This window comes from Pantoea sp. GABEPS69 (assembly GCF_045780835.1).
GTDB lineage: Bacteria > Pseudomonadota > Gammaproteobacteria > Enterobacterales > Enterobacteriaceae > Pantoea > Pantoea septica.
This window is the reverse complement of sequence record NZ_CP118618.1, coordinates 1,589,742-2,037,362: the sequence shown is the minus strand read 5'-3', so window position 1 is coordinate 2,037,362 and position 447,621 is coordinate 1,589,742. Positions and strand designations below refer to the sequence as shown.

The following is a 447,621-nucleotide window of genomic DNA, read 5'->3' as shown; positions in this document are numbered from 1 at the left end:
GCTGTTCGGCGCAGGCGTTCTGAATTTCGTTGACCATGCTGTCGGGATTAATAAAGCGCGCGTCGTTGGGATTAATCAGCGCGCGACAGGCCGGCTCTTTCGCCGTCTCGGCGATCAGCGCGCAGAGATCGTCGATTTGCAGCTCGGCGCAGACCCGCTGCAGCAGCCAGAGACCCATAATGTTTTTCAGCACGCGATAGCCTTCGGCGCCGCCCTCATTGGTGATGTTGGCTTTAAGCGCATTCGCGGAGGCGTAAGGCAGCAGGCTTTCGAATCCCATCAGCGACCAGGTACCGGAGCTGAGATAGGCCGCGTTGTCCTGGGTCAGCGGCGTGGCGAGCACCGCGCTGGCGGTATCGTGGGTGGTGACGGCGATAACCGGGATCTCGACGCCGCGGGCGTTCTGCCAGCAGCCGATAACATTGCCCGGCGACGTCGGTTTGCCAAACCAGGCGGGCGACGCGCCCGCCCAGGCAAGCAGTTCGGCGTCCCACTCGCCGCTTTCGATATTCAGCAGCTGCGTGGTGGTGGCGTTGGTGTACTCCCAGTTGAGCTTGCCCGTCAGGCGATAGTGCAGGTAGTCGGGGATCATCAGCGCGTGGGCGACCTTCTCTTTCCAGTCCGGCTGCTGCTGGCTCAGGGCGCGGAACTGATAAAGCGTATTGAACGGCAGAAACTGAATGCCGGTGCGGGCGTAGATCGCCTCTTTGCCCAACTCGCGCAGCGCCTGCTCCATCACGCCGTGGGTGCGTTTGTCGCGATAGCTCACCGCTTCGCCGACGCGGTTGCCCGCTTTATCCAGCAGCACCATATCGACGCCCCAGGTGTCGATGCCGATGCTGTCCGGCACGATGTTCTCCTCATCCAGCTGCGCCAGCCCGGCGCGGATTTCGCGCTCCAGATGATCGAGATCCCAGCAGTCATAGCCGGCGCGACGTTCGCGACGGCTGGCGAAACGACGCACCTCGCGCAGATCGATTTGCTGTGATGCGGCGTCCCACCGGGCGAGCATCACGCGTCCGCTGGATGCGCCCAAATCAACCGCAACGATATTTCGCTTACTCATGGCCCGTTCTTCCTTAGATATGATGTTGACAGAGTAGGAACCTTGAGCGCGCGCCACCTTCCTCGTACTGCCAGCGCCGCAACGCCGCTGGCAGGTTTGCAAAGAAGTTCGTGAGAGAGATCACAGAGGCGTAAGGGCGCGGGATGTGAGCTTCGCCTCAATTCTTTTAACTGGTGGGAATATCTTGAAAAAAAAGCGAATTTCCTGCGCTTCGCGGTTGAAAATTCAAGGTCAGTCGCGCGGGCGCTGAGTAGACTCGGTTACGCTTTTGTTAAACGACCGAGGCTCCAATGACGATTTTACACAGCGCCGATTTCTTCCCTCAGGGCGACTACGCCATCGCTATCGAACCCCGGGTGCCGCAGCAGGCGTTTCCCGAACATCACCACGACTTTCATGAAATCGTGCTGGTGGAACAGGGTTCGGGGATTCACGTTTTCAATGGACAGCCGCAAACGCTGTGCGCCGGCTGCGTCTGCTTCGTGCGCGATCACGATCGCCATCTGTATGAACAGACGGAGAATCTCTGCCTGACCAACGTGCTTTACCGCAGCCCGGGCGCGTTTCGCTTTCTCTCGGGACTGCAGGCGCTGCTGCCGAACGATCAAGACGGCAGCTACGCCTCGCACTGGCGGATAAATCATAAAGTCATGACGCAGGCGCTGGATGTGGTGGCGAAGATGCGGCAGGATGATGGCTGGTCGCTGGAGAAGCAGGCGCGACAGGAGCAGCTCTTTTTGCAGCTGCTGGTTTTGCTGCGCGAAGCGTGCCGCAACGAACAGGCGCAGGATCAGGAGGCGCGCCTGCACCGCCTGCTCGACTGGCTTAACGATCACTACAGTGAAGAAATTTTGTGGGAAGCGCTGGCTGACCGCTTTTCGCTGTCGCTGCGCACGCTGCACCGTCAGATGAAGCAGCAGACCGGCAGCACGCCGCAGCGCTATCTGAACCGCCTGCGTCTGCTGCAGGCGCGTCACCTGCTGCGCCATAGCGATCTGCGCATCACCGATATCGCCTTTCAGTGCGGCTTCGGCGACAGCAACCATTTCTCCACCCTGTTTCGGCGTGAATTTGGCTGCGCCCCGCGAGCGGAGCGCCAGCAGATGATGTAAAAGGAGCAAGCGATGACGCTGATACTGAGTCGGGACGACTATTTTGCCGCCCCAGGCCTGCCGGTTACGGTGGCTGAACGTATGCCGCAACCCTCTTTTCCCCCTCACCGGCATGAGTTTAGCGAAATTGTCATCGTCTGGCGCGGCAACGGCCTGCATATTCTTAACGATCGCCCCTGGCTAATTACCTGCGGCGACGTCTTCTATATCCGCGACCAGGATTGCCACAGCTACGACAGCGTCAACGATCTGGTGCTGGATAATATTCTTTACTGCCGCGATCGCTTCGGTCTGGCTCTCGACTGGACACAACTCTTGCCGCCGCAGGGCGTCGACGCGCCGGGCTGCTGGCGGCTGACCACGCGCGGCATGGCGCTGGCGCGCGGCGTCATCAGCCAGCTGGAGCGCGAGAGCCGTAAGAGCGATTCGCTCTCTATTCAGCTGACGGAAGCGCTCTTTTTGCAGCTGGCGTTGATCCTGCGTCGTCACGGCTATGCGGCGGATCGCCCCTGGGCGCTGCCGGAGGGGGAACAGCTCGATCTGCTGATGTCGGCGCTGCAGGGCGCGGTGGCGCGTCCCTTCGACCTGGCGACGTTTTGTCAGCAGAATTCGCTGAACGAGCGCGCGCTAAAGCAGCTGTTTCGTCAGCAGACCGGCATGACGGTCGGCCATTACCTGCGCCAGCTACAGCTCTGTCAGGCGAAGCATCTGCTGCGCACTCAGGACTGTCTGATCGGTGAAGTGGCGGCGCGCTGCGGTTTCGACGACAGCAACTATTTTTCGGTGGTGTTTACGCGCGACACTGGCTTAACCCCCAGCGCCTGGCGCCAGCAGTTTGTGCCGCAGCGGTCGGGAAGTGCGGCGCAGGACAGAACGCCGTCTTAATATAAGCGTCAGCCGAGCGGCATCCATGCCGGCTCGTCCTGCAACATCCCTGTTGCGAGACGCTTTGCTCCTCGGGCCTTCTTGCCCGTGCGGGCGCGTTGTTTTCCAACCAGAAGCTGTCGCTTTTTATTTCTGCAGACTTACGCGGCCATGCCAAGCCCGACAATATTGGCGGCGATAATAATCACCACGCAGCCGATGGAGAGCACGCCTACCGGACGACGCCCGGCCGACTTCCACTCTTTCATCAGCAGACCCACCAGCCCGCCGCACAGCACGTAGAGGCTCATATGCAACATCCAGCTGACGTAGTCATATTGCGGCGGAATGCTGGCATGGCCCCAGGCGTAAAAGAAAAACTGCAGATACCACATGGTGCCGCCCAGCACTGCAAAGGCGATATTGGCGATCAGCAGCGGCTTCGCCACTGAGAGATCCCGGCGCAGCGACAGTTCCGGCTTCATCGCCAGGCGGATAAAGCAGAACGCCAGATTGACCAGCGCCCCGCCGCCCATGATCACTACATAGCTTGGCAGCGCGACGTAGAGCGGATCGATACCCAGCTGCGCCGCCGCTTCATGCATCGGTTTAGCCGCATCCATCGCGAACGACATGCCTGCTGAAAAGATGCCGCACATTACCGCCAGCACCAGCCCTTTCTTGAGGTTGAACTCCTCGGCATTGATCCCCAGCGCGCGCTCCTTCAGCAAACCGGCACGCGAAACGATGGCGACGCCCACCAGCGCCACGGCGACGCCGAGCAGCGTTAAACGGCCGCCGGTCGAGGCGAACAGCTCGCCGAAGCGCCCCTGGATCAGCGGCGTCATCAGGGTGCCGACCACCAGCGTAATGCCGATAGCGATGCCGATGCCCATCGACATGCCGAGATAGCGCATCGTCAGGCCGTAGTTAATATTGCCGATGCCCCACATTGCGCCGAACAGAAACACCGGCAGCAGCTGAGAGAAGCTAAAGCTGCCGTAATAAGCCCAGAAGTTCGGCAGCAGCACGGCGCTTACCGCCCACGGCAGGATCAGCCACGACATAAAGCCGCCTATCGACCACATCGTTTCCCATGACCACTTTTTCACCTGTTTAAACGGCGCGTAGAAACACGCGGCGCTGGCAGCTCCGACGAGATGCCAGAAGATACCTGCAATAATGGCACTGTTCATTGTTATTCCTTGCATAAGGTTGAGGCCTACAGGAAACCCGGTTCCTGATTAGCAGGCAGTCTACGGCGCGCCTGAACGCCTCAGCCTTTGGATGGCTGCCGATCGCAAAGCCGAAATGGCAATATTCGCCGGTTACTCCCTATGCGGATCACAGTTTCGACTTTGTCGTACTGGCAGCGAACCACTCCTTTAAGTGACTTATTATTCAGGTTTTTTTTGCAAATTGCTGTGCCGCGCAGCACATATATCAGCTGGCTGCCGCTTTTCTCTCGTTCCTGGCAGCGACAGAAAGATCGCTTCACTAATGACGTTTAACGCCGTATAAAACGTAGAAAATCTTCGACGGCCGGAATTGAGATGACGGGTAAATGGTTAACGCTGTTCTTAACGCGTGCGGTGAGTCGCGTGATGCTGGACGATCTGCGCGCCATCCTGCCCGCCAGCGCGCTTAAGATTTTTATTAATGGACTGGAAGAGGCGCAGTACGCCACGCTGGAGTGCCAGCAGGCGGAAGAGAACTGCGCGCTGATCGCCTCTGCGCTGGTGGTGTGGCGTCAGCTGGGCCAGGTGCACAGCATTACCTATAAAAAAGGCGAAGTGCTGCGCGACGTCAGCGACGCCACCCAGTTTCAACTATTTAGCATGCTGAAAACGCACCGCGCGGTGATGCAGGTCGCCTGACGCGGAGATAACGAGGTTTCTATGAGAGTGGGTATTCTGTTTCCGATCGCAATTATCATCGCTGGCGTCGGCTTTCTGGCATGGTTTATCGGCAGCGGACTCGCCATGCCAGGCTCCTGAGCTATCGCAGCTGACTGTCCTTACTGCCGCGGCGGTTGAAGAGCGCGCTGCCCTTCAGTTCTTTATCGTGCTCCTGCTGACACGCCAGACAGAAGCGCACGCCCGGCACTGCTTCACGGCGCGCCTGCGGGATCGGCTCGCCGCACTCGTCGCAAAACTCCGCACTTTCGCCCTTGCTCATGGTGCCGCGCACGCGCGCAATCTCATCGTTAACCGTACTTTCGATCTGTTCCTGAACGGCGCCGTCTGACGCCCATCCGCTAGCCATAACATCCTCCTCATGCCTCCTGAAAGTGTTGGCCCAAATTCCGTTTTGCGCAACGTAGAGAAGATATGCGGGCCAGCACCGCTGAATACAACCTTTTGCCGCCCTCATCGTTCCAATCTGCGTCTGTTTGCCAGCGCGGCACCGCCTGTGGCAATCAGACTAAGGTCTCCTCTTCCATTTTGTTTCACGCTGCATTTATAAAACATTTTATTAACGTACCCGACATCGGAGATTCGGCAGATGACAACAGAACTCAAACATTACATTAACGGCGAGTTTGTCGCGCACAGCGCAGACAGCTGGATTGAGGTGATCAACCCCGCCACCGAAGCGCTGCTGGCTCGCATACCTGAAGGCTGTGCGCAGGACGCCAGCCGCGCCATTGACGCCGCCGAAGCCGCGCAGCCGGCATGGGAGGCGCTGCCCGCCGTAGAGCGCGGCGGCTGGCTGCGCAAGCTGGCCGCCGCTATTCGCGACCGCGAGCCGGAACTTACTGCCACTATCGTCGCCGAAGGCGGCAAAACGCAGGGGCTGGCGCAGACCGAGGTGCTGTTCACCGCAGATTATCTGGAATATATGGCCGAATGGGCGCGCCGCTATGAAGGCGAGATCGTCAACAGCGATCGGCCCAATGAAAATATTTTCGTCTTTAAAAAGGCGATCGGCGTTACCACCGGAATTCTGCCGTGGAACTTCCCTTTCTTTTTAATCGCTCGTAAAGCTGCGCCCGCGCTGATCACCGGCAATACCATCGTGATTAAGCCCAGCGAGCTGACGCCGCTTAACGCCGGCATCTTTGCCGAGATCGTTCATCACATTGGTTTGCCGCCGGGCGTAATTAACTTTGTCTATGGCTATGGCCCGGAGATTGGACAGGAGCTGGCCGCAAACGCGAAGGTCGGTCTGGTCAGCCTGACCGGCAGCGTCGGCGCAGGCATCGCCACCATGACGGCAGCAGCGAAGAACGTGACTAAAGTGTCGCTGGAGCTGGGCGGCAAGGCGCCCGCCATCGTGATGGACGATGCCGACGTCGAGCTAGCGGTTAAGGCGATCGTCAGCTCCCGCGTGATCAACAGCGGCCAGGTATGCAACTGCGCGGAGCGCGTCTATGTGCAGGAGGGCATTTACGATCGCTTTATGACTGCGTTAACCGAGGCGTTCAAAGGCGTGACTTTCGGCGCTCCGGCGGAGCAGCGCGATCTGGATATGGGGCCGCTGATTAACGCCGCCGCGCTGGCGCGCGTCGAGAAGAAAGTGGCGGACGCCGTGGCGGCGGGCGGCAAGGTGGTGCTGGGCGGCAAGCGCGCCGGTGAAAAGGGCTTCTTTTTTCAGCCGACGATTATCGCCGACGTCCGTCAGGATATGGAGATTATGCGCGAGGAGATCTTTGGGCCGGTGCTGCCGGTGATGACCTTCAAAACGCTGGACGAGGCCATTGCGCTGGCCAACGACTGCGAGTACGGCCTCACCTCCTCTCTCTATACGCGGGATCTGAATACCACCATGGTGGCGCTGCGTAAGCTGAAGTTCGGCGAAACCTACGTTAACCGCGAGAATTTTGAGGCGATGCAGGGGTTCCATGCGGGCTGGCGCAAATCGGGCATCGGCGGCGCCGACGGTCGACATGGGCTGGAAGAGTATCTGCAGACGCACGTCGCCTATCTGCAGTTTTCGCTGTAATGCTCAGACCGCCCTTTCCGGGCGGTCTGAGCGCCCGGGCGAGTAAGCGGGTCCGAAGAGCAAAGCGTCTCGCGTCAGGGAGGGCGCGAGCCGAGCTGCCAGGGAAGGCGTATTGCGCCTTTGCGATCGGACCCGCTTACCCGCCTGCCACTCGGCGCTCAGGCTACGCGCGACCGGCTACGCAGCAGCGCCGCGGCGCTCAGCAGCGATACCGCCATCAGGTAGTAGCCCGGTGCGAGACTGCTGCCGGTGGCGTTTATCAGCAGCGTGCAGACCAGCGGCGCGAAGCCGCCGAATATCGTCACCGCGACGTTGTAGCTGATCGCCATGCCGCTGGCGCGCGTGCCGGAGGGAAAGAGATCCGCCATCACGGACGGCACGGTGGAAAAGTAGATCGATTTCAGCAGCGCCATCCAGCCCACCAGCAACATCAGCGTCAGCGCCGAAGTGTGATTCACCATATAGCGGAAGGCGGGATAGATGGTCACCAGCAACAGCAGCAGCGAACCCCACATCAGCGGCACGCGCCCTACGCGCTCGGCCCACAGCCCCATCAGCGGCGTCACCAGGGTGAGGATCGCCCCCGCCAGCAGCGTAGCGCTAAACGCGACGCTGCCCGGCAGATGCAGCGTTTTGGTGGCGTAGGTCGGCACATAGTTCAGCATGTAGTTAACCGCCGTTGAGATCACCATCAGCCCGACCGCCAGCAGCATCAGCTCTTTCTGACCGCCAAACAGCTGCTTCAACGGCGCCGCGTTTTTCTCCTGCCGGGCAAAGCTGGCCGGCTCGTGAACGTGGCGGCGGATATAGATCCCCAGCGGACCGATCAACAGACCAAAGGCGAAAGGAATGCGCCAGCCCCAGGACTGAATCTGCGCCTCGCTGAGGATCTGCGTCAGCCCGAGACCGAAGGCAGAGGCCATCAGCGTGCTGGCGCCCTGCGTCGCGAACTGCCAGCTGGCGATAAAGGCTTTGCGCTCGGGGAAATGCTCCACCAGAAACGCCGTCGAGCTGCCGAACTCACCGCCTGCCGAAAAGCCCTGAATCAGGCGCGCCAGCATGATCAGCAGCGGCGCCGCCAGCCCGATGGTGCCGTATTCCGGCATAAAGGTAATGATCGCGCCGCCCAGCATCATCAGATTGATAGAGAGCAGCAGCGCCTTTTTGCGGCCGTGGCGATCGGCGTAGTTGCCCAGCACCACCGCGCCGAGCGGGCGGATAAGAAAAGAGACGCCAAAGCTGCCGAACGTTAACAGCAGCGATACGGAGGCGTCGCTGGTGGGGAAAAAGGCGTGGGCGATATAGCTGGCGAAGAAGCCGTAGACCGCAATATCGAACCACTCCAGCGCGTTGCCAATACAGGTGGCGAACAGGGTTTTGTGCAGGCTCGGCTTCGCCTGAACCTGCGTTGCTGCTTGCGTCAGCGTGCTCATACCCGCGCTCCCTGGTAAGCCTGCTGCCGCGCCAGCAGCGCCTCGCCCTCTTCGCCCAGCTGCCAGAACAGCCGCGTCATGATCTGCAGGCCTTCGCGCGCCACGGACTTCAGCATATGCTCGTTGACGCCGTGCTGGCCGCAGGCGGGATAGGAGTGCGGTACCCACAGGGTCGGCAGGCCGAGGATCGCCGAAAAGACCTCGTTCGGCAGAGAACCGCCCAGGTTCGGCAGCAGCGCTGGCTTTTTGCCGCTGCTGACGGCCAGGCTCTCCAGCGCCCAGGCGACCAGCGGGCTTTGCGGATCGAGACGCGTGGCGGGCGAGCCGCGCAAAAACTCGACCTGCACAGAGTCGAATCCGTGGGCGCGCAGATGCGCCTCGACGTGCGCCACCAGGTTTTCCCAGTCGGTGCCCACCACAAAGCGCAGCTGGCATACTGCGGTCGCCTCGCCGGGGATCGCGTTCATGGGGCGCGCCGGATTGCCGGTCTCGAAGGCCAGCACCTCCAGCGTGTTCCAGCCGTACAGGCGCTCCGCCGCCGTCAGGCCCGGTTCGCCCCAGCCGGCGTCCAGCGCCGGATCGCCCGGCATGCCGCCCACCTCGATATCGCTGAGGATGGCGCGTACCGCCGCGCTCAGCGAGTCGGGCTTCAGCGCCTCGACCTGCAGTACGCCGCGCGCGTTGACCAGCGAGGCGATGGCGTTCGCCAGCTGGATGCCGGGATTGCTGAGCAGCCCGCCCCAGTTGCCGGAGTGATAGGCATTGTCGCGCGCGCGGATGGTGAGGCGAAAATTGACCGCGCCGCGCGAGCCGAGAAACAGCGTCGGCCGCGGCGCGCTGACGCGCGGGCCGTCGGAGGCGATAAAAAGATCGGCGCGCAGCAGCGCCTGCTGCTGGCGGCATAGCTCGGCCAGCCCCGGCGAGCTGATCTCTTCGCCCATCTCGAACAGAATTTTGCAGTTGAAGCCGAGACGGCCGCCGCGCGCCTGGTAAACCTGCTCCAGCGCCGCCAGATTGACGCAGTGCTGACCTTTATTGTCGGCGCTGCCGCGGCCATACCAGCGATCGCCCTCTTCGGTCAGCTGCCAGGGATTCAGGCCGTCGCGCCAGTTTTCATCGTCGCCGAACACCACGTCGCCGTGTCCGTAAACCAGCAGCGTCGGCAACGTCTCATCCTCGATGCGCGTCGCTACCAGAAAGGGAGGATTCTCCGCTGCCGGATTGTCGATAAGGTGCAGCGTAAAGCCGAGCGCCGCCAGCTGCGGCGCGATCTCCTGCTGCAAATAGTGATTCAGCTCGCCGTCGCGATCCGCCCGCTGACTTTCGGTGGCGCACGCCACGCGACGCGCCAGAAGCCGCTGGAATTCTCCGCTGTCGAAATAGCGCATCGCCTGTTGAATTGCCTGTTGTTCCGTCATGTTTGCCCTGTCTTTTTTTATTGTCTGTTGCTCTATCTTTGCCAAAAGGCTGGCGTTGCCACAATTATCAATTTATCGACATAGCCTTGCTTTAAAAGCAACGCTAAAATGCCCGATAAAGAAGCATGCACCGCTGGGGTGCAGAGGAGAGACGATGCTGAGCAGTGAGATCCGTTATTTCCTTGCCGTGGCCAACAGCGGTTCGCTGAGCGCCGCCAGCGAGCAGCTGTTTGTGGCGGTCTCCGCTATCAGCCGACAGATCCAGCGGCTGGAGGCGCAGGTGGGCGCGCCGCTGTTCGATCGTCACGCGCGCGGCATGGTGCTCAATGAGGCGGGAGAAATTTTTGCCCGTCAGGTACGCCAAAGCCAGCTGGATATGGAGTATGCGCTGGCGGAGATTAAGGGGCTGAAGGCGATCCGCCGCACGCTTATTCGCGTCGCCTGCACCGACGGCATGGCGTTCAGCCTGCTGCCAGGCCTGCTGGCGGAGTTTCGCGCGCTGAATCCCGGCGTCTATTTCGCGCTAAAGGTCGAGAGCGCACAGAGCGTAGCGGAACGCGTGCGCGCCGGAGAGTGCGACGTGGCGCTGCAGTTTAGCCTTCATCCAGAGCGCGGCGTGGAAGTCATCGGCTCCTGGCCCGCGCCGGTGCTGCTGGCAATGCAGAAAGATCATCCGCTGGCGCAACAGCCGGTGACGCTGGAAGCGCTCAGCCACTATCCCATGGCGCTGCCGGAGCAGAACACCACGGTGCGGCAGCTGTTCGATCTCGCCTGTCAGATGCGCGGCTGTGTGATTGAGCCGGTGCTGACCTGCGACTATTTCGCCACGCTCTACCAGTTTCTGCTCAATACCCCTGAGGCGATCACCATCAGCAGCGCCTTTACCCTGTTCAACGCAGCGCAAACCCAGCAGCTGGTGCTGCGCGAGATGGGCGTCGACCAGCTCAGCCAGCGCACGCTGCAGCTACAGCGCGTCTCGGGGCGACAGCGCAACGCGGCGCTGTCGCCCTTTCTCGCGTTTCTCCAGCAGCGTATCAGCGCGATCGCCGCCGGACTGGCCTGATTACTCTTTAATATCGACCGGATAGAAGATGTGCTTGCCGAACGGATCGATATCGTAGCCGCTCACCTCTTTGCGCACCGGCTCGAAGATGGTCGAGTGGGCAATCATCACCGCGGGCATCTGATCATGCATGATCTGCTGCGCCTGCAGGTAGAGCGCGGTGCGCTTGCCCTGATCCGGTTCGGCGCGCGCCTCGGCGATCAGCTTTTCAAACGGCTGATAGCACCACTTCGAGGAGTTGGAACCGCCCTGGGTCGATTTGCAGCTGTAGAGCGGCCCGAAAAAGTTATCGGGATCGCCCGTGGCGGTGGTCCATCCCATCAGCGCCGCCTGATGCTCGCCGCTGCGCACCCGCTTGAGATACTCGCCCCATTCGTAGGTGACGATAGAGGCCTTGATGCCGACCTTCGCCCAGTCCGCCTGAATCATCTCCGCCATACGGCGCGCGTTAGGGTTGTAGGGACGCGAAACCGGCATCGCCCAGAGCGCGATTTCCGTGCCGGGCTTGATGCCCGCCTGCTGTAGCAGCGCTTTAGCTTTCTCGGGATCGTAGCTGTAATCTTTAAGGTCTCTGTTTTCGCTCCAGACGCCCGGCGGCAGAATGTTCTTCGCCGCGGTGCCGGTGCCTTTGAAAATCGCGTCGATAATGGCGGGTTTGTTGATCGCCATCGCCAGCGCCTGTCGCACCTCCACCTTATCCAGCGGCGCTTTAGTGGTGTTGAACGCGAGGAAGCCGGTATTCAGCCCCGCCTTTTGCATCAGGTTGATCGCCGGATTGCTGCGCATTTTCTCCAGGTCTGCGGGATTCGGGAATGGCATGATCTGACATTCGCCCTTCTCCAGCTTGGCAAGCCGCACCGAGGCGTCCGGCGTAATGCTGAACACGACGCGGTCCAGCTTTGCCTTGCCCGCCCAGTACTCTGGAAAGGCCTTATAGAGAATGCGCGAGTCTTTCTGATACTGCACCAGCTGGAACGGCCCGGTGCCGATGGGATCCATATCGACCTTCTCCGGCGTGCCCGCCTTTAGCATCTGGTCAGCATATTCAGCGGAGTGGATGGAAGCGAAATACCAGGCGAGATCGGCGAGGAAAGGCGCCTCTGCGTGATTCAGGGTAAAGCGCACGGTGTGGTCGTCGACGCGATCGATGCTCTTGATCAGGGTGGTTAACTCGAGGCTGTCGAAGTTCGCGTAGGTGCCGCCAGAGACGTTGTGATAGGGATTTTTGCTATCCATCTGCCGCATAAAAGAGAAGATAACGTCGTCGGCGTTGAAGTCGCGGCTGGGCCTGAAGGCTTTATTGCTCTGAAACTTAACGCCTTTGCGCAGATGGAAGGTGTAGACCTTGCCGTCCGGGCTTATCTCCCAGCTTTCCGCCAGGCTCGGCACCAGTTCAGTGGTGCCATATTTGAAATCAACCAGCCGGTTGAAAACCGGCGCCGCGCTGGCGTCCACGCTGGTCCCCGAGGTGTAGAGCTGCGGATTGAAGTTTTCCGGCGACCCTTCGGCGCAGTAAACCAGCGTTTTCGCGCCGGCGTTATGCGCCAGAGTCGCGGTCAGCAACGCCAGCATCGCTATCTTCACTTTCATCATTTCCTCACTTTTTATTGACTTCCGTTGGTCAGATTCCCTAAATGATCCAGACGCTTTATGGATACCACGTTTTCGTAACATAACGAATCCCGCTGTTGGCAGACAAATAAGGATCGGTGATGACAGCCCTTGCAACTCAGTTAACTCAACGTTTTTTTCGCTACCTGGCGGTCAGCAGCCAGAGCGACGCGACATCAGCCACCTTGCCGAGCACGCCGAGCCAGCACGCCATGGCGCAGCTGCTGGCGCAGGAGCTGACCGCCCTCGGGCTGGATAAGGTGGAAATCGACGACTGCGCCACGGTGACGGCGGTGAAGCGCGGCAACCGCCCCAGTGCGCCGCGCATCGGGTTTATCACCCATATCGATACGGTTGATGTAGGGCTCTCGCCCGATATTCATCCGCAGATCCTCACCTGGCAAGGCGAAGATCTGTTGCTCAACGCGCGCGAAGATATCTGGCTGCGTCGCGACGAACACCCGGAGATCGCTCCCTATCTCGGCGAGGAGATTATTTTCAGCGACGGCACCAGCGTGCTGGGCGCGGACAATAAAGCCGCGGTGACGGTGGTGATGACGCTGATGGAAAATTTGCAGGGCGATCACGGCGATATCGTGGTGGCCTTTGTGCCCGACGAAGAGATTGGCCTGCGCGGCGCGAAGGCGCTCGATCTGGAAAAGCGCTTCAACGTCGACTTCGCCTGGACCATCGACTGCTGTGAACTGGGCGAAGTGGTCTATGAGAACTTCAACGGCGCGTCGGCGGAGATCACCTTTACCGGGGTGCCGGCGCATCCGATGTCGGCCAAAGGGGTACTGGTCAATCCGCTGCTGATGGCGCACGACTTTATCAGCCTGTTCGACCGCAAGGAAACGCCGGAGCATACCGAGGGCCGCGAAGGCTATATCTGGTTTAACGAGATGCAGGCAGGCGCCAGCCAGGCGACGCTGAAGGCCTCGATTCGCGATTTCGATCTGGCGCAGTTTGCCGCGCGTAAAGCGCAGCTGCAGCAGGCCGTGGCGGAGATTGCGCAGCGCTATCCAACCGGCAGCGTCGCCATCAGTATCAGCGACATCTACAGCAACATCAGCAACGCCGTGGGCGAGGATCGTCGCGCGATCGATCTGATCTTCGCCGCGCTGGCGGATCTCGATATCGAACCGAAGATGATCCCGATGCGCGGCGGCACCGACGGCGCGGCGCTGTCGGCGAAAGGGCTGCTGACGCCGAACTTCTTTACCGGCGCGCACAACTTTCATTCCCGCTTCGAGTTTCTGCCGATTTCATCTTTTGTGAAGTCCTATCAGGTGGCGGAAAGGCTTTGCTTACTGGCGGCGCAGGGCTAAAGGCTGCGCAGGTGAGAAAAAAGGCGGCCATTCGGCCGCCTTTTTTGCTATTTCGTCGCGCTGACGTCAATGCCGGGGAAATATTTCGCCGCCAGCTTTTTCACCGTGCCGTCATCCTGAATTTTGGTAATCGCCGCATCCAGCTCCTGCTTCAGCTTCGTATCGCCCTTACGCAGGCCGAAACCGATGCCGGAGCCGAGAATCGCGTCGTCCTCGACCGCCTTGCCGGCAAAAACAAAGCCTTTGCCCTGCGGTTTATCGAGGAAGCCCGACTGGCCGGCGGCGGACATCACCAGCGTACCGTCCAGACGGCCCGCGACCATATCGTTATAGACTTGATTCTGATCCTGATAGGAGGTCACGGTGACGCCCTGTGGCTCCCAGTGCTTCTTGGCGTAGGTCTCCTGAATCGAGCCCTGCAGCACGCCGATATTCTTGCCTTTCAGCGCCTCAGCGGTCGGCTGCAGCTTCTCGCCCTCTTTCACGATCAGCATGCTTGGAATGCGGTAGATCGGCTTTGTGAAGTCGATGCTTTTCGCCCGCGCCTCGGTGATGTTCATCGCCGAGTTAATGGCGTCAAACTTCTTCGCCTGCAGCGCCGGGATCAAGGCGTCGAAACTGCTCTCTACCCATTGACAGTTGAAATTGCCGGTGGCGCAAATGGCCTTGCCCAGCTCGATATCGAACCCTTCCAGCTCGCCCTGCGCATTGCGGCTCTCAAACGGCGCATACTGCGATTCAAGGCCATAACGCAGCGTTTCCGCCGCCAGCGCGTGCACTGAACTCATCATGCCCAGCGCAAGAAAGAGCGCATTGATTTTTTTCATTTTGTTTTCCCCTGAGATTAACCCTTCACCCGACAGAGCGCTTCCGCGCCGCGCTGCAGGGTGGCGTCGTCTTTAGCAAAAGAGAGACGAATCACGTTGTTGTCGGTGCCGTCCATATAAAACGCCGAAAGCGGAATGGTTGCCACGCCGTGTTCGACGATAAGACGTTTTACCATCTCGCTGTCAGGTTCGTCACTGAAATGTCCGTAGCTGGCCAAAACAAAAAACGAACCGGCGCACGGCAGCAGTTTAAAGGGCGAATCCTGCAGCAGCGTCACCAGGCGATCGCGCTTCTGCTGATAGAACGCCGACAGCGACAGATAGTTCTCGGCGCGCTGCAGATAGTGCGCAAAGCCGATCTGCATCGGCGTATCGGCGGCGTACATCATAAACTGGTGCACCTTCACCAGCTCCTCCATCAGCTCGGCCGGCGCAAGGCAGTAGCCGACGCGCCAGCCGGTTACGTGAAAGGTCTTGCCGAAAGAGGAGACGATAACGCTGCGCTGCGCCAGCTCCGGATGGGTCGCCATGCCGCAGTGGGCGCGACCGTCGAACAGGATATGCTCATAGACTTCATCAGAAAGCACCACGATATCGGTGCCGCGCGTCAGCGCCGCCAGCTGCGCCAGATCGGCAGGCGTCAGCACCTGCGCGCTCGGGTTGTGCGGCGTGTTGATAATGATCATGCGGGTGCGCGGCGTCAGCGCGGCGCGCAGCGCTTCCCAGTCGATGGCGTAGTCAGGAAATTGCAGCTTCAGGCCAACCGGCGTGCCGCCCTGCAAACGCACCACCGGCGCGTAGCTGTCGAAGGCGGGCTCGAAAAAAATCACCTCGTCGCCCGGGTTCACCAGCGCTGTAATCGCCATATAGATGCCCTGGCTGGCGCTGCCGCTGATGAGCACTTCGGTCGCGGGATCGTAGTGCTGGCCATAGAGCGCCGTGACCTTGGCCGCCAGCGCCTCTTTCAGCGCGGGCCAGCCGGCCATCGGCGCGTACTGGTTATAGCCTTCACGCATGGCGCGGCTGACCGCTTCCACCAGCGCCGGATCGCACGGAAAATTGGGCGCGCCCTGCGACAGGTTAATCGCCTGGTGCTGCGCGGAGAGCTGGCCGATAACGCTGAATATGGTGGTGCCTACGTCGGGCAGTTTCGAGGTCACGTTAACGCTGCTTTTCATCGGGCGGGCTCCTGCTCGGCTGCATAAAAATGTCGATTTCGTTGATATCTATTCAACGACCCGGCGCTTGAGCCGACAAGCGAATTGTTGTCATAATAGCCATGACTAATTTGCATAGCTGGAGTGATGATGCCGCGTTCTCTGCCGCTTAACGCCATACACGCTTTCCTGGTGACCGCGCGTCATCTCAACCTGACGCGGGCAGCGGGCGAACTCTGTATTACCCAGGGCGCGGTGAGCCGCAAAATCGCCACCCTTGAACACTATCTGGGGTTCACGCTGTTCGAGCGCCACGCGCGCGGTCTGTGCCTGACCTCGCAGGGCGCGGCGCTGCTGCCGGAGCTGCGTCAGGGGTTCGAGCTGATAGCGGGCGCGACGGACAAGGCGATGCGCCAGCATGGGGTGATCCGGCTTAAGGCGCCGACCTGCGCCATGCGCTGGCTGGTGCCGCGGCTGGTGGCGCTGGAGCAGCAGCGGCCTGAGCTGCACGTCGCGCTGACCACCACGCTAGAACATCACGCGCAGCTGGAGGGGTTCGACGCCGCTATTCTGTACGGCACGCCGCCGCCTGGGGCGATCCACCTGTTTGACGAGTCGATTACGCCGGTGATGGCGGCCGACGCCGCGCCGCCCGCCTCGCCCGAGGCGCTGGCCTCCATGACCTTTCTGCACCCCACCGGCGATACTCGCGACTGGCAGCTGTGGCTCAGCGCCCAGAACACCAGGCTGACGATGACGCGTAATCAACACTTCAGCACCATGGATCTGGCGATCAGCGCGGCGATACAGGGGTTTGGCGTAACGGTGGCGGATATCAATCTGGTGGAGAGCGATCTGGCGAACGGGCGTCTGATTGCGCCGTTCGCCAGCCAGGTGAAGACCGGGGCGGCCTACAGTTTGCTGCAGCGCCCGGTCAGGGAAGCGCCGCCTTACCTTGCGGATCTGGCGGCGTGGCTGTCACGCGCTTAAAAGGTGACCCAGTCGGCGCTTGACTCCTCTTTAGGACGCGGCGTGACGCCGGCGGTCGGGATCGGACGGCTGTTGCGTGCCGGCGCGCTGGCCAGCGGCTCCTGCGACGAGAGGCGGAAACGGGAGACGGAGGCTTCCAGCGATTCGGTCTGACGCGCCAGCGCGGCAGCGGCGGCGGAGACCTCTTCCACCAGCGAGGCGTTCTGCTGCGTAACGCTGTCCATTTCGGTGACGGCGACGCCGACCTGCGAAATGCCTTTGCTCTGCTCTTCCGACGCGGCGGCGATCTGCTTCATGATGGCGTCCACGTCCTGCACCGACTTGAGAATATGGTGCATGGTGTTGCCGGTGTTGCCCACCAGCGCCGCGCCCTTGTCGACGCGCTGCACCGAATCCTCAATCAGCGCGGCGATCTCTTTCGCCGCGGCAGCGCTACGCTGCGCCAGATTGCGTACCTCGCTGGCGACCACCGCGAAGCCGCGACCCTGCTCGCCGGCGCGCGCCGCTTCCACCGCCGCGTTCAGCGCCAGAATATTGGTCTGGAAGGCGATGCCGTTAATGACGCTGGTGATCTCGGCGATCTTTTTCGAGCTGCCGGAGATGCCGTTCATGGTAGAGACCACTTCGCTCACCAGCTGGCCGCCCTGCTGTGCGGTTGACGAGGCGGTTTCCGCCAGCCTGCTGGCCTGGCGGGCGTTGTCGGCGTTGAATTTTACCGTCGCGGTCAGCTGCTCCATGCTGGCAGCGGTCTGCTCCAGCGCCGCCGCCTGCTCTTCGGTGCGGGAAGAGAGATCGTTGTTGCCTGCCGAAATCTCCGCCGCGCCGCGGGAAATGTTCTCAGTGCCGCTGCGAATGGCGCTTACCGCTTCGCGCAGGCTATCCTGCATGGCGCTCAGCAGCGGCACCAGTTTGCCGACGCAGTTGCGGCCGAACGGCGTGACCGGCTGGCTGAGATCGCCAGTGGCGATCACGGCGAAATGCTCGCGGATACGGTCCAGCGGCTTAACCAGCATGGTGACCAGATAGCGATCGGTAAAAAGCAGGATCAGCAGGCCGGCGAACACCGCCGCCATCAGCGTGATTTTGGTCAGCACGGTCAGGCGATCGACGTTAACACGGGTCTGATCGAGCTTAATCGCCGCCGCCTGGTTAAAGGCTTCGGCGCTGGCGCCAAAGGCGCGGCTCAGCGCGGGCGTTACCGTACTGGCGTGCTGACGATAGACCTCAAGCGACCCCTGGCGCGCCTTCTCCAGCTGCGGCACCACGCCCTCGTCGAGCAGCTTTTGCCAGCTGGCGATGGTCTGGTCTACGATCTGCGGCTCCATCGGGCCGGGCGCCATCTGCTTAAACTGCGCCAGCTGCTGGGTCATATTGTCCAGCGCCTGCTGTACCGGCTTCCAGTCGGCGTCAGCTGGCTGCGCGCCGCCGGCTTTCATCTCCATCACGCGCGACAGGCGCGTAATGACGCGGAAATACTGGTCGTTGCCCTTGCTTAAAGTGGTCATCTGCGCGACCAGATGGCGGTCGACATCATTGCCGTTGCTGAGCTTGCCGAGCGAATGGACGCTGAACCAGCCCACTGCGCACCACAGCAGGCAAAACAGGCCGAGAATCCACAGCATAACGGCGCGAATCGTGAAGTTTTTTAATATACCCATAGCCAAATCCTTGACGGTGAAAACCGAGAGGGGCCCGATAATCTCGGGCATACAGGCGTTATCGGCAGGGATTAAGGAAGGTACAGCCTTTTAGTTAGCAATAAAGTTGCTCAATGCGCCAGCGCGGCGCAGAGATAACCTGATGATTTAACAGCATTCGTCTCGGCAAGAATGGGTGATAAACCTTGCCGGCGCCTTATTAATTAGCCGTCAAAGCTTCACCATGCTTTTCATCATCAGGCGAAACAGCCTCAGGCGGGCGCGTAAGAAATTGCGCTTTAGCAGCAGCGCCTCTTTTCCGCCCTCGCCGAACGCCAGCGTGACGTCATCGCCGGGATGCCAGACAGGCCAGCTAATTTCCCCCTCCAGCCGATGGCTGAATGCGCTCGCGTCGCGCGCAAAGGCGAACCAGTAATCCGCCATACGCTGCGCAAAGGCGCGATCGGCGGCGGTATAGGGCCGTTCGCTGTCGGCGGGCTGCATCGCCGTAAGGGTATTGAACGTATAGGGCACTTCATTGCCGTGCCAGGCGCCGTGCGAATAGAGATCGCGCGACTGCTCGGAGATATAGTCGAACCAGTAGCGCCAGCCCGGCATGCCGACATTGTGCTGCGCGCGCATCAGGATCCACGGCATGACGCTGAAGGCCATATCGCGCGCCGCCGCGCGTCCCAGCAGGCGGTCATCGTGAATATCGTAAAGCCACTTCAGCAGCCGGTAGCTGAACGGCCGGTTGACGCGCAGCTGGCGCATCACCTCGGCGCTGTCGACCTTGAAGTATTCCAGCACGCTCGCTTCGTCGCTGTTGCTGCCCGCCATAAGCGGAATGCGATGCTGGCGCGCGGCCATAAAGGTATTCAGCATCGGCTGGGGCAGCACCGCATCGCCGGCAATCGGCACCGGCCCGTGCCATAAAGGCGACTCCAGCGGCCAGAAGGCGTCGGCAGGCAGCGCGCGCAGCTGTTGCGCGGTGGCATTGGGCAGACCGAAATGCGCCGCGACCTGCTCGCCCTGCTGCAGCGCCGCCTTGCGCGGTTTGTCTGGCAGGCTGTAGGCGCTCTGCACAATGGCTTTATGAAACAGCCCCTCCGCCAGCGGCGAGCAGCAGAGCGAAAGCACGCTGCGCGCGCCAGAGGATTCGCCGAATAACGTGACGTTGTCTCGATCACCGCCAAACGCGGGGATGTTGCGCTGCACCCACTGCAGCGCGGCAATCTGATCGAGCAAGGCGAAATTGTTGACTATGCCGCCGTCGCGATATTCCGCGTCCAGCGCCGGATGAGCGAAAAAGCCGAGGTGGCCGAGGCGGTAATTAATTGTCACCACTACGGCGCCGCGCGCCGCCAGCGGCTTGCCGTTATAAGGCGCCAGCCCGCCCGACCCCATTACGAAGCCGCCGCCGTGCAGCCACACCATGACCGGCAGCGGCCGCGCAGGTTCGATGTCCGGCGTCCAGACGTTGAGATAAAGGCAGTCTTCGCTGAGCGGACCGGGATCGCCGCCGCCCGCGACGGCGCAGAGCGCGCGATTCTGCCAGCAGGCGGCGCCGAACTCGGTCGCGTTGCGCACCTCGCGCCACGGCGCTACCGGCTGCGGCGCGCGCCAGCGCAGCGCGCCCACTGGCGCGGCGGCATATGGAATACCCTTAAAGACAAAGAGATCATCATCCATACTTCCTCTAAGCTCGCCTTCGGCTGTGCTGAGGCGCAGAGGTCGTCTGTTTTTCATTACCTGTTCCCTGATAAAGCGTTAAGGCATTATCTACAGGCCGTTAAGATGTTGTCTATGTCCTTAGTGCATTTGCAGATTATGCTGAATCGACGCCGCTAAGCGTCGTGGAAACCACATCGGGCCAGCGATTGCTGCTGGCGCGCCTGATAAAGCTGCATTTCATCCTGTACCGGCGCGCCCAGCGCTGCTTCAAAATCGGCCCTGCTGGCGTGGCCGGCGGAACGGCCCTGCGCCCGATCGCCCAGATTTGACTGAAAGATGCCTGCCGCGCTGACCGGCAAGAAATCCTCATACACGATCGGATCGGCAATGATACGGCCCTGTTCAATCAGCGCCGCCAGCGATTCGCCCGGCTGCGGCGGCTGCGCCTCGCCCTGTTCGCTCAGCCGGTAGGCAAACCAGGCAAGCTCCTGTTCGCGCAGGCTGTGCTCATCATCGGGAAAGGCGCGAAACACCTCGGCCAGGTGCTGCTGATGCTGCTGGTTGTCGACGCCGGTACCGGCTGCCGTCAGCAGACGATCGTAGAGCGCGCGGCCTTTCGGCGTCAGCGCCGCGCCGCGCTGCTCGATTTCGCCAAAGCGCGCGGTATGGGTGCCGCTTTCGCCCTGCTGAAAAATCACCGGCTCCTCCAGCGCTTTAAAGCTGGTCTGACGCAGCAGAATCGGCACCTCGCGTCGCGGCGGGCCTTCAATCAGCGCCTTGGGATCGATGCCGTATTCCGGCATCAGCGTCTGTACCTGGTCGATATCGAGAGTGCGCGGCGTCAGGTGGTTGATATGGCATCCCGGAAAGCAAACCACATCGGCGACCAGACGATGCTGCTGGCTTAACGCCTGATAGGTGGCGCTGTCGACGGTGCTCAGCACGTGCCAGCGGAAAGTCTCCAGCGCCTCTTTAACGAAGGCGTCGGCGTCTGCTTCATCCAGGCCGCCCTGCTGCTGGTGCTGGGCAATCAGCGCCCGGCAGCGCGGCGTGAAGATATCGCGCTGCGCCAGAATCGCCGCCGCTTTTTCACGCAGCGAGAGATCGTCGATCAGCTCCAGCCGCAGCAGCGAGGTAAAAATGCGAAAGGGATTGCGCCGCAGTGCCGCGTCGCTCACCGGCCGAAACGCGGTGGAGTGCACCGGCACGCCCGCCTGCGAGAGATCGTAATAGCCGACCGGCTCCATCCCCATCACCGCGAAAATCTGCCGCAGCGTTGAGAGCTCTTGCGCCGTGCCGACGCGAATGGCGCCGTGACGCTCCAGGTTAAGGCGGTCCAGCTCATCCGCCGCAGCCAGCCGGCTTTTTAACGCGGGACGATTGGTTAAACAGTCCTCGTTGACGCGCTGCACCAGCGTCATCAGGGTGCCGTACTGCGGCACTTCTTGCTGATACATAGCGGACATCGCCTGCGAGAAGCGCGTACGAATAGCGTCTGCGCTAAGGAAGTGATTCATGCTGCCTGCTCCTGACGTGATCGAGATTGCTGCTACTGTAGAGCAACGCGCTGTCGGCAGGCGAAAAAGTTACGGATTTGTGATCGGCTTAAAGCCGAAGCGGTTTTTCATCACCAGCATTATCGTCGTCAGCAGCGCAGGGATCGCCAGCAGCACAAAGATCAGACTGAATGACCAGCCAAGCGAAAGCATCTCCGCGCCGACAAAGGCGCTGAGGATAGCGCCGACGCGTCCGACGCCGTGCATCCAGCTAGAGCCCGTCGCGCGCGCATGGGTGGGATAGTAGCTGGCCGACAGCGCGTTCATGCCGGTGTTGGCGCCGTTGAAGCAGAAGCCGCTGAGAAAGGCGATGCCGCTCATCATCCCGACTTCCGCCGGAGAGAAGCCCAGCGCGACGACCGCCAGCCCGCCGCAGAAGTAGATTGCCGCCAGCGCCAGCGTGGCGTTGAAGCGATCCATCAGCCAGCCGGCGAACAGCGAGCCAAGGGTGCCGCCCGCCTGATACATCGCGGTGATAATGGCCGCTTCGGTGACCGACATGCCCAGCGTATTAATCAGCGACGGCAGCCAGCTGCCTATCAGGTAGACCAGAAACAGCCCCATAAAATAGCCGCCCCATAGCATCAGGCTGCCGAACAGATAGCGACGCGATACCACGGTAGCGATTGCGCCCTGCGTCGGCAGCGTCGGCTCCTGAGAGTGAAACGCGCTGTCGGGCCGCGTCGCGCCCGGCAGCATCCGCTCGAGAATGGCGTGAATGCGCGTCGCTGGCGCACGGCGGCTGATCAGAAAGCGCACCGACTCCGGCAGGCCGCGCACCAGAAACGGCAGCACCGCCAGCGGCAGAATGCCGCCCAGCATCATCACAGCATGCCAGTTATAGCGCGGCAGCAGCCAGGAGGCGGCGAAACCGCCGCTGGCGGCGCCGAAGGTAAAGCCGCAGAACACCACGGTGATCAGAAAGGCGCGGCGGCGCTCCGGCGCATACTCCGCCACCAGCGTGCCGACGTTGGGCATCGCCGCGCCCAGCCCCAGACCGGTAAGGAAGCGAAACAGCATCATCTGCTCGATGTTGTTCGCCAGCGCGGTGGCGAGCGTCCAGAGCCCGAAGAAAAAGACGCTCAGAATAATCATCATGCGTCGACCGTAGCGATCGGCCAGCGGCCCCGCCAGCATTGCGCCGAGCGCCAGCCCGACCAACGCCGCGCTGATCACCACGCCAAGCTGATGGTTGGTTACCCCCCAGCCCGCCTTCAGCGTCGGCGCGATAAAGCCCATTAAGGCGATATCCATGCCGTCAAGGGCAACGACGATGAAGCAGAGCGCGATCAGACGCTTTTGCCAGCGGCTGAGCGCTGACTGATTGATTAACTGGCGAACGTCCACGGCTTCGACGCTGGTCACTGCGAACTCCTCACTGCGCTCACCCTGAGGCATCAGTTTTGGTAAAAAAAACGGCGGTTATGATAGCCCATCGTTAACGATAAGACGCCAGATTTTTATATGATATTGAGAATTATTCAACTTTAAAGCGCTAACCTGTTGAATTTGTGCTGGTGGGATCAACTCAATGAGCAGGGACTGCTGATTAGTCAGCTAATTTTTTCGCTTTATCAATAACTCGCGTAAAACGAGGCTTTTTGTTAATTTTATTTTGCAGCAAAGTTAACAAAACCCAGCTTTACTGGTTGCCGACCGGCGTTAAAACTCATTAAGTTTGAGAGATGGACAAAAATATCCTTTTCAATCAGCGCATTCGCTTGCGCCATCTTCATACCTTTGTTGCGGTGGCGCAGCAGGGAACCCTGGGGCGCGCGGCGGAAACGCTGAGCCTTAGCCAGCCTGCGCTGTCAAAAACCCTTAACGAGCTTGAGGAGCTGACAGGCGTTCGCCTTTTTGAGCGCGGCCGACTGGGCGCGCAGCTCACTACCATGGGCGAACAGTTTTTGATCCACGCGGTGAAGGTGCTGGATGCGCTCAACCACGCGGGCCAGAGCGTTAATCTGCCGGTCTCGACGCGTCCGGTGGTGATCCGCCTCGGCGCGCTGACCACCGCAGCCATGGGCATGCTGCCGCAAATTCTCGATCGTTTTCACCAGCAGCAGCCCCATGCGACCGTGCAGGTCGCCACTCTGCACAATAACGTGCTGCTCGCCGGGCTGCGCGCGGGCGAATTCGAGATCGGCATCGGTCGTATGGCGGACAGCGATATGATGGCCGGACTCACCTACGAGCTGCTGTTTCTTGAATCCCTCAAGCTGGTGGTGCGCCCTGAACACCCGCTTTTAAGTGACAACGTCACTCTTTCCCGCGCGATGCAGTGGCCGGTAGTAATTTCGCCTGAAGGCACCGCGCCGCGCCGCATCGCGCAGCAGATGCTCGATGAACAGGGCTGCACCCTGCCGAGCACCTGCGTTGAAACCTCGTCAACCTCGCTGGCGCGTCAGCTGGCGCTGCGCTATGACTATGTCTGGTTTGTGCCGTCGGGCGCTATTAAGGAAGATCTGGCGCATAACGCGCTGTGCGCCCTGCCCATCAGCTCATCCGGGCCAGGGGAACCGGTAGGGATTATTACCCGCACCGGCTATCCTTTGAGCCTTAGCGCTGAGATCCTGATGGCGACCATCCGCAAGGCGCCGGATTAACGGCTACGTTTCGCATGACGCTCGCGGTTGTCCAGCCGCGCCTTTTCGGTCTTACGCAGGCCGACATAGAGCGCGCCCGCGCCGCCGTGCTGCGGCTGCGAGGTGCAAAAGGTCTGGACGTCGTCGAACTGACGCAGCCAGCGCGCCAGATAGCTGCGCACGATATTGGCATGGGATTCGTTGTCGCGTCCTTTGCCATGAATGATCAATAAATTGCGCAACCCATCCTTACGCGCCTGCTGCATAAAACTAAATACCGCCTGCCGGCAGGTCTCCACCGGCTGGCGCAGCAGGTTGAGGCTGGCGTCCATCTTGTATTCCCCTTTGCGCAGCTTATCCAGCACCCCCTGCTGAATGCCGTCGGCCTTATACTCCAGCGGCGTTGCAAGGGGAATGATGTCGAGGTAGCCACGCGTCAGAAAGTTCTCTTCTTCCGCCTCTGCGTCAGGCCGACGCGGCGCTTTGGTCGAGGGCGATTTCAGCCACAGGGTGCTGGCGCTGTCTTTCAATGGAGTGACGTCACCCATGGCATCCCGAAACAGGTCTTCATCGTCCAGGTTCATAGTCATTTCTCACTCCAGGTTATCAAGGAAACAGAGATCAAATCCGCCTTTGCAGATGCAATAGTAGCAAACGCCAAAAAAGGTGCGCCAGCGCTGAATCGCGCCAGATTGCTGTTTAGAAAATGCGCATCGGGATCAAAAAAAGTGGAAAGTTTTCGTGCCAAATCGCAAAAATGTGACGCGCAGGGCTTGCTACAGCGCGGTTCCGCGCCACGCCTGGCATCCCTACTCTTTATAAGCCTAAAACTGCTCGGACGAGTTCCCTTCAGCACAAAAAATGTTAAAATTGACCCCAGTCAATAATCGTCGAGCGTACATTATGATCACTGAAAAACGCACCATTCGCCGTATTCAGTCAGGTGGCTGTGCCATCCACTGTCAGGACTGCAGCATTAGTCAGCTGTGCATTCCGTTCACCCTGAACGAACATGAGCTGGATCAGCTCGACAATATTATCGAGCGCAAAAAACCGATTCAAAAAGGCCAGACGCTGTTTAAAGCGGGCGATGATTTGAAATCGCTCTACGCTATCCGCTCCGGCACTATCAAAAGTTATACCATCACCGAACAGGGCGATGAGCAGATTACCGGCTTCCACCTGGCGGGCGATCTGGTGGGCTTCGACGCCATTATGAGCGGCAGCCACCCGAGCTTCGCGCAGGCGCTGGAAACGGCGATGGTCTGCGAGATCCCATTCGAAACGCTGGACGATCTGTCAGGCAAAATGCCGGCTCTGCGCCAGCAGATGATGCGTCTGATGAGCGGCGAAATCAAAGGCGACCAGGATATGATCCTGCTGCTGTCGAAGAAAAACGCCGAAGAACGACTGGCCGCGTTTATCTGGAATCTTTCGCGCCGTTTCGGCCAGCGCGGCTTCTCGCAGCGCGAGTTCCGTCTGACGATGACGCGCGGCGATATCGGCAACTACCTCGGCCTGACCGTCGAGACCATCAGCCGCCTGCTGGGTCGTTTTCAGAAATCGGGCATGCTGGCGGTGAAAGGCAAATATATCACTATTGAAAACCATGACCTGCTGTCCGAACTGGCCGGTCAGAGCGTTCAGGCTGCTTAATTAATTGGCCGCCTAATGATTAGAGTTGCAGGTATGGGCGCAACGCCTCTGCAACTCTGATTCGCGCCGCAAATTTGTTAGTTTATTGATCCCACAGCAACTTTTCCGCTTCTTCCCGTCCTTAACTTAGGCTATCTTTAAACCAGTTCGCCTTGGTTTAAGGAGTTATTCCCTATGTCCCGCTACCAAAATATGCTGGTCGCTATCGATCCCCAGCAAGACGATCAGCCGGCGCTACGCCGCGCGGTTTACCTTAATCAGCGTATCGGCGGCAAAATCAAAGCCTATCTGCCGATTTACGACTTCTCATATGAGATGACCACGTTGCTCTCCCCTGACGAGCGCGCCTCGATGCGGCAAGGCGTGATCAGCCAGCGCACCGAGTGGATCCGCGAGCAGGCGCGCGCCTATCTTGAGGCGGGCGTGGAGATCGAAATCAAGGTGGTCTGGCATAATCGCCCCTATGAAGCGATTATCCAGGAGGTGCTGGCGCACGGGCACGATCTGGTGCTGAAGATGGCGCATCAGCACGACCGGCTGGAAGCGGTGATCTTCACCCCTACCGACTGGCATCTGCTGCGTAAATGCCCTTGTCCGGTGTGGATGGTGAAAGATCAGCCCTGGCCGGAAGGCGGCAAAGCGGTAGTAGCGGTCAATCTCGCCAGCGAGGAGCCGCACCACGATGAGCTGAATCAGAAGCTAATCCGCGAAACCACGCGGCTGGCGGAGATGGTGAACCATACCGAGGTGCATCTGGTGGGCGCCTATCCTATTACCCCGATCAATATCGCGATTGAACTGCCCGACTTCGATCCCAGCGTCTATAACGACGCGATCCGCGGTCAACATCTGGTGGCGATGAAGGCGCTGCGTCAGAAGTTCGCGATCCGCGAAGAGTTTACCCACGTCGCCAAGGGGCTGCCTGAAGAGGTGATCCCCGATATCGCCAGCCAGCTCAGCGCCGGGATTGTAGTGCTCGGCACCATCGGGCGCACCGGCCTGTCGGCAGCGTTTCTCGGCAATACGGCGGAACAGGTTATCGACCATCTGCGCTGCGATTTGCTGGCGATCAAGCCTGACGATTTCAATTCGCCCATTACGCTCGATGATGACGACGAAGAGGATGATGAGGAATAAGAGCAAGGGCGGCCAGTTGGCCGCCCTTTAATTTTGACACTGTGCTGATGCCAGTGACAAAGCCCGATCGCAAAGACGCAAAATCGCCATCCCTGGCTGCTCGATCCGCGCCTTCCCTGGCGCGGGACGCTTTGCTCTTCGGTCCTATCACTCGCATTTTATGATGTGCAGCGACTTCAGGGCGGCCTGTTGGCCGCCCTTATCATTACAGCGCTTTCAGTATCCCTTCCACGCTCGCTTTGGCATCGCCGAACAGCATCTGCGTGTTCTCTTTGAAGAACAGCGGATTCTGCACCCCGGCATAGCCGGTATTCATCGAACGCTTAAACACGATGACGTTCTGCGCCTTCCACACTTCCAGCACCGGCATGCCCGCGATAGGGCTGCGCGGATCGTCCTGCGCCGCCGGGTTAACGGTGTCGTTGGCGCCGATGACCAGCACGGTATCGGTATCGGCGAAGTCGTCGTTAATCTCATCCATCTCCAGCACCACGTCATAAGGCACTTTCGCCTCCGCCAGCAGCACGTTCATATGGCCTGGCAGACGACCCGCGACCGGGTGAATGCCGAAGCGCACCTTGACGCCGCGCGCGCGCAGCTTCTCGGTGATCTCCGCCACCGGGTACTGCGCCTGCGCTACCGCCATGCCATAGCCTGGGGTGATAATTACCGATGAAGAGTGCTTCAGCAGTTCGGCCGTCTCTTCCACGCTGATTTCACGATGCTCGCCCGCCTCTTCGCTCTCTCCGCCCGCACTGCTGTCGGTGCCGAAGCCGCCGGCGATCACGCTGATAAAGGAGCGGTTCATCGCCTTACACATAATGTAAGAGAGGATGGCGCCCGACGACCCCACCAGCGCGCCGGTAACGATCAGCAGGTCATTGCTCAGCATAAAGCCCGCCGCCGCCGCCGCCCAGCCCGAGTAGGAGTTAAGCATCGACACCACCACCGGCATGTCGGCGCCGCCGATAGAGGCCACCAGATGCCAGCCGAAGGCGAGCGCGATCAGCGTCATCAGCAGCAGCGCGAATACCTGCGCGCCGGTGCTTTCGGTGCGTACAAACCACAGCAGCAGCAGGAAAGAGACCACCAGCGCCAGCAGGTTGAGCTTATGGCGATGCGGCAGCATCAGCGGACGCGACGAAATCTTGCCGCGCAGCTTGCCGAACGCTACCAGCGAGCCGGTAAAGGTCACTGCGCCGATAAAGATGCCGAGGAAGACTTCGGTCAGGTGAATATTCTCCATCACCGCAGGCAGGCCCGGACCATGATCGATAAAGCTGTTGAAACCCACCAGCACCGCGGCCAGGCCGACGAAGCTGTGCAGGATCGCCACCAGCTCCGGCATTTCGGTCATTTCGACCTTTTGCGCCAGACGCACGCCGATAGCGCCGCCGATCACCATCGCCAGCAAAATCCAGGCGACGTTGCCGCTGTCGGGACCAAAAATGGTCGCCAGCAGCGCCAGCGCCATCCCGCTGATGCCGAAGAGATTGCCCTGCTTCGAGGTCTCATGCTTTGAGAGCCCTGCCAGGCTGAAAATAAACAGAATCGCGGCAACAATGTATGCTGCAGTTACTAATCCGCCAGACATCGGTTACCCCTTACGAAACATTTTCAGCATGCGCTGGGTGACGGTGAAACCGCCGAAAATATTGATGCTGGCAATCAGCACCGCAATAAACGAAATAAAGGTGACCCAGCCGCCATGCCCCATCTGCAGCACCGCGCCGACCACGATAATGCCGGAGATGGCGTTGGTGACCGACATCAGCGGCGTATGCAGCGCGTGGCTGACGTTCCATACCACGTAGTAGCCGACCACGCAGGCGAGCGCGAACACGGTGAAGTGCGACAGGAACTCTGCCGGCGCGACGTTGGCGAGGCAGGCGAACAGCACGATCGCCAGCGCCAGCAGCAGATACTTGCGCCAGGTCGGTGCGGGCTTCGCCGCCTCCTTGACTACCGGCTGCGCGGCCGCAGGCGCGGCTTTCGGCGCGGCGGAGACCTGAATCGGCGGCGCAGGCCAGGTGACCTCGCCGTCGCGGATCACCGTCACGCCGCGCACCACGACATCGTCGAAATCGATGGCGATTTCGACGTTCTTCTCTTTGCACAGCAGCTTCATCAGGTTCACCAGGTTGGTGCCGTAAAGCTGCGAGGACTGGGTCGGCAGACGGCTGGGAAGATCGGTATAGCCGATGATCTTCACGCCGTTGTCGCTGACGGTAACGCGATCGGCGACGGTCAGTTCGCAGTTGCCGCCGGTTTGCGCCGCCAGATCGACAATGACGCTGCCCGGCTTCATGCTGGCCACCATCTCGGCGGTAATCAGCTTCGGCGCCGGTTTGCCCGGAATCAGCGCCGTGGTCACGATAATGTCGACCTCTTTCGCCTGCGCGGCGAACAGCGCCATCTCCGCCTTGATAAAGGCTTCTGACATCACTTTCGCATAGCCGTCGCCGCTGCCCGCTTCCTCTTCGAAATCGAGCTCAAGGAATTCGGCGCCCATGCTCTGCACCTGCTCTTTCACTTCCGGGCGGGTATCGAAGGCGCGCACAATGGCGCCGAGGCTGCCCGCCGCGCCAATAGCCGCCAGACCGGCGACGCCTGCGCCAATCACCATCACTTTCGCCGGCGGCACTTTTCCCGCCGCGGTAATCTGTCCGGTAAAGAAACGGCCAAACTCATGGGCGGCTTCGACGATAGCGCGATAGCCGGCGATATTGGCCATCGAGCTGAGCGCATCCAGCGACTGGGCGCGAGAGATGCGCGGCACGGCATCCATCGCCATCACGGTCACCTGACGCGCCGCCAGCTTCTCCAGCAGCGCCGCGTTCTGCGCTGGCCAGACAAAGCTCACCAGCGTGCTTCCCGCACGGGTCAGAGCGATCTCTTCGTCGTCGGGCGCATTGACCTTCAGCACGATATCGGACTGCCAGATCTGCTGGCTGTCGCAAAGGGTGGCGCCTGCGGCGACGAAACTCTCGTCATCAAAACTGGCGCGTTTGCCCGCATCATGCTCGACGGCAACGCTAAAACCCAGTTTGATTAGCTGCTCCACGGTTTTCGGCGTCGCCGCCACGCGCGCCTCGTTGGGCAATCGCTCTTTGGGTATTCCAATTAACATATTCATCCCTTTCATCAATTGATGATGGCCTGTCGACTGCATAACGACGCAGCGCCTGAAACAGGGTTTCAGGCGCTTATGAACGAAATGCACTTGTATCAAAGTATTTATAACCTACTGAAAATATGAAGCGATCTACAATCAGAACCTCTGTCAGTGACATTCATACGATTATTCAGCGTCAAAAGAGAAAAGCCGCGCTATGCGACTGCAAATTGAAAAGTTTGAAATATATTCTGCTAAGCAGAATCGTGTCATGACGAATATCCGGTTAATAAAAACCTTTATTTAACAATGCATTAACTGTTTCAGCACTAAGCATTACCACCTTTACTGATAATCAGTACAAAAAACGTCCTTAGCAAATTTGCATGACGCCATGATGAATTTCGCTATCAATTTCCCGTGATTTGTCGCATAAATTGGCTGCGACAGCCTGTTTATAACATGCAATAATCATCGGCTAATCTGTTATACATCAAGAGTCCAGCACGTTTTCGTACTCATTTTGCGTAAGGCGAAGGATCATTTTTATGAAGCTGAAGAACACCATTCTGGCGTCAACCTTGTTATCCCTGCTCGCGGGCAACGCATTCGCCGCGCAGGAACTGACGCCGGAAAAAGCGGCCGAGCTGAAACCATTCGAACGTATTAACGTCACCGGCCGCTTTAATGCGATTAACGACGCGGCCGACGCCGTGTCGAAACGTGCGGATGAGCTGGGTGCCGCCTCTTACTACATTCAGGGCATCAACGACAGCAACGGCAACAGCGGCAACTGGCGCGTAACGGCCGACCTCTATAAAGCGGACGCGCCGAAAGCGAACGACACCACCACTTACCGCGTCATGAACGGCGTGAAAGAGCTGCCGAAGGCGGAAGCCTTCCGTCTGGAGCCGTTCGACACCGTAAGCGTCAGCGGCTTCTTCGCCAGCCAGCCAGACGTTAACGACGCCATCAGCAAAGCGGCGAAAGAGAAAGGTGCCGCCGCGTTCTTTATCGTGCGCCAGGTCGACGCCAACAACGGCGGCAACCAGTACGTGACCGCCTACGTCTATAAGGCCGACGCGAAAGAGCGTAAGGTGCAGAGCCCGAACCTGATCCCGGCAGACTCCGATGCGGGCAAAGCGGCGCTGGCGGCCGGCGGCGAAGCGGCGAAACGCGTTGAGATCCCGGGCGTCGCCTCATCGGAAACCCCGAGCAACAGCGTTGGTCGCTTCTTCGAAACCCAGAGTTCTACCGGCCAGCGCTATACCGTAAAACTCGCCAACGGCCAGTCGATTCAGGAAGTGAACGCCATTACCGCCGCGCAGATGCAGCCGTTTGACACCGTGACCTTTACCGGCCACTTCGGCACGCCGACCGAAATCTCGGAAGAAGTGGCGAAACGCGCCGCGGATAAAGGGGCGAAGTACTACCACGTGACCCGCCAGTGGCAGAACCAGAGCGGCGGCAACCTCACCGTCACCGCCGATCTCTTCAAGTAGTCTCCCTCAGGGCGGCGCCTGCCGCCCTGCTGTTTGCATTATCCCTTCACAATTTTGCATAACCACGCATTGCCATCCCTTTTCGCACTCCGTAGAATCTGCGCCCTGCTTTTAGGCGAATCCGTCATGTAAAAGCAAAACAGCGCGGTTAAATTCGTCGCTCAGAACATAATCCAGCCACTTATGCTAGCGGGAAGGGTATTTTGGAGAAAAAATTAGGTCTCAGCGCGCTTACTGCGCTGGTGCTCAGCTCAATGCTCGGCGCGGGCGTGTTCAGTTTGCCGCAGAATATGGCGGCGGTGGCGGGTCCGGCCGCCCTGCTGATTGGCTGGCTAATCACCGGCGTCGGCATCCTGTTTCTGGCGCTGGCGATGCTGCTGCTCACCCGGCTAAAGCCGGACCTCGACGGCGGTATCTTTACCTATGCGCGCGCCGGTTTCGGCGAACTGCTCGGCTTCTGTTCCGCCTGGGGCTACTGGCTGTGCGCGGTAATCGCCAATGTCTCCTATCTGGTGATCGTTTTCTCGGCGCTGAGCTTTTTTACCGACACGCCTGACCGCGTGGTGTTCGGCGACGGCAATACCTGGCAGGCGATGCTGGGCGCGTCGCTGCTGCTGTGGATGGTGCATTTTCTGGTGCTGCGCGGCGTGCAGACCGCGGCAGGCATCAATCTGCTGGCGACGCTCGGCAAGCTGGTGCCGCTGCTGCTGTTCGTCGTGCTGGCGGTCGCGGCTTTTAATTATGACCAGTTTCATTTCGACTTTTCCGGCCTTACGCTCGGCGTGCCGCTGTGGGAGCAGGTGAAGCAGACCATGCTGATTACCCTGTGGGTATTCATCGGCGTGGAAGGCGCGGTGGTGGTTTCCGCCCGCGCGCGGCATAAAAAGGATGTGGGCCGCGCCACGCTGCTGGCGGTGCTGGCGGCGCTGCTGGTCTATCTGCTGGTGACGCTGCTGTCGCTCGGTATCGTGCCGCGCGCCGAACTGGCGCAGATGCGCAACCCGTCGATGGCGGGCCTGATGACGCGCCTGATGGGCCACTGGGGCGATGCGGTGATCGCCGCCGGCCTGATCGTATCGGTGTGCGGCGCCTACCTGAGCTGGACGATTATGGCGGCGGAAGTGCCGCTGATCGCCGCGCAGCAGGGTGCCTTCCCGCGCAGCATCGCGCGTCAGAACCCGCGCGGCGCGCCTGCCGCCTCGCTGTGGCTGACCAACGGCAGCGTGCAGATCTGCCTGATCCTGATCGCCCTGACCCACGCCGACTACAACACGCTGCTGACCATCGCCTCAGAGATGATCCTGGTGCCCTACCTGCTGGTGGGACTCTATCTGGTGAAGCTGACGCGTGGCAAAGCGCAGCCGCTGGCGCTGGCGGTCGGTCTCGGCGCCAGCCTTTATGGACTCTGGCTGCTCTACGCCTCAGGGCCGCTGCATCTGCTGCTGTCGGTGGTGCTCTATGCGCCAGGCCTGCTGCTGTTTCTCTTCGCCCGTCGCGGCGGACGCGGCGACGTCTCGCTGACCCAGCTGGAGCGCGTGGCTATTGGCTTATTGATGGCGGCGTCGCTGCCCGCGATGTGGCAGCTAATGGTTTAGTGCGGTTGACCGGGGATCGCCACACACAGCAGGTCATCCTGCTGTGTGAGGTTGAGCGGTTTACGGTATTCCTGATGGATCGCCTCCAGCTGCTGCGCGGAGAGCGGATAAGGCAGCTGGATATCGAAACGGCTGATGTGCTGCTGTTCGGCCAGGGTAATGAGGCGAGCGATATTGATTTCGTCGCTGACCTGAGTCGAAATGATTTGTAATGCTAATTCTTTCAGATGCTCGTCGCTCGCCTGTAGACTGCGAGCCGAGGATTTACGCGTCACCATGCCGAAAATCGGCATCACGCCGTAGATGGCGTCTACGAAACTCCAGCGTTTTTTGCAGGAGGCAGAGAGAAAATCGCTGTAGTTCAGGCAGATGCGGTCACTGTATACGGCTGAAGCCAGCTCTTTATCAGACACCCTCTCTCTCCCTCTGTTTTTCATTATGGTTCAGAACCTTGCTTAAACGCGCTGTTAATGATGGCACATTTTGCCGTGCGGATACCAGTCGCGCAGGGATATTTCGTGCGGTGGCATAGTGCTCAGGACCGGGAAAAGCTATGCTGCTCGCCAGGCTTATTTGTCGCAGTGGATTATGAATAAAATCGTTTTTGTAGAAGACGAACCGGAAGTGGGTTCGCTGATTGCGGCCTACCTTGGCCGCCACGATATCGAGGTGATCGTCGAGACGCGCGGCGACCGCGCCGAAGCGGTGATTGCGGCCGAACAGCCGGACCTCGTGATGCTGGATATTATGCTGCCAGGCAAAGACGGCATGACCCTGTGCCGCGATCTGCGCAGCCAGTGGCAGGGCCCGATTGTGCTGCTCACCTCGCTCGACAGCGACATGAACCATATTCTGGCGCTGGAGATGGGCGCACAGGACTATATTCTGAAAACTACCCCGCCTGCGGTATTGCTGGCGCGGCTGCGGCTGCATCTGCGCCAGGCGCAGCTCGGTCAGGGCGATGATGCGCCCGCGCCTGCTCCGGCGCAAAAACAGAAGCTGCTGCGCTTCGGCTCGCTCACCATCGACGCGCTGAATCGCGAAGTGACGCTGTTTAGCGAGCAGATCGTGCTCTCCACCGCCGACTTCGACCTGCTGTGGGAGCTGGCCACGCACGCCGGACAGATCCTGAATCGCGACGCGCTGCTGAAGACCCTGCGCGGCGTCAGCTACGACGGCCTGGATCGCAGCATCGACGTGGCGATTTCCCGCCTGCGCAAAAAGCTGCACGACAGCGCCACCGAGCCTTTCCGCATCAAAACCATCCGCAACAAGGGCTATCTGTTCGCCCCGCAGGCGTGGGATACCCAGGCATGAGAAAACTGTTTATCCAGTTCTATCTGCTGCTCTTCGTCTGCTTTCTGGTGATGGCGCTGCTGGTAGGCCTGGTCTACAAATTCACCGCCGAGCGCGCCGGCAGACAGTCGATGAACGACCTGATGGCGAGCTCGCTCTATCTGATCCGCAGCGAGCTGCGCGAAATTCCGCCGCGCGACTGGAACCGAACCATTAAAAGTCTCGATCTCGGTCTGTCGTTCGACCTGCATATCGAGCCGATGAGCAAATATCAGCTCGACGAGCCCGATATGCGCCGGCTGCGCGCCGGCGAAATTGTCGCGCTGGACGATCAGTACACCTTTTTGCAGCATATTCCGCGCAGCCATTACGTGCTCTCCGTCGGCCCGATCCCCTACCTCTTTTATCTGCATCAGATGCGGCTGCTGGATATCGCGCTGCTGGTGTTTATCGGCATGTCACTTGCGCTGCCGGTGTTTATCTGGATGCGGCCGCACTGGAAAGAGATGCAGCGCCTGGAGATTGCGGCGCAGCGCTTCGGTCGCGGCGAGCTGGATGTGCGTACCCATTTCGACAACACCTCCAGCCTGTTCCGCCTGGGAGTCGCCTTTAACCAGATGGCGGAGAATATCAATACGCTGGTGGCGAGCAAAAAACAGCTGATCGACGGCATCGCCCACGAGCTGCGCACGCCGCTGGTGCGCCTGCGCTACCGGCTGGAGATGAGCGATAACCTCACCGCGGGCGAGTCCGCCGCCATCAACCGCGATATCGGTCAGCTGGAGAGTCTGATTGAGGAGCTGCTGACCTATGCGCGACTCGACCGCCCGCGCGTCGATCTCAACCTCACCTCGCTCGACCTGGCGAACTGGCTGCGCGAACACATTAACGACGTGCGCGCCCTTAATCCGCACACGCAGATCGATCTCGACCTGCCGCAGCGCGAAAATCATGGCGTTTCTGACACCCGCCTGATGGAGCGCGTGCTGGACAACCTCGTTAACAATGCGCTGCGCTACGCCGATCATCGGCTGCGCGTCAGCCTGTGGTTCGACGGCGCGCTCGGCTGCCTTCAGGTAGAAGATGACGGCCCCGGCATTCCGGCCGAGGAACGCGAACGCGTCTTCGAGCCCTTTGTTCGCCTCGATCCGAGCCGCGACCGCGCTACCGGCGGCTGCGGTCTGGGACTCGCTATCGTTCACTCTATCGCGCAGGCGCTCGGCGGCCACGTGAGCATCGAAGGTAGCCCGCTAGGCGGCGCCAGCGTTCGCTTTTGCTGGCCGGTTGATCTACCTTTGCGTGACCCTTCGGCGCGATAAACCTTCACAAGGAGTTTCGGTTGACTACTGCTTATCAACAACTTAGTGCGACATTCCAGCGACTCTCCCGCTTCGGCCATCTGACGGCGGTCGCGGGCTGGGACATGCAGACCATGATGCCGACCGGCGGCAGCCAGGCGCGCGGCGAAGCGCTGGCGGAGATGGGCGTGCTGCGTCATGAGATCCTGACCGATCCCCGCGTCGGCGAACTGATTCAGGAGGCCGAACAGGCTGACCTGAACGACGTCGAGCGCGCCAACCTGCGCGAGATGCAGCGCGCCTGGCAGCAGGCGTCGCTACTGCCCGCCTCGCTGGTCGAGGCGAAATCGCTGGCCGGTTCGCGCTGCGAGCACGCCTGGCGCGAACAGCGTCCAGCGAACGACTGGCAGGGCTTTGCCGCCAACCTGAAAGAGGTGGTGCGCCTGAGCCGCGAAGAGGCGCAGCTGCGCGCGGAGGCGAACAACACCTCGCGCTACGACGCCCTGCTCGATCTCTACGAGCCGGGCATGACCGGCGCGAAGCTGGACGCCACCTTCGGCGAACTGAAAAGCTGGCTGCCCGATCTGCTGCAGCGCGTGGTAGAGAAGCAGGCGCAGGAGCCTGTCGAGCAGCCGCAGGGCCCCTTCGCTATCGCCGCGCAGCGCGAGCTCGGCCTGAGCGTAATGACGACCCTGGGCTTCGATTTCTGCCACGGCCGTCTCGACGTCAGCGCGCATCCCTTCTGCGGCGGCGTGCCGGAAGATGTGCGCATCACCACGCGCTACAATCAGGAGGAGTTTCTCAGCGCGCTGATGGGCGTGATCCATGAGACCGGCCATGCGCGTTACGAGCAGGGCCTGCCGCAGCAGTGGCGCAACCAGCCGGTAGGCCTGGCGCGATCGACCGCTATCCACGAGTCGCAAAGCCTGTTTATGGAGATGCAGCTGGGCCGCAGCCGCGAGTTCCTGCAGCGCATTCTGCCGCAGGTGTGCGACAAGCTGGGCGCGCAGCCGGCGCTGCAGCCGGAAAACTTTGTGCGCCTGACGCAGCGCGTCAAACCCGGCTTTATCCGCGTCGACGCCGATGAGCTGAGCTATCCGGCGCACGTGATTTTACGCTTCGAGATTGAGCGCGCGCTGATCGAAGGCGACATCGAGGTCGAGGACATTCCCGCGCTGTGGGATGAGAAGATGATGCAGGCTTTAGGGCTGGATACCCGCGGCAACTACCGCGACGGCTGCATGCAGGATATTCACTGGACCGACGGCGCCTTCGGCTACTTCCCGACCTACACGCTGGGCGCCATGTACGCGGCGCAGCTGTTCCAGGCGGTGAAGAAAGCCCTGCCAGACCTGAGCGAACGACTGCAGCATGGCGACCTGCAGCCGGTATTCGACTGGCTGCAGCAGAACATCTGGCAGCACGGCAGCCGTTTCCCTACCGAGCAGCTGCTGATCAACGCCACCGGCGAAGCGCTGAACCCGCGCTTTTTCCGCCAGCATCTTGAACAACGCTACCTGAATCGTTAATCTGTGCGGCCTTCGCGGCCGCCCTTTTCCCGTCTTGTACAATCGGTTACACGCCGATACCAAACACCCACGGAAACCGATCCTCGTTTTTTTTATAGTCTTTTCACCGGCCCCGCAGTGGGCTACACATGAAAAAAATGTTCGAGGAATTTGCAATGAAAAAATTGTTTGCACTGGTCATCGCCGCTGCTATGGGTCTCTCTTCTGTTGCTTTCGCTGCTGACACCACCGCTGCGCCGGCTGCTGCCCCTACTGCGACCACCACTACCGCTGCGCCGGCTAAAACCACGCACAAAGTCGCCCACAAGAAACACAAAGCCGCTCAGAAAGCGCAGGCTGCTAAAAAGCACCACAAAAAAGCAGTGAAAAAAGATGCTGCGCAGAAAGCTCAGGCCGCTAAAAAGCACCACAAAAAAGCCGCTAAGCCAGAAACTGCACAGAAAGCCCAGGCTGCGAAAAAACACCACAAAGTAGCGAAAAAAGCCGCTGCACCGCAGAAAGCTCAGGCTGCTAAAAAGCATCACAAAGTAGCTAAGAAAGCCGCTGCGCCGCAGAAAGCTCAGGCTGCTAAAAAGCACCACAAAGTTGCCAAGAAAGCCGCTGCTAAATAATTAAGGTCGCGCACCCTGCGCCTTAAGAAGCGTTGACTAATAAAAACACCCGGTTCTGCCGGGTGTTTCGTTACTGGAGTTGCGGAAATGGTGCGTCGCTATCGTTTTGAAATTATCCTGCTGGTGATGATCCTCTGCGGCGTCATCGCGGCCTTCTTCTTTATTTAGTCGTTGTAGCGTGCTGATTATTCCAATAAATCTCCCTTTTTTACCGCTCACCGACTATAGTTATTGCGCAAGCGTGATGACAATAACCTCTTCTTAAATCTCGCCATTGAGAGACCTATGCGCCTGGCTATTTTGCTGTTGACTGGATTGTTCTGTTTCACCACTCTGGCCCACGCCGATGATGATGACGATGCGCCGAATCCCGATGAAATCAAAATGCTTTTCTTTGGCAAAGATCACCGCAAGGCGATCGGCGACGTCACGGCCGCGCCCTGGGACGCCATCGGCCAGCTGGAAACCGAGAGCGGCAATCTGTGCACCGCCACGCTGATCTCCGCCCATCTGGCGCTGACGGCGGGACACTGTCTGCTGACGCCGCCGGGCAAATTCGACAAGCCGGTGGCGCTGCGCTTTATGGCGAGCGACAGCGGCTGGCGCTATGAAATTCACGATATCGACGCGCGCGTCGAGCCGGCGCTGGCGCGCAAGCTGAAAGCAGACGGCGAAGGCTGGATCGTCCCCAGCGACGCCGCGCCGTTCGACTATGGTCTGGTGATCCTGCGCAATCCCCCTTCTGCCATTAATCCAATTCCGCTATTCGACGGGTCGCGCAGCGATCTCACCGCGGCCCTTAAAGAAGCGGGCCGCAAAGTGACTCAGGCGGGCTATCCCGAAGATCATCTGGATACGCTCTACTCCCACAGCGACTGCCTGATTACCGGCTGGGCGCAGCGCGCCGTGCTGTCGCACCAGTGCGACACGCTGCCGGGCGACAGCGGTTCGCCGCTGCTGCTGAAAAACGAGAACGGCTGGCAGCTGATCGCGGTGCAGAGTTCGGCGCCGGCAGCGAAAGATCGCTACCTGGCCGATAACCGCGCTATTGCGGTAACCTCGTTCCGCGACAGGCTGGAAGCGCTGGCGCAGTAAAACCAGGAAAGATAAGAAAAGGCGCGCCCGGTTTGCCAGCCGCGCCTTTTTTTATTGCGGAACGCCAGCTTCAGAAGGTGTAGCCAAGGTTAAGAATAAAGCCGTCAATCGACATCTCTTTATCGGCTACGTCGAGACGCGATCCCTCATAACCGATATCGATCGCCAGATTCTCCATGGGATTAATCTGCACGCCTGCGCCGTACATCAGGGACGTCTTTTTCTCGCTGAGAGAGGTGTCGCCCATATAAACGTAACGCCCTTCATAGTTGTACCAGCTTTCGCGATAGTCGACTTTATTATAATTAAGACCGAGCAGCCCATAGACGCTGATATATTGATTAAAGCGCCAGGCGGGGCCGACAGATAACGAATAATATTTGACCTTCGCATCGCCGTCGACTATATCCATCGAGCCGGTGAAAGGCGTATAGCTGCCGCTGCCGCTCATATAGGTCAGCGAGCCAATCAGGCTCAACGGCGAATCCCACTCATAGCGGTACTTGAGGTTAATCCCGCGGATATTTTTGAAATCCTGCACTTTACTTTGCGCATAGCCGAGAGTCACCGTCTGTTGATCGGCATTCGCGTTGGCGTGTATTCCCAGAGCAGCCACAATGAGGCTGAATAAAACAGACTTCTTCATATTTATCTTCCTTAATTAAATTTAATCATCCGGCGCGTGCCTCGCGCCGCCATTGATTTTATCCAAAAAGTGCGGCGACGGCCGATTCCCGCGCGATAATTTGCGTCTGTTTTTAGCACGCTTGTAAATAAGTTTTAGCACAGGCGATATAACGCCGTTTCAGGGCAAAAAAAACCGCAGCGTTTTAGGCTGCGGCTTGCGAGAGCGCCAGGCGGTTACGCCGCGAACTGCTCCATCGTTTGCAGGATGCGCTTGTCGGAAACAGGATAAGGCGTGCCGAGCTGCTGGGCGAAATAACTGATGCGCAGCTCCTCGATCATCCAGCGAATGTCGCGCACCTCTTCATCATCCTGACGCTGCGGCGGCAGCTTATTGCGCCAGGCTTGCCAGGCCTGCTCAACCGCCTGCACCTTCAGCATGCGCGCGCGATCGCTGTGCGGATCGGCCGGCAATTTTTCCAGCCGACGCTCAATACCCTGCAGATAGCGCAGCGTATCCCCCAGGCGCTTCCAGCCGTTGCCGGTAACGAAGCCGCGATAGACCAGGCCGCTCATCTGCGCCTTAATATCCGACAGCGCCAGCGCCATGGTCATATCGACGCGCCCTTTCAGACGCTTGTTGATGTTGAACACCGCCGTCAGGATCTGCTCAACCTGTTTGGCGATCTCCACCACTGTCTCGTTCAGCTCGGCGCGCACCTTCTCGTGCAACTGCTCGAAGTTCTGCTGCTGCCAGGCCGGGCCGCCCGCTTCCGCCATCAGCTTGTCGACGCCGCAGGCGATGCAGTCGTCGATCAGATCCAGCACCTTGCCGTAAGGGTTGAAGTAGAGCCCCAGCTTGGCTTTGTTCGGCAGCTTTTCATGCAGATATTTTATTGGCGAAGGAATATTGAGCAGCAGCAGGCGACGCTGGCCGCGCCACATCATTTTCTGCTGCTCCTGCTCGCTGTCGAACAGGCGGATCGCGACGCTCTCTTTCTCGTCGACCAGCGCCGGCCAGGCCTTGACCTGATAGCCGCCGCGTTTCTGCTCGTAGCTGCGCGGCAGATCGCCGAAGCTCCAGATATGCAGGCCGTGCTGCTCCAGCCCGTCATCCGCCACCTTCGACAGCGTCTCCTGCACTTTTTCTTTCAGTTCGGCTTTTAGCGCGCTGAGATCTTTGCCCTCTTTCAGCTTGCGGTTATGTTCGTCCACCACGCGGAACGTCATTTTCAGGTGATCGGGCACCTGTTCCCACTGCCAGTTTTCCCGCTCCAGCGTAACCCCGGTCATGCGGCGAAACTCTTTCGCCAGCACGTCGAGCAGCGGCAGCTCCATGGCGGTGACGCGGCCCAGAAAGGCGTCGGCATAGTTAGGCGCAGGCACCAGATTGCGGCGCAGCGGCTTCGGCAGCGACTTGATCAGCGCTATAATCAGCTCGCGGCGCACGCCGGGGATCTGCCACTCGAAGCCCTGGTCCTCGACCTGATTAAGCAGCGGCAGCGGAATATGCACCGTGACGCCGTCGGCGTCCGCGCCCGGCTCGAACTGATAGCTGAGCTTCAGCTTGAGGTTGCCCTGATGCCAGAAGTTGGGGTAGTCGAGCTGGCTGACCTTGTCCGCGCCCTCTTTGATCAGCATCTGTTTGTCGAAGCTGAGCAGATCAGGGGTGTCGCGGCTCGCCAGCTTCCACCAGCTATCGAAATGCTTCGCCGAGACTACCTGCTGGCCGACGCGCTGGTCATAAAAGTTGAACAGGGTTTCGTCATCCACGAGGATGTCGCGGCGGCGCGATTTATGCTCGAGATCTTCGACTTCGCTGCGCAACTTCTGGTTATTGCGGAAGAAGGCGTGGCGCGTCTGCCAGTCGCCCTCCACCAGCGCATGGCGGATAAACAGCTCGCGGCTCAGCGTCGGGTCGATGCTGCCGTAGTTGACCTTACGCGCGGCGACGATCGGCAGGCCGTACAGCGTGACCTTCTCCTGCGCCATCACCGCGCCCTGGCCTTTTTCCCAGTGCGGTTCGCTGTAGCTGCGTTTAATCAGGTGCTGCGCCAGCGGCTCGATCCACTCGGGATCGATACGCGCCGCGATGCGTCCCCACAGGCGGCTGGTTTCCACCAGCTCCGCCACCATGGTCCATTTAGGCGGTTTTTTAAACAGCCCGGAGCCGGGGAAGATGGCGAAGCGGACGTTGCGCGCGCCGGTAAACTCCTGCTTTTCGGCGTCCTTGATGCCGATATGCGACAGCAGTCCGGTGAGCAGCGCGCAGTGCACCTCGCGGAATCCCGCCGGCTCGCTGTTAACGGGGATCCCTAGCTCACGCACCACCTGACGCAGCTGGGTATAGATATCCTGCCATTCGCGCACGCGCAGATAGTTGAGAAAATCCCCTTTGCACTGGCGGCGGAACTGGTTGCCCGACAGCGCTTTCTGCTGCTCGCCCAGATAGTTCCACAGGTTGACGAAGGCGAGGAAGTCGGACTCTTTGTCGGCGAAGCGGCGATGTTTCTCATCGGCGGCCTGCTGTTTCTCGACCGGGCGCTCGCGCGGATCCTGAATCGACAGCGCCGAGGCGATAATCATCACTTCGCGCACGCAGCCAAAGCGCTGCGCCTCCAGCACCATGCGTGCCAGTCGCGGATCTACCGGCAGCTGCGCCAGCTGGCGGCCCAAGCTGGTGAGCTTGTAGTGGCCGGTCTCATCGTTGAGCGTGAGCGCGCCCAGTTCCTCCAGCAGGCGCACGCCATCCTGAATATTGCGCTTATCGGGCGCTTCGACGAAGGGAAAGGCGGCGATATCGCCCAGTCCCAGCGCCGTCATCTGCAGGATCACCGACGCCAGATTGGTGCGCAGGATCTCCGGGTCGGTAAAGGCCGGACGGCTGAGGAAGTCATCTTCCGAATAGAGACGGATACAGATGCCGTCGGAGACGCGGCCGCAGCGCCCTTTACGCTGATTGGCCGAGGCCTGTGAAATCGGCTCGATCGGCAGACGCTGCACCTTGGTGCGATAGCTGTAGCGGCTGATGCGCGCGGTGCCGGGATCGATCACATATTTAATGCCGGGCACGGTCAGCGAGGTTTCCGCCACGTTGGTCGCCAGCACGATGCGTCGTCCGCTGTGCGACTGGAAAACCCGGTTCTGCTCGGCGTTCGACAGGCGCGCGTAGAGCGGCAAAATTTCGGTATGCGGCAGATCGCGCTTCGCCAGCGCGTCGGCGGTGTCGCGAATTTCGCGCTCGCCGCTCATAAAGATGAGAATATCGCCGCGCCCTTCGTCGCCCAGCTCGTCGACCGCGTCGAAAATCGCCTGCAGCTGATCGCGCTCGCTGTCGTCCGCCTCTTCCACCACCGGCCGGTAGCGCACTTCCACCGGGAAGGTACGACCTGAAACCTCAATCACCGGCGCATTGTGGAAGTGGCGCGAAAAGCGCTGCGGATCGATGGTCGCCGAGGTGATGATGATTTTCAGATCGGGACGGCGCGGCAGCAGCTCGCGCAGGTAGCCGAGCAGGAAATCGATATTCAGGCTGCGCTCGTGCGCCTCATCGATAATGATGGTGTCATATTGCAGCAGCAGGCGATCCTGCTGGATTTCCGCCAGCAGGATGCCGTCGGTCATCAGCTTCACCTGCGTGGTGTCGCTGACCTGATCGTTAAAACGCACTTTATAGCCAATGCAGCCGCCGAGCGAGGTTTCAAGCTCCTCGGCGATGCGGTTGGCGACGGTGCGCGCCGCCAGACGACGCGGCTGCGTATGGCCGATCAGCCCTTTAACGCCGCGTCCCAGCGCCAGACAGATTTTCGGCAGCTGGGTAGTTTTGCCCGAACCGGTTTCACCGGCGACAATCACCACCTGATGATCGCGGATCGCCTCGGCGATCTGCTGCTGCTTCTGACTGACCGGCAGGTTGTCGGGAAAAGTAATTTTCGGCGTCGCGGCGGCACGGGCGGCGACGCGCTGCTCCGCCGTCGCGATCTCCTGGCTGAGTTCGTCGACGACGGCCTGCAGCGCCGCGGGGTTAGCCACTTTACCGGCGCCGCGCAGACGGCGCTGCAGGCGCTGGCGGTCGCGCAGCATCAGATTGTCGAGCCGCGACCACAGCGGCGCAAAGGAAGAGGAAACCGGTGATGACATAGTAATGGAGTACCTTCTCAGACGGAGCCGCTGCACGTCGCAGCGTCCGATAGCCGGGTTAACCGACTGATTCTAAAAATTGTATTGAGCAAAGCGTAACACATTTTAACACGACCAGCTGCGCCTTCCATGCCATGCTTATTCAAGAAATTCGAACATAGCTCTCGAAATATTGCGCTTTTACCGCGTCGCTAATGACCGTAGAGTGTAACCCATTGAGCGGGAAGCCTTCCGCGTAACAAACAGGAAACAGCAATGAGCAAAGTATTGGTTCTTAAATCCAGCATCCTCGCTGGTTACTCACAGTCAAGCCAGCTGGCCGATTTCTACGTTGAAGAAGCGAAAGCCAAAGGCGATCAGGTTACCGTGCGCGACCTGGCTGCGGATCCGATTCCGGTGCTGGATGGCGAACTGGTCGGCGCGCTGCGTCCGTCAGACGCGCCGCTCTCTCCGCGTCAGCAGGAAGCGCTGGATCTCTCCAACGCGCTGATCGACGAGCTGCAGGCCCACGACGTAATCGTGATCGCCGCGCCGATGTACAACTTCAACATCCCGACTCAGCTGAAAAACTATTTTGACCTGGTTGCTCGCGCCGGCGTCACTTTCCGCTACACCGAAGCGGGTCCGGAAGGCCTGGTGAAAGGCAAGCGCGCGGTGATTCTCTCCAGCCGCGGCGGCATTCACAAAGATACCCCGAGCGATCTGCTGACGCCGTACGTGAAGCTCTTCCTGGGCTTTATCGGCATCACCGACGTTGAATTCGTTTTCGCCGAAGGCATCGCCTACGGTCCGGAAGTGGCAACCAAAGCCACCGACGACGCCAAAAACGCCATCAAACAGATTGTTTCTGCCTAATCATTATTATTATTCGCTCTGTGTTTCGATTGCCAGGCATGACGCCTGGCTTTTTTATTTCTGCATCCACAGGCCGTTGAGGCCGCGTACGTACTCGCCCTCGCCCGCGCGCTCCACCAGTTTTGCGCCGGCGATACGCGCCACCTGATCGGTGGTGAGATTGTTCTGCTGCGCGATGCGCTGATATTCCACGTTACGCCCGGCGTTGATGCGCTTTACCAGCGCCTGCGTCTCGCCGTCCTGCTGGCGCGCGGCAATATAGCCGCTAAAGGTTTCCCCGACCCGGCCCTGATGGCGCGCCTCATCCAGCGTCAGCGCCAGCGCCGGCTGCGCCGCGCTGATGAGCAGCAGCGCAGCGAGCAGCGGCTTGCGGAACGCGCGCATCAAAACAGATCGCTCTGATTCTTCAGCAGCGCCTCCACGTCTTTGTCCACTTTGATATGAATTTCATGTTCGATCTTTACGTTCATATTGATGGTGATCGGCTCCTTCGGCGCGGCCACTTCGATGCGCGGCACGCAGCCGGTCAGCGGCAGTCCGACTGCCAGCACCAGTAACGCCCTGAGGCTCATGGTTGTTGATCCCTTTTGGTCGGCAGAGTGGCGTTCTGTTCCACCCAGGATTGCAAATTATCGCCAAAGCGCAGGCTGCGCCAGAGTTGAAACAGGTTCTGCTGATGGCGGTAGTTGAGATTCACGGTCTGTTTGCGGTTGCTGAAGCGGCTGACGCCCTGTACCTGCGCCTGCATGGCGAGGTTGCCGAGATTGTCGAGATCGAGCGTCGCCCACGAGCGGGAGATCTCCATATAGCGCAGCCAGTCCATCGCCGCGCCCGCTGCGACGTTGCCGGCAGTGATCGCGTCGGCCATATCTTTATCCATACGGAAAGTCAGGAAGCCGCTGTTGGCGATCCAGCCGTTCTGCACCAGCCAGTGCGGATTATTCACCCACAGCGGCAGCTCGCCGTTGATCCTGCCGGACATAGCGAACTGCTTAGGCTTCAGCGCGGTGACCAGCTTGCTCAGGCTGATATCGCGCAGGCTCAGCGTCGCCGCCTGGTGCTGCGGCAGCCGCAGCGCGGGCAGCGTGACCTTGCCGCCCAGCAGCGCCATGCTGACCGCCTGCAGCGTCAGCGGCTGCGCCTCGCTCCAGGGATAGTAGCCCTGAAGATCGGCGCGGATATTCTGCATCGCGAACTGGTTGGTGATTTCGCCGATGCGCAGCTGTACCGGCCCGCGCACGCCGAGCTGCCACTGCTGATCTTTCAGGCGGAACGGCAGCGAGAAGTCGACGCCGTTGATCTGGTTGTCCGCCGTCCAGAGGCTGCCCTGCGTCACCGTCCAGTGGCCGCCCGCGCTGAATCCCTCTTTCACCGCGGCGGAAAACGCCACCTGCGCGCGCAGCTCGCCCGCGCGGATTTTCATCTTCAGTTCGGGATTGAGCAGCGGCTGGAACACCGTCAGAGACTGCGTCGGCCACCAGGCCTCGCCGCGCAGGCGCTTGCCGTCCCAGCGGCCGTGTACGCGCAGCGGCCCGATCGCCTGCGCCTGCAGCGCGCCGCGCCAGATAAAGTGGCTGGGATCCTGGCCTTTCGCCTCGAAGCTCAGCGACGAAGCGGGCAGCCGCCCGCCAAAATCGAACCGCGTCTCTCCCGCGTCGATGCGGAAGCCGCCGTTAAAGGCGGGTCGTTGCGCGTCGCGCTGCCAGTTGACCGGCGCGCTGAGGGTGAGCCGCGGCCGCACCACCTGCGCCATGCCGTACTGCATCCGATCGAAACCGGCACTCAGGCTGTCGAGATGGATAAGGGTGTCGCGCCAGCCGCCCGCGCCCTGAATAGTCCAGGCGGCGTTAAGCGGCAGCATTTCGCCAGCGCCCCAGTAGCGCCATTTCCACTCCCCTTTATCGGGCCAGAAGTCGCTGGCGCGCCCGTCGAGGTGCAGCCTGAACTGGCCGAAGCTCGGATCGTGCGCCTTGAGTATCGCCTGCAGGCGGCCGTCAATGCCCTGCGAGGCGAGCCGCACCCCCGCCAGCGGCCAGCGCGCCTCATCCACCTCCAGCGTGGAGAGAATGCGCCCGCGCAGACGCAGCAGCGCGCCAGGCTGGAACCGGAGCTGCGGGTCAAGCAGCGGCCCGCTGAGATTGCCGGGCAGCGCGGCGTAGAGCTGCATCGCCGCCAGCTTGCTTTCGCCGGTAAGCCGCAGCGGCAGCGCGCTGTTTGTCATGCTCAGCTTTCCGGGGCCGATATTCAGCACCGCGTTGCCTTTGCCGCCGCGCCCCTGAGTCAGCACGTTGAGGCGGCCGGTAATCTGCGTCTCTTCCAGGCCCTGTCGCCAGTTGTCGAGCGTGAGATCGAGAAAGCCGGAGAGCGTCTGCTCGCCGGTCGGCCAGCGGTAGCGTCCTTTAACAATACGGATCTGCCGCGCGTCGGCCTGCCACGGCAGCATCAGCAGCGGCTGGCCGTCGCCGGTGGCGTAGAGTGCCAGTTCGCCCTGCTGCTGCTGCCAGTCGAGCGTCAGACGCAGCGGTTGGCCGGCGTATTGCAGTTCACCCTCTAGCTGGCCGCCGACCGGCAGGCCGTTGGCGAACTCAGGCAGATCGAACCGGCCATGCAGCGTCACGGGCTGCGGCAGCGCGTTATGGCGCAGCGTTAGCTGCTCTATGCTGAGCTGCTGCCCCTGCAGGCTGGCGTCGATATTGAGATTGTCGCCGCGATAGCGCAGCGTCTGTTTAGCGGGGGTGAGGCTGAGATCGAAACGTCCGGCGTAGGCTTGCCAGGGCGCAATAGTAAGATTCTCAAGCTGGATATCGGCGCCGGGCAACAGCTGCTGCCATTCCGCCAGGCTTTTCGGCGCACCAGGCTGCTCGCTTTGCGGCAGCTTCTGCAGGCAGTCGCTGTCGAGCGTCACCTGCCGCGCGGCGAGCCGCCAGCGCCGGTCGTGCCAGCCAAGCGAGGCCTGTTCGACGCTTGCCAGCGCGCACTCGCCCGCCAGGTAGCGCACCTGCGGAAACCACAGGCCGCCGTTGCGCCAGCGCGGCGATCCTTCCAGCACGATGCGCGTATCCGCCGGCAGCCAGATGCCGGCCAGCTGCGGCAGCCATTGCGTCACGGTGAGCAGCAGCCCCAGCACCAGCAGCGTCAGCGCCAGTAATGCAGCAAGTAGTCGGCGGAGGCTCCGCGGCATGGCAGCACTATTCCTTTTCCTGACAGGATCCTGCCCCTGATGATGGCACGTAATCGGTCAGAGGTGAAGGCGTGCCGCCGACGGCAGCAAAATCCACAATAAAACGTTATGCTGTGTGGATACCCGAATGCAGGAGCGTAACGATGAAAATCGCGGTTTACAGCACGAAGCACTATGACCAGAAGTATCTCGATCACGTTAACGAAGGCTACCGGTTCGATCTGGTGTACTTCGACTTTTTACTGACGGAAGCGACGGCGAAAAACGCCGTCGACTGCGACGCCGTCTGCATTTTCGTTAACGACGACGCCAGCCGTCCGGTGCTGGAGGAACTGGCGGCGCTGGGCGTGAAGTATATCGCGCTGCGCTGCGCCGGTTTCAACAACGTCGATTTAGCCGCGGCTGAGGAGCTGGGCCTGAAGGTGGTGCGCGTGCCCGCCTATTCGCCGGAAGCGGTGGCGGAACATACGGTCGGCCTGATGATGACGCTTAACCGCCGTATCCATCGCGCCTATCAGCGCACGCGCGACGCCAACTTTTCGCTCGACGGCTTAACCGGTTTTAACATGCACGGCAAAACCGCGGGCGTGGTCGGCACCGGCAAGATCGGCGTGGCGACGATGCGCATTCTGAAAGGGTTCGGCATGCGCCTGCTGGCGTTCGATCCCTACCCGAGCGCGCAGGCGCTTGAGCTGGGCGCAGAGTATGTCGATCTGAAAACCCTGTTCGCCGAATCAGACGTGATTACGCTGCACTGCCCGCTGACGCCGGAAAACCATCATCTGCTGAACGCCAGCGCCTTTAGCCAGATGAAAGATGGCGTGATGATTATCAACACCAGTCGCGGCGGACTGATCGACTCCCAGGCAGCGATTGACGCGCTCAAGCAGCAGAAAATCGGCTCGCTCGGCATGGACGTTTACGAAAATGAGCGCGATCTTTTCTTTGAAGATAAGTCTAACGACGTCATTCAGGACGACGTGTTCCGTCGGCTGTCGGCCTGCCACAACGTACTATTTACCGGCCATCAGGCCTTTCTGACCGCTGAAGCGCTAACGGCGATTTCGGAAACGACCTTGTCGAATCTTAGCCAGCTTGAAAAAGGCGAAGCCTGCCCGAATCAGCTGTCGGCGTCGGCCTGATCTGGCGGGCGCTGCCGTCGAGGCGCGCCTGCCGCTGAATTAGCGGGCGCAGTTGCCGCCGATCAGCGCCTGTTCGTCGCAGCGGCGTCCGTTCGCCAGCTGGCACATGCCGATGCGCGTGCCGTCCAGCTGGTGAGAAAATGCCAGCGTGCCTCCGGCGCCAGCGCAGTTGGTTTCCGCCAGCGACGACATAATGACGTGCGGCTGAATATGGGCTGCGGTGGCTTGTTGCGGCGGTTCGTTATCGCTGTTGCTGCTGCATGCCGAGAGCAGCAGCGCGGCACCGGCCAGCAGAAAGGTGGCTGCTTTCATCAGTCGGACTCCGGAAGTGTTAGGGTTAGAGGCTGGTCAAGCATAAGGCAGGCGCGGCAGCCGGTCGATAGGCGACACAGCTTTTTACAAAATTTTCTCTGGCGCTTTGCAAGCAGAATAGTCCTGTTTCGCTTCGCTAAAGCTTTTTCCCGCGTCTTTACCGCCGTCCGCTTTTGCGCCAGTACTGGCCGCGTCTGGCGTCTTGCTGAAGCCACAGGCAGATAAGTGACGCCGTCACCTGTACGTTATTCCAACCTGCTCATAAACTTCGTTTCAAGCGTGCGTCAGCCCTTCTCTGTCTGATTAGCTTATTAATTGATCCTGTGCAATAAAGGGCGCACCTGACCCGATGCTATTGAGCCCCGGTTAAGAAACGCCGCACTATAGTGGGCGCCGAGGCAACGCCTCACTACAACAAGTACGGCTATTGATTCACTTAGCCGGGTCCTCCGGTAACGCTCCACGACAGGAGCGTTTTTTATTTGCCGGGTTAATGCCCGCAGCCTTTACAGCCGCCGCATCCGCCCTCTTTAACCGGCTGCAACCCAGGCTGAAGACTGACGCGCAGCTGGCGTAAAAGGGTCACCGCCGCCATACCCGCGGCGACAATGGCTGCCAGGCAGATCAGGCTGAAGCCGGGATGCTGAGTAAAAGTGCCGATCTGGTAAACCAGCGTTGCGGCGCTATAGGCCATAACGGTTCCCCAGATCAGCGCGAACCACATCCACTGTCGTCCCGCCTCTTTCGCCAGCGCGCCCATCACCGAGACGCAGGGCACGTAGAGCAGGACGAAGACCAGATAGCTGTAGGCCGCGAGCGAGCTGCCGAACATCGTCTGCATAACGCCCACCGCGCCCTGGCTCATCTCGCCGTCTCCTTTGCTCGCTTCGACCGGGTTGAACAGCGTTTGCGGGCTGAACGCCTGCTTCAGGTTCTGCCAGGTTTCATCCAGCGCCGAGGCGAAAACCGCCGACAGGCTCTGCGCTGGCTCGGCGTCCGGCGCATTTTGCGGCTCCGCCAGGTAGAGCGCGTTCAGGGTGCCGACCACGCTCTCTTTCGCCATGGCGCCGGTCACCAGCCCCACCGTCGCCTGCCAGTTGTCGGGCCGAATGCCCATCGGCGTAAACAACGGCGTCAGGTAGCGGCTGGCGGAAGCCAGTACCGAGTCGTCGACGCGCTGCGCCTGATGGCCGCTGGCCGTCAGGCTGGAAAGCAGGCCGATCGCCACGCAGGCCGCGACGATCACCATGCCGGCACGGATAACGAAGGCGTGCAGACGAAACCAGGTCTGCAGCAGCAGGCTGCGCATTACCGGCACATGCCACAGCGGCAGCTCCATGATCGCACAGGAAGATCCGCCCTTCAGCAAGGTATGCTTTAGCACCAGCCCGGTAAAGACCGCCGCCACGATACCGAGCAGATAGAGCGAAAAGATCACCCCAGCGCCAGCGTTGCCGAAAAAGGCGCCGGCAAACACGGCGAATATCGCCAGCCGCGCGCCGCAGGACATAAAAGGCGCCATCAGCATGGTTACCAGCCTTTCCCGCTCGGTTTCCAGCGTGCGCGCCCCCATCACTGACGGCACATTGCAGCCAAAGCCGACGATCAGCGGCACAAAGGATTTCCCCGGCAGCCCCAGCCAGCGCATCAGACGATCGACCACAAACGCGGCGCGCGCCATATAGCCCGACTCTTCCAGCAGCGTCAGAAAGAAGAACATCAGCGCCAGCTGCGGCACCAGCGGCAGTACGGTGGTGATGCCGCCGCCAATGCCCTGCGCCAGAAAAGAGGTGACCCAGTCGGGAAAGCGAAGCGTGGCGCAAAGCTGCGCGGTGCCGTCGATAAACAGCGCCGTGGACCCCTTGTCGAATACTGGCTGCAGCGCGCCGCCGATATTGATGGAGAAGTAAAACATCAGGTACATCACCCCTAAAAACAGGGGAAAACCGAGCCAGCGGTTGAGAAACAGATTATCCAGCGCGCGCGTCAGACGATGGGCGCGATGCGCCGCGCGATCGCAGACGGCCTGACAGATGGCGCTGATGCGCGCCAGCCGCGCTTCCGCGTCGACGTCCGTTCGGTTCAGCAGCAGATCTGCAGGCGGCGCGGCGGCGACGCGATCGATGGCGTCCAGCAGCGCCGTCAGCCCTTCCGAGGTCGAGGCGGACATCAGCACCACCGGACAGCCAAGCTGCGCGGCCAGCTCATCGGCATCCAGCTCGACGCCGCACGCTCTGGCGACATCGGCCATATTAAGCACCACGATCATCGGCAGGTTCAGCTCGCGCAGCTGCAGGGTGAGCCACAGGCTCTTCTCCAGGCTCGACGCGTCGACCACGTTGATCAGCACGTCCGCCTGGCCGCTCATCACATAGCTGCAGGTGACGCGCTCGTCGGCGGAGAGCCCGTCTTCGGCCTGCACCGTTTCCAGCGAATAGATGCCGGGCAGATCGATCAGCGTGACGGCAGCCTCGCCGGTGGTGAAGGCGCCCTGCTTGCGCTCGACGGTGACGCCGGGCCAGTTGCCGGTGCGCTGGCGCAGCCCGGTCAGCAGATTGAACAGCGTGGTTTTACCGGCGTTAGGGTTGCCCGCCAGTACGGCGTTGATACGCTTCATGCCTGCTCGCCTCCGTCAACGGCCTCGAGACGCAGCATCGCCAGTTCAGCTTTACGTAACGCATAGCTGCTGTGGCTGAGACGCACTTCCGCCGGGTCGCCCAGCGGCGCGAACCTGACGATATCGATTACCGCGCCAGGCACGAAGCCCAGCGATAAAAGTTTACGACGGAAAAGCTCGGACAGGTCGCTCCTGAACCCTGTAATACGCCATTGACTCCCGGGTTTTATCAGCATGATCTCATCTCCGATATTTCTGTGCCGCAACTATGCAATTGCGAACAATTATCGTTATTGATTTAGATCGCGTTAGAGGCGAGAAGCGGGCAAAGAGTGGCGTGGTTGATGCAGGGTTGACGAAAAAGCCGCTGGCGGGCCTGGGCGGTTAAAGGTCCGTTAAGACGTAAGGCGGGAAAATAGCGGTTACATGGTGAACGGAAATCTCTCTATGCTGAAACCTGCTGCACTTGTTGTCTGCCTGCTGCTCTCCGGCTGCGCGGTGCCGCGCCATCATCAGGCGAAAAACCTCAACGCCCCGCCCGAGTGCATCTCCCACGACAGCGAGATCGACTGCACCTGGAACGACGTGCCCGATAATCCGCAGGCTCAGGCGGCCGCAGAGGCGCAATAGCGCAGGCACACCTCAGCTGCATTTGTTGCGCAGCCGCCAGTCGAGCCACGCATCCAGCTCGCGGTCGGGCAGCGGTTTGGCATAGAAATAGCCTTGCGCCTGGTCGCAGCCATATTCGCACAGCATACTGGCCACGTCCCCGCACTCGATGCCTTCCGCCAGCACGACATAGTCCAGCTCTTTCAGCATGGTGATAATGTTGCGCGCGATAATGCGCGATGCGGTGTCGGAAGCCAGGCCGCTGATTAACGAACGGTCCAGCTTAATCACGTCCAGCGGCATGCGGCGCAGATAGCTGATATTGCTGTAGCCGGTGCCGAAGTCATCCAGCGAAATGCCGAAGCCGCGCAGCTTGAGCATTTCCAGTCCGCGCATCGTGGCCGGACTCTCAATCAGCCGTTCGGTTTCCAGACACTCCACGCCAAGCAGCGCGTTAGGCAGCCTGACTTTCAGCATCTTATCTTCCAGCGTGTCGGCAAACCCCTGCCGGGCGAAATCATGCAGGCTGACGTTAACGGAAACCGGCAGCTGGATGCAGTGATTTCGCAGCCGCGCCAGACGGGCAATGACGCGATCGATTACCCAGGCGTTTAGCTCGGAGAGCAGTTCGGTCTGTTCCGCCAGGGGTACGAATGCCGAGGGCGACAGCTCGCCCAGCTGCGGATGCCGCCAGCGAATCAGCGCCTCAAGCCCGACCGGCGCGCCGCTCTGCAGGCAGATCTTGGGCTGGTAGGCCAGATAGAGCCCCTCTTCGTTTCTTAGCGCTGAGGCGAGTTCATGCATCAGGTTGAAATCGCGCGTGCGGCGCACATCCTCCGACGCGCTATAGGTCCGTGTCGCCACCCCGCTGCCGATCGCCTCATGCAGCGCGCTGAGGCCGCGACGCAGTATCTCCTGCGCCGGCGACGCCACGGCCGTGAAGTCCACTTCACCGGTAAAAGTATTCAGGGTCACCGACAGCCCTTCGCCCAGATCCGCGCTGATGCCCTCCATGCGATTCGCCACCCAGGCCGCGCTGAGCGAGCTGCTCGCGCTGGTCAACAGCGCAAACCGGCCGGTGGCCACGGTGTAGAGCAGATCGCCGGGCCCCAGACGCAGGCGCAGCGGCAAAAGCGTGGCGACGTCTTTGAGCAACCCCTCGACCGGCCCCATTCCCATCGAGCGCGCCAGTTCGTAGGCGCGCGGCATGTCGATGCAGTCAATCAGGATGAGCCGCCGCGGCAGCGTTTCGCCGCCCGCCGTCAGGTAGTGCAGATCGCGGATCAGCCGCTGACGATTTGGCAGTCCGGTCACCGGATCGGTGAAGCCGGCGGAGTGCCAGGCCTCCAGGAAGGAGATCACCAGCGCGCCGAGCAGCGTCAGCGCGGTCAGCTGCTCTGGATTTAGCTGATGCGGCTCGCCGTCGGTTACGCACAGCGTGCCGAGGATATGGCCGGCGCGGCTTTTCAGCGGCACGCCGGCATAGAAGCGAATCCAGGGATCGCCGACAACGAACTTGTGCTTAACGAAGCGGGCATCTTGCCAGGTATCAGCGATCACCATCGGCGCTTCGGAATCAATCACGTAGCGACAGAGCGAATCTTCACGCGTCGAGTACTTAAGCGAAAAGTTGCGCGCCGCGCGGATGTACTGAAATTCATCGTCGACGATAGAGATAAAACAGCCGGGAATGCCGAGCGCCTGGCTTGCCAGCCGAACAAACTTTTCAAGTACCCCATCGCGACTTTCATCAGGTTCGCGCAGCGCTTCAAGCGCGCGCAGGCGACCTTCGTCGTCGCCGGAATATGTTTGCATGGTTCCTCCGGCCCGCTCCAGCTCTGGAACGAACAGAAAATAAAAACGTTTAAAAGCGGACCGGGAAAAACCGACTAAAGTACAAGGCAAATTATCTGATTTTATCTGGTACGAAATCTTAAGCGCTTTTCGTCCCTTTGGCACAATAAATTCTTTCAAACAATATCAAATAATCCGAAAAATAAAAAAATCACAAAATGATCGTTTCCTTTTTCCTGATTCACTGCCACACTAAAGCGCTCAATAAGATTGCACGCAATAAAATAGCAAGCTACATAAAAAACAACATTTCGCAGTTCTTTACACAGCAGCAACAACACCAGGGAATCCTATATGCACTTCCTCAGAAATTTTACTATTCGTCGGGTTGTACAGGCTATTTTGCTGGCTGCGCTGCTGGTCGTGGCGCTGGCAGGCGCTTACGGTTCTGGTGTTATGCGCGACCTGCATCAGCGCGCCGAAGCGAGAGACATCGCCAGCGCGCAGCTGGTTTTTCTGACGCGCGCCGGAAATGCGATGGCCTCAGGCTCCGCAGAGGAAAAAGCGGCGCTACAGGCTGAGGCGCCCGCCGGCGCCGACTGGACGCGCCTTAGCGTCGCCCTGAACGAAACGCCCGCCCGCTTTTCCGCCGCGGCAAACGAGCGGCTTAGCTTTCTGCAGCGTCAGGTTGCATCGGACGAAGCAGCGACCGCCCACGATCGCCAGCGTCTGGAGATGGCGTTTCTTGTCGCCGCGCTGATGATGCTGGGGCTGCTGGCCTTCTGCGACCGCTTTCTTGTCACCCATCTGGTGAAGCCGCTTGGCGTGATGCGCGAGCATTTCAGAAGCATCGCTGCAGGCGATCTCTCTCACGAGCCGCAGGAGTTTGGCCGCAACTGCGTCGGACAGCTGGTGCCGCTGGTGCGACTGATGCAGCAAAGCCTGCTCACCACGGTGCAGGCGGTACGTGACAATAGCGGCGTGCTGCGTCGGGAAGCGGCGGATATCGCCGCCGGCAATACCGATCTCTCCGATCGCACCACTCGCCAGGCGGCGGCGCTCGAACAGACCGCCGCCAGCATGGAGGAACTGACCGCCACGGTGAAGAATAACGCGCTGAGCGCCCGGGAAGCGCGCGAGCTGGCGGGCGCCACCGCGCAGACCACCCGGCAAGGCGAGGCGCTGGTTCACTCGGTCTCTACGCTGATGCGCGATATCGCTGAAGAAGCGGAGAAAATTCGTCAGTTTACCGCCACGGTCAACAGCATCGCTTTTCAGACCAATATTCTGGCGCTCAACGCGGCCGTAGAGGCGGCGCGCGCGGGCGAGCAGGGACGCGGCTTCGCCGTGGTCGCCTCCGAGGTGCGCAGTCTCGCCCAGCGCAGCGCCGCGGCAGCCAAAGAGATCGAGGACTTAATCGGCGGCGCGGTGATGCGCGTGCAGGAAGGCGCGGCGGCAGCCGGCCGGGCCGGAGAGACCATGGGCAGCGTCACGCAGCGCGTCTCAGCGGTGAACGATCTTATCGGCCAAATTGCGCTGGCCTCAGAGGAGCAGAGCAAAGGCATTTCTCAGGTCACGCTGGCTATCGCCGATTTAGACCGCGTTACGCAGCAGAACGCCTCGCTGGTTCAGCAGGTCACCGCCTCAGCGGGCAGCCTGAACGGACGCACCGAAACCCTCGCCGCCGTTATCAGCCACTTTAAAACGCCGGTCGACGAACATCGTTACGCAGGCACCGGCGGCGCCGATGCGTTTTTGACGCCGCAAGCCGCTGCCGTCGCTGTCTGACTGACGGCATCAGGAACAGGGGCGGCGCGAAGGCGGATTGTCTTTCAGCCAGCGGCGCACCTTTTCCACATCCGGGCCCGCTTCCTTTACGGCCCGGATGAGCCTGTCCTGAGTAATGTGCAGCGTCAGCATCCAGAAGGTGATTTGCCACTGTTCGTTGACCTCCACGCAGGAAAGATCGGCAGGGACGCGACGAACGATTGGGTCTCTCATATCAGGGTCCTTATTACCGGCAATGCATAAACGCCGGGATAATATTCAGCTTGCGAAGCCACACATCCTGAATGTCTGACACAGGATATAAAGCAGATTTATCCCTAAACGATTCTGTAGCGGAATTATGAGAGGGTTCTGAGAGGCGTAGCCTGCATTAAATCGGGTGGCGCCTCTCAGGACGCATTAAAATCAAATTCAGCACGCTGAATTAGCCGTTACGCTAATCGAAACAATCTGTTTATTTCGCGCAAATGTGCACAACGCGTGACAACATAACCCAGAAACAGCAGAAGCAAGCGTCTATGATGCATAACGTTTGTTAACCCTTTAGCGTATGCCGCAAAACGTCCTGCTGGAGCAGAGCTTGTTGCATAAAAGAGAAAAATTATGACCAATAAATCCTTTAAGCCAGGCGTGATTGTTCAGCCTGATGTCCGTTCTCTGCGCATCGCCGCGGGCCTGACGCAGGAGCGTGCCGCCGAACGGTTCGATCTGAGTCTGCGTGGCTGGCAGCTTAAGGAAGCCACATCCAATCCCGGATTACTCAGCCAGGGAGAATATGAGCTTCTGCTGTTGCTGGCTGGCAAACATCCCCATTTCACTCTTGCGCCCCGCTAGCGCCTCAGCTTATAGATAGTTACGCAAATTTTGATGCGCACGCCTAATTATCCGTCTGAAAATAAAAAACAAAAAAGAAATAAAGGATCTATTTCTCATTATGCATGCTTTCAGAACTTTAATTGAAGCCGCAGCTATCCATGCCGATAACTTATCGGTTTTACGGCTCTTCAAACTGCTCTGTTAACGTATGTGGAACGAGAAATAAATGTTCAGAAATTTACCTGTTAAGAAAAAGTTCTTTTTTGCCTTTGGCGCCGTTGTGGTTTTATTGCTGGCTCTGTCCGCAACCTTCTACAACAACTTTTCCAGCATTGTTAATACCAACGACTGGAACATTCATAGCTGGCGCGTCGTCGATAAAAGCCGCGCTCTGACCCAAAGCCTGGTGAATATGGAAACGGGTCTGCGCGGCTATGCGATTAACGGCAAAGAGGAGATGCTCGATCCCTGGAAGGCGGGCAAAGAGGATTTCGTTAAGTTGCTGCAGGAAGCTAAAGGCTTAACCGCGGATAACCCCGCTCAGCAGCAGCGTCTGGATAATTTACTCCGCCAGGAACAAGCCTGGCAGGACAAATTCGTCGCTGAGCTGCTGGCGCACCGCCGCGCGTTAAATGCCGGTTCGATGTCGCAGATGGATTTCAATGCCGCCTTCGAAGCCAATACCGGTAAGCCGCAGATGGATCAGATGCGTAGAACCATCGATGAGATCGTCAACGGCGAAAAAAGCCTGCTCGGTGAACGGCAGCACTCTGTCGACTCCATTGAAACCCAGACCCGGCTGACGTTGTGTATCGGCGCGCTTTTGGGCTTAGGCATCGCCTCCGCATTAGGCTATGCTCTTGCCCGCTCGATTACCCTTCCGCTTGAAGAGGCGGTAAAAGCGGCTAAGGCGATTGCCGCCGGCGATCTCTCCACCACGCTGGTCGCGCGGTCCAAAGATGAAACCGGTATTCTGATCGCCACCTTTACCGCCATGCAGGAGCAGCTCAAAAAGGTGGTTTCTGATATTCAGACCGCCGCCTTCTCTATCGACAACGCCTCGAAAGAGGTTGCGCTGGGCAATACCGATCTCTCTGCGCGAACGGAGCAGCAGGCCGCCTCGCTGGAAGAGACCTCAGCGAGCATGGAGCAGCTGACCGCCACCGTCCGGCAAAACGCCGCTAACGCGCAAAATGCCAGCAGCCTGGCGTCCGACGCTTCGCAGGTCGCGCAGCAGGGCGGCGAGGTGGTGGAAAAAGTCGTCACGACTATGGCCGCTATTTTCGACAGCTCGAAGAGCGTGGTCGATATTATCGGCACCATTGAAAGCATCGCCTTCCAGACCAATATCCTGGCGCTCAACGCCGCGGTGGAAGCGGCTCGCGCCGGCGAACAGGGCCGCGGTTTCGCCGTGGTGGCCAGCGAAGTGCGCGCCCTCGCCCAGCGCAGCGCGACAGCGGCGAAAGAGATTAAATCGCTGATCGAAGCCTCGAACCATCGCATAGCGGAAGGCACCGACCTGGTCGCCCAGGCGGGCAAAACCATGACCGGCATCGTCACCGCGATCGGCGACGTCTCAACGATCATGTCGGAAATCTATACCGCCTCCGGCGAGCAGGTTAACGGCATCGAGCACGTCGGCATCGCCATCACTCAGATGGATGAGGTGACCCAGCAAAACGCCGCGCTGGTGGAACAGGCCGCCGCCGCCGCCGCGTCACTGGAAGATCAGGCAGCGCAGCTCAGCCGTTCGACCGCGATCTTTAAACTCGCCTGATAAACAAACCTCGCTATGGCTAGGTTTTTTATTATGCGCGGCGAAGCGCGGGGTTACCACGGCACGCTCTTCCCGAAGCGATCCAGGAAGACCAGGCCGGGCTGACCGCGCCGGCTTTCGATGACGCTGACGATATCGGGAATCGTCTCCTCCAGGCTGTAGGCACCCTCCTCTCCGCCCAGCGCGGTGCGGATCCAGCCTGGCGCCAGCAGCAGTAGCGCGCGAGCGGGCGCGAGTTTCGCCTGCCGCGCGGCGTAGCTGCGCATATACTGATTCAGCGCGGCCTTGGTGCCGCGATAAACCTCTCTGCCGCCCTGGTAATTGTTGCCGATACTCCCCTGTCCGGAAGACATCACGCCGATCAGTCCGTCCGCATCCACCCGATCCTGCAGCGCCTCAATCACCCGCAGCGGCGCCAGCGCATTGGTGATCATCAGATGCGCGAACTCTTCGGTGCTGACCTCTGCAACAGTCTGGTTTTGGTCGTGGTTGGTAATGCCGGCATTGACGAACAGCGCGCTGAAGCGCTGATGCCGCAGACGATGACGCAGAGCGGCCAGCTGCGCCTCATCCGTGATATCCAGCTGTTCGGTGGTTAGCGCCTGCCCATAGCGCAGCGCCAGGCTCGCCAGCGCTGGCGCGGCCGCGCGCACCGTGGCGGTGACCCGCCAGCCGCGCCGGAGCAGCGCTTCGGCCATAGCCAGTCCGATGCCGCGCGAGGCGCCGATCAGTAAAAAATGGGGCGACGAGGTCTCTTCGTTGTTAAGGGTCATGGCGATCTCCACGGTCAATTCAGGGATCTCCACCCTAATCGGCAGCAGACCATTACACCAGACGCGCTACGTGCAACAATAGTTTGCATCGCACGCAACCAACCTTATCCCTATGCCTGATATCGATCTAAATCTGCTAACCGCGCTGGATGCCCTGCTGACCGAGTGCAGCGTGACCGGCGCGGCGCGGCGGATGGGCCTCAGCGTCTCCGCCATGAGCCGCGCCCTGACCCGCCTGCGGGCGGCGACCGGCGACCCGCTGCTGGTGCAGGCCGGCCGCCAGATGGTGCCGACGCCCTACGCCGCAGAGCTGGCCGGGCGCGTCGCCCATATCGCCCGCAGCGCGCAGGCGATCCTGCAGCCGCCAGCCGATCGGCTAAACCTCGCCAGCATTGAGCGCAGCTTTCTTATTCGCGCCAATGAAAGCTTTGTCGATCTCGCCGCCGCCGCGCTGGCGGCGGAGCTGCAGCAACAAGCGCCGCTGATCCGGCTGGTGTTTGTCGCTAAACGCGACAAAGCGCCGCATGTTTTGCGCAGCGGTGAAATCGACCTGGAGATCGGCGTGCTCGGCACGGATGCGCCTGAGCTGAAGCTGAGAACGCTTTTCAGCGATCGCTTTGTCGGCATCTGCCGCCGCGATCACCCGCTATTGCAGGCGCCAGGCGTGACGGCGGAACGCTACGCCAGCTATCCACACGTTGTCGTTTCGCGCCACAATAAACAGTTGGGTCCAGTCGATGTCGCGCTCGCCTCGCTGGGTTGGCAGCGCCGCGTCAGCGTGGTGGTTCCCGCCTTTGCCAACGCGCTCCCGCTGGTGCGCGCCTCCGATATGCTCGGTCTGGTGACGCTCTCCTCGCTCAACGGCGTCGCCTCCGGCATGACGCCGGGCGACGTGGTCCCCTTTGAGCTGCCCGTCGTCACGCCCGCCATTAGCATCGCCGCTATCTGGCATCCCCGACTTCAGGCGGATCCGCTGCACCGCTGGCTGCGGGAGACGCTTATCGCGGTGTGTCGGCGGGAACAAGCGTCCTGGCGCTACCGGTAGCGCAGCGGCAGGCTGGCGCGCGTGGTGCGGGATCGGGCGAGCGGCCCTCGGCGGCCACCCGATTTACAGGTATAATCAGAAAAATTTTTCAACGGGCTTAGAAACAACGATGACGAAACTTACCTTACAAGAGCAGATGCTTAAAGCTGGCCTGGTCAGCAGCAAGAAAATGGACAAGGTGCAGAGAACCGCCAAAAAATCGCGCGTTCAGGCGCGCGAGGCGCGACAGGCAGTGGAAGAGAATAAAAAAGCCCAACAGGAGCGCGATAAACTGCTTAACGAACAGCAAAAGCAGGCGGCGTTGTCGCGCGAGTATAAAGCGCAGATCAAGCAGTTGATTGAGATGAACCGCATCGACATTTCACGCGGCAATATCGGTTTTAACTTCACCGATAATAATCTGATCAAAAAAATCGAGGTAGATAAGGCGACCCAGGCGCAGCTGATTAGCGGCCGACTCGCCATTGCGCGCCTGGCGGCGGAGAACGGTGAAAGCGAGTACGCCATTATCCCCGCCAGCGTCGCCGATAAGATCGCGCAGCGCGACGCCAACAGCATCGTATTAAACAGCGCGCTCAGTCAGGAAGAGCAGGAAGAAGACGATCCCTACGCCGACTTTAAGGTGCCTGACGATCTGATGTGGTAATGCCCGCCCCAACGCGCGCTGTCGAGGCAAACGTCCGCTGAAACGCAGTTAAAACGGGCTGGCATGGCGCGCGGCTATCCGCTCTCCGCTCACCGGGTGGGTAAAATGCAGCTCGCTGGCGTGCAGCATCAGCCGCGGCGCGCGGTCGGCCCCCGGCAGCAGACGCCCGCCATAAAGATCGCAGCCCAAAATAGCATGCCCCATCAGCTGGCAGTGAATGCGCAGCTGATGGGTGCGCCCGGTCTCTGGCGTCAGCGCGACGCGCGTTAACGGCAGCGCTACGCCGCCTTCCCCCGCCTGATAAAAGCGCTCAACGACACGATAGCGAGATCGCGCGGGCTTGCCGCTTGCGGCGCAAATCGCCATCAGCGGGAAGCGCGCCGGATCTTTGGCGATCGCCGCCTCGATCATCCCCTCATCCTCCGGCACATGCCCGCACAGCAGCGCGCTGTAGCCCTTGCTTACCGTGCGCTGGCTGAACTGCTGGCAGAGCGCAGCGTTAATCGCTTTATTGCGCGCGATTACCATGAGCCCTGAGGTGCCGAAATCGAGCCGATGCACCAGAGTGCAGCCGGGAAAACGCGCCGCCAGCCGGTAGTGCACCGAATCAAGGTTAAGCGGATTTTTCCCCGAAAGGCTGAGCAGCCCGGCGGGTTTATTGATTAGCACCAGATGGTCGTCCTGATAGAGCGTCTCTATCTGTTCCAGACACGGCGGGGCGATAAAGGTATCGACAATAGCTGACATCAGGCGGTCCGTTGAGAGATGAGCGCGGATAGTAGCGAATTTTGCCCGCGCTGGCGACGCTGGCTCCCGGCTTTAAGAAGCTCAGCTGTCTTTTCAGCGGCGTTCGCCTTAATGTGTCATGAGTCTTAGCTCATAAACTGGAATCGATGATGCGTGATCTGCCACCTACCGCGACGCTGCGCGCGTTTGAAGTCGCGACGCGCCACACCACCTTTACCTCGGCCGCCGCAGAGCTGTGCGTAACGCAAAGCGCGGTCAGCCACCAGCTGAAGCACCTGGAAGCAGTGTGGGGCGTGCAGCTCTTTCAGCGCGGTAAAACGCTGAGCCTGACGCCCGCAGGCGCCTCCCTCGCGCCGCTGGTGCGCGAGTTTTTCAGCAAGCTGGATACGACGCTTGCCGATCTGCGCGAGCAAAAGGGGCGCGTGCGGCTGCGCGTCAGCACCACTTACTCATTCGCCCTGAAGTGGCTGCTGCCGCGCCTGCCCGATTTAGCGCGCCTGCACCCGGAGATTCTGGTAACGCTGGAGAGCACCGACAGCGCCATCAACTTCGCCAGCACCGATGCAGACGTGGCCATTCGCTTCGGTCAGGGAGATTACCCGGCGCTGCACACGGAGTTTATGTTCCGCGAGCAGCTCTTTCCGGTCGCCAGTCCGGCGCTGCTACAGCGCTTCGGCGTCCCGGAAGAGCCCGCCGAGCTGCTGCGCTATCCGCTGCTGACGCGAGACGGCGCCGATTTGGTGCCGAAATGGGACGTCTGGTTCAGACTGAATGACATCCCGATCGATGTGCTGCACGAAAGCGTGCGCTTCGCCGACACCAATATGACGATTGAGGCCGCGCTGCTGGGCCAGGGCATCGCGCTGGCGCGCAGCGGACACGTTGAAAAAGAGCTGGCGGAAGGCTCATTGGTGCGGCTGTTCGCTATCCCTTTCCCCTCGCCCGCCGCCTATTACTTCGTCTGCCCGAAAGGAATTGAAGCCGAGCCGCATATCGTGATCTTTCGCCGCTGGCTGCTGGCGCAATCCCGCGAAGCGCAAAGCCGCTATGTCTGACCTATGAGCTTTTGTTCATACGACAATGACGAGACTTCGCTTTTTATTCGTGCACAGGCTGATAGCATCACCTCATGCCCAGCTATCTTATTTTACTGACACTGTTTGCTGCCCTGCTGCATGCGGGCTGGAACGCCCTGTTGCGCGGCGGCGACGATCGGCTCTGGTCGATGAGCATCATGTGCGTGGCCATCGCCGCGGTTTGCGTGCTTATCGCGCCCTTTATGCCGATACCGGCGCGCGCCAGCTGGCCCTGGGCGCTGCTATCGGCGCTGCTGCATGTCGGCTACAACCTCTGCCTGGTGCGCAGCTATCGCAGCGGCGATCTGGGGCAGAGCTACCCGATTGCGCGCGGCTCGTCGCCGCTGATGGTGACCTGCGCGGCGGCCATCGTCGCCGGGGAGAAGATCGAGCTGCGCACGCTGGTCGGCATCGCGCTGATTTCCGGCGGCATCCTGCTGCTGGCGATAAGCGGCGGCAAAGGGCGAATGCCTAATCTGCGCTATCCGCTGGCGACCGGCGCGTTTATTGCCGCCTATAGCGTGGTGGACGGCATCGGAGTGCGCCTCTCCGGCAGCGCGCTCTCCTATACGCTATGGATGAGCGCCTGCTGGGGCGCGCTGATGCCGGCGATCTATATCGCGCTGCGCGATGCGAAAAGCCTGCTGCGCTGGCGCCCGGGCCTGCCGGTCGCGGCGGCGGGCGGGCTGGTGTCGCTGCTGGCCTATGGCATTATTATTGAGGCCATGGCCTCTGCGCCGATGGGTGCGGTTTCCGCGCTGCGCGAGACCAGCGTGCTGTTTGCCGCCGTGCTGGGCTATCTGTTCCTCGGCGAAACCATAACGATCAGGAAAATGCTGGCGTGCGCGGTGATAGCCGCGGGCACCTTTATGATGAATTAATTCAGTCAGGAGAGCTTACCATGTCAGATCGCTTTACCACTGCGCTGCTGGGACCAGGCGCGATTGGCACCACCATCGCCGCTGCGCTGCATGAAGCGGGCCGCACGCCGCGTTTGTGCGGGCGCACCGCGCATCCGCAGCTTATCCTGCGTCACGATCGGGGTGAAATCGTGGTGCCTGGCCCCGTCATCACCGATCCGGCCGCTATTGAGCGCCCGGTCGATCTGCTCTTCGTGGCGGTGAAAACCACCCAGGTCGCCGACTGTGCCGACTGGCTGGCGCAACTGTGCGACAAAAACAGCGTGGTGTGCGCGCTGCAAAACGGCGTGGAACAGCAGACGCAGCTGGAACCCTGGGTAAATGGCGCCGTCGTGCTGCCGGCGGTGGTCTGGTTTCCGGCGCAGCGCGAGCCAGATGCCTCGGTCTGGCTGCGGGCCGCGCCGCGCCTGACGCTTCCGGATCGGCCGGAGGCTCAGCGGGTAGTAGAGGCGCTGAGCGGCACGCGCTGTGCGGTAGCGCTCACAGCGGACTTTGTCTCGATCGCCTGGCGCAAGCTGCTGCAAAACGCAGTGGCGGGTCTGATGGTGCTGGCTAACCGTCGCGCCGGCATGTTTGCGCGCGCCGATATCACCGCGCTGGCGCTGGATTACCTGCACGAGTGCCTGAGCGTCGCGCGGGCGCAGGGCGCGATCCTGAGCGATAGAGTGCCGCAGGAGATCCTTGACGTGTTTCATCAGGCGCCAGCGGATTTAGGCACCTCGATACTTGCCGACCGGCAGGCGAATCGTCCGCTCGAGTGGGAGATCCGCAACGGCGTGATACAGCGTTACGGCCGCGCGCACGGCATCGCGACGCCCATTAGCGATGTGCTGGTGCCGCTGCTGGCGGCGGGCAGCGAGGGGCCGGGTTAAGCAGAAACCAGCTGCCCGCGCGAACGGTCCTATGGCTTAGCGACGATGAATGCCATTCGCGGGCGGCGGCCCCATATGCTGAGCAGCGCTACCTGGCGCGGGCGGCGGGCCCATATGTTGAAAAGCGCTGTCTTGCGCGGGCGGCGGCCCCATATGGTGCGAAGCGCTGGGCGCGCTGCGATGATGTTTATCAGAGGCGGGTGCATAGTGACGATGCCCACCTCCGTCAGCCATTACGCAGCCCGACACTGCGGTACATCCCAACATTATTGTCAGACTCGCGATCAATTGCTTAAACATTTTATTTCCTCTGATTTTTGATCAAGACCGATATTTTAATACTCGCCCCGTCTGAAAGAGCTGACGATAATATTGCAGCACCAATACGAATAATAAATAAACGCATTAAATAAACAGCATTTCGCTTGATAATTATTTACGTCCGGTTTTGATTTAGATCAACGCCAGTAGCTATCGTCAAATAATTAGTTAGCGAAATAAAATTGTTAGATTAATCTGTAAGGAGTATGTGTTATGCCTTTCCCTGGTGTCAGCCATTATGGCTCTCCCGCTTCAACCTACCGGTCGCCAACGACTTACGAAGCGGGATTTTTTTTGCCCATGACCTGCCATTATTGTCAGCGTTTCACCGCCGCGGTAAGGCATTTCTCCCCCGTCGCGAGCTTCACAAAAGGCAGATCAAACAGCGCATCGTTATCGCTGGTAAACATCACGGTGCCATAACGCGACTCTCCTCCTTTATAAGGCGAAAGCAGTTCAAGCTGGATACCGTTGCTCATTAGCTGATGTCCCTGACTATCGAAGAGAAACAGGCACATCTTATTATTTTTGCCCGGCGTAAACGCCTGCTTCCCGTTGTTATTGATCGTCACTTTGTAGGAAACCTGATACTGCGCTTTATCCGTCACGCTGTTCCAGACGCTGCCCTGCGCATCCTTCGAAGCAAAAACGGTAATATCAGGCGTACTTTCCGATGCAATGCCGCTGCCGGTGACGAGCATAGCGGCTGAGAGAAGCATCGCTTTAGCGGTTTTAGACACGTGTTTACCTCCGGTTTTCAGAAGAAATCAGCCGCTGGGAGGCGCTGGCGCTCGCCTGTCCCTGCAGGATGATAAAGATACATTCAGTCTGCCATGCCTGAACGGCGCGCCACGGCAGGCATCGGAATGGCGAGCAATCAGTGCTGAACCTCGATCTGGCTCCAGCCTTGTTTGTACATACAGTCTTTAACTAAAACCTCTCTTTGATACTGATTGGAATCGCTTACGGTATAGCTAACGTCAGATTCGTCATGTTTTTTATCATGGGATACGGACTTGCCGCTCACGACGTTATCCGGCGGCAAGTCGCGCAGCGCCTGAGCCTCGCAGGCGGTTTCAACCACTGTCTCATCGCGATCGCTTGCCCCCTGCTTTACCCATTTATATTCTGCGCAGCTTGTCAGCAAGAGAGGCAATATCAGCAAAATCATTTTTTTCATTACTACTTTCAACCCTGATTCAATATAAAACCTGAACCTGCTGCGGCAAAACGCAACTTTATTCGCTTACATCTCGAAAGACTCTCTTGCGAGAGGGTTTAAGGTGCGGCGCTGTAAAGTCGCCGCGTCATTATTTTTCTACGATCTCTTTTACATCATGCTTCTGTAGCTGGTGCATATTTCCGCTGGCATCTTCATAGGAGATCATGCCTGTTTCTTTATCAATGACGGGCTTACCTTTTGCATTAATCATATGTCCGTCATTCGTGGAAATAATATAGCGTCCCGCGCAGGCTGAAAGCGTTGACGCTGCCGCCAGCATAATTAAACTAACCGCTGCCTTTTTAATCAGCATGACCATGCTCCTTTTGTTAACAGAATCAAAAAGTGTTAATTTCGCCTGCAATCCTGGCGCGTAAAAATTAAACCAGCCTTAAACAGCATGCGCTGATATTTTCAGACCTGATAATTAGCTGACTTTTATCAATAAAAATGTATGGATGAGAGAAATCCGCCCGCTGAATATGTAAGGCATTAATACGCTATTAATAAATTAACATAAACGGCGCACGGGTTTGCCTCAGGCGCTGGCGCGCAAAATTAGCCGCCATGCCATCATTACCCGTTCCGTGGGCGCCTGCGGATCGGCTATTTTCTTCAGCAGCAGGTCAAAGGCCGTGCGGCCAATCTCGCGCGACGGCTGAGCGACGGTGGTGAGCGCCGGCGAAACGATTTCAGCGAGTTCGGTGCCGTCAAAACCGGCCACGGCAATATCCTGCGGAATGCGCAGACCCGCCGACTCGATGGCGGACATCGCGCCAGCCGCCAGCGTATCCGATACGGCAAACACCGCGTCGGGCCGGATGTCGCGCCTCAGCAGCGCCTGCATCGTCTGTTTGCCGGCGCTAAAGCTCAGATCGCTGGCGTAGCCGATCGCCTGCCAGCTCAAACCCCGGCTCTCCAGCTCCTGCTGATAGCCCTGCTGGCGCAGCTGGGCATATTTGTAGCTGAGATCGTGGTTAATCAGGGCGATATGACGACGGCCGCCGTCGGCCAGATGGGCGACCAGCTGACGCGCCGCGTCGGTATCGTTGATCCCTACGCAGGAGATATCGCCAGCGTCAGCATACTCCGCGCACTGCACCCAGGGCATATCGCCGATCAGCTGCGTCAGCTCCGGCAGCCGGGTGAAGGCGTCCATGGTAATCACGCCCTCCACCATTTTCCCCGCCAGCAGCTGCAGGCTGGAGCGTGAGCGATTGATATCGGCACCGGAGTTACACAGCAGAATGCGATAGCCGTTCTGCTCTGCCTGCGCCTCTATCCCCTTGACGATTTCCGCGCAAAACGGGTTGGAAATATCGGAAACCAGCACCAGCACCATCGAGCTGCGCGCGGTGCGAAGCTGCCGCGCCAGCAGATTAGGTTGATAGTTGCTGGCTTCAATCGCCTTTAGCACTTTATCCCGGTTGATTTCCTTGACGCTGTCGCTGTTGTTAATGACGCGAGAGACCGTGGCAACGGAGACGCCGGCCAGCTTCGCGATTTTTTGAATGGACATGGTGGGATGACTTCCTGGGTCGGTTTCTGGTCTGCTGGCTATCATAATCCCCCGCGAGACAAGACGTTAGTGCAAATCGGCCGCTGTCGTGCAGCAGCAAGGCGCGCCTGTACGCGCCGGTGAGCCAGAGCGCAACCTCACTGCCGCTGCTGCCGGTCAGGCCAGTATCACTCCGGCAGGCCAAGCGCGGCGCGCACGCTGGCGCTGCTCTGTCGGGCAGCGAAGTCATCAAAGGCATGCTCCGCCACCGGAATAATGTGGCGGCGAATAAACTCCGCGCCCTCGCGTGCGCCGGTCTCCGCCTCTTTCAGGCAGCACTCCCACTCCAGCACCGCCCAGCCATCATAGTTGTACTGCGCCAGCCTGCTGAAAATGCCCTTAAAGTCAATCTGGCCGTCGCCTGGCGAGCGAAAGCGTCCGGCGCGGTCGATCCATTTCTGGTAGCCGCCGTAGACGCCGCTGCGGCCGTTCGGCAAGTACTCGGCATCTTTAACGTGAAAGGCTTTGATGCGCGCGTGATAGATATCGATAAACTGCAGGTAATCGATGTGCTGAAGGTGCAGATGGCTGGGGTCAAAGAGAATATTGCAGCGCGGATGATGATCAACCTTCTCCAGGAAGCGCTCAAAGGTCACGCCATCATGCAGATCCTCGCCGGGATGCAGCTCATAGCAGAGGTCAACGCCGTGGCGATCGTAGATGTCGAGCAAGGGCTGCCAGCGGCACGCCAGCTCGGCGAACGCCTCCTCGAACAGCTGCGGATTGTGCGGCGGCCAGGGATAGATATAGGGCCAGGCGAGCGAACCGGAGAAAGTCGCATGGGCGCGCAGCCCGAGGTTTTGCGAAGCGGCCGCCGCCAGCGCCACCTGCTCTGTCGCCCAGGCGGTGCGCGCCTCGCGCTTGCCGCGCACGCTTGCCGGCGCGAAGTTGTCGAAGGCGGCGTCGTGCGCCGGATGCACCGCTACCAGCTGTCCCTCCAGATGCGTTGAGAGTTCGCTGATGCATAGCCCCTTCTCCTGCAGCAATCCGCGCACCTCGTCGCAGTAGGTCTGGCTGCTGGCGGCACGCTGCAGATCGAATATCCCAGGATGATTGCAGGGGATCTGCAGAGCTTTATAGCCGAGCGACGCTGCCCACTGCGCCAGCCCCTCCAGCGAATTAAACGGCGCCTGCTGCCCAATAAACTGCGAAAGAAAAATGCCCGGACCTTTCAACGTTTTCAAAAACCACCTCCCATAAAACCGCTTAGTCGCGATACTTGAACGTGAACAGAAACAGCACGGCGATCGCCGCGGCGGCAATCGCCGGGATCCACCAGAACAGCGCCCAGCTGGCGGCGGAAACCTGACCGGCCACCAGATGGTTATAGAGCGCGCCGGAGATTTGCGACCCCAGCAGCATGCCGATGCCGTAGGTAAACATCACGATCATGCTCTGCGCCTGCCCTTTTACTTTCTCGCCCGCGATGCGGTCGGTATAGATAAAGCCGACCACAAAGAAAAAGTCGTAACAGACGCCGTGCAGCAAGATGCCCAGCCAGATCAGGGCGCGACCCTCTTCGCCCATGCCCATGGCGAACAGCGCATAGCGTACAAACCAGGCGGCCATGCCTACCAGCAGCATGATTTTCACGCCGAGGCGACGGAACAGCAGCGGGATCACCAGCATAAAAAAGATTTCCGACATCTGACCAAACGACATCAGGGTACTGACGTTTTTCACCCCGGCGTCGGCCAGCCAGGAGGCGGTAAAGGCGTAATAGGTACCTAGCGGGACAGAGATCAGGGTGGCGCAGAGCGAAAAAATAAAAAAGTGGCGGATTTTCAGCAGCGCGAAGGCGTCAGCGCAGAAGAGATCGCGCAGGTGAAAAGGCGATCCTTTCGCCGGCGCTGGCGTATGCGGCAGCGTCAGGCTGTAGATCGCCAGCGCGACCGAGCTAATGGCCGCCAGCGTAAAGATAGCGACGCTGGAGGCTATGCCGACAACGCCGATAAAAATTCCCGCCACGATCCAGCCGATGGTGCCGAATACCCGCACCACCGGGAAACTTTTCTCGCTGCTCGCCAGGCTGTGAAAGGCGATATTGTTGGTCAGCGCCAGCGTCGGCATGTAGCACAGGGTGTAGCCGAACAGTAAGGCGATCAGCAGGCCGCCGTTTTCCGCCACCACCGCCTGCGGCACGAACCACAGAATTACCGCGCCCGCCAGATGCATCACCGCCAGCACCTTCTGCGACGGGAAGAAGCGATCCACCAGCATGCCCAGCACAAAGGGCGACAGTATCGACGCGATTGGCCCGGCGGAGAAGGCATCGCCAATCAGCAGCGACATATTGTGCTGCGTCATTACCAGCCCGAGCGTCACCGACCAGCTGCCCCAGATAAAGAACTGCAGAAACATCATCAGCGACAGCCGCGGCACCAGCATGCGCTGCGCCGCTACGGCGTGATCATTACTTTGCGTATAAGAAACCATAGCAGCCTCGCAGAGAAAAGTAATCGATTACAATTAATGCCCGCTAAAAAAGTAATCGATTACAAAACATCTTTCTCTTTAGTTGATCACATTTTGCGCAACGCGCTGACGACAAACACCATTATCAATATGGCTGTTTTGTGATCCACATTGTAGTACACATATTATTTATCGTACTACAATGACGCCACACTGATAGCTGCTTACCTCTACTTTGTACTTCAAATATGAGGCGAAACTGAGCGTTCAGGGTAAAGTAGAAGCAAACAGGCAGGCACAAGGAGCTTCTATGACCCTCAACAAAACCGACCGTATCGTGATTACGCTGGGCCAGCAGATCGTCAGCGGAAAATATCTGCCCGGCGCGCCGCTGCCGGCCGAGGCGGAGCTGTGTGACGAATTCGCCACCTCGCGCAATATCATCCGCGAGGTGTTCCGTTCGCTGACGGCGAAGCGGCTTATTGAAATAAAGCGTTACTACGGCGCCTTCGTCACGCCGCGCAATCAGTGGAACTACCTGGACTCGGACGTACTGCAGTGGGTGCTGGAAAACGACGACGATCCGCGCCTGATTGCGGCCATGAGCGAAGTGCGCAATCTGGTTGAACCGGCCATCGCCCGCTGGGCGGCGGAGCGCGCGACGTCGCAGGATCTGGCGCAGATTGAATCGGCGCTCAACGACATGATCGCCAACAACCAGGACCGGGACGCCTTTAACGAAGCGGACATTCGCTATCACGAAGCGGTGCTGCGCGCGGTGCACAACCCGGTGCTGGAACAGCTTAGCGTGGCGATCAGCTCCCTCCAGCGCGCCGTCTTCGAGCGTACCTGGCAGGGCGACGAGGCCAATATGCCGAAAACGCTAAGCGAACATAAAGCGCTGTTCGACGCCATACGGCTGCAGAACGGCGATGCGGCAGAGCAGGCGGCGTACACCATGATCGCCAGCTCGACACACAGGTTAAAGGACATTACATGAGATCTCGCTATATCGCCGTTGACTGGGGCTCCACCAATTTGCGCGCCTGGCTTTTCGACAACGAACGCTGTCAGGAAAGCAGAGAGTCAGAAGCGGGCGTCACCCGGCTGAACGGAAAGCGCCCGCAGGCGGTATTAGACGAGATCACGCAGGGGTGGCGCGACGGCGCGACGCCGGTGGTGATGGCCGGGATGGTGGGGAGCAACGTGGGCTGGAAAAGCGTGCCCTATCTGCCGCTGCCTGCCCGCTTATCAGCCATCGGCGAGCAGCTGACGCCCGTCGCCGACAACGTCTGGATCGTGCCCGGTATGTGCGTCAGCCGCGAGGATCACCATAACGTGATGCGCGGCGAAGAGACGCAGCTGCTTGGCGCCCACGCGCTGGCGCCCTCGCCCGTTTACGTGATGCCGGGCACCCACTGTAAGTGGGTGCAGATCGACAACGAACGTATTCTCGACTTTCACACCGTGATGACCGGCGAACTTCACGCGCTGCTGCTGCGCCACTCGCTACTTGGCGCCGGTTTGCCTGAACAGCAGCCGTCGCAGACAGCGTTTGACGCCGGACTGGCGCGCGGAATTGCGACACCGGCGCTGCTGGCGCAGCTCTTCGAGATCCGCGCCGCGCATATCCTCGGCAGCCTGGCCCCTGAAGAGGTCAGCGAATTTTTATCCGGTCTGCTGATTGGTGCGGAGGTCGCCACGATGCGCGAACGCTTTGGTCATCAGCCGATCGCCCTCGTCGGCGGAGAATCGCTGACCCGCCGATATCAACAGGCGCTGGCCGCCGCTGGCCAGCAGGCCAGCGTAATAGCCGGCGATACCGCCTTTCAGGCAGGCATAAGGAGCATCGTTAATGCAATGGCAAACTGAACTTCCCCTTATCGCGATTCTGCGCGGCGTCACGCCAGACGAGGTCGTGGCGCACGTCGGCGCCGTTATCGACGCGGGTTTCGATGCGGTGGAAATTCCGCTCAATTCGCCGCAGTGGGAGCTCAGCATCCCACTGATCCTTGAGGCTTACGGCGACAGGGCGTTGATAGGCGCCGGAACGGTGTTGAAAACCGAACAGGTGGACAGGCTGGCGGAGATGGGCAGCAAGCTTATCGTGACGCCGAATATTCAGCCGGCGCTAATCCGCCACGCCGTAAACCTCGGCATGATCGTCTGTCCTGGCTGCGCGACGGCCAGCGAAGCCTTTAACGCGCTGGAGGCCGGCGCGCAGGCGTTAAAAATATTCCCCTCCTCCGCGTTCGGCCCGGGCTACATCAAGGCGCTAAAAGCGGTGCTGCCCGACGACGTGCCGGTGCTGGCCGTGGGCGGCGTTACGCCGGAAAACCTGGCGCAGTGGCTTGAGGCGGGCTGCGCAGGGGCCGGGCTCGGCAGCGATCTCTATCGCGCCGGTCAGCCCGTGGAGCGAACCGCGCAGCAGGCGGCCGCATTTGTTCAGGCATACAGAGAGGCAGTGAAATGAAAATAACCCGGCTCACCACATACCGTTTACCCCCGCGCTGGATGTTTCTTAAAATCGAAACCGACGAAGGCGTCGTCGGCTGGGGCGAACCCGTTATCGAGGGACGCGCGCGCACCGTCGAAGCCGCCGTGCATGAACTCGGCGACTACCTGATTGGTCAGGATCCGGCGCGCATTAACGATCTGTGGCAGGTGATGTACCGCGCCGGTTTTTACCGCGGCGGCCCGATCATGATGAGCGCCATCGCCGGCATCGATCAGGCGCTGTGGGATATCAAAGGCAAGGTGCTGGGCGCGCCGGTATGGCAACTGATGGGCGGCCTGGTGCGGGATAAAATCAAAGCTTATAGCTGGGTGGGCGGCGATCGACCGGCGGACGTGATCGCCGGCATCCATACGTTACGCGAAATCGGCTTTGACACCTTCAAGCTTAACGGCTGCGAAGAGCTGGGCATTATCGACGACTCGCGCAAAGTCGACGCCGCGGTGAATACCGTCGCGCAAATTCGCGATGCGTTCGGCGATAAGATTGAGTTCGGCCTCGACTTTCACGGCCGCGTGAGCGCGCCGATGGCGAAGGTGTTGATTAAAGAGCTTGAACCCTACCGCCCGCTGTTTATCGAGGAGCCGGTACTGGCGGAGCAGGCGGAATATTACCCCAGGCTGGCGGCGCAAACCGCTATCCCTATCGCGGCGGGCGAACGCATGTTCTCGCGTTTTGAGTTCAAACGCGTGCTCGAGGCGGGCGGACTGGCGATTCTGCAGCCCGATCTCTCCCATGCCGGCGGCATCACCGAGTGCGTAAAAATCGCCGCGATGGCGGAAGCCTACGACGTCGCCTTCGCGCCGCACTGCCCGCTCGGCCCGATCGCCCTTGCCGCCTGTCTGCACGTCGATTTCGTCTCGCGCAACGCGGTTTTCCAGGAGCAGAGCATGGGCATTCATTACAACCAGGGCGCGGAGCTGCTCGACTTTGTGAAAAACAAAGCGGACTTCAGCATGGAAGGCGGCTTCTTTAAACCCTTAATGAAACCGGGACTCGGCGTGGAAATCGACGAGGAGCAGGTGATCGAACGCAGCAAAAACGCGCCAGACTGGCGTAATCCGTTGTGGCGCCATGCGGACGGTTCCGTCGCGGAGTGGTAAGGCGGATTATTTAACCCGGCTCCGCTCGTCGCGGATTCTCTGACAATAAATAAATAGAAAACACACCCTCTGTAAATAACAGGGCATGGTGAACGGCTTCGCCATGCCCAAAATCTGGAGACAGATTGCGATGGATATTTCCGTAAATAATGCAAAACCAGGGCGACGTCGTTATCTCACGCTGTTGATGATCTTTATTACCGTCGTGATCTGTTACGTCGACCGGGCTAATCTGGCCGTGGCTTCCGCGCATATTCAGCAGGAGTTCGGCATCACGAAAGCGGAGATGGGCTATGTCTTTTCCGCATTCGCCTGGCTTTATACCCTGTGCCAGATCCCCGGCGGCTGGTTTCTCGATCGCATTGGTTCGCGGCTGACCTATTTTATCGCCATTCTGGGCTGGTCGGTGGCGACCCTGCTGCAGGGCTTCGCCACCGGGCTGATATCGCTGATCGCCCTGCGCGCCGTAACCGGCATCTTCGAAGCGCCCGCCTTTCCCACCAATAACCGCATGGTCACCAGCTGGTTCCCGGAACAGGAGCGCGCCTCCGCGGTGGGTTTCTTCACCTCCGGGCAGTTTGTCGGCCTGGCTTTTCTGACGCCGCTGTTAATCTGGATTCAGGAGCTGCTGAGCTGGCACTGGGTCTTTATCGTCACCGGCGGTATCGGCATTATCTGGTCGCTGGTCTGGTTCAGGGTTTATCAGCCGCCGCGTCTTACCAGAGGTATCGGCAAAGCGGAGCTCGATTATATACAGCGCGGCGGCGGCCTGGTTGACGGCGATGCGCCCGCCACCCGCGAAGCGCGTCAGCCGCTGAGCAAAGCCGACTGGAAGCTGGTGTTTCATCGCAAGCTGCTGGGCGTCTATCTGGGACAGTTCGCCGTGACCTCGACGCTGTGGTTTTTCCTGACCTGGTTCCCTAACTACCTGACCCAGGAGAAAGACATCACCGCGCTGAAAGCGGGCTTTATGACCACGGTGCCCTTTCTCGCCGCTTTTGTTGGCGTGCTGCTCTCCGGCTGGCTGGCGGACAGACTGGTGAAGAGAGGCTATTCGCTCGGCGCGGCGCGTAAAACGCCGATTATCTGCGGACTGCTGATCTCCACCTGCATTATGGGCGCCAACTACACCAACGATCCCGTCTGGATTATGACGCTGATGGCGGTGGCCTTTTTCGGCAACGGCTTCGCCTCAATCACCTGGTCGCTGGTATCGTCGCTGGCGCCGATGCGTCTGATTGGCCTGACCGGCGGCGTATTCAATTTCGTCGGCGGGCTGGGCGGCATAACCGTTCCGCTGGTGATTGGCTATCTGGCGCAGGATTACGGCTTTGGCCCGGCCCTGATCTATATCGCGGCGGTGGCCTTGATCGGCGCGCTCTCCTATATCCTGCTGGTAGGCGAGGTAAAACGCATCGCCGGGCCTGAAGAAAGCCGCAACGGTCTGCGTCCGCTGGAGACCCCTCAGTCAAAATAAGGTTTGAGCAGCGCCTCCGTCCAGTGCATAAAGGCCCTGACGCGTTGCGACAGGCTTCGGCGGTGCGCCACCACGAAAAAGGCGTTCAGCGGCGCGGGACGCAGATCGGGCAGCACCTCCACCAGCGCGCCGGCGGCGAGATGCGGCGCCAGCGCGGAGTAGCCCGCCTGGATGAGTCCCATCCCCGCCAGCCCGGCCTCGTGATAAGTCTGCACGCTGTTCACCTTCATCATGCCCGGCAGCATCAGCGTTTTATAGCCGTCGCCCGACGGATATTCCCATCCGTCGGGTTTCGCGCCGAAATGTCTCACGTAGTGCACCATGCTGTGTTGCTGAGTGACCAGCTCCTCGAGAGTGTGCGGCGTGCCGTAACGGGCGAGATAGGCCGGGCTTGCGGCATTGATCATGCGCAGCTTGCCTAAGGGCCGGGCAATCAGCGTCTCATCCGCGACGGGGCCAAGACGGAGCACGCAGTCAAACCCTTCCTGCACCAGGTCGACGCGGCGATCGGTGCTGGAAAGCTCAATCTCCAGCGCCGGATGCGCCGCCATCAGCTGCGGCAAGGCCGGTATCACCACCGACTGCGCCAGCACGGTGGGCATATCGACGCGCAGCCGCCCACGCAGCGGCGCGCCCTGATCCGCGAACATCGACTGTAACTCTTCCGCCTCCGCCAGCAGGTCCCGCGCGCGGGAATAAAAGGCGCGGCCATCCTCGGTGAGCTGCACGCTGCGCGTGGTGCGGTGCAGCAGCGTGGCACCGACCTCCGCCTCCAGTTCGCGTATCACCGCCGATACGCGCCCTTTCTGCATGCCCAGGCTTTCTGCCGCGCGGGTAAAGCTTGTCATCTCCGCCACGCGCGCAAACACCATTAGCGCATCAAGATTCTTCATTGTTCACTTTTCCGGTAACAGCACGTTCTTATTTCGGCTGTTTATGCGCAGTTTAATAGTCAATAGAGTGGTTTTACACCCTGCTTTTAAACTCTGTTCATCAATGAAGGTACTTATCATGACGGCAAAAGGTTATTTAATCGCTCACGTCACCGTATCGGACGCCGCGGCCTACGCGGAATACGCCAGCGCAGCCGGCGAGGCGATGCGGGAATTCAGCCCGGAAATCGTCGCCTGGTCCGGACAATATGAAAATCTGGAAGGCGAGGTGCATGAGCGGCACGTGATTTTCGCATTCGCCTCTTTTGCCGAGGCGAAGCGCTTCTATGAAAGCCCGGCCTATCAGGCCGCACGAAAGCTGCGCGCGGGCGCGGCCACCGGCACCTTTGTGCTGGTCGAAGGCAGCGTCTGACGTCGTGCTGAAAAGCGGCCGCCTCGCTGGCGGCCGTGTCAGCTCGCTGAAGGATGCCTGTCGGACCAGCGCCTCGCCCTGGTACGTGCTTCCGCCTGCATCACCAGGCTGAGCGCCGCCGGCAGCACCGTCAGCGTAACAAGCGTCGCTGCAATCAGCCCGCCGATAATCGCCAGCGCCATCGGGCCCCAGAAAATCTGATGCGAAACCGGGATCATGCCCAGAATGGCTGCGCTGGCGGTCAGCAGCACGGGACGCGCGCGGTGCATGCCGGCGGCGGCAATCGCCTCGTTACAGGGGCGTCCCGCGCTTAGCTGGCTCTCCGCTTCGGTGATGAGTATCACCGCATTGCGGATAATCATGCCTGCCAGCGCGATAATGCCCAGCAGCGCCACAAACCCCATCGGCGTGCCGGTCGGCAGCATCGCCAGGACGATGCCCGGCAGGGCAAAAGGCGCCATCAGCAGCGCAAGCAGCATGCGGGAGAAGCGCTGAAGCTGGATCATCAGCAGCGTCAGCATGCAAAGCAGCGTGACCGGCAGCACGGCGAAAACCGATCCGTTGCCCTTGTTCGACTCGGCTACGGCACCCTCTTCGCTGATGCTGTAGCCTGGCGGCAGGCTGGCTCTGAATCTGTCGAGGATCGGGCCCAGGCCGGCCGACACCGCTTCGGCGCGCAGGCCGGGCGGCAGGTCGGTCTGCACGGTGATAAACGGCAGACGCTGGCGACGCCAGATTACCGGATCCTCCAGCGCCCACTGCGGCGTAGCGACCTGCGCCAGTGGGATTTTCACGCCCGTCGGCGCCGTTATCATCAGTGCCTGGAGGCTGCTGAGATCGTTTCTCTCCGCCGCGTTGCCCTGCAACACCACGTCAACCAGCCGGTCATTATCGCGCACGCGAGTAATGGTCGCGCCAGACCAGAGGGTGTTGAGATAGCTGGCGATCTGCTCTGAGGAGAGCCCTACCGCGCGCGCGGCCGTCTGGTTAACCTTCAGGGTCACCACCCGCTCAGGCTCGCCTGCCGTCTGATTTACCTCACGCGTCAGAGAGGAGCGGCCGAGCGCGGCGGCAAGCCGTTCCGCCAGCGCCTGAACGCGTCCGTCATCCGGCCCGCTGACGCGATAACGCACCGGCCAGCCGACCGGCGGCCCCAGCTCAAGGGGCGACACGCGGGTAGTGATATCGCTGAATTCCCGGGCGAGCAGCGCGGCGAGATAGCGCTGAAGCCGCGCCCGTGCCGCCAGGTCTTTCGCCACCACCACCAGCTGGGCGGTGTTTTCATCCTCCAGCAGAACATCCATCGGCAGATAAAAGCGCACCGCCCCGCTTCCGACGTAAGCGGAGTAGCGATCGATATCGCGGCTGGCCGACAGCGCGCGCTCCAGCCGCTGGGTCTGACGCAGCGTCGCCGCCTGCGAGGCGTTCGCCGGCAGCGCCAGGCTGACCAGCAGTTCAGGCCGATCAGAGGCCGGAAAAAATTCGCCCTGCATAAAAGTGGCGCCCACGCCCGCCAGCAACAACGCGGCGAGAGCGAGAGCAAGGGTGATAAGCCGATGCCGGAGAATGCGCTCAAGCAGACGACGATAGCGCGCGCTCAGCCCGCGATGGCCTGACGCCTGCGGCGGCAGTCGGGCCGGCAGCAGCCAGCTGCCGGTCAGCGGCGAGAAGAGCACCGCCACGATCCACGAACAGATCAGCGCGATAAGCACCACCGCAAACAGGGTGTAGCAGTATTCGCCGGCGCTCGAGGCAGCAAAGCCAACCGGAATGAAACCCGCGATAGTGACCAGCGTGCCGGTCAGCATCGGCCAGGCCGTCGCGCTAAAGGTCCCGATCGCAGCGTCGGCGCGCGACTCGCCCGCTTCGAGGCGCGCCACCATGGTTTCCACCGCGATCATGGCGTCATCGACCAGCAGACCCAGCGCGATAATCAGCGCGCCGAGCGAGATGCGCTGCAGTCCGATACCGGCCAGATGCATACAGGCAAAGGTCATTGCCAGCACCAGTGGAATGGCAGCCGCTACCACCAGGCCGGCCCGCATTCCCAGCGAAACAAAGGAGACGGCCAGCACGATAAGCACCGCTTCGGCGAGCACGCGGAGAAATCCGCTGACCGCCTGTTTCACCACCGCCGACTGATCGGCAACCTGGGTCATCTCTATGCCGTGCGGCAGCTGCGCACCCTCCTGACGCATGCGCGCGCGCAGCGCCTGGCCGAACGCCAGCATGTTTCCGGTGGGCGCCATGGAAATGGCCAGGCCGATTGCCGGCTGGCCGTTAACGCGAAACAGCGGAGCCGGAGGCTCCGCCACCCTGCGCGTCACCGTGGCGATATCGGTAAGCGGCACATAGCGCCCGTTGAGGCGCAGCGTCACCGCGCGCAGGCTCGCTTCATCGCAGAAGGCGCCGCTGACGCGCAGGGCGATATTATCCTCCGGCGTGCGCACCGTCCCTGCTGGCGCCACCACATTCTGCGCGCGCAGGGCGTCCGCAACCTGCTGTAGATCCAGCCCCATTGATGCGAGCTGGCGCGGTGAAAAGGCGATCACCAGCTGTTCCTGCTGCTCGCCAAGCAGCTGCACTTTGCCTGTGTCGGGCAGGCTCATCAGGTCGCGGCGGATCGCCTCGACGCGGTCGCGCACTTCCCGCAGGCTAAAGCCGTCGCTGGTGAAGCCGTAAATTGTGCCAAACGTATCCTCGAACTCATCGTTGACGGCGGGACCCTGAACGCCCTGCGGTAACGCGGGCGCGACGTCCTGCATCGCTTTTCGTACCTGATACCAGATATCGGCAACCCGCGCCGGCGGCGTCTCATCGCGCAGATTAACGAAGATCACGCTGCGTCCGGCGCGCGTTTCGCTCTGAACGTAGTCGAGCATGGGGATCGCCTGCAGCTTTTTCTCTAGCGGATCGGTGAGCAGATGAACCGTGTCGTCAAGCGTCGCGCCGGGCCACTGTGCGGAGACCACCGCCGTTTTAATGGTAAAGGCGGGATCTTCGTTGCGCGCAAGCTGCTGGTAGCTGACGACGCCGGCGGCCACGATTAGCAGCATCAGAAACGCCACCAGCTGCTGGCGGCGCAGCGCCCAGGCGGAAAGATTGAAGGCGGGCGTCATAAAGATATTCCTTCTGTCTGCGTCACCCGCTCGCCGTCGCGCAGGGTTCTGACCCCAGCCGTCACGACTCGCTCACCCGGCGCAACGCCAGCGCGAATCAGCACCGACTCAGACGCATAGCCGGCGATGCGCACGGCGCGACGGCGGACCAGGCTGCGAAGCGGATCCAGCACGAACACCGCCGGCTCTCCCGCCAGCCGCGTCAGCGCGGCGGCCGGCAGCCTTATCAGCGGCTCGCCCTCACCTGCTGGCAGCGCGATCGTGGCGCTTGCGCCCAGTACCATGTCCGACGGCGGGTTATCCAGCGTGACGCGTACCCGCCAGCTGCGCGTTTGGGCATCGGCCTGCGGACTGACATCGCGCAAATGGCCGGTGGTAACGACGGCAGGATTACGCAGCAGCGCGACCTGAAAAACCGCGCCGGGCCGTCGGGAAACGCTGTCGGGCGCGGCGACGTCAAATACCACGTCCCGACGGCTACCGAAGGCGACGCTATAGACCGCCTCTCCGGCGCTGATGACCTGGCCTGCCGAGGCGCTGACACCGATCACGATTCCATCATCGGGCGCGGTCAGCGCGCGCCAGCGCAGGTTTTCCTGCGCATTTTTTAGCGCCGCCTCGCTGCTCTGCAGCCGCGACAGCGCGGCCTGCCAGTCCGCCGCAGCGGTATCGAGCTGCGCCCGCGCAACGGCGCCGGACGGCATCAGCAGCCGCATGCGATGCAGCGTAAGCGCAGCGACTTTTTCGGCGGCGCGGCTGCTGTCGAGGTCCGCCTGCGCGCGGGTCATCTGGCTAAGGGCCAGCGGGCTGTCGAGCGTGGCCAGGGTGTCGCCGCGCCGAAATCGCGCGCCCGGTTCAGCGCTGCGCGTCAGGATCCTGCCCTCAAGCCTGAAGCTCAGCGTGGTCTCATCGTGGGCGCGTATGTCGCCGGTCAGGAGAGGCGCCGTGACGGCGGCAGGCGCGACCGTCACGCATTTAACCGGGCGCGGGGGCGGCGGCGCGCTGGCTGGCCGCTGCCGATCGCAGCCGGTCAGCATGGCGACCATCAGCATCAGGCCCGGCAGCAACGGCGGCAGCCAGTTGAGATGGCGGGTAACGAGCAGATGCCCGGCGCCCTGCTCGATCAGGGCGGTAAGTTCATCAGACATGGCGCAGTTCCTTAGTAACGTTTGCGCCATTACACCGCTTAATTATCGAGATTCTTGCGGTGAACCATCAAGAGTGTGTCAAGAGACGTTCGGGCAGCAGAATGCGCATCCGCAGCCCGCCTTCAGGCGGAAGCGACGCCACGATGGCGCCGCCGTGCGCCTGGCAGATCGCCTGTGCGATAGAGAGGCCCAGCCCGCTGCCTCCGGAGTGACGCGCTCGCGACGCCTCGCCGCGCGTAAAGCGCTCAAACATGATCGGCAAAAAGGCGGGCGGCACGCCGGGGCCGCTATCCTGAACGCTGATTTCATATCCCTCATCGCAGCGGCGGGCGCTGAGCATTATCCTGCCGCCGGAGCCAGCATAGCGCAGCGCATTTTCCAGCAGGATGGTCAATACCTGTCCCAGCCGAAACGGATCGATATTCAGCATCGCGTTCTCCGTTACCCCCGTCTCCGCGCGCATGCCCGCCGCATCAAGCTGCGGCCTAATCCACAGCAGGCGCTCGCGCAGCAGATCTGCTGGATTACAGGGTTTCGTGTCCAGGCTGAGCTGCCCCGCATCGGCCAGCGAAAGCAGATGCAGCTCATCAATCAGCCTGCGCAGACAGCTTAACTGCTCCATAATCAGCCCATGCTGCCGTCGATCCGCCGTGAATACGCCGTCGATCAGCGCCTGCAGCCGCACCATCGCCGCCGTCAGAGGCGAGCGCAGCTCATGCGCCATAGCAACGTGAGAGGCGCGCAGCTCTTTGTCATAGCGCGCCAGCTGTCGCGTCATGGCGTTAAAGTTCTGCGCCAGATGCGCCAGCTCCGCCGGCGCGCCCGGCGTGAGCGCGGCCTGCGCGCCGAAATCTCCCTCCGTTACGCTCTCCGCGGCGCGTCTGAGCTGGCTGAACTGCGCCGAAAGCGGCCGGGCATGACGCAGGCCAAAATAGGCGATAAACGGAATGGTCACCAGCACCAGAATGCCGACGGTGATCCAGTCGGCCGAGGCGATAGAGGGATCGGAATAGCGAATGCCCCACCAGCTATCGACAATCTGGTGAAAGCGAGCGGGATCGATTTGCGGATTCTCACGCAGGATCAAAAAGGTTTTCAGCACATCAGGCGGCATATGCCAGGTGATCCAGAGATACTGCGCCGTAAAGCGCAGCCACATGCACAGCGCGATCAGCACCACGGTGCCTATCGCCAGGGTGAGAATGCGTACGCAGAGCCAGCGCCACAGGGTTTGCGGATACGTTTTTTTCATGGCTGCCGGAACCGGTAGCCGATGCCGCGCACGTTCAGCAGCACCTCCGCGATGCCCGCCGCTTCCAGCTTGCGCCGCAGGTTATAGATGTGCGTATCCACGACGCGCTCCAGCGCGTCGCTTTCGGGCAGGCACTGCTCAAGCAGATACTGGCGGCTCAGCGCGCGCACCGGCGCGCGCATCAGAGTGGCCAGCAAGGAAAATTCTGTCGGGGTGATATCGAGGCTGGCCACGCCCTCTCCTCGCTCTACCGTCACCGTCATGGCCGCGGTATTGACCTCCAGCGCGCCCCATCGCAGCACCTCTTCCGCTGGCGGCTTAGGGTGGCTGCGTCGTAATACCGCCTGCACCCGCGCCACCACCTCGCCGGGATGATAAGGCTTGACCACGTAGTCATCCGCTCCGTAGCGCAGCGCGCCGATGCGATCCGGCGTATCGCCCATCGCCGTGACCATAATAACCGGCACATCGCTGCCGCGTCGGATCTTTGCCAGCACCTCTGTGCCGTTCAGGCCAGGCAGCATAACGTCGAGCAGCACCAGATCGGGCCGCCAGCGCTCGGCCTGCTCCAGCCCGGACACGCCGTCAGCCGCCACTCTGACCAGATAGTTTTCCCGGCGCAGATAGGCTTCCAGCACCTCCGCCACGCTGGCGTCGTCTTCGATAATCAGAATCTTTTTGTTCTGCATGGCTCACCTTGACACTTTCTTCATAAATCCCTGGCCGTTTATTGACACGTCCGCCGGATAGTTGCGGCTGGCGGTACGATCGCCCGTCAAGGGCGGAGAAAACGGATGACGAGGAGGCATGATGATAACCAGAAATACGACGCTGTACATGGCCGGACTGGCACTGCTCGCCGGCACCGCGGCGGCGCGCGCAGGTGCCGGCGAGACGCAGGACGGCGTTATGGTCGGCCTGGGCGCGCAGTATGCCCCGCGCTACAGCGGCTCCGATAAGATGCGGCTGCAGCCGGTGCCGATTTTTCAGGCAAGGCGCGGCGCTTTTTTTGCCGATGCCCAGAAAGGCGTCGGCTACGATCTGCAGAGCGACGGCGGCTTCTACCTTGAGCATACGCTGGGCTACAGCCTGGGCCGCGCCGATAAGGACGCCGACTGGCGCGACGGCGCCGACAGGCTCAAAGGTATGGGCAACATCGACGCCAGCGTCAATACTGCGCTGGCGCTGGGCTGGCAGGTCACGCCCTGGCTTAGCGCTGAGGGCAAGGCGGTGCTGCCGCTCAGCGACGATCGAGGGGTCAATTATCAGGCGTCGCTGACGCTGGTGCCGCTGCAATCCACGCGCGATACCCTGGCGCTGCAGTCGGCGGCGCTGTTCGGCGATGCGCGCTATATGAACAGCTGGTATGGCGTCAGCGCCGCGCAAAGCCGCCGCGCCGGTTTTGAACGCTATCGCGCGCCCGGCGGATTTTATGGGGTGCAAACCACGCTCAGCTGGAGTCATCAGTTTGATGCCAACTGGGGAAGCCTGGCCAGCGCAGGCTACAGCTGGCTCGGCGATCGTGCGGCGGAGAGTCCGGTGGTTTTCCGCCGCGGCGAAGGCGTGGGCACGATCGCCATCACCTACAGCTTTTGACGATGTATTCAACAAAGGACCTGCTCACGCTTGTCGCCGTCTATTTAGCGTGCGTAGCGATCTATCTGCTAGCCTGGGCGATCTATCTCTTTTGATATCGCAGCAGACGCTGGCTGAAGCCTCAAAAGGGAATCTCTCTATGTTGCCAGAACAGCAGATGTACGCCGACCTTGCGCGCTGGATAGGGGAAAATGTTGCTCATCGCCTCCTCCTTCGGGATATTGCCGCCCGGTTTGGCTATTCGCAGTGGTATTTAAACCGGCGCTTTCTTCTTTATCACGGCATCAGCCTCGGCGCGTTTATTCGTCTGGAACGCATGAAAGCGATCGCCAGCGAACTGATAACCAGCGATCGCCGTATTGCCGATATTGCCGTCAGCTATCAGTTTGAGTCGCAGCAGACGCTTACCCGGGCGTTTAGCCGTCAATACGGCATGCCTCCCGGCCTGTACCGGCGCACGATGCGGGCGGCGCGCCTGCGGCAAGATTAGCAGGCGATGTCTGCTAGTAGCGGATGCGTCCGTTTGGCGCCGTAACGTAGAGGCTGTGCTCCGACGAGGCCTGGCGGTCATTGCCCTCCGCCTCGTTCAGGCTGGCGAGCAGGCTGTCGGCCCACCAGTGGCAGTCGAGGCGCCGGATGCCTTTCATCAGTCTGGCGTGCCGGTTCTGACGCTCTTTTAGCGGCAGCCGCAGCGCGGTATGGATAGCGTCGGCGATGGCGTCGGGATCGTATGGATTGACGACAATCGCGCCGTCCATGTGCTCCGAGGCGCCCGCGAACTGCGACAGAATCAGCACGCCGGGATTAGCGCGGTCCTGCAGCGCCACATACATTTTCGCCATCAGGCTCATGCCGGCCATCAGCGGCGTCACCAGCGCGACGCGCGATGCACGGTAGATGCCCGCCTGCTCTTCCCGGCTGTAGGCCTGCGTCAGACAGCTAACCGGATACCAGCCCAGCATGCCGTGCGCGCCGTTCATTTCGCCGCACCGGCTTTCCAGATCCTGAGCGACCTCTTTGACGCGCGGAAGATGCCCGGCGGCCTTTGAGGCGAGCTGCAGCAGGCGAATCGATCCTTCATGCTCGGGATGGGCGCGCAGCAGCACCTCCATGGCGCTGAGGCGATACGGCAGCCCGGCGCTGCTATCCAGATGGCCGCCGCTAAGCACGGTATGTTCCGGCAGCGTGTCGCGGCACTGCTGCTCCATCAGGCGACAGCTGTTGCTCTCTTTTAAATATTCCACATCCTCCAGGTCGATCCCCACCGGAAAGACGCCGGTCGTAATGATGCGGCCATGGACGCGTACGCGAGTGGCGCTAAGACGCTCGGTGCGGTATTCGCTTTCGATCCACAGCAGAAAGTTATTCATGTCCTGAAGGGTCTGAAAGCCGATCAGATCGCTGCACAGCAGCGACTCGGCCAGCCACTGCCAGTCTGGAATCGCCTCGAATCCCTGCCCTGCTGGAAACGGCTGATGAAAGAAAAATGCGGTGCGGTTGATCAGCCCCGCCTCGCGCAGCAGTTTTATGCAGGGAATCAGATGATAGTCCTGAATCCAGAGCCGATCGTCCGGCATCGCATACTCCGCGATCGCCCGGGCGTAGGCTTCGTTGATTTTCTGGTAGTGATGCCGGCCGTGGTGGGTAAAGCGCGCCAGATCGGGGCGCTGATGAAAAACGGGCCACAGCCCCTGATGCACGTACCCGTGGTAGCCGGCATCCGACTCTTCCTGCGTCAGCGGAAACGTCAGGGTGTCGAACTTATTTCCGTGGCGGAATGAAAGCGTGCGCAGCGTGTCGGGCGCGATCGCTTCGCATTTCCCGTTCCAGCTAACCCATAGTCCGCCGCGGCGCGACAGGATAGTTTCATACAGCGCCGAGAGCGTGGCGTGCTGAGAGTAGTTATGTGAAACCAGAATTAAGCCTGACATGGAAGGATCCTGTAGTGCCTCCAGATTATTACCTGACGGCGAGCGTGAACTGGACAGATTAAAGGGAAGCGCGGACAGGTCAGGTTGAGGTATGTCATCAGGTTGATTCTCCTTAAGCAGGTGCTGCAGGAGATTCAACCATGGGGCGTATAAAAATTTTGTATTAATGGGACGCGCGCAAATAAAAATTGAGTAAAGGCGTCGCCCTGTTTACTGGGCGGGGATGCGGGCAATCACCTTGATTTCAAAATCGAAGCCTGCCAGCCAGTTGACGCCAACGGCCGTCCAGTTCGGGTAAGGCGGTTCGGGGAATACGGCGTGTTTGACCTGCATAATGGTCGGGAACTGCTTTTCCGGATCGGTATGAAAGGTAGTGACGTCAATCAGATCGTTAAAGGTACATCCGGCGGCGGCCAGCGTCGCCCGGAGGTTGTCGAAAGCAAGCGCTACCTGCGCGGCGAAATCGGGCTCCGGCGTTCCGTCGGCGCGACTGCCGACCTGGCCTGAGACAAACAGCAAATCGCCGGAGCGGATGGCGGCGGAATAGCCATGCTCTTCATAGAGCGCGTGGCGGTTAGCCGGGAAAACGGGTTGAGGCTGGTTCATGGTATTTCCTTCTGTGAGGTCATGAAGCGGGATGCGCAGCCGGCATAAAACATTTAATATACGCGGCGTATGTCACATTAATCACACATACGCGCCGTATGTCAACTCAGATACGTTACGTATGTGAAAAGGAGTCACTATGGCTGTGAAACGCCGCGCCGAAACCATGGAGGCAAACCGCGCCAGGCTGATTGCCGCCGCGCGAAAAGCTTTTGCGGAAAAGGGCTTTGCCGCCGCATCGATGGATGAGCTGACCGCCAGCGTTAATCTGACGCGCGGCGCGCTGTACCATAATTTCGTCGATAAAAAGGGGTTACTGGCCGCCGTCGTCACCCAGATAGATAGCGAGATGGCGCAGCGCGCCAGGGATGCCGCGGTGGATGCTGGAGATGAGTGGGAAAAGCTGCTGGCGGAAGGGGTCGCCTACATCAAGATGGCGCTGGATGAGGAAGTGCGGCGCATCGTGCTGCTGGACGGCCCCGCTTTCTTAGGCAATCCGGCCCAGTGGCCAAGCCAGAACAGCTGCCTTGAATCCACCCGCCAGCGCATTGCCGAGATGCTGGAACGCGGCGTGATTAAAACGGTAGACCCGGACGCAACCGCCTGCCTGCTGAATAGCGCTGCGCTCAATGCCGCCCAGTGGATTGCCGCCAGCGACGATCCGCAGCGAGCGCTGCCGAAAGTCGTTCAGGTGTTCACGCTGCTGGTGAACGGGTTGCGCCAGACGGCCTAGCAGCCTGCCGTGATAAAATCGCCGTTCGCACTGATCGGGATCACGGTGGAAAACAGCACCGCCGCAAAAAGGATAAGCGCCATTCCGCCCGCGACTATCGCCACTCTGCCGAGCGTGGCCGCGTAGCGCATTATCACGGGTTGGTTTGCGGCAAGCATCCACTCTCTGAAGTGATGCACCCAGGTGGCCAGGATCATAATCGACACCGCCGTGCCCAGCGACATCGCCATCACCGCCGCCACGCCCCAGCTGAACATGCCTACGGCGTTGGCAAAGACCAGAATCATCAGCGCCCCGCTACAGGGACGGATGCCGATACCGGCAATAACCCAGGCCGCATTGCGCCAGCCGCCGGTCAGATCTGCGGCGTTTGGCTGATGCTGATGTCCGCAGCCGCAGGCCGCATCATGCTGATGGCGTGACGCTCTGGCACCGAAGAGTCGCAGGCGATCGCGACCGATCGCCCGTCCGATAAGCGCGATACCAAAGCCCGCGATAAGCAATGCGCTCGCTTTTTCCATCCAGAAGCGGCTTACGCTGAGATCGCCCATAGAGAGATTCAGCGAGATGGCGAGAATAAGGACAAACAGAACCGCGACGAGGCCCTGCATCAGGCTGCCTGCCAGCGTAATCAGGCGGCTGGCGTTGAGTTTTTCCCGGTGCGTAGCCAGCCAGGTGGTAATGACAAACTTGCCGTGGCCGGGACCGACCGAATGCAGAAACCCGTAGGTAAAGCTGCCTGCTATCAGCATCAGTCCGCCTTTGATGTGATGGTCGCGCTGCAGAAGCAGGTACTGCACCAGATAGCGATGCAGTGAAATTTGCAGGGTAAGACAATACTGCACAAACTCGCCCCAGTGCCGGGCGAAAAGAAAGAGCAGCGCCACGCCCGCTAGCGCGCTAAAGCTCATTAGCATGATCAGTGAGGCGGCGCTGCGGCGATCGTTTTTCAATAGACTATCCTGGCAGGTTTATCGCACGGCGTAGCGCCGGGTACCTGAAGTTCGGTCAGGCACCATGACTGTTACGCCACTCATCGATTCTTTTCTGAGTTATTGCTTTTGAATCTTTGCTCATCGGCTGACATACCCGATCGTCGGTCTGCTGCGGCGACTGCGCCGCCGAAGCCCGGATCCAGAGCAAACTGATGGCCATAACAAGCGAAACAGCGATGGTGCGTGTATCCATAATTTCCCCCTTGAGATAAGAGGGACAGACTACCCCAGCACGGCAGCTGGCAATGGTGCGAAAAAAACCCCGTTTATGCGCTTTTTTTGCGCTGAGAGAGACGGCGCTATGCCGGTCAGCTTTTACTCAGCGTGTAATTAAACACGCGGCCATTTTTGGTTTGCACGGTAAGCGTTTTGCCTGCCGTCGTATCAAGCGTTCTCGCTTCGCTGTAGTTCCACATCAGCAGCTGCTGCCCGTTGGGATAAGGCGTTTCCGTATCGGGCGGGCCGAACATCGCGATAAGCTCGGCGCGGGTGGTCGCTCCCACGCGTATTTTCTGAATGCTCGCCGTATCAAAATTTCGCCCCGTGGAGCTGGAGCAGGCTATCAGCGCCAGCATTAAAACGGCGGCCATGAAAGCTTTCACTTTTTTTTCCGGCTGTTAAAGGAAACAGTATTGTAGCGGAACTCGCCGGCCTCGGGTCGCTTTATGTTCAAAGAGGTTGTCTAGCCCCTGGCGTGCAGGTTGTGCTATGCCAGACGCATGGCGCAACCTGCGGCGGAAATCCCGTTTAAGGGTCCAGCTTAATAAGCGGTTTAGCCGACCTTCCCGCTGTGCGGTAAGCCCCTATGGCGGCTTTCCACTCCTCAACGGCAAATATCTGCACGTCGTGAGTATGAGTTTCAGCGAGCAGCGGCCACAGCGCTCTGAACATCTGCTGCCAGCCGTCTGTGCCCGCTGCCGCAAGATAATGCCGCACATGAAACCAGTGAATCTTCGGCAGGTGATGTTTAGCGCGGAACACTTCGCCGGAGAGAAGACCATAGCTGATAAACAGCGAGGTCAGCGGCATCAGCTCAAGGAGCGTTTCTGCCAGCCTGCCGCCGGTGGCATCGTAAACGACCCCGGCGCGCGCGGCATAATAGCCGATAGCCTCACTCTCCTGCTCCTGAACCGGCGTAATGCCGCACTGTTCAAGCTTCAGCGCATGCACTGGCGAGCGGTGAATGCCCGTCACTGAGCGCGCGCCGGCGCGGAGCGCCCACTGGCCTAGCAGCATGGCGCACTCACTCCCGGCCGCTGTGAGCAGGATATCTTTACCTGCCGGTGAAAAGTACTCGAGCATCAGCTTTGCGGCAAGAGGGTTGATATAACCTCGCGCAGCCAGCCTGTCGTCAATATTATCGGGGACGGAAATGGCAAGCGCGGCGGGAATATCTACCTGACTCTGCCAGGTGCCTTCGCCTCGCAGAGCAAGTACCCGTCGCCCCATTAAATGACGGTATGCTGCCGGCGCGTCTGTGACCACGCCCATACCCTCGTAGCCGGCAACCTGCGGCAGCGTGATACGGTGCTGATAGGCGACCGTCATCGGGATGAGGTCGGAAGCGTTAACCGGTGCATAGCGCATCGTGACTCTGATCGCGTCGGCAGCAAGCTCGCCTTTTTCTCCCGTCTCCAGATGCAATACTTCTTCCGGCTGGCCGAAACCTCGGTAAGCCAGGGCTTGGTTTGTCATCTTTCCCCCTTGTCGTTCAGAACGTCCATTTACACTCTCAGGAGAGGCATAGTGATGCTGAGCGCCTGCGTTATCAACCCTTGAACGCACCGTTGCTTACGGATAATGCAGCCGTTAAGGATTCGCTGTCCCTGCGTCCAGTCGACGCAGCTGGCGGAAACGGCAGACATCTCTCTTTGACCGCCCTAAAACAGCTGCTGTATGCCTCATAATTTCGCTTAAACATTCATAGCGCTTAATCTTCACTTAAGAATAATCTTATAAAGTGTTCACTGTATTAGCCCAATTCGGGCTTTTCCGGAGCCTACCCTCATGCAAAATAAGATCGCAGATTCTCAATCCCTCAGCAAAGTACCTGCCGTTACTCTGGCCTTCTGGTTAACTAAAATCGCGGCAACCACGCTGGGTGAAACCGGCGGCGATGCGGTGACCATGTCGATGAATCTGGGCTACCTGACCGGTACGCTGATTTTCGCCATTATCTTTTTAGTCGCTGTCGTGGTGCAGATTAAACGTGACAGCTTTAATAAGTGGATCTACTGGTTTACCGTGGTTGCCACCACCACCGTTGGCACCACGCTGGCGGACTTTGCCGATCGCTCGCTGGGGATAGGCTATCTGGGCGGCACCCTGCTGCTGAGCACGCTGCTGGTTCTCTCGCTGTTTATCTGGCGCATTACCTGCGGCACTATCGCCGTGAATTCCGTCAACAACGGCGTGACAGAGTGCTTTTACTGGGTCACCATTATGTTCTCGCAAACCCTGGGCACGGCGTTGGGCGACTGGACCGCAGACAGTGAAGGACTGGGCTACGACGGCGGGATCCTGCTGTTTGTCGGCGCGCTGGCCGTTATCTGGGCCGCCAGCCGCTTTACCGCGCTTTCGCGTACCGCGCTGTTCTGGGCTGCCTTTATCCTGACCCGACCGCTGGGCGCGGTGGTAGGCGACTTCCTGGATAAGCCCGTCGCATCGGGCGGCCTTGCGCTGAGCCGCTATAGCGCATCGCTGACGCTGGCGCTGATTATTATTGCGTTTCTCTGGCTGTTGCCGCAGCGTGCGGCGATGAAGACCGCCACCGCGAGTTAATAGCACAGCGCCAACGGCAGCCTGGCTGACACTATTTATCGCGATGAGATTATTTTAAAGCCGCCAGCGATGGCGGCTTTTGTATTATCTGGGGGGATGGAAAAATCGCGCGGCTCATACGCCGAGGGCGGAGCAGGCTATTATTGAACATCCGGATCATATGGCTCGCATCATTGGAGAAACTCCTCTGCCGCGCCGCGCCTCAGTGGTGATCGAGTTACGCAGTCCGGCAGTGGGATTTCTGAGCCATAAGACAGGGGAATGAGCCCGTAACGGATGAAATGGAGGTTGAGTGAAGATCAATAGCCCTGAAAATATCGACACGTCTGAAAAGTCAGTTTTAAACCGCATGCTTATCCTGCTGTTTGCCATTACTGGCGGGATGGCGGTCGGTAATCTCTACTGGGCACAGCCGCTGCTGAATGATATCGCCCTCTCATTTGGCGCTCAGCCAGACTCAGCAAGTATGCTAATCACCTTCACCCAGTTAGGTTATGCCACTGGCATTTTGCTGCTGGTGCCGCTGGGTGACATCCGGAATCGCCGCAGGCTTATTCCTGCCATCCTGTTTCTCTCAGCGCTTTCTCTGTGTCTGACAGCGGTCGCGCCCTCTATGCCATTGCTGATGGCGGCGATGGCGCTGACAGGGCTGACGACCGTTGCTGGCCAGCTTTTGACGCCGTTTGCCGGCGATCTGGCGAGCCCGTCGCAGTTAGGAAAAGTGTTGGGCACTATCATTTCAGGGATGCTTATCGGCATTCTCTTGTCCAGAACCGTCAGCGGAGTAATTGCCGATTTGCTCGGCTGGCGTGCGGTCTATTTTATCGCTGCGGGCGGCGCTTTCATCCTGGCGTTTCTGATGCTGCGTATGCTTCCAGCCGATATTCCTCGCCAGCATCTCAGTTACAGTGCATTAATGCGCTCGCTGCTGTCGGTGATAGCGGAAAGCGCCACGGTGCGTATCACCCTGCTTATCGCTGCCTGCGGCTTTCTTGTTTTCACGATGTTCTGGACCAGCCTGACGTTTCTGTTAAGTGCTGCACCCTACTCTTATACGGTCAGCCAGATCGGCTTGACGGGGCTGGCAGGACTGGCCGGCGCGCTGATGGCCAGACGGGCAGGCATTCTGCATGATCGGGGTCACTCGGTGGCGGCGACGGGCATGGCGCTGTTACTGGCCCTGGTGGCTATCGGCGTGGCCGCGTGGGGCCGCAATAGCATCTGGTTGATCATCCTGGCGATTATCCTGATCGATATCGCCGTACAGACGTTGAACGTGTTGCATCAGACACGCATCATTTCAATTAATCCGGCGATGCGTAGTCGCCTGAGCACCATCTTTGTCGTCTCTAACTTTATCGGCGCGGCGATAGGATCAGCGCTGGCGGGCATACTGTGGCACGCTGGCGGCTGGAGCGCGGTCATGATCGGCGCGGCGGGATTTCTGGCGCTGGCGCTGGGGATCTGGTTTATGAATCGAGATAGCCTTAAGCTCACATAACGGAGACTGTAACAGTGAAGTACGCTAACGCCGCAGTGCCTTTGCTGGCTCATAGAAACGCGGAGATCAAGATTCTGACTGAATCAAAAGGCTAATCTGTACCCCTCGTAAGAAGCGCTGCTGATTAGGCACTACGGGCAGAGAGCCATACTGCGATACAGTGAGGTACAGCTGAATTGACTCTTACTGCCCGCTTTACCACAGAAAAACCATAAGGAAAGAAGAACGCAACCTGAATTTATTACACCTTCTTGCCGCCGGTTTAATGGCGACCAAAAAGCGATCGAATCATACGGAAATATAAATGCTCTTCCTCCGGGCTTTCACAGCGTTCCAGTCTTGCCAGCAATTTACAACAGACAGATTTTCTGCTTATTACTGTTCCTGAATCTATCAGCTCATAAACAACTGTGCCCATAATGAAAGCACGAGCCTCAGCCTCGTCGCTGGCATAATGATTTCTGAAACGGTCCGCCGGTTTTCTGTTGCCGCTATTATGCATAATCACCCCGGCTTATTAGTCCAGGCGCAGCTTAAAATTGTTTTGCACCCGAAAAAAAATAAAAATGCTCACTACTTTTATGACACTAACAGTGTAAATACAGGGAATAGTAAATAGGTAATGTAACCAGTCGATATGATATCAACCAGATAAAAAGTTACTCGATACTATTGCTTGACGTTCTCTTGCTTACCTTTCCGCCTGCTCGCCCAGCCTCGACGGCACGCTCTCTGTCATATTTGAAATTACCGCGGCTAACTTGACCACCTTTACGACCCGCATCACGGGCTCGCTCAGGGTTTTCTGCGAAATTACCTGCCCCACCACGACGTTTTCCCATATCATCACCTCAGGCTTAAAAAGATTATTTAGTCAGGATGAATGAAATATGGATTTGATATAGAAAAAATTCAACCAGAAAATACAACAACTCAGCCGGTTAGCCGTTACGCTAATAATAAACACCCCTTTATCAATCAGTATAAATAACTCATGCAACACAAAAATTTCCGCCTTTTTGTACAACATAATAGCCAGATGTACAATTTTGCAAAATGTGCCATAATGTGATATTACTCACAATAATGGCCATCATAAAAACAGATATAATCACCTGCTCCTTTCACATATCGTTACTGAGATTTGATTCAAACTGATGATTTTATGATAAAAAAACAACATCCGTTTTTCATTGATAGATTTTAGTCATGAAACTTAAGTCATAAACATACATTCATTAGCGCATTTATAGCCAGAAGTGCCATTTATTATCATGCCTCGGGATGTTCGCCTGGCATTTAAAAAGGTCGAATAACCTTTTTAACTCCAGTTACACCGGATCTAATACCCAGCCTTAATCAGCCACAGGAATGCGAACCAGAGTCTCTGACATCAGCTGGATAAGAATTATATTCTGTTGATTGCAAGCGATGTTAAGCCGCTCGTATAAAGTGTGAGCTAATATGAGGATGGTCTATTTAGCAGGATGCATGAACATATCCTGCATGTCAGGTTAAGCTTCAACCTGGAAAATTCAGGCGAACCCAGGCAGATTGGCAATGTTATGCTCAGAAATTTAAAACGACAGGATGCTTATATGAACCCACTGGATCCACAAATGTTTCTGTTACTTTACTTTGTATTACCCGTGTGGCTTATCGCCGGGTTTGCTGACTGGATTTGTCACCGAGCAACGAATATTGAAACGACAACAGGCTTAAAGGAGACTTATATTCATATACTTATGTTTCTGGAGATGAGTATTCCGTTGCTCTCGGCATTTTTCCTGGATGTTAACGCGCTGGTTATATTAAGTATGATTGTTCTTTTTTTCTGCCATGAAGCTACAGCTCTGTGGGATGTTAGTTATGCGGTTACAGCCAGGAAAGTCTCTCCCGTCGAGCAACACATACACAGCTTCCTTGAAATGGTTCCGCTAATGGCTCTGCTGCTGGTCATTTCAAGGCACTGGGGTCAGTTTCAGGCACTGTTTGGATTTGGTAAAGAACCTGCAAGGTATGAGCTAACGCTAAGACCAGATCCGCTACCAACGGGCTATATTGCGTTTGTCTTTATATCAATTTTTTTTCTGGAGATGCTTCCCTACTTCGAAGAATACAGACGGGCTAAAAAAGCTCGGGATAAAAAAGCGTAAACAGGCTGGTTTCTGCGATGAAAAACATGCGTTCGGCACATTGAAGGCCTCAGGTTCAGCTGACGAGCCTATGCCAACTAGCCTGTCGCGTGCAGTTTTGTGGTGTCCCAGCCCCACTTAGTGCTGAATTTTAGGCAAACGCTGACTAATGGTATCTATTTGACTTGAACGCTGTATGGTGGCCTTGCCAGCAAGTCTGGCATTCTGGATTTCCCTGTCCCCTTGAACGAATTCATGCCCGTGTAACGCGGGCTTTTTTATGGAGTCGTTACAAACGAACGACATGTTCTGATAATGGTAACGGATTACCTGCCTGACTAAAAAGCGAGTCAGAACCAGAGCATAAATATGGCATGGAAAAGCCCCCGTCCAAATCCACGCATTAAGTATCTATGCCACCAGGAAAATAGTTAACCGCTACCGCTTTTGGCCGTCGCCGCGTCCTTCGACAACAAAAGCGAAAAACCGACTCTGAAATGCATTACGTACGCCGAAAAAAGCGAGCTAAATCCTGATGCCCCTCTCAGACAAAAACTGCGCAATAATAAATAATCGAAATATTTAATCGAACCTTTTGATAAAGCGCCACTTATCTCCCGAAAATCTTGTGGGAATATAATACCACTCAATATGTGAACGGCATTTAACCCATGCTTTCATACCAGGTAGTTGGCCATTAATAATTTGTAAACGCAATGCTATACAATGCAAATATATTGCCTGGCAACTTATGAAGTCAGTTTAAAAGAAAGCAAACTCAAAGCCCCGGCACGAATGCCGGGGCCTGCGGTTTAATCAGTTCTTATCTTACTGATTATTCAGACTTACGCCCGCCGCCGTGGCTGTTTTGGCCACCTTTTTTACCCGCTTCGGAAGCTTTCTCGCGGTCATTGGCGAAATTACCACCGCTGTTCTGCCCGCCTTTTTTGCCTGCTTCTGATGCTTTTTCAGGATTCTCTGCAAAATTACCTGAACCACCACGATGTTCGGCCATATTATCCTCCTGGATATATAGTGCTATTAAAAATGGCAACCAGCATAAATCAGTTATGCCAGCCGTTTTCGTGTTACGGTTTTTATTCTAGAAGAGACGCCGCCATTTTCAAGCGAGATCAGGTAAACCAGGCGGTAAATTTAAATAAGCGAGTCGAATCAAGAGGGATATTAAGCCAAACGACAAGCAGATAAATTTAAATAAAAAGCAGTCTTTTACAGAGCCCACATAAAAAAGCAACCTGCAGACGGGATTAACAAAATTTTACGCTTATTAAAAATTAATAAAAAATTAAAGCCGATATCCCGCTATATGCCTCTGTACTTCATTAATGTTACGCAGGCAATACTTCCTGTAGTCTCGTCCCTTCAGATCTCACAACCCCAGCGGCAGGAGATAAGCCCCTGCCCCTTTTACTCGCTTTCCAGTATCTGCCCGCGTTGGAACGTATCGGTTCACGCTGAGACGTCGCGATAAAACGTGCTGGCATTCGCCGCCGTAATCCGTACCATACGCGGCATACTTTTGCCTGCTGGCTATGCTGAATAGCAGGATGGCGCGCCGAAGCGCTGCGCGTTATCTGCCCTCTTTTGGTTGCTGAGATATAACTTAATGCAAGAAAATCAAACGGTTGACAAGAAAGAACAGTACAACCTCAACAAACTCCAGAAGCGCCTGCGTCGCAACGTCGGCGCCGCTATCGCCGATTACAACATGATTGAAGAGGGCGACCGCATTATGGTCTGCCTGTCAGGCGGCAAAGACAGCTATACGCTGCTGGAGATCCTGCGCAATCTGCAGCAGAGCGCGCCGGTTAACTTCTCGCTGGTGGCGGTCAACCTCGACCAGAAACAGCCGGGCTTTCCGGGGCATATCCTGCCGGAATATCTGGAATCGCTGGGCGTCGAATACAAAATCGTCGAGGAAGACACCTACTCCATCGTTAAAGAGAAAATCCCGGAAGGCAAAACCACCTGCTCGCTCTGTTCGCGCCTGCGCCGCGGCATTCTCTATCGTACCGCCACCGAGCTGGGCTGCACGAAAATCGCGCTGGGCCACCATCGCGACGACATTATGCAGACGCTGTTTTTGAACATGTTCTATGGCGGGAAAATGAAAGGCATGCCGCCGAAGCTGATGAGCGACGACGGCAAGCATATCGTGATCCGTCCTCTGGCCTACTGCCGGGAAAAAGATATCGTACGCTTCTCTGAGGCGCGCAAGTTCCCGATTATTCCGTGCAACCTTTGCGGTTCGCAGCCGAACCTGCAGCGGCAGGTGATCGGCGATATGCTGCGCGACTGGGATAAGCGCTATCCAGGACGGCTTGAGACGATGTTCAGCGCGATGCAAAACGTCGTGCCGTCGCACCTGGCGGATACCGCGCTGTTCGATTTTAAAGGCATCCAGCATGGCGATGCGGTCGTAGACGGCGGCGATCTCGCCTTTGACCGCGAAACGCTGCCCGTGCAGCCTGCCGGCTGGCAGGAAGAGGACGATGCTGCACCGGCGGTACGCCTCGACGTGCTGCAGCTGCCCTGATTCGCAGCCGAACTAAAAAGGGCGCGCTGTTCAGTCAGCGCGCCCTTTTTTTACCTGTGCGGCAGCGGATCGAGGATTGGCGGATAGCCCGGTTCTGGCTGCGGATCCGGTTGCGGACTCGGCGGCGGCTGCGGTATTGGCTCGGGGATCGGGACGGGATCGGTGGGAATCGGATCGCTGGCGAAAATGGATGTCATACCCTGCTCCTCTGTGGTCGTTGTCCTTCAAGCATAGGTATAACTCAGCCGCAGGGGCAAAAAAAAAGCCGGCGGATAAGGCCGGCGTATCGAATTAATATGTGCTATGCAGTAATTCTAAAAAAGGAAGTAAGACAATATGGAGCGCAACGCCCATCGCTTGACGTTGCATTCACCTGCGGAACTGAGTTTGCCGCTGTTGCCCTGGAGGGGTATTGACCTCGATCAGCTTTTTTTCCCTTTTTGCCTTTTGCCGCGCATTATTGCCCTTACGTTAACCTTTGCATCTGATTGATTACATTATTGTCACAGCCAGCGTCGCCGTTTCAGCCACCAAGCGACGCCGACAATCATAATCAGCAGCAGCAGACAGAACATGCTGAAGCCGAGATGCCAGTTGGCGCCCGGTATGCCGCCGAGGTTAACGCCGAAGAGCCCGGTCAGAAAAGTTGTCGGCAGAAAGATCATCGCCAGCAGCGACATGGTGTAGGTGCGGCGGTTCATCGCCTCCGCCATCTGCGAGGCGACCTCATCGGCCAGCACGGCGGTGCGCGCCACGCCGGCGTCGAGATCGTCCAGCCCGCGCCCTAGCCTGTCGGAGACCTCCTGCATACGGCGGCGGTCGCTGTCATCCATCCACGGCAGCTTCTCGCTGGCGAGGCGCGAATAGACGTCGCGCTGCGGCGTCATATAGCGCCGCATCACGATCAGCTGCTTGCGCAGCAGCGACAGCTCGCCGCGCGCCGGTACGCGCTGGTCCAGCAGCGCGTCCTCCAGCACGATAATTTTGTCATGCAGCTCTTCGATAAATTCGCTGGCGTGATCGGTCAGCGCGTCGCAGATATCCACCAGCCAGCTGCCGCCATCTTCCGGACCGTTGCCGTTCTGCAGATCGGTCAGCACCGCGTCCACTGCATAGACCTTGCGGCGACGCGTCGACACGATCAGCTTGTCGTTGATAAAAACCCGCATCGCCACCAGCTGTTCCGGCCGGGAGTCGGCGTTGTGGTTGACGCTGCGCAGTACGATCATAAAGCCGTCGCCAAGGCGGCTGACGCGCGGCCGCATGCTGTCGCCCGCCAGCGCGTCGCGCACCGTGTCGGGGATCAGCGGCGTAGACTGCAGCCAGTCGGCGCTCTGACGATGGGTATAGTTAAGATGCAGCCAGCAGGGACGCTCGCAGTGGATAACGTCCTTATCTTCGATGGGGATCAAGCCGCCCTTGCCATCAAGCTGGCAGGCGATTATGGCGTCGGATACCTGCAACGCTTTGCCTTCAATGACGTTCACTCACTTGCCTCACTACAAAAATCAATACGATACAGTCTAGCGCGGCGCGGTTGAGTTGCAATCCTCAGGCTGTGAGCAAAGGTGTCTGCAGGCGGCCTGCCAGGCAGGCCGCGCAGGGCTTAGTGCTTTTCGATCCACAGCTCGCGGCTGTAGGCGACATCTTCAGGGTTGTTGATGGGATAGCCTTTCACCCACGGCTTGATCAGGCGGCCGTTGGTGTACTGATAGATCGGCGCGATCGGCGCCTGGTCCGCCAGAATCTGCTCCGCCTTGTTGTAGTCGCTATTGCGCGCCTCGGCCTGGGTTTCGCCGCTCGCTCTGGCGAGCACCGCGTCGTAGTCAGCATTGCTGAAGCGCGCGATATTGCTGCTGTTGCCGCTGGTCAGCAGGCTGAGGAAGGTAGACGGCTCATTGTAGTCGCCGACCCATGAGGCGCGGATCACGTCGAAATTGCCGCTGTTGCGGCTGTCGATATAGGTCTTCCACTCCTGATTCTGCAGCGTAACCTGAACGCCGAGGTTCTTCTTCCACATCGACGCGACGGCGATAGCGATTTTCTGATGGCTTTCCGAGGTGTTGTAGAGCAGCGTCAGGTGCAGCGGTCGGCCTGGGCCGTAGCCTGCCGCGGTGAGCAGCGCCTTCGCCTGAGCGTTAAGCTCCTGCTGGCTGTGTTGCTCGATATACGACTGCGCCGGTTTGAAGCCTGCGGTCACGTCGGGGGTAAAGCGCCAGGCGGGCTTCTCGCCGGTGCCCAGCACTTTTTCCGCGATAATGCGGCGGTCAATGCTCCATGACAGCGCCTTGCGCACGCGCGCATCCGCCGTGGCGCCCTTTTGCGTGTTGAAGGCGTAGTAGTAGGTGCCGAGCTGGTCAGGCGTATAGACCTCGCCCGGCAGCGTTTTTTTCAGCTGCGCATACAGGTTTTTCGGGAACGATTCGGTGATATCGATATCGCCCGCGCGGTAGCGCTTGGTGGCGCTGGACTCTTCGTTGATGGGAATACAAGTCACTTTGGTCAGCACCGAATGCGCGTCGTCCCAGTAGGCCGGATTGCGCGTCAGCACAATTTTCTCATTCACCACGCGCGATTCCAGCTGATAGGCGCCGTTGCCCACCAGCTTGCCCGGCGCGGTCCAGCCGTCGCCTGCGCTGGCGATAACGCGCTGCGGCACCGGGAAGAGCGCCACGTTGGCCGCCAGCGCCGGGAACCAGGGCACCGGACGATCCAGCGTCACTTTAAGATGCTGCGCGTCGACGGCGCTAACGCCGAGCCGATCCGCCGGCATCTCGCCTTTGGTTATCGCGCCCGCGTTGCTGATGCCCGCCAGCCCGGCGAACCAGGCAAAAGGCGAACTGTTTTTCGGCTCGACCAGACGCTGCCAGCTATAGACGAAATCCTGCGCCGTCACCGGCTCGCCGTTGGACCATTTCGCATTGCCGCGCAGCGTAAAGATCCAGGTTTTATTGTCGCTGCTGCTCCAGCTTTCGGCCACGCCCGGCACGATATTGCCCTGCGCATCCTGATTAGTCAGTCCTTCGAAGAGATCGCGGATTACCTGAATTTCCGGCAGGCCGACCGCTTTCATCGGATCGAGCGAGGCGGGCTCGTCTTTGATATGGCGGACAATCTCCTGCTGGGCGGCCAGCTGCGCGCCAGCCGGCAGCTGCGCCGCCAGCGCCGGACTTGCGATGGCGGCGAGGATCAGCGCCGTCAGCGTCTTGCGAAATGTGCTTTTCATCTTCACTTCCTTACCCTAATGAAGCGCTGCGCAACGCACTGCAGGGCGCAGCATGACCCAGGCACTGTAGCGCAAATGCCTGAAGGATAAATAGCGATTTTCCGCGCGCGGCTTTTCCGCTACTTTGTCTGAACAGGGCAATAAAGGAGAAAGCCGATGACGGTGTTACACCCGCGACCACGACGCGGCAAACTTGAGATTCCGTATCAGCGCTACGGCGACAGCGTGCTGGGTGCGCCGCTGCTCTGGTTTCCCGCGCCGGCCGCCGATAGCGACAGCGGGCTGATCCTGGCGGGCACTCATGGCGATGAAAACGCCGCCGTCGCCACTCTGTCCGCCGCGATGCGCACGCTGCCGGACCGGCTGCGCCGTCATCACGTGGTGCTGGCGGTCAATCCGGACGGCTGTCAGCTGGGCCTGCGCGCCAACGCGCACGGCGTCGATCTTAACCGCAACTTTCCGGCGGCCAACTGGCAGAGCGGCGAGACGGTCTATCGCTGGAACAGCGCCGCCGAAGCGCGCGACGTGCTGCTCTCGACCGGGGAGCGGCCCGGCTCCGAGCCGGAGACCCAGGCGCTGTGCGAGCTGATCCACGGGCTGAAGCCGCGCTGGGTGGTCTCCTGGCACGAGCCGCTGGCCTGCATCGACGATCCGCGCAGCAGCGAGCTCGGCCACTGGCTGGCGCAGCAGACCGCGCTGCCGCTGGTGGGCAGCGTCGGTTACGACACGCCCGGCTCGTTCGGCAGCTGGTGCAACGACCTCGGCCTGCCCTGCATAACCGCCGAAATGCCGGCGATTTCAGTGGATGAAGCGACAGAGCGCTATCTGGAGCCGATGATCAGCCTGCTGCGCTGGCAGCGATAACCACTTTGCCGGCGCTGACCTGAATGGCGGGCTCGACATCCACCGCCAGCCAGGTCGGCCCGTCGAGATCGGCGAAGCGCGCCGCCGGCGCCAGCGGCAGCGCGGCATGAATCGCGCGCGAGGTGCAGATCATGCAGCCGAGCATTACCTCCAGTCCAAGCGCCTTCGCCTCTGCCGCCAGCGCCAGCGCTTCGGTCAGCCCGCCCGCTTTATCCAGCTTGATATTCACCATCTCGTAGCGTCCCTGCAGCGCAGGCAGGCTGTCGCGGGTATGGCAGCTTTCGTCGGCGCAGATCGGCAGCGGATGGATAAAGTTCGCCAGCGCCGCATCCTGTCCGGCGGGCAGCGGCTGCTCCAGCATCGCCACCTCCAGATCCGCCAGCAGCTGGCAGCGCGCCGCCAGCCCTTCGGCCTGCCAGGACTCGTTGGCGTCGACAATCAGCGTCGCCTGCGGCACCGCCGTGCGGATCGCCACCAGCCGCTCGGTGATAAAGGAGTCGTCCAGTTTGATTTTCAGCAGCGTCGCGCCATGCTGCCAGAGCGCCCGGGCGCTGCTCGCCATCGCTTCAGGGGTATCGATGCTGACGGTCTGCGCCGTCACCACCTCTGCGGGCGCCGCAACGCCGTTCAGCGCCCAGAGATCCTGACGCTGCTGGCGGCTCTGCAGATCCCACAGCGCGCTATCGATAGCGTTGCGCGCCGCGCCGGCCGGCATCGCCCGCTGGAGGGCGTCGCGCGTCATGCCCTGCTGCAGCGTCGGCAGGATCTCGGCGATCTGCGCCAGCACCGAGGCTTCGGTTTCGCCGTAGCGCGCATAGGGCGTCGCCTCGCCGGTGCCTTTGACGCCATTCTCTTCAATCTCTACCACCACCACTTTCGCTTCGGTGCGGCTGCCGCGGGCGATGACAAAAGGGGTATGCAGCGGCCAGGACTCGGGATAGCTTTTTACCGTTCTCATACTCTCTCCATGTCATACGATAACTGCGCGTCGTCTCGGATAATCTGCGTTTTCCGCTCGTAAGTCTTTTATAGATATGTCATAAACCTTTTTTGAAACCATACTTACCTGTAGCCAGTTATCTGACGTTTAAGGAATCGCTATGTCTCACACTGTTCATTTTCAGGGCAACCCGGTTGAGGTTGCTGGTCACTTTCCCCAGGCAGGCGAGCAGGCTAAAGCCTTTTCGCTGGTGGCGAAAAATCTCTCCGACGTGTCGCTCTCTGAGTATGCAGGAAAACGCAAGGTTCTGAATATTTTTCCCAGTGTCGACACCGGCGTCTGCGCCGCCTCGGTGCGCCGCTTTAACCAGCTGGCCAGCGAGCTGACCAACACGGTGGTGCTTTGCGTCTCAGCCGATCTGCCTTTTGCGCAGTCGCGCTTTTGCGGCGCCGACAACCTGAATAACGTTGTGACGCTCTCGACGCTGCGCGGCGCGGAATTCAAACAGGATTACGGCGTGGCGATTGCTGCTGGCGCGCTGGCGGGCCTGACGGCGCGCGCGGTGGTGGTGGTGGACGAGCATGACAAGGTGTTGTACAGCCAGCTGGTCGACGAGATCACTACGGAACCCGATTACGACGCGGCGCTGGCCGTACTGAAATAGCGTAACCCCGGCGGCGATTAGCCGCCGTTTTTCTCTTCCTGCTCGCCGCGCCTCTGTCCTAATCCATACTCACGCAGCTTGTTGGCAATAGCCGTATGCGAGACGCCAAGGCGTTTCGCCAGCTTACGGGTGCTGGGATAGGAGAGATAAAGACGGGTGAGCACGGAACGCTCGAAGCGGCTGGTGATCTCGTCGAGCGTGCCCTCCATCGCCTCTTCGCCCAGCGAGGCGTCCAGCGCCTGCTCTGGCAGCACGATATCCTGCGGGCGCAGCTCATGCCCCTCCAGCTGCGTCAGCGCGCGATAGAGCGCGTTCTTCAGCTGGCGCACATTGCCCGGCCAGTTGTAGCGCGTCAGCAGGCCGTTAAGCTGCGGCGAGAGGCGCGGACGCGGAATGCCCTGCTCGTCGGCAAAGCGCGCCACAAACATCTCGGTTAGCGGCAGGATATCGAGCGGGCGCTCGCGCAGCGGCGGCAGATGCAGCGTCAGCACGTTCAGACGGTAAAAGAGATCTTCGCGGAACTCGCCGCGCTGCACCAGCTCGATCAGGTTCTTCTGCGTGGCGCAGATGACGCGCACGTCGACATGCACCTCATGCTCTTCCCCGACGCGGCGGAAAGTGCCGTCGTTGAGAAAGCGCAGCAGCTTGGTCTGCATGCGCGGCGACATTTCACCAATCTCGTCGAGCAGCACCGAGCCGCCGTTGGCCTGCTCGAAGAAGCCCTTTTTCCCCTCTAACGCGTTGGGATAGGCGCCGGCGGCATGGCCGAAAAGTTCGCTCTCCGCGACGTCGTCCGGCAGCGAGGCGCAGTTAAGCGCCAGGAACGGCTTCTTGCCGCGCGCGCTGCGCAGGTGGCAGGCGCGCGCCAGCATATCTTTGCCGGTGCCGGTATCGCCGACGATCAGCAGCGGCGCATCGTGCATCGCCAGCTTGCGCGCCTGGTCGATCACCTGACGCATCTTCGGCGTTACGGCGATGATATGGTCGAACTCCGACTCGTCGGTCACCACCAGGTTTTGCAGCTGACGTCCCATGCGGGCGGTGGATTTCAGCATCACCATCGCGCCGACCGGCTGGTCGCCCGCGCCCTCGTCGGCGGTCAGGTAGATGGGACGCGCCTCCATCAGGAAGTCGCGGCCGTCGATCACCACATGCTGCGCCTGCGCCTCAACGCGGTCGCTCTCCAGCCAGCGCTGAAAGTTGAAGCCGCTAATCAGGTTGCCCGCGCTGTGGTTGCGAATCTTTTGCTCGTCGAGGTCGAACAGGTTTTGCGCCGCCGGGTTAGCCAGCTCGACCTTGCTTTTGAGATCGATAGAAAAAACCGGCTCCGGCATGGCGACCAGCAGCGCGCTCAGGGCGCGGTGCTCCCGCTCCGAAGGCATATAGGCGACGGTGCGCACGTCGGTCACGCCGGGCGTGCGGCGAATCTCCGCCATCAGGCTGCTGAACTGGTCGAATTCAAGCGCAGAGAAGTTAAGGTAAATACGGCCGAGCGCCGCGATTTCAATGCCGCGTAAATCGATGTTACGGGCGACTAACAGATCGAGCAGCTCGCGCGCCAGACCGATGCGGTCCTGGCAGAAGACTTCAAGACGCATTGCGATGGCCTTAGTCAGGTGAAGAATCTGGAGATAATACGCTAACTTGCGGCAGGTCTGAAGAGGCGTGGAAGCAAAAGTTGACAGTGGTGTTCAGCCTGGGGTGCGCGCCGCGCGAGCAGCGGCGCACCAGCAGGGGAAAGCGCTTAGCCTTCGCGCTTCGCGCCGCTTTTCGGCAGCGTCTCTTTAAGCTGGCTGATAAGATCGCGGCGAAAATCGCCCAGCCGCGGCTTATCCTCCTCCAGCCAGGGGAGCGGACGGCACAGCTCCATCGCCTTGATGCCGAGCCGCGCGGTGAGCAGACCGGCGCCGATGCCCTGCGCGGCGCGCGCAGAGAGCCGGGCGGCGATATCCTGCGACATCCAGTCCATGCCGACTTCGCGCACCAGCTCAGACGCGCCGGCGAACGCCATGTTCAGCAGCACCAGCCGGAACAGCCGCAGCCGGCTGAAATAGCCCAGTTCAATACCGTAGATGGCGGCGATGCGATTTACTAGCCGCAGGTTGCGCCAGGCGATAAACGCCATATCCACCAGCGCCAGCGGGCTGACGGCGATCATCAGCGTCGACTCCGCGGCGTGGCGGCCGATTTCGCGTCGCGCCTGGCGATCCTGCACCGGCTGCACCAGCTGCGCGTAGAGCGTGACGGTTTCGCGGTCGTTCTGGGTTTCATGCAGCGACGCGTGCCAGCGCTGCAGCGCCGGATGCGCCTGATCGAGCCCCGCCTGCTGCGCCAGTTTTTCGCAGAAGGCGCGCCCTTTGCCGACGCTATGGCTGTGCAGCAGTTCGCGACCGACGTCGCGCGTTTCGGCGCGGGCGCGCAGCTTATAGAGGCGGCGCCACTCGCTGGTCAGCGCGCCGACGCCGGCAATCACAATCAAGGCGCCCGCCGTGCCGCTGCCGAGGGCAAACCAGTCGCGCGTCAGCCAGGCGTCGTGCATCCACTGCACGCTCTGCGCCGCGACGCTGGCGGCAAACAGCGCCGCGCCCACGCCGACCAGCCGGCGCCACAGGCTGCGCTTCGGCCGCAGCGCCTGCTCCACCGCCCGCTCGCCCGCGCCCTCTTCCACCACCTCGTCGGCCTGCTCGTCGACGGCGAGAAACGCCTGCCGCGCCTCGCCGTCGAACGCCTGCGCCGGACGCAGCGCAGGCTCGCGCGGGGCGTCCAGCGGACGGGCGAAATCGATACGCGGCTTGAGTTGTTCGTCGTTCATCGCAGCTTGTCTCCTAATAAAAATTCCAGCGCGGCGTCCATGCGGATATGGGGCAGCGGTCGATCGATATCGAGCGGCTGCGGCCGGAACTGTTCAAACTGAAATCCCTGCTGCTGCCAGAAGGCGTGTCCCGGCAGGCGCGGCGGCACTTCCCCTGGATAGAAGGTCAGGGCCTCGCCGTCCGCCAGCCGCTCGCCGCGCAGCGCCGGGATCTTTTCGCCGCGGTGATCCACCAGTCCGCTCTGGGTGGCCTGCACCGACGCCAGGCCGACGCAGTCCATGCTGATGCCTTCGAAGGCGGCGTTTTGCCACGCGTCCTGCACCAGCTGCTGCAGCAGCGACACCATATTGCCGTGCTGATCGGCGGTGATATGGTCCGCTTTGGTGGCGGCGAACAGCAGCTTGTCGATCACCGGCGAAAAGAGCCGGCGGAACAGGGTGCGCTGCCCGTAGTGGAAACTCTGCATCAGCTGAGTCAGCGCCAGCCGCATATCGTTAAACGCCTGCGGGCCGCTGTTCAGCGGCTGCAGGCAGTCCACCAGCACGATCTGGCGGTCGAAGCGCAAAAAGTGATTGCGGTAAAAATCCTTCACCACATGCTGACAGTAGTAGCGAAAACGCTGCTGCAGCATGGCGAAGTTGCTGCCTTTGTCAGCCTGCGCCAGCTTGCCGCGTTCCGCCTCGTCCGCCAGCGGCCAGGGGAAAAACTGCAGCGCGGGCGCGCCCGCCATCTCGCCCGGCAGCACAAAGCGCCCCGGCTGGATAAAGTGCAGCCCTTCGGCTTTGCAGCGGTGCAGATAGTCGGTCCAGGCGGCGGCGATGGCGGCCAGCCGGTTTTCGTCGGCGGGCGCAAAGGGATCGAGCGAGGCGCAGAGTTCGCGCCACGGCTGGGCCCACTGGGCGCGATCGCCCTGCAGCAGCCCGACCATCTGCCGCGACCAGTCGACATAATCCTGCGCCAGCATCGGCAGATCGAGCAGCCATTCGCCGGGATAGTCGACGATTTCCAGATAGAGCGTGGCACTCTCTTTGAAGTGACGCAGCAGCGAATCCTGCGAGCGGTAGCGCAGCGCCAGCCGCATTTCGCTGACGCCGCGCGTCGGGGTCGGCCAGGCGGGCGGCGTGCCGTAGAGCTGCGCCAGCCCTTCGTCGTAGGTGAAGCGCGCCGTGCCCATATCGCGCTGCGGGATGCGCTTGACGCCCAGCAGACGTTCGTCGCGCACTACGGAAAAGAGCGGCAGCCGCGCGCCGCTGTGCACGTTAAGCAGCTGGTTAACTAATGAAGTGATAAAGGCGGTTTTACCGCTGCGGCTCAGGCCGGTTACCGCCAGGCGCAGATGACGATCCGCGCCGCGGTTGAGGAGTGACAGTAGTTCAGACTTGTTTATCATCTTTTTCCCTGATGAAGCGCGCCGCCGCCCGCTTCATGACGCGCTGCAGCAACGGCTCCAGCGCCAGGGAAAGCAGAATGCGCAGCGGGCGACGCGCCACCGATTTTACCGCCCAGCCGGTCAGTCCGGCCGGTCCATAGCTCACGGCATTGATAATGATGAATTTCCCGACCGACTTCAACGCGGGGGTCGCGCGGCGGCGAAATGAAGACGTGCGTGAATATAACAAAGTATACCTCCGGTTGACGGGTATAACGGGGCCGAAGCGGCCCCGTTCAGGGAAAGTCAGATCTGGCGAAAGCGGCTGCGCACGCTGAAGGTTTCAGAAGTGACGTAGCGTTCGATCTCGCGCACGCTGTACTCATCGCGACGCAGCGCGCTTTCCAGCCGGTCGAGCAGTTCGCCGGCGTTGGGCTTCGCCGCGCCCTCTTCGGCATCCGCCGGTTTCACGTCAAGCACGAACCCCAGAATGAAGTAGGCGCAGATGGTAATCGCGAACAGGCCGAAGAACAGCGACAGCACCACGATAACGCGCAGCAGCCGCACCGGAATATCCAGGTACTCCGCCACGCCGGCGCAGACGCCCATCAGCTTCCCTTCGTCCGGCTTGCGCCACAGCTTGCGTTTAATCATGGCTGCCTCCAGTTAGGATGCTCGGCGTCCAGAATAGACTCCAGCGCATGGATGCGGTCGCGCATACGTTCCGCATCCTGCGTCAGCTGCTGCAGGCGCTGAAGATCGCCTGCCGACAGTTCGTTGCCGCTGCGGCGATTGCTGTAGTGCAGCCATAACCAGATCGGCGCGACAAACAGCACGAATATGGTCAGCGGTATAGCGAGAAAAAGTGCGCTCATTGACTCTCCTTAATCACTCTCGCAGATCAAATAGTGTTATTCGCTAAGGTTCATTTTGGCTTTCAGCGCTTCCAGCTGCTGGCTGATTTCATCATCGGCCTGCAGATCGGCGAACTGCGCGTCCAGCGATTTCGACTTGCCGAAACGCTGGCTTTCCGCTTCTGCTTCCATATGGTCGATGCGGCGCTCAAAAGATTCAAAGCGCGCCATGGCTTCATCCAGCTTGCCGCTGTCGAGCTGACGACGCGCGTCGCGCGAAGTAGAAGCGGCCTGATGACGCAGGGTCAGCGCCTGCTGACGAGCGCGGGTTTCGCTCAGCTTTTTCTCCAGCTCGCCGATTTCGCCCTTCATGCGCTCCAGCGTCTCTTCAACGTGAACCACTTCCTGCTGCAGCGAGGCGATCAGGTCAGTCAGCTTCTGTTTTTCGATCAGCGCCGCACGCGCCAGGTCATCTTTTTCTTTGCGCAGCGCCAGCTCCGCTTTTTCCTGCCATTCAGCCTGCTGGATTTCCGCCTGTTCGATGCGGCGGTTCAGCTGTTTTTTCTCCGCCAGCGCGCGCGCCGAAGTGGAACGTACTTCAATCAGCGTGTCTTCCATTTCCTGAATCATCAGGCGTACCAGTTTCTGCGGATCTTCCGCACGCTCCAGCAGCGAATTGATGTTGGCGTTAACGATGTCGGCGAAACGAGAAAAAATACCCATAATGATGTTCCTCTTTGATTATGTTGGTGCGCCATGCGCTGATTGTTATATTCAAAAGGCGTGCCAGTTTTTATCCTTCTGATTTATATAGCCATTTATATTTTACAGCGTCACGCAGGTCGCGTAAGGTAGTTAAATTGATTAAGAGGTGGTGAATTTCATCATGGCAGACAGCAATGATAACCTGTTAGGCGAATCCAATAACTTTCTCGAAGTTCTCGAGCAGGTATCCATGCTGGCGCCGCTGGAGAAGCCGGTGCTGGTGGTAGGAGAACGCGGCACCGGCAAAGAGCTGATCGCCAGCCGTCTGCACTACCTCTCCGACCGCTGGCAGGGCCCCTTTATTTCGCTTAACTGCGCCGCGCTGAACGAAAATCTGCTCGACTCCGAGCTGTTCGGCCATGAGGCGGGCGCCTTTACCGGCGCGCAGAAGCGCCATCTGGGCCGCTTCGAGCGGGCGGATGGCGGCACGCTGTTTCTCGACGAGCTGGCGACGGCGCCGATGCTGGTGCAGGAGAAGCTGCTGCGCGTCATCGAGTATGGCCAGCTGGAGCGCGTCGGCGGCAATCACGCGTTGCAGGTTAACGTGCGGCTGGTGTGCGCCACCAACGAGGATCTGCCCGCGCTGGCGGCGGCGGGGAAATTCCGCGCCGACCTGCTTGACCGCCTCGCCTTTGACGTGGTGCAGCTGCCGCCTTTGCGCGAGCGGCGCAGCGACATTCTGGTGATGGCGGAGCATTTCGCTATTCAGATGTGCCGCGAGCTGGGGCTGCCGCTGTTTCCGGGCTTTACGCCCGAGGCGCAGGAGACGCTGCTGGGGTATCAGTGGCCTGGCAACGTGCGCGAGCTAAAAAACGTGGTGGAGCGTTCGGTGTACCGTCATCACAGCAGCGACGAGCCGCTCGACCGGATTATTATCAATCCCTTTGCGCCGCGCACGCAGCCGACGGCCGCCGCGCCGGATGACTCTTCAGGCTCCCTGCCCGCTTTGCCGCTTGATTTGCGGCTGTGGCAGAACCAGCAGGAGCGCGCGCTGGTAGAAGCCAGCCTGCAGCAGGCGAAATATAATCAGCGCCGCGCCGCGGAGCTGCTGGGCGTGACCTATCATCAGCTGCGGGCGATGATGAAGAAGCACGGGATAGAAAGAGAGTAATTTTATATTTAAATCAAAAGATTGATTCAAAATTACGTATCTTTTTGCGCTTTATTTTAATTATTTAACTGCCTGTTTTTACTACTTATTAAGATAATTTTGGGGAAGGTTTTTTGTCTCTTACCGAGGCATTTTCTAGCCCCGCAGTCTTACGGTTGGAAACGTAATTTTATCCAGCGCTTCTAGCCCCTCGACGAAAGTGCCTTGAAGCGATAGTCCGCTTTGTGCCAAGAGCGGACGTTGTTGACACTTGAATGTACTCATCCGCGGGGCCCGGTCAGCGCAATATGGCAACCTAAGGCGCTGTCGTGACATCAGCTTGTAAAGTAGTATGTGTTCTTCTGCTGTTCACACTTTGGATACTCAATGACATTGCAAGCGACTTGGCTTGAACAGCCTAAGCCCGGTGATGAAAGGGACGGTGTTTCGATCATCGACGTCAATCCCTTTGGCGCTAATGGAGAAAAGGATCGACGACTGTTAATCAGTAAAGGCGGTGAGCCCATTGCGATTTTACAGTTATATTTACGTGCCGACGAGGATGGCTGGCTGATTTCCAGCGCCTTTTGTGATTTCCTACTGAATGAATCCCAGGCGGCAATCATTTGTGGCGACCACTTTCATGTTGTTGAGATGACCACACACTTGTTCAGAAGCCATCCACTAGGTGATTACGTTGGCCATATTTATTCAGTTCCTGACATCCATTCTGACAGGCTACATAATCGGGTTCTAGTCACCACTTACTGCCACGTTTTTCTGATGGATATTGCTGCGGGCATTCTCTGGAAATCTAGGCAGTGCGCCATTGATGGCGTGATCATTACATCGATAGAGAATGAGACGGTGCTGGGCCTGGGAGAGTGGGACCCGCCAGGAGGTTGGGAACCTTTTAAGCTCGATCTTAAAACGGGCATCCCGATTTGAAGAAGGGGGGCCCCTCGCAGTCTTCGGCCGACGCGGACGTTGCATTCCAGCAATTATTGCCTGAAGAGTTAATGTTCGATTGTGATGAGGACAAACACTATGCTCCTGGAGACGCTAAAAAGACTTGAATGCTCTCTTCATAGCAGCAGGCCGAAAGATCGGGTATGGCTTGAACAGATACTCCACGAAAGATTTAGCGAAATAAGACGCTCAGGTGTAGTCGTTGATCGTACTCAAACTATTGAAGCGCTTTTAAGTGAAGTTAATGTTCCGGCTATTCTTAGTCGTGATTACCGGCTTATCAGCGTTGGGAATAATTTCGCAACATTGCACTACAGAACTGTTAATCCAGATGGCAGTCGTGCAACCCTACGTTCTTCATACTGGGAATTTTCTGCGAACGGGCAATGGAAATTGGTATTCCACCAAGGAACGCCAGAGGCAGGGAGCGTATAGATGCCAGATACAATGTCCGCTTCTCGCTCATAGCGGACGTTGTCCGCAGATATGTCTGCTATATGTCCAAAGCGTACCCCTACATTTATCAGCCATCATGCCAGCCGTTACCAATCCCATAAGTGATTTTGCCAGGCACCACGACATTCTCCAGCTCATCTCCAGCAATGTACTGACCGTCTTCAGTGATCACACAGCGATTGCCAGTTCGAGCCATCATTGCTTCCCCTTCATGCAGCAGCGCAAAAGATAGCGGCAAAAAAAAAAGCCCGCTTGCGCGGGCAACAATACTGGAAGCAATGTGAGCAATGTCGTGCTCTTCACCGGTAGAGCCACCGCTGAAGCGCAATGAAATAATAATCATTCTTGTTCTCACTTGTAAAGCTCTAATTGAGAATTTTTCTCATTACCACAGCAAGGGTGTGTCTATTTTCTGCTCTCTGGCGAAAATCCCCCCAGCCGCGTCACCATATTTTGGGACATCGCCGCCTTTGCGATACACTCAGCCTATTGCCCGAACACCGTTGAGTTCTATGTCAAAATTAATCCCGTCGCTGATGCTTATTCTCAGCCTATTCAGCGCGTCTGCCTGGTCGGCTGAGAGTCGTGATATTCGCCACAGCGGCTTCGTCTACTGCGTCAACGGCACGCTGAATACCTTCAATCCGCAGATGGCGAGCAGCGGCCTTGCCGTCGATACCCTCGCCGCGCAGCTTTACGATCGTTTGCTGGATGTCGATCCCTATACCTATCGCCTGGTGCCCGATCTGGCCTCCTCCTGGGAAGTGCGCGATAACGGCGCGACCTACCGCTTCCACCTGCGTAGCAAGGTTTCTTTTCAACGCACTTCCTGGTTTACGCCGACGCGCGCAATGAACGCCGACGACGTGGTATTCAGCTTTGCCCGCATGTTCGATCGCCACCATCCGTGGCACAACGTTAATGGCGGCAATTACCCCTATTTCGACAGCCTGCAGTTCGCCGATTCGGTGCAGAGCGTTAAAAAGCTCGATGGTAATACAGTTGAAATCCGGCTCAACAGCCCGGACGCCTCGTTTCTCTGGCATCTGGCGACCCACTACGCGCCGGTGCTGTCGGCGGAATATGCCGATCAGCTGACCCGCAGCGGCCGCCAGGAAGAGCTCGATCGCCAGCCAGTGGGTACGGGTCCTTACCAGCTCAGCGAATATCGCGCCGGACAGTATATTCGGCTGGCGCGTAATCCCGCCTACTGGAAAGGCGTGCCGCGCCTGCAGCAGGCGGTGATCGATATGGGCGCAGGCGGAACGGGCCGCCTGTCAAAGCTGCTGACGGGAGAGTGCGACGTGCTCGCCTATCCCGCCGCCAGTCAGATCTCTATCCTGCGCGACGATCCTCGCCTGCGCATGACGCTGCGCCCCGGCATGAACATCGCCTATCTGGCGTTCAACACCCGCAAAGCGCCGCTGGACCGTCCGGAAGTGCGCCACGCGCTGGCGCTGGCGATCAATAACGAACGCTTGATGGAATCGATCTACTACGGTACGGCGGAAACCGCCGCCTCGGTGCTGCCGCGCGCATCATGGGCTTACGATAGCGAAGCGCGCGTCACCGAGTATGACCCGAAAAAAGCGCGCGAGATGCTGGCGTCGCTGGGCATTACCGATCTCCATCTGCGCCTGGTGGTACCCTCCGCCTCGCAGGCTTGGAACCCCAGCCCGCTGAAAACGGCGGAGCTGCTGCAGGCCGATCTGGCGCAGGTAGGCGTCAAGGTGAGCATCGCACCGGTAGAGGGCCGCTTTCAGGAAGCGCAGCTGATGGCGATGAATCACGATCTCACCCTCACCGGCTGGGCGACCGACAGTAACGATCCCGACAGTTTTTTCCGCCCGCTGCTGAGCTGCGCGGCAATTCGCTCGCAGACCAACTATGCGCACTGGTGCTCGCCCGGCTTCGATGAAGCCCTGCAGAAGGCGCTGCTGTCGCAGCAGCTGGCGGGCCGTATTGAGAACTATCACCTGGCGCAGCAGATGCTGGCACGCGATCTGCCGGTGCTGCCGCTCGCCTCTTCGCTGCGGTTGCAGGCCTACCGCCACGATATTAAAGGCCTGGTGTTAAGTCCGTTCGGCAACGCCTCTTTTGCCGGAGTCTACCGTGATGAGCGCGAGGAGCCGTAAGTGATCATCTATATGTTGCGTCGCCTGTTATTGCTGGTGATTACTCTGTTTCTGCTGTCGCTGGTGGGCTTTAGCCTGAGCTACTTCACGCCCAACGCGCCGCTGGAAGGCGCTTCGCTGTTCGATGCATGGTGGTTCTGGTTCAGCGGCATGCTGCAGTTTGATTTCGGCGTCTCCAGCACCAATGGCCAGGAGATTGGCCTGCAGCTGCGCGAAGTGTTTCCCGCCACGCTGGAGCTGTGCGTGCTGGCGTTTGTGCTGGCGCTGCTGACCGGGATTCCGCTCGGCATCTGCGCCGGCGTGACGCGTAATAAGTGGCAGGATAAAGTGATTAGCGCGCTGGCGCTGCTCGGCTTCTCGATGCCGGTATTCTGGCTGGCGCTACTGTTTACGCTGTTCTTCTCCCTGACGCTCGGCTGGCTGCCGGTGTCTGGCCGTTTTGACCTGCTATATCCGGTGCAAAATATTACCGGTCTTGCGCTGGTGGACGCCTGGCTGAGCCCGTCGCCGTGGCGTCATGAGATGCTGGTCAGCGTAATGACGCATATGATCCTGCCGGTGATTGTGCTGGCGGTCGCTCCCGCTACCGAAGTAATCCGCCTGCTGCGCGCCAGCACCAGCGAGGTGATGGATAAGAACTACGTAAAGGCGGCCGCCACGCGCGGGCTGTCGCGTTTTACCGTGATCCGCCGCCATGTGCTGCATAATGCGCTGCCGCCGGTGATCCCGCGTCTGGGCCTGCAGTTTTCCACCATGCTGACGCTGGCGATGATCACCGAGATGGTGTTCAACTGGCCTGGTCTGGGCCGGTGGCTAATAAATGCGATTCGGCAACAGGATTATGCGGCGATTTCCGCCGGCGTGATGGTGGTTGGCGGTCTGGTGATTCTGGTGAACGTGGTTTCCGATATTATTGGCGCGGCGATGAATCCGCTGAAGCATAAAGAGTGGTATGCATTGCGGTAGGGAATGTGGGATGGCGGTGCGTCTCTTTCAGGCTGATCCACACGAGGTCTAGGTTATAAAGCCGATTGTTTATATATGGGCGCATCAAAAGCAGCGATTCCGGCATAAGCCGGCATCGCTCATTCAGTCAATTAGCGCTGCCGCCGCTGACAATCTCAGTGCCCTGCTGACGTACCGTTTCATTAATAACGGTTTTCTTACTGCCGCTGATAAATAAAGCAGGCGCTGATGCACTGCCTCAGGCGGGAAAAGCGAGCCTTTATCGCACGGCCTCATGTCACCTTTCCGGCGGGCGTTAAAGCGGATTTTCACCGTTTTGCCCGGCATCAAATTCCTGCAAGGCCGCTTTTAGCGACTTCAGCAGCAGCGTCGTGCGATAAGGCATGTACTGTCGGGTCGGCAGCAGCGCCCAGACCGCCAGCGCGTGTCGACTGGCGTCTGACAGCGCAATCTCCACCAGCTCTCCCCGGCACAGCTCGTCGCGAACATCGAGAAAGGTCAGCTGCGCAATGCCGATCCCGGCAACGCACATCTCCCGCACGCCCTCGACGCTGCTGCAGCTGAAGCGCGCGGCGATCGGGCAGTTCACCACCTGTCCGTGCTGCTCGAACATCCAGTGCGCCACCCCGGAAATTTTCAGGCAGCGATGCTGCTGCAGATCGCTGAGGCTGGTCGGCTGGCCATAGCGCGCCAGATAGCCGGGCGCGGCGCAGAGTATGCGTGGATTATCGGCGAGCCGGTGGGCGATCAGCGTTGAATCCTTCAGCGGCGCCAGCCGCAGCGCCATGTCATAGCCCTGCCCGACGATATCGACCACGCTGTCGCTCAGGTTGAGATCGACCCGCAGCGCAGGGTTCGCCTCCATCAGCGCAGGCAGCAGCGGCAGCAGATGGCGCTTGCCGAATTCCGACGCCGCCGTCACGCGCAGCAGCCCGCTGGCGCCCTGCGATGCTGAATTAAACAGGCTTTTGGCGGTTTCCCCTGCCTCCAGCATCAGGCGCGCATAGGGCAGAAATTCTTCGCCTTCGCTGGTTAACGATACCGCGCGGGTGGTGCGCTGAAACAGACGCACGCCCAGCTCGCTCTCCAGCTGCGCTAACCGTCGCGAAATGGTCATGGCCGTTGCGTTAACCCGTCTGGCCGTCTCGGTAAAGTTGCCGGTGTCGGCGATGCTGCAGAAAATCTCAACGTTTTTTAAATCCATTGTAACGTTATCCGTTATACAGCTTGTCGATTTTGGCGATTATTCGCCGCTGGCCGCTGCATTACAATAGCTTCAGTAGATAATTACTCAGGAGATCCTGCCGATATGGCTAAAAAACTTTTTACGGCCGGCGTTATCAACGCCACCCCCTTTAACAACCGCGCCATGGTGGCGCCGATGACCCGCATCTCCGCTTCGGAAACCGGCGTGCCGGGCGAGACAATGCAGCGCTACTACGCCAGCTTTGCGCGCGGCGGTTTCGGCGGCGTGATTTCAGAGGGACTCTATGTCGACCAGGCCTGGTCGCAGACCTATGCGTTTCAGCCTGGCATCGTGACCAACGAGCAAGTCGAGGGCTGGCGCAAGGTGGTCGACGCCGTGAAAAGCCAGGGCGCCGTGTTTATCGCGCAGCTTATCCACGGCGGCGCGCTTTCGCAGGCCAATATCTATCGCCGCTCTACCGTTGCCCCTTCGGCTGTGCAGCCGGTCGGCCAGCAGCTCGGCTTTTACCACGGTCAGGGCGACTATGCGCTGCCGGAGGCGATGAGCGAGGAGCAAATCCAGCAGGCGATTAGCGCCTTTGCCGCCAGCGCAGCGCGCGCGGTTAACGCGGCGGGTTTTGACGGCGTGGAGATCCACTCCGCCAATGGCTATCTGCTCGATCAGTTCCTGACCGACGATACCAATCAGCGCACCGACCGCTGGGGCGGCGATATCGAAGCGCGCCTGGGCCTGACGCTGGCGGTAATCAAGGCGGTGCGGGCGCAAATCGGTCCTGATGCCATCCTGGGCGTACGCATCTCGCAGGGCAAGGTCAACGATTTCCATCACAAATGGAAAGAAGGCAAAGCGGGCGCCGCGAAAGTGTTCGCACTGCTGCAGGCCGCGGGCGTGGATTATATTCACGTGACGGAATATCAGGCGTGGCAACCCGCCTTTAGCGACGGCGAACAGACTTTTGCCGCTATCGCCCGCGAGGCGGCGCCGGATACCGTACTTATTGTTAACGGCGGCCTGGATACCGGCGACCTGGCTGAAGAGCAGCTTGAACAAGGCGCCGACTTTGTGGCGATCGGCAAGGCGGCGCTGGCCAACCACGACTGGCCGACGCGCGTCGCGCAGAAGGCGCCGCTGCGCGCCCTGCCGGAAAACGTGCTATCGCCGGTGGCGAATATCAAACCAGACGAAATCTAATTTTCGCCAGCATGCCGGGCCGTTGTCATGAAGCGAGCCCGGCGGTGAAGCGCGGCTTGCCAGTGCGACGCGATCGAGCTTAAAGCGCGATCGCCATATCGATGCAGCGCAGTTCAGCCTGGGCGAGCCTGGAATGATAGATATTTTCCTGCACAAAGCTAAAGCCGTGCCGCTCATAGAAGGTTTGCGCATTAGGGGTCGAGGCGAGAGTGAGTCGGGTAAACCCTCGCTGGCGCGCCTCGCCTTTTATCGCCTCGATAATCTTGCCAGCTAACCCTTTTCCAGCGTGTTCGGGCAAGGTAAAAATTGCCTCGACACTGCCGGAAGAGAGGTCGAGAAAACCCGTTGCCACCGGGCGGCTATCCGGCCCTTCAATCACGAAGAAGGGGTTCGCTCTGATTACCTCGAGATAACTTTCAGGCATCCCATCTGGCGTCCAGGCCTGAAGGATCTCGGGCTTATAGCTGTTGCGGCACCCGTCGCGGATAGCCAAATTTCTGACAAGCCAGCATTGTTCCGCTTCGTCAGGTCGCGCGCGTCTCACCCTCATCGCTTTTCCTTATTCTTTTCTCTGTCGGTTGATTATCTCGGCAGTGGCGCATCAGCGCTCGCCCCAGCGCATCTGCTGAATCACAACGCGATAGCCATCGACATCCTGGAATGTCACGCCTCTTCTGTCCCAGTAGGGATTGAACGATTTCACCCTGACAAAGCCAGCCTGATCCATCTTCGCGCAGCGTATCTGCCAACTATCCTGGTCAGGCACGTAGAGCACCAGCAGATCTTCGGCAGACGGAGACGGCATGACCGGATGAAAATGACACTGCGTAAATTCAAGATGCCAGGGCAAATCGTCGCGCCCTAACATACAGCCGCTAAATCCATCGTGATCGCGAAATTCGCCGATGATCTGCAGATCCAGCCCGCTGACGTACATCTCACCGCTTTTGCTCAGCAGGCTCACCGGCCTGGCGATACGCATATGCTGAAATTCCATTGCCGCCTCTCTTTATGCTCCAGATGGATCGCTGCCGCTCGTGACTATAATCTGTACAACCCACCTGCCAGGAAAATAAATATGTTTGAAGGATTTATTCATACAGAAATAGCGCTTTCCGACGCGACAATCAACGTACGCTATGGCGGAAGCGGTCCGCCGCTCATGCTGCTGCATGGCCATCCCCGCACCCATGTCACCTGGTCAAAAGTCGCGCCGCAGTTGGCTAAGTTTTTTACCGTGGTCTGCCCAGACCTGCGCGGCTTCGGCAGCTCGTCAAAACCTGCCGATTTGCCGCATCACGCAGGCTCTGCCAAAAGAGCGAAAGCGAAAGACTGCATTGAGCTGATGCGCCATCTTGGCTTTGCGCGCTTTGCGCTGGTCGGCCATGACAGAGGGAGTTATACGGCCTATCGCGCCGCGCTCGATTATCCCGACAGCATCACTCGCCTCGCGCTTCTCGATTCTGTTCCGATCCTTGAAGCCCTGGAACGCTGTAACGAGAGGTTTGCGCGTCAGTGGTATCACTGGTTTTTCTTTGCCCAGCCTGAAAAGCCTGAACGCGCAATTCTGGCCGATCCAGACGAATGGTACGGTCCGCAGCCGAAAACAATGGGAGATGAGGAGTATCAGGCGTTCCGGCAAGCCATTCACGATCCCGCCACCGTGCACGGGATGATTGAGGACTATCGCGCGGGCTTGTCGATAGACAGAGAGCATGAGGCGCAGGATCGCCAGGCCGGACGTCTTATCACCTGCCCAACCTTATGTTTATGGTCGAAGCAGGATGATCTGGAAGATTTGTACGGCGATATCCTCGCCATCTGGCGGCGCTGGGCGCCGGATGTGCGCGGCCACGCGATTAACAGCGGTCATCATATGGCGGAAGAGGCGCCTGAAGAGCTGAGCGCCGCGCTGCTGCGCTTTTTTCAGTAGCGGCGCGACGGCTCTGACCAGGTAGCAGCCTCTGCGCCAGAGGGATATCCGCTCCTCAGGCGCGTTCGGGCGCGAAACGGGTGAGCAGCAAAGTGAAAAGGCAGATCGCCGCGCCGGCGAAAAAGGTCGACGCGGAGCCCCAGAGATCCCACAGCAGCCCTGCGCCCAGGCTGGCGAGCAGTACGCCCACGCCGCTCAGCAGGCTAAAGAAGCCAAACGCCGTGCCCCGCAGGTCGGCAGGCGCGGTGCGGGCGATCATGGCGTTGAGCAGACCCTGCGTCATGCCCATATGCACGCCCCACAATGCCACACCCGCAATAATGCCAGCCCAGCTGTGGCTGAGCGCCAGCACCACGTCAGCCAGAATAAGCACCACCAGTCCCGCCTGCAGCAGACGGCGATGGCTCATGCTGTCGGAGAGTCGGCCAAAGGGATAAGCGGTAAGTGAGAAAACCACATTCATCGCCACCATCACCAGCGGTATAAGCGCAAGCGCGATCCCCACTTCCTGCGCCCGCAGAACCAGAAAAGCCTCGCTGAATCTGGCCAGGGTAAATACCCCGCCCAGGCCGATCACCCACCAGCACTCTGCGCCCAGCCGCTTAAGATTTTCTTTCTTAACCGGGCTGGAGCGAGGCGCGGTCACCGGCGCGCGCGGCTCTTTTAAGCCGAAGAAGAGCAAAGCGACCGCCAGAAACGCCGGGATGACGGCCACCCAGTAAATCGCCCGGAAATCGTTGTTCCACAGCAGCATCAGCCCGACCGCCAGCAGCGGCCCCAGAAAGGCGCCGGTGGTGTCGAGCGCCTGACGCAAACCGTAGGCGGCGCCGCGAATTTCAGGTGGCGTGACATCGGCGACCAGCGCATCGCGCGGCGCGCCGCGGATGCCTTTGCCCAGCCGATCGATCATGCGAGCGCTGAAAATCATGCCGGAGGTCGACGCCAGGGCGAACAGCGGTTTGCTGAGCGCGCCCAGGCCATACCCCACCACGGCCAGCCCCTTGCGTTTGCCGATGTAGTCGCTGATTGCGCCGGAGAAGACCTTAACGCATAGCGCGGTCGCTTCGGCAATGCCCTCGATCAGACCGATAATCACTACCGGCGTGCCGAGCGCGGTGGCCATAAACAGCGGAAGCAGGCTGTGGATCATCTCGGAGGAGATATCCATCAGCAGACTGACGAAGCCGATAATCCATACGCCGCCGGGTATGCGTTTCAGAGTGGCAAAGCGAGCAATCATTTCCGTTCCTTAGCATCCTTTACAGTAGCCTTTAACAACAGACTGGCTGACGCTGGGTTCTTTTTAGCGTAGCGGCCAGCGCCGCCTTTAACGGCAAATATCCTTCAGACATTCGCGGCAGGGTTTTGTATTCACCTTTCTGTTTTTTGCGGTCAGCAGCGCGTCGCGTGGATGATAAAACGTGCCGATAAATACCCGTAGCGCCACGTCGGGAAGCCGTGTACAGGCTTTGGTATGCAGAACAAAACAGCCAGAGGGATCGCATTCCAGAGTAAGGTAGTAAAAGCTGCTCATCATAGTTACTGAGTAAAAGTTGTATCGTAAATACACTATTAAATATCCTGAAATAAATTGATACATCAGTAAAATCTATCGCTGGAAAAGGTTTTAACTATCGATAAAAGTCAGCATTTTCTGCTGCCAGCCTGGCTTAAGTCGGCGTAACGCCGACAGCGCGCACCTCATAACGCCTGAAAACTTAAGGTTCATCTCTATGATTAAGCTGACCTTAAGATGAAAATAAATAAGCGGCTCGCATTAACTTCCGCCGCGCCTCTTTTGCACTTTTTTCATGCAGCCATGCGCTTTTTCCGTGCAGAAGCGCGGTATGGCCTCTGCTTTTGCGCCTGTTTTACCGGTTTCGCCTGCCCGTTTGCTGGCACAACTTTTGCTACTTGTATGTACAAGTTAATCCTGCTCTGCATTTAACAAAATTTTATCAAGTGATGCTCACAAACTGGGCAAATCAACGATGTATCAGAACGGATTTACTTGTATATACATGAAATGTCATTTGCACAGATTTCACCATGAGATGGCCTGAATCTAATACTCACCAGGAGAAGCCGCATGACGCAACGCGCACCCGTTCGCCTTTTTTGCCTTGCCACCCTTTTCGCCACGCTGATGTTGAGCGGCGCGGCCGCGCAGGCCAAAGAGTGGAAATCGATTACCATAGCGACCGAAGGAAGCTATGAACCCTGGAACCTGACGCTGCCGGGCGGCAAGCTGGGCGGCTTTGAACCAGAACTGATGGAAGACCTCTGCAAGCGCATGGGCGTTCAGTGCAAGCTGGTGGTGCAGAACTGGGACGGCATGATCGCCGGACTCAATGCCGGCAAATATGATGTGATCATGGATGCGATCGTGATTACGCCAGATCGGAAAAAAGTGGTCAACTTCACCACGCCGTACGCCTCTACGCCCGCCACCTTTATTACCAGCAAAGATAACCCGCTGCTGCCGGCCGATAGCCATATCATTAAGCTGCACGACGACCAGGCCGCGATCAACGCGGCGATCGCCCCGCTCAAAGCGGCGCTGAAAGGCAAAACCATCGGCATCGCCTCCGGCACCGTTTATACCCCCTTTATCGATAAATACTTCAAAGGCGACGCCGAGGTGCGGGAATACACCTCGTCGGCGGACGCCATCCTCGATCTGCAATCGGGCCGCATCGACGCGGTGTTCGATGATGTCACCTTCGCCCAGTCGATGCTGGCGCGCAAAGAGAACGCCAACCTGAGCTTTAGCGGTCCGCAGCTGGGCGGTCCGATCTGGGGCGAAGGCGAAGCGATGGGCGTGCGCATGGCCGACAACGATCTTAAAGCCAAACTCGACGAAGCGATTCATGCCGCGCTGGCCGACGGCACGGTGAAAAAGCTGAGCGAAAAATGGTTTAAAACCGACGTCACCCCGTAAGAGAGGTAAAAGATGATGAGCCTGCTGAGTTTTGGCCCGGAGGGCTGGGGCCGACTGATCCTGAGCGCCGCCTGCACCACGCTGCTGCTGTCGCTGGCGGCGCTAATCATCGGCGCCGTGGTCGGCTCCGGCGTGGCGGCCGCCAAGCTCTCTCCCCAGCGCTGGCTGCGCTGGCTGGGCGAGAGCTATTCGGTGGTGTTTCGCGGCATTCCGGAACTGCTGGTGATCTACCTGTTCTATTTCGGCGGCTCCGGGTTGATTACGCTGGTAGGCCAGCTCTTCGGCGCGGACGGCTTTATCGAGGCGCCGCCGTTCCTGATCGGCGCGCTGGCGATCGGGCTCATCTCCGGCTCCTATCAGGGCGAAGTCTATCGCGCGGCGCGCCTGGCGCTGGCCAAAGGCGAAGTGGAGGCGGCGGTGGCGATCGGCATGCCGCGCTGGCGCATCGCGCAGCGCATTCTGCTGCCGCAGGTGGTGCGCTACGCCCTGCCCGGCATGTCAAACGTCTGGCAGATGAGCCTGAAGGATTCGGCGCTGGTCTCGGTGACCGGCATCGTCGAACTGATGCGCGCCAGCCAGGTCGCGGCCGGTTCCACCCGCGATTATTTCACCTTTTACCTGGTCAGCGGCGCCTGCTATCTGGTGCTGACGCTGCTGTCTAATCAGGCGTTTCGTCGGGCGGAGTCGCGCCTCGGACGCGCGTGGCAGAGCCGCACCGCGGCGCAGCATTAAGGAGCAGCAGCATGATTGATTTCGCCTTTCTCTCCGACACCTTTCTTAAGCTGAGCGCCGCCCTGCCGGTGACCCTCGGCCTGTTTATCAGCGCCTTTCTGTGCGGCGGCGTGCTGGCGATCGGCATTCTGGCGCTGCGCATGAGCCGCTGGCGTCTGCTGAGCGGCTTTGCGCGCGGCTACATTCTGGTGTTTCGCGGCTCGCCGCTGATGATCCAGCTCTTCCTTATCTACTACGGGCTTGGGCAGTTCGGCGTGATCCGCCACAGCATCGTCTGGCCGTTCCTGCGCGAGCCCTTTATTTGCGCGGTGCTGGCGCTGTCGCTCTGTACCGCAGCCTATACGGCGGAGATCCTGCGCGGCGCGCTGCTCGCCGTGCCCGCCGGTCAGGTCGAGGCCGGCCTCGCCTGCGGCATGTCGCGCTGGCTGCTGCTGCGCCGCATTATCGCGCCGATGATGCTGCGCTATGCGCTGCCCGCCTACTCCACCGAGGCGATTCTGCTGGTGAAATCCACCGCGCTGGCCAGCCTCGTGACCGTCTGGGACGTGACGGGCGTGGCGCAGCAAATCATCCAGCGCACCTACCGCACTATGGAGGTGTTTCTCTGCGCCGCGGCGATCTACCTGCTGCTGAATTTTATTATCGTCCAGCTCTACGCGCTGCTGGAGCGTCGTCTGACCCCGGTGCATCGCACGGCAAAAAAGCCGTTATCCGCCGTTAAACCGCTTGTCGGAGAGTAATATGCATTCCACATCCCCCGTTACCCTGTCCGCCACGGATATTCATAAATCCTTCGGCGCCATGGAAGTTCTGAAAGGCATTTCGCTGCAGGCGCACAAAGGCGATGTTATTTCGATTCTCGGCGCCAGCGGCTCGGGAAAAAGCACCCTGCTGCGCTGCATTAACCTGCTGGAGACGCCCGACGCCGGCGTGGTCAGCGTCGGCGGCGAAACCATCGAGATGAAGCGCCATGCGCGCGGCCATCAGCTGGCGGCCAATCCCCGGCAGATCGAGCGCCTGCGCTCCCGTCTCGGCATGGTGTTTCAGAGCTTTAATCTCTGGTCGCACATGACGGTGCTGCAAAACGTCATTGAAGGACCGCACTACGTGCTGAAGCGCGATAAAAAAAGCTGTATCGCCCAGGCGGAGCAGCTGCTGGATCGCGTTGGCCTGCTCAACCGCAAAGATTTCTATCCGGCGCAGCTCTCAGGCGGTCAGCAGCAGCGCGTGGCGATCGCCCGCGCGCTGGCGATGGACCCCGAGGTGATGCTGTTCGACGAGCCAACCTCCGCGCTCGATCCCGAACTGGTGGGCGAAGTGCTGAAGGTGATGCGCAGCCTGGCCGAAGAGGGACGCACCATGCTGGTGGTGACGCACGAAATGGGCTTCGCGCGCAACGTCTCCAACCGCGTGGTGTTTATGCATCAGGGCACCATCGACTGTCAGGGCGAACCCGAGGCAATGTTCGGCCAGCAGGGCTCGCAGCGCTTTAAGCAGTTTATCTCCAGCCACCACGCCGCGGGGCAGCCGTCATGACCCTGGTCTGGGGCGACGGGCCGCTGCGGTGGCAGGATCTGGTCGCGGTGGCGCGGCACGATGCGGAGTTAAGTCTAAGCGCCAGCGCCTGGCAGCGTATCGCCCAGGGGCGCGCCATTGTCGATGAGATCGTCGCCAGCGGGCAGATCGCCTACGGCGTCAACACCGGCCTCGGCGCGTTGTGCAATATCACGCTGGCGGACGAGCAGCTTAGCCAGCTGTCGCGCAATACCCTGCTGAGCCACGCCTGCGGCGTCGGCCCGCTGCTGACGCGCGAGCAGGCGCGCGCCATTCTGTGCGCGGCGATCGCCAACTACAGCCACGGCAAATCGGGCGTATCGGTCGGGCTGGTGCAGCATATGCTGGCGCTGCTGAATCATCAGATTACGCCGCAGGTGCCGTCGCAGGGCTCGGTCGGCTACCTGAGCCATATGGCGCATATCGGTCTGGCGCTGATCGGCGTCGGCGAGGTGGAGTATCAAAATCAGCCTATGCCCGCCGCACAGGCGCTCGCGCTGGCTGGCCTGACGCCCTGGCGTCCCGGCGCCAAAGAGGGGCTGAGCCTGGTGAACGGTACGCCCTGCATGACCGGTCTCGCCTGCCTGGCGCTGGACGATGCCGCGCGCCTGCTGAACTGGGCGGACGTCACCGGCGCGATGAGTTTCGAGGCGCTACGCGGCCAGCTGGCGGCGTTCGACCCTGAGGTGCTGGCGCTTAAGGCGAGTCCCGGCATGCAGATCAGCGGCCAGCGGCTGCGTCAGCTGCTGGGCGACAGTCCGCTGCTGGCGGCCAGCGTCGGCGTCCGTACGCAGGACGCGCTCAGCCTGCGTTCGATGCCGCAGGTGCACGGCGCCAGCCGCGATCAATTTGCGCACGCCGCGCGCCAGATCGCGACCGAGCTCAACGCCTGCACCGACAACCCGCTGGTGCTCGGCACGCCGGAGAGCTGGCGCGTGGTGTCGCAGGCCAACCCGCACGGCGAGTCGGTGGCGATGGCGGCGGATCTGCTGGCGATCGCCATGGCGGAGATTGGCAGCATCGCCGAGCGGCGGCTCGACCGGCTGGTTAATCCGCTGGTGAGCGGCCTGCCGCCCTTTCTGGTGGCGCAGCCGGGCGTTAACTCCGGCATGATGATCGCACAATATGTGGCGGCGTCGCTCTGCGCCGAGAATCGCCAGCTGGCGCAGCCAGCGGTGCTGGATAACTATGTCACCTCGGGCTTGCAGGAGGATCACCTGAGTCTGGGCACCGGTGCGGCGCTCAAGCTGCTGAAGCTGCTGGAAAATGTCTGGCATATTCTGGCTATCGAGTATCTGCTCGCCGCCCAGGCGCTCGATTTTCACGGCGACGCGGCGCTCGCCTCGGGCACGCGGCGGGCGCTGCACCGCCTGCGGGCGGTGGTGGCCAACTGGCAGCAGGATCGCTGGCTGGCGCCCGATATCGCCCTGGCGGTCAAGGTACTGAAAAGCACGCCAGATTTTACCCAGCCGTAACGCCTTGTCGCGGGCTCTCTACGCCCGGCGGGCATCAACCCGCCGCGGCGCGGCCCGCTTTGCCGCTGCGCTTCCCGACGCGCCAGCTCTCTCTCGCTTCCGCCCGCCGCCAGGTCCGCTTTTTACTGCTACCTTTTACAGATAACCCGTTGTTTTACCGGAGAGAGACTTTGCCATTGCCCCGCTCCAGGAAAACAGAGCGCTTTGTGCTGCTGTTTCTGCTTTTTATCAGCGTTTTTATCGTGACGGCATGCAGCTGGGCGCTCTGGCAGTCGTGGCAGAACCGGCTGCAGGATGTCTCGGTGCAGGCGCGCAACCAGTCGCTGTCGCTCTCCCGCCAGGCGCAGGACACCTTTCTACAGGTCAATATTGCGCTGGATGAGATCGCCCGCCAGGGAGATGAGGTGTTTAACCGTCCTGAGGCTTACAGCGGCAGAAACGGCATTCTCGCCGGACTCTCGCTGCCGCTGCCGCAGCTGGCCGGACTCTTTGTTTATGATAAAGAGGGCAACTGGCTGGCTACCTCGCGCGACATGCAGTTTAAGCAGATGAATAACGCCGACCGCGAGTCCTTTATCTGGCACCGCGACCATGCCGATCCGGGCGCGCATATCGGCCACGTCATTCGCAGCCGCAGCGCCGATGAGCTGGTGATCCCGGTTTCTCTGCGGCTAAACGATGCAGCGGGCAATTTCCGCGGCGTAGCGCTCGGCTCGGTCAAGGTCGCTTTTTTCCGCCAGTTTTACGGCTGGTATGAACAGAGCCCGGGCGATCTGCTGGCGCTGATGAACACCGACGGCCTCTTGCTTTACGCCCGCCCTTTTCCCGATAGCGTCCTCAACCGCAGCCTCTCTTCCAGCCCGCTGTTTACCCGCCTGCTGCGCCAGTCGCGCATCGGCAGCGCCACCTGGCACAGCCGCCTCGACGGCAAGGAGCGTCTTTTCGGCTACGCCCGGCTGGAGCGCTATCCGCTGGTGGTGGCGGTCGGCTATGAAACCCGGGCGATCCGGCACGCCTGGTGGAAGAGCAATATCACCGGCATCGGCGTGAATATCTTCACCTGGCTGCTGGTGCTGCTGTTCGGCTATCTGGTGCTGCGTCAGCTGCGCGCCAACCAGCGCAGCCAGCAGGCGCTGATGCGCTCGCAGGATGAGCTGACGCGCCTCAACGGCACGCTGAGCGATCTGGCGATGCTGGATGGCCTGACCGGGCTGGGCAACCGGCGGCAGTTCGATTTTTATCTGGAGAAGAGCCTGCAGGGCACCGCCTCGCCCGTCTCGCTGATTATGTTCGATGTGGACTTTTTCAAACGCTACAACGATGAGTATGGCCATATCGCCGGCGACCGCTGCCTGCAGGAGGTGGCGGCTGTGCTCAAGCACCTGCCGCTGCGCAGCACCGACCGGGTGACGCGCTACGGCGGCGAAGAGTTCGCCATTATTCTGCCGGGCACCCACGCCCGCGACGCTGAGAATGTCGCTCACCGCGCGCTGGAGGCGATTCGCCGCGCGGCGCTGCCCCATGAGGCGAGCGATCTGCCGGATAAAATCGTCACTCTGAGCGCGGGTATCAGCGCCTCGCCGCCCGGCGACTCGCCTGATTCCCTCAAGCTCGCCGCCGACGAGGCGCTCTATGTAGCGAAAAAAGCGGGACGCAACTGCATTGCCGGAACGGACGGCATCTGTCTGTTATAGCTTTTTCCGGCGCGGCGGTACGGTGATCGCCAGCAGGCCCAGCACGATCAGCAGCACGCCCGCCAGGCTGCTCCAGCGAAACGGCTCGCCGAATGCCGGAAGCAGCACCGCGGCCAGCCATACCAGCACGTAGCTCAGACTCAGCAGCGGATAGAGCCGGTTGAGCGGCAGATGGCGCAGCGCCAGCATCCAGCAGAGCATAGAAAGCGCATAGGCGCCCAGTCCGGCAGCGAGCAGCAGCGTCCTGACGTGACGCATCCAGTCGAGATTCAGCCACTCTTCGACAGGCGGGAAATCGCGCATCGCGAGACGCAGCGTCAGCTGCGCCAGCGTCACCAGCAGCACCGAACCGATCCCCAGCATAACGCCTTTCACAGATGGCTCCCGATCAACGCCACGCCCGCCACGATCGCCAGCGTGCCGAGCCACTGACGCAGGGTATAGCTTTCCTGCCAGATGAGCCGCGCGGCGAGCGCCACCAGCACAAAGTTAATGCTGAGCATCGGATAGGCGACGCTGACCGGCACCCGCCGCAGCACCCATAGCCAGAGCAGCATCGCGACGCTCAGCAGCAGCAGGCTTAAGCCAATCCACAGCATCAGGCGGCTTTTACCGTGGCGCGCGCCGAGGGTCGCCGCCTGCTTCTGGCAGAGCTGCGCGAGGCAGCTCAGCAGGCTCACCAGCGCAATCAGCAGCAGGCTCATGGTTTTTCGTCGTAGCCGTAGTAGACCAGCCGCCCCTGCCGATATCTCTCGTCCGGCGTCGGCATGGTCGCGTCAGGCGCTTTCTCGCCCGAATTGAGCATGATGACCACCGACACGCGCCCGTGGCGACAATGCGCATGCAGCCAGTCGGCGAAGGCCGCGCCATCGACGTAGCGCGCCTGAGCGTCGGGATAGCTCAGGCCATACTGCACTTCGCCTTTGGCGTCATAGAGGGTGATGTCGCTGCGGCGCAGCGTCCAGGCGATCGCTGAGGCGACGCCCGGATTATCGGCCAGCAGATAGCGGCTGCCCGCCAGCTGTTCGCGCACCGCGCTGACGAAGCTCAGCGGCTGCTTCGAATCGCGCACCTTCTGCGGAATGGCGTACCCCACCAGCAGCGCCAGCGCCAGCGGACAGAGCGCCGCCAGCTGCCAGCGGTTGCTGCCCGGCCGCAGGCTCAGCCAGCCCGCGGTGCCCCAGCCGGCAAAGGCCGCCGCCGCCGCCGCCGCGCGCAGCACCTCGTCGCGCGCGTAGAGCGGATGACGCGCCAGCCCCCAGGGCGCGAGAAACAGGACCACCGCCGCGGTGGCGAGCAGGCCGAAGAGCAGGTTGATCCCGCCGTTGATGCGGAACACCCTGCCGAGTCGCGCGCCGCCGCTGTGGGCGTAGCGCGCCATCAGCAGCGCCAGCGGCGCGAAGCACGGCAGGATATAGGTTGGCAGCTTGCCTTTGGCGATGCTGAAAAACAGCAGCGGCAGCAGCACCCAGCTCAACAGATAGGCGGCGTCGGCATGCCTTCCGCGCTGCCGCCACGCCGCGGCCAGCGCGCCGGGCAGCAGCGCCAGCCAGGGCAGCGAGCCCGCCAGCACCACCGGCAGGTAGTACCAAAACGGCGCTTTGTGCTGGGCATCAGCGTCGGCGAAACGCTGGATATGCTCCACCCAGAAGAAGTAGTGCCAGAAATCCCCCTCCTGCCGCGCGATCGCCAGCGCCCAGGGGGCGCTAATCACCACCGCTGTCGCGACGGTCAGCATTCCCCAGCGCAGCAGTTCGCCGAAGCGACGCTGCCAGATGGCCCAGGGCGCGATCGCCAGCACCGGCACCGCCAGCGCCAGAAAGCCCTTGGTCATAAAGCCCATGGCGCAGGCGACGCCGAGCAGCAGATAGCCGCACAGCCGCTGCCGCGTGCCGCTCGCCTGGGCCGCCAGCCAGTAGCTGCACATCGCCGCCACCAGCCACAGCAGCAGAATGGGATCGAGCACCGCGTAGGTGCCGATGCCGTATACCAGCAGCGAGGTAAGAAAAATCACGCTGCCGCTGAGCGCAACGGCGCGGCTGGCGAACATCCGCACGCCGAGCCAGTAGAGCAGCAGCGCGCTCAGCGCGGTGCTGAAAATGGCGCCCGCGCGCACGCCGAACAGGGTATGGCCGAACAGCAGCTGGCCGATGTTGTTGACCCAGTAGCCGGCGATCGGTTTTTCAAAGTAGCGCAGGCCGAAAAAGTGCGGCACCACCCAGCTGCCGCCCGCCACCATTTCGCGGCTGATCTCGGCGTAGCGGGTCTCATCCGGCTGCCACAGGCTGCGGAACTCAACTGGAATCAGGTAATAGAGGGCGAAAAGCGCCAGCAGCAGCGCCGTTTTCGTCCCTGCGCGCATCGGTGTCCACATAAGAGAAGCGTCCTGTCTTGAGTTAACGCTGGCAGCCCAGCCAGCCTTCGCGCCCGGCGATCTCGCCGCGTACCACTTTGCCCTGCGGCAGCGTCGCCAGATCTTCAGGCAGCAGCTCGCTGAGCGGACAAAAGCGAATGCCCATCCGTTCCGCGCGCGTCAGCAGCTCGCGGAAGGCGGGCAGACCCACGATGCCCTCGACCTCGGCATGAATGGTGTAAACCGGCGAGCCGACGGCGGCCGCTATCTGCTCGAGGATGTAGTCGTTGAACGCCGCCGCGCTCACCTGCTGGCCGACCACTTCGTCCCAGGTGGGCAGGGTCACCGGGATTTGCACCGTCGCCGGACGGCCGTCAGCCAGCAGCGGGATAAAAGGCCCGCTGCCGCGGCAGTCGCTGTTGTAGCGAAAGCCGAACGCCTCTTTAGCGGCGATCACGCGCGTATCGGCGCGCCAGCCCGCCACGGCGGAACAGGTGACAACGTCACCGATTATCGCCTCCAGCGCCATTTTGCCGCGCGCGATCTGCTGATTCAGCTTTTCCTGCGGCCAGACGCCCGCCCAGGTTTGCCAGGCGAAGTGATCCCAGGCGTGCAGGCCGATTTCATGGTGCTCCGCCGCCGCGCGCATAATGTCAGCCAGCCCGCGCCCGATATCCCGTCCCGGCCAGGCGGTGCCGGCAAGCAGGATGTCCCAGCCGTAGAGCGACGCCGCGCGCGAGCGCAGCATCTTCCATAAGAAACGCGGCTTCATCAGACGCCACAGGTGGCGTCCCATGTTGTCCGGCCCGACGCTGAAAAAGAAGCTCGCCTGCAGCTGATGCAGGCTGAACTGCTCCAGCAGCGCCGGCACGCCTAGCTTCGTGCCCCGCCAGGTGTCGACGTCGACGCGCAGCCCGACTTTCTTCATGGCTTCTCCTGCAGCTCGACGGTGCGCAGGAAGAAGTCGAGCGTGTTATCGATGGTGGTGTCCATCTCCACCGTCGGCGTCCAGTTCAGCAGACGACGCGCGTTTTTGATCGAGGGCTTGCGGTGCTCGACATCCTGATAGCCCTTGCCATAGTAGCTGCTGCTTTCCACTTCGCGGAAACCGGCGAACGGCGGAAAGCGGTCGCGCAGCGCATGGCGCTCGAAGCTCGCCAGCAGATGCTCCGCCAGCTCTTTGATGCTGGCTTCGTTGTCTGGATTGCCGATGTTGACGATCTGGCCGTCGCAGTTGCCGTTTTTGTTTTCAATAATGCGGAACAGCGCTTCGATGCCGTCGCGAATATCGGTAAAGCAGCGCTTCTGCGCGCCGCCGTCGATCAGCTTGATCGGCGAGCCTTCCACCAGGTTGAGGATCAGCTGGGTAATGGCGCGCGAGCTGCCGATACGGGCGGCGTTCAGGTTATCGAGACGCGGCCCCATCCAGTTAAACGGACGGAACAGCGTAAAGCGCAGCCCCTCTTTTTCGCCGTAGGCCCAGATGACGCGGTCCAGCAGCTGTTTCGACACCGAGTAGATCCAGCGCTGCTTGTTGATCGGGCCGACCACCAGGTTGGAGTGATCCTCGTCGAAGTGGTTGTCGGTACACATGCCGTAGACTTCGGAGGTGGACGGAAAGATGATGCGCTTTTTGTACTTCACACAGTCGCGAATAATCTTCAGGTTCTCTTCGAAGTCGAGCTCGAACACGCGCAGCGGGTTGCGGGTGTACTCAATCGGCGTGGCGATCGCCACCAGCGGCAGCACCACGTCACACTTTTTGATGTGGTACTCAATCCATTCGGAGTGAATGCTGATATCGCCTTCGACAAAGTGGAAACGCGGCTGATCGAGAAAACGGCTGATGGCGTCAGAGCCGATATCGAGCCCGTAAACCTCGAAGTTGTCATCCTGCAGCAGACGTTCTGTCAGGTGGTTGCCGATAAAGCCGTTGACGCCGAGGATCAACACGCGGGTGCGACGCTTCACCGCGGCAACCGGCTGCGAATAGAGCAGCGCGCCCGGCACCATGCCCAGGCTTTGCGCCAGCTGGCTGCCGTTCATATAGACGCCGTTGTCGCTCTGACCGGTCAGCACCTCCAGCGCGCCGTCGCCGCAGGCGATCAGAAAAGGATCGACCGACAGCACCGTGCCAGGCTTCGCCGGCGGCGCGTCTGCGTGCACGCGCCCTTTCCACACCACGAATTTCAGCGTGCCGGCAAAGGCGAAGGCCCCTGGCCAGGGATCGGTGACGGCGCGCACCAGGTTGTTCACCCGCTGCGCCGGCCACGCCCAGTTGATGCGTCCGTCGTCCGGCGTGCGGCGGCCGACCAGGGTCGCGTCGCAGTGGTTCTGCGGCCGCGCGGCGATATCCCCGCGCTTCATCGCCGGCAGCGCCCCTTCCAGCAGTTCGGTGGCGCAGGCGACCAGCTTGCGGTGCAGCGTCAGGGCGTTGTCCTGCGCATCGATCGCCACGCGCTGCTGCGCCACGATATCCCCCGCGTCGGCGCGCTTCACCATGTGGTGCAGCGTTACGCCGGTTTCCGTTTCGCCGTTGACCAGCACCCAGTTGAGCGGCGCGCGGCCGCGATATTTCGGCAGCAGCGAGCCGTGCAGGTTAAAGGCGCCCAGGCGGGCGGTGCGGAGAATGCTGTCGCTCAGCAGCGCGCGGTAGTAGAACGAGAAGATAAAGTCCGGCTGCATCGCTTTAATGCGGTCGACCCACAGCGGATGGCTGGCGTCTTCCGGCGCGTAAACCGGAATGCCCTGCTCCGCCGCGAGGCGCGCCACGGAGGGAAAGGCGTGGCTTTCCGGCGAGGTGTCGGCATGGGTGAAGATGGCGCTGATTTCATACCCGGCGTTCAGTAGCGCGCTGATGCCCGCACAGCCCATTTCGGCGTAGGCGAAGACGATGGTTTTCATTGCTCAGATTCCTGTACAGAAGTGGCTTTTTGCTGGGGGTGGATAACACGCTGGATAAAGTAGCGAGGCCGCGCGCGCACGTCGTTGTAGATGCGCCCGATATATTCACCGAGCAGCCCCATGCCGATAAACTGCGCGCCGACAAAGATAAACAGGATGGCGAACAGCACAAAGACGCCGTCGCCCGCCCAGTTGGCGCCGAGAAACAGGCGCAGCACGATCAACACCAGCGAGAAAGCGAAACCGGCCAGCGCGATCAGGCTGCCGACGATGCTCAGCAGACGCAGCGGCGTGGTGGTCAGGCAGGTCACCAGGTCGTACATCAGGTTAATCAGCTTCATAAAGCTGTATTTGGAGTCGCCGAATTCGCGCTCGGCGTGGGTCACCGGCAGTTCGATGGTGCGGCGCGCGAAGGTGTTGGCGAGGATGGGGATAAAGGTGCTGCGCTCATGACAGTTCAGCATCGCATCAACGATATGGCGGCGATAGGCGCGCAGCATGCAGCCGTAATCCCCCATCGCTTTTCCGGTGACGCGCTGGATCAGGTGGTTGATGGCGCGTGAGGCGCGGCGGCGAAACCAGCTGTCCTGACGGTTCTGGCGCACGGTGCCGACCACGTCATAGCCCTGTTGCGCGGCGCGCACCAGGTTCGGGATCTCCTCCGGCGGGTTTTGCAGATCGGCGTCCAGGGTAATGATCAGATCGCCGGAGACATGGCTGAAACCGGCCATAATCGCCGAGTGCTGGCCGTAGTTGCGGTTCAGCAACACGCCGACCACATGGCTGCCGGGCATGTCGGCGGCATCGTCGATCATCTGGGCGGAGCGGTCAGCGCTGCCGTCGTCCACCAGCAGAATTTCATACTCCAGCCCCAGCGTGGCGCAGGCGGCGTCGGTGCGGCGCACCAGCTCCGCCAGGCTCTCTTCTTCGTTGTAGACCGGGATCACCACGGACACTTTGCGAATCGCTTTTTCTTCCTGCATCTCAGACTCCTGCCAGCTGACGCAACGTGCTGACAACGCGGGCGACGTCTTCATCGCGCATATCCGGAAACAGCGGCAGAGAGCAGATGCGCTCGCTGTTCCATTCGGTGTTGGGCAGCGAGAGCTGCGGATAGCGTTCGCGGTAATATTTATGGGTGTGCGCGGCGCGGAAATGCAGGCCGGTGCCGATATCCCGCGCCTTCAGCGCCTCCATCAGCGCATCGCGGCTGATGCCGCAGGCAGCTTCGTCGATGCGAATGATAAACAGATGCCAGGCGTGCTGATGCGGCCAGGCCGGCTGCGCCAGCGGCAGAAACGGCGTGTCGGCCAGTTCGCGCAGATAGCGCTGGGCGATGGCGGCGCGGCGCGCATTGAAATCGGCGAGCTTTTTCAGCTGCGTTAGCGCAATGGCCGCGCTGATATCGGGCAGGTTGTACTTGAAGCCGGGCATCACTACTTCCGCCTGCGGCTTGCGCCCGTGTGTCTGGCGATCCCAGGCGTCGACGCCCAGCCCGTGAAACTTCAGGCTGCGCATGCGATCCGCCAGCTGCGCGTCATCGGTGACAATCAGCCCACCTTCGGCGCAGGTCATATTTTTAATGGCGTGAAATGAGAAAATCGCGGTGCCCGCGCTGCCGATATGGCGTCCCTGGTAATAGCAGCCCGCCGCGTGTGCGGCATCTTCGATGACCGGAATGCCATAGCGCGCGCCCAGGGCGCGGATCGCGTCCACATCCGCCGGCGCGCCGGCGTAGTGCACCGGAATGATGGCGCGGGTGCGCGGCGTGATGGCGGCCTCAATCTGTTCGGGCGTCACCATCAGCGTATCGCGATCGACGTCAATCATTACCGGCGTCGCGCCCAGCAGCGTAATCATATTAAGGGTAGAGACCCAGGTCAGCGACGGCGTTATCACCTCATCGCCAGGCTGAATACCGAGCGCCAGCAGCGTGACATGCATTCCCGCTGTGGCCGAGCTGACGGCGATGGCGTGCTGATTGCCGGTGAGCTGACAAAAAGCCTGTTCCAGCGCCACATTTTGCGGACCGGTGGTAATCCATCCGGATTCAAACACCGCTTTGACCGCCGCCAGCTCCTCTTCACCCAACGAAGGCCGCGAAAAAGGGAGAAATGACATAATAAAATCCCATCCGTTTCAGATGTTCGAAATAAATAAATGCCTAAGCGCCGCCTGAAGAAATAAATCTTACAAACATGAAGGAATTGTTTCCTTTTGACGTAAGTTTGGTGAATCTCGCCAGCTCATGCTTCATGACGGGGTTGAGAAAATAATGCTGGCGAAACCTTAAGACAGCCTTAATCAGGCTGGCGCTTTTTTTCATCTGGCGCGGGAGAAAATATAATGGCAGCAAAGAGGGGCGCCATAAATAGTGCAACCGCAGCAGGTTTTTATTATCTTAACGCGGTCGATGCGACACAGGCTTATATCGACCTTCATCGAGATAAACCGCATGGCTTTAAAAAGGTGAATAAATCTATTGAAATTTATTATTACAGGCCTAATTATTCGCGCCCATACCAATCTAAAATACAACAAAATCAATAAACTACATTTATTGCATTCATAACGAGATCTTTTTTACTTCCGCTTTAGCATCACGCCCCTCTTGAAAATAATTTCTTTCAGACCTGTTAAAAAAGGCCAGCCTGCTAAATAAAAAGGCAAGGCAAAAATGGTTGGCGAGCCGCTCAACTTTATTTCCGTGCATGAAAAATCAGGCGCAAGTTTATGCTGTGAGTAAATTTCTGTAACAGACGCGCACCTAAAATAACGCGCTTATATGCGCCCAGTCACCACCGAATAACAGCAGTGGTTTATCTTTTGTTTAAGATAAAACTATTGTTGCCGCCGTTGCCGGCAGCGCATTGCGATATATTGCCCTCGCTGCGCTACCGGCCAGGCTGACTTTAGGCCTAAAATTCCGCTTCCTCGCCCGGCAGCGGTTGAGAAAGTTCCTGCCCTTCGACGCCAGCATAGAAAATCACCAACTCGGTCGGCTCGTCGGTGGTGTAGCCACGGTGCGCGCTGTCGATCGTTTCGTTCAGCGCCTCTCCTGCGCCTGCGTGAAATCGTTCGCCGCTGTGCTTGTCTTCGATGGTCAGGCGCCCTGAGAGAACATAGGCGGTATTAGGCATGGGATGGGTATGCCAGGGGAGTTCGCTGTGGGCGGGTAACGACATGCGCATCACCGATATTTGCGGTTTGCCCGTTGGATAAGCCTCATAGGGCTGCCCATTCCAGGCGCTGCCGCTCTGTAACAGCTGCTGATGCGCGATCTCTGCCGGGCGCTGATCTGAGTTGGTTTTTTTCTCCGTCATGGTCTCTCCTGTTCGTTAATCTCAATAGAGTGTAGCGGACAGGACGCGCCAGAAACGCCAAAGGCCGCGCTAAGCGGCCTCTGAAACAGGTATTGCGACAGCGTTATTTGATCAGTTCAGCGGAAACGTAGGCACCGTTATCAAAGCGAGCCCCGGTAATTTTGTATGCTGCGCCAGCCTGATGCGCCTGCGCGGCGATTTGCGCTTCCGCTGCATCGAGCGTGGCGGCTGAGGCGGTAATGCTCTGAGCGAAGCTGCCGAATGATACGAAAGAGAGCGCAGCAACTACAACGAAAGTTTTGATGGTTTTCATGGTCAATTCCTTAAATTTGATTTCAGTTGGTGAGGCGTTCTGCCTCGATGTAGCTATCATGCGCCTGCGGACGATGGTTTAAAAGCTGACATATTTGCTTTTAAACGACAAAAATATTGAAAGACTTTTCTGTCTCTCTTTAGCCTGCCTGCCCGACGGGCAATGCCCCGCTTAACGGCGCAAATTGTGACCTTTCATAAGCCCGACACGAAATTGCTGCCGCCCTTTCCTTGCCTGTAGGCGGGTTATCGACGGATAATCCCTACAGACTTCGTCATGCTGTCGCGGCGACGCCGCAGCCCGACGCCCTAACGCTGAAAATTTAGGCAACGCATTGATATGAGTGAAAAATGTAAAGCGCTGCGAACCACGCTGATTCCCCTTCAGGCGATTGCGCATGCCCTACGATAACGTCTATGCCGAAAAACGGCTGCCCGGCGCATTTCGCCGCAGCTGGCACCATTTTTATCGCAACACCACCGCCATGATCGGGCTGTACGGCTTTGGCGCCCTGCTGTTTCTCTGCCTGTTCGGCGGGCTGCTGGCGCCCTACGGCATCGATCAGCAGTTTCTCGGCTATCAGCTGCTGCCGCCCTCCTGGTCGCGCTACGGCGACGTCTCCTTTTTCCTCGGCACCGACGATTTAGGACGCGACGTGTTAAGCCGCCTGCTGAGCGGCGTGGCGCCGACCGTGGGTTCAGCCATTCTGGTCACGCTGTTCGCCACGCTGTGCGGGCTGGCGCTTGGCGTGCTGGCGGGCATTACGCACGGTTTGCGCTCGGCCGTTATGAATCACGTGCTGGATACCCTGCTGTCGATCCCCACGCTGCTGCTGGCGATTATCGTGGTGGCCTTTCTCGGCCCGCGCCTCGAGCACGCGCTGCTGGCGATCTGGCTGGCGCTGTTGCCGCGTCTGGTGCGCGCCACCTATAGCGCGGTGCACGACGAGCTGGAAAAAGAGTATGTGGTGGCGGCGCGCCTCGACGGCGCCAGCAACGTTGATATCCTGCGCCATGCGATTTTGCCCAACGTGCTGCCGATGCTGATCAGCGAAGTGACGCGCTCGCTGTCGCTGGCGATTCTGGATATCGCCGCGCTCGGCTTTCTCGATCTCGGCGCGCAGCTGCCCTCGCCTGAATGGGGCGCGATGCTTGGCGATTCGCTGGAGCTGGTTTACGTCGCCCCCTGGACGGTGATGCTGCCGGGCGCGGCGCTGATGATCAGCGTATTAATCGTTAACCTGCTGGGCGACGGTATCCGCCGCGCTGTAGAGGCGGGAGTGGAATAATGCCGTTACTCGATATTCGTAATCTGACCATTGAATTTATGACCGCCGACGGTCCCGTTAAGGCGGTGGACCGCATCAACCTGACGCTGATGGAAGGCGAAGTTCGTGGGTTAGTGGGCGAATCGGGCTCGGGCAAAAGCCTGGTGGCGAAGGCGATCTGCGGCGTGACCAAGGATAACTGGCGCGTCACTGCCGATCGTATGGTATTCGACGATATCGACCTGCTGCGCCTGTCGCCGCGCGAGCGTCGCCGCATCGTCGGTCACAACGTCTCGATGATTTTTCAGGAGCCGCAGTCCTGTCTCGATCCTTCGGAGCGTATCGGCCGCCAGCTGATGCAGGCGATTCCGCGCTGGACCTATAAAGGTGCGTGGATGGGACGCTTCTGGTTCTGGCGCAAAACCCGCGCCATCGAGCTGCTGCACCGCGTTGGCATCAAAGATCATAAAGATATCATGCGCAGCTTTCCTTACGAGCTGACCGAAGGCGAGTGCCAGAAGGTGATGATCGCCATCGCGCTGGCCAACCAGCCGCGCCTGCTGATCGCCGACGAACCCACCAACGCCATGGAGCCGACCACCCAGGCGCAGATTTTTCGCCTGTTGAGCCGTCTCAACCAGAACAACAACACCACTATTCTGCTGATTAGCCACGATCTGCGCACCATGAGCCAGTGGGCGGACCGCATTAACGTAATGTACTGCGGGCAGACCGTCGAAACCGCGGGCAGCGACGATCTGATCGTTACACCGCACCATCCTTATACGCAGGCGCTGATCCGCGCGATGCCCGATTTCGGTCGCGCGCTGCCGCACAAAAGCCGCCTGAACACGCTCTCCGGCGCGATCCCCTCGCTGGAAAGCCTGCCGATCGGCTGTCGGCTTGGCCCACGCTGCCCCTACGCGCAGCGCAAATGCGTGGAAACGCCGCGCCTGAGCGGCAGCAAAACGCACCTTTTCGCCTGCCACTTTCCGCTGAATATGGAGGAGCAGTAGATGGAGACGCTGCTTGAAGTGCGCAATCTGAGCAAAACCTTCCGCTATCGCACCGGGCTGTTTCGCCGCCAGCACGTCGAGGCGGTGAAGTCGGTGAGTTTTATTCTGCGCGAGAAGCAGACGCTGGCGATCATCGGCGAGAACGGCTCAGGCAAATCGACGCTGGCGAAAATGCTGAGCGGCATGGTGGCGCCGAGCAGCGGCGAAATCCTGATTAACGATCATCCGCTTGAATTCGGCGACTATGGCTACCGCAGCCAACGCATCCGCATGATTTTTCAGGATCCCTCTACTTCGCTCAACCCGCGTCAGCGCGTCAGCCAGATCCTCGACCTGCCGCTGCGCCTCAACAGCGATCTGGCGCCGGAGGCGCGCGAGAAGCGCATTATCGCCACGCTGCGCCAGGTGGGCTTGCTGCGCGACCACGCCGGCTACTATCCCCATATGCTGGCGCCGGGTCAGAAGCAGCGCCTCGGCCTGGCGCGCGCGCTGATCCTGCAGCCGAAAGTGATTATCGCCGACGAAGCCCTCGCCTCCCTCGATATGACGATGCGCTCCCAGCTGGTTAACCTGATGCTGGAGCTACAGGAGCAGCACGGCATCACCTATATTTATGTGACGCAGCATCTCGGCATGATGAAGCACATCAGCGATCAGGTGCTGGTGATGCATCAGGGAGAAGTGGTGGAGCGCGGCGGCACCGCCGACGTGCTGGCTTCACCGCTGCACGATCTGACTAAACGGCTGATTTCGAGCCACTTCGGCGAAGCGCTGACGGCGGAAGCCTGGCGCCGCGAGGCCTGATTCAGGTTGGTTTACCCCATTTGCCTGAGACGTGCTAGAATCCGCACGTCGATTAACGCGGTCGCCTGTTTTTTAACCAATGCGACCGCCAACAACTATGACCATAAGGATTACAGCTATGGGTTTTCTTTCCGGTAAGCGCATTCTGATTACTGGCGTTGCCAGTAAACTCTCTATTGCCTACGGAATTGCGCAGGCGATGCACAAGCAGGGCGCAGAACTGGCTTTCACCTACCAGAACGACAAACTGAAAGGTCGTGTGGAAGAGTTTGCTAAAGATCTGGGTTCAGACATTGTGCTGCCGTGCGATGTGGCCGAAGACGAGAGCATCAAATCGCTGTTTACTGAACTGGCAAAAACCTGGCCGAAATTTGACGGTTTCGTTCACTCCATCGGCTTCGCCCCGGGCGACCAGCTGGATGGCGACTATGTGAACGCCGTTACCCGCGAAGGCTTTAAAATTGCTCACGACATCAGCGCCTACAGCTTTGTGGCGATGGCGAAAGAGTGCCGCGAGATGCTGAACCCCAACTCCGCTCTGCTGACGCTCTCCTACCTGGGCGCAGAGCGCGCGATCCCGAACTACAACGTGATGGGTCTGGCGAAAGCGTCGCTGGAAGCCAACGTGCGCTACATGGCGAACGCGATGGGTCCGGAAGGGGTGCGCGTGAACGCCGTTTCCGCCGGTCCGATCCGTACCCTGGCGGCGTCAGGCATCAAGGATTTCCGTAAGATGCTGGCGCACTGCGAAGCGGTTACCCCGATTCGCCGCACCGTCACCATCGAAGACGTCGGCAACTCGGCGGCGTTCCTCTGTTCTGACCTGGCCGGCGGCATCACCGGCGAGATCGTTCACGTTGACGGCGGCTTCAGCATCGCCGCGATGAACGAACTGGAACTGAAATAAGTTCTGAGGGCGAGCCTGGCTCGCCCTTTTTTTTGCTCACTTTCCCCGCCTTATAGCTTCGCGCTATTAATTATCACCGATCGGTCTTTTGCCCTTCCCCGCCGTTAAGCGACGATAAGCCAGCCCCCGGGCGCGCGTCACGGTTTCGGATTCACGCCATGCGCGACGTGCCAGTTATTTGCAAAAGGAATAACCATGGAACAACGCCGCTATCCTGGCCATAACCACTGGTTTTACGAGAGCCAGACCAGCCCGCACGCCATTCAGGCTGAGCCGCTGGTTCCCGAAGCAGCCCTGATTAACGATCGTTTCCTGCTCGGCCTGCAGCAGGAGGCGAGCGCGCTTCAGCCGCTGTTGCAGGCCAGCCAGCCGATGCTGCTGGCCTCCCGTGATCTCTGCCAGCTGCTGTTTCCCGATCGCGTCGCGGCGACGCTGACCCATACCCTTACCCTCTACGATCGCCTCAGCACCGCGCTGACCGTGGCGCAGGTCGCGGGCGTGCAGCGGCTGTGCAATCACTATTCGGCGCGCCTTAATCCGCTGCCCGGCCCCGACTCGTCGCGTGAAAGCAATAATCGCCTGACTCAGCTGACGCAGTATGCGCGCCAGCTGGCGATGCAGCCGGAGCTGATCAACGCCGCAGCGCTCAGGGCGCTCGACGCCGTGGGCCTGACCGAGCCGGATATCGTTACGCTGAATCAGATCGTCGGCTTCGTCAGCTATCAGGCGCGCGTGGCGGCCGGTTTACAGGCGCTGCTGGCGCTGCCGGTGCGCTGGCTGCCGGGCGTGACGCCGCCGCCCGATGCCGATCGCGACGGATTTACGGAAAAGCCATTCTGGAAACCGGGCGTGAAGCCGCTGGAGCTGCGCTACGCCAGCGCCGAGCAGCTGGCCGCCGTTACTTTCTGCGAGCCGCGTCCCGATCTCGCCGATGCGGTCTGGCTGCTGGCCCACGACGCCGCCGCGCTCTACGGCTGGCAAACGCTGCGCCAGCGCATCAATCCGACTGCGTTTACCCCGCTGGCGGAGGCGACCTGCGCGCGCGCGCTCGGCAGCCGCTGGGCATTTCAGTTTTTCCCGGATGAGGTGCGCGAGGCGCTGCTGGAGTCGGTGGATGACGCCGCCGGTCAGACAACGACGCAGGGCCGCGTCGTGGCGCTGGCGGCGCAGCTGACCCGCTCGCCTGAGCGCTTCAGCGCGGCGCATCTGCAGCCGCTGGTCACCGAAGGCTGGCAGCCGGACGCGCTATTCGCCCTGATTCAGGCGGTGGCGATCGGCAACTGGAACAGCCGGCTGTTTTACGCCATGGGCGAAGCGGCGTAGCCTTCAAGGTGGCTGCGCGCCTCGTCGAAGAAGTGTTGCGACAGCGGCGAGGCGCGACCCGGTTCGGCAATCACCAGCGCCGCCTGGCGCGCCATATGGGTAATGGCAATCGGCCGCTGCGCCATGCCCTGGAGCATAGACGGCAGCAGATGACCGACAGGCGACACCAATACCCCCAACCCCACCTGTGCGCTCTGCACCAGTTCGAGAATCGCGGCGCTCTCCACCATTACCTGCGGCGTCAGCCCCGACTCGCGGAAGGCCATATCGAGATAGCGGCGAAAATAGCGCGTCGGCTCGGAGAGGCAGAGCGGCAAGGCGGCGAGCTCGGCGAGCGAGAGCGGTTCGTCGCCCACCAGATCGGGAAACTGCTGCGGCTCGAATATCGCTTCAACGCCGCGCTCGGGCAGAAACGCCGTCTGAAAATGCAGTTCGCGCAGCGTCGCCAGCTCGAAAAAGCCGATGCCGACGTCGACGGTATGACTGTTAAGCGCCTCCAGCAGCTGATCGGCGCTTAGCGCGGCGATGCGGTAGTTAAGCTGAGGATAGCGGCTCTGCACCCTTTTCAGCAGCGCCGGCAGCGCCACGCTGCACTGCGGCATCACGCCGATGCGCAGCGTGCCGTTGACGCCGTGCTTAAGCGACTCGACCTCCAGCTTCAGCCCCTGATAGACCGACACGATCTCCCGCGCCCATGCCAGCACCCGATCCCCTTCCGGCGTAAAGCCGACGAAATTATTGCTGCGGTTAATCAGCGACAGGCCGAGTTCGCGTTCGAGGTTTTTCAGGCGCATAGAGAGCGTCGGCTGGCTAACGAAGCTGGCTTCGGCCGCGCGGCCAAAATGGCGTTCACGTTCGAGATTACAGAGGTAAATTAATTGTTTAATGTCTATTTTCTTTACCTGTCAATGACATAAAAGCATAACTTTGTGGAGGAATATTTTGTTGCACCTTTCCCTGTACCCACTTAAAAAGTGACTCATCCTGAAGAAGATCTTCGGGTACCTTGCTGATGATGTCAATGCTGTTGACCAGGATTATTCTTACCGCCCACTAGCCAGCCCGTTTTTTAATCGCTGAGCAAGTCGTTCAGTTAAAAACGTGAAAAGGCCGCCTAATGGCGGCCTTGAATAAGTAAGGTAATTCGGATGAACAAAAAGAAAATCAGGCAGCGATCGGTTGCGGATTTATTTTAATCATGGCCGATTTACAAAAAATACATTTTGCGCCAAGCGGGTTTTTGACGTTAATGTCAAAAACGGAGCGGCGGTATTGCGAGCCCTGACATTGCGGGCAGCGAAGAGACATAATGACTGAAGTAATTTTTAGTGTCCTGTGACGTTGGCAGCCGATGGACCTTTAGGACCATCCTGCACAGTGAATGCTACCTTCTGCCCCTCGTCGAGAGTACGGAAGTCATTGCCCTGGATAGCAGAAAAGTGCACGAACGCATCCTTGCCGCTCTCATCAGGCGAAATAAAGCCGAAGCCTTTTTCTGCGTTAAACCCTTTAACCGTGCCGGGCATGTTATTAGAGATAAGATCTCTTTACTTTGTGCCTGTCAGTAAGGATAGCTGAATTACAGAGGCACATCGGTAAGATTGAGATAAAACTCAAAAAGAGAGGCTTAAGCGCGGCACTAACATAAATGAGAGAAACGACAGAAACAGAGGATGTGGTTGTCTGCTTATCAGACCAGACGTTCATTTACGCATGCATTGACAGCCATTGCAAGCAAGTAAAAAAGAATTTTGCTGTTACACTCTTTGCGACGTGCTGAGCGCGGCTAAGAATATGAATTAAATATAAGAAGGAGAAAGAGATGAAAAATAAAATTTATCTTCCGCAGTTCGATGTCAGCGCAGACGTGGAGATTTTTGGCAATAAAGTCACGGTGCGTTATGACGGTAATGAACATTTTCCTAAGCGCCTGAAGGTCAAGGAGCAATATTTCGTGGTCATCGACGGCAAAGAAAAGATTATGGTGCTTGAACGCAAAGCGATCGGCTCCTGGCAGTTCACCCTTCAGTCATGATGGCGTGATTCCCACCTTCACCTACCGATTCAGCAAGGTGGGAATGCGTCGTGGCGCTATTTCTTTTCACGATCCTCGTACGGATCTTTCGTGTCATCATTATGATCGTCACGGGTACGCGGAATCTCGCCGTGTTCAGCAGGCGCATCGGTCGCCGGATGATCGTCCTCCTCATAGGCGTTGTGAACATGCGGCGTGCTTTCAGGCGCGCTCTTGCTGACATCCCCTTCCTGCTTACGTTCTTCGTTGGTTTTATGTTTAAACATTTCCGTCTCCTCGTTCGCTTCCAGTCTGTTAAGTGTAGACGTAAATCCTTCAGGCCACGCCGAGCGCGCTTTTAACTTCGTTGGCAATCTTCTCTACCTGCGGACCATAGATAACCTGAATATCGTGCTCGCTGACGCGGTTGATGCCGTTGGCGCCGGTGGTGAGCAGCGTTTGATCCACCACCTCTTTCATATCTTTCACCCTGACGCGCAGACGGGTAAAGCAGCAGTCGACATCCTCAATGTTCGCCTGCCCGCCCAGGCCGCTGATAATCACCTTTGTGCGCTCGTCCGCCGCCACCTGCTGCGGCTTTTCATCTTCTGATTCGCGTCCCGGCGTCTCGACGCCCATGCGGGTGATAATAAAGCGGAATGCATAGTAGTAGAGCGGCGCATAGACCACGCCGAGCGCCAGCGTCCACCACCAGTGCGTTTTGCTGCCGCCGAGAATGCCGAACACCACCAGATCGATCACGCCGCCCTGCACATTGCCGATCATCAGGTGCAGCATCGACATCAGCATAAAAGAGAGACCGGTCAGCAGCGCGTGCAGCAGATAGAGCACCGGCGAGACGAAAATAAAGCAGAACTCCAGCGGCTCGGTGATGCCGGTGGTGAAAGAGGTCAGCGCGCCCGCCATCATCAGCGCCTTGACCCGCTGCTTATGTTCAGGACGCGCGGTGTGATAGATAGCCAGCGCGGCGGCCGGCAGGCCGAACATCATCACCGGAATTTTGCCCTGAGCGAGAAACTGGGTCGCGTTGCGCAGCGCGTCGTCAGGCACCGAGCCGGGATGGGTCAGCGACGCGTTGAAGATATTGAGCGCGCCCACCAGCGTTTGGCCGTCAACGATGGCGATGCCGCCAATCGGGGTAAAGCGCACGGTTTCATTAAGGATGTGGTGCAGCCCGGTGGGGATCAAAATGCGCTCGGCCGTACCGAGCAGAAACGCGCCGTACTGTCCGCTTTTGCCGATCATCTCGCCTACCCAGGCGATGCCCTCGCCCAGCGTCGGCCAGATCAGCGCCAGCAGCACGCCCACCAGCGGCAGCACCACCACGGTGACGATTGGCACAAAGCGGCGCCCGCCGAAAAAGCTGATGGCGGTCGGCAGCTGCTGGGTATAGAAGCGATTGTGCAGCAGCACCGTCAGCAGCCCGGCAATCACGCCGCCCAGCACGCTCATGTTATAGGTGAAGATGCCCAGCATCTGGATATATTCCGCCGAGGTCATCATCGCCGTGGTCTGATCCATACCCGCCTGCTGCAGCGCGGCTGGCGTGGTGGTCGCCGCCGTCAGCCCCTTTGCCGCCAGCGTGGCGCTGATGCCAACATTCATGGTGATGTAGCCGATTACCGCGGCAAAGGCCGCCGTCGGCTTTTCCGCCTTCGCCAGGCCGATGGCGCTCGCCACGGCGAAGAAAACCGGCAGGTTGGCGAAGAGCGCGCCCGCCACTTTGCGGATGAAACCGATAATCAGCTGCGGCACCTGCATCTGAGCAAAGGCGTCGCCGGTAATCGCCGGGTTCTGCATCGCGGCCGCGAGGCCGAGGAAGATCCCCGCCGCCGCAATCACCGAGATTGGCATCATCAACGCTTTGCCAAACGCATGTATCTGGCTGGTGAGCTGTTTCATGGAGTGCGCCCTCTAAGAGATGAAGGAGCAAGTATTGACCCGATGCGCCAGTAACTCCCGTTATCAACAGGTTGCCAGAGAGTAAAATTTGAACAGCATCACAATTTTGTATCTGGCACGATAAACAGCGGCTATCGCACCATTAAGTCAATCAATTAGACAACTTATGATTGCAGTCGCACACTTCCCTCACCGTCAGGATATATCCTGATAACAAACTTCCTACAAAAAACATAAGCCTGCACTCACCATGAAATTCAAACGTAAAATTAAGCCCTACCGCGCCGCTGCGGGCGGCTGGGGATCGCTGGAAGCTACTACCCGTTTCGTTTTAGACAGCAAAGCTGCGCTGAAAAATATGCGCAACCTGATGCGCATGAACAAAGCGCGCGGCTTCGACTGCCCGGGCTGCGCCTGGGGCGACGATAACAAAAGCACCTTTAGTTTTTGTGAAAACGGCGCTAAAGCGGTGACCTGGGAAGCGACGCGTCGCGTGGTCGACACCGACTTCTTCGCCCAGCACAGCGTCACCAAACTCTATGCGCAGAGCGACTACTTCCTGGAGTATCAGGGCCGCCTGACCCACCCGATGCGTTATAACGCCGAAACCGATCACTATGAGCCGGTAAGCTGGGACAACGCCTTCGCGCTGATCGCGCAGCATATTAAGGCGATGGACAACCCGAACCAGATGGAGCTCTACACCTCGGGCCGCGCCAGCAACGAAGCCTCCTGGCTCTATCAGCTGTTCGGCCGCCTGGCGGGCACCAATAACTTCCCGGACTGCTCCAATATGTGCCACGAAGCGAGCGGCGCCGGTCTGAAGCGCAGTATCGGCGTCGGCAAAGGCACCATTCGCCTCGACGATTTCGACCATGCCGACGCGATCTTCGTTTTCGGCCAGAACCCGGGCACCAACCACCCGCGTATGCTGCACAGCCTGCGCCACGCCGCCGATCACGGCGCGAAGATCGTCACCTTCAATACCCTGCGCGAGCGCGGCCTTGAGCGCTTCGCCGATCCGCAGAAGCCGCTGGAGGTGGTCACCTCTAAAGCGGGCACCATCAGCTCCGCCTATTACCAGCCGAATCTCGGCGGCGATATGGCGGCGGTGCGCGGCATGGTGAAAGCGCTGCTCGAGACCCATCGCGCGCGCGTAGCGGCCGGTGAGAAAGGCCTGTTCGACGAAACCTTTATCAACGCCACTACGCACGGCGTCGAAGCCTATTTCGACGCGGTCGACAATACCGACTGGATGCAGATCGTGCAGCAGTCCGGCCTGAGCGAAGCGCAGATCCGCGAGGCCGCGGCCATCTACCAGAGCGCCGATCGCGTTATCGTCACCTGGGCGATGGGCATCACCCAGCACAAACACTCGGTGGACACGGTACGCGAAATCGTGAACCTGCAGCTGCTGTTCGGCCAGCTCGGCAAGAAAGGCGCAGGCCTCTGCCCGGTGCGCGGCCACAGCAACGTGCAGGGCAACCGCACCATGGGCATCGACGAGAAGCCGAGCAAAGCGTTCCTCGACGCGCTCGGCAGCCACTTCGGCTTCGAGCCGCCGCGCGAGCACGGCCATAACACCGTTGAAGCGCTGAACGCCATGCTGCGCGACGAGATCAAAGTGCTGATCGCGCTGGGCGGCAACCTCGCCGCGGCGGCGCCCGACTCCCCGCGCACCGAAGAGGCGCTGCAGCGCTGCGGCCTGACGGTGCATATCAGCACCAAGCTCAACCGCAGCCACCTGGTGCCGGGCGCAGAGAGCCTGATCCTGCCGACGCTGGGCCGCACCGAGCGCGACACCCAGGCGACCGGCAACCAGTTCATCACCGTAGAAGATTCCTTCAGCATGGTGCACGCCTCTGAAGGCATCGGCATTCCGCTGGCGGAAACGCAGCGCTCGGAAACCGCTATCGTAGCGGGCATCGCTCACGCGGTGCTGGGCGACGAGAAGGTGCAGTGGCTGAAGCTGGCCGCCGATTATAACCTGATCCGCGACCATATCGCCGCTACCATTCCGGGCTTCGCCGACTTTAACGAGAAGTGCGACCAGCCGGGCGGCTTCTACCTCGGCAACGCGGCGGCGGATCTGCGCTTCAACACCCCGACGCAGAAAGCGGAGTTCAGCAGCGCGGCGCTGCCCGCCTCGCTCTTCCCGCTGGACGTGGCGGAAGTGCCTTTCACGCTGCAGACCCTGCGTTCGCATGACCAGTACAACACCACGATCTACGGCCTCGACGACCGTTATCGCGGCGTTTACGGCCAGCGCGAAGTGGTGTTTATCAACCCGGAAGATATGCAGGCGCTCGGCTTTACCGAAGGTCAGCTGGTGGATATCGAAACCCTGTGGAACGACAATATCTCGCGTCGCGTCAGCGGTTTTAAACTGGTGCCCTACAATATTCCGCGCGGCAACCTCGCGGCTTATTATCCGGAAACCAACCCGCTGGTTCCGCTGAACAGCTTCGGCGACATCAGCGGCACGCCGACCTCTAAATCGGTTCCGGTGAAGCTGGAACTGTCGGTTTCTCTGCCGACTCAGCGCATCGCGTAAGCGCAGAGTTTCCTTAGTAAAAAGCCGGTTAATCCGGCTTTTTTACCCTCTTTTGCCTTGCCGCGCGCCCCTGATTCGCGTAAAACTAGCAGCCGCTCTTAGGCCACGAAACTAAACTGACTATGTTCCAGGATAATCCGCTGCTCGCGCAGCTTAAAGAGAAGCTCCACGCGCAGACTCCCCGCGCAGAAGGTGTCGTTAAAGGCACCGAAAAAGGTTTCGGCTTCCTTGAAGTCGACGCGCAGAAAAGCTATTTCATTCCGCCGCCGCAGATGAAGAAAGTGATGCACGGCGACCGGGTATCCGCCATCATCCACAGCGATAAAGATCGTGAAAGCGCCGAGCCTGAAACGCTGATCGAACCCTTTCTCAGCCGCTTTGTCGGCCGCGTACAGAAGAAAGATGACCGTCTTTCCATCGTTCCGGACCATCCGCTGTTAAAAGACGCGATCCCCTGCCGTCCGGTGCGTGGCCTGAGCCATGATTTCCAGGCGGGCGACTGGGCCGTTGCCGAAATGCGTCGCCATCCGCTGAAAGGCGACCGCGGTTTCTACGCCGAACTGACCGAATTTATCGTTAAAGCCGACGATCATCTGGCGCCGTGGTGGGTTACCCTGTCGCGCCATAACCTGGAGCGCGAAGCGCCGCAGGTCGGCTTTGGCGAGATGCTGGACGAACAGCTGACGCGCGAGGATCTTACCGCGCTCGATTTCGTCACCATCGACAGCGCCAGCACCGAAGATATGGATGACGCGCTCTACGTCGAAGAGAACGCCGACGGCACGCTGCGTCTGACTATCGCTATCGCCGATCCCACCGCTTACGTGCCGGAAGGCAGCGAGCTGGACAAGCTGGCGGCGCAGCGCGCCTTCACCAACTATCTGCCGGGCTTCAACATCCCGATGCTGCCGCGCGAACTCTCCGACGACGTCTGTTCGCTGCGTCCCAACGTGCGCCGCCCGGCGCTGGTCTGCCGCGTCACCGTGGCGCAGGATGGCTCGCTGGGCGACGACGTGCACTTCTTCGCCGCCTGGATCGAATCGAAAGCCAAGCTGGTCTATGACCAGATTTCCGACTGGCTGGAGAACAGCGGCGAATGGCAGCCGCAGAGCGAGGCAATCGCCCAGCAGATCCGTCTGCTGCACCGCATCTGCCTGGCGCGCAGCGAATGGCGTCAGAACCAAGCGCTGGTGTTTAAAGATCGCCCGGATTACCGCTTTGTTCTTGGTGAGAAAGGCGAAGTGCTGGATATCGTCGCCGAGCCGCGCCGCATCGCCAACCGCATGGTGGAAGAGGCGATGATCCTCGCCAACGTCTGCGCCGGTAAGGTGCTGCGCGAGAAGCTGGGCTTCGGCGTCTACAACGTGCACACCGGCTTCGACGCCACCAACGCCGAGCAGGCCGCCGCCGTGCTGGCCAGCCACGGCGTCAACGTCGATGCCGCCGCCATCACCACGCTGGAAGGTTTCCGCCAGCTGCGTCGTCAGCTCGACGCGCAGCCGACGCAGTACCTCGACAGCCGCATCCGTCGCTTCCAGTCTTTCGCCGAGATCAGCACCGAGCCAGGTCCCCATTTCGGCCTGGGCCTGGAGGCGTACGCCACCTGGACCTCGCCGATCCGTAAATCGGGCGACATGATCAACCATCGCCTGCTGAAAGCGATTATCCGCGGCGAGCAAGGCGCGCGTCCGGATGAGGCGCTGACGGCGACCATGGGCGAACGTCGTCGCCTGAACCGTATGGCGGAGCGCGACGTCGGCGACTGGCTTTACGCGCGCTGGCTGGCGCCGCACGCCGGGACCGATCGCAAGTTCAGCGCCGAGATTATCGACGTCTCGCGCGGCGGCATGCGCGTGCGCCTGCTGGAGAATGGCGCGGTCGCCTTTATTCCGGCGCCCTTTATCCACGCGGTGCGCGACGAACTGGTGTGCAGCCAGGAGAGCGGTACCGTGCAGATCAAAGGCGAAGTCGCCTTCCGCGTGACCGACGTGATCGACGTGACCATCGCCGAAGTGCGCATGGAAACGCGCAGCGTGGTGGCCCGCCCGGCCGTCTGAGCATGAAAAGATGCGGGATAATTGCTGTTATCCCGCATTTTCACCTCTCTGTTTACACAAATGTTAAATATGTTCCCCGCTTCACACTTCTCAACACATTAACTTTCACTTACATTCCATTACATTACCTTTGACTCGTTGTCTTTGAACGTCCCTTTCGGTTCATACAAGGAGTGAGGTCATGAAGAACGTCAAAACCAGTGTCATCTGGTTAGCGGTGGCGTTAGTCGGCGCGGGCGCATTCGCCATGCTGGCGTTAAACCGCGGCGAGCACGTTAACGCCGTCTGGCTGGTGGTGGCCGCCGTCGCCTGCTACAGCATCGCCTATCGCTTTTACAGCCTGTTTATCGCCCGCAATATTTTCGAGCTGGACGATCGCCGCCGTACCCCCGCCGAGCGCTTCAACGACGGCCTCGACTATGTCCCGACCAATAAATGGGTGCTGTTCGGTCACCACTTCGCCGCGATCGCCGGCGCCGGACCGCTGGTCGGGCCGATTCTGGCGGCGCAGATGGGCTTTCTGCCCGGCACCATCTGGATCCTCGTCGGCGTAATGCTGGCGGGCGCGGTGCAGGATTTCCTCGTGCTGTTTATCTCTACCCGCCGCGACGGCCGCTCGCTGGGCGAAATGGCGCGTCAGGAGCTGGGCGCCTTTGCCGGCGTGATTACCATGCTCGGCGCGCTCGGCGTGATGATCATCATCCTCTCCGCGCTGGCGCTGGTGGTGGTGAAAGCGCTGGCCAACTCGCCGTGGGGACTCTTTACCATCGCCGCGACCATTCCGATTGCGCTGCTGATGGGCGTCTATATGCGCTTTATCCGTCCCGGCAAAATCGCAGAGGTATCGCTGATCGGCTTTGTGCTGATGATGGCGGCGATTATCTACGGCGGCAACGTGGCGCAGGATCCCTACTGGGGCCCCTTCTTTACCCTGAAAGGGACCTCGCTGACCTGGGTGCTGGTCATTTACGGCTTCGTCGCCTCGGTGCTGCCGGTCTGGCTGCTGCTGGCGCCGCGCGACTATCTTTCCACCTTCCTGAAAATCGGCGTGATCGTCGGACTGGCGGTCGGCATCGTCTTCGCCATGCCGGAGATGAAGATGCCGGCGGTGACGCGCTTTATCGACGGCAGCGGCCCGGTCTTCGCCGGCCAGCTCTTCCCGTTCCTGTTTATCACTATCGCCTGCGGCGCCATCTCCGGCTTCCATGCGCTGGTTTCCAGCGGCACCACGCCGAAGCTGGTGGAGCGCGAAAGCCATATCCGCTTTATCGGCTACGGCGCGATGCTGATGGAATCTTTCGTCGCCATCATGGCGCTGATCTGCGCGTCGGTTATCGATCCCGGCGTCTACTTCGCCATGAACGCGCCGGCGGCGCTGATCGGCACCACGGTCGAGAACGCCTCGCAGGTCATTAACGGCTGGGGCTTCGTGGTGACGCCGGAGATGCTCTCGGGCATTGCGCGCGACGTCGGCGAGGCTTCGGTGCTGTCGCGCGCGGGCGGCGCGCCGACTTTTGCGGTGGGCATGGCGCATATCATCACCGACGTCTTCAACAGCCGCGCGATGATGGCCTTCTGGTATCACTTCGCCATCCTGTTCGAAGCGCTGTTTATCCTGACCGCCGTGGATGCCGGGACGCGCGCCTGCCGCTTTATGGTGCAGGATCTGGTCGGCACCGTGGTGCCGTCGCTGGCGAATAACCGCTCGTGGGTGGGCAATATGGCGGGCACGGCGGTCGCGGTCGCCGGCTGGGGCTTTTTCGTCTATCAGGGCGTGGTCGATCCGCTGGGCGGCATCAATACCCTGTGGCCGCTGTTCGGCATCGGCAACCAGATGCTCGCCTCGATGGCGCTGATCCTCGGCACCGTGGTGCTGTTTAAGATGAAGAAGCAGCGCTACGCCTGGGTGACGATTCTGCCGACCGTCTGGCTGTTTATCACCTCGATGACGGCGGGCTGGCAGAAGATTTTCCATGAGAAGCCTTCGATCGGCTTTCTGGCGCAGGCGAACAAGTTCCGCAAAGGCATCGACGAAGGGGTGATTATCGCCCCGGCGAAGAGCGTGGCGGATATGCAAACCATCGTCTTCAGCAACCAGATTAACGCCGTGCTGTGCGGCTTCTTTATGCTGGTGGCGGTCACCATGCTGATCGCCGCCTTCTTCGTGATTCGCCGCGCCCTGCGCAGCAACGTGCCGACCACGCACGAAGCGGAGCCGTCGCTGCGTAAGGAGGTGCACCATGTCTGATGCGATTCGCCGCGCCGCCCGTCCGGCGCGCCTCAACGCCATTACCCGCTGCCGTCCGCTCGACGCGCCCAAACGCTTTAGCTGGCGAACGCTATGGCGCGGCCTGCAGCAAAGCTTCCGGCTGATGGTGGGCGTGCAGGATTATCAAAATTATCTTCAGCATATGCAGCGTCAACACCCGGATCTGGCTCCGATGAGCGAGCGCGATTTTCATCGTTACTGTCTTGATGCCCGGTTCCCCAGTCAGGCAGGCAAGCTGGGAAAATGTCCTTGTTAAGCAGGTAAATCGGCCCCGCGACGCGGGGCTTTTTTGTGCCATTCTTTATCAGACCGGAAAATATATTTGGCTGGCATCTTGTGCTGAAGTGAGATGCCGAATACTGTTGATAAAATAATGAGATAACGCCAGTAGAGCACTCCCCCGGAGGACCTTTCCATGACCGATGAACAAGGGCAAACGTTGCTGTATACCTTGTTTGGCACGACCAGCCCTCATTGGCGCCTGACCACCGACAGCGACGCCCTGCATTTTGCAGAGGATGAAAACGCGCACACCAACATCGCCGTTGCGTTGACGCCCGCGCAGGCCACCCTGTTGCGCGCCATGACGGTGATCACCTCCAGCGTAAACCTGACGCTGCCGCTGCACGGCACGCCGGTGCCGATGCATTTCGTCGGCCGCAAGGTAAACCAGTCGAGCTGGGCCGGCACCGCCTCCGCGTGGGGTGATACCTCCGCCGTCGCGCGCGATTTGACGCTGGGGCTCTCGTTTGCCGAACAGGTGGTCTCTGAAGCTAACTCGGTGATCGTGATTGTCGATCAGCGCGGCAATATTCAGCGCTTCAACCGCCTCAGCGAGGAGTACACCGGCCTCAACGAGCACGAAGTGATCGGTCGCAACGTTTTCCAGCTGTTTATGACCAAACAGGAAGCGGCCGCCTCGCGCCGCAACATCGCCGGCTTCTTCCGCGACGGCAATTCCTATGAGGTGGAACGCTGGGTGAAGACCCGCAAGGGCCAGCGACTCTTTCTGTTTCGTAATAAGTTCGTTCACAGCGGTAGCGGGAAAAATGAAATTTTCCTCATCTGTTCCGGAACGGACATAACCGAGGAGCGACGGGCTCAGGAGCGCCTGCGGGTGATGGCGAACACCGATACGGTGACCGGTTTGCCTAATCGTAACGCGATCCACCAGCAAATTAGCCTGGCGCTGGAGCTGGCGAAAGAGGATGAGACCGGCGTGGTCTACCTCGATCTCGATAATTTCAAGAAGGTGAACGACGCCTACGGCCATATGTTCGGCGATCAGCTGCTGCAGGCGGTGTCGCTGGCGATCCTCAGCTGTCTGGGGAAAGACCAGACGCTGGCGCGCCTCGGCGGCGACGAATTCGTGGTGCTGGCGGAGCACACCAGCCAGGCGGCGCTGGAGGCGATGGCGTCGCGCATTCTCGAGCGTCTGCGCCAGCCCTTCCGTATCGGCCTGATTGAGGTCTACAGCGGCTGCTCTATCGGCATCGCGCTGGCGCCGCTGCACGGCGAGGATCGCGAAAGCCTGATCCGCAACGCCGACACCGCGATGTATCACGCCAAAGAGAACGGGCGCGGCAAGTTCTGCGTCTTCGCCTCTGAAATGAATCAGCGCGTGTTTGAATATCTCTGGCTCGACACCAACCTGCGCAAGGCGCTCGATCAGGATCACCTGACGGTGTTCTATCAGCCGAAGCTCGACAGCGACGGCGTGGTGCGCAGCGCGGAAGCGCTGGTGCGCTGGAATTCGCCGGAGCGCGGCATGGTTTCGCCCGCCGACTTTATTCCCTATGCCGAAGAGTCGGGGCTGATTGTGCCGCTCGGCCGCTGGGTAATGCTGACCGTGCTGCGGCAGATTCTGGCCTGGCGCGAAGAAGGCATTAATCTCCGCGTGGCGGTCAACGTCTCGGCGCGACAGCTGATCGACCAGAGCATCTACAGCGATCTCAAGCTGGCGCTGATGGATAGCGGACTGACGGAGTGCCCGATCGATATCGAGCTGACCGAAAGCTGCTTGATTGAAAACGAAGCGCAGGCGCTGACCCTGATGAAGCAGTTCCAGGAGCTGGGCGCGCAGGTGCATCTCGACGATTTCGGCACGGGCTACTCTTCGCTGTCGCAGCTGGCGCGCGTGCCGATCAACGCCATCAAGCTTGATCAAAGTTTTATTCGCAATATTAATGAGCAGCCGGTCTCGCAGTCGCTGGTGCGCGCGATTGTCGCCGTCGCTAAGGCGCTGACGCTGGAAGTCATCGCCGAGGGCATCGAGACGAAAGCGGAAGAAGAATTTGTTCTCCTCAACGGCGTGGACGGGCGTCAGGGCTATTTCTACGCAAAACCAATGCCCGCAGAACAGTTCGGGCATTGGCTGGCTAAGCATCCTGCCCGCGTTTAAAACTCCGCGTTATTAGCCCGCTTTACGCAAGGATGCGCTATGGCGGTTTTGTAGCTGCACCAGACGTTCCATATAGGCAATGTCTTTCGGCTCCAGCGTAAAGGCATAATCGACCCAGTCCTCAGTGATATCCATCAGCTCGGCGCGCGACAGTTGCAGAACGCGCTGGCGCGCCTTCAGCATGGCGCGCACGCCGTTCAGCTTCGGCCGCAGCGTATCGATAAAGGTACGCGTGCAGCGGTAGCTTTCGCCGGGCTGGAACACCTTGTCCACCAGACCGCGCGTCTCATACCATTCGGCGCTGTGCGACTCCCCTTCGCATATCAGCTCTTCCGCCAGCTTCATCCCGGCCCGACGCGCCACTAAAGAGTAGCCGCCCATCCCGGGGAACAGGTTGAAGGCGATCTCCGGGAAGCCGAGCCGCGCGTTGTTTTGCGCCAGGATAAAGTGGTGCGCCAGCGCGGCCTCGAAGCCGCCGCCTAACGCGCTGCCCTCAATCATCGCAATGGTGACCGCGCCGGTGTCGAAGCCGCGCGCCGCCGAGTGAATGCAGTCGACGCAGGCCCGCGCATAGGCGCGCAGCGCCTCGCGGCGGTTGTTGCGAATGCACTCGACGAAGAAGCGCAGATCGCCGCCCGCGTTGAACATCTGCGGCACCAGCGAACCGGTGACCCAGAAATCGATCGGCAGACCGGAACGCTGGGCCGCATAGCTCAGGTTCATGATCTCCTCGATCAATTCATGGTTGAAGCTGGGGCGCGGCTGCGCCCTCAGCATCATCCACATGGTGCGGCGGCCCTCTTCGTAGTACGCGGCAAGCTGAGTGGTCTGTCCCACTTCGGTGAACAGTCGGCAGGTTGGTTGGTTAATTACTGTCATCGTCTCATCCTCTGTTTATTTGATGCGTTAAACGCAACATCAGCGTAATGCAGAGAGAGGCCAGACCAAATGAGAGTTTGATTTATAAAGTAAAATCCAGAGATATCCCCGACTTAGAGGTCGGGGATGCTTAAGCGGGGTTACTTAATTGCCGCGCGCTGGCCAACCGCAACGCGAGAACGCTTAACGCGTTTTGAATAGACAGCAGTTATCACTGGCACCAGCACAGAGGTGACAATCACCGACGTCGCTACCAGCGCGGTGGCGGCTGGCGCAACCGGTTTAAACTGCGGCAGCATTTCCGCTATCAGCACCGGCGTCGCTACCGCTGCGCCCGCCGTGCTCGACGCGGCGATGCCTGCGGTGCCGTCGCCGCCGCCGATCAGCCGGTCGGCGATAATCAGCGGAATGCCGGTAACAATGATGACCGCCACGCCCAGCAGAATGCCCAGCAGGCCGGTTTGCGCGATCACCGTGAGATCAATGGTGTTGCCCAGCGCAAAGGCGAAGAAAGGAATAAGCGTGTGCACCGCTTTGCCGAAAAACTCCCGCAGTTCCGGATCCAGATTGCCGAGGGCAAAGCCGATCAGAAACGGCAAGACCGCGCCGACGAAGACGTGCGGTTCAAAAGAGGCGATGCCGGCCGTGCCGAGGATGACCATGGTCATCAGCGGGCCCGACTCCAGCGACATCAGCACAAAGGCGCCCGCCTCCTCTTTGCTGCCGTACTGCTGCATGATCGAGGCGTAGAGGCCGCCGTTGGTCATATCCATCGCCGCCACCAGCGCCAGCGTCGAGAGCCCGGCGAACATGCCGACCTCGACGCCGTTCTCGGGTACGACGCGGGACGCGATCGCCGCCACTATCCAGGCCACCGCGATTTTAGTGATCACCAGCGTGCCGGACTTGCGCAGGACTGCGCCGGTGGCGCTCAGCTTGATAGAAGCGCCCATACAGAAGAACCAGATAGCCAGGATCGGCACCGTACCGGTCATCAGGCCATTGCTGAAGGAACCCAGGTATTTGCCGGCGCCAGGCGTCAGCGTGTGGCAAAGCGCGCCGAGAAAGAGCGGGATGAGCATCATGCCGCCAGGTATTTTATCGATAGCACGTTTGATATGCATAAGGGATCACCTTTGCTGTCCAGAGGGAGGTGCGTTTTTTATGCCCGAGGGCGTGACAGCAAAGTACGGGTCGCAGCGAGGGAAAACAGTGATCTCATCGTAAAAATGAAACGCTGTTTTATTTTTAGTGACCGGTATGTTTCGTTATTTTGATCGCCGTCGCCATACTAGCGAAATCGCTAACGGGATTAGCGGTTGTTTAATAATGCACGCAGGCGGCATCAACCGAAGGCAACGTGGTAATGCGGAGCGCCTTAACCTTCGGTTGATACCGCCTGCGTGTTGATGCTTACGTCATCTTTCACATCGCTGGCGCGGCGGATTACTCTTTTTGGCCGTACCAGGCGTTTTTGCCGTGCTTGCGCAGGTAGTGCAGGTCGAGCAGCGTCTGATTAATCGGCGGCAGGTCGGCGCGCAGCTGCTGACTGAACAGCCCCATATAGGCCACCTCTTCTAGCACCACGGCGCTGTGCACCGCCGCATGGGCGTCGCGTCCCCAGGCGAACGGCCCGTGCGAGTTCACCAGCACCGCCGGAATAGCGCTGGGCGAGAGATCGCGCTGGGCGAAGGTCTCGATAATCACGCCGCCGGTGTTCCACTCGTAGTCGCGCTGAATTTCATCGTCATACATGGCGCGGGTACAGGGGATTTCGCCATAAAAGTCGTCCGCGTGGGTGGTGCCCCAGGCCGGGATCGCCCGGCCGGCCTGCGCCCAGATGGTGGCGTGGCGCGAATGGGTATGCACGATGCCGCCAATCTCTGGCCAGGCCAGATAGAGCGCGCGGTGGGTGGCGGTATCGGACGAAGGACGCTTGTTTCCCTCGACAACCTCGCCGCTGGCGAGATCGACCACCACCATATCGTCGCGCTGCATGCTGGCGTAGCTGACGCCCGAAGGCTTGATCACCAGTAAACCCTGCTCGCGATCCACCGCGCTAACGTTGCCCCAGGTAAAGGTCACCAGGTTGTAGCGCGGCAAATCCAGGTTCGCTTCCAGAACCTGCTGTTTGAGTTGTTCCAGCATTGTTTTCTCCTGCTCAGATTGATCTCTGAATTGTGCAGGCGCTGGCTAAAAAGCTTATGGAGAGACTGGCTGGAAAAGAGGCGGAAAACGGCTGATAAATAAAAAATGTGGCGCGAATTAGGAATCTTCCATCTTCGGAAAATTTGCATAAGGCTTAGAATTCACTCATGCAATGGGCGGATCTGTTTGCCGACTGCATTTATCTGCCCGAGACAACATTGTCCATAGTGAAAGGCATATCGGCATCTTCAGGGAAGAAGCGATGGCGTAATACGGGTAGATATAAGAACAGAGGAAAAAAACACCTATACTGAGTGTGTTGCCTCTGTGAGCACAATCAAGGAGAAGTTTATGACAACAACCATGAAACGTATTACCGCAGCTGTTTTGGCTACCACTTTAGTTGTCGCGCTGAGCGGCTGTTCCAACTGGTCAAAACGCGATCGTAACACCGCTATCGGCGCCGGCGCTGGCGCGATTGGTGGTTCGGTGTTAACGCACGGCAGCGCGCTCGGCACGCTGGGCGGCGCGGCGGTGGGCGGCGTTATCGGTCATCAGGTCCATTAATGACCGAGAAGCCGTTTTAATAATAAAAGGCTACACAGCGTATCAACATAACCATCGGGCTACAGACGTAGCCCGATTTTTATTTAACCGCCCGCCAGCTTAACCTTCAGCCCTTTCGCTTCCAGCAGCTGTTTAAGCAGATCGCGTTTGTCGCCCTGAATTTCGATAACGCCCTCTTTCACCGACCCGCCGCAGCCGCATTTTTTCTTCAGCTCCGCGCCCAGCTTGTTCAGGGCGTCGTCGTCGAGATCGAGTCCGGTAATCAGGCAGACGCCTTTGCCTTTGCGGCCGCTGGTCTGACGCTGAATGCGCACGATGCCGTCGCCTTTCGGGCGTTCGACCTTCTCTTGCGGCTGCTCGATGCGGCCCGCGTCGGTGGAATAGACCAGCGGATTGTCGCGGCTCATGCGGACTCCTTAAGCGAGGTTAAAATAGCTGACAGCGTGGCGGCGGGATCGGCCGACTGGGTAATCGGACGCCCGATCACCATATAGTCTACCCCCGCCTGCTGCGCCTGCTGCGGCGTCATGATGCGGCGCTGATCGCCAGCGTCGCTGCCTGCCGGACGGATGCCCGGCGTCACCAGCGCGAAATCGGCGCCGATAGCGGTTTTGAAACGCGCGGCCTCATGGGCCGAACAGACCACGCCGTCGAGGCCGCACTCGCGAGTCAGCTTCGCCAGGCGTTCCGCCTGTTCGGCGGGAGACAGAGTAATGCCGAGGCCGCGCAGATCCTCGGCGTCCATGCTGGTTAACACCGTGACGGCGATCAGCAGCGGCGCCTCCTTGCCGAACGGCAGCAGCGCTTCGCGCGCGGCGTTCATCATGCGCGCGCCGCCGCTGGCGTGCACGTTCACCATCCAGACGCCAAGGTCGGCCGCCGCAGCGACCGCATGGGCGGTGGTATTGGGAATGTCGTGGAATTTAAGGTCGAGAAAGATTTCGAAACCGCGCTGCTGCAAATCCTTCACCAGCGCCGGGCCAAACAGCGTGAACATTTCCTTGCCGACTTTTAAGCGGCAGCTCTGCGGATCAATCTGGTCGACGAAACGCAATGCGCTGTTGAGATCGTGATAATCGAGCGCCACCACAATGGGCGACGCGGTCACGGTTGACGATAAAGGCATGGCATTTCCTCGTAGTTGACGGCGACAGGCAAAGGGGACAAACGGCAAGCATTCTACCCGCGCCTCTCGCCAGGGACAACGTTTGCGGCGCCCTCGCCGCCTGCATGGCGATAAGTTGCACATTGCCGCGCAGACGTTTTTGACGCCTTTATAGTATGTTGTAACTAAGGAAAATTAAGGCATAAAATGGCGCGACGATCGGCTATTGACCGTCGAGTCCGCGAATCGGTTTGACCGAAGACCAGGTGCGGCAGGAAGGACAGTGCCAGTAGAGCGCGTGAGCGGTAAAGCCGCACTTCTGACAGCGATAGCGCGGCTTGGTGCGGATCTGCTCGCCGACCATATCGCGCAGCACCATCAGACTCTCTTTGGCGCGTCCGTCTTCCGCTTCGTGCAGGTGGAAGTCCATCAGGCGATGGAAAACGCGCATGGTGGGATGACGCTGCAGCTGGCGATTGATATAGAGCTGCGCCGCTTCCGGCCCTTCATGGCGCTCGAGAATATCGGACATATAGAGTTCGGCCGCCGCGCCGGTGTTCTCATCTACGCAGCGCTGCAGAAAGGCTGCCCAGGCGTCCGGCTGATTCAGCCGCTGATAGCAGGTTTCCAGCATCGGCAGCGTTTCGCTCACCAGCTCTTTATCCTGATCCAGCACGCGCTGCAGATGGTCGATCGCTTTAACGTACTCGCCCTTTTCAATCAGGATACGCCCCATCATGATCGACACGCGCGCGCTCTGGCGATCGGCCGCTTCGCCCTTTTTCAGCAGGCTCATGGCGCGATCGAGATCGTCGCTGCTCATCGCCTGTAATGCCAGCTCGCAGTAGAAGTGGGCGATCTCCCCTTTCTGCTTATCTTTGCCCAGCTTCACTAGCCGCTCGGCGACCTCTATCGCCTGATGCCAGTCGCTGGTCGCCTGATGGATCAGCAGCAGCTGCTGCAGCGCGCTGATGCGGAAGTCGGTTTCATCGGTCAGCTGCTTGAACATATCTTCGGCGCGATCGTAAAGCCCGGCGGCCATATAGTCGCGACCCAGCTGCTGGATCGCCAGCAGGCGCTGATCGTAGTTGAGCGAAGCGCTCTCCATCAGCGACTGGTGAATGCGTATCGCGCGATCCACCTCGCCCCGCGAACGGAACAGATTACCCAGCGTCAGGTGCGCCTCTACCGTGCCGCTGTCCTCTTTCAGCATATCGAGAAAGAGATCGACCGCTTTATCCTGCTGGTTGGAGAGCAGAAAGTTAACGCCTGCGACGTAATCCCGCGACAGGCGACTCGCTTCCTGTTGCTTGTCCTGTTGCGCGCTGCGTCGCCCCATATACCAGCCGTAAGCCGCAGCGACGGGCAATAACAGAAACAGCAATTCATGCATGGAGGACTATTCCCGACCCGCGACGGCGGTCGATGAGGCGGCGGGCGGCGCACTTTTATCCAGCTGCGTCTGCATACGTTTGATTTTGCGCTGCGCATGCCCCAGCGAAACGCGAACGCGCAGCCAGAAGAGACCGCAAATGGCCCAGCCCAGCACAAACCCCGCGCCGAACAGCGCAGCCAGCAGCGTAGAGATACGGAATTCGCCCTGCGCCAGCAGATAATTGAAGGTGATGACCTGGTCGTTATGCGCGCCTAAGGTGACGGAAATGATAAAAATGACCAATACCACTAAGAAAATCAGCAAATATTTCACAGTGCATCCTGTTGTGAGGTTATCCGGTAGAAGTATGCCAAAAAAGCGGCAACAATGCTGCTCCCTGCAGCGCCAGGCGCATCGCGTCTACGCAAGCGCAATCAATAATATGGGGATAAAGTCCGGAATTACAATCCGTTTTCCCGCTGCGCCACTTCCTTTCGCTCTTCCGGCGGCAAGGTAAGCGGGCCGCAAAAGCGCTGCGCCAGCCAGGTGGCGAAGGAGACCAGCAGCCAGGAGAGCGCCACCGCTACCGCCAGATCGCCCGGCCAGTGCATGCCCAGCAGCAAACGGCTGGCCATTACCGCGCCCGCCCAGACGCCGACCACCGCAATGGTGACATAGCGGCGGCGCGGCCAGAGCAGGCTCAACACCAGCAGCGCCCAGCTGGCGGCGAACAGCGTATGGCCGGAAGGAAAAGCGAAGCCGGTTTCAAACGCCCAGTGGCGCTTCAGCCAGCCTGGCAGCATCCGGTCGCTGGCGAGCAGCTGATCGACCCGCTGACCGCGCTCTTTACGCGTCATGCTGTAAAACTCGCGATCGTCGAGGCCGTGGTTATGCTCGAGCCAGACGACATACGGGCGCGGCTCCTGAACCTGATCCTTGATATAGGATTTGGTGTATTGCCCGGTGAGAATGGTGGCGTTCATGATCACCAGCAGCAGCAGCGCGGGCTTGAGGCGAAAGCGCAGGCACCAGAGCACCCAGAGACTGAGCAACAGGCTGGTCAGGGTGCCCCAGGGGCGGGTCACGGTTTCGGTCATCCAGTACAGGACGCGCAGCACCGCGTCGCTTTCGCCAGGCTGCCAGCGCCAGCCGGTCGCCCAGACCACGAGCGGAATGATCATCAGCAGCAACATGCCTGCCGTAGTGCGACGCAAAATCTGCAGCATCCTTTCTCCTCTGGTACGGCCTCATTTTGCCGCTTGCAAATAACTTTATCTTTAAAAATAATAACATAACTTGTTGCGCATTGGATAATCGTGCTTTATCACTACAATCGCTCTGACAAATTACCAGCCCAACTTCACGTTGTGGCACAATATTGCCAATTTTTTCAGGCCATACTGGCCTGTGCGCTGTTTTAGAATAGCGCATCCTCTGAAGGTTCTGGAGAGTCACATGCAGCTTAAACGGGTGGCAGAAGCCAAACTGCCCACGCCCTGGGGCGATTTCCTCATGGTAGGTTTTGAAGAACTGGCGACCGGTCACGATCACGTCGCGCTCATTTTCGGCGACATCAGCGATAACACGCCCGTGCTGGCGCGCGTTCATTCGGAATGCCTGACCGGCGACGCGCTGTTCAGTTTACGCTGCGATTGTGGTTTTCAACTGGAAGCGGCGCTGAACGCTATCGCCGAAGAGGGTCGCGGCGCGCTGCTCTATCATCGTCAGGAAGGCCGCAATATCGGCTTGCTGAACAAGATCCGCGCCTATGCGCTGCAGGATAAAGGCTATGACACCGTTGAAGCCAACCATCAGCTCGGCTTTGCGGCGGACGAGCGTGACTTCACGCTGTGCGCCGATATGTTTAAGCTGCTGGGGGTGAACGAAGTACGTTTGCTGACCAATAATCCGCGTAAGGTGGAGATCCTCAGCGAAGCGGGCATCAATATCGTTGAGCGCGTGCCGCTGATCGTCGGTCGCAACCCGAAGAACGCGCACTACCTGGATACCAAAGCCGCGAAGATGGGCCATTTGCTGCCGAAATCGGAATAACTGCTTTCAGTTTTAATAGCTGAGACGCGGGCGGCAGGGTACGAAGAGCAAAGCGACCTGCGCCGACCGCGTTATTGCCGTATTGGGAAATGCCGGGTTTCCCCGGCATTGCGCTTAGTTAAGCATATTGCGAATAACGTAGTGCAGAATGCCGTCGTTGCGGTAGTAGGTCAGTTCGTTGCCGGTATCGATGCGGCAACGCGTATCCAGCGTCTCCTGCGTGCCGTCCGGGCGCGTCATCGTTACCTGCACCGTGCAGCCCGGCTGCAGCTGCGACAGATTGTCGATATCAAACACCTCTTCGCCGGTCAGCTGCAGCGTTTTACGCGTCACGCCCGTCGCGAACTCCAGCGGCAGAATGCCCATGCCGATCAGGTTGGAACGGTGGATACGCTCGAACGACTCGGCGATCACCACGCGCACGCCCTGTAAACGCGGGCCTTTCGCCGCCCAGTCGCGGCTCGAACCGGAGCCGTACTCTTTACCGGCAATCACCGCCAGCGGCGTGCCCTCCTGCTGATACTTCATCGCCGCGTCATAAATCGCCAGCTGCTCGCCGCTGGGGATATGGCGCGTATAGCCGCCTTCAACCCCGGGCACCATTTCGTTGCGAATACGGATATTGGCGAAGGTGCCGCGCATCATCACTTCATGGTTGCCGCGTCGTGAGCCGTAGGAGTTGAAGTCGGCCCGGTCGACGCCGTGAGACTGGAGATAGCGTCCCGCCGGACTGTCCGCTTTGATGCTGCCGGCGGGCGAAATATGGTCGGTGGTTACGGAATCGCCGAGCATCGCCAGCACGCGCGCCCCTTTAATATCTTCAACCGGTTTCGGCTCGCGCTCCATATCGTCAAAGAACGGCGACAGGCGAATATAGGTAGAGCCCTCGTCCCACGCATAGGTGGCCGCTTCGCTCACTTTAATCTCCTGCCACTCTTTGGTGCCGTAGAACACCTCGGCGTACTCTTTATGGAACATGTCGCTGGTCACCTGCTGCACCGCCGTGGCGATCTCTTCCGGCGACGGCCAGATATCCTTCAGGAAAACGTCCCTGCCCTGCGCATCCTGCCCCAGCGGTTCGGACTGCAGATTGATCTTCATATTGCCCGCCAGCGCGTAGGCGACCACCAGCGGCGGCGACGCCAGCCAGTTGGTTTTCACCAGCGGATGGATGCGGCCTTCAAAGTTGCGGTTGCCGGAGAGCACGGCGCCGACGGTGAGATCGCCCTCTTTGATTGCGGCTTCAATCTCGTCGGGCAGCGGCCCGGAGTTGCCGATACAGGTGGTGCAGCCGTAGCCAACCAGGTTAAAGCCCAGCTTATCGAGATAAGGCGTCAGCTGCGCGACTGCCAGATAGTCGGACACCACTTTCGAACCCGGCGCCAGCGAGGCTTTCACCCAGGGCTGACGCTTCAGGCCGCGCTCAACCGCTTTTTTCGCCAGCAGCCCCGCCGCCATCAGCACGCTCGGGTTAGAGGTGTTGGTGCAGGAGGTAATGGCGCTGATCACCACGGCGCCGTCTTCGATCTCATGGCTGAGACCGGTGCGGCTATCGGTATAGGTGACGGATTTATGCGCCGGCTGGCTATGATTCACCTCCAGCTCGTTGCTGGCGTTGAACGCGGCAGGCACATCGCCAAGGGAAACGCGATCCTGCGGACGTTTGGGGCCGGCGATACTCGATTCTACGCTATCCATATCCAACGCCAGCGAACTGGTGAAGATCGGCTCGTCGCCCGGATTGCGCCAAAGCCCCTGGGTTTTGGCGTAGGCTTCCACCAGCGCGACCTGCTCGGCATCGCGCCCGGTGAGCGTCAGATAGCCCAGCGTGACGTCGTCGATCGGGAAGAATCCGCAGGTTGCGCCATATTCCGGCGCCATATTGGCGATAGTCGCGCGATCGGCCAGCGGCAGATCCGCCAGACCGTCGCCGTAGAACTCTACAAACTTGCCGACCACGCCATGTTTGCGCAGCATCTGGGTCACGGTCAGCACTAAATCGGTGGCGGTAATTCCGGGACGCAGCTTGCCGGTCAGCTTAAAGCCGACCACGTCGGGAATGAGCATAGATACCGGCTGTCCGAGCATCGCCGCCTCAGCTTCGATGCCGCCGACGCCCCAGCCCAGCACGCCGAGCGCATTGATCATGGTGGTATGCGAGTCAGTGCCGACCAGCGTATCTGGCCAGGCGAACTGTTTGCCGTCGATCTGCTCATGCCAGACCGATTTGCCGAGATACTCCAGGTTCACCTGGTGACAGATGCCGGTGCCCGGCGGCACGACGCGGAATTTGTTAAAGGCCTTCTGGCCCCAGCGCAAAAAGACATAGCGCTCATGGTTACGCGCCATCTCCAGCTCGACGTTCTCTTCAAACGCGCTGTCGTCGCCGAAGCGATCCACGGTAACGGAGTGGTCGATAACCAGATCGACCGGCGAGAGCGGATTGACCTTCGCCACGTCGCCGCCGAGGCGTTTTACCGCTTCTCGCATCGCGGCCAGATCCACTACCGCCGGCACGCCGGTAAAGTCCTGCATCAGTACGCGCGCAGGCCGGTAGGCAATTTCTCGATCGGCATGCGCATTTTGCTGCCAGCCAACCAGCGCCTGAATATCCTCTTCCGTCACGGAATCGCCATCCTGCCAGCGCAGGAGATTCTCCAGCAGCACTTTTAACGATTTGGGAAGGCGGTCGATGTTGCCGAGGTGTTGGGCGGCGCGGGGTAGACTGAAAATATGATACTGCTGCTTGTCGACCTGCAGCGTGTCCTGACTCTGCTCGCGTAGGGTGTCCGACATAGCTCCTCCTTTTCTTATCGTGATCGCGGTAACCTCAGAGAGAACAAGGTTTATGTTAAAGATAGACTACATTTTCTTTAACGTTTTGATTACAACACGAAATGCTACACCATTGTGCAGACAAACGAAAACGCCCCGCAGAGTATGCGAGGCGCTGGCGAAAAGAATAAGGAGAAATACCGCTTTCAGGTTATACAGCAATCCATACGGCCGCTGCCCAGAATGCAAACGAGAATGCATATGCGCTCAGCCAGGAGATCTTAATGCTATTGATAGTCATATTCATACGTCACTCCTCCCGAATTCGGGCGTAAAAAAATCCTGCAGTCATCAGACAGATGACACCTTTTTTTATGCTGAGTGTAAAAGAGTGGGCTTTTAATTTGCCCGCCGGATAACCGGAAAGAAGTATTACGCTGGCGAAGCCAGTTACGCTGACAGCTTATTTAGCTTTCGTGTCCATGAAAGACTCGATGAAGTGACGCTGATTCTCACTCAGTTCCCAGCTGTCCGGGATAGTCACTTTGCGTTCCGTCACGCTGCTCTCTTTGCCTTTACAGGCTGGCGCCTGGAGCTGAGGCGCGGATAACGACTGTTTACGGCTGAGTGTGTTTGCCCACATGGTTTAGCCCCATATACGCCAGATCATCAATGCTACAACTACCCAAAACAGCGCAGAAGCAGCGATTACGGTTAACCAGGCCTTGCGACGGGTGTTACCAGAGCGCTCAACCTTGGTGCTTTTTGCCCGGAAGTCCGGTTGTACAGTCAGTCTCGTAGCCATAGTTTTTGATAATCACTCTCAATAAAACGATTGATAACATCGATTAAGATTTAGGACGAATCCTAAACTCATTAAGGCCGAAAATCCAGTTATTTTTATTGAGCACAACGATTAACGCTATTAATCAACGTGGCCTGAAAACTTAAGGAATAATGAACCGCGATACATTTCCTTAATTGAATTATTAGATTGCAAATTTGAGTTAAATTGCGATTAGGGCCATTTCAAATTTGAGTTAACTTAATAAGTCCTGATAAAAAGCGCTTTCACATCAGGTCTTAACTGGAGTATGGGAATAATCCTGGCGTGGCGCAAAGCGGCAAAGTTAAAATTGTGTACTGTTTCTCATTTAAGTAACGTAAACAGAAAAACATGTGATCGATGTTTCATTTACAAAAAAATAATAACTTTTTTCGACATTAAGGTGGCGCTAACGGCTACGGATAAAAAAGGCTGCCCTGGGCAGCCTTTAGCAATGCTAAACGAAACGCGGCGTTACTTAAACGGCAGCTTGATGTCTTTGAACATCGCTTCGATATCTTCGTTAGAGCGCAGCGCGACCGCCGCATCGACCACGTCACGCGTCAGATGCGGTGCAAAGCGTTGAATAAAATCATACATATAGCTACGCAAAAAGGTGCTGCGCCGGAAGCCGATTTTGGTAGTGCTGTTGGTGAAAATTTCCGCCGCCTCGATGCGCACCAGGTCAGGATCGGCAATGGGATCGACCGCCATGCTGGCGATAACGCCGACGCCAAGGCCTAAGCGCACATAAGTTTTAATAACGTCTGCGTCGGTTGCGGTGAACACAATGCGCGGCGTCAGGCCAGCGCGGTTGAACGCAGTATCCAGTTCCGAACGTCCGGTAAAGCCAAAGGTGTAGGTCACCAGCGGGTATTCCGCCAGCTCTTCGATAGAGACCTGGCCCTTGCCCGCCAGCGGATGATCGGGCGTTACTACGATAGCGCGATTCCAGTGGTAGCACGGCAGCATAATCAAATCGTCGTAGAGATGCAGCGCTTCGGTGGCGATAGCGAAATCGGCGTTGCCTTTAGAGACCGCCTCGGCGATCTGCGTCGGCGACCCCTGATGCATATGCAGGGAGACGCGCGGATAGCGCTCGATAAAGCCCTTAATGACGCCCGGCAAGGCATAGCGCGCCTGGGTATGGGTTGTCGCCACATAGAGCGATCCCTTATCCGGCCAGGTATGCTCTCCCGCCACCGATTTTATCGCATCGACTTTGGACAACACCTCGCGGGCGATGCGAATGATCTCCTCGCCAGCCGGCGTAACCTGAGTTAAATGCTTGCCGCTGCGTGCAAAGATCTGCACGCCCAGCTCATCCTCCAGCATGCGCACCTGCTTACTGATGCCCGGCTGAGAAGTGTAAAGCCCTTCTGCTGTCGAAGAGACGTTCAGGTTGTGATTAACCACTTCGACGATATAGCGCAACTGCTGCAATTTCATATCTGTTCCATCCCAGTAAGCTACAGAGCAGCATCCCCGATTGACGTATTTTCGCCGGATCGGTGAGAAAAGAGGCAAAGCACAGGAACATGTCGGAAATGCTATAACCACTATATCATCGCGGGGAGGAATGTAGAACGTTTTGATATAAGGCTAAGAAAAAGGCCAGCAGCGCTGGCCTTAGATAATGAGAGGAGATTACTTTTTCGCTTCCTGCCACTTGCCGTCGATATAAAACGCCGACCAGCCTGTCGCTTTGCCCTCTTTCTCAGAGGCGACATACTGCTGTTTGGTTTTACGGCTAAAGCGCACCATCGTCTTGTTGCCGTCGGCATCGGTCGCAGGTGCCTCAGCCAGATAGCGCAGTTTTTCCGGCAGACGATCTTTAAAGCGCTGCAGCTCTTCCACTAACGGCGCGCGGGTTTCACGCGATTTCGGGAAGGTGTTGGCCGCGAGGAACACGCCAGCCGCTCCGTCGCGCAGCACGAAATAGGCGTCCGATTTCTCGCACGGCAGTTCAGGCAGCGGCACCGGATCTTCTTTCGGCGGCGCAACCTCGCCGTTACGCAGAATTTTACGCGTGTTTTTACAGTCGTCGTTGGTACAGGCCATATACTTGCCGAAGCGCCCCATTTTCAGGTGCATTTCCGACCCGCACTTCTCGCACTCCACTACCGGACCATCGTAGCCTTTAATGCGGAATTCGCCCTGCTCGATCTCGTAACCGTCGCACTCCGGGTTATTACCGCAGACGTGCAGCTTACGCTGCGGATCAATCAGGTAGCTGTCCATCGCCGTACCGCACTTCTGGCAGCGGCGACGCGCGCGCAACGCGTTGGTTTCAGCGTCGTCGCCTTCCAGCACGTTCAGCACTTCGTTTTCCGGGATCAGGTTGATGGTCTGCTTGCAGCGCTCTTTCGGCGGCAGCGCATAGCCCGAACAGCCGAGGAAGACGCCGGTGCTGGCGGTGCGGATACCCATCTTGCGTCCGCAGGTCGGACAGTCGATAGAGGTGAGCACCATCGGGTTCGGCTGCATGCCGCCCTCTTCCGGATCTTTCTCCGCTTTATCCAGCTGCTGAGTAAAGTCGCTGAAGAAGTTATCCAGCACGCCTTTCCACTCCGCCTCGTTATTGGCGACGCGGTCAAGGCTGTCTTCCATGGTGGCGGTAAAGTCGTAGTTCATCAGATCGCGGAAGTTCTCTTCCAGCCGATCGGTGACGATCTCGCCCATCTTCTCGGCGTAGAAACGGCGGTTCTCGACGCGTACGTAGCCGCGATCCTGAATGGTCGAGATAATGGCAGCGTAGGTAGACGGACGGCCGATGCCGCGCTTCTCCAGCTCGCGCACCAGCGAGGCTTCGCTGAAGCGCGCCGGCGGTTTGGTGAAGTGCTGGCTTGGCGTCAGCTGCTGCAGATCGAGCGTTTCGCCTTTGGCGACGTGCGGCAGCGTGCGGTCTTCGTCGTTTTTACGCAGCGCAGGCATCACGCGCGTCCAGCCGTCGAAGCGCAGCGTGCGACCTTTCGCCTTCAGCTTGAAGCCGGCGGCAGCGACGGTGAGCGTGGTGGAGTCGTACTGCGCCGGCATCATCTGACAGGCGACGAACTGACGCCAGATCAGCTGGTAGAGCTTCTGCGCGTCCGCTTCCATATCCTTGAGCTTTTCCGCCACGACGTTGACGTCGGAAGGACGGATCGCTTCGTGCGCTTCCTGGGAATTCTCTTTGCTGGCGTAGGTGTTCGCCGTCTCCGGCAGATACTTTTTGCCGAAGTTTTTGTCGATGTAGCCGCGCGCCATCGCCAGCGCATCCTGACTCAGGTTGGTGGAGTCAGTACGCATGTAGGTAATGTGGCCCGCTTCATAGAGGCGCTGCGCCATCATCATGGTTTTTTTGACGCCGAAGCCGAGTCGCGTACTCGCCGCCTGCTGCAGCGTCGAGGTAATAAAAGGTGCGCCAGGCTTGCTGCTGGTCGGTTTATCTTCGCGATCCACGACTTCATAGCGGGCGTTTTCCAGCAGCGCGACGGCGGCCTGGGTCTGCTCGCCATTAACCGGACGGAACGGGCTGTCGTTCTGGTGGGTGACCGACATCGCCAGCAGGTCGCCTTTTGCGGTATGCAGATCGACATTCAGCTCCCAGTACTCTTCCGGCACGAACGCTTTGATTTCCCGCTCGCGCTCAACCACCAGACGCACCGCCACGGACTGAACGCGACCGGCAGAAAGGCCGCGCGCGATTTTTTTCCACAGCAGCGGCGAGACCATATAGCCGACGACGCGGTCCATAAAGCGACGCGCCTGCTGGGCGTTGACGCGGTCAATATTCAGTTCGCCCGGCGTTTCAAACGCCTGACGAATCGCATTTTTGGTGATTTCGTTAAACACTACGCGGCTAAAGCGCTTGTCGTCGCCGCCGATGACTTCCCGCAGGTGCCAGGCGATGGCTTCCCCTTCGCGGTCAAGGTCGGTTGCGAGATAAATGTGGTCGGCGTTTTGCGCCAGCGCTTTCAGTTCGGAGACGACTTTTTCCTTGCCGGGCAGGATCTGATAATCCGCTTTCCAGCCGTGATAGGGGTCGACGCCCATACGGCTGACCAGCGCGGCCTTTTCATCTTTTTTAACTTTTTTCGCTTTTTTGTCGCCGGCCCCGTCAGCACTCTTTTTCGCGGTTGAACCACTGGTCGGCAAATCACGGATATGACCGACGCTGGATTTCACCACGTAGTCACTACCGAGGTATTTATTGATTGTTTTGGCCTTTGCCGGGGACTCAACGATGACGAGTGCTTTACCCATATGTACCTTTACCTAATGAAAACGTCCTGATAAACGGGAGAGGATTTGATGCCCAGAAACCCAGTGGGTTCAATATTGTTGCGCCTTTTTTGCTTTTCAAGGCTGCGGGGTCAATCTCGGGCCAGCTGGCATATGTTTATGCAAGGGTATGAATAAGAGCGACTTTTTCATCTGACACAATCACACTTCCCGGTGTGATCTCCCTGAAATCTGAATCGCCCACACTCTACCTGATAAAATTCGTTACGCAACTTAATTAGCACTCAGTTGAATTTTGCGCCAGATTTTCACGCGTTTTGCTGATTTGCCGCGCAGCGGTTTTGGCACGTAATATAGAAAGGATTTTATGGATGTCAAAAAGGGGATATTCAATGCAGAAAATTACGCAACCCATTTCACGCCAGGCGCTACTGGAAAAAGCCAATACGCTTATTCGGGAACACGACGATTATTTTGCCGGTCTGGAAGCCGACGAGGTGATCCAGCAAGGCGACGTGCTGGTGTTCCGCGGCCCCTTTTTTCTTGATGACGAAGGGCTGCCGACAGCGAAAACTACGGCGGTGTTTAACGTCTTTAAATATCTGGCGCTGACGCTCTCGTCGCGCTATCACCTGGCGTAAAAACCCGGCCCTGATAGCAAAAACGCATTTCTGCGTGCTTGGCCCGCGCACTCCCTTGCGCGCGACGCTTTGCTCTTCAGGGCCAGATAGCCGCCTGCAGGCTGATCAGATATTTGCCTGGCTGGCGGTTAAAGCAGCGGCTTCTCGCCGCGCTGCCACCACTTCATCAGCAGGCGTTCCGCGACCGAGCCGGCGCTGTGGGTGACGCGGTCGATCATCTTGCGACGACGCGCATAGTGCACGCCCAGCACGTTAAACACATCCATCTGACTGATGATCAGCTCGTCGCTGGTGCTGATATCGTCGATAAGATTTAACGCCAGCGCCTGGCGGCCATACCAGTGTTCGCCCGTCGCGACTTTGTCGATATCCAGCGACGGCCGCATCTGATGCACGAACTCTTTAAACAGCAGGTGCGTTTCGTTGAGATCTTCCTGAAACTTCTCGCGGCCCTCGTCGGTATTCTCGCCAAACAGCGTCAGGGTGCGTTTGTACTGCCCCGCGGTATGCAGTTCGACATCGATATCGTTGCGCTTGAGCAGGCGGTTGAAGTTCGGGATCTGCGCCACCACGCCGATGGAGCCGAGGATGGCGAAAGGGGCCGCCACGATGCGATCCGCCACGCAGGCCATCATGTAGCCGCCGCTGGCGGCCACTTTATCCACCGCCGCCGTCAGGCGCAGACCGCGATCGCGCAGGCGCTGCAGCTGCGACGCCGCCAGGCCGTAGCCATGCACCACGCCGCCCGGGCTCTCCAGCCGCAGCAGCACTTCGTCGCCCTTCTCCGCCACCGCCAGCACGGCGGAAACTTCTTCGCGCAGCGCCGTGACTTCGCCGGCATCCATGCTGCCCTTGAAATCGATCACATAGAGCGTCGGCTTCTGGCTCTCGACGACCCCCTGCTTCGCGGCGCGCTTCTCCGCCTTCGCCTTCTGCTTTTCCGCTTTTTTATGCTGCTTCAGCCACACTTTCTGCACCTGCGGCTTCATTTTAGCCAGCTGCAGATCGTCCTTCATTTGCTGATAGTCGTCGCCCAGGTGCGTCAGCCGTAGCTGCCCGGCCGCCTGGCCGCGCTTGCGCAGCGCCGCGTTAACGATAATCGCCACAACGGCGGCGACGGCGATCACCACCGTCACCGCTTTAGCGAGAAATAATCCATAGCTGGAGAGTAAATCCATTCTGCCGCCTTATTAAACAGAGAATTAGCACCGATCGGAGAGTTTACCGGGTTTAGCGTCGCGCGTCGCCTGAAATGCCAGCGCCCGGCACAGAAAGCGCCAGCGGATGATTGCACCCTCCGGCGAATTGAGGCATAAAGCCAAAAACCCGTTTACGCGCTCAAGGAAACATGTCGTGCACTATCAACCGAAAAGCGACCTGCTGCAAAACCGCATCATTCTCGTCACCGGCGCCTCCGACGGCATTGGCCGCGAAGCCGCCATCACCTATGCGCGCTACGGCGCGGAAGTGATCCTGCTGGGACGTAACCTGGATCGGCTGGAGCAAACGCAGCAGGCGATCGCTCAGCTGGGCCTGCGCCCGGCGCACTGCCTGGTGTTCGATCTGGCGCAGGCGACCCCGGCATCCTGTCAGCAGCTGGCCGACCAGCTGGCGCAGCAGTTTCCGCATCTGGACGGCGTGCTGCACAACGCCGGCATTCTCGGCGAGATCGTGCCGCTCGCCGAGCTGGATCCGCAGATCTGGCAGCAGGTCATGAAGATTAACCTCGACGCCACCTTTTTCCTGACCCAGGCGCTGCTGCCGCTGCTGCTGAAATCAAGCGCCGGCTCGCTGGTCTTCACCACTTCCAGCGTGGGCCGCACCGGCCGTGCCGGCTGGGGTGCTTATGCGGTATCGAAGTTCGCCACCGAAGGCATGATGCAGGTGCTGGCGGATGAGTATAAGAACCAGTCGCTGCGGGTCAACTGTATCAATCCTGGCGGCACGCGCACCAAAATGCGCGCCTCCGCCTTCCCGCAGGAAGATGCCGACAAGCTGAAAACCCCGGCCGATCTGATGCCGCTCTACCTTTATGTCATGGGCGACGACAGCCGCCGCAAAACCGGCATCAGCTTCGACGCCCAGCCCGGACGCAAGCCAGGAGCGGCAGAGTAATGGGCGACGATCGCCACCAGCAGCGACAGCAGCGGCTGAAAGAGCAGGTTGACGCGCGCATCGCCGCCGCGACGGAAACGCGCGGCATCATGATGGTCTTTACCGGCAATGGCAAAGGCAAAACCACCGCCGCCTTCGGCACCGCGCTGCGTGCGGTGGGGCACGGCAAAAAGGTGGGCGTTATCCAGTTTATCAAGGGCGAATGGCCCAACGGCGAGCGCAATCTGCTGGCGCAGCACGGCGTGGAGTTTCAGGTGATGTCCACCGGCTTTACCTGGGAGACGCAGAACCGCGCGACCGACACCGCCGCCTGTCAGGGGGTGTGGCAACACGCCATGCGCATGCTGGCGGACGCTACCCTGGATCTGGTGCTGCTCGACGAGATCACCTATATGGTGAGCATGAATTATCTGCCGCTGGACGATCTGGAGCGCGCGCTGGCGGCGCGTCCGGCGCATCAGAGCGTGATCCTGACCGGGCGCGGCTGCCATCGTGCGCTCATCGAGCGCGCGGATACCGTGACCGAAATGCGGCCCGTGAAGCACGCCTTCGACGCCGGGATCCAGGCGCAGCAAGGCATCGACTGGTAGGCAAAAAAAACGCAGCCCGTGAGCTGCGTTTTTTATTAGCCGCGTTTGCCGCCGCTGTTGTTGTTGCTGCGTCGACCGCTGCTGCTCACCTGAGTATGGCGCTTGACGGCACGACGAATCTGATTCGCCTTGGTGCGGCGACGATCTTTTTCCACCGCCAGCTTGGTGACCGTTTCGTCATCCATGCCCACCAGCGAGCGCAGATAGTTCACCGCCGCCAGATCCATCTCCATCCAGCCGCCGCGCGGCAAGCCTTTCGGCAGCGTGATATCGCCGTAGCGCACGCGCATCAGGCGGCTGACCTGCACGCCGACCGCTTCCCACAGGCGACGCACTTCACGGTTGCGTCCTTCGGTCAGGGTGACGTTATACCACTGGTTGACCCCTTCGCCGCCGGCGAAGCGCAGCGTTTTAAAGGCTGCCGGGCCATCTTCCAGCTGCACCCCTTTGCTCAGCTGACGAATTTTATCGTCGTCCACCTGACCAAACACGCGCACGGCATATTCGCGCTCAACTTCGCGGCTCGGATGCATCAGGCGGTTCGCCAGTTCGCCGTCGGTCGTGAACAGCATCAGCCCGCAGGTATTAACGTCAAGACGTCCAACCGCAATCCAGCGGGAGCCGCGCAGGCGCGGCAGGCGATCGAACACCGTTGGGCGGCCTTCCGGATCGCTACGGGTGCAGAGTTCGCCTTCAGGCTTATAGTAGGCCAGCACGCGGCAGACTTCCGTCGCCGACTCGGCGATAGAAACCAGATGGCCGTCGATGCGGATTTTCAGGGATTTGTCATTTTCAATGCGGTCGCCCAGAGTGGCGAGTTTGCCGTCGATACTGACGCGACCAGCGGCGATTTTTGCTTCGATTTCACGACGGGAACCGTGGCCTGCACGTGCCAGGACTTTCTGTAACTTTTCGCTCATAGCGGCCTCACTGTCGCCTTCCCAGGCGTCATTTGGGTTAAAATTCTTTAAAATCAATAACTTAAATTATGACATTCCGCCTATTATACCTTTAATTTACGGTTTTGTAACCTGCTTAATTTACTGACGGCAGGAGATGCCGTTAGCAATCTGCAGCCTTTTTTGACGATGGAAACAAGGCGCTTTTTCCACCAGTTGTGATCGCTTTCGCAACACCCTATAAACCAGACTTGTATGGTAGTGCCTTATTTATATTAAGGAGACTTTCCAGTGACCTCTGAAATCACCCCGTCCATCCAGGCTTCTGGAGACGCCGATCATCGGCAGATAATACGCCGGGTCGCCAGCGCATCCGCTATCGGCACCGCCGCGGAATATTATGATTTTTTTGCCTACGGCACCGCTGCGGTGCTGTTCTTCGGCCACCTCTTCTTTCCCAGCGATAATCCGCTGGTCAGCACCCTGGCCGCTTTCGCCACCTACGCCGTCGGCTTTCTGGCGCGACCGGTCGGCGGGATTATATTCGGCCATATCGGCGATAAAGTGGGTCGTAAAAAAGCGCTGGTGGTCACCATTCTTATCGTAGGCCTGGGCACCTTTTGCATCGGCCTGCTGCCGACCTACGCCACCATCGGCATCTGGGCGCCAATATCCCTTATCGTTATCCGTCTGCTGCAGGGCTTTGGCGTTGGCGGCGAGCAGGCTGGCGCGGTGCTGATGACCGCGGAGTATGCGCAGCCCGCGCGGCGCGGCTATTTCGCCAGCTGGGTGCAGATTGGCGCGCCGACCGGCTTTCTACTGCCGCTGGCGCTGTTCGCCATCCTGAATGCCATGCTGACCACCGATCAGATGATGAGCTGGGGCTGGCGCGTGCCCTTTCTGCTGAGCGCGCTGCTCGTAATCGTCGGGCTGTTTATCCGTCTGCGCATCGACGAGTCGCCGGTATTCGCCGAAATCCGCGCCACCAAAGCGGCAGAGTCGCGGCCGCTGAAAGAGGTAATCCAGACTTATCCGGGGCTGGTGCTGAACGGCGTGGCGGCAAAGCTGATCGAAGCCTGCGCCTTCGCGCTGTTTACGGTGATCATTCTGGCATGGGGCAAAGCGAACCAGCTCGACAACAATATTCTCATGGAGAGCATGATTGTGGCGGTGATACTGGAAATTTTCGCCATCCCGCTGATGGGCGCGCTTTCCGATCGCATCGGCCGTAAACCGGTTTATCTGCTGGGCACCCTGCTGATCGTGCTATCAATCGTGCCCTTTTTCCTCGCCCTGCAGCAAAACAGCTACTGGCTGACGCAGATCGCCATGATCGTGGCGCTGACGCTGGGCCACAGCATGTGTTACGCCCCGCAGGCGTCGTGGTTCCCCGAACTCTTTCCTACCCATATCCGCTGTAGCGGCATTGCGGTGATCTGGCAAATCGGTTCGTTGATCGGCAGCGGTATTCTCGGCCTGGCCGCGGTTAAAATCCTGCAGATCACGGATGGCCACTGGTATGGGCTGGCGATCTATGTCGGGGTACTGGGAGCGATCTCTCTGGTGGGTCTGGCACGGTTGCCGGAGACCGCGCCGGGACGACGCGATGCGGAATATCACAGCTGGCAGCGGCGCTAACTCGACCGGTTTCCTCTCAGTTGCCCTCTTCACGAGGGCAATGATTAATCTGCCGCGCAACAACATTTTGGCTGTTTTTTTCGCCAACCTGCTGAAGCGAAAATAGTTTTACGCGCTGCATGCTCTGATTGCCGCCGCTAATGTATGGCGGCAGCAGAGGATTCATTAGCCTTACGATACAATTAAAAGAACGTTAAGCTTAACTTACTTCTCTGATACATTTTTTAATCTGGCGCCGCTTCACTCTACAGTGAATTATTCTGATAATTTAACGCAGGGCGCGTCTCCTGAATGGTCGTCGCACTTTATTCCCGCCTTTAAAACCACAGATTGGTTTATCACCCTATTTATTCGCATTTCTTTTTAAGATTAATCTTAATCGATTGTCTGCGGATTATTTACCGGTAAAATCAGAGCCAGAAACGCAAATAATCACTTTCGTATTATTAATCTTATAGCCTTGCTCCAGCGAAAGTTATTAACGAGAAATTAACTTGCTCTTTGCAGTTTCTTTAAAAAATAAACCGGCGCTACCGGAAATGCAGCGTTAATACGGCTCAATGATGAGTCTGAAATTGCATGTCAAAAATCTTCACCAGGGATTTTCCGACATGCCAGCATGAAGATAATCACCATGAGAAAACTGTTCTTATGGCCGGCGTTTGCTGCGCTGGCTTTAGGCGGTTGCTCTGTGGGCCATACCGAATATAGCCGTACGGCAATGCAGCACGTGGACATGAGTTTCACCGGCATTCCTACGGTTCTCGGGCTCGGCACGCTGGGCAGCAGCATTCCCATCACGCCTGAATATAGCCTGACGGCGGCGCACGTCGCGAAGTTTGCCGTGCAGCGCGTAAAGGCGTATCACCCCTATTGCGATCTGGCGATCATTTACCACAAGAATGATGCGGCTACGCTGGCGAAATTCCGCAGCGGCGCCATCGGCGATCCGGTCAAAATGTACGGCTACAGTTTTATTTCCGCTATGCCGGTTGAATCATCGGGCAGTAATTTAGCGCGCACCGCCATTCGCAACAGCTGGAATAAAAAACCCTGTATGGCGATGGCGTCAAATGCAGGCGTTGTGAAAGGGATGTCGGGCGGCGCGGTCTATAATGCGGATAATACGCTGGGCGGCGTCATTGTTGGTTTTAGCGATGAAATAAAAAGTAGCAGCAGCGGCAAAACCGTTTTAAAAGATGTGTCGCTCTATATTCCCTATTCCGACTTTCAAAACTGGCTGAAACAGAATATTGGTCAGACGGCGCAGAGCGGCGCCTGACCAGGCTGTTACAGGAAAGGTCGGGGATCGCCTGAACCTTCGCGCACGACGGCGGGCGCATCGCTGGTGAGATCGACAACCGTTGTTGGCTGCTGTCCCAGCGTGCCGCCATCGATAATTAAATCGACCAGCTTGCCGATGCTGTGCTGGATCTCTTCCGGGTCCGATTCGGTGAAATCGTTGCCCGGCAGGATCAGCGAGGTCGACATCATCGGCTCGTTGAGCGCTTCCAGCAGCGCCAGCGCAATCGGGTTGGACGGCACGCGCAGCCCGATGGTTTTACGCTTATCGTTCATCAGACGACGCGGCACAATTTTGGTCGCCTTCAGAATGAAGGTATAGCTGCCCGGCGTGTTGTTTTTCAGCAGGCGAAACGCGCTGTTATCTACCTGAGAATAGTTGGAGATTTCCGACAGATCGCGACACATCAGCGTGAAGTTGTGATTGCCGTCCAGCTGACGAATGCGGCAGATGCGCTCCAGCGCGTTTTTTTCTTCCAGACGACAGCCCAGCGCATAGCCGGAGTCGGTAGGATAGACGATCACCCCGCCCTTATTGAGGTAGTCGACCGCCTGCGAAACCAGGCGCGGCTGCGGATTGTCCGGATGAATGTGAAACAGTTGACTCATAAAAAACCTCGTATCACCTGTCCGCGTCAGAGACTGCGGGCGCCAGCGCCGGGAAACGTTCCCATACCGGCTCGACGCCAGCCGGCAGCCAGAGTTTGCGGCCCAGCTCAATCCACGGACAGGGTTGGTGAAAATCGGAACCTTGCGATCCAGCCAGCTCGGCATCGCGGGCGTACTGCGCCAGCTGCGCGCGTTCATTGGGCGCCTGCTGACACTGCGCGACTTCCATCGCGTCGCCGCCCACATCGCGGAAATGCGCGATAAGCCGCTTCAGCCACTTCGCCGACAAACCGTAGCGACCTGGGTGCGCCAGCACCGCACAGCCGCCAGAATGATGAATGGCATCAATGGCTTGTTTAATTGTACACCATTGCGGTGGAACGTAGCCGGTTTTACCGCGCGCCAGATAGCTTTTGAACACCTGCGCCACCGTGTCCGCTTTGCCCTGCTCAATTAAAAAGCGGGCGAAGTGGCCGCGCGTAATGACACCGCCATCCGCCAGCCGCGCGGCGCCAGCCAGCGCGTCAGGGATGCGCGCCTTCTCCAGCCGCTCGGCGATCAGCTCTGCGCGCGCCTGACGACAGCGCGCCTGCTCCGCCAGAAAGGCAATCATCGCCGGATGGCTGATATCGATATTCAGCCCGACGATATGAATCTCATGGTTTTCCCACAGCGTCGACGCCTCTATGCCCGCCAGCACCTTCAGCGGCAGCGCCTGCTCGCTGACGGCGCGCTGCGCCGCGGCGACGCCCGCCACGCTGTCGTGATCGGTAATCGCCAGCACGCCGACGCGCATGGCGACGGCGCGCTCGACCAGCGCCTCGGGCGTCAGCAGCCCGTCAGAGGCGCGGGTATGGCTGTGTAAATCATAAAGAGGAAAACGGGCAATCTCGTTCAAATGGCACTCCTGCTGCACGATGAAGCGGCCAGCATGATAACGATTTTATGCTCGGGTGAAAAAGCGTATTGACTTTTATCCGCTGAACCCGTTAACTAGTACACAAGTTCACAACTAAACGGGTTCTCTGTCATGGCGACGATTTTGATGCTTTCTGCAGGCTGGTGGCGCGATGTTTCCCCCGACGGGCGACGTCCAGCATCCCTTGCGTAACGCAGTGCAGAGACCCGAGCCCGCTTAAAGCGGGCTTTTTTTTAGGCGAATTTCAGAGAGAACAACATGCCAAATGCGAAACCTACAGTGAAGTTGATTACCGGCACCGCGCCCTATCGCGAAGATCCGGCCGCAGTGTTTCACCAGTTATGCGGCGCACGTCCGGCAACGCTGCTGCTCGAGTCGGCAGATATCGACAGCAAACAGAACCTGAAGAGCCTGCTGATCGTCGACAGCGCCCTGCGCGTCAGCGCGCTGGGATCCTGCGTAACGGTGCAGGCGCTGTCGGAAAACGGTCGCGCGCTGCTGCCGCTGCTCGACGCGGCGCTGCCTGCGGACGTGAAAATCGAACCGCGTCCGGACGGCCGCGAGCTGCACTTTCCGTCCGCCGACGCGGTGCAGGATGAAGACTCGCGCCTGCAGGCGCTGTCGGTTTTCGACGCGCTGCGCCTGATTCCACGTCTGGTGAACGCGCCGGCGGACGAGCGCGAAGCGGTGCTGCTGGGCGGCCTGTTCGCCTATGATCTGGTGGCGGGCTTCGAGGAGCTGCCCGCGCTGGAAAATCAGCAGCGCTGCCCCGACTACTGCTTCTACCTGGCGGAGACGCTGCTGGTGCTCGACCATCAGACGCGCAGCGCTACGCTGCAGGCAAGCCTGTTCTGCCCCTCCACCAGCGAATTCCAGCGTCTGCAAAGCCGTATTGAGCAGCTGCACGGTCAGATGCTGCAGCCCGCGCCGGCGCTGCCGGTGCAGAAAGTCGAGCAGATGACGCTGAGCGTCAGCCAGAGCGACGAAGCCTATTGCGACACCGTGCGTCAGATGCAGGAAGCGATTCGCATCGGCGAGATCTTCCAGGTCGTGCCGTCGCGCCGCTTTTCGTTGCCCTGCCCGTCGCCGCTCGCCGCCTACGAAACGCTGAAGAACAGCAATCCCAGCCCCTATATGTTCTTTATGCAGGATCGCGACTTCGCGCTGTTCGGCGCCTCGCCGGAGAGCTCGCTGAAGTATGACGCCGCCACGCGCCAGATCGAGATCTACCCGATCGCCGGCACGCGTCCGCGCGGCCGACACGCCGATGGTTCGCTGGATCGCGATCTCGACAGCCGCATTGAGCTTGAGATGCGCACCGATCATAAAGAGCTGGCCGAGCACCTGATGCTGGTGGATCTGGCGCGCAACGATCTGGCGCGCATCTGCGTGCCGGGCAGCCGCTACGTCGCCGATCTGACCAAGGTCGACCGTTACTCGTTCGTGATGCACCTGGTGTCGCGCGTGGTCGGCACGCTGCGCGAAGACCTCGACGTGCTGCACGCCTACCGCGCCTGCATGAATATGGGCACCCTGAGCGGCGCGCCGAAAGTGCGCGCCATGCAGCTGATCGCTGCGGCGGAAGGCACGCGCCGCGGCAGCTACGGCGGCGCGGTCGGCTACTTCACCGCTAACGGCGACCTCGATACCTGCATCGTTATTCGTTCCGCCTGGGTGGAGGACGGCGTCGCCACCGTACAGGCGGGCGCCGGCGTAGTGCTCGACTCCAACCCGCAGGCCGAAGCGGACGAAAGCCGCAACAAAGCGCGCGCCGTGCTGCGCGCCATCGCGACCGCCCATCACTGCAAGGAGATTTTCTGATGGCCGATATCCTGCTGCTCGATAACATCGACTCCTTTACCTATAACCTCGTTGATCAGCTGCGCGCCTTCGGCCACAACGTGGTGATCTACCGCAACAATGTGCCGGCGTCGGTGCTGACCGAACGCCTGCAACGCATGGAGAATCCGGTGCTGATGCTGTCGCCGGGTCCTGGCGCGCCGAAAGACGCTGGCTGCATGCCGGAGCTGCTGCGAACCCTGCGCGGGCGCCTGCCGATTATCGGCATCTGCCTCGGCCACCAGGCGATTGTCGAAGCCTACGGCGGCCATGTCGGCCAGGCGGGCGAGATCCTGCACGGCAAAGCCTCCGCCGTGAATCACGACGAGGAAGCGATGTTCGCCGGACTGAGCAACCCGCTGCCGGTCGCGCGCTATCACTCGCTGGTGGGCAGCAATACGCCGGCGGAGCTGACGGTCAACGCCAGCTACAACGGCATGGTGATGGCGGTGCGCCACGACGCCGATCGCGTCTGCGGCTTCCAGTTCCATCCTGAATCCATCCTGACCACTCAGGGCGCCCGTCTGCTGGAGCAGACGCTGGCCTGGGCGCTGGCGACATCACAGGGAGAATGATCATGCATGCCATCCTGGAAAAACTCTATCAGGCGCAGTCGCTGACTCAGGGCGAAAGCCATCAGCTGTTCAGCGCCATTATTACCGGTCAGCTGGAGCCGACGCAGCTTGCCGCCGCGCTGATCGCCATGAAGGTGCGCGGCGAATCGCCGCAGGAGATCGCGGGCGCCGCCAGCGCGCTGCTGGAAGATGCCCGACCCTTTCCGCGCCCGACCTACGCCTTTGCCGATATCGTTGGCACCGGCGGCGACGGCAGCAACAGCATCAATATTTCAACCGCCAGCGCCTTCGTCGCCGCCACCTGCGGGCTGAAAGTGGCGAAGCACGGCAACCGTAGCGTCTCCAGCAAGTCGGGCTCCTCCGATCTGCTGGCGGCGTTCGGCATCAGCCTGGATATGCCCGCCGAGCAGGCGCGCGCGGCGCTGGACGATCTCAACGTCTGTTTTCTGTTCGCGCCGCAGTATCACACCGGCTTTCGCCATGCGATGCCGGTGCGCCAGCAGCTGAAAACCCGCACCTTGTTCAACGTGCTCGGCCCGTTAATCAACCCGGCGCGGCCGCCGCTGGCGGTGATCGGCGTCTACAGCCCCGAACTGGTGTTGCCGATCGCCCAGACGCTGAAGGTGCTGGGCTACCAGCGCGCCGCGGTGGTGCACGGCGGCGGTATGGACGAGGTGGCGCTGCACAGCGAAACCCACGTCGCCGAGCTGCGCGATGGCGAAATCACCCGCTATCAGCTCACGCCGGAAGACTTCGGTTTCGGCTTCCATCCCAAGGAAGCGCTGGCCGGCGGCACGCCGGAAGAAAACCGTGACATTCTGACCCGTTTACTTCAGGGTAATGGCCAGCAGGCCCATGAGGAAGCGGTCGCCGTCAACGTGGCGATGTTGTTGAAAGTATTCGGTCATGAAGATTTGCGTGAAAACGCGCAGCGTGCGCTTCAGGCCATCCGCAGCGGACAAGCCTATGAACGCGTTGTCGCTCTGGCAGCAAGAGGATAACCATGCAAGGTACGATTTTAGAGAAGATTGTTCAGGACAAAGCGCAGTGGGTCGAGGCGCGCAAGGCGCAACAGCCGCTCGCCTCCTTCCAGAATGATGTGCAGCCCGCCTCCCGCAGCTTTTACCACGCGCTGCAGGGCGCCCGCACCGTGTTTATTCTGGAGTGCAAAAAAGCGTCCCCTTCTAAAGGGCTGATCCGCGACGATTTCGACCCGGCAGCCATCGCGGGCGTTTATCGCCACTACGCCTCCGCCGTCTCGGTGCTGACCGACGAGAAATATTTCCAGGGCAGCTTCGACTTTCTGCCGATCGTCAGCGCGGCGCTTACTCAGCCGGTGCTGTGCAAAGACTTTATTATCGACCCTTATCAGATCTATCTGGCGCGCCACTATCAGGCTGACGCCATCCTGCTGATGCTGTCGGTATTAAACGACGAGGAGTATCGTCAGCTGGCCGCCGTGGCGCACAGCCTGAAGATGGGCGTGCTGACCGAGGTCAGCAACGAAGCTGAGCTGGAGCGCGCCATTGCGCTGGAAGCGAAAGTGGTCGGCATCAACAACCGCGACCTGCGCGATATGTCGATCGATCTCGACCGCACGCGTCAGCTGGCGCCGCGCCTGTCGCACGGCGTAACGGTGATCAGCGAATCGGGCATTCATAACTATGCTCAGGTGCGCGAGCTGAGCCACTTTGCCAACGGCTTCCTGATCGGCTCGGCGCTGATGGAAGAGCCGGACCTGGCGGCCGCGGTACGTCGCGTGCTGCTGGGCGACAACAAAGTATGCGGGCTGACGCGAGCGGAAGACGCGCGCGCCGCCTTTGAGGCCGGCGCGCTTTACGGCGGCCTGATCTTCGCCGACGGTTCGCCGCGTCGACTCGACGCGTCGCAGGCGCAGCAGGTGATAGCCGGCGCGCCGCTGCGCTACGTCGGCGTGTTTCGTAACAGCGCTGTCAGTGACGTTGTCACGATGGCCGATACGCTGCGCCTGAGCGCCGTTCAGCTGCACGGCGATGAAGATCGCGCCTATGTCGCAGAGCTGCGCGCTGCGCTGCCCGCCGCCGTCGCTATCTGGAAAGCGCTCAGCATCAAAAGCGCGCTGCCCGCGCGCGACTGGCCGCATGTCGATCGTTACGTCTTTGACAACGGCAACGGCGGCAGCGGCGAACGCTTCGACTGGTCGCTGCTGCAGGACCAGGATTTAAGCGACGTGCTGCTTGCCGGCGGCCTGGGCGCGGACAACTGCGTAGAAGCGGCGCGCCTCGGCTGCGCGGGCCTCGACTTCAACTCCGGCGTGGAAAGCGCGCCCGGCATCAAAGATGCCAGCAAAATCGCGGCGGTTTTCCGCACGCTGCGCGCCTACTGATTTGTCAGGTCCGCTACGGCGGGCCTAAAAGGAAGATGAAACCATGACTCTACTGAACCCCTATTTTGGCGACTTTGGCGGCATGTATGTGCCGCAGATCCTGATGCCGGCGCTGCAACAGCTGGAAGCGGCCTTTGTCGAGGCGCAGAAAGACCCGGCGTTTCAGGCGGAATTCACCGACCTGCTGAAAAACTATGCGGGACGTCCGACGGCGCTGACGCTGTGCAGCAACCTGACGAAAGGCACGAAAACGCGCCTCTACCTGAAGCGCGAAGATCTGCTGCACGGCGGCGCCCACAAAACCAATCAGGTGCTGGGTCAGGCGCTGCTGGCGAAACGCATGGGCAAAAATGAAATCATCGCCGAAACCGGTGCGGGCCAGCACGGCGTCGCCTCGGCGCTGGCGTGTGCGCTGCTCGGTATGAAGTGCCGCATCTATATGGGCGCGAAAGATGTTGAACGCCAGTCGCCGAACGTCTTCCGCATGCGACTGATGGGCGCCGAGGTGATCCCGGTGCACAGCGGCTCCGCCACGCTGAAAGACGCCTGCAACGAGGCGCTGCGCGACTGGTCCGGCAGCTACGAAACCGCGCACTATATGCTTGGCACCGCGGCGGGCCCGCATCCCTTCCCGACTATCGTGCGCGAGTTCCAGCGCATGATCGGCGAAGAGACGAAAGCGCAGATTCTGGAAAAAGAGGGGCGCCTGCCTGATGCGGTTATCGCCTGCGTCGGCGGCGGCTCGAACGCCATCGGCATGTTCGCCGACTTTATCAATGAAGAGAGCGTTGGCCTGATCGGCGTCGAGCCTGCCGGTCACGGTATTGAGACCGGCGAGCACGGCGCGCCGCTCAAGCATGGCCGCGTCGGCATCTATTTCGGCATGAAGTCGCCGATGATGCAGACCGAAGAAGGGCAGATCGAAGAGTCCTACTCTATTTCCGCCGGTCTCGACTTTCCGTCGGTCGGCCCGCAGCATGCGCACCTCAACAGCATCGGCCGTGCTGACTATGTGTCGATTACCGATAATGAAGCGCTGGCTGCCTTCAAGGAACTCTGCCGCGCCGAAGGCATCATCCCGGCGCTGGAGTCCTCGCACGCCCTTGCCCACGCGCTGAAGATGATCCGCGAGAATCCAGAGAAAGAGCAGCTGCTGGTGGTAAACCTTTCGGGCCGCGGCGATAAAGACATCTTTACCGTTCACGATATTCTGACTGCGCAGGGAGAAATCTGATGGAGCGTTATCAACAGCTGTTTACGCGTTTACAGGCCAGCAAAGAAGGCGCGTTCGTGCCCTTCGTCACGCTGGGCGATCCCTCGCCGGCGCTGTCGTTAAGCGTGATCGACGCGCTGGTCGCGGGCGGCGCCGACGCGCTGGAGCTGGGCATTCCCTTCTCCGATCCGCTGGCGGATGGTCCAACCATTCAGAACGCCACCCTGCGCGCCTTCGCGGCTGGCACGACAATCGCGCAGTGCTTCGAACTGCTCAGCAGCGTGCGCCGGAAATATCCCGATCTGCCCATCGGATTGCTGATGTACGCCAACCTGGTGTTCGCCAACGGCATCGACGCCTTCTATGCGCGCTGTGCCGAGGCGGGCGTGGATTCAGTGCTGGTGGCGGATGTGCCGGTCGAAGAGTCGGCGCCGTTCCGCCAGGCGGCGCTGCGCCACGGTATCGCACCGATCTTTATCTGTCCGCCTAACGCCAGCGACGATCTGCTGCGCGAAGTCGCCTCTCACGGTCGCGGCTACACTTATCTGCTGTCGCGCGCGGGCGTGACCGGCGCGGAAAATCGCGCCAGCAGCCTGCCGCTGCAGCGCCTGATCGAAAAGCTGCGCGAATATAACGCCGCGCCGCCGCTGCAGGGATTCGGCATCTCCGAACCGGCGCAGGTCAAAGAGGCGCTCAGCGCGGGCGCCGCGGGCGCCATCTCCGGCTCGGCGATTGTGAAAATCATTGAGCAGCACCATGCGCAGCCGGAAGAGATGCTGGCGAAACTGACCGCCTTCGTCAGCAGCCTGAAAGCCGCCACCCGCTGATCTTTTCATGCTCTCTCCGCTGAGGGAGCATGATTTTTCACTCTTTTTTACATCCCGACGTTGCCGCTTTCGCTTTTCCCGCCCACACTTGTTTTGCGCGCCGTTATGGTAACGGCGCATCTTGTTTGAGACAGGGAGAGAAGCAATGAAACTGTTTAAAGTCCTTGCAGGCGCGCTGGTCGCCGTGGTTGTTGCGCTGACGCTGAGCGCCTGTGCGCCGACGGCGAAGCAGGAAGGCACCGGCGGTTATATCGACGACACGGTGATCACCACCAAAGTCAAAGCACAGCTGCTGAATGACGATGAACTCAAATCACGCGAGATTAACGTTGAAACCTTTAAGGGCCGCGTGCAGCTAAGCGGTTTCGTCAGCTCGCCGCAGATGGCCAGCCGTGCGGTAGAAGTGACCCGTACCGTGAAAGGCGTGAAGTCTGTTGTGAACAACATGCAGATTAAATAACGCAGAAACGCAAAAGGCCGCGAGCGATTCGCGGCCTTTTTTTTATCAGAAGCGGTAGCCTGCACCGAAGAAGAAGACGAAAGGATCGATGCGCGTATCGATATTCTGCTGCTTGCCGCCCGCCTTAAACTTCACTTCCGTATCAATATCCATATACCAGAGCGAGGCGTTCAGCATCCAGTCGCGGTTAATCTGGTAGTCGAGACCGACCTGTCCCGCCACGCCCCAGGAATCTTTCACGCTAAGGTCGCTAAGCCCTGCATCACGGCCGGTCTGATTAAAGTCCGTGTCGAAAAAGGTGGTGTAGTTGATGCCCACGCCGACGTAGGGGCGCACTTTGCTCTGGCTGTCGAAGAAGTAATATTGCGCCATCAGAGTCGGCGGCAGCTGACGCACCGTCGCCAGCGTGCCGGTCGCGCCCAGGCCCACCTTATGGCGGAACGGCGTCGCCGCGAGAAGCTCGACGCCGATGTTGTCTGTCGCCATATAAGTAAAGGTCAGGCCGAGCTGGGTATTGTTGCTGACGTCGAAGCCCCCCATCCCCAGCACGTTATCGGAACCTTCGGTTGGACGCACCGTCGCGCTGCCGGCGCGCATAAAGAAATCGCCGGCTTCATGAGCCAGTGCCAGTTGAGGTAGAGCCATTGCCAGTAAGAAAGCGCATTTTGCCAGTTTCATGATCACTCCTTTGCACAAGATAAACGGGGGAAATTATGGTGTGACGTTGTGGGCAACGTTCTAACGGGATTTTGCAAAAAATGCATCCGAATCAATCACGAAAAACCATATAAAAAGCAAGGGATTGATTTAGATCAATTTTAGTCCGGCAGACATTCCAGAAATTTCGCTTGAAGAAATTTAGCGGCGTGATTATTTTGCTTTTTCCCCGTGTTGATTTTGGTTCGATGCCTCAGGAGTGGCGGGCGATCAAATGAGCGATAATCTAAACCCTTGCATGACCTGCGGCGCCTGCTGCGCCCATTTCCGCGTCTCGTTTTACTGGGCTGAAGCCGATGACGCCGGCGGCGCGGTCCCGGTCGAGCTCACCGAGCCGTTAAGCCTGCTGATGCGCAATATGCGCGGCACCAACACGCGCGAACCGCGCTGCGTGGCGCTGCAGGGCGAGCCGGGCGACTGCACCTCCTGCGGCATCTATGCGCAGCGCCCCTCGCCCTGTCGCGAATTCGCCATGTCGGGCGAAAACGGCGTTTATAACGAAGCCTGCGACCGCGCCCGCGCTCGCTATGGCCTGCCGCCTCTTTTTCACCCTTCTTTACCTTCCATGACAGAAAGTTATCGCGCTGCGGGTGCCAGCGCCGGGCCAGACCATGTACAATCGCCGGGTTAATCAACCCGGTTCCACCAAGGAGAGTACATGTCTATCACGGCAAGCTCGTTATACCGTGACACAGGAAATTTTTTCCGCCACCAGCTTCTGACCATCGTGCTGATGTCGTTACTGACGGCCTTTATCACGGTCATTCTGGTGCACGCCTTTACCCCAGGCGGCGATCAGCTGGCTCAGCTTCAGCAGGGCGATAGCAGCGCCTCTTCGCTGTTTGAACTGGTGCAAAATATGTCGCCTGAGCAACAGCGCATTTTGCTGCGCGCCTCTGCGGCCGGCACCTTCTCCGCGCTGATCGGCAATACGCTGCTGCTGGGCGGCATGCTCTGCCTGATCCCCATGGTCTCCGCCGGACAGCGCATCAGCGCACTGCGCGCTATCGGCGCTTCCGCCCCGCTGCTGCCGAAGCTGCTGCTGCAGACGTTCCTGATTACCCTGGTGGTGCAGCTGGGCTTTATGGTGCTGATGGTGCCTGGCATTATTCTGGCGATTCTGCTGTCGCTCTCCCCGGTGATCCTGGCGAGTGAAAAAAGCGGCATTTTCGCCGCGATGCGCGCCAGCTCCCGTCTGGCATGGAAAAACGTCAGGCTGATCGCGCCGGCGATTATTCTCTGGCTGCTGGCGAAAATGGCGCTGCTGTTCGCCTCTTCCTCGTTGACGGCGCTGCCGGATAACGTGCTGGCTATCGCTATCACCGCTATCGGCAACCTGATCTCCGCCCTGCTGGTTATCTACCTTTTCCGGCTCTATATGCTGGTTCGTTAAGCGCGCTGCGCCCTGTGGGGCGCGCGGCTTTGTGTTGTTTTCGCTGAACTGGAATGACTATGAAGCAGTTACTCGATTTCCTTCCCTTAGTGGTCTTCTTTATTTTCTATAAGCTTTACGACATTTTCGTCGCGTCGGGCGCGCTGATCGTCGCCACCGGCCTTGCGCTGGTGGTGAGCTGGGTGCTCTACCGCAAGCTGGAAAAAATGACCATTTTCACCTTCGCCCTGGTGGCGATCTTCGGCACCCTGACGCTGGTTTTCCATAACGATGAGTTTATTAAATGGAAAGTCACGGTGATCTACAGCCTGTTCGCGCTGGCGCTGCTCTACAGCCAGTTTTTTATGGCGCAGCCGCTGATCAAAAGCCTGCTGGGCAAAGAGATCCAGCTGCCGGAAAGCAGCTGGCGCCGCCTGAATGTCGCCTGGGCGATCTTTTTCCTCGCATGCGGCCTGGCGAATATTTACGTCGCGTTTTGGTTGCCTGAAGCCTTTTGGGTTAACTTTAAAGTATTCGGTCTGACCGCGCTTACCCTGCTGTTTACCCTGATTAGCGGACTCTACATCTGGCGACAGATGCCGCAACAAGAAGAAAAATAAAAACGGCCTGGTCAGAACGGGGCTTACGGGCGCAGCGCGCCTTCACCTGCATAAGAAGTCGAGCAATGGGCGAAAGACATAAGTTGCCGCAAGGCGAAATGGTGTTACGTACCCTGGCGATGCCGGCGGATACCAACGCCAATGGCGATATCTTCGGCGGCTGGCTGATGTCGCAGATGGATATGGGCGGCGCCATTCTGGCGAAAGAGATTGCGGAAGGACGCGTGGTAACGGTGCGCGTCGACGGCATGTCGTTTCTCAAGCCGGTCGCGGTGGGCGATGTGGTGAGCTGCCACGCGCGCTGCATCCGCACTGGCAACAGCTCTATGACCATCAATGTCGAAGTGTGGATCAAGAAGGTCTCATCGGAACCTATCGGCCAGACCTACTGCGCCACCGAAGCGGTGTTTATCTATGTCGCCGTGGATAATGAGGGCAAATCGCGCCCGCTGCCGCCGGGACGCGCAAACCTCGAAGCGGCGGAGTAGCGAAAAAGCGGTCAGACGACCGCTTTTTTTATTCGATGCTGGAGCCGCCGTTGATTTTAAAGACGATCGTCATCTTCAGGTTTTTGCCGGGACGGCCTGGCTGATAGCGCCACTGTTTCATCGCCTGTTTCACCTCGCGTTCGAACATGTTGCGCGGCTGCGCGGAGAGAATAGCGATATTTTCCACGCGCCCGTCGTCGCCGACGTCAAACTGTACCTGCACGCGCCCCTCAATACGCAGCGCCTGCGCGCGTGCAGGATACCCCGGTTTCGACACGCTGAGCGCCTTCGGCCCCTGCGAGGTCGACTGCGATGGCGAAGGCGACGGCGTCGATTTCGGGGCAGTGGTCGGTTTCGTCTGGGTGGCCGGCGCGTCCTGCCTGAACGGATTCTCCTGCGGCTTCGCCTCCTGGCGCGGTTTCACCTCACGCTTGTGCTCTACCTTAGGTTTCGGTTTGGGCTTTGGCTTGGGTTTAGGCTGCGGCACCGGAATTGGCACCGGCTCGGCCTTAGGCGGTTCCGGCACAGGCTGCGGCTCTGGAACCGGCTCAGGCTGCGGTTCGGGCTGCGGCTGCTGGACTACAGGCGCAGGTTCAGGCTGCACTTCCGGCGCGACCAGGCTGACGCTAATCGGCTGCGAGACCTTAGGAACGTTGATTACCTGATGAAACGAGGCATAGAGAATGCCGGCGATAACTGAACCGTGCAGGACAACAGAGAGCAGCACGGAAACAGGCGTACGTTTTAAAATGGGCATCGTCAACGTGGTCATAACAGTCGCAGTAAGAGAATGAAGCCACGATTTTAAATGCAAATAGCAATCAGTTTCAATAACTGCTGAAAAATGGTCAGATATTGCCGTTTTTTAACCTGACCTGCTGCCCCTTATGCATTACGCCATCTTTCGTTTGCACTCTTATTTACGATCCCTTACCGTGTTGCGAAAATATGATGAGCCAATGGGGGCTTTCAAGTGCTGTACATCATCTACGCCGAAGATAACGCTGATTCTCTGGAAAAACGCACCTCGGTGCGCCCTGCCCATCTGGCGCGCCTGCAGCTGCTGCAGGATGAAGGCCGTCTGATCGTCGCCGGACCGATGCCGGCTGTTGACAGCAACGATCCTGGCGTCGCCGGTTTTACCGGTTCAGCGATTATCGCGGAGTTCAGCTCGCAGGAAGCTGCGCAAGCCTGGGCAGAGGCCGATCCCTACATTGCGGCCGGCGTTTACAAAAACGTCGCGGTAAAACCCTTTAAACGCGTCTTCTGATCCTCCGACCGATGTTGTCACGATGGCTTCCGCGTCCGCGCCGAAGCCATTTTTATTTCTTTCGCATGGAGTGAACGCGATGCAATGGCTGGTGATTGCGCTGCTGGCGCTGGCCCTCGGGTTGATCGTCAAGGCGCTGCTGATCTGGCGGCGTGACGGCTGGAAACAGAAAAAACAGCTTATCGTAATGCTGATTGTAATCGCCGCGGCGGCACAGCTGGTAAATGTGGTGCTGGTCAGTCGACTGTATTGAGGCAAACGTTAAACTTTCGTAAAGAATATGCCTGCCCGACATTAAGAATTTTCTCAATAACCGTTATACTGCGCCTCTTTTAGCACTCTGGCGCGGATTTGTTATGGAAAATAAACAGATTAATTCTGTTCAGGCACTGCGTGGCATCGCTGCGCTTGCTGTTTTGGCCTTTCACTATCGCTACACCATTAATATGCAATTTCCCGGCGCGGGCGATCGCCTGTTTGGCTGGGGCGCTATCGGGGTCGATCTTTTCTTTGCCCTAAGCGGTTTCGTTATCACGCTTTCCGTTGCGCGAATGTCTACTGGCCCAAAGGCGGCCTGGCACTTTATTCAGCGTCGCCTGCTGCGTTTATTGCCCGCTTATTATTTTCTGCTGTTGCTCAGCTTCGCGCTGGGCGGCGGCATGAGTCTTTTACACTATCAGGACAAACTCGATAATCTGATTAGCGCCCTGACATTTACCACGGTAAGCGCCGATAATGGCCCTTTTTACGTTGATGATTCCGGGCTGTACGGCATTCGCTGGACATTGAATTATGAGATCTGGTTCTATCTGCTGATGGCGTGCAGCCTGTTGCTGCGACACCGCTGGATAATGCTCGCCGCTTTGCTAATAGCATCGCTGATTCTGTTCCCGTTATTCCAGGGACAAGCGATATCGCTTGAGACGCAGGGTTACGCCTTTCGCCACGGTATGCTTAACCTGATCACGAACCCAATTATCTGGGAATTTGCCGCCGGGGTGGCGGTGGGACTCGCCTGGCCAGTACTGCTGCGCTTGCCGACGCTGGTTCGTCGGCTACTGTTAACTGGCATTCTGCTCTGGACGATCTGGCATATTGTAGAGCGGTCCCATGTCGCGCACGGACTCACTTACTCCGGCGGAATAGTCAGCCTGTTGCTGATGGCGGTAGCGATCAATGACGATCTGCTGGCTAAACTGACGCCGCGCGTGTTGATTTGGCTTGGCGATATCTCCTATTCGCTCTACCTGATCCATAACGTCATTATGCGCATGGTAGACAAGAGGATCCCTGTGCATGGCGTTATGCAGTTTCTTGTGGCGCTGGCCATCTCATTGTTTGTCGCCTGGCTGTCGCAGCGCTATATCGAACCGCTGGGATATCGACTTTTTGCTGCTCGATCCGCACGGGTGAAAGCCGCCTAAAAGAAAGCCGCCCTTGCGGCGGCTTTTCTCAGGTATTCTGCGTGATAAACAGTATCGAACGGCGCTGCTGCTGCGCCAGCTGATGGCGAATCGCATGGATTCGGCTGTAGCGACGCGACTGGCCTTCCAGCCAGCGGGCGCGACGGCGATGCGCCTGCCGCAACATTCTCCAGCGCGCTACTTCATTTCTGCTTTTTCTCATCACCTTCTCTCCTGCTTCGACATCACGCGGCCGCATTATAAAGATCTCCACGCTAATGCCAACTCGGATCTCTTATCGATCCCGGCGGCGATTGGGGGTTTCGTTGTGGTCTGTCAGCACGTAAACTTCTCTGACCAAGCGCGAACGGGATGTCCACTTAATGACCACCTTTTATACTCTAATCAGTTGGTTGCTGCTGTTTGGCTACTGGTTGCTGATTGCCGGCGTCACGCTACGTATTTTGATGAAGCGCCGTACGGTTACTTCCGCCATGGCCTGGCTGTTGATTATCTATATCCTTCCACTGGTGGGTATTATCGCTTACCTCTCTTTCGGCGAGCTTCATCTGGGCAAGCGCCGCGCGGAGCGCGCGCGCACCATGTGGCCCGCCACCGCAAAATGGCTGAGCGATCTGAGACAGCGCAGCCATATTTTCGCTACCGAACACAGCGACGTGGCGCGCTCGCTGTTCCAGCTCTGCGAGAATCGCCAGGGCATCGCCGGCGTTAAAGGCAATCAGCTGCAGCTGCTTACCAGTTCAGACGACGTGATGCAGGCGCTTATCCGTGATATCCAGCTGGCGCGCCACAATATTGAGATGGTGTTCTATATCTGGCATCCCGGTGGGCTGGCGGACGAGGTGGCCGAATCTCTGATGGCGGCGTCGCGGCGCGGCGTGCACTGCCGTCTGATGCTCGACTCGGCGGGCAGCGTGACTTTTTTCCGCAGTCCCTGGGCTGGCATGATGCGCAATGCCGGCATTGACGTGGTGGAGGCGCTGCAGGTCAGTCTGCTGCGCGTGTTTTTGCGCCGTATGGACCTGCGCCAGCACCGCAAAGTGGTGTTGATCGATAACTATATCGCCTATACCGGCAGCATGAATCTGGTGGACCCGCGCTACTTCAAGCAGGACGCGGGCGTCGGACAGTGGGTAGACCTGATGGCGCGTATGGAAGGCCCGGTCGCCACCACCATGGGCATCGTCTACAGCTGCGACTGGGAGATTGAAACCGGCAAGCGTATTCTGCCGCCGCCGCCCGACGGCAATATTATGCCATTCGAACGCGAAAGCGGCCATACGGTGCAGGTAATCGCCTCTGGGCCAGGCTTCCCGGAGGATATGATCCATCAGGCGCTGCTGACCGCCGTCTATTCGGCGCGCGAGCAGCTGATTATGACCACGCCCTACTTTGTGCCGAGCGACGATCTGCTGCACGCCATCTGCACGGCGGCGCTGCGCGGCGTCGAGGTGAGCATTATCGTGCCGCGCCATAACGATTCGCTGCTGGTGGGCTGGGCGAGCCGCGCCTTTTTCAGCGAGCTGCTGGAAGCGGGCGTCAGGATCTATCAGTTTGAGGACGGTTTGCTGCACACCAAGAGCGTACTGGTGGACGGCCAGCTCAGCCTGGTCGGCACGGTGAATCTCGACATGCGCAGCCTGTGGCTCAACTTTGAAATTACGCTAGTAGTAGACGACGCCGGCTTCGGCAGCGATCTGGCTTGCGTGCAGGACGACTATATCGCACGCTCCCGTTTGCTGGACGGGAAACGATGGTCAAAACGTGCCTGGTGGCAGCGCATCGTTGAACGACTGTTTTACTTCTTTAGTCCTTTACTGTAAAACGAGCGGAAATTGCAACGCGCCTCAGGGCAGACAGGATCGATCATGGATTTAAATAATCGCCTTACCGAAGACGAAACGCTGGAACAGGCCTACGACATTTTTCTTGAACTGGCAGGCGACAACCTCGATCCGGCGGATATTATTCTTTTCAACCTCCAGTTCGAAGAGCGCGGCGGCGCAGAGCTGTTCGACCCCTCGGAAGACTGGAAGGAGCACGTCGATTTCGATCTTAACCCGGACTTCTTCTCTGAAGTGGTGATTGGGCTGGGCGAAGCGGACGGCGAGCCGATTACCGACGTGTTCGCGCGCGTGCTGCTGTGCCGCGAGAAAGACCACAAGCTGTGTCATATTCTCTGGCGCGAATAAGCGATCTGAGCCGCTTGCGGGCTGGAACGAACTCTGAACGCCGGGCGACTGCCCGGCGTTTTTTATTACAGCGGATCCACCTTCAGGCAGGAGACCGCATGGCGGAAACTCCCCTCCAGCAGCGGCCGCGTTTTCGCGCACTCCGGGCCGGCGATCGGGCAGCGGGTGCGGAACACGCAGCCTGACGGCGGATTGATCGGCGACGGCAGCTCCCCTTCCAGCAGCTGGATCTGCTTGTTCTTCTCCAGATCGGGATCGGGGATCGGCACCGCCGACATCAGCGCGCGCGTGTAGGGATGCTGCGGATTGTTGTAGACCGCGTCGTAGGTGCCCAGCTCGACGGCATGGCCGAGATACATTACCAGCACGCGGTCGGAGATGTGCTTCACCACCGCCAGATCGTGCGCGATAAAGATCAGCGACAGCCCCATCTCGCGCTGCAGCTGCTGCAGCAGATTCACCACCTGCGCCTGAATCGAGACGTCAAGCGCCGAGACCGGTTCGTCGCAGATAATCAGCTTCGGCTCGAGGATCAGCGCGCGCGCGATGCCGATACGCTGACACTGGCCGCCCGAGAACTCATGGGGATAGCGGTTGATCAGGTTCGGCAGCAGGCCCACTTTCATCATCATGTTTTTGACGCGCTCTTTCACTTCCTGACGCGGCATCTTCGGATGATAGGTGCGCAGCGGCTCGGCGATGATATCGCCGATGGTCATGCGCGGGTTGAGCGAGGCCAGCGGATCCTGAAAAATCATCTGGATATCGCTGCGCGCCTTGCGCCACTCCTCTTCGCTCTGTCCGAGCAGATCGCGACCCAGCCAGGCGACGCGCCCATCGGTAGCCTTCACCAGGCCGATGATCGCGCGCGCCAGCGTCGATTTGCCGCAGCCGGACTCGCCGACCACGCCTAAGGTTTCACCTTCGTAAAGGCGCAGGCTGACGCCGTCCACCGCCTTGAGCGATTTCGGCGGCTGCCAGAACCACTGGCGGCCATCTTTGATGTCGAAATGCACCTTGAGATCGGCGATTTCCAGCAGCACTTTTTTCTCAGCGACGGTACTCATACTAACTCCTCCACCGGCTTAAAGCAGGCGCGCAGACGCCCTTCGCCAAACGGCAGCAGCGGCGGCGCCTGGGTGCAGATCGGCATTGCATGCGGACAGCGCGGCTGAAACGGACAGCCCTGCGGCAGACGCAGCAGGTTGGGCGGGTTGCCGGGAATGGTGGTCAGGCTTTCGCCCTCGGCGTCCAGACGCGGCACCGCGCTCAGCAGCCCGATCGAATAGGGATGCGCCGGCTGGTAGAAGACGTCGCGCGCGCGGCCATATTCCATGGTGCGGCCGGCGTACATCACCAGCACCTTATCGCAGATGCCCGCCACCACGCCCAAATCGTGAGTGATCATGATAATCGCGGTATTGAACTCGCGCTTCAGCTCGTTAAGCAGCGTCATGATCTGCGCCTGGACGGTAACGTCGAGCGCCGTGGTCGGCTCGTCGGCGATCAGCAGCTTAGGCCGGCAGAGCAGCGCCATGGCGATCATTACGCGCTGGCGCATGCCGCCGGAAAACTCGTGCGGGAACATCTTCATGCGCTTGCGCGCTTCCGGCATTTTCACCGCGTCGAGCATGCGTACCGACTCTTCAAACGCCTGCGCGCCGCTCAGCCCTTTGTGCAGCTTCAGCACCTCCATCAGCTGGTCGCCGACGCGCATATAGGGATTAAGCGAGGTCATCGGATCCTGGAAAATCATCGCAATCTGCTCGGCGCGCAGCTTGTTCAGCGCCTTCTCCGGCAGGTTGAGGATCTCCTTGCCGTTGAACAGCGCCGTGCCGCCGATACGGCCATTTTTCGCCAGCAGCCCCATCAGGGCGAATGCCGTCTGCGACTTGCCGGAACCTGACTCGCCGACGATGCCCAGGGTTTCGCCGGCGCGCAGCGAGAAATTAAGGTCGTTGACCGCCGTCACGTCGCCATCATGCGTCTGGAAGGTGACGCGCAGATCTTTGACTTCCAGTAACAGGTCGCTTCCCGCGCGGGCGGCCATCGCCGGCTGAAATTCATGAATAGTCATCGGGAAACTCCTTAGCGATCTTTCGGGTCGAGAGCGTCACGCAAGCCATCGCCGATAAAGTTGAAACAGAACAGCGTCACCACCAGAAAACCGGCCGGGAACAGCAGCAGCCACGGCGACACTTCCATCGAGTTGGCGCCGTCGCTGAGCAGCGCCCCCCAGCTGCTCAGCGGCTCTTGCGTGCCGAGGCCGAGGAAGCTCAGGAAGGATTCGAACAGGATCATGCTCGGCACCAGCAGCGAGGCGTAAACCACCACCACGCCCAGCACGTTCGGCACAATATGACGCAGTACGATGCTGGCGGTAGAGACGCCGCCGACGTGCGCCGCTTCGATAAACTCTTTACGCTTCAGCCCCAGCGTCTGCCCGCGCACGATACGTGCCATGTCGAGCCAGGAGACCATGCCGATCGCGGCGAAGATCAGCAGGATATTGCGGCCGAAAAAAGTCACCAGCAGGATCACGAAGAACATAAACGGGAAGGAGTTCAGGATCTCCAGGATACGCATCATCACCGAGTCGGTTTTGCCGCCGAGATAGCCGGCGATCGAGCCGTAAAGTGTGCCGACAATCACCGCGATCAGCGCCGACGCGATGCCCACCATTAGCGAGATGCGCCCGCCGATGGCGACGCGCACCAGCAGATCGCGCCCGGAGGAGTCGGTACCGAACCAGTGGCCGGACGTGGTGTCCGGCGCGGCGGACATCATGCCCCAGTCGGTGTCGTCATAGCTAAACTGCGCGAACATCGGGGCGAAAATAACAAATAGCGTAATCAGCACCAGCACCAGCAGGCTGATCAGCGCCGCACGGTTATGGATAAACCGGCGACGCGCATCCTGCCACAGGCTGCGCCCTTCTACTTCCAGCTTTTCGCTGAAGGCGTCGAGAGCTTCGCTGTTTTTCTTACTCAACATCATCGCGAGCTCCAGATTTAGTAACGGATTTTCGGATCGATCACGGCGTACAGCACGTCGACAATCGCGTTGAAAATAATGGTCAGAACCCCGACCAGGATGGTCAGACTCATCACCAGCGAGTAGTCACGGTTCAGCGCGCCGTTAACGAACAGCTGGCCGATGCCGGGCAGGCCGTAAATCGACTCGATCACCATTGAACCGGTGATGATGCCGACAAACGCCGGGCCGAGATAGGAGAGCACCGGCAGCAGCGCGGGCTTGAGCGCATGGCGCAGCACGATGCGGCGCAGCGGCAGTCCCTTGGCGCGCGCGGTGCGGATGAAGTTGGAGTGCATCACCTCAATCATCGAGCCGCGGGTAATACGCGCGATGCTGGCGATATAGGCCAGCGACAGCGCCACCATCGGCAGCACCATATAGCGCAGCTGCCCGCCGTTCCAGCCGCCGCCCGGCAGCCATTTCAGGGTGATGGCGAAGAGCAGCACCAGCAGCGGCGCCACTACGAAGCTGGGTATCACCACGCCGGTCATGGCGACCCCCATCACCGCATAATCCCACAGGCTGTTCTGCTTGAGCGCCGCAATGACGCCCGCCGTCACGCCGAGGATCACCGCCAGCACGAAGGCCGCCAGTCCCAGTTTGGCGGACACCGGGAACGCATGGCCGACCAGATAGTTAACCGTGTAATCTTTATATTTAAACGAAGGGCCGAAGTCGCCGTGCGCCAGCTGGATCAGGTAATCCAGATACTGTTTGCCGATGGGATCGTTCAGGTGGTACTTCGCTTCGATGTTCGCCATCACTTCCGGCGCCAGCGTGCGCTCGCCGGTAAAAGGACTGCCGGGCGCAAGGCGCATCATAAAGAATGAGATCGTGATCAGCACGAAAAGCGTGGGGATCGCTTCGAGCAGTCGACGCAGGATAAATTTTAACATTGCCGTACCTACCAGGCTTATTGCTTCACAAAGCGTACAAAGTACATAAAGGCGGCGCACAGCGCGCCGCCCTTGCCGATAGCCTGTTTGCTATTAGTGTTTGATAATATAGAAGTTTTTGTCGAGCGTTTTATCCAGTGGATCTTTACCGGTGTAGCCGCCGACGTAAGGTTTCACCAGACGTGCGTTCACGTAGTAGTAAACCGGCACGATGGTGCTGTCCTTATCCATAATCTGCTCTGCTTTGGCATAATCCGCCGCGCGCGCCTTGTCGTCTGCCGCCTTGATCGCATCGTGGATGACTTTATCGAATTCCGCGCTCTTATAGTGCGAGGTATTGTTGCTGCTGTCGGAGAGCATGGTGTTCAGGAACGACGTCGGTTCGTTATAATCCGCGCACCAGGCGGCGCGCGCCACGTCAAAGTTGCCCTGATGACGCGTGTCCAGGAAAGTTTTCCACTCTTGGTTCTCCAGCTTGATGTTGACGCCGATATTTTTCTTCCAGATCGACGAGGCGGCGATCGCCAGCTTCTTATGCAGATCTGACGTGTTGTAAAGCAGGTTGAAGGTCAGAGGTTTGTCAGCGGTGTAGCCCGCTTCAGCCAGCAGCTTTTTCGCCTCTTCGTTACGCTTGTCTTGTGACCATTTGAACCAGTCCGGCGGCAGAATATCCATGCCGTCGGTAGCCGGCGGAGTATAGCTGTAGGCCGGTAGCTGACCCTGCGCCAGCACTTTGTTTACGATAATGTCGCGATCCAGACCCAGCTTAAGCGCGGCGCGCACGCGCGGATCGGTAAACGGCGCTTTCTGGTTGTTGATCTCATAGTAGTAGGTGCAGAGATAGGGATCGACATGCAGCTCTTTCGGATTTTCGCGCTGCAGCTTTTTAAACAGCTCGATCGGCATGTTGTTATAGGTCATGTCGCTGCCGTTTTCCGAGAAGTAGCGGTTAACGTCGCTAACTTCGGAGTTGATCGGCAGGAAAGTAACTTTGTTCAGCACGGTATGCTCGTTGTCCCAGTACTGAGGGTTACGCACCAGGGTGATGCGTTCATTGATCACATGCGCTTCCAGCTTAAACGCGCCGTTGCCGACCCAGTTTTGCGCCTGTGTCCACTGATCGCCAAATTTTTCAATTGCCGGCTTGTAAACCGGGGACATCACGGCGTTGATCAGCAGTTTATAAAAATAGGGAACCGGTTCGCTCAGCGTGACCTGCAGCGTATGGTCGTCCAGCGCTTTTACGCCCAGATCGGAGGTCGGTTTTTTGCCGGCGATAATGTCGTCAACGTTCTCGATGTGGCCATACTGCAGATAGCTGGCGTAGGGCGACGCGGTTTTCGGATCGGCCAGACGCTGCCAGCTGTAGACGAAGTCCTGCGCGGTCACCGGCTCGCCGTTTGACCATTTGGCATTTTTGCGTAAGTGGAAAGTCCACACTTTGAAATCTTTGTTTTCGTAGCTTTCCGCGACGCCCGGCACCGGGTGGCCATTGCTGTCGCTGACCAGCAGACCTTCATAGAGGTCGCGCGCCACGTTGTCTTCCGGCACGCCTTCAATTTTGTGCGGGTCCAGCGACTGCACTTCATCGCCGTTGCCACGCACCAGCTCCTGTTTCGCCGCCAGTTCAGTCCCTGCCGGAACGTTTGCCGCCACTGCATTCCCTGCCAGTGCGCCCATTGCTGCCAGAACGCCTGCAGCAATCAGACTTTTTTTCGTGATGTGGTTCATTATTACACTCCAGTTTTTTATCTTCACCGACACGGCAAGCCGTCCCGGCGTCCCCCGTTAGCGGGTTCCTCATTTTGGCTGAGGATAGTTGTTTGCCCCGAAAGGCTTCAGCACCGCGCGGGCTTCCCGGCTTATGTTGCCGGGTCAGCCTCAGTGCTTTTTAATGAAGTAATATTTCAAATCGGTCATATCGAGCGGATCTTTGCCGGTAAAACCGCCTGTCCAGGGTTTTACCAGCCGCACGCTGACGCGGTAATAAACTGGCACAATCGCCGAGTCGTTGTCGAGCTGTGCTTCAGCCTGCTGGTAGAGCGCGGCGCGCGCCGCCTCGCTGCTGGCGGATAAGGTTTGCGCCATCAGACGGTCATACTTTTCGCTGTGGTAAAACGCCGTATTGATAGAGGCGTTGCCGATCAGCATATTCAGGAAAGTGGAGGGCTCGTTGTAATCGGCACACCAGGTGGCACGCACTACGTCATACTGCGCCTGATGGCGCGTCTCCAGCAGGGTTTTCCACTCCTGATTCTGCAGGCTGACCTGCGCGCCGAGGTTCTTTTGCCACATCGAGGCGGCGGCGATCGCCTGCTTTTTGTTTTGATCGGAGGTGTTGTAGAGCAGCGTAAAGCGCAGCGGATGCTGGGCGTTATAGCCCGCCTCGGCCAGCAGTTTTTTAGCGGCCGCGTTGCGTTCCGCCTGGCTCCAGGTGAACCAGGCCGGCGGCGTCAACTTCACGCCCGCCGTCGCAGGCGGCGTCAGGCTATAAGCCGGGATCTGGCCCTGCCCCATGATTTTCTGCGTGATGATATCGCGATCCAGCGTCAGCTTGATGGCGGTACGGACGCGCACGTCGTCAAACGGCGGTTTTTTATTGTTGATCTCGTAGTAGAAAGTGCAGAGCAGCGGGCTGACTTTCACCTGATCGCCCAGTTCGCCCTGCAGCTTACGGAACAGCTCGGGCGGCACCACGCTGTTGGTCATATCGGTGTTGCCGCTGCGATAGCGGTTGACGTCGTTATGGTCCGACTCGATCGGCAGAAAGGTGCCCTGCTCGATTATGGTGTGGGCGTTATCCCAGTAGCCGGGATTGCGCTTCAGCACCAGCTTCTCGTTGATCACCCACTCGCTTAGCAGATAGGCGCCGTTGCCGACATAGTGCTCGGGGCGAGTCCAGGCATCGCCCCACTTCTCTACCGTCGCCGCGTGGACCGGCGACAGCGCGGCGTTCGCCAGCATCGAGATAAAATAGGGCACGGGTTCGCTCAGGGTGACCTGCAAATGACGGTCGTCCAGCGCCCTGACGCCGAGGCTGTCAGGCGCGGCTTTACCGGCCATGATCTCGTCGATATTGCTGAGATGCGCCGCCTGCAGATAGCTGGCATAGGGCGAAGCGGTTTTAGGATCGGCGAGACGTCGCCAGCTGTAAACGAAATCGTGCGCGGTAACCGGCGCGCCGTTGCTCCATTTCGCGTTGTCGCGCAGGGTGAAGGTCCAGACCTTTCCGCTCTCGTTTTGCCACGACTGCGCCACGCCCGGCACGATAGCGCCGGTATTGTCGGTGGTCACCAGCCCTTCCAGCAGGTTGGAGATAATGCGCGATTCCGGCACGCCCTCGATCTTTTGCGGATCGAGCGAAGAGACCTCAGTACCGTTATTAATCACGATATTTTGCGTGGCGGCGAGTTCGGTGCCGGGGGGAACAGTAGCGGCGTGCGCGGCGCCGGAGAGTATCATTAAGCTGAGTGACAGCGGCGTAATCTTCCATTTCATCAAAAAAGTTAACCCTTCTTCATAAGCCCTTTAGCTCATAAGCAAGAAGCGTTCTCACTTTGAGACCAAATGAAAAACTATTGCGCCGAAAATTAGCAGAACGCCGCCTCTGCCGACAAAGTAAAAATAACAAAAATGTTACCTGATTCTCTTTTATCACGTCTTCATGCAGGAGGATAGCGTTAATTTTTGCGCGGAAATAACAGTTATCACCCTGTTTATACAGCAGTTTACCTGTTTTTCCGCGTTAACTCGCGCTTTCTCCGTATTGGCTGCGGAAGAATGCGCAACCCTTCTGCCTTTTTGTTCATTGTGAAAACAAAAAGCAGATAATTGCAGCTTTCATGCCAGTTTATGATGCCATTTCAGCGAGTGCTGACATTTTATGGTGTGAAAATAGTCACAGCGGGATGAGATCGCGTCTGGCGCGACAGGCAGGTAAGTAATTTGCTTAATAATTTTTGCAGCGGATTAAGCCGCAGGAATAATTGCATTATAACGGTGCAATAAAATGTGCAATTGCACCATTAAGAGACATATCGGCGTTTGCGCTGGAAATTAAGCCGCCTTAATTCACCAGCCCAGGAAATAACGCTTTGATGCCGGTTACCACGAATTCAATGCCGAGCGCCATCAGCAGCAGGCCCATAATACGCGTAATCACGTTAATGCCGGTCTGGCCGAGCACGCGCACCATCAGCGGCGCGGCGCGGAACAGCAGCCAGCAGCAAAAGGCGAAGAGCGCAATTGCCACGCTAAAGCCCAGCAGGTTTTGCCAGCTGTGGTAGCGCGTGCTCCAGACTATGGTCGAGCTGATAGCGCCAGGTCCGGCCATCAGCGGCAGCGCCAGCGGCACCACGCCGATACTCTCACGAATGGCGGTTTCCGATTTCTCCTGCTTGTTCTGTTTATCTTCGCCCAGCTTGCCGCTGATCATCGACATGGCGATGGTAACCACCAGAATGCCGCCCGCGATGCGGAAGGAGTCGATGGAGATGCCGAAAATATGCAGGATGGCGTCGCCGAGAAACAGCGAGGTCCAGAGGATAATGGCGACCGCCAGGTTTGCGGTCATATTGGTTTTATTACGCTCAGCCGCCGCCTGATAACTGGTCATGCTGATAAAGACGGGAATAATGCCGACTGGATTCACCAGCGCGAACAGGCCAACAAAGAATTTGATATAGCCCGAAAGATCAAGCAACGCAGGGTTCACGGTTCGCTCCGATGAGGGAAAAGAAATCGCGCTTAATTTACGCAAAAACTGCCGCGTTAACCAGTCAACTAAACAGAAAATTCTGCTGCTTCAGGGCAAAACAGCGAGCCTGTAGCGCCAGCGCGGCGCGCAGAACAGGAGTAAAACCGGTCAACGCGCGCCGCCTGCCAGTCATTGGCAAAAATGGCTGCTGAAAGGTGTCAGCTTGGGTTTAAATTGATCTGAATCAATATTCATCTACCCCATTCCAGGTAATCTTTTCCCATCGAAAGTGATTAGCAAAGTGGTTTGACCCGTGCGAAAACTCTTTCAGTAAGCCAACGAAAATTCTGGCTTTTTGGCTTAGGCCAAAATATTAGCGCAGCATGGCTATAATCAGGACTCCAGGCAGGTTTACTAACAGAGTTTAACTTCCTTCAGGAGAGCACCATGGCCGTTACTAATGTCGCTGAACTTAACGCACTGGTAGAACGCGTAAAACAAGCACAGCGTGAATACGCCAACTTCACTCAAGAACAGGTTGACGCCATCTTCCGCGCTGCCGCCCTCGCCGCCGCTGACGCCCGCATCCCTCTCGCCAAAATGGCGGTCGCCGAATCCGGCATGGGCATCGTCGAAGATAAAGTTATTAAAAACCACTTTGCCTCAGAATATATCTATAACGCTTATAAAGACGAAAAGACCTGCGGCGTGCTGGATACCGACGATACGTTCGGCACCATCACCATCGCTGAGCCTATCGGCCTGATTTGCGGTATCGTTCCCACCACCAACCCGACCTCAACGGCGATTTTTAAGGCGCTGATCAGCCTGAAAACGCGTAACGGCATTATCTTCTCGCCGCATCCGCGCGCCAAAGAAGCCACCAATAAAGCGGCGGATATTGTGCTGCAGGCCGCCATCGCCGCCGGCGCGCCAAAAGATATTATCGGCTGGATCGACGCGCCGTCTGTCGAACTCTCTAACCAGCTGATGCACCATCCTGACATCAACCTTATTCTGGCGACCGGCGGTCCCGGCATGGTGAAAGCCGCTTACAGCTCCGGTAAACCGGCGATCGGCGTCGGCGCGGGCAATACGCCGGTGGTGATTGACGAAACGGCCGATATCAAACGTGCCGTCGCCTCTATTCTGATGTCCAAAACCTTCGATAACGGCGTGATTTGCGCCTCCGAGCAGTCTGTTATCGTGGTTGACGCCGTTTATGACGCGGTGCGCGAGCGCTTCGCCAGCCACGGCGGCTATCTGCTGCAGGGCGAGGAGCTGAAAGCGGTTCAGAACGTCATCTTGAAAAACGGCGCGCTTAACGCCGCCATCGTCGGTCAGCCGGCGTACAAAATCGCCGAAATGGCCGGCATCAGCGTGCCGAGCAGCACCAAGATTTTGATTGGCGAAGTGAAACTGGTAGACGAATCAGAACCCTTTGCCCATGAAAAACTCTCGCCGACGCTGGCCATGTACCGCGCCAGCGATTTCGAAGACGCCGTGGCGAAAGCGGAAAAACTGGTGGCGATGGGCGGTATCGGCCACACCTCTTGCCTCTATACCGACCAGGACAACCAGAAAGCGCGCGTGAACTTCTTCGGCGACCGCATGAAAACCGCGCGTATTCTGATCAACACTCCGGCTTCTCAGGGCGGTATCGGCGACCTCTACAACTTCAAGCTGGCGCCTTCGCTGACGCTGGGCTGCGGCTCCTGGGGCGGTAACTCCATTTCCGAAAACGTGGGACCGAAACACCTTATCAACAAGAAAACCGTGGCTAAGCGAGCAGAAAACATGTTGTGGCATAAACTTCCGAAATCCATCTACTTCCGCCGCGGCTCGCTGCCGATTGCGCTGGAAGAGGTGGCCGCCGACGGTGCGAAACGCGCCTTTATCGTCACCGACCGCTTCCTGTTCAACAACGGCTACGCCGATCAGGTGACGCGCGTGCTGAAATCGCACGGCATTGAAACCGAAGTCTTCTTTGAGGTTGAGGCTGACCCGACGCTGAGCATCGTGCGTAAAGGTGCCGAGCAGATGAACAGCTTTAAACCTGACGTGATTATCGCGCTGGGCGGCGGCTCCCCGATGGATGCGGCGAAAATCATGTGGGTGATGTACGAACATCCGGAAACCCACTTCGAAGAGCTGGCGCTGCGCTTTATGGATATCCGCAAACGTATCTATAAATTCCCGAAAATGGGCGTAAAAGCGCGCATGATCGCCATCACCACCACCTCAGGCACCGGTTCGGAAGTGACGCCGTTTGCCGTCGTGACGGATGACGCTACCGGTCAGAAATATCCGCTGGCGGACTACGCCCTGACCCCGGATATGGCGATTGTCGACGCCAATCTGGTGATGGACATGCCGCGTTCGCTCTGCGCCTTCGGCGGTCTGGATGCGGTAACGCACGCGCTGGAAGCCTATGTCTCTGTGCTGGCTAACGAATACTCTGACGGCCAGGCGCTGCAGGCGCTGAAACTGCTGAAAGAGAATCTGCCAGCCAGCTATCAGGAAGGGGCGAAAAACCCGGTGGCGCGTGAACGCGTGCACAACGCCGCCACTATCGCCGGTATCGCTTTCGCGAACGCCTTCCTTGGCGTCTGTCACTCTATGGCGCACAAGCTGGGTTCCGAGTTCCATATCCCGCACGGTCTGGCCAACGCCCTGCTGATTGGCAACGTTATCCGCTATAACGCTAACGATAACCCGACTAAGCAGACAGCGTTCAGCCAGTACGACCGTCCGCAGGCGCGCCGCCGCTACGCGGAAATCGCAGACCATTTAGGTCTGGCGGCGCCTGGCGACCGCACCGCGCAGAAAATCGAGAAGCTGCTGGCGTGGCTGGATGAGATGAAAACTCAGCTGGGTATTCCCACCTCTATCCGTGAAGCCGGCGTGCAGGAAGCGGACTTCCTGGCGAAAGTCGACAAGCTGGCCGAAGATGCCTTCGACGACCAGTGTACCGGCGCTAACCCGCGCTATCCGCTGATCGCCGAGCTGAAACAGATTATGATGGATACCTTCTACGGCCGCGAATACGCCGAGCCCTTCGCCGATGTGGCGCAGGCACAGGCCGCACAGCCGGTGAAAATGGAGAAAGCCGAAAAGAAAGCGAAAAAAGCCTGATAACCGGCCTGTAAGAAAAAACCCGCTTCGGCGGGTTTTTTTATGGCTGTCGGGAGTCGGCGTCAGCCAGGTTTTTGCTGGCCGTAGATGCCGGCCAGCGACCCCTGCTCTATCGCCTGCTTGTAATGCTTGCGGCATACCGAGATATAACGCTCGTTGCCGCCGATCACCACCTGCTCGCCCTCGCTGTACGGGCGGCCTTCGGCGTCGAGCCGCAATACCATACCTGCCTTGCGACCGCAGTGACAGACGGTTTTCAATTCCACCAGCTTGTCGGCCCAGGCAAGCAAATACTGGCTACCGCCAAAGAGTTCGCCGCGAAAGTCGGTGCGCAGTCCGTAGCAGAGCACCGGGATATCCATATTGTCCACGACGTCGGAGAGCGCCTTAACCTGATCGCGCGTCAAAAACTGGCATTCGTCTACCAGTACGCAGTGCACTGGCTGGCGCGCATGTTCCGCCGCGATCTCCGCATCCAGCTGCGTTTGCGCGTTAAACAGCGCTGCCGGCGAAGAAAGACCAATACGCGAGCTGACCTTGCCCGCACCGAAACGATCGTCAATTTCAGCGGTATAGACCAGAGTTCTCATACCGCGTTCCTGATAATTGTAAGACGACTGTAATAGCGCGGTGGATTTCCCTGCATTCATTGCGGAATAATAAAAATAGAGCTGAGCCATTAGCGTGGTTTCTCAAAGCATTGCAAACAGAATGGGCGGAATTCTATCACAGATAAAGGCAAATTATGGCGGTGATTATTTCGTACAGGCTGTTTACAACTTCGCCAGCAAGAGAAAAAACGCGCTTCGTCTTTGCCTTTTTTTTTAATCATTTGTACCTGAACTTTATTGTAAAGCGGCACCTTGCCTCGCTGGTTCTGGCCTTACGTCACTCTGAAAACGCTGCTCACTTTAACGTTTCAGATTTTTCATAACGTGCCGACGCGCGAATATCAACCGCCTTATCGTTTCATTTGATTAAACCTCAGCGGAAAAATTAATTATCATTCTTTACCGTTCCACTTATTTTACTATTGCAGTAATTTTTTGCCGCCACTATTATTAGCTGGCAGAACACCTCTTCATTAATATATTCAGAGATCAGGACAATGAGCGAAGCACTAAAAATCCTTAATAATATCCGTACATTACGCGCGCAGGCTCGAGAGTGTTCACTGGAAACGCTGGAAGAAATGCTGGAAAAACTCGAAGTCGTGGTTAATGAGCGCCGCGAAGAAGAGACGCATGCTAAAGCGGAAAGTGAAGAACGCACGCGCAAACTTGAGCAATACAGAGAAATGCTGCTGGCGGATGGAATCGATCCCAATGAGCTGTTAAGCACAATTGCTGAAACTAAAGCGCCAGGTAAAACTAAACGCGCTGCGCGTCCGGCTAAATATCAGTATGTCGATGAAAACGGCGAAACCCGCACCTGGACCGGTCAGGGTCGTACGCCTGCGGTAATCAAAAAAGCGATCGAAGAAGAAGGTAAACAGCTGGACAGCTTTCTGCTGTAATAACTGATAGTGCTTCAATCATTTGGGTCACCCGGTTAGGTGACCCCGGATTAATCAGGGAAAGGAAGCGCAGGCTTCCTTTTTTATCAGACGTTATAAAACTCACGATACCAGCTGACAAAGCGCGCTACGCCCTCTTCTACGCTGGTCTGCGGCTTAAAGCCAATCGCCTGATATAGCGCCTCGGTATCTGCGCTGGTTTCCAGCACATCGCCAGGCTGCATCGGCAGCAGATTTTTCTTTGCCGTTACGCCCAACGCTTTTTCAATTGCCTCGATATATTTAATCAGGCTGGTCGGCTGACTGTTTCCGATGTTATATACGCGATACGGCGCAGAACTGGTGGCAGGCGAGCCCGTTTCCACCGTCCAGCTTTCATCGCGCTGCGGAATAACATCCTGCAGGCGCACAATGGCTTCGGCAATATCGTCGATATAGGTAAAGTCGCGCTTCATTTCGCCGCGGTTATAGACGTCGATCGCGTCGCCGGCGATCATGGCGCGGGTAAATTTAAACAGCGCCATATCCGGACGACCCCATGGACCATATACGGTAAAAAAACGCAGGCCGGTGGTCGGCAGGTTATAAAGATGCGAATAGGTATGCGACATTAGCTCATTGGCTTTTTTCGTCGCTGCGTAAAGCGAAACCGGATGATCGACGCTGTCGTCCGTCGAAAATGGCATTTTACGATTCAGCCCATAAACAGAACTGGAGGATGCGTAGAGCAGATGCTCGATTTTATGATGACGGCATCCTTCAAGAATATTTAAATGCCCAATCAGGTTGGCGTCGGCATAGGCATGAGGGTTATCGATAGAATAGCGTACGCCCGCCTGCGCGCCCAGATGAATGACGCGTTGAAACGCATGTTGTTCGAATAACGAGGCCATGGCGGCGCGATCCGCCAGCTCCATTTTAATAAACCTGAAGCTGGGGTGCTGTGCGATTAAATCAAGACGAGATTGTTTCAGGCCGACATCATAATAGTCATTAAGATTATCGATGCCGACAATCTGGTGACCGGCGGCCAGCAAGCGTTGAGTGACGTGAAATCCAATAAAGCCTGCGGCGCCGGTGACCAGAATGTTCATACTTCCCTCGTTAATTACGCAATTTGAATAGACGCTCCGCGGCCGATTGCATAATAAACAAAACCGCGTTTGCTGATACGCTCTGGATCATACAGGTTGCGACCATCAAAAATCACGGGTTCTTTAAGGGAATTTTTAATTACGTCAAAGTCCGGCGCACGGAAGTTCTGCCACTCGGTGCAGATGACCAGGCCATCCGCGCCCTGCAGCGCCGCTTCTTTGGTGCCCATCAGCTTCAGATCGCTGCGGTGACCATAGATGCGCTGCGCTTCGTCCATCGCTTCCGGATCGAACGCCTGAACGCTTGCGCCTGCTTCCCACAGCGATTCCATCAGCACGCGGCTAGAGGCTTCACGCATATCGTCGGTGTTAGGCTTAAACGACAGACCCCAGACAGCAAAGGTTTTACCGCTCAGATCTTCGCCGAAGTGGCGTTTGATAAAAGCGGGCAGCTTGGTTTTCTGGCTGTCGTTAACATCTTCCACCGCCTGCAGCAGACGCGGCTTATAGCCGATCGACTCAGCGGTACGGATCAGCGCCTGCACGTCTTTCGGGAAGCAGGAACCGCCGTAGCCGCAGCCTGGGTAGATGAAGTGGTAGCCGATACGTGAGTCAGAACCGATGCCCTGACGCACTTTCTCGACGTCCGCACCCAGACGTTCGGCCAGGTTGGAGATCTCGTTCATGAAGCTGATTTTGGTCGCCAGCATGCAGTTCGCCGCATACTTGGTCAGCTCCGCGCTGCGGATATCCATAACGATCATTCGGTCGTGATTGCGGTTGAACGGCTCATAGAGTTCGCGCAACAGCTCTTCGACTTCCTCATTATCCGTACCCACCACGATGCGCTCAGGACGCATGCAGTCGTTGACGGCTGCGCCTTCCTTGAGAAACTCCGGGTTAGATACCACGTCAAACGTCAGGCTGACGCCGCGATCGCGCAGGGTCTCTTCCATCACGCGACGCACTTTATCCGCTGTTCCAACGGGAACGGTGGATTTATCAAGCACAACCTTGTGATCCTTCATGTGCTGCGCAATGGTACGAGCAACGGCGGTCACATATTTAAGGTCAGCCGAACCGTCCTCATCTGGCGGCGTGCCCACGGCGATAAACTGCATTACGCCGTGATTGACGCCCTCTTCCGCATCTGTGCTGAACTTAAGGCGACCCGCCTCATAGTTCGACATAACCAGCGGCGTAAGGCCGGGTTCAAAAATGGGGATGATGCCTTTTTTCAGGTTTTCGACTTTTTTCGCGTCGACATCAATGCAGAGAACGTCATGTCCGACTTCGGCCAACACCGCAGCCTGAACCAGACCGACATAGCCGATACCAAATACAGTGACTTTCATTGAGTTATCCTGTGTTTATGAATTACTTTTTATTGCCAACTGCGCTATCGAGCCACTGAGAAAAATCTTTGCCCAGCACTGGATGGCGAACACCGTACTCAACGAATGCCTGCATATAACCGAGTTTGTTACCGCAGTCATGGCTTACGCCTTTCAGGTGGTAAGCTTCAACTGTCTCTTTCTCCATCAGCATGGCGATAGAGTCGGTCAGCTGTACTTCGCCGCCTGCGCCCGGAGGGGTTTTCGCCAGCAGAGGCCAGATGTCCGCAGAGAGAACGTAACGGCCAACAACCGCGAGGTTAGACGGCGCTTCGGTGGCTTTCGGCTTCTCAACCACGCCAACCATCGGCGCGCTGTCGCCCGGCTGCAGCTCTGCGCCCTGGCAGTCAACTACGCCGTAAGCGGTGACGTCCGCGACCGGCTCAACCATAATCTGGCTGCGGCCTGACTCGTCGAAACGGCTCAGCATTTCCGCCAGGTTATCTTTGGTCGGGTTGGATTCATACTCGTCGATAATCACGTCCGGCAGGATTACCGCAACCGGCTCGTCGCCAATCAGCGGATGCGCACACATAACGGCGTGGCCCAGGCCTTTCGCGATGCCCTGACGCACCTGCATGATGGTCACGTGCGGCGGACAGATGGACTGGATTTCGTCCAGCAGCTGACGCTTAACGCGTTTTTCCAGCATCGCTTCCAGCTCAAAACTGGTATCGAAGTGGTTTTCAATGGAGTTTTTAGAAGAGTGCGTAACCAGCACAATTTCGTTAATTCCTGCTGCGATGCACTCGTTAACGACATACTGAATTAACGGCTTATCGACCAGCGGTAACATCTCTTTCGGAATCGCTTTTGTCGCAGGGAGCATACGGGTGCCCAAACCTGCTACAGGGATTACCGCTTTTTTTACTTTGGACTTATAGGCAGACATCAAGATACCTCTCTTATAGGCCGTTCAAGTTAATACTTGATATGTCGGTTGAAATTCGGGAATGAGTATATCAGTTACCATCGAACGGATTTATCCTGGAAGGAGTCAATCCGCAGAATTTAAGACTATTACCCAAGTGTAAAGCTAACCTCTGGACCTGTCTTCAGACCCCGGCGAAATTAAATTTTTTCGCCTATTCATCAGCCGATAACATCAGGCGGATCCTGCCTCCAGCGCCCCAGACGTGGCATTGCCAGCTGTCGGCGCGCTGGCTGATTTGGTTAAGATGGGTGCTTCCCATAGTGCCAAGGGGAACGCCGTTACTGAGTTGAATTTGGTGGGCGTGAACATGAAGCGTGGCGTTTAATCCAGCAGAAACCAGAATCAGGTTTTGAAAGGTGCGGTGGTAATAGCCGACCAGCAGCGGAAACTGCCCGCTCAGATTGGCCTGACGCAACAGCAGATTCACCTGGCGCAGCAAACCGTTTAACTCCGGCAGCCGCTGTTTTTGGCCGGAAAGCTGCTCCTGCAGCAGACCGTTGAACAACGCGCGCAGCAGCAGCGCGGCCAGCACGCCGTTATCGCCGGCGCGCGTGACGTCAAGACAGTAAAACGCGAGATCGTTGTCGGAGAGCGCCGCGATATCCAGCACGAGTCCCGGCTGTTCGGCCATGGTGAGCTGTCGGTAGTTGACGCGGCAATTGGCCACCGTCTGCTGTACCGGCGGCTGAAGCTGTTTAAGCAGCTTCGCGGCGGCGGCCGGGTCGCGCACCAGCGCATCCCAGTCCTGAAACAGCTGCTCGTCCTCTTCCACCTTAGAGGTGAACATTGAAGGATAGAGACATTCATAGACCGCTTCGCGGAAGCGCTCGAAATTTTTCAGCGGCTTAAGCAGCACATCCTGTACGCCGAGGCGCAGAACATGGGCGATATCCGCCATATTTTCCGTCGCCGAGATAATCAGAATCGGCACGCTGTTGCCGCGCGTGCGGATATGCTCGACAAACTGAATGCCGTTCATACGCGGCATTTCCAGATCGCAGATCACCAGATCTACATCGTGCTGCTGCAGATAGCCAATGCCATCAATACCGTCGCCGGCTTCAAACGTACTGGCGCCGAGCGCCAGCAAGAAGTTGTTTACCAGAGAACGGAAAACGACCTCATCTTCGACAATGAGTATCTTTTTGCCGATTAGTGGTTTCTCCATTCTTTCCCCCTGCGTACCAGATCAATCAATAGTGGTTCATAAAACGCAGTTGCGCCTTTCAGAATTAGCCGAAGTAACACCTGTGAATGAACAACCTGATTATCTGTTTCGCACCAGCGGTAATAGTTCATCCATTTTTTTCTCAACGGCGGCCCTGCCTGCCTCGATGGCCTCTTCTGCGCGATGAAAGTCCAGCGTCGAAATCTGCGGACAAAACGGCTGAATCAGCACATCGGGAGGATCGCCTGCCATACGGTTACGCTTCAGGCGATTTTCCAGCACCTGGATGGATGTCGACATAATCTCCATCGCACCCGGCGTTTGTGTGGTGCGGCGATGGGTCAATCCCACCAGCCGCTGACGTATTTTTTTAGCCCAACTCAGGGCCGCGGCCGAAACCGCTTCGTCGCTGTTCTGCGGCGTAACAGACAGGAGATCCTGCTGCATCAGATGCGCGTCATGCTGAAGATCGACAGCGATAACGATATCCGCACCAAGGGCGCGCGTAAGCGAAACGGGTACGGGATTCACCACCGCGCCGTCCACCAGCCAGTAACCATTGTAGCCGACCGGCGGCAATAAGCCTGGCATACTACAGGATGCGCGCACAGCCTGATGCAGATCGCCCTCAGTCAGCCATAATTCCCGGCCGGTGCTGAGGTTGGTCGCTACCACGCCGAACGGCTTGCCGCAGCTCTCAAGGCGATGTTGAGTAATCAGCTGACGCACATGGTTGAAGACGCGCTCGCCGCGCAGCAAACCGCCGCGCTGCCAGGAGAGATCCATCAGACGAATAACATCCCAGTAGCGAAAGGCGCTGACCCACTTCTCCATCTGCGGCAGGCGGTCGTTGACATAAGCCGCGCCGACCAGCGCGCCGACGGAACAGCCTGCTACCACGTCGATTTCGACGCCCGCTCGCGTCAGAGCGTTGATGACACCGATATGCGCCCATCCTTTGGCTGCGCCTGACCCTAACGCCAGTCCGATTTTAACCTTTCTCATTTACCCTCTGTCGCCAGCGACTGTGCATAGCTTCACTGCGCCAGGTCGGCTACCATATGGCGTCATCTTAATTTATCGCTCACAGGAGTTATTGTGTCCGAACCCTGTCCTTGCTGCAGCGGGAAGCAGTATAGCTTATGTTGCGCGCCCTTTCTGACGGGCGAACGGCTGCCTGAATCGGCTGAACAGTTAATGCGCTCGCGCTATACCGCCTACGCCAGGCAAAACAGCGACTGGCTGGTCGCCAGCTGGCATCCCGACAAGCGTCTACCCGATATGGCGCAGCGATTATCCGAAAGTTTCGCCGGTACCGAGTGGCTAAGCCTGAATGTAACCTGTTGTAATCATGGAAGCCATGATAATGAAGCTTTCGTCACTTTTTTTGCGCGTTACCGCGAAAATTCGCAGATAAGCGCAATCCACGAGCGTTCTCGCTTTCTTCGCGAGGATCATCGCTGGTACTATGTCGATGGAACGGCGCCCGCCGTAGGGCGCAACGATCGCTGTCCTTGTGGCTCCGATAAAAAATACAAGAAATGTTGCGGCTGAACAGCATACGGCCCAACGGTTTTACCCAATCGCTTTGACAGGACTCTGATCGAGATGCAAGCGCAAACTATGCAACGAAAAGTTTTACGTACCATTTGCCCTGACGCGAAAGGTCTCATCGCTAAAATCACCAATATTTGCTACAAGCACGAGCTGAATATCGTGCAAAACAATGAATTCGTTGATCATCGCACCGGCCGCTTTTTTATGCGCACCGAACTTGAAGGCATTTTCAACGATAATACGCTGCTGGCGGATTTAGACAGCGCGCTGCCGACCGGATCGACGCGCGAGCTGAACAGCGCTGGCCGCCGTCGCGTGGTGGTGCTGGTCACTAAAGAGGCGCACTGTCTGGGCGATCTGCTGATGAAGAGCGCGTTCGGCGGACTGGATATGGAGATTGCCGCGGTTATCGGCAACCATGACACGCTGCGTTCGCTGGTTGAGCGTTTCGATATTCCTTTCGTGCTGGTCAGTCATGAAGGGCTGTCGCGCGAAGAGCACGACAACCTGATGGCGAACGAGATCGACCGCTACCAGCCTGATTATGTGGTGCTGGCGAAATATATGCGCGTGCTGACGCCCGCCTTTGTACAGCGCTATCCAAACCAGATCATCAATATCCACCACTCGTTCCTGCCGGCGTTTATCGGCGCGCGTCCTTATCATCAGGCCTACGAGCGCGGCGTGAAGATCATCGGCGCAACGGCGCACTACGTGAATGATAATCTGGACGAAGGACCGATCATCATGCAGGACGTGATTAACGTCGATCACAGCTATACGGCCGAAGAGATGATGCGCGCCGGGCGCGACGTGGAGAAAAACGTGTTAAGCCGCGCGCTCTATAAAGTGTTGGGGCAGCGCGTATTTGTTTACGGCAACCGCACGATTATTCTTTAAGCGCATCGGGCGCTGAATTGTTTGTGAATTCAGCGCCACGGGCAAAAAGTGGGCAAACGGTTCACATTTTTCAGTTGGGCGCTTTACACGCTGACCGCATTTGGTATGATGCGCCCCGCTTTAAGGCACAATGATTCAGGCCAGTGGTGGGATTCCCGAGCGGCCAAAGGGAGCAGACTGTAAATCTGCCGTCACAGACTTCGAAGGTTCGAATCCTTCTCCCACCACCATCTGAATCGTTTCTTCGCCTTACCGGTCATTATCAGCATTTCCCAGGTGGGATTCCCGAGCGGCCAAAGGGAGCAGACTGTAAATCTGCCGTCACAGACTTCGAAGGTTCGAATCCTTCTCCCACCACCATCCTTGCATACTCTCCCGTATTAAACTTACTCTCGTGATTCTCCCGACACCTCGGGGAGAAGGATGAGAAGCTTCGACCGAAGGTTCGGGTCGAGCGCAGCGAGACAACGCGCACCGCGCGGCCCGCAGGGTGAGGCGCTACGCGCCGAATAATCCTTCTCCCACCACCATCCTTGCATACTCTCCCGTATTAAACGCACTCTCGTGATTCTCCCGACAGGTACCGCACGCATCCCCATGACTTTTTGCTAAAAAATCGCTACCATCCGGCGCAACATTCTCAGCACACTGGTCCACGCCATGAAATTTGTTTCATTCAACATCAACGGGTTGCGCGCCCGTCCCCACCAGCTTGAAGCGCTCGTCGAACAGCATCAGCCTGACGTTATCGGCCTGCAGGAAACCAAAGTCCATGACGATATGTTTCCGCTCGAAGAGGTGGCGAAGCTCGGCTACAACGTCTTCTATCACGGCCAGAAAGGCCACTACGGCGTGGCGCTGATGACCAAAGTGCAGCCCGTTTCAGTACGTCGCGGCTTTCCCGGCGACGATGAAGAGGCGCAGCGCCGTCTGATTATGGCGGAGATCCCGAGTCCGATCGGTGATATCACGGTGATCAACGGCTATTTCCCGCAGGGCGAGAGCCGCGACCATCCGACTAAATTTCCGGCGAAAGAGAAGTTCTATCGCGATCTGCAAGCCTATCTTGAGCAGAGCCTGCTGGCGGATAAGCCCGTGCTGATTATGGGCGACATGAATATCAGCAGCACCGATCTCGACATCGGCATCGGTGAAGAGAGCCGCAAACGCTGGCTGCGCACCGGAAAATGCTCTTTCCTGCCGGAAGAGCGCGAATGGATGGATCGCCTGCTGAAGTGGGGACTGGTGGACACCTTCCGCGAAAAAAATCCTGAGGTGAGCGATCGTTTCTCCTGGTTCGACTACCGCTCAAAGGGGTTCGACGACAATCGCGGGCTGCGCATCGATCTGCTGCTGGCCAGCCAGCCGCTGGCCGCCCGCTGCGTGGAGACGGGAATCGACTACGACATTCGCAGCATGGAAAAACCGTCCGACCACGCGCCGGTCTGGTCGACCTTCGAGTTGTAATACGACGGCGTGGCCGAATGCCACGCCGTTTACTTCACGATTTTCCAGATCAGCGGATTGGTGCCCAGCACCTTTTCGTCCCGGGCGCACTGCAGCAGCACCCCTTCCGATTTCACCACCGCGCCCTCGCTGTAGTTACGATTCTCGAAAATACAGCACTGCTGACAACTGGGCGCGCCGCTCTGATTTTGCGTCCAGACTTCAGGCGGCATATCCACCACCACATCCGCATTGCCGCCCGCGCTGTACTCCTGCTGATGCCCGTGCGAGGGGCTGGCAGCGGCGCTGCCGCTCACCAGCGCCGCGATAAAGCATAAACCTGCGCTATAACGCATTATTCGCTCTCCTTCACTTTTCGTTTCGCCGTTCGTTTAGGACGTTTCTTCTGCCCTGAAGCGGGCAGTCCGCGAAAGGCCATCGCGCTGGGCTGCTGGCGCGCCTGATGGATCAGCTCGGTCAGCGTGCCGACCAGCGGCTGCATAAACTCCTCGTAGCGGCACGCCTTTTCGCTGATGCGCGTCAGGGTCGACTCCCACTGCGCCGTCATATCGGGACGCGCCGCCAGTTCCGGCAGCGAGTGGATCAGCGCTCGCCCTGCAGGCGTCGCGTTGATATAGCGCCCGTTTTTCACCAGGAACGCGCGGCGGAACAGCAGCTCGATAATCCCGGCGCGCGTGGCCTCCGTTCCTAAACCATCGGTCGCGCGCAGCACTTTCTTTAATTCTTTATCCTGCACAAAACGGGCGATACCGGTCATGGCGGAGAGCAGCGTCGCATCGGTAAACGGACGCGGCGGCTGCGTCTGCTTCGACAGCACCTCGCCCCGCTCGCACAGCAGTTGATCATCCTTCGCGACCACCGGCAGCGGCGTACCGTCGTTTTCCTCGTCGCGCTCTTTGCTACCCAGCAGCGCGCGCCAGCCCGCTTCGGCAAGAAAACGCGCTTTGGCGACAAATTTGCCGCCCGCGATATCCAGCTCGATAACGCATTTGCGGAAAATGGCGTCAGGACAGAACTGCATCAGATACTGTCGGGCAATCAGGGCGTAAACGTTCTGCTCGTTCTCCGTCAGCCGCACCGCGCTGGCGCGCGCGGTAGGGATAATGGCGTGGTGCGCGTCTACTTTTTTGTCATCCCAACAGCGGTTGCGGCGATCGGCGCTAAAGTCGTTCGGCGGCGACATGGCGCCCGCGTGCGTCTGAATCGCCTTCAGCACCGCATGGCGGCCGGCAAAGTGCTCTTCCGGCAGATAGCGGCAGTCGGAACGCGGATAGGTGATCAGCTTATGGGTTTCGTAGAGCTTCTGGCAGGTGTCCAGCACCGTTTGCGCGCTCAGTCCGTAGCGCTTCGCCGCCTCGATCTGCAGACTCGAGAGCGAGAAAGGCAGCGGCGCGCCCTCGCCTTCGCGCTTATCGTTGTAGCTGGTGACCAATGCAGGCTGGCCCGCGATGCGGGCGACCACATGATCCGCCAGCGCGCGATGCAGCAGTCGCCCTTCTTCATCCTGCCAGGGTTCGCAAGCATCGCTGGGCACCCAGCTGGCGATGAAGCGCTGCTGGTCCGGCGTGACAATATGGGCTTTGACTTCGAAATAATCTTTGGGGACGAAGTTTTCGATCTCTTCGTCGCGGCGCACCACCAGACCCAGCACCGGCGTCTGCACGCGACCCACCGACAGCACGCCGTCATAGCCCGCGTTGCGCCCCAGCAGCGTCCAGGCGCGCGTCATATTGATGCCATAAAGCCAGTCGGCGCGCGCGCGCGCCAGCGCCGAGACGCAGAGCGGAATAAATTCGCGGTTTTCGCGCAGGCGGCTGACCGCCCGCTGCACCGCCTGCGGGTTCAGGTCGTTGATCAGGCAGCGCTGAACCCGGCTGCGTTTTTCCGCCGGCAGCTGCAGATAGTCGAGCACTTCGTCCACCAGCAGCTGACCTTCGCGATCGGGGTCGCCCGCATGCACGACTTCGCTGGCCTGCTTCAGCAGCTTCTCAATGACTTTAAGCTGCTTCGCCACCGAGGGACGCGGCTGCAGCTGCCATTTTTGCGGGATGATCGGCAGGTCGGCCAGCGACCAGCGCGCGTAGCGGCTGTCGTAGCTGTCCGGCTGCGCCTGCTCCAGCAGGTGCCCGACGCACCAGGTGACGACCTGATCGTCGCCGCAGGCGATAAAACCCTCTCCGCGACGATGGGGCTGGGGCAACACATCGGCAATCGCGCGGCCAAGGCTCGGTTTTTCCGCAATAAACAAACGCATGAGTCAGCAAGATCCTTTACTTCAGGGTATGAGGGCCATTCGGCTAACGCGACAGAGGCGCAGCGCTATCTTAGACGTTTCCTGATACGGAGGTAAGCTCTGGCGGGTCACTTATGGATCGGTCGCGCAGGATCCGCGCAACCCGCTACGCTGCACGGAAAGAGAGATGGCGTCGGCTAGAAATAGCTGACGAAAGGCGCGGTGTCGGGATGAACCACGGTGGTGCTCGATTTTAGCTGCGGCGTGCCAAGATAGAGGAAACCGACGATAGCGTCCTGTTCGCGGCAGTTGAAGGCGCTGCGCACGCGCGCGTTGTCGGTCCAGGGGCCGCTGCGCCAGATACCGTTGAAGCCCTGCGCTGCTGCCGCCATCTGCATCGCCATTACCGCGCAGCCCGCCGACACCACCTGCTCCCAGCGCGGCACCTTGGGATGATCTTCGCAGTGGGCGACCACGGTAATGATCATCGGCGCGCGGAACGGCGAACGCGCCGCTTTATCGATCGCCTTCTCCTCCAGCTGCGCCTCGCGCGCCGCCTCTTCCAGCAGCGCGCTCAGCCGATCGCGCCCTTCATTCTCGACGATAACGAAGCGCCACGGCTGCAGCGACTTATGATCCGGCGCGCGCATGCCGGCGCGGATAATGTTCTGCAGGCTTTCGCCGGCGGGCGCCGGTTCGGTCAGCCGCGAGGCCGAGCGACGATTAATCAGTAATTCAAGTGCATCCATGATTTTCTCCTGATGTCATAACGCGTTGGCTAATCCTGGCACAGCCTGATCTTTTGTAACAGTCCGCCGCGATTTCCTGCTGACATTTTCCACGCCGCTCTTTAGGATGAGGGCGTCATGGAAGGCGGAGCCGCACGGCGACCGCTTTCCGCTAGCGAAAATGGAGAATCTGATGCGCACATTGTGGCGAATTATTGCCGGTCTGTTCCGATGGACATGGCGAGTGCTGAATTTTATCAGGGAGTTTATTCTCAATCTGTTCCTGATCTTTTTAATCCTGGTCGGCGTCGGCATCTGGCTGCAGGTCAGCGGTTCCGGCAGCAGCTCGACGCCGGTGCAGCAAGGCGCGTTAAAAGTCGATCTTACCGGCGTGCTGGTAGATAAGCCTTCGGTCAGCAACAAGCTGAGCAAACTGGGTCGTCAGCTGCTGGGCGCAAGCAGCGATCGCCTGCAGGAGAACTCGCTGTTCGACGTGGTGGACGCCATCCGTCAGGCCAAAAGCGACAAAAACATCACCGGCATGGTGCTGGATCTGCGCGATTTCGCCGGCGGCGATCAGCCCTCTCTGCAATACGTCGGCAAAGCGCTGCGCGAATTCCGCGACAGCGGCAAGCCGATTTTTGCCTTGGGCGATAGCTATAGTCAGGCGCAGTACTATCTCGCCAGCTACGCCAGCAAAATCTATCTCTCGCCGCAGGGCACGGTCGATCTGCACGGTTTCGCCACCAACGGCCTCTACTATAAAACGCTGCTGGATAAGCTGAAGGTTAACTCCCACGTCTTCCGCGTCGGCACTTATAAATCGGCGGTCGAACCTTTCCTGCGCGACGATATGTCACAGGCGGCGCGCGACGCTGACAGCCGCTGGGTCGGTCAGTTGTGGCAGAACTACCTGAATACCGTAGCGGGCAACCGTCAGATTACGCCGGATCAGCTGTTCCCAGGGGCGGCGGCGGTGATCGCCGGACTTGAGGCGGTAAACGGCGATACCGCCAAATATGCGCTTAACAATAAGCTGGTGGATGTGCTGGACAGCCGCGCGGCGGCCGATCAGCAGCTGGTGAAAACCTTCGGCTGGGATAAAGCCAGCAACGACTACCACAGCGTCAGCATCTATGACTACAACGTGAAACAGCCGACCCAGCAGGATGGCAATATCGCGGTGGTAATGGCGAGCGGCGCGATTATGGACGGCGAGGAGACCCCCGGCAATGTCGGCGGCGACACCACCGCCGCGCAGATCCGCGATGCGCGCCTCGATCCCAAAATCAAGGCGATTATCCTGCGCGTCAACAGCCCTGGCGGCAGCGTTACGGCGTCCGAAGCGATCCGTGAAGAGCTGGCCGCCGCACATGCGGCCGATAAGCCCGTCGTGGTTTCTATGGGCGGCATGGCGGCCTCAGGCGGCTACTGGATCTCAACGCCAGCGGACTACATCGTCGCCAGCCCGAGCACCCTGACCGGCTCCATCGGCATTTTCGGCGTCATCAATACGCTGGAGAACAGTCTGGACAGCATCGGCGTGCATACGGACGGCGTCGCCACCTCGCCGCTGGCGGACGTGGCCTCCACCAAAGCATTGCCGACTGAAGTGCAGCAGCTGATGCAGCTGACGATTGAAAACGGCTACCGCAACTTCGTCGGTCTGGTCGCCGCTTCGCGCCATAAAACGCCGGAGCAAATCGACGCTATCGCGCAGGGCCACGTCTGGACCGGCAGCGACGCTAAAGCCAACGGCCTGGTAGACGCGCTGGGCGACTTTGACGATGCGGTGAAGAAAGCGGGCGAACTGGCTAAGGTCGCGAAGCCGCAGCTCACCTGGTATCAGGATCAGCCGGGCATGTTCGATATGCTGCTCAGCCAGGTCAACGCCTCGGCGCAGGCGGTGCTGCCGACCACGCTGAAAGCCTGGCTGCCCGCGCCGATGCTGGACGTAATGAGCGCCATGAAACAGCAGCCCGGTCTGCTGAATAACCTCAACGATCCGCAAAATCGCTATGCGTTCTGTCTGAACTGCGGCGAAGTGCGATGAAGCTCGCAGCCCGGTCCTCGATCGGGCTGCTTTTCCCCCGCTTTCCCCTTATACTGCGCGTTTTACGGCAAGTCTGAGTTTCTGATGCAAAAGAAAAACATCTATGTCGCCTATACCGGCGGCACTATCGGCATGCAGCGCTCCGCGCAGGGCTATATTCCGGTTTCAGGTCACCTGCAGCAACAGCTGGCGAATATGCCGGAGTTCCACCGCCCTGAGATGCCGGATTTCACTATTCATGAATACGATCCGCTGATCGACTCTTCCGATATGACGCCCGAAGACTGGCAGGCTATCGCGGAAGATATTCGACAAAATTATGATCGCTACGATGGATTTGTTATCCTGCATGGAACCGATACCATGGCCTTCACCGCTTCGGCGCTGTCGTTTATGCTGGAGAACCTGGCGAAGCCCGTTATCGTGACCGGTTCGCAGATCCCGCTGGCGGAGCTACGCTCCGACGGCCAGCAAAACCTGCTGAATGCGCTCTACGTGGCGGCGAACTATCCCGTGAATGAAGTCTCGCTGTTTTTCAACAACCAGCTCTATCGCGGCAACCGCACCACGAAAGCGCATGCGGACGGCTTTAACGCTTTTGCATCGCCGAACCTTTCCGCCCTGCTGGAGGCCGGCATCCATATTCGCCGGCTGAATACGCCGCCCGCGCCGCAAGGCCATGGACCGCTGAAGGTGCATACCATTACGCCGCAGCCTATCGGCGTCGTCACCATCTATCCAGGCATCTCGGCGGATGTGGTGCGCAACTTTTTACGCCAGCCGGTAAAAGCGCTGATCCTGCGCTCCTACGGCGTCGGCAACGCGCCGCAGAACGCCGAGTTTCTCGCCGAGCTGCAGCAGGCCAGCGAGCGCGGCATTGTAGTGGTTAACCTGACCCAGTGTATTTCCGGCAAGGTGAACATGGGCGGCTACGCCACCGGCAATGCTCTTGAGCATGCGGGCGTCATAAGCGGATTTGATTTAACGGTGGAAGCCGCGCTGACCAAGCTCCACTTTTTACTGAGTCAGTCGCTCTCCTGCGATGAGATCCGCGCCAGGATGCAGCAAAATTTGCGCGGTGAACTGACCGAAGACTAATTACGGAGCCACCTGTTATGAAGCAGGCCCTCATCATCATAGATATTCAAAACGATTTTTGTCCCGGCGGCCCCATGGCCGTGCATGAAGGCGATATGACCGTGCCGGTCGCCAACCGCTATGCGCGCGAATTCCGCGCCCGCGGCGAGTGCGTGCTGGCGCTGCAGGACTGGCATCCGGCTAACCACGGCAGCTTCGCCTCGGTATCCGGCGAACCGGTCTACACGCTGGGCGAACTCAACGGGCTGGCGCAAATCTGGTGGCCGGATCACGGCATTCAGGGTTCCGCCGGCGCCGAGCTTCATCCCGGCCTCGATCGCAGCCTGATCGACGCGGTATTCCATAAGGGACAGGATGTCGACGTCGACAGCTACAGCGCCTTTTTCGACAACGGCCATCGGCGCAAAACCGAGCTGGACAGCTGGCTGCAGGCGCGCGGGATAACCCATCTTGTGATGCTGGGAATCGCCACGGACTACTGCGTGAAGTACAGCGTGCTGGACGCGCTGGAGCTGGGTTATCAGGTGACGGTGGTGAAGGAAGGCTGTCGCGGGGTGAATCTCAGCCCGGAAGACAGCGATATCGCGTTCGCCCAGATGAAGGCGCAGGGTGCGGTGCTGATTTAGCGCTATAGCGTAAGGCCGACGCAAGGTCGGCCTTATATTCAGTGCAGATTGATGCGCGTAATCTCTGCGTCGATACCGAACTCTTCTTTCAGCTCTCGCTTCGATTTTGTCACCATTTCGCCGCCCTTGCCGATGGTCATATGCTGCGGCGCCTCGTTATGGCGCGCCTGATAGAGCATCACCAGCTGCAGGCAGTTGTCACGCTGCTCCTGCGACAGCGCCACGCCGTCCGGCCATTTACCGGTTTCCACCGCCGTTGCCAGTCGTTCGTAGACCTCAGGCGTCATGGCGTCGACCATCGCCTCAAGCTGTTGTTTCATTCATCACCCCTGCTGTTCGTCGCCCTGCTCGTCGGTAAAGCTCAGCGACGCCGAGTTAACGCAGTAGCGTTCGCCGGTCGGCTGCGGCCCGTCCGGGAAGACGTGTCCCAGGTGCGCATCGCAGTTATTACAGCGAATTTCGATCCGATGCATGCCGTGAGAGTCATCCTCCAGATAGCGAATCGCGTCGTCGCCTACCGGCTGATAGAAACTCGGCCAGCCGCAGCCAGAGTCATACTTGGTTTCCGAGAGAAACAGCGGCGCGTTGCAGACCAGGCAGTGATAGATGCCTTCCTGTTTATTATGCAGAAGCGCGCCGCTGAAAGGCGGTTCCGTGCCGCGCTGCTGGGTCACATAGCGCTGCATTTCAGACAATTGCGCAATTTTTGCTTCAGGTGCGGTTTCTTTAGCCATTTGAGTGGTTCCGGAGAGTGTCATTCTGAAAAAATCGTCTACTATTCTAACAAACGAATAACATTACCGGGGCTTTTTTCGTGCTTAGCGACCATACTTCCCTTTCGCAGCGTAGATTTGTGACCTCGATCACCTTTTGCTAGCGCTATCCCTTTATATTCAGCAATCGGGTTTCGGCATCATCTCAACACGCTTGTTGCGCAAGCGGTTGCGCATCAAATTATTCCTGTCGAACGGATTGACCTGTCGCAACTATTGACACGATTCCGCTTGACGCCTGGTAAGGTTTTTGTAATTTTACAGCCAACCTTTTATTCACTAACAAATAGCTGGTGGAATATATGACTATCAAAGTAGGTATCAACGGTTTTGGTCGTATCGGCCGTATCGTTTTCCGTGCTGCTCAGCAGCGTTCTGACATCGAAATCGTTGCGATCAACGACCTGTTAGACGCGGACTACATGGCTTACATGCTGAAGTACGACTCAACGCACGGCCGCTTCGACGGTACCGTTGAAGTACAGGACGGCGCGCTGATCGTTAACGGCAAAAAAATCCGCGTTACCTCTGAGAGAGACCCGGCTAACCTGAAGTGGGACGAAGCAGGCGTTGACGTTGTTGCTGAAGCTACCGGCATCTTCCTGACTGACGAAACCGCACGTAAACACATCACTGCCGGCGCGAAGAAAGTCGTGCTGACCGGTCCGTCTAAAGACGACACCCCGATGTTCGTTCGCGGCGCTAACTTCGACAAATATGCTGGCCAGGACATCGTTTCTAACGCTTCCTGCACCACCAACTGCCTGGCACCGCTGGCGAAAGTCATCAACGACAAATTCGGCATCGTCGAAGGTCTGATGACCACCGTTCACGCGACCACCGCCACGCAGAAAACCGTTGACGGCCCGTCTCACAAAGACTGGCGCGGCGGCCGCGGCGCATCTCAGAACATCATCCCGTCTTCTACTGGCGCAGCGAAAGCCGTGGGCAAAGTCCTGCCGGAGCTAAACGGTAAACTGACCGGTATGGCGTTCCGCGTACCGACTCCGAACGTTTCTGTTGTTGACCTGACCGTCCGTCTGGAAAAAGCGGCTTCTTACAAAGAAATTTGTGCAGCGATCAAAGCCGCTGCAGAAGGCGAGATGAAAGACGTGCTGGGCTACGTTGAAGACGACGTGGTTTCTACCGACTTCAACGGCGAAGTGCTGACTTCCGTGTTCGACGCTAAAGCTGGCATCGCGCTGAACGACAACTTCGTGAAACTGGTTTCCTGGTACGACAACGAAACCGGCTACTCAAACAAAGTTCTCGACCTGATCGCGCTGGTTGCTAAATAAGCAGACCGGTCACGACAGACAACAAGGGCGACTTCGGTCGCCCTTTTTTTTCGTAGCAACAGGAAGGATTCGGTTATGCAAGATAAAATTTTCTCGCTGCCCGTGGTGAAGCAGATCTCCCCTTACCTCTCGCAGCGTCAGCTGGGCGATCTGCCGGTGATTGTAGTGAGCCATCCCCAGGTGCGTGCTGCGATTACGCTTCAGGGCGCGCATCTGATCGCCTGGCAGCCGAGCGGAGAAAAGCCGGTTATCTGGCTGAGCGAAAAGTCGCTTTTTGCTGCTGGCAAAGCCATTCGCGGTGGCGTGCCCATCTGCTGGCCGTGGTTTGGGCCGGAAGGCGAACCGGCGCACGGTTTCGCCCGTAATCAGCCGTGGACGCTGTCGGCGCACGATGAGAACGAAGAGAGCGTAATGCTGACCTTCGTGCTGGAGAGTACGGCGCAGACGAAAAAATTATGGCCGCATGACTTTACCCTGTTCGCCCGTTTCCGCCTCGGCAAGCACTGCGAAATCGAGCTGGAAGCACACGGCGACTTTACCGCGACCGGCGCGCTGCACAGCTATTTCCAGGTGGCCGATATCGCCGGCGTAGAGGTCAGCGGTCTGGGTTCGCACTTTATCGACAAGGTCGACAACAACAGCGAGCAGACTTCCAGCGGCAAACAGACCTATCCGGGCCGTATTGACCGCGTTTTCACCCAGCCGGAAGATTGCGCACTGATTCAGGATAAACAGGGACAGCGCATGATTGAGGTCTATCACCATCATCACAGCGACGTGGTGACCTGGAACCCAGGCGTTGAGCTGTCATGCAGCATGGCGGACATGGCCAACGACGGCTATAAAACCATGGTTTGCGTGGAGACGGCGCGCATCTCTAAACCGATGCGCAGCGCAGGCGAAAAACCGGCGCGGCTGGCGACCACCTTCCGTCTGCGGCAGAAAGCTTAAAAGAAGTCAGGCGGCTGCCTGATTGAGAAGTGAGTGACACGGAGCGCAGAGCAATGCGTTTCGCGCCAGAGGTGCGAGCGACTGGCGCACGCGCCGTGTCACTCGCGACCGCGCCGCACCAGCAGAACGCAGGCATAGCTTTACCTTTAGACGACATCCAGCGCCATCTTGTGCTGCGGCGGCGGAAACGCCTGGTTGATTCGCGCCAGCTCATCGTCGCTCAGCCGGATCTGCAGCGCCGCGGCGTTCTCTTTCACGTGCGCCTGCGAGCTCGCCTTAGGGATTGCCATCACGCCCTCTTTGCGGATAACCCACGCCAGCAGCAGCTGCGCGACGCTAATGCCCTTCTGTTGTGCAATCTCCACCAGCGTGGTGTCGGAAAAGAGCGCCTGTCGCAGCCTTCCGGCCTGCGCCAGCGGGCAATAGGCCATGACCGGCATCTGATGCTGCTGGCAGGCGGGCAGCAGATCGAACTCGATGCCACGCGACGCGAGATGATACAGCACCTGATTGGTGGCGCAGCGTGCGCCGCCGGGTTCTTCCAGCAGCTCCTGCAGATCGTCGACGTCAAAATTAGAGACGCCCCAGCGCAGGATTTTGCCCTGCTGCTGAAGGGTTTCCATTGCGCGAATAGTCTCTTCAAGCGGCACGTTGCCGCGCCAGTGCAGCAGATAGAGATCCAGTCGATCGGTATCGAGCCGCCGCATGCTGCGCTCGCAGGCGTCGATAGCATCCGTTTCGCCCGCGTTCCAGGGATAAACCTTCGAAACGAGAAACGCGCTGTCGCGTCGTCCGCGCAGCGCCTCGCCGACCACCTCTTCCGCGCCGCCGTCCGCATACATCTCGGCGGTGTCAATCAGCGTCAGGCCCGCATCGAGTCCTGCCTGCAGCGCGGCGACCTCTTCACGGCGTCGCGCGGCGTCTTCGCCCATATACCAGGTGCCCTGACCTATCGCGGGTAGTCGCGTGTGGTCATCAAAAGCGATCGCTTTGTCCATCCGTTTGCTCCTGCATCAAATCAGGGCACCCTTTTGGTGCCTGGTTAACAATTTGCCCCGCGACAGCGCCGATTAGAAGCTGTAGCTGATGCCGGTCCAGAGCGTAGTCTGTCCGCTCTTGTCGATCATCGGGCTGTCTTTGATTTCGCTGTCGAAGCGGGTGTAGCGTCCCACCAGGCTGGCGTTCCACTGCGGCGTGATCTGATAGCTGGCGCTCAGCTCGACGTAGGGAGACCAGCTGTCGTCAGGCTGATAGCGGTCGATGCCGGTGCGCGCCGATTCATGGCTGGAGACGCCATAGTAGTAGCGGTTCTGATTGGCGCTGGTCCACATCGCGCCGACGCCTGGCGTCAGGCTGAAATCGCCGAAGTTGAAGCGATAGAGGTAGGTCAGATCCCAGATGATGCCGTTGCTGTTGTTAAGCACATCGCCCAGCAGCGCCGTGCGCAGGATGCCCCACTCCGCCATATGGTTATAGGTGGCGCCGCCCATGAGTGTCATACGACGCTTATCAAGGCCTTTCATGTCGCCGAGATCGTTGTCGCCTGGATCGTACTGCTGCGGCGAACCGAACAGCGTCAGAGAGAGCTGATTTTGCGGGTCTTTCCACAGGTAATAACCGCCCTGCAGAGAATGGAACCAGAAATTATCGCCCTCATAATTGATGACGGGAACCGGCAAATAACGATCCTGCCCGCCACGATAGGGAGACTGCGCGTAAATCACTGATGCGCCAAGCGACAAGGATTCAGCAGCAGCGGTATTAGCGAAAAAAAGAGCACAAATAATTGCGCCAGGCGCTTTAAGTTTGAATTGGTTCACAATTTATTTCTTCCATAAATATAAAAATCACTACGAAGTTTAACGATTTTTGCTCGCCGGTTTAACCATTATCTGAGGTGCTCTTTAACAGAGCGGCTGAAAGCGGCACATCTGCCGGATTCTACTCTCTTTTCCCTTTGGTTGACGCAAAGCTGGCTTTGCAACAATCTGACTTTGTTATTGATATATCGCCAAATAGTAAAATTATGCGGAGGAAATTTCCTAAATGCCTTCTACAGTTAAAAGTAAGCTGTGAGTCTTAGTACGAGCAGAGTGACCATAAGAAGTGTGTACCCCGATAACAATACATCAGGTTGGCATAAGGGTTGCTGTACTCAAATGAGAATATCTTCCGGGAGCTGCATGAGCCTTTAATTACGCTCCTTTACCTGTGCTAAAAACGAAAGGACGGGCATCGCTATGAATATATTCGATCACTATCGTCAGCGTTATGAAGCTGCCAAGGACGAAGAGTTCACACTGCAGGAATTTCTTGCCATCTGTAAGCAGGATCGCAGTGCATACGCCAACGCCGCAGAGCGACTGTTAATGGCTATAGGTGAGCCAGTAATGGTCGATACTGCCCAGGAGCCACGCCTTTCCAGAATATTCTCCAACCGTGTGATTGGCCGCTACCCGGCCTTCGAAGAGTTTTATGGCATGGAAGAGGCCATAGAGCAGATCGTTTCCTATCTGAAACATGCCGCGCAGGGTCTGGAGGAGAGAAAACAGATCCTGTACCTGCTGGGGCCGGTCGGCGGCGGTAAATCCTCGCTGGCAGAGCGTCTGAAAGCGCTGATGCAGCGCGTGCCTATCTATGTGTTGAGCGCCGACGGCGAACGCAGCCCGGTCAACGATCATCCGCTCTGCCTGTTCAATCCGCAGGAAGACGCCAACATTCTTGAAAAAGAGTACAACGTGCCGCGTCGCTACCTCGGCACCATTATGTCGCCCTGGGCGGCGAAACGGCTGCATGAATTCGGCGGCGATATCACCCGCTTCAAAGTAGTGAAAGTCTGGCCGTCGATTCTCGAACAGCTGGCGATCGCCAAAACCGAGCCTGGCGACGAGAATAACCAGGACATCTCCGCGCTGGTGGGTAAAGTCGATATCCGCAAGCTGGAGAATCACGCGCAAAACGATCCCGACGCCTACGGTTATTCCGGCGCGCTGTGCCGCGCCAACCAAGGGATCATGGAATTCGTCGAGATGTTTAAAGCGCCGATTAAGGTGCTGCATCCCCTGCTGACCGCGACGCAGGAAGGGAACTACAACGGTACGGAGGGGATCTCGGCGCTGCCGTTCAACGGCATTATCCTGGCGCACTCCAACGAATCGGAATGGGTGACCTTCCGCAACAACAAAAACAACGAGGCGTTTCTTGACCGCGTCTACATCGTCAAGGTGCCTTACTGCCTGCGCGTTTCCGAAGAGATCAAAATCTACGAGAAACTGCTTAACCACAGCGAACTGGCTACCGCGCCCTGCGCGCCCGGCACGCTGGAAACCCTGGCCCGGTTCTCTATCCTGTCGCGCCTGAAAGAGCCGGAAAACTCCAGCATCTATTCAAAAATGCGCGTTTACGACGGAGAAAGCCTGAAGGATACCGACCCGAAAGCGAAATCCTGGCAGGAGTATCACGACTACTCCGGCGTTGACGAGGGCATGAACGGCCTCTCTACCCGCTTCGCGTTTAAAATCCTGTCGCGCGTGTTTAACTTCGATCACAACGAAGTGGCGGCGAACCCGGTGCACCTTTTCTATGTGCTGGAGCAGCAGATTGAGCGCGAGCAGTTCCCGCAGGATCAGGCAGAGAAGTACCTGGAGCACCTGAAAGGCTATCTAATCCCCAAATACGCCGAGTTTATCGGCAAGGAGATTCAGACCGCTTATCTGGAGTCCTACTCTGAATATGGCCAAAACATCTTTGACCGCTATGTGACCTACGCCGACTTCTGGATTCAGGATCAGGAGTACCGCGATCCCGATACCGGACAGCTGTTCGACCGCGAGTCGCTGAATGCGGAACTGGAAAAAATTGAGAAACCGGCCGGGATCAGCAACCCGAAAGATTTCCGCAACGAGATTGTAAACTTTGTGCTGCGCGCCCGCGCGCAGAATAACGGCCGCAATCCCAACTGGACCAGTTACGAGAAGCTGCGCACCGTGATCGAGAAAAAAATGTTCTCGAACACCGAGGAACTGCTGCCGGTTATCTCGTTCAATACCAAAACCTCCACGGATGAACAGAAGAAACATGACGATTTCGTCGAGCGCATGATGGAGAAAGGCTATACCCGCAAGCAGGTGCGTCTGCTGTGCGAATGGTATCTGCGCGTGCGTAAATCGTCCTAATCACAACGCGTAAGCACGTTGATGCGCTGGCATTAATACCCATAAGGTCGGGCCACTGCCCGACCTGCTTACAACGTTTGGGGGAGTTTTATGGCCTACTTCATCGATCGGCGACTCAACGGCAAGAATAAAAGCGCAGTCAACAGACAGCGCTTTTTGCGCCGTTATAAGTCGCAAATCAAACAGTCTATCTCGGAGGCCATCAATAAGCGTTCGGTAACCGACGTTGAAAGTGGCGAGTCCGTTTCCATTCCAGTCGACGATATTAACGAACCGATTTTCCATCAGGGCCGCGGCGGCAGCCGTCATCGCGTCCATCCCGGCAACGACCACTTTGTGCAGAACGACCGTATCGAGCGGCCTCAGGGCGGCGGAGGCGGCGGAGGCAGCGGCCAGGGCAACGCCAGTCAGGATGGCGAAGGTCAGGATGAGTTCGTTTTCCAGATTTCTAAAGATGAGTATCTCGACCTGCTGTTCGAAGATCTGGCGCTGCCGAATCTGCGTAAAAACCAGCATCGCCAGCTGAATGAATATAAAACCCATCGCGCCGGTTTTACCTCTAATGGCGTGCCCGCCAATATTAGCGTGGTACGGTCGCTGCAGAATTCGCTGGCAAGGCGCACCGCGATGACCGCAGGCAAGCGCCGCATGATGCATGAGCTGGAGGAGGCGCTGACGGCGATTGAGAAAGCGGAGCCGGCGCAGCTGCTGGAAGAGGAGCGCCTACGCAAAGAGATTGCTGAACTGCGCGCGCGTATTGAGCGCGTGCCCTTTATCGACACCTTTGACCTGCGCTATAAGAACTTTGAAAAACGGCCAGAACCCTCCAGCCAGGCGGTAATGTTCTGCCTGATGGATGTCTCCGGCTCAATGGATCAGGCGACGAAGGATATGGCGAAGCGTTTCTATATTCTGCTCTACCTGTTCCTGAGCCGGACCTATAAAAACGTGGACGTGGTCTATATCCGCCACCATACGCAGGCGAAAGAGGTCGATGAGCAAGAGTTCTTCTACTCGCAGGAAACCGGCGGCACCATCGTCTCCAGCGCCCTGAAGCTGATGGATGAGGTGGTCAAAGAGCGCTACGATCCGTCCCAGTGGAACATCTATGCGGCCCAGGCGTCGGACGGCGATAACTGGGCAGACGATTCGCCGCTCTGCCACGAGATTCTGGCGAAGAACATTCTGCCGGTGGTGCGCTACTACAGCTATATTGAGATAACCCGGCGTGCGCACCAGACGCTATGGCGCGAATATGAACATCTGCAGGCGATGTTCGATAATTTCGCCATCCAGCATATCCGCGAGCCGGAGGATATTTACCCGGTATTTCGCGAGCTGTTTCACAAACAGGCAGCGGAAGCCTGATACTCTGAGCCGGTCGCTGACCGGCTTTTTTTATTTAATCCCGCGAATACCTGCTAAAATACCCGCCATTAATCCTCTTGACGAACAAGGCCTTTTTTTTGCACATTAAGCCTTAGCTCAGACAGAAAAATCAATTTGTATAATTAGAGATTACGCGCTGACAACTTACTGATTACGCATCTTCTTTTTCAGATGGACGGCCATTCCCCGCACCAGCCTTCTTATCATTGTCGTAACCGCAGGAGAGCCCATTGAACCACAACATTGTCTACAGCCTTTTTATCATCGGTTCTGTGCTGGTTGCGTCAAGCATCTTACTCAGTTCTTTCTCTTCGCGGCTCGGCATCCCTATCCTGGTGATCTTTCTGGCGTTAGGCATGCTGACCGGCGTCGACGGCATTGGCGGCATCGCCTTCGACAACTACCCCGCCGCCTATCTGATCTCCAACCTGGCGCTGGCGGTGATCCTGCTGGACGGCGGCATGCGCACCAAGGCCAGCTCGTTCAAGGTGGCGCTGGGACCGGCGCTCTCGCTGGCGACGGTCGGCGTGATGATCACCGCCGGGCTGACCGGTCTGGCAGCCGCGTGGCTGTTCCGGCTCGATTTAATGCAGGGCTTTCTGATCGGCGCCATCATCGGCTCCACCGATGCCGCGGCGGTCTTCTCGCTGCTGGGCGACAAAGGCCTGAACGAGCGCGTCAGCTCTACGCTGGAGATTGAGTCAGGCAGCAACGACCCTATGGCGGTGTTTTTAACTATTACCCTGATTGAGATGATCCAGAAAGGCGAAACCGGGCTCGACTGGATGTTCCTGGTGCATCTGGTGCAGCAGTTCGGTCTGGGTATCGTGCTGGGGCTGGGCGGCGGCTGGGCGCTGCAGCAGCTGATCAACCGCATTAGCCTGGCCACCGGCCTCTACCCGCTGCTGGCCCTGAGCGGCGGTATACTGGTGTTCGCGCTCACCACGATGCTGGAAGGCAGCGGCATTCTCGCGGTCTATCTTTGCGGTTTTCTGCTCGGCAACAGACCGATCCGCAACCGTCACGGCATTCTGCAGACCTTTGACGGCATGGCCTGGCTCAGCCAGATCGGCATGTTTATCGTGCTTGGCCTGCTGGTGACGCCGTCCGATCTGTGGCATATCGCGGTGCCGGCGATGATCCTGTCGCTGTGGCTGATTCTGGTGGCGCGTCCGCTGTCGATTCTGGTGGGGCTACTGCCTTTCCGCGGCTTTACCGGCCGCGAGCGCATCTTTATCAGCTGGGTCGGCCTGCGCGGCGCGGTGCCGATTATTCTTGCGGTCTTTCCGATGATGGCGGGACTGGAGAATGCCTCGCTCTACTTTAATATCGCCTTCTTCGTGGTGCTGGTGTCGCTGATGCTGCAGGGCACGTCGCTCGGCTTTGCGGCAAAGAAAGCGCGCGTCGTGGTGCCGCCCACGGCGTCGCCTATCAGCCGCGTCGGTCTGGATATTCATCCGGAAAATCCCTGGGAGCAGTTCGTCTATCAGCTCAGCGCCGACAAATGGTGCGTCGGCGCGGCGCTGCGCGATCTGCAGATGCCGCGCGAAACCCGCATCGCCGCGCTGTTCCGCGACAACGCGCTGATGCATCCCAATGCGAATACCCGGCTGAAGGAAGGCGACGTGATCTGCGTTATCGGTCGCGAACGCGATCTGCCCGCGCTAGGCAAAATGTTCAGCCAGTCGCCGCCCGTCTCGCTGGATCAGCGCTTTTTCGGCGACTTCATACTCGACGCTGAGGCGCGCCTGCGCGACGTGGCGCAGATTTACGGGCTGGAGCTGGGCGAAGAGACCAACGACCTGCAGTCGCTTGGTCAGCTGGTAATGAGCATGCTTGGCGGCACGCCGGTGGTCGGCGATCACGTTGAGTGGAATCACATTACCTGGACGGTGGCGGAAAAAGAAGATAACCGCATCGTTAAAATTGGGGTGCGCGTTGCGGAAGAGCGAGAATAATCCGAGGCGCTACGGCTCGATATTCCAGCAGAAACGGCTATGCTCATTATTTGGTCCAGCAAACGGGAGAGAGTTATGGGACACGTCGTTAAAATTGGTCGTTATGAGATTATTGATGCCGAACTCGACAGCGATAATCTGCAGACCGTCACTATTCCCTGTCAAACCAATCCCGACCTGAGTTATCAACTCGACGGCTGGGACCATGACACCAGCGTGCCGGCCTGGATTGATGGCGAACCGGTGGATTTACAAATTGGGCATTACGATAAACAGCAAGACCAGTGGGTGTTAAAAAAACCTGCCTGACCGCGCATTTTGCCGCCAGCCAATACGCCTGGCGGTAATTCCGAAAAAGTCGTCTGAAATATTTGGTTATTTTCCGCCCTTTCCTCGCTTTAAGCAACAAATTCAACAGGTTAGCTATAAAAAACTTTAGGCAAAAAAAGGTTTTTAGGATTTGTTCCGTATTAACTCTGTCAAATATCTCCTGCATACTCTTAATCGCTGCTGCAGATTTTCGTGACAACAATCACGTAATTATTTTATCTCTTCACTGCAGCCTGTATGGCTCTAACGACTGTAATGAACCGAAAACAATTGTTTTGGTTTTTCGGTTGTCCACTCCTGAGCGCGTACTTGATTCTGGTCAGGCCATCTTTTACTTAAGAAAAAAGAGAGCAGGTGTTATGGCAAGTACACTGGTAATGAATGATGCGAGCCGCTCATGGAGCGGAACGCGAAAAAATATCATCGCAAAGCTGGCGTTAAGCTTTTCCGATTTGGTTGCCCTTAATCTGGCGCTGTTTTTATCCGCCGCCACTATTCAGGGAATCTGGGGCGACCTGGATGGATTTATTCCGCCTCATCAAATTGAATATCGTTTTATTGCGCAATTTGCGCTTTCCGTATTGTGCACCGCTTATTTCTGGATGCGCATGCGTCACTACACCTACCGCAAACCCTTTTGGTTTGAACTCAAAGAAGTGGTGAAAACGCTGTTCGTGTTTTCGCTGCTGGATCTGGCGCTGATCGCCTTTTCCAAGTGGGACTTTTCGCGCATGGTCTGGCTGTTTAGCTGGAGCTACGCGCTGCTGCTGCTGCCGCTGATGCGCGCCGCCGTCAAACGCGCCATTAACCGCGCCGGGCAGTGGCAAAAAGAGACCATTATTATCGGCTCGGGCAAAAACGCTATGGAGGCTTACGCGGCACTGCAGAGCGAAGAGATCCTCGGCTATAACGTGCAGGCGTTTATCAGCACCGACGACGAAAATAATCCGCCGTCTGTTAACGGCGTGCCAGTTATCAAACAGCAGGACATTAACTGGCAGACCATTGACCGCGACAATGTGCAGTTTATCGTCGCCACCGAATTTGAACAGCAGGTGGTGCGCGACACCTGGCTGAAATTCCTGTCGAAAATGAACTGCCGCTCAATCTCCGTCATCCCGACGCTGCGCGGCGTGCCGCTCTACGGCACCGATATGTCATTTATCTTCAGCCATGAAGTGATGATCCTGCGCGTCAGCAACAGCCTCGCCAAGCGCTCTTCGCGCTTCCTGAAGCGCGGCTTCGATATCGTGGTCGCCTCGCTGCTGCTGCTGTTCCTTGCGCCGGTTTTCGGACTGCTCTGCTATATGGTGAAACGCGACGGCGGCAACGCCATCTACGGGCATGAGCGTATCGGCCAGAACGGCGAGAAGTTTAAATGCCTGAAGTTCCGCTCAATGGTGACCAACTCGAAAGAGGTGCTGGAGCAACTGCTGGCCACCAGCGCAGAGGCGCGCGCCGAATGGGACAAAGACTTTAAGCTGAAAAAGGATCCGCGCATCACCAGCATCGGCGGCTTCCTGCGCAAAACCAGTCTTGATGAGCTGCCGCAGCTGTGGAACGTTATCCGCGGCGAGATGAGCCTGGTGGGTCCGCGCCCGGTTATCGAGGCGGAGCTGGAGCGCTATGCGGGCGACGTCGACTACTATCTGATGGCGAAACCGGGCATGACCGGCCTGTGGCAGGTCAGCGGCCGCAACGATATCGACTACGATACGCGCGTCTACTTCGACTCCTGGTATGTGAAGAACTGGGCGCTGTGGACCGATATCGCCATTCTGTTTAAAACCGCCGGCGTAGTGCTGCGCCGCGACGGCGCCTACTAATCGCGCTCAGGATGCCCGCTTTACGGCGGGCATCCTATTTTCTCCTTTTCTTTTCGTCCTCAACTCATTACCCTTCCCGCTTGTTTTAACAAGACGTTCACCTTCTGGTTTTTATGCAAAAATTTACCCTGATGCTGTTAAGCCTGGTGCTGCTGGCGCCGCTGGGCATCGATCTCTATCTGCCAACCCTGCCTGATATCGCCGCCGGCCTGAATACGCCGGTCAGCCTGATCCAGACGACGATTCCAGTCTTTCTGCTGGTGATGGGCTTAGGGCAGCTGGTGACCGGCCCGCTGGTGGATAACTACGGCCGCAAGCCGATCGCGCTGCTGGGCCTGGCGCTTTATGTGGCGGGCAGCGCGGTAGCGGCGACCGCCACCAGCTGGCCGATGTTTCTGTCGGCGCGCCTGATTCAGGGCTGCGCGGTCTGCTGTAGCGCCGTTGTCGCCTTTAGCGGCGTGCGGGACCGCCTGAGCGGCGACGACGCGGCGCGCGCCTACGGTTTTCTGAACGGCGCGCTGAATATCGTGCCTGCGCTGGCGCCGTTACTGGGCGGCCTGCTCGCCAGCGCCTTCGACTGGCGCGCGCCCTTCTGGTTCCTGTGCGCCTACGGCCTGCTTATCGCGGTTATCGTGCTCGTCGGGCTGCCCGAAACGCGCCCCGCCAATACGCTGCGGGTAAAGGGGCTGCCGCTGGCGCAGTATGGCGCTATTCTGCGTCAGCCGCGCTTTCTCGCCTTCGCTTTCGCCAACGCGGGCGCGCTCGGCATGGTGCTGACCTATGTTTCGCTGGCGCCGCACGTGCTGATGACGGAAGGCGGCCTGACGCCGCTGCAGTTTTCGTTCGCCTTTGGCGCCAACGGTTTCTGGATCATGCTGGTGAGCGCCTTCGTCAATAAAGCGATCCGTAAGGCGGGACGGCCGTTCTGTCTGGCGATGGGCTTCGTCACCATGCTGGCGGGCGCGCTGCTGCTGTTCGCCGGTATGCATCTGCTGCCGCAGGGCGCGCAGAGCCACTGGGCGCTCTATATGCTGCCGGTCGCCGTTTCGGTCGCGGGCCTGGCTTTTACCGTCGGCCCCGCCACCAGCTATGCGCTGGAGCCCTACCAGCAGCAGGCTGGCGTAGCGGCGGCGCTGCAGGGGTTTATTCAGATGGCGGGCGGCGCGGCGGGCAGCCTGCTGATTGTCATGCTGCCCGTGGCGGAAAAGAGCGCGCTGGCGCTGATGATGCTGGCGGGCGCAGCACTGGCGCTCATCGCCTGGCGCTGCAGTAAGAGGATGCGCGGTTCGCTGACCGCGCTTAAATAACTCTGACCGGCACGCGCGGCGCCAGCGCGCACATCAGCTCATAGCCGACCGTGCCGGCCGCTTTCGCCACCTGATCGATTTTCACCTGCTCGCCCCACAGCTCGACCGTTGAACCGATGCCCGCCTGCGGACATGGCGTCAGGTCAACGGTGATCATATCCATCGAGATTGCGCCGATCACCTGGGTCATTACGCCATCCACGCAGACCGGCGTGCCGTTGGGCGCGTGACGCGGATAGCCGTCGGCATAGCCGCACGCCACCACGCCGATACGCTGCTCCTGCTGCGCATGGTAGCGATAGCCGTAGCCGACGCCGTCGCCGCGGCTTAGCTGCTGGATGCCGATGATTTCGCTGTTAAGCGTCATCACCGGCTTCAGGCCGGTGCTGGCGATATCCTGCCAGTCGCCGCTGGGCGACGCGCCGTAAAGAATGATGCCGGGGCGCACCCAGTCGTAGTGCGCTTCAGGATGCCAGAGCGTGCAGGCGGAATTGGAGAGCGAACGGGGAATCGCGAGCCCTTCGGCGGCGCGTTCAATGCGCTGCAACGGCGCGATCAGCCCTTCCGGGTTTTCCGCATCGGCAAAGTGCGCCATCAGCGTAATGTCGCCGACGTTTTCCAGCGCGCGCAGCTTTTGCCAGGCGCCGTGCGCCTGCTCAGGCCGGAAGCCGAGACGGTTCATGCCGCTGTTGACCTTCAGATAGATATCCACCGGCGCGGAGAGTCGCGCTTCCGCCAGCGCTTTGATCTGCCAGTTGCTGTGCACGCTGGTGGTCAGGCGATAGCGATCGATCAGCTGCAGATCGTCGGCATGGAAAAAGCCCTCCAGCAGCAGGATCGGTTTACGCCAGCCGCTGTCGCGCAGCAGGATCGCCTCTTCCATATTCAGCAGGGCGAAGCCGTCGGTCTGCGCCAGGCTCTCCCAGACGCGGGCCAGCCCGTGGCCGTAAGCATTGGCTTTGACCACCGACCAGACGCGCGCATCGGGCGCCGCCTGGCGCACTATCGCCAGATTATGCCGCAGCGCCTGCTGATCGATGGTGGCGAAAACTGGACGTGACATACTCCCTCTCCCTGACTGTTAACGCGTGGCGTTCGCGTTGCGTAATGGTGACGATGACGGGGTAAAACCCGGCAAGTAGCGGAAAACCGACAGATCGTCGGCGGCGATCGCCGGGGTTTTGCCGCTGATAAGGTCGGCCAGCAGCTGACCGGAGCCGCAGGCCATCGTCCAGCCGAGCGTGCCGTGTCCGGTATTCAGATAGAGATTGCTGAGCGGCGTCGGTCCGACAATCGGCGTTCCGTCTGGCGTCATAGGACGCAGACCGCTCCAGAAGCTGGCCTGTTCGATATGACCGCCCTCAGGATAAAGATCCCGCACCACCATCTCCAGCGTTTCCCGCCGCGCAGGCAAGAGTTTGTTGTTAAAACCAACAATTTCCGCCATGCCGCCGACGCGGATACGGTTGTCGAAGCGGGTAACCGCCACCTTGTAGGTTTCGTCGAGAATCGTAGAGACCGGCGCGGCCTCTGGATTTTTCACCGGAATAGTCAGGGAGTAGCCCTTCAGCGGGTAGACCGGAATATCGAGGATATGCTTCAGCAGCGCGGTAGAGTAGGAGCCGAAAGCCACCACGTAGCTGTCGCCTTTGATCACTTCATCGCCGCACTTCACGCCGTAAATGCGGTTGCCTTCGCGCAGCAGCTGATCGACCGGCGTATTGAAGCGAAACACGACGCCCGCCTCCTGCGCCATTTTCGCCAGCTTTTGCGTAAAGAGCTGGCAGTCGCCGGTTTCATCGTTGGGCAGGCGCAGTCCGCCGGTCAGCTTGTGCTGCGTGGTCGCCAGCGCCGGCTCAACGCGCGCCAGCTCGTGAGCGTGCAGCAGTTCGTAAGGCACGCCCGCCTCGCGCAGCACCTCGATATCTTTACTGGCGCTGTCGAACTGCTGCTGAGTGCGGAACAGCTGCAGCGTGCCGCCCTGCCGTCCTTCATAGGCGATGCCGGTCTCTTCGCGCAGCGCCTTCAGGCAGTCGCGGCTGTATTCGGCGATGCGCACCATGCGGCTTTTATTCTGCTGATAGTGCTGCATGTCGCAGTTGCGCAGCATGTTCCACATCCATTCCAGCTGAAAGCTGCTGCCGTCCAGGCGGATAGCCAGCGGCGCATGACGCTGGAACATCCATTTAACCGCCTTCAGCGGCACGCCCGGCGCGGCCCAGGGCGCCGCGTAACCGGGCGATATCTGACCCGCGTTGCCTGCGCTGGTCTCCAGCGCAGCATCGGGCTGGCGATCCAGCACCGTCACCTGATGGCCCGCGCGCGCCAGATACCAGGCGCTCGCCACGCCAACCACACCACTACCGAGAATCACTACGTGCATATCGCCCCCACCGGCAAATTCAAAAGCATAATTCACTAGACTACAGGGCAATACCAGCGCATTCACACCTGCCGGTAACAGCCCTTACCTCATTAACTTATTTCACATGTTTTTCACTTTTTCGAACACTAAAATCGTTAGCCAGAGATAAAATCAGTAACTTATGCGCCTTTTTACCGCTTCTTAGCAGTTAATAATAGCGTATGCGGCAATATCCACTTATTTCAGGAGAATAAGCCGACGCCATACAATCCACTTATAAACAGCATTTTATCCCGACTTTTCGCCATTTAGACTGACAAGCGTTCATCAAATGCTTTTGCGCTCATTTTGGGATGATTTTGTGCCGAATAATTCAGTTGAGTTCCGCGTTCAGATAGGTGACAGTGGGCTATCATTGAAGTGTTCGCCTGTTTTTGGGGTTCTCTTTCTTAGGGATGAGCCTTGAAATTACCGAAACCGGCTGCTCGCAGCGGGCAGGCCTGTTTGCAAAACAGAGGTGCGCTATGACGACAATCTTTGACGATCCGATTAAGGACAGCAAACGACTCAGCGATGGACCGGACTGGACATTTGATTTGCTCGATGTCTACCTTGCGGAAATTGACCGCGTAGCCAAACTCTACCGACTCGACACCTATCCCCATCAGATTGAAGTCATCACCTCCGAGCAGATGATGGACGCCTACTCCAGCGTCGGTATGCCGATCAACTACGCTCACTGGTCGTTCGGCAAAAAATTCATCGAAACCGAGCAGCGTTATAAGCACGGACAGCAGGGACTGGCGTATGAGATTGTGATCAACTCCAATCCCTGTATCGCCTATCTGATGGAAGAGAACACCATGACCATGCAGGCGCTGGTGATGGCGCACGCCTGCTATGGCCACAACTCTTTTTTCAAAAATAACTACCTGTTCCGCAGCTGGACCGATGCCAGCTCTATCGTCGACTATCTGCTGTTTGCGAAGAAATATATTTCCGACTGCGAAGAGCGTTACGGCGTCGAAGAGGTAGAACGACTGCTCGACTCCTGCCACGCGCTGATGAACTACGGCGTCGATCGCTATAAGCGTCCGCAGAAGATCTCCTTACAGGAAGAGAAAGCGCGGCAGAAGAGCCGCGAAGAGTATCTGCAAAGCCAGGTGAATACGCTGTGGCGCACCCTGCCGCGCCGCGAGAAAGAGGCGGTGCAGGTTGAGGCGGCGCGCTATCCCTCTGAGCCGCAGGAGAACCTGCTCTACTTTATGGAGAAGAACGCGCCGCTGCTGGAACCGTGGCAGCGCGAGATCCTGCGCATCGTGCGCAAGGTGAGCCAGTATTTCTATCCGCAGAAGCAGACGCAGGTGATGAATGAAGGCTGGGCGACCTTCTGGCACTACACCATCCTCAATCATCTCTATGATGAGGGCAAAGTCTCGGATCGCTTTATGATCGAGTTCCTGCACAGCCATACCAACGTGGTGTTCCAGCCGCCTTATAACAGCCCCTGGTATAACGGCATTAATCCTTACGCGCTCGGCTTCGCGATGTTTCAGGATATCAAGCGCATCTGTCAGTCGCCGACGGAGGAAGATCGTTACTGGTTCCCAGATATTGCCGGCTCTGACTGGCTGGAGACCCTGCACTTCGCCATGCGCGAATTCAAGGACGAGAGCTTTATCAGCCAGTTCCTGTCGCCCAAGGTGATGCGTGACTTCCGCCTGTTTACCGTGCTGGACGACGACCGCAACAACTATCTCGAGATCGCCGCCATCCATGATGAAGCGGGCTACCGCGCCATTCGTCAGCAGCTTTCCGCACAGTACAACCTGAGCAATCTGGAACCAAATATTCAGGTGTATAACGTCGACCTGCGCGGCGATCGCTCGCTGACGCTGCGCTACGTGCCGCAAAGCCGTACGCCGCTTGACAAGAGTCGCCGCGAGGTCATGAAGCATGTGCATCGCCTGTGGGGGTTTGATGTGATCCTCGAACAGCAGAACGAAGATGGCAGCGTCGAGCTGCTGGACCGCTGTCCGACGCGCGGCAATGCGCTGTGAGAGACAGGTAAAAAGAAAAAACCGGACGCTGTCCGGTTTTTTTATAGCGGTAAGTCAGGCGCTGTCGCGGGTAGCCTGAAAAAAACGGATGCTGTTAGCGCTTGCTGCCGAGATCTTCCGGCATGCTTTTCTGCATGCTGTGCCAGATCTCGCCGCTGCGACGGCCATACTCGCGCACCGCATCGACAATCTGATCCTGCGACGGCTCTTTAACGCACAGCGCTTCGAGCCGCGAGTAGAAATTGCGCGCCAGCTCGCGGGCCTCTGGATTAGAAAAATAGTAGCGGCCCACGCGGGTATAAAGCCCTTTCAGGCCGTTGAGAATCAAACCGTAAATAGGATTGCCGGAAGCGAACGCCAGACCGCGGAACACGCGGTAGTCGAGTTCGGTATAGGCATCGGCCTGATCCTCAATGCCGGCGACGCTCTCCAGCACCGCGCGCGCCTTGTCGGGATGGTGACGCAGCGCGCGGCTGATAAAGATCGAGGCGATATTGGTGCGCACCGACAGCAGGTTGTCGATCAGCACAGGGACGCTATCGTGATCCAGACGCGCCAGCGTCTCCAGAATATTCAGACCGGAGGTTTCCCAGAAGTCGTTTACGCGTGTCGGTTTGCCGTGCTGGATCGTCAGCCATCCGTCGCGCGCCAGACGCTGCAGCACTTCACGCAGCGTGGTACGGGTTACGCCGATAAGTTCAGAAAGCTCACGTTCAGCGGGAAGGATTGACCCAGGAGGAAAGCGGCTGTTCCAGATGCTTTCAATAATATACTCTTCAGCAAATCCCGCAGGGCTCTGCGCCTTAATGACCATAGCGATATGTTCTCTTTGCTTTCTTTGTCGAAATGGCACTCATCATACCAGACGTCCTAAGCGTGTATAGACTGAGCAGGGATTAAAAGCGCGGGCTGGCGCAAAAATCAGCGGCCGCACGCAATCCGGCAAGGGAAGATTGCGCCCCGCTGATTCGCTGATTACCCTTTGCCCATCGTTTTTTATACGGGACTTTATGCCATGGAAATCACCTGGGGCCAGGCGCTGCATCGCAACTTTCTCGGCCAGTCGCCTGACTGGTACAAAAAGCTGCTGCTGGCGTTTCTGGTCGTCAATCCGCTGCTGTTCTTTTTCGTCAGCCCGTTTCTTGCCGGCTGGCTGCTGATTGCCGAGTTTATCTTTACGCTCGGCATGGCGCTGAAATGCCACCCGCTGCTGCCCGGCGGTCTGCTGACGCTGGAAGCGATCGCCATCGGCATGGCCAGCGCCGAACAGGTTAAGCAGCAGCTGGCGGATAACCTTGAAGTGCTGCTGCTGCTGATCTTTATGGTCGCCGGCATCTTTTTCATGAAACAGCTGCTGCTGTTCGTCTTCACGCGGCTGCTGCTGTCGCTGCGGTCGAAGGTGCTGCTCAGCCTCACCTTCTGCCTGGCGGCCGCGTTTCTTTCCGCCTTTCTTGACGCCCTGACGGTGGTCGCCGTCGTCATCAGCGTCGCCGTCGGCTTCTATCAGATCTACCATCGCGTCTCTTCCGACCCCGACTACGCCGCAGCGGATCCCGATCCGCGCGCTACGCTCGAGCAGTTTCGCGCCTTTCTGCGCAGCCTGATGATGCAGGCTGGCGTCGGTACCGCGCTGGGCGGCGTGATGACCATGGTAGGCGAACCGCAGAACCTGATTATCGCTCATGCGGCCGGCTGGGATTTCGCCAGCTTCTTTCTGCGTATGGCGCCGGTTACGGTGCCGGTGCTGCTGTGCGGCATTCTCACCAGCCTGCTGGTCGAGCGCTTTCGCCTGTTCGGCTACGGCGCCACGCTGCCGGACGCGGTACGCGTCATTCTGCTGCAGAGCGATCGCGAGGAGAAGGCGCAGCGCACGCGCCAGGATCGGCTGAAACTGTGGATTCAGGCGGCTATTGGCCTCTGGCTTATCATTGCGCTGGCGCTGCATCTGGCGGAGGTCGGCCTGATTGGCCTGTCGGTGATCGTGCTCGCCACGGCGCTGTGCGGTGTGACGGACGAGCACACCATCGGTCAGGCCTTTACCGAAGCGCTGCCCTTCACCGCGCTGCTGACGGTGTTTTTCGCCGTGGTGGCGGTGATTGTCGAGCAGCAGCTGTTCAGCCCACTGATCGCCTTTGTGCTGCAGGCTGAGCCGCACGCCCAGCTAAGCTGGTATTACATCTTTAACGGCCTGCTCTCATCGATATCTGACAATGTTTTTGTTGGATCGGTGTTTATCAACGAGGCGAAACAGGCGTTTGCGCACGGCGCGATCGATCTGCAGCAATATGAACTGCTGGCGGTGGCGACCAATACCGGCACCAATCTGCCGTCGGTGGCGACGCCTAATGGTCAGGCGGCGTTTCTGTTCCTGCTGACGTCCGCGCTGGCGCCGCTGATCCGCCTCTCGTATGGGCGGATGGTGTGGATGGCGCTGCCCTTCACCATCGTGATGTCGCTGGTCGGCTTTGTCTCTCTTCACTGGCTGCTGGAGCCGGTCACGGACCTTTTGCAGCTGTGGGGCTGGATAGCGACGCCGCTGATGTAAATGCCTGAACTGGATCAGGTAAAGCCCAAATTGACCAGGATTTTCGCCAGCGCCTGGCTGGCACCGCCGCGCTTTTGGTTTACACTGCGTGGCACTACCGTTTACAGGGAAAGCAAGATGTTGCGATATCTGAATCAATGTTCTCGCGGTCGCACCGCCTGGCTGCTGCTGGCGTTAACAGCGCTGGCGCTGGAGCTGGTGGCGTTATGGTTCCAGCATGTGATGGGCCTGAAGCCGTGCGTCATGTGCATTTATGAACGCTGCGCGCTGTTTGGCGTCATGGGCGCGGGCATCGTCGGCGCCATCGCGCCAAAATCGCCGCTGCGCTGGGCCGGGCTGGCTATCTGGATCTACAGCGCCTGGGAGGGAGCGCGTCTCTCGTATGAACATACGATGATCCAGCTTCATCCCAATCCCTTTACCACCTGCGATTTCGCCGCGCGTTTTCCGAGCTGGCTGCCGCTGGACAAGTGGCTGCCGTCGGTGTTCGTCGCCAGCGGGGACTGCGCCGAGCGCAGCTGGACCTTCCTGACGCTGAGCATGCCGCAGTGGATGATCGTGGTGTTCGCCGCCTATCTGATTGTGGCGATTCTGGTATTAATAGCGCAGCCGTTGAAACCGAAACGCCGCGATATTTTCTCCCGCTAAAAAAAAGGCTGCTCTGGCAGCCTTTTTATCGCTTATCCGTTGCGGTCTGGACGATCGATAATATGGTCTTCCCAGTCGCGCACTTCGCTTTCCCGCACTGCGATATAGCGCACCGAAATACGCTGCGCGTGCATCGCCGACTTTGATCCACTCACCAGCGGATGCCACGCCGGCAATCCTTTTCCTTCGCCCAGTAGACGATAGGCACAGGTGCGCGGCAGCCAGTTAAACTGCGTCAGGTTCTCACGCGTCAGCTTGATGCAGTCCTCTTCATATTCGAAGCGGCGCTCATAGTTGCGGCACTGGCAGGTTTTGATATTGAGCTGATTGCAGGCGACGTTGGTAAAGTAAATCTCGTCGGTATCGGCGTCCTGAAGCTTATTCAGGCAGCACTGGCCGCAACCATCGCACAAGGACTCCCACTCGTCGTCGTTCATTTGATCGAGGCGTTTCGTCTGCCAGAAAGGAAGTTCACTCATGATGGCTGCGTCCGGGTTAATCATAAAACCGCACCTTATATCGGGTCAGGCGCGGCGTTGCAAGCTTTACAGCACGCGCGTGCTGATGCCGTGCCCGGCCAGCGACACTTCCAGCGTATCGCCCGAGCGCAGCGGGCCAACCCCTTCCGGCGTGCCGGTCAGCACCACATCACCCGCGCGCAGGGTAAAATACTGGCTCATATGGGCGATAAGCGGCAGAATTTTATGGATCATATCGGACGTTCTGCCAAGCTGACGCACTTCGCCGTTCACCACCAGCTTAAGCTCGGTATCCTGCGGATCCCCTGGAAACTCCGCTGAGGGAATAAAGCCGGAGAGCGGACAGGAATTATCGAAGCCCTTCGATTTTTCCCACGGCTGGCCCGCTTTTTTGAATCCCGCCTGCAGATCGCGCAGCGTCAAATCCAGCGCCACGCCGTAACCGGCAATCGCTTTCGCCACGTGCTCCTCGCCCGCCTGCTTAAGCGTGGCGCCGATTAATACGGCCAGTTCGACCTCGTGATGCACTTCACCAAAGGCGGAGGGAAGAGAGAGCGGCTGACGCAGATCGCAGATGGCGGTTTCCGGTTTGATAAACACCACCGGCTCAGCTGGCGTGGCGCTGCCCATTTCCTTAATGTGTTTCGCATAGTTGCTGCCGACGCAGACCACTTTGTTAACCGGAAAATCCAACAAGGCGCCCTGCCAGTTACGATGCTGATACATGCTAATCCCCTGCTCTGGTTTATGTGTTGCCAGCGACGCCGGCACGTTGATGTTTGCGGTTCAGCGGATCTTAAGCCCGCCGTAACGGCCATAATAAGATGCTTTAGCAAAGATTAGTGTGCGTAAATTGTCAAAAAAGCGTGAATATATGCTGCCGAGGCGGTGAATTTATCGCCAGCAAGCGGGCAATAAAGAATAATGAACAGTAAAAGGCGCGGTAATCGCGCCATTATTTTGCTGGAAATCGTTATATATAATTATGCTGAAGAAGCAGGAAGCACTGATTATATTTACAGATGAATCTGAATTAATCTTTTTTTGCCGACTCAAGGTGAACTTTCAGCAAACTTTCAACCGGCGGCGGGATTTGCAAATAATAGCCCTGATCGATAAGTGCCTGTTTAACTTTATTGATGTCGGCGTTGGCCAGACGGTCGCGTCCGTCCAGCTTCAGCACCATGGCCAGCTGCGGCTTGCCGAAGCCGCGCAGCAGCTCGTCAGGCACGCGGGAGAAATCGTCCTTTTTTTCAACATAAAGATAAGTCTGGTCACGGGTCGGGCTTCGGTAGATCACACAAAACATATTTTTTACTCGAATAAACCTGGATGGTGGCTTGCCTGGAAATAACAGTAACTATAACATGCTTGCAGAACTTCGAATATTCACCGGATGGACTGAAATGATGATTTTATCGACGTTTGTTCGCCGGATGAGAAAACAGGACTGAGTGGGACAGATGTCACAAACGCCAATCGAATTCAAAGGTAGCAGTTTTACCCTGTCTGTTGTTCATCTGCACCATCCCGAACCTGAAGTGATTCGCAAGGCGCTTCAGGACAAAATCGATCAGGCGCCGGATTTCTTAAAAAACGCGCCGGTGGTACTCAACGTGGCGGCGCTTAACGGCAACGTCAACTGGAAACAGCTGCAGCAGGCGATCGCCGCGACCGGATTGCGCATCGTTGGCGTCAGCGGCTGCAAAGACGAGGCGCTGAAACGCATGATCGCCCGCGCCGGTCTGCCGGTTCTGGCGGAAGGCAAAGAGAGCGTGCGCCGCAACGAAACGCCAGCGCCAGCGCCAGCGCCACAACCTGCCGCTCCCGCAGAGCCGGTGGCGAGCAAAACGCGCATTATCACCACGCCGGTGCGTTCCGGGCAGCAGATTTACGCGCGTAACGCCGATCTGATCGTCACCAACAGCGTAAGCGCCGGCGCCGAACTGGTCGCCGACGGCAACATTCATATTTACGGCATGATGCGAGGACGCGCGCTGGCGGGCGCCGGCGGCGATCGCAACAGTCAGATTTTCTGCACCAACCTGGCAGCAGAGTTGGTCTCCATCGCCGGCGAGTACTGGATCATGGATCAAATCCCGGCGGAATTTTTTGGTAAAGCCGCGCGCCTCAGCCTCGAAGAGGGCGCGCTGACTATCCAGACACTTAATTAGGCCCCTTTTCTTCTGTTAAGGAAATCAATATTTATGGCACGCATTATTGTAGTTACATCCGGTAAAGGGGGCGTTGGCAAGACCACGTCAAGCGCGGCCATCGCCACCGGTTTAGCGCAAAAAGGCAAAAAAACGGTCGTCATCGATTTCGATATTGGCCTGCGTAACCTGGATCTGATCATGGGCTGCGAACGCCGCGTGGTTTACGACTTCGTTAACGTTATCCAGGGCGATGCCACGCTGAACCAGGCGCTGATCAAAGACAAGCGCACCGAGATGCTGCATATCCTGCCCGCTTCCCAGACGCGCGATAAAGACGCGCTGACCCGCGAAGGCGTGGAAAAAGTGCTCAACGATCTGGCGGCGATGGATTTCGACTTTATTGTCTGCGACTCCCCGGCAGGCATTGAGACCGGCGCGCTGATGGCGCTCTACTTTGCCGATGAAGCGATTATCACCACCAACCCGGAAGTTTCGTCGGTGCGCGACTCCGACCGCATTCTCGGTATTATCGCCTCTAAATCTCGCCGCGCCGAAAACAGTCAGGAGCCGGTTAAAGAGCACCTGCTGCTGACCCGTTATAACCCTGGCCGCGTTAATCGTGGCGACATGCTGAGCATGGAAGACGTGCTTGAGATCCTGCGCATCCCTCTGGTGGGCGTCATCCCGGAAGACCAGTCGGTGCTGCGCGCCTCTAACCAGGGCGAACCAGTGATCCTCGACACGAATTCCGATGCCGGCAAAGCCTATGCTGATACCGTAGATCGGTTACTCGGCGAAGAACGTCCCTTCCGCTTTATTGAAGAAGAGAAGAAGGGTTTCCTGAAACGCCTGTTCGGGGGATAAACCATGGCATTACTCGATTTCTTTTTATCCCGGAAGAAGAACACTGCCAACATAGCCAAGGAAAGGCTGCAGATTATCGTGGCAGAACGCAGAAGGGGCGACAGTGAGCCCCACTATCTTCCGCAGCTTAAGCGCGACATTCTGGAAGTGATTTGCAAATATGTGAAGATCGATCCAGATATGGTCACCGTCCAGCTTGACCAGAAAGGCGATGATATCTCCATTCTGGAACTGAACGTGACGCTGCCTGAAACGGAAGAAGCGGCCAAATGACAGTGTCGGTTTCCTGATATTCCCCTGCTGCTTAGCAGGGGAATGTTTTCTGTCAGTACTGCGCCAGAATCGCCTCGATACGGGTTTTAAACAGATCGCCGCGCCAGCCTGCCAGCAGCTCCGGCACGCGCGTTTGCGGCTTGAGTCCCCAGTACTGGCTCAATACCTGATTGATCTGACGGCGCGACGCCAGCAGCTCCTGGCTGAAGCCGGTCTCCTCGCTCACATCCTGCACCAGCGCCTTGATCGCCTTGAATACGTTCTTGTAGTGCGGATGATCCACCAGATTGCCCAGCGGCGGCGGCAGCGCCTCTTCCGGCAGCGCCTGCGCGTCGGCCACCAGCGCCACCAGGGTTTTGCCGTGGAAGCGGATTTCATGGCCTGACAGGCCAAGGTGATCCAGCTCGCCCAGTGAGCCCGGCATAAAGCGCGCCACTTTCCACAGGTTCTCTTCGCGCACCACGAAGTTAACCGCCATATCTTTTTCGCGCGCCACGTTCAGACGCCAAGCCGCCAGCAGCTGCAGCGCCGCCAGCTGGCGCGGACGCAGCTGCCACGCGTTGGTGATGTCGCGCCAGGCTTCCTGCGGCTGCAGGACGTCGAGACGTCGCTGGCAGAGCTGGTCGCATTCGCTGAGCGCCGCGGCCATATTGCCCGCCGCCTCGGTCAGGGTCATCAGCTGTTGCGCAATCGGCAGCAGATAGTGCACGTCCGCCGCAGCGTAGTCGCACTGACGCTGCGTCAGCGGGCGCGCCAGCCAGTCGGTGCGTGATTCGCTCTTATCCAGCGTGACCTGGGTGAAATGCGCCACCATGGCGGCAAAGCCCCACGAGAGCGGCTGGCCGCTGAAGGCCGCCAGAATCTGCGTATCGATCATCGGCTGCGGCAGCACGCCGAAACGGTGCAGAAAGACTTCAAGATCTTCGCCGCCCGCGTGCAGAAACTTTTTCACCTGCGTGTCGCTCAGCAGCGCAATAAACGGCCTCCAGTCGCTGATGGTCAGCGGATCGATCAGCACCAGCTGTTCGCCGTCGAACAGCTGAATCAGTCCCAGCTGTGGATAATAGGTACGGGTGCGGACGAATTCGGTGTCGAGCGCGACGGCCGCATGCTGGCGGGCCTTCTGGCAGACAACGGCCAGCTGCTCATTTTGGTCGATCAGGGAATAATTCAAATCTCGTTTTCACCGCGACAGACTGCGCGCGGCGCTCCATCTCATCATCAATAAAAACGCCGGGCTACGCCGGCGTTCAACCAGAAAACTTGCCTGACGTCAGCTTGCGCTGGGTCGGGCCTCATCACGCAGTTCGCGCCGCAGGATTTTCCCTACGTTGCTTTTCGGCAACTCGTCGCGGAACTCGATAATTTTCGGGACCTTATAACCTGTCAGCTGACGCCGACAGTGATCGAGCAGCTCTTCTTTGGTCAGCGATGCCTCTTTCTTCACGATGCAGACTTTAACCGCTTCACCCGAGAGATCGCTCGGCACGCCGATCGCTGCCGCTTCCCGCACTTTGGGATGCTGCATCAAGACATCTTCAATCTCATTGGGATAGACGTTAAAACCCGAGACGAGGATCATATCTTTTTTGCGGTCCACGATACGAATAAAGCCTTGCGGGTCAACGGTAACAATATCGCCGCTGAGGAGCCAGCCATTTTTCAGCACCTCTTCCGTGGCGTCCGGCCGCTGCCAGTAGCCTGCCATTACCTGCGGGCCGCGGATCCAGAGCTCGCCCGGCGCGCCAGGTTCGACATCGTTGCCCTGATCGTCCACCACGCGCACGTCGGTCGAAGGCACCGGCAGACCGATACTGCCGGTATGTTCAGTAATATCGTATGGGTTAACCGACACCAGCGGCGAACACTCCGTCAGGCCATATCCTTCCAGCAGATAGTGGCCGGTGAGCTTTTCCCAGCGCTCCGCCACCGCTTTCTGCACCGCCATGCCGCCGCCCGCCGAAAGGCGCAGCGTGGAAAAGTCGAGTTTATTAAACTGCGCGTCGTTGAGCAGCGCGTTAAACAGCGTATTGACGCCGGTAATGGCCGTGAAGGGAAACTTCGACAGCGATTTTACAAAGCCGGGTATATCGCGCGGATTGGTGATCAGCAGATTTTGCCCGCCCAATTCGAGAAACAGCAGGCAGTTCACCGTCAGCGCGAAAATATGGTAGAGCGGCAGCGCGGTCACCACATTCTCTTTGCCGTCGCGCAGCAGTTTGCCGTAGGTCGCCTTGGTCTGTTCAAGGTTGGCCTGCATGTTGCGGTGGGTCAGCATTGCTCCTTTGGCGATGCCGGTGGTGCCGCCGGTGTACTGCAAAAAGGCCAGATCGTCGTTGGCGACGCTGGGACGCTGATAGGCGAGCGCTTCGCCCTGCTGCAGCGCATGACGAAAGCTCACCGCGCCCGGCAGATGGTATTTCGGCACCATCTTTTTAATATATTTCACGACGAAGTTCACCAGCGTAGCCTTTACCGGCCTGAGCTGGTCGCCGAGGCGCGTCAGGATAACGTGCTTCACCGCCGTCTCCGCCACCACCTTCTCCAACGTATGCGCGAAGTTCGAGACGATAACGATGGCGCTGGCGCCGCTGTCGTTGAGCTGGTGCTTGAGCTCGCGCGGCGTATAGAGCGGATTAACGTTGACAACCACCATGCCGGCGCGCAGCACGCCAAACAGCGCCACCGGATACTGCAGCAGATTCGGCATCATCAGCGCGACGCGATCGCCTTTTTTCAGGCCCAGCCCGGACTGCAGGTAAGCGGCGAACGCGCGGCTCTTTTGTTCCAGCTGCCGATAGCTCAGCGGCTGTCCCATATTGATAAAGGCGGTTTGATCGGCGTAGCGCTGTGTAGCCTGTTCAACTAAATCGATCAAAGAGGTATAACGATCCGCGTTAATTTCGGCGGGCACATCTGCCGGATAGCGTTTCAGCCAGACCTTATTCAAGGGTTCACCTCGATTTATATGTTGTTGTTCCATTGCACCCTCAACACCCAGCCAATTAACAATATTTTAACTCATTGTACCAGTTTGCCGGATTCGGCCTGCTGAGGTTGCGAAGCGCATCACTAATTTTCATCCCGCTTTTCAGCGGCAATAAAAAGCCCGGTCGCGACAGGCGCGGCCGGGCCTGAAATCTTGTCTTAAACGCTTATTCCGTCAGAATCGTTTCCACCTGCGCGGGCCCGCTGTTCATGCCCCAGTAGGGATTAGGTCCCCAGTAGCCGGGATGACGACGCGACGGGCCGTACCAGATCCAGGGATCGATCGGCTGCGGCGGCGTGTTGATCTGCTGCGTCAGATGCCAGCGCTGATAGCCGCGCACATCAACCACGACAAAGTTGTAGCTGGCCGCGCCGATGGTGCCCTTCTCCGTTCCCTTGATATTGCCCAGCACGGTAACGTACTGATTATTCACGTCGGTGGGATCGACGAAGTTATTGATATCGGCATAAATACGCCCGACGGAAGCGGCGCCTAAACGCGGACGCGCGCTGTCGTCCAGCGGCTGCGTGGCGATCTCCAGTCGGGTTTTGCCGTTAAGGTTGGTGACCTTAACCACTTTGCCGCCGAAGCGGGACTCCTGACCGACATAGAGCGACGGATCGTTCATTACGCGAACCAAATCCTGCTGGGGAAGCTCGGAACTTCCTTTGATCGCGTCAGGCACCGTCACGCACCCGCTGAGCAGCAGCGCGCAGGCTAACAAAACACCGGACATTCCTTTATGACATACTGACATAGGCATTCTCCTAAAAGATGTTTGTTAGACTGGCGCTGTCGCAATAAGTTGCGCCGCAAGTTCTCAGCGACCCGGCAATTTTTTCCACGCCACTTCGTTACGCAAATAGGTCGGTTCCGCGTGCTCAGGCTGAACGGTTGCGCCGCGCTGCCACGCCTGTTGCGCCAGCGGCAACATATCTTCCGCAGCGGGCAGTTCGACGCCGCTCTCTCTGAGGGCTAAGGCGTGGCCCTGCTGCAGCTGCGGCCAGGCCTGCCAGCCGGTGCCGGCGATAAACCACTCGCCTTCCAGCGCCTGCATGCGCGCCAGCGCCGCATCCGGCGACAGCACGCTTTCACTCGCTTCACCCTGCCAGACGCCGTGTTCGTCGCGCTGATACTCGGCCCAGTAAACCTCGCCCATGCGCGCGTCGATCGCCGCCAGCACGCGCGTCGCGCCCTGCTGGCGATATGCGCCCTGCGCCAGGGTCGCCAGCGTCGAGATGCCGATCATCGGCAGCATGGCGCCGAACGCGAGGCCCTGCGCGATACCGATGCCGATACGCACGCCGGTAAAGCTGCCGGGTCCGCGGCCGAACGCCAGCGCGTCGAGCGCCGTCAACTCCAGCTGCTGCGCCTGCAGCAGCTCTTCGATCAGCGGCAGAATACGCTGCGTATGGTCGCGCGGCGCGATTTCAAAACGGGCATCGATCTGCTGCTGATTAAGCAGCGCGGCTGAACAGGCTTCTGTCGCAGTGTCCAGCGCCAGGATTCGGGAAGACATAACAACCTCGGGTCATCTAAAACGGCGCGCATGTTAGCACAGCCTAAGGAAAATTACTGTTTCGCTTGCTGCGTGAAGGCGATGGCGCGCGCCAGATCGCGAGTGCGCGGCGTCGGCGGCAGGCTGTTGAGAAACAGCGCGCCGTAGGGACGCGACACCAGCCGCTGATCGCAAATCACCAGCACGCCGCGATCGTCCGTGTCGCGGATCAGACGCCCTACGCCCTGCTTCAGAGTAATCACCGCGTCCGGCAGCTGCACGTCGCTAAAGGGATCGCCGCCGCGCAGACGACAATCCTCCATACGCGCCTTCAGCAGCGGATCTTCCGGCGAGGTGAACGGCAGCTTGTCGATAATCACCAGCGACAGGGCGTCGCCGCGCACGTCGACGCCCTCCCAGAAGCTGCTGGTTGCCACCAGCAGCGCGTTGCCCGCTTCGATAAACTGTCGCAGCAGCTGGCCTTTGCTGGTTTCGCCCTGCACCAGCACCGGCAGCGTCATGCTGGCGCGAAACTCCGCCGCCAGTTCGCGCATCATCAGGTGCGAGGTACAGAGAAAGAAGCAGCGTCCTTTATTGGCGTCGATCAGCGGCTTCATCATGCGCGCCAGCTGACGCGCGCCGCCGGGTCGATTCGGCTCCGGCAGATTGCGCGGCACGCAGAGCAGCGCCTGACGGCTGAAGTCGAACGGACTGTTGAGGATCAGGGTCTTTGCGCTGCTGACGCCCAGACGGTCGGCGAAATGATGCATCTCTTCATTCACCGCCAGCGTCGCGGAGGTGAATATCCACGCCGCCTTGCGCGCGTCCATCACTTCCCGGAAACGTTCCGAGACCGAGAGCGGCGTTAAGGCGAGAGTAAAATGGCGCGAGGTGCACTCGTACCAGTAGCTGTAGCCGGGCTCGTTGATGGCGCGCAGCCGCTTGAGGCGTCCGCGGTAGAGCGCAGCGCGTTCGAAGGCCGCGTCCAGCAGCGCCGAGCGTCCCAGCGACATTTTTATGACGTCGTAGCAAAGCTCGAGCGCGTCGTCGAGCAGCGTAAACATGCGCTGCACGTTGTTGTCGGCGAAGAGTTCGCGCAGATTGCCGCGGTAGCCCGGATCGCCCAGCGTCAGGCGGAAATCCTGCGCGCACTGCGCGAGGCGGTCCGCCGATTTCTGCAGCTGCTGCACGTCGCGCACTTCGGTGCGGTAGGCAATATTGATGTCTTTCGCCAGGTCGAGCAGCTGGCGGCTGGAGAGCTGCTGCCCGAAGTACTGGCTGGCAATATCGGGGATCTGGTGCGCCTCATCGAAGATCATCACGTCCGCTTCCGGGATCAGCTCCGCGAAGCCGCTCTCTTTGACCACCAGATCGGCGAGAAACAAGTGGTGGTTTACCACCACCACGTCGGCATCCATCGCGCGTTTGCGCGCTTTGACCACAAAGCAATCTTTGTAGAGCGGGCAGTCGCTGCCGAGGCAGTTGTCGTTGGTGCTGGTCACCAGCGGCCAGATCGGGCTGTCTTCGGTGACGCCGCCGCAGCTGCTGATATCGCCGTCAACGGTTTGCGACGACCAGCCGCGCAGCGTAACCAGGTCGCCCAGCGCCTGGGCGTTAAGATCGCCGCCCGCCATCGACTGCTGCTCCAGCCGCTCCAGACAGAGGTAGTTAGAGCGTCCTTTCAGCAAGGCGGTTTTACCGGTGAAATTTAACGCCTTCGCGATGGTTGGCAAATCGCGGCCGTAAAGCTGATCCTGCAGCGCCTTCGAACCGGTTGAAACAATCACTTTTTTTCCGGCGCGCAGCGCAGGCGCCAGATAGGCGTAGGTTTTCCCCGTGCCCGTTCCCGCCTCTACCACCAGTTCGCCGCCGGCCTTCACGGCCTCTTCTACTGCCTGCGCCATTTCACGCTGCGCCTCGCGCGGCTTAAAGCCGGCAATCGCCTGCGCCAGCGCGCCATCTACTGCAAAATCGTCCGCCACACTTCCTCACCCGTTTCGGCAAAAACACTGTAATTATGTCAGTATTCCGCTGGCCGCTCCACAACTGATGACAGCGGCCCCTGGACTATGCCAGGCTATCAACTGGAAAAGTAAGGAGAAACAATGACCATTACCCGTATCGATCCCGAACACCGCATGTCCGAAGCCGTTATCCACGATCAAACGGTTTATTACACCAGCGTGCCGGAAAACCTCGACGCCGACGCCGAGGCGCAGACCGCCAACGCGCTGGCGGTGATTGACGCCCTGCTGACGCGTGTCGGTTCGGACAAGAGCAAGATCCTCGACGCCACGATTTTTCTGGTGGAAAAAAGCGATTTCGCGGCGATGAACCGCGCCTGGGACGCGTGGGTATCGCCCGGCAACGCGCCGGTGCGCTGCACCGTTCAGGCCGGGCTGATGAATCCGAAGTATAAAGTAGAGATCAAAATCGTCGCGGCGCTATAGGCTGCCGCGCCGGACGCTACTCTTCATCCTCGTCATCTTCGAAGCGCGCCAGGGTCCGCTCGCCCGTATGGGTCTGGCGGATCTCCTGCGCGACCTGAGTAATCGCCTCTCCGCTGGACATGCCGCCAGCCATCAGCTCCTGAATACGCTCCACCGCCTGCTGCTGCTGCTCGTGGGAGAGTGCCGGTAAACCCTTAAACATCATTCACTCCTGGTTGCGAGGCGGGCACTGTTCCATGCGGAACAAACAGGTGCCAGCCGGGAAAAAATATGTCAGGCTAACGCCCTCATTGATGTCTGATTTTTGCCGAAAAATGGTCTCAACGCTCAGTCTACACTATACGCAGGATGCGCTCAGCGCGCATTTCGCCAGGATTTCTCATCTTCCCTGGGCGATGCTGCTCACCTCAGGTCATGCCGAGCATGCGGATAACCGCTTCGACGTGCTGACCGCCGATCCGCGCGCCACGCTGGTGACCCACGACGACCTGACGACGATTAGCGCGGACAATGCCGTCAGCCAGAGCGCCGAGGATCCGCTGCAGCTGGTGCGGCGGCAGTGCGAGGCGCTGGGCGCGCTCCCCGATCGCCGTGACGATCTGCCGTTTCAGGGCGGCGCGATCGGCCTGTTCGGCTACGATCTCGGCCGCCGCTTCGAACGCCTGCCGCAGCAGGCTGCGGACGATCTGACCACGCCCGATATGGCGATCGGCATCTACGACTGGGCGCTAATCGCCGACCACCATCTGCAGCGCCTGACGCTGGTGTCGCTGGGAGACGCGCAGGCGCGGCTGCGCTGGCTGCTCCAGTGGCCGCCGCGCGAGGCGGCGCCCTTCTCGCTCACCAGCGGCTGGCAATCTAATCTGAGCTACCGCGACTACGCCGAACGTTTTCACACGGTGCAGGCCTATATCCAGGCAGGCGACTGTTATCAGGTCAATCTGGCGCAGCGCTTCCAGGCGCGCTATCAGGGCGATGAGTGGCAGGCGTTTTGCCGCCTCAACGCCGCTAACCGCGCCCCTTTCAGCGCATTTTTAAGCCTGCCCGACAGCGCCATTCTCAGCCTGTCGCCGGAGCGTTTTTTATCGCTAAAGGGCGATGAGATTGAAACCCGACCGATTAAGGGCACGCGGCCGCGCGCGGCCGATCCCGAATTCGACCGCCAGGAAGCGCTGGCGCTGGCGCAGTCGGAAAAGGATCGCGCCGAAAATCTGATGATCGTCGATCTGTTGCGCAACGATATCGGCCGCGTCGCCGCACCGGGATCCGTCAGCGTGCCGGCGCTGTTCGAGGTCGAACCTTTTCCGGCGGTGCACCATCTGGTCAGCACCATTCGGGCGCGCCTGCCCGCCTCGCTGCACGCCAGCGATCTGCTGCGCGCCTGTTTTCCCGGCGGCTCTATAACCGGCGCGCCTAAAATCCGCGCGATGGAGATTATCGACGAGCTGGAGCCGCATCGCCGCAACGCCTGGTGCGGCAGCATCGGCTATCTCAGCCTGTGCGGACGCATGGACACCAGCATCGCCATCCGCACGCTGATCGCCGAACGGCAGCAGCTGTTCTGCGCGGCGGGCGGCGGCGTGGTCGCCGATAGCGAGCTGGATGCCGAATATCAGGAAACGCTACACAAAGTCAGCCGCATTTTACCTGCGCTGTCTGGAGACGACGAATGAAGCCGCTTACGCTCGACGCCTTTATTACCCGCTTTATGCTTCATCAGCCGGAAAAGCCGCAGCAGCGTCCCGCTGGTCGCCAGGCTGCGGTGCTGGTGCCGATCGTCGCGCGCGACGCGCCGGGCCTGCTGCTGACGCGTCGTTCGCGCGAGCTACGCAAGCACGCCGGTCAGGTCGCCTTTCCCGGCGGCATGCAGGACGACGACGACGCCTCGCTGGTGGCGACCGCGCTGCGCGAGGCGCAGGAAGAGGTGGGCATCGATCCTGGCGAAGTGAAGGTTATCGGCCAGCTCGCCCCCGTTACCAGCAGCACTGGCTTTAGCGTGACGCCGGTGGTCGGCATCATATCGCCGCAGATTGCGCTGCACATCAATCCCGACGAGGTGGAAAGCGCCTTCGAGATGCCGCTGGAAGAGGCGCTGCGGCTTAACCGCTATGCGTCGCTCGAGGTGCAACATGCCGGCCTGCGTCATCCGGTCTGGCTCTCGGTCTATGAGGAGTATCTGGTTTGGGGCATGACGGCTGGCATCATCCGCTCTCTGAGCCAGCAAATTGCGTTCTGACCCCCGCTCCGCTCTCATTTACCTTTTATAAACAATCTGTTGCGCTCTGCTGTGCAGGATAACTATTTCTCGCCTGAACGATTAATTTATTTCATGCGAAAAGGCGTTCGTTTACCCGGGTCGACGATTACTATTAGCGCCATAAACTGCCCCGGCAGAGATAAAAATTATTTGTGAGGAGTGTCGCCTGTGATTAGCGTTTTTGACATGTTCAAAGTGGGCATTGGCCCGTCGAGTTCCCATACCGTGGGGCCGATGAAAGCAGGCAAGGAGTTTGTCGACCTGCTGATTGAACAGGGAAAACTTCAGGAGGTGACGCGCATCGCCGTAGACGTGTACGGCTCGCTCTCGCTAACCGGCAAGGGCCACCATACCGATATCGCCATTATTATGGGGCTGGCGGGCGCCTCCCCGGCCACGGTGGATATCGACAGCATTCCCGCCTTTATTAAAGATGTCGAGCAGCGCGAGCGGCTGCTGCTGGCCAACGGCGCGCATGAGGTGGACTTCCCGCGCGAAGGCGGCATGGTGTTCCGCAGCGAGAATCTGTCGCTGCATGAAAACGGCATGCGCCTGCTCGCCTTTGCAGGCGATCTGCTGATTTTAAGCAAAACCTACTATTCGGTCGGCGGCGGCTTTATCGTTGACGAAGAGCATTTCGGCCAGTCGACGCTGGATGAAGTGAGCGTGCCCTGGCCTTTCCACTCGGCGAAAGAGCTGCTGGCGCACTGCCGCGAAACCGGCCTGTCGCTCTCTGGTCTGGTGATGAAGAATGAACTGGCGCTGCACTCGCGCGACGAGATCCGCGACTACTTTACCGACGTCTGGCAGACCATGCAGGCCTGTATCGATCGCGGGCTGAATACCGAAGGCGTGCTGCCGGGTCCACTGCGCGTGCCGCGCCGCGCCGCCTCGCTGCGCCGTCTGCTGACCTCATCGTCCAAACACTCCAACGATCCGATGAACGTCATCGACTGGATTAATATGTTCGCGCTGGCGGTCAACGAAGAGAACGCCGCCGGCGGCCGCGTCGTGACCGCGCCGACCAACGGCGCCTGCGGCATCGTTCCGGCGGTGCTCGCCTATTACGATCACTTTATCGAAACCGTGACGCCCGATATTTTCACCCGCTATTTCCTCGCGTCGGGCGCCATCGGTATTCTGTATAAAATGAACGCCTCGATTTCCGGCGCGGAGGTGGGCTGTCAGGGCGAAGTGGGCGTGGCCTGTTCTATGGCGGCCGCCGGACTGACCGAACTGCTGGGCGGCAGCCCGGAACAGGTCTGCGTCGCAGCCGAGATCGGCATGGAGCATAACCTCGGCCTGACCTGCGACCCGGTGGCCGGTCAGGTGCAGGTGCCCTGCATCGAGCGCAACGCCATCGCCTCGGTGAAGGCGATCAACGCCGCCCGCATGGCGCTGCGCCGCACCAGCGAGCCGCGCGTTTCGCTCGATAAGGTTATCGAAACCATGTATGAAACCGGCAAAGATATGAACGCCAAATATCGCGAGACCTCGCGCGGCGGCCTGGCGATAAAAGTTCAGTGCGACTAATGTCCCGGCGTCGGTTGTTTTTCGCGCAGTCATCATGAATTGCGCGTCTGGCCCTACCTCATCGCCCTGATTAACGATAGAGTAATGATTCGCGCGACCTTCTCAGGTCGCGCGGTTATTTCAGTACCGCTTTTTTTATCAAGCATGGCTAAACCTTATTTGCGCCTTGCCGATAATCTCCCCGTTATCCTGCTTTAATTTAGTGTGTGGAAGGTGGTTACTGATGCTTTTGGCCCAGCAATATGTTGGACAGTTTCGCCGTAAGCGACTCTTTATCGCGTTGGTGATCGCCGCTGTGGTTTTAATATTGACGCTGGCTTTGCGCTTTTTTGAAGAGAAATCGCGTATCGAAAAGCAGTCACTCAATTTCGCTGACAACGCCATTCAGCGCTTCGACCGTATGTTTTCGCCGCTCGACGTTTCGGCGAACAATACACTGGGGCTGGTCGGCGTGCCCTGTCAGGATGTGCGCTTCCCGCTTATTGAGAAAATTTCCGCGCTGCAAACCGTACGCGCCATACTGCTGGTGGAAAACGACACCATTTATTGCTCCAGCATTTACGGACCGCGCGCCATTCCTTTTAGTCAGACCTATCCCGAGCTGGCGATTAATAATCAGCGCATGATGCTGACCACCGACAATTACCTGCTGAAAGGTTCACCGATCCTGCTGCTGTGGACGCCTAAGTCGCTCGATAACCGCTCCGGCATTTTGCAGGCGATTAATATCGAGCTGATGAGTACCTATCTGCTGGAGCCGCAGCGTCCCTGGGTCGAGCGCGCTATTTTCAGCGTCGGCGGCGAGAGTCTGGAGTACGGCAATCCGCTGATTGAGCCGACGATGCCGTCAGAGGATGAGGTCAGCTACGACCAGGGTTCGCTGCGCTATCCTTTTTCCATTACGCTCTATGGCCCACCGCCGGCGCGCCTGGCGATGGCGTCGCTGCCGTCGCAGCTGCCGCTGGCGCTGCTGCTGAGCCTGCTGATCGGCTATATCGTCTGGCTGGCGACGGCGAATCGCATGAGCCTGAGCTGGCAGATCAGCTACGGCATTACCGCCAATGAATTTATGGTCTACTGTCAGCCGCTGATTAACGCCCAGAGCGGCGAGTGCGACGGCATCGAGCTGCTGCTGCGCTGGCATAACGCGCGCCAGGGCTGGATCCCGCCTGACGTGTTTATTCCGCTTGCCGAGCGACAAAATCTTATCGCGCCGCTGACGCGCTTTGTGATCGACAAAGCGGTGGCGCAGTTGCCGAATCTGCCGCGCTGTCCGTCGTTTCATATCGCCATTAACGTGGCTGCCAGCCACTTTCGCGATCGCGCCATCGTCGAGGATCTGCAACAGCTGTGGTGGCCGGCGAATCCGCTGCCGAAGCTGGTGGTGGAGCTGACGGAGCGCGACGCATTGCCGGTGGTGGATCAGAAGGTGATTTCGCAGCTGCACAGCATCGGCGTGCGCCTGGCTATCGATGACTTCGGCACCGGACACAGCTCGCTCTCCTATCTGAAGGATTTACAGCCCGACGTGCTGAAGATCGACAAGATTTTCACCGCGGCGATCGGCACCGACGCCATTAACGCCACGGTGACCGATATGGTGATTTCGCTGGCGCAGCGTTTAAACATTAGTCTGGTGGCTGAGGGAGTCGAAACCGCCGAGCAGGCCGCCTATCTGCGCGAGCGCGGCGTGGATCTGCTGCAGGGTTATTTCTACGCGCGGCCAATGCCGATTGAGGATTTTCCCGCCTGGCTGACGCAGCATCAGACGCAGCTGACCCCGTAAAAAACGGCGCATATGCGCCGTTTAGTTTGCCTGTAAGAGCGGATGCCTGCGTGGATGAGAGGGCCCGATCGCAAAGTCGCTTTACGCATTCTTGCTCGCTCGGCCCCTCTCACCCACGCATTGAACAGCATCATCGTCTGTTCGATAAACCCGCTACAGATTTAGATTGATTACTGCTCCTCTTCCTCATCCTCGTGCGGCTTATCTTTGGTGACGCGCACCAGATCGACGCGATAGTCGGTCGCCTGAAGGATAGTAAAGTGCAGCGGCGGCAAATCGATCACCTCGCCCGGCAGCGGCAGCTGGCCTTTCTGACCAATCAGCAGACCCGCCAGCGAGGCGTGATCTTCATCGGGGTCGACCAGGTCATTGACGTCAAACAGCTGCTGGAGCGAATGCAGGTCGGTGCCGCCCTTCACAATCCAGCCGTCGCCGTCGGCGATAATGTCTGGCGTTTCATCCTCGTCCGGGAATTCGCCGGCGATCGCTTCCAGCACGTCCAGCGGCGTAATCAGCCCCTGCACTACGCCGAACTCGTTGGTAACTATAACGAAACTGCCTTTGGCGCGGCGCAGCACGCCCAGCAGATTAATCGGATCCAGCGTTTCCGGCACCACGATAGCGGGTGACGCGGCGGCAAAGGTCGCCACATCCATGCCATGTTCGATCGCCACCAGCAGCTCTTTGGCGCGCACTACGCCGATAATCTCATCCAGCTCGCCGCGGCACACCGGGAACAAGCTGTGCGGCGTGTCGAGCAGCTGAATACGGATTTCGTCCATTGGACGCTCGGCGTCAACCCAGGAGATTTCGCCGCGCGGCGTCATAATGCTGCGGATAGAGCGCGACGCCAGCGTCAGCACGCCGTTAATCATATAGCGCTCTTCATCCTTAAAGGCCTCCTGCGGCATCGCCTGCGTCAGAGGCGACTCTTCGTTCACCGCAGGCTGGGCCGGACGCTGACGACCGCCCATCAGACGCAAAATCGCCTCGGCGGTGCGCTCGCGCATTGGACGATGCGCCTGATGGCGCATAAAGTTGCGGCGCGCAATCTGGTTAAACAGTTCGATCAGAATAGAGAAGCCGATCGCCGCGTAGAGATAGCCTTTCGGGATATGGAAGCCGAAACCTTCCGCCACCAGCGACAGGCCGATCATCAGCAGGAAGCTCAGGCAGAGCACCACCACGGTAGGATGCGCGTTGACGAAGTTGGTCAGCGGCTTCGAGGCCAGCAGCATAACGCCCATGGCGATCACTACCGCCGTCATCATGATCGGCAGATGGTTCACCATGCCGACCGCCGTGATCACCGCATCCAGCGAGAAGACCGCGTCCAGCACCACAATCTGCGTCACCACCGCCCAGAAGCTGGCGTAGCTGCGGTTTCCCTGATGCTCGAGCTGACGGTTCTCCAGCCGCTCATGCAGCTCCATCGTCGCCTTGAACAAGAGAAACACCCCGCCCACCAGCAGAATCAAATCACGCCCTGCAAAGCTAAACTCGCCTACGCTAAATAACGGACGCGTCAGCGTGACCATCCAGGAGATCAGCGACAGCAGGCCCAGGCGCATCACCAGCGCCAGCGACAGGCCGATCAGGCGCGCCTTATCGCGCTGCTTCGGCGGCAGCTTGTCGGCAAGAATAGCGATAAAGACCAGGTTATCGATACCAAGCACGATCTCCAGTACGACAAGCGTGAGCAAACCGGCCCAGATTGAGGGGTCGAAGAGAAATTCCATCATTGACTCCTGAACGAGAGACAGACTGAACGATATCGTGCCAGCGTCGTGTGGTGACGTGACAGAAAGACAATCGGGTGAACTACAGGTACGCCGTCAGGCGTGAGGGAAGGCGCGGATGCGCGCATCAAAGTGGTTAAGCGACGTCGGTGACGATCCATAAAGGTGGGCTGAAACCCGTTACTCCTGAGTAATAAACAGATCGTTAATGTAACAGGCCAGTAATGTACGTCAAAAAATTTTCTTTCATTTACAAATGATTCGGCGGTGATTCGCCAATAAACCCTGTTTAAGGCGAGTTCGGCCGTCTGATTACTGACGACCGTCACATAAATTATTTTTTCGCGCACTAAAATAAATCGCGATTCACCGATTCATTGAAGACGCCCGAAGAATGATTCTTTAATTCAGATGTTTTGACTACGTTTGTCGCCAGATAACCGTAGCGATAACTCATAACGATTCGTCGACTCCAGACGAATTTCTTTAGCGAACGGAGGTAGCAAGTGACCATTGCGATAGTGATTGGTACACACGGCTGGGCAGCCGAGCAACTGCTGAAAACCGCAGAGATGCTGTTGGGCGAGCAGGAGAACGTCGGATGGATCGACTTTGTGCCCGGCGAAAATGCAGAAACGCTTATTGAAAAATATCAGGCGCAGCTGGCAAAGCTGGATACCTCGAAAGGGGCGCTGTTTTTGGTCGATACCTGGGGCGGAAGTCCGTTCAACGCTGCCAGCCGCGTGGTGCTGGATAAAGAAAATTACGATGTCATCGCCGGGGTCAATATTCCGATGCTGGTAGAAACGCTGATGGCGCGCGACGACGATCCCAGCTTTACCGAACTGGTTGGCATCGCGGTGGAAACAGGTCGCGAAGGCGTTAAGGCGCAGAAAACCGAGCTTGCCGCGCCGCCTGCCCCAGCCGCCGCCCCAGCCGCCAAAGCGCCGCCTGCCCCAGCGCAGCCGCTGGCGCCGGGCGAACATATGAAAATCGGGCTGGCGCGCATCGACGACCGCCTGATCCACGGTCAGGTGGCGACGCGCTGGACCAAAGAGACCAACGTCTCGCGCATTATCGTGGTCAGCGACGAAGTCGCAAAAGATCACGTGCGCAAAACCTTGCTGACGCAGGTGGCGCCGCCCGGTGTGACCGCGCACGTGGTGGACGTCGACAAGATGGTGCGCGTCTGGAATAACCCGAAATATGGTCGCGACCGCGTGATGCTGCTGTTCACCAATCCCACCGACGTGCTGCGCGTCGTGGAACAGGGCGTCGACATTAAGTCGGTCAATATCGGCGGCATGGCGTTTCGCCAGGGTAAAACCCAGGTCAATAACGCCGTCTCGGTCGATGACAAAGATATCGCCGCGTTCCGTAAGCTCAATGAACGCAATATCGAGCTGGAAGTCCGTAAAGTCTCCAGCGATCAAAAACTGAAAATGATGGACCTGATTGCGAAGGTCAATGCGTAAAACGCCGGCAGCTGCGCCTGCGGGCCAGTTAACGCTATCCTGCTGAGGAGAAGGGATATGATGGAAATAACCTCGCTACAAATCATCCTGATATTTATCGTGGCCTGTATTGCGGGTATGGGTTCGATTCTGGATGAGTTTCAGTTTCACCGTCCGCTGGTGGCCTGTACCCTGATTGGGGCGGTGCTCGGCGATATGAAAACCGGCATCATCATCGGCGGCACGCTGGAGATGATCGCGCTGGGCTGGATGAACATCGGCGCCGCCGTGGCGCCCGATGCGGCTCTCGCCTCAATTATCTCCACCATTCTGGTTATCGCCGGCGGTCAGAGCGTCGGCGCGGGCATTGCGCTGGCGATTCCGCTGGCGGCGGCGGGCCAGGTGCTGACGATTATCGTGCGCACCATCACCGTGGCCTTCCAGCACGCGGCCGATAAGGCGGCGGAGAAAGGCAACCTGACGGCGATTTCGTGGATCCACGTCTCGGCGCTGGTGTTGCAGGCGATGCGTATCGCCATTCCGGCGCTGATCGTAGCGATTTCCGTCGGCACCAGCGCGGTTCACTCCCTGCTCAGCTCTATCCCTGAAGTGGTCACCAACGGCCTGAACATCGCCGGCGGCATGATCGTGGTGGTCGGTTACGCGATGGTCATCAATATGATGCGCGCAGGCTATCTGATGCCCTTCTTCTACCTCGGCTTCGTCACCGCGGCCTTCACCAGCTTTAACCTGGTGGCGCTGGGCGTCATCGGCGTGGTCATGGCAGTGCTCTATATCCAGCTGGCGCCGAAATATAACCGCGTGGCGGGCGCGCCTGCAGCGGGTCCGGCAAATAACGATCTCGATAACGAACTTGACTAAGGAACAGGTGACAACATGGTAGATACAACTACAACGCAAAAGAAACTCACCCCAGGCGACATTCGCGGCGTGTTTTTGCGGTCGAACCTGTTCCAGGGGTCGTGGAACTTCGAGCGTATGCAGGCGCTGGGCTTCTGTTTCTCGATGGTGCCGGTGATCCGCCGCCTCTATCCGGAAAATAACGAGGCGCGCCGTCAGGCGATCAAACGCCATCTGGAGTTTTTCAACACCCATCCCTACGTAGCCGCGCCGGTATTGGGCGTGACCATGGCGATGGAAGAGCAGCGCGCAAACGGCGCAGCAATCGATGACGCCGCCATCAACGGCATTAAAGTCGGCCTGATGGGCCCGCTGGCGGGCGTGGGCGACCCGATTTTCTGGGGCACCGTGCGTCCGGTCTTCGCCGCGCTCGGCGCAGGCATCGCCATGAGCGGCAGCCTGCTGGGTCCACTACTCTTCTTCGTGCTGTTCAATCTGGCGCGCCTGCTGACCCGCTATTACGGCGTGGCGTACGGTTATCGTAAAGGGATCGATATCGTCAGCGACATGGGCGGCGGTTTCCTGCAGAAGCTGACGGAGGGGGCGTCGATTCTCGGCCTGTTTGTCATGGGCGCGCTGGTGAACAAGTGGACGCACGTTAATATTCCGCTGGTGGTGTCGCGCATTACCGACCAGATCGGGAAGACTACCGTCACTACGGTTCAGACCATCCTCGATCAGCTGATGCCGGGCATCGTGCCGCTGCTGCTGACCTTCGCCTGTATGTGGCTGCTGCGCCGCAAGGTCAACGCGCTGTGGATTATCGTCGGCTTTTTCGTTATCGGGATTTTCGGCTACTGGATCGGCCTGCTTGGCCTGTAGTACTCTCGCCGGGCGCGCCGCGCCCGGCCTCTTCCCCGCTTTTCCGCCGTATCGCCTCAGGAGAATGTGATGACACTAACGGACGGCCTCATCGCGCTCTGCATCGCCGCGCTGCTGCTTTTTTCTCTCTACAACGACTTTATTCTGCCGCGCCGCAAAGGCCCGACGCGTTTAAGCGTGGCGCTGCGGCGCAGGCACAAGATTGACAGCCTGATATTTATCGGGCTGCTGGCGATTTTACTCTGGAATAATGTGACGCATCAGGGGCCGCAGCTCACCACCACCCTGCTGATGGTGCTCCTCTTTCTCGCCTTCTGGCTCTTCTGGCTGCGCCGTCCAGTTCTGCTGATGAAGCGCGACGGGCTGTTTTACGGCAGCGTCTGGATAGCCTATGAACGCATTCAGAGCATCAATCTCTCCGAAGACGGCATTCTGGTGATGCAGCTGGAGCAGCGTCGCCTGCTGATCGCCGTGCAGCAGCTCGACGATCTGGAACGCATCTACCATACGCTGGTAGAGGCGCGCTAATCGCGCCGCCATAGTGTCAGACGGAAGTCGGCGTCGCATTCGAAGGTTTTCGACGCCTGCAGCTCCCCCCACACCGACGGCTTCGCTCGCCAGGCGAAAGGCGTCATCTGCAGCAGCGTGGCCGCCGCGTCGCCGCTCAGGTGCATCGCGTAGCGCAGCGACTGCTGGCTCTCTTCGCTAAAACCGCTGTAGCACTTCTCTTCCGGCGCATGCAGCTGCACCTCGCGATAGATCAGCGCCTTGAACTGTTGCAGATGGTGCGCTCCGGGCGTGACGGTCAGCAGCACGCCGCCAGGCCTGACGACGCGCGTTAGCTCCGCCTCGTTGCAGGGCGCGTAGATACGCACGACGCCATCCAGCGAAGCGTCGGCAAAAGGCAGACGCTGGCTAGAAGCGACGCAGAACCGCACGTCAGGATAGCGCTTCGCCGCCAGACGAATGGCGTTTTTGGCGATATCCAGCCCGTAGACCTCGCCGCCCAGCGCGCTAAGCGCCGAAGTGTAATAGCCTTCGCCGCAGCCGATATCGAGCAGCGCGCCCGCGTCCGGCAGCTTTTCGCGCAGCAGCGCCACCACGCCGTCGCGCAGCGGCTGATAGTAGCCCGCCTGCAGAAATTCACGCCGCGCCTGCATCATCTCCGGGCTGTCGCCAGGCTCGCGCGAACCTTTATGCTGAACGGGCAGCAAATTGAGGTAGCCCTCTTTCGCCTGATCGAACTGATGACGGTTTTCACAGCGCCAGCTGCGGTTTTCAGGCTGTAAAGGGAGATGACAGAGGGGGCAAATCAGCAACATACGAACTCCATTAACAAGAGCGCCGCAGTGTACTCCGTTCGCTGTCGTATCGAAAGCGCAAAGAAAAAGCCCCGGTCAGATGACCAGGGCTTTACAGGATTCGTTTTCAGTGGTGCATGGCACCGAGCTGGCACGAAATCAGATAGCGGTTACGTTGACAGCAGCCGGGCCTTTCTGGCCGTCCTGAATTTCGAACTCAACGCTTTGGCCTTCAGCCAGGGTTTTGAAACCGTTGCCCTGGATAGCGGAGAAGTGTACGAACACATCTTTGCTACCGTCAGCAGGAGTAATAAAACCAAAACCTTTAGACTCGTTGAACCACTTAACCTGACCTTTAATCTTTGCCATTTTGCAAATTCCTTAGAGTGTTTATTTTGCCCGAAGGCAGACCTACAGAGAAACCAGAGACGTTACTGAATGAGGCACTAATAAGGTTCGGCAAGGAAGCGGTATTCAACGTCAACGTTTTTACTCGTAACTTCTTTACTGAAGATGCCATACATAAACAGAACTGTACCTCGTTTGACCCACGAATTGTTATCACATATCCGCAAATTAATGGCAAGGCATTTTTAATCGACCATGGACGCGCCGCACAAAATTTGCAAAGCAGCGACACGCTTTGTTCATTTTGGTACATAACTTGCCCAGCTTGTAGCCGAAAAAGCGATATCCATCAACCCGTCGAAGATGCGAATAACTTTAGCGGATAACCGCGTCTTCATCCAACCTTGTTCACCGTAACGAATTAATTTACAGATAGATTATTGCAGTATTATGGCATTCGTTTTTCTTAAGCGAAACCGTAAAACTAAAATGCGCCGCTGTTTTTGTCTTTAACGATAGCGGGCTCTCATTTTTGCTGGCGCAGATAATAAATGCTTTTGCACCAAAATCAGGAAAATAAAAACAGCCGTTGCCCCAATTAAAAGCAGAGCAACACTTATTTCTTATTACCATTTATTCTTTGATCCTGAATAATTGTTCTCTTAAAACCCAATACCCGCCTGGGGATAAGCGTCGTTATTTAGGAATTATCCTGGTTTATATTCGCCAGACTGCGGCCCTCCCCTATTCTCCACGGCGCAAAGCGGCCATTATCCTCTCCGCTGCGCTGAATGGCGCGCATTAATTCCGCCGGAGGCTCATCCAGCGATTCGTCAGCCAGTTCGAACACGCCCCAGTGGATCGGTAAGGTTAGCGGCTCACCCGTTAGCCGCCATAATGAAACCGCATGATCGGGATCCATATGGCTACTCTGCATGAACCATTTCGGTGCATAGGCGCCAACCGGTAAAGCCGCCAGATTAAAAGGGCCGAGCCGGCGCGGGATCTCCGCCAGATGGTCAGAAAAACCGCTGTCGCCGGAAAACCAGAAATTAAGCGTCTTGCTGCGCACCACCCAGCCGCACCACAGCGAGCGGTTGCGATCGTAGGGCGTGCGCATGCTCCAGTGACGCGCCGGCACGGCGGTCAGGGTCAGATCCGCTTCCTGCCGGCTCTGCCACCAGTCGAGCTGGCGCACGTGGCGCGCGCCGCGCCGTTTAAACCAGCCTTCCAGCCCCAGCGGCACCAGAAAGAGGACCTCAGGGAAGCGGCGGAGAATGCGCCTGATGGTGGCGGAGTCGAGATGATCGTAGTGATTATGGGAAATCAGCACATAGTCGAGGCGCGGCAGATCCTGAATGCGCAGCGGCGGCGGGGTTTTACGTTTCGGTCCGGCAAAGGGCAGCGGCGAAGCGCGCGTCGAGAGTGCCGGATCGATCAGCAGATAGCGCTGATTCAGGCGCAGCAGCATCGCCGCATGGCCTAACCACCAGACGCGATCGTCCGCACCAGCGAGATCGGCGGGCTGCCACCAGCGCATCCTGAACTGCTCATAGCCCGCCTGCGGCGGGAATGGCACTCCTGCCGCTTTGCGCTCTTTACGCCAGCGATCGAGATCGCCTGGCTGGCGCAGATCCGGTTCGAGATTGCGAAAGCCTTCAGGGGTGTGGTGCGTTTTGCTGGCGTCGTACCAGGGGTTTTGCCAGGGCATGTCGCCTCCTTGCCGGGCTAAGGAACCTTAGCGTTCCGGGATCATGCGGATAAATTCGCGCGGCTCTTCCGTCTCCGGCTTTTCCTGCTCCCCGCGCTGGCTTTCCACCAGGCGACGCAGCAGCGCGTTCTGTTTTTTCTGCTCTTCCAGCAGCTGGCTCAGCAGCTGGATCTGTTCGCTGGCGCGCACGCTGGCCCGGTTAACGAAAAACCAGGCGATAAACGCCACAATGATAGTGACCGCCAGTACGCCATAGCTGAACAGCGGATCGGTGGTTGCGGCTAATTCGTTCATAACTGCCTCAAAAACGGAAAATATCGATGGCGTCGATTCTACCTGCTGCGCACGCGGCTGACCAGGCTATGCGCCTGAATGCAGAATTCCCTGACGCCTCGCTTTCAGCAATCTCCGATCGCTTCGGCAGACAAAGCGAGGCAAGCTGTTAATATTACGGTCGGCAGCACAAGGTGGACAGCTGCGTTATGTATCACAAGGAGAAAAAATGAAACTCTTTATTCGGGCGATCGTTCTGCTCGCCGTTATCTGGGTCGCCATGCTGTTTACCGGCTATGGCGTGCTGACCGGCAGCGCTAAAAACGCAGCGGGTCTTGGCCTGCAGTGCAACTACCTGACCGCGCGCGGTCTGATTACCGCCCAGTATCTGCATACCGACAGCGGCGTTATCGGCGTGAGTGACTGCCCGCTGCTGAAGAAGAGCGGAGAGGTGATCGACAATTAAGCGGCACGCGGCCAACTGAGCCGCACTGACTATTCATTAAAAGGTCAAGCGGGCGTTTGCCCGCTTTTTTATCAGAAATCGTAGTGGTGATAGCCCATCTCGGCTGAGAGCGCCCGCGCCGCACGGTGCAGCATGGCGACATAGTCGCTTTTCGCCTCTTCCGAGAAGCGGATGGTCGGGAAAGAGATGCTCAGACCGGCGATAACCACGCCGAAGCGGTCAAAAACCGGCACGGCGATACAGCGTAATCCCTCTTCCTGCTCCTCGTTATCTTCGCCGAAGCCCTGCGCCTTCACTTGATCCAGCACCTCGATCAGTGCTTCGCGCGTGACGATGGTGTTGGCGGTGCTGCGTTTGAATTCTACCTCTTTGAGGATCTCATTCACCTCGGCGCGGTCGCGCCATGCGAGCAGCACTTTGCCGATCGCCGTGGTGTGCAGCGGATTGCGCCGTCCGATGCGCGAATACATACGCAAATTATAGAGCGAGTCGATTTTATGGATATAGACGATGCTGTCCTCTTCCAGCGCCCCGAGGTGAATCGTCTCTTTGGTCAGTCGTGAAAGCTCGCGCATCTGCACGTCTGCGCTGCGAATAAGATCGACGTTCTGCAACGCCTTTGCGCCCAGCTCGAACAGCTTCAGCGTCAGAGAGTACTTTTCGCTCTCGCCTTCCTGCGTTACATAACCCAGCGTCTTCATGGTCTGCAGGAAGCGGTAAACGGTGCTCTTCGACATCATCACGCGCTGCGCCAGCTCGGTAATGCCGTGATCGCGCTCTTCGCCCAGCGCCTGCAGAATGCCGAACACCTTCATAACGGAGGATACGGCATCGGGTTGTTTATCGTTTTCACTGGCGGCCATCGCGAACCCTTTTTTAAAATTGTTTTAATAAAATCGGAACAGGTGACCAATATAGCGCGCCAAACCCTCACCTGTCACCGCACGACATACTTTAACCCCGCTTTTTGCGTTAAAGACGGTGCGTTTCAGCAGCAGATTCATTAGCATGGTGATATTCACCCACTTTATTTTTCTCTCTATGTCCCCGACACCTTTTCAGGATGGCCTGCCCGCTCCGCAGCGGTACGGCGCTATTTTTACCATTGCGCTGGGTATTATGATGGCGGTGCTGGATGGCGCTATCGCCAACGTGGCGCTGCCGACCATCGCACGCGACCTGCACGCCAGCCCGGCGCAGTCGGTCTGGATCGTTAATGCCTATCAAATCGCTATCGTCGCCTCGCTGCTGTCGCTCTCTTTTCTTGGCGATATGCTCGGCTATCGTCGGGTCTATCAGGTCGGGCTCGGCCTGTTTATCCTCACCTCAGCCTTTTGTGCCCTTTCCTCGTCGCTGTCGATGCTGACGCTGGCGCGCGTGCTGCAGGGCTTTGGCGGCGCGGCGCTGATGAGCGTCAACACCGCGCTGATCCGCATTATCTATCCGCAGCGTCACCTGGGGCGCGGCATGGCGATCAATTCGCTGGTGGTGGCGGTCTCCAGCGCTGCCGGGCCGACGGTGGCGGCGGCGATTCTGTCGTTCGCCAGCTGGAAGTGGCTGTTCCTGATTAACGTGCCGCTCGGCGTGATTGCGCTGTGGCTGGCGCTGCGCTTCCTGCCGGAGAACAGCCAGAAAGCGAAGGCGCAGAAGTTCGACGTGCCGAGCGCGCTGATGAACGCGCTGTTTTTCGGCCTTCTCATCTATGCGCTGACCGGTTTCGCCCAGGGCGGCAGCCGGGCGCTGGCGCTGGCTGAAGTGGTGGTGCTGGCGGTGCTCGGCTGGTTCTTCGTGCGTCGACAGCAGCGTCTGGCGGTGCCGCTGCTGCCGGTGGATCTACTGCGCATTCCGCTGTTCAGCCTCTCTGTCTGCACCTCCATTTGCTCTTTCTGCGCACAGATGCTGGCGATGGTGTCGCTGCCCTTTTTCCTGCAGAACGTGCTGGGACGCGACGAGGTCGCAACCGGCCTGCTGCTGACGCCCTGGCCGCTGGCGACGATGGTGCTGGCGCCGATTGCCGGACGCCTGATTGAGCATATTCACGCCGGGCTGCTTGGCGGCATCGGCCTGGCGCTGTTCGCGGCGGGATTGTTTCTGCTGGCGCTGTTGCCCGCGCAACCGCAGGACTGGGATATTATCTGGCGCATGGCGCTGTGCGGCGCCGGTTTCGGCCTGTTCCAGTCGCCCAACAACCACACCATTATCTCTTCCGCCCCGCGCAACCGCAGCGGCGGCGCCAGCGGCATGCTGGGCACGGCGCGTCTGCTGGGTCAGAGCAGCGGCGCAGCGCTGGTGGCGCTGATGTTCACCCTGTTCGATCAGGGCGGCACGCACGCTTCACTGATCCTCGCCGGACTCTTCTCCAGCGTCGCCGCGCTCTTCAGCCTGTCGCGCCTGTCGCAGAAACGCGCCGCGGCGCAGTGACGGCCATAAAAAAGGCGACTCCGGGGAGTCGCCTTTTTATCGCCTGAGCGGTTACTTCAGATACTGACCGCTGCGCAGCGCTTCAATACGCTTATCCAGCGGCGGGTGCGACATAAAGAGCTCGCTCAGCGACTTATTTTTGCCGTTGATGCAGAACGCCATCATGCTGCTCGGCTCCTGCGGTTCGTAGCTGGTTTTCAGACGCTGCAGCGCGGCGATCATCTTCTCGCGCCCTACCAGCTTCGCAGAACCGGCGTCGGCGTGGAATTCGCGGTGGCGCGAGAACCACATGGTGATGATGCTGGCCAGAATACCGAACACCAGCTCCAGCACCGTCGCCACGGCAAAGTAGACCAGCGGATTGCCGTTGCTGCTCTCTTCGCCGTCGCGGTTGCCGGAGAGAAAGCCCGACGCCACCTGCGCGATAATGCGCGAGATAAAGATGACGAAGGTGTTCACGATGCCCTGAATCAGCGTCATGGTCACCATGTCGCCGTTGGCGATATGCGCGATCTCATGCGCCAGCACCGCTTCCGCTTCGTCGCGGCTCATGTTCTGCAACAGTCCGGTAGAAACGGCGACCAGCGAGGCGTCGCGGCGCGCGCCGGTGGCGAAGGCGTTGATGTCGGGCGCATGGTAGATAGCGACCTGCGGCATCGCGATGCCCGCCTGCTGCGCCTGACGCCCAACGGTCTGCATCAGCCAGCGTTCCGTTTCATTCCGGGGTTGTTCAATCACTTCACCGCCGACCGAACGCAACGCCATCCACTTCGACATCAGCAGTGAAACAAACGCACCGCCAAAGCCAAACAGGCCTGCCATGATCATCAGGCCCTGAACACTGCTTGACTGGATCCCTGTCAGGCTGAGGATCAGCCCAAAGACCAACATCACAGCTAAGTTGGTCACCAGGAAAAGAGCAATACGCATCATAAAAGTTAATCTTCCTCAGTTGTTCATGCGCTGACTGCGCGGATCCTTATCCTAGGGTCATCGCAGCGCATTTCAAGCGACCTTAAGCTTTAAGTGCCTAAAAAGACATAACTTTACATTTAGTCACGCTTTCGCTGCACGGCCAGGTTTGCGCGGGTGGTTGCCGGCTTGCAGGCAAAAAAAGCACCGCCTCGCGGTGCTTTTCACTCCCCGGCGCTTACTGCGCGGCGGGGGCTGTTGACGCGGGCTGGGACTTATCCAGCTGCGCCAGATCGTTGGCGATTCTTACCGTCTCGTCGAGATAAGGATCGGGCTCTTTATAATCTTTCGGCAGATCGTCCAGGCTCTTCAGCGGCTTTTTGCCTTCCGCCTGATAGCGCGCGTTAATCCGCTCCAGACGCAGCGCATCCTCTTCGTGGTTCTCTTTTTCGCGCTGGGCGAGATTGAGCGACACGATATTGCGCTTGTCCTTCATCGCATTGAAGCGGGCGATATCTTTCATGATGTACTGGAACTCGCGATCCTCGGCGATACGCGCTTCATGCTGTTTGGTCAGCTGCGCTACCAGCGGCTTGACGTCGCCGGTTTTGGTGTAGGTCGCCGCGTTGATGCTGTCCCACGGCAGCGCGTTATCTTCGAACTTCTCGCCGGTTTCCGCCGCTTCTACGCCGGTCGGCATCAGCAGATCCGGCGTGACGCCTTTACGCTGGGTGCTGCCGCCGTTGATGCGGTAGAACTTCTGGATGGTGTACTGCACGGAACCGAGCGCAGGCCACTCCGGACGCAACATCTGATCGTAGATACGGTTCAGGGAGCGATACTGCTGCACGGTGCCTTTGCCGAAGGTCGGTTCCCCGACGATCAGCGCGCGACCGTAATCCTGCATCGCCGCCGCGAAGATTTCCGACGCCGAAGCGCTGAAGCGGTCCACCAGCACCACCAGCGGGCCTTTGTAGTAGACGACGCCGTCGTTGTCGCTGTCTTCACGCACGCGACCGTTGTTGTCGCGCACCTGCACGACCGGACCGCTGGGGATAAACAGACCGGAAAGCGAAACCGCTTCGGTCAGCGCGCCGCCGCCGTTGGTGCGCAGATCGATCACCACGCTGTCGACGTTCTGCTTCTGCAGTTTTTGCAGCTGCACCTTCACGTCATCGGTCAGACCGACATAGAAGCCCGGAATATCCAGCACGCCGACTTTCTGTTTGCCGACGTTGTGCACGCTCATCTTCACCGCGCGGTCTTCAAGGCGGATCTTCTCGCGCGTCAGGGTCACGGTGCGGGTTTTGGTGCCTTTGCCCGCCGGCAGCACTTCAAGACGCACTTTGCTACCTTTCGGCCCCTTGATTTTGGCTACCACGTCGTCGAGACGCCAGCCGATCACATCTTCCATCGGCTTGCCCGGCTGACCGACGCCGACAATGCGGTCGCCGACGCTGATCGCTTTGCTCTTCGCCGCCGGACCGCCTGCGACCATCGAGTTGATCACCGTGTAGTCGTCATCCATTTGCAGCACCGCGCCGATGCCTTCCAGCGACAGGCTCATTTCGGTGTTGAACTGTTCGGTGTTGCGCGGCGACAGGTAGTTGGTGTGCGGGTCGATTTCATGCGCAAACGCGGTCATCGCCAGCTGGAACACATCTTCGCTGTTGCTCTGCGCCAGACGACGGATCGCGAAGTTGTAGCGCTTGGTCAGCACATCGCGGATCTCTTTTTCGTCTTTGCCCGCCAGCTTAAGGCTGAGCTGGTCATATTTGACCTTGGCGTCCCATAGCGCGTTCAGTTCCGCCTGATCTTTCGGCCAGGGCGCTTTGGCGCGGTCGATATCGATGGTGTCGTTGCCGCTAAAGTTCATCGGGCGGTTCAGCACGTCGAGCGCGTACTGGTAGCGCTCGAAACGGCGTTTCTGCGCCAGATTGTAGAGATCGTAAAACACGTCCAGCTTGCCGCTGCGCAGCTCATCGCCAAGCGTGGTTTTTTTATCGGCGAACTGCGCCACATCCGACGCCAGCAACACGTTGTGGTTGTAGTCGAGCAGATTGAGGTAGCGGTCGAAAATTTTCGCTGAAAACGCCTGGTCGAGATCGAACTGGCGATAGTGTGAGCGGGTAAAGCGGGAGGTCACCCGTTCGCTGACGGTGGGATCCTGCGGATCTTCGTGAAGCTGGGGGATCTGATCGGCGCGGGTAATATTCTCAGCGCCAAATGAAGGGCCTGCCAGTAGCAGGCCCGCAATCATACCGATTTTTAACAGGGTGTTCATGCCGGGGTCAGCCTCCGTTTCAGAACTGCAAGTGTTCTGCGCGCACAATCATTGCCATGCCGGAAGCGAGCTGTACCCGAACGCCGTCTTTTGACACTTCAAGAACGGTCGCGTCCATCGCACTTTTGCCTGCTTTGACTTTGATATTCTGGCCAGGTTGCAAAGTTGAGGTATCGGTGATGGGTTTCGCCTGCGCTGCAGGGCGCGGAGCCGGTTTGCGATCCTGAGCGGCCGGACGAGGCGACTGAGGACGCGCTTTACGCGGCGCTTCGCCTTCTGCTGGCTTGCGTGCGGCCGGACGACGCGGACGACGGGGTTCTGCGCCCTCTTCGCCTGCTTCGCGCTTCGCGGCTTTCTGCTGCTCGCGCTGCGCCTGAACGCGCGCTTTCGCCTCTTCCAACTGCTGGCGCGCATGCTGCACGTGCTGCTCGTCGAGCACGCCGCAGGCGTTGCCGTCGAGATCGACGCGCGTCGCGCCGGCTTTGATGCCGTAGAGATAACGCCAGCTGGAGGTATAGAGACGCAGCGCCGAACGCAGCTGAGTCTTGCTCAGACCCATTTCGCCCTGAACGCGCTCGACCAGATCCTGAAAGATGCCGATTTTGAGCGGACGCGCCTCACCTTCGGCGCTAAAGCAGTTTGGAAAACGTTCCGCCAGAAAGGCGATCACTTCTTTACTGCTATTCAACTTAGGTTGATTTTCCATGAAATTTCCTGATTACAACGGATTTGCCGACCAGAGCAGGCATGAACAGGCGACATTATAATGACAACATTGCCAAATACCATGCGATCCAGTCGATTAGCTACGCGTCAGCTGCAAAAATATTTCGATATCGCTGTCCGCCAGCACGTCGCAAAGCCCATCAGTCAGTGCAACCAGCCCTGTCTCATCCTCGCTGTCGAAGCGATTGAACACCGTGCTGTCGATATCCAGAACGCCTACCAGCGCGCCGTTTACTTTCAGAGGAATCACGATCTCGGCGTTGCTGGCGGCGTCGCAGGCGATATGGCCAGGAAAGGCGTGCACGTCGCCGACGCGCTGCACTTTATCCTGCGCCATCGCCGTGCCGCAGACGCCTTTGCCTACCGGGATGCGCACGCAGGCGATTTTGCCCTGAAAAGGCCCCAGCACCAGCGTGTCGGCTTCCGTCAGCAGGTAGAAGCCCGCCCAGTTGACGCCCTCGAGGCGTTCATACAGCAGCGCGCTGAAATTGCCCATTGCGGCGAGGAACGATCTCTCCCCTGCGAGCAATGCGCGCATGTCGCGATTCAAATCATCGTAAAAGGCAGTTTTGTTCATTGTTTAACCATTAACATTAACAACAGAGCGGCTTTAATTAACCGCCCGTTAAAATAAGCACTAAATATCCACCGCCACAAGGTGAATCATAGCGTTAGTTGCTATAACCTTAGATTTTTGTGGATCGAAACGTGGGCCCCTTGCGGGGATGCCGGAAACGTAAAAACGTTTTTTTGCCCCACGACCGCATCCGGTCACAGCGACAAATATCTGGGCGAAACCTGCATCACCCTATGAAAATTCACGCTATCAGCCAGCCATTGCCCCACGCACGTTATCAGCGTTGTCCGCAATGCGATACCCTTTTTTCCTTACCGGATGTGAAATCGCATCAGTCTGCCTATTGTCCACGCTGCCATGCGCAAATTATCAGCGGGCGCGACTGGTCGATGACGCGGCTGACGGTCATGGCCGCGATGATTATGGTGCTGATGCCTATCGCCTTTACCCTGCCGCTGGTGGATATTCGCCTGCTCGGCATGCGCATTAACGCCAGCCTGCTGGGCGGCGTAATTCAGATGGCGGAACAGGGCAACGTGCTGACTGCCTCGATGGTGGCGTTCTGCACCATCGGTGCGCCGGTCGCGCTGGTAGCTGGCATCGGCTATCTTACTCTGGGTCATCGGCTGGGAATGAACCTGCGTCCAGTGCTGCTGATGCTGGAGAAGGTTAAAGAGTGGGTAATGCTCGACATCTATCTGGTGGGCATCGCGGTGGCGTCGATTAAGGTGCAGGACTACGCCTCGCTGGAGGTCGGCTACGGGCTGGCCGCCTACCTGACGCTGACGCTGCTGAGCCTGCTGACCCTGATCCACCTTAACGTCGAGCAGCTGTGGGAACATTTCTATCCGCAGAAGCAGAATACGACCGCACGCGACAGGCTGCAGGTCTGCCTTAACTGCCACAATACCGGTGAGCCGGACGCGCGTGGCCGCTGTCCGCGCTGCCATACGCCGCTCGACTTCCGGCGTCGCCACAGCCTGCAAAAATCCTGGGCGGCGCTGATCGCCTCGATCGTGCTGCTGATCCCCGCCAACCTGTTACCGATTTCTGTGGTCTACCTGAACGGTTCGCGGCGCGAAGACACCATCTTTTCCGGCATCCTCGGCCTGGCTTCCGGCAATATTCCGGTTGCGGCGGTGGTGTTTATCGCCAGTATTCTGGTGCCTTTCACCAAGGTACTGGTGATGCTGACGCTGCTGCTCAGTATTCACTTCCGCTGCGAACAGGGGCTGAAAACCCGCATTCGCCTGCTGCGGGTCGTGACCTGGGTCGGCCGCTGGTCGATGCTGGATCTCTTTGTGATTTCATTAACCATGTCGCTGGTCAATCGCGATCAGCTGCTGGCTTTTACCATGGGACCCGCCGCGTTTTACTTCGGCGCGGCGGTGATCCTGACCATTATGGCCGTTGAGTGGCTCGACAGCCGCCTGCTTTGGGATGCACATGCAACAGGAAACGCCGACTACATCGACTAACGCGACGCTGCGCAGCAAACGTAAGGTTTCTCCATTCTGGCTTCTGCCGATCATCGCCATGCTGATCGCCGGCTGGCTGCTCTGGACCAACTATGAAGAGCGCGGCACGGTGATCACCATTAACTTCCAGTCGGCGGACGGCATCGTGCCGGGCCGCACGCCTATCCGCTATCAGGGCGTGGAGGTCGGCACCGTGCAGGGCATCAATCTGAGCGACGACTACCGCACCATTCAGATCAAGGCGAGCATCAAGAGCGACATGAAAGAGGCGCTGCGCGAAAACACCCAGTTCTGGCTGGTGACGCCGAAAGCGTCGCTGGCGGGCGTTTCGGGCCTCGACGCGCTGGTGGGCGGCAACTATATCGGCATGATGCCGGGCAGCGGCAAGCCGCGTGAAAACTTCGTCGCGCAGGATACCCAGCCGAAGTATCGCGTCAATACCGGCGAGCTACTGATCCATCTGCACGCGCCCGATCTCGGCGCGCTCAACTCAGGATCGCTGGTTTACTACCGCAAGATCCCGGTGGGACGCGTCTATGACTACAGCATCAACAGCAAGACGGATGGCGTCACCATCGATGTGCTGATCGAACGCCGCTTTAATAATCTGGTCAAGGCCAACAGCCGCTTCTGGAACGTGTCGGGGCTGAGCGCCGACGTCAGCCTGAGCGGCGCGAAGGTGGAGCTGGAGAGCCTGGCGGCGCTGGTCAACGGCGCTATCGCCTTCGACTCGCCGGAAGATTCGCCGCAGGCGAAAACTGACCATAACTACAAACTCTATCCCGATCTGGCGCGTAGCCAGCGAGGCGTGGTGGTCACGCTCGATCTGCCCGACGGCAACAACCTGAAAGCGGGCCGCACGCCGCTGATCTATCAGGGGCTGGAGGTCGGCAGCCTGACTAAACTCAACCTGCTGAGCGGCGGCAAAGTCACGGGCGAGCTGACCCTCGATCCATCCGTGGTCAGCCTGATGCGCAGCGGCACGCGCATTGAGATGCGCAGTCCGAAAGTCAGTCTTACCGATACCAACCTCAGCAGCCTGCTGACCGGCAATACGCTGGAGCTGGTGCCGGGCGACGGCGAGCCGCAAAGCCACTTTACCGTGCTGCCCGCCAACGAGTCGCTGCTGCAGAAGCCCGACGTGCTGACGGTGAAGCTCAGCGCGCCGGAGAGTTACGGCATCGACGCCGGTCAGCCGGTCATGCTGCACGGCATGAAGATCGGCCAGGTGATTTCGCGCGAGCTGAATGAGAAAGGCATTCAGTTCGTGGCGGCGATTGAGCCGGCCTATCGCAACCTGGTGCACGGCGACAGCAAGTTTATCGTCAACAGCCGACTCGACGTGAAGTTCGGCCTCGACGGCATGAAGGTGCTGGGCGCCAGCGCGCGCGAATGGGTCGACGGCGGCATCCGTCTGGAGCCCGGCAACCAGGGCGCGGTGAAATCCGCCTATCCGCTGTTTGCCGACGCCGAAAAGGCGGAGGAAGGCATTATCGGCGATCGCCCTTCGACGACGCTGACGCTGACCGCCAACAGCCTGCCGGACGTGCAGGCCGGTTCGGTGGTGCTTTACCGCAAATATGAAGTGGGCGAAATCGTCGACGTTACGCCGCGCGCCAGCGCCTTCGATATCGCCGTGCACATCAAGCCGGAGTACCGCAAGCTGCTGACCAGCGAGAGCGTGTTCTGGGCGGAAGGCGGCGCGCGCGTGCAGCTTAACGGCAGCGGCCTGACCGTTCAGGCGTCGCCGCTGAACCGCGCGCTGCGCGGCGCCATCAGCTTCGACAATATGAGCGGCGCGGCGAACGCCAAAGGCAGCAAGCGCACGCTCTATCCTTCCGAGACGGCGGCGCGCGCGGTCGGCAGCCAGATTACGCTGCATACCTATGACGCCAGCAAGCTGTCGGAAGGCATGCCGATTCGTTATCTGGGCATCAATATCGGTCAGGTCGAGTCGCTGTCGCTCAGCCAGGATAACAATCAGGTGGTGGCGAAGGCGGTGCTCTATCCAGAGTATGTGCAGGATTTCGCGCGCAGCGGCAGCCACTTCTCGGTGGTATCGCCTGAAATCTCTCCGGCTGGCGTCAACCATCTGGAGACGCTGCTGCAGCCCTACGTCAACGTCGATCCCGGCAAGGGGCGTCCGGCGCGAGTTTTCGAGCTGCAGGAGAGCACCATTACCGATTCACGCTACCTGAATGGGCTGACGATTTATGTCGATGCCGCCGAGGCGGGCTCGCTCTCTATCGGCACGCCGGTGCTGTTCCGCGGCGTAGAGGTGGGCACCGTCACCGGGACCTCGCTGGGCAATATGGCGGATCGCGTGCAGATTGCGCTGCGCATCAGCAAGAAGTATCAGCATCTGGTGCGCAACAACTCGGTGTTCTGGCTGGCGTCCGGCTATAACCTCGATTTCGGCCTGATCGGCGGCGTAGTGAAAACCGGCACCTTCCAGCAGTTTATTCGCGGCGGCATTCAGTTCGCCACCCCGCCGACGGTGCCGCTGGCGCCGCAGGCGGGCGCGGACAAGCACTTCCTGCTGCAGGATGAAGCGCCGAAAAACTGGCGCAGCTGGGGCACGGCAATCCCCGAGCCGCAGCAGTAATCCCGTCAGCCGTCTGAAATCGCTTTCAGACGGCTGAGTAAATGATGTGTGGGCGTTATCGACCGCAGCGCGAAGCGTCCCACCACCATTTTCGTGCTACACTGCCGCCCTGTTTTTTGACCTCAACGCCTTACCTGGAACCTGCCGTGGCCGACCTTTTCCCCTCTGACTTCCTTGATCTGATGCGCGCCGCGCTGCCCGACGACGCTGAACTGCAGCGCTTTATCGCCATTAGCCAGCAGCCGCTGCGCCGCTCTATCCGCATCAATACGCTTAAAATCAGCGTGGCGGATTTCCTCGCCCAGACGGCTGACTATGGCTGGCGGCTGGCGCCGGTGCCCTGGTGCGCGGAAGGCTTCTGGATTGAGCGAGACGACGAGAGCCTGCCGCTCGGCAGCGTGGCCGAGCATCTCAGCGGCCTGTTTTACATTCAGGAAGCGAGCTCGATGCTGCCGGTCAGCGCGCTGTTCGATGGTGCGCCTGAGGCGAAAACGGTAATGGATATGGCGGCGGCGCCGGGTTCGAAAACCACGCAGATGGCGGCGCGTATGAAAAACCGCGGCGCCATCCTCGCTAACGAATTTTCCTCGAGCCGCGTCAAGGTACTGCACGCCAACGTCAGCCGCTGCGGCGTCAGCAACGTGGCGCTGACCCATTTTGACGCCCGTGTCTTTGGCCCGGCGCTGCCGGAGCGCTTCGACGCCGTGCTGCTGGACGCGCCCTGCTCGGGCGAAGGCGTCATCCGCAAAGATGCCGACGCGCTGAAAAACTGGTCGCTGAGCAGCACCGAGGCGATCGCCGCCACCCAGCGCGACCTGCTGGAGAGCGCGTTTCATGCTCTGAAACCGGGCGGCACGCTGGTCTATTCCACCTGCACCCTTAACCAGATTGAAAACCAGCAGGTTATTGCCTGGCTGCTGGCGCGCTATCCGCAGGCGGTAGAGATTGTTCCGCTCGACGCGCTTTTCGCGGGTGCCGGGCAGGCGTTAACGCCGGAAGGATATCTGCACGTTTTTCCGCAGCTTTTCGACAGCGAAGGCTTCTTCGTGGCGCGCCTGCGTAAAACCGACTCGGTGCCGCCGCTGCCGCAGCCTGGCTACAAGCTGGGCAAGCTGCCTTTTACGCCGCTGAATAAAAAGGCGGCGGCAGAGGTGGCTCAGGCTGCGACGTCGGTATGCCTGCAGTGGGGCGACGACCTGACGCTGTGGCAGCGCGACAAAGAGATTTGGCTGTTTCCCGAGGCGATTACGCCGCTGCTCGGCAGCGTTCGCTTTTCTCGTATCGGCATCAAGCTGGCCGAAACCTTTGCCAAAGGCTATCGCTGGCAGCATGAAGCGGTGATTGCGCTGGCACAGCCGGACGCAGAACGGGCGTTCGAGCTGAGCGCCGACGAGGCCTTGGAGTGGTATCGCGGCCGGGATATTTTCCCTGATACGCCGCCGCAGCGTGATGAAGTGATCGTGACCTACCAGCAGCAGCCGATTGGCCTGGCGAAACGCGTCGGCAGCCGCATTAAGAATAGCTATCCTCGCGAGCTGGTGCGCGACGGCCGCCTGTTCCGCTGAGTCTTACTGCAGCTGCATCAGCGTCAGCCGGTTGCCGAACACCGCGCCGGTATCGATATAGTGCAGATTGCCTGATTCCAGCGGCTGCTGCAGCGGCGTATGGCCGAAATAAAAAGCATCCGCGCCCGCGATTTTTCCCGCTTCGCCCGTTTGCAGTCGGGCGATGCGTTCGCGATTCCACACCACTTTCTCCCAGTCCAGCGGCTGTTCCCACGCGTAGCGCTCCGCTGGATAGTCCGCGTGCGCCACCACAACGATGCGATCCGCCAGCTGCAGGTGCAGAATCAGCGGCAGGCTCTCTAGCCTTCTTAGCGCATGACGCGCCGCAATTAGCCTGGCGCCCGTCAGCTTGTAGAACCAGTCGCCGCCGTTCATTATCCAGCTGAGCGATTCGTGACACTGTAACGCACGCAGCGCCATCTCTTCATGATTTCCTCTTACGCAGCGGAACCATGGCGCGTCCAGCAGCTCTAAACAGCCAGGACTGTCAGGCCCGCGATCGATTAAATCGCCGACGGAGATCAGCAAATCGCTTTGCTTATCAAACGCGTTTTCCAGCAGCAGTGCATCCAGCTGTCGCCGACAGCCGTGCAGATCGCCGACAATCCAGATATTTTGCCAGTTTTCACCGTTGAGATACTGGTAGCGCATTTTGATTCCGCTTGTTAACAACAGGTTTACTTATTGCGGGTTAAAGTATAGCCGGTCACATCTTCAGGGAGGCGTGATGAATAGCCGGAAACAATTTATCAGCGTGTTAGTGCTTATCTTCCTTGGCAGCCTGCTGCTGCTGGAATCGCTGGCGCGCCTCGTGCATCTGCTGTTTGTCGGCTGACAGGCCGAACGCGATGCTTTCTGCCCTCTACTCAGATTTTCCGTACGCTTCGCCGGTAAAAGCGCCAGCAAATGGCGATTACTGTTCAGATATCAGGATGTTTCCGACAGACGAAACTGCGCTAGTGTGAGATCTCAGCCCGTCCACGATGTGGAGCAGATACACACAGCAAAGGAGGGATGGCTGATTACCTCCGGTCAGGAGAATAAGAATGGTCGCTGAAACGCTTGATAACGTAAGTTTTAACCTTGATTCTCTCGAAAACGCAGCACTAGAAATCTGTAAAACCAAAGGAATGCTGGGCATGCTGTTGGCGTCGGTTTCAACAGATATTCAGCAATCCTATTTCCAGCTGTTACGCGAGTCCGGTTTCGATGACGAACTGGTCTGGCTGCAGCAGGTTTTGGATACCAAATAAGTGATTCAGTTAACCCCGGCGCAGGCTGGGGTTTTTCATTTTTGGCGCCGCAGCGGGCTAAAAACGGCTTTTCAGGTGACGTCGAAAAAAATATTTTTCGCCGCTCTGATTTAGACTGGCACGAAAGCAGTTGCCGCCGCTGAGGCGATAGTTCATTTTTTGGCAAGCATAAGATGGGGCGTCAGATACGCCAAATCGCTAGAGTCTGTGTCCCTCCCTGGACAGAATGCGATTAGGGTTTTAACGCTGGCGGAACGGTGCCCGATAGCTCCTGTTCGCTTTGCGCGCCCGAGCCCGGACGAGCATGGCCCAGCAGCGGCTCATCGCCCAGCAGCTCAGGTTTCTCTTTCGCGGTAAACTGCGCTTTGCCGTCAAATGACGGGCCTTCGCACCAGCGGCCTTTCGGCAGCGGTTTATCCAGCGAAGTGTTAAGCACATAGTAAGAATGCTCGCTGGCTTCTTCACTTTGCGGGAAGCTGTTCGGTATCGGCAGCGAAGCATTAAGTCCGCCCATCTCTTCAATCACCGCAAGCCACTGCTGTTGATGCATGGTGTCGCGGGCGATCAGGAAGGAGAGAAAATCCTTCATGCCGGTATCTTCAGTGAGATTATAGAGGCGGGTTGCCAGTACGCGTCCTGTCGCTTCCGCCGTGACGTTGGCCAGCATATCCGCCGCCACGTTGCCAGAGGCGTAAATATGGCTCATATCGAAAGGCACGCCGTTGGCGTTGACCGGCAGCGCCGCCAGGCCTGACGAGAGAATGTGGCGTGGGTTCATACCGCCCAGTACCGCGTTGACCACCGGATCTTTCGCCGACGCTTCCTGATAGGAGAGCGGCGCGCCTTCCAGATTGAGCGCCACGGCATGCGCCAGCATTTCGATATGCGCCAGCTCTTCGGTTGCGGTAGAGATCAGCAAATCGCGGATTCGCGCATCGCCGCGCGCGCCCATCGCCTGGAAAAAGTACTGCATCGCCACACGGATCTCCCCTTCCACGCCGCCGATCGCCTGCTGCAATAGCATGGCGAATTCCGGATCTGCTTTGTCGACGCGTACTGGATATTGAAGCTTTGAAGAATGGTGAAACATAATTATCTCCTGGCTTGTTGAAAAGAATAAGCCAGACAAGCCTGGAAGAGGTTGGCGAAAAATGAAAGCGCGCCCGTAAAGATTGGCAGGGAATATAAGCGGCAGAAAAGCGCAGCCTTGAGGAATATTAGCAAGTTAGAAAAAGAAAATATTATTGCCGCTTTGCTGCCCGAATGGGGCGCCGTGGCAATAAGCTTATTAACAATAAGGTCATAAAATCCAATCTTGCCGTATCACAAGCGAAGCTTTGGCTTGTTGCAATTTTGACCTTTACTTACCACACCAATAGTTTTATTCGAATAAAGAATAAAAAGCGAGCCGCACAGCGGCGCGCGATTAAAGGGGTTTAATATAGTCCGCAAAGCGATGTTGATTTTCCACCAGCCACTCAGGCATATATTCTTTCGTCATCGGGCGGATCACCATCTTACGCGGTCGATTCCAGATATCGACGTTCTGCTCGACGCAGCGTCGTATATGATCGGGATTATTAAACTTTGGCAAATTATGTTCAGTATGCGAAATCGTTGCCATTTTTTCGCTAATCCGCGCGTCGTCCATTACCCATGAAAAATGCCAGCCCGCATTTTCAATGGTTCGCGTACGCAGTTTAAGCAGTTTCCAGCGCCACCAGCAGTCCCGAATAGGAGTGCCTTTACGCTTCACGTTGCGCAGCAGCTCTGGTTGCCCCCTAAAGAAACCTTTCAGGTGTTTAAAGGTAGTCATTTTAGGCAGTCTGCATAGCCGCTGTGAACCATCCTCATTCAATACCTGAACGTTGAATTTGAAATTATAAAAATTCTGGTAAAGCGTGGTGCATAAATGGGCGGCGCTGAACTGCCGGAGCGCTTCAGGCCGCGGGATCTCGTCCACATCCGACACCATAATAATATCGCTATCCCGAGCGCCCGTTAAGCCGTGCATTATGGCGTTGCGCGCGATGGTTTCATTTTCCCAGGGATCGGACTCGCCAGCCTTAACCAGCGAACTGTTAGAGTAAAAGCTATGAGAATAAATTTTCGGAACGGCGTCGTTAACCACGTAAATGATTTTATCCCGAAACGGCTCGAACTTTTCTATATCAAAATTTAGCTTTTCGCGGCGCTTGCCGGTAAAGGTATAGAGCGACTCTACAATGACAAATTTATCAACGTGCTCATAGAGGGTATTCAGGCGTAATTCCAGAAGCATGTCTTCATCATAGTATAAAAAGCAGTCATATATCATTGAGTTAGCAACCTGATCTCATTTTGAACCCGGCTACGTTATCAGATTCGCGCAAGCACAAAAAGTTAAAATCTCACTAATTTTTACTTTTCTTAACATAAATCATACTTTTAATAGAACCTGTTACTCCACTTTTTAGTGCCAGACAGCGCCAGACCCTGATTACAGGCTGCGCAACCTCTTGTCAGTCCAGGAGATGATGCGCTCGCTTCTTCGATGCGGCGCCAGACGCATATGGGCATTGTCACTAATAAAATTATATTGCCGCCCGAAACAGGGAAGCGCTCACGCTATAAAATACGAAGAGCGATAGTGTCGGGGTAAAGGGACACAGGCGGAAAAAACGAAGCGGAAATGAGCTGGTGCAGTAGAGGCTGCCTATTTAAATCTGCATCAAAAAATAATCAATAAAAAAAGACCGAACACGATTCCTGTATTCGGTCCAGGGAAATGGCTCTTTGAGAGCCGTGCGCTAAAAGTTGGCATTAATGCAGGCGATGACGCCTTGCAATTTAAGGTTAGCCCACGTCTGTGGAAATGCCAGCGAACGGCCGGGCAGAGGCGATCCGCAGGATCAGATTGTGATCCTGACGGCAGAATCAGCGAAATTGGGCGCGAAAAGAACTCGCGCCTCGGCAGGATTATTTATCGCACAGCGCCTGAGTACGCTCGATAATCGGCTGAAGGCTCATCATCTGGCCCGGGTGCGCTTTATCTTCCGCCTGAATCACGGAGATGGGTTGTGCCTTCACCTGCCCTGCTTTTACACGCGCTTCCGCCTTATCGTTGAGCGGATACTGCATCAGCGTGCTGGGGTTGATAGCGAACAGCGAGCCATCTTTCTCGCAGCTCAGCATCACCTCTTCACGGCTGAAGGGCCATGCCGTCTTACCTACTTCGAAACGGCTGACGGTAATAATTTCTGACGCCAGCGCCTGGCCACCGAGAGATAACAACAGCATTGCGGGGATCACTTTCTTCAGCAAAATAGCCTACCTTTTTACTCAGTCAAAACGGGTCACACTCAGGCTGGCGACAGCGTGGCGAAGACGCTGACCAGACCAACCACTGCGCATGCCAGCAGCAGTTCAAGCTGCGTCATGCGAATAAATTTTTGTTGCGCGCCCTTGCCCGCCAGGCGAAAGCGCGGCACCAGCACGTAACGATTGAACAGCGCGATAGCGACCATAAACGCCACCAGCACCGCCTTAGCCACTAACAGTTCGCTATACAGGCTGCCGTGCCACTGGCGAGGCCAGCCGGCGATCAGCAGCCCATTCACTACGCCGGTACATAAAGTTACCGCGACGGCCAGATGTCCGTAGCGCGAAAAGCGCATCATGGCGCGAATCGCGTCGCTGCGGCGATCGATCTGCCGCGCCTCGTCCATCAGGATCAGCAGCGGCAGCAAACCGCCCGCCCAGAAGGCCGCGCCAATAAGGTGCAGCGCATGGTTTATCTGCTGCAGCGCGCCCGTAAACCCTTCGCGCATCGCCGCATGTCCGATTAACGCCATACAGCCCAGCTGCAGCAAAGCGCCGATCAGCCACGCCTGCTGTCGCTCTCTGTTTCTCAACAGACTCGCCAGCAGCGTAAGGCCTGCCAGCCCTGTTTCCCACTGCCACACCGTGCCGAAACGCGTGCTTAGCACCGCGCGCCAGATCTCACTGTCGTCGAGGTTGCGCCAGTCGCCGCTCATCAGCGCCAGCTGGGTCGCCAGCATCAGCAATGCGCTGACGAACGCCAGCCAGACGCAACCGCGCATTAATGCGTTGAGACGTCGCCCCAGCGCGCGGCGGTAGCGCGCTGGCGCTAACAGCACAGTATAAAACGCGCTGCCCGCCAGCAGCATCACGCTGGCGAAATGGAGCGCGCGCAGCAGGATCCACAGCGAGGTCACGACTTACTTCACGCTAAAACGGTAGCTGCCCTGGGTCTTATGTCCGTCAACCGAAAGCACATGCCACTTAACCTGATAGTCGCCCGCCGCCAGCGGCTTCTTCAGCGGCAGGATCAGGCGGCTGCGCTGCTGCGCATCCTGTTGTGCCTTCTCGCTCACGACAGGCTTTTGGCTGGCGTCCAGTAGCGTTACGCCGCTAAAGGCGGGCTCTATATCTTCGGTAAAGCTCAGGGTCAGCGCCTGCGGCGCAGCGGCAAGCGCGGCGTCGGCGGCCGGCTGGGACGATTTGAGGTGGGCATGCGCCAGCGCTGCCTGGCTCACTAACAACAGCGAGACGGCAATGCCTGACAAGATCATTCTTTTCTGCATGGGATCATCCTTTTAGCCATCGCCTTAGCGGCAAACGTGGGCAAGGATACGCTGAGGCTTTTGAGGTGTCGAGGGCCAGCAATGCTATCCTTTGCCCTTGATTCAGACCGGGATAAGCATTATTTTTGCCCCCTGTCTTCAGGAGATCCCCATGAGTCAAAACCTCGCCCTGCTTTCTCAGGAAGAGAAAGATAAAGTCAACGTTGAACTGGCCGCTGCGGGCGTGGCGTTCAAAGAGCGCTACAATATGCCGGTCGTGGCTGAAATGGTTGAATACGAGCAGCCTGCGGCGCTGCGCGACTGGTTTCGCCAGCGCCTGATGCACTATCGCCAGGCGTCGCTGAACTTCTCGCGCCTGCCCTACGAACCCAAACTGAAGTAAATCATGTTACGCGTAATTGATACCGAAACCTGCGGGCTCCAGGGCGGCGTAGTGGAAGTGGCGTCGGTCGACGTGATCAACGGAGAGATCGTTAATCCGATGAGCGATCTGATCCTGCCCGACCGTCCTATAAGCCGCCAGGCGATGGCCGTACATCGCATCACTGAAGCAATGGTAGTGGGCAAACCCACCATTGAAGAAGCGATTGGCCGCTATCACGGCAGCCCTTTTTATGTCGCCCATAACGCCAGCTTCGACCGCCGCATGCTGCCGGAGATGCACGGCGACTGGATCTGCACCATGATGCTGGCGCGCAAGCTGTGGCCCGGCATCAAGTACGGCAACCAGGCGCTGCGCCATAGCCTTAAGCTGGAGGTAACGCCGCCCGCCGATCTGCACGCGCACCGCGCGCTGTACGATTGCTACGTGACCGCCGCGCTGCTGATCCGCATTATGGAGATTTCCGGCTGGGATGCCGGGCAGATGGCGCAGCACTGCCAGCCCGCCAGCGTAACGGGCGACGTGCTGCCCTTCGGCAAATATCGCGGCCAGAGTGTCGCCTCGATTGCGCGAAAAGATCCGCGCTATTTGCGCTGGGTGCTGGAAAACGTGCGCGATCTGCGCCCGCCGCTGCGGCAGGCGCTGCGTAAATACCTGAGCGACGATCAGTAATCGCGCTGCGGCGGCAGGCTGCCCTGCGCCAGCGCGATCAGGAACGTCAGCTCCAGCGCGATGCCCTCATAAGATTTATAGCGCCCCGACTTACCGCCGTGACCGGCATCCATATCCGTACAGAGCATCAGCAGATGGTTGTCGGTCTTCAGCGCGCGCAGTTTCGCCACCCACTTCGCCGGCTCCCAGTACTGTACCTGCGAGTCATGCAGCCCGGTCGTCACCAGCATATGCGGATAGGCCTTCGCCTCGACATTGTCGTAGGGGCTGTACTGACGCATATAGCCATAATAGTCGGCGTCGTTTGGGTTGCCCCACTCGTCGTACTCGCCGGTAGTGAGCGGAATCGACTCATCCAGCATCGTGGTGACCACATCGACGAAGGGCACCTGTGCCACCACGCCGTTGAACAACGCCGGCGCCATATTAATCACCCCGCCCATTAGCAGCCCGCCTGCGCTGCCGCCCATGGCATAGAGCTGCCCAGGCTGGCCGAAACCTTTTTTCACCAGCGCCTGAGTAACGTCGATAAAATCGGTGAAGCTGTTCATCTTGTTAAACAGGCGGCCGCCGTCATACCAGCTTTGTCCCAGCTCGCCGCCGCCGCGCACGTTGATCAACGCGTAGACGAAACCGCGATCGAGCAGGCTAAGCCGGCTGACGCTGAAGTCCGCCTCCATATTGCTGCCGTAGGCGCCATAGCCATAAACCAGCAGCGGATTTTTGCCCGGCTGATAGTGTTTGCGGTGATAGACCAGCGATACCGGCACTTCGGTGCCGTCGCGCGCCGTGATCCAGTGATGCTCGCTTTTGTAGTTGTCAGGGTCGAAGTTGCCAACCGCGCTCTGCTTGAGAATGCGCCGCTCGCCGGTGTCCATATCGAGCTCGAACAGCGTGGTCGGCGTGGTCATCGAGCCGTAGCCGTAGCGCAGCTTGCTGGTTTCCGGCGAAGGGTTGAACGCCAGCCAGGTGACATAGGTCGGATCGTCGAAGGCGATGCCGGTCACCTCGCCGGTTTCCCAGTGGATCTGGCGCAGGCTGGTCAGGCCGCGCTGCCGCTCCTCCACCACCAGCCAGTCGCGGAACAGCTGAAAATCCTCCATCACCACATGATCGCGCGGCTTGATTAGGGTTTCCCAGCGCGACTCGTCCAGCCAGCGCGTGCGGTAAAGACCGAAGTTTTTCCCCTCGCGGTTAGAGCGGATATAAAACTGATGATCATAGTGATCCAGACTATATTCATGATCCTTGCGGCGCGGCAGGAATATCTGCGGCGCGGCGTCGGGAAAGCCGGCGTCGATGAGCTGGATCTCGCTGCTGTTGGTGCTGAACAGCGCGATGAGAATAAAGTGCTCGGAAGTGGTTTTATGCACGCTGAGATGGTAGGTGTCATCCTGCTCTTCATACACCAGCCGATCGTCGCTTTGCGGCGTGCCGAGCTCATGGCGCCAGACCTGATAAGGCAACAGCGTTTGTTCATGCTTGCGCACGTAGTAGAGCGTGCGTGAATCGTTCGCCCAGGCGAAGCTCGAGGAGGCGTTATTCAGCACCTCCGGATACCAGCTCCCCTTCTCCAGGCAGCGAAAGCGAATGCCATACTGTCGCCGCGAGAGAAAATCTTCCGCCAGCGCCATCACCTTGTTGTCAGGGCTGATATTGAGCGATCCCATAGTGTAGAACTCGCTGTGCGAGGCGCGCTGATTGGCGTCCAGCAGCAGCGTCCACTCATCGGTCACGGCGCACTCGGCAGGCTGGCGGTAGTAGGCGGCATATTCGTTACCGCTCTCATAACGACTCTGATAGCGATAGCCGTTATGCACATAGGGAACCGAATGATCCTGCGGCGGCAGGCGATCGACGATCTCTTTTAAAATACGGTTCTGCAGCGGCTGCTGTGTCGCCATGATCTGCTTGCCGTAGTTGTTTTCGGCGCGCAGATAATCCAGCACCTCTTCATTCTCGCGCTTGTCGTCGCGCAGCCAGTAGTAGTCATCCACGCGCGTTTCGCCGTGAAGGGTCATTTCATGAGGAATTTTTTTTGCGATGGGGGCCTGCATGCTCTCTCTCCCTGTTATTCATATCCTTTAAGGGTGGCATCAGGTGGCGGGGAAGCCAAATTTTTGTCGCTAACGCGTTGTTATTGCGGCCGCGCAGCGCGGCCACAGCGGAGTTATTCTGCCGGGATGCGCGCTTTTTGTTCGCGCAGATCGTTTTCAATGCCGTCGCGCACGTCCTGTGGGATCTTCAGCGCGTCGCCGAGCGCAGTGAGATAGCTGCGCTCCATAAAGTGATCCACGTCGATAGCGGCGCAGCTGAGGAAGTAGAGTTCCAGCGCTTCATCTTCGTTTTTCACGTCGGCAGCCAGCCAGGCGGGATCGAGCGGCCGATTGATCGCTTTCTGGATCAGCGCCTCCGCCTCCTGACCGTAGCCCGACTCATGGATACTGCGCTCAATAGCGGCGCGCTCGCGATCGTCGATATGGCCGTCGCTTTTAGCGGCGAAGACCAGTGCCGTCACCAGGCGCTCGGCACGCTGGTCGGCGGGCGTCTGCAGCTCGCCGAAGCCGGGATCGGCCTGGTGCGTATCGCGCACGCGCTGTTTATATTTGTTCCATAGCACCGCGCCGGCCGCCGCGCCGCCGCCGATAATCAGCGCTTTGCCGCCATACTCGGTTAACAGCTTGCGCGACTTTTTGCTGGCGATCAGCAAACCCGCCAGGCCGCCCAGCGCGCCGGGTGCCAGCATATCGTTTAAACCTCCGTTGCCGCCGCTGTGGCCTTTCTTCGTCAGCAGCGACTGAAGCTGTTGCAGCAGGTTGTTCATCATTCACTCCTTTTTTAGCGATAAGGGCTCTACTCTGCCCGACCGGGCGTCAGTTAACGTCAAGGTGAGAAAAGAGAGGCAAAGCAGAGGAGGATGAGAACGCAAACGTTTTCGTTTATACTGCGCGCGTTTTGACTCACAGGTGAAATTATGACGACTCTTGGAACTGCGCTGCGTCCGGCTGCGACGCGTGTCATGCTGTTAGGCTCGGGTGAACTGGGTAAAGAAGTGGCGCTGGAGTGCCAGCGACTGGGTGTGGAAGTGATTGCCGTAGACCGCTATGCCGACGCGCCCGCGATGCATGTGGCGCATCGCAGCCACGTGGTGAACATGCTTGACGGCGAGGCGCTGGCCGCGCTGATTGCGCAGGAAAAGCCCGATTATGTGGTGCCGGAAATCGAAGCGATCGCCACGGATAAGCTGCTTGAGCTTGAACAGCAGGGTCAGCGCGTGGTGCCGACCGCGCGCGCCGCGCGCCTGACCATGAACCGCGAAGGTATTCGCCGTCTGGCGGCGGAAGAGCTGTCGCTGCCAACCTCCAGCTACCGTTTCGCCGACAGCCAGGCGAGCTTTGAGGCAGCAGCGGCGGAGATCGGCTTCCCCTGCATCGTCAAGCCGGTGATGAGTTCGTCAGGCAAAGGCCAGAGCTTTATTCGCGACGCCAGCCAACTCGGCAGCGCCTGGGAGTACGCGCAGCAGGGCGGCCGCGCCGGCGCAGGCCGCGTGATTGTCGAAGGCGTGGTTAAATTCGATTTTGAAATTACGCTGCTGACCGTGAGCGCGGTCGACGGCCTTCACTTCTGCGCGCCGATCGGTCATCGCCAGGAAGATGGCGACTACCGCGAATCCTGGCAGCCGCAGCAGATGAGCGATGTCGCGCTGCAGCGCGCGCAGGCGATCGCCGGCGAGGTGGTGAAAGCGCTGGGCGGCTACGGCCTGTTCGGCGTCGAGCTGTTTGTCTGCGGCGACGACGTCATCTTCAGCGAAGTGTCGCCACGACCGCACGACACCGGCATGGTGACGCTGATTTCGCAGGATCTTTCGGAGTTCGCTCTGCACGTGCGCGCCTTTCTCGGCCTGCCGATCGGCGGCGTGCGCCAGTACGGCCCGTCGGCGTCGGCGGTGATCCTGCCGCAGCTGCACAGCCAGAACGTGCGGTTCGTCAACGTGGAAGCGGCGCTGGGCGCGGGTCTGCAGCTGCGCCTGTTCGGCAAGCCGGAAATCGCGGGTTCGCGCCGTCTTGGCGTCGCGCTGGCCAGAGGCGAGAGCGTCGATGACGCCGTCGCGCGGGCGATCGCCAGCGCAGCGGCGGTAAAAGTCGAAGAGTAATAACACCGCGGGTGATTCATGATGCGGTGAGCGCCCTGCTCACCGCTAATGCTTATTTCGCGCCTTCTACCGCTTCGCGCGCCAGACGCGTAATGCGATCCCAGTCGCCTGACTCCAGCGCGTCGTTCGGCACCAGCCAGGAACCGCCAATGCAGAGCACGCTTTTCAGCGCCAGATAGTCGCGATAGTTAGCGGGCGAGATGCCGCCGGTGGGACAGAAGCGTACCTGCGGGAAGGGACCGCCGATCGCCTGCAGCGCCTTGACGCCGCCGTTCGCTTCCGCCGGGAAGAATTTAAATTCGCGCAGGCCGTAATCCATGCCGGTCATCAGTTCGGAAACGGTGCTGATGCCGGGAATCAGCGGCACCGGACCCTCTACCGCGGCCTTCAACAGCGGCTCGGTAATGCCTGGGCTGATAACGAACTGCGCGCCCGCTTCGGTGACTTCCTGCAGCTGCTGGGTGTTGATGACCGTGCCTGCGCCGACGATGGCGTCCGGCACCTCTTTAATCATCAGGCGCAGCGCTTCCATCGCCACCGGCGTGCGCAGCGTGACTTCCAGCACCCGAACGCCGCCGGCCACCAGCGCTTTCGCCATCGGCACCGCATGTTCCAGCTTGTTCACTACGATCACCGGCACCACAGGTCCAGTGGTCAGAATCTTTTCCGCACTCGTCTTCCAGTTCTTCATCAGTTCCCCTTGCTTATCCATACCGGCGCCAGCCGCGCGGCGCGCCATCAATGCGTCACTACCATACAGGATCGCCTTCCGCATCGTCTATCCGCCCGACGCTATTTTTGAAACTGCGGTTCAGTTTCCTGCGGCAAGGCACAAAAAAGCCCGCACGCGGCGGGCTACTTTCAGGATTATTCGAACTCGTTCCAGGAACGGCCGTCTCGCGTGATCATCGCCACGGACGCCACCGGCCCCCAGGTGCCTGCCTGATAAGGCTTGGAGGAGTCGCCGTCGGCGGCCCAGGCGTCGATAATGGAGTCGACGTAGGTCCATGCCGCTTCCACTTCGTCGCGACGCACGAACAGCGCCTGAATGCCGCGCATGCTCTCCAGCAGCAGACGCTCGTAGGCGTCAGCCAGGTGCGACTGATTAAAGGTCTCGGAGTAGCTCAGATCCAGCTTGGTGGTCTGCAGCTTGTGCTTGTGATCGAGGCCCGGCACTTTGTTCAGGATCTCGATATCGACGCCCTCGTCCGGCTGCAGACGAATAGTGAGCTTGTTCTGCGGCAGTTCCGAGTAGGAATCCTTGAACAGGTTCATCTCCGGGTTCTTGAAGTAGACCACTACTTCGGAGCATTTGGTCGGCAGACGCTTGCCGGTACGCAGGTAGAACGGCACGCCCGCCCAGCGCCAGTTGTCGATATCGACGCGAATGGCGACGAAGGTTTCCGTCGAGCTGGACTTGTTGGCGCCCTCTTCTTCCAGATAGCCAGGCACTTTTTTACCCTGCACGAAGCCGGCGGTGTACTGGCCGCGCACGGTTTTTTCGCGCACGTTGGTCTGATCGATACGGCGTAGCGAGCGCAGCACCTTAACTTTCTCGTCGCGAATGGCGTCGGCGCTGAGGTCGGACGGCGGCGCCATGGCGATCATGGTCAGCACCTGCAACAGGTGGTTCTGGATCATATCGCGCATCTGGCCAGCCTGGTCGAAATAGCCCCAGCGTCCTTCGATGCCCACCTCTTCGGCCACGGTGATCTGCACGTGATCGATGGTGCGGTTATCCCAGTTGTTGACGAAGATAGAGTTGGCGAAGCGCAGCGCCAGCAGGTTGAGCACCGTCTCTTTGCCGAGATAGTGGTCGATGCGGAACACCTGGCTTTCGTCAAAGAACTCGCCTACCGCGTCGTTAATCTCTTTTGAGGTCTCCAGCGAGGTGCCGAGCGGCTTCTCCATCACCACGCGCGCCGGTTTAGCGTTCAGCTTCGCTGCGCCCAGGCCTTTGCAGATGGCGCCGAAGGTGCTTGGCGGCATCGCGAAATAGTTGATGGTGGTGCGTTTTGCCTGATCGAGCATTTTGCCCAGTTTGGGAAAATGGGTGGTGTCGTTGACGTCGAGGTTGCAGAAGTCGAGACGGCTGCTGAGTTTGTCCCACAGCGCTTCGTCGATCTTCTCCTTCATAAAGGTTTCCAGCGCTTCACGCACCACTTTGGTATAGGCTGCTTTGTCCCAGTCGGCGCGTCCCACGCCGATGATGCGGGTTTCCTCGTGGATCTGTCCCGCTTTTTCCAGCTGATACAGTGAAGGCAACAGTTTCCGGCGCGCAAGATCGCCTTTGGCACCGAATATCACCAGATCGCATGCCTGGGCTGTTTGTGTTACCGCCATTTTCCTCTCCTCGTTGCAGGATGATCCCGTTGGCGTTTGCATCCTCATCCATCGGGTCCATGTTGTAATTTTCTTTCAGCACAATGTACTTATTTCAGGGAGTCAGGTAAACCGACTCTATGCGGGTCCGCAGCGTTTACTCTGAATGGAATAAGACGTGCCGATGTGATAGTGCGTGCGCTTTAGCCCACTCTAGCGTGGCGGCCGAGAGGCGGCAAAATCGAATCCGGGTCAAATTATGACAAAAATTTACCACGCAGACTTATCCGTACTTGCGCGCAGTCAAGGCGAACAGGGTATATTCACGCTTTTATGCCCCCTCTGCCAGCCCTGGCTGGCATCGATAAAAGCGATAACGGTCATCAGGTTATGAATACTCTGGAAAAAATTGAGGCGCAGCTGGCGACGCTCAGCAAATCGGAACGCAAGGTCGCGGCGCAGATCCTGGCCGCCCCGCAGGAGGCGATCCATTCCAGCATTGCCCGGCTGGCGCGCGCCGCCGAGGTCAGCGAACCCACCGTTAACCGCTTTTGCCATCGGCTCGGCACGCGCGGCTTTCCCGACTTCAAATTACAGCTGGCGCAGAGCCTGGCACAAGGGCAAAGCTGGGTCAGTCACGACGTCGATGAAGATGACGATACCCGCGGCTACAGCCATAAGATTTTCGACTCGGCGCTGGCCGGGCTGCAGCGCGTGCGCGAACGGCTCGATCTCGCCGTGGTGCAGCAGGCGGTGACGGCGCTGTCGCGAGCGCAGAAAGTGGCGTTCTTTGGCCTGGGCGCCTCAGCGGTGGTGGCGCACGACGCCTTTAATAAATTTTTGCGCTTTGATCTCCCGGTGGTCTGGTCAGAGGATATTGTGATCCAGCGCATGAGTTGTATAAATAGTTGCGCGGAGGACGTTTTTGTTTTGATTTCGCATACTGGCCGCACGAAAAATATGGTAGAACTGGCTCGCCTCGCCGGTGTAAACGGTTCCACCGTGATAGCCGTCACGTCTCCCGCTTCGCCGCTGGCAGAGGTCGCCACGCTGGCGCTCACGCTTGATGTTCCGGAAGATACCGATGTCTATCTGCCAATGGTGTCCCGCCTGACGCAACTCACCGTTATCGACGTGCTGGCGACCGGATTTATCCTCGAGCGCGGCGCCGCGTTTCGGGAAAACCTGAAGCGAGTGAAAGAGGTCTTAAAAGAGTCGCGTTTCGACAAGCCTTTCGCCATGGAAAACGCAGCGCAACAAAAAAATTAACATCACATTCACAATGTGAGTCGTATCACAGGCTCTCCTTCAGTTAGAATAATGATCACGCCCTGTCCACTTTAGGGGATACGCAAATTTGTCAACGGAGTCCTTCATGTCAAGACGTCTCAGAAGAACCAAGATCGTTACAACCCTCGGCCCGGCAACAGACCGCGATAATAATCTGGAAAAAATCATCGCCGCAGGCGCAAACGTTGTGCGACTCAACTTCTCTCACGGCACCCCGGAAGATCATCAGCTGCGCGCGAACAAAGTGCGTGAAATTGCCGCGAAGCTGGGTCGTCACGTCGCGATTCTGGGCGACCTGCAGGGACCGAAAATCCGCGTTTCGACCTTTAAAGAGGGCAAAGTGTTCCTCAACGTCGGCGACCGCTTCCTGCTCGACGCCAGCCTGAGCAAAGGCGAAGGCGATAAAGAGAAAGTCGGCATCGACTATAAAGGCCTGCCGGAAGATGTGGTGCCGGGCGATATCCTGCTGCTCGACGATGGACGCGTGCAGCTGAAAGTGCTGGAAGTTCAGGGCATGAAGGTGTTTACCGAAGTCACCGTCGGCGGCCCGCTCTCCAACAACAAAGGCATCAACAAGCTCGGCGGCGGCCTGTCGGCGGAAGCGCTGACTGAGAAAGACAAAGCGGACATTATTACCGCCGCGAAAATCGGCGTCGATTATCTGGCGGTCTCGTTTCCGCGCAGCGGCGAAGATATGAACTACGCGCGTCGCCTTGCGCGCGAAGCGGGCTGCGAAGCGCAGCTGGTGGCGAAAGTCGAACGCGCCGAAGCGGTCGCGACGCAGGAAGCGATGGACGATATCATTCTCGCCTCTGACGTGGTCATGGTGGCACGCGGCGACCTGGGCGTTGAAATCGGCGATCCTGAGCTGGTCGGCATTCAGAAAGCGCTGATCCGTCGCGCGCGCCAGCTGAACCGCACCATCATTACCGCCACACAGATGATGGAATCAATGATCACCAACCCGATGCCGACGCGCGCCGAAGTGATGGACGTCGCTAACGCCGTGCTCGACGGCACCGACGCCGTGATGCTGTCGGCGGAAACCGCCGCTGGCCAGTATCCCGCTGAAACCGTTTCCGCGATGGCGAAGGTCTGCCTGGGCGCGGAGAAGATCCCGAGCGTCAACGTCTCCAAGCACCGTCTGGAAGTTACCTTCGACAATATCGAAGAGGCGATCGCCATGTCGGCGATGTATGCGGCGAACCATCTGCAGGGCGTCACCGCGATTATTACCATGACCGAGTCCGGCCGTACGCCGCTGATGACGTCGCGCATTACCTCCGGCCTGCCGATTTTCGCTATGTCCCGTCATGAGCGCACCCTGAACCTGACCGCGCTCTATCGCGGCGTGACGCCGGTCTTTTTCAACAGCGACAACGACGGCGTAGTCGCGGCGCACGATGCAATCAATCTGCTGCGCGACAAAGGCTTCCTGGTCTCCGGCGATCTGGTTATCGTCACCCAGGGCGACGTGATGGGCGCGACCGGCACCACCAATACCAGCCGGGTGCTGCGCGTCGACTAACTGCGCGCCCGCTGTAGTAACGCTGTAAACAACGCGACTGCCTGGCGGTCGCGTTTTATTTTTTAAAAGGAGTCTGAATGCCCCGCTATCAACCCGTCAGCAAACTGACAGCAGGCTTGCTGCTGTTTCCGCTGGCGCTGGTGCTGTTTGAATTCGCCACCTATATCGCGCACGACATGATCCAGCCCGGCATGCTGCTGGTAACGCAGGAGTTTAGCGTCGGCCCGGAGTGGGTCTCGACGTCGCTCACCGCCTATCTGCTGGGCGGCGTGGTGCTGCAATGGCTGCTCGGCCCGCTCTCCGATAAATTCGGCCGACGTCCGGTGATGCTGGGCGGCATTCTCTTTTTTATTCTGGCCTGCGTGCTGACCACCTGGGTCGGCTCAATCAAAGAGTTCGTCGCGCTGCGCTTTATTCAGGGCATCAGCCTCTGCTTTATCGGCGCGGTCAGCTATGCCGCGATTCAGGAAGCTTTTGACGAGGCGCTGGCGGTGCGCGTGATGGCGCTGATGGCCAACGTCGCGCTGCTGGCGCCGCTGGCAGGGCCGCTGGCGGGCGCCGCCTGGCTGACGGTAGCGAGCTGGCGCAGCATGTTCTGGCTGTTCGCCCTGCTCAGCGCCCTCGCCTTTATTATTTTATGGCGCGTGATGCCTGAAACCGCAGGCGACCGCAGCCACTCTATCGCGCTGCCGCAGCTGGCGCGCACCTACCGCAAGCTGGCGCGCGACCGGATGGTGATGCTGGGCTCTTTCGCTATCGGGCTGGTGTTTATTCCCATCCTGACCTGGGTGGCGCTCTCGCCGGTGATCCTGATGCATGAGGAGCAGCTGTCGCGCATGCACTATGCGCTGCTGCAGCTGCCGGTGTTTCTGGCGATGATCGCCGGGAATATTACGCTGGGCAAGCTGGCCGGACGCGTGCCCATCGAGCAGCCGGTGAAGTTCGCCGCCTGGCCGATTCTCTCAGGGTTAGGCATTGCGCTGCTGGCGAACCTGCTGGACAGCCACAGCTATCTCCTTCTGACCGCCGGGCTAAGCCTATACGCCTTCGGCGCGGGTATGGTCAACGCCGGGCTCTATCGCCTGACGCTTTACGCCAGCGACGCGGGTAAAGGCAGCGTCGCGGCGATGCTGGGGATGATCAGCATCCTGACGCTGGCGATCGGCATCGAGCTGGCGAAAAGCGGTTATTTTAGCGGCGGCACGCCCTGGTTTAGCCTGATCAATTTCATCAGCGGCGTGCTCTGGTTTGTGCTGGTGACGCTGTTTCTGCGCGAACGCAAGCGGCGCGCGCAGGTGACGGCGTTATCCTGAGTATTAAGGTCTTACTCACAAGCTGCTGCGGAAGCTGAAATGCGGGGGCGGTATGGCACGAAGAGCAAAGCGTCCATGGATGCCTTGAGCGACTTTGCGATCGGGCCATACCGTCCCTGCGTCAGCACATTATCAATAAAAAAGGGCCGCAATTGTGGCCCTTTTGCTATTTACGCGGATAAAGCTCTTTGCGCTTATAGGGCTCGATATCGCCCTCTTTGCGCGTCTTCAGCAGCTTCAAAATCCAGGTGTACTGCTCGGGATGGGGACGCACGAACACCTCAACCTCTTCGTTCATGCGGCGCGCCAGCGTGCGATCGTCCGCGTCCAGCAGATCGTCCATCGGCGGACGCACGAAAATCTCCAGCCGGTGCGTCTCGCTGTTATAGACCGGGAACAGCGGCACCACGCGCGCGCGGCACACCTTCATCAGGCGGCCCAGCGCCGGCAGCGTCGCCTTGTAGGTCGCGAAGAAATCGACGAACTCGCTGTGTTCGGCGCCGTGATCCTGATCGGGCAGATAGTAGCCCCAGTACCCCTGGCGCACCGAGCTGATAAACGGCTTGATGCCGTCGTTGCGGGCGTGCATCCGGCCGCCGAAGCGACGACGCGCGCTGTTCCAGACGTAGTCAAGCAGCGGATCGCTCTGGTTATGAAACATCGCCGCCATCATCTGCCCTTCGGAGGCGAGCAGCATCGCAGGGATATCCACCGCCCAGCCGTGGGGCACGAGGAAAATAACGTTCTGCTTCTCTGCATGCAGCCGATCGATGATCTCGCGGCCGTGCCAGTCAACGCGCTGGCGCACGCGCGCCGGATCGCGCACACACAGTTCTGCCATCATCGCCATCGCCTGCGGCGCGGTAGCGAACATCTCATCGACGATATGGCTGCGCTGCGTTTCGCTCAGCTCCGGCAGGCAGTAGTACAGATTGATGAGCGCGCGGCGGCGAGCGCCTTTAGCCAGTTTCCCCGCCATTCTCCCCAGCCCGCCAAGCAGCGGATCGCGTACTTTCGCCGGCAGTAGCGCCATGCCTGCCAGCGCGCCGATCGCCAGCCAGCTGCCCCAGTATTTTGGTTTCAGGAAAGAACGTTCAAAAACGGGAATAAATTCACTATTCTTTTTTTTCGGGGTTTCCATGCACTCGCCTCAATCAATGACGCGCTAATGATAGTGGCGACAGGTAAATTTGCAATCCCCGGCGCGGCGTGAAAAAAAACCGACGCGTAAAGCGTCGGTCTTGTGGCGCGTCGCGCGGACTACTCGAAGCGCAGCAGCGGCAGGTTGGTTTTCACCTGCGCCATATAATCGCTGCGCTCTTTGCCGGTCAACCCTTCCATGCGCGGCAGTTTCGCCGTCAGCGGGTTGACCGCCTGGTTATTGATCCAGATTTCAAAGTGCAGATGCGGCCCGGTGGAGCGGCCGGTGTTGCCCGACAGCGCGATGCGATCGCCGCGCTTCACCTTCTCGCCCGGTTTCACCAGCACTTTCTTCAGGTGCATATAGCGCGTCATATACTGGCGGCCGTGACGAATGGCTACATAGTTGCCCGCCGCGCCGCCGTTTTTCGCCATCACCACTTCGCCGTCGCCGACCGCCAGCACCGGGGTACCCACCGGCAGCGCAAAATCGACGCCTTTATGCGGCGCGATGCGGCCCGTTACCGGGTTCAGACGACGCGGATTGAAGTTGGAGGAGACGCGATACTGCTTCACGGTCGGGAAGCGCATAAAGCCGCGCGCCAGGCCCGACCCGTTGCGATCGTAGAACTTGCCGTCTTCGGCGCGGAACGCGTAGTAGTCTTTGCCGCCGGAGCGCAGGCGCACGCCAAGCAGCTGGCTCTGCGCGCTTTTGCCGTCGAGCATTTCGCGCGACATCAGCACGCTAAACTGGTCGCCGGCGCGCAGCTTGCGGAAATCCATCTGCCACTGCAGCGCTTTGATCACCGCGCTCGCTTCGCTGCCGGTCAGGCCGGCGCGCTGGGCGCTGGCGGCGAAACTGCCGCGCACTTCGCCTTTCAGCACGCGGTTCTGCCACTCGCCCTTTTGCATCTCGGACTGCATGGTGAACGCGCCGTTATTGCCGCGCTGATAGGTGCGCGTTTCACGCCGGTTTATCTCCCAGGTGAGAGACTGCAGACTGCCATCGTCGGTCAGGGTCCAGCTCAGCTGCTGGCCGACCTGCAGGTTGCGCAGCGCTTTATCGCTGTTGACCAGCGCATTGATATCGCCCAGTTCGATGCCGTACTGATTCAGGGCGCTGCTGAGCGTATCGCCGGACGAGACGGTGTATTCATGCGTTCCCGTCGCGTCCGGCACATCGCTGTCGATGTCGTCGGCGGGCAGTTCTTCTTCCGGTTCGGAAGTGGTTTGATCGATGGGTTCGCTGGCCTCTGGCAGCAGCGTACGCAGCTGATTTTTATCGAGTTCGATGCTTTTGACTATCGGCATCGCATCATCGGCGGGATGGTAAACGTAGGGCCGCCAGACGGCGACGGCCAGCGTCACAACGGTTAAAGACCCCAGCATAACGCGGTGGGGGCGCGGCAAATTATTAAATGCGAGGGCGACAGAGCGGGCTATCTGCTGCACTTTTACCTATTCCTCATGCTCCATTCAGGCAGCTCGCATACTGGCCTGACAGCTGTGAAAGGAACTTCACGTAGCTGTCCTGACTAAGGCTGATATTTGTCCCCAGCGGATCCAGCGTGCCTTTACGCACGTTGGTTCCACGGGCAACCGCATCGATGACGGCTGGCCTGAATTGTGGCTCAGCAAAGACGCAAACGGCCTTCTGCTCAACCAACTGTGTTCGTATTTGATGTAGACGCTGTGCGCCCGGCTGAATTTCAGGGTTTACGGTAAAATGCCCGCTGGGCGAGAGGCCGTAGTGTTTTTCAAAATAGGTGTAAGCGTCATGAAAAACGAAATACCCTTTGTTGCTGACCGGCGCGAGCTGCGCGCTAATGTGCTTGTCGGTAACCGCCAGTTCGCTTTCGAACTGCTGGAGATTAGCGTCAAGTTTGGCTTTGCTTTCGGGCATAAGTTCCAATAATTTTCCATGGATTGCAACCGCCGCTAGCCTGGATATTTGCGGCGACAACCACACATGCATATTAAATTCGCCATGATGGTGATGATGTTCCGCTTCGTCATCTCCGCTATCGCCCTGGTGAGCAGCCTCTTCGCCATGGTGATCGTCGTCGTCTCCGCCCTTCAGCAACAAGGGTTTAACCGCCTGCATATCGGCGATCTGAAGGTTTTTAGCGGCGGGCAATTCAGCCGCCGGCTTCGTCATGAAGGCTTCCATCTCGGGGCCGACCCACACCACTAAGTCTGCGTTTTTTAAACGTTTTACGTCAGAAGGACGCAGCGCGTAATCATGTTCCGACGCGCCATCGGGCAGCAGTACATCCACCGGCGTCACGCCGTCGGCAATGGCGGCAGCGATAAAACCGAGAGGCTTCACCGAGGCGACGACATTCGCCTGCGCGGGAAGCGTCAGCGAGGCGGTGAATGCCAGCGCAGAAAGGGTGAAAATAGTACTCTTTTTAATGTGTAACATAATGCATCATTCCATCGTGACCTGGGGATGGGATGTGATATTATAACATTCGAAATTCTGTGCAACCTGTAAATAACATGACCTCACTCGTCACGCTTGAAAACATCTCCGTGCAATTTGCACGACGTCCCGTGCTCTCAGGCATTAGCCTGAAGCTGATGCCAGGACGCATACTTACGCTGCTTGGCCCCAACGGCGCGGGCAAATCCACGCTGGTGCGCGTCGTGCTGGGGCTGCTAACGCCGGCCTCCGGTCAGATACAACGCGATCCCGGCTTGCGCATCGGTTATGTACCACAAAAACTGCATATCGACCCGACGCTGCCGGTCACCGTCGAGCGTTTTATGCTGCTGACGCGCGGCGCGAAGCGCGCCGATGTGCTGCCGGCGCTGAAGCGCGTGCAGGCCGGTCATCTGCTCAACGCGCCGCTGCAGAAGCTCTCGGGCGGTGAAACGCAGCGCGTGCTGCTGGCGCGCGCCCTGCTCAATCAGCCGCAGCTGCTGGTGCTGGACGAGCCGACGCAGGGCGTCGACGTGAACGGCCAGGTGGCGCTCTACGATCTGATCGACCAGCTGCGCCACGAGCTTAACTGCGGCGTGCTGATGGTTTCGCACGATCTGCATCTGGTAATGGCGAAAACCGACGAGGTGCTCTGCCTTAACCACCATATCTGCTGCTCCGGCACGCCGGAAGCGGTGTCGCAGCATCCGGAATTTATCGCCATGTTCGGTCCGCGCGGCGCGCAGCAGCTGGCGATCTATCGCCATAACCATAATCATCGTCACGACCTTCAGGGACGTATCGTTTTACGCAGAGGACAGGGTCCATCATGATTGAGTTGTTACTACCGGGCTGGCTGGGCGGCGTGATGCTGGCGCTGGCGGCCGGTCCGCTGGGTTCGTTCGTGGTGTGGCGCAAGATGTCTTACTTCGGCGATACCCTGGCGCACGCCTCGCTGCTGGGCGTTGCCTTCGGCCTGCTGCTGAACGTCAATCCCTACTACGCCGTTATCTTGGTCACCGTCTGCCTGGCGCTCGGGCTGGTGTTTCTTGAACGCCGCCCGCATCTGGCGATCGATACCCTGCTGGGCATTATGGCGCACAGCGCGCTGTCGCTCGGTCTGGTGGTGGTCAGCCTGATGTCGGGCGTGCGCGTCGATCTGATGGCCTATCTGTTCGGCGATCTGCTGGCGGTAACGCCGGAGGATTTATGGGTGATGGGCGCAGGCGTGGCGGTGGTGCTGGCGGTGATGGCGTGGCAGTGGCGCGCGCTGCTGTCGATGACCATCAGCCCGGAGCTGGCGCAGGTGGACGGCGTAAATATTCAGCGTACCCGCCTGATCCTGATGCTGGTGACGGCGCTGACCATTGGCGTGGCGATGAAATTCGTCGGCGCGCTGATTATCACCTCGCTGCTGATTATCCCCGCCGCGACGGCGCGCCGCTTTTCGCGTTCGCCAGAGCAGATGGCGAGCCTGGCAGTGGTGGTGGGCATTATCGCCGTCTCGGGTGGCCTGACCTTCTCCGCCTTCTACGATACCCCGGCCGGCCCGTCGGTGGTGTTGTGCGCCGCGCTGCTGTTTATTCTCAGCATGGCGCGCAAACCCGCCGTCTGATTACTCGTCGCGCGCCATGCCGAAGTGACGATAAGCGTGCTGCGTGGCCATCCGGCCGCGCGGCGTGCGCTGAATAAAGCCCTGCTGGATCAGGAAGGGCTCAATCACATCCTCAATGGTTTCCCGCTCTTCGCCAATTGCCGCTGCGAGGTTATCCAGGCCTACCGGCCCGCCGGTAAACTTGTCGATAATCGCCAGCAGCAGCTTGCGATCCATATAGTCGAAGCCTTCGCTGTCGACGTTAAGCATATCCAGCGCGCTGGCCGCAACGTTGCCGCTCATTTCGCCGTTGGCGCGCACCTCCGCGAAGTCGCGCACGCGGCGTAGCAGACGGTTGGCGATACGCGGCGTGCCGCGCGCGCGCTGCGCCACTTCCCGCGCGCCCTCTTCGCTCAGCGGCAGTCCCAGACAGGCGGCGCTGCGGCTGACGATGTGCTGCAGATCCGGCACGTTGTAGAACTCCAGGCGCTGCACGATGCCGAAGCGGTCGCGCAGCGGCGAAGTCAGCGAGCCGGCGCGCGTGGTGGCGCCGATCAGCGTAAACGGCGGCAGGTCGAGCTTGATGGAGCGCGCGGCCGGGCCTTCGCCAATCATAATATCCAGCTGGTAATCTTCCATCGCCGGATAGAGCACCTCTTCCACCACCGGCGAGAGACGATGGATCTCATCGATAAACAGCACGTCGTGCGGTTCGAGATTGGTCAGCATCGCCGCCAGATCGCCCGCCTTCTCCAGCACCGGACCGGAGGTAGTGCGCAGATTGACGCCCATCTCATTGGCGACGATATTGGCCAGCGTGGTTTTCCCCAGCCCCGGCGGACCGAAAATCAGCAGGTGATCCAGCGCATCGCCGCGCAGTTTCGCCGCCTTGATGAAAATTTCCATCTGCTCGCGCACCTGCGGCTGGCCCACGTACTCCGAGAGCAGCTTAGGGCGGATAGCGCGGTCGAGATTCTCTTCTTCGTTATAGCTGGCGGAGGAGACCAGACGGTCGGCTTCGATCATGACTTACCTCAAATGGCGGCGCGCAGAGCTTCTCGGATCAGGGTTTCGCAGTCTGCGTCAGGCTTGCCAACCTTGCTTATCATACGGCTGGCTTCCTGCGGTTTATAACCCAGCGATACCAGCGCCGCAACCGCTTCTGCCTCGGCGTCGTTGCTTTCCGGCTCGGCGTGCGGCGCGGTGAGCGTAAAGGCGGATTCGCCGGAGAAGAGGTCGCCATGCAACCCTTTGAAGCGATCTTTCATCTCAACCACCAGACGCTCGGCGGTTTTCTTGCCGACGCCCGGCAGCTTGATTAGCGCGGCAATCTCCTCTTTCTCCACTGCCGTCACGAACTGCTGCGCCGACATGCCGGAAAGGATCGCCAGCGCCAGCTTAGGTCCGACGCCGTTGGTTTTAATCAGCTCGCGAAACAGCGCGCGCTCTTGTTTGTTGTTGAAGCCGAACAGCAGCTGCGCATCTTCGCGCACCACAAAGTGGGTAAAGATCACCGCTTCGTGGTTCAGTTCAGGCAGCTCATAAAAACAGGTCATCGGCATATGCACTTCATAACCCACGCCGTGCGCTTCGATCAGCACCAGCGGCGGCTGCTTTTCCAGAATATTGCCCCGTAAACGACCTATCACCTGAACGCTTCCTTAATAAACGAATGTGGCGGGATTTATAACATAAAAAAGGCTGGATGAATATCCAGCCTGAAACGGAACGCGGCGTGGCCCGCTAGCCTGAACGCAAACGTCCGCGCGTCAGTAACAGTTTGCTGTCGCTGATGCGCGTCGCGTTCTGACTGACGTGGCAGTGCGTAATAGCGATTGCCAGCGCGTCAGCGGCGTCCGCCTGTGGGTTGGCGGGCAGCTTAAGCAGCGTGCGCACCATATGCTGCACCTGACTCTTCTCCGCGCCGCCGGTGCCGGTGACGGTCTGCTTCACCTGACGGGCGGCGTACTCAAAGACCGGCAGGTCAAGGTTGACCGCCGCGACGATCGCCGCGCCGCGCGCCTGCCCCAGCTTAAGCGCCGAATCGGCGTTCTTTGCCATAAAGACCTGCTCGATGGCGAAGTAGTCCGGCGAAAACTGGGTGATGATTTCAGTCACGCCCGCATAGATCAGCTTCAGACGCGCCGGCAGCTCGGTGGTATTGGTGCGGATACAGCCGCTGCCCAGATAGCTGAGCTGGCGGCCGGTTTGACGGATCACACCGTAGCCGGTTATGCGCGAGCCGGGATCGATGCCCAGAATTATCGCCATGCCGACTCTCCGGTGTGCGGGCTAGAGAGAAACGCCATTACAGCGTTTCCGCGACCTCATCGGAGATCTCGCCGTTATGGTAGACTTCCTGCACGTCGTCGCAGTCTTCCAGCATGTCGATCAGGCGCAGCAGCTTCGGCGCCGTTTCAGCATCGAGTTCCGCTTTGGTCGACGGGATCATTGAGACTTCGGCGGTGTCCGCTTTCAGGCCGGTGGCCTCCAGCGCGTCGCGCACTGCGCCCAGCTCTTCCCATGCGGTAAAGACGTCGATCGCGCCGTCGTCATAGCTCACCACATCTTCCGCGCCCGCTTCCAGCGCCGCTTCCATCACGCTGTCCTCATCCTGGCCCGGCGCGAAGGAGATCACGCCCTTCTTGCTGAACAGGTAAGAAACAGAGCCGTCGGTGCCGAGGTTGCCGCCGGTTTTGGTGAAGGCGTGGCGCACTTCGCCTACGGTGCGGTTGCGGTTGTCGCTCAGGCACTCCACCATCACGGCAGAGCCGCCAGGGCCGTAGCCTTCATAGATGATGGTTTCCATATTGGAATCATCTTCGCCGCCCACGCCGCGCGCGATAGCGCGGTTCATGGTGTCGCGCGTCATGTTGTTAGACAGCGCTTTGTCCATTGCGGCGCGCAGACGCGGGTTGGACGCGGCGTCGCCGCCGCCCAGCTTAGCGGCGGTGACCAGTTCACGAATAATTTTGGTGAAGATTTTACCGCGCTTGGCGTCCTGCGCCGCCTTGCGGTGCTTGGTGTTCGCCCATTTACTATGACCAGCCATCTTGCATATTCTCCGATCTTTGACATCGCACGGGCTATCTTGCTGGCGATCTCGCCTTCCGGCAGTGCTCGCAATCGTCACGTACAAGCGTACGCTCCGGTTGCTGCGCGCTGGCGGCAGTCGACCTCGCTGCGCCGATAACGCCCGACGCTTTAAGTTTTGCGGTGCAGTTCTGTGGGAACCGCACCAATTTTCTTCAATCCAGACTGCCACCAAAATTACGGCGAGCAGCTAAATAAATTCTTCAATCGCCTGGCGATTGCTCCAGGACTTAGTCAGGGCGGCGGCGGCGGCGGGATCGAGCCAGCGCGCGGCGAGATGCTCGCTGAGCGTTGGCTGCCGCTCGGCGGGCAGCGCCAGCCGGAACCAGTGTTCGCGGTTGTGCGTCACGCCTGGGGCATAGCGATGGCGGTAGTGCGGAAAGATTTCGAATTCGATCTCTTTGCCGCAATCCTCCAGCGCCAGCTTCTCGCCCGCGACGTCGATGGCCAGCTCTTCCAGCACTTCGCGCCGCGCCGCCTGAAGCGGGGTTTCGCCCGCTTCCAGACTGCCGGTCACCGACTGCCAGAAATCGCTGTCGTCGCGTCGCTGCAGCATTAACACCCGGCCGGTATCCTGCGCGAAAATCACTACCAGCACCGATACCGGATATTTAAACATTACTTATTCTCTGACTTCTCTTTCTTCGGCGCGATCTGAATACCGAGATCCGCCAGCGCCGCCGGATTGGCTTCGCTCGGCGCTTCGGTCATCAGACAGGCCGCCGCGGTGGTTTTCGGGAAGGCGATAACGTCGCGGATATTCTCGGTGCCGGTCAGCAGCATAGTGAGACGATCCAGACCAAAAGCCAGACCCGCGTGCGGCGGCGTGCCGTACTTCAGCGCGTCGAGCAGGAAGCCGAATTTCTCGCGCTGCTCGTGCTCGTCAATGCCCAGAATAGTGAATACCGCCTGCTGCATGTTACCGCTGTGGATACGCACGGAACCGCCGCCCACTTCATAGCCGTTGATCACCATATCGTAGGCGTTCGCCACCGCGCTCAGCGGGTCGGCCGCCAGCTCTTCCGCCGACATCTCTTTCGGCGCGGTAAACGGATGGTGCATCGCCGCCAGACCGCCTTCGTCGTCCTCTTCGAACATCGGGAAGTCGATTACCCACAGCGGCGCCCAGGCGCTTTCGTTGGTGATCTGCAGGTCGCGGCCCACTTTCAGGCGCAGGGCGCCCAGCGCGTCCGCTACCACTTTGGCGCGATCGGCGCCGAAGAAGATCAGGTCGCCGTCGGCGGCGTTGGTGCGGCTGAGAATCGCTTCGACGATCTCTTCGTTAAGGAACTTAGCCACCGGGCTCTGTACGCCGCTGAAGCCGTCAGCGCGCGCGTTGACTTTCATCCACGCCAGACCTTTCGCGCCATAAATCTCGACGAACTTGCCGTATTCGTCAATCTGCTTGCGGCTCAATTGTGCGCCGCCCGGCACGCGCAGCGCGGCGACGCGCCCTTTGGCGTCGTTGGCCGGACCGGCGAACACCTGGAACTCGACGTTTTTCAGCAGATCGGCGACGTCCACCAGCTCCATCGGGTTACGCAGATCGGGCTTGTCGGAACCGTAGCGACGCATCGCTTCGGCAAAGGTCATCTGCGGGAACTCGCCGAGATCGACGCCCTTCACTTCCTGCCACAGCTGACGAATCATACGCTCGTTGATCTCGCGCACCTGCGGCGCGGTCAGGAACGAGGTTTCGATATCGATCTGGGTAAATTCCGGCTGGCGGTCGGCGCGCAGATCTTCATCGCGGAAACACTTCACGATCTGATAGTAGCGATCGAAGCCGGACATCATCAGCAGCTGTTTGAACAGCTGCGGCGACTGCGGCAGCGCATAAAACTTGCCTTTGTGCACGCGGCTCGGCACCAGATAGTCGCGCGCGCCTTCCGGCGTCGCCTTGGTCAGCATCGGCGTTTCGATATCGAGAAAGCCTTCGCCGTCCATAAAGCGGCGCACGAAGCTGGAGATTTTCGCGCGGGTCTTCAGGCGCTGCGCCATTTCAGGACGGCGCAGGTCGAGATAGCGGTACTTGAGACGCGCTTCTTCGCTGTTGACCTGATTGGAGTCGAGCGGCAGCGGCTCGGCGCGGTTGATAATGGTCAGTGCCTGCGCGAACACTTCGACTTCGCCCGTGGCCATCTCGGCGTTTTTGTTTTTCTCGTCGCGTGCGCGAACGGTGCCGGTGATCTGGATGCAGAATTCGTTGCGCAGCTCAGACGCCAGCTGGAAAGCCTCCTGACGATCGGGATCGAAGAAAACCTGCACGATGCCTTCGCGGTCGCGCATGTCGATAAAAATCAGGCTCCCCAGATCGCGACGGCGGTTGACCCAGCCGCAAAGAGTGACTTGCTGACCTACATGAGACAGATTGAGCTGTCCGCAATATTCTGTACGCATAACGTATCCTTTTAACTTCGCCGCTGCTGCCTGCAGCATCAGGCCGCGTAACCTTTTGAGATGCTGCCGCAAAAAAGGCGGCCATTATAATGGAAAAAGGCAGGCAGGATAAGTAGAGCCGCGCCAAACCGCGCATTTCGTCGCCGGTTTTTCCTCCCCCGGGCAACCAGGCTAGTCTATAGGGCAAAACCAGCAGAAAAGGAGAGGCCGTGACGCTTCGTATTGGGCTGCCGCAGTGGCAGCATTCGCACTGGAAACGCTGGGGCATTGAAAGTCTGGCTGATTATGCCCGGCTGTTCCACTGCGTAGAGGGCAACACCACGCTTTATGCGCTACCCGCGCCCGACACCGTTCAGCGCTGGCGCGATATGACGCATGACGATTTTCGCTTTTGCTTCAAGTTTCCGCAGACCATCAGTCATCAGGCGCAGCTGCAGCACACCGACGATCTGCTGAGCGATTTCCTGCGGCTGCTCGATCCGCTGGCCGACCGTATCGGACAGTACTGGCTGCAGCTGCCCGCGACTTTTGCGCCCGCGCAGCTCGCCGATCTCTGGCGCTTTCTCGACGGGCTGCCGCGCCGCTTCAGCTATGGCGTCGAAGTGCGCCACCCCGCCTTTTTCGCCAAGGGCGAGGCGGAGCGCGCCCTGAATCAGGGGCTGCAGGCGCGCGGCGTCAACCGGGTGATTTTAGACAGCCGTCCGACGCACGCCTCAACCTCGCAAAGTCCTGCCGCCCTGCACGCGCGCCAGCAAAAGCCGCGCGTGCCGCCTCACGCCGTGCGCACCGGCGAGCGGCCCATGGTGCGCTTTATCGGCAGCGACGACGTAGACCAGAGCGATCGATTTTTTCAGGTCTGGCGCGAAAAACTGGCACAATGGCAGACGGAAAGCGACCCGCTGTTTTTTATTCATACGCCCGATATGGGCGAGGTGTTTCCGCTGGTGCGGCGTATATGGCCGCAGCTGCAGGCGATCGACGCCGGCATCGGCAGCGGCCCCGCCTGGCCGCAGCAGGAATCGCTGTTCTGATGAACGAGGATTAGCATGGTAAGTGCGTTATATGTGGTACTGGGCGTGTTGATGGTGATGAAGTTCGCGCTGGACGTGGTGCGCTACCGTCGCCACTATCGCGTCGCCTTTGGCGACGGCGGGTTTCACGATCTGCGCGTGGCGATGCGCATTCACGGCAACGCGATCGAAACCATTCCGCTGGCGCTGCTGCTGCTGGTGATGATGGAGATGAACGGCGCCGATATGTGGATGATGCATCTGACCGCGCTGCTTTTTTTCGTCGGCCGGGTGCTGCACGCGCAGGGGCTGCGCCGCAGCGCGCTCGCCGGGCGCAAATATGGCATGATGCTGACGCTGTTCGCCCTGTGCGGCATGGCGGTATTTAACCTTATCTATCTGCCCTGGGAGCTGGTGCTGACGCTGCATTGACCGGCTGCGGGGGTAAAGGGTGCAGCCCGCCGCACTTTCTGCCAGAATAGCGCCCTTTCCGTTGTCTTTCCGGATTTATTATGTCTGACCGCGATACGCTATTTTCCGCGCCCATCGACAAGCTGGGCGACTGGACCTTTGACGAGCGCGTGGCTGAAGTCTTCCCCGATATGATTCAGCGCTCCGTGCCCGGCTACTCCAATATCATCTCCATGATCGGCATGCTGGCCGAGCGCTTCGTCACGCCCGACAGCCAGGTTTACGATCTGGGCTGCTCGCTTGGCGCCGCCACGCTCTCGGTGCGCCGCAATATCAAGGCGCCCGGCTGCACCATTATCGCCGTGGATAATTCGCCGGCGATGGTTGAACGCTGCCGCCGCCATATCGACGCCTTCCGCGCCGAGACGCCGGTGAACGTTATCGAGGCCGATATCCGCGATATCCCCATCGAAAACGCCTCGATGGTGGTGCTGAACTTCACGCTGCAGTTTCTTGATCCTCCTGCGCGGCTGCAGCTGCTGGAGAAGATCTGGCAGGGGCTGAAGCCCGGCGGCGCGCTGGTGCTGTCGGAGAAGTTCAGCTTCGAGGACGCCGAGGTCGGCGAACTGCTGTTCAATATGCACCACGATTTCAAACGCGCTAACGGCTACAGCGAGCTGGAGATCAGCCAGAAACGCAGCATGCTGGAGAATGTGATGCTGACCGACAGCGTTGAGACGCACAAGGCGCGCCTGAAACAGGCGGGCTTCTCTCACGCGGAACTCTGGTTCCAGTGCTTTAACTTTGGTTCGCTGGTGGCGTTGAAATGATTGAGTTTGGCCGTTTTTATCAGCAAATCGCCACCGGCCCGCTCGCCAGCTGGCTGGAGGTGCTGCCGGCGCAGATCGCCGCCTGGCAGAAAGAGAATCTGCATGGCCTGTTTCGCAACTGGGAGAAGTCGGTTGAGCATCTGCCGCTGCTGCAGCCGCAGCGGCTCGACCTGCTGCACAGCGTCAGCGCAGAGCGCGACGATCTCAGCGATCGTCAGCGTCAGGGCATCGAGAAACTGCTGCGCAATCTGATGCCCTGGCGTAAAGGCCCCTACTCGCTCTACGGCACCGCTATCGATACTGAATGGCGTTCCGACTGGAAGTGGCAGCGCGTCGCGCCGCATATCTCCTCGCTGGCGGGTCGCACCGTGCTGGACGTCGGCTGCGGCAGCGGCTATCACATGTGGCGCATGGTCGGCGCCGGCGCGCAGCTGGTGGTCGGCATCGATCCGATGCAGCTCTTTCTCTGCCAGTTCGAAGCGGTGCGCAAACTGCTGGGCGATGACCGACGCGCCCATCTGCTGCCGCTCGGCATCGAACAGCTGCCGACGCTACAGGCGTTCGACACCGTTTTCTCAATGGGCGTGCTTTATCATCGCCGTTCGCCGCTCGATCATCTGCTGCAGCTGAAAAACCAGCTGGTGAGCGGCGGCGAGCTGGTGCTGGAAACGCTGGTGATCGAGGGAGATGAGCGGGATGTGCTGGTGCCGGGCGAACGCTATGCGCAGATGCGCAACGTCTATTTCATCCCTTCGGCCGCAGCGCTGAAAAGCTGGCTGGAGAAGTGCGGCTTCGTCGACGTGAAAATTGTCGATTATGCGGTGACCTCCACCGACGAGCAGCGCCGCACCAGCTGGATGACCAGCGAATCGCTGGCCGAGTTTCTCGACCCGCAAGACGCCGGCAAAACGGTGGAAGGCTACCCGGCGCCGCTGCGTGCGGTGCTGGTCGCCACCAAACCCTGACGCTTAGCGGCGCGAGAGCGCCAGCTTCGCCGCGAAGCCGATAAACACCATGCCCGTCAGGCGGTCCATCACCTTGAGCACCGCCGGACGGCGCAGGTGCGCGGCGAAATAGTGGCTGCCGCCAATCAGGACGGCGTTCCACAGCAGCCCAATCGCGATATGCATCAGCGCCAGCAGGCTGCACCAGAGCGGCACCGACGCCCCCGCCGGAATAAACTGCGGCAGAAAAGTAACGTAAAACACGCCCATTTTGGGGTTGAGCAGATTGCCGAACAGGCCGCGGTTGAAGCAGCTCAGATAGCTTTGCGGCGCGATTTCCGCCGCCGCTTCATGCAGCGGCTGCGTGCGCGGGCTGAGCAGCAGCCTGACGCCAAGATAGAGCAAATAGGCCGCGCCGATCCACTTCAGCAGGTTGTAGGCCATTTCCGACGCCAGCAGCAGCGCGCCCAGACCACATCCCACCGCGACGCCCCACACCAGACAGCCGAGGTTGATGCCCAGCGCCGTGGCGCTGCCGCGTCGCCAGCCCTGCGCGGCGGCAGTGCGCAGCACCAGCGCGGTATCGAAACCGGGCGTCAGCGTCAAAATAGTAATAGCGAATAAAAACGAGAACAGCAGCGTAGCGGTCATAACGCTCTCCCTGAAAATGGCTCCGCTCACTTTAACAAATTTTTAACGAGGACGCGCTATTTCTGCGCGCTACTCCGTCTCAGCAGGCCGGTCCCAGTACTGATATTTATAGGCGGCGCTGAGATGGCGCTCGATAGTGCCTTTGTCGAATACTTCGGTTTCATGCAGATAGCTTAACGTGCAGTTGCCGACCTCGTCCCATAGCTGACACTCGTCGACCGAACGCAGCGAACTGACCGGCGTGGTCGCGGTGCCGTGCAGCTGCCATTCGCGAAAATCTTTATCGTAGGTATAGAGATCTTTGCTGCGCGCCGTGATCGCGCTGACCACCTGCCCCTGCGGGTTCCAGCGCCAGCTGCTTTCGCCGTTGGTCAGGGCGTCGGTGCCGCGCGAAACGCTTTTCGTCAGCCGCAGCTGCGCGTCGTAACGATAGGTGGTGTCGGTAAAGCCGCTTTTGCCCATGCTGGTGAATTTATCGGAAGCGGTGACGATATTGCCGTGCTGACCGGTGAGCCAGCTAATGGTGCCCTGACGGTTATCGACCACCTGCTCTTTGCCCTCTTTCAGCACCTTCACCAGGTAGGCGTACTCCGCTACCCAGCCGCCCTGCACGCGCGCAATATGCTGCTCCATGCTCAGCACGACGTTGTGCTCTTTTTTATCGAAGGTGACGTCAGCCACCTGCAGGATGCCGCAGGGATCGAACTGCCCGAGCACGCGCTTTTGCGAATCGACATCTTTGCCGAACTCGCCGGCGATCACCTGTCGCACCGCGCCTTTCGCGCTGCCGCCCAGCATAATCCAGCTATTGCTGCTGGCAACGGCTTTGCTGTGCGGAGCGCAGGCGGCGGCCCACAGCGCGGGAGAGGGGAACAGCGAACCCAGCGCAAGCGCCGCAATCAGAGAGCGTTTCATGGTGTAACTCCCAGAGATCTCAATAACCTGAGTGTAACCGTATTGGCGGCATCTGGCGCGGCCTGGTAAAATTCTGCGGATAAAAAGAACCCCAGCAAGATAAGTGCGTCTCGGTAAAACCCGCTTAATAAAATACGTATGGAAATCAGAATATTATGAATTTATGCATATTTCCGCATTGCTAATTACTGTACATTAAAACAGTATTATTGGGCGTTTTTGATTGCTCAGGTCCCCCTGCAGGCCCCCTTGGGAGCCCATAGTGAGAAAAACAAATGGCTTACTACAGTATTGAAAAACGGAAGACCACAAAAGGCGAAATCAGATATCGCTGCACAGTTGCCGTCAAGAAAGAAGGCGCAATAATTTACCGCGAGCGTGAAACCTTCGCCAAGCAGTCCGAGGCCAAATCTTGGGGTGTTATCCGGGTTGCAGACATCGAAAAGAATGGCGTTCCCGTCGCAAAACAGAAACAGACGACGCTTTTTGGTGAGCTGTTAGAGCGGTATATGAATCACCCTAACATCACTTACAGCAAAAGCAAGGCGTCAACGCTCAGCCTGATTAGCCGTAGTGAAATCTGCGAGGTGCCTCTGAGCGAGTTCACCTCTAACACTTTTATTAGTCATGCAGAATACAGAGCATCGCAAGGTGCTGGGCCTTCAACTATCCGTAATGATATTACCTTCATTGGGGCAATCCTCGGAGCTGCGGGCCCAATGTTCAATATTGAATTTGATATGGACTGCTATAGAAAAGCCAAATATCAAATGAGCAGGCTGGGAATGATAGCAACTTCACAGAAGCGTAGCCGGCGACCGACATCTGAAGAAATTAGCCAGCTTCTTACCGCGCTTGAAGCTCGAGCGGCGGGTTCTTACAAAGGCATCCCTTTTCACCGCATATTCCTTTTCTCGATTCTCTCCTGCATGCGCATTGGAGAGGTGACAAGCCTCCGTTGGGATGACATAGACGAAAAGCAGAAAGCCATCCTGGTCAGGGATAGAAAGCATCCCCGGAAAAAGATTGGCAATCATATGTATGTTGCGTTGCTTGGAGAGGCATGGGATATCGTGCAGGAGCAACCAAAAAACAGTGACCTGATTTTCCCCTTCAAACAAAAACGGATAAGTATCGTGTTTGCAGAAGAGAGGAATAAGTTGGGCATTGAGGATTTGCGTTATCACGATCTGCGCAGAGAGGGAGCAAGTCGGCTATTTGAAGCTGGTTTTGTAATTGAAGAAGTGGCCCAGGTAACAGGGCATAGATCGCTCAAGACACTGTGGCAAATTTACACAGAGCTATATCCTCGCTCGCTTCATGACCGCTTCAGAGAGCTGCAGGAAAAAAGAGCCGGTGTCATTGCTGACGCTGGAAAAATGCCAGTTAAATTGAACGTTGATTGAGGGGCCAACCTGATATGTCAAAATTTGAAACGTCTTACATTGGCCGCAAGCCGGAGCTGACTGGGGTTGGGGTGTTTTACAGCGCAGTAGGTAAAATTCTGGTGCTGGACTTGCGATTAAGAATTCTCTGACGGGATACATTGATGATCCGCATAATTTTCCTGACCTGGAGATTAACAAACATGCAGATTTGACGTGAGAGTTACTGAGTATTGAAAATACTTTTCTAAATTGGTGAATTTTACACTAAAGAATAATTGGGTCCTGACGATACTAGGTTTGACGGCGCAGAAGCCGAAGGGGTTTAAGCCCAAACCTAACCAAATGACTTGATTAATAGGAACTTTTACCATGGCTCAAGTAATCAACACCAACAGCCTCTCGCTGATCACTCAGAACAACATCAACAAGAACCAGTCTGCTCTTTCTTCTTCTATTGAGCGCCTGTCTTCTGGTCTTCGTATCAACAGCGCGAAAGATGACGCTGCTGGTCAGGCGATTGCCAACCGCTTCACCTCTAACATCAAGGGCCTGACTCAGGCTGCACGTAACGCCAACGACGGTATCTCTGCCGCGCAGACCACTGAAGGCGCGCTGTCAGAAATCAACAACAACCTGCAGCGTGTACGTGAACTGACCGTTCAGGCGCAGAACGGCACCAACTCTGATTCCGACCTGTCATCAATCCAGGACGAAATTAAATCACGTCTGGACGAAATTGACCGCGTTTCTGGTCAGACTCAGTTCAATGGCGTGAACGTGCTGGCGAAAGACGGCACCATGAAAATTCAGGTTGGCGCGAACGACGGTGAGACTATCTCAATCGACCTGAAGAAAATTGACTCAAAAACTCTGGGTCTGTCAGGCTTCAACGTAGATGGCGCACAGAAAGTTACTAAAGGCGAGCTGGTTTCAGATTTCGGCGCAACTGGTACCGATAATTACAAAGTTGGTGCAGATACCTTTAACGTTGATATTTCTACTGGCGCAGTAACTAAAGGTGGCGTTGCACAGTACATCAACTCAGCTGATGGCACTTTTACTAATAGCGCAACCACAGCTAACACTAGCGAAGCAACTAACATTGCAAATGCTATTAAAGGCAAAGCAGTTGGTGACACTGTATCTTATAAAGGCTTGACCTTAACCATGACGACGGCGGGAGACACTGACGGTAATGGTACTTTCTCCACAACAGTAAATGGCAAGAGCACTAGCGTTACTATTCAAGATGCAGCTACTACTGCCGCGTTTAGCAGCAACGGAATCTATACTGATGCTTCTACTGGTCAGCTTACTACTGCAAGCACAGTTGATAACGTTGCAGCGACTCAGAAAGACCTTGATTTGCAAGGCGCTACCAAAACCAACAGCACTCTCAGCATTAATGGTAAAACCTACACTGCTAACGCTGCTGGCGATGAAGTGACTGCTGATTTCAGCGCAGACCAAGATGGTTCTGATGTACAAGCTGTATATCTGGGTAAAACTGCTGGCGGTAATGCAACCCTCATTAGTGCAGACGCAGCTAAACTTCAGCAGTCTACCTCTGACCCGCTGAAAGCGCTGGACGCAGCTATCGCAACGGTTGATGATTTCCGTTCAAGTCTGGGTGCAATTCAGAACCGTCTGGATTCAGCGGTAACTAACCTGAACAACACCACCACTAACCTGTCTGAAGCACAGTCTCGTATTCAGGATGCTGACTACGCGACCGAAGTTTCAAACATGTCTAAAGCGCAGATCATCCAGCAGGCGGGTAACTCCGTGTTGGCGAAAGCTAACCAGGTTCCGCAGCAGGTTCTGTCTCTGCTGCAGGGCTAATCGCTCAAGGCTCCCCGGATTTGCGGGGGGCTTCATTTTTCAACCGTAAAAGCATTGCTATTACAGTGTGTTTACTGATGAAATACTCTCATCTTAAAGTCTACTTTTAGGTTGCATAGTTGTCGAAATGATCAGGCGTCAAGCATACAAGTTTCAATTGAAACCTAATCCAGAACAGATTGCTTCTATGAAGTCATTTGCTGGTGCTTGCCGTTTTGTCTACAACCGTGCTCTAACTATGCAAAGCGACGTCTGGCGAAATGGTGATCGCTATATCCCTTACAATAAAATGGCACCTTGGCTTGTTGAATGGAAAAGCCAAGAAGAAATGTCATGGCTAAGCAATGCACCCTCCCAGATCCTTCAGCAATCGCTGAAGGATCTTGATAAAGCGTTTAATAATCTTTTCGCAAGAAGAGCAACTTTCCCATCATCTAAAAAGAAAGGGAAAAATGATGCTTTCCGTTATCCTACTCAGCGTGTGAAACTAGATGAAGCAAATGAAAGAATTCAGTTGCCCAAGCTGGGATGGGTTCGTTATAGGAAAAGCCGTAACATTACAGGAGTAATCAAAAACGTCACAGTTTCAATGAAGCTGGATAAATGGTACGTCAGTTTACAAACTGAATCCGAGGTTGAAACACCGGCACCGTTGCAATCTTCAATAATTGGACTGGACACCTGCAATATCGAATGCCTCACCACTTCTGAAGGTACCGATTTTTTGTCTCAAGCAACTTTACCAAAAATGGAAAAGTCTCTTGAGAAAAGCATCAGGCGTCTGCGCAGGAAGAAAAAATTCAGCTGTAACTGGGTCAAGCAGCGACATAAAGTAAACCGCCTGTTGCATCGCATATCTAATATGCGTAAAGACCATTTTCATAAGATTTCAACCGTACTTAGCAAAAACCACGCAATTGTCGTGATTGAAAATCTTGAGCATGCAACTTCGCTTCCTAACCGCTCCCTAGGCAAAAAAGCGGCTGCGGTATATAATATCTATGAGTTAAAACGCCAACTTGATTACAAGTTATCTTGGAATGGCGGACAACTGGTGACCGTGCACGAGCACGACAACAATCTGAAGCAAGTTGAAGCTGACAGTGCTTGCACCGCCTATGGTGCAATAAGAGCTAAGAAAATTTTAGCGGCAGGGCATGCCGTGATTGCCTGTGGAGGAGTGGATATGTTGCGCCATCCGTTGAAGCAGGAACCCTCAGAAGATAATGGTAGTACCGCTATCTTACTGTAAGCTCGGTTTAGTCCGCGCCGGATGTCAACGTCTGCCCTTAACTTTGGTTAGCATTTATTTTTAGAAGTGCCAGAGGATTATGCACGACGCGATCGTTAACCGTCAGCCTGCGTTGAATGTAGTCCTGCGCCGGAGACTGAAACCCCATAATCAGAGACCTCCGTTCGGGTTGAATACCTGGAATGTTCGCTCTTCGCCTTCTTTGGTAGAGATGTCTCGAAAGGTTGACGTGTAAATTTCAACCCAATGGTTAGCCTCCTTCAGTGTTAAGAGCCAGTCAGGCGCTCCAACTCTGTGACAAAATCAACGGTGGTTACTGTGTATCGGCCTTGCTGATCTCGTTTAATGGCATTTCTAAAAGCTGTTTCTTTTTCGTATTCGCGCGGCATGCATAATTCCCTATCAAAATTACTGTATATGTATACAGTAATATCAGCAAAGGGTTTTATCAAGATAGTCTGCTTCGGTTTTACTATTGCCTTTATGAAGCGGGTTTTTGGAAGGTGTTAGGGTAAGTGGCTAAGCTTTAGTCACCCCACCCCGCAGCCTGCTCAGAGAGGCGCGGTTGAGTCATTGCCCCGTAGCCGAAGCTTTTTTTCATAATTTTCACTTACAGATTATTGCTATAACACAAATGTAATGACAAGATCCGCGCCTTAGCATTTTAGGAAAATCCTGATGTTTAACTTTTTCGTTCGTTACGTATCGGTTGGAGTGGTTAACACCTTGATACATTGGGTTGTTTTTGCAGCGCTTTATTTCGAAGGCCTGTCGCAATCTAAGTCCAACTTTGCGGCCTTTTGCTGTGCTGTTACGTTTTCATTTTTTGCTAACGCAAAGTGGACGTTCAACTCTGAAGCGACAACTATACGGTACCTGCTTTACCTTTCCTTCATGGGTGGCATGGCAGCCGCGGTTGGAGCGTACGCCGATAAGTTGCAATTGAGTCCTGTTATAACGCTCGTTGTATTTTCAGCAACCAGTCTGGTGTGCGGGTTTGCTTACTCTAAATACATAGTTTTCAGAGAAGGAAAATGAAGATTTCATTAGTCGTTCCCGTTTTCAATGAAGAAGAAGCAGTGCCAATTTTTTACCAAGCGGTTCGTCGTGACTTGACTGGATATGAGGTTGAAATCGTCTTCATTAATGATGGAAGTAAAGATTCAACAGAAGGCATCATCAATGCCCTGAGCATCTCTGATCCGCTTGTAAAAGCTATTTCATTTACCAGAAACTTCGGTAAAGAACCTGCCCTATTTGCAGGACTTGAGCATGCATCTGGTGACGCTGCAATCCCAATTGACGTAGACCTTCAGGACCCGATAACTGTCATCCCACAACTCATAGAAAAGTGGATAAATGGCGCTGATGTTGTTTTGGCTAAGCGCATAGATCGCAGCAAAGACGGTCATTTAAAGCGTAAAACTGCTGAATGGTTTTATCGCCTTCATAATAAAATCAGCTCTCCAGAAATTGAGGAAAATGTTGGTGATTTTAGGTTGATGTCTCGCGAAGTAGTTAAAAACATAAAGCTACTTCCGGAGCGAAACCTATTTATGAAAGGCATATTATCTTGGGTAGGCGGTAATGTTGACGTAGTCGAGTATTCTCGCGCAGAACGAGTAGCTGGCATATCTAAGTTTAATGGATGGAAATTATGGAACCTTGCGCTTGAGGGGATAACGTCATTTTCCACCTTCCCGCTTCGAATGTGGACCTACATTGGGTTTTGTGTCGCAGGCCTTTCTTTCGTTTATGGGGTGTGGATGATAATCGACAAAATTTTCTGGGGCAATCCCGTTGCTGGTTATCCTTCGATACTAGTGTCAATTCTTTTTCTTGGCGGAGTGCAGCTAATTGGCATCGGTGTTCTTGGAGAGTATATCGGAAGGATATATATTGAGACAAAGAAAAGACCAAGATACATAATTAAAACAGGAAGTGAAAATGAATAAAGAAATATGGAAGTCAATAAAACCTGAGGGGATTATTTTCATTGTTGTCCTGCTTGCTTTTTGCCCGGCATATTTATTCAGCTATGCATTTAATGATGATTACGCATTGCTTGGTCAGGTTTTAGCCGGTTTCTGCGATACGTTTAAGTGGGATATAATGTCTGGAAGGCCATTGTTTGCTTATCTACGCTTAATGGCTTACAAAGTAAATATTGACTTGATGGACCTTGCTTATCTTCGCTATTTTTCTGCTATGTGCGCGGCAGGCTTCTCCGTTCATCTTTATATGTTCTTAAAAAGAAAATCGATTCTGGAATCAAATTTCAAAAGGGCTTTTCTGGCATTATCTCTTGGCTTACTACCAACCTTTCAGGTGTATACATCATGGGCAACATGCTGCGTTTATGTGATGGCTACTTGGTTGTCACTGATGTCATACGACTGCCTTTCTGGAATCAAGTCTCGTTACGCGGGTCGGCTTATAACTTCTTTTTTGTTAATATCTGCTGCGTTCGCCATTTATCAGCCTGCAGGGATGGCACTTCTTGCTTTCGCATTTATCGAGGTTTGCCTTTCAGAAAAAAAGGTTGACGTTAAAAAATGCATTCTCTCGTTTGCGTTAACTGCTTGTGGGGTTGTAAGCAGTGCTGTCATGACTAAAATCATTCCACTGATGATGTATGGCGAGACGTTCCAGCGCGCGGCTTTAACTCACGATCTTATTGGGAAGATGAAGTGGTTTGTTTCGGAACCAATGAGAATAGCTCTTTCGAACTATGACATAACCCTTTCCCTGTGGTATTTAGTTATTAGTATCATAGTGACGATCGTTGGTTTATTCTTTGTCTTCCGCTTAAGTGATGGAGTATGGAAACTGCTGCTTGTCGCAATGTTTGGCATAGGAAGCTTTAGTCTTAGCTTGATTGTTAGTGAATCTTGGGCGACATGGAGAACCATGCCTGGGCTAACAATTATTTTCACCTCATTATTTATAGTCGGACTGCTTTCAGTCTGTGACCGACTCCCAAACTTTGGTTCTACGCTCGCATGCGTTTTAGCCGCAGTGATAGCTGCCAGTTGTTCTTACAATATTGTCCGTGGGTTCGTTATTCCTCAACGCTCAGAGCTTCAGTCGCTTGCTGCTGAATTATCAAATAAAGTGAGCAAAGATTACTCAGGAAAAGTAATGATAGACATTACAAATCCTACTTATAATTCTTTTTCTAACGTGCAGCGAACGGATGAATTCGGAAATATTTCGTTAGCCAATGAATGGGCTCCGTGGGGCATGGCTTTATATTTGAAGAATAAAAAAGGCTTTTCATTTGAAATACCTTACAAACCAACAATTAACAACCCGAGTCAGTGTGTGGATAACTGCGTAATAATAAGCACGGGCTCTGCCATGTTAAAATCCACAACAGATTTTTAATGCTTTAGCGCAGTTCCCCTGCGCTAAATTACCATCTAAGGATGTTCCGGCCAAATAATTTCCGGCGCTTTACTGATATCTATAGCTTGAACTTGCTGATAATACTTCATCCATGTTGTCAGCAAGGCCTTATCTGAATCAGTAATGATCCCCAATATTAGCTGCGTCTGCCACGGCTGAGTGTTGGCATTTGCTTCAGCCAATAACGCAGATTTTATAGCCTTCGCGTTATCAACTGTAAGGAGAGCAGGTTTTGGCTCCCCCTGTATTACCTTTCCATCAACGTATTTTGAGTCTTGCCCAATAGACTCGAAAACGTCATCGTTAACTTCCTGAAGCTGAGCTAATATATATCCTTCCGCTTCCTGTTCGCTTACCGCGACCATCATTCCGGTAACGTAGCCGTCGTCATCAGTCTGAACAAAATATCGAATAGGGAGCGGCACAATCTCTTCAGTTGCCTGAACTTCGTTGCTTTCATCAGTCATTTTTTAATTACCACACAGCCAAAAGGTTAACGTTTAAAGCCGCGCCATTGTTGAAGATACCGCAGTTATTAGCCCCAATGCCATTCAGCCAGCACTGGAAAGCGCCATTAATTGCGGTGACGAACACTGCAGGCGCTGCTGAAAAGCCGGCAGGGAAAGTCCATGTAGTTGTAGCATTTGCCGCAAGCGTTAGGTTCTGTCTGCACCACTGTCCGCCACCAGGCATTTTTGTCCAAGCCCCATTCCCATTCGTTCCTGACTGGAACTGATCCAGGCGAACGGCATGTGCCGCAGAGGTTGCACCTCCGACAGAGAATTGAGTGAACTGATTTCCAACAACAGCAGCATAGCTCTGTAAAACAAAATTCAGACGGTCATTGTTAACGCCATAGGAACCAGTGCCACTATTTGCCATCTTGAATGACTGATCGGCATCACCGTTTAGATTGGCCTTCTGCCTTAGACCAGAATTCAGAAGTGATACTGGCACTGCAGCATTGTTATCGTCCGGCGCACTTGATACCCTAAAAAGCTGATTATATGAGCCTGATTTTGGTGCGAACAGGGCACGAAGCGCCGCTAAAAGCTGGTCGTTTTTATTCCTGTCCAGGGCGAATCCGGCAATCTCAATAACACCACTAATCTCCTCCTGAATAGAATCAAAAAAATCGGCATCAAGTGCAGTAGGAAGTTCTCCTGTCTGCGGGTTCCCGCCCGTAAATCCGTTCTTACCTGCACCAAATTTATCTTTCTGGGCAGTAGGTGTGTCAATGCGATGCATAATTACTCCATGTATTTAAAAATAACGTAGGTGTGCGAAGGAGCCAATTTCATCAGTACGCATTCGGCAATGGTGTCGCCCCACATGCGCAGACTGTCGGTGCTGTTACCGATAGCCGTCATCTCAGTAATCTGCGTAGCGGCTGGCATGTTCACCTGCCAGTAGTAGCGCCAGTCGTCGCTATACAGTGAATCAGTGCAGTTAGACAGGCAGGTAAACTGGCTTTTGTTGTAGCGGGTGATAGTGACACCCGTGTAACCCAGCGCCTCAAGTTGGGCAAGGTAGAAAGCCTCATTGATGCCGCCCGCCAGGTTTATTTTTGCATCCAGCCGCTGGCGCCTTTGCTGCAGAGTCTGAACGCCGGGTGGTGCACAACTGTCAGGAAGTCCGCTTATCTCTTCATAACGGTCAATAAGCTCCGTTACCGTACGGGGATCGAGTTCCTGCATTAGCGCATCACCACGACCGTGAACTGCAGCCAGAGAAGGTGCAAACCCCGCCAGCAGCAGATCATCTGCATCCCATGCGGGGCCACGCGGAAGAAGCGCCCCCAGCATCTGGTTATACTGAGCTGTCAGGTCCATGAAATACTCCCCACCACCCCTATCTCACCCTTTGCAATCGGGATGTCCGCAGTTGGACTGACCAAGGTGTGACTGTATTCACCCGCGGCGATGCTGATTGCTTCACTGATGCGGGACGGCTTAAGCACTCCCTCTGGCACGCCGTCACGCAGCATCATCGAACGCAACTCTGCCTCAACGGCATATCGGACTTCCGGCGTGTCAGGGTTGAGCCGAATCTGGAAATCAACCACATGAGCAGAGGGGGCGAAAACGTAGATGTCTGCGCCGGCTACGGGTGCACGCGGTTCGATATAGGCATGCACTGCTGCCACTGTGGCCGCATCCGGAACAGGATTAATCAGATCGCTGCTTGCCACCATTACGCCAACTGTACCCCGGCCGCTCCAGTGCCGGTAAGTCCAGGCGCGTGTGATGCCAGGCACCTCTTTAGCCCATACCTCATAATCACCATCAGCGCCCCCCTGCGGGGTCCAGTACCATCTCTCTATGATGCGCGCCCGCCAGACTTCCAGATCTTCAATATCCGCACCTCCCTGAATGCTGTCGGCCATTCCCGCAGACGTCAGGCCGGTAATGGGGCTAACCAGTCGCATCGCCAGGCCGTCATCGGTATTGCCAGCCTTTCCAGCCACATTGCAGATAACCGGCACGCGCAGTACGCCTCCCGCTGACGTGGCCGCCACTGTTGTGGTGTATGAGGTCAGATCATCGCGCTGGATAGTCACGCCGGCCGGGACGGTTATATCTTTTGCTGTCACGTCCCAGCGCACGTAGCCCGCTGCCGCTGTAGCCGCTTTGCGCGGGCAGCGCTTCATGTTGGCATGTCGCCTCAGCCAGTCCTCATCAGCAAGGTCTGGCAGAAGGTTTCGGGCGAGATAGTCGATATAGCCATAGACGGTGTGGATCGCTGCCGCCTGAACCCGTCCATATACTTCGGCATCAGTGCGGCGCAGTGCTGCCAGCGCAGAATCTGCCGAAAGACGGGTAAGGATATCGTTGCGTACGGTGGTGATTAACTGGGGGAGTGTCGGGCGGGTAAATCCACTGTCAGCCATTAAGTTCACTCCATAAATCATCAAAGGAAAATGCAGCCCGGTTACCGTCTTTCTGGCTGATAACCACTGAGGCGCTGAGGGTGCTGATTCCGGTCCGCTCAGCTTTTACGTCCACCCTTAACGCCACGCCGTCATCCACCAGCCATTGAAGCGCCTGGCTAATATATTCACGCGCTTTAAGCGGTGTTTTATTGGTGAGCGTTTGACGGCTGAGAAGATAAAGGCGGGAGCCGATGCGGTCATTCTGCACCGTCGGGAAGCTGTCACCCCACCAGCCGTTATCCTGCTCCGGTTTGTCGTCAGGCTCAGCCTTTCGCCAGGAGAACAGGGAGATAATCACGGCGCGTGTCAGAGGGTCTGGCGGCCATGTCACGTCGCGCTGGACGCCGTTAATCACAATAATCATGACGCCACCATTTTCTGCGTTGTCGGGTCGGTTGTGCCGCCGCCATCGCCATTCTCTTTATGGGTATGGCCGTTGTATGCCAGGCGCATTGCAGACATCGTTATTCCGGAGGAATCACACTTGTCTTTGATTTCGCCAGTGGACTCGATGTCCATTTCAAACCTTGCCTTGGGAGCATTAGTGAAGGTGATCGGCTTACCTGCACCATTAATAACGATCCCGGAACGGGTCAGCATCACCGACTGCCCCTGATCGTCATAAACTGCAATCTCTCCAGTCTTTAAGCCTTTAAGGCGGTAGCGCCTGTCGGAAACCACCAGCACAACGCCATGCGAGCGATCGCCATCGAAATAAGCCGCAACAGCCTCAGCCCCCAGAATCGGCGCAGCCGTGAATCCATACGGCTCCATGTGCTCGATATCACTCTTGCCCTCGCCGCCAGCCATTTCAACCTGAAGCATTTGGCATTTTGTTGCCGTGTTCAGGCCGCGGACCACGGCTCGAGCCAGAAGATTTGACAGCGCACGGCCCATGCCTGACATCGGATTAGCCATCAAAAGTCATCCTCTTCTTTCTTTTTCTTACGCCTGCCGGGTTTGACTGGCTCTGGAAGGTATGCATCCGGCGGCCCGACACGTATTTCGGTAATGGTGCCGTTTTCATCCTGCTGGTAAGTCACCTCAGCAATGACCATTTTGCGATTGTCAAAGCCGAGGATGGGATCAAAGACAATTACCTGCAGGTTTGGCAGCCAGAGAGAACCATCCCCCTGTCGCCAGCCCTGCACGGTATAAGTCACTTCATCGGTACGTGCAGCACGCTGGCGCATTTCGAACTCTGCGCGGTCGCTGCAGGTTGCGGTGGTGGCATTGCCGGTCTGACGGATAATCATCGGCCGATAGCGCTTCAGGCCTCCGTCAATGGTTTTTGCTCTGATGGCCGTAGTTGTTGCCTCACCAAAGTCATCGTCATTACCCCGGCGCTGACCGGATACCTGATAGTCACTGAACCGGTCTCGAATGCTCTTTTCGGTGTCACAGGAAAGAATGTTTTCTCCCAGCACCAGCGCGGTATGCGCCTGCAGGCTTCCGATGCCGCCGATAACCAGATTACCCTGCGCATTGTCATATGCCAGCGCCTGCTGCAGTCCGAGCATCTTGTTGAGCACGTCCATGACCGTTTCGCCCTGGTCTGCCTGAATGCCCTGAAGTGCGCCTGACGCACCGCCCGCATCCACAACCGTGATGCTGAACGGCTTCGCCAGCTCTGCGGCTACCTGCGCCAGTGTGCGACCAGCATACTGGGACGGCGTGGCTGAGCAGTCGATAAGGTCAGCCGTTTTACTGCGCCCGGAAATACCCACGCTGATGCTGCGGGCGTCATACCGGACCGGTGTCGCCTCAATGTAGCCGGTCAGCACTTTGTCAGTGCCTATCAGCACCTCCACGAGGTCACCGTTTTTAATCCTGTTACTGCGGTTTGCCTGGTCGGTATCGCCCGGCCAGCTGCGGGTAATCTCAACGTTGAAGTCGCGGGCAATACGCTCAATGCCTGCGGCAATCCTGACCGAAGTCCAGCCGCCCCACTCCTGACCGTTGACGCGAAGAGTTACGGTGTTGTTCATCGTGCCGGCACCCTCAGTGACTGAACCGGCACAAAGCCGGGATGGCGGATGCCGTTACGCGCGGTAATGTCACCGGCGCGGGATGCAGAGTCGTACCAGTCAGCGGCCAGCACAATAGCGGGCATAACCTGCGAAGGCGTGCGCTCCGTCATGCGCTCGGCCTGCTCCAGACGTGCTGAGATATCGCGGTTAAGGTCAGTACGTACGGTGACCAGCGCCTGATAAAGACCGTCATCAGAGACGCGTTCCATCTCAAGGTCAATGGCCTCATTGAGACTGTCACGCACCTGCGCAAGGTCACCCCATGTAATAACGGTGCTGTTACCCAGAGAGGAGGTTACGCCTGAAGAAGCAGAAACGGTCGCTGTCGCGGTGGTGTCTGAATCTGAAGCCGCATTGCCCGAATCAGGCCGTATGTTGCTGACGGCAGGATGCGAGACCATGACGGGATGCTGCGGGTCCTGCTGTCGGGTGGCAGCGCGGTTTACTGGTTGCGGTAGACTGGTAACCGTTGCAGCCGCCTCGCTGATGGCGGTGGTGCGTACCGCCTGCGCTACATAATTCCGCTGCGTGGTCTGCGCCTGAGCGGTTTTACTGTCGGTTTTCCAGACACCGCGCGGTGCCAGCCCTGAATCAACTGTAACGCCGGTCAGGCCTTTAATCATCGACATCAGGTCAGATGCATTTCCCGTCAGCCGCGTTCCGGCGCGCCACATGGTCTGTAGCCGGTTAACAAAGCTCATGCCGCTGGAAGGTGGCTTTAGTAACACAGACAGGTCACCTTGCAGCAAGCGTGATGCCGCGGTGATGCCTGAATCAACGTACTGAAATGCGCTGGTTACAGTAATGAACATGCCCGTTACTTCATCCAGCACACCGTCCTGCAGGAAGTCAGGCATGCCGTCCATGCCAAAAGCGCCGAAAGCCGATGAAATGGCGTCATCAAGAAACGTAACGGAAGAAGACAACTTTTGGCTGGTTGCCAGCCCAGCAGTGGGAAACGACAGCTCACCAGACTCAACAAAGCTGAAGCTGACGCGGCACATGCGCCCTTCGCTCTGCGAGTGGCTGACACGCACGGCATCGTCCACAACTACAGTCATTTCACCATAGTAGGGATGAACCAGCGTACACGGTCCCGGTTTCTCAATGGCTTCAATCAGCCGGTTGCGCTGCTCAAAGAAGTCATCACCAATCAGATACGCCTGCACGCTGAACCGGCGCGTAGCCCGGCCTAAATCCTCCGCCCATGGTTTATCGCGGTTTGGGTACTCATGCACCTGCACGCGGCGGCCAAAGGTTGCCTCATCGCTGTCCACCTTAAACGTGATACCACGCAGTGAGGCATCCTGCAGATTATCTTTCCAGCTCATGGCTTGCTCCGGGCAATAAAAAACCCGCCGGAGCGGGTTGATGTTTATTTCAGGTTTATCTGTATCGAATAGGAGTCGCCAGCTTTCGCGAAAAGAGAATTAGCCTTTTCGTCTTAAGACTCAAACCGCTGAACGCCTTTGAACTTCTCCAGCTTATTCTGGAAAATTGTCCTGTTGGTTCCAGTAAGATATTCATACGCTTTACCAGCCAGTTCAACGTTAACCTTATTCATCGATTTGTCTTCATTTGCGTAGAAATTAATAATTATCTTTTCAGAGCATGGTGGCTCATAAACGGTCACGTAAATCTGCGGTTCATGCTCTGATTGTTTATTATCATCAAACACATCTTCAAGGGACTGCTCCTTCCTGAAAGAATACTGGTGCCTTATCATCCCGCCATCTTTAAAAACCTGCACCTTTTCAGGACGTTTACCAATTGCAGCAATGAAGTCTTTTTCGTTAAACTCGGAGTAGCACTCACTGGCCGACACTCCGTTAACAAAAAACAAAGCCATTAAAATTGCAAACAGACGCATGCAGATATTTCCCTTAATTTGGTTTCGAGAACCGATTATAACCCACATCGAGATCAAACCAAGGAAGTGCGCTGCCTGATGGCTCGACACGCATTCCGGGAGGCGAGTTTTCGAAGGAGACCTTAATCTCTCCCTTCTGTGCTGTCGCGTCACTGCGCATCAAAGGACCACTCATGCTCTGCGGATTAAGCGGAACATCGCTACTCTTTAGCTTCTGCTCGTTGTTATACCAGCCGCCAGCTTTCCATCTTTTCTTAAGTGACTCCCAAAATGATTCGGTACCATCTTTCTGAGTTGTCGCGTCAGAAATCTCTTCCAGTTTTTTGAACATGTATAGCGCGACGGCTATTGAAACTGTCAGAGCGCTCAGCTTGCCTATTTTAGTAAGCACGTCGAGAAGACCGCTTGCTTTTGTTGTGGCGGTTGTGAGAGAGCCAATCACTTGCAGCGTGAATAACCCGGCCATTACTCCGCCAATTCCGGTAATAATGCCGTTTATACCGCCCAGGGATTCTGTCAGACCATCGATTTTGGTCCAGACCCTTTCAACTACCGGACCAAACTTATCCCAGTTAGAAATCAGCAACCCGATGCCTAGCGCGGCCAGGCGGAGGAATACACCCATTGGGGATAGTTTCAGCCCTCTGCCGACAATTCCAAGCGCAAAGTTTACGCCTAATAGCGCGAGCTTTACGCCAACGAATCCTGCAGCGATGCCAAATGCACCACGGATTACTTTTGGGTTTTTCTCAGCAAACTCGGTAAACCTCTCAGATATATCTCCAAGCCACGCTACCAATTTTTTAGCATCACCGGAAAATGCTCCACCGATAGCTGCCAGACCATTTACGGCTGTGCCAGTCATTGAATCCCAAAGGTTAGTAAGTGTGTTGAGCTGAGCATCCACACGCTTATTTAGGTTGGCTTGCCTTCCCATTTTCCCTTGGATTTCATCGTAACCACTTTTTCCCTTGTCGATTAGAGCATTCAATACTGCAAGGGTGTCACCATCATCTCCGAATATCTGCTTGATGATAGTGGTTTTTTGTTTGGTCGTTAATGACTGAAGCTTGTTCAATTGCCTGAACAGATTATCAATACCTCCAAATTCCCCCTTACCATCGGTAAAATCTAAGTTGATACCTTTGCGACTCAGGAGTTTGTTTGCGGCCTTCATCTTCTTGGTATCAAATCCAGCCTGAAATATCTTTCTTATAGCATTACCGGCAGTTTCACCCTGAGTCCCCATCTGATCCATCATAACTGCGATCGGCGCCAGAGCTCGCGCGGCAGTAAGGCCATCTTTGCTAACCATTTTTGTTACTGAGCTGACATTCGTAAAAAACGAAAGCATGTTGGTATCGTCGACACCAAGATAAAAAGCCTTTTGAATGGTATCGAACAACCCCATCATATCTTTGGACGCGGTGCCGGTTGCATCCTGCATTTTTGCCGCAAACTCTGCCGCCGCTTCTGGCGTTTTTTTCAGCTGTACCGCGAGATAAGCTGAGGCCTCACCTACACCACTGAGAATGTTCTGGGCCGGAATACCCTGCCTGACAAGCATCTGCATCATGTTCTGAAAGTCAGCAGTAGTACCAGGCAGTTTATTGCCAAGGCCTATAGCCAGCTTGTTTATCTTTTCGAAGTCAGAGCCCACAGCGCCGCTGGCGTCCATCATGGCAACTTTTAGCCCTGTTGCGGCGTCTTCCTGCTTGGCAAAGGCAACCAGAGAGCCGGTTAGCCCGGCGGCGAGACCGCCAGCCATAGCCATGCCGCCCTTGCCTGCTTCCTCTGCATCTTTACGGAACCGGCGCAGATTTTTCTGCATGCGGCCAAGTGCGGGCGAAAGTCTGTCAACGCCAGTGATAAGCGCTTTCAGTTCAAATTCAGCCATTAGCTTTTCGCTCCCGTTCTATCCGGTTCGCCTGGTCTATAAGTAACTGCAGGCTTTTCAAGTCCTCGCTCAGGACTTCCAGAGGATTTATGCGCCAGTAGCTGGCGCAATCAAAGTACAGATTCAGCAGCTCTTTAGCTGTCAGGCCTGAAGGAAAAAACCTGCCACTACCCAGCCAGCAGCATTCAAGTCTGATGGCGACATATCATCGACCGAGCTCGGCGGGATGTCTCCCAGCTGGCTGATGTATTTAGCCACGACATGCGCCAGCAGCTTCACCGACTCATCCTGATTCATCTGATAGGGATAGCCCAGCTCACGGACATCCTTGCCCGTTGGATCGCGCAGCTCCAGCACATGAATAGTCTCACCATGTGCCGTAATAGGTTTTGAAAGCTGAAGTTCACTCACTGATAGAATCCTTCTGAGCCGTGGAATTCGAGGTCTACCGTACCCTCTTCCGCATTGTGGTTTGCTTCACCGAACTGGAACGCTTCAGACAGCACGTAAACCATGCCGTTAGCCAGTTCAGCGGTGATGGTCATCTGGTCGGAATCCATCAGTTTGGTGACCGGGAATGTCTTCGGCACCTTGAAGGTGCCTTTGACGTAAGGCGCTCGGTGCGTCTCTTTGTAATCCACGTCACCGGCCAGGCCGATTACGTCATCACGAACTTTGGTATTCATCGGCACCTCAATGCCGCCGGTCAGCGACAGCTGCTGGCCGTCCACCTTGACGTATGCTGTACCCGCAATCTTTGCCATTACGCGGTCTCCTCGCTGTATTGCAGACGGAACTGATTAAGCAGCGCAAAGACGCGCAACTGATTGACATAATCCGGAGGGAACAGGACATCCACGCGGTTCGGGTCGCTGACATTGCGCTCTACCACCAGATGCTGCTTGAAGAGATCAAAGTTCTCCACGATACCGGCCCGCTCCATGGTGCGATAGCTGGCGCACATCTCGCCCTTCAGCACTGCAGGCGTCACGATGGCCTGACCCGGACCGAAGCGCGTACCATCATTTGCCAGCTTATGGCGCGGATACTTACTGGTGATGATGCTTTTCAGCTGACGGATAACGTAGGCGCTGGTATGCAGCGTTTCGCTGTCCAGGTAGCTATTATCAGCCACCCCGTAGGCATTCTGCTTATAGGTGGTGATGTCACGCTGAATGCGAAGAACGCCGCCTTCACTGTATGCCGTTGCAATGCCGTGCATCAGCAGGGATTGTTGTTCAGTCAGCGTGAAGCGGTTGCCTGCCAGTGCCGGAAGAGCGCCGGTCAGTTCTCCGGTCTGGGTCGGACGCGCCGGATCGTTACGGATAAATACTGCGTTACGGGCAGTGCGCAGCGCCACCAGTTCATCTGCTGCTGTCTGAACACCAGTTTCATAACCGGCCACAGTAATGTGCTGGTTGTTCAGTGTGTCGCCGAACGCCACCAGGTCTGACAGTGTGCCAATCTTGGCCGTGTAGACGTGGCCATACAGCTGTCGCGCATAACTCCAGCGGCCAGAAGAGTCGTTCATCTCCAGCGCGATAGTTGCCAGTGATGCCGAGTCGCTGAACGGTGTGCCGATAAAATCAAACGGTTCATCACCCATTGCGGCCACGGTACCTGAAAGATCAGGCGCGCCGGTACCGTCTGCCATGGCGGTGATCGCAACGTTAACGCCATCTGGCATATTTTCACTGCCAATGGTGCCGTAATAGTTCATCAGCAGCGGGATGTCATTGCCGGCAAGGCCTTTATGACGCGCAGTGAGAGTGACTACGCCAGCCGCAGCGCCTGCCGTTACGGGAAGGTCAGCATTGGCGTTGATCACTGCGGCAAGAGTGGTTGCAATCGCCGTTGGCGCGTCACCGGTGACCACTGCCGCCTGGACGCGCGTTGCACCGATATAGAGACTTAACGTACCTGATGCCTGCGCATTGCCGGTGACAGTCAATTTGCCCGTAGCGGCTTCGCCTTCAGGTTCATCAACCGCGATTACCCACAGTTCGCCAAACGGGTCGATAGCACGGTATTTCGCTACCATGCGGGCAAGCTGGCTGCCCCGACCTGCAACCTTGCCGGCCAGCGCTGCTGAAGGCATGATCGTAAGCTGGTTTTTAGCGATGGTGCTGTCAGTGGATGCAAAACCAATCAGGAGTGACGGACCGCTGTCGTGCGTGGTATTCGCTTCGCTGTTGTCCATTTCCGCCCAGAAGAGCGGCACACGAAGGTTTGACGGAATGTTCGGGTAGCTGACAGACATTACTCACCGCCTTGTTTTTTAGTGTCTGCCACGGCTTTCTTCTCTTCCGGGGCGACTTTTTCAACATCCCCGGCCGCAAGGCGGCGGAGCCAGTAGCTGCTTTCTTCGACGTTCCGGCCCTCTGAAGGCAGCAGATCGCCCCGGGCAGGGTCTGGAACAGACCGCCCGCGCTTGGGTTTGATTTGCATGGTTTACTCGCTGAGGTTGATTTTGGTGTGGTGTTCGATGATGCCGTCAGGACCATTGCCCGGGTCGATATAATCAAAGTCGATTTCGACCGTTTTCAGCTCACCCAAGGCGTTCAGGTCATCCTGCTGGCGCGTATCCTCTTCGGTAATTTCCCGCGTCAGCATAAATTCGAACTGGTAGTAGAGGCGTCCACGGTCCATGTCCAGAAGTTGGCCGCCGGAATACGCCACCGGGCCCGCGTCGGCGTCCGGTTCCCAGCCCAGCAGCGCCTTCCAGATTTGCTGCCGCACATCATGCACGGCGTCATAACCGGCCGCCTGACCGCGTTCATCGCGCGTATTATCGAGAACCACAACGACAGCAAATCCTTCGGTCACGTTCTGCCAGTAGTCGGTCAGGGACTTCTGCTCGGCGGTGACGTCCTCAGTCGGCACCACATATGCCGCCGGCAGACGCATCTTGCCGGTTTCGGGGATGGCTTTAAACTCGGCCGCCCCGGCCACGTTGCCCGCGAACATGGGACATCGTGCCCGGAGTGCAGCGATCACCAGTGATAGCTTCATTTCTTTTTCCTTTCGGGACGAAGTGAGGTGCGCAGCGCGCGGCTCAGCACATAGCGCGTCCACGACTTGCGAGCCTCCAGCACTTCGGTCATGTAATTTTTACGCGGTGCGACGCGCCATCCATTACCGCCTGACTTTCCTTTATGGTGACTCTTTTTGCGCTTAGCGCCGCGCTTCACGCCATAGAAGAGAAACGCAGGGTAAAAGTCGCTCTCAATGAGGCGGTTACCCTCACCCCGCTTCTGGTTAGGCGCGATGCGCACCATCAGACCCGGACGGCTTTGGGATGCGCGGGGAACGTAATAGCCGATTGACCGTGCCAGCTTTCCGGTTCTGAATCCCGGATACTCACCGGGAGCAGATCGGCCGCGACGCATAACCAGACGCCGGGCATCACGCATATGCACCTGACCAATCTGGATAAAGGCGCGGCGCATTTTTGCCCGGTTAAAAACGAGGTCTTTAGGCTGCTGAAAATCAACGTGCAGAAGCGGCTTAGCCATACATCTCTCCGTCGCTTTCTACAGCCCTCAGCTCCTCACACTCCATCAGGAGGTAACGACCGGCTGAGTTGAGGTCGCGCAGGCGTTTAACGCGATACACGTAACCGCTGTAAACCACCTCAAAATCTGACGTTATCCCTTGGCGATAACGGATGATCATGTAGTGGGTTATGGTGTCATCAGCCTGAACAGATTCGTGATAGGTGGTAGCACCCACCTGCCGGACCTTCGCCCACACGTCCTTTTCATTCTGATAGACCGGCTCGGTGCCGTAATCAGCCGCCGCCTGGTCGATACGCTGGCGCAGGTGAATACGCTTATTCAGCTCGCCGGGATCGGGGAGCGTATAGACGGCACTGGTATTTGATGAGCGTCGCTGCATGCTAGTACCCCGACACCGGCAGGCGCCGTGGATAGAGCAGGAACTCAAATGCCTGTGGCGTCTCCGTCATCTCCAGCTCTGAAACTGAACTACGATGCTCATACCAGTGGCTGACCAGCATCAGCAACGCAAGCCGGATATCTTCAGTAATAACCATGCCATCGGTATCCAGCGGTGCAATATCAGCCACCGTTTTATACAGATTGCGGTTTAGGTAGGTTACCGCCTTCGCCTCTGCCGCCAGCGCCAGCAGCTCGAGTAGCCGATCTTCTTCGGTGAAGTCACTTTCAAGACGGCACTGCAAACGGATTTCTTCGAGAGTCAGCAGCATGTCCATGCCTTATTTTTTGGCTTTTTCCTTCGCCTCAGCTGCCGCTTTCGCGCCGGCTTCAGCGTCCGCTTTTTCCTGCGCTTCAGCAGCAGCTTTTGCTTTGGCCTCTTCTTCAGCCTTCGCAAGCGCTTCAGCTTTTTCCTTCGCCTCCGCTGCCGCTTTCTCCGCTGCGCTGTCATCCACCTCACTTGCATAACCCAGCTTAATCAGCTCGCGACCGTGCTGTTCGGTGGTCTCAATGGTGTTGCCTTCGGACACGACCGTGCCGCCGAAGTAATTCGGTTTAATCAGAAGCAGTTTCATATGTGACTCCCGGGAAAGCGGCCCTGAGGCCGCTACCATGACTAACCAGCTGCAGGAGCCGGAGCGGTGAATGAACCGTAAACGAACGCTTCAGGACGCTTAACGGCCAGCGCCAGACGCTCTTCGCAACGGATTGAGATCATATTTTTCTCAAAGTCGTCGGCGTTTTCGGTGGAGATAACCACGTTGGCATCTTCGCGGTCAAAAATCTGCGCACCAGCATTGAATGCTCCTGTCAGGAATTTACCTTGGAAAGCAGCCGCTTCGGTCGCGACAACCGGCAGCCCCCACAGAGTAGGACCTGTCAGCGCTGCCGGGTTCGCCAGAATATAACGGCCCAGCGAATCCTTGGTCAGCTCGATCTTCGCCCAGTCAATGAAGTGCAGAACATGGCCTGACGCCGGGAAACGCGCCAACTGCGCCTGCAGCATTGCCAGACGCAGGTCATCAATGCCGCTCTGGTTCGCCACACTGAAGGCTGCAGCGTATTCCGACGCCTGAGGCACGATGCCGTTCAGGTGTGTACCGGTGCCGTCACCGAACAGAATTTCCTGCTCTTCAACGTACTTCAGGCCGTAGCGCAGTTCAGCGTCAATCGTCGATTGCAGCTGCGGCATGTCGTCCAAAATCTGCTTGGCAGCCTTGAACAGATGCGCGATGGTGCGTACCGGCGTGATTTTTTCCGCGAAGGTGATGTCGCTGTACGGTTTGGTGGTGTTCTCTGCGACGGTCGCAGCCTTGTTGGTGAAACCGGTCTGCTGCACCCAGTAGATGGTGTTGGACTCAGTACGTCCCGGGGCGATCAGGTCGCGGATAAAAAGACGCTGTTTTGGCTGCTGGTCGATGCCTGGCAGACGGTCAGGCGCCACAATCTGGCCCGGCACGTTGACGGACAGTAGTGCAGCCTTAACCGGAATGCTCAGGCGCTTATTGCCTTCAATGCTCGCTGAAAAAGCTTTGAGAGCTTCGGAAGAGACAACCTGGCCACCCACGGTTTCGATAACGCTTTTTGCATTTGCAAGCGGCATCTGCGCAACATGCTGCTCCAAATCGCCCAGCGCCGCTTTCAGCGTCTTTTCAGCTTCGCGCATGGCGTTAAGCTCACTTGCCATCTTATCGACAGCCGCTTTAGTTTCTGCAGACAACGTGCCTGATTTTTTCGCCTCAGACAACGCTTCTTCAGCCTTGGCGTTAAACTTACCGCTGGCTTCATTGATGCTGGCAGTAACCTGCTTCAGTACTTCATTTACTTCAGACATTTTTAGTCCTTATTTGCCGAACGCGGCCAGCGCGTTTTTAAGTTGTGCAATATTTTCGGGGTTGATTTCGTCGGTAGCGCCCGGCATACCTTCAGGGTTGGCAGCAGCGCCTGGCTTGCCGCCGGTTAATGCTTTAAGAAGCTTTCGCCGCTCGGAGCGTGGCGCATCGGTTTTTGCCAGCATGGCGTCCAGCTTGCGCAGCGCAGCCGCCGGACTGTCGTCGCCGTCAGAAATCTCATCTGCCGCCAGCAGGCGATCCGCAAAACCTTTTTCAACCGCATCGCTGCCGCCGATATAGGTTTCAGCATTCATCATCGCGTCGATGGTGGTGGCATCCAGACCGGTACGCGCGCCATAGATATCGTTCATGGCCTTATCAAAAGGCACCATGTCGGCCGCAATCTGCTGCAGGTCGTGACGGTTGCCCATCGCATACACCCAGCAGTTATGGATCATCAGGAAAGCACCCCGACCAATCTGGACCTCATCACCAGCCATCGCGATAATCGAGGCAGCAGAAGCAGCGAGGCCCAGCACTTTAACGGTGACTTTCCCTTCGTATTCACGCAGCAGGTTGTAAATCGCCAGGCCTTCAAACATGTCGCCGCCGGGCGAATTGATATTCACCGTCACGTCAGCACCGCCGATTGAGCGGAGCGCCGCCGCGATGCGGCTGGCGGTAACGCCGTCGCCGTACCAGTCAGCGCCAATTACGTCGAACACGGAAATGCTGTTTTCATCACTCTTTGCGGCTTTTATACCGCCGTTCCAGCGCTCCATTGCAGAGGACGGCAAGTCGCGATTTTCGCGCGCAAAAGGCCGCCCCTCCGGCGCTGCCGGAAGACTTTTTACTGTCATTGGGGTTGCTCCTAAGCCGCCTGTTTAAGCGGTGATTGTTCGATGGGAATGTCCGGGAAAACCGCGTCGTGAACTTCGCGCAGCAGCTTAGCGTTTACGGCCTGGCTGTTTTTGCGCAAATCCTCAAGCGGTGTAAGGTTGAGCTGTACGGTATAGATATCACCGCCCTCAATCGGCGGCAGGTTCTCCAGGCGGCGTACGTCATTGCGGGACATCCAGCCGTTCTGCAGCGCCGTGGTGTAATAGGCCGCACGCCCGGCACTGTCAGCACGCAGCAGGCCTTCAACAGAGAACTCAGCAAACAGGTCTTCATCCCCGTTAAGCAGGCAGCGTGAGATCTCCTGCTCGATGTTCACCAGCATCGGGCGCAGCGTATTGGTCAGGAACAGCAGGTTCATACCTTCAACGCTTGATGCCCAGCTGCTCTGCTTGTTTACATGCCCCACCATAAATGGCGGCACGCGGAACCAGCGGCAGATTTCCTCGATACTGAATGATCGCGACTCCAGCATCTGGGCATCTTCAGGGTTAAGGGTGATGCCCTGATAGGACATGTCACCTTCGAGCACCATCACCTTGCCGGCATTTTTTGAACCAACGAACCGGTTAAGGTTTTCGCGGTTTTTCTGTCGCTGCTCTTTTGTGAGCAGATTCTTCGACAGGAAGAAGCCGGAAGTCTGAATGCCATTTTCGAATATTTTGGCGGCAGATTCTTCAACCGCCATTGCCGCGCCGAACACGTCACGCCCGGTGCGCATCGGCATCATTCCGCAGACGCCATCCAGACCAAAGCCCCGGATGTGCATCATATTTTTAACCGGGATGATGCGCGGCACGCCCTTCTCGGTGTAGGTGTACTGCAGCTCGCCACTGTCCAGCCTTTCCACCTTCATACACTGAGGGAGCAGCGGCACCAGAGAGACCAGCTTGGTGCCGATCATCTTTTTCTCAACATATGCATTGCCGCGCAGGCAGATGCTGGCGACCACCATCAGCATAAAGCGCGATGGCGTCATTTCGCTGTTCGGACGGCGGCACAGCAACTGATAGGCCGGATGGTTGAGCGCCAGCTTGCGTGAACCGTCAGCGGACCGTTCGTAAACCTTCATAGGGAGGGTTGAAACCGACTCGCTAAGCAGGCGCACACAGGCCCAGACAGATGCCAGCGCCAGCGCTTTCTCTGCCGTTACGACCTTGCCGCTGCTGCTTGCGCCGTACCACTCCTGCCAGAAAGCGGCGTCATTAAGTCCGATCGATTCACCGAGCCAGTTAACGATCGCGCTCTTGATGCGACCCGGCTGTTTTTTTTCCTTCATCAGATACCTACCATGATCGGGTCATCAAAAAAGTCATCAGGATCGCCGCTGTCCACCAGCACTGCATCCTCTGCTGCACCAATCGCCATAGCGGAAGCCACCACACCATCGATGCGGCCGGTACTTTTCTTTTTGGCAAATATGCGGTTGTCCTTCTGGTCTGCCTCAAGTACCGCAGAGGCGGCATTCCAGCGCAGGCAGGGATTAGGCCGGATAACCAGCACCCGGTTATTAAGATGCTCCTCAAACAGTTCGATAGAGCGCGGCATCCACAGCCCGGACTCCTGAGCCTTGTAAAAGCCCTGACCGTGCGGAACAAGGTCAACGCTCACAGACTCGCTTTCCAGCTCGGGCTCCAGATACTTAATGCGGTACTGGTCAAACGCGATGCATTTAATATCGTATCTGGCCGCAAGCTCACCGATGCGAACCGCGACAAAACCGTAGTTGACCGCCTTGCCCGGCGGCGCGTGAATAAAGCCGTTACGCAGCCAGGCATCATAGGGAACGTGGTCAGTTTTGGCGCGTTCAAGTAGAGAGTCTTTAGGCGTCCAGAATTCAACTAAAAGCTTTTTAGATTTCGGAAAGTAAAGCGCCAAGGCCGTCAGGTCGCGGGAGCCTGACAGGTCCAGCCCGCCGTAGCACTCCTCACCCGCCAAATCCTCCGGGTTAAAGTCCTGTTCGCAGTTCATCCAGGTGTCGCTGTCAATCCATGGATCGGACGCTTCCACCCACTGGCAGAAGTTCAGGCGGCGGACGATGCTCTCTTTTGACGGCATGCCGCGTGCCTGCGTCACCTGCTCCCGCAGATACTTATCCGTGAAGGTCTGGCCCAGCGACGGGTTAGCTTTACCCCAGCAGGATTCATCCTTAAACGGGTCGTCGCCCTCATCCAGCGAACAGATGAAGCTGAAAAAGCTGTCATCCTCCAGATCACCGGCGGCAACCTTGCGACCGTATTCATGGTACTCATAACAGACGCTGGTTTTATCGTGTCCGCTGTTGGTGATCAGGAACATCAGCGCCTGACGGCGACCTTTTGTACCGGCACGCATCATCTCAACAACGGCATTTGTTTTGTGCTCGTGAACTTCGTCAATCAGTGCGCCGTGCGGGCGCGGTCCTGACTGACCATCATCGGAGCTGATCGGCTTGAAAAAAGAGCCTGTTTGTAGAAATGCAAGGTTCCATACGTTCAGGCCGGTACCGGATTTAGTGATGCGCTGCGCCAGCGCGGGCGACTGATCGACCATCGTCACCGCGTCGCGGAACAGGATCATGGCCTGGTCTTTTTTTGTGGCCGCCGCGTAAACTTCGGCGCGCGGCTCTTTGTCAGCCATCAGCAGATAGAGACCAACTCCGCCGGCCAGTGGCGATTTACCCGAGCCCTTACCGGACTCGATATAGCTCATGCGGAAGCGGCGCGTTCCGTCTTCCGACTTCCATCCGAACAGCGAGCCAACAATAAAGCACTGCCACGGCAGCAGGATGAAAGGCTTTCCCTCATGCTCACCGCCGTTGAGCTTCAGAACCTGAGCGAAGAAATTAACGACGCGCGTAACAGCTTCAACATCCCAGAACAGTCCACGCTTTGGCCCCTCTTCCAGATCACGGAGGTGGCGGGCGCATGCCGCGCGGATGTCTGGCCCGGCAATAACCGCGCCGCTGGTTACGTCCATTGCATACTGCGTAGCCGGGTCAACCGAAGAACTGGTTGAGCGGGTCTTCTTCTTTTTCTCCACCATTCACGTTCACCTTTGACCGGGCAGCCGGAGTCAGGCCGAACTCTACCAGGTAGCTTTTGAATCGCCGGTCTGCATCAGCCAGCATTGAAACAGCCGGATTGGCCTTTATCAGAAATCCACCTTCGGTCTGGACCGTGTAGGTTCTGCCCTCATCAGCAATAGTGATCCGCAGCTGAAGAATGTCAGCGTAGATATCACAGAGCCTTTCCAGCGCGAGAACATCGGCGACAGTTAGTACGCCCATTCCATCGAGCAGAACGGTCAGTTTTCCCCACGCCACCTTCCCCCAGTCGGTGAGATGTGCCGGCGGGCTCGGGATTTCTCTTGCGGGTGAAGGTTCTTTGTCGTTGAGTTTTCGCTTGCCCGGATTGCCGGTAACGACCTTAAGGTGGGTCGGTTTTGGTCGTCTACCGGCCATAAAAACCTCCCAGAAAAAAACTTTTCATTTCGCGGTTGTGCATAAAAAGGGGGGCGGGCGGTCAGGAAGGCGCTGGCCCCTGAACTTTCAACCCGCCCTCCCCTGCCGTAATTGATAATGATTATCATTTGATGATGAGGTATATTGATGCCTGATGATGATAGTTTTTCTCATTTGCGCCAATGGCTTGATGGGTCGAGCGGCATGCCGTTCTCATCGCATCCAATGACGTGACCGCGCTTCTCTTCCCGCTGCTTTGTCGAGTCATGATGCTGCTTACACAGCGGTTGCCAGTTGGCTTTGTCCCAGAAGAGTTTCTGAGCCTTTGCTATCTCATTCTGCTTGCCACCGCTGATTGCTTCTTTCAGCCTATGCGGCTTGATGTGGTCAACTACAGCTGCTGCAACTGCTCTGCCCTGTCGGTGGCACATTGCACAGAGAGGATGAGACTTGAGGAATGACAGTCTAGCTTTGTCCCAGCGGCTGTTATAGATGCGAGGATCGGACATATTCACTCCAATAAAAAACCGCCCGGAGGCGGCTAATATCATTCTTTTTTAGGCAAAGGCATCCATCGGATAACTTCATAATGTGAATGATGTACGGTACCTACAAAACCGAAGACCGCGTGCTTGAACTGCCCGAACGGGTCAATACACCCAATTGCTATACCCTTATCGGTATCAAGTATTACCATTTCGAAAGCCTTCGGCTTGCCATCAGCAATGTTTATCCATTCCATCTTTAACCCCTTTCGTTTGATGAGTTCACAAAGTATCAGACGAAGTGAAAGGGATGAAATCAGTAACAAGTGCCGCAACGCTTCACAGCGTGGCTAACCATTATCCTTTGTCGGAGAATTCCAAGTCTGTTAGGTCAGCAGGATCAATGCTGATGGCGTTATATTGAAGGTTCCCTGATTACTAGGATTTTCAAATGTCACCAACACAACTTCAGCTTGCAGCAACTGTAATTGGACTTTTCGGAACGTTGCTGATGTTTTTTAACAGCCATTCGCTGGCGCCATACGAATCTTCCATGTTCGGTAGCGATGAAATCATGGAGCACGACAGGCTCGTTGAGAGAAAAAACAAACGAATGCTTTTTTTGCAAAGGGTCGGTGTGGGGCTGCTAACCCTTAGTTTTATGCTTCAACTGGCTTCCTACGCACTTTGATTATCATCATCGGGCGCACTACTTAAATGCGCCCTGTAATGATCACTTCAGGCATTGCTCGTTGATGTACTGCTGCAACCCGGCTATTTGCTTTCCTGCGAGTTCGATTCGACTTCTGAGGGTGAAATAATCCCGTTCAGCGGAGTCATTAAGTCCGGGCCGGGCCGCATCATCCATGCCGGCGGATCCGGAGGCGGATTGCTTCTTGCAGGTGGCGTTGAGCTGCAGCCGACGCTTGCCAGTAGCAACGTCGTCATGCAGCTGATCGATAGTTGCCTGAGCATCGGCTAATTCCTTTGTGTATTTGGCATCAAGCGCGGCAACATCACGCTGGCGTACCTGCATATCATCAATCGTCTGTTGCCGTTCTGTAGCCAGGCTGTCAGCAGTGACGTATTTACCGTGGTAGAAATTAGCAACCCGGCATACAACTACCAATACCACCAGCAGCAGGCCAATAATCAGCGCTCGCCAGCTAAATGTCATTGGGACCATCCGCCAGGCACATTGAACGCTCCATATCGCGGCGGTTCATCAGGCCACGAAATTTCATACCACCCGCATACACCCAGCGGCGAAGCTCTTCGCATGCACCGTCCTGATCGCCTGCGTTAAGTTTCTTCAGCAGTGTCGATTTAGAAAACGCTCCGGAACCTACGTTGTAGGTGAAACTGTAAAGCGCAGCGCGCTGGTATTCATTCAGCGGCACCTTAACCAGGCTATCGACCGCTTTCTTTACTGGCTGCAGGTCGCTCCAAAGCAGGCGGTCGCATTCGCGGTCGGTATACTTCTTGCCTTTGATGATGTCGTTTCCCGTATGTCCATCACAGACAGTCCAGACACCAGCCACATCTTTGTAGGGGTCGTGAACGCGCCCTTCTACACCATCCTTGCCACCAATAAAAAGCGAGGCAATAAGCATGGAGCCGCCGCCTGCTGCGGCAATGAGCTTGTTACGCATGCTGGCTGACATTGCCATATTTATTCTTCTCCCAGCTTATCGGACGGGATGTAGCCGCGCTGCTCCAGCGCCCTTATCTGAGCGAGAGAAACTTTTCGCTTAAAATACGCGTTGATAGCAAACGTCATCAGAGCCAGAACGATACCGGCTATAACGCCTACCGCACTCCATTCATCCGGGCTGAGTCGCGTAAGCACGCCATTGGCTACAGCCGAACCTGCCGCACCGTATGCCGCTCCTGATGCTAGTTTGCTCATTTGGTTGATACTCATCTTCACCTCCGTGGTTACGGGCGGTGCTGTCTGTAGTCAAAGAGAAATGCGCCTCAGCCACATCGGTTAAGGTTCAGCTTGAGTTGATTGGCCGGGCGCAAAAACGAAAAAGGCCCGCCGAAGCGAGCCCTAATATTTGAATACCCTGACGCAAAACGCGGTAACAGCCTTGCCCGTCGGCAACAGGGTAAATCTTGCTGTATTTATCACAATATGAAAGGCGCTACAGGTTTGCAGTCCCGGACAGCGCGGATAAACCGCCTGCGCTCAGCGCCTTTGGTATTGTGTGGAAATAAAAACCCCACCGGGCGGCGGGGCTTACTGATGATGGTAGTGAGCGTCGTGTACAGAAAGCCCACTATGGGAAAGATATTAATCCATTTTGCGACAAAATCAATACTTTTATTCACTCACATGAATAATCAGTATCGAGTCACTGAATTGAAGGCTGCGTCTGCATGGCTCTCTTCAATCTCCAGCTTTGACACCAGCACATCGAAAAACGGTTTCCAATTGCGTTCCCATGTCCTGATGTGTAGGTCCGGCACGATCAAACTGACGACTTTATAAGCCTTGCTCGATGGTTTGCGCCTGAACCCCTTACCGCTGCAACGATCGCACTCTTTCTCTACCGGGCATCCGCTGAGCTTTGACTGCTCAAGGTCACGGACGCGGCCAGTTCCGTTGCAACGACAGCGCGCGCTGATGAATCCTTTCCCGTGACATGTCACGCACTGATGCTCTGTTGTCTCGAGTCGGTATTTAGGCGGGGTATTTTCGCCGCAGCCAGGATGAACCATCACATTAGCCAGACCATTGGTAATGCCTCGGCCATCACAATCAGAACAGGTGTGCTGAGAAGCAGCGGAGCGGGTATATTCTTCAAAGGCGAGCTTGCACATCACGGTCAGGCAAGGAAGCAACTTAGCGCCTGCACCTTTGATTATCAGGCGGGGAACCGAGCTACGCGCATAAGCCAGTAAATAATTAACTGCGCGCGTTTTGTCCTCTTCGCCCAGCCCTGCTTTAGCCAGGACGGCCGCCACCCCTAACGGAGATTTTGACTGACACATGCCGAAGGCGCCCATCACGTCAGTACCCGTCAGCGCTTCAGATGCCGTAGCGCGCGAGGTATCGCTGATGTTCATAGTCTTTGGGCTGAAATGCTTTAACGCCGATTCAATTTTCATGCTAATCCTTCTCCACACCCTTTATTTTTTATCTGCCCCGATAACGCCGACTGCAATCGCGTGATCGAGGAACCTGAACAGCAGCTCAATCTGGCTGCCATATTTGCTTTCAAACTCCCTCATGTCCCGATGCAGCTCATCGTGATGCGCTCTGCAAAGCGGTATCACAAATAGGTCATGTGCCTTCGTCCCAATTCCTCCCTGACCGTGCCCGATGATGTGGTGCGGATCGTCTGCCTGCTTACCGCAGCAGACGCACTTTTGCGCCTTTACCCAGCGCGTATACTTCTCGCTTTCCCAGCGCTTACGCTTTGGACGAAGCATAAACGATTCCGGAGACTCCGGGTCTGCCACCAGAGTGATAACCTTCTTCACGACTTCCCCGGCCTCTTGCAAAACCTCCCGGCCTGGGCGCTCTGGGGTAATCAGTGACTCCTTAAGCGTACCGGTTGCCACCTGCTCCGCCTTCATCTTCAGAACGCGGCGCGCCGGCGCTTCGGGTACCAGGTCGATTACGTCTTTGATGGATGCCCACCAGCACAGTTCGGGCAAGGTTAGAGTGTGGTTAGCATGTAGGCCCATATCGAGACAGGCGCTGTGAATGATCCACGCGGCGACGTTCGCTGCAGCAACCTCCTCCATTTCGCCTGATACGCCGTTATTGCGCAGCTTGTTGTCATGGTGATAACAGAGCGACAGCACGCCGTCTTCTGTTTCAAGCGTTGTCATTTCGTGGAAGTGGAAGCCGTCGCCGTCATCGCACTGGCATGCGTTAATCATGGCTACCCAGACAGTAAGATCGGAAAAGCCACCAGCGGCGGCAATAACGCGCTCATGGCGGAAGAAGGAATTCAGTAGCGGATCATCCAGCAAGGGCTGATTGCCATCGTTGATTTTCCCTGACGGCAGGTCAGCCATATCACCAGTCGGCGTGCTGATGAGTACGCGACCACGAAACAGGCTCATCAGTTCTGAGCCAGGCTTAAACAGGACTATCCCCGTGCGCGGCGCCACATCCGGTGTAAGTAGTGCTCTCATCAGTACCTCAGCGCGTCGCTTCGAGCAGACGAAGCAGCTCAGGGAATCGTGACTCGAAGAAATGCGGCTGCGTCTCGCGGGGATTCATCGGGCTGGTGATGTTCTTCCCATACATGCATCCCTTAGCAGTAAGCGACCAGAACCGTTTAACGCCATTTGTGCTGGATCGGCTCGGACGTGTCTTCTGCTCAGTGATGCCCAGCTTAGCCATGTGCTGATACGCCTGGCTCGCAGTGATGCGGATATTGTGTGTTTTGAGTAACTGGCTGAGTGACTGTGTCGGGCGGCTCGAGCCATCTACGGCATCGGCAGGTGCGTCAATCGCATAGTGAGGCATCAGGTCTGGTAGCCCCGCTACCTGCTGAAGTTTCTGGTAAGCGCCCAGCTTCGACGAATTGGAGAGATTTAGTGTTTTGGCTGCCGACTCCAGCAGGATCACCCCGTCCTGTATGCGGTCGGAGAAAGACGGAGCATTGTTTTGTACCTGACTAGTTACGGAATCAAAGGTCCGAATGACCTTGAGATGAAATGAAGGGCTAATCCACATGGCATACGCATAGACGAGTTCTTTGCACACATAAGTACCCTGAACTTTTCCGCCGCGAATGGTCGTTACGGGAATCCCCGTATCGCTCAATTCCTCTACAAGCTCCGCTGTCTGCTTAAGTCGAAGCCAATCATGCGGGTCATTGCGTCTTGCTGCGCCAGCTGCTTTATGCAGATCGTTCAGGCAGTAACGCCCGTCCTGGTCCCGACGTACGAAAACCTGATCAATCACTAAAAGTTGATTCATTCGTTCTCTCCACACCCTTTGTTTTATCCGGCCCCGCCCCCTCATCTGCAAATGAACGGGACCAACCTTTGCCGGTAGCGTCTGCAAACGCTGACCGACAGAACCATCATAGTGGTTCGAGAAAAAAATTCACGATTTAAGTGCATTCATTCCGTTCAGATATTCTGAACAGCTGGGTTCGAACCATTGTCAACCATTAACTAAAACGTGATGATTCCATTCCTGAAGTGAACCCCATATCCATCCCATAAGTAGATTGGATCTTGGACTTATACGCACTTGGCGTTTATGGAGTGCATGATAGTTTTTGTTCTGTGAAGCAAAAAAAAGAGAGAGTGCTAGTGCTTAGACATAACCTACAAGCTTCAAAACGAGAATTGACTAGTTCCGTCACTTATCAAAAAGTGCTAAATTTTTTGAATCATAATGTCACCCAATGTGTGAATTTTCTTTCAACTAGTACCGTTTATAAAAAAACTTAAAACAAGCACATTTGAGTTTTAAAAATTTTATCAGCGTAAAATTAATGCAAAAGCCCAGTTTACTTGAAAAAAAAGCCAACTAACGTTCAGTTTTTTCAAGTTATAAGCTGTTAGTTTATTTCATATCAAGCAAAAGATGGGATTAAAAGCATCTATGACATAGGCTTTCCATGAAACAACCTCACCTTTCACTTTAGCATGACTCATATATTTTATAAAAAAAACATTTGTATAACCATGATGCATACTGGAAAATGCACGCATATTAACAGAGGGAACTTTAATATGAATCAGGACTTGAAGGTTGGTGCATTAGCAGTCTTAGGTGTTTTTCTTCTTTTAGGTGGAGTTAACGCGCATTCAAAGAATAAAAGCAGAACAGAAGAGAGAAGCATTTGCGCACATATAAACACAAGTGTTGCAGTTTCTAAAGTAGAAAAAGACCTTCTTGCCAGACATCAATCCAGCTTGTTTGGAAAAAAAGTCATTAATATTGACTCTATCCTTTTTCATAACGAAACCATTGGCAGACAGGGCACGCGGGTTATCGTACCTTTTACTATTACACGCACCCGAGATCAAAGTGAATATGAGGCAGAAGTCAGATGCTCTGACTTAAGCATCATTGAATACAGAAAAATATGATATCTCTAAAAAATTAAACAGAGCGCGAGCAACTGCAATTACTCTAAGTTTAATGCGCCGCTTCAAACTTGGGTCTGTTGATGACTCACACAGCAAACAGGCAACAACATGTTAAAACCATTGAAATATTATGTTGGTAAAGAAAAGGGCAGCACCTTAAAGTTGCATTGTGAAGATTGCACGAGTTTACCCAGCCCAGAATGTCGCATTTTTATCGGCAGTTTTTATACGCCTAACCAGGCATTTTCTGTAGCGTCCAGGCGATGTACTCGTCTAGAATATTGCCCCCTTTGCCAAGATGAATCAAAACACTTTATAAATGATGAAGATTATCTCCCATTTTTACGGTATGACCATTCCATTTCATTAAAGAAAGGTCAAAGAATCCTAAAGGCAGTACGGCATTCACCCGCTGGGAGTAAGAAAATTTAATTTATCACTTACACCTAAGCATAATTTATTGCATTGCAACCTGAGGTCTGCAAAAGACCTCAGGCGACAGCATTAATTTTAATTGAGCTGAATATTATTTAAATTCAACCGCTTTTCCTCTCTTGAGGATGCGTTTAAACTTGAATTCTTTTCACGTAAAAATTAGGTATTGTTCAGTTTCACATCCATACTGAAACACCACCGGTTATCATGCATTGGCTGAAAAAAGTAGAATCCACTTTATCCAATTTCTCCTATATCTGGAATTCTCATCTGCCCTACCAGTTCGGCGACGGCGGCGCGCAGCATGCGGATGTTGTCCCAGTTTGATCTGTCCGTCCGCTCTACCAGCGCGATAAACTCTGCCATTGTCATTGCCGTTTCAATGCGGGTTTCAATCTCGACTGAACTGAAGCGGTTAAACTTTTCCATTACCTGCGTATCGTCCAGATCGGGATATTGAGCGCACACCCACGCCTTCAGCTCCGCGTTATCCAGCTTTTTCTGCTTCAGGCGCTGTGCTTTGGCAAGCGTCTCCGCCGGCACTACCACTACCGATGGATTATCGAAGGAATCCGCCGCCCAGGTGTGCGCATATCGGGACTCCTGAAACGGGTAAATGTCTTTGTCGCCAAACATCGCAGCGACGCAGGCCCACACTTCAATGCCACTTTGCTCAAGGATGCCAGCTCGGGTCAGCGGCATGCTTTCGTCATACTGGTTATCTGCGTTTACGGCAGGCTGCGCCGCGCCGGCGGGAATTCCTGAGCGGTATTCGGTAATGATGGCCATAACTTCTTCAATATGGCTCAGGTCGATAAGCAGCGCGCCTTTCCCCTCTTCGGCTTCGCCTTTCTGAGCGTCACACAGCAGTTCCACCAGGCGACGGGCGCGGGCAGCGCTGAACTGAGGCATTGCATCGGCTTTGGTCAGCTTCTTCTTACCGGTCGCCTTAGCCTTATCCAGCTGCGTTCTGGCTACACTCCCAGCCTTCACCCCATGCTCACGCACCAGCGCCACTGCAGTAGTCGCCGCGACCTCTTTGTTTTTCACCATGGCGATCAGCTCGTCACCAGATGTCAGAAGTTGCAGGTGATGCTCCACATCAGCGATAGAGCGCTTCACCTTCTTCGCTATCTCTGCCGGTTCCATGCCCTGATTACTCATGCGCTGGTATGCTGCTGCGCGCTCCAGCGGTTCCAGCGCGCGGCCTTGGCTGCTCGTGACCATGAAGGCGATGCGATCGGCTTCAGACCCTACGAAATCTTTGCACTCCAGGCGAATGTCATACCCCGCTTCTTTCGCCAGCAGAGCGCCGTGGTAACGGTGATGACCGTCGATAATCTTGATGCCCTGCTCAGTGACCTGAACAGCGAGCGGAGGCACATGCTCGCCGGCAATGAAGGCATCGCGGAATTCTTCGACGTGGGTCTGGTCAATTTCTCGAATGTTGTAACCACTTTCGACATACAGCTCATCGACGCCCAGCAGGTAAGTTTTGCGGGTGGTGATGTTGGTTTCTGTCTTCGCTTTGTTGTCGTAGATTCTTGCTAAGTTTGTCATTTGGTTTCCAGCTCCCAAGCCAGGGTAACGATCAGCGCGGCGATCATCAGGGCCGCAGTGCGAATGCTTCGGTAAAAAATCACGTTGCGCTCGTAATGGCGCAGTACACGGGCTTTCATCAGATGCCACCCCATGCGTCGGCGCTCGGCTTCGGCCTCAAGGCTTTTGCCCTCTGCATGCACATCCGGCGGCGCGCTACAGCCTGATCACGGAAGCGAGGTTTAGCCGTTGCGTCCATCGCGCTCAGCCAGACCGTTGCCGCGCGGCTCCAGCAGTTGCGAGCCTGAAGAGACATAGCCAGCTTGCTCAGGCGCGCGTATTCGGCGTCTACAGCTGTTGCCTCTTCAACCCGGTAGTAACGGAATTTCACGTCCAGGTAGACTTCGCCCATTGCCACCAGCGTTTTTCCTGCTTCGCGTACCGTTCTCACGTTCGCATTCATCCCCTTCGCCAGTTCGGAAGCCGTCAGGCCCGGATGCTCTACCAGGTACGCCAGAATCATTTGCTCAGTATTCATCGTTGCGTCTCCTGTTAAGCGCTACGGAAGCCATCGGGAATTTCGTAATTAGCGCTGGGCATTTGCATCACATCCCGCTGCCATTTGCCGTTCACGCACGGTGGACGCCCTGATTTGTCCCACTTGGTCGCGGACTGGAGATAGCCAGGGAAGTTCTTGGGAATAAACAGAGTTGCCGGGCGCAGGTACTGAGCCTGCTCCGTGTTCTGCCAGTGGGCATTTTTATAATCGATCACCAGCAACAGTTCGCTGAGCTCACAGCCCTCTGCCAGGCGCGCCCGGATATTCTCCAGGGATGATTTGCAAACCTGAAATTTTGCGCCGGTAGTCAGGTTTAAGTGAGCCAGAACCTTTTTAGCGTGATCTGTCAGTACAACATCCCGGTCGGGTTGCGCAGCAACCTGACAAGAATCCTCTGTTGTAATCTCTGTAGTATTCTCTGTTGTATTCTCTGTAAGAGTGGGACAAGTTGACCCGATGGATGGGGACAATTTGACCTTATCCATAGGGACAGATTGACCTTTTCGATTAGGACAATTTGTCTCACTCGATAAGGACAAATTGTCCTTATCGGTCAGCAAAGGGTTTGCGTAGTTAATTGCGTAATAATTAGTCTGGTCATGCTGTCTTTTTTTGAGCTGCTCAACATGAATCAGGCCCATCTTTTTTAATGAAGAAACTGTTCTTTGTATCGTCTTCCCGGTCCACCATGGGAACTGCTCATTCCAAGCATTAATGCTGTTATAAACCCAGCGTTTGCCGCCATATTCGACGCCAGAATTGGTATCTTCCAGCCAGTAACAAATTTGCTGAAGCACGATTGCTTCATTCAGGCCGATCCGGCACGCCAGTACTGGGCTGATGACTAGCGGCTTTACTTTCAGAAGTAGACTCATGATCGGCACCTACTTCTCTGAAATTGCGCTGAAACTGGTCAAGTGGACTGAAGCACTCACCATGTTCATAGTTGTGGCGCAGGTAGATAACGCGGTTTGTTTCAGGTTCCCAGCGAACGACACGGACGATAACGCCGCGCTTGTCTTTAAACCTTCGGTTGAGCTCGCGCATTTGATTAATCCCAGTTGACGGTGTGACTCACCCACAGCCCACTCTACAAAGCTGTGGTTCACCTCTTCGCTGCATCCGGGTACATTAAGCACATACCGCAGCGGCTCCTGATTGAAACGGCCACCAGCCGACGGCAGGCACCTAAATTGCGGAACAGGATGGAATCTGTTTAAATTGACCATGCGATTATTTCTCCACACCAAGTGATTTGGTCGCAACTGAACGCTCCGGGCTGCAACCTGGGGCGTTCGCCTTATCTGGCGGGCAAAAAACGCGATACAGCAGCGTCAGATGTTCCTGCCACTTAGCCATTACCTGATAGCTGTTCTCCTCAATCTGCTCCCTTTCTGCCGCATCAATCACGCCATCCTCTGTGGCTTTACGCAGATAGGAAGAATGTTTGCCGATCCACTCAACCGACTCCATCAGGCGCTCGTTGATGTCGGCGTTTTCAACATCCTCGATTTCCACCATGGGGACGTTAACGCTGTTAGACTGTCGCGACACGGCATCGGCGATGTATTTGGTACCACTGGCCTGTTGAAGCACCATTGCCCAGCCCATCGGGAATATCTGATCACCCTCAAGGCGCAGCCTGTTAAACAGCGCGTTCTCGGTGATGCCAAGCCATTCAGCTGCTTCCGCATAACCGCCAGGCATGCTGGTAATGGTTTTACGGATTGCGGCGACAAGCCAGGCTGGTTGCTTTTCTATTTGCCAGTCAGGTTTACCCACGGCTAAGCCCTCTCTACTGTGGTTTCGCTACGGATGGCGTAGCTGTTAAAGTCTCGGTGCTGGTCAGGTAGCGCTGGGGATAAAGAATTTCCAGCTCGCTGATCTCGCCTTTAAAAAACAAAGCCAGGCGCTCTGCTACATCCAGTGATGCCACCTGCAGCCCGCGTTCAATGCGGCTCAGGTTGCCTACATCCAGATGGATGGCGCCGGCTACTTCACTTAGTGTTCTTCCTTGCGACTTACGCAAGTTTCGTAACGGTGAAGACATTTTTAACCCCCCTTAGTTGCGTAATTCGCATATTATTTCATGCTAGCGGATTGCGCAAGTTAATTTGCGTTTCATGCAAACCAGCCATTAAATAGGCACATGAACATAGGAAATCGAATCAGAGAACTGCGGCTTGCGCGCGGGCTGACAATGAACGATCTGGCTGATGCCGTAGGCGTCGACCAGGCAAACATTTCACGCCTTGAGACAGGAAAGCAAAAATCCTTTACCGAGCAATCGCTTAATAAAATAGCCAATGCGCTAAATGTGAGCCTCGGTGAATTATTTATTCCCTCCGATCCAAATAATACTGTATATAATAACAGTAAGGATATGGTTAAGGTTATACAAGGGGGGGATGTGTATCGTGTGGATTTGCTTGATGTAAATGTAAGTGCTGGCCCAGGAGCCTTTGTTGGTAGTGACATTATCGATGTCATTCGCTCTATTGAGTACAACACTGAGCACGCCAAGAACTTCTTCGGCGGTAAGCCTGCGACTACGGTCAAGATGGTTAATGTCCGCGGTGACAGTATGTCGGGCACTATCGAGCCAGGAGATCTGGTTTTTGTGGATGTTTCAATAAATCAGTTTGATGGCGATGGTATTTATGTGTTTGGTTTCGATGGGAAAATTCACATAAAGCGCCTACAGATGGTTCCCGATAAAATCGTCGTCATTTCTGACAATACCCGATATCGTGACTGGTTCATTGATGAGTCGAATGAGCACCGTTTTTATATTTTTGGCAAGGTCATGATCAGCCAGTCGCAATCCTTCAAACGACACGGCTAACCCCTCCTTTTTAAGCTTATCAAGCCCGGTCCTGCCGGGCTTTTTTGCGTCTTTTGCATTCCTATTTTGCAAATAACGCATTTTAACGCTTGCGTTATATGCATATTGGATTTATTGTTTCTCGCATCAGCGGTTACTTATGGATTTCGAGATGAGAATGGTCAAGAACATGAGCAACACCAAGCTTTGGGACTTGATCACTTTTCTGCGCCTGTTTCCGGATGCTGAGTTGGTTTGCGATGGGGATATGGGGATCGTGCTGTTGGAGTGCTGTGTCGATAGCCCGGCAGAAAAGCCGGTTTTTTGATAGATGACGCTGTGTTGTTTGGCGGTTTCTTCAGTTCGCAATCTGATTTAACTGCCCTCTTTTTCACAACGAAAAGGGCGTTTGCAAAGCGGGTGCTTTCGAGCGCTTTAGAGACGTGGAGTGAATGCCCTTCTCGTTGTGGAGATACAGGTAATGCGGAACAGTTCGGCGCTGAGCGCCAGCATGGCCTACAGGAACCCATGGAACGGCGGGGAATCGCATAGGCCTATGAACACAACAAGCGGGGGCAGCACCGTAAAAGCCTGACAGTTCGTAAACCACGTGATTGCGTATTACCCGAACCAAGCTGGCTGGGAGGTCAGCACACAACAGGTAAGAGCATTGTTGGAACAACTGTCCATGGGAGCCACCATCATTGGCTGTCAGCCAAAGTGCTCTTTCCGTTGTGGTGAATGCGGCTAGCGCACGCGGAGAGCTGGCATCGTGATTTTCGTGCGATGCTCCGAGTTTAAAGGTCACCGCTCTGGAGTTCGCCAGCTTGGCCAGAGCACCGGGAGGCACCCGGCACCACAATACCCTTCGATGTTTCGGTGTGGAGAAATCAGGCTGTGGGTTATTGCAGTAACCCACCAGCCCTTTAAGCGAATCCCTCAGTTTTTTATTGCCGTCACTGGCAAGGGATTCATGTAATCAAAAATCGTGTGGAGAATATATGCAGCAGCCAAATGACGACATCAAGGTCGGGATCATCATCTTCCCCTACTCCAGCATTTTGAAGGGATGGATAGCCCCAGACGGTGAACTGGTTAAAAACCCGATTAAAGTTCAGCGCATGGCTGAAGAAATGTACCGCAACATTACCATCCACTGAGGCGCCCAACATGCTCAACGCAAAATCGAATAAAGAGATCGTTGCCGCCGGCCATGCGTTTGCCAAAAACGTGTCAGCTGATACCGGATTGATGGACATGGCCAAGATGGTAAGCGAGCTCGCCACACGTCTCGACGTCGCGAACGCTCGCGCCAGTGTGATGGCAGGCGAAGTCCTGCGCATTAACAGCATCATGCCGGACGCCATCGCTGCGCTGAACGCCACTGGCGACCATATGAGCCTCGTTGCCAATCTAAATGCCGCGATGGTGACACCAGCCGCTAACGAGTGGATTAAGGCTCTCCAGGCTGAAGCAGTCGTGCTGACGCGTAAATACGTCCAGACCATGACCAACCATCAGCAGCCCGGCGTATCTCACGTTATCAACCTCATCTCGCAGCTGGAGATGGACATGCTGCGCGGCAGCGCCGGCAAGGATGATGAGTAATGATACACTATCACGGGGGTCCGATTACACCTGACCTTGCCGCGCTGAAAGCCTGGCGCGGCCGGCACGCCTTTATCTCGTTCGCCCATCCCGAGCAGCTTGGGCTGGCATCTGAAGCTTGCCAGTCATTCGCGCTGGATAACGGCGCGTTTACGGCGTGGAAAGCAGCTGGCCGCAATAAAATCGACTGGGCCGATTATTACGAGTTCGTGGCGCGCTGGAAAAATCATCCAGGCTTCGATTTTGCGATCATCCCCGATGTAATCGACGGCGGAGAAGCGGAGAACGAGGCGCTACTGGATGAGTGGCCGCACGGTGATTTCTACGGCGTTCCAGTGTGGCACATGAACGAAAGTGACGAGCGTTTCATTCGGCTTTGCAACGAGTATCCGCGGGTAGCGATCGGCAGCTGTGGCGAGTATGACGTGAAGCGTCCAAACCTCGCTGTTGCGCGGATGAAAGACCTTATTCGCCACGTGACCGACGCTTACGGACAGCCGATCGCTAAGCTGCATGGTCTGCGCATGCTCAACCCGCAGATATTTACCAAACTACCGCTGGCGAGCGCTGACAGTACAAACGTCGCGCGCAACATCGGTATCGATAAAGCATGGTCTGGCGCATACGCGCCGGCATCCAAAGAAACCCGTGCGGCCTTGTTAGTGGAGCGTATCGAGTCGCATAACAGCCAAGGTTCTCTGATCTATTGCGAACAACGGGACCGCATCTCTCTGCAAATGGCGCTAGAGGTATAGCAATGAGTAACGTTCTAGCCCTGAAATTCAGCAATGCAGAGCCGGACCAGCTGCTCGGGACTCTGTCAGTTGAAGAGGTGATGGAGGTTCTTAAAGAAAGGGTTCGCTCTGAGGTTGAGGAAGAGGTGCGGGGCGACTATCAAGGGCAAATAGATGACCTGGAATGCCAGCTCGATGAGGAAGGCAACTGGATGAGCGATGCCGAAAGTTGGAAATGCGACGCTATCGGGCTTTATCGTGCTATCGAAGCGGCTATTCAGTTGCCATGGTCGGAGGGATTACCGCTTCTGCGTCAGGCAATGGAAGACCATGGACAGGATATCGACTGATGGCCAAATCCCCCGCCGAACGCAAAGCCGCGCAGCGTGCCCGCCAAGCCGCTGCTGGCGGTAAAAAGCTGGAGCTGAAGCTGGATAGTCAGGAAGTCGAGATGCTGGCGCAGAACTGCGCCGCACGCCGGCCCAGTCGCGAGCCGTATGAGCTGAACGAGTACATCACGATGCTTATCCGCAAGGACGCGGCTGAGCTGGCGCAGCAGCTGGAAGCGCTGGCGAAGCGCAAGTGCGGGAAGTGTGGCGATCGGCTGCCGGTCAGCGCGTGCCCCTGCCAGGGTGATTCACAGTGCTGGGCCACCAGCGGCTGGCTTGAGACAAAATTAAACATCACACCGTGACGTGTCACGGGTGCTTAACCTGTTGCAGCAGGAGTGGAGAAATTAATGAACACAATGTTTTTATTGATGGCCGAATATGAAACCGCAACAGTTCCATTAAGCCAGGTATGCGAAAAGTTTTTTGGAATGAAAGCTGCTACGGCTGAAAGAAAGGCTTCAGAAAATAAATTGCCGATCCCCACCTTTCGTACAGCTGAAAGCCAGAAAGCCCCTCGGATGGTGCATATTTCTGACCTTGCTGAGTTTATCGATAGGCAACGAGAAGAAAGCAAAGCCATACATCAGTCTTTACGGCGTGATGTAAGACTTAGTTAACCAGACGGCATCAAGGCGTGAACAGAAGAAGATTACCTCTGATTTACGCCTCCATTTAAAATCCATCTATCAACATCAGCCAGTAAGTAGAGCTTAGGCCTGCTTCTGACAGGCTTTAGAAACCCCCACCTAACCGTGTAATTCCGGATTGTCATTCTTGATGAAACCCTCAGCTTTTCCATCACCTCTTTTTCCAAAATCAACTCGATGTCAGCCATGAAGAGCAACCTCTGCTTATCTCATATTGTTGTTGATTGCCGCGCATTAAGGGGTTATTTTCTCATGTCTCGGGTACCCTTGAGGCCCCCTTTACAGCATAAGTTTATGTTTTAGATAAAAAGAACCCCAGCAAGATAACTGGGGTTTGGTACTTGCAAACATCACGTCATAAGGCGTGCTGCGCGGCAAAATCTGTGGTGATTCAGGCTACCCTGACGGTATTAAGCTGCATCACGCTTTTCATGGCTTCCACCACATCGCTATCCACGCAGTAACGGCTGAACTCGTCCATTTCGGCTTCGGAACACATGGAGACACCGGCTTTACGATAACGCATCGGTGAGGTCACGAGGCGGCTGGCGGAGCTGTGAACCTCGCTAAGTCCGCTGTCCAGGAACTTTTGCAGGTTGCTCAGGCGTACGCCAGCACCAGCCATAATGATTGGACCTTCGCTCTGTTCATTAAGTTCCCTTAATAATGCAATTCCGTTTTCCGCGCTCTGTTGCTGGCCGGACGTCAGGATGCGCGCCACGCCCAGCGCGGTTAACTCATCCAGCGCGCGATTGGGGCTGTGGCAAAGATCGAAGGCGCGATGAAAGGTCACCTGCATGCCGTCGCACAGCGCCATAATTTGCCGCATACGCGAACGGTCGATATGCGCCTCTTCATCCAGCATGCCGATCACCAGGCCGGGAAAACCCATTTCGCGAATTTTCGCCACGTCGGACTTCATAATCTCGAATTCGCGCGCGGTGTAGCAGAAGTCGCCGCCGCGTGGTCGGACGATAGGATGAACCGGAATCGATATTTCACGGCGTGCTGCTTCCAGCGAGCCGGACGACGGGGTCAGGCCGCCTTCACGCGGTCCGGCGCACAGCTCAACGCGGTCGGCGCCGGCCTGCTGCGCGGTCATGGCGCAATCCACGCCGTAGCAGCAAATTTCCAGTGTGGTCATCTGTTTCTCCTTTACATGACGTCTGGCTCGACACAGGGCGATAAGTTAGTCTGACTACCCAATGAGTTTACGTGGAAACCAGCGCATGGCATTCAATTTTGACCAACGGATAGACCGTCGTCACACCGATAGCCTCAAATGGAACAAATATAGTGACCGCGACGTCCTTCCTCTGTGGGTCGCGGACACCGATTTTCGCTCGCCTGATTGCGTTATCGACGCGATAAAAACCCGCGCCGAACATGGCGTTTTTGGTTACGGCGACCGCCCGACAGGATTGATCGACGCCGCCATCGCGCGCTTCGAACAGCGCTACCAGTGGAAAGTAGAGCCGGAGTGGATTGTGGTGCTGCCTGGCGTGGTGAGCGGACTCAATCTGACGGTGCGCGCGCTTACCGCGCCCGACGAGCGCTCAATCTCTCCTTCACCCATCTATCCCCCTTTTCGCGGCGCGGCGAAGCTGGCGGCGCGCGAGCAGATCACCCTGCCGTTGAGGTGCCGGTCGGGACGCTGGGTCGTCGACTTCAGCGAGGCCGCCGCCCTGCTTAACGGCAAAGAGAAGCTGTTGATGCTCTGCAACCCGCAAAATCCCGGCGGCACCGTCTATCGCCGCGACGAGCTGGAAGCGCAGCTGGCCTTTGCCCGCCAGCACGATTTGATCGTCTGTTCCGATGAGATCCACTGCGATCTGCTGCTCGAGCCTGGTGTCCGGCATACTCCCTTTGCCAGCCTGAGCGAAGATGCCGCCCAGCGCAGCGTCACCCTGATTTCGCCGTCCAAAACCTTCAACATCGCCGGACTCGGCGCGTCGCTGGCGATTATTCCCAACGCGGAACTGCGGGCGCGCTTTAAGCAGGCGCGCTACGGTATCGTGCCCGAGGTCGATATTCTGGCGCTGGTCGCCGCCGAAGCGGCCTGGCGCGGCGGCGACGCGTGGCTGGAGGCGCTGCTCGCCTATCTGCGCGTCAGCCGCGATCGTCTGCATGCCGCCGTTAACGCGCTGCCGGGCCTGTCGATGGCCAGTCCGGAAGCGACCTACCTCGGCTGGATAGACTGCAGCGGGCTGGATGTCGCCAGCCCGGCGCTCTATTTTGAAAACCAGGGATTAGGCTTTTCGCCCGGACGCGATTTCGGCGACGATCGCTTTGTGCGCTTTAATTTCGGCTGCACCCACGCCACGCTGGAAGAGGCGCTCGACCGGCTGCGCGCTGCCGTCGCCGCGCGCGCTTAGCTCGCCTCGCTGGCGACGATCTCCTCCAGTCGCCACGGATGAAATTTTATCGTGGTCTGCCCGTCGGTCACGGCCAGCGTCGGATTGGGCAGCCGCTCGTTTTCGCCCTGCGGCGAGCTGGTTTTGAACGAAATGCCCGGCTGCGCCAGCGCGTCGTCGCTGAGCAGCGCCATGGCGCGCATGCCCAGCGTCTGATGATCGCCGCGCAGCACGATTTCTACATGCTCAAAGCCCTCATGGCGATAGCGCTTCTCTCCTGGCCAGGGAAGTTCGATAACGTCCAGCGCCCAGCCGTTCAGTTGCAGAGGCTGATGCAGCTTAAACAGGCAGATGGGACGCCCATTGATGATCGCTTCGGAAAATTGCGTCCCGATCTTCAATAGTCCCTGCTTCCAGCGCTCCGCCGTGCTGTTCTGATGACAGCGCACCGCAATATGGTCGGCCTCAAGCGCCGCTAAGTTTAATCCGAGGCGATTGGCGAATTGTTGCAGCGACGCGCTGAAGCGCGTCAGATCGCGCTCTAAGTCCTGTAATTCAGAGGGAAATATCGGGGAGGAGGTCATAAAACGTCTCAGTTAGTTTAAGCTTTTTAATAAATGGAAAGTCCCGCCAGCACTGCTTCAGGCGCGATAAAATGTTAGGAATCATCCGATTTGGCCGTAATTTTGCCGTAAAACCACGTAAATTACCCTTTTAATTCGGATTTATCCCCTCTTCAGGTCCAGCAGTTGCTGGATGAATGTTAGTTAAGCTCATGAAAAATATGATATTCATTTATACAATAAGATAACTCTTATTTGCCAGCCAAACAATTGCAGCCAAACCGCCTTTCTTATAAATTTGACCTAACACAACTACAAGGAATGGCTCTATGTTCATGCTCATTGTTGTCGCAGTCCTGATCGCACTGATGGGATTTGCAATTTCCCGCCACTGGAAGGTGCGTGAAGACAAAAGCGTCAAAAATCCTCGTCGCCCTCTTCGTCGTCGCTAATCTCTCTGTTTCGGGAAACCGGCCTGACGCCGTTTCCCCGCACGTTCTCTTGCGCGGCGGCTGCTGACGCAACGTGACATTTCACGTATACTTCCCCTCTTCTTTTTTCCATTCTGCGTGGCCTCAGGGCGCGTCGGCAGAGTGAGGACAACGGCTCTCTGCGCGGCAGACGAGCCTTTTAGCACATGAAGGTAATGCGGTGAATATTCAGGCTCTTCTTTCCGAAAAAGTCAGTCAGGCGATGATTTTAGCCGGTGCGCCGGCCGACTGTGAACCCCAGGTTCGCCAGTCCGCCAAGGTTCAGTTTGGGGATTATCAGGCGAACGGCATTATGGCCGTCGCGAAAAAGCTGGGTCAGGCGCCGCGTCAGCTGGCTGAAAGCGTGATAACGCATCTTGACCTGAAAGGTATTGCCAGCAAGGTAGAGATTGCCGGGCCAGGCTTCATCAATATTTTTCTCGATCGCGACTGGCTTGCCGCGCAGGCGAAGCAGGCGCTGACGCAGCCGCGTCTGGGCGTCGCCGCCGTTGAGCCGCAAACCATCGTCGTCGACTACTCCGCGCCGAACGTGGCGAAAGAGATGCATGTCGGCCACGTCCGCTCCACCATTATCGGCGATGCCGCAGTGCGCACCCTGTCGTTTCTGGGTCATAACGTGATCCGCGCTAACCATGTGGGCGACTGGGGCACGCAGTTCGGCATGCTGATCGCCTATCTTGAAAAGCAGCAGAACGAGCATCATGAAGAGATCGCGCTCGCCGACCTCGAAGCCTTCTATCGCGAAGCGAAACGCACCTACGACGAAGACGAAGCCTTCGCCGAGCGCGCGCGCGCCTATGTGGTCAAGCTGCAGGGCGGCGACGAATATTGCCGCACCATGTGGAAGAAGCTGGTCGATATCACTATGGGCCAGAACCAGCTGATTTACGACCGCCTTAACGTGACCCTGACGCGCAAAGATGTGATGGGCGAAAGCCTCTATAACGACATGCTGCCGGGCATCGTCGACGATCTGCGCGCCAAAGGGCTGGCGGTGACCAGCGAAGGCGCGACCGTGGTGTTCCTCGACGAGTTCAAAAATAAAGAAGGCGAACCGATGGGGGTCATCATTCAGAAGAAAGATGGCGGCTACCTCTATACGACCACCGATATCGCCTGCGCCAAATATCGTTATGAGACGCTGAAGGCCGATCGCGTGCTCTACTACATCGATTCGCGCCAGCATCAGCATCTGCAGCAGGCGTGGACTATCGTGCGCAAAGCGGGCTACGTGCCGGAATCCGTTCCGCTGGAGCATCACGCCTTCGGCATGATGCTGGGCAAAGACGGCCGTCCGTTTAAAACCCGCAGCGGCGGCACCATCAAGCTCGCCGATCTGCTGGAAGAGGCGCACGATCGCGCGCTGGCGCTGGTGCGCGAGAAGAACCCGGAGATGAGCGAAGCGGAGCTGCAGCAGCTGGCGGAAGTGGTCGGCATCGGCGCGGTGAAGTATGCCGATCTGTCGAAGAGCCGCACCACCGATTACATTTTCGACTGGGACAATATGCTGGCGTTCGAGGGCAATACAGCGCCCTATATGCAGTACGCTTACACCCGCGTGCTCTCCGTGTTCCGTAAAGCGGGCGTCGACGTCGACAGCATCGATGCGCCGCTGGCGATTACTGAGGATCGCGAAGCGCAGCTGGCGACGCGCCTGCTGCAGTTCGAAGAGACCATTACCCAGGTGGCGCGCGACGGCACGCCGCACGTGATGTGCGCCTATCTTTACGATCTGGCGGGTCTGTTCTCCGGCTTCTACGAGCACTGCCCGATCCTCAGCGCAGAGGACGAGGCGACGCGCCAGAGCCGCCTGCAGCTGGCCGCGCTGACGGCGAAGACGCTGAAACAGGGTCTGGACACCCTCGGCATCAAAACCGTCGAGCGTATGTAACAAACAAAAAACCCCGCCAGGGCGGGGTTTTTTGTTAAGGCTTGTGCGGGTACGGATAGTCTGGTCCGATCGCAAAGTCGCTCAAGGCATCCATGCGCGCTCGGCCCGCGGGGATACGCACCTCATCCCTGAGGTGCGCCCGTAACGGGCCAGCGCTCTGCGCCGTTCAAAAACGCTCCCGGCGTTTTTGTCCCTGCCGCGGGACGCTTTGCTCTTCGGTCCAGACTATCCGTACAGCTAACTTTTGCGCGCGCTTTAGGTTTTCCCTTCCCCGCTTTTAATTCTGGTAATTCACCATCACTTCGCTGCTCAGCACCTGCAAACCCGGCGGCAATGCGCCCCTGCCCGCCACGCCGAACACCATATAGAGCGTTTCATTGGCATCCAGCGAGGCCAGCTCGCGCGTCGCGCCGCTGCCACCCTCCAGCGAGGCGCAGCGCTGCGCGCCGCAGAGCTTCACCTGCAATCCCGACGGCGCCGTGCCGGTGAGCTGATAGCGCCAGTTAATCAGATTCACCGTGCCGGAAACGCCCGGCGGCGCATGCAGCGGCTTTGACTTCACCCAGGCGCCGCGGTTGCTCAGCGGCGGGCCGCTAACGCTGGCGTGCCATGCGCCCGACGCGGCGTAAAGCGGCAGCGCCGTCAGCGACAGCAGCACCAGACCCCACAGCCCATAACGCATTATTTGCCTCCGATAGTGGCGGTCATACGGATATGTCGATTGTCGGTCAGCTCCATATTGGAGAGCACCACCAGCTGCGGCAGATTGCGGCGCAGGAAGCGCGCCAGCAGCGCGCGCAGCGGATGATTGACCAGCAGCACCGGCGGCGCGCCCAGCATCTCCTGACGCTGCAGCGCGGCCTGCGCCTGCTCCAGCAGTCGGTCGGCCAGACCCGGCTCCAGCCCGCCGCCGCCCTGCAGCGCCTGCAGCAGCAGACGCTCCAGCGTGGTATCGAGGCCGATCACCTGCACTTCGTCATTGCCCGGGAACCACTGCTGGGTAATGGCGCGGCCCAGCGCTACGCGAACCACGCTGGTCAACTCCTGCGGATCGTTCTGCACCGGGGCGTGTTCCGCCAGCGTTTCGATAATGGTGCGCATATCGCGAATCGAGACGCGCTCGATCAGCAGGTTTTGCAGCACCTTGTGCAGCGTCGTCAGGGTGATAACGCCTGGCACCAGATCTTCCGTCAGCTTCGGCATCTCCTGGCTGACGCGATCGAGCAGCTGCTGCGCCTCCTGACGACCAAACAGCTCGCTGGCGTACTGCCCAATCAGATGGTTAAGATGCGTTGCCACCACGGTGCTCGCCTCAACCACGGTAAAGCCCTGAATCTGCGCCTGCTCCTTCAACGCGCTGTCGATCCAGATGGCCGCCAGACCGAACGCCGGATCGACCGTTGTCTCGCCCGGCAGCGTGCCCGCCGCCGTGCCTGGGTTGATCGCCATCCAGCGGCCAGGATAGGCATCGCCGCTGCCGATCTCGACCCCTTTCATCAGAATGCGGTAGCGCGCAGGCGGCAGCTCCATGTTGTCGCGGATATGCACCACCGGCGGCAGAAAGCCGACATCCTGCGCCACCTTTTTACGGATGCTGCGGATACGGCCCAGCAGCTCGCCGTTCTGGGTGCTGTCCACCATCGGGATCAGGCGATAGCCGACCTCCATGCCCAGCGTGTCCTCCAGCTGCACGTCGGTCCAGGAGGCTTCGGTATTGGCTGGCGTGTCGGACGCTTTCATCACCGCGCTGCTGGCGGCTTCCGGATTCTTCTTCGCCTCCATCTCGCGGCCGCGCATCCACCAGGCCAGGCCGAGCAGCGCGCCGGTAAACAGCAGAAACACGAAGTTCGGCATGCCGGGCACCATGCCAAGCAGGCCGAGCACGCCGGCGCTGAGCAGCATGACGCGCGGGTTATTGAACAGCTGCCCCACCATCTGCTCGCCGACATCCTGATCGGTGCCGACGCGGGTGACGATCACGCCCGCCGCGGTAGAGATCACCAGCGCCGGGATCTGCGCCACCAGACCGTCGCCGATGGTCAGCAGCGTATAGGTCTCGGCGGCGTGGCCAATGTCCATGCCGTGCTGCACCACGCCGACCAGCAGCCCGCCGATCACGTTAATCACCATAATGAGAATGCCGGCGATGGCGTCGCCGCGCACGAACTTACTGGCGCCGTCCATCGAGCCGTAGAAGTCCGCTTCCTGCGTCACTTCGCTACGGCGCGTTTTCGCCTCCTGTTCGCCGATCAGGCCAGCGTTCAGGTCGGCGTCGATCGCCATCTGTTTGCCCGGCATGCCGTCAAGCACGAAGCGCGCGCCCACTTCCGCGATACGCCCTGCGCCTTTGGTGATAACCATGAAGTTGATCACTACCAGGATAACGAACACCACGATGCCGATGGCGAAGTTGCCGCCGACGAGGAAGTGGCCGAACGCCTCGACCACCCGTCCCGCCGCGCCCGCGCCGGTGTGACCTTCCATCAGAATGATGCGCGTCGAGGCGACGTTCAGCGCCAGGCGCAGCAGCGTCGAGAAGAGCAGAATGGTCGGGAAGGCGGCGAACTCCAGCGTGCGCTGGGTGAACATCGCCACCAGCAGCACCATAATCGAGAGCGCGATGTTAAAGGTGAACAGCAGATCGAGGATGAAGGCGGGCAACGGCAGCACCATCATCGACAGGATCATCATGATCAACACGGGACCGGCAAGCACCTGCCACTGTGTATCTTTCAGGTTGTTCGGTAAACGCAGTTTTGCGGCCAGGTTAGCCATCGTTTCGCTTCTCTCCTGCAAAGTCCATCTCTGCCGGGACCGGCAGGTTTTTCGGTTTGTTCGGTATCAGGCCGCCTTCGCGCTTCCAGCGACGCAGCTGCCAGACCCAGGCGAGCACTTCCGCCACCGCCGCGTAAAGCGCGCCGGGGATCTGCTGGCCGATTTCAGTGTGCCGGTAGAGGGCGCGCGCCAGCGGCGGCGCCTCCAGCAGCGGAATGCGATGCTCTGCGGCGATTTCTCGGATCTTCAACGCTACCTCGCCCGCGCCTTTCGCCACCACTTTCGGCGCGCTCATCTTGTTCTCGTTGTACTGCAGCGCCACCGAGTAGTGCGTCGGGTTGGTCACAATCACGTCCGCCTTCGGCACATCGGCCATCATGCGGCGGCGCGCGGCGGCGCGCATCGCCTGGCGAATGCGTCCTTTGACGTGCGGGTCGCCCTCCTGCTGTTTGAATTCGTCGCGGATCTCCTGGCGCGACATGCGCAGCTTTTTGTAGTAGCTGTAGAGCTGCCAGAAAACGTCGTAGCCCACCATCGGGATAAGCCCGAGGATCACCAGCGCGCAGCAGGCGGCGATCATGCCCAGCCCATGCATCAGAGCATTGGTAGGCGACTGGCTGATCAGCCGCAGCATCTCCGGCCAGTGCGACCAGATGTACCAGCCGCCGACGCTGCCCACCAGAATCGCCTTCAGGATGCCCTTAAAGAGTTCGGTCCAGGCCTGCGCGGCGAACATACGGGCGAAGCCAGGCAGCGGATTGAGCTTTTTAAAGTCCATCTTGATCGATTTGCCGCTGATCACGATGCCGCCCAGCAGCATCGGCGCGGCGATCGCCACCAGCACCAGCCCGCCCATTAGCGGCAGCAGCGCCATCACCGCCTGGCCGATCAGGCTGCTGATATGGCCGATAATCAGTTTGCTGTCGTTCACCATGCTGTGGTCGAAGCGCAGCCCGGAGGCGACCATCGCCGCCAGCTGGCGCGCCATCAGCGTGCCGCCCAGCCAGAGGATCATCAGTCCCGCCAGCAGCATCAGCACCGACGTCAGCTCGCGCGAACGCGGAATCTGCCCCTCTTCACGCGCTTTTTCAAGTCGGTGGGGTGTGGGCGATTCTGTTTTGTCCTCGTCGCTCTCTTCAGCCACGACAAACCTCAGTGGGTAGGAATTCTGAGCATAGAATGCCAAATTTGGCTTTGGTTAAAGCGAAGATAAAACGGCGAAAAGAGGCGTTCTTTAGCGGATGAGTTTGGGAATGAGGAACGGGACCGCCAGAAAGGCGGCCCCGCTTATGGCAAGCCGTCGCCAGCCTGAAGGCTGACGACGCAGGGTTAAAACCCTAAGCTATCCAGCAGGTCGTCAACCTGATCCTGGTTCGCCACCACGCCCGGTGCATCGGCGTGGATCTGCGGACCGTTCAGCAGGCTGGTGCCCTCCTGACGCTTCTCGGCGCTGACTTCCGGCATGTTCTCCAGCAGCACCATCAACAGCTGGCGCTCGATCTCCTGGATCACATCCATCATGCGCTTGATAACCTGACCGGTCAGGTCCTGGAAATCCTGCGCCATCATGATTTCAAGCAGCTGCTTGTTGGTAAAGGCGGTATGATCTGGCACTTCGCTGAGGAATGCGCGCGTATCCGTCACCAACTCCCGCGCATCGGCCAGTTCGATCGGGTTTTCAAACCATTGGTCCCAACGCCCTTTCAGCTGGGTTGCCCCGGCTTCCATTTTATCCTGATGCGGTTGCGCCGCTTCGACGCAGTTCAGCGCACGGTCGGCAGCCTGCGCCGTCATCTGCACCACATAATCCAGACGATCGCGGGCATCGGGAATGGCTTCAGCCGCATCGGCGATGGCTTTATCCAGCCCCAGCTCGCGCAGACTGTCGCGCAGCATGCGCGTCAGAGAGCCGATGCGAGCAATGATGTCGTGTGCCGAGGCATCCTCAGTTGGTTTCGGAAGGTCGCTCATCACATCTCCTTACATGCCCAGTTTTTCGAAGATCTTGCCTAATTTCTCTTCCAGCGTAGCGGCGGTGAAAGGCTTCACCACGTAGCCGCTGGCGCCAGCCTGTGCGGCGGCGATAATGTTCTCTTTCTTCGCTTCCGCGGTCACCATCAGCACCGGCAGCTTGCCCAGCGCGGCGTCGGCGCGAATGGTCTGCAGCAGCTGCAGGCCATCCATGTTCGGCATGTTCCAGTCGGAGATCACGAAGTCGAAACCGCCCGCTTTCAGCTTGCCGAGAGCGTCTACACCATCTTCCGCTTCTTCGACGTTATTGAAGCCCAGCTCTTTCAGCAGGTTACGCACAATACGACGCATCGTGTTGAAGTCGTCCACCACCAAAAAGCGCATGTTTTTATCAGCCATAATTACTCCTGTGTTATCTCGCCCGGCAGGACGGGCCTGTTAAATACGCAGTGCCTGTCCGGCGCTAATTTTTGCCAGCATATGCTGGCTGATGTTGCCTAAATCCACGACTTCGCTTACACCGCCGCTGGCGATGGCTTCTCGCGGCATTCCAAAGACCACGCAGGAGGCTTCGCTCTGCGCGATGGTCCAGGCGCCGGCGCGATGCATTTCCAGCATGCCCGCCGCGCCGTCGTTGCCCATGCCGGTGAGGATGACGCCCACCGCGTTACGTCCGGCGTTGATGGCCACCGATTTGAACAGCACGTCCACAGAGGGTTTGTGGCGGTTCACCGGCGGCCCTTCATTCAGTTTCACTACATAGTTGGCGCCGCTGCGCGCCAGCTCCATATGCATCGCGCCAGGGGCGATGTAGGCGTGCCCAGGCAGGATGCGCTCGCCGTCCTCCGCCTCTTTCACCGTGATCTGACAGAGCTTGTTCAGGCGATCGGCGAAAGATTTGGTAAAGCCCGGCGGCATATGCTGGGTGATCATTAGCGCCGGACTGGTCGGTGGCAGCGGCTGCAGCACGTGGCGAATCGCTTCGGTGCCGCCGGTCGAAGAGCCGATGGCGATCAGCTTTTCGCTGCTCAGCAGCGGCCCAGCCTTTAGGGTCACCGGCGCCGGCATCATCGGACGGGCGTGCAGCTGCGCGCGCGCCGCCGCGCGGATCTTGTCGGCGATCATCTGGCTGTAGGCCAGCATCCCTTCGCGGATGCCGAGCTGCGGCTTGGTAACGAAATCCACCGCCCCGAGCTCCAGCGCGCGCAGGGTGATCTCCGAGCCTTTGCCGGTCAGCGACGACACCATCACCACCGGCATCGGGCGCAAACGCATCAGCTTCTCGAGAAAGTCGAGGCCGTCCATGCGCGGCATCTCCACGTCCAGCGTCAGCACCTGCGGGTTGTACTGCTTGATTAAATCGCGGGCGACCAGCGGATCGGGCGCTGTCGCCACCATCTCCATATCGGGATGACTGTTGATGATTTCGGTCATCAACTGGCGCATCAGCGCGGAGTCGTCCACGCACATTACGGTGATTTTGCTCATCATCTTTCCTTCGTCAGTCCATAGACGGTTTGTCCACGCAGCCAGAACTCTTTGCTGATCTGACTAAAGTTCTCTGAATGACCGGCAAACAGCAGTCCGCCCGGCTTCAGCAGGGGAACAAAACGGCGCAGAATCTTTTCCTGCGTCTCTTTATCGAAATAGATCATTACGTTGCGGCAAAAGATCGCATCGAAGGGCCCCGGCAGCGCCCACTCGTTCGCCAGCAGGTTAAGCTGGGCGAAGTTGACGCTGTTCGCCAGTTCCGGACGCACCCGCACCATGCCGTCATGCGGGCCGGTGCCGCGCAGGAAAAAGCGCTGCATCTGCTGCTGTGACAGCGTGCGCAGCTCTTCCTGGCGATAGACGCCGGAAATCGCCTTCTCCAGCACCTGGGTATCGATATCGCTGGCGTGCACCTGGAACTTGCCCGGACCGGCGCCAAGCGTTTCCGCCAGCGTCATGGCGATCGAGTAAGGCTCCTCGCCGGTCGAGGCGGCGGCGCACCAGACGTTAAAGCTGCCCGCGCGCTTGCGCGCGTGTTCCGCCAGGATGGGGAAGTGGTGCGCCTCGCGGAAAAACGCCGTCAGGTTGGTGGTCAAAGCGTTGATAAAGGCCTGCCACTCTGCGCTGTTGACGTCGTTCTCCAGCAGCGCCAGATAGCGGCCAAAGTCGTCGATGTTCAGCGTGCGCAGACGGCGCACCAGACGGTTGTAGACCATCTCGCGCTTATGGTCGGCCAGCACAATGCCAGCGCGCTGATAGATCAGCTGGCTGATACGACGAAAGTGTGTATCCGAAAGCGGCAGACGCTGCACCATCTGCGAGAGCAGCGTTGTCGCTTCGGTTTGATCCAGTAACGTCGATTTCTTCATTTCAGGTCACCTGGCACTGTACTTAATTCATTAAATTCTGCTGCTATGTCGGGCGGCGTTGTCGCCGGCCCGACCATCCAGGCGATTAAAAGGTTTCCCAGTTGTCGTCGCTGCGAACAGCTGGCGCGCGGGAGGCCGCAGCCGGCGCGTCCAGTCGTAAACTTTTCGACGCCGTAGTTCTGTTAACGGCCTGGGCGACAAATTCTTTACCAATATTGAACACAGAAACTGCCTGTTTCAGTCGGCTGGCCTGATCTTCCAGCGAGGCGGCCGCCGAAGCGGACTCTTCCACCAGCGCGGCGTTCTGCTGGGTGACGCGATCCATCTCCGTCACCGCGAGGCCGACCTGATCGATGCCGCGGCTCTGCTCGTCCGACGCCGAGGCGATCTCGCCCATGATGTCGGTGACGCGCGTGACCGCGCTAACGATGTCATGCATGGTCTCGCCTGCGCTCTCTACCAGCACCGAGCCGGTATCGACGCGCGCCACGGAGTCCTCGATCAGCGCTTTAATCTCTTTCGCAGCCTGGGCGCTACGCTGCGCCAGGCTGCGCACTTCGCCCGCCACCACGGCAAAGCCGCGGCCCTGTTCGCCCGCGCGCGCCGCTTCCACCGCCGCGTTGAGCGCCAGAATGTTGGTCTGGAAGGCGATGCCGTCGATGACGCTGGTGATATCGGCGATCTTTTTCGAGCTGCCCGCAATATCGCTCATGGTTTTCACCACGCCGTCCACCACTTTGCCGCCCTTCTGCGCGGTTTCGGAGGCACTCAGCGCCAGCTGCGACGCCTGACGGGCGTTCTCGGCGTTCTGCTTCACGGTCGCGGTGAGCTGCTCCATGCTGGCGGCGGTCTGCTCCAGCGACGCCGCCTGCTCTTCGGTGCGGGACGAGAGATCGTTATTGCCGATGGCGATTTCGCTGGCGCCGGTGTAGATGGCGTCCGCGCCGTCGCGCACGGTGGAAACGGTGCGCGCCAGCTCCTGCTGCATCTCCTGCAGGGCCTCAAGCAGGTCGCCCAGCTCGTTGCGAACGCTATAGGTAATCGGCTGCGTCAGATCGCCGCGCGCGATATGGCGGATATGCTCGATGCTCAGCTTCAGCGGACCGATCAGCGCGCTGCGCATGACCGTCCAGACCAGCAGGCTGATCAGCAGCGAGGCGATCACCAGGCCGATCGCCATGAGAATGGCGTGGTTGTAAGCGGCGTTATTAGCGTCGATGCCCTGTTTCGCCAGCAACTGGTTATGGCTCTGCCAGGCGTTGTAATCGTTTTCAAACTTATCCTGAAAACCCTGAGTCGGCTGATCGACAAAGCCCTTGAAGTTACCGGCGGCAAGGAAGCCGGTCAGCTCGGTCAGCGCGTCACGGTAGGCTTTATAGTTCGCCTGCAGCGTCAGCACGTTCTCGGCGGTTTTCCCCTTTTCCGACAGGTTGGCGTTAAAGTCGGCGAAACCCTGATCGGCGACCTTCAGCTCCTGGTTGGCCAGCGCCACCAGATCCTGCACCGTCGCGCCGGAACCGGCCTGCTGACTGTCCAGCAGATAGCGGATGCCGGCCCGGTTCAGGGTGTTGCGCGCCTGTACCAGGGAAACCCATGAGGTGCCCATCGCCTGCTGTAGCGTCGCCAGACGCTGGTTATAGGCAAAATTCTCTTTGTCGGCTTTCACCGTATTGAAAAAAGCGCTTCCGGAAACCAGCTGGAGCAGAACAAACAGCGCCAGCACACCCAGCAGCCCGGAGATAACGCGTACTCGATTAAACATAAACACCTCATTGGTTGGCGGATCTCACCAGTTATCGGCGTTAGCGAGGGGATCTTTATGCAGGGAACGCGGGGTTGGACCAGCTGGGCTTAAAAAAGAGAATGCGCGCTTCATCGGCGCGGCAACAGGCTGAATTGAAAAGGCCCGCTTCCCTGCGGGCAGTACGTTGCGGATTAAAAGGTTTCCCAGTTATCGCCGCCCGCCGGCGCGGCCAACGCCTTGCGTACCGGCGCAGCCGGCACCGCGCGCGACGCCGCGCGAACCGCCTGCGCGGCGCGTGGGATGTTAAACACCGCCACCGACTGGCTGAGACGGCTCGCCTGATCTTCCAGCGAGGCGGCCGCCGAAGCGGACTCCTCCACCAGCGAGGCGTTCTGCTGCGTGACGCGATCCATCTCCGTCACCGCCTGACCGACCTGATCGATACCGCGGCTCTGCTCGTCCGACGCCGAGGCGATTTCGCCCATGATGTCGGTAACGCGCGTCACCGCGCCGACGATTTCGCTCATGGTGTCGCCCGCGGTGCCCACCAGCTGCGAGCCGGCATTGACGCGATTCACTGAGTCCTCGATCAGCGATTTAATCTCTTTCGCCGCCTGGGCGCTGCGCTGCGCCAGGCTGCGCACTTCGCCCGCCACCACGGCGAAGCCGCGGCCCTGCTCGCCCGCGCGCGCGGCTTCAACCGCCGCGTTGAGCGCCAGAATGTTGGTCTGGAAGGCGATGCCGTCGATAACGCCGGTAATATCGGCGATCTTCTTCGAGCTGCCGGCGATGTCGCTCATGGTTTTCACCACGCCGTCCACTACGCTGCCGCCTTTGCGCGCGGTTTCCGAGGCGCTCAGCGCCAGCTGAGACGCCTGGCGCGCGTTCTCGGCGTTCTGCTTCACGGTCGCGGTAAGCTGCTCCATGCTGGCGGCGGTCTGCTCCAGCGACGCCGCCTGCTGTTCGGTGCGGGCGGAGAGATCGTTGTTGCCCGCCGCGATTTCGCTGGCGCCGCTCAGAATGGCGTCGGAGCCGTCGCGCACGTTGCTGACGGTGCTGACCAGCGCCTGCTGCATCTCCTGCAGGCCGTTCGCCAGCTGGCTCATCTCGTTACGCCCTTCTACCGCAATCGGCTGGGTGAGATCGCCCGCCGCAATGGTACGGATATGGGTCAGCAGCTGGCGCAGCGGCTGGATCAGCACGTGCCGCAGGCCGAACCAGCAGGCGACGACCACGCCAGTCACCAGCAGCGCTACCGCCGCCAGCAGCCACATCATCTGGGTAAAGGCGCGCTGGTTCTGCTCAGCGCCCTGTGCGGCGAGCGTGGTCTGCCTCGCGCGCCATTCGCCGTAGGCCGCCTGCATCGTGTTCTGGGTCTGTTCGATATTGAAGCGGAACATGCCCTGCAGATCGCGCGCCTTCAGGCGCTCCAGCATCCCGGCCAGGCCGTCGTGATAGCTGGCGTACTGCGCTTCGAGACGGTCGCGCAGCGCCACCTCAAGACCCGGCGTCGACGGGAGGTCGTAATAGACTTTGAAATGGCGATCGGCCTGCGCCAGCTGCTGCTCGGTCTGCTTCACCAGCTCGTCTAACGGACCGCCGTTCATCTGCGCCGCCGTGCTGCTCTGCAGCCGCAGCATGGCGCGGTTGAGGGTAATGCGCGTCTGATTCAGCGCGATCCAGGCGTCGGTCATCGCCGTGACGTTGCTGGTGGAAACCTGCGCCAGCGCGAAGGCCTCTTTATCTTTCTGCAGCGCGGACCAGAAGAGCCCGCCCGACGTCAGCTGCAGCAGGCTAAAGATAGCCAGCACGGCGATCAGGCTGGTCACCACTTTGATTCGTTTCAACATATATTTTCCCGGGAGTCATAAAAAAAACGTGCAGGCTCTCTATCGGCGGGCAGCCATCAGATTTGAGCCTCTTTAACGGTTTTTACAGTTATGTAGGTTTTTAAAGCGCGGTTTGACGCTGGAGGTGTGAAATGCCGGGCGGCTGCCCGGCAGAGTAAAGAGTGAGGCCGATCAGAAGGTTTCCCAGTTGGCATCGCTGCCGGACGCGGCCAGCGCTTTGCGCGGCGCGGCGGAGGCCGGGCTGAGCGCAGGCGCCGCGATCTGAGCGTGTCGGGTGCCGACAGCCGCTGCCGCCGCGCGCGGGATCTTGAAGACCGACACCGACTGGCTCAGACGGCTCGCCTGCGACTCCAGCGAGGCGGCCGCCGCCGCGGACTCCTCTACCAGCGAGGCGTTCTGCTGGGTGACGCGATCCATCTCCGTCACCGCCTGACCGACCTGATCGATGCCGCGGCTCTGCTCGTCCGACGCCGAGGCGATCTCGCCCATGATGTCGGTGACGCGCGTCACTGCGTTAACGATATCGCTCATGGTCTCGCCCGCCGTGCCCACCAGCTGCGAGCCGGTATTGACGCGGTTCACCGAGTCTTCGATCAGCGATTTGATCTCTTTCGCCGCCTGCGCGCTGCGCTGCGCCAGGCTGCGCACCTCGCCCGCCACCACGGCAAATCCGCGACCCTGCTCACCGGCGCGCGCCGCTTCCACCGCCGCATTGAGCGCCAGAATGTTGGTCTGGAAGGCGATGCCGTCGATGACGCTGGTGATATCGGCGATCTTCTTCGAACTGCCGGCGATCTCGCTCATGGTTTTCACCACGCCGTCTACCACGTTGCCGCCCTTCTGCGCGGTTTCCGAGGCGCTCAGCGCCAGCTGCGACGCCTGACGGGCGTTCTCGGCGTTCTGCTTCACGGTCGCGGTAAGCTGCTCCATGCTGGCGGCGGTCTGCTCCAGCGACGCCGCCTGCTCTTCGGTACGGGCGGAGAGATCGTTGTTGCCTGCGGAGATTTCGCTGGCGCCGGTAAAGATGGCGTCGGAGCCGTCGCGCACGTTGCTGACGGTGCTGACCAGCGCCTGCTGCATCTCGTGCAGGCTAGCGGCCAGCAGGCTCATCTCATTGCGCCCTTCCGTGTGGATGCGCTGCGTCAGGTCGCCCTGCGCAATCTGCTGGATGTGGGCGATATTGGCGTTCAGCGGGTTGATCAGCACGCGGCGCAGGCCGACCCAGCACAGCGCGATAACCACCACCACCAGCGCCATGATGGTGCCGAGGATCCAGAGCATGCGCGTATAGGCGCTGGCGTTTTTCTCCACGCCCAGCTCGGAAAGGTGCGCCTGGTTGGCGCGCCAGTCGGTATAGATCTGCAGGAAGGCGCTCTGGCTCGGTGCCACCGGCGCCTTGCCCGCCTCGGCGAGATTGTTAGCCTGCAGCGCGGCTTGCAGCTGGGTCAGCGCGGTCGCATAGGCGCCGTAGGCGTCCATCAGACGGTTGTTGAGCGCCGCGTCCTGCCCCGGGGTGTCCGGCGTGGTTTTAAACAGAGCGAAATTAGTCGCCGCAATCTGCTGGAAATGCTGGCTGTCGGTAAACAGCGAGGCGATATCCGGCGTGCTGCCATCCACCTTACTGTTGGCGATACGCAGCTGAATACGCGTCAGCACGACGCGGCTCTGATTAAGGCTCATATAGGCGTCGTTAAGCGCCTGCAGATTTTTACTGGCGAGCTGCGATACGTTGAAGCTGGTTTTATCATCGCTCAATGCGGAGAAGAACACTGCCCCTGAAAACGCCTGGAACAGGCCGAACATCAACAACACCAGCAGCAAGCTGGTGACGACACGAATTTTAGTTAGCATAAGGAAGCCCTGGAGAAGTAGGAGATCAAGCAGTAGAGGTATCGGCAGGATGCGGGATACATTTAGCGCAAGGCGGGATAAATAAAATGCGTTTATTATTGTTTTTAAAAGAAATAATAACGAGCCGGTTTAATCCCGGCTCGTGAAAAAGCAGCTTACGCGCTGCGCAGCGTATCCATCAGCGCCATCTCTTCGCTGCTCAACAGCTTCTCGATGTCTACCAGAATCAGCATACGCTCGCCGAGCGCGCCAAGACCGGTCAGATACTCGGTGGACATGGTCACGGCGAATTCCGGCGAAGGACGGATCTGATCCTGCGTCAGCGACAGCACGTCAGAGACGCCGTCCACCACGATGCCGACCACGCGATGCTCCAGATTCAGCACGATCACCACGGTGTTGTCGTTGTACTCGACGTCCGGCTGGGAAAACTTCACGCGCAGATCGATAATCGGCACGATGACGCCGCGCAGATTGGTGACGCCCTTGATAAACTCCGGCGTGTTGGCGATGCGCGTGACCTGATCGTAGCCGCGGATCTCCTGCACCTTAAGAATATCGATACCGTACTCTTCGTCTCCCAGCGTAAATACCAGGAACTCCTGGCCGACGGTTTCGCCGGCGATTTTGGTCACGGTTGCCATTCCAGTCATGTTTCTACCCTTTTGTTATCAGTCAGGCGGCCGCGCCGGCCACACGTTTTTCACGGTTGAGCGATTGCAGCGCCGACACGTCAACGATCAGCGCGACGCTGCCGTCGCCGAGAATGGTGGCGGCGGAGATGCCAGGCACCTTGCGATAGTTGCTTTCGAGGTTTTTCACCACCACCTGATGCTGGCCAATGAGCTGATCGACCAGCAGCGCGTAGCGTTTGCCGGCGCTCTGCAGGATCACCACGATGCCCTGCGTCGGCTCGGTTTTCGCGCCCTGCACGTCAAACACGTTCCACAGCTCCACCAGCGGCAGGTATTCGCCGCGCACTTCCAGCACGCATTCGCCGCCCGCCAGCGGCTTCAGCTCTTCGCCGCGCGGCTGCAGGGATTCCATCACCGCGTTGAGCGGCAGGATAAAGACTTCGTCCGCTACGCGCACCGACATGCCGTCGAGGATCGCCAGCGTCAGCGGCAGCAGAATGCGGATGGTGGTGCCTTTGCCCTGCTTCGAGGCGATCTCTACATGACCGCCCATCTCCTGGATGTTTCGCTTGACCACATCCATGCCGACGCCGCGGCCCGACACGTCGGTAACCTGTTCAGCAGTAGAGAAGCCGGGTGCGAAGATCAGCATGCCGACCTCTTCGTCGCTCATGTTTTCGCTGACCGGCAGGCCGGACGAGAGCGCTTTGGCGAGAATGCGCTCGCGGTTCAGGCCGGCGCCGTCGTCAGAGACTTCGATACAGATGTTGCCACCCTGATGTTCCGCCGACAGCGTCAGGTTGCCGGTGGCGACCTTGCCTGCCGCCAGGCGTTTTTCCGGCGCTTCAATGCCGTGATCCAGGCTGTTGCGCACCAGATGCGTTAACGGATCGATAATGCGTTCGATCAGGCTCTTGTCGAGTTCGGTAGAACTGCCGAGCAGCGTCAGCTCTACCTCTTTGCCCAGCTTGCTCGCCAGGTCGCGCACCAGGCGCGGGAAGCGGCTGAAGACGTACTCCATCGGCATCATACGAATCGACATCACCGATTCCTGCAGGTCGCGCGCGTTGCGCTCCAGCTGGCCCATGCTGTTCAGCAGGTCGCCGTGCGCCACCGGATCGAGTTCGCCCGAGCGCTGCGCCAGCATCGACTGGGTGATCACCAGCTCGCCGACCAGGTTGATCAGCTGATCGACCTTCTCTACCGCGACGCGGATGCTGCTTGATTCGCTGGTTTTAGCCGGCGCGGCGGCGCGTTTGGCTTCGCGCTTCGCCACCGGCAGTTCGCTGACGCTGGCGCTCTGCACCGGCGCGACCTCTGCGACCGGCGCAGGCGCGGCGACCGGCGCGACGTCGGCAACCGGCGCGTCTTGCGCGTCAGCGTCCGGGAAGCGGATCTGCGCCTCTTCGATCACGAAGCAGAGCACCGCCACGATGTCGTCTTTGCTGACGCCGTCGATGCTCGCCTCAAGGAAATCGCTGCCTTTAACCACGTTGCTCAGGCTGCCGAGGTTACCCAGCTCCTCCAGCATCAGATCGACCTCTTTCTCTTTCAGGTCGACCAGCTTCACGCGCAGGCCGCTACTGGCTGGCGCGCTCTGCACGGCTGGCGCGGCGGCGACAGCGGCCGGCGCGGCGATCGGCAGGCCTTTCGCCTCTAACGCCAGCTGGCGCAGCGCTTCGCAGATGTAGTTAAAGCTTTCCGCGTTTGGCTCCTGCGCGGTTTTATAGGCATCGAGCTGTTCCTGCATAATATCTTTGGTTTCCAAAAACAGGTTGATGATGTCGGTGCTGAGCTGCATCTCGCCGCGACGAGCACCATCCAGAATATTTTCCAGAATATGGGTAGTTTCCTGCAGAACCGTAAAACCAAAGGTTCCGGCTCCGCCTTTTATCGAATGGGCGGCGCGGAAAATGGCATTTAGCTGCTCGGAATCCGGCTCCTGGGGATCGAGTCCCAGCAGATGCTGCTCCATATCAGCTAACAGCTCATCGGCCTCATCGAAAAACGTCTGGTAAAAATCGCTGATGTCCATGCTCACGGGATCACCTCGGCTGTGAGGGGGCTGTTGTGGTTACCGGGCTGCTGGCTTGCGGCACAGGCGGCGCGGTAATCTTTTCTATGGCCGCCGGATCGCTCACCTGTACGGCGTCGCTCTCGGCGTTCTCTTTTTCAATCGCCGCTTCGGTGTCATGGTTCAACACCAGCAGGCTAATGCGGCGGTTTACGGCATCGTTACCGACGCGATTTTTCAGTTTCATGGTGTCGGCCATGCCGACCACGCGCAGTATTTTGCCGCCATCGAGCCCGCCCATTACCAGCTCGCGACGCGAGGCGTTGGCGCGATCGGCGGAAAGCTCCCAGTTGCTGTAGCCGCGATCGCCGTTCGCGTACTGAAAGTCGTCGGTATGGCCCGCCAGGCTGATGCGGTTGGGAATATCGTTAAGCAGCGGCGCAATGCCGCGCAGGATATCGCGCATATAGGGCTCGACTTCGGCGCTGCCGGTTTTAAACATCGGCCGGTTCTGGCTGTCGATAATCTGGATGCGCAACCCCTCTTCCACCATGTTGATGATCAGATGCGGACGCAGCGTTTTCAGGCGCGGGTCCGCTTCGATCAGCTGGTCCAGCTTTTCGCGCAGGCGATTCAGGCGAATCTCGTCGAGCTTGCGCTTCTGCGCATCCATATCGACGACTTTCTTCACCTCTCCCTTGATGCGCGTCGCATCGTCGCCACCGCCGGGGATCGGGCTTTCGCTGTCGCTGCTGCGCTTGCCGCCGGTCATCGCGACCTTCAGCGGCGTTTTAAAATATTCGGCGATTTGCACCAGCTCCTGCGGGCTGGAGATAGAGATCAGCCACATCACCATGAAGAAGGCCATCATCGCCGTCATAAAGTCGGCATAGGCGATCTTCCAGGAGCCATGGCCGCCCTCGTGTCCTTTATGCTTGCGCTTTTTGACGACGATGATGGGCCGGTTACTGTTCTTCATGCAGTTTCGTCCGAGGTCTGTTTCGCCGGATTCTTCGCGTTACGTACGTGCTCCTCCAGTTCGCTGAATGACGGACGCTCGGTGGAGTAAAGCGTCTTACGGCCAAACTCCACCGCAATTTGCGGCGCATAACCGTTCAGGCTGGAGAGCAGCGTGACCTTGATGCACTGCATCATCTTGGTGTTTTCAGCACACTTCTGGCGCAGCACCGACGCCAGCGGCGAGATAAAGCCGTACGCCAGCAGGATGCCGAGGAAGGTCCCCACCATGGCGTGCGCCACCAGCGCGCCCAGCTCGGCGGCCGGACGGTCCGCTGAAGCCAGCGCGTGCACCACGCCCATTACCGCCGCCACGATGCCGAAGGCCGGCAGGCCGTCGCCGACGGCGGATAAACTTTGCGCTGGCACTTCGCATTCATGTTCGTAGGTTTCGATCTCTTCATCCATCAGCGCCTCGATCTCAAAGGCGTTCATGTTGCCGCTGACCATCAGACGCAGATAATCGGTAATAAAATCCACCAGCTGTTTATCGGCGAGAATACGCGGATAATTAGCAAAAATTTCGCTCTGCGCCGGATCTTCAATATCGCGTTCCAGTGACAGCATGCCCTGCTGGCGCGACTTGGCCATCAGGCGATAGAGCAGCGCCATTAAATCCATATAAAGGGCTTTATTATATTTCGAGCCGCGCATCAGCTTCGGCAGCGCTTTTAGGGTTTTTTTAATCGACTTGCCGTTGTTGCCGACGAAAAAAGCGCCAAGGGCGGCGCCGCCGATAATTAACAGCTCTGACGGCTGGTAAAGCGCGCCCAGGTGACCACCCACCAGCGCATATCCGCCCAACACGGATGCGACAACAATGATATAACCCAATAAGATCAGCACTAGAACATCCTTACGTCCGTAACGTGTTGGTGGAAGTTAAGCCAGAGAGCCGCAGGCGCTATTCAAATCGTGGGCAAAAAAAAAGCAGCGGGGGATACCCGCTGCTGGATGACTTTCCACGATGCGAACAAACTTAAACGGCGTGTTTAACCTGTTCATCCAGCAGTTGTGGAAAGGTATCGGCAGAATCTGCAGAAAGTTTACGTCTTTTTACCGCGCGCGACGGCGGCTGGCACAGGCTGCAGACAAAGCTGCCGACCGGCTGATGCGCATGGTTGATAAAACTGCCGTTGCAGCTTTTGCAGTCGGCCAGTTCGAGCATATTACTTTCAACGAATCGCACCAGGGTCCAGGCGCGCGTCAGCGCCAACAGCGGGCCCTCGTCCGATTGCGGACACTGTTCGAGATAGAGGCGGTAAGCTTTGATTACCGCGTCAACGCCGGTCGCCATGCCGGTTTTCAGCATAAACTGCCAGGCGTTGCAGAACATAGAAGCGTGAATATTCTGCTCCCACGTCATAAACCAGTCGGTCGAAAAAGGCAGCATGCCCTTCGGCGGCGGACTGCCGCGCAGCTCTTTATAAAGTTTAATTAAGCGGCCGCGACTTAACTGGGTTTCGCTTTCCAGCATTTGCAAACGTGCGCCGAGCGTAATTAATTCCATCGCGAGTTGAATATCGCGCGCTTCCTGAACAATGCTCTTTTCCGACATTTATATCGCCCTCTTCTTCGCCGGCGTCTCATCTTTAGAAACATTACGCAGTAAACGGCTAGATAATAAAATTCCGGTGTGGATCTGTTGTAAATCATCCACGCGAGACTCTTGCGTCAGGCGATTAATAATAGCGTGATCGTTAAAGCGAAACTGGCAAACCAACTGATTGGTTTCCGCTAACTTTACCATTTCCGGCAGAGTTAATTGCGACAATGCGTTAGCCATCTCTTCATCAATTCCGAGGCGAAACATTGCAGAAGCTTTTTCCTGGTTAATTAATCGCTGTGCAAGCAGTAAATACGACAGATTGATATCATAAATATGTTTTAGTAAATCAGATGTACCCATTTTTTCCATCCTGACAGACGCGACGTGAGAGCATCGCAGAAAAACCCTCTGCGTTACGGGTTGCTGGTTGTTAGATCTAAAGATGGCAAAAATTTACAGCCAAAAACCAAACGTACTCTGAAGTCTGCCTCATGTCGTAAACGACATATTTACAGTGTTAGTCAAAACCCCAGGGCCATTCTTTTTTAAATTATTGCGCTCTTCCGTGACGTCTTTTTACATTTTTTTAAGACTATTCCTAAAACAACGCAAATCTATCCCGTCTGATTTACACATACAACGACAGGACCGTGAAATTTTAGATAAAGTGTGATCTATGTCACACTTTTAAGGCAAATTTTTTCCTGAACCCTTCAGTGACGCTTTTATTTTGTCTGTTTTTTGCACAAATCAGCTTTGTTTCATTTATATTTCGTCCTAACAAAGGGCTTATTCCCCTTATGGACCCGATATCTCTTCCCATATAGCTCGCTAGCGATCGATTATTTTTAACATTGCTTTTAACACCCTACAAGGCGCTGAACAAAACGAATAATGCAGTATAATATGCTAAAAAATCGCGTCGTTAATCGCTGGAAAATTAATTACTTAGGGCAAATATTTCCTGGAGTGCGTAAGCGAAGCGTAAAGAGAGATGGCGTACATTCGTCGCGTTTTAACAACGAATCGTTAACCTTTATTGGTGGACGTAAAGCAGAGAACAGCAGATGTAACAATGTGTTACATTAGAGAAATGAATGAATAGTGCATTTGACACTTTTATGACTTACAACTATCGGCATTTCACCGCCAGACTTTAGGCCTGCGTGCAGAAAAAAAGCGTTTTTTTTCGTAGCTGGGGATTAAAACGGCAAATCGAGACGTCAGGCGTTGTCAGCCGACAACTCAATGCTTTAGCGGGACTGGATTAAAGCGGATTAAAGAAGAACAAGGTAAACGGCGGCCCGTAAAGGCGGGCCGCCGTGAAAATCAGGCGAGTTTCGGGAAGGTCGCCACTTTATTCACCGTGCCGTGATCTTCACTGCGCGGCGGGATGGCCCACAAATCCTTCAGGAAGCTCTCGCGCCAGTGGGTGATATCATGCTTGCGCAGCACTGCCATCATGTCGTTGTAGCGCGAAATACGCTCGGTGCGCGGCATGGTCAGCGCTTTGTTCAACGCCGCCGCCACTTCGTCGCGATCGTAAGGGTTAACAATCAGCGCCGAGGTTAGCTCGTTAGCGGCTCCGGCAAAGCGTGACAGCACCAGCACGCCCGGATCGTCCGGGTCCTGCGCGGCGATATACTCTTTCGCCACCAGGTTCATGCCGTCGCGCAGCGGCGTCACCAGTCCGACGTCGGTCAGACGGAAGATTTTCATCAGCAGACGGCGGTCGAAATGCTGGTTCAGATAGTAGAGCGGCGTCCAGCCCAGCGTGCCGTACTTGCCGTTGATGCGGCCAGCTTCGGTTTCCAGCTGATGACGAATGTCCTGATACGCCTGCACGTCCCCGCGCGAGGTCGGCGCGATCTGCGAGTAGCGGATTTTGCCGCGATGCTCGGGGAAGTTTTCCAGCAGCGCCTCATAGGCCAGGAATCGCTCCGGCAGCCCTTTGGAATAGTCGAGGCGCTCGCAGGCGATAATGTTCTTCGCATCGCCCAGCTCGCGCTTCATCGCCGCCATTTTCGGCGGCAGCGGACCTTCGGCCATCTCTTTGATGCTGTCCGGCTCGATGCCGATTGGATAGACCTCGGTCATAAAGGTATTGCCGAACGCGCGATGCTTTTTGTCGCCCATATTCTGCAGCTGCGTCAGCTGGCTGAGGCAGTCGAGGAAGGCAACGCGATCCGATTCGGTCTGGAAGCCCAGCAGATCGTATTCGCACAGCATCTCCAGCAGCTCTTGATGCGGCGGCAGCGCGTTGAAAATTTCCGGGGTCGGGAACGGGATATGCAGGAAGAAGCCGATGCGGTTGTTAACGCCCTGCTTGCGCAGCTCGGCGGCAAACGGCAGCAGATGATAATCGTGGATCCACAGGGTGTCGTCCGGCTTAATCAGCGGCTTCAGGCGCTGCGCCAGCATCTCGTTGACGCGGCAGTAGCCGTCCCAGGCTTCGCGCTGGAACTGAACCAGATCGAGGCGGTAGTGGAACGCGGGCCAGATAACGGTATTGGAGAACTGGCAGTAATACAAATCGTAATCGTTCTGGCTCAGCGGCAGCGCGGCGTAGGAGATGCCGTCATGTTCTACCTGTACCAGTTCGTCTTCCTCTTCTCCGGAAAATTCGCTGATCTCCCCGTTCCAGCCAAACCACAGGCCGCCGGTGCTTTTCAGCGCGTCGAGAATGCCGACGGCGAGGCCGCCTGCGCTGGCTTTTTTCCCATCAGGAATGGCGATTCGGTTAGATACGACCACTAAACGACTCATAACCTTTACTCCTTACCGACATTGTCTTGTTTTATTTGTAATAGTAATCGCTCCAGCCACGCGTAAACCGCCTCAACGTCTGGCAGTCGATAGCGCGCCTGACTGGAACCTTGTCCAACCTTCACGGAAATGCCCTGCATGGCGTTTACGGCGATAAATCCTTTCTCATCCGTCAGATCGTCTCCAACAAATACCGGGATACGACCGGCAAAGGGCGCTTCGCGCATAAAGGCGCGTACGGCTTCGCCTTTATCGACTCCCTGCGGTTTGATCTCCACAACGCATTTCCCCGGCTGAAGCGCCAGCGCCGGAAAGCGTTTCACGGCCTGTTCGGCCAGATTGAGCACATCCTGCTCATGCTGCATCGCCTGACGGTAGTGCAGCGCAAAGGCCATGCCTTTGGCCTCGAGTAGCGTGCCTGGCCAGCGCGCCATCGCCTCTTGCAGCTGCTGCTGCAAAGCGTCGGCGACCTCTGGATCCAGGCGGATAAGATGCTGTTCGCCTTGCGCATCGCGACGCTCTGCGCCGTGTACGCCCGCAGCGGGCGCGATGAGCGGCGCGGCCAGCGCGTCGAGCTGGGCGATAGGTCGTCCCGACACCAGCGCCAGCGCGCCGTGACACAGGGAGGCGAGCTGTTGCAGCTGCTGACGTACTTTTTCCGGGATGAAAACGGCGTCAGGCTGCGGCTGAATAGCGGCAAGAGTGCCGTCTACGTCAAAAAAGAAGGCATAAAGACCGCCGCTTAGCGCAGGAAGCGAGGCATGTTCATTCGCCGCTTGGGTCACGTGTCTTCTCCTGTAGTTGATTCGGGCGCGTACGATTCGCGGCTTGTCAGGTCAGAGGCCTGGCTCGTCAACGCGCCATTGCAGGATGTTTTAGTGAGGATGAATGTCTGCGGGAGCGACAGCCGGAACGGCTGAGCGTGGGGTAAAGTGCAGGGCAAAAACTGCGGATACCAGCAAGTCACTTCAGATAAGACGCCACTACGTTTTAGAACCTTCACAGACATATCAACCTGACTGAAAACATCGTCGCGATTAAGTGTAGACGGCCTTGCCATATTTGCCAGTCGACGCGACATTATTTGCCTGTTCTTAGCAGAATATCCTGCTGTTAACGCTTCGCTTAGCTCTGCGCCGCGCTTTGTCCGGCAAGGGCTGGAGGAGTTAAGGGAAGCGGCGCGATGAGGAGCCGCCTGCCGCTGGCGGCCACACACGCGGTATACTGGCGGAAGAGTGCTAACAAGGAGCGCAATATGTTTCAGGTTTCCGACGCCTCAGATGGCGAAATCATCGACGTCATCTCTGTTCAGTCTCAGGTAGTCTACGGCAGCGTAGGCAACAGCATCGCCGTCCCCGCGCTGCGACGCCATGGATTGCAGGTCGTGGCGGTGCCGACGGTGCTGTTGAGCAATACGCCCCACTATGCCAGCTGCTACGGCGGCGAGATCCCTCAGCCCTGGTTTGAAGGCTATCTGACCGCGCTGGCCGAGCGGAACCTGGACAGCGCCGCGCGCGCCGTGGTGCTGGGCTATCTGAAATCCACCGATAAGGCGGCGTCGCTGGCGCGCTGGCTGCGGCTGATGCGTGAGAAAAACCCGCAGATGCCGGTGATTATCGATCCGGTACTGGGCGATGACGACAGCGGTTTCTATGTCGATCCCCAGCTGGCGCTCCACTATCGGCAACAGCTTGCGCCACTGGCGACCGGCCTGACGCCGAACCGCTTTGAGCTGGGCTGCCTGTGCGACGCGCCGCTGGAGAGCGACGCCGAGATTATCGACGCCGCGCGTTCGCTGCTCGGCGCGCAAACCCAATGGGTGGTGGTGACCAGCGCCACTCACGACGAGACGCGTCACAGCATGCAGGTGTTTTGCGTGACCGCGAAAGAGACCTTCGTCACCGAGCACCCGCGCTACGATAATCCGCCCAAAGGCACCGGCGATCTCTTCACCGCCGAGCTGACCGCCCGGCTGCTGCGCGGGGCGCCGCTGAGCCAGGCCGTTGAGCAGGCGAGCCTGTACGCCCAGCAGTCGGTGCTGGCGACCCGCAAGCTAGGCAGGCGCGAGCTGCAGCTGGCGGCCGCAGAGCCATTGTGAAACGCGGGCCTCATCCTTTATGGTACAGAGACCTCTACTCACCTCAACAGGGTCTTCTGAATGTATAACAACACCTGTAAAACCATTGGCGTGCTGAGCCATGATTTCAGCCATCCGCAGACGGCAGCGCTGCTGCAGGAAGTGAACCGGCAGCTTAACGCGCGCGGCTGCGCGGCGCTGCTGGTCGACGCCGCCGATGAACGCGCGCGTCAGCTGGCGCCGCTGCTGAGCGGCGCTCTGCATCTTTCCGGTCAGTTTAGCGATGCGTTTCGCGCCGCTGCCGGGCCAATTCCGCTGTTCGCGCTGGATGAGCTGAATCTGGACGGCTTTGCCGCCGGCGCAGAGATGGGTCGGCTGCTGCTGGCGCAGGGCCACCGGCGTTTCGGCTATCTGCAACAGTCGTGCTGCGCCGATCCCGCCCGCATCGACGGTTTCTGCAGCGTTTTAGCGGCGGCGGATAAACGCCTGGATCAGTCGCTCATCGCCGCCGACGTGGGCGATGAGCGCGACAGCGGCTATCAGGCGATGCTTGCCTACCTGAAGCGCGCCCGTGCCTCGGAGCGCATCCAGGCGCTATTCTGCGACAGCGATCGCCTGGCATTCGGCGCGCTACAGGCGGTGCGGGATTTTGGTCAGGGGGCGCATGTCGCCGTGGCAGGATTCGGTGATTGTATTGAGGCAGGCGCCTCGACCTGGCATCTGACGAGCTGGGCGCAGCCGCGCGCGCTGCGGGTAACGGAAGCGCTAAACCGTCTGCTGCTCAATCGCGCGGAAGAGGATGGCGCCTGGCGTCGCGGCGAACTGCGGGTGCGCCACTCCCATCAGGGCAAAGCGGCGCTGGGCGAAATGGGCCAGTGCGGCTGCGCCGTTCGGCACTGATCGAAAAGCCCGCCGTGAGGCGGGCTTGCTGAGCGAGATCGACATTAACTGTCGCGAAAAGCCTCGAACGGGAGATTGAAGCGTTTTGCCAGTGCGGCTTTGTGCTTATCGGTCAACTGGCGATCGCCTTTCAGGATACGACTTACATATGAACGCTGGCCGATCTCCTCAGCAAAGGATGATTGATTGAGCCCGTGCTGATCCATCAGCACGCGTAGCAACGCAACGCCTCCCGGTAGATTAGCAATGCGAGTATTGAAAGCGGTGAACTCAGGCGCGTTACTTTCATATTTCGCTACTTTATCAGCCAGCATGTCGATTAAGGGACTGTTCGGCTCATGTTCAACCAGATACTCCACCAGCTCCAGTGCCTGCTTGTAATCATCTTTTGAGGGACTTGCGCCCAAAAAAGGGACGATTTTGATTAAATCGTTCGTTGCCTGGATGGCTTCTGCGATCATTCGTTGTTCTCCCGATTATGCTTCACCAGCCTGTCATACTCAGCATGTGTCACGATATGCTTGATAAATATCCTTTTAGCGACGAAATCAGCGAAAAACATTACTCTTAAATGATTGCCGCCAACATCAATTACCCACCATTTAGCCCGATACTTCATCCGGTCAAGCGAGGGAAAAAAAGATTTCAGATCCTCTGGATCGGCAAACTCTCTGCCATTGAGCATCCTGTAAGTTGCATCCAGCGCGGCGGCACAGGCCGGGAACTTTATAGCCGCTTCGAGGAATATTTTTCTTGAGATGATGTGCATCCTGCTTTCTCGTTTTCCTTGTTGGAAACATCATAGCCTAACGTGATGATGTTTCCAACAGGTAAACAAGACGGCGTCTTGATCGGCGAGGAGGCTTACTTTCGCGCCAGCGTCATGCCGCTGCCTTTATTAAGGGTGATCTGCGCGTTGTACTCTTTCGGCAGGCGTCGCGCCTGATAGAAAACTTTTTGCCAGTAGGGATTATTCAGCTCGGAGCGCACCACGCCCTGGCTGACCGAGGCGTGGAAAAAGTGCTGGTCGGTATCATAGAAGCCGACGTGCATGCCGCCTTTGATGCGGAAAAAGACCAGGTCGCCCGGCTGCAAATCGCGTGGCGCGATGCGCTTGCCCATCTTCAGCAGTTCGGTAGTGGTGACGCGATCCATCGGCAGATTAAAGCGATCCTTCAGCGTGCGCCAGACAAAGCCGGAGCAGTCGACGCCGGAAAGTTCGGTGCCGCCCCACTGATATTGCGTGCCGTGCCAGGTATGCATTTGATCGTGCAGCGCGGCAACGACCGGAATGAGATCGCCCTGATCGCCCTGGCCCCCATCGCTGACCTGCGTCTCGTTCTGTGCGGAGGGTTCAGTAGAATGGCGCGAGCAGCCGCCAAGCAGAAAAGCGGAAGCTAACACAAGCGTCAGCAGAGGTCGCAGAGTCATCATCGTGTAAGGTGAAACCCTAAGCAGGTTGGCGTGGTAGAGGACTTATAGCCTAATTACGCTTTCCGCTAAACCTGGCTGGCTTCCGCTTTACGTTAATTTACAAAAAGTGCGACCAGGGCGCGCTATCCGCTGATTTTAAGGCAAATATTCACCTTAGCGCGACGCGTTGAGCGACTCGATCACGCCGGTCAAATGTTGGATCACCTGCTGAGCGGCGCGCGACAGCTGCCGCGCCGGCGCGCAGCATAATGCCAGCGTCAGCGGCCTCACGTTAGGGTCGCGCAGCGGCACAAAGCTCAGTGTCCCCCGCTCCACCTCATCCATCACGTCCAGCAGGCTCAACATGCTGATGCCGCTGCCCTCCTTAATCAGCGATTTAATCAGGCGGATGTCGTTACAGGTAATGACGTTCTCCGGCTGCAGACTGTGCCGCTGGTAAAGCATCTCGACCCGCTCATGCACCACCAGCGGCGCGCCGGGAATGATGTGCCGCTCCGCGCTGAGCTGGCCGGTGGAGAGCGTCTCGCATAGGCTGAGCGCGTGACCGGCGGGCAGCACCACGCCAATCGGCAGCTCGGCGAAGGCCATTACGCTCAGCCCCGCCTGCGCCTGCGGATCGAGCACAAGACCGGCATCCAGCTCCGCCAGCCGCACCTGCTCGCCGATCTGCGCGCTGTCGTGCACGCTGAGGTCGAGCCGCAGCCAGGGGTGCGTCTGCGCAATCTGCGACAGCGCATCGGCAATCGCCCCTTCGTTCAGCGCCTGAATTAGCCCGAGGCTGACGTGGCCGCGTCGCAGCCCCTGAATTTCATCGAAGCGCTGGCGGGTGCGCTGATACTCGCGCTGCCAGCGACGCAGGTCGTCCAGCAGCAGCTCGCCGGCGCTGGTCAGGCGCATGCCGTCCGGCAGCCGTTCGAACAGCCGCATGCCCAGCTCCTCTTCCGCCTGCAGGATCTGCCGGTTAATCGCCGAGGCGGAGACGTGCAGCCGTTCCGCCGCCTTGCGCAGGCTGCCGCTGCGCGCCAGCTCGAGAAAGTAGTAAGAGAACCGTGAAAAAGGGAGCATGGGCGACCTGTACTGTTTAACGCAACACCTTAGTGAAAAAACGATGATGGATCGTTGCACCCGCCTCTGTCCACAATGTTCGTATCTTCTTGCGCTTCAGACAGGTAATCGCCATGAAACAACCATCGCCTCCCGCCCATTGCACCTTTGAACCTGACGACTGGCTGCGGCTGGCGCGCTGCTGGCATCCCGTAGCGCGCCTGTGCGACGTTGGCCCGGCGCCGATGAAAGCGGTGCTGCTTGACGAGCAGCTGGTGATCTACCGCATCAATGAGCAGATTGTCGCCGCGAAGGATGTCTGCCCGCACCGCGGCGTGCCGCTGACGCTCGGCTTTCACGACGAGCACGGCATTATCTGCCCCTACCACGGGCTGCGCTTCGGCGAGGATGGCCGCTGTAACCGTATTCCCTCCAGCCCCAGCCAGCCGGTGCCCGCCAAGCTCAATCTTATTAACTTTCCCGTTGAAGTGCGCTTTGGACTGGTATGGGTCTGCCTCGCGCCGGATGCGGATAACCCTGCCGCGCTGCCGCAGATGCCGCACTGGGACGACGCCGGTTTTCAGCAGATCACCTGTCCTCCTTTCGACGTCGCCGGCTTTGCCGGACGCCAGGTCGAGGGATTTCTCGACGTCGCCCATTTCGCGTGGGTGCACAGCGAAACCTTCGCCGATCCCGGCAATCAGGAGGTGCCGCCCTACAACCCGGTCGAGACGGAATATGGCTTTGCGGTGGATTACTGGAGCTCGGTTTCCAACTTCGCGGCGGGCTCCGATCAGCAGGCGCCGGAGGGCTTTCAGTGGCTGCGCCATTTTGAGATGCATCTTCCCTTTACCGCCACGCTGACGGTGCATTTTCCCGAAGCCGCGCGCTTAGTGATTATGAACGCCGCCTCGCCGGTTTCAGCGCGTAAAACGCGGATGTTCGCGCCCATCGCGCGCAACTTCGACCTGCATATCCCGGTCGAGGAGGTGCACGCCTTTAACTATCGGGTGTTCGAGGAAGATCGGCTGATGGTGGAGACGCAGATGCCGGAGCGCCTGCCGCTCGATCTGACGCTGGAGGCGCATATTCCCGCCGACCGCAGCTCTATCGCCTACCGTCGCGGCCTGAAAAAACAGGGCTACGGCGACTTTTTCCTGGTGTAGCGAGGAGATGAGATGACGACTTTTACGGTAACTATCGATGGTTTGTCGCGTCAGGGACGCCACGCCGTCGCGCTGAGCCTGGTGCGCGACGACGGCCAGCCCCTGCCGCGCTGGGAGGCGGGCGCGCATATCGATCTGCAGCTGGGCAACGGCATGATGCGGCAATATTCGCTGACCGGCTCGCCGCTGCGCCAGGATCGCTATTTGATCTGCGTCGGGCTGGCCGCCGATTCGCGCGGCGGCTCGCGCTATATCCATCAGCAGCTGCGGCTGGGCCAGCGGCTGACTATTTCTGCGCCGCGCAACCTGTTTCCGCTGGTGGCGGCGCAGCGCGTGGTGCTTATCGCCGCCGGCATCGGCCTGACGCCGCTGCTGGCGATGGCGGCGCAGCTTGAGGCGGACGCCGTGCCCTTCTCGCTGCACTATTATGTGAAGCAGCGTCAGGATGCGGCCCTGACGCGCCAGCTGCTGCAGCCCTTCCGCCACGGCTACGGCGAGATCCTGTGCAGCGCCGAGGGCCAGAGCCCGCGTCAGCATCTGCCCGAGGCGCTGCGCGCGCCCGAAGCCGGGACGCATCTCTATCTCTGCGGGCCGCAGGGCTTTATGATGCATATGCAGCAGCAGGCGCAGGCGCTCGGCTGGCGTGCGGAGCAGCTGCATACCGAAGCCTTCAGCGCCGCCGCGCCGACGCCGAGCCACGCAGGCGACGAGAGCTTTATCGTCACGCTGGCCTCTTCAGGCGCCAGCTGGCCGGTGCCTGCGGATAAAACCATCGCTCGCGTGCTGCTGGAGAACGGCGTCGAGGTGCCGCTCTCCTGCGAAATGGGGTTGTGCGGCGCCTGTCTCACGCCGGTGGTGTCAGGGGAAGCGGATCATCGCGATACCGTGCAGACCGAAACGGAAAAGTCTGCGCCGCTTCAACAAATCGCGCTCTGCTGCTCGCGCAGCCGCAGTAAAGCGCTGGTGATCGACCTGTAGCTTCTACACTTAAAGGCATCGCCCCGAAATAAGGAGATGCCATGAGTCAACGTCTGCACAAAACCGCCTTTCCGGTCAGCAAGGCGCGTAAATATCTCGAGCCCGGTCCGGTGCTGCTGCTCAGCTCGCAGTTCGACACCCACAGCGACATTATGACGCTCGGCTGGCATACGGTGCTGGAGTTTTCGCCATCGCTGGTCGGCTGCATGATTTCCAGCATGAACCACAGTCACGCGTTGATCCGCGACAGCGGGCAGTGCGTGCTCAACGTTCCCTCGGCGGATTTAATCGATAAGGTGGTCGCTATCGGCAACAGCCACGGCGACAAGCTGGACAAGTTCGACGCGTTCGGCCTCACCGCCGAGCCGGCCAGTGTGGTGAACGCCCCGCTGATTAATGAGTGTTTCGCCAGCTTTGAGTGCCAGCTCTATGACGATTCGATGGTGGATAACTACAACCTGTTTATTTTCGAGATCGTTAAAGCCCACGTCGCCGACGAGCCGGAATTTCCACCGACGCTGCACTACACCGGCGAAGGTCGCTTTACCATCATGGGCGACCGGGTGCTGGATCGCAGCGGTCAGTTTAAACCTGAGATGCTGATTTAGCCTGTCGTTAGTCAATCTTGCCCGGCGCGGGTTGAAAAGGCGCGCGGCCGTCCCTACTCTCTCATACTCGACCTCGACAGGAGTTAAGCATTATGGCAATCGAATACGCAGTGATCGCAGGCGGCTGTTTCTGGTGTACCGAAGCGGTTTTTAAAGATGTGATCGGCGTGGAGTCGGTTGAAAGCGGCTATACCGGCGGCGCGCGTCCTAATCCGACCTATGAGCAGGTCTGCAGCGGCGCGACCGGTCATGCAGAAGCGATTCGCATCGGATTCGATCCGGAAAAAGTGAGCTACGGCGATCTGCTGGATATCAGCTTCGCCACTCACGATCCGACGCAGCTTAACCGCCAGGGCAACGACATCGGCACGCAGTACCGCTCTGCCATCTTCCCGGCCACCCCGGAGCAGGAAGCAGAGGCGGTCGCCGCTATTGCGCGCGCGCAGCAGGATCATCAGGATCCGGTGGTCACCACCATTGAACCGCTGAAAGAGTGGTATCCCGCCGAGGCCTATCATCAGGATTACTGGGAAGGCGCGGGCCAGCGCAACGGCTACTGCATGGCGGTCATTCCGCCGAAGCTGCAGAAGCTGCGTAAAAGCTTCGCCAACCGCGTGAAAAGCTAAGCCAGCAGCGGGCTACCGCCCTCTGCCGCGCATTAAATCAGCCCCGCCTGCGCGGGGCTTTTTTTCAGGCGGCGGAACGGGCGCGCTTCAGACCGATCAGCGTCGGGAAGATAAACAGCGACTGCCCCAGACCGCGATTGGTCACCGACCACACCGCCACCGAGCAGAGCGAACAGAGACCGACTATCGCCACCGGATAGAGGCAGGCCCACAGAAACGAGAACCAGGCGTGCTCGAACAGGTGGTGCCGCTGAGCGAACAGGATCGCCGACATGCCGAAGAACTCGATGAAGATGCGGTGGATCACGTAAATCTGCAGCGTGTTGCGCCCTATCCAGTTCATGTAGCTCATGCTGAAATGCTGATTGAGCCAGCGGCAGGCCGCCACGCTCCCCAGCACTGCGATAATGCACATAAACAGGCTCTTATCCAGGCCGAAAATAACGTGGATGCCCGCCAGCGCCGCCAGTATCGCCCAGGGCACCATATTTTCACGACGCCATTCGCTCAGGCGCAGCATCATCGGGCTCCAGAAGACGCCCAGCAGGAAGAACAGGAAATATTGCGCCACGCTCTGCGGGCCCCAGAAGGGAATAATTTTCTCTACCGCAAGGTAATTAAGCAGCACGGCGACCGCCAGCAGGGCCACTTTATGCTGACGAAATATTTTGGCGCAGAGGAAATATAAGCCAAGCCCGTAGAGATACCAGGAGGTGCTCATCGCCAGAAAAGTCAGCTTTAAAAATTCAAACAGCGACCCGGCATAGGCGGCGTTAAGATTTTGAGAGATACGCTGGCCGGTTATTTCAGTCGAGATGCCGACAATCGACCACCACTGAATAAAGCCCCACAGAATGTAGAGATAAAAGAGATTGGTAATACGGCTGGTGAAAACCTGTTTCCAGGGACGATTAAGAATGCCGTTGGTGGCCAGCAGGCCGGAGACGAAGAAAAAAGCGGGCATACGCAGCGGCGACAGCACGGTATTAAACTGTACCCACATTTCCGCCGGGATCCAGCCTGCGGAGAGATACTTCAGCGTGCCTTCAAAGCCCGGCAGCACGGTGTGATACAGCACCACCAGCAATATGCAGGCCCCCTTAAGGGTATTGACCCACGTTATTTCATCTGACTTAGCGTTGTTCATGATTTGACTCCTGCTGTGTAGGTCAGAAATTGAAGAGGAAAAGAGAAAAAACGACATGATACTTTTAGGATTATCTGGCGATTATTCGCCATTCCCCTGCCGCTGACTATAGCGAAAGTCTTAAAAGTATTAAGCTGGCCCTGAATTAACAATGCTTTACTCGTTTCGCCTTTTCTTTACATTTCTTTTGCGCAGGGCTTTTTTAGTTAGCTGTTAACGACTAAGCAGGAAAAAGGCGTCAAACCGGCAATGGTTATTTACGCAGGTAAATAGGAGTAAACCTGAAGCGTTAAAACCAGAAGATGATCGATGCGCGCGAAAATATTTAAATATTTTGCCCCAAATTGTTTAAGCATAAATAATTAATTGTGATAGGGCGAATAAGAGAATAATTTGCGGGCGTGGCGCGCACGCAGCAGAAAAATGGAATACGCCTCCGGAGAGGCGTATTTATTACTGATTGAGGAATTTATCGAGGAACTGCCGGGTGCGCGCCTGCTGGGGATTGCTGAACAGCGCTTTCGCCGCGCCCTGTTCTACGATGCGCCCCTGATCCATAAAAATCGCCCGATCCGCGACGTCGCGGGCAAAGCTCATCTCATGGGTAACGATGACCATGGTGCGCTTCTCCTGAGCCAGCGCGCGAATGGTGTTGAGCACCTCGCCCACCAGCTCAGGATCGAGCGCCGACGTCGGCTCGTCGAACAGGATCACCTGCGGACGCATCGCCAGCGCGCGGGCAATCGCGACCCGCTGCTGCTGACCGCCGGAGAGCCGACGCGGGAAACTGCTCTCTCTGCCCTGCAGCCCCACTTTCTCCAGCAGCGTGCGCGCACGCGCTTCGGCTTCCCCTTTCGGTTCGCCTTTGACGATCACCGGCCCTTCAATAATGTTTTCCAGCACCGAGCGGTGGGGAAACAGATTGAAGTTCTGGAACACGAAACCGACCTGCTGGCGTAGCTGACGCACCTGCTCTTTCTGCTTTGTCTGCGCCAGCCGGGCGTCGATAGCGATCTCCCCAACCTTGATGGTGCCGCTGTCCGGCGTTTCCAGCAGGTTAATGCAGCGCAGCAGCGTGGTTTTACCCGAGCCGCTGGGGCCGATAATCGCCACCACTTCGCCGGAAGCGACCTCAAGGTCAATGCCGTGCAGTACCGTCTGGCCGTTAAAGGTTTTCACCAGCTTGCTGATTTCGATGGCGCTCATTTCGCCTCCTCATCCTGACGATTAACCCGTTTTTCCAGCCGGTTTTGCAGCGCCGAGAGCAGGGTCGCCATGACCCAGTAGATCAGCGACGCCGCCAGGTACATGGTGAAAACCTCTAGCGTGCGCGAGGTAATCAGCTGCGCCTGACGGAACAGCTCTGGCACCTGAATGGTCGCCGCCAGCGAGGTATCTTTCACCAGGCTGATAAAGCTGTTGCCGAGCGGCGGCAGCGCCGTGCGCGCCGCCTGGGGCAGAATAACGCGGCGCAGCGTCTGCCAGCGGGTCATGCCGATACTCGCCGCCGCTTCCCACTGGCCGCGCTCAATGGCCGCAATCGCGCCGCGCAGCGACTCCGACGCGTAGGCAGCGGTATTCAGCGACAGGCCAATCATGGCGGAGGGTATGGGATCGAGCTCGATACCGAACTGCGGCAGGCCGTAGTAAATCATAAACAGCTGCGCAATCAGCGGCGTGCCGCGAAACACCGACACGTAAAAGCGCGAGAGCAGGCTAACGGGCCAGAAACGCGACAGCCGCATCAGCGCCAGCACAAAGCCCAGCACCAGCCCGAAAAACATGCCGCCGATGCTGAGCTGCAGCGTAAAGAGCGCGCCTTTTAATAAAAAAGGTGCTGAATCCAGCACCAGTTGAAGACTTTCCTGCATTACTTAGTCACATCCGCGCCGAACCATTTTTCAGAGAGTTTGGTCAGCGAACCATCTTTCTGCATGGCGGCGATCGCCTGATTGACGGCGTTAAGCAGATCGTCATTGCCTTTGCGCAGCGCGACGCCTGACTCGAGACGTGAGAACGGCGCGCCGGCTACTGCCATGGTGTTGCCGGTTTTCTTCACCAGATCCAGCGCGGCGAGACGATCCACCAGGATCGCATCAAGACGGCCAGAGCGCAGATCCTGATATTTAGTCGGGTCGTCATCATAGGTACGGATATCGACGCCTTTAACGTTGTCGCGCAGCCACTGCTCATAGTTCGAGCCCAGGCCGACGCCGACTTTCTTACCTGCCAAATCTTCCGGCTTGCTGATGGTGCCCGCTTTCGCCTTCATCGTCAGCGCCTGCACGCCAGAGATGGTGTACGGCGTAGAGAAATCATACTTCTTCTTGCGCTCGTCGGAGATGGTCACCTGATTGATCACCACGTCGATGCGTTTTGAGTCCAGCGACGCCAGCATGCCGTCCCATTTGGTCGGCTGCAGTTTGGCCTTCACGCCCAGATGCTGCGCCAGCTGCTGCGCGAACTCCACCTCAAAACCGGTCAGCTTGCCGCTCTCATCCTGAAAGCTGAACGGCGGATAGGTGCCTTCCAGGCCGACGCGCAGTTCGCCCTTGTCTTTGACCTGCGCCAGCAGGTTTTCCGCAGCGTGCGTCTTCAGGTTAACGCCGGCAATCAGCGCCGCCGCCATCACGCCCATCGCCAGATGGCGACCAACACGAGAAAAAATCATATCTACCCCATTTATTAGTATGTGATGTGTGTGTTGTCAGGCCGCGCCTGCGCGCCGCCCGGTACTGCTGTAATAACCCGCGAAGTATAAACGTTTTTTTTCCAACTGCTCAGACCGAAGGATGATAAGCAAATAACGCTGGCGCACCGCCGGTGTGGACGAACAGCAGCGGCCCTTCGCGGCGGAAACGGTTCTGGCTGATGCCGTCGAGCAGTCCCGCCATCGCTTTGCCGGTGTAAACCGGATCGAGCAGGATCCCTTCCAGCCGCGCCAGCAGCTTCACCGCCTCCATTCCCTCCTGGTTCGGCTCGCCGTAGCGCGGGCCGAAATAATCGTCCCACAGGGTCACGGCGGCCGTGCTGGTCAACTCCAGTCTGGCGATCAGCTGCTGCCGCAGGCTATCCACCACCGGCAGCTGCTGCTCCGCGTGGCGCGAGACGGTGACGCCGATCACCTCTGTTTCCGGCAGCAGCTGCTCAAGGCCGACCGCCAGTCCGGCGTGGGTGCCGGCACTACCGGATGCGACCACTACCGCGGCGAAGTCGACCACGCCTTCGCTCTGGTGCGCAATCTCCTGCGCGCAGTCGATATAGCCCAGCGCGCCGAGCCAGTTCGAGCCGCCGACCGGCACGACATAGGGCCGAAAGCCCTGCGCCTCAAGGCGTTCCGCCTGCGCCGCCAGCTGCGCCGCCGGATTGTCCAGCGCGTCAACCAGCACGATTTCGCAGTCGAACAGATCCAGCAGCAGCCGGTTGCCGTTACTGAGGTAGTTTTCCGTCTGGGTGGCGATCGGGTTTTCCAGCAGCGCGACGCACTTCAGGCCGAGCTTCGCGGCGACGGCGGCGGTCTGACGCACGTGGTTAGACTGAATGGCGCCCGCCGTCAGCAAGACGTCTGCGCCTTCGCGTAGCGCATCCGCCGCCAGAAACTCCAGCTTGCGCAGTTTGTTGCCGCCCAAAGCGATGGGCGTGACATCGTCACGTTTAATAAAGATATCGCGGCCGACGTAGTCGGAGAGGCGTGGCAGGTGCTCCAGCGGCGTGGGCGCGCCGAGCAGCTCCAGACGCGGATAGTGATGAACAAGATGTAAAGACAATGCGGCCTCCAGGGCAGTCACGATAATCTTTACAGTGTTGCAGAAGTTGCGCGAAGGATCATCCGGCATCGCGCGTAAAAGCGGCGGTTAAATAGCCTGATGTAAAATCGCTCGTTCTCATGCGCAGGCCGGGCGCGTCTTAGCGCCCTGCATAGCCATCCGCCGCCTGCTGAGTGCGCGGCGGCGGATGGCTTAACGCGCTGCTGGCGTTATCTGGCTCGCTTCCGCCTGAACGAAGAGATTCAGAATGCCAGCGCTTCGGCAGCTAGCTACGCTGCCACCCCAAAAACTGGTCATATTTGCGCAGCGCGATGCGGTAGTTATTATTTCCCGCATCGGGCAGATCGTTCTCCAGGCACGCATGCCAGCTGTTGCCGCTTAAACGGTCAGCCGGGAAATTTTTGGCCTTAAGCATATCGTCCAGACGACGCAGCCGTACCACATACTCGCGGATAGTGCTGTGGCTCATTTCCGTCTGCTCAAACAGATACTGCTTGAATGCCATAATGTCGAAGTAATTAGGATGCGTATTGCAAAAAATATCACTACAGAAACGGCACAGCGCGGTCAGTTCTGGCTGTAATTTCAGCCACAGCTGCTCATCAATCATTTGGTCCATGCGCGCAATGGCCTCTTTATTGATGATCTGACCGCGAAAGACCAACGCCATGCGGTCCAGTACTTTGCCACAGTGTGAACAGTGGCTCTGGCTATGTTTGTAGTCTTTAAGATAACGGCTTAAAGGTCTGGCCTTGGATTTGGCTCCCATTGCTGAGTCCCCGGTTTTATTATTTTTAGATCGCCAGGAACTGAGGCCGTCAGCGCGCTCCCGTAAGTCGGGCACGCAGGCGTTTGATCGCCTGACTGTGCAGTTGGCTGACGCGTGATTCTCCCACGTCAAGTACCGCTCCAATCTCTTTCAGGTTCAGTTCTTCCTGGTAGTACAGTGTCAGCACCATTTTTTCGCGATCGGGTAAGGCTTCGATCGCTTCAATGACGCGTTCACGCAGATTCCCTTCAAGCAGCTGATGCAGCGGGTTGGCCTCTTCATGCCCCTCCGTGACCAGCTCCGCGCTGTCGCCGTGTTCTTCCCGATACTCGTCGTAGGAGAAGAGCTGGCTGTTGTTGGTATCCAGCAGGATCTGCCGGTACTCTTCCATCGAAACATTCAGCCGGTCGGCTACCTCCTGCTCGGTGGCGGCACGCCCCATCGTCTGCTCGACCTGGTGCATCGCGCCCGCCACTTCGCGCGCGTTGCGTCGCACGCTGCGCGGCGCCCAGTCCCGGCTGCGAAGCTCATCCAGCATTGCGCCTCGGATGCGCTGCACGGCGTAGGTGGTGAATGCCGTTCCCTGCAGCGCGTCGTAACGCTCTACAGCGTTCAGCAAGCCAATACCACCGGCCTGCAGCAGATCGTCAAGCTCAACGCTGGCCGGCAGACGAACCTGCAGACGCAACGCTTCATGGCGCACCAGCGGCACGTAGCGCTGCCAGAGCGAATGTTTATCCATCACGCCTTCGGCGGTATAGAAATCGTTCACGTTGACTACCCTGCGTTAATGAAGTTATCGGCAGGATTATCCAATTCTGTAGGGGGATCGATTGGCTGAATAGGCGGGCAAAAGCGAGGTTATTTCATTTTTGTTATGTCAGAGAGCGGATCGCTCCGCTCTCATCACGTTGCTTAATCTGACGCGCGCAGCCGCTGCCGCGTGGCGGGCGGCACCGCGTCCCATAAAGCGCATACCTGGCCTTCAAGGGCCTGGTAACAGGGGCTTATGCTTTGCCCGATTTCCGCGTCGGGATGAAAGCGTATCTGGCCGGATTCACCATCGATGCTTATCAGTTTGTTAAGAAACAGACGCTGCAGATCGCTCCGCAAAAACAAACCGTTATCGACGCTGTTATCCGCCAGGCCGCCTTCGCTGTTTTCCCGCGTATCGATATGGCAGGCCTCAACCCAGGGCCAGACAGGGCGATCGGTCAGGCGCGTGCCGGTGATGACGCAGCCGCCGTAGCGCGCTTTTACGGCCGTCAAAAACGCCGCCTGGCTGGCGCGCTGAAACAGGCTCTCCTTAACCCGCCGTCCTACCTCCATGCCCGGCATAACCGCCGTGGGCGCCTTATGCTGCGGCGTGCTCAGCACCACGATGAACTGGACAGGACGCGAGAGCGGAAAACAGGGGCGCGCCTGGGGATCGAAGAGCTGCCAGTAAGCCTCGTTCTCATCCTCGCGCATCAGCGCCAGCTGATAGCCGCGGCTGGCGAGCAGGTTCTGCGCGGCGGCGGAATGGGGATCGATCATGGCGTAGACGCGGCTTTCGCCCATCACCTGCCAGAGGTTATCGCGCGACACCTCGCCGCTGCGGCGAAAATAGGCAAAGGGCTGCTGCGACTTCAGATAGTGCTCGAACCGGCGCAGATAGTTTTTGCGCTCGTTGTCGTCGGAGATAAACAGCAGGTCCTCCAGCGGGCTGTTGCTCTCTTCGCCAGCGAACACCGCGCGAATACGCAAGGCGCGATAGCTGGTGGACGGGCTTAACAACCCGCGTACGGTCAGCGCCTTTTCGTCGGGATGCTGCCGCGCGTAGCGCAGCGCGATCTCGTCGAAGGTGAGCTGCTCGCCGGGTAACAAGTCATAATTGAAGCGCATAGACACTCCAGAAAAAAATCAAACTGAATGCGTGTGTTGTTCTGTAAGGAGTTATCGGCAGGCGCGCGGGGATCTGTAACGCAACAGGCAAATGCAGGCGTCAGGAGAGAGGAGCGGCGAAGGTCAGGCGTACTGTTCAAGGCGAACCAGTACGCCCGCCTCACTTAGCGCAGCAGATGAAGCAGCGAGAGATCGTCGTTAACTTTGCTTTTTTCAATTTCATGCATAAAAGCTTTATCTGAAATCTGATCGTGTTTCGTCACTGAGTGATAGCTGTAAATAATATTAATAACGTCGTTTTCACTGATCGTCCCCACCAGCTCCAGGCTGGCTGAGAGTAGCGATCTCAGCAGGAACCACTCCGCCGTTAGCAGATAGAGATTCGCGAGTGCGCTCTGCCCGCTGAGGGAAGGGAAGCCGTCGTGATACATCCGGTACTGCAGATAATTGCCCATAATATGCGGGCGCTCTGCCAGCCAGGGTTTCAGTTTATCCTGCCAGACGGCCGCCAGACGCTTCATCGATACCGTGACGTCATTGTGCTCAGCAAGATCGCTCTGGATGTAAATCAGCTTATTGACATAGTGGATAAGCGTCGCCGACCCGCGAATTGCCTTGTGGCTGCCCAGGTAAGCCTGTAGACGCAACAGCAATGCCCACTGCAGCTGGTAGTCAGGCTTGATGCTGTCGATATTCGCTGCCATTTCTCCCTGTTCGATGAGATTCAGAACCGAGAAAAAGTACTCTTCAAGCCGGGTATAGTTATCCGCACTGTCGCCTGTTTTTTCGGCAAAAAGAAACAGCATCGCAATGCCGTAAAGCCCCTGCTCGATGTTGGCGCCGCTGGCCAGCAGCAGATTGCTGCACATCAGGTTGATGAATCGCGACGCCTGATCGACTTCCGGCGCGTTCAGCGCTGAAATACGCAACGCTTTCTTTTCATTAAGCAGCATGGCCTCAGGGCTGGCCAGCAGCCCTTTTACCGCTTCCGGGCAGGAGAGCGTCAGGCTGTTCCTGATCTCATACCTGGTTTTTTTCTGCGAGCGTGGATAGCTGGAACAGGTGGGGCTCAGCGCCTTTTCACCCATTTTTTTATGGATGTTGCAGAGACTGTTCTCATCAAGGAAAACGCAATTGCCGCTACTGTTTAGCTTGATGGTGCCCCAGTTATCAAAACTTTTTTTGGTTTTGATAATATTTTCTTCCGCAAGCTGGCGCACCGCAATGTCGCCGCTCTTCAAATAGCGGCTGACCGTGGGCTTATCTAAATAGATATCCCAGCCTTTACAGCAGTGGTCCAGGCACGCGCTGCCGGCACACTTAAATTCGCTGAAAAACAGCGGTTCAACTACCGAAATCTCTTTCATGATCTTACCTGCTGATGGCGTTAAAACGGCAAAAACACAATGACAGCGACCAGCCTATCAACAGGTAAGCCACCGCAATGCCGATAACACAGAGGCTTTCCTGGCTTTTTCTCAGGCATAAAAAAAACCCCGCCGAAGCGGGGTTTTCAGGTATTTCACCAGAGGGCGATTAGCCCTGCAGCAGAGACAGAACCTGCTGCGGAACCTGGTTAGCTTTCGCCAACACAGAGTTACCCGCCTGCTGGATGATCTGCGCTTTAGACATGTTTGAAACTTCGGTCGCGTAGTCAGCATCCTGAATACGAGACTGTGCTTCAGACAGGTTAGTCGTGGTGTTGTTCAGGTTAGTTACCGCTGAATCCAGACGGTTCTGAATCGCACCCAGTGAAGAACGGAATTTGTCTACGCTGGCGATCGCGCTGTCGATTTTTGATAACGGGTCAGAGGTAGCACCAGTTGAGAAATCAGACAGGTTGATGTTTTTGGTGTCGATGGTGAACGCTGCGGTATCGCCGCCTGCAGTGGTAGTTGCTGACTGCGGGTCAACAGCGATGTAGAAGTCCTGGCTTGCACCGTTAGCGATGTCGAAACCGTTCGCTTTCAGGTTGTTGGTTTCTGCCGCAGAAGTAGACTTGATGGTCACTTTAGCGAACATGTTGCCGTTGTCGTCTTTATAGACGCTAGTACCGTCAACTTTCGCGCCGCCAGCTGCCAGACCCAGGCGGGTTGACAGGTCGTCAGTTGCGCCTGATTCCGCTACGGTTGCTTTAGAGACGTTACTGGTAGTGCCGTAGACTTTCTGGAAGTCAGCAGCACCAGCAGCGGCAGGCGTGCCCTGCGGGCCGTTCACGTTCAGGGTGTTCAGCTTCAGCGTAGAAGAGTCGATTTTTTTCAGGTCGATGTCGATGGTTTCGCCATCGTTCGCGCCAACCTGGATAGACATTTTGCCGTCTTTAGCCAGTACGTTTACGCCGTTGAACTGAGTCTGACCAGATACGCGGTCAATCTCGTCCAGACGAGATTTGATTTCGTCCTGGATTGAAGATTTGTCGGAATCAGAGTTGGTGCCGTTCTGCGCCTGAACAGTCAGTTCACGGATACGCTGCAGGTTGTTGTTGATTTCTGACAGCGCGCCTTCAGTAGTCTGCGCAGCAGAGATACCGTCGTTGGCGTTACGTGCAGCCTGAGTCAGGCCTTTGATGTTGGACTGGAAACGGTTGGCAATCGCCTGACCAGCAGCGTCATCTTTCGCGCTGTTGATACGAAGACCAGAAGACAGACGCTCGATAGAAGTAGACAGAGCGGACTGGTTCTTGTTGATGTTGTTCTGAGTGATCAGCGAGAGGCTGTTGGTATTAATGACTTGGGCCATGATAAATATTCCTGTTAATCAAGTCTTTCGGTTAAGGTGTGGGCTTCAACCCGCCGGCTTCAGCGCCGTCAAAGTTGTTATCGTCTGCCCTTAAACAACCTTTAGAATTTTTTTAGTACCAGGTGAAAATTTTTTCCTTCAACCTGTCACGCTTATCTTTATCGCCCTCGCCCGCCACTTCTTTAGAAGAAAATCACTTCCTTTCTAGCCGTTGAAATACCCTTCTCTATATACGCTATTCGCTTTATCGCGCAGTGATGAATAACTTTAAACTTTCCTTATTCGCAGCCGATAACCCCGGTATTCACTCTCCGTGTCGACATGATAAGGAAACAAACATGGCAAGTATCACTAACCTGGGTGTCGGTTCAGGCCTTAACTTAAGCGATATCTTAGACAGTATGCAGACGGCGGAAAAAGCCGCGCTGACTCCGATTTCTAAACAGCAGTCCTCCTATACCGCTAAACTGAGCGCCTACGCGACGCTGAAAAGCGCGCTGACCACCTTTCAGACGGCGAACACCACACTGAATAACGCCAGCCTGTTTAGCGCCACGACCGCGACCAGCAGCTCAAGCGCCTTTAGCGCCACCACCTCCGGCAGTTCCGTCGCGGCAGGCAAGTACACCATTAGCGTGACGCAGCTGGCCCAGGCGCAAACCCTGACCTCAGCGGCACAGAGCAGCAACACCGCCGCGCTGGGCGACAGCTCGGCCAGCAGCCGCACGCTGAGCATCGCGCTGGCGGACGGCTCCAGCAAAGACATTACGCTGACCAGCGCGCAGACCTCGCTGACCGGCATGCGCGACGCCATCAACGGCGCCAGCGCGGGCGTTACCGCCAGCATTATCAAGGTTGGAGATGGCAGCTACCGCCTTTCCGTCAGCGCGAATGAGAGCGGTTCAGGCAAAGCCGTCAGCTCGATTAAGGTGACCGGCGACGATACGCTTGCGGGCATCGTCGGCTACGACGCCAGCGCCACCAGTAATGGGATGACCGAAAGCGTCAAGGCGCAGAATGCGAAGCTGACGGTCAATAACGTCGCCATCGAGAGCAGCAGCAACACCATCAGCGACGCGCTGGAAGGCATTACGCTGAATCTCAGCGACGTCACCAGCGGCAACCAGACGCTGACGATCGCCTCCGATACCACCAAAGCCAACGCCGCTATCACCGGCTGGGTCTCCGCCTACAACACCCTGCAGGACACCTTTTCCAGCCTGACCAAATATACCGCGGTGGATGTGGGCACTGATTCGCAGGACAGCAGCAACGGCGCGCTGTTGGGCGACAGCACCTTGCGTACCATCCAGAACCAGCTGAAGAGCCTGCTGACCAATGCCGCCAGCTCCTCGACGTTCAAAACCATGGCGCAGATCGGCGTGACCTCCAACCCGACCACCGGGCAGCTGGAAGTCGACTCTGACAAGCTGAGCAAGAGCCTGAAAAACAATATGTCGGACGTGAAAGAGATGATTATCGGCGACGGCAAAACCACCGGCATCGCCACCACCGTCTCCAGCAACCTGACCAGCTGGCTCTCCAGCACCGGCATCGTGCAGTCCGCCACCGACGGCGTCAGCAAGACGCTTAACGCCCTGACCGTCCAGTACAACTCAGTCAACGATCGTATCAACGACACGATTACGCGTCTGAAAGCCCAGTTTACGCAGCTCGACGTGGTGATGAGTTCGCTTAACCAGACCAGCAGCTATCTGACGCAGCAGTTCGACACCTCGAACTCCAGCTCCAAAAGCTGATTTTTATAAGGAGTGATCATGTACACCGCAAACGGCATTCAGGCCTATGCAAAAATCGGCGTCGAAAGCGCCGTCATGAGCGCGAATCCGCATCAGCTGGTCAATATGCTGTTCGACGGCGCGCTGAGCGCGCTGGTGCGCGCCCGCCTGTTTATGCAGGACGGCAACATTGAAGGGAAAGGTCTTTCCCTTTCGAAGGCCATTAACATTATTGAAAACGGGCTTAAGCAGGGTCTCGCAGAAGAGAGCGGCGACGAGCTCACCACCAACTTGATTTCGCTTTACGCCTACATGGTGCGGCGACTCCTGCAGGCGAACTTACGCAACGACGTGGAGGCCATTGTCGAGGTCGAAGCGCTGCTGCGTAATATCGCTGACGCATGGAAGGAAATCGCCCAGCCTCAACCTCTGATTCAGGACGCCGTTTAATGATACTAGCACCGCAACTGATTACCATTTACCAGCAGTTACTCGATCTCAGCCAGCAAATGCTGCGTCTTGCGGCCGAGGGCGAATGGGATGATTTGATCAAAAAGGAAGTTGATTACGTCAGCGCGGTGCAACGGCTGGCGCGATCGACCGAAGCCGCCTCGCCTTCCGTGCAGGCGCAGGAGCAGCTGCGTCCGGTATTGCGCCATATTCTTGATAACGAAGGTGAAGTGAAGCGCCTGCTGCAGGAACGCATGAACGAGCTTTCCACCCTGGTTAACCAGAACACCCGTCAGAAATCGGTGCTCAGCGCCTACGGCAAACAGGGCAGCGTGATGGTGCCGATGGAAAACCAGCCTCTCTCCTGATTCTGAAACGCACCGCGAAGAACAAAAGATTTGTTCTGCCGGTGCGTCTTTTTTTCGCCGTGCTCCATACTTGCTTTTCCTTCCCGCTGGAGCGCAGCAGATGCACAACCCGACGTTATTGCAATTTTTTCACTGGTATTACCCGGATGGCGGCCAGCTCTGGCCTGAAGTTGCTGAAAAAGCGGCCTGGCTGAGCGAGATCGGCATAACGATGACCTGGCTTCCGCCTGCCTATAAAGGCGAAGCAGGCGGCTATTCCGTGGGATACGACAGCTACGATCTCTTCGACCTGGGCGAATTCGATCAAAAAGGCAGCGTCGCCACTAAATATGGCGACAAGCAACAGCTGCAGGCGGCTGTGGAGGCATTGCGTGCCCACAACCTCGGCGTGCTGCTGGATGTGGTAGTGAACCACAAGATGGGCGCCGACGAAAAAGAGCGCGTGCGCGTTAACCGCGTTAACCCCGACAACCGTGACGAAATCAGCGACGAGGTCATCGAATGCGAAGCCTGGACGCGCTTTAACTTTCCAACGCGCGCGGGCGAATATTCCAGATTCGTCTGGGACTACAAATGCTTTAGCGGCGTCGACCATATCGAAAACCCGGATGAAAACGGCGTCTTCAAGATCGTTAACGACTACACTGCCGACGGCTGGAACGATCAGGTCGACAGCGAGCTGGGCAATTTTGACTATCTGATGGGCGCCAATATCGACTTCCGCAACAACGCCGTGCGCGAAGAGCTGAAATACTGGGCGCGCTGGGTCAGGGAACAGCTGCCCTGCACCGGATTCCGCCTTGATGCGGTCAAGCATATTCCCGCCTGGTTCTACAAAGAGTGGATCGATCACGTTCAGGAGGTCGCCGACGAGCCGATGTTTATCGTCGCCGAGTACTGGTCGTTCGAGACCGATAAGCTGCTGGAGTATATCCAGCAGGTTGAAGGCAAAACTCTGCTGTTCGACGCGCCGCTGCATATGAATTTTCATCAGGCTTCCACTCAGGGCAGCGACTACGATCTCAGCCAGATCTTCGCCAATTCGCTGGTGCAGGCCGATCCCTGGCATGCGGTCACCATCGTCGCCAACCACGACACGCAGCCGCTGCAGTCGCTGGAGGCGCCGGTCGAAGCCTGGTTCAAGCCGCTCGCCTACGCGCTGATCCTGCTGCGCGAGCAAGGGGTGCCGACGGTGTTTTATCCCGACCTGTTCGGCGCCAGCTACGAAGATGAAGGCGGCGACGGCGAAACCCACCGCGTCGAAATGCCCGTCATTCCGGAGCTGGAAGCGCTGATCCGCGCTCGCCAGGCTTACGGCTGGGGCGCGCAAACGGACTATTTCGATCATCCTAACTGCGTAGCGTTCAGCCGCAGCGGCACCGCTGAGCAGACGGGCTGCATCGTCATTATGTCGAACGGCGAAGAAGGCGAGAAAAGCGTGGCGATGGGCGACGGCTTTGCCGGTAAAGCGTGGCGCGACTATTTAGGTCATCGCGACGAAATCCTCACCGCTGATGAACAGGGCACGGTCGTGGTGCGCTGCAACGGCGGCAGCGTCAGCGTCTGGGTGCTGGCGGAGTAACATGACGCGCCTTATACCATCGCAGCTGACGGAATAAGGCGCGGCGAGATTATTGCTTGTTTTCGTTCGCCTGAGTGATGGCGGACTTCATGATTTCCGGTTCGATATTCTGGATAACGGCCGCGTTCGGCTGTTTCGCCACTTCATCCAGCGCCTGCTGGCACTCTACCGTCGGTTGCTCGACCTTACGCAGCGTCAGTCCGTCATAGCGCAGCTCGCCGCCATTCAGTTCTAAGGGCATAACGCGCGACTGGCGATTGACGTTAACGTAATCGCCGCTGAGCAGCGTCAGCTTGCCTGGCTTGGCGATGACGCGCATCCACTGGCGGCAGTCAAGCGTACTGCCGTCCGCATTGACGATCAGACTGCCCAGCGCGCGATCGCTGCGCAACCCGCTCTGCGGGCCGACCGTTTGCCAGGTGCCCTGCAGGCTGGCGGGCGCCGGCGTCTGCACCGCATCCTGATAGCTGTTGATTTGCGCACAGCCGGCCAGCGCCAGCGCGGCCGTCGTCAGCATCCACTTTTTCATCATTAATCCCTGAGATCGCTTCAATGGCGGCTAAGTTATAATTTTTCGCCTGCTTTCCGCAAGCTATCTACGCCCTGCTTCGCCTCGCGCGGCCACTTTTTTTGCGCTGCCCTCCCGTTTAACGGCGTCCTGACAAGGACTGGAGGGTGAGTTACACTGGCGCGCTGCACCGCAATTAATCTTTCAGGAAACTTTATGAAAACGCCAGAAGCCTACTACGCGCAGGCGCGCGAGATGTTTTTTACCGCTCATGCCGATTTTCAGGCCGCGCTCGATGAACTGACGGAGAGCGACGCGCGCCATGCCAATATGTCGCTGCGCCAGCTGCGCGAATGGCATGCGGAACGTATTTACGCCGCTTTCCTGCGCCAGAAAAATCTCGACGGCATGATCTTCTCTATCCAGCTTGCCGAGCCGGATAAAGCGGTGGCCGCCGAAGCCATTGAAAATTATCTTAAATCGCATGCTGAATCGTTGGGAATGACCTGGGAAGAGTTCTGCATCAAAAACGAGCTTTAAGCGGCCGATCGCGACAACACCTCCAACCAGTAAAATAAATCAGGATTAAATTGTACAAGAAGATAAAACTTGTATAACTTTACTGGACGACTTCGGTCGTGATTGTCCTTGAACGAATGGTGCGCTTGCACCGCCTCTGGAGGTGTTGCTGGATTTCCACCTCCAGAGGTTTGATTTTTTTCTCGCTCTCTTCGCCTTCTTGCTCCCCTTTGATCTTCCCACTTTTGTTATCTGAGACGAATTTGCGTATTACGCCGAAAAAAAAGCGCTCAATGCGCCTGAGAGGCTTGTCACTGGTTGGATTTACAGTATGATGTGCCAGCGAATTTCTTCCCTGTATGGAATACCAGTATGTTTGTGGAATTGATTTACGATAAGCGTAACGTAGCCGGCCTGCCGGGCGCGCGCGAGATGATTTTACGGGAGCTGGAAAAGCGCGTTCAGCGCGTCTTCCCAGAGATTGAGGTGCGCGTAAAGCCGATGGAGCGCAACGCCATCGAAACCGATTTGAGCAAGAACGATAAGGCTACGGTGGCGCGCATTGTCGAAGAGATGTTTGACGAGGCGGAAATGTGGCTGGTGGCCGACTAAGCGCCGACCACCGACTGAGCAGGATTACTTCTCCTGCTCGCTGTGGTTGATAGCGATTTCGATATCCTGAATCGCGGCGTCTAAATCATCCAGCAGCGTGCCCTGTTTGTTTAGCAGCGCATCGATACGTCCGGCAAACTCGGGATCTTTATATTCGCCGGCATCGAACGCGAGCCAGTGGCTGGAGAGCGTTTCGGTATTGGTTTGCGCATAGTGGCGCATCTCTTTCAGCTGCGAGGTCACATCGCGCAGGTAGTCAGTTTTGCTTTTCGTTTCCACTGAATCACTCATGCTGTTTTTCCTTTTGCTGTTTTAACCAATAAATATCTCGCGTGAATGATTAAAGGTAGTGGAATATAACGAAGCCGCCTTAAGAATATTCGGAAGTGGCGCCTGACCCTCTCGATCTCTGGCTTCTACGCCTTCTCTTCTTTAGCCCAGCGTTTACGCTACACCGCCAGAAGCGCCCTCTTCATCAAAAAACAGGGGACGCGTTGTCCCCTTTCAGTGCCTTATGCGCTCAGTCATTAGAGATATTTACGCGCCAGTTCAAACAGCTCCTTACGGGCCGCCGTCCCCAGGTGCTCAATCCCTTGCTGTACGAAATCAAAAGCGGCGCCGAAATCTTTTACCCCTGCGCTGAAGTCGCTCTGCTCCTCATTCCCGGCGGGCTGAGCGGACGACGGCGCAGCGCTACCGGAATCGGCTACGGGCGCCGTTTCCTGAACAGCAGCGTTAACAGCCTGCGCGCTGGCCTGCTGGGCAGCGGCATCCGCCACGGGTGTCTGCGCCTGGGGTTGCGCATCGGCGGCAGTGCCTGCCGCAGCGCCCTGATCGGCGGGTTGAGCGGCCGCGTCCGAGGGCGCGCTCTGCTCTGCGGGCTGGGGCGCTGCTGCATCAGGCGTCGCGGACTGATCCACAGGCTGTACGGCAGTAGCATCGGGCGTTGCAGCCTGATCCACAGGCTGAGCGGCGACAGCGTCTGACGCAACGGCCTGATCCACAGACTGAGCGGCGACAGCGTCGGACGCAGCGGCCTGATCCACAGGCTGTGCGGCGGCAGCGTCGGGCACAGCTGCCTGATCAGCAGGCTGTGCGGCGGCAGCGTCGGGCGCAGCAGCCTGATCCGCAGACTGTGCGGCGGCAGCGTCGGGCACAGCTGCCTGATCAGCAGGTTGTGCGGCGGCAGCGTCGGGCGCAGCGGCCTGATCCGCAGACTGTGCGGCGGCAGCGTCGGGCGCAGCGGCCTGATCCGCAGCCTGTGAGGCTGAAGCGTCCGGCGCAGCGCTCTGCTCTGCCGACGGCGACGGCGTGTGCTGCGCCGTCGCATCAGGCGCAACGTGGGTTTCGCCCGGCGTCTCTTCAGAGGTGGCTGGCGCCACCGTTGAGGGAGAAGATAAACGCTGCAGCTGCGGATCGGTCGGCACATTGGCATCCGGTATGGCAAACTGCGGCAGCTCGGCATCGCTTGCTGGCGTGGTTGAGTTAATGATGCTGGTATCGGTCATGGCAGACTCCTTAGTGATAATGAACGATCGGAGGGCGTGAAAGCCTTCACCAATCAGGTTAAAAATTCGCATTAGACTCTCCTGTTAAGGCTTCGTAGCATTTTCATCCTGTATGACGACCCGCTTCACCTTGTCGACCGTCTGATCGGGCAGCGTATCCAGCTTGTTCTGAAGCACGGACACCTGCTTCGACAGCTCATCCACCTTGGCTTCACGTCGCGCGGCGGACTCGCGTGCTTCGCGCCGAATATCCTCTACGCGCTGATTGGCCGTGCTGCTGACGTATAAAAACAGGATGGTCATCACAATGCATATCAACGACATGCCCAGCATCAGCACGCCGAGCAAAACTTTGCGCTTGTGGGTCGTCGGTCTTATTTCACTGTGTATCTCTGCCATCGCTATGCTCCTCCAGGGTGGAAATTAGCCTGTCGATTTCATTACGAAACTTGCTGTTTTGATCGGCGTCAGTCATGACCACCAGAATGCCGAGCGCGTTTTTAATTAAGCGCAGATCGGTCTCCAGGGTAGATATTCGCCGTAGATTGGTATCATGACGTATACGTAAATCGTCGTTCTCCTGACGGAGCAGCGCATTGCTCTCCTTCAGCAGTAAGACCTGCTCCTTGTAGCTGGTAATGATTTCTCCACCGGCACGATTGCTGGTGACAATAGAAGCAATGCCTGCAATAAGCGGCTTCCAGAAAAGCGCGGCCGCTCCGCCCCCAAGAACTAACGCGCCAACACTGGTTATCAGACTACTTTCCATGCCTCACCTCTGTACCTCGATGGGTAACGGCTGCTGACGTCAGGCGTAAAACGCAAAGCGCCTCCCTCGCCGAAACTTAAGATTGCTTAAATTCACAGCTTAAGTATACTTAAGTCTGGCTCTCAGGAGATGTCAAGAAGATGGAAAAAGAAACTACGGGCGATCGTATTCGCTTCCGCCGTAAGGCACTGAATTTGACGCAAAAAGCTGTTGCAGAAAAAATCTCGGTTTCCCATGTGGCGATATCTCAGTGGGAAAAAGAGGAGACACTGCCGCGCGGAGAAAACCTGCTGCGACTCGCGGAGGTGCTGGGCTGCGCGCCAGCATGGCTGGTAGACGGGGATGGACCGGTGTTTACTGTACAAACGCAGGCGCAAACCGGCCTGCCTTATCTGGAGAGAGAACAGATTGGCGACTGGCTGGCGGAGGCGACGCAGGTAGAGATCCTCAGGCGGATCCCTACCGATCGCAGCTACTCTGCCACCAGCTTTGCATTGACCCTATGGGACAACGCGCTGGCGCCGCAGTGCCTGCGTGGCGATCTGCTGCTTATCGATCCTGAATTACCGCCCCAGCCTGGGGACCTGGTGCTGGCGCTTACTGGAGAGAACGAGTATGTGCTACGCAAATATCGCGCGCGCAGCCACAACAGCTTTGAGCTGGCGCCGCTGAACGAGGATTACCCGCTCTTGCGTTCGTCGGAACAGGCGCTGTCTGTGCTGGGAACGCTGGTAGAGTGGCGACGCTATCGCGATACGGCGCAGTAAGCCGCAAAAATCTTCCGCTTCGCTCGAACTTTCGCCGCGAAGCAGCGTCCTATTAAGTATGTGGATAATTCCATGTAACGATTTCACCCGCCTTGAGCGGGCTTTTTTTTGCCCATAAGAATTTCCTGTGACGAATGCGTGCTGCTGCGTTTCTTTATCGTAGCGCCGGTGAGAAGATAATCTGGCGCTATGCGCATACCCTTTACGTAATGCAATCGAGAGTTCTGCCGGACTGGACTTGCCCGCTGACCTGTGCGGGCAATTTTTTGCGCGCTTTAATGAATAAAGCCGCCCGCAGACGGCTTTCACATTCAGGGATTCAGATTTTCATCCTCATCTTCATCCTCAACGTCATCTTCTACATACTCATCATCTTCTGGCATCTCATCCCCCTCTCCGCCGGGTATATCTTCTACGCCGCCTGGGAGCTGGCCGCCGCCGGGAATGGGATCGATATCATCGGGACGTTCTGACATACGCACCTCCAGTTACCCCTGTTGGGTATATTTAGTTTAGTGCTGTGACTATTTAATATGCGCCCTCCCTTACTGAAACGTGAACGAAGCGTAAAAGATCAAACATTACGCCGTTGCCGTTTGGCTTATTGGACAGGCTGTGTTCCATGTAGTTTTACGCAAAAACGCCGTCGTTAGCGCAGATAAATTTAATTCTGTTTATTGACGGATCGCTTTATAGCTTCTTCAATGAAATAAGAGACTGCACTGGAGGAAAAACTCATGACCGAACTGTTACATATTATCTCTGTCAGCGCGATTGTCGCTGGAATATATCTAATTCAGTAAGAGAATGGTCACACTCAGGTAATATTGTAATGGTGACCTTCTCTGATGCGACCCTTGTGCCTGGGAGATTCTTCAGTGCAAGAGCCGATGCGGCAAGGCCTGCGGCGAGGTTGCTGGTTAAAACCGTCGTCGACAAAATTTCTCATACCGTCTGAATAATATATTCAGGGTAAACGCCTGACTGAAATATATTTACCCGATTTCACTAATATTAATGATGCAGCATTTCATCAACCACCTGTTCCTGTGTTAATTGCCAGGGATAATAAGTGGGCCAGTTATCCATCTCTTCCAGCAGCGCCTGCTGAGAGATATTGCCGCTAAAAAGGTGAAAATGGCTTGACCTGCGCGGTGCGATAATATGATCGCTAAACTGCACATATTTTGGCGCATGGCTGTTCCTGTCGTGACATTCAAACAGATAACGAACACCTTTTTTCCCGGAGGCATAGGTCAGGATTTTATGTCCGGCATAGCTGTAGCGACAGGAGGCGACGCTGTCGCCGCGGTGAAATTCGATTACGCCATCTTCAATGCCCAGCCGCTCGATTTCCGTGGCGTAGCCTTTGCGGTAGTAGGCTTTGATCTGTTCTGGGGTTTTATGCCCATCCTTTTGCGCTTTCTGCGCGAAGACCGCATCCAGTTTTCCCTGCTCCAGCAGCGGATAGACGGACTCCCATACGCCATCCCAGTCTGACAGCGGGCGATCTTTAACATCTTTGTCGTCAAACACCCCTTCGGCCGCTTTTTGCTCCATTTGCGACAGCGCTGGGCCGTGTGCGTGGTGGCCATGCGCCATAGCCTGCCCGCTAAGCAGCAGACCCAATGCAATGACTTTTCCTTTGCTTGCCAACATATTTACCCTCCATCAATGAAAGAGTGTAAAATGTTATGATATAACATTTCTAAAAACAAGCTTTGCGTGTGCCCTCTCGCTAGCTCGCGTGGAAAAGTTTTTTCGCCTCTGATTTTGAATCTGTTGCTGTCACGCATTTCACATCGCGCAGCGCCTGTAGCTCGGCCAGGCGTGATTTCGCTTTTTCGCTGGCATTATGGCGCGCAATACCGTTGCCGATACCGAGATCGCCCATAAAACCCAGTACGGTGCGATAGTCAAAGCTGCCGGTCTCGGTGATCTCGTGCTGGATATGGCGCGTTTTGACGATTTCCTGTTCCAGCGTCTGGCAGTTCAGCGTCACCGCTTCTTGATCCGTTACCGCAGAAGCCTGGGGGTACTGCTTGGTTGCGCAGGCGGTGAGCAGCAGCACGGCTGCGATTATGAGTATTTTCATGGGGATATTGGTTAAGCTGTGCCGATTGTGAGTGGGGTTAAACCTGCATATTCATTGTTTCACTTTGCAGTTTTGCAGGAGTAAGTTGATTCAGGGTGATTCAAGGTTTATCAGAAGCATACCGCAAGGCACATTTTGCCCATTAGGTGAATACGAGGTGTTTTGCGGTATTTTTTTGTGCTTCATGTGTGCTATGTGCTCCGGTAGCACAAATTTTTGCTTAATCAGATCGTCGGCCGGTACTCGTCGTCATCGTCCAGAATTGTCGCCGTGACTTTGCCCAGCACGATGATGCCCTCGCCCCTCCCTGTCTATCGTTTCGCCGTCCTGTGTTATCAGCCCCAAAGAGAACAGCTTGCCAGTCATGAGGTAGCCGTCGTACTGAAACACCATCTCATCGCCAGGCTTCATCTTTACGCCGCGGTCAACGATGACAAACCCGTCAGGTGTTTCGATACGGAACGCATTAGAAGATGGAGGCTCGAAGCTCTCTTCTGTAGATGACGAGCTCACCTCACTTAACCCATGTTTCTAAGTGCCCACGTCTTGTGCTCTCCGCCGTCTGTCACCATTTCAAAGAAGAAGGGCTGATAGCGCTTAATCCAGCAGTTGCACTCTTCCAGCGGCCAGACGTGGTTCATCTTCTCCAGCTCAAGGCGAAAGTTGTTCGTGGTGACTATCCGGCGCTCTCGGCCGTCAAGCTGGGTGGCACTGCTGAACACAGAGCCGATTTCGTATTTGCGTGGCATAAAATTAACCCGCAAAATAACTGTATATAAATACAGTATTATTGAGGTTTGTTTTTGGCAAACTGTTGCAGTCTAGCTTCTTGTAAAGCCTACATAAGGAGAGAAGGGGTTTCTGGATAAGACAGGCGAATGGTGAAATAGATACCCCGGCCGCTGTTTAGGAAGGAGCGCCCTTGCTGTCTAAATTTAGCATGATTCTTAATTATTTATTCTAAGTAATCATTGCTTCATCTACAATGCAGATGAATTTTTGGACCTAACGGACAAATTTAAATGCGAGAACTACTAAAATCTCTTTCTGGCATGAGATTCATTGCTGCTGCCCTGATTGCCTTCCATCATACTGTGTGGATGTATCCTTTAAGCAAGTTCATTGATGATCGTGTAGATGCCGATTTGGGTGTTACTTTCTTTTTCGTTTTGTCTGGATTTATTCTTTATTTTACTCACAATAATATCTCAACAAAAGCTGAATCCGCCAGATTTATTGTTGCGAGAATTGCCAGAATCTGGCCTTTGCACATTGCCTGTCTTCTAATAGTACTCTGCCTTTTCCCTTCGCCATGGGGATATTTGGGGGAGTCAGTTTCATGGTTTAAAATTCTGGCAAACCTTTTTCTTATACATGCATGGATTCCATACGCGAAATATTTTTTTTCTCTGAATGGTCCTTCATGGAGTATATCTGTCGAACTGTTTTTTTATGTTCTGTTCCCATTTCTAATATATAAATTCAAAACGAACTGGCATTTTAAACTAGCGCTGGCATTTATGACTGGCTTAGCAATCGTGATGGCTGTGCAAAAAATGGCATTCCCTATGCTTCAATACGGGGATCCTCTTATGGGTCCTAATCAGTGGGCGGCAGGGATATTACCACTAGTAAGACTAACTGAATTTTTGTCCGGTATTGTAGCTTGTGCATTATGGCTAAGAATTAGGAACAAGCTAGTAGCAAGCTCATTGTTATTCACGATTTTAGAAATTGCATCACTTTTATTAGGTTTGTTTACTTTATGTTGGTTGCCGCACCTAATTTCAGTAACTTTCGATGGGTATGTGGTAGGTAGTTGGTTAACAAGGACTTTTGCTGCGCCTATGTTTGCTATCATTATTGCAATTTTTGCATTTGGAAAGGGTACGCCATCCAGGTTTATTGGCTGCAGGTGGATGGTTATCTTGGGAGAAGCGAGCTTTTCGCTTTATATGACACATGAAATTATCGCTCGTTACATTGCTAACTACGCTCCATCATTACTCTTTAGAGATAGTTATTGGTTAGGTCCCTTGATTTTCTGGTCCCTGTGTATTTTGGTTTCTTTTATGACGTGGATGATAATTGAGCGTCCATGCAGAAAATTTATTCTAGCTAGGTTCGATAATCATACCAGAAAAAATAAAATGCTCGATTCATCACAGAGTCATAAGGTTGCATAGTGAGATGGGTGGATTAACCACCCATCATTAGCTTACCAGAGAATTTTCAAAGTCTGATCAAACTGGGGTGTTGACCAATCTATTTCACGGGCATTTTTGGTATCAATCCGACTGAGGAGGAGCCTATAATTCTTCCACGGTGTTAGTTGCGATGTCTCCTCGTTCGTTGCCATACCCAGATAGACAGCATTCCGAATGAAAAAAATGGCCTGACTCGCATCTGCTATCAGATTTTTTTGTTGCCTGAATCGTTGCATGATAAAGCGAAGATGGTCAGGTAAAGCCTGGCTGACTCACGAGAGTGGATTACATCATCATACTGTTTTTGCGTAATTGAGCGCAAAGGTCGCGCGCGACACACCTTTGCGAGTAGTAAGTATTGATAGCTGTTTTCAGGTCGATGGACGAAAATCGTCGTCATCATCCAGAATTGTTGCGGTCAATTTTCCCCCAGCACGATGACTTCCTTCAGCCCTTCTCCGTCTATCGTTACGCCGTCCTGCGTAATCAGCCCGGAAGCGAACAACTTGCCCACCATCGGGTAGCCGTCTTACAGAAACGCTACTTCGTTGCCTGGATTCATTTTTACGCTGCGTTCGATGATGAAAAAACCGTCAGGCGTTTCAACACGGTACGCGCTAGTTGAGGGATGCCCTAATCCTTCTTCTATGTATTCAGCGCCCATGCTCATTTCACATATCCCATATTACGCAAGCCACACGTTTTGTTCTTCCCTCCATCTGTCACAAGCTCAAATAAAAACGCCTGATACCGTTTGATCCAGCGGTTATACTCCTCAAGAGGCTAGTGATGAATGTAGTTTTCGGGTACCAATCGAAAGTCATTGGTTCTCACGCCCCGCCGACTTTTAGCGTCAAGCTTGATCGCATCATTGAAAGCTGCGGTGATTTCATACTTACGAGGCATAAGGTCGCCCTAAAACCACTGTTTATAAATGCAGTAGTAATGGGACGGATTTTGGCAAGCTGCTGCAGTCAGAATTTTTGTAAAGCCTAGGCTGGTACGGGATATTTTCTGGATAAGCAAGACTCGAGTGATTAAGATTTAACCTCCGAAGAGATTACAACCGCTGTGGCATATGCCTGCTACCCTTTAAAAAAATTTAATGCTTCAAAGAGGATAAGTGTAAAAATCTTATGTTGTTGGCTGCGTTATTCATTCCTGTGCTTTCCTCTGGTAATGACAATGATGTTATGAACTCCACAGAAGCCCGGTACTATTAGTCGCTTTCAAACAGCGTATTGAACCTCTATCCATTGCCTGATGGGCTCATTGGTTACTATACTCAAAGTGATGGTCGAACGGTTGAGATTGATGAGCTTTATAAAAAACATCCTGCTGGCACATCAACACCCTAATCCCAGCCATAGCCTACTAAGACTTGAAGCTGATCATCTACTAAATTCAATTTATCAAATAAAAAAGTGATAGTAAGCGCAAGCGTTTGCAACGCATTTAGAATGCCGTAAAGATATTAACCGCAAACTCTCTCTTTCTACTGACCAAATTTGCAATTGCAGAAGGCCCAAAGGATTATCTGGATGCTTATGTCGATTCCGAACAGACTTAAGAAGAATTATATTTGGTAAAAGTACTTAGTTACAGTAGATTTATGATGAGCTTTTGAGTAAGGAGCTGTCTGTTTCGCCCATATAGTTCCCCTAAAATTCTCTTTAGCTAGTTAGAAAACTCTAACCTACCTAACAGATTCTTAGATAGTCTCAAATTATCCATAAATTCCTCTTGACTATAAAGGCTAAAATATTAGTATCATATAAGGAAAGATACGAACCTTTACTAATTGTTAGCGAGATATAGCATGAATAATAAATATGACGAATTTGAAAGCATCGGAGATAATTGTGAATTTGCGTTTTTTTTGAGAGAATCAGGATGTGATGATGGCAGTATGTTTCGTTGGACACTTATAAAAAATTACGAAAGTTTTTTAAATCTACTTAATAACGATTTCAAGAATATCTACAAATATGAAAACCTCGTACCCTCTTGGCAAGATATGGTACTAGACAAATCATGTAACATTTGTTTCCACACCACAATGTATAGTGATAACATTTCTGATCGTTGGCAGTGGAGATTCTCTGAAGAAAAAAATAGAGAAATCCATGGCAATGAGCTTGAGAAAATTGAATATCTCATCGATAAATTTAAAAAAGGAGTGTCTTCAGGTAATAAGACTTATGTTCTTAAAAGCAATTCTAACAACCTCGATGACTTGGCACTTAAAATATCTAAATACTTGATAAGCAAAGGAAAATGCAATCTTTTGTATGTGAAAGAAGCTGATAAAAGCAATTCATCAGGAAGTGTCCGTAAAATTACTGAGAATTTCTTCGTGGGCTTTATAGATAGGTTTGCTGATTATAGTCGCGCTAATGAGTATTCACGTCAAGGATGGGAGTTGCTTCTAAAAAGTTATAATGCATTAAAATAACTGGGCAGCGCTTTAGGCGCTGCTTAAATTATTAACCGGCAGAAAAAAATACAGTTTTATGGTATTGGTTCAACAGGGAATGCTTATATACTGCTTCATTCTTGTAATAAGAGTTTGGGAAGAAATTGACTTCCTTGCCAAGTAGGGACCCTAAAATTGCAACATGAAGCCTATCCGTATTAATAATACTGTATTCTTCTAAAAAATTAATCATGCACCTGGTTGAATTTCTCGCCAAAAACTCATTATCCCAGTAGTCTCCGTTCCATGTTAAAGATATATCATGGTTATTTTCTTTATAGTCTTTAGTTAATGACTCTGAATCAGTTCGATAACAATTAGCTATCCCTTTGAAAGGCTCAACACATGACAGGTAAGAAGGTAAGTCTAAATAAAATGCCATATCATCAGCCAGAAACACACTTTCTTGTGCCTTATATCCTAGTGAAAGTATATATTCAAAAGATGTTCTTTCTCTGCAACAAACAATAAATTTATCAAGACCCTCTTTAAAGAAATCCTCATAGCCCCTGACAGTTGAAGGCATTATGATAATCTTGGCGAATTTATCTTTTTGATTTTGAATAAAATCCTTACCCTCTGCGTACAAGCCTTCAATCAGATTACCGCCACCACCAAAAATTAAAATATCCTTACTGGAATCGTAATGGCTTGAAGCGCGATACTGGTCATAATTTAACCCGCTTTGCTTAAAAAAATCATACGTAGCAGAAGCTATGACTCCATCACCTGCGTTGCCTGGGTTAGCCTTGTAGACAAGATTATACTTAGAATGATAAAGTTTTAGTAAAGATTCAAAACCTAAATCGTTAGATGTCATTTGTTTACCTTAAGTGGCTGGTGTGTTGGTGGCTTCCCGAACGCTTTAGTAGCAGAACTCTTTGAATTCATAACTTTTCATTTGCAGCATATCTCGATTAGGAAATTTTACAATGAAGAAGATTCTTATTATGACGCCGGATATTGAAGGGCCGGTCAGAAATGGTGGTATTGGAACAGCATTTACAGCACTAGCTACCACACTAGCCAAAAACGGTTTCGACATCGACGTACTATATACTAGTGGTGATTACACGGAATCCACTTCCAAGTCATTCAAAGAATGGTCTCTTTATTATAGCAAACATGGCGTCAACCTTTTAAGCACACAAATAAACAATGAAATTAACATTGATGCTCCATATTTTAGAAAAAAAAGTTATTCGATATACCTATGGTTAAAAGAGAATAACATTTATGATGTTATTATTTCATGCGAATGGCAGGCGGATCTATATTACTCATTGCTTATAAAAAAGCAAGGTCTCAACTTTACAAATACAAAATTCATCGTTAATACTCATAGTTCAACATTATGGTCTGATGAAGGTAATTATCAATTACCTTATGACCAAAATCATTTAGAACTTTATCACATGGAAAAATGTGTCACTGAGATGGCTGATGAAATTGTTAGCCCTTCGCAATATCTTTTCGATTGGATGCAAGCTAAAGGCTGGAATCTTTCTAATAACAAAACTGTAATTTTAAACTGCGCGCCCTTTCAAGGCTTTGAAAAGTTTAAAAAAACACCTAACGTTGAAGATGATTTGTCACTAGAAAAAAAATAGAATTAGTTTTTTTGGCCGTTTAGAAACGAGAAAAGGTCTTGATATTTTTCTTCGAGCTTTAAAAAACTTAAGCAATGATGATAAAAAAAATTTAAGGGCTGTAACCTTTCTAGGTAAGAAGGTCAATTTGGGTTCTATAGACTCTGAGACCCATATAAGAAATAGCACACGGCATTTAGAGCTGCCTGTCAATATTATAACTGATTATGACCGCACCAACGCAAATGAATATATAAAAAGAAAAAATATTCTTGTTATAATTCCGTCTTTAGTTGAAAACTCACCTTATACGGTCTATGAGTGCTTAATAAACAATGTTAACTTCCTTGCCTCTTCGGTCGGTGGGATTCCTGAACTAATCCCGAAGAAAAATCATACCGAAACTTTATTTCAACCGAACCCAGTAGATCTTTATGGAAAGATACATTCACGCTTAAAAAAATTAAAATGTGACACCCATCTCATAGCTGATCCTAAAGATATAGAGAAAAGCTGGGTGCAAGTAGTTAGTGCGGATTTTTTTGATAATACAAAAAAACTCTCTGAAGGTGAATTACCTTTAGTCAGCGTTTGTATTACTCATCATGATAGGCATCATTTACTCCAACAAGCTATTGCTTCAATAAAATCCCAGACTTATCCGAATATTGAAGTTATTATCGTTGATGATGGGAGTGTTGATGAGGAATCTCATAAGTATCTTGACTTAATCGAGTCTGATTTCAACATAAGGAATTGGAAAATCATTCGCAGTTCCAATAATTACTTGGGAGCAGCTAGAAATCTTGCCGCTAAGCATGCATCGGGTGATTTTTTGCTTTTCATGGATGACGATAACGTGGCCAAGCCACATGAAGTGGAAACTTTTCTAACTGCAGCAGTTAACACTGGTGCAGATATCTTAACTACCCCAAGTGATTTAGTGTTTAATGAAGAATATCCCTCACCTTTTAGAAAAATGACGCATTGCTGGCTTCCACTTGGTCCGGACTTAAATATAGCAAGTTTCAATAATTGCTTTGGTGACGCAAATGCTCTGATTAAAAAAGAAGTTTTTCACAGCGTTGGAGGATTTACTGAAGATTACGGTTTAGGTCATGAGGATTGGGAATTCTTTACCAAAGCTGTTTTAAAAGGTCATTCGTTACAACTTGTTCCAGAACCTCTTTTTTGGTATCGCGTAGCAAATTCAGGAATGTTACTTAGCGGAAATAAATCCAGGAATAACTATCGTAGCTTCCGTCCATTTATGGAAGAAGATGTTAGATACAACTTTGCATTGGGTTTGATGCCCGCTTATATGCAAAAAATCTCCGAGCTGGAGCTCGAAATCAATAGAATGCAAAGTTTAAACTCATCTCATTCACTGGGTAATAAAATTAATAATCTTCAGCATGATATTGAATGGCTCATCTCGCAGCAACAGGACGGTTGGGCACATGATAGATTCAATACACTGAATAGCAAATTAGAGTTACTAATTTCACAGCAGCAAGGTGGATGGGCGCATGATAGATTCAATGTGTTGAATGAAAGTATTTCCCGCGTTCATTTCGATGTTCTCAAAGAAAAACCTTCAATTACTCGAAAAATCTTGAGAAAACTAAGATCAGCTTTTACTAAAATATAAAGTCAAAGATTGAAATTAAAGCCCAGAAAAAATCTGGGCTTTTTACTGAATTTTTATGACCAAAATAATTCATTGCTTTTATATGCGTCAATTCCAATGAAAACATTCTGTATTTTTTCCTAAAATTAAGAGCCGCTGCTTCTATGTTGATGGCCATATCCGGATCAACAGCATCCACTTGCACTCTCGCGTCCTAAGATACGGAAACGTATAATAAATTGGAAAATACACAAACGTTTGCATGTCCCAAAAATTTCCCACAGGTACTAACCTCTGACAAAAGCCTTTTCACGGAGGATATCGCCATGGATGTCTCGCCACGAGTTGTCGTGGTAGTCAATATCATCGTTGTAGTAGCTCTTGTTGTCGGCCTTGCATGATACAAGCACTGGATCTGGCGAACTCCGCAGCCAACTCAGATCGGCACGGTATACACTTGCCCCATCATCGGAGCTTTTATGTGGTCAGATCTAAATAAAAGTTCCATTGGACAAAAGCTCTTCTTGACAATTTTAATGTTATTCCTAACATCAAGCTTAATCTTCCCTTACAGATTCCTTTCAGATGGCCAATCTAGATTTTTTCAGGCTCATTACGCGCACTTGCGGCGTGGGTGTATTGATTATGATGCTGACAAATAAAGATTTATTTTACTATCACGGCCTTTTTGTCGTGGTTGTTTGTGTTGGGTTATGGGGTGAGTACGACTGGTATACCAAAAAAATGGGGAAGAAAAAATAATGAAGAGGCTTTCTGGTCTTGATGGCCTCAGAGGATTGCTTGCTTTAGGTGTGGCATTGTCGCATTCATATAGCCATTTTACCGGCTGGCATACCGGCTTCGATATCTTTCATAATCCAGACTATGCCGTTGATATCTTCTTCATATTATCCGGAATAGTGCTTTATCACTCCTACCTGCAGAAATTTACTTCCGGCTCGGTATCATCTCTGGAATTCTTCATCATTCGAATATTCCGCCTCTATCCTCTTCATATAGTGGCAGTGATGCTTGTTCCGCTCGCGCTCTATGCCTCTACGGGTAGCTTTTTCCCTGAATGGCTGGGGTCAGTAACGCCTTTTAATATCATTGGTGACCTGACTCTAACAAATTCTCTGGGGATTGGATTCATTCCAAAAACGAACGTTCCAAGCTGGTCAATATCGGTAGAGCTTTTCGCCGGCACATTTATTATCCTGCTCAGCTTCCTTCACAGGGTTATGCCGTGGATTACTGCTATAGCGGCGGTGGGATTATGCCTTACTATCGGAGTCAATGTTAAGGGCGCGTCGCAGGCGGCTTATCCGCTTCTGAGTGATGGCGTAATCAGATGCCTGCTTTGCGTATCTTTGGGCATTTGCGCCTATCAGGTTACGCTGTGGCGCGCTGAATGGCTGAAAGCAAATCATGCTCTGGTGTCAGCCTTTATCTTCTGTGTCTTCATGCTGACGCTCATCATACTGTTCGGTATGAATATCACGTTACCAGCCTATCTGGTTATCACGCCCGTCGTCGCGCTCGCGGTAGCTGCTTTGCCCCACATAGAGTGTGATGCGCGTAAGTTTTTGGAATCGGATAAGCTTGCCTTCCTTGGCAAGATATCATTCTCTCTACCTCATGCACACGCCTGTGGTTTATTCAATGCTGTGGCTGAAAGGAAGCTCACTGGATTCGAATATTATTTTCGCCACCCTTGCGGTGGTAATAGCAGCCGGTATATCTGTGCTTACGCTTAAATATATCGAGCTGCCCTGCTATGAGGCGGGTAAGAAGTTGATGAAATCTCGCGTTATCAGCCCTGCCAAAAAAGTAAGCCCCTTGTAAGGGGCTTTTTTCAGCCTGCGCCGTCGATGTAATGCGTAGCAACTTCTTCAGGCGTGACATAATAAAGTCGGCAGCTGGCGCTATCTGTGAACTGCTGCAGGGTTAGTCCGTCACTAAGGCCAATCATTGAGCCGCCAATGCTGGAGCTTAGTTCCTGACGCAACTGGTCAGGTACGTATTACAGAACATTAGGGAAGCTAAATTGCAGCATGCCTTAACTGTCATATACAGACATCGACTCAAATGCGCAGATGGTGTACCGGGTTTATGGCGCCTGGATGTCATAGAACAATACGGATCAGCTTTCCCTTATCAACACGAAAATGAACGATCTTGTGCTACATAAGTGCTTCGCTAAAGTGGCCGTATATTTATTTGTAGTATTATCAGACAGTTACCCGATTAAACCTGCATATTCATAATGCAGTGGTAGGAAAAACAGAGCGAGCGAAGATCACACCGAAAGCCCGCGCCAACAGAGCATTGCCGCAATCACTTGCCAACCTTGTAGCGAAGAGATGGTAAAGATTGCGGCAATTTTTTGTCCCATGCATGCCCCACAGATTTTTGAGGTCAGATCGTCGGTCGTAACTCGTCGTCGTCATCCAGAATCCTAGCGGTGACTTTTCCCAGCACGATGATACCTTCCAGACCTTCCCCGTCTATCGTTTCGCCATCCTGCGTTATGAGCCCGGAGGCGAACAACTTTCCTACCATCGGGTAGCCGTCGTACTGGAACGCCACCTCGTCACCAGGCTTCATTTTTACGCCGCTGTCTACGATGACAAAACCTTCAGGCGTCTCAATGCGAAACGCGCTCATCTCACATACCCCATGTTGCGCAGGGCCCACGTCTTGTTCTCCCCGCCGTCTGTAACGAGCTCGAAGAAGAATGTCTGATACCGTTTTATCCAGCGGTTGCACTCTTCCAGCGGCCAATGATGGTTGTACTTTTCGAGCGCTAAGCGAAAGTCGTTGGTTGTCACTAACCGCCGGTTTTTAGCGTCCAGCTTGATCGCATCTTTAAAAGCTGTGGTTATTTCATAATCGCGTGGCATAAGTTTGCCCTAAAAATTTACTGTATATAAACACAGTAATATTTAGGTCGGATTTAAGCAAGCCGCTGCGGTTCGGATTTTTGTAAAGCCTGGACTGGTACAGGAGTTAGGTCTGGATAAACAAGGCGTGAGTGGTTAAGCTTTAGCCAAACCACCCCGTAGCCTGCTCAGATCGGCGCGGAACGTCACTGCCCCGTCGCCGGGGCTTTTTTTGGTTATCATGCAGGAATGGTTGGCCATAAAATATCTGGTGCCTTTGATGTGTCCACCCTACTTAGCAGGACGCGGTACTTCTTCCACGCGGTCAATTCCGCTGTTTCCTCGTCCGTTGCCATGCCCAGATCGACAGCGTCCTGAAGAATAGAAATGGTCTGGCTCGCATCTGCTATCAGGTTTGTTTTTTGTTGCGCGGCCTGCATGACTAAATCCTCCTTGGGCACTTCTGGTGCGGGAGGAGGAATAAAAGCACCGTCTTTGTAAGACCATCCGATGCCTACCCCCTGATCACCGCAGTTTACAGCTATCGTTCCTTCCGGCGGCTCCCACTCAGTGACCCCATCCCAAAGGGTGGTATTAATAACCTCCCCTTGTGCATTAACTACAGCATAAACATCAATTTCTTCCATTATGCGAACTCCTCAATAATTGCTATCCCCGACCTGCCGGCCGCGCCTGCGTTTATAGGTTGAGACGGGCCATTTGCACAACCAGACGCCCCTGAGCCAAAGCCGCCGCCTGTACTAGCATTGTTGTTGATTGCCGGGATTGAACCGCCCACACCTAATTGGCTATTAGCTCCCCTGGAGCCTGCCGCATAGTTAGTTGAAACTGCCACTGCAGCCTCGGCTCCGCCCCCTGATGTTCCAACAATATTCCAGCCTGTCGGGCTTGCTCCATTATTGTTTGCTACCGGCTGAAATGGTGGATTTGCCGGTCCGGCTGGCAATCCCGCCTTTCCTCCCGGAGCAGAAATCAGGGTGCCAACAGATGTTGTGCTTCCGTCAGCGCCATACTGGGAAGACGAGGTGCCACCCGCGCCGCCCGATCCTACTGTGACCGCCGCAGTGGTAATGCTGCTGACATCATATAAACCTTCTGCATATGCGCCCGCGCCGCCACCATTACTCACTGATACCTGACCGGCACTGGTGGCCGGAGCCGCTGAACTTCCACCCCCACCACCCAGCACCCGGATACGCCACTTTTTTGCCCCTGCTGTTTTTGTTACGGTTCCATTTGCCGTGAATACCTGCACATTGATCAATCGCCCCGGCGTAAGCGCTGTCATGCTGGCTTTAAGATTGGCAAGAATTGAGGCGGTATTGCCGTTATCCAGGACATCAACACCTGCAGAGTCGGAAATAAACTGAGCAAGTATTGAGGCCATGACCGTACTTTGCCGCAATGCTTTATTGATTTGTGATGATGAAGCCTTACCACTCTGGAAGCCGGTTAGCAACGCTGCCAGCGCCTCATAATCTGCCTGACTTATAACGTTCGCCCCGGCGCCGATGCCAAAGGGTTTGAAATTGTTGGTAGCCATTAAAGTGTTTTCTCCCACGCGCCGTCTTCGAAACCGGCGATGTATTCGTTGTCCATGTCGAAGCCAAAAAATCGAGTGCCTTCTGATGGCGTCTCAATTGATGGCGTTTGAATGTCACCAGCCCAGACACCAGCTGCTTTTACTGTCAGATATCCCTGTTTGATAGCCGCCAGAAGTTCGAGTGAGACCTGGCTGATGTCTTCTTCCGGGAAAACCCAGACGGATATGGTCATGTCCTGGTTGTCGACGACCTGCATTTTCAGACCTGAGCCATCCAGCGCGGTTTCCAGAATCGCCGGCAGCGAGTCGTTTTGTCCGTCCCAGTTGTTAATGGCTATTTTCGCTTTCAATACGATGCGGTAGGTGTCATCGCTCAGGCTTGTAAAGCCGGCATCAGGGTCATAAGGACCCTGCCAGACACCCTGATCCCAGCCAAGTCCATCGGTATCAAATGAAAAGTAAACACCGCTGATGGGCTGGCTGACGACTCGCGTACGTCCAATCCACTCCCCCAGCACATCAAGCTGCACGCCGACCGCGCTGTCGATATCGAAGGCGGAGAGCAGGTTTTGAAGGGCTGATGAGGTGTCAGTAAATGGGCGCGTTGACAGGTCGACGTGATCGACAAAAAGAGGCTTTCCCCTGTGATAGTTGGTAATCAGGTCGGTGTATTTGCTCATGACGTCACCGTGAGCGCGATATTTGCCGTACTGCAGGATGCAGACTCGTTGAATGCTATAACGACATTAGATGCCGCTACCGTTCCTGCCGACTTACCAATCGCCAGGGAGTTGATGTCATAGTATTTAGCGTTTCCACCGCTCACGACGCCAAGGTTAGCCGGTGAATAGATGCGGCTTAACAGGACGTCATCGCCAATTGTCAGGCCATTGATATAGTCGGCGATGGCCTGCTTGATCTGCTCGCCAACCTGTGTGGTGTAACCAGTAAAAACCTTCAGCGTAATGGCGACATATATCGGGACATCCGATGATCGAGAGAAACTTATTGCATGCGGATTATCGTATTTATCAGGCACAGTGACCGTCGTCGATCCGAAAGTGGAAACGCCCTGGCCTTTTTTGCCACGAATGGTCTGTGCGATTTCCGTAACGTCGCCACCGTCCACTATCGCCGCGATTGAGTGTCCGGGTATGCCGTCACTATTCACTGCTCCGGTATCGTTCTCGTAAAGCTTATGACGGGTTACGCCGGAAACGTTAGCGATCGCGCCGTCAACTGCCTCAAATGGCGTCAGCGCCGGGATAGCAACGCTCTGAGCCTGTCGCACACGAAGTTGCGCATCAGTTTCTGCTGCAGAGCCTACAGTCGCTGCGTTAGCGTTGGATACTGCCGTCCAGCCGCGGGTAGGCGTGTTGATTTTGGTGATGCTTCCGGCGACTGCCGCAACGGCGCCGGTATTAGCGCAGGTGGCCGTCACCGTCACCGATCCGCCTACGGTGATTGTCACGCTGGCCGGCAGGTTCCAGATGATACCGTTGGAATCTTTCACCGAGCCATTAGTAATCGTTGTTCCGGCCGTGCCGGTGAGCGTCACGTCAACCGTTGAATTGGTGGCGGACTTGCGCGCAATACCGTTAATTTTGACGTTGCGTGTAAGGGCATCTTTCATGCCGGAGGATGGTGAGAAAGAGTTGTAAACCTGAATCGCTGTATTGTTGGCATCATGCACTGCCAGCGCTACGAGTGCGACCATCTGTCCATCTTTACTGTCAGGCTCGAGATAAGCGTCGGTGCCGTAAATCTGCTGAAAATATTCGGTGATAGTGCTCAGGATTGTCTGGTAATCAGGCGCACTTATCCCTGAGGCGGTCACCGTAGCGGAGAGCCCCAGCGTGTCTAAATTGAGAGCCATTACGCCTCGCTTGTGACTGTCGTCGTTCCGTAGATAGTGTCGATCGTCGCGGTAAATACCACGCGGCGGGATGAGGTATTCAGCGTCGTATCGAACGACCTGATAGATTTAACGCCTTGCGTCTCAAGGATGCGCTGGCGAATGGCGAGGTTGTAGGTTTCCGGCTTCTGCTTACCCAGAACGGACTGAATCCATGGCGTGCCCTCTGTGGTGTCGAGGAACCATTGCCCATACCACAGCAGGAAACGCGTCTTCACCGCCTGCGCCACCGTTTCCGGTGAGTTAACCAGCCAGGTGTCATCGCCCTGTCCGAAGGTGTAATCTCCATCTTCATCTTCGCGTCTGTATCGCATCAGTTCACCTTGCCAGAATTGCCAGTACCAGACTGCACGCCATTATGGGTGTGCTGGTCACTGATATCTTTGCCGTTGGACTTCAGGGAGCCTATAAACTCGATGGCGCCCGTAATTTTCGCCGCGGTCCCGGTCGCCAGGCTTCCGACCATGCCGCCCATCCACGTCAACATCCCGTTGATGGTCACAGCCGCGCTGAACTTAGCGAGAGGTGTCGTCACGTTCAGTCCGCCCGGCGCCACGATATTCACGGCGTGGCTGTTTGGGTCAAGCTCAATATAAGCCGCACCGTCATCCGTTCGCATCTGCAGCGTAGTGGTGCTGATATTCCCTATAACTTCCGCCTGCGACTGCGGGCCAATGAACGCAAAGGCGTCTGACAGATCATGCTGCCGAGGGTCGACCGGCTCCTGCACGCCGCCGTTCTGCCACCAGAAGTCGATGCAGCGATCAGAAAATACCACCAGGCATTCATCGCCAGCTTTAACAGGAAAGGTAATGGTGCAGCCGCCACCGCGCGGGAACACTACCGGCACGTCGACGAGCAACGGTAGAGGTGAAGATTTGAACTCACCCGCCTCATCAGCGACCTGACCTGATATGGCAGGCTGAACAGTGCAGGTACATGCTATGGGGTCGAACGACTGGATGATGCCAGGCATGGAGACGCGCAGCATGGAGAATATGGTGTCCGACAGCACCTTCATTGCCTGCTGCTCACCGCCGGCCAGCGACTGAGGATTGACTGACATGTTTACTCCGGGCAATAAAAAACCCGCCGGAGCGGGTTAGATTCGTTTTATTCTTTCTGGTCTGAAGTTAGGGCACCAACTGCACCCCTTACTCACTGCCAAAGCTTGAACTTGATCTGGAAGGCTGTACGGCAACTTAGAGGAAAGCCTACCTTCCCAGCCAACTAGCATCCTACAAGGAAGCATGAAGTGCCCTGGATAGTTCGAAACACATTCGCAGTAAGCTTGAGTATTATTAGCGCTTTGAGACTTAGCAAAGCAATTCAGGGATGTCGATAAATCATATGTACTTATAACGAGCTCACCATTTATGAATGCCTGTACGCCCGTTATGTTTGTGACAAGCCGCAATAAATTTGCAGCTAAAGCAAGCTGGTTTCCGTCCCTCGAGAACGAAGCTAAATGATACTGTTTGTCGGCCAGAACACCCTGCCGATATTGGTCTGCAAGTTCAGACATGGCAGCTGCCATAGGATAATTTTTGGCAGTAGATTTAGGGAAAATGATTGTGATTACTGTTGAGTCGTCTTTGATCGGGGCCAAATCCAGCTTACCAAGAGCAGATAAATTTTTACCTGCCATCAGCTCACCTTTTTGCAGTCATAAGTGCCAAACACTCTTGGCTGATCCATGTTGCTACGAATAGCCTCAACATTAAGTATGGCTTTGCCATCACGCTTAATGTAATCCATACCGAGCCAGCCCGGCGCGTCAGCTCGTTGCACAACCCACTGATATTGGATGTTCGAGTAATCATCCTTTTTGCCGAGAAAAGTTACCTTCTGGCTTTCAGGCCGAGCGTTATTTATGTGGGCAAAACCATCATCGCTTGATGAAATTACGAAAGGACCACACTTCATTAGTGGCTTAGAGTCAGCCACTGCACCGACAGATATTGCCAACACAGTTAAACCAATGAAAAATAACTTCATTATGTAGAAATACCTCTACTTATTGCGCTCGAAGATTGAAGATCCGCCGAACCGCGAGCGATACACATTAAATCCATGTACCACGGCTGACCTCTGGTATCGCCAGTATAATCTATAGCCGATACGATATACACGCCATCAGCCGCAATACTTGCAGGTTGTTGTAGTGTCCCGTTTACGCTCAGGTTGCCGTTCGTGTTATTTTCGCTGGCCCTATCCGGTAGGGCTTTAACCTCGTCTGCCGATAAACTTGTCCGATACACCGACGCCTGATCAATCTGCACCAGGCCCTTCAGCCGGATGTTGGGGTTTATCAGGCACCGCACGTTCACGCCAGCGCCCATCGTCTGCTGCGGCATCCCGATCAGGCCGGTCTGGCTGTTGAGCACGATCGCCTCCTGAACGTACTTATCGGTCGGCACCATCTGCGCCTGACCATCCACCAGCTGCCATGTGGCGCCGCACTGCGCCGCGACGTTATCCATCACATCGCGCGTTGACTGGTAAAGCACTCGCCCGCGCGGGAATACGGTTACAGGCGTATCGCCAGTGATGCCTTTAGTCACGCCATACGCGCTAAAGCTATCCATGGCAGCAGAGTGAACATCTGCGACTGTGTAGCCTGCAGCGAGCGTCGTGGTCACGCTGGCGTTCATAAAGGCCTGATGGCCGTCGATCGCCTGAATCAGCACCCACGTATCGGTCGGATTATCACGACCTGTGACAGTAAAGCGAATTTCACCGCTGAAAACTTCTCCGTAGTTCGTGCCATTCGTCTGGCCGACTTGTGACGGGTCAATTTCCGTTGCCACGCCTACCTGGCTGCTGTCTACTGTCGCCGGCATACCGTCATAGCCTGCGATGATTTTAATCTTCGCGAACTCTTTTCCCAGAATACGGCTGCAGGTGTCTTTGGAGAGGTTATAAATCTTCACCATCGCAACGCGCGGCCATCGGGTATCTGTCCACTCAATGCGGAACGTCACCTTGAAGTCACTCAGGCTAATGCCTTCACCACTTTCTGACAGGATTTGTAGCTCGAAGTGGCGCATCCAGTTCTGTGACATGTTTACTCCGTTACGGCCCAGAGGTGGCTGGTGATTCCCAGGTCGGTTTTTGTGGGGTAGTCCTGCGACGGATCATCGCAAAGCACCACGAGCCCGAAGCCCAGTTCGAGATAAGAAAACGACGCCAGCAGGTTGGCGCCCGTAACCAGAGGAATGCCGGTCACAATGCCTGCACCGCTGCTGTCGAGCAGGTCTATCACCCAACCTGCGGCGTCGCGCCATACTGTTCTTATCAAGTAATTAACCCCGTTTATCGCCACGGCGAACTGCTGGTTATCAGGTGACAGGGGGATTTCACTGGCCTGCATCGTGTCTCCTTAAAACAGGTCGGACAGCTTCGATAAAATCGACTGGCTGGCGGTGGGCTTCGTCGACTTAACGCCGGAGTTTTGCACTGCTGACGTGCTCACGCCCTGCGTCATGTCGGCCTTATCCGCCACCGATATCGTCTGCGTTGAAGAGATGATCACCCCGCGCAGCGTCAGCGTTGCCATCAGCACGTTTTCCGATGTACGGTCAGTCGTTACATCCAGCACGCGGATCAGCATGTTGGTGTAAAGGCGCTTACCAGTTACCACGTCAAACGGCATGCGGCTTTCCTGCAGGTCGATCAGCTGCTGATACACCTCTTTTGGGCTCAGGCCAAGGCTAAGCCCAATCGAGGAAGTATCGAGGAGATCCAGCAACGAACCGCCGCCAGAAAACCCCACCTCCATCACCAGCTCTGGCGGCCTTTTGAAGGCGTGGTCAGCAACAGGAGCATCCTTTTCGACGGGATGCTCTGTGATTTCCAGTGTGTCGCTGTGTTTTTCGGTAATCACCACGTCCGGCACTATCAGCCCGATTTTCCGGCTCTGCTGTGAAAACAGCGTAGAAAGAATGTCCATCAGCGCGGCCCTGTTCCGAGTGCTTGTGAAAAGCGTGAGTTCACCGCCATTTGCTTGTCGGCGACTTCGCTGGCGGCCCTGCTCGGGTCGTTAACCCCATGGATATGGATGTTAGTTTCCTGGCTGATCTGCGCGCCGCTGGCCGGCATATTGCTGAGAACGCGCGGGATATAATTCCGGGTTTCCTCCGGCATTAGCGCCATGCCATGCTTCTGCACGTTACCGATCCCCCAGTTATAGGATGCGAGCGCTTTGGGAAGGTCGCCGTTATTGGCCTTTAAGAGCTGAGCGAGATATTTCGCCGCAGCCTGGGCGGACTTAACCGGGTCAAAGGCCTCGTTGCCACGCAGACCCAAGTCCTTAGCCGTGCCGGGCATCAGCTGAAACAGTCCCTGCGCGCCAGCGCCAGACATAGCATTGGGGTTGCCTGCAGACTCGGTGATCGCAACGCTGCGCAGCAGACCTTCTGGTAAGCGATAAACCTGCTCGAGCTTATCAAGAGTGGGCTTCATCCAGCCGAGTAGCGCAGCCCCGTCTTTCGTCGGCTTAGGCGCTGCAGAGCCAAGTCCTCTCACCCACTGGCCGATGCTTCTGGGGTCGAACCCTGTTTTGCTCTTCAGCCACTCAGCGGCATTATCCGCACTGGCTGACACTGCAGGTAACGCGTCCGGATTACCCTGCCCCTGATTTATCAGCTCGCGCCCGATCGCGTAGGCATCTTTCCATCTGCCGTCTTTAATGGCGTTGAGCAGGCGCGCTATCCCGTCCAGCATTTTGGACAGCTCGCCAAGGTTCTCCATGAGATTGCTCATGTCCCATTTGGCTGTCCATGTCTGCGGGTCGATGCCGAGCAGGCGCATAACGGCATCTTTCAGATCGTCGACGCCTTTGATGGCGCTCTTGATCTGCGGCTCCCACTTTTTCCAGTCGATGAGTGACTGGCCGCCTTCCTTCCACGTTTTGTAATCTTCCCACAGGGCAAAAATTGCCAGCGCAAGTGAGCTAATCATCCCTATCGGCGACATCACGAACGCACCGTTCAGGATGCGCCAGGCGATAACGAGCGCGCCGAACACCTCAATCAGGCGCTGCGTTGACTTATCCAGCGATGACCACCATTGCATGATGTCGCCGCCAGCCTGTATCAGCCGATACACGACGCGGCCGATCACCTCAGCGAGCCATAGAATGCCTTTAACGCCGCTGGTAATCGTCTGCTCAATCTTCGGGAAGTTGTCGACGATTTGCTTGCGCAGGGTATCGATAGAACCTGAAAGCCCTTCCGCCAGGTTAGAGCCGATCTTGTCGCGAGCCATTCCTGCCATCTGGCCGAATGCACGCAGGGATGTCATGAAGCGATTAGAGCTCGCAGCAGCCTGGTCAGCATTAAAGCCGATAGCTTTCGCCATTTGCGTATACTGCGCGCCAAACTGGCCCATCCCGCGGCGCATTGCCATCAGCGTGTTTTCATCTATGCCCAGCATCTGCGCATACTGATTTGCGCGGTAGTAAGGCATTTTATTCAGCTGCTGGCCGACGCCGGTAAAGATGGACGCCATATCTCGCATGTTGCCGCTGGCGTCACGCGTCTGTACACCCAGGCGATTCAGGAAGCCTTCGGCGCCGGGGTTGTTACGCATGAAGCGTGAAAGGCTTTCCAGTGAGCCGCGCGCGGCTTCTGCACTCGACCCGGCCTGAGCTGCGGCATAACCAATCGCCTGAATGCCGGCGACCGTTGCGCCTGTGCGCTGAGATGCCCAATAAAGTTGATCAAGGCCGCTGGCGATTTTGGTGGTATAGGCCAAAACTGACAGCGCAGCAGCCTCAGTGGCAGTGCCGAGTTTCACTACTTTTAATGTAGTACCGGCCACTACCGCATCAAACTTGCGAGCGCCAGCCTCATCAACCTGAAAGCCAAGGCTTACCAGAAAATCCTTGATAGTCTCAGCGTTCATTTGCCTCTCTCCAGCGCTCTATGCGGTTATTGTTGTCTGCCTTCAGGTCGAGCCAGTCATTCATTCGGGCAATGTCTGCCAGGTCTAACGAACCATCCTTCAGGGCTGAATAGCTGATGTACCCGGCATCAACCGGGCGCATCAGAAAATCTTCGCCATCAGGAAGTGATTCCAGCGTCAGACCGCTTGCTGGGGCGCAGTCTCGCTGGCGGGGAGTGCGGGCAAAAAATTTCCCAGGCTGTCGCCTACCACCCGACCAACCATCTGCAGCATGCTCATCAGATCGATGTCGTCGAACATCAGCGCGCCTTGGGACATAACTGGTGCCCACGTATTGCCGTTTTTGCGTGAAACCACTGACAGGCAGGGAAAGATGATCGCGTTGGTATCTTCATCGGACATGCCGGCCAGTGAATCCGCAATTTTCGGCAGCGCGGTTTCCATCGCCTTATATACGTCACCGCCTTCTGCTGCGGCTTTGATGCCCTGAAAGTCAGACAGCACACCGGCCATAACCGGCAACAGCTTACGAGACACCTTCAGCTGATCAAATACGCTGAGCTTTGCGGTGCGGTACTGCACGCCTTTGATTTCAAATTCCATGGATTAGAACTCTCCGAGCATTTCGTCGATTTTGCCGCAGTCAAATACCCACGCCACTGTCCCTGCCACCTTCGGGTTGTTCCAGTCGGGCTGGCGCTGGAATGCCACTGCGCGCGCGGTAACGATGTCACCAGACGCCTTATTGCGCATGACGATCACGTTGTTACCCCACAGTGACGAGGACAGGCTCTGCGCGTTATACATCAGCGAGAGCTTTTTATTTTGCGGGGAGGTCTTGAGCAGGTTTACGGTGATAGTTCCCGATTTACCCGCGTGCAGGCTGTGCATCACCTCGCCATCGGCACCAGTTGTCATGGTGTTTTTAGCTTCCGTCATCGTGACGGTGATGCCCTCTTCCGAGTTGGCTGAACCGTATCCAAGGTCAATGATCCCGGACGGGCCTGCCAGACTGGCGCTGACATCCATGAATGAATAAGTAGACATTGATTACCCCTTAGCGCACTACAGTGATTGCAACGGAGCCATAGTGCACAGCTCCGGCCAGTTTTCCGGCAACCTGAATGGGTACGCCTTTACGCGCTTCTCGATCTGCCTGAAGCTGACTGTCAACGCTGGGAGCGTAGATGTAATAGCCCTTGGTCAGCGTGTCACCCTTAGCCAGCTGGCCTATCGGTCCACCTGACCATACGCCGGGAGCAAAGAGGCCGTTTCCAACTGCTTGCTGCAGAACAAGCTCAATGTTGGAAATGCGCATAGTGGTCCCTGAGTCGGTCTGGGGGATCTTCGTGTCACTGGTGTAGAGGGTGTTGTAATCGGCTGTCTGTACCGCATTTTGCAGCCAATCGAGACCATGACGCTCATCGAAAAAGTCACCATTCGACATCACGCCCTGCTCAAGAATGGCTGTGTCATTGTCATAGAGGACATAGACGTTGCAATTTTTGGCCTCCAGAGCGTTCGCCTGAGGGGCGCTCAGGGTTTCATACGTTACGCCAGGCTCTGACTTAAACTTGAGGGTGATAGTCGTATTACTTCCCGTATAATCGACCGTGAAAGCCCGGCCAAACGCTGACAACGCTGCATAACGACTGGCAGAGGAATATTGCAGGAAGGTTCGACCATAACCTGCCGCTTTTAAGGCAGCTGCAATATCGGTTGTGGAGGACGAATCCATTACTGCAGCGTCCTGCGTGGTATAAGCAAATACACGCGAAACAGTTGCCGCTTGGATAGCCGCTGCAATACTGGTTACGTCAGCGAGCGTTGGGTCAGTTTCAACCGCCAGGTGCAGGCCGTACCAGGCGCTATAGCCCAGCAGCGTATTAACGGCCTCAGGCAAGGTTTCTGTGTTACCAGTTTCGCCAGTTGCTAATGATTCCACCCAGCGACCGACATACACCTCCGAAGGCTGGGGCGACTGGGAAAACCAGATCAGCGCCGCTTTATATTCTTCGCTGTTAATGCCGAAATCGTCACCAATATCATCAGCGCTTTCATAAATGCGCAGGCGCTCCTTGATCGGGATGACTGTCGATGCGCCAAGGATAAGCATCGAACCAAAATTTCGCCCTTGGGCTGCTTTAGCCGAAAGGGTAACCGTCACATCTGAGATGCGACTAACGGATAATCCCGCCATTTATTAATCTCCAGTAATGGTGACGTTGGGAGTGATGATGGAACGGACCCCGTACGTGCGAATGATTTTGCGGCGCAGGCGCACAGTGATGTCGTACCGGCGCACCCACTGATTGTTGATAAGCTCAGGGAAAGCAGTCAGTTCACTGTAATCAGCGAGTGACAGCTCATTCTGTTTGAGGGTTTCGTTGTTTTGCTCGATGGTCAGCCCGTCACGGAACAGCGTCGCGATAGACTGGCTGTGCGGGCCGTAAAACGAGGCGAGCGTTTCTATCACCTCATGCCGCCACAGCTGATTACTGTCATCGGTCTGCCGCACGAATGCGGGGCCATCATCAGCAGTGAAGCCGATAATGCCGAAACCGCACCAGTCCACGTCCGCTGCAGGTATTGCCGCCTGAGTCGCTGTCCAGCGCGGGCGAACCATCCCAGCCGGCAGGCCCGATAATGCCCGCACCCACTGGCTGAGCTCACGTTCCAGTGTCTCGTCATATGCCTGCGGCGCGCTGACGGGCGTCAGATATCCGGCTGATGTGCTGCTGTTACTCACGCGGGCCTCCATCAAACGGCTGCAGCTCACAGTGCGCCTGGACGAAACCGGCGCCGTAAGCCGTGTACGGATCGACAAAGGTCACGCGATAGTCGCGGCCGCGATAAGTCACGATGTCGGCATCAATGCCGGTGTTGCCGCTGCTCAGGCGGTAGGTGGTGATAATCAGGATTGCGCCATTAATCACCTGGCCGGCCTGCATGCGCCGGGCTTCCAGTGAACGGTCAACCGTCACCACGCCACCGAAAGGGGTCTCAGTGGTGATGTTTTTGGGAAAGCCATCATCATCGACCGTCTGCTCATTGCGCTTTACCATGAGCGTCGTATCAAGGAATTCAGGCGACAGCAGAACGTCAGTTACATCAAGTGTCGGCATCTTTATCCCTCACAACGTGCGTGATTGAGCGGCGGTATTCGCCAGTGTCAATGAGCGGCTTGTTACCGGTGCGACCGCGCTTGCGCCGCTGAGCAATGGTGACATCAGAGAGAGGAGTGAATCCGGTTATGGCGATGTACCGCCTCACCCCGCTAGCGGCCACGGTTCCGGCGCGGTCGAGGGATGTCACCGCCCCTTCCGCATTACCTTCCAGCGCCTTTTGCGCGGCCGCCTTCAGGTGAGGCATGAAATCCTGCTCGACCGACTTCACACCGGGCTTGAGATGGGGCCGTGGCGGGATGTTCTGCGCCGGCGACCCGTTCTCATTGATGTAGCCGATCGCCGCATTCCCGATATCACCATCATCGCGCTCGTCTTTCGATTCCGGGATGCCCACCAGAACATCCTTGTTAGCGAGGGTTTTAAGGGCGTCCAGGATGCTTTGCGCCGTGTCAGCGCGAATGGTCAGGCCTGATTTCATAGCTGAATACCGCCATACCCGAAGAGCATCAGCAGCTGCCAGAACTCCGCGCCGTAGCGGGAGAAGTTCCAGAAGCCCGCATCGGCGTTGAGCGTCGCGCTGTTGTCGTAGCTCACGCTAACTTTATCCACCGACTTGGACGCAACCACACCGCTCGTTGCGCCACCAGCACCTCCCAGCGCGCCAGCCGCCGTATCTGCGGCATTCAGCACCATGTAATGCGCGACAAACAGCTCTGCCAGATAAGGGAACATGTTCCCCATTGCGGAGCCGTCAATCAGCATGTCGGCGAGGTTAAGGCGAAACTCAATTACTGCGTCGGGATATTTGGTGTCGTCACTGAACTGCGGGAAGTCGCGTCGAAAATCACTTACTGTCGGCAGATTTCGGTTTCTTGCCATCAGCATTACCTTCCGTTACCGGTTCAGTTACGGGCGCCTGCAGGGTTGCCAGCTGCGCGGTCAGGTCGGCGATGGTCTGGTCCTTCTCCGCTACCGACTGCTGCAGATCGCCGTGCGCTTTGGTTTTCTCTTCCAGCTGCGCGGTCAGGCTGTCGATTTGTGCCTGGAGCTCTTTTGTGTCGGCGCCGGATTTTGCCTTGCCGGTAACGTCAGAGTGCGCGGTGACAAACCAGTGTTCGGCAACTTTGTCATCAACGGTATGCTCGCCAGCCTCAAAGCGCTGGCTGGTGCCATCTTCAGAGGTGAAGTTAAACGGGGTATGGACGCGAATCGTCTTCTTAGCCATTTGCTGCTCCTGTTGGCCCCTCGCGGGGCCGGATTGGTTAGATGCCGTCCAGATACGCCATGGTTTCCGGGTACGGAGACTCAACTGCGCCCAGCTTGCCGTAGTAGGTGGTCAGCTGGTAAATGCCGCGATACTGCACCGGCACGCTCAGCAGCGGAACCATCGGGAAGCGCACAAACTTCTTGTCGTTGGTGTAAGCCATCATGCGGTCAGTGCCGCCGGTTCCCGCGCCTTTCAGCCATTTCACCGCGCGGATGTTCAGCGGCACGCCGTTCTGATGGAAGGCGATCGTGTTTTCGCGCAGGTAAGTCAGCAGTGACTGGTTACCGGCTGAGGAAACGATGATGCTGGACAGCAGAGCGAACTGCTCAGGCGGCAGCAGCAGGTCACGCGGGACGATGGTGTAACCTGACGCCGCCCAGGCATTAGAGAGCAGCAGGTTGATAGACGCCCGGATTTCGTCAGGTGTGGAGGTTGCCCACGTCTTCGGAGCGTTAGTAACTGCTGCACCGTTGTAGTTAACGAGGCCTTTCACGCCCAGCTGGCTGTCACCGCGATAAACCTGCTCGTCAGTGTCCATGTTCCATTTCAGCTGCATCGCATCGAACTTCTGCGTGTCGATCGGGCGACCGACTTTGGCAGCGGCGGCCAGCTCGACGACGGTCCAGCCCAGCTCCATGCCCCACAGGGTCAGCGGGAAGCCAGTTTTCGCGATATCGACGTTCGGGCCAGCGATGGCGGTAGAGTCTTTGCCGATCCAGTTTTTGCCGTTCGGGTTCGGCGTGCCGGCAGCGGCAAAGGTGGAGTTGGTGAAAGAACTGATGTCATCAGCGATCGACACGTCTTCGCGCAGCTGGATATCGCGCGACCACGTATACCCCACCAGGGGCATATTCAGTTCTTGGTCGAGGCGCTCAAGTTCGCCAACCAGGAAAGCGCCAGTGCCGTCGAGAGTGGCTTGGTCAAAAGTGTACATATTTAGCGTTTCCCTTAGATGTTATATGCGATTTCAGCGTTGCCAGCGGCATCGCCTGCGCCAGTGAAAACGGCGTTCGGCAGCACGACAGTTTCGTCAGTGACAGCCGCGCCCAGAATTGCGCCCAGCGGGCTGGCGTCGGTCGGGTTGGCATTGCGCACATAAACCGGCGCGCCTTTGGTCAGGCCGACTGCGGTGCTGCCGATGTTCACGGTCATATAACCGCGCTTCATCACGTCACCGGTGAAATTGGCGTTTGCGCCAACCTGTCGCGCCATGTCTGGCGTTGACGTGGTCGGGTACGGGCGGACGTAGAGGCCGGTGATTACCGTCGCGGCGTCAGATGCTGCCAGCGGGATAAACTTGCCGTCTGCGCTGTCTTTACCTGCCAGGCCGTACTGGCTAAAAGTGTTCGCGGCATTGAGGATAACCGGCTCGGTGGTCAGGTCTTGCGGGCGTGAGATAGCCCCGGCGATGCCTACTGGCATCCGGTACAGGTATGCAACCATGGGTTTTTCCCTTATTTATTCCAGTGGGCGGCGAATGCCTTGTTCAGAGCAGCCGGAGAGTTTTTGTTGGATGAGTCGTAAAACGATGCACGCGGCGCAGTAGCTGGCGCGCTGTTACGCGCTTTGGCGATTTCGCTGGCAGATACGAATACCGCGTCCAGCGTTGCCTTCGGCATTTTGGCGAAGTCCGGCGAAGCGCCTACCAGCGGAGTCAGCAGCGCCTGACCTTCCGGCGTTTTGAATGCCGCGTCCATGGTGGAGCGTTTGAACGCTGCCAGCTTGCCGCCTTCCGGCAGCTTCACGCCCGGCAGGATGAGCTCTGCGCGCGCCACGACGCCCTGATGATAAGCAGCATCGGTAGTTGCGCGGGTTTTCTCTTCCTTCTCCTCCGGATCGTCGCTGTCGACAGTCGCCGTAGATGTCGGGTTGATCAGCTGCTGAACCAGAAGCGCCAGCGCGTCTACTTTCGCTTCAAGCTCGCTGTTAGTCTGCGCGCCGCCTTCACCATCTTCATCAGTGGTCAGGCCGCCAAGCTCTTTATTTGGCGGCAGCGGCTGCGCGGGGTTGATAGTGATGTTTACTGCCCGCGCCAAATCAAGGCTTGGCTCGACCAGTTCTGATGGCGCGTTATCAACCAGATCAGCCAGGCTATCGGCATCCTTGGTTTTAATCGCCCGCTTCAGCTGGCTAAACCAGCCCTGATTTTTGGTAGTCATGAATGAGCTATCTCCAATTGAACAACGAATACCCGCACGACCGTTAGGAACGCCCGCACAGTGGTTACCGATAATTGAGTGCTGTCGCGCCTGACCCGGTCCTTTCTGCTCGTAGTCGGCGTCGTAGCCCATAGAAATCTGCTCGAGGCCGTTCATTACTTGCTGGATGGCTTCGGCGGTTTTGATGTGAATGTCGCCCAGCATCAGATCGGACTGGTCGCCGGTGCCGCGGCGGACATTCTGGATATGCCCGTGGGCGTAGTCTTTCCAGTTGCCCGGATTAACCATGTCTTTCGGGTGACCCAGCGTGAAGGCCATGCCTTCGAAGGAGGCGAGCGTTTCGGGCCTGAACACTTCGTCAGCGTCGCGAGTGACGACAATCTCGCCATCCTCATCGCCGATTAGCCCTTCGAGTTCGCTTTCGTCGTAGACCTGCGCGCCGGTGCGTGCGATCGGCACGTCTTTGCACAGCAGCGAGCCATCGGCCATCTCAAAGCGAGTGTTTCCGAGGCGGGTAGTGAAGAAATATTGCATGGTCAGACCTTAGCAAGCGCTCTGGTTATAGCCTTAAGCTGGCGAACGTTACCCCTGCCACTAACCGTTAGTTTTTTGATATCACCCACACTAAACAGAGTGGCCGTCATTCCGCGAGCGTTAACTACGGTTTTAGCCACATCACCATCAGCGATATGGTTCACAGTGATTTCTTTCATGATTAATCCTCGGGGACGACAACTTCGCAGTAGCAGCGGCAGTTGGGAAACTGGCCAGCGTGGCCGGTCATGCCATCCAGCGTGGGCGGCTTTGACCAGTCGACGTACTGACCTTCCATCTGCCTGTGGGAGTGGCGCACGTCGCTGTCGTCAGCTGTACGCCAGATATAGCCACGTGATCCGATAGCCGTTGATCGCGCCTGGGTGATTGCAGTTGATGCCCGGCTAACCTCAGTACGAGCAATGGTGCGCGCCCGCGCCTCAGTCACTTCGCCGGTGCGCATGATTTCCTGCTTCAGCGTGCTGGAGCGCTTGCCTGACACCACGGCATCAATCGCCTGATTGTGGATGTCGTAAACGCGATCGGCAGCCTGCAGCGGGAGCGATTTGAACAGTTTCACCTGCTCGTCGATGATGCTGCGGGTTACCGCGCCGGTGCCGGAGTTCATCAGGTCACGCAGCCCGGCAGAGATACGCTGTGACCTGTCACGCCACATTGCATCATCTGCGACTTCCAGCGTGCCTATCAAACGACTGGATACGGACTCAGCCCATGGCTCAATCAGATCGGCGTATCGCTCCAGCCTGTCGAGGATGTCAGTTACGCTATCGTTTGAACCATCGTATGAACCCTCGACTATCGCTCCCACCGCGCGCGCTATCTGTCGTAGCTGTGTTCGCAGCTGCGTCTCGGCGCGCTTCAGGTTCGGTGGTTTCGACGTTATCGAGGTCGGCCTCCGTTGGCGCCGGGATGTCACTGGCATTATCAATATCCTCGTCGCTGATGGTGCCGCCCAGACCGGTTACGCGGGCCGTTTCCTGTAGGTGCTGCGCGCCGGCTTTTTCGGTCATCAGGCCTGCATCGACAGCTTTCACCGTGGCGTCGACGACCTTGTTAGCCGTATCTGCGCGCTCACTGTCCGGCGTCTGCCACAGCTCGTTGAACTCGAACGTGAAATCATCCGGCAGCGGCCTGGCAAACAGGCTCATGTGCAGCACTTCGAACAGCTTGCGGATCGGGCGACGCAGCTTGCGCTCCTGCTTGGTGGACACGTTGTCGTAATAGTTGGCGAGGTCAGTGTCACCAGTAGAGAAGCCAGCCGGGGACTGACCGAACAGGCGAACCAGTGGTATACCGAACGCGCCTGCCACCTGCTGCCCGAACTGCGCCAGCACATCGCTAAGCCCGGCATACGAATATGTGTGCGCCTCAAAATTATCTTCGGCGTCCATAATCGTCATGCCTTCGTTACTCTGGTACTGGCGGATCATGTCCATATGCGACATCAGCCCCTTGAAGGCTGGATTGTCTTTGCCCATAGCCAGCAGGGAGCGAAGCCCCTTGATGCTGTACGTGCGCAGATGCGCCTTATACACCAGCTGCGCCACGCCTGTTGTGGTGCTGTCGAAAGCCAGCAGGCGGTCGAAGCACCGCTCGATGATCGACATGCCCCAGTCGTTTTCCGTCAGGCGTTGCTGGTAAGGCAGCGGTACACCGTCGAAGCGGATTAGTCTGGAGTGGTGAATTCGCCACGGCGGGATACCAGTAGCTGACGTCACGACGCGGTAGAACTCCGGCATACCAAAGTCTGGCCCCAGCTCGGTCACGCGACGCTCTGTAGTTGCGTTGAGCATCCACCGATCCATAACCATGATGCCCTTGAAAGCACCCTTGGCGATGGTCTCAATGCGCAGCGGCGTTGAATAGTTCTGGCCGTCGATCAGGATGACGCCAACAGCGCCGCCGTAGAGGTTGGCCCACTTCAGCGTGTCGTTGAGGTGCTCCCAGATGCCCAGCTCGTCCCATGCGTTGTCGAGCTGCTTTTTCACCCCGTCATCGAGCTTTGAGGTGATTGTCACGCCCTTGCGGGTCATGTCATCGGGGATGGCATCGACGCCTGCTCCCACCAGCCAGGAAGACCGGTAAGCCTGCTCAATCAGCAGCCTGTTGCGCGACGTCCAGTTATTGCGGTAGGTGCCAGCGCCGGACTGGTTCGATTCGTTGACACCCATGCGGGCGACAAAGTTTTCATAGCTGTCACGCGTCGGTACAGGCTGCGACACGTTTTGTGTTTCGGACATGTTCAGCCTCTGCCAAGTTGCGCCCAAGTGCCAAGGCTGTCGGAGCTGGTGATGTAACCGTCCAGCCCGTAGCGTATGGCGTCTATGCAGTGGTTATGTGCGTCGACAATGACCGGGAGAATCTCGTTGGTCTTCTTGTCGACTTTGTAGGAGTAGAGCCGGAACTCGTCGGCGGTATGCTTGCAGCGCTCATGGATGATGATCTCCTCAAACCCTTTCAGGTAGGTGATGCCATCCTCCACGCTGCCTTTCCACTTCGCCGCGGCATCAATGCTGAAGCCCTGCCGGCCAATGTGACTGATTGTCTCCGGTCGCGCGCTGTCGGCTTTAATCGGCCAGCGGCGCGCCTCGGGGACTGAATCGTAAAACTGCGCCATTTCGTCGAGTTCTACGCCGACGCCATAGGCCTCATATTCGATGTAGAGCTTTGTGCCTAGCATGAACATGCGGATCAGCGTGCTCGGGTCATTGGCAAAACCGAAGTCAGCACCGAAGAACAGCCTATCTGCCTTCTGCCAGAGGTCATCCGGAAACGCTTCCACGCGGTAGCGCTGCTTGAAGATAACCGCCTCAGATATCGACTTAGGCTTACCCAGCCAGACGTGTTCGTACGCCTCATAATCGACCCGCTTGCAATACTCCATCTCTTTGCGGAGCGTCTCGGGCAGATACGGGTTGTCGTAGTAGTTCACCTCAACCGTGATGCTGTCGTCAGGCGGATTAACCACGAAACGCTGATAGGTCGGGTCTTTCTCTTCGCCGGGGTTGAACGATACCCAGATTTCCGACCCCTCTTTACGGATGGTCGGCACCAGGATGTCCCACGAATCGGCAGAGACAGACTGCGCCTCTTCCACCCAGCAGATATCCACGCCCTCAGTCGACTTGATACCCAGCGGATCGAAGCGCAGCCCTTTAAACAGGAATTCGCTGCCACAGGCGCTGGTAATCGTCTCGTTAGTGATGCGGAACCACGGGTTAAGGCCGAGCATCTCAATCTGGTCTTTCAGCAGCTTGTGCACTGAATCCTTGATCGAGTTCTGCACCTCACGGGTACAGAGAACGCGGAGCTTTTTGGAGGCGGCCATGATAACCAGCGCGCGGGCAATACCCCATGATTTAGCGCCGCCACGACCGCCGTGGAATACCTTGTAGCGAATGGGCTTAAAGAGAGGTTTGAATTTGGGCGCGAAGCTAAGTTTCTTCTCCGCTGTCGTCATCATCCGCTCCGAAGCTAACAACGAACGTAGGCGCAGCCAGCGGTAATCCGTTGGGGCCAACCAGTTCGTTTTTAACGTTGTCTTTGAATGCCTGGACAGTGACGTGCTTGCCAAGCAGTTCGAGGTTCTTGACCTTGTCAGGCCATTTAATCTTTTTCAGCAGCCCGGCAGCGTCGCCTGCCATCTCGGTGACGTCCATGCCAGACAGCGTTGTGCGCCAGACTTTGGGCCAGTCTTTGATGGGCTTTAGCTCACCATTGGCTAAGAGGATGTCGAGGACGTCCATCTGGTCAATCTCAAACAAACGCTTCAGCACATAATCGGCGTCAACATCGATGCGATCATTGCGCTGTGCTTTAAGTTCGGAGATTCTGTTCTGGACGCTAACATTTGCTAACAGTCGGGCGCCCTGCTCGTTCGAGGTCTTTTCGCTGTACCCCGCCCGAATGGCCGCTTGCGTGGCGTTCAAATCGATGAGGTACTCGCGACAGAACATCTCTTGTTTGTCGGTGAGTGCCATTTTAATACCTTAATGGGAGTATAATTTATGGCTAAAAAGCCTTTACCAACTACACCACCGAAATTCAATGTGGGGGATATTGTTTATTTAGTTACTGGCGGACCTTCAATGTCCGTTTCTGAGCAACTTACGGATTTTGATCATGGTAATTACCCGTTTAATGGAAATTACAGATGTCAGTGGTTTGCTGGCAAAAAGCTTGATAGTGGTAGCTTTCCCGAAGAATCACTGACCGCTACAAACCCAAAGCCGTAAACCCAAACGCGATCAGGCTGTCTGTTTTGGATGTTTGTAACTGGATGATGAAAGCACTACATCAGGATGGATGCCTTTATCAGCAAGATGTTGTTGACTACCTAATTAGAGTGGATAACGAACAATTGCTCAAAGAAAATGCAGATGGAAATCTCGCATTATCTAACCCTGTTATAAACCAATTCCGCAAAGACAGTGGTGCAGGTGTAGTTTGGGTGAAGCCTGATAAGTATTGGCGTTACCGCGTTCATGAAGATGAAGATGGTCGTGAGGCGCGAGGTTAACAACCATGGCGGCCAGCACTACTCGTGGTCGCCAATCTACATCTAATAAAAAACCGCCCGGAGGCGGTCTTGAAGATGCTTTATATCAACTCGCAGCAACCTTGTTGAATATTGTGTCGTAATGCTTCACAAATGCAGCGTCAACGTCACTCGAGTTCATGAAATGTGCAGGTCTTTTTTCCATTTCGAGCTTAGTTAGAGATGCAGCAAGCTCTGCTATTCTTACTTTTGCTTCATTTGCGTTCATACCAAATCACCTGTTTCATATTTGCGACCTTCCGAAATAGGATAGTTCCGCTTTTTGCTCTGATTTTCAATGGCTGCGCCGAAATTTTTTACCTAATTCATGCACTGCTCTCTGATGTACTGCTGCAGGCCGGCTATTTGCTTTCCGGCGAGCTCGATTCGACTTCTGAGGGTGAAATAATCCCGTTCAGCGGAGTCAGTAAGTCCGGGGCTGGCTGCATCATCCATGCCGGCGGCGCCGGAGGTGGATTGTTTCGTGCAGGTGGCATGGAGCTGCAGCCGACGCTTGCCAGAAGCAACGTCATCATGCAGCTGATCGATAGTCGCCTGAGCATCGGCTAACTCCTTCGTGTATTTCGCATCGAGCGCGGCCACGTCACGCTGGCGTACCTGCATGTCATCTATGGTCTGTTGACGTTCGGTGGCCAGGCTGTCGGCGGCAGCGTATTTGCCGTAGTAGAAATAAGCCACCCGACAAACTGCTATCAATGCCACCAACAGCAGGCCGATAATCAGCGTTCGCCAGCTAAATGTCATTTGGACCGTCCGCCAGGCACATTGAGCGCTCCATGTCGCGCCGGTTCATCAGGCCGCGGAACTTCATGCCGCCCGCATACACCCAGCGACGCAGCTCCTCGCAAGCTCCATCCTGATCGCCTGCGTTGAGTTTCTTCAGCAGCGTCGATTTAGAAAACGCACCGGAGCCTACGTTGTAGGTGAAGCTGTAGAGCGCTGCGCGCTGATATTCATTCAGCGGCACTTTGACCAGGCTATCAACCGTCTTCTTTACCGGCTGCAGGTCATTCCACAGCAGACGATCACATTCGCGGTCGGTGTACTTCTTGCCTTTGATGATGTCGGTGCCGGTGTGGCCATCACAGACCGTTAAGACTCCGGCAACATCTTTGTAGGGCTCGTACACCCGCCCCTCTACACCGTCCTTACCGCCAAGGAATACCGTAGCGATAAGCATGGCTCCGCCACCTGCGGCAGCGATCAGCTTATTCCGCAGTGAATTTGACATTGCCATGGGTTATTCCTCGGTGAGGCTGGGTGCGGTGGGCCAGCGCTGAAGCGCTTTAATCTGCGCCAGTGTGGCTTTGCGTTTGTAATACCAGTTGATGCCGAGCGTTAGCAGGGCGACCAGAATACCGGCCAGGACGCCTACAGCGCTCCACTCATCGGGACTAAGCCGGGTCAGAAGACCGTTAGCAATCGTCCCGGCTGACGCGCCATACGCTGCGCCTGAAGCCAGTTTGCTCATATCGATACTCATGTGACCCCCTCGGTGAGGGAGCTGGCTCAATTAGGAATTGTCTACTTTCTGAACTGAGCAAGCCCGGTTAGCTTTAATCTTGTCGAGAGAAAAAAGCACCGCCCTGCCGTTGCGTAGCCAACGTTGAAGAATCCGCCTGAGCGCGGATTTTTTTATGGATAAAAATCGCCCTCTGCCACAGGTCGCTAAACCGAAGTGTGCAGTTTTTGGCAGGAGCGAAAACAGAAAAGGCCCGCCGAAGCGAGCCTTTATGAATTCATTGAATTGAATGGGTTAGCATCTTTTGCTCAACAGCAAAATTCATCGCTACTACCTTTTACCCGTCAATTCGATAAAGTTGACAGAGTGAAACTTGAATCTTTCCCCGCTTACTGTTGCTTCCCCTTCGGTACGCGGGATTTTTTTTCCTGTCGTCAGCAGGATGTGTCTTATCTCATGCAATCTCAAAAGTGCATGGTTTTGAGGTTGCGTCATTAAGCCAGCATGCAGGTCCTAACTATTGCCTGCGGCCGGGTAATGGCGACTTAATGTGTGGTGGCCGGTGCTGATCTCCGGCTTATCGGTCCCGGCGGCAAGCGGCTTTACCCGTCTGGTGATCTCGCCTCGTGTACCAATGGGGCATTTCTTTCCGCGCATCAGCCTGCGCAATCATCACAACGGAAAGCCGCCTGTTTCACAACACGAGTTCATCGCTAAACAATCCCTCGTCAGGCAGCTTACCTGTTGTGTGCCCATTATTAATCACACCGGGCCAGTGCGCCGAATTCGGTGGCGGGGAGTCGGAAGACCCCGTGGCGTTTGGTTTCTTAGGCCGCTGCCAACATCAGATCATCGTTTGCATTTATTTTTAGATGATAAAAATAATCGCGCACCATGACGAAAACACTGGAGCTTCTGTCGGGAATCGAACCCGTATTGCTTGCTTGGAAGGCAAGAGTGATTACCAAATCACTACAGAAGCAGACGTAAAAAAGCCCCGCCGACTGATGAGGTCGCGAGGCTCTTTGGAATCCACAAGATA

Annotated in this window: 456 protein-coding genes, 3 tRNA genes, 1 other RNA gene and 6 pseudogenes (1 of these 466 cut by a window edge); 182 read left to right on the top strand and 284 right to left on the bottom strand. The window is 57.5% G+C overall.

The annotated features are described in order from the left end of the window. Positions 1-1,066, bottom strand: partial view of a rhamnulokinase gene (gene rhaB, locus PVE98_RS10030; protein ID WP_048781361.1) — the 5' portion only. 416 nt of this gene lie to the left of the window's left edge; 1,066 of the gene's 1,482 nt are visible here — the first part of the coding sequence; its start codon is at positions 1,064-1,066; its stop codon lies beyond the left edge, outside the window. 290 nt (positions 1,067-1,356) lie between these two features. Between rhaB and rhaS the strand changes: the two genes are divergently transcribed. Both rhaS and rhaR read left to right on the top strand, forming a co-directional pair. Then, positions 1,357-2,178: an HTH-type transcriptional activator RhaS gene (gene rhaS, locus PVE98_RS10025; RefSeq protein ID WP_096073164.1), complete on the top strand. Its 822-nt coding sequence runs from the start codon at positions 1,357-1,359 to the stop codon at positions 2,176-2,178. Between the two features lie 12 nt (positions 2,179-2,190). Then, a complete protein-coding gene (gene rhaR, locus PVE98_RS10020) occupies positions 2,191-3,063 on the top strand; it encodes an HTH-type transcriptional activator RhaR (protein WP_096073165.1) in 873 nt (290 codons plus the stop codon). Between the two features lie 140 nt (positions 3,064-3,203). Here rhaR and rhaT read toward each other — a convergent pair whose 3' ends face one another. Then, positions 3,204-4,238, bottom strand: coding sequence for an L-rhamnose/proton symporter RhaT (rhaT, locus tag PVE98_RS10015; protein ID WP_033747132.1), 1,035 nt, complete (start codon positions 4,236-4,238; stop codon positions 3,204-3,206). 357 nt (positions 4,239-4,595) lie between these two features. On the opposite strand from rhaT, the gene PVE98_RS10010 reads away from it, so the two are divergent. Next, a complete protein-coding gene (locus tag PVE98_RS10010) occupies positions 4,596-4,919 on the top strand; it encodes a hypothetical protein (RefSeq protein WP_033747130.1) in 324 nt (107 codons plus the stop codon). Positions 4,920-4,940: 21 nt separating this feature from the next. Further along, complete coding sequence (locus tag PVE98_RS10005) at positions 4,941-5,039, top strand: YoaK family small membrane protein (RefSeq protein WP_147632225.1); 99 nt, start codon at positions 4,941-4,943, stop codon at positions 5,037-5,039. A 1-nt stretch (position 5,040) separates the two neighbouring features. Here PVE98_RS10005 and PVE98_RS10000 read toward each other — a convergent pair whose 3' ends face one another. Beyond that, positions 5,041-5,307, bottom strand: a complete 267-nt coding sequence (locus PVE98_RS10000; protein WP_033747127.1) for a DksA/TraR family C4-type zinc finger protein — start codon at positions 5,305-5,307, stop codon at positions 5,041-5,043. A gap of 240 nt (positions 5,308-5,547) precedes the next feature. Here PVE98_RS10000 and aldA point away from each other — a divergent pair, with 240 nt between their 5' ends. Beyond that, positions 5,548-6,987 (top strand): aldehyde dehydrogenase, encoded by a 1,440-nt coding sequence (aldA, locus tag PVE98_RS09995; protein ID WP_096073166.1) that lies wholly within the window; start codon positions 5,548-5,550, stop codon positions 6,985-6,987. 158 nt (positions 6,988-7,145) lie between these two features. On the opposite strand, the gene PVE98_RS09990 is transcribed toward aldA, so the two are convergent. Further along, complete coding sequence (locus tag PVE98_RS09990) at positions 7,146-8,420, bottom strand: MFS transporter (RefSeq protein WP_096073167.1); 1,275 nt, start codon at positions 8,418-8,420, stop codon at positions 7,146-7,148. Beyond that, positions 8,417-9,838, bottom strand: a complete 1,422-nt coding sequence (locus PVE98_RS09985; protein WP_096073168.1) for a M20 family metallopeptidase — start codon at positions 9,836-9,838, stop codon at positions 8,417-8,419. Before PVE98_RS09985 ends, PVE98_RS09990 begins: the two co-directional genes overlap by 4 nt. A 154-nt stretch (positions 9,839-9,992) precedes the next feature. Here PVE98_RS09985 and PVE98_RS09980 point away from each other — a divergent pair, with 154 nt between their 5' ends. Further along, positions 9,993-10,901 (top strand): LysR family transcriptional regulator, encoded by a 909-nt coding sequence (locus PVE98_RS09980; RefSeq protein ID WP_096073169.1) that lies wholly within the window; start codon positions 9,993-9,995, stop codon positions 10,899-10,901. Here PVE98_RS09980 and PVE98_RS09975 read toward each other — a convergent pair whose 3' ends face one another. Beyond that, a complete protein-coding gene (locus tag PVE98_RS09975) occupies positions 10,902-12,491 on the bottom strand; it encodes an ABC transporter substrate-binding protein (RefSeq protein WP_096073897.1) in 1,590 nt (529 codons plus the stop codon). It abuts the gene before it with no gap. A gap of 122 nt (positions 12,492-12,613) precedes the next feature. Between PVE98_RS09975 and pepT the strand changes: the two genes are divergently transcribed. Continuing rightward, a complete protein-coding gene (pepT, locus tag PVE98_RS09970; protein WP_369826181.1) occupies positions 12,614-13,840 on the top strand; it encodes a peptidase T in 1,227 nt (408 codons plus the stop codon). 47 nt (positions 13,841-13,887) lie between these two features. Here pepT and PVE98_RS09965 read toward each other — a convergent pair whose 3' ends face one another. Beyond that, positions 13,888-14,667, bottom strand: a complete 780-nt coding sequence (locus tag PVE98_RS09965) for a transporter substrate-binding domain-containing protein (protein WP_033747113.1) — start codon at positions 14,665-14,667, stop codon at positions 13,888-13,890. Between the two features lie 17 nt (positions 14,668-14,684). Beyond that, on the bottom strand, positions 14,685-15,845 hold the full coding sequence (locus tag PVE98_RS09960; RefSeq protein ID WP_096073171.1) for a methionine aminotransferase: 1,161 nt from the start codon (positions 15,843-15,845) through the stop codon (positions 14,685-14,687). Between the two features lie 126 nt (positions 15,846-15,971). Here PVE98_RS09960 and PVE98_RS09955 point away from each other — a divergent pair, with 126 nt between their 5' ends. Then, positions 15,972-16,814, top strand: coding sequence for a LysR substrate-binding domain-containing protein (locus tag PVE98_RS09955; protein WP_096073172.1), 843 nt, complete (start codon positions 15,972-15,974; stop codon positions 16,812-16,814). Here PVE98_RS09955 and PVE98_RS09950 read toward each other — a convergent pair. From PVE98_RS09950 to PVE98_RS09935, 4 genes are all read right to left on the bottom strand, one after another. Beyond that, positions 16,811-18,472, bottom strand: a complete 1,662-nt coding sequence (locus PVE98_RS09950) for a methyl-accepting chemotaxis protein (RefSeq protein ID WP_096073173.1) — start codon at positions 18,470-18,472, stop codon at positions 16,811-16,813. The genes PVE98_RS09955 and PVE98_RS09950 overlap by 4 nt on opposite strands. 210 nt (positions 18,473-18,682) lie before the next feature. Next, complete coding sequence (locus PVE98_RS09945) at positions 18,683-20,200, bottom strand: carboxylesterase/lipase family protein (protein WP_096073174.1); 1,518 nt, start codon at positions 20,198-20,200, stop codon at positions 18,683-18,685. A 98-nt stretch (positions 20,201-20,298) separates the two neighbouring features. Then, positions 20,299-21,642, bottom strand: a complete 1,344-nt coding sequence (locus tag PVE98_RS09940) for a VOC family protein (RefSeq protein WP_313619308.1) — start codon at positions 21,640-21,642, stop codon at positions 20,299-20,301. Between the two features lie 69 nt (positions 21,643-21,711). Then, complete coding sequence (locus PVE98_RS09935) at positions 21,712-23,046, bottom strand: aromatic acid/H+ symport family MFS transporter (RefSeq protein WP_096073176.1); 1,335 nt, start codon at positions 23,044-23,046, stop codon at positions 21,712-21,714. Positions 23,047-23,366: 320 nt separating this feature from the next. Here PVE98_RS09935 and PVE98_RS09930 point away from each other — a divergent pair, with 320 nt between their 5' ends. Continuing rightward, a complete protein-coding gene (locus PVE98_RS09930) occupies positions 23,367-24,287 on the top strand; it encodes a LysR substrate-binding domain-containing protein (protein WP_033747097.1) in 921 nt (306 codons plus the stop codon). Here PVE98_RS09930 and smrA read toward each other — a convergent pair. Beyond that, positions 24,284-24,850, bottom strand: coding sequence for a DNA endonuclease SmrA (gene smrA, locus PVE98_RS09925; RefSeq protein WP_096073898.1), 567 nt, complete (start codon positions 24,848-24,850; stop codon positions 24,284-24,286). The genes PVE98_RS09930 and smrA overlap by 4 nt on opposite strands. Positions 24,851-25,169: 319 nt before the next feature. Here smrA and PVE98_RS09920 point away from each other — a divergent pair, with 319 nt between their 5' ends. Together PVE98_RS09920 and uspE are read left to right on the top strand one after the other, a co-directional pair. Then, positions 25,170-25,922: an FNR family transcription factor gene (locus PVE98_RS09920; RefSeq protein WP_033747095.1), complete on the top strand. Its 753-nt coding sequence runs from the start codon at positions 25,170-25,172 to the stop codon at positions 25,920-25,922. 174 nt (positions 25,923-26,096) lie between these two features. Next, the gene (gene uspE, locus PVE98_RS09915; RefSeq protein WP_033747093.1) at positions 26,097-27,059 is read left to right on the top strand and encodes a universal stress protein UspE; all 963 of its coding nucleotides are present in this window, start codon (positions 26,097-26,099) and stop codon (positions 27,057-27,059) included. A gap of 205 nt (positions 27,060-27,264) precedes the next feature. On the opposite strand, the gene pntB is transcribed toward uspE, so the two are convergent. Further along, positions 27,265-28,653, bottom strand: coding sequence for a Re/Si-specific NAD(P)(+) transhydrogenase subunit beta (pntB, locus tag PVE98_RS09910; protein WP_033747091.1), 1,389 nt, complete (start codon positions 28,651-28,653; stop codon positions 27,265-27,267). Between the two features lie 3 nt (positions 28,654-28,656). Continuing rightward, entirely contained in the window at positions 28,657-30,189 is a 1,533-nt protein-coding gene (gene pntA, locus PVE98_RS09905; RefSeq protein ID WP_096073899.1) for a Re/Si-specific NAD(P)(+) transhydrogenase subunit alpha, read from the bottom strand. A gap of 533 nt (positions 30,190-30,722) precedes the next feature. Here pntA and ydgH point away from each other — a divergent pair. Next, positions 30,723-31,676, top strand: a complete 954-nt coding sequence (ydgH, locus tag PVE98_RS09900; protein ID WP_096073178.1) for a DUF1471 family protein YdgH — start codon at positions 30,723-30,725, stop codon at positions 31,674-31,676. 203 nt (positions 31,677-31,879) lie between these two features. Then, on the top strand, positions 31,880-33,271 hold the full coding sequence (locus PVE98_RS09895) for a basic amino acid/polyamine antiporter (RefSeq protein WP_033747087.1): 1,392 nt from the start codon (positions 31,880-31,882) through the stop codon (positions 33,269-33,271). Here the strand turns inward: PVE98_RS09895 and PVE98_RS09890 are convergent. Next, positions 33,268-33,684: a hypothetical protein gene (locus PVE98_RS09890; RefSeq protein ID WP_048781382.1), complete on the bottom strand. Its 417-nt coding sequence runs from the start codon at positions 33,682-33,684 to the stop codon at positions 33,268-33,270. The genes PVE98_RS09895 and PVE98_RS09890 overlap by 4 nt on opposite strands. Before the next feature lie 175 nt (positions 33,685-33,859). Between PVE98_RS09890 and rstA the strand changes: the two genes are divergently transcribed. The 5 genes from rstA (at position 33,860) to PVE98_RS09865 (ending at position 39,100) form a co-directional block, all read left to right on the top strand. Beyond that, positions 33,860-34,588, top strand: a complete 729-nt coding sequence (rstA, locus tag PVE98_RS09885; RefSeq protein ID WP_033747984.1) for a two-component system response regulator RstA — start codon at positions 33,860-33,862, stop codon at positions 34,586-34,588. Then, a complete protein-coding gene (gene rstB, locus PVE98_RS09880) occupies positions 34,585-35,886 on the top strand; it encodes a two-component system sensor histidine kinase RstB (protein ID WP_096073179.1) in 1,302 nt (433 codons plus the stop codon). The genes rstA and rstB overlap by 4 nt, the downstream gene beginning before the upstream one ends. 20 nt (positions 35,887-35,906) lie before the next feature. After that, positions 35,907-37,394: a carboxypeptidase M32 gene (locus tag PVE98_RS09875; protein ID WP_096073180.1), complete on the top strand. Its 1,488-nt coding sequence runs from the start codon at positions 35,907-35,909 to the stop codon at positions 37,392-37,394. A gap of 155 nt (positions 37,395-37,549) precedes the next feature. Next, positions 37,550-38,005: an acid resistance repetitive basic protein Asr gene (asr, locus tag PVE98_RS09870; RefSeq protein WP_096073900.1), complete on the top strand. Its 456-nt coding sequence runs from the start codon at positions 37,550-37,552 to the stop codon at positions 38,003-38,005. Positions 38,006-38,290: 285 nt separating this feature from the next. Beyond that, on the top strand, positions 38,291-39,100 hold the full coding sequence (locus PVE98_RS09865; protein ID WP_033747079.1) for a serine protease: 810 nt from the start codon (positions 38,291-38,293) through the stop codon (positions 39,098-39,100). A 70-nt stretch (positions 39,101-39,170) separates the two neighbouring features. On the opposite strand, the gene PVE98_RS09860 is transcribed toward PVE98_RS09865, so the two are convergent. Together PVE98_RS09860 and hrpA are read right to left on the bottom strand one after the other, a co-directional pair. Next, positions 39,171-39,746: an Ail/Lom family outer membrane beta-barrel protein gene (locus tag PVE98_RS09860; protein ID WP_033747075.1), complete on the bottom strand. Its 576-nt coding sequence runs from the start codon at positions 39,744-39,746 to the stop codon at positions 39,171-39,173. Between the two features lie 215 nt (positions 39,747-39,961). Next, entirely contained in the window at positions 39,962-43,864 is a 3,903-nt protein-coding gene (gene hrpA, locus PVE98_RS09855; protein ID WP_333620609.1) for an ATP-dependent RNA helicase HrpA, read from the bottom strand. Between the two features lie 255 nt (positions 43,865-44,119). Between hrpA and PVE98_RS09850 the strand changes: the two genes are divergently transcribed. Next, on the top strand, positions 44,120-44,719 hold the full coding sequence (locus tag PVE98_RS09850) for an FMN-dependent NADH-azoreductase (protein WP_033747071.1): 600 nt from the start codon (positions 44,120-44,122) through the stop codon (positions 44,717-44,719). A gap of 54 nt (positions 44,720-44,773) precedes the next feature. On the opposite strand, the gene PVE98_RS09845 is transcribed toward PVE98_RS09850, so the two are convergent. Genes PVE98_RS09845 through PVE98_RS09835 form a run of 3 tightly spaced genes read right to left on the bottom strand, consistent with a single transcriptional unit; the run spans position 44,774 to position 47,900 of the window. Further along, entirely contained in the window at positions 44,774-45,103 is a 330-nt protein-coding gene (locus PVE98_RS09845) for a YdbL family protein (protein ID WP_051905537.1), read from the bottom strand. After that, on the bottom strand, positions 45,103-45,291 hold the full coding sequence (locus PVE98_RS09840; RefSeq protein ID WP_033747068.1) for a YnbE family lipoprotein: 189 nt from the start codon (positions 45,289-45,291) through the stop codon (positions 45,103-45,105). The genes PVE98_RS09845 and PVE98_RS09840 overlap by 1 nt, the downstream gene beginning before the upstream one ends. Continuing rightward, a complete protein-coding gene (locus PVE98_RS09835; protein WP_033747067.1) occupies positions 45,288-47,900 on the bottom strand; it encodes a YdbH family protein in 2,613 nt (870 codons plus the stop codon). The genes PVE98_RS09840 and PVE98_RS09835 overlap by 4 nt, the downstream gene beginning before the upstream one ends. Positions 47,901-48,043: 143 nt before the next feature. Between PVE98_RS09835 and PVE98_RS09830 the strand changes: the two genes are divergently transcribed. Next, complete coding sequence (locus PVE98_RS09830) at positions 48,044-49,042, top strand: 2-hydroxyacid dehydrogenase (RefSeq protein WP_033747063.1); 999 nt, start codon at positions 48,044-48,046, stop codon at positions 49,040-49,042. Positions 49,043-49,081: 39 nt separating this feature from the next. On the opposite strand, the gene PVE98_RS09825 is transcribed toward PVE98_RS09830, so the two are convergent. The 3 genes from PVE98_RS09825 to PVE98_RS09815 all read right to left on the bottom strand — a co-directional run bounded on the left by PVE98_RS09825 (position 49,082) and on the right by PVE98_RS09815 (position 52,207). Further along, complete coding sequence (locus PVE98_RS09825) at positions 49,082-49,354, bottom strand: DUF333 domain-containing protein (RefSeq protein WP_033747060.1); 273 nt, start codon at positions 49,352-49,354, stop codon at positions 49,082-49,084. Positions 49,355-49,844: 490 nt separating this feature from the next. Further along, entirely contained in the window at positions 49,845-51,971 is a 2,127-nt protein-coding gene (feoB, locus tag PVE98_RS09820; RefSeq protein WP_051905536.1) for a Fe(2+) transporter permease subunit FeoB, read from the bottom strand. Then, positions 51,968-52,207: a FeoA domain-containing protein gene (locus tag PVE98_RS09815; RefSeq protein ID WP_033747057.1), complete on the bottom strand. Its 240-nt coding sequence runs from the start codon at positions 52,205-52,207 to the stop codon at positions 51,968-51,970. The genes feoB and PVE98_RS09815 overlap by 4 nt, the downstream gene beginning before the upstream one ends. Before the next feature lie 211 nt (positions 52,208-52,418). Between PVE98_RS09815 and PVE98_RS09810 the strand changes: the two genes are divergently transcribed. After that, positions 52,419-52,601, top strand: a complete 183-nt coding sequence (locus PVE98_RS09810) for a hypothetical protein (RefSeq protein WP_102990971.1) — start codon at positions 52,419-52,421, stop codon at positions 52,599-52,601. 12 nt (positions 52,602-52,613) lie between these two features. On the opposite strand, the gene PVE98_RS09805 is transcribed toward PVE98_RS09810, so the two are convergent. Beyond that, entirely contained in the window at positions 52,614-54,395 is a 1,782-nt protein-coding gene (locus PVE98_RS09805; protein ID WP_096073183.1) for an EAL domain-containing protein, read from the bottom strand. A gap of 333 nt (positions 54,396-54,728) precedes the next feature. On the opposite strand from PVE98_RS09805, the gene PVE98_RS09800 reads away from it, so the two are divergent. Further along, complete coding sequence (locus PVE98_RS09800) at positions 54,729-56,162, top strand: methyl-accepting chemotaxis protein (RefSeq protein WP_096073184.1); 1,434 nt, start codon at positions 54,729-54,731, stop codon at positions 56,160-56,162. Between the two features lie 9 nt (positions 56,163-56,171). Here the strand turns inward: PVE98_RS09800 and PVE98_RS09795 are convergent, their stop codons facing one another. Continuing rightward, the gene (locus PVE98_RS09795; RefSeq protein WP_033747050.1) at positions 56,172-56,375 is read right to left on the bottom strand and encodes a DUF3606 domain-containing protein; all 204 of its coding nucleotides are present in this window, start codon (positions 56,373-56,375) and stop codon (positions 56,172-56,174) included. 390 nt (positions 56,376-56,765) lie between these two features. On the opposite strand from PVE98_RS09795, the gene PVE98_RS09790 reads away from it, so the two are divergent. After that, positions 56,766-56,996 (top strand): hypothetical protein, encoded by a 231-nt coding sequence (locus PVE98_RS09790; protein WP_033747048.1) that lies wholly within the window; start codon positions 56,766-56,768, stop codon positions 56,994-56,996. Between the two features lie 208 nt (positions 56,997-57,204). Next, positions 57,205-58,755, top strand: coding sequence for a methyl-accepting chemotaxis protein (locus tag PVE98_RS09785; protein WP_096073185.1), 1,551 nt, complete (start codon positions 57,205-57,207; stop codon positions 58,753-58,755). Positions 58,756-58,808: 53 nt separating this feature from the next. On the opposite strand, the gene PVE98_RS09780 is transcribed toward PVE98_RS09785, so the two are convergent. Continuing rightward, entirely contained in the window at positions 58,809-59,528 is a 720-nt protein-coding gene (locus tag PVE98_RS09780; protein ID WP_096073186.1) for an SDR family NAD(P)-dependent oxidoreductase, read from the bottom strand. 112 nt (positions 59,529-59,640) lie between these two features. On the opposite strand from PVE98_RS09780, the gene PVE98_RS09775 reads away from it, so the two are divergent. Beyond that, the gene (locus tag PVE98_RS09775; protein ID WP_096073187.1) at positions 59,641-60,573 is read left to right on the top strand and encodes a LysR family transcriptional regulator; all 933 of its coding nucleotides are present in this window, start codon (positions 59,641-59,643) and stop codon (positions 60,571-60,573) included. A gap of 109 nt (positions 60,574-60,682) precedes the next feature. Next, a complete protein-coding gene (locus PVE98_RS09770; RefSeq protein WP_096073188.1) occupies positions 60,683-61,219 on the top strand; it encodes a DUF2058 domain-containing protein in 537 nt (178 codons plus the stop codon). A 48-nt stretch (positions 61,220-61,267) separates the two neighbouring features. Here PVE98_RS09770 and PVE98_RS09765 read toward each other — a convergent pair whose 3' ends face one another. Next, positions 61,268-61,966, bottom strand: a complete 699-nt coding sequence (locus tag PVE98_RS09765; protein ID WP_333620677.1) for an RluA family pseudouridine synthase — start codon at positions 61,964-61,966, stop codon at positions 61,268-61,270. A gap of 149 nt (positions 61,967-62,115) precedes the next feature. On the opposite strand from PVE98_RS09765, the gene gcvA reads away from it, so the two are divergent. The 3 genes from gcvA to PVE98_RS09750 all read left to right on the top strand — a co-directional run bounded on the left by gcvA (position 62,116) and on the right by PVE98_RS09750 (position 64,834). After that, entirely contained in the window at positions 62,116-63,021 is a 906-nt protein-coding gene (gene gcvA, locus PVE98_RS09760; RefSeq protein ID WP_096073190.1) for a transcriptional regulator GcvA, read from the top strand. 74 nt (positions 63,022-63,095) lie between these two features. Next, positions 63,096-63,923: an EamA family transporter gene (locus tag PVE98_RS09755; protein WP_096073191.1), complete on the top strand. Its 828-nt coding sequence runs from the start codon at positions 63,096-63,098 to the stop codon at positions 63,921-63,923. A 20-nt stretch (positions 63,924-63,943) separates the two neighbouring features. Continuing rightward, the gene (locus PVE98_RS09750) at positions 63,944-64,834 is read left to right on the top strand and encodes an oxidoreductase (protein WP_096073192.1); all 891 of its coding nucleotides are present in this window, start codon (positions 63,944-63,946) and stop codon (positions 64,832-64,834) included. A 638-nt stretch (positions 64,835-65,472) separates the two neighbouring features. Here PVE98_RS09750 and PVE98_RS09745 read toward each other — a convergent pair. From PVE98_RS09745 to PVE98_RS09720, 6 genes are all read right to left on the bottom strand, one after another. Then, a complete protein-coding gene (locus PVE98_RS09745; RefSeq protein ID WP_227741479.1) occupies positions 65,473-65,895 on the bottom strand; it encodes a DUF4354 family protein in 423 nt (140 codons plus the stop codon). Positions 65,896-66,032: 137 nt separating this feature from the next. Continuing rightward, positions 66,033-66,335: a hypothetical protein gene (locus PVE98_RS09740; RefSeq protein ID WP_096073193.1), complete on the bottom strand. Its 303-nt coding sequence runs from the start codon at positions 66,333-66,335 to the stop codon at positions 66,033-66,035. Positions 66,336-66,465: 130 nt separating this feature from the next. Then, entirely contained in the window at positions 66,466-66,690 is a 225-nt protein-coding gene (locus PVE98_RS09735) for a YgdI/YgdR family lipoprotein (RefSeq protein ID WP_096073194.1), read from the bottom strand. A gap of 225 nt (positions 66,691-66,915) precedes the next feature. Then, positions 66,916-67,896: a LacI family DNA-binding transcriptional regulator gene (locus tag PVE98_RS09730; RefSeq protein WP_096073195.1), complete on the bottom strand. Its 981-nt coding sequence runs from the start codon at positions 67,894-67,896 to the stop codon at positions 66,916-66,918. A 167-nt stretch (positions 67,897-68,063) separates the two neighbouring features. Continuing rightward, the gene (locus tag PVE98_RS09725) at positions 68,064-69,119 is read right to left on the bottom strand and encodes a sugar phosphate isomerase/epimerase (RefSeq protein WP_096073196.1); all 1,056 of its coding nucleotides are present in this window, start codon (positions 69,117-69,119) and stop codon (positions 68,064-68,066) included. Between the two features lie 22 nt (positions 69,120-69,141). Next, positions 69,142-70,371: an MFS transporter gene (locus tag PVE98_RS09720; RefSeq protein ID WP_096073197.1), complete on the bottom strand. Its 1,230-nt coding sequence runs from the start codon at positions 70,369-70,371 to the stop codon at positions 69,142-69,144. A gap of 289 nt (positions 70,372-70,660) precedes the next feature. On the opposite strand from PVE98_RS09720, the gene dgoR reads away from it, so the two are divergent. The 5 genes from dgoR (at position 70,661) to PVE98_RS09695 (ending at position 75,445) form a co-directional block, all read left to right on the top strand. After that, a complete protein-coding gene (gene dgoR / locus PVE98_RS09715) occupies positions 70,661-71,350 on the top strand; it encodes a D-galactonate utilization transcriptional regulator DgoR (protein ID WP_033747020.1) in 690 nt (229 codons plus the stop codon). Further along, positions 71,347-72,222: a 2-dehydro-3-deoxygalactonokinase gene (locus tag PVE98_RS09710; RefSeq protein WP_096073198.1), complete on the top strand. Its 876-nt coding sequence runs from the start codon at positions 71,347-71,349 to the stop codon at positions 72,220-72,222. The genes dgoR and PVE98_RS09710 overlap by 4 nt, the downstream gene beginning before the upstream one ends. Continuing rightward, on the top strand, positions 72,206-72,823 hold the full coding sequence (locus PVE98_RS09705; RefSeq protein ID WP_033747015.1) for a 2-dehydro-3-deoxy-6-phosphogalactonate aldolase: 618 nt from the start codon (positions 72,206-72,208) through the stop codon (positions 72,821-72,823). Before PVE98_RS09710 ends, PVE98_RS09705 begins: the two co-directional genes overlap by 17 nt. Next, positions 72,820-73,968, top strand: a complete 1,149-nt coding sequence (gene dgoD / locus PVE98_RS09700) for a galactonate dehydratase (RefSeq protein ID WP_033747013.1) — start codon at positions 72,820-72,822, stop codon at positions 73,966-73,968. The genes PVE98_RS09705 and dgoD overlap by 4 nt, the downstream gene beginning before the upstream one ends. A gap of 85 nt (positions 73,969-74,053) precedes the next feature. Next, on the top strand, positions 74,054-75,445 hold the full coding sequence (locus PVE98_RS09695) for an MFS transporter (RefSeq protein WP_096073199.1): 1,392 nt from the start codon (positions 74,054-74,056) through the stop codon (positions 75,443-75,445). Here the strand turns inward: PVE98_RS09695 and PVE98_RS09690 are convergent. Beyond that, entirely contained in the window at positions 75,433-76,338 is a 906-nt protein-coding gene (locus PVE98_RS09690) for a LysR substrate-binding domain-containing protein (protein ID WP_096073200.1), read from the bottom strand. The two genes, PVE98_RS09695 and PVE98_RS09690, sit on opposite strands and share 13 nt — an antisense overlap. A 118-nt stretch (positions 76,339-76,456) precedes the next feature. Between PVE98_RS09690 and PVE98_RS09685 the strand changes: the two genes are divergently transcribed. After that, on the top strand, positions 76,457-76,750 hold the full coding sequence (locus tag PVE98_RS09685; RefSeq protein ID WP_033747008.1) for a DUF1330 domain-containing protein: 294 nt from the start codon (positions 76,457-76,459) through the stop codon (positions 76,748-76,750). A 38-nt stretch (positions 76,751-76,788) separates the two neighbouring features. Here the strand turns inward: PVE98_RS09685 and PVE98_RS09680 are convergent, their stop codons facing one another. The 4 genes from PVE98_RS09680 to PVE98_RS09665 all read right to left on the bottom strand — a co-directional run bounded on the left by PVE98_RS09680 (position 76,789) and on the right by PVE98_RS09665 (position 82,958). After that, positions 76,789-79,869, bottom strand: coding sequence for an efflux RND transporter permease subunit (locus tag PVE98_RS09680; RefSeq protein WP_407568588.1), 3,081 nt, complete (start codon positions 79,867-79,869; stop codon positions 76,789-76,791). Then, the gene (locus tag PVE98_RS09675) at positions 79,866-81,017 is read right to left on the bottom strand and encodes an efflux RND transporter periplasmic adaptor subunit (RefSeq protein WP_096073202.1); all 1,152 of its coding nucleotides are present in this window, start codon (positions 81,015-81,017) and stop codon (positions 79,866-79,868) included. Before PVE98_RS09675 ends, PVE98_RS09680 begins: the two co-directional genes overlap by 4 nt. A gap of 67 nt (positions 81,018-81,084) precedes the next feature. After that, on the bottom strand, positions 81,085-82,269 hold the full coding sequence (locus PVE98_RS09670; RefSeq protein ID WP_096073203.1) for a cell wall metabolism sensor histidine kinase WalK: 1,185 nt from the start codon (positions 82,267-82,269) through the stop codon (positions 81,085-81,087). Beyond that, positions 82,266-82,958: a response regulator transcription factor gene (locus PVE98_RS09665; protein WP_033746998.1), complete on the bottom strand. Its 693-nt coding sequence runs from the start codon at positions 82,956-82,958 to the stop codon at positions 82,266-82,268. Before PVE98_RS09665 ends, PVE98_RS09670 begins: the two co-directional genes overlap by 4 nt. A gap of 121 nt (positions 82,959-83,079) precedes the next feature. On the opposite strand from PVE98_RS09665, the gene PVE98_RS09660 reads away from it, so the two are divergent. Then, a complete protein-coding gene (locus tag PVE98_RS09660) occupies positions 83,080-83,865 on the top strand; it encodes a MipA/OmpV family protein (RefSeq protein ID WP_096073204.1) in 786 nt (261 codons plus the stop codon). A 139-nt stretch (positions 83,866-84,004) separates the two neighbouring features. Then, positions 84,005-84,355: a helix-turn-helix domain-containing protein gene (locus PVE98_RS09655; protein WP_033746992.1), complete on the top strand. Its 351-nt coding sequence runs from the start codon at positions 84,005-84,007 to the stop codon at positions 84,353-84,355. 13 nt (positions 84,356-84,368) lie between these two features. Here the strand turns inward: PVE98_RS09655 and PVE98_RS09650 are convergent, their stop codons facing one another. Together PVE98_RS09650 and PVE98_RS09645 are read right to left on the bottom strand one after the other, a co-directional pair. Next, positions 84,369-85,796, bottom strand: coding sequence for a trehalose-6-phosphate synthase (locus PVE98_RS09650; RefSeq protein WP_333620683.1), 1,428 nt, complete (start codon positions 85,794-85,796; stop codon positions 84,369-84,371). 210 nt (positions 85,797-86,006) lie between these two features. Further along, positions 86,007-86,402, bottom strand: coding sequence for a RidA family protein (locus tag PVE98_RS09645; protein WP_033746988.1), 396 nt, complete (start codon positions 86,400-86,402; stop codon positions 86,007-86,009). Positions 86,403-86,541: 139 nt separating this feature from the next. Between PVE98_RS09645 and PVE98_RS09640 the strand changes: the two genes are divergently transcribed. Then, positions 86,542-87,135: a TetR/AcrR family transcriptional regulator gene (locus tag PVE98_RS09640; protein ID WP_096073206.1), complete on the top strand. Its 594-nt coding sequence runs from the start codon at positions 86,542-86,544 to the stop codon at positions 87,133-87,135. On the opposite strand, the gene PVE98_RS09635 is transcribed toward PVE98_RS09640, so the two are convergent. The 4 genes from PVE98_RS09635 to PVE98_RS09620 all read right to left on the bottom strand — a co-directional run bounded on the left by PVE98_RS09635 (position 87,132) and on the right by PVE98_RS09620 (position 89,825). Continuing rightward, positions 87,132-88,052: a nickel/cobalt transporter gene (locus PVE98_RS09635; protein WP_407568595.1), complete on the bottom strand. Its 921-nt coding sequence runs from the start codon at positions 88,050-88,052 to the stop codon at positions 87,132-87,134. The genes PVE98_RS09640 and PVE98_RS09635 overlap by 4 nt on opposite strands. A 91-nt stretch (positions 88,053-88,143) precedes the next feature. Further along, a complete protein-coding gene (locus tag PVE98_RS09630; RefSeq protein ID WP_096073207.1) occupies positions 88,144-88,323 on the bottom strand; it encodes a hypothetical protein in 180 nt (59 codons plus the stop codon). A gap of 115 nt (positions 88,324-88,438) precedes the next feature. Beyond that, positions 88,439-88,720 carry a hypothetical protein gene (locus PVE98_RS09625; protein WP_033747964.1) on the bottom strand — a complete coding sequence of 94 codons (282 nt, stop codon included), beginning with the start codon at positions 88,718-88,720 and terminating at the stop codon, positions 88,439-88,441. A gap of 157 nt (positions 88,721-88,877) precedes the next feature. Next, entirely contained in the window at positions 88,878-89,825 is a 948-nt protein-coding gene (locus PVE98_RS09620; RefSeq protein ID WP_333620685.1) for a zinc-dependent alcohol dehydrogenase family protein, read from the bottom strand. 312 nt (positions 89,826-90,137) lie between these two features. Here PVE98_RS09620 and PVE98_RS09615 point away from each other — a divergent pair, with 312 nt between their 5' ends. Both PVE98_RS09615 and PVE98_RS09610 read left to right on the top strand, forming a co-directional pair. After that, positions 90,138-90,911, top strand: a complete 774-nt coding sequence (locus tag PVE98_RS09615) for a membrane protein (protein WP_033746978.1) — start codon at positions 90,138-90,140, stop codon at positions 90,909-90,911. A 292-nt stretch (positions 90,912-91,203) separates the two neighbouring features. Continuing rightward, complete coding sequence (locus tag PVE98_RS09610; protein ID WP_222707487.1) at positions 91,204-92,412, top strand: MFS transporter; 1,209 nt, start codon at positions 91,204-91,206, stop codon at positions 92,410-92,412. 262 nt (positions 92,413-92,674) lie between these two features. On the opposite strand, the gene PVE98_RS09605 is transcribed toward PVE98_RS09610, so the two are convergent. Both PVE98_RS09605 and PVE98_RS09600 read right to left on the bottom strand, forming a co-directional pair. Further along, the gene (locus PVE98_RS09605; RefSeq protein ID WP_127908378.1) at positions 92,675-92,914 is read right to left on the bottom strand and encodes a hypothetical protein; all 240 of its coding nucleotides are present in this window, start codon (positions 92,912-92,914) and stop codon (positions 92,675-92,677) included. A 157-nt stretch (positions 92,915-93,071) separates the two neighbouring features. After that, entirely contained in the window at positions 93,072-93,254 is a 183-nt protein-coding gene (locus PVE98_RS09600; RefSeq protein WP_096073210.1) for a general stress protein, read from the bottom strand. 756 nt (positions 93,255-94,010) lie between these two features. On the opposite strand from PVE98_RS09600, the gene PVE98_RS09595 reads away from it, so the two are divergent. Continuing rightward, complete coding sequence (locus tag PVE98_RS09595) at positions 94,011-94,568, top strand: diguanylate cyclase (RefSeq protein ID WP_096073211.1); 558 nt, start codon at positions 94,011-94,013, stop codon at positions 94,566-94,568. 814 nt (positions 94,569-95,382) lie between these two features. Here the strand turns inward: PVE98_RS09595 and PVE98_RS09590 are convergent. Beyond that, the gene (locus tag PVE98_RS09590) at positions 95,383-95,562 is read right to left on the bottom strand and encodes a general stress protein (protein ID WP_009092874.1); all 180 of its coding nucleotides are present in this window, start codon (positions 95,560-95,562) and stop codon (positions 95,383-95,385) included. A 408-nt stretch (positions 95,563-95,970) separates the two neighbouring features. Between PVE98_RS09590 and PVE98_RS09585 the strand changes: the two are divergent. Both PVE98_RS09585 and ttcA read left to right on the top strand, forming a co-directional pair. Continuing rightward, positions 95,971-96,101: pseudogene (locus PVE98_RS09585) on the top strand (hypothetical protein); the annotation flags it as partial. A 73-nt stretch (positions 96,102-96,174) separates the two neighbouring features. Further along, the gene (gene ttcA, locus PVE98_RS09580; protein ID WP_033746970.1) at positions 96,175-97,104 is read left to right on the top strand and encodes a tRNA 2-thiocytidine(32) synthetase TtcA; all 930 of its coding nucleotides are present in this window, start codon (positions 96,175-96,177) and stop codon (positions 97,102-97,104) included. Between the two features lie 50 nt (positions 97,105-97,154). On the opposite strand, the gene PVE98_RS09575 is transcribed toward ttcA, so the two are convergent. From PVE98_RS09575 to PVE98_RS09565, 3 genes are all read right to left on the bottom strand, one after another. Then, complete coding sequence (locus tag PVE98_RS09575; RefSeq protein WP_187143635.1) at positions 97,155-97,301, bottom strand: hypothetical protein; 147 nt, start codon at positions 97,299-97,301, stop codon at positions 97,155-97,157. A gap of 306 nt (positions 97,302-97,607) precedes the next feature. Beyond that, the gene (zntB, locus tag PVE98_RS09570) at positions 97,608-98,591 is read right to left on the bottom strand and encodes a zinc transporter ZntB (protein ID WP_033746969.1); all 984 of its coding nucleotides are present in this window, start codon (positions 98,589-98,591) and stop codon (positions 97,608-97,610) included. A gap of 119 nt (positions 98,592-98,710) precedes the next feature. Next, positions 98,711-100,330 (bottom strand): ABC transporter substrate-binding protein, encoded by a 1,620-nt coding sequence (locus tag PVE98_RS09565; RefSeq protein WP_407568587.1) that lies wholly within the window; start codon positions 100,328-100,330, stop codon positions 98,711-98,713. Positions 100,331-100,486: 156 nt separating this feature from the next. Here PVE98_RS09565 and mpaA point away from each other — a divergent pair, with 156 nt between their 5' ends. Then, positions 100,487-101,194, top strand: coding sequence for a murein tripeptide amidase MpaA (gene mpaA, locus PVE98_RS09560; protein ID WP_096073213.1), 708 nt, complete (start codon positions 100,487-100,489; stop codon positions 101,192-101,194). On the opposite strand, the gene ycjG is transcribed toward mpaA, so the two are convergent. Next, complete coding sequence (gene ycjG / locus PVE98_RS09555; protein WP_096073214.1) at positions 101,169-102,152, bottom strand: L-Ala-D/L-Glu epimerase; 984 nt, start codon at positions 102,150-102,152, stop codon at positions 101,169-101,171. The two genes, mpaA and ycjG, sit on opposite strands and share 26 nt — an antisense overlap. A gap of 142 nt (positions 102,153-102,294) precedes the next feature. Here ycjG and tpx point away from each other — a divergent pair, with 142 nt between their 5' ends. Beyond that, complete coding sequence (gene tpx / locus PVE98_RS09550; RefSeq protein ID WP_096073215.1) at positions 102,295-102,798, top strand: thiol peroxidase; 504 nt, start codon at positions 102,295-102,297, stop codon at positions 102,796-102,798. 17 nt (positions 102,799-102,815) lie between these two features. On the opposite strand, the gene tyrR is transcribed toward tpx, so the two are convergent. The 7 genes from tyrR to pspA form a co-directional block, all read right to left on the bottom strand. Next, the gene (gene tyrR / locus PVE98_RS09545; protein ID WP_033790210.1) at positions 102,816-104,396 is read right to left on the bottom strand and encodes a transcriptional regulator TyrR; all 1,581 of its coding nucleotides are present in this window, start codon (positions 104,394-104,396) and stop codon (positions 102,816-102,818) included. 146 nt (positions 104,397-104,542) lie between these two features. Then, positions 104,543-105,610, bottom strand: a complete 1,068-nt coding sequence (locus PVE98_RS09540; protein ID WP_096073216.1) for a TIGR01620 family protein — start codon at positions 105,608-105,610, stop codon at positions 104,543-104,545. Further along, entirely contained in the window at positions 105,607-107,001 is a 1,395-nt protein-coding gene (locus tag PVE98_RS09535) for a YcjX family protein (protein WP_096073217.1), read from the bottom strand. The genes PVE98_RS09540 and PVE98_RS09535 overlap by 4 nt, the downstream gene beginning before the upstream one ends. Beyond that, entirely contained in the window at positions 106,985-107,230 is a 246-nt protein-coding gene (gene pspD / locus PVE98_RS09530) for a phage shock protein PspD (RefSeq protein ID WP_033746947.1), read from the bottom strand. The genes PVE98_RS09535 and pspD overlap by 17 nt, the downstream gene beginning before the upstream one ends. Before the next feature lie 56 nt (positions 107,231-107,286). Next, complete coding sequence (gene pspC / locus PVE98_RS09525; RefSeq protein ID WP_096073218.1) at positions 107,287-107,634, bottom strand: envelope stress response membrane protein PspC; 348 nt, start codon at positions 107,632-107,634, stop codon at positions 107,287-107,289. After that, on the bottom strand, positions 107,631-107,855 hold the full coding sequence (gene pspB, locus PVE98_RS09520) for an envelope stress response membrane protein PspB (RefSeq protein WP_033746941.1): 225 nt from the start codon (positions 107,853-107,855) through the stop codon (positions 107,631-107,633). Before pspB ends, pspC begins: the two co-directional genes overlap by 4 nt. A 36-nt stretch (positions 107,856-107,891) precedes the next feature. Beyond that, positions 107,892-108,557 (bottom strand): phage shock protein PspA, encoded by a 666-nt coding sequence (pspA, locus tag PVE98_RS09515; RefSeq protein ID WP_333620695.1) that lies wholly within the window; start codon positions 108,555-108,557, stop codon positions 107,892-107,894. 163 nt (positions 108,558-108,720) lie between these two features. Here pspA and pspF point away from each other — a divergent pair, with 163 nt between their 5' ends. The 3 genes from pspF to PVE98_RS09500 all read left to right on the top strand — a co-directional run bounded on the left by pspF (position 108,721) and on the right by PVE98_RS09500 (position 111,093). Then, entirely contained in the window at positions 108,721-109,710 is a 990-nt protein-coding gene (gene pspF / locus PVE98_RS09510; protein ID WP_096073904.1) for a phage shock protein operon transcriptional activator, read from the top strand. Between the two features lie 366 nt (positions 109,711-110,076). Continuing rightward, a complete protein-coding gene (locus tag PVE98_RS09505; RefSeq protein WP_096073219.1) occupies positions 110,077-110,637 on the top strand; it encodes a hypothetical protein in 561 nt (186 codons plus the stop codon). An 84-nt stretch (positions 110,638-110,721) separates the two neighbouring features. After that, positions 110,722-111,093 carry a DUF4440 domain-containing protein gene (locus PVE98_RS09500; RefSeq protein WP_313620384.1) on the top strand — a complete coding sequence of 124 codons (372 nt, stop codon included), beginning with the start codon at positions 110,722-110,724 and terminating at the stop codon, positions 111,091-111,093. 88 nt (positions 111,094-111,181) lie between these two features. Here PVE98_RS09500 and PVE98_RS09495 read toward each other — a convergent pair whose 3' ends face one another. Beyond that, complete coding sequence (locus PVE98_RS09495) at positions 111,182-111,457, bottom strand: hypothetical protein (protein ID WP_096073221.1); 276 nt, start codon at positions 111,455-111,457, stop codon at positions 111,182-111,184. Between the two features lie 169 nt (positions 111,458-111,626). Between PVE98_RS09495 and sapA the strand changes: the two genes are divergently transcribed. Beyond that, positions 111,627-113,249, top strand: a complete 1,623-nt coding sequence (gene sapA, locus PVE98_RS09490) for an ABC transporter substrate-binding protein SapA (protein WP_096073222.1) — start codon at positions 111,627-111,629, stop codon at positions 113,247-113,249. After that, entirely contained in the window at positions 113,250-114,215 is a 966-nt protein-coding gene (sapB, locus tag PVE98_RS09485; RefSeq protein WP_033746932.1) for a putrescine export ABC transporter permease SapB, read from the top strand. It abuts the gene before it with no gap. A gap of 295 nt (positions 114,216-114,510) precedes the next feature. On the opposite strand, the gene PVE98_RS09480 is transcribed toward sapB, so the two are convergent. After that, complete coding sequence (locus PVE98_RS09480) at positions 114,511-115,419, bottom strand: LysR family transcriptional regulator (protein ID WP_096073223.1); 909 nt, start codon at positions 115,417-115,419, stop codon at positions 114,511-114,513. Between the two features lie 105 nt (positions 115,420-115,524). Between PVE98_RS09480 and PVE98_RS09475 the strand changes: the two genes are divergently transcribed. Continuing rightward, positions 115,525-116,613: an NADH:flavin oxidoreductase gene (locus PVE98_RS09475; protein ID WP_096073224.1), complete on the top strand. Its 1,089-nt coding sequence runs from the start codon at positions 115,525-115,527 to the stop codon at positions 116,611-116,613. Positions 116,614-116,692: 79 nt separating this feature from the next. On the opposite strand, the gene PVE98_RS09470 is transcribed toward PVE98_RS09475, so the two are convergent. Together PVE98_RS09470 and PVE98_RS09465 are read right to left on the bottom strand one after the other, a co-directional pair. Beyond that, entirely contained in the window at positions 116,693-117,163 is a 471-nt protein-coding gene (locus PVE98_RS09470; RefSeq protein WP_096073225.1) for a GNAT family N-acetyltransferase, read from the bottom strand. 51 nt (positions 117,164-117,214) lie between these two features. Then, the gene (locus PVE98_RS09465) at positions 117,215-117,610 is read right to left on the bottom strand and encodes a VOC family protein (RefSeq protein ID WP_096073226.1); all 396 of its coding nucleotides are present in this window, start codon (positions 117,608-117,610) and stop codon (positions 117,215-117,217) included. Positions 117,611-117,691: 81 nt separating this feature from the next. Between PVE98_RS09465 and PVE98_RS09460 the strand changes: the two genes are divergently transcribed. Beyond that, positions 117,692-118,546 carry an alpha/beta fold hydrolase gene (locus PVE98_RS09460; protein ID WP_096073227.1) on the top strand — a complete coding sequence of 285 codons (855 nt, stop codon included), beginning with the start codon at positions 117,692-117,694 and terminating at the stop codon, positions 118,544-118,546. A gap of 55 nt (positions 118,547-118,601) precedes the next feature. Here PVE98_RS09460 and PVE98_RS09455 read toward each other — a convergent pair whose 3' ends face one another. Then, positions 118,602-119,786 (bottom strand): MFS transporter, encoded by a 1,185-nt coding sequence (locus tag PVE98_RS09455; RefSeq protein ID WP_096073228.1) that lies wholly within the window; start codon positions 119,784-119,786, stop codon positions 118,602-118,604. A gap of 849 nt (positions 119,787-120,635) precedes the next feature. On the opposite strand from PVE98_RS09455, the gene PVE98_RS09450 reads away from it, so the two are divergent. The 6 genes from PVE98_RS09450 to PVE98_RS09425 all read left to right on the top strand — a co-directional run bounded on the left by PVE98_RS09450 (position 120,636) and on the right by PVE98_RS09425 (position 126,942). Continuing rightward, the gene (locus PVE98_RS09450) at positions 120,636-121,487 is read left to right on the top strand and encodes a transporter substrate-binding domain-containing protein (RefSeq protein WP_096073229.1); all 852 of its coding nucleotides are present in this window, start codon (positions 120,636-120,638) and stop codon (positions 121,485-121,487) included. A 12-nt stretch (positions 121,488-121,499) separates the two neighbouring features. Further along, complete coding sequence (locus PVE98_RS09445; protein ID WP_407568586.1) at positions 121,500-122,219, top strand: ABC transporter permease; 720 nt, start codon at positions 121,500-121,502, stop codon at positions 122,217-122,219. Positions 122,220-122,230: 11 nt separating this feature from the next. After that, positions 122,231-122,959, top strand: a complete 729-nt coding sequence (locus PVE98_RS09440; RefSeq protein WP_096073231.1) for an ABC transporter permease — start codon at positions 122,231-122,233, stop codon at positions 122,957-122,959. A 1-nt stretch (position 122,960) separates the two neighbouring features. Then, a complete protein-coding gene (locus PVE98_RS09435; RefSeq protein ID WP_333620693.1) occupies positions 122,961-123,755 on the top strand; it encodes an ATP-binding cassette domain-containing protein in 795 nt (264 codons plus the stop codon). Then, positions 123,752-125,248, top strand: a complete 1,497-nt coding sequence (hutH, locus tag PVE98_RS09430; RefSeq protein ID WP_096073233.1) for a histidine ammonia-lyase — start codon at positions 123,752-123,754, stop codon at positions 125,246-125,248. The genes PVE98_RS09435 and hutH overlap by 4 nt, the downstream gene beginning before the upstream one ends. A gap of 206 nt (positions 125,249-125,454) precedes the next feature. Further along, complete coding sequence (locus tag PVE98_RS09425; protein ID WP_096073234.1) at positions 125,455-126,942, top strand: sensor domain-containing diguanylate cyclase; 1,488 nt, start codon at positions 125,455-125,457, stop codon at positions 126,940-126,942. On the opposite strand, the gene arnF is transcribed toward PVE98_RS09425, so the two are convergent. From arnF to arnB, 7 genes are read right to left on the bottom strand one after another with little or no spacing between them, the layout of a single operon-like run. Beyond that, positions 126,937-127,317, bottom strand: coding sequence for a 4-amino-4-deoxy-L-arabinose-phosphoundecaprenol flippase subunit ArnF (gene arnF, locus PVE98_RS09420; RefSeq protein ID WP_187143636.1), 381 nt, complete (start codon positions 127,315-127,317; stop codon positions 126,937-126,939). The two genes, PVE98_RS09425 and arnF, sit on opposite strands and share 6 nt — an antisense overlap. Then, a complete protein-coding gene (gene arnE, locus PVE98_RS09415) occupies positions 127,314-127,646 on the bottom strand; it encodes a 4-amino-4-deoxy-L-arabinose-phosphoundecaprenol flippase subunit ArnE (RefSeq protein ID WP_096073235.1) in 333 nt (110 codons plus the stop codon). The genes arnF and arnE overlap by 4 nt, the downstream gene beginning before the upstream one ends. Next, positions 127,643-129,304: a lipid IV(A) 4-amino-4-deoxy-L-arabinosyltransferase gene (gene arnT / locus PVE98_RS09410; RefSeq protein WP_407568594.1), complete on the bottom strand. Its 1,662-nt coding sequence runs from the start codon at positions 129,302-129,304 to the stop codon at positions 127,643-127,645. The genes arnE and arnT overlap by 4 nt, the downstream gene beginning before the upstream one ends. Positions 129,305-129,338: 34 nt before the next feature. Further along, positions 129,339-130,223, bottom strand: a complete 885-nt coding sequence (arnD, locus tag PVE98_RS09405; protein ID WP_313620122.1) for a 4-deoxy-4-formamido-L-arabinose-phosphoundecaprenol deformylase — start codon at positions 130,221-130,223, stop codon at positions 129,339-129,341. Further along, positions 130,220-132,199, bottom strand: coding sequence for a bifunctional UDP-4-amino-4-deoxy-L-arabinose formyltransferase/UDP-glucuronic acid oxidase ArnA (gene arnA / locus PVE98_RS09400; protein WP_096073238.1), 1,980 nt, complete (start codon positions 132,197-132,199; stop codon positions 130,220-130,222). The genes arnD and arnA overlap by 4 nt, the downstream gene beginning before the upstream one ends. Then, positions 132,196-133,182, bottom strand: coding sequence for an undecaprenyl-phosphate 4-deoxy-4-formamido-L-arabinose transferase (arnC, locus tag PVE98_RS09395; protein WP_096073239.1), 987 nt, complete (start codon positions 133,180-133,182; stop codon positions 132,196-132,198). Before arnC ends, arnA begins: the two co-directional genes overlap by 4 nt. Before the next feature lies 1 nt (position 133,183). Continuing rightward, the gene (arnB, locus tag PVE98_RS09390) at positions 133,184-134,323 is read right to left on the bottom strand and encodes a UDP-4-amino-4-deoxy-L-arabinose aminotransferase (RefSeq protein WP_096073240.1); all 1,140 of its coding nucleotides are present in this window, start codon (positions 134,321-134,323) and stop codon (positions 133,184-133,186) included. Positions 134,324-134,545: 222 nt separating this feature from the next. On the opposite strand from arnB, the gene PVE98_RS09385 reads away from it, so the two are divergent. Beyond that, the gene (locus tag PVE98_RS09385; RefSeq protein WP_127908379.1) at positions 134,546-134,749 is read left to right on the top strand and encodes a hypothetical protein; all 204 of its coding nucleotides are present in this window, start codon (positions 134,546-134,548) and stop codon (positions 134,747-134,749) included. A 368-nt stretch (positions 134,750-135,117) separates the two neighbouring features. Here the strand turns inward: PVE98_RS09385 and PVE98_RS09380 are convergent, their stop codons facing one another. Both PVE98_RS09380 and PVE98_RS09375 read right to left on the bottom strand, forming a co-directional pair. Further along, positions 135,118-135,522 (bottom strand): cupin domain-containing protein, encoded by a 405-nt coding sequence (locus PVE98_RS09380; RefSeq protein WP_096073241.1) that lies wholly within the window; start codon positions 135,520-135,522, stop codon positions 135,118-135,120. Positions 135,523-135,625: 103 nt separating this feature from the next. Continuing rightward, complete coding sequence (locus tag PVE98_RS09375) at positions 135,626-135,835, bottom strand: DUF1471 domain-containing protein (protein WP_048786208.1); 210 nt, start codon at positions 135,833-135,835, stop codon at positions 135,626-135,628. A 397-nt stretch (positions 135,836-136,232) separates the two neighbouring features. Between PVE98_RS09375 and sapC the strand changes: the two genes are divergently transcribed. The 5 genes from sapC (at position 136,233) to PVE98_RS09350 (ending at position 141,152) form a co-directional block, all read left to right on the top strand. Next, complete coding sequence (gene sapC, locus PVE98_RS09370; protein ID WP_033746874.1) at positions 136,233-137,123, top strand: putrescine export ABC transporter permease SapC; 891 nt, start codon at positions 136,233-136,235, stop codon at positions 137,121-137,123. Continuing rightward, entirely contained in the window at positions 137,123-138,118 is a 996-nt protein-coding gene (gene sapD / locus PVE98_RS09365; protein ID WP_033746872.1) for a putrescine export ABC transporter ATP-binding protein SapD, read from the top strand. Before sapC ends, sapD begins: the two co-directional genes overlap by 1 nt. Next, positions 138,119-138,922 carry a putrescine export ABC transporter ATP-binding protein SapF gene (gene sapF / locus PVE98_RS09360; RefSeq protein WP_033746870.1) on the top strand — a complete coding sequence of 268 codons (804 nt, stop codon included), beginning with the start codon at positions 138,119-138,121 and terminating at the stop codon, positions 138,920-138,922. 118 nt (positions 138,923-139,040) lie between these two features. Next, positions 139,041-139,829, top strand: a complete 789-nt coding sequence (fabI, locus tag PVE98_RS09355) for an enoyl-ACP reductase FabI (RefSeq protein ID WP_033746867.1) — start codon at positions 139,041-139,043, stop codon at positions 139,827-139,829. A 195-nt stretch (positions 139,830-140,024) separates the two neighbouring features. Next, positions 140,025-141,152: a CMD domain-containing protein gene (locus PVE98_RS09350; RefSeq protein WP_407568585.1), complete on the top strand. Its 1,128-nt coding sequence runs from the start codon at positions 140,025-140,027 to the stop codon at positions 141,150-141,152. Here PVE98_RS09350 and PVE98_RS09345 read toward each other — a convergent pair. The 3 genes from PVE98_RS09345 to PVE98_RS09335 form a co-directional block, all read right to left on the bottom strand. Beyond that, entirely contained in the window at positions 141,128-142,045 is a 918-nt protein-coding gene (locus PVE98_RS09345) for a LysR family transcriptional regulator (RefSeq protein ID WP_096073243.1), read from the bottom strand. The genes PVE98_RS09350 and PVE98_RS09345 overlap by 25 nt on opposite strands. Before the next feature lie 271 nt (positions 142,046-142,316). After that, complete coding sequence (locus tag PVE98_RS09340; protein ID WP_227741483.1) at positions 142,317-142,460, bottom strand: hypothetical protein; 144 nt, start codon at positions 142,458-142,460, stop codon at positions 142,317-142,319. A 17-nt stretch (positions 142,461-142,477) separates the two neighbouring features. Continuing rightward, complete coding sequence (locus tag PVE98_RS09335; protein WP_033746862.1) at positions 142,478-142,690, bottom strand: cold shock domain-containing protein; 213 nt, start codon at positions 142,688-142,690, stop codon at positions 142,478-142,480. A gap of 284 nt (positions 142,691-142,974) precedes the next feature. On the opposite strand from PVE98_RS09335, the gene PVE98_RS09330 reads away from it, so the two are divergent. Then, the gene (locus PVE98_RS09330; RefSeq protein WP_033746860.1) at positions 142,975-143,187 is read left to right on the top strand and encodes a hypothetical protein; all 213 of its coding nucleotides are present in this window, start codon (positions 142,975-142,977) and stop codon (positions 143,185-143,187) included. A 56-nt stretch (positions 143,188-143,243) separates the two neighbouring features. On the opposite strand, the gene PVE98_RS09325 is transcribed toward PVE98_RS09330, so the two are convergent. Beyond that, positions 143,244-143,453, bottom strand: a complete 210-nt coding sequence (locus PVE98_RS09325; protein WP_033746856.1) for a hypothetical protein — start codon at positions 143,451-143,453, stop codon at positions 143,244-143,246. Between the two features lie 49 nt (positions 143,454-143,502). After that, positions 143,503-145,089, bottom strand: a complete 1,587-nt coding sequence (locus PVE98_RS09320) for a PTS transporter subunit EIIC (RefSeq protein ID WP_096073244.1) — start codon at positions 145,087-145,089, stop codon at positions 143,503-143,505. Positions 145,090-145,339: 250 nt separating this feature from the next. On the opposite strand from PVE98_RS09320, the gene PVE98_RS09315 reads away from it, so the two are divergent. The 5 genes from PVE98_RS09315 to pdeR all read left to right on the top strand — a co-directional run bounded on the left by PVE98_RS09315 (position 145,340) and on the right by pdeR (position 154,370). Further along, positions 145,340-147,643, top strand: a complete 2,304-nt coding sequence (locus PVE98_RS09315; RefSeq protein WP_096073245.1) for an FdhF/YdeP family oxidoreductase — start codon at positions 145,340-145,342, stop codon at positions 147,641-147,643. 122 nt (positions 147,644-147,765) lie between these two features. Further along, positions 147,766-149,700 (top strand): exoribonuclease II, encoded by a 1,935-nt coding sequence (locus PVE98_RS09310; RefSeq protein WP_407568584.1) that lies wholly within the window; start codon positions 147,766-147,768, stop codon positions 149,698-149,700. A 181-nt stretch (positions 149,701-149,881) separates the two neighbouring features. Continuing rightward, on the top strand, positions 149,882-151,948 hold the full coding sequence (locus tag PVE98_RS09305) for a carbon starvation CstA family protein (protein WP_096073246.1): 2,067 nt from the start codon (positions 149,882-149,884) through the stop codon (positions 151,946-151,948). Continuing rightward, entirely contained in the window at positions 151,941-152,225 is a 285-nt protein-coding gene (locus PVE98_RS09300) for a YbdD/YjiX family protein (RefSeq protein WP_033746842.1), read from the top strand. The genes PVE98_RS09305 and PVE98_RS09300 overlap by 8 nt, the downstream gene beginning before the upstream one ends. 159 nt (positions 152,226-152,384) lie before the next feature. Beyond that, the gene (gene pdeR / locus PVE98_RS09295; protein WP_033746840.1) at positions 152,385-154,370 is read left to right on the top strand and encodes a cyclic di-GMP phosphodiesterase; all 1,986 of its coding nucleotides are present in this window, start codon (positions 152,385-152,387) and stop codon (positions 154,368-154,370) included. A 12-nt stretch (positions 154,371-154,382) separates the two neighbouring features. Here pdeR and PVE98_RS09290 read toward each other — a convergent pair whose 3' ends face one another. The 3 genes from PVE98_RS09290 to araD all read right to left on the bottom strand — a co-directional run bounded on the left by PVE98_RS09290 (position 154,383) and on the right by araD (position 157,397). Beyond that, complete coding sequence (locus PVE98_RS09290; RefSeq protein ID WP_033746837.1) at positions 154,383-155,249, bottom strand: crotonase/enoyl-CoA hydratase family protein; 867 nt, start codon at positions 155,247-155,249, stop codon at positions 154,383-154,385. Between the two features lie 140 nt (positions 155,250-155,389). Next, complete coding sequence (kdgT, locus tag PVE98_RS09285; RefSeq protein ID WP_096073247.1) at positions 155,390-156,373, bottom strand: 2-keto-3-deoxygluconate transporter; 984 nt, start codon at positions 156,371-156,373, stop codon at positions 155,390-155,392. 322 nt (positions 156,374-156,695) lie between these two features. Next, a complete protein-coding gene (gene araD, locus PVE98_RS09280) occupies positions 156,696-157,397 on the bottom strand; it encodes an L-ribulose-5-phosphate 4-epimerase (protein ID WP_033746831.1) in 702 nt (233 codons plus the stop codon). Positions 157,398-157,748: 351 nt separating this feature from the next. Here araD and osmB point away from each other — a divergent pair, with 351 nt between their 5' ends. Continuing rightward, positions 157,749-157,964, top strand: a complete 216-nt coding sequence (gene osmB, locus PVE98_RS09275) for an osmotically-inducible lipoprotein OsmB (RefSeq protein WP_033746828.1) — start codon at positions 157,749-157,751, stop codon at positions 157,962-157,964. 83 nt (positions 157,965-158,047) lie between these two features. On the opposite strand, the gene yciH is transcribed toward osmB, so the two are convergent. The 5 genes from yciH to pgpB all read right to left on the bottom strand — a co-directional run bounded on the left by yciH (position 158,048) and on the right by pgpB (position 161,670). After that, positions 158,048-158,371 carry a stress response translation initiation inhibitor YciH gene (yciH, locus tag PVE98_RS09270; protein ID WP_033746825.1) on the bottom strand — a complete coding sequence of 108 codons (324 nt, stop codon included), beginning with the start codon at positions 158,369-158,371 and terminating at the stop codon, positions 158,048-158,050. Further along, complete coding sequence (pyrF, locus tag PVE98_RS09265) at positions 158,368-159,090, bottom strand: orotidine-5'-phosphate decarboxylase (protein ID WP_033746822.1); 723 nt, start codon at positions 159,088-159,090, stop codon at positions 158,368-158,370. The genes yciH and pyrF overlap by 4 nt, the downstream gene beginning before the upstream one ends. Positions 159,091-159,292: 202 nt before the next feature. Then, positions 159,293-160,462, bottom strand: a complete 1,170-nt coding sequence (lapB, locus tag PVE98_RS09260) for a lipopolysaccharide assembly protein LapB (RefSeq protein ID WP_033746821.1) — start codon at positions 160,460-160,462, stop codon at positions 159,293-159,295. Positions 160,463-160,468: 6 nt separating this feature from the next. Further along, positions 160,469-160,777 carry a LapA family protein gene (locus PVE98_RS09255; protein WP_033746819.1) on the bottom strand — a complete coding sequence of 103 codons (309 nt, stop codon included), beginning with the start codon at positions 160,775-160,777 and terminating at the stop codon, positions 160,469-160,471. 128 nt (positions 160,778-160,905) lie between these two features. Further along, positions 160,906-161,670 (bottom strand): phosphatidylglycerophosphatase B, encoded by a 765-nt coding sequence (pgpB, locus tag PVE98_RS09250; protein WP_096073248.1) that lies wholly within the window; start codon positions 161,668-161,670, stop codon positions 160,906-160,908. 229 nt (positions 161,671-161,899) lie between these two features. On the opposite strand from pgpB, the gene ribA reads away from it, so the two are divergent. Continuing rightward, on the top strand, positions 161,900-162,496 hold the full coding sequence (gene ribA / locus PVE98_RS09245; protein WP_033746813.1) for a GTP cyclohydrolase II: 597 nt from the start codon (positions 161,900-161,902) through the stop codon (positions 162,494-162,496). Between the two features lie 114 nt (positions 162,497-162,610). Here the strand turns inward: ribA and acnA are convergent, their stop codons facing one another. From acnA to topA, 4 genes are all read right to left on the bottom strand, one after another. Further along, the gene (acnA, locus tag PVE98_RS09240; RefSeq protein WP_096073249.1) at positions 162,611-165,292 is read right to left on the bottom strand and encodes an aconitate hydratase AcnA; all 2,682 of its coding nucleotides are present in this window, start codon (positions 165,290-165,292) and stop codon (positions 162,611-162,613) included. A 625-nt stretch (positions 165,293-165,917) separates the two neighbouring features. Next, entirely contained in the window at positions 165,918-166,076 is a 159-nt protein-coding gene (locus PVE98_RS09235; protein WP_071997406.1) for a YmiA family putative membrane protein, read from the bottom strand. A 495-nt stretch (positions 166,077-166,571) separates the two neighbouring features. After that, a complete protein-coding gene (cysB, locus tag PVE98_RS09230) occupies positions 166,572-167,546 on the bottom strand; it encodes an HTH-type transcriptional regulator CysB (protein ID WP_033746805.1) in 975 nt (324 codons plus the stop codon). Positions 167,547-167,744: 198 nt separating this feature from the next. Further along, the gene (gene topA, locus PVE98_RS09225) at positions 167,745-170,342 is read right to left on the bottom strand and encodes a type I DNA topoisomerase (RefSeq protein ID WP_096073250.1); all 2,598 of its coding nucleotides are present in this window, start codon (positions 170,340-170,342) and stop codon (positions 167,745-167,747) included. A gap of 371 nt (positions 170,343-170,713) precedes the next feature. On the opposite strand from topA, the gene PVE98_RS09220 reads away from it, so the two are divergent. Further along, on the top strand, positions 170,714-170,962 hold the full coding sequence (locus PVE98_RS09220) for a YciN family protein (protein ID WP_096073251.1): 249 nt from the start codon (positions 170,714-170,716) through the stop codon (positions 170,960-170,962). A gap of 128 nt (positions 170,963-171,090) precedes the next feature. Here the strand turns inward: PVE98_RS09220 and sohB are convergent, their stop codons facing one another. Beyond that, a complete protein-coding gene (sohB, locus tag PVE98_RS09215) occupies positions 171,091-172,140 on the bottom strand; it encodes a protease SohB (RefSeq protein ID WP_033746799.1) in 1,050 nt (349 codons plus the stop codon). A 175-nt stretch (positions 172,141-172,315) separates the two neighbouring features. Between sohB and PVE98_RS09210 the strand changes: the two genes are divergently transcribed. After that, a complete protein-coding gene (locus PVE98_RS09210; RefSeq protein ID WP_096073252.1) occupies positions 172,316-173,077 on the top strand; it encodes a YciK family oxidoreductase in 762 nt (253 codons plus the stop codon). Further along, a complete protein-coding gene (gene cobO, locus PVE98_RS09205; RefSeq protein WP_096073253.1) occupies positions 173,077-173,667 on the top strand; it encodes a cob(I)yrinic acid a,c-diamide adenosyltransferase in 591 nt (196 codons plus the stop codon). The genes PVE98_RS09210 and cobO overlap by 1 nt, the downstream gene beginning before the upstream one ends. Positions 173,668-173,702: 35 nt before the next feature. Here the strand turns inward: cobO and rluB are convergent, their stop codons facing one another. Further along, positions 173,703-174,587: a 23S rRNA pseudouridine(2605) synthase RluB gene (gene rluB, locus PVE98_RS09200; RefSeq protein ID WP_033746791.1), complete on the bottom strand. Its 885-nt coding sequence runs from the start codon at positions 174,585-174,587 to the stop codon at positions 173,703-173,705. A 270-nt stretch (positions 174,588-174,857) separates the two neighbouring features. Between rluB and PVE98_RS09195 the strand changes: the two genes are divergently transcribed. Both PVE98_RS09195 and PVE98_RS09190 read left to right on the top strand, forming a co-directional pair. Further along, positions 174,858-176,204: an MFS transporter gene (locus PVE98_RS09195; protein WP_096073254.1), complete on the top strand. Its 1,347-nt coding sequence runs from the start codon at positions 174,858-174,860 to the stop codon at positions 176,202-176,204. Positions 176,205-176,838: 634 nt separating this feature from the next. Further along, positions 176,839-177,486 carry a serine protease gene (locus tag PVE98_RS09190; RefSeq protein WP_187143637.1) on the top strand — a complete coding sequence of 216 codons (648 nt, stop codon included), beginning with the start codon at positions 176,839-176,841 and terminating at the stop codon, positions 177,484-177,486. Positions 177,487-177,494: 8 nt separating this feature from the next. Here the strand turns inward: PVE98_RS09190 and PVE98_RS09185 are convergent, their stop codons facing one another. Together PVE98_RS09185 and rnm are read right to left on the bottom strand one after the other, a co-directional pair. Then, positions 177,495-178,115 carry an L-threonylcarbamoyladenylate synthase gene (locus PVE98_RS09185; protein ID WP_033746785.1) on the bottom strand — a complete coding sequence of 207 codons (621 nt, stop codon included), beginning with the start codon at positions 178,113-178,115 and terminating at the stop codon, positions 177,495-177,497. 13 nt (positions 178,116-178,128) lie between these two features. Further along, positions 178,129-179,013: an RNase RNM gene (gene rnm / locus PVE98_RS09180; protein WP_096073256.1), complete on the bottom strand. Its 885-nt coding sequence runs from the start codon at positions 179,011-179,013 to the stop codon at positions 178,129-178,131. A 279-nt stretch (positions 179,014-179,292) separates the two neighbouring features. Between rnm and PVE98_RS09175 the strand changes: the two genes are divergently transcribed. The 6 genes and pseudogenes from PVE98_RS09175 (at position 179,293) to PVE98_RS09150 (ending at position 186,313) form a co-directional block, all read left to right on the top strand. Then, positions 179,293-180,855 carry an anthranilate synthase component 1 gene (locus PVE98_RS09175; RefSeq protein WP_033746780.1) on the top strand — a complete coding sequence of 521 codons (1,563 nt, stop codon included), beginning with the start codon at positions 179,293-179,295 and terminating at the stop codon, positions 180,853-180,855. Then, positions 180,855-182,449 (top strand): annotated as a pseudogene (gene trpD, locus PVE98_RS09170) (bifunctional anthranilate synthase glutamate amidotransferase component TrpG/anthranilate phosphoribosyltransferase TrpD). Before PVE98_RS09175 ends, trpD begins: the two are co-directional and overlap by 1 nt. A gap of 2 nt (positions 182,450-182,451) precedes the next feature. Beyond that, positions 182,452-183,813 (top strand): bifunctional indole-3-glycerol-phosphate synthase TrpC/phosphoribosylanthranilate isomerase TrpF, encoded by a 1,362-nt coding sequence (gene trpCF, locus PVE98_RS09165; protein WP_313619152.1) that lies wholly within the window; start codon positions 182,452-182,454, stop codon positions 183,811-183,813. Positions 183,814-183,856: 43 nt separating this feature from the next. Beyond that, on the top strand, positions 183,857-185,047 hold the full coding sequence (gene trpB / locus PVE98_RS09160; RefSeq protein WP_033746769.1) for a tryptophan synthase subunit beta: 1,191 nt from the start codon (positions 183,857-183,859) through the stop codon (positions 185,045-185,047). Next, positions 185,047-185,853 (top strand): tryptophan synthase subunit alpha, encoded by an 807-nt coding sequence (gene trpA / locus PVE98_RS09155; RefSeq protein ID WP_096073259.1) that lies wholly within the window; start codon positions 185,047-185,049, stop codon positions 185,851-185,853. Before trpB ends, trpA begins: the two co-directional genes overlap by 1 nt. Before the next feature lie 145 nt (positions 185,854-185,998). Then, the gene (locus PVE98_RS09150) at positions 185,999-186,313 is read left to right on the top strand and encodes a BON domain-containing protein (RefSeq protein ID WP_033746762.1); all 315 of its coding nucleotides are present in this window, start codon (positions 185,999-186,001) and stop codon (positions 186,311-186,313) included. 45 nt (positions 186,314-186,358) lie between these two features. On the opposite strand, the gene ompW is transcribed toward PVE98_RS09150, so the two are convergent. After that, entirely contained in the window at positions 186,359-186,991 is a 633-nt protein-coding gene (ompW, locus tag PVE98_RS09145; RefSeq protein WP_033746760.1) for an outer membrane protein OmpW, read from the bottom strand. 253 nt (positions 186,992-187,244) lie between these two features. Here ompW and PVE98_RS09140 point away from each other — a divergent pair, with 253 nt between their 5' ends. The 4 genes from PVE98_RS09140 (at position 187,245) to yciA (ending at position 189,510) form a co-directional block, all read left to right on the top strand. Next, a complete protein-coding gene (locus PVE98_RS09140) occupies positions 187,245-187,661 on the top strand; it encodes a YkgJ family cysteine cluster protein (RefSeq protein WP_096073260.1) in 417 nt (138 codons plus the stop codon). Positions 187,662-187,688: 27 nt separating this feature from the next. Next, positions 187,689-188,423, top strand: coding sequence for a YciC family protein (locus PVE98_RS09135; RefSeq protein ID WP_033790358.1), 735 nt, complete (start codon positions 187,689-187,691; stop codon positions 188,421-188,423). A gap of 59 nt (positions 188,424-188,482) precedes the next feature. Further along, the gene (locus PVE98_RS09130) at positions 188,483-189,022 is read left to right on the top strand and encodes a septation protein A (RefSeq protein ID WP_033746753.1); all 540 of its coding nucleotides are present in this window, start codon (positions 188,483-188,485) and stop codon (positions 189,020-189,022) included. Between the two features lie 65 nt (positions 189,023-189,087). Then, a complete protein-coding gene (yciA, locus tag PVE98_RS09125) occupies positions 189,088-189,510 on the top strand; it encodes an acyl-CoA thioester hydrolase YciA (RefSeq protein ID WP_033746751.1) in 423 nt (140 codons plus the stop codon). Between the two features lie 28 nt (positions 189,511-189,538). Here yciA and tonB read toward each other — a convergent pair whose 3' ends face one another. Then, positions 189,539-190,282, bottom strand: coding sequence for a TonB system transport protein TonB (gene tonB / locus PVE98_RS09120; RefSeq protein WP_033746750.1), 744 nt, complete (start codon positions 190,280-190,282; stop codon positions 189,539-189,541). Positions 190,283-190,483: 201 nt separating this feature from the next. On the opposite strand from tonB, the gene PVE98_RS09115 reads away from it, so the two are divergent. The 3 genes from PVE98_RS09115 (at position 190,484) to PVE98_RS09105 (ending at position 192,204) form a co-directional block, all read left to right on the top strand. After that, the gene (locus tag PVE98_RS09115; protein ID WP_033746748.1) at positions 190,484-190,780 is read left to right on the top strand and encodes a YciI family protein; all 297 of its coding nucleotides are present in this window, start codon (positions 190,484-190,486) and stop codon (positions 190,778-190,780) included. A gap of 79 nt (positions 190,781-190,859) precedes the next feature. After that, on the top strand, positions 190,860-191,033 hold the full coding sequence (locus PVE98_RS09110) for a hypothetical protein (protein ID WP_187143638.1): 174 nt from the start codon (positions 190,860-190,862) through the stop codon (positions 191,031-191,033). Positions 191,034-191,136: 103 nt separating this feature from the next. After that, a complete protein-coding gene (locus PVE98_RS09105; RefSeq protein WP_051905530.1) occupies positions 191,137-192,204 on the top strand; it encodes an acyltransferase in 1,068 nt (355 codons plus the stop codon). A gap of 28 nt (positions 192,205-192,232) precedes the next feature. Here the strand turns inward: PVE98_RS09105 and PVE98_RS09100 are convergent, their stop codons facing one another. Then, positions 192,233-192,406, bottom strand: coding sequence for a YciY family protein (locus PVE98_RS09100; RefSeq protein ID WP_096073261.1), 174 nt, complete (start codon positions 192,404-192,406; stop codon positions 192,233-192,235). Between the two features lie 160 nt (positions 192,407-192,566). Here PVE98_RS09100 and cls point away from each other — a divergent pair, with 160 nt between their 5' ends. Then, a complete protein-coding gene (gene cls / locus PVE98_RS09095) occupies positions 192,567-194,027 on the top strand; it encodes a cardiolipin synthase (RefSeq protein WP_033746746.1) in 1,461 nt (486 codons plus the stop codon). Between the two features lie 45 nt (positions 194,028-194,072). Continuing rightward, on the top strand, positions 194,073-194,396 hold the full coding sequence (locus tag PVE98_RS09090; RefSeq protein WP_033746744.1) for an HI1450 family dsDNA-mimic protein: 324 nt from the start codon (positions 194,073-194,075) through the stop codon (positions 194,394-194,396). 65 nt (positions 194,397-194,461) lie between these two features. On the opposite strand, the gene oppF is transcribed toward PVE98_RS09090, so the two are convergent. The 7 genes from oppF to PVE98_RS09055 form a co-directional block, all read right to left on the bottom strand. Beyond that, a complete protein-coding gene (oppF, locus tag PVE98_RS09085) occupies positions 194,462-195,463 on the bottom strand; it encodes a murein tripeptide/oligopeptide ABC transporter ATP binding protein OppF (RefSeq protein WP_096073262.1) in 1,002 nt (333 codons plus the stop codon). Continuing rightward, positions 195,460-196,473, bottom strand: a complete 1,014-nt coding sequence (locus PVE98_RS09080; protein WP_048781920.1) for an ABC transporter ATP-binding protein — start codon at positions 196,471-196,473, stop codon at positions 195,460-195,462. Before PVE98_RS09080 ends, oppF begins: the two co-directional genes overlap by 4 nt. Positions 196,474-196,484: 11 nt before the next feature. Beyond that, entirely contained in the window at positions 196,485-197,393 is a 909-nt protein-coding gene (gene oppC / locus PVE98_RS09075; protein ID WP_033746738.1) for an oligopeptide ABC transporter permease OppC, read from the bottom strand. Positions 197,394-197,407: 14 nt separating this feature from the next. Further along, the gene (gene oppB / locus PVE98_RS09070) at positions 197,408-198,328 is read right to left on the bottom strand and encodes an oligopeptide ABC transporter permease OppB (protein WP_033746736.1); all 921 of its coding nucleotides are present in this window, start codon (positions 198,326-198,328) and stop codon (positions 197,408-197,410) included. Between the two features lie 93 nt (positions 198,329-198,421). Then, complete coding sequence (gene oppA, locus PVE98_RS09065) at positions 198,422-200,059, bottom strand: oligopeptide ABC transporter substrate-binding protein OppA (RefSeq protein ID WP_033746734.1); 1,638 nt, start codon at positions 200,057-200,059, stop codon at positions 198,422-198,424. A 150-nt stretch (positions 200,060-200,209) separates the two neighbouring features. Continuing rightward, positions 200,210-201,826: an ABC transporter substrate-binding protein gene (locus PVE98_RS09060; RefSeq protein WP_096073263.1), complete on the bottom strand. Its 1,617-nt coding sequence runs from the start codon at positions 201,824-201,826 to the stop codon at positions 200,210-200,212. A gap of 568 nt (positions 201,827-202,394) precedes the next feature. Next, positions 202,395-203,042, bottom strand: a complete 648-nt coding sequence (locus tag PVE98_RS09055) for a YchE family NAAT transporter (RefSeq protein WP_033747940.1) — start codon at positions 203,040-203,042, stop codon at positions 202,395-202,397. A gap of 429 nt (positions 203,043-203,471) precedes the next feature. Between PVE98_RS09055 and adhE the strand changes: the two genes are divergently transcribed. Next, complete coding sequence (adhE, locus tag PVE98_RS09050) at positions 203,472-206,159, top strand: bifunctional acetaldehyde-CoA/alcohol dehydrogenase (protein WP_096073264.1); 2,688 nt, start codon at positions 203,472-203,474, stop codon at positions 206,157-206,159. Positions 206,160-206,221: 62 nt separating this feature from the next. Here the strand turns inward: adhE and tdk are convergent, their stop codons facing one another. Then, a complete protein-coding gene (gene tdk, locus PVE98_RS09045) occupies positions 206,222-206,839 on the bottom strand; it encodes a thymidine kinase (RefSeq protein ID WP_096073265.1) in 618 nt (205 codons plus the stop codon). A 428-nt stretch (positions 206,840-207,267) separates the two neighbouring features. Here tdk and hns point away from each other — a divergent pair, with 428 nt between their 5' ends. Continuing rightward, a complete protein-coding gene (hns, locus tag PVE98_RS09040) occupies positions 207,268-207,675 on the top strand; it encodes a histone-like nucleoid-structuring protein H-NS (protein WP_033746720.1) in 408 nt (135 codons plus the stop codon). Between the two features lie 86 nt (positions 207,676-207,761). Here the strand turns inward: hns and PVE98_RS09035 are convergent, their stop codons facing one another. The 5 genes from PVE98_RS09035 to rssA all read right to left on the bottom strand — a co-directional run bounded on the left by PVE98_RS09035 (position 207,762) and on the right by rssA (position 213,270). Continuing rightward, positions 207,762-208,769, bottom strand: coding sequence for an NAD-dependent epimerase (locus PVE98_RS09035; protein ID WP_033746716.1), 1,008 nt, complete (start codon positions 208,767-208,769; stop codon positions 207,762-207,764). A gap of 14 nt (positions 208,770-208,783) precedes the next feature. Continuing rightward, the gene (locus tag PVE98_RS09030; protein ID WP_033746713.1) at positions 208,784-210,124 is read right to left on the bottom strand and encodes a UDP-glucose/GDP-mannose dehydrogenase family protein; all 1,341 of its coding nucleotides are present in this window, start codon (positions 210,122-210,124) and stop codon (positions 208,784-208,786) included. 22 nt (positions 210,125-210,146) lie between these two features. Continuing rightward, positions 210,147-211,055, bottom strand: a complete 909-nt coding sequence (gene galU, locus PVE98_RS09025) for a UTP--glucose-1-phosphate uridylyltransferase GalU (RefSeq protein ID WP_033746712.1) — start codon at positions 211,053-211,055, stop codon at positions 210,147-210,149. A gap of 193 nt (positions 211,056-211,248) precedes the next feature. Next, complete coding sequence (gene rssB, locus PVE98_RS09020; protein WP_033746709.1) at positions 211,249-212,265, bottom strand: two-component system response regulator RssB; 1,017 nt, start codon at positions 212,263-212,265, stop codon at positions 211,249-211,251. A 99-nt stretch (positions 212,266-212,364) separates the two neighbouring features. After that, positions 212,365-213,270: a patatin-like phospholipase RssA gene (rssA, locus tag PVE98_RS09015; RefSeq protein ID WP_096073266.1), complete on the bottom strand. Its 906-nt coding sequence runs from the start codon at positions 213,268-213,270 to the stop codon at positions 212,365-212,367. 93 nt (positions 213,271-213,363) lie between these two features. On the opposite strand from rssA, the gene PVE98_RS09010 reads away from it, so the two are divergent. From PVE98_RS09010 to xthA, 6 genes are all read left to right on the top strand, one after another. Further along, a complete protein-coding gene (locus PVE98_RS09010) occupies positions 213,364-213,819 on the top strand; it encodes a YchJ family protein (protein ID WP_033746705.1) in 456 nt (151 codons plus the stop codon). A 54-nt stretch (positions 213,820-213,873) separates the two neighbouring features. Beyond that, entirely contained in the window at positions 213,874-214,722 is an 849-nt protein-coding gene (gene purU, locus PVE98_RS09005) for a formyltetrahydrofolate deformylase (protein WP_033746703.1), read from the top strand. Positions 214,723-214,867: 145 nt separating this feature from the next. After that, positions 214,868-214,952 (top strand) — tRNA-Tyr (locus PVE98_RS09000). Between the two features lie 45 nt (positions 214,953-214,997). Further along, positions 214,998-215,082 (top strand) — tRNA-Tyr (locus PVE98_RS08995). 42 nt (positions 215,083-215,124) lie between these two features. Beyond that, a non-coding RNA gene (locus PVE98_RS08990) (RtT sRNA) lies at positions 215,125-215,252 on the top strand. 130 nt (positions 215,253-215,382) lie between these two features. Beyond that, entirely contained in the window at positions 215,383-216,189 is an 807-nt protein-coding gene (xthA, locus tag PVE98_RS08985) for an exodeoxyribonuclease III (RefSeq protein ID WP_096073267.1), read from the top strand. A 29-nt stretch (positions 216,190-216,218) separates the two neighbouring features. Here xthA and PVE98_RS08980 read toward each other — a convergent pair whose 3' ends face one another. The 3 genes from PVE98_RS08980 to PVE98_RS08970 all read right to left on the bottom strand — a co-directional run bounded on the left by PVE98_RS08980 (position 216,219) and on the right by PVE98_RS08970 (position 219,171). Beyond that, on the bottom strand, positions 216,219-216,524 hold the full coding sequence (locus PVE98_RS08980; RefSeq protein WP_033746699.1) for a YnjH family protein: 306 nt from the start codon (positions 216,522-216,524) through the stop codon (positions 216,219-216,221). Then, positions 216,524-218,443 (bottom strand): DNA topoisomerase III, encoded by a 1,920-nt coding sequence (locus PVE98_RS08975; RefSeq protein WP_033746697.1) that lies wholly within the window; start codon positions 218,441-218,443, stop codon positions 216,524-216,526. Before PVE98_RS08975 ends, PVE98_RS08980 begins: the two co-directional genes overlap by 1 nt. 176 nt (positions 218,444-218,619) lie before the next feature. Then, on the bottom strand, positions 218,620-219,171 hold the full coding sequence (locus PVE98_RS08970; RefSeq protein ID WP_033746695.1) for an NAD(P)H nitroreductase: 552 nt from the start codon (positions 219,169-219,171) through the stop codon (positions 218,620-218,622). A gap of 172 nt (positions 219,172-219,343) precedes the next feature. Between PVE98_RS08970 and sppA the strand changes: the two genes are divergently transcribed. The 3 genes from sppA to pncA all read left to right on the top strand — a co-directional run bounded on the left by sppA (position 219,344) and on the right by pncA (position 222,927). Next, positions 219,344-221,203, top strand: coding sequence for a signal peptide peptidase SppA (sppA, locus tag PVE98_RS08965; RefSeq protein ID WP_096073906.1), 1,860 nt, complete (start codon positions 219,344-219,346; stop codon positions 221,201-221,203). Between the two features lie 84 nt (positions 221,204-221,287). After that, positions 221,288-222,301 carry an asparaginase gene (gene ansA / locus PVE98_RS08960; RefSeq protein ID WP_033746690.1) on the top strand — a complete coding sequence of 338 codons (1,014 nt, stop codon included), beginning with the start codon at positions 221,288-221,290 and terminating at the stop codon, positions 222,299-222,301. A gap of 17 nt (positions 222,302-222,318) precedes the next feature. Then, a complete protein-coding gene (gene pncA, locus PVE98_RS08955) occupies positions 222,319-222,927 on the top strand; it encodes a bifunctional nicotinamidase/pyrazinamidase (RefSeq protein ID WP_033746687.1) in 609 nt (202 codons plus the stop codon). Positions 222,928-222,965: 38 nt separating this feature from the next. On the opposite strand, the gene PVE98_RS08950 is transcribed toward pncA, so the two are convergent. Then, positions 222,966-223,247 (bottom strand): YeaC family protein, encoded by a 282-nt coding sequence (locus PVE98_RS08950; RefSeq protein WP_033746684.1) that lies wholly within the window; start codon positions 223,245-223,247, stop codon positions 222,966-222,968. 3 nt (positions 223,248-223,250) lie between these two features. After that, positions 223,251-223,661, bottom strand: a complete 411-nt coding sequence (gene msrB, locus PVE98_RS08945) for a peptide-methionine (R)-S-oxide reductase MsrB (protein ID WP_033746681.1) — start codon at positions 223,659-223,661, stop codon at positions 223,251-223,253. 341 nt (positions 223,662-224,002) lie between these two features. Here msrB and gapA point away from each other — a divergent pair, with 341 nt between their 5' ends. After that, the gene (gapA, locus tag PVE98_RS08940) at positions 224,003-224,998 is read left to right on the top strand and encodes a glyceraldehyde-3-phosphate dehydrogenase (protein WP_033746678.1); all 996 of its coding nucleotides are present in this window, start codon (positions 224,003-224,005) and stop codon (positions 224,996-224,998) included. Between the two features lie 75 nt (positions 224,999-225,073). Continuing rightward, positions 225,074-225,949 carry a D-hexose-6-phosphate mutarotase gene (locus PVE98_RS08935; protein ID WP_096073268.1) on the top strand — a complete coding sequence of 292 codons (876 nt, stop codon included), beginning with the start codon at positions 225,074-225,076 and terminating at the stop codon, positions 225,947-225,949. A 146-nt stretch (positions 225,950-226,095) separates the two neighbouring features. On the opposite strand, the gene PVE98_RS08930 is transcribed toward PVE98_RS08935, so the two are convergent. Both PVE98_RS08930 and PVE98_RS08925 read right to left on the bottom strand, forming a co-directional pair. After that, positions 226,096-226,947, bottom strand: coding sequence for an aldo/keto reductase (locus PVE98_RS08930; protein WP_096073269.1), 852 nt, complete (start codon positions 226,945-226,947; stop codon positions 226,096-226,098). 72 nt (positions 226,948-227,019) lie between these two features. Then, positions 227,020-227,769 carry a MipA/OmpV family protein gene (locus PVE98_RS08925; protein WP_096073270.1) on the bottom strand — a complete coding sequence of 250 codons (750 nt, stop codon included), beginning with the start codon at positions 227,767-227,769 and terminating at the stop codon, positions 227,020-227,022. A 420-nt stretch (positions 227,770-228,189) separates the two neighbouring features. On the opposite strand from PVE98_RS08925, the gene yeaG reads away from it, so the two are divergent. The 6 genes from yeaG to PVE98_RS08895 all read left to right on the top strand — a co-directional run bounded on the left by yeaG (position 228,190) and on the right by PVE98_RS08895 (position 236,934). Then, a complete protein-coding gene (gene yeaG, locus PVE98_RS08920) occupies positions 228,190-230,124 on the top strand; it encodes a protein kinase YeaG (RefSeq protein ID WP_033746670.1) in 1,935 nt (644 codons plus the stop codon). 90 nt (positions 230,125-230,214) lie between these two features. Next, complete coding sequence (locus PVE98_RS08915; RefSeq protein WP_033791200.1) at positions 230,215-231,492, top strand: YeaH/YhbH family protein; 1,278 nt, start codon at positions 230,215-230,217, stop codon at positions 231,490-231,492. Positions 231,493-231,743: 251 nt separating this feature from the next. Further along, complete coding sequence (locus PVE98_RS08910; protein ID WP_033746665.1) at positions 231,744-233,471, top strand: potassium/proton antiporter; 1,728 nt, start codon at positions 231,744-231,746, stop codon at positions 233,469-233,471. A gap of 75 nt (positions 233,472-233,546) precedes the next feature. Then, positions 233,547-233,780 carry a DUF1480 family protein gene (locus PVE98_RS08905; RefSeq protein WP_033746662.1) on the top strand — a complete coding sequence of 78 codons (234 nt, stop codon included), beginning with the start codon at positions 233,547-233,549 and terminating at the stop codon, positions 233,778-233,780. Positions 233,781-234,160: 380 nt separating this feature from the next. Next, positions 234,161-235,627 (top strand): undecaprenyl-phosphate galactose phosphotransferase WbaP, encoded by a 1,467-nt coding sequence (gene wbaP / locus PVE98_RS08900; protein WP_033746661.1) that lies wholly within the window; start codon positions 234,161-234,163, stop codon positions 235,625-235,627. 113 nt (positions 235,628-235,740) lie between these two features. Next, positions 235,741-236,934 carry a multidrug effflux MFS transporter gene (locus PVE98_RS08895; RefSeq protein ID WP_096073271.1) on the top strand — a complete coding sequence of 398 codons (1,194 nt, stop codon included), beginning with the start codon at positions 235,741-235,743 and terminating at the stop codon, positions 236,932-236,934. Here PVE98_RS08895 and dadX read toward each other — a convergent pair. Further along, positions 236,927-237,997, bottom strand: a complete 1,071-nt coding sequence (gene dadX / locus PVE98_RS08890) for a catabolic alanine racemase DadX (RefSeq protein ID WP_096073272.1) — start codon at positions 237,995-237,997, stop codon at positions 236,927-236,929. The genes PVE98_RS08895 and dadX overlap by 8 nt on opposite strands. Before the next feature lie 18 nt (positions 237,998-238,015). Beyond that, positions 238,016-239,317 (bottom strand): D-amino acid dehydrogenase, encoded by a 1,302-nt coding sequence (locus PVE98_RS08885; RefSeq protein ID WP_096073273.1) that lies wholly within the window; start codon positions 239,315-239,317, stop codon positions 238,016-238,018. 506 nt (positions 239,318-239,823) lie between these two features. Here PVE98_RS08885 and PVE98_RS08880 point away from each other — a divergent pair. Next, the gene (locus tag PVE98_RS08880; protein ID WP_033746648.1) at positions 239,824-241,359 is read left to right on the top strand and encodes a SpoVR family protein; all 1,536 of its coding nucleotides are present in this window, start codon (positions 239,824-239,826) and stop codon (positions 241,357-241,359) included. A gap of 94 nt (positions 241,360-241,453) precedes the next feature. On the opposite strand, the gene fadR is transcribed toward PVE98_RS08880, so the two are convergent. Then, positions 241,454-242,173, bottom strand: a complete 720-nt coding sequence (fadR, locus tag PVE98_RS08875; protein ID WP_033746644.1) for a fatty acid metabolism transcriptional regulator FadR — start codon at positions 242,171-242,173, stop codon at positions 241,454-241,456. A 201-nt stretch (positions 242,174-242,374) separates the two neighbouring features. On the opposite strand from fadR, the gene nhaB reads away from it, so the two are divergent. Beyond that, positions 242,375-243,904 (top strand): sodium/proton antiporter NhaB, encoded by a 1,530-nt coding sequence (gene nhaB / locus PVE98_RS08870; RefSeq protein WP_096073274.1) that lies wholly within the window; start codon positions 242,375-242,377, stop codon positions 243,902-243,904. Positions 243,905-244,021: 117 nt separating this feature from the next. Continuing rightward, positions 244,022-244,552 (top strand): disulfide bond formation protein DsbB, encoded by a 531-nt coding sequence (gene dsbB, locus PVE98_RS08865; protein WP_033747938.1) that lies wholly within the window; start codon positions 244,022-244,024, stop codon positions 244,550-244,552. Positions 244,553-244,584: 32 nt separating this feature from the next. Here dsbB and PVE98_RS08860 read toward each other — a convergent pair whose 3' ends face one another. From PVE98_RS08860 to PVE98_RS08850, 3 genes are all read right to left on the bottom strand, one after another. Continuing rightward, on the bottom strand, positions 244,585-245,031 hold the full coding sequence (locus PVE98_RS08860) for a YcgN family cysteine cluster protein (RefSeq protein WP_033747936.1): 447 nt from the start codon (positions 245,029-245,031) through the stop codon (positions 244,585-244,587). A gap of 66 nt (positions 245,032-245,097) precedes the next feature. Then, positions 245,098-245,757, bottom strand: a complete 660-nt coding sequence (locus PVE98_RS08855) for a fumarylacetoacetate hydrolase family protein (protein WP_033746640.1) — start codon at positions 245,755-245,757, stop codon at positions 245,098-245,100. A 307-nt stretch (positions 245,758-246,064) separates the two neighbouring features. Beyond that, positions 246,065-246,340, bottom strand: coding sequence for a YcgL domain-containing protein (locus PVE98_RS08850; RefSeq protein ID WP_033746638.1), 276 nt, complete (start codon positions 246,338-246,340; stop codon positions 246,065-246,067). 154 nt (positions 246,341-246,494) lie between these two features. Between PVE98_RS08850 and minC the strand changes: the two genes are divergently transcribed. Genes minC through minE form a run of 3 tightly spaced genes read left to right on the top strand, consistent with a single transcriptional unit; the run spans position 246,495 to position 248,324 of the window. Beyond that, positions 246,495-247,205: a septum site-determining protein MinC gene (gene minC, locus PVE98_RS08845; RefSeq protein WP_096073275.1), complete on the top strand. Its 711-nt coding sequence runs from the start codon at positions 246,495-246,497 to the stop codon at positions 247,203-247,205. A 33-nt stretch (positions 247,206-247,238) separates the two neighbouring features. After that, positions 247,239-248,051 carry a septum site-determining protein MinD gene (gene minD, locus PVE98_RS08840; protein WP_033746633.1) on the top strand — a complete coding sequence of 271 codons (813 nt, stop codon included), beginning with the start codon at positions 247,239-247,241 and terminating at the stop codon, positions 248,049-248,051. Positions 248,052-248,054: 3 nt separating this feature from the next. Then, positions 248,055-248,324: a cell division topological specificity factor MinE gene (gene minE / locus PVE98_RS08835; RefSeq protein ID WP_033746630.1), complete on the top strand. Its 270-nt coding sequence runs from the start codon at positions 248,055-248,057 to the stop codon at positions 248,322-248,324. A gap of 52 nt (positions 248,325-248,376) precedes the next feature. Here the strand turns inward: minE and rnd are convergent, their stop codons facing one another. From rnd to PVE98_RS08810, 5 genes are all read right to left on the bottom strand, one after another. Beyond that, a complete protein-coding gene (rnd, locus tag PVE98_RS08830) occupies positions 248,377-249,498 on the bottom strand; it encodes a ribonuclease D (RefSeq protein WP_096073276.1) in 1,122 nt (373 codons plus the stop codon). Between the two features lie 99 nt (positions 249,499-249,597). Beyond that, entirely contained in the window at positions 249,598-251,274 is a 1,677-nt protein-coding gene (gene fadD, locus PVE98_RS08825; RefSeq protein WP_127908382.1) for a long-chain-fatty-acid--CoA ligase FadD, read from the bottom strand. A 205-nt stretch (positions 251,275-251,479) separates the two neighbouring features. Continuing rightward, a complete protein-coding gene (locus PVE98_RS08820; RefSeq protein ID WP_033746625.1) occupies positions 251,480-252,070 on the bottom strand; it encodes a Slp family lipoprotein in 591 nt (196 codons plus the stop codon). A 63-nt stretch (positions 252,071-252,133) separates the two neighbouring features. Further along, complete coding sequence (gene tsaB / locus PVE98_RS08815) at positions 252,134-252,832, bottom strand: tRNA (adenosine(37)-N6)-threonylcarbamoyltransferase complex dimerization subunit type 1 TsaB (protein ID WP_096073277.1); 699 nt, start codon at positions 252,830-252,832, stop codon at positions 252,134-252,136. Between the two features lie 53 nt (positions 252,833-252,885). Next, positions 252,886-254,793, bottom strand: coding sequence for an ATP-dependent DNA helicase (locus PVE98_RS08810; RefSeq protein ID WP_033746619.1), 1,908 nt, complete (start codon positions 254,791-254,793; stop codon positions 252,886-252,888). A 123-nt stretch (positions 254,794-254,916) separates the two neighbouring features. On the opposite strand from PVE98_RS08810, the gene PVE98_RS08805 reads away from it, so the two are divergent. After that, positions 254,917-255,261, top strand: a complete 345-nt coding sequence (locus PVE98_RS08805) for a RidA family protein (protein ID WP_033746617.1) — start codon at positions 254,917-254,919, stop codon at positions 255,259-255,261. Positions 255,262-255,277: 16 nt separating this feature from the next. Here PVE98_RS08805 and PVE98_RS08800 read toward each other — a convergent pair whose 3' ends face one another. After that, positions 255,278-255,463, bottom strand: coding sequence for a YoaH family protein (locus PVE98_RS08800; RefSeq protein WP_033746616.1), 186 nt, complete (start codon positions 255,461-255,463; stop codon positions 255,278-255,280). 91 nt (positions 255,464-255,554) lie between these two features. On the opposite strand from PVE98_RS08800, the gene pabB reads away from it, so the two are divergent. The 4 genes from pabB to PVE98_RS08780 all read left to right on the top strand — a co-directional run bounded on the left by pabB (position 255,555) and on the right by PVE98_RS08780 (position 260,837). Next, positions 255,555-256,934: an aminodeoxychorismate synthase component 1 gene (gene pabB / locus PVE98_RS08795; protein WP_227741484.1), complete on the top strand. Its 1,380-nt coding sequence runs from the start codon at positions 255,555-255,557 to the stop codon at positions 256,932-256,934. Beyond that, positions 256,931-257,497: a CoA pyrophosphatase gene (locus PVE98_RS08790; RefSeq protein WP_096073279.1), complete on the top strand. Its 567-nt coding sequence runs from the start codon at positions 256,931-256,933 to the stop codon at positions 257,495-257,497. The genes pabB and PVE98_RS08790 overlap by 4 nt, the downstream gene beginning before the upstream one ends. Before the next feature lie 189 nt (positions 257,498-257,686). Then, positions 257,687-259,051, top strand: coding sequence for an L-serine ammonia-lyase (locus PVE98_RS08785; protein WP_096073280.1), 1,365 nt, complete (start codon positions 257,687-257,689; stop codon positions 259,049-259,051). 223 nt (positions 259,052-259,274) lie between these two features. Next, positions 259,275-260,837, top strand: coding sequence for an EAL domain-containing protein (locus PVE98_RS08780; RefSeq protein WP_096073281.1), 1,563 nt, complete (start codon positions 259,275-259,277; stop codon positions 260,835-260,837). 170 nt (positions 260,838-261,007) lie between these two features. On the opposite strand, the gene PVE98_RS08775 is transcribed toward PVE98_RS08780, so the two are convergent. Then, entirely contained in the window at positions 261,008-262,576 is a 1,569-nt protein-coding gene (locus tag PVE98_RS08775) for a TerC family protein (RefSeq protein ID WP_033746603.1), read from the bottom strand. A gap of 506 nt (positions 262,577-263,082) precedes the next feature. Between PVE98_RS08775 and manX the strand changes: the two genes are divergently transcribed. From manX to PVE98_RS08755, 4 genes are all read left to right on the top strand, one after another. Continuing rightward, positions 263,083-264,051 carry a PTS mannose transporter subunit IIAB gene (gene manX / locus PVE98_RS08770; protein ID WP_033746601.1) on the top strand — a complete coding sequence of 323 codons (969 nt, stop codon included), beginning with the start codon at positions 263,083-263,085 and terminating at the stop codon, positions 264,049-264,051. Between the two features lie 60 nt (positions 264,052-264,111). Then, the gene (locus tag PVE98_RS08765; protein WP_033747932.1) at positions 264,112-264,912 is read left to right on the top strand and encodes a PTS mannose/fructose/sorbose transporter subunit IIC; all 801 of its coding nucleotides are present in this window, start codon (positions 264,112-264,114) and stop codon (positions 264,910-264,912) included. A gap of 15 nt (positions 264,913-264,927) precedes the next feature. Next, positions 264,928-265,773, top strand: a complete 846-nt coding sequence (locus PVE98_RS08760; RefSeq protein WP_333620352.1) for a PTS mannose transporter subunit IID — start codon at positions 264,928-264,930, stop codon at positions 265,771-265,773. 69 nt (positions 265,774-265,842) lie between these two features. Further along, positions 265,843-266,301, top strand: coding sequence for a DUF986 family protein (locus tag PVE98_RS08755; protein WP_033746597.1), 459 nt, complete (start codon positions 265,843-265,845; stop codon positions 266,299-266,301). Here the strand turns inward: PVE98_RS08755 and rlmA are convergent. From rlmA to PVE98_RS08730, 5 genes and pseudogenes are all read right to left on the bottom strand, one after another. Then, a complete protein-coding gene (gene rlmA, locus PVE98_RS08750) occupies positions 266,298-267,095 on the bottom strand; it encodes a 23S rRNA (guanine(745)-N(1))-methyltransferase (protein ID WP_033746595.1) in 798 nt (265 codons plus the stop codon). The two genes, PVE98_RS08755 and rlmA, sit on opposite strands and share 4 nt — an antisense overlap. A gap of 138 nt (positions 267,096-267,233) precedes the next feature. After that, positions 267,234-267,443, bottom strand: a complete 210-nt coding sequence (gene cspE, locus PVE98_RS08745; protein WP_003852684.1) for a transcription antiterminator/RNA stability regulator CspE — start codon at positions 267,441-267,443, stop codon at positions 267,234-267,236. Positions 267,444-267,464: 21 nt separating this feature from the next. Further along, positions 267,465-267,598 (bottom strand): annotated as a pseudogene (locus tag PVE98_RS08740) (DUF2627 domain-containing protein). Positions 267,599-268,122: 524 nt separating this feature from the next. After that, a complete protein-coding gene (locus tag PVE98_RS08735; RefSeq protein WP_096073282.1) occupies positions 268,123-269,133 on the bottom strand; it encodes an MBL fold metallo-hydrolase in 1,011 nt (336 codons plus the stop codon). A 27-nt stretch (positions 269,134-269,160) separates the two neighbouring features. After that, positions 269,161-269,427 carry a YebO family protein gene (locus PVE98_RS08730; RefSeq protein ID WP_096073283.1) on the bottom strand — a complete coding sequence of 89 codons (267 nt, stop codon included), beginning with the start codon at positions 269,425-269,427 and terminating at the stop codon, positions 269,161-269,163. Positions 269,428-269,635: 208 nt separating this feature from the next. On the opposite strand from PVE98_RS08730, the gene PVE98_RS08725 reads away from it, so the two are divergent. After that, complete coding sequence (locus PVE98_RS08725; protein ID WP_033746584.1) at positions 269,636-269,872, top strand: YobH family protein; 237 nt, start codon at positions 269,636-269,638, stop codon at positions 269,870-269,872. A 71-nt stretch (positions 269,873-269,943) separates the two neighbouring features. Here PVE98_RS08725 and kdgR read toward each other — a convergent pair whose 3' ends face one another. After that, the gene (gene kdgR / locus PVE98_RS08720; RefSeq protein WP_033746582.1) at positions 269,944-270,735 is read right to left on the bottom strand and encodes a DNA-binding transcriptional regulator KdgR; all 792 of its coding nucleotides are present in this window, start codon (positions 270,733-270,735) and stop codon (positions 269,944-269,946) included. Positions 270,736-270,913: 178 nt separating this feature from the next. On the opposite strand from kdgR, the gene PVE98_RS08715 reads away from it, so the two are divergent. Next, positions 270,914-272,293, top strand: a complete 1,380-nt coding sequence (locus tag PVE98_RS08715) for an MFS transporter (protein ID WP_096073907.1) — start codon at positions 270,914-270,916, stop codon at positions 272,291-272,293. A gap of 51 nt (positions 272,294-272,344) precedes the next feature. On the opposite strand, the gene htpX is transcribed toward PVE98_RS08715, so the two are convergent. The 4 genes from htpX to PVE98_RS08695 all read right to left on the bottom strand — a co-directional run bounded on the left by htpX (position 272,345) and on the right by PVE98_RS08695 (position 276,792). Beyond that, a complete protein-coding gene (htpX, locus tag PVE98_RS08710; RefSeq protein ID WP_033746579.1) occupies positions 272,345-273,226 on the bottom strand; it encodes a protease HtpX in 882 nt (293 codons plus the stop codon). A gap of 217 nt (positions 273,227-273,443) precedes the next feature. Then, on the bottom strand, positions 273,444-275,489 hold the full coding sequence (gene prc / locus PVE98_RS08705; protein ID WP_033746576.1) for a carboxy terminal-processing peptidase: 2,046 nt from the start codon (positions 275,487-275,489) through the stop codon (positions 273,444-273,446). Between the two features lie 19 nt (positions 275,490-275,508). Further along, positions 275,509-276,195: an RNA chaperone ProQ gene (gene proQ / locus PVE98_RS08700; protein ID WP_033746573.1), complete on the bottom strand. Its 687-nt coding sequence runs from the start codon at positions 276,193-276,195 to the stop codon at positions 275,509-275,511. 96 nt (positions 276,196-276,291) lie between these two features. Next, positions 276,292-276,792, bottom strand: a complete 501-nt coding sequence (locus PVE98_RS08695; RefSeq protein WP_096073285.1) for a GAF domain-containing protein — start codon at positions 276,790-276,792, stop codon at positions 276,292-276,294. A gap of 233 nt (positions 276,793-277,025) precedes the next feature. Here PVE98_RS08695 and yebS point away from each other — a divergent pair, with 233 nt between their 5' ends. From yebS to rsmF, 3 genes are all read left to right on the top strand, one after another. Further along, the gene (gene yebS / locus PVE98_RS08690) at positions 277,026-278,270 is read left to right on the top strand and encodes a membrane integrity lipid transport subunit YebS (protein WP_096073286.1); all 1,245 of its coding nucleotides are present in this window, start codon (positions 277,026-277,028) and stop codon (positions 278,268-278,270) included. Then, a complete protein-coding gene (locus PVE98_RS08685) occupies positions 278,239-280,875 on the top strand; it encodes a PqiB family protein (protein WP_096073287.1) in 2,637 nt (878 codons plus the stop codon). Before yebS ends, PVE98_RS08685 begins: the two co-directional genes overlap by 32 nt. Positions 280,876-281,057: 182 nt before the next feature. After that, a complete protein-coding gene (rsmF, locus tag PVE98_RS08680) occupies positions 281,058-282,440 on the top strand; it encodes a 16S rRNA (cytosine(1407)-C(5))-methyltransferase RsmF (protein WP_244951167.1) in 1,383 nt (460 codons plus the stop codon). A gap of 3 nt (positions 282,441-282,443) precedes the next feature. On the opposite strand, the gene PVE98_RS08675 is transcribed toward rsmF, so the two are convergent. Then, positions 282,444-283,091, bottom strand: a complete 648-nt coding sequence (locus tag PVE98_RS08675) for a metallophosphoesterase (RefSeq protein WP_096073288.1) — start codon at positions 283,089-283,091, stop codon at positions 282,444-282,446. Between the two features lie 395 nt (positions 283,092-283,486). Here PVE98_RS08675 and PVE98_RS08670 point away from each other — a divergent pair, with 395 nt between their 5' ends. After that, complete coding sequence (locus tag PVE98_RS08670; RefSeq protein ID WP_033746561.1) at positions 283,487-283,693, top strand: hypothetical protein; 207 nt, start codon at positions 283,487-283,489, stop codon at positions 283,691-283,693. A gap of 232 nt (positions 283,694-283,925) precedes the next feature. Here PVE98_RS08670 and PVE98_RS08665 read toward each other — a convergent pair whose 3' ends face one another. From PVE98_RS08665 to copC, 5 genes are all read right to left on the bottom strand, one after another. Further along, positions 283,926-284,783: a manganese catalase family protein gene (locus PVE98_RS08665; RefSeq protein ID WP_033746559.1), complete on the bottom strand. Its 858-nt coding sequence runs from the start codon at positions 284,781-284,783 to the stop codon at positions 283,926-283,928. A gap of 336 nt (positions 284,784-285,119) precedes the next feature. Next, entirely contained in the window at positions 285,120-285,974 is an 855-nt protein-coding gene (locus PVE98_RS08660; protein ID WP_313619177.1) for a benzoate transporter, read from the bottom strand. 677 nt (positions 285,975-286,651) lie between these two features. Then, positions 286,652-286,999 (bottom strand): YebY family protein, encoded by a 348-nt coding sequence (locus tag PVE98_RS08655; protein ID WP_033746554.1) that lies wholly within the window; start codon positions 286,997-286,999, stop codon positions 286,652-286,654. Between the two features lie 35 nt (positions 287,000-287,034). Continuing rightward, positions 287,035-287,910: a copper homeostasis membrane protein CopD gene (gene copD, locus PVE98_RS08650; protein WP_133158744.1), complete on the bottom strand. Its 876-nt coding sequence runs from the start codon at positions 287,908-287,910 to the stop codon at positions 287,035-287,037. 3 nt (positions 287,911-287,913) lie between these two features. Continuing rightward, positions 287,914-288,279 carry a copper homeostasis periplasmic binding protein CopC gene (gene copC, locus PVE98_RS08645; RefSeq protein WP_096073290.1) on the bottom strand — a complete coding sequence of 122 codons (366 nt, stop codon included), beginning with the start codon at positions 288,277-288,279 and terminating at the stop codon, positions 287,914-287,916. A 151-nt stretch (positions 288,280-288,430) separates the two neighbouring features. Between copC and PVE98_RS08640 the strand changes: the two genes are divergently transcribed. Together PVE98_RS08640 and exoX are read left to right on the top strand one after the other, a co-directional pair. Further along, positions 288,431-288,661: a DNA polymerase III subunit theta gene (locus PVE98_RS08640; protein WP_033746548.1), complete on the top strand. Its 231-nt coding sequence runs from the start codon at positions 288,431-288,433 to the stop codon at positions 288,659-288,661. 3 nt (positions 288,662-288,664) lie between these two features. After that, complete coding sequence (gene exoX / locus PVE98_RS08635; protein WP_096073291.1) at positions 288,665-289,333, top strand: exodeoxyribonuclease X; 669 nt, start codon at positions 288,665-288,667, stop codon at positions 289,331-289,333. Here exoX and PVE98_RS08630 read toward each other — a convergent pair. Both PVE98_RS08630 and PVE98_RS08625 read right to left on the bottom strand, forming a co-directional pair. Continuing rightward, positions 289,327-291,390 (bottom strand): prolyl oligopeptidase family serine peptidase, encoded by a 2,064-nt coding sequence (locus PVE98_RS08630; RefSeq protein WP_096073292.1) that lies wholly within the window; start codon positions 291,388-291,390, stop codon positions 289,327-289,329. The two genes, exoX and PVE98_RS08630, sit on opposite strands and share 7 nt — an antisense overlap. Before the next feature lie 113 nt (positions 291,391-291,503). Beyond that, complete coding sequence (locus tag PVE98_RS08625; protein WP_033746540.1) at positions 291,504-292,157, bottom strand: tellurite resistance TerB family protein; 654 nt, start codon at positions 292,155-292,157, stop codon at positions 291,504-291,506. A gap of 150 nt (positions 292,158-292,307) precedes the next feature. Here PVE98_RS08625 and purT point away from each other — a divergent pair, with 150 nt between their 5' ends. After that, positions 292,308-293,486 (top strand): formate-dependent phosphoribosylglycinamide formyltransferase, encoded by a 1,179-nt coding sequence (purT, locus tag PVE98_RS08620; RefSeq protein ID WP_033746538.1) that lies wholly within the window; start codon positions 292,308-292,310, stop codon positions 293,484-293,486. Between the two features lie 52 nt (positions 293,487-293,538). Here the strand turns inward: purT and PVE98_RS08615 are convergent, their stop codons facing one another. Further along, on the bottom strand, positions 293,539-294,177 hold the full coding sequence (locus PVE98_RS08615; RefSeq protein WP_033747926.1) for a bifunctional 4-hydroxy-2-oxoglutarate aldolase/2-dehydro-3-deoxy-phosphogluconate aldolase: 639 nt from the start codon (positions 294,175-294,177) through the stop codon (positions 293,539-293,541). Between the two features lie 176 nt (positions 294,178-294,353). Beyond that, the gene (gene zwf / locus PVE98_RS08610) at positions 294,354-295,829 is read right to left on the bottom strand and encodes a glucose-6-phosphate dehydrogenase (RefSeq protein WP_033746536.1); all 1,476 of its coding nucleotides are present in this window, start codon (positions 295,827-295,829) and stop codon (positions 294,354-294,356) included. 369 nt (positions 295,830-296,198) lie between these two features. Between zwf and hexR the strand changes: the two genes are divergently transcribed. The 3 genes from hexR to PVE98_RS08595 all read left to right on the top strand — a co-directional run bounded on the left by hexR (position 296,199) and on the right by PVE98_RS08595 (position 299,939). Further along, positions 296,199-297,077 (top strand): transcriptional regulator HexR, encoded by an 879-nt coding sequence (hexR, locus tag PVE98_RS08605; RefSeq protein ID WP_096073909.1) that lies wholly within the window; start codon positions 296,199-296,201, stop codon positions 297,075-297,077. Between the two features lie 106 nt (positions 297,078-297,183). Beyond that, entirely contained in the window at positions 297,184-298,626 is a 1,443-nt protein-coding gene (gene pyk / locus PVE98_RS08600; protein ID WP_033791280.1) for a pyruvate kinase, read from the top strand. 77 nt (positions 298,627-298,703) lie between these two features. Then, complete coding sequence (locus PVE98_RS08595) at positions 298,704-299,939, top strand: MFS transporter (RefSeq protein WP_096073293.1); 1,236 nt, start codon at positions 298,704-298,706, stop codon at positions 299,937-299,939. 166 nt (positions 299,940-300,105) lie between these two features. On the opposite strand, the gene lpxM is transcribed toward PVE98_RS08595, so the two are convergent. The 3 genes from lpxM to znuA form a co-directional block, all read right to left on the bottom strand. Beyond that, positions 300,106-301,080 carry a lauroyl-Kdo(2)-lipid IV(A) myristoyltransferase gene (gene lpxM, locus PVE98_RS08590; RefSeq protein WP_096073294.1) on the bottom strand — a complete coding sequence of 325 codons (975 nt, stop codon included), beginning with the start codon at positions 301,078-301,080 and terminating at the stop codon, positions 300,106-300,108. A gap of 119 nt (positions 301,081-301,199) precedes the next feature. Next, the gene (mepM, locus tag PVE98_RS08585; RefSeq protein ID WP_033746525.1) at positions 301,200-302,531 is read right to left on the bottom strand and encodes a murein DD-endopeptidase MepM; all 1,332 of its coding nucleotides are present in this window, start codon (positions 302,529-302,531) and stop codon (positions 301,200-301,202) included. Positions 302,532-302,544: 13 nt separating this feature from the next. Continuing rightward, a complete protein-coding gene (gene znuA, locus PVE98_RS08580) occupies positions 302,545-303,504 on the bottom strand; it encodes a zinc ABC transporter substrate-binding protein ZnuA (protein WP_096073295.1) in 960 nt (319 codons plus the stop codon). Positions 303,505-303,581: 77 nt separating this feature from the next. Here znuA and znuC point away from each other — a divergent pair, with 77 nt between their 5' ends. Further along, entirely contained in the window at positions 303,582-304,337 is a 756-nt protein-coding gene (gene znuC, locus PVE98_RS08575; RefSeq protein WP_033746519.1) for a zinc ABC transporter ATP-binding protein ZnuC, read from the top strand. Further along, a complete protein-coding gene (gene znuB / locus PVE98_RS08570; protein ID WP_033746516.1) occupies positions 304,334-305,119 on the top strand; it encodes a zinc ABC transporter permease subunit ZnuB in 786 nt (261 codons plus the stop codon). Before znuC ends, znuB begins: the two co-directional genes overlap by 4 nt. On the opposite strand, the gene ruvB is transcribed toward znuB, so the two are convergent. The 6 genes from ruvB to aspS form a co-directional block, all read right to left on the bottom strand. Continuing rightward, positions 305,120-306,124 carry a Holliday junction branch migration DNA helicase RuvB gene (gene ruvB / locus PVE98_RS08565; RefSeq protein ID WP_033746513.1) on the bottom strand — a complete coding sequence of 335 codons (1,005 nt, stop codon included), beginning with the start codon at positions 306,122-306,124 and terminating at the stop codon, positions 305,120-305,122. A gap of 8 nt (positions 306,125-306,132) precedes the next feature. After that, a complete protein-coding gene (gene ruvA / locus PVE98_RS08560) occupies positions 306,133-306,747 on the bottom strand; it encodes a Holliday junction branch migration protein RuvA (protein WP_033746510.1) in 615 nt (204 codons plus the stop codon). A gap of 94 nt (positions 306,748-306,841) precedes the next feature. Next, complete coding sequence (gene ruvC, locus PVE98_RS08555; RefSeq protein ID WP_033746508.1) at positions 306,842-307,369, bottom strand: crossover junction endodeoxyribonuclease RuvC; 528 nt, start codon at positions 307,367-307,369, stop codon at positions 306,842-306,844. Positions 307,370-307,406: 37 nt separating this feature from the next. Next, a complete protein-coding gene (locus tag PVE98_RS08550; RefSeq protein ID WP_033746507.1) occupies positions 307,407-308,150 on the bottom strand; it encodes a YebC/PmpR family DNA-binding transcriptional regulator in 744 nt (247 codons plus the stop codon). Between the two features lie 231 nt (positions 308,151-308,381). Beyond that, positions 308,382-308,810 carry a dihydroneopterin triphosphate diphosphatase gene (gene nudB / locus PVE98_RS08545; RefSeq protein WP_096073296.1) on the bottom strand — a complete coding sequence of 143 codons (429 nt, stop codon included), beginning with the start codon at positions 308,808-308,810 and terminating at the stop codon, positions 308,382-308,384. Continuing rightward, positions 308,810-310,591 (bottom strand): aspartate--tRNA ligase, encoded by a 1,782-nt coding sequence (gene aspS, locus PVE98_RS08540; protein WP_033746502.1) that lies wholly within the window; start codon positions 310,589-310,591, stop codon positions 308,810-308,812. The genes nudB and aspS overlap by 1 nt, the downstream gene beginning before the upstream one ends. Positions 310,592-310,800: 209 nt before the next feature. Here aspS and PVE98_RS08535 point away from each other — a divergent pair, with 209 nt between their 5' ends. The 4 genes from PVE98_RS08535 to cmoB all read left to right on the top strand — a co-directional run bounded on the left by PVE98_RS08535 (position 310,801) and on the right by cmoB (position 313,807). Next, complete coding sequence (locus PVE98_RS08535) at positions 310,801-311,622, top strand: DUF72 domain-containing protein (protein ID WP_096073297.1); 822 nt, start codon at positions 310,801-310,803, stop codon at positions 311,620-311,622. 15 nt (positions 311,623-311,637) lie between these two features. Next, positions 311,638-312,033 carry an MAPEG family protein gene (locus tag PVE98_RS08530; protein ID WP_096073298.1) on the top strand — a complete coding sequence of 132 codons (396 nt, stop codon included), beginning with the start codon at positions 311,638-311,640 and terminating at the stop codon, positions 312,031-312,033. Positions 312,034-312,113: 80 nt separating this feature from the next. Further along, on the top strand, positions 312,114-312,842 hold the full coding sequence (gene cmoA, locus PVE98_RS08525; protein ID WP_096073299.1) for a carboxy-S-adenosyl-L-methionine synthase CmoA: 729 nt from the start codon (positions 312,114-312,116) through the stop codon (positions 312,840-312,842). After that, positions 312,839-313,807 carry a tRNA 5-methoxyuridine(34)/uridine 5-oxyacetic acid(34) synthase CmoB gene (gene cmoB, locus PVE98_RS08520; protein WP_096073300.1) on the top strand — a complete coding sequence of 323 codons (969 nt, stop codon included), beginning with the start codon at positions 312,839-312,841 and terminating at the stop codon, positions 313,805-313,807. Before cmoA ends, cmoB begins: the two co-directional genes overlap by 4 nt. 3 nt (positions 313,808-313,810) lie before the next feature. Here cmoB and PVE98_RS08515 read toward each other — a convergent pair whose 3' ends face one another. Both PVE98_RS08515 and PVE98_RS08510 read right to left on the bottom strand, forming a co-directional pair. Further along, complete coding sequence (locus tag PVE98_RS08515; protein ID WP_033746488.1) at positions 313,811-314,437, bottom strand: LysE family translocator; 627 nt, start codon at positions 314,435-314,437, stop codon at positions 313,811-313,813. A gap of 69 nt (positions 314,438-314,506) precedes the next feature. Then, positions 314,507-315,352, bottom strand: coding sequence for a hypothetical protein (locus PVE98_RS08510; protein ID WP_096073301.1), 846 nt, complete (start codon positions 315,350-315,352; stop codon positions 314,507-314,509). Between the two features lie 275 nt (positions 315,353-315,627). Between PVE98_RS08510 and PVE98_RS08505 the strand changes: the two genes are divergently transcribed. From PVE98_RS08505 to PVE98_RS08495, 3 genes are all read left to right on the top strand, one after another. Beyond that, on the top strand, positions 315,628-316,758 hold the full coding sequence (locus PVE98_RS08505) for a site-specific integrase (protein WP_103796085.1): 1,131 nt from the start codon (positions 315,628-315,630) through the stop codon (positions 316,756-316,758). Between the two features lie 351 nt (positions 316,759-317,109). Beyond that, the gene (locus PVE98_RS08500; RefSeq protein WP_103796086.1) at positions 317,110-318,582 is read left to right on the top strand and encodes a flagellin; all 1,473 of its coding nucleotides are present in this window, start codon (positions 317,110-317,112) and stop codon (positions 318,580-318,582) included. 127 nt (positions 318,583-318,709) lie between these two features. After that, the gene (locus PVE98_RS08495) at positions 318,710-319,834 is read left to right on the top strand and encodes an RNA-guided endonuclease TnpB family protein (protein WP_103796087.1); all 1,125 of its coding nucleotides are present in this window, start codon (positions 318,710-318,712) and stop codon (positions 319,832-319,834) included. A gap of 150 nt (positions 319,835-319,984) precedes the next feature. Here the strand turns inward: PVE98_RS08495 and PVE98_RS08490 are convergent. Next, positions 319,985-320,223: pseudogene (locus tag PVE98_RS08490) on the bottom strand (DNA polymerase V). A 289-nt stretch (positions 320,224-320,512) separates the two neighbouring features. Here PVE98_RS08490 and PVE98_RS08485 point away from each other — a divergent pair. The 3 genes from PVE98_RS08485 to PVE98_RS08475 are packed head-to-tail and all read left to right on the top strand — an operon-like array spanning position 320,513 to position 323,221. After that, on the top strand, positions 320,513-320,872 hold the full coding sequence (locus PVE98_RS08485; RefSeq protein ID WP_199187322.1) for a GtrA family protein: 360 nt from the start codon (positions 320,513-320,515) through the stop codon (positions 320,870-320,872). Next, a complete protein-coding gene (locus tag PVE98_RS08480) occupies positions 320,869-321,789 on the top strand; it encodes a glycosyltransferase family 2 protein (protein ID WP_103796089.1) in 921 nt (306 codons plus the stop codon). Before PVE98_RS08485 ends, PVE98_RS08480 begins: the two co-directional genes overlap by 4 nt. After that, a complete protein-coding gene (locus tag PVE98_RS08475) occupies positions 321,782-323,221 on the top strand; it encodes a heme biosynthesis HemY N-terminal domain-containing protein (RefSeq protein WP_103796090.1) in 1,440 nt (479 codons plus the stop codon). The genes PVE98_RS08480 and PVE98_RS08475 overlap by 8 nt, the downstream gene beginning before the upstream one ends. A gap of 35 nt (positions 323,222-323,256) precedes the next feature. On the opposite strand, the gene PVE98_RS08470 is transcribed toward PVE98_RS08475, so the two are convergent. The 26 genes from PVE98_RS08470 to PVE98_RS08345 all read right to left on the bottom strand — a co-directional run bounded on the left by PVE98_RS08470 (position 323,257) and on the right by PVE98_RS08345 (position 342,840). After that, positions 323,257-323,709, bottom strand: coding sequence for a tail fiber assembly protein (locus tag PVE98_RS08470; protein WP_146053832.1), 453 nt, complete (start codon positions 323,707-323,709; stop codon positions 323,257-323,259). 7 nt (positions 323,710-323,716) lie between these two features. Then, positions 323,717-324,490, bottom strand: coding sequence for a hypothetical protein (locus PVE98_RS08465; protein WP_103796091.1), 774 nt, complete (start codon positions 324,488-324,490; stop codon positions 323,717-323,719). Between the two features lie 2 nt (positions 324,491-324,492). Next, positions 324,493-325,074 carry a YmfQ family protein gene (locus PVE98_RS08460; protein ID WP_407568583.1) on the bottom strand — a complete coding sequence of 194 codons (582 nt, stop codon included), beginning with the start codon at positions 325,072-325,074 and terminating at the stop codon, positions 324,493-324,495. Next, positions 325,065-326,132 (bottom strand): baseplate J/gp47 family protein, encoded by a 1,068-nt coding sequence (locus PVE98_RS08455; protein WP_407568582.1) that lies wholly within the window; start codon positions 326,130-326,132, stop codon positions 325,065-325,067. Before PVE98_RS08455 ends, PVE98_RS08460 begins: the two co-directional genes overlap by 10 nt. Next, the gene (locus tag PVE98_RS08450; protein WP_103796094.1) at positions 326,125-326,538 is read right to left on the bottom strand and encodes a phage GP46 family protein; all 414 of its coding nucleotides are present in this window, start codon (positions 326,536-326,538) and stop codon (positions 326,125-326,127) included. Before PVE98_RS08450 ends, PVE98_RS08455 begins: the two co-directional genes overlap by 8 nt. Beyond that, positions 326,535-327,092, bottom strand: coding sequence for a phage baseplate assembly protein V (locus PVE98_RS08445; RefSeq protein WP_103796095.1), 558 nt, complete (start codon positions 327,090-327,092; stop codon positions 326,535-326,537). Before PVE98_RS08445 ends, PVE98_RS08450 begins: the two co-directional genes overlap by 4 nt. Then, the gene (locus PVE98_RS08440; protein WP_407568581.1) at positions 327,092-328,162 is read right to left on the bottom strand and encodes a phage baseplate assembly protein; all 1,071 of its coding nucleotides are present in this window, start codon (positions 328,160-328,162) and stop codon (positions 327,092-327,094) included. Before PVE98_RS08440 ends, PVE98_RS08445 begins: the two co-directional genes overlap by 1 nt. Beyond that, on the bottom strand, positions 328,159-329,535 hold the full coding sequence (locus PVE98_RS08435) for a DNA circularization protein (protein ID WP_103796097.1): 1,377 nt from the start codon (positions 329,533-329,535) through the stop codon (positions 328,159-328,161). The genes PVE98_RS08440 and PVE98_RS08435 overlap by 4 nt, the downstream gene beginning before the upstream one ends. Positions 329,536-329,648: 113 nt before the next feature. Continuing rightward, positions 329,649-330,074: a hypothetical protein gene (locus PVE98_RS08430; protein WP_103796098.1), complete on the bottom strand. Its 426-nt coding sequence runs from the start codon at positions 330,072-330,074 to the stop codon at positions 329,649-329,651. A gap of 13 nt (positions 330,075-330,087) precedes the next feature. Continuing rightward, a complete protein-coding gene (locus PVE98_RS08425; protein ID WP_103796099.1) occupies positions 330,088-331,971 on the bottom strand; it encodes a phage tail tape measure protein in 1,884 nt (627 codons plus the stop codon). Between the two features lie 141 nt (positions 331,972-332,112). Next, the gene (locus PVE98_RS08420) at positions 332,113-332,382 is read right to left on the bottom strand and encodes a phage tail assembly protein (protein WP_103796100.1); all 270 of its coding nucleotides are present in this window, start codon (positions 332,380-332,382) and stop codon (positions 332,113-332,115) included. Continuing rightward, on the bottom strand, positions 332,379-332,735 hold the full coding sequence (locus PVE98_RS08415; protein ID WP_096073316.1) for a phage tail tube protein: 357 nt from the start codon (positions 332,733-332,735) through the stop codon (positions 332,379-332,381). Before PVE98_RS08415 ends, PVE98_RS08420 begins: the two co-directional genes overlap by 4 nt. After that, on the bottom strand, positions 332,735-334,231 hold the full coding sequence (locus PVE98_RS08410; protein WP_407568580.1) for a phage tail sheath subtilisin-like domain-containing protein: 1,497 nt from the start codon (positions 334,229-334,231) through the stop codon (positions 332,735-332,737). Before PVE98_RS08410 ends, PVE98_RS08415 begins: the two co-directional genes overlap by 1 nt. Beyond that, entirely contained in the window at positions 334,231-334,419 is a 189-nt protein-coding gene (locus tag PVE98_RS08405) for a DUF2635 domain-containing protein (RefSeq protein WP_096073318.1), read from the bottom strand. Before PVE98_RS08405 ends, PVE98_RS08410 begins: the two co-directional genes overlap by 1 nt. Before the next feature lie 3 nt (positions 334,420-334,422). After that, positions 334,423-334,983, bottom strand: coding sequence for a hypothetical protein (locus PVE98_RS08400; protein WP_103796102.1), 561 nt, complete (start codon positions 334,981-334,983; stop codon positions 334,423-334,425). Beyond that, positions 334,980-335,486 carry a hypothetical protein gene (locus tag PVE98_RS08395; protein WP_103796103.1) on the bottom strand — a complete coding sequence of 169 codons (507 nt, stop codon included), beginning with the start codon at positions 335,484-335,486 and terminating at the stop codon, positions 334,980-334,982. Before PVE98_RS08395 ends, PVE98_RS08400 begins: the two co-directional genes overlap by 4 nt. Then, positions 335,479-335,868, bottom strand: a complete 390-nt coding sequence (locus PVE98_RS08390) for a phage head closure protein (protein WP_103796104.1) — start codon at positions 335,866-335,868, stop codon at positions 335,479-335,481. The genes PVE98_RS08395 and PVE98_RS08390 overlap by 8 nt, the downstream gene beginning before the upstream one ends. A 1-nt stretch (position 335,869) precedes the next feature. Beyond that, positions 335,870-336,199: a head-tail connector protein gene (locus PVE98_RS08385; protein ID WP_103796196.1), complete on the bottom strand. Its 330-nt coding sequence runs from the start codon at positions 336,197-336,199 to the stop codon at positions 335,870-335,872. A gap of 9 nt (positions 336,200-336,208) precedes the next feature. Next, the gene (locus PVE98_RS08380; protein ID WP_407568579.1) at positions 336,209-336,502 is read right to left on the bottom strand and encodes a hypothetical protein; all 294 of its coding nucleotides are present in this window, start codon (positions 336,500-336,502) and stop codon (positions 336,209-336,211) included. A gap of 41 nt (positions 336,503-336,543) precedes the next feature. Continuing rightward, a complete protein-coding gene (locus tag PVE98_RS08375; RefSeq protein ID WP_103796105.1) occupies positions 336,544-337,761 on the bottom strand; it encodes a phage major capsid protein in 1,218 nt (405 codons plus the stop codon). Between the two features lie 9 nt (positions 337,762-337,770). Continuing rightward, a complete protein-coding gene (locus PVE98_RS08370) occupies positions 337,771-338,619 on the bottom strand; it encodes a head maturation protease, ClpP-related (RefSeq protein ID WP_103796106.1) in 849 nt (282 codons plus the stop codon). 11 nt (positions 338,620-338,630) lie between these two features. Next, positions 338,631-339,935: a phage portal protein gene (locus PVE98_RS08365; RefSeq protein ID WP_103796107.1), complete on the bottom strand. Its 1,305-nt coding sequence runs from the start codon at positions 339,933-339,935 to the stop codon at positions 338,631-338,633. Beyond that, the gene (locus PVE98_RS08360) at positions 339,935-341,680 is read right to left on the bottom strand and encodes a terminase large subunit (protein WP_103796108.1); all 1,746 of its coding nucleotides are present in this window, start codon (positions 341,678-341,680) and stop codon (positions 339,935-339,937) included. The genes PVE98_RS08365 and PVE98_RS08360 overlap by 1 nt, the downstream gene beginning before the upstream one ends. Then, positions 341,634-342,098, bottom strand: a complete 465-nt coding sequence (locus PVE98_RS08355; protein WP_048781441.1) for a phage terminase small subunit P27 family — start codon at positions 342,096-342,098, stop codon at positions 341,634-341,636. Before PVE98_RS08355 ends, PVE98_RS08360 begins: the two co-directional genes overlap by 47 nt. A gap of 170 nt (positions 342,099-342,268) precedes the next feature. Continuing rightward, entirely contained in the window at positions 342,269-342,607 is a 339-nt protein-coding gene (locus PVE98_RS08350) for an HNH endonuclease (RefSeq protein ID WP_103796197.1), read from the bottom strand. 38 nt (positions 342,608-342,645) lie between these two features. After that, on the bottom strand, positions 342,646-342,840 hold the full coding sequence (locus PVE98_RS08345) for a hypothetical protein (protein WP_103796109.1): 195 nt from the start codon (positions 342,838-342,840) through the stop codon (positions 342,646-342,648). Positions 342,841-343,034: 194 nt separating this feature from the next. On the opposite strand from PVE98_RS08345, the gene PVE98_RS08340 reads away from it, so the two are divergent. Beyond that, positions 343,035-343,274: a hypothetical protein gene (locus tag PVE98_RS08340; protein WP_146053833.1), complete on the top strand. Its 240-nt coding sequence runs from the start codon at positions 343,035-343,037 to the stop codon at positions 343,272-343,274. A 42-nt stretch (positions 343,275-343,316) separates the two neighbouring features. Here PVE98_RS08340 and PVE98_RS08335 read toward each other — a convergent pair whose 3' ends face one another. The 6 genes from PVE98_RS08335 to PVE98_RS08310 form a co-directional block, all read right to left on the bottom strand. Further along, entirely contained in the window at positions 343,317-343,760 is a 444-nt protein-coding gene (locus tag PVE98_RS08335) for a lysis protein (protein ID WP_407568578.1), read from the bottom strand. Then, positions 343,750-344,253, bottom strand: coding sequence for a lysozyme (locus tag PVE98_RS08330; protein ID WP_407568577.1), 504 nt, complete (start codon positions 344,251-344,253; stop codon positions 343,750-343,752). Before PVE98_RS08330 ends, PVE98_RS08335 begins: the two co-directional genes overlap by 11 nt. Positions 344,254-344,255: 2 nt before the next feature. Beyond that, positions 344,256-344,507 (bottom strand): phage holin, encoded by a 252-nt coding sequence (locus PVE98_RS08325; protein WP_233215854.1) that lies wholly within the window; start codon positions 344,505-344,507, stop codon positions 344,256-344,258. A 422-nt stretch (positions 344,508-344,929) separates the two neighbouring features. Continuing rightward, the gene (locus PVE98_RS08320; RefSeq protein ID WP_103796113.1) at positions 344,930-345,697 is read right to left on the bottom strand and encodes an antitermination protein; all 768 of its coding nucleotides are present in this window, start codon (positions 345,695-345,697) and stop codon (positions 344,930-344,932) included. 21 nt (positions 345,698-345,718) lie between these two features. Then, positions 345,719-346,735, bottom strand: a complete 1,017-nt coding sequence (locus tag PVE98_RS08315) for a DUF968 domain-containing protein (protein ID WP_103796114.1) — start codon at positions 346,733-346,735, stop codon at positions 345,719-345,721. Positions 346,736-346,742: 7 nt separating this feature from the next. Beyond that, positions 346,743-347,528 carry a KilA-N domain-containing protein gene (locus PVE98_RS08310; protein WP_407568576.1) on the bottom strand — a complete coding sequence of 262 codons (786 nt, stop codon included), beginning with the start codon at positions 347,526-347,528 and terminating at the stop codon, positions 346,743-346,745. Between the two features lie 767 nt (positions 347,529-348,295). Here PVE98_RS08310 and PVE98_RS08305 point away from each other — a divergent pair. Further along, positions 348,296-348,655 (top strand): hypothetical protein, encoded by a 360-nt coding sequence (locus PVE98_RS08305; RefSeq protein WP_333620387.1) that lies wholly within the window; start codon positions 348,296-348,298, stop codon positions 348,653-348,655. Positions 348,656-349,327: 672 nt separating this feature from the next. Here the strand turns inward: PVE98_RS08305 and PVE98_RS08300 are convergent. From PVE98_RS08300 to PVE98_RS08270, 7 genes and pseudogenes are all read right to left on the bottom strand, one after another. Further along, positions 349,328-350,650 carry a ParB/RepB/Spo0J family partition protein gene (locus tag PVE98_RS08300; RefSeq protein WP_407568575.1) on the bottom strand — a complete coding sequence of 441 codons (1,323 nt, stop codon included), beginning with the start codon at positions 350,648-350,650 and terminating at the stop codon, positions 349,328-349,330. Then, a complete protein-coding gene (locus PVE98_RS08295; RefSeq protein ID WP_407568574.1) occupies positions 350,647-350,769 on the bottom strand; it encodes a hypothetical protein in 123 nt (40 codons plus the stop codon). The genes PVE98_RS08300 and PVE98_RS08295 overlap by 4 nt, the downstream gene beginning before the upstream one ends. Next, positions 350,769-351,167 carry a PerC family transcriptional regulator gene (locus tag PVE98_RS08290; RefSeq protein ID WP_103796117.1) on the bottom strand — a complete coding sequence of 133 codons (399 nt, stop codon included), beginning with the start codon at positions 351,165-351,167 and terminating at the stop codon, positions 350,769-350,771. The genes PVE98_RS08295 and PVE98_RS08290 overlap by 1 nt, the downstream gene beginning before the upstream one ends. Before the next feature lie 14 nt (positions 351,168-351,181). Continuing rightward, positions 351,182-352,063: a conserved phage C-terminal domain-containing protein gene (locus PVE98_RS08285; RefSeq protein WP_103796118.1), complete on the bottom strand. Its 882-nt coding sequence runs from the start codon at positions 352,061-352,063 to the stop codon at positions 351,182-351,184. Continuing rightward, a pseudogene (locus PVE98_RS08280) lies at positions 352,059-352,235 on the bottom strand (DUF4222 domain-containing protein); the annotation flags it as partial. The gene PVE98_RS08285 and the pseudogene PVE98_RS08280, both read right to left, overlap by 5 nt. A 186-nt stretch (positions 352,236-352,421) precedes the next feature. After that, positions 352,422-352,970 (bottom strand): YmfL family putative regulatory protein, encoded by a 549-nt coding sequence (locus PVE98_RS08275; RefSeq protein ID WP_103796120.1) that lies wholly within the window; start codon positions 352,968-352,970, stop codon positions 352,422-352,424. Positions 352,971-352,983: 13 nt separating this feature from the next. After that, positions 352,984-353,238, bottom strand: coding sequence for a helix-turn-helix domain-containing protein (locus PVE98_RS08270; RefSeq protein ID WP_033750701.1), 255 nt, complete (start codon positions 353,236-353,238; stop codon positions 352,984-352,986). Between the two features lie 99 nt (positions 353,239-353,337). Between PVE98_RS08270 and PVE98_RS08265 the strand changes: the two genes are divergently transcribed. The 8 genes from PVE98_RS08265 to PVE98_RS08230 all read left to right on the top strand — a co-directional run bounded on the left by PVE98_RS08265 (position 353,338) and on the right by PVE98_RS08230 (position 357,363). After that, positions 353,338-354,033: a S24 family peptidase gene (locus tag PVE98_RS08265; RefSeq protein WP_103796121.1), complete on the top strand. Its 696-nt coding sequence runs from the start codon at positions 353,338-353,340 to the stop codon at positions 354,031-354,033. A 151-nt stretch (positions 354,034-354,184) separates the two neighbouring features. Then, on the top strand, positions 354,185-354,340 hold the full coding sequence (locus tag PVE98_RS08260) for a hypothetical protein (protein WP_407568573.1): 156 nt from the start codon (positions 354,185-354,187) through the stop codon (positions 354,338-354,340). Positions 354,341-355,013: 673 nt separating this feature from the next. Continuing rightward, positions 355,014-355,172 carry a DUF1317 family protein gene (locus tag PVE98_RS08255; RefSeq protein ID WP_103796122.1) on the top strand — a complete coding sequence of 53 codons (159 nt, stop codon included), beginning with the start codon at positions 355,014-355,016 and terminating at the stop codon, positions 355,170-355,172. A gap of 10 nt (positions 355,173-355,182) precedes the next feature. Further along, entirely contained in the window at positions 355,183-355,620 is a 438-nt protein-coding gene (locus PVE98_RS08250; protein ID WP_103796123.1) for a hypothetical protein, read from the top strand. Further along, positions 355,620-356,375 carry a hypothetical protein gene (locus PVE98_RS08245; protein WP_407568572.1) on the top strand — a complete coding sequence of 252 codons (756 nt, stop codon included), beginning with the start codon at positions 355,620-355,622 and terminating at the stop codon, positions 356,373-356,375. The genes PVE98_RS08250 and PVE98_RS08245 overlap by 1 nt, the downstream gene beginning before the upstream one ends. A 2-nt stretch (positions 356,376-356,377) precedes the next feature. Next, complete coding sequence (locus PVE98_RS08240) at positions 356,378-356,704, top strand: hypothetical protein (RefSeq protein ID WP_103796125.1); 327 nt, start codon at positions 356,378-356,380, stop codon at positions 356,702-356,704. Further along, positions 356,704-357,048 carry a hypothetical protein gene (locus PVE98_RS08235; protein WP_103796126.1) on the top strand — a complete coding sequence of 115 codons (345 nt, stop codon included), beginning with the start codon at positions 356,704-356,706 and terminating at the stop codon, positions 357,046-357,048. Before PVE98_RS08240 ends, PVE98_RS08235 begins: the two co-directional genes overlap by 1 nt. Before the next feature lie 45 nt (positions 357,049-357,093). Further along, the gene (locus PVE98_RS08230) at positions 357,094-357,363 is read left to right on the top strand and encodes a pyocin activator PrtN family protein (protein ID WP_103796127.1); all 270 of its coding nucleotides are present in this window, start codon (positions 357,094-357,096) and stop codon (positions 357,361-357,363) included. A gap of 32 nt (positions 357,364-357,395) precedes the next feature. On the opposite strand, the gene PVE98_RS08225 is transcribed toward PVE98_RS08230, so the two are convergent. After that, positions 357,396-357,581 carry an AlpA family transcriptional regulator gene (locus tag PVE98_RS08225; protein ID WP_407568571.1) on the bottom strand — a complete coding sequence of 62 codons (186 nt, stop codon included), beginning with the start codon at positions 357,579-357,581 and terminating at the stop codon, positions 357,396-357,398. Between the two features lie 203 nt (positions 357,582-357,784). Then, positions 357,785-358,537 (bottom strand): copper homeostasis protein CutC, encoded by a 753-nt coding sequence (gene cutC, locus PVE98_RS08220; protein ID WP_033749711.1) that lies wholly within the window; start codon positions 358,535-358,537, stop codon positions 357,785-357,787. Between the two features lie 85 nt (positions 358,538-358,622). Between cutC and PVE98_RS08215 the strand changes: the two genes are divergently transcribed. Continuing rightward, a complete protein-coding gene (locus PVE98_RS08215; protein ID WP_096073339.1) occupies positions 358,623-359,768 on the top strand; it encodes a MalY/PatB family protein in 1,146 nt (381 codons plus the stop codon). Here the strand turns inward: PVE98_RS08215 and PVE98_RS08210 are convergent. Next, on the bottom strand, positions 359,765-360,331 hold the full coding sequence (locus PVE98_RS08210; protein ID WP_096073340.1) for a VOC family protein: 567 nt from the start codon (positions 360,329-360,331) through the stop codon (positions 359,765-359,767). The two genes, PVE98_RS08215 and PVE98_RS08210, sit on opposite strands and share 4 nt — an antisense overlap. 308 nt (positions 360,332-360,639) lie before the next feature. On the opposite strand from PVE98_RS08210, the gene PVE98_RS08205 reads away from it, so the two are divergent. After that, positions 360,640-360,762: a hypothetical protein gene (locus PVE98_RS08205; RefSeq protein ID WP_255351572.1), complete on the top strand. Its 123-nt coding sequence runs from the start codon at positions 360,640-360,642 to the stop codon at positions 360,760-360,762. Positions 360,763-360,961: 199 nt separating this feature from the next. Continuing rightward, positions 360,962-362,692 carry an arginine--tRNA ligase gene (gene argS, locus PVE98_RS08200; RefSeq protein ID WP_096073341.1) on the top strand — a complete coding sequence of 577 codons (1,731 nt, stop codon included), beginning with the start codon at positions 360,962-360,964 and terminating at the stop codon, positions 362,690-362,692. 277 nt (positions 362,693-362,969) lie between these two features. Here the strand turns inward: argS and PVE98_RS08195 are convergent, their stop codons facing one another. The 18 genes from PVE98_RS08195 to otsB form a co-directional block, all read right to left on the bottom strand. After that, on the bottom strand, positions 362,970-363,374 hold the full coding sequence (locus tag PVE98_RS08195; protein WP_096073342.1) for a flagellar protein FlhE: 405 nt from the start codon (positions 363,372-363,374) through the stop codon (positions 362,970-362,972). Beyond that, positions 363,374-365,467 (bottom strand): flagellar biosynthesis protein FlhA, encoded by a 2,094-nt coding sequence (gene flhA / locus PVE98_RS08190; protein WP_096073343.1) that lies wholly within the window; start codon positions 365,465-365,467, stop codon positions 363,374-363,376. Before flhA ends, PVE98_RS08195 begins: the two co-directional genes overlap by 1 nt. Then, a complete protein-coding gene (gene flhB, locus PVE98_RS08185; protein ID WP_033749723.1) occupies positions 365,460-366,611 on the bottom strand; it encodes a flagellar biosynthesis protein FlhB in 1,152 nt (383 codons plus the stop codon). The genes flhA and flhB overlap by 8 nt, the downstream gene beginning before the upstream one ends. A gap of 185 nt (positions 366,612-366,796) precedes the next feature. Further along, positions 366,797-367,438 (bottom strand): protein phosphatase CheZ, encoded by a 642-nt coding sequence (gene cheZ, locus PVE98_RS08180; protein ID WP_033749725.1) that lies wholly within the window; start codon positions 367,436-367,438, stop codon positions 366,797-366,799. 9 nt (positions 367,439-367,447) lie between these two features. Beyond that, positions 367,448-367,837 (bottom strand): chemotaxis response regulator CheY, encoded by a 390-nt coding sequence (gene cheY, locus PVE98_RS08175; RefSeq protein ID WP_033749727.1) that lies wholly within the window; start codon positions 367,835-367,837, stop codon positions 367,448-367,450. Between the two features lie 39 nt (positions 367,838-367,876). Further along, entirely contained in the window at positions 367,877-368,926 is a 1,050-nt protein-coding gene (locus PVE98_RS08170; protein ID WP_033749729.1) for a chemotaxis response regulator protein-glutamate methylesterase, read from the bottom strand. Continuing rightward, positions 368,926-369,798: a protein-glutamate O-methyltransferase CheR gene (gene cheR, locus PVE98_RS08165; RefSeq protein ID WP_033749731.1), complete on the bottom strand. Its 873-nt coding sequence runs from the start codon at positions 369,796-369,798 to the stop codon at positions 368,926-368,928. Before cheR ends, PVE98_RS08170 begins: the two co-directional genes overlap by 1 nt. 85 nt (positions 369,799-369,883) lie before the next feature. Continuing rightward, positions 369,884-371,560, bottom strand: coding sequence for a methyl-accepting chemotaxis protein (locus PVE98_RS08160; protein WP_033749733.1), 1,677 nt, complete (start codon positions 371,558-371,560; stop codon positions 369,884-369,886). A gap of 173 nt (positions 371,561-371,733) precedes the next feature. Continuing rightward, on the bottom strand, positions 371,734-373,392 hold the full coding sequence (locus tag PVE98_RS08155; protein WP_096073344.1) for a methyl-accepting chemotaxis protein: 1,659 nt from the start codon (positions 373,390-373,392) through the stop codon (positions 371,734-371,736). A 171-nt stretch (positions 373,393-373,563) separates the two neighbouring features. Beyond that, positions 373,564-375,243, bottom strand: a complete 1,680-nt coding sequence (locus tag PVE98_RS08150; RefSeq protein ID WP_407568570.1) for a methyl-accepting chemotaxis protein — start codon at positions 375,241-375,243, stop codon at positions 373,564-373,566. A 155-nt stretch (positions 375,244-375,398) separates the two neighbouring features. Then, complete coding sequence (gene cheW / locus PVE98_RS08145; RefSeq protein ID WP_033749739.1) at positions 375,399-375,896, bottom strand: chemotaxis protein CheW; 498 nt, start codon at positions 375,894-375,896, stop codon at positions 375,399-375,401. 22 nt (positions 375,897-375,918) lie between these two features. Further along, positions 375,919-377,913 (bottom strand): chemotaxis protein CheA, encoded by a 1,995-nt coding sequence (gene cheA, locus PVE98_RS08140; protein ID WP_187143643.1) that lies wholly within the window; start codon positions 377,911-377,913, stop codon positions 375,919-375,921. A 10-nt stretch (positions 377,914-377,923) separates the two neighbouring features. Continuing rightward, a complete protein-coding gene (gene motB, locus PVE98_RS08135; protein ID WP_033749743.1) occupies positions 377,924-378,871 on the bottom strand; it encodes a flagellar motor protein MotB in 948 nt (315 codons plus the stop codon). Beyond that, the gene (gene motA / locus PVE98_RS08130; RefSeq protein ID WP_033749745.1) at positions 378,868-379,755 is read right to left on the bottom strand and encodes a flagellar motor stator protein MotA; all 888 of its coding nucleotides are present in this window, start codon (positions 379,753-379,755) and stop codon (positions 378,868-378,870) included. The genes motB and motA overlap by 4 nt, the downstream gene beginning before the upstream one ends. A gap of 133 nt (positions 379,756-379,888) precedes the next feature. Continuing rightward, complete coding sequence (gene flhC, locus PVE98_RS08125; protein WP_033749746.1) at positions 379,889-380,467, bottom strand: flagellar transcriptional regulator FlhC; 579 nt, start codon at positions 380,465-380,467, stop codon at positions 379,889-379,891. Then, entirely contained in the window at positions 380,468-380,818 is a 351-nt protein-coding gene (flhD, locus tag PVE98_RS08120) for a flagellar transcriptional regulator FlhD (protein WP_096073346.1), read from the bottom strand. It lies immediately after the preceding gene. A 969-nt stretch (positions 380,819-381,787) separates the two neighbouring features. Next, complete coding sequence (otsA, locus tag PVE98_RS08115; protein ID WP_033749750.1) at positions 381,788-383,224, bottom strand: alpha,alpha-trehalose-phosphate synthase; 1,437 nt, start codon at positions 383,222-383,224, stop codon at positions 381,788-381,790. A gap of 5 nt (positions 383,225-383,229) precedes the next feature. Further along, on the bottom strand, positions 383,230-384,009 hold the full coding sequence (otsB, locus tag PVE98_RS08110; protein WP_033749751.1) for a trehalose-phosphatase: 780 nt from the start codon (positions 384,007-384,009) through the stop codon (positions 383,230-383,232). Between the two features lie 470 nt (positions 384,010-384,479). On the opposite strand from otsB, the gene pdxK reads away from it, so the two are divergent. Continuing rightward, positions 384,480-385,322 carry a pyridoxine/pyridoxal/pyridoxamine kinase gene (gene pdxK, locus PVE98_RS08105; protein ID WP_096073347.1) on the top strand — a complete coding sequence of 281 codons (843 nt, stop codon included), beginning with the start codon at positions 384,480-384,482 and terminating at the stop codon, positions 385,320-385,322. 60 nt (positions 385,323-385,382) lie between these two features. Beyond that, positions 385,383-386,201, top strand: coding sequence for a substrate-binding domain-containing protein (locus tag PVE98_RS08100; protein WP_096073348.1), 819 nt, complete (start codon positions 385,383-385,385; stop codon positions 386,199-386,201). 44 nt (positions 386,202-386,245) lie between these two features. Here the strand turns inward: PVE98_RS08100 and PVE98_RS08095 are convergent, their stop codons facing one another. The 4 genes from PVE98_RS08095 to PVE98_RS08080 form a co-directional block, all read right to left on the bottom strand. Beyond that, entirely contained in the window at positions 386,246-386,662 is a 417-nt protein-coding gene (locus PVE98_RS08095) for a type II toxin-antitoxin system HigA family antitoxin (protein WP_096073349.1), read from the bottom strand. Further along, positions 386,659-386,970, bottom strand: coding sequence for a type II toxin-antitoxin system HigB family toxin (locus tag PVE98_RS08090; RefSeq protein WP_096073350.1), 312 nt, complete (start codon positions 386,968-386,970; stop codon positions 386,659-386,661). The genes PVE98_RS08095 and PVE98_RS08090 overlap by 4 nt, the downstream gene beginning before the upstream one ends. Positions 386,971-387,065: 95 nt before the next feature. Beyond that, a complete protein-coding gene (locus tag PVE98_RS08085) occupies positions 387,066-387,626 on the bottom strand; it encodes an NlpC/P60 family protein (RefSeq protein WP_369826200.1) in 561 nt (186 codons plus the stop codon). Between the two features lie 162 nt (positions 387,627-387,788). Then, the gene (locus tag PVE98_RS08080) at positions 387,789-388,700 is read right to left on the bottom strand and encodes a LysR family transcriptional regulator (protein ID WP_096073352.1); all 912 of its coding nucleotides are present in this window, start codon (positions 388,698-388,700) and stop codon (positions 387,789-387,791) included. Positions 388,701-388,813: 113 nt separating this feature from the next. Here PVE98_RS08080 and hpxD point away from each other — a divergent pair, with 113 nt between their 5' ends. The 4 genes from hpxD to msrA all read left to right on the top strand — a co-directional run bounded on the left by hpxD (position 388,814) and on the right by msrA (position 392,057). Beyond that, positions 388,814-389,845 (top strand): molybdenum cofactor-independent xanthine hydroxylase subunit HpxD, encoded by a 1,032-nt coding sequence (gene hpxD / locus PVE98_RS08075; RefSeq protein WP_096073353.1) that lies wholly within the window; start codon positions 388,814-388,816, stop codon positions 389,843-389,845. Positions 389,846-389,857: 12 nt separating this feature from the next. After that, complete coding sequence (locus tag PVE98_RS08070) at positions 389,858-390,823, top strand: PDR/VanB family oxidoreductase (RefSeq protein ID WP_096073354.1); 966 nt, start codon at positions 389,858-389,860, stop codon at positions 390,821-390,823. 41 nt (positions 390,824-390,864) lie between these two features. Further along, on the top strand, positions 390,865-391,431 hold the full coding sequence (locus PVE98_RS08065; RefSeq protein WP_033749763.1) for a flavin reductase family protein: 567 nt from the start codon (positions 390,865-390,867) through the stop codon (positions 391,429-391,431). Between the two features lie 92 nt (positions 391,432-391,523). Further along, positions 391,524-392,057, top strand: coding sequence for a peptide-methionine (S)-S-oxide reductase MsrA (gene msrA / locus PVE98_RS08060; protein ID WP_033749765.1), 534 nt, complete (start codon positions 391,524-391,526; stop codon positions 392,055-392,057). A 64-nt stretch (positions 392,058-392,121) separates the two neighbouring features. Here msrA and PVE98_RS08055 read toward each other — a convergent pair whose 3' ends face one another. From PVE98_RS08055 to PVE98_RS08010, 10 genes are all read right to left on the bottom strand, one after another. Continuing rightward, a complete protein-coding gene (locus tag PVE98_RS08055) occupies positions 392,122-393,204 on the bottom strand; it encodes an acyltransferase family protein (protein WP_033749767.1) in 1,083 nt (360 codons plus the stop codon). A gap of 453 nt (positions 393,205-393,657) precedes the next feature. Beyond that, positions 393,658-394,410, bottom strand: coding sequence for an L-cystine ABC transporter ATP-binding protein TcyN (gene tcyN, locus PVE98_RS08050; RefSeq protein WP_096073356.1), 753 nt, complete (start codon positions 394,408-394,410; stop codon positions 393,658-393,660). After that, positions 394,407-395,075: a cystine ABC transporter permease gene (gene tcyL, locus PVE98_RS08045; RefSeq protein WP_033749769.1), complete on the bottom strand. Its 669-nt coding sequence runs from the start codon at positions 395,073-395,075 to the stop codon at positions 394,407-394,409. Before tcyL ends, tcyN begins: the two co-directional genes overlap by 4 nt. Beyond that, on the bottom strand, positions 395,075-395,875 hold the full coding sequence (gene tcyJ, locus PVE98_RS08040; protein ID WP_048785858.1) for a cystine ABC transporter substrate-binding protein: 801 nt from the start codon (positions 395,873-395,875) through the stop codon (positions 395,075-395,077). Before tcyJ ends, tcyL begins: the two co-directional genes overlap by 1 nt. A gap of 109 nt (positions 395,876-395,984) precedes the next feature. Beyond that, on the bottom strand, positions 395,985-396,971 hold the full coding sequence (locus tag PVE98_RS08035; RefSeq protein WP_333620652.1) for a D-cysteine desulfhydrase: 987 nt from the start codon (positions 396,969-396,971) through the stop codon (positions 395,985-395,987). Between the two features lie 265 nt (positions 396,972-397,236). After that, positions 397,237-397,740, bottom strand: a complete 504-nt coding sequence (gene fliZ / locus PVE98_RS08030) for a flagella biosynthesis regulatory protein FliZ (protein ID WP_033749773.1) — start codon at positions 397,738-397,740, stop codon at positions 397,237-397,239. A 49-nt stretch (positions 397,741-397,789) separates the two neighbouring features. Further along, complete coding sequence (locus PVE98_RS08025; protein ID WP_033749775.1) at positions 397,790-398,512, bottom strand: RNA polymerase sigma factor FliA; 723 nt, start codon at positions 398,510-398,512, stop codon at positions 397,790-397,792. Positions 398,513-398,655: 143 nt separating this feature from the next. Further along, the gene (locus tag PVE98_RS08020) at positions 398,656-399,624 is read right to left on the bottom strand and encodes an HNH endonuclease signature motif containing protein (RefSeq protein ID WP_096073357.1); all 969 of its coding nucleotides are present in this window, start codon (positions 399,622-399,624) and stop codon (positions 398,656-398,658) included. 164 nt (positions 399,625-399,788) lie between these two features. Continuing rightward, positions 399,789-400,991 carry a flagellin lysine-N-methylase gene (gene fliB, locus PVE98_RS08015; RefSeq protein ID WP_096073358.1) on the bottom strand — a complete coding sequence of 401 codons (1,203 nt, stop codon included), beginning with the start codon at positions 400,989-400,991 and terminating at the stop codon, positions 399,789-399,791. Between the two features lie 169 nt (positions 400,992-401,160). Next, positions 401,161-402,363, bottom strand: a complete 1,203-nt coding sequence (locus PVE98_RS08010; RefSeq protein WP_096073359.1) for a FliC/FljB family flagellin — start codon at positions 402,361-402,363, stop codon at positions 401,161-401,163. A gap of 338 nt (positions 402,364-402,701) precedes the next feature. Between PVE98_RS08010 and fliD the strand changes: the two genes are divergently transcribed. The 4 genes from fliD to amyA all read left to right on the top strand — a co-directional run bounded on the left by fliD (position 402,702) and on the right by amyA (position 406,502). After that, on the top strand, positions 402,702-404,123 hold the full coding sequence (fliD, locus tag PVE98_RS08005; RefSeq protein WP_033749782.1) for a flagellar filament capping protein FliD: 1,422 nt from the start codon (positions 402,702-402,704) through the stop codon (positions 404,121-404,123). 18 nt (positions 404,124-404,141) lie between these two features. Continuing rightward, on the top strand, positions 404,142-404,552 hold the full coding sequence (fliS, locus tag PVE98_RS08000; RefSeq protein WP_033749785.1) for a flagellar export chaperone FliS: 411 nt from the start codon (positions 404,142-404,144) through the stop codon (positions 404,550-404,552). Next, positions 404,552-404,920 carry a flagella biosynthesis regulatory protein FliT gene (gene fliT, locus PVE98_RS07995; RefSeq protein ID WP_096073360.1) on the top strand — a complete coding sequence of 123 codons (369 nt, stop codon included), beginning with the start codon at positions 404,552-404,554 and terminating at the stop codon, positions 404,918-404,920. Before fliS ends, fliT begins: the two co-directional genes overlap by 1 nt. A gap of 100 nt (positions 404,921-405,020) precedes the next feature. Beyond that, positions 405,021-406,502, top strand: a complete 1,482-nt coding sequence (gene amyA / locus PVE98_RS07990) for an alpha-amylase (RefSeq protein WP_407568569.1) — start codon at positions 405,021-405,023, stop codon at positions 406,500-406,502. Between the two features lie 49 nt (positions 406,503-406,551). Here amyA and yedD read toward each other — a convergent pair whose 3' ends face one another. Next, positions 406,552-407,031, bottom strand: coding sequence for a lipoprotein YedD (gene yedD / locus PVE98_RS07985; RefSeq protein WP_096073362.1), 480 nt, complete (start codon positions 407,029-407,031; stop codon positions 406,552-406,554). A gap of 195 nt (positions 407,032-407,226) precedes the next feature. On the opposite strand from yedD, the gene PVE98_RS07980 reads away from it, so the two are divergent. Beyond that, the gene (locus PVE98_RS07980; RefSeq protein ID WP_033749791.1) at positions 407,227-407,550 is read left to right on the top strand and encodes a DUF6388 family protein; all 324 of its coding nucleotides are present in this window, start codon (positions 407,227-407,229) and stop codon (positions 407,548-407,550) included. Positions 407,551-407,901: 351 nt separating this feature from the next. Then, positions 407,902-408,141 (top strand): DinI-like family protein, encoded by a 240-nt coding sequence (locus PVE98_RS07975; RefSeq protein WP_033749793.1) that lies wholly within the window; start codon positions 407,902-407,904, stop codon positions 408,139-408,141. 24 nt (positions 408,142-408,165) lie between these two features. Here PVE98_RS07975 and PVE98_RS07970 read toward each other — a convergent pair whose 3' ends face one another. From PVE98_RS07970 to PVE98_RS07955, 4 genes are all read right to left on the bottom strand, one after another. Next, positions 408,166-408,432 (bottom strand): hypothetical protein, encoded by a 267-nt coding sequence (locus tag PVE98_RS07970; protein WP_033749795.1) that lies wholly within the window; start codon positions 408,430-408,432, stop codon positions 408,166-408,168. Positions 408,433-408,668: 236 nt separating this feature from the next. Continuing rightward, the gene (locus tag PVE98_RS07965; protein WP_187143644.1) at positions 408,669-409,649 is read right to left on the bottom strand and encodes a hypothetical protein; all 981 of its coding nucleotides are present in this window, start codon (positions 409,647-409,649) and stop codon (positions 408,669-408,671) included. Between the two features lie 84 nt (positions 409,650-409,733). After that, a complete protein-coding gene (locus PVE98_RS07960) occupies positions 409,734-410,048 on the bottom strand; it encodes a hypothetical protein (protein WP_033749799.1) in 315 nt (104 codons plus the stop codon). Further along, positions 410,029-410,418, bottom strand: a complete 390-nt coding sequence (locus PVE98_RS07955; protein ID WP_033791350.1) for a hypothetical protein — start codon at positions 410,416-410,418, stop codon at positions 410,029-410,031. The genes PVE98_RS07960 and PVE98_RS07955 overlap by 20 nt, the downstream gene beginning before the upstream one ends. Before the next feature lie 140 nt (positions 410,419-410,558). On the opposite strand from PVE98_RS07955, the gene PVE98_RS07950 reads away from it, so the two are divergent. After that, a complete protein-coding gene (locus tag PVE98_RS07950) occupies positions 410,559-411,185 on the top strand; it encodes a helix-turn-helix domain-containing protein (RefSeq protein ID WP_096073363.1) in 627 nt (208 codons plus the stop codon). A 311-nt stretch (positions 411,186-411,496) separates the two neighbouring features. Here PVE98_RS07950 and PVE98_RS07945 read toward each other — a convergent pair whose 3' ends face one another. The 4 genes from PVE98_RS07945 to PVE98_RS07930 form a co-directional block, all read right to left on the bottom strand. After that, a complete protein-coding gene (locus PVE98_RS07945; protein WP_187143645.1) occupies positions 411,497-411,661 on the bottom strand; it encodes a hypothetical protein in 165 nt (54 codons plus the stop codon). A gap of 538 nt (positions 411,662-412,199) precedes the next feature. After that, the gene (zinT, locus tag PVE98_RS07940; protein ID WP_096073365.1) at positions 412,200-412,844 is read right to left on the bottom strand and encodes a metal-binding protein ZinT; all 645 of its coding nucleotides are present in this window, start codon (positions 412,842-412,844) and stop codon (positions 412,200-412,202) included. Positions 412,845-412,923: 79 nt separating this feature from the next. Beyond that, entirely contained in the window at positions 412,924-413,280 is a 357-nt protein-coding gene (locus tag PVE98_RS07935; RefSeq protein ID WP_096073366.1) for a hypothetical protein, read from the bottom strand. Positions 413,281-413,798: 518 nt separating this feature from the next. Beyond that, complete coding sequence (locus PVE98_RS07930) at positions 413,799-414,029, bottom strand: hypothetical protein (RefSeq protein WP_313619497.1); 231 nt, start codon at positions 414,027-414,029, stop codon at positions 413,799-413,801. 273 nt (positions 414,030-414,302) lie between these two features. Here PVE98_RS07930 and PVE98_RS07925 point away from each other — a divergent pair, with 273 nt between their 5' ends. Then, a complete protein-coding gene (locus PVE98_RS07925; protein ID WP_333620346.1) occupies positions 414,303-415,466 on the top strand; it encodes an acyltransferase in 1,164 nt (387 codons plus the stop codon). Between the two features lie 32 nt (positions 415,467-415,498). Here PVE98_RS07925 and PVE98_RS07920 read toward each other — a convergent pair whose 3' ends face one another. Next, the gene (locus PVE98_RS07920; protein ID WP_407568568.1) at positions 415,499-415,723 is read right to left on the bottom strand and encodes a tail fiber assembly protein; all 225 of its coding nucleotides are present in this window, start codon (positions 415,721-415,723) and stop codon (positions 415,499-415,501) included. Positions 415,724-417,306: 1,583 nt separating this feature from the next. Here PVE98_RS07920 and PVE98_RS07915 point away from each other — a divergent pair. After that, complete coding sequence (locus PVE98_RS07915) at positions 417,307-417,942, top strand: hypothetical protein (RefSeq protein WP_313619501.1); 636 nt, start codon at positions 417,307-417,309, stop codon at positions 417,940-417,942. Positions 417,943-417,973: 31 nt separating this feature from the next. Here the strand turns inward: PVE98_RS07915 and PVE98_RS07910 are convergent, their stop codons facing one another. Next, complete coding sequence (locus PVE98_RS07910; RefSeq protein WP_407568567.1) at positions 417,974-418,783, bottom strand: polysaccharide pyruvyl transferase family protein; 810 nt, start codon at positions 418,781-418,783, stop codon at positions 417,974-417,976. 112 nt (positions 418,784-418,895) lie between these two features. On the opposite strand from PVE98_RS07910, the pseudogene PVE98_RS07905 reads away from it, so the two are divergent. After that, positions 418,896-421,032 (top strand): annotated as a pseudogene (locus PVE98_RS07905) (glycosyltransferase); the annotation flags it as partial. Positions 421,033-421,192: 160 nt separating this feature from the next. Here PVE98_RS07905 and PVE98_RS07900 read toward each other — a convergent pair. Beyond that, on the bottom strand, positions 421,193-421,387 hold the full coding sequence (locus PVE98_RS07900; RefSeq protein WP_313619507.1) for a hypothetical protein: 195 nt from the start codon (positions 421,385-421,387) through the stop codon (positions 421,193-421,195). Between the two features lie 556 nt (positions 421,388-421,943). Between PVE98_RS07900 and PVE98_RS07895 the strand changes: the two genes are divergently transcribed. After that, positions 421,944-422,939, top strand: coding sequence for an acyltransferase (locus tag PVE98_RS07895; protein ID WP_333620344.1), 996 nt, complete (start codon positions 421,944-421,946; stop codon positions 422,937-422,939). Between the two features lie 661 nt (positions 422,940-423,600). Here the strand turns inward: PVE98_RS07895 and PVE98_RS07890 are convergent. The 31 genes from PVE98_RS07890 to PVE98_RS07740 all read right to left on the bottom strand — a co-directional run bounded on the left by PVE98_RS07890 (position 423,601) and on the right by PVE98_RS07740 (position 444,539). Continuing rightward, positions 423,601-423,849, bottom strand: coding sequence for a phage repressor protein (locus tag PVE98_RS07890; RefSeq protein ID WP_313619511.1), 249 nt, complete (start codon positions 423,847-423,849; stop codon positions 423,601-423,603). Then, a complete protein-coding gene (locus tag PVE98_RS07885) occupies positions 423,846-424,085 on the bottom strand; it encodes a hypothetical protein (RefSeq protein ID WP_048786191.1) in 240 nt (79 codons plus the stop codon). Before PVE98_RS07885 ends, PVE98_RS07890 begins: the two co-directional genes overlap by 4 nt. A gap of 218 nt (positions 424,086-424,303) precedes the next feature. Next, positions 424,304-424,711, bottom strand: coding sequence for a tail fiber assembly protein (locus PVE98_RS07880; RefSeq protein ID WP_313619513.1), 408 nt, complete (start codon positions 424,709-424,711; stop codon positions 424,304-424,306). Continuing rightward, complete coding sequence (locus PVE98_RS07875; protein WP_313619515.1) at positions 424,711-425,628, bottom strand: hypothetical protein; 918 nt, start codon at positions 425,626-425,628, stop codon at positions 424,711-424,713. Before PVE98_RS07875 ends, PVE98_RS07880 begins: the two co-directional genes overlap by 1 nt. Next, positions 425,628-426,308, bottom strand: coding sequence for a DUF2612 domain-containing protein (locus PVE98_RS07870; protein WP_313619517.1), 681 nt, complete (start codon positions 426,306-426,308; stop codon positions 425,628-425,630). The genes PVE98_RS07875 and PVE98_RS07870 overlap by 1 nt, the downstream gene beginning before the upstream one ends. After that, positions 426,305-427,504: a baseplate J/gp47 family protein gene (locus PVE98_RS07865; protein WP_313619519.1), complete on the bottom strand. Its 1,200-nt coding sequence runs from the start codon at positions 427,502-427,504 to the stop codon at positions 426,305-426,307. Before PVE98_RS07865 ends, PVE98_RS07870 begins: the two co-directional genes overlap by 4 nt. Then, positions 427,504-427,857, bottom strand: a complete 354-nt coding sequence (locus tag PVE98_RS07860; RefSeq protein ID WP_313619521.1) for a hypothetical protein — start codon at positions 427,855-427,857, stop codon at positions 427,504-427,506. The genes PVE98_RS07865 and PVE98_RS07860 overlap by 1 nt, the downstream gene beginning before the upstream one ends. Next, positions 427,857-428,609: a Gp138 family membrane-puncturing spike protein gene (locus PVE98_RS07855; protein WP_313384283.1), complete on the bottom strand. Its 753-nt coding sequence runs from the start codon at positions 428,607-428,609 to the stop codon at positions 427,857-427,859. The genes PVE98_RS07860 and PVE98_RS07855 overlap by 1 nt, the downstream gene beginning before the upstream one ends. A 36-nt stretch (positions 428,610-428,645) precedes the next feature. Then, entirely contained in the window at positions 428,646-429,191 is a 546-nt protein-coding gene (locus PVE98_RS07850; protein WP_333620343.1) for a hypothetical protein, read from the bottom strand. Next, positions 429,191-429,541 carry a hypothetical protein gene (locus PVE98_RS07845; protein WP_313619527.1) on the bottom strand — a complete coding sequence of 117 codons (351 nt, stop codon included), beginning with the start codon at positions 429,539-429,541 and terminating at the stop codon, positions 429,191-429,193. Before PVE98_RS07845 ends, PVE98_RS07850 begins: the two co-directional genes overlap by 1 nt. After that, the gene (locus PVE98_RS07840) at positions 429,541-430,608 is read right to left on the bottom strand and encodes a hypothetical protein (RefSeq protein WP_313619529.1); all 1,068 of its coding nucleotides are present in this window, start codon (positions 430,606-430,608) and stop codon (positions 429,541-429,543) included. Before PVE98_RS07840 ends, PVE98_RS07845 begins: the two co-directional genes overlap by 1 nt. Before the next feature lie 2 nt (positions 430,609-430,610). Further along, the gene (locus tag PVE98_RS07835; protein WP_313619531.1) at positions 430,611-430,916 is read right to left on the bottom strand and encodes a phage baseplate plug protein; all 306 of its coding nucleotides are present in this window, start codon (positions 430,914-430,916) and stop codon (positions 430,611-430,613) included. 9 nt (positions 430,917-430,925) lie between these two features. Next, positions 430,926-431,495, bottom strand: a complete 570-nt coding sequence (locus PVE98_RS07830) for a phage baseplate protein (protein WP_333620342.1) — start codon at positions 431,493-431,495, stop codon at positions 430,926-430,928. Then, positions 431,495-433,450, bottom strand: coding sequence for a transglycosylase SLT domain-containing protein (locus tag PVE98_RS07825; protein ID WP_313619535.1), 1,956 nt, complete (start codon positions 433,448-433,450; stop codon positions 431,495-431,497). The genes PVE98_RS07830 and PVE98_RS07825 overlap by 1 nt, the downstream gene beginning before the upstream one ends. After that, on the bottom strand, positions 433,440-433,592 hold the full coding sequence (locus PVE98_RS07820; protein WP_313619537.1) for a DUF6889 family protein: 153 nt from the start codon (positions 433,590-433,592) through the stop codon (positions 433,440-433,442). The genes PVE98_RS07825 and PVE98_RS07820 overlap by 11 nt, the downstream gene beginning before the upstream one ends. A 35-nt stretch (positions 433,593-433,627) precedes the next feature. Next, positions 433,628-434,053 (bottom strand): phage tail assembly chaperone, encoded by a 426-nt coding sequence (locus PVE98_RS07815; RefSeq protein WP_407568566.1) that lies wholly within the window; start codon positions 434,051-434,053, stop codon positions 433,628-433,630. 3 nt (positions 434,054-434,056) lie between these two features. Further along, positions 434,057-434,497 carry a DUF3277 family protein gene (locus tag PVE98_RS07810; RefSeq protein WP_313619541.1) on the bottom strand — a complete coding sequence of 147 codons (441 nt, stop codon included), beginning with the start codon at positions 434,495-434,497 and terminating at the stop codon, positions 434,057-434,059. Positions 434,498-434,507: 10 nt separating this feature from the next. Further along, positions 434,508-435,650 (bottom strand): DUF3383 family protein, encoded by a 1,143-nt coding sequence (locus PVE98_RS07805; protein ID WP_407568565.1) that lies wholly within the window; start codon positions 435,648-435,650, stop codon positions 434,508-434,510. 3 nt (positions 435,651-435,653) lie between these two features. Further along, positions 435,654-436,211 carry a hypothetical protein gene (locus tag PVE98_RS07800; protein WP_313621079.1) on the bottom strand — a complete coding sequence of 186 codons (558 nt, stop codon included), beginning with the start codon at positions 436,209-436,211 and terminating at the stop codon, positions 435,654-435,656. Next, on the bottom strand, positions 436,192-436,575 hold the full coding sequence (locus PVE98_RS07795) for a head-tail adaptor (RefSeq protein WP_313621081.1): 384 nt from the start codon (positions 436,573-436,575) through the stop codon (positions 436,192-436,194). Before PVE98_RS07795 ends, PVE98_RS07800 begins: the two co-directional genes overlap by 20 nt. Further along, entirely contained in the window at positions 436,562-437,056 is a 495-nt protein-coding gene (locus PVE98_RS07790; RefSeq protein ID WP_313621083.1) for a hypothetical protein, read from the bottom strand. The genes PVE98_RS07795 and PVE98_RS07790 overlap by 14 nt, the downstream gene beginning before the upstream one ends. Beyond that, the gene (locus PVE98_RS07785) at positions 437,053-437,457 is read right to left on the bottom strand and encodes a DUF4054 domain-containing protein (RefSeq protein WP_103796757.1); all 405 of its coding nucleotides are present in this window, start codon (positions 437,455-437,457) and stop codon (positions 437,053-437,055) included. Before PVE98_RS07785 ends, PVE98_RS07790 begins: the two co-directional genes overlap by 4 nt. Continuing rightward, complete coding sequence (locus PVE98_RS07780; RefSeq protein WP_199187340.1) at positions 437,423-437,803, bottom strand: hypothetical protein; 381 nt, start codon at positions 437,801-437,803, stop codon at positions 437,423-437,425. Before PVE98_RS07780 ends, PVE98_RS07785 begins: the two co-directional genes overlap by 35 nt. A gap of 37 nt (positions 437,804-437,840) precedes the next feature. After that, complete coding sequence (locus PVE98_RS07775) at positions 437,841-438,779, bottom strand: DUF2184 domain-containing protein (RefSeq protein ID WP_103796595.1); 939 nt, start codon at positions 438,777-438,779, stop codon at positions 437,841-437,843. A 14-nt stretch (positions 438,780-438,793) separates the two neighbouring features. Further along, on the bottom strand, positions 438,794-439,288 hold the full coding sequence (locus PVE98_RS07770) for a hypothetical protein (RefSeq protein WP_312062251.1): 495 nt from the start codon (positions 439,286-439,288) through the stop codon (positions 438,794-438,796). Positions 439,289-439,299: 11 nt separating this feature from the next. After that, positions 439,300-440,538, bottom strand: a complete 1,239-nt coding sequence (locus PVE98_RS07765) for a DUF2213 domain-containing protein (protein WP_407568564.1) — start codon at positions 440,536-440,538, stop codon at positions 439,300-439,302. A 2-nt stretch (positions 440,539-440,540) separates the two neighbouring features. Next, positions 440,541-440,717, bottom strand: a complete 177-nt coding sequence (locus PVE98_RS07760; RefSeq protein WP_313621090.1) for a hypothetical protein — start codon at positions 440,715-440,717, stop codon at positions 440,541-440,543. 2 nt (positions 440,718-440,719) lie between these two features. Further along, positions 440,720-441,214 (bottom strand): phage minor head protein, encoded by a 495-nt coding sequence (locus PVE98_RS07755; RefSeq protein WP_313621092.1) that lies wholly within the window; start codon positions 441,212-441,214, stop codon positions 440,720-440,722. A gap of 109 nt (positions 441,215-441,323) precedes the next feature. Beyond that, positions 441,324-442,799 carry a DUF1073 domain-containing protein gene (locus tag PVE98_RS07750; RefSeq protein ID WP_407568563.1) on the bottom strand — a complete coding sequence of 492 codons (1,476 nt, stop codon included), beginning with the start codon at positions 442,797-442,799 and terminating at the stop codon, positions 441,324-441,326. A gap of 2 nt (positions 442,800-442,801) precedes the next feature. Continuing rightward, positions 442,802-444,019 carry a PBSX family phage terminase large subunit gene (locus tag PVE98_RS07745; RefSeq protein WP_333620349.1) on the bottom strand — a complete coding sequence of 406 codons (1,218 nt, stop codon included), beginning with the start codon at positions 444,017-444,019 and terminating at the stop codon, positions 442,802-442,804. Next, positions 443,994-444,539: a terminase small subunit gene (locus tag PVE98_RS07740; RefSeq protein WP_103796601.1), complete on the bottom strand. Its 546-nt coding sequence runs from the start codon at positions 444,537-444,539 to the stop codon at positions 443,994-443,996. The genes PVE98_RS07745 and PVE98_RS07740 overlap by 26 nt, the downstream gene beginning before the upstream one ends. A 27-nt stretch (positions 444,540-444,566) precedes the next feature. Between PVE98_RS07740 and PVE98_RS07735 the strand changes: the two genes are divergently transcribed. Both PVE98_RS07735 and PVE98_RS07730 read left to right on the top strand, forming a co-directional pair. Beyond that, the gene (locus tag PVE98_RS07735; protein WP_407568562.1) at positions 444,567-444,794 is read left to right on the top strand and encodes a YodC family protein; all 228 of its coding nucleotides are present in this window, start codon (positions 444,567-444,569) and stop codon (positions 444,792-444,794) included. A 47-nt stretch (positions 444,795-444,841) separates the two neighbouring features. Further along, the gene (locus tag PVE98_RS07730) at positions 444,842-445,078 is read left to right on the top strand and encodes a DUF6953 family protein (RefSeq protein WP_407568593.1); all 237 of its coding nucleotides are present in this window, start codon (positions 444,842-444,844) and stop codon (positions 445,076-445,078) included. 85 nt (positions 445,079-445,163) lie between these two features. Here the strand turns inward: PVE98_RS07730 and PVE98_RS07725 are convergent, their stop codons facing one another. From PVE98_RS07725 to PVE98_RS07705, 5 genes are all read right to left on the bottom strand, one after another. Beyond that, positions 445,164-445,325: a hypothetical protein gene (locus PVE98_RS07725; protein WP_333620329.1), complete on the bottom strand. Its 162-nt coding sequence runs from the start codon at positions 445,323-445,325 to the stop codon at positions 445,164-445,166. A gap of 92 nt (positions 445,326-445,417) precedes the next feature. After that, positions 445,418-445,861, bottom strand: a complete 444-nt coding sequence (locus PVE98_RS07720; RefSeq protein WP_333620328.1) for a lysis protein — start codon at positions 445,859-445,861, stop codon at positions 445,418-445,420. Next, positions 445,851-446,354 carry a lysozyme gene (locus PVE98_RS07715; RefSeq protein ID WP_333620327.1) on the bottom strand — a complete coding sequence of 168 codons (504 nt, stop codon included), beginning with the start codon at positions 446,352-446,354 and terminating at the stop codon, positions 445,851-445,853. The genes PVE98_RS07720 and PVE98_RS07715 overlap by 11 nt, the downstream gene beginning before the upstream one ends. Positions 446,355-446,357: 3 nt before the next feature. Next, positions 446,358-446,600 (bottom strand): phage holin, encoded by a 243-nt coding sequence (locus tag PVE98_RS07710; protein ID WP_407568561.1) that lies wholly within the window; start codon positions 446,598-446,600, stop codon positions 446,358-446,360. An 886-nt stretch (positions 446,601-447,486) separates the two neighbouring features. After that, positions 447,487-447,561, bottom strand: a tRNA-Gly gene (locus PVE98_RS07705). Between the last annotated feature and the right edge of the window lie 60 nt (positions 447,562-447,621).

Bases quoted from the DNA above. Each gene is read 5' to 3' on its own strand.
- rhaS (WP_096073164.1), top strand. From the start codon at position 1,357: ATGACGATTTTACACAGCGCCGATTTCTTCCCTCAGGGCGACTACGCC.
- rhaR (WP_096073165.1), top strand. From the start codon at position 2,191: ATGACGCTGATACTGAGTCGGGACGACTATTTTGCCGCCCCAGGCCTG.
- rhaT (WP_033747132.1), bottom strand. From the start codon at position 4,238: ATGAACAGTGCCATTATTGCAGGTATCTTCTGGCATCTCGTCGGAGCT.
- PVE98_RS10010 (WP_033747130.1), top strand. From the start codon at position 4,596: ATGACGGGTAAATGGTTAACGCTGTTCTTAACGCGTGCGGTGAGTCGC.
- PVE98_RS10005 (WP_147632225.1), top strand. From the start codon at position 4,941: ATGAGAGTGGGTATTCTGTTTCCGATCGCAATTATCATCGCTGGCGTC.
- PVE98_RS10000 (WP_033747127.1), bottom strand. From the start codon at position 5,307: ATGGCTAGCGGATGGGCGTCAGACGGCGCCGTTCAGGAACAGATCGAA.
- aldA (WP_096073166.1), top strand. From the start codon at position 5,548: ATGACAACAGAACTCAAACATTACATTAACGGCGAGTTTGTCGCGCAC.
- PVE98_RS09990 (WP_096073167.1), bottom strand. From the start codon at position 8,420: ATGAGCACGCTGACGCAAGCAGCAACGCAGGTTCAGGCGAAGCCGAGC.
- PVE98_RS09985 (WP_096073168.1), bottom strand. From the start codon at position 9,838: ATGACGGAACAACAGGCAATTCAACAGGCGATGCGCTATTTCGACAGC.
- PVE98_RS09980 (WP_096073169.1), top strand. From the start codon at position 9,993: ATGCTGAGCAGTGAGATCCGTTATTTCCTTGCCGTGGCCAACAGCGGT.
- PVE98_RS09975 (WP_096073897.1), bottom strand. From the start codon at position 12,491: ATGAAAGTGAAGATAGCGATGCTGGCGTTGCTGACCGCGACTCTGGCG.
- pepT (WP_369826181.1), top strand. From the start codon at position 12,614: ATGACAGCCCTTGCAACTCAGTTAACTCAACGTTTTTTTCGCTACCTG.
- PVE98_RS09965 (WP_033747113.1), bottom strand. From the start codon at position 14,667: ATGAAAAAAATCAATGCGCTCTTTCTTGCGCTGGGCATGATGAGTTCA.
- PVE98_RS09960 (WP_096073171.1), bottom strand. From the start codon at position 15,845: ATGAAAAGCAGCGTTAACGTGACCTCGAAACTGCCCGACGTAGGCACC.
- PVE98_RS09955 (WP_096073172.1), top strand. From the start codon at position 15,972: ATGATGCCGCGTTCTCTGCCGCTTAACGCCATACACGCTTTCCTGGTG.
- PVE98_RS09950 (WP_096073173.1), bottom strand. From the start codon at position 18,472: ATGGGTATATTAAAAAACTTCACGATTCGCGCCGTTATGCTGTGGATT.
- PVE98_RS09945 (WP_096073174.1), bottom strand. From the start codon at position 20,200: ATGAAAAACAGACGACCTCTGCGCCTCAGCACAGCCGAAGGCGAGCTT.
- PVE98_RS09940 (WP_313619308.1), bottom strand. From the start codon at position 21,642: ATGAATCACTTCCTTAGCGCAGACGCTATTCGTACGCGCTTCTCGCAG.
- PVE98_RS09930 (WP_033747097.1), top strand. From the start codon at position 23,367: ATGGACAAAAATATCCTTTTCAATCAGCGCATTCGCTTGCGCCATCTT.
- smrA (WP_096073898.1), bottom strand. From the start codon at position 24,850: ATGAACCTGGACGATGAAGACCTGTTTCGGGATGCCATGGGTGACGTC.
- PVE98_RS09920 (WP_033747095.1), top strand. From the start codon at position 25,170: ATGATCACTGAAAAACGCACCATTCGCCGTATTCAGTCAGGTGGCTGT.
- uspE (WP_033747093.1), top strand. From the start codon at position 26,097: ATGTCCCGCTACCAAAATATGCTGGTCGCTATCGATCCCCAGCAAGAC.
- pntB (WP_033747091.1), bottom strand. From the start codon at position 28,653: ATGTCTGGCGGATTAGTAACTGCAGCATACATTGTTGCCGCGATTCTG.
- pntA (WP_096073899.1), bottom strand. From the start codon at position 30,189: ATGTTAATTGGAATACCCAAAGAGCGATTGCCCAACGAGGCGCGCGTG.
- ydgH (WP_096073178.1), top strand. From the start codon at position 30,723: ATGAAGCTGAAGAACACCATTCTGGCGTCAACCTTGTTATCCCTGCTC.
- rstA (WP_033747984.1), top strand. From the start codon at position 33,860: ATGAATAAAATCGTTTTTGTAGAAGACGAACCGGAAGTGGGTTCGCTG.
- rstB (WP_096073179.1), top strand. From the start codon at position 34,585: ATGAGAAAACTGTTTATCCAGTTCTATCTGCTGCTCTTCGTCTGCTTT.
- asr (WP_096073900.1), top strand. From the start codon at position 37,550: ATGAAAAAATTGTTTGCACTGGTCATCGCCGCTGCTATGGGTCTCTCT.
- PVE98_RS09865 (WP_033747079.1), top strand. From the start codon at position 38,291: ATGCGCCTGGCTATTTTGCTGTTGACTGGATTGTTCTGTTTCACCACT.
- PVE98_RS09860 (WP_033747075.1), bottom strand. From the start codon at position 39,746: ATGAAGAAGTCTGTTTTATTCAGCCTCATTGTGGCTGCTCTGGGAATA.
- hrpA (WP_333620609.1), bottom strand. From the start codon at position 43,864: ATGTCATCACCGGTTTCCTCTTCCTTTGCGCCGCTGTGGTCGCGGCTC.
- PVE98_RS09850 (WP_033747071.1), top strand. From the start codon at position 44,120: ATGAGCAAAGTATTGGTTCTTAAATCCAGCATCCTCGCTGGTTACTCA.
- PVE98_RS09845 (WP_051905537.1), bottom strand. From the start codon at position 45,103: ATGCGCGCGTTCCGCAAGCCGCTGCTCGCTGCGCTGCTGCTCATCAGC.
- PVE98_RS09840 (WP_033747068.1), bottom strand. From the start codon at position 45,291: ATGAGCCTCAGGGCGTTACTGGTGCTGGCAGTCGGACTGCCGCTGACC.
- PVE98_RS09835 (WP_033747067.1), bottom strand. From the start codon at position 47,900: ATGCCGCGGAGCCTCCGCCGACTACTTGCTGCATTACTGGCGCTGACG.
- PVE98_RS09830 (WP_033747063.1), top strand. From the start codon at position 48,044: ATGAAAATCGCGGTTTACAGCACGAAGCACTATGACCAGAAGTATCTC.
- PVE98_RS09825 (WP_033747060.1), bottom strand. From the start codon at position 49,354: ATGAAAGCAGCCACCTTTCTGCTGGCCGGTGCCGCGCTGCTGCTCTCG.
- feoB (WP_051905536.1), bottom strand. From the start codon at position 51,971: ATGAAGCGTATCAACGCCGTACTGGCGGGCAACCCTAACGCCGGTAAA.
- PVE98_RS09815 (WP_033747057.1), bottom strand. From the start codon at position 52,207: ATGCTGATAAAACCCGGGAGTCAATGGCGTATTACAGGGTTCAGGAGC.
- PVE98_RS09810 (WP_102990971.1), top strand. From the start codon at position 52,419: ATGCTGAAACCTGCTGCACTTGTTGTCTGCCTGCTGCTCTCCGGCTGC.
- PVE98_RS09805 (WP_096073183.1), bottom strand. From the start codon at position 54,395: ATGCAAACATATTCCGGCGACGACGAAGGTCGCCTGCGCGCGCTTGAA.
- PVE98_RS09800 (WP_096073184.1), top strand. From the start codon at position 54,729: ATGCACTTCCTCAGAAATTTTACTATTCGTCGGGTTGTACAGGCTATT.
- PVE98_RS09795 (WP_033747050.1), bottom strand. From the start codon at position 56,375: ATGAGAGACCCAATCGTTCGTCGCGTCCCTGCCGATCTTTCCTGCGTG.
- PVE98_RS09790 (WP_033747048.1), top strand. From the start codon at position 56,766: ATGACCAATAAATCCTTTAAGCCAGGCGTGATTGTTCAGCCTGATGTC.
- PVE98_RS09785 (WP_096073185.1), top strand. From the start codon at position 57,205: ATGTTCAGAAATTTACCTGTTAAGAAAAAGTTCTTTTTTGCCTTTGGC.
- PVE98_RS09780 (WP_096073186.1), bottom strand. From the start codon at position 59,528: ATGACCCTTAACAACGAAGAGACCTCGTCGCCCCATTTTTTACTGATC.
- PVE98_RS09775 (WP_096073187.1), top strand. From the start codon at position 59,641: ATGCCTGATATCGATCTAAATCTGCTAACCGCGCTGGATGCCCTGCTG.
- PVE98_RS09770 (WP_096073188.1), top strand. From the start codon at position 60,683: ATGACGAAACTTACCTTACAAGAGCAGATGCTTAAAGCTGGCCTGGTC.
- PVE98_RS09765 (WP_333620677.1), bottom strand. From the start codon at position 61,966: ATGTCAGCTATTGTCGATACCTTTATCGCCCCGCCGTGTCTGGAACAG.
- gcvA (WP_096073190.1), top strand. From the start codon at position 62,116: ATGCGTGATCTGCCACCTACCGCGACGCTGCGCGCGTTTGAAGTCGCG.
- PVE98_RS09755 (WP_096073191.1), top strand. From the start codon at position 63,096: ATGCCCAGCTATCTTATTTTACTGACACTGTTTGCTGCCCTGCTGCAT.
- PVE98_RS09750 (WP_096073192.1), top strand. From the start codon at position 63,944: ATGTCAGATCGCTTTACCACTGCGCTGCTGGGACCAGGCGCGATTGGC.
- PVE98_RS09740 (WP_096073193.1), bottom strand. From the start codon at position 66,335: ATGAAAAAAATGATTTTGCTGATATTGCCTCTCTTGCTGACAAGCTGC.
- PVE98_RS09735 (WP_096073194.1), bottom strand. From the start codon at position 66,690: ATGCTGATTAAAAAGGCAGCGGTTAGTTTAATTATGCTGGCGGCAGCG.
- PVE98_RS09730 (WP_096073195.1), bottom strand. From the start codon at position 67,896: ATGTCCATTCAAAAAATCGCGAAGCTGGCCGGCGTCTCCGTTGCCACG.
- PVE98_RS09720 (WP_096073197.1), bottom strand. From the start codon at position 70,371: ATGGTTTCTTATACGCAAAGTAATGATCACGCCGTAGCGGCGCAGCGC.
- dgoR (WP_033747020.1), top strand. From the start codon at position 70,661: ATGACCCTCAACAAAACCGACCGTATCGTGATTACGCTGGGCCAGCAG.
- PVE98_RS09710 (WP_096073198.1), top strand. From the start codon at position 71,347: ATGAGATCTCGCTATATCGCCGTTGACTGGGGCTCCACCAATTTGCGC.
- PVE98_RS09705 (WP_033747015.1), top strand. From the start codon at position 72,206: ATGCAATGGCAAACTGAACTTCCCCTTATCGCGATTCTGCGCGGCGTC.
- dgoD (WP_033747013.1), top strand. From the start codon at position 72,820: ATGAAAATAACCCGGCTCACCACATACCGTTTACCCCCGCGCTGGATG.
- PVE98_RS09695 (WP_096073199.1), top strand. From the start codon at position 74,054: ATGGTGAACGGCTTCGCCATGCCCAAAATCTGGAGACAGATTGCGATG.
- PVE98_RS09690 (WP_096073200.1), bottom strand. From the start codon at position 76,338: ATGAAGAATCTTGATGCGCTAATGGTGTTTGCGCGCGTGGCGGAGATG.
- PVE98_RS09685 (WP_033747008.1), top strand. From the start codon at position 76,457: ATGACGGCAAAAGGTTATTTAATCGCTCACGTCACCGTATCGGACGCC.
- PVE98_RS09680 (WP_407568588.1), bottom strand. From the start codon at position 79,869: ATGACGCCCGCCTTCAATCTTTCCGCCTGGGCGCTGCGCCGCCAGCAG.
- PVE98_RS09675 (WP_096073202.1), bottom strand. From the start codon at position 81,017: ATGTCTGATGAACTTACCGCCCTGATCGAGCAGGGCGCCGGGCATCTG.
- PVE98_RS09670 (WP_096073203.1), bottom strand. From the start codon at position 82,269: ATGAAAAAAACGTATCCGCAAACCCTGTGGCGCTGGCTCTGCGTACGC.
- PVE98_RS09665 (WP_033746998.1), bottom strand. From the start codon at position 82,958: ATGCAGAACAAAAAGATTCTGATTATCGAAGACGACGCCAGCGTGGCG.
- PVE98_RS09660 (WP_096073204.1), top strand. From the start codon at position 83,080: ATGATAACCAGAAATACGACGCTGTACATGGCCGGACTGGCACTGCTC.
- PVE98_RS09655 (WP_033746992.1), top strand. From the start codon at position 84,005: ATGTTGCCAGAACAGCAGATGTACGCCGACCTTGCGCGCTGGATAGGG.
- PVE98_RS09650 (WP_333620683.1), bottom strand. From the start codon at position 85,796: ATGTCAGGCTTAATTCTGGTTTCACATAACTACTCTCAGCACGCCACG.
- PVE98_RS09645 (WP_033746988.1), bottom strand. From the start codon at position 86,402: ATGAACCAGCCTCAACCCGTTTTCCCGGCTAACCGCCACGCGCTCTAT.
- PVE98_RS09640 (WP_096073206.1), top strand. From the start codon at position 86,542: ATGGCTGTGAAACGCCGCGCCGAAACCATGGAGGCAAACCGCGCCAGG.
- PVE98_RS09635 (WP_407568595.1), bottom strand. From the start codon at position 88,052: ATGCTAATGAGCTTTAGCGCGCTAGCGGGCGTGGCGCTGCTCTTTCTT.
- PVE98_RS09630 (WP_096073207.1), bottom strand. From the start codon at position 88,323: ATGGATACACGCACCATCGCTGTTTCGCTTGTTATGGCCATCAGTTTG.
- PVE98_RS09625 (WP_033747964.1), bottom strand. From the start codon at position 88,720: ATGGCCGCCGTTTTAATGCTGGCGCTGATAGCCTGCTCCAGCTCCACG.
- PVE98_RS09620 (WP_333620685.1), bottom strand. From the start codon at position 89,825: ATGACAAACCAAGCCCTGGCTTACCGAGGTTTCGGCCAGCCGGAAGAA.
- PVE98_RS09615 (WP_033746978.1), top strand. From the start codon at position 90,138: ATGCAAAATAAGATCGCAGATTCTCAATCCCTCAGCAAAGTACCTGCC.
- PVE98_RS09605 (WP_127908378.1), bottom strand. From the start codon at position 92,914: ATGCATAATAGCGGCAACAGAAAACCGGCGGACCGTTTCAGAAATCAT.
- PVE98_RS09600 (WP_096073210.1), bottom strand. From the start codon at position 93,254: ATGGGAAAACGTCGTGGTGGGGCAGGTAATTTCGCAGAAAACCCTGAG.
- PVE98_RS09595 (WP_096073211.1), top strand. From the start codon at position 94,011: ATGAACCCACTGGATCCACAAATGTTTCTGTTACTTTACTTTGTATTA.
- PVE98_RS09590 (WP_009092874.1), bottom strand. From the start codon at position 95,562: ATGGCCGAACATCGTGGTGGTTCAGGTAATTTTGCAGAGAATCCTGAA.
- ttcA (WP_033746970.1), top strand. From the start codon at position 96,175: ATGCAAGAAAATCAAACGGTTGACAAGAAAGAACAGTACAACCTCAAC.
- PVE98_RS09575 (WP_187143635.1), bottom strand. From the start codon at position 97,301: ATGACATCCATTTTCGCCAGCGATCCGATTCCCACCGATCCCGTCCCG.
- PVE98_RS09565 (WP_407568587.1), bottom strand. From the start codon at position 100,330: ATGAAAAGCACATTTCGCAAGACGCTGACGGCGCTGATCCTCGCCGCC.
- mpaA (WP_096073213.1), top strand. From the start codon at position 100,487: ATGACGGTGTTACACCCGCGACCACGACGCGGCAAACTTGAGATTCCG.
- ycjG (WP_096073214.1), bottom strand. From the start codon at position 102,152: ATGAGAACGGTAAAAAGCTATCCCGAGTCCTGGCCGCTGCATACCCCT.
- tpx (WP_096073215.1), top strand. From the start codon at position 102,295: ATGTCTCACACTGTTCATTTTCAGGGCAACCCGGTTGAGGTTGCTGGT.
- tyrR (WP_033790210.1), bottom strand. From the start codon at position 104,396: ATGCGTCTTGAAGTCTTCTGCCAGGACCGCATCGGTCTGGCGCGCGAG.
- PVE98_RS09540 (WP_096073216.1), bottom strand. From the start codon at position 105,610: ATGAACGACGAACAACTCAAGCCGCGTATCGATTTCGCCCGTCCGCTG.
- PVE98_RS09535 (WP_096073217.1), bottom strand. From the start codon at position 107,001: ATGATAAACAAGTCTGAACTACTGTCACTCCTCAACCGCGGCGCGGAT.
- pspC (WP_096073218.1), bottom strand. From the start codon at position 107,634: ATGATTAAACGCAAGCTGTGGCGCAAGCCGGACGAAGGGAAGCTGATG.
- pspB (WP_033746941.1), bottom strand. From the start codon at position 107,855: ATGAGCGCACTTTTTCTCGCTATACCGCTGACCATATTCGTGCTGTTT.
- pspA (WP_333620695.1), bottom strand. From the start codon at position 108,557: ATGGGTATTTTTTCTCGTTTCGCCGACATCGTTAACGCCAACATCAAT.
- pspF (WP_096073904.1), top strand. From the start codon at position 108,721: ATGGCAGACAGCAATGATAACCTGTTAGGCGAATCCAATAACTTTCTC.
- PVE98_RS09505 (WP_096073219.1), top strand. From the start codon at position 110,077: ATGACATTGCAAGCGACTTGGCTTGAACAGCCTAAGCCCGGTGATGAA.
- PVE98_RS09500 (WP_313620384.1), top strand. From the start codon at position 110,722: ATGAGGACAAACACTATGCTCCTGGAGACGCTAAAAAGACTTGAATGC.
- PVE98_RS09495 (WP_096073221.1), bottom strand. From the start codon at position 111,457: ATGATTATTATTTCATTGCGCTTCAGCGGTGGCTCTACCGGTGAAGAG.
- sapA (WP_096073222.1), top strand. From the start codon at position 111,627: ATGTCAAAATTAATCCCGTCGCTGATGCTTATTCTCAGCCTATTCAGC.
- PVE98_RS09480 (WP_096073223.1), bottom strand. From the start codon at position 115,419: ATGGATTTAAAAAACGTTGAGATTTTCTGCAGCATCGCCGACACCGGC.
- PVE98_RS09475 (WP_096073224.1), top strand. From the start codon at position 115,525: ATGGCTAAAAAACTTTTTACGGCCGGCGTTATCAACGCCACCCCCTTT.
- PVE98_RS09470 (WP_096073225.1), bottom strand. From the start codon at position 117,163: ATGAGGGTGAGACGCGCGCGACCTGACGAAGCGGAACAATGCTGGCTT.
- PVE98_RS09465 (WP_096073226.1), bottom strand. From the start codon at position 117,610: ATGGAATTTCAGCATATGCGTATCGCCAGGCCGGTGAGCCTGCTGAGC.
- PVE98_RS09460 (WP_096073227.1), top strand. From the start codon at position 117,692: ATGTTTGAAGGATTTATTCATACAGAAATAGCGCTTTCCGACGCGACA.
- PVE98_RS09455 (WP_096073228.1), bottom strand. From the start codon at position 119,786: ATGATTGCTCGCTTTGCCACTCTGAAACGCATACCCGGCGGCGTATGG.
- PVE98_RS09450 (WP_096073229.1), top strand. From the start codon at position 120,636: ATGACGCAACGCGCACCCGTTCGCCTTTTTTGCCTTGCCACCCTTTTC.
- PVE98_RS09445 (WP_407568586.1), top strand. From the start codon at position 121,500: ATGATGAGCCTGCTGAGTTTTGGCCCGGAGGGCTGGGGCCGACTGATC.
- PVE98_RS09440 (WP_096073231.1), top strand. From the start codon at position 122,231: ATGATTGATTTCGCCTTTCTCTCCGACACCTTTCTTAAGCTGAGCGCC.
- PVE98_RS09435 (WP_333620693.1), top strand. From the start codon at position 122,961: ATGCATTCCACATCCCCCGTTACCCTGTCCGCCACGGATATTCATAAA.
- hutH (WP_096073233.1), top strand. From the start codon at position 123,752: ATGACCCTGGTCTGGGGCGACGGGCCGCTGCGGTGGCAGGATCTGGTC.
- arnE (WP_096073235.1), bottom strand. From the start codon at position 127,646: ATGAGCCTGCTGCTGATTGCGCTGGTGAGCCTGCTGAGCTGCCTCGCG.
- arnT (WP_407568594.1), bottom strand. From the start codon at position 129,304: ATGCGCGCAGGGACGAAAACGGCGCTGCTGCTGGCGCTTTTCGCCCTC.
- arnD (WP_313620122.1), bottom strand. From the start codon at position 130,223: ATGAAGAAAGTCGGGCTGCGCGTCGACGTCGACACCTGGCGGGGCACG.
- arnA (WP_096073238.1), bottom strand. From the start codon at position 132,199: ATGAAAACCATCGTCTTCGCCTACGCCGAAATGGGCTGTGCGGGCATC.
- arnC (WP_096073239.1), bottom strand. From the start codon at position 133,182: ATGCAGGAAGAAAAAGCGATTCGCAAAGTGTCCGTGGTGATCCCGGTC.
- PVE98_RS09385 (WP_127908379.1), top strand. From the start codon at position 134,546: ATGGCAGCAAAGAGGGGCGCCATAAATAGTGCAACCGCAGCAGGTTTT.
- PVE98_RS09380 (WP_096073241.1), bottom strand. From the start codon at position 135,522: ATGACGGAGAAAAAAACCAACTCAGATCAGCGCCCGGCAGAGATCGCG.
- PVE98_RS09375 (WP_048786208.1), bottom strand. From the start codon at position 135,835: ATGAAAACCATCAAAACTTTCGTTGTAGTTGCTGCGCTCTCTTTCGTA.
- sapC (WP_033746874.1), top strand. From the start codon at position 136,233: ATGCCCTACGATAACGTCTATGCCGAAAAACGGCTGCCCGGCGCATTT.
- sapD (WP_033746872.1), top strand. From the start codon at position 137,123: ATGCCGTTACTCGATATTCGTAATCTGACCATTGAATTTATGACCGCC.
- sapF (WP_033746870.1), top strand. From the start codon at position 138,119: ATGGAGACGCTGCTTGAAGTGCGCAATCTGAGCAAAACCTTCCGCTAT.
- fabI (WP_033746867.1), top strand. From the start codon at position 139,041: ATGGGTTTTCTTTCCGGTAAGCGCATTCTGATTACTGGCGTTGCCAGT.
- PVE98_RS09350 (WP_407568585.1), top strand. From the start codon at position 140,025: ATGGAACAACGCCGCTATCCTGGCCATAACCACTGGTTTTACGAGAGC.
- PVE98_RS09340 (WP_227741483.1), bottom strand. From the start codon at position 142,460: ATGTCTCTTCGCTGCCCGCAATGTCAGGGCTCGCAATACCGCCGCTCC.
- PVE98_RS09330 (WP_033746860.1), top strand. From the start codon at position 142,975: ATGAAAAATAAAATTTATCTTCCGCAGTTCGATGTCAGCGCAGACGTG.
- PVE98_RS09325 (WP_033746856.1), bottom strand. From the start codon at position 143,453: ATGTTTAAACATAAAACCAACGAAGAACGTAAGCAGGAAGGGGATGTC.
- PVE98_RS09320 (WP_096073244.1), bottom strand. From the start codon at position 145,089: ATGAAACAGCTCACCAGCCAGATACATGCGTTTGGCAAAGCGTTGATG.
- PVE98_RS09315 (WP_096073245.1), top strand. From the start codon at position 145,340: ATGAAATTCAAACGTAAAATTAAGCCCTACCGCGCCGCTGCGGGCGGC.
- PVE98_RS09310 (WP_407568584.1), top strand. From the start codon at position 147,766: ATGTTCCAGGATAATCCGCTGCTCGCGCAGCTTAAAGAGAAGCTCCAC.
- PVE98_RS09305 (WP_096073246.1), top strand. From the start codon at position 149,882: ATGAAGAACGTCAAAACCAGTGTCATCTGGTTAGCGGTGGCGTTAGTC.
- PVE98_RS09300 (WP_033746842.1), top strand. From the start codon at position 151,941: ATGTCTGATGCGATTCGCCGCGCCGCCCGTCCGGCGCGCCTCAACGCC.
- pdeR (WP_033746840.1), top strand. From the start codon at position 152,385: ATGACCGATGAACAAGGGCAAACGTTGCTGTATACCTTGTTTGGCACG.
- PVE98_RS09290 (WP_033746837.1), bottom strand. From the start codon at position 155,249: ATGACAGTAATTAACCAACCAACCTGCCGACTGTTCACCGAAGTGGGA.
- kdgT (WP_096073247.1), bottom strand. From the start codon at position 156,373: ATGCATATCAAACGTGCTATCGATAAAATACCTGGCGGCATGATGCTC.
- araD (WP_033746831.1), bottom strand. From the start codon at position 157,397: ATGCTGGAACAACTCAAACAGCAGGTTCTGGAAGCGAACCTGGATTTG.
- osmB (WP_033746828.1), top strand. From the start codon at position 157,749: ATGACAACAACCATGAAACGTATTACCGCAGCTGTTTTGGCTACCACT.
- yciH (WP_033746825.1), bottom strand. From the start codon at position 158,371: ATGAGCCGCGACAATCCGCTGGTCTATTCCACCGACGCGGGCCGCATC.
- pyrF (WP_033746822.1), bottom strand. From the start codon at position 159,090: ATGCCTTTATCGTCAACCGTGACCGCGTCGCCCATTGTGGTGGCGCTC.
- lapB (WP_033746821.1), bottom strand. From the start codon at position 160,462: ATGCATGAATTGCTGTTTCTGTTATTGCCCGTCGCTGCGGCTTACGGC.
- pgpB (WP_096073248.1), bottom strand. From the start codon at position 161,670: ATGCTGCAGATTTTGCGTCGCACTACGGCAGGCATGTTGCTGCTGATG.
- ribA (WP_033746813.1), top strand. From the start codon at position 161,900: ATGCAGCTTAAACGGGTGGCAGAAGCCAAACTGCCCACGCCCTGGGGC.
- acnA (WP_096073249.1), bottom strand. From the start codon at position 165,292: ATGTCGGACACCCTACGCGAGCAGAGTCAGGACACGCTGCAGGTCGAC.
- PVE98_RS09235 (WP_071997406.1), bottom strand. From the start codon at position 166,076: ATGGCTACGAGACTGACTGTACAACCGGACTTCCGGGCAAAAAGCACC.
- cysB (WP_033746805.1), bottom strand. From the start codon at position 167,546: ATGAAATTGCAGCAGTTGCGCTATATCGTCGAAGTGGTTAATCACAAC.
- topA (WP_096073250.1), bottom strand. From the start codon at position 170,342: ATGGGTAAAGCACTCGTCATCGTTGAGTCCCCGGCAAAGGCCAAAACA.
- PVE98_RS09220 (WP_096073251.1), top strand. From the start codon at position 170,714: ATGCAGAAAATTACGCAACCCATTTCACGCCAGGCGCTACTGGAAAAA.
- sohB (WP_033746799.1), bottom strand. From the start codon at position 172,140: ATGGATTTACTCTCCAGCTATGGATTATTTCTCGCTAAAGCGGTGACG.
- cobO (WP_096073253.1), top strand. From the start codon at position 173,077: ATGGGCGACGATCGCCACCAGCAGCGACAGCAGCGGCTGAAAGAGCAG.
- rluB (WP_033746791.1), bottom strand. From the start codon at position 174,587: ATGAGCGAAAAGTTACAGAAAGTCCTGGCACGTGCAGGCCACGGTTCC.
- PVE98_RS09190 (WP_187143637.1), top strand. From the start codon at position 176,839: ATGAGAAAACTGTTCTTATGGCCGGCGTTTGCTGCGCTGGCTTTAGGC.
- PVE98_RS09185 (WP_033746785.1), bottom strand. From the start codon at position 178,115: ATGAGTCAACTGTTTCACATTCATCCGGACAATCCGCAGCCGCGCCTG.
- PVE98_RS09175 (WP_033746780.1), top strand. From the start codon at position 179,293: ATGCCAAATGCGAAACCTACAGTGAAGTTGATTACCGGCACCGCGCCC.
- trpCF (WP_313619152.1), top strand. From the start codon at position 182,452: ATGCAAGGTACGATTTTAGAGAAGATTGTTCAGGACAAAGCGCAGTGG.
- trpB (WP_033746769.1), top strand. From the start codon at position 183,857: ATGACTCTACTGAACCCCTATTTTGGCGACTTTGGCGGCATGTATGTG.
- trpA (WP_096073259.1), top strand. From the start codon at position 185,047: ATGGAGCGTTATCAACAGCTGTTTACGCGTTTACAGGCCAGCAAAGAA.
- PVE98_RS09150 (WP_033746762.1), top strand. From the start codon at position 185,999: ATGAAACTGTTTAAAGTCCTTGCAGGCGCGCTGGTCGCCGTGGTTGTT.
- ompW (WP_033746760.1), bottom strand. From the start codon at position 186,991: ATGAAACTGGCAAAATGCGCTTTCTTACTGGCAATGGCTCTACCTCAA.
- PVE98_RS09140 (WP_096073260.1), top strand. From the start codon at position 187,245: ATGAGCGATAATCTAAACCCTTGCATGACCTGCGGCGCCTGCTGCGCC.
- PVE98_RS09135 (WP_033790358.1), top strand. From the start codon at position 187,689: ATGTCTATCACGGCAAGCTCGTTATACCGTGACACAGGAAATTTTTTC.
- PVE98_RS09130 (WP_033746753.1), top strand. From the start codon at position 188,483: ATGAAGCAGTTACTCGATTTCCTTCCCTTAGTGGTCTTCTTTATTTTC.
- yciA (WP_033746751.1), top strand. From the start codon at position 189,088: ATGGGCGAAAGACATAAGTTGCCGCAAGGCGAAATGGTGTTACGTACC.
- tonB (WP_033746750.1), bottom strand. From the start codon at position 190,282: ATGACCACGTTGACGATGCCCATTTTAAAACGTACGCCTGTTTCCGTG.
- PVE98_RS09110 (WP_187143638.1), top strand. From the start codon at position 190,860: ATGCAATGGCTGGTGATTGCGCTGCTGGCGCTGGCCCTCGGGTTGATC.
- PVE98_RS09105 (WP_051905530.1), top strand. From the start codon at position 191,137: ATGGAAAATAAACAGATTAATTCTGTTCAGGCACTGCGTGGCATCGCT.
- PVE98_RS09100 (WP_096073261.1), bottom strand. From the start codon at position 192,406: ATGAGAAAAAGCAGAAATGAAGTAGCGCGCTGGAGAATGTTGCGGCAG.
- cls (WP_033746746.1), top strand. From the start codon at position 192,567: ATGACCACCTTTTATACTCTAATCAGTTGGTTGCTGCTGTTTGGCTAC.
- PVE98_RS09090 (WP_033746744.1), top strand. From the start codon at position 194,073: ATGGATTTAAATAATCGCCTTACCGAAGACGAAACGCTGGAACAGGCC.
- oppF (WP_096073262.1), bottom strand. From the start codon at position 195,463: ATGAGTACCGTCGCTGAGAAAAAAGTGCTGCTGGAAATCGCCGATCTC.
- PVE98_RS09080 (WP_048781920.1), bottom strand. From the start codon at position 196,473: ATGACTATTCATGAATTTCAGCCGGCGATGGCCGCCCGCGCGGGAAGC.
- oppC (WP_033746738.1), bottom strand. From the start codon at position 197,393: ATGATGTTGAGTAAGAAAAACAGCGAAGCTCTCGACGCCTTCAGCGAA.
- oppB (WP_033746736.1), bottom strand. From the start codon at position 198,328: ATGTTAAAATTTATCCTGCGTCGACTGCTCGAAGCGATCCCCACGCTT.
- oppA (WP_033746734.1), bottom strand. From the start codon at position 200,059: ATGAACCACATCACGAAAAAAAGTCTGATTGCTGCAGGCGTTCTGGCA.
- PVE98_RS09060 (WP_096073263.1), bottom strand. From the start codon at position 201,826: ATGAAATGGAAGATTACGCCGCTGTCACTCAGCTTAATGATACTCTCC.
- adhE (WP_096073264.1), top strand. From the start codon at position 203,472: ATGGCCGTTACTAATGTCGCTGAACTTAACGCACTGGTAGAACGCGTA.
- tdk (WP_096073265.1), bottom strand. From the start codon at position 206,839: ATGGCTCAGCTCTATTTTTATTATTCCGCAATGAATGCAGGGAAATCC.
- hns (WP_033746720.1), top strand. From the start codon at position 207,268: ATGAGCGAAGCACTAAAAATCCTTAATAATATCCGTACATTACGCGCG.
- PVE98_RS09035 (WP_033746716.1), bottom strand. From the start codon at position 208,769: ATGAACATTCTGGTCACCGGCGCCGCAGGCTTTATTGGATTTCACGTC.
- PVE98_RS09030 (WP_033746713.1), bottom strand. From the start codon at position 210,124: ATGAAAGTCACTGTATTTGGTATCGGCTATGTCGGTCTGGTTCAGGCT.
- galU (WP_033746712.1), bottom strand. From the start codon at position 211,055: ATGTCTGCCTATAAGTCCAAAGTAAAAAAAGCGGTAATCCCTGTAGCA.
- rssB (WP_033746709.1), bottom strand. From the start codon at position 212,265: ATGGAGAAACCACTAATCGGCAAAAAGATACTCATTGTCGAAGATGAG.
- rssA (WP_096073266.1), bottom strand. From the start codon at position 213,270: ATGAGAAAGGTTAAAATCGGACTGGCGTTAGGGTCAGGCGCAGCCAAA.
- purU (WP_033746703.1), top strand. From the start codon at position 213,874: ATGCAAGCGCAAACTATGCAACGAAAAGTTTTACGTACCATTTGCCCT.
- xthA (WP_096073267.1), top strand. From the start codon at position 215,383: ATGAAATTTGTTTCATTCAACATCAACGGGTTGCGCGCCCGTCCCCAC.
- PVE98_RS08980 (WP_033746699.1), bottom strand. From the start codon at position 216,524: ATGCGTTATAGCGCAGGTTTATGCTTTATCGCGGCGCTGGTGAGCGGC.
- PVE98_RS08975 (WP_033746697.1), bottom strand. From the start codon at position 218,443: ATGCGTTTGTTTATTGCGGAAAAACCGAGCCTTGGCCGCGCGATTGCC.
- PVE98_RS08970 (WP_033746695.1), bottom strand. From the start codon at position 219,171: ATGGATGCACTTGAATTACTGATTAATCGTCGCTCGGCCTCGCGGCTG.
- sppA (WP_096073906.1), top strand. From the start codon at position 219,344: ATGCGCACATTGTGGCGAATTATTGCCGGTCTGTTCCGATGGACATGG.
- ansA (WP_033746690.1), top strand. From the start codon at position 221,288: ATGCAAAAGAAAAACATCTATGTCGCCTATACCGGCGGCACTATCGGC.
- pncA (WP_033746687.1), top strand. From the start codon at position 222,319: ATGAAGCAGGCCCTCATCATCATAGATATTCAAAACGATTTTTGTCCC.
- PVE98_RS08950 (WP_033746684.1), bottom strand. From the start codon at position 223,247: ATGAAACAACAGCTTGAGGCGATGGTCGACGCCATGACGCCTGAGGTC.
- msrB (WP_033746681.1), bottom strand. From the start codon at position 223,661: ATGGCTAAAGAAACCGCACCTGAAGCAAAAATTGCGCAATTGTCTGAA.
- gapA (WP_033746678.1), top strand. From the start codon at position 224,003: ATGACTATCAAAGTAGGTATCAACGGTTTTGGTCGTATCGGCCGTATC.
- PVE98_RS08935 (WP_096073268.1), top strand. From the start codon at position 225,074: ATGCAAGATAAAATTTTCTCGCTGCCCGTGGTGAAGCAGATCTCCCCT.
- PVE98_RS08930 (WP_096073269.1), bottom strand. From the start codon at position 226,947: ATGGACAAAGCGATCGCTTTTGATGACCACACGCGACTACCCGCGATA.
- yeaG (WP_033746670.1), top strand. From the start codon at position 228,190: ATGAATATATTCGATCACTATCGTCAGCGTTATGAAGCTGCCAAGGAC.
- PVE98_RS08915 (WP_033791200.1), top strand. From the start codon at position 230,215: ATGGCCTACTTCATCGATCGGCGACTCAACGGCAAGAATAAAAGCGCA.
- PVE98_RS08905 (WP_033746662.1), top strand. From the start codon at position 233,547: ATGGGACACGTCGTTAAAATTGGTCGTTATGAGATTATTGATGCCGAA.
- wbaP (WP_033746661.1), top strand. From the start codon at position 234,161: ATGGCAAGTACACTGGTAATGAATGATGCGAGCCGCTCATGGAGCGGA.
- PVE98_RS08895 (WP_096073271.1), top strand. From the start codon at position 235,741: ATGCAAAAATTTACCCTGATGCTGTTAAGCCTGGTGCTGCTGGCGCCG.
- dadX (WP_096073272.1), bottom strand. From the start codon at position 237,997: ATGTCACGTCCAGTTTTCGCCACCATCGATCAGCAGGCGCTGCGGCAT.
- PVE98_RS08885 (WP_096073273.1), bottom strand. From the start codon at position 239,317: ATGCACGTAGTGATTCTCGGTAGTGGTGTGGTTGGCGTGGCGAGCGCC.
- PVE98_RS08880 (WP_033746648.1), top strand. From the start codon at position 239,824: ATGACGACAATCTTTGACGATCCGATTAAGGACAGCAAACGACTCAGC.
- fadR (WP_033746644.1), bottom strand. From the start codon at position 242,173: ATGGTCATTAAGGCGCAGAGCCCTGCGGGATTTGCTGAAGAGTATATT.
- nhaB (WP_096073274.1), top strand. From the start codon at position 242,375: ATGGAAATCACCTGGGGCCAGGCGCTGCATCGCAACTTTCTCGGCCAG.
- dsbB (WP_033747938.1), top strand. From the start codon at position 244,022: ATGTTGCGATATCTGAATCAATGTTCTCGCGGTCGCACCGCCTGGCTG.
- PVE98_RS08860 (WP_033747936.1), bottom strand. From the start codon at position 245,031: ATGAGTGAACTTCCTTTCTGGCAGACGAAACGCCTCGATCAAATGAAC.
- PVE98_RS08855 (WP_033746640.1), bottom strand. From the start codon at position 245,757: ATGTATCAGCATCGTAACTGGCAGGGCGCCTTGTTGGATTTTCCGGTT.
- PVE98_RS08850 (WP_033746638.1), bottom strand. From the start codon at position 246,340: ATGTTTTGTGTGATCTACCGAAGCCCGACCCGTGACCAGACTTATCTT.
- minC (WP_096073275.1), top strand. From the start codon at position 246,495: ATGTCACAAACGCCAATCGAATTCAAAGGTAGCAGTTTTACCCTGTCT.
- minD (WP_033746633.1), top strand. From the start codon at position 247,239: ATGGCACGCATTATTGTAGTTACATCCGGTAAAGGGGGCGTTGGCAAG.
- minE (WP_033746630.1), top strand. From the start codon at position 248,055: ATGGCATTACTCGATTTCTTTTTATCCCGGAAGAAGAACACTGCCAAC.
- PVE98_RS08820 (WP_033746625.1), bottom strand. From the start codon at position 252,070: ATGTCAGTATGTCATAAAGGAATGTCCGGTGTTTTGTTAGCCTGCGCG.
- tsaB (WP_096073277.1), bottom strand. From the start codon at position 252,832: ATGTCTTCCCGAATCCTGGCGCTGGACACTGCGACAGAAGCCTGTTCA.
- PVE98_RS08805 (WP_033746617.1), top strand. From the start codon at position 254,917: ATGACCATTACCCGTATCGATCCCGAACACCGCATGTCCGAAGCCGTT.
- PVE98_RS08800 (WP_033746616.1), bottom strand. From the start codon at position 255,463: ATGTTTAAGGGTTTACCGGCACTCTCCCACGAGCAGCAGCAGCAGGCG.
- pabB (WP_227741484.1), top strand. From the start codon at position 255,555: ATGTCTGATTTTTGCCGAAAAATGGTCTCAACGCTCAGTCTACACTAT.
- PVE98_RS08790 (WP_096073279.1), top strand. From the start codon at position 256,931: ATGAAGCCGCTTACGCTCGACGCCTTTATTACCCGCTTTATGCTTCAT.
- PVE98_RS08780 (WP_096073281.1), top strand. From the start codon at position 259,275: ATGCTTTTGGCCCAGCAATATGTTGGACAGTTTCGCCGTAAGCGACTC.
- PVE98_RS08775 (WP_033746603.1), bottom strand. From the start codon at position 262,576: ATGGAATTTCTCTTCGACCCCTCAATCTGGGCCGGTTTGCTCACGCTT.
- PVE98_RS08765 (WP_033747932.1), top strand. From the start codon at position 264,112: ATGGAAATAACCTCGCTACAAATCATCCTGATATTTATCGTGGCCTGT.
- PVE98_RS08760 (WP_333620352.1), top strand. From the start codon at position 264,928: ATGGTAGATACAACTACAACGCAAAAGAAACTCACCCCAGGCGACATT.
- PVE98_RS08755 (WP_033746597.1), top strand. From the start codon at position 265,843: ATGACACTAACGGACGGCCTCATCGCGCTCTGCATCGCCGCGCTGCTG.
- rlmA (WP_033746595.1), bottom strand. From the start codon at position 267,095: ATGTTGCTGATTTGCCCCCTCTGTCATCTCCCTTTACAGCCTGAAAAC.
- cspE (WP_003852684.1), bottom strand. From the start codon at position 267,443: ATGGCAAAGATTAAAGGTCAGGTTAAGTGGTTCAACGAGTCTAAAGGT.
- PVE98_RS08735 (WP_096073282.1), bottom strand. From the start codon at position 269,133: ATGCCCTGGCAAAACCCCTGGTACGACGCCAGCAAAACGCACCACACC.
- PVE98_RS08730 (WP_096073283.1), bottom strand. From the start codon at position 269,427: ATGAACGAATTAGCCGCAACCACCGATCCGCTGTTCAGCTATGGCGTA.
- PVE98_RS08725 (WP_033746584.1), top strand. From the start codon at position 269,636: ATGAAACTCTTTATTCGGGCGATCGTTCTGCTCGCCGTTATCTGGGTC.
- kdgR (WP_033746582.1), bottom strand. From the start codon at position 270,735: ATGGCCGCCAGTGAAAACGATAAACAACCCGATGCCGTATCCTCCGTT.
- PVE98_RS08715 (WP_096073907.1), top strand. From the start codon at position 270,914: ATGTCCCCGACACCTTTTCAGGATGGCCTGCCCGCTCCGCAGCGGTAC.
- htpX (WP_033746579.1), bottom strand. From the start codon at position 273,226: ATGATGCGTATTGCTCTTTTCCTGGTGACCAACTTAGCTGTGATGTTG.
- prc (WP_033746576.1), bottom strand. From the start codon at position 275,489: ATGAACACCCTGTTAAAAATCGGTATGATTGCGGGCCTGCTACTGGCA.
- proQ (WP_033746573.1), bottom strand. From the start codon at position 276,195: ATGGAAAATCAACCTAAGTTGAATAGCAGTAAAGAAGTGATCGCCTTT.
- PVE98_RS08695 (WP_096073285.1), bottom strand. From the start codon at position 276,792: ATGAACAAAACTGCCTTTTACGATGATTTGAATCGCGACATGCGCGCA.
- yebS (WP_096073286.1), top strand. From the start codon at position 277,026: ATGAAAATTCACGCTATCAGCCAGCCATTGCCCCACGCACGTTATCAG.
- PVE98_RS08685 (WP_096073287.1), top strand. From the start codon at position 278,239: ATGCAACAGGAAACGCCGACTACATCGACTAACGCGACGCTGCGCAGC.
- rsmF (WP_244951167.1), top strand. From the start codon at position 281,058: ATGCGCGCCGCGCTGCCCGACGACGCTGAACTGCAGCGCTTTATCGCC.
- PVE98_RS08675 (WP_096073288.1), bottom strand. From the start codon at position 283,091: ATGCGCTACCAGTATCTCAACGGTGAAAACTGGCAAAATATCTGGATT.
- PVE98_RS08670 (WP_033746561.1), top strand. From the start codon at position 283,487: ATGGTCGCTGAAACGCTTGATAACGTAAGTTTTAACCTTGATTCTCTC.
- PVE98_RS08665 (WP_033746559.1), bottom strand. From the start codon at position 284,783: ATGTTTCACCATTCTTCAAAGCTTCAATATCCAGTACGCGTCGACAAA.
- PVE98_RS08660 (WP_313619177.1), bottom strand. From the start codon at position 285,974: ATGCTTCTGGAATTACGCCTGAATACCCTCTATGAGCACGTTGATAAA.
- copC (WP_096073290.1), bottom strand. From the start codon at position 288,279: ATGCAGAAAAGAATGATCTTGTCAGGCATTGCCGTCTCGCTGTTGTTA.
- PVE98_RS08640 (WP_033746548.1), top strand. From the start codon at position 288,431: ATGAGTCAAAACCTCGCCCTGCTTTCTCAGGAAGAGAAAGATAAAGTC.
- exoX (WP_096073291.1), top strand. From the start codon at position 288,665: ATGTTACGCGTAATTGATACCGAAACCTGCGGGCTCCAGGGCGGCGTA.
- PVE98_RS08630 (WP_096073292.1), bottom strand. From the start codon at position 291,390: ATGCAGGCCCCCATCGCAAAAAAAATTCCTCATGAAATGACCCTTCAC.
- PVE98_RS08625 (WP_033746540.1), bottom strand. From the start codon at position 292,157: ATGAACAACCTGCTGCAACAGCTTCAGTCGCTGCTGACGAAGAAAGGC.
- purT (WP_033746538.1), top strand. From the start codon at position 292,308: ATGACGACTCTTGGAACTGCGCTGCGTCCGGCTGCGACGCGTGTCATG.
- PVE98_RS08615 (WP_033747926.1), bottom strand. From the start codon at position 294,177: ATGAAGAACTGGAAGACGAGTGCGGAAAAGATTCTGACCACTGGACCT.
- zwf (WP_033746536.1), bottom strand. From the start codon at position 295,829: ATGGCGGTAACACAAACAGCCCAGGCATGCGATCTGGTGATATTCGGT.
- hexR (WP_096073909.1), top strand. From the start codon at position 296,199: ATGAATACTCTGGAAAAAATTGAGGCGCAGCTGGCGACGCTCAGCAAA.
- pyk (WP_033791280.1), top strand. From the start codon at position 297,184: ATGTCAAGACGTCTCAGAAGAACCAAGATCGTTACAACCCTCGGCCCG.
- PVE98_RS08595 (WP_096073293.1), top strand. From the start codon at position 298,704: ATGCCCCGCTATCAACCCGTCAGCAAACTGACAGCAGGCTTGCTGCTG.
- lpxM (WP_096073294.1), bottom strand. From the start codon at position 301,080: ATGGAAACCCCGAAAAAAAAGAATAGTGAATTTATTCCCGTTTTTGAA.
- znuA (WP_096073295.1), bottom strand. From the start codon at position 303,504: ATGTTACACATTAAAAAGAGTACTATTTTCACCCTTTCTGCGCTGGCA.
- znuC (WP_033746519.1), top strand. From the start codon at position 303,582: ATGACCTCACTCGTCACGCTTGAAAACATCTCCGTGCAATTTGCACGA.
- znuB (WP_033746516.1), top strand. From the start codon at position 304,334: ATGATTGAGTTGTTACTACCGGGCTGGCTGGGCGGCGTGATGCTGGCG.
- ruvB (WP_033746513.1), bottom strand. From the start codon at position 306,124: ATGATCGAAGCCGACCGTCTGGTCTCCTCCGCCAGCTATAACGAAGAA.
- ruvC (WP_033746508.1), bottom strand. From the start codon at position 307,369: ATGGCGATAATTCTGGGCATCGATCCCGGCTCGCGCATAACCGGCTAC.
- PVE98_RS08550 (WP_033746507.1), bottom strand. From the start codon at position 308,150: ATGGCTGGTCATAGTAAATGGGCGAACACCAAGCACCGCAAGGCGGCG.
- nudB (WP_096073296.1), bottom strand. From the start codon at position 308,810: ATGTTTAAATATCCGGTATCGGTGCTGGTAGTGATTTTCGCGCAGGAT.
- aspS (WP_033746502.1), bottom strand. From the start codon at position 310,591: ATGCGTACAGAATATTGCGGACAGCTCAATCTGTCTCATGTAGGTCAG.
- PVE98_RS08530 (WP_096073298.1), top strand. From the start codon at position 311,638: ATGGTAAGTGCGTTATATGTGGTACTGGGCGTGTTGATGGTGATGAAG.
- cmoA (WP_096073299.1), top strand. From the start codon at position 312,114: ATGTCTGACCGCGATACGCTATTTTCCGCGCCCATCGACAAGCTGGGC.
- cmoB (WP_096073300.1), top strand. From the start codon at position 312,839: ATGATTGAGTTTGGCCGTTTTTATCAGCAAATCGCCACCGGCCCGCTC.
- PVE98_RS08515 (WP_033746488.1), bottom strand. From the start codon at position 314,437: ATGACCGCTACGCTGCTGTTCTCGTTTTTATTCGCTATTACTATTTTG.
- PVE98_RS08510 (WP_096073301.1), bottom strand. From the start codon at position 315,352: ATGAAACGCTCTCTGATTGCGGCGCTTGCGCTGGGTTCGCTGTTCCCC.
- PVE98_RS08505 (WP_103796085.1), top strand. From the start codon at position 315,628: ATGGCTTACTACAGTATTGAAAAACGGAAGACCACAAAAGGCGAAATC.
- PVE98_RS08500 (WP_103796086.1), top strand. From the start codon at position 317,110: ATGGCTCAAGTAATCAACACCAACAGCCTCTCGCTGATCACTCAGAAC.
- PVE98_RS08495 (WP_103796087.1), top strand. From the start codon at position 318,710: ATGATCAGGCGTCAAGCATACAAGTTTCAATTGAAACCTAATCCAGAA.
- PVE98_RS08485 (WP_199187322.1), top strand. From the start codon at position 320,513: ATGTTTAACTTTTTCGTTCGTTACGTATCGGTTGGAGTGGTTAACACC.
- PVE98_RS08480 (WP_103796089.1), top strand. From the start codon at position 320,869: ATGAAGATTTCATTAGTCGTTCCCGTTTTCAATGAAGAAGAAGCAGTG.
- PVE98_RS08475 (WP_103796090.1), top strand. From the start codon at position 321,782: ATGAATAAAGAAATATGGAAGTCAATAAAACCTGAGGGGATTATTTTC.
- PVE98_RS08470 (WP_146053832.1), bottom strand. From the start codon at position 323,709: ATGACTGATGAAAGCAACGAAGTTCAGGCAACTGAAGAGATTGTGCCG.
- PVE98_RS08465 (WP_103796091.1), bottom strand. From the start codon at position 324,490: ATGCATCGCATTGACACACCTACTGCCCAGAAAGATAAATTTGGTGCA.
- PVE98_RS08460 (WP_407568583.1), bottom strand. From the start codon at position 325,074: ATGGACCTGACAGCTCAGTATAACCAGATGCTGGGGGCGCTTCTTCCG.
- PVE98_RS08455 (WP_407568582.1), bottom strand. From the start codon at position 326,132: ATGGCTGACAGTGGATTTACCCGCCCGACACTCCCCCAGTTAATCACC.
- PVE98_RS08450 (WP_103796094.1), bottom strand. From the start codon at position 326,538: ATGATTATTGTGATTAACGGCGTCCAGCGCGACGTGACATGGCCGCCA.
- PVE98_RS08445 (WP_103796095.1), bottom strand. From the start codon at position 327,092: ATGGCTAATCCGATGTCAGGCATGGGCCGTGCGCTGTCAAATCTTCTG.
- PVE98_RS08440 (WP_407568581.1), bottom strand. From the start codon at position 328,162: ATGAACAACACCGTAACTCTTCGCGTCAACGGTCAGGAGTGGGGCGGC.
- PVE98_RS08435 (WP_103796097.1), bottom strand. From the start codon at position 329,535: ATGAGCTGGAAAGATAATCTGCAGGATGCCTCACTGCGTGGTATCACG.
- PVE98_RS08430 (WP_103796098.1), bottom strand. From the start codon at position 330,074: ATGCGTCTGTTTGCAATTTTAATGGCTTTGTTTTTTGTTAACGGAGTG.
- PVE98_RS08425 (WP_103796099.1), bottom strand. From the start codon at position 331,971: ATGGCTGAATTTGAACTGAAAGCGCTTATCACTGGCGTTGACAGACTT.
- PVE98_RS08415 (WP_096073316.1), bottom strand. From the start codon at position 332,735: ATGGCAAAGATTGCGGGTACAGCATACGTCAAGGTGGACGGCCAGCAG.
- PVE98_RS08410 (WP_407568580.1), bottom strand. From the start codon at position 334,231: ATGTCTGTCAGCTACCCGAACATTCCGTCAAACCTTCGTGTGCCGCTC.
- PVE98_RS08405 (WP_096073318.1), bottom strand. From the start codon at position 334,419: ATGCAAATCAAACCCAAGCGCGGGCGGTCTGTTCCAGACCCTGCCCGG.
- PVE98_RS08400 (WP_103796102.1), bottom strand. From the start codon at position 334,983: ATGAAGCTATCACTGGTGATCGCTGCACTCCGGGCACGATGTCCCATG.
- PVE98_RS08395 (WP_103796103.1), bottom strand. From the start codon at position 335,486: ATGGCTAAGCCGCTTCTGCACGTTGATTTTCAGCAGCCTAAAGACCTC.
- PVE98_RS08390 (WP_103796104.1), bottom strand. From the start codon at position 335,868: ATGCAGCGACGCTCATCAAATACCAGTGCCGTCTATACGCTCCCCGAT.
- PVE98_RS08385 (WP_103796196.1), bottom strand. From the start codon at position 336,199: ATGCTGCTGACTCTCGAAGAAATCCGTTTGCAGTGCCGTCTTGAAAGT.
- PVE98_RS08380 (WP_407568579.1), bottom strand. From the start codon at position 336,502: ATGAAACTGCTTCTGATTAAACCGAATTACTTCGGCGGCACGGTCGTG.
- PVE98_RS08375 (WP_103796105.1), bottom strand. From the start codon at position 337,761: ATGTCTGAAGTAAATGAAGTACTGAAGCAGGTTACTGCCAGCATCAAT.
- PVE98_RS08370 (WP_103796106.1), bottom strand. From the start codon at position 338,619: ATGACAGTAAAAAGTCTTCCGGCAGCGCCGGAGGGGCGGCCTTTTGCG.
- PVE98_RS08365 (WP_103796107.1), bottom strand. From the start codon at position 339,935: ATGAAGGAAAAAAAACAGCCGGGTCGCATCAAGAGCGCGATCGTTAAC.
- PVE98_RS08360 (WP_103796108.1), bottom strand. From the start codon at position 341,680: ATGGTGGAGAAAAAGAAGAAGACCCGCTCAACCAGTTCTTCGGTTGAC.
- PVE98_RS08355 (WP_048781441.1), bottom strand. From the start codon at position 342,098: ATGGCCGGTAGACGACCAAAACCGACCCACCTTAAGGTCGTTACCGGC.
- PVE98_RS08350 (WP_103796197.1), bottom strand. From the start codon at position 342,607: ATGTCCGATCCTCGCATCTATAACAGCCGCTGGGACAAAGCTAGACTG.
- PVE98_RS08345 (WP_103796109.1), bottom strand. From the start codon at position 342,840: ATGGAATGGATAAACATTGCTGATGGCAAGCCGAAGGCTTTCGAAATG.
- PVE98_RS08340 (WP_146053833.1), top strand. From the start codon at position 343,035: ATGTCACCAACACAACTTCAGCTTGCAGCAACTGTAATTGGACTTTTC.
- PVE98_RS08335 (WP_407568578.1), bottom strand. From the start codon at position 343,760: ATGACATTTAGCTGGCGAGCGCTGATTATTGGCCTGCTGCTGGTGGTA.
- PVE98_RS08330 (WP_407568577.1), bottom strand. From the start codon at position 344,253: ATGGCAATGTCAGCCAGCATGCGTAACAAGCTCATTGCCGCAGCAGGC.
- PVE98_RS08325 (WP_233215854.1), bottom strand. From the start codon at position 344,507: ATGAGTATCAACCAAATGAGCAAACTAGCATCAGGAGCGGCATACGGT.
- PVE98_RS08320 (WP_103796113.1), bottom strand. From the start codon at position 345,697: ATGAAAATTGAATCGGCGTTAAAGCATTTCAGCCCAAAGACTATGAAC.
- PVE98_RS08315 (WP_103796114.1), bottom strand. From the start codon at position 346,735: ATGAGAGCACTACTTACACCGGATGTGGCGCCGCGCACGGGGATAGTC.
- PVE98_RS08310 (WP_407568576.1), bottom strand. From the start codon at position 347,528: ATGAATCAACTTTTAGTGATTGATCAGGTTTTCGTACGTCGGGACCAG.
- PVE98_RS08305 (WP_333620387.1), top strand. From the start codon at position 348,296: ATGAATCAGGACTTGAAGGTTGGTGCATTAGCAGTCTTAGGTGTTTTT.
- PVE98_RS08300 (WP_407568575.1), bottom strand. From the start codon at position 350,650: ATGACAAACTTAGCAAGAATCTACGACAACAAAGCGAAGACAGAAACC.
- PVE98_RS08295 (WP_407568574.1), bottom strand. From the start codon at position 350,769: ATGAAAGCCCGTGTACTGCGCCATTACGAGCGCAACGTGATTTTTTAC.
- PVE98_RS08290 (WP_103796117.1), bottom strand. From the start codon at position 351,167: ATGAATACTGAGCAAATGATTCTGGCGTACCTGGTAGAGCATCCGGGC.
- PVE98_RS08285 (WP_103796118.1), bottom strand. From the start codon at position 352,063: ATGAGTCTACTTCTGAAAGTAAAGCCGCTAGTCATCAGCCCAGTACTG.
- PVE98_RS08270 (WP_033750701.1), bottom strand. From the start codon at position 353,238: ATGTCTTCACCGTTACGAAACTTGCGTAAGTCGCAAGGAAGAACACTA.
- PVE98_RS08265 (WP_103796121.1), top strand. From the start codon at position 353,338: ATGAACATAGGAAATCGAATCAGAGAACTGCGGCTTGCGCGCGGGCTG.
- PVE98_RS08260 (WP_407568573.1), top strand. From the start codon at position 354,185: ATGAGAATGGTCAAGAACATGAGCAACACCAAGCTTTGGGACTTGATC.
- PVE98_RS08255 (WP_103796122.1), top strand. From the start codon at position 355,014: ATGCAGCAGCCAAATGACGACATCAAGGTCGGGATCATCATCTTCCCC.
- PVE98_RS08250 (WP_103796123.1), top strand. From the start codon at position 355,183: ATGCTCAACGCAAAATCGAATAAAGAGATCGTTGCCGCCGGCCATGCG.
- PVE98_RS08245 (WP_407568572.1), top strand. From the start codon at position 355,620: ATGATACACTATCACGGGGGTCCGATTACACCTGACCTTGCCGCGCTG.
- PVE98_RS08240 (WP_103796125.1), top strand. From the start codon at position 356,378: ATGAGTAACGTTCTAGCCCTGAAATTCAGCAATGCAGAGCCGGACCAG.
- PVE98_RS08235 (WP_103796126.1), top strand. From the start codon at position 356,704: ATGGCCAAATCCCCCGCCGAACGCAAAGCCGCGCAGCGTGCCCGCCAA.
- PVE98_RS08230 (WP_103796127.1), top strand. From the start codon at position 357,094: ATGAACACAATGTTTTTATTGATGGCCGAATATGAAACCGCAACAGTT.
- PVE98_RS08225 (WP_407568571.1), bottom strand. From the start codon at position 357,581: ATGGCTGACATCGAGTTGATTTTGGAAAAAGAGGTGATGGAAAAGCTG.
- cutC (WP_033749711.1), bottom strand. From the start codon at position 358,537: ATGACCACACTGGAAATTTGCTGCTACGGCGTGGATTGCGCCATGACC.
- PVE98_RS08215 (WP_096073339.1), top strand. From the start codon at position 358,623: ATGGCATTCAATTTTGACCAACGGATAGACCGTCGTCACACCGATAGC.
- PVE98_RS08210 (WP_096073340.1), bottom strand. From the start codon at position 360,331: ATGACCTCCTCCCCGATATTTCCCTCTGAATTACAGGACTTAGAGCGC.
- PVE98_RS08205 (WP_255351572.1), top strand. From the start codon at position 360,640: ATGTTCATGCTCATTGTTGTCGCAGTCCTGATCGCACTGATGGGATTT.
- PVE98_RS08195 (WP_096073342.1), bottom strand. From the start codon at position 363,374: ATGCGTTATGGGCTGTGGGGTCTGGTGCTGCTGTCGCTGACGGCGCTG.
- flhA (WP_096073343.1), bottom strand. From the start codon at position 365,467: ATGGCTAACCTGGCCGCAAAACTGCGTTTACCGAACAACCTGAAAGAT.
- cheZ (WP_033749725.1), bottom strand. From the start codon at position 367,438: ATGAGCGACCTTCCGAAACCAACTGAGGATGCCTCGGCACACGACATC.
- cheY (WP_033749727.1), bottom strand. From the start codon at position 367,837: ATGGCTGATAAAAACATGCGCTTTTTGGTGGTGGACGACTTCAACACG.
- PVE98_RS08170 (WP_033749729.1), bottom strand. From the start codon at position 368,926: ATGAGCAAAATCACCGTAATGTGCGTGGACGACTCCGCGCTGATGCGC.
- cheR (WP_033749731.1), bottom strand. From the start codon at position 369,798: ATGAAGAAATCGACGTTACTGGATCAAACCGAAGCGACAACGCTGCTC.
- PVE98_RS08160 (WP_033749733.1), bottom strand. From the start codon at position 371,560: ATGTTTAATCGAGTACGCGTTATCTCCGGGCTGCTGGGTGTGCTGGCG.
- PVE98_RS08155 (WP_096073344.1), bottom strand. From the start codon at position 373,392: ATGTTGAAACGAATCAAAGTGGTGACCAGCCTGATCGCCGTGCTGGCT.
- PVE98_RS08150 (WP_407568570.1), bottom strand. From the start codon at position 375,243: ATGCTAACTAAAATTCGTGTCGTCACCAGCTTGCTGCTGGTGTTGTTG.
- cheW (WP_033749739.1), bottom strand. From the start codon at position 375,896: ATGACTGGAATGGCAACCGTGACCAAAATCGCCGGCGAAACCGTCGGC.
- cheA (WP_187143643.1), bottom strand. From the start codon at position 377,913: ATGGACATCAGCGATTTTTACCAGACGTTTTTCGATGAGGCCGATGAG.
- motB (WP_033749743.1), bottom strand. From the start codon at position 378,871: ATGAAGAACAGTAACCGGCCCATCATCGTCGTCAAAAAGCGCAAGCAT.
- flhC (WP_033749746.1), bottom strand. From the start codon at position 380,467: ATGTCGGAAAAGAGCATTGTTCAGGAAGCGCGCGATATTCAACTCGCG.
- flhD (WP_096073346.1), bottom strand. From the start codon at position 380,818: ATGGGTACATCTGATTTACTAAAACATATTTATGATATCAATCTGTCG.
- otsA (WP_033749750.1), bottom strand. From the start codon at position 383,224: ATGAGTCGTTTAGTGGTCGTATCTAACCGAATCGCCATTCCTGATGGG.
- pdxK (WP_096073347.1), top strand. From the start codon at position 384,480: ATGTTTCAGGTTTCCGACGCCTCAGATGGCGAAATCATCGACGTCATC.
- PVE98_RS08100 (WP_096073348.1), top strand. From the start codon at position 385,383: ATGTATAACAACACCTGTAAAACCATTGGCGTGCTGAGCCATGATTTC.
- PVE98_RS08095 (WP_096073349.1), bottom strand. From the start codon at position 386,662: ATGATCGCAGAAGCCATCCAGGCAACGAACGATTTAATCAAAATCGTC.
- PVE98_RS08090 (WP_096073350.1), bottom strand. From the start codon at position 386,970: ATGCACATCATCTCAAGAAAAATATTCCTCGAAGCGGCTATAAAGTTC.
- PVE98_RS08080 (WP_096073352.1), bottom strand. From the start codon at position 388,700: ATGCTCCCTTTTTCACGGTTCTCTTACTACTTTCTCGAGCTGGCGCGC.
- hpxD (WP_096073353.1), top strand. From the start codon at position 388,814: ATGAAACAACCATCGCCTCCCGCCCATTGCACCTTTGAACCTGACGAC.
- PVE98_RS08070 (WP_096073354.1), top strand. From the start codon at position 389,858: ATGACGACTTTTACGGTAACTATCGATGGTTTGTCGCGTCAGGGACGC.
- PVE98_RS08065 (WP_033749763.1), top strand. From the start codon at position 390,865: ATGAGTCAACGTCTGCACAAAACCGCCTTTCCGGTCAGCAAGGCGCGT.
- msrA (WP_033749765.1), top strand. From the start codon at position 391,524: ATGGCAATCGAATACGCAGTGATCGCAGGCGGCTGTTTCTGGTGTACC.
- PVE98_RS08055 (WP_033749767.1), bottom strand. From the start codon at position 393,204: ATGAACAACGCTAAGTCAGATGAAATAACGTGGGTCAATACCCTTAAG.
- tcyN (WP_096073356.1), bottom strand. From the start codon at position 394,410: ATGAGCGCCATCGAAATCAGCAAGCTGGTGAAAACCTTTAACGGCCAG.
- tcyL (WP_033749769.1), bottom strand. From the start codon at position 395,075: ATGCAGGAAAGTCTTCAACTGGTGCTGGATTCAGCACCTTTTTTATTA.
- tcyJ (WP_048785858.1), bottom strand. From the start codon at position 395,875: ATGATTTTTTCTCGTGTTGGTCGCCATCTGGCGATGGGCGTGATGGCG.
- fliZ (WP_033749773.1), bottom strand. From the start codon at position 397,740: ATGGGAGCCAAATCCAAGGCCAGACCTTTAAGCCGTTATCTTAAAGAC.
- PVE98_RS08020 (WP_096073357.1), bottom strand. From the start codon at position 399,624: ATGCGCTTCAATTATGACTTGTTACCCGGCGAGCAGCTCACCTTCGAC.
- fliB (WP_096073358.1), bottom strand. From the start codon at position 400,991: ATGAAAGAGATTTCGGTAGTTGAACCGCTGTTTTTCAGCGAATTTAAG.
- PVE98_RS08010 (WP_096073359.1), bottom strand. From the start codon at position 402,363: ATGGCCCAAGTCATTAATACCAACAGCCTCTCGCTGATCACTCAGAAC.
- fliD (WP_033749782.1), top strand. From the start codon at position 402,702: ATGGCAAGTATCACTAACCTGGGTGTCGGTTCAGGCCTTAACTTAAGC.
- fliS (WP_033749785.1), top strand. From the start codon at position 404,142: ATGTACACCGCAAACGGCATTCAGGCCTATGCAAAAATCGGCGTCGAA.
- fliT (WP_096073360.1), top strand. From the start codon at position 404,552: ATGATACTAGCACCGCAACTGATTACCATTTACCAGCAGTTACTCGAT.
- amyA (WP_407568569.1), top strand. From the start codon at position 405,021: ATGCACAACCCGACGTTATTGCAATTTTTTCACTGGTATTACCCGGAT.
- yedD (WP_096073362.1), bottom strand. From the start codon at position 407,031: ATGAAAAAGTGGATGCTGACGACGGCCGCGCTGGCGCTGGCCGGCTGT.
- PVE98_RS07980 (WP_033749791.1), top strand. From the start codon at position 407,227: ATGAAAACGCCAGAAGCCTACTACGCGCAGGCGCGCGAGATGTTTTTT.
- PVE98_RS07975 (WP_033749793.1), top strand. From the start codon at position 407,902: ATGTTTGTGGAATTGATTTACGATAAGCGTAACGTAGCCGGCCTGCCG.
- PVE98_RS07970 (WP_033749795.1), bottom strand. From the start codon at position 408,432: ATGAGTGATTCAGTGGAAACGAAAAGCAAAACTGACTACCTGCGCGAT.
- PVE98_RS07965 (WP_187143644.1), bottom strand. From the start codon at position 409,649: ATGACCGATACCAGCATCATTAACTCAACCACGCCAGCAAGCGATGCC.
- PVE98_RS07960 (WP_033749799.1), bottom strand. From the start codon at position 410,048: ATGGCAGAGATACACAGTGAAATAAGACCGACGACCCACAAGCGCAAA.
- PVE98_RS07955 (WP_033791350.1), bottom strand. From the start codon at position 410,418: ATGGAAAGTAGTCTGATAACCAGTGTTGGCGCGTTAGTTCTTGGGGGC.
- PVE98_RS07950 (WP_096073363.1), top strand. From the start codon at position 410,559: ATGGAAAAAGAAACTACGGGCGATCGTATTCGCTTCCGCCGTAAGGCA.
- PVE98_RS07945 (WP_187143645.1), bottom strand. From the start codon at position 411,661: ATGTCAGAACGTCCCGATGATATCGATCCCATTCCCGGCGGCGGCCAG.
- zinT (WP_096073365.1), bottom strand. From the start codon at position 412,844: ATGTTGGCAAGCAAAGGAAAAGTCATTGCATTGGGTCTGCTGCTTAGC.
- PVE98_RS07935 (WP_096073366.1), bottom strand. From the start codon at position 413,280: ATGAAAATACTCATAATCGCAGCCGTGCTGCTGCTCACCGCCTGCGCA.
- PVE98_RS07930 (WP_313619497.1), bottom strand. From the start codon at position 414,029: ATGCCACGCAAATACGAAATCGGCTCTGTGTTCAGCAGTGCCACCCAG.
- PVE98_RS07925 (WP_333620346.1), top strand. From the start codon at position 414,303: ATGCGAGAACTACTAAAATCTCTTTCTGGCATGAGATTCATTGCTGCT.
- PVE98_RS07920 (WP_407568568.1), bottom strand. From the start codon at position 415,723: ATGCAACGATTCAGGCAACAAAAAAATCTGATAGCAGATGCGAGTCAG.
- PVE98_RS07915 (WP_313619501.1), top strand. From the start codon at position 417,307: ATGAATAATAAATATGACGAATTTGAAAGCATCGGAGATAATTGTGAA.
- PVE98_RS07910 (WP_407568567.1), bottom strand. From the start codon at position 418,783: ATGACATCTAACGATTTAGGTTTTGAATCTTTACTAAAACTTTATCAT.
- PVE98_RS07895 (WP_333620344.1), top strand. From the start codon at position 421,944: ATGAAGAGGCTTTCTGGTCTTGATGGCCTCAGAGGATTGCTTGCTTTA.
- PVE98_RS07890 (WP_313619511.1), bottom strand. From the start codon at position 423,849: ATGAGCGCGTTTCGCATTGAGACGCCTGAAGGTTTTGTCATCGTAGAC.
- PVE98_RS07885 (WP_048786191.1), bottom strand. From the start codon at position 424,085: ATGCCACGCGATTATGAAATAACCACAGCTTTTAAAGATGCGATCAAG.
- PVE98_RS07880 (WP_313619513.1), bottom strand. From the start codon at position 424,711: ATGGAAGAAATTGATGTTTATGCTGTAGTTAATGCACAAGGGGAGGTT.
- PVE98_RS07875 (WP_313619515.1), bottom strand. From the start codon at position 425,628: ATGGCTACCAACAATTTCAAACCCTTTGGCATCGGCGCCGGGGCGAAC.
- PVE98_RS07870 (WP_313619517.1), bottom strand. From the start codon at position 426,308: ATGAGCAAATACACCGACCTGATTACCAACTATCACAGGGGAAAGCCT.
- PVE98_RS07865 (WP_313619519.1), bottom strand. From the start codon at position 427,504: ATGGCTCTCAATTTAGACACGCTGGGGCTCTCCGCTACGGTGACCGCC.
- PVE98_RS07860 (WP_313619521.1), bottom strand. From the start codon at position 427,857: ATGCGATACAGACGCGAAGATGAAGATGGAGATTACACCTTCGGACAG.
- PVE98_RS07855 (WP_313384283.1), bottom strand. From the start codon at position 428,609: ATGTCAGTCAATCCTCAGTCGCTGGCCGGCGGTGAGCAGCAGGCAATG.
- PVE98_RS07850 (WP_333620343.1), bottom strand. From the start codon at position 429,191: ATGGCAGGTAAAAATTTATCTGCTCTTGGTAAGCTGGATTTGGCCCCG.
- PVE98_RS07845 (WP_313619527.1), bottom strand. From the start codon at position 429,541: ATGAAGTTATTTTTCATTGGTTTAACTGTGTTGGCAATATCTGTCGGT.
- PVE98_RS07840 (WP_313619529.1), bottom strand. From the start codon at position 430,608: ATGTCACAGAACTGGATGCGCCACTTCGAGCTACAAATCCTGTCAGAA.
- PVE98_RS07835 (WP_313619531.1), bottom strand. From the start codon at position 430,916: ATGCAGGCCAGTGAAATCCCCCTGTCACCTGATAACCAGCAGTTCGCC.
- PVE98_RS07830 (WP_333620342.1), bottom strand. From the start codon at position 431,495: ATGGACATTCTTTCTACGCTGTTTTCACAGCAGAGCCGGAAAATCGGG.
- PVE98_RS07825 (WP_313619535.1), bottom strand. From the start codon at position 433,450: ATGAACGCTGAGACTATCAAGGATTTTCTGGTAAGCCTTGGCTTTCAG.
- PVE98_RS07820 (WP_313619537.1), bottom strand. From the start codon at position 433,592: ATGCGCCCGGTTGATGCCGGGTACATCAGCTATTCAGCCCTGAAGGAT.
- PVE98_RS07815 (WP_407568566.1), bottom strand. From the start codon at position 434,053: ATGGAATTTGAAATCAAAGGCGTGCAGTACCGCACCGCAAAGCTCAGC.
- PVE98_RS07810 (WP_313619541.1), bottom strand. From the start codon at position 434,497: ATGTCTACTTATTCATTCATGGATGTCAGCGCCAGTCTGGCAGGCCCG.
- PVE98_RS07805 (WP_407568565.1), bottom strand. From the start codon at position 435,650: ATGGCGGGATTATCCGTTAGTCGCATCTCAGATGTGACGGTTACCCTT.
- PVE98_RS07800 (WP_313621079.1), bottom strand. From the start codon at position 436,211: ATGGAGGCCCGCGTGAGTAACAGCAGCACATCAGCCGGATATCTGACG.
- PVE98_RS07795 (WP_313621081.1), bottom strand. From the start codon at position 436,575: ATGCCGACACTTGATGTAACTGACGTTCTGCTGTCGCCTGAATTCCTT.
- PVE98_RS07790 (WP_313621083.1), bottom strand. From the start codon at position 437,056: ATGAAATCAGGCCTGACCATTCGCGCTGACACGGCGCAAAGCATCCTG.
- PVE98_RS07785 (WP_103796757.1), bottom strand. From the start codon at position 437,457: ATGGCAAGAAACCGAAATCTGCCGACAGTAAGTGATTTTCGACGCGAC.
- PVE98_RS07780 (WP_199187340.1), bottom strand. From the start codon at position 437,803: ATGGCTAAGAAGACGATTCGCGTCCATACCCCGTTTAACTTCACCTCT.
- PVE98_RS07775 (WP_103796595.1), bottom strand. From the start codon at position 438,779: ATGTACACTTTTGACCAAGCCACTCTCGACGGCACTGGCGCTTTCCTG.
- PVE98_RS07770 (WP_312062251.1), bottom strand. From the start codon at position 439,288: ATGGTTGCATACCTGTACCGGATGCCAGTAGGCATCGCCGGGGCTATC.
- PVE98_RS07765 (WP_407568564.1), bottom strand. From the start codon at position 440,538: ATGCAATATTTCTTCACTACCCGCCTCGGAAACACTCGCTTTGAGATG.
- PVE98_RS07760 (WP_313621090.1), bottom strand. From the start codon at position 440,717: ATGAAAGAAATCACTGTGAACCATATCGCTGATGGTGATGTGGCTAAA.
- PVE98_RS07755 (WP_313621092.1), bottom strand. From the start codon at position 441,214: ATGTGGCGTGACAGGTCACAGCGTATCTCTGCCGGGCTGCGTGACCTG.
- PVE98_RS07750 (WP_407568563.1), bottom strand. From the start codon at position 442,799: ATGTCCGAAACACAAAACGTGTCGCAGCCTGTACCGACGCGTGACAGC.
- PVE98_RS07745 (WP_333620349.1), bottom strand. From the start codon at position 444,019: ATGACGACAGCGGAGAAGAAACTTAGCTTCGCGCCCAAATTCAAACCT.
- PVE98_RS07740 (WP_103796601.1), bottom strand. From the start codon at position 444,539: ATGGCACTCACCGACAAACAAGAGATGTTCTGTCGCGAGTACCTCATC.
- PVE98_RS07735 (WP_407568562.1), top strand. From the start codon at position 444,567: ATGGCTAAAAAGCCTTTACCAACTACACCACCGAAATTCAATGTGGGG.
- PVE98_RS07730 (WP_407568593.1), top strand. From the start codon at position 444,842: ATGAAAGCACTACATCAGGATGGATGCCTTTATCAGCAAGATGTTGTT.
- PVE98_RS07725 (WP_333620329.1), bottom strand. From the start codon at position 445,325: ATGAACGCAAATGAAGCAAAAGTAAGAATAGCAGAGCTTGCTGCATCT.
- PVE98_RS07720 (WP_333620328.1), bottom strand. From the start codon at position 445,861: ATGACATTTAGCTGGCGAACGCTGATTATCGGCCTGCTGTTGGTGGCA.
- PVE98_RS07715 (WP_333620327.1), bottom strand. From the start codon at position 446,354: ATGGCAATGTCAAATTCACTGCGGAATAAGCTGATCGCTGCCGCAGGT.
- PVE98_RS07710 (WP_407568561.1), bottom strand. From the start codon at position 446,600: ATGAGTATCGATATGAGCAAACTGGCTTCAGGCGCAGCGTATGGCGCG.